Source organism: Flavipsychrobacter sp. (assembly GCA_041392855.1).
In the GTDB taxonomy this organism is placed as follows: domain Bacteria; phylum Bacteroidota; class Bacteroidia; order Chitinophagales; family Chitinophagaceae; genus UBA5543.
Genome location: JAWKLD010000001.1, coordinates 1,631,101 through 2,092,473, shown reverse-complemented (window position 1 = coordinate 2,092,473; position 461,373 = coordinate 1,631,101). Strand labels below are relative to the sequence as shown.

Sequence of the window (461,373 nt, the reverse complement as noted above, 5' to 3'; positions counted from 1 at the left end):
CGAACATGATTGAATTTGCAAAACAGGTAGCCGAGAAGGTAAATATAAGAGAAACTCAGGTTTCTGCAGTGCTACAATTATTGAATGAAGGGGCTACTATCCCTTTTATAGCTAGATATAGAAAGGATACAACAGGAGCACTCGATGAAGTGCAAATACAAGGGATACAAGACGAAGCTAAGTTTCAGAAAGAGTTTTCAGACCGTAAGGCTTTTATAGAAAAGACGATAACAGAACAAGAAAAAATGACAGAGGAGCTGCAAGCAAAAATAGATGCAGCGACTACACTGGCAGAGTTAGAAGACATATATCTCCCGTACAAGCCTAAGCGTAAAACTAAGGCACAAACAGCTAGAGAGAATGGGCTGGAGCCATTGGCAAATATACTTTTGGATCAGGGAGAGATTAACCCTAATAGTGAAGCCGAGGGTTTTATTACAGAACAGGTGAAAGATGTTGAAGAAGCATTGAAAGGTGCTAGAGATATAATTGCTGAAATTGTGAATGAAGATGCTGAGGTGCGTGCCAAAATGCGTCAACTTTTTGAAACAAAAGCTGAAGTAATAAGCTCAGTGTTAAAAGAGAAAGAAGAAGAAGGAGCTAAGTATAAAGACTATTTCGAATTTTCAGAGCCTGTATCTAAGATCCCATCGCATAGAATGCTAGCGGTAATGCGTGGTTTTATGGAAGGGGTGTTGCGAATGTCTATAGCTCCGAATGAAGATGATGCTCTGGAAATAATTGAAAAGCAATATGTAAAAGCAAATAATGACGCAGCAAAGGAGGTGAAGAAAGCTATTAAGAGTGCTTATAGAAGATTGTTGCAAACAAGTTTGGAGAGTGAATTCAGGTTAATGCTAAAAACACAGGCTGATGAAGAAGCTATTAATGTATTTGCAGAAAACTTAAGGCAGTTATTATTGAGTTCGCCACTAGGAGGTAAGCGTACTTTAGCGATAGACCCTGGATATCGCACTGGTTGTAAAGTAGTATGCCTTGATGAGAAGGGAATGCTGCAAAATACAGACTTGATCTACGTGCATGAGAAAAATAGGCTAGATGATGCCACGCATAAAATAAGAACTTTTGTACAGCAATATAAGATCCAGGCAATAGCGGTAGGTGATGGTACTGCAGGTAGAGAAACTGAACAGTTTATAAAACAATTAAGTCTCGGCTTACCTGTTTTTTTAGTGAATGAAGATGGTGCATCTATCTATTCGGCTTCTGAAACGGCGAGAGAAGAGTTTCCTAATGAGGATATTACAATAAGAGGTGCCGTAAGTATAGGACGTAGATTGATGGACCCTCTTGCTGAACTTGTAAAGATAGACCCTAAAAGTATAGGAGTAGGGCAATATCAGCACGATGTTAATCAGACTCGTTTAAAAGAACGCCTAGATCAAACTGTGGTAAGCTGTGTAAACACTGTTGGTGTGAACTTAAACACAGCTAGTAAGCATCTTTTAAGTTATGTAAGTGGTATAGGTGCAACAATTGCTGACAATATTGTAAAGCAGCGCGAAGAACTGGGTGGTTTTACCTCAAGAAAGCAATTGATGAAAGTGCCAAGGTTAGGTAGTAAAGCATACGAGCAGTGTGCCGGTTTCCTTAGAGTGAAAGACGGAGAAGAGCCATTAGATGCAAGTGCTGTGCATCCGGAGTCTTATCCAATAGTTGCCCGAATGGCTAGTGATTTAAATGTTGATGTAAAGACTTTAATTGGTAATGAGGATCTACTGAAGCAGATAGAGGTGAAGAACTATATAGATGATGTAAACGGAGCGCATACTATAAAGGATATTATTAATGAATTAAAGAAGCCAGGTCTTGACCCTCGTAGTGAAGCACAAGCTTTTGAATTTGCTAATATCTACAGCATAGAAGATGTAGCTGTAGGTATGGTAGTGCCTGGTATTGTTACAAACTTGACCAGGTTTGGAGCTTTTGTAGATATAGGAGTAAAGCAAGATGGTTTAGTACACGTATCGGAAATTGCCAACAAGTATATCACAGATCCTAATGAAGTGCTGAAGCTAAATGATAAGGTGCAAGTAAAAGTACTTGAGGTAGACATGAGTCGTAAACGTATTGCATTATCTATAAAACAAACACAAGAAGCTCCTGCAAGAAATAGTGGTAAGAGGGATGAACGCAGAGGTAACAAGCGTGAAGAAAAAGCTTCCGCTAGCATGGATGATGCTTTAAGTTTATTGAAAAAGAAATTCGGAAAATAGTCTACAGGTTTATCAATTCTGAAATCTGACTAATAAAACTTGCGCGGGGTATCATTCTCGCTCCAAGACTTTCTAAATGAGAGGTGTGTACCTGACAATCTATCAGTTGCACACCTTCTTCTTTTAATAGCTGTACGTATTTTATAAATGCATACTTGCTAGCATTGCTTTGGTGGCTAAACATGCTTTCCCCAAAAAAAGCATCGCCCATTCTTATACCATAAAGACCTCCTACAAGTGTATTGCCCTGCCATGCTTCGGCACTATGAGCGTAGCCAAGTTGATGTAGTTTTACATAAGCGGTAACGATGTCATTCGTTATCCATGTGCCATCTTGGTCTTTGCGTGGCTGTTGTTGGCAGTTAGTGATTACTTGCTCAAAATTAGTGTTGGTTTTAAAGCAGAAAGCTTCTTTTTTTAAAAGTTGCTTCATGCTTTTGCTCACCTTTAGCTCTTCGGGGTATAGAACAAAGCGTGGGTCTGGGCTCCACCATAGGGGTACATCATCATCAAACCAAGGGAAAATACCATTACGATAAGCTAATAATAAACGCTCTGTACTCAAATCTCCTCCTATAGCTAGTAAGCCGTCAGGTAAGGCTTGTTCTACAGGGGGAAACCAAAGTGTATCGTCGAGTACCTGCAATTGCATATTGCAAAGATGCTTCGATAAAAGTTTCATTCAAAACCCGTAACATAAGATGCGGCAAAATAAATTTCGATATGGTGCTTTTTTAGTATTTTTAAAAAGATCATAATTCATCATAGTTTGAAAGATTTCTTTTTACAATCGCATACGATATGGTTTTTGATAGGGTTCGCGCTGATCCTGTTAGAGTTTGTAGTGCCTGGTTTTGTCTTAGTGTTTTTTGGAATAGGGGCATGGGTTACAGCTATTGTATGTTGGGTCTTTGATGTCAGTATCAACGTGCAGTTATTCATCTTTCTAATAAGCTCCATTGCCAGTTTAGCATTATTAAGAAGAGCTATCAAGAAACGCTATATGGACAAGACATCTCCTGTTAGCGGTGGACTTGAGGACGAATACATAGGGCAGGTAGCTACAGCTGTAGCAAGCTTTGCTGCAGGAGAAGTGGGGAGAGTATCATTTAAAGGGGCTAACTGGGAAGCAATAGCCACTAAGCCTGTTAAAGAGGGCGATAGATTACGTATTACAGGTTATAAAAGCATACAGCTTTTTGTTGAACCAATTCTATAAAAAACAATTATTAAAACATGAACGCAAGCACTATCATTTTTGTTGGCCTAGCCATCTTATCAATCGTTATTTTTATTTCAACTATTAAGATCGTTCCTCAACGTTCAGCCTATATTGTAGAGCGTTTTGGTAAGTATCGGGCTACTTTATTGGCAGGCTTCCATATCATCATACCTTTTGTAGATAAGATATCTTACAAGCACATTCTCAAAGAGCAGGTAATGGATGTGGCAGCACAAGTGTGTATTACGAAGGATAACATATCGGTAGAAGTAGATGGTGTGCTTTATTTACAAATAATGGATGCACAAAAGGCGTCTTATGGTATTGATAATTACCGTTTTGCTGCTACGCAACTAGCACAGACTACTATGCGTAGTATTATTGGTAAAATGGAATTAGATAAAACTTTTGAAGAGCGAGAGGCAATGAATAGTATAATTGTGGATGCAGTGGATAGAGCCTCTGACCCATGGGGTGTGAAAGTGACACGTTATGAGGTGAAAAATATTACACCACCACAAAGTATTAAAGATGCTATGGAAAAGCAGATGAGAGCGGAACGTGAGAAGAGAGCCAACATAGCCAACTCTGAAGGTGATATGCAGGCACGTATCAATAGAGCTGAAGGTGAAAAGCAAGAATTGATAGCACGTTCTGAAGGTGAGAAAATGAGACGTATCAATGAAGCTGAGGGTAGTGCTGCTGAAATTGAAGCAGTTGCAACAGCTACGGCGAAAGGTATTAGAGAAATAGCTCTGGCCATAAATGCTCCAGGTGGTCAAGATGCGGTTAATCTTCGAATAGCTGAGCAGTATATTGGTGAGTTTGGTAACCTTGCTAAGGAGAATAATACGATGATCATACCTTCGAACATGGCAGATATATCAAGCATTATTGCAACAGCTACTCAGGTGATCAAGAAAGCAAATACGGGAAATCAAGTATAAAAAATTAAGGGTGCTAGAAAGCACCCTTCTTGGTTGTTGTATATAAAATACACACCCCTGACTAGTATTTTCTAACCTTCCCCGAACCAGTTATGTTTACTGTTACAATAGAAGGGTTACCCCAATAGTTAATATTCCCTGAGCCTGAAATTCTTGCATCAAGACTTTCGTGGGCTGTAAGTGTAATGTCGCCAGAACCTGTTACTGTTGCCTCCACATTTTTAGCATCGGTATCTCTTGTGTACACATTGCCAGAACCATTTACTCTTATTTTTAGTGTTTGTAATGAGTCTCCTCCATTCATCCTTATATTGCCCGACCCCGTTACTTTCAATTCCATATAAGTAGTATTAGCACCCTGTGGTATCGCAACATCTCCCGATCCGTTAAGTGTAAAGACAGTCATGTCTGTTGTGTATACGGTTAGTTTTATGTTGTCTTGTTTTATGTTGATGTATTGATCGTCATACTCTAAATAGAGTCGTTTGTTAGATACATCTGTTTTAAATGCTGATACAAGGTTTTGGTATCCTGTAATTCTAACTTCATCTCTGTTAGAAGGCAAAACTTCAACATCGATACTGCCATTGGAGATAATCTCATCAAAATCTGCAAGGCTTCTTGTTTCAGTTACAATACTCCCGCCTCCTCTTAGTACATGTTTTCGGCATGAGGTAAAGCTAATTGTGCTAATTGCTAGAGCTAATAATACGGCTACTTTTTTCATTTTAATTATTGTTTTATCGTTATTGTTTTACCATTGAAAGTCTATCCTATAGGCTATGTTAGGGAATATGCCTAGTTGATAAACTGTTTTTATACTTCCTGAGTTACTATCAAAATAGGAGAAATAGTGATTTTGTCTGTTTGTGATATTTTGAACATCCAACTGTATGCTATGTGTGGATCTTTTTCTGTTCATTTTGTAATAGATCGTTGCATCAAATCTTAAGTATGCAGGTGTTTGTTGTGTGTAATATTCACCCGGTACATAGTTTGTTTCTTTCTCAGCAATAGATTTAGCCAGGTCAATTTTAGACTCTCTCATGCCACCACTGTACAATACTTTAGCATTTACTCCCAATACATTTTTGTTGTTTCTTCCCATTTTAAATTCCTTACCACCTAATATATTAAGTTGGTAACCTCTGTTAAACATTGTATTGTATCTGGTGCCAGCATATGTTGTATAAGTAGAGTTGTATAAAGAACTGGTAAGGGTAAAGTAGTAGTTGTTGGCAAATGGTCTTTCAAAGCTAAAGTCTATACCATAGTTTCTGCCTGTTCCTTCGCTTACTAATTGTTCATTGCTTGCAAGGGAGTAGATGTCTAAAGCATTTAGCGTTGAGAATTCGCTTGTGCTATCCTTGGCCACAGGTATATTATATAGGTACTGGTAGTAGACCTCGGTTTTAAAACGTATCCCTAACGGTAGAGCTGTTTGATAACCTGCAACTATATGCATTGCCCTTTGTAGGTCCAGGTTTTTATTTGGAAATATGCCTGCTTGCTTTTGCTTCATGTTTTGAAAGCGGTATACAGAAACATGTTCAGGCTTGCTGTGCATCCCTGCGGCAAGAGAGTATGTCGTAGCTCTTTTTTCGTAGGTTATAGATGCTCTTGGCTCTAGGCTACTTTTGCCATTCAGTGCGTAATAAGAGCCATGTACGCCTCCAACAACCGTTAACTCTTTTGTTATTCTTCTTTTCCATTGCGCGTAAGCTTGGTAGTATTGAGTGCCGCCCTTGCTATTAATAAATGATTTCCAAATAGCATCGTCCTCATCAAAATATCTATTGTTTAGGTCATACTCCAATTGATCTGCTCTTAGCCCAATACGGATGGTGTTTTTACTGTTCAGTTTACTATTGTATAATACCGATAGTCTGTAAGCATTGTTTTGATAATATTCATCGCTAGTGTGTACTACTTTATAGCTTTCTGCGGGATTTAGAGTGTCTACACTTTCTTGAGATTTTTCGTAAGAGGTAGACAATACTGTTTTTATATAAGAGTTTTTATTGACAAAGTATGTGTTGCTGACCCCAACCACAGCCATTTTATTATCAGAACGAAGGTTGAAATTAGGATCTTCATCATCCCATTTACTACTATCTGCCTTTGCATCTTTGTTAGCAGAGTTATATCCTGCTAATCCAAATAAGGAGAAAGTGCCTAAACGGTTAGTGGGTAAATGTATTTTAAAAGATGCGTCTTGATATTCAGGAAGTACACCGCCAAAATCAAAGAACCCTTTTAGTAATGCAAGAGTAGAGTATCGGTAATTGAATAGGTAAGTGGCTCTTCCCCCCTTTTTAAAAGGCCCTTCACTAGCTATCTCAGTTCCTAATGCACCTATTTGGAAAGTATGTTCTCTTTTATTTTTATTTCCGTTACGATAATTGATGTCAAAAACACCAGATAGTGCATTACCCATTTCCGCAGGGAAAGCTCCAGTATAAAAATCAGATGCTCCCAGCATACTTGGGTTCAGCATGCTTATAGCTCCACCTGTTGTTCCTTGAGAACTAAAATGGTTTGGGTTAGGTATTTCAATCCCCTCTAGCCTCCACAGCACACTTTTAGGAGAGTTGCCTCTTACTACTATACCATTGTCCATATCACCACTATTTGAAACACCCATAAAGTTCATTGCCATTCTTGCAGGGTCTGCAAGTGTGCCGGCATAGCGCTTGGTTTCTTCTACAGAGAAAGAGCGTGCACTGATAGTAGCGAACTCATTTAACGCCTTACCTCTACCATTTGAAGCTTTTACGGTTACTTCTTTTAATGTGTGTAGACTTTCGGTTAGGTCAATGTTTAGTTCTAATGCTTTTCCAGATGTAACCAAAACTTCAGGTACTGTTCTGGTTTCGTAGCCCATATAAGTGAACTTAAATGACTGCCTTCCCACAGGTACATTTTGTATGATGAAATATCCATTCTCATCAGTAAGAGCATTAAGTTTTGAATTGCTCAAAGAGACTACAATAACTCCTATTAAGGGCTCTTTTGATTCGGCATCTTTTACAACACCCCTTACGTTTTGAGTTGGTTGTGTTTTATGGTCTTGTGCATTTAGGTTTATGCGAAAGGCAATAGCCAATAATAGTATAATGGTAAAGCGGAATTGAAACATTTGGTTGTGCGGTTTTGAATAAGACAAGCGACTAGGGAAATACCCCTATGTGTTGTTATTTATTTTAGAAATGAAATTGAATACCACCTATAGCACCAAACTGTGCACCATAAAAATCACCATATTCATGCTTGCCCCAAGCATAGCTGTCAATAACGCTATTATTATAGTTGTTTGTTACAGCAAAGTAATTGAATGTGGGGCCACCAAATATTTCTATTGCACCAAAGCGTAAAGCAGGTAATAGTCTTACAGAGGTAGAAACATCGGCACCATCATAAAGGTCTGAAACTGTAGAGAACACGGCTTCTGTATTTATTCTGAAGTGTTTAGTGATATTCAGGTGAGCTCCTAAACCCATCTCAATAGCCAATAGGGGGTCGTCATAGTTTTTTAAATTACTACCCACACCCACTATGCCATATAGTACTTTTCCTCCCGATCTGAAACCGATAATACTGGTAAGGTTTTGGTCAACAGTAACACCAATTGCCTTGTCTCCTTTTCTAATGATGTTGACTAACCCAATAGGGTAGTCGCTACTATCAGCTATATTCATAAATCCTGATAGCTGTACACCTTTTACCTCTTTGGCAATATTTAAAAAGCCAGCGGCTTGAGAGTTAACGTCTTTAGACTTATTCATGAACCCTGCTATTTGAACACCTTTTACATCTGTAGATATATTCATAAAACCAGCTCCTTGAAAACCAGTTACCGTCTTAGAAATATTCATGAATCCTCCAAGCTGTGCACCGTTAACATTTTGTGTTGTGATATTCCCAAACCCTGCTCCCTGTAGACCATTTACAGAACCAGAGATGTTGAGAAACTCAGCAGCCTGTACACCATGAACATGTTGTAAGGTGATGTTAGTAAATCCTGCTCCTTGAAACCCTGTAATGTTACCTCTTGTGAAGTTGACAAACCCCGCTAATTGAGCGCCTTTACTATTGCCAAGTACAGCATTTGTAAATCCTGATGCTATCAATCCATTAGCGTCTTGCATCACAAAACTCGCAAGGCCGGAAAGGCATAGGTTTTCTTCATTCCCGGAAACTCCAGCAATAGCATGTAAAGACATCTTGTTAGAATAGTCAATGGCTCTTATCCCATTAGTGCTTAAAGGATATATTAGGCCAATGTGCGCATCTCTGCTCTCATCATATTGTGCAAAGCAAGAAGTGATTGCACAACAGGTAACTAGTATTGTTTTGATTATTTTATGTGTCATAGCTTTTACTCTTTGCTATATTGACACCTGAGGTAAAGAATACCCCTATTAGAAAATCATTATTCCTGCATTGATGCCTATCCAGGCAGAAGACTCATCATCAATAGTAGTAACACCATAGCCGTCTCTAGGTACTTGATATTTGTATGTGAAATCAGTTGTGATAATTTGAGTGGCTTGGTTAGAATAATATATGTTATAGGTTGGTCCTGCAAAAAGTGTTAAGTACTTCCATACCTTAACATTTAGATGGGTGTTTATTTTCATTAAGAAATTGCTATTGTCCCAATTTCCTAAATACAAATATTTACCAACGCCTTCACATGCTATAGAGAATGTTTTGCCTATAGGTATATCCATACCTATACCATAGCCAAATGCAAAAGCCCTATCCTTAGTACTAGGGTTGGCAGATGCTGTAAAGATGTTATAGAAGCGCTTACTGCCTGTTTTAATAGAAGCATTAAAGTCGAAAGCCTCATTGTAGTAAATTGCCAATTTATGATACCCTTTGAGCTGTATATTCAAGAAGCCTATACTTACACCTGATGAGGTGTCTGCTATATTAATAAAGCCTACTTGCGCACCATCTACTCTTTTAGCTACATTAACAAATCCTGTTACTTGCCCTCCATTTATTTCTTTTGTGCTAATGTTGAAGAATCCACTTATTTGGCTACCGTCTACTTCTTTACCTGCAATATTGCCCAGTCCGCTGGCTTGAAGGCCTATAACTCCTTTAGCCGCAAGACTTACTAACCCCGATGCTTGTATACCAATCATCTTTTCTCGGACATGGCTATACAGTCCACTAGCTTGAATACCAATCACGCTTTTTTGAGTCATAGAGCTTATGCCACTTACTTGTACCCCAATAGTAGTATCAAGTACAAAGTTGTATAGCCCTGCTACATGAGCACCTTTTACTTGCCCACCTACAATATTAAATAGCCCAGCTATTTGTGCATAATTGACATTCCTTTTATTGATGTTGAATAGTCCCCCGATCTCAACACCTTCAACCCCTGTTGTATAGCCGCCTAAAAGATTGAAGGATACCTTATTGATTGTTTGTGCACTCATTTTTCCATGAGTACTTACACCTGGTATTATAGATGCTTGGTAGGGTTTGTCTACAAAGAATTTTCCAAGATTAAGCCCTTGCATTTTTTGCTTAGAAGACAAAAGGAAGTTGGCCCACCATGTTTCTTCAACACTGTTTACTACTACGGAGTCCAGCAGGAAGCTTTCAGGTTTAATGCTTAGTGTTATTTCCTGGTTGTACCCCGGTTGTAAAACAATAGCTGTGTCTACATACCAAGATTTGCTTACGCCTATTTGTGCAGTTGGGTTTTTGTCTTTTAGTTTTAGTTGAAAATAACCATCCTCGTCAGTAAGAGATGCCACTAGTTGATTTTTTTCATATACACTCACATCTCGTATACGTTCCCCTGTTTTAGCATCTACTATATAGCCACTTAAGTACCAAAAATGACCATTAGGGTCTTTTTGTATTATTATATGATTGCCTCTTTCTTTATAATGATATTTCCCAGCAAAAACTTGGTTAAGTATACTTTGCACCGGTTTATTAATAGCTGATATGGTTACTATGCTATCGCCATTTATCAGGTTGCTATTGTAGGAAAATTCGAACTTTCCTTGCTTACATATTTCTGCAAATAAAACACTGATAGGCTGCCTGCTTACGTTTACCGTTACTTTTTTAGACAAGTGTTTTTGTGCGCTGCAAACTATTGTTGCAGTACAAATAAAGATGCTAGTCAGAATGATGAATCTTAATGATTCTAAAAGGTGTTTCATCGATATGTTTATACCTTATTTTAATACTTTTCTACCATCATTGTCTATGACATGTATATTAAAGGTCTCGCTTATAACATCTAATACATAGTCTAGCGATTTGTTATGGAAGGTAGTGTTCAAAGGTAAGTTCTTAAGATCGTTATTGGCAATAATAATTTCTGTGTCATAAGCTTCATTAAGTACATCTACTAGTCTCCATAGTGGTGTTCCGTCGCAAATAAACTCTTTGGTGCGATAGTAATTGTAAAGCTGGTCAGTGTTGTTTTGTTTAACAGGCTTCGCCTTGTTTTTATGAACAAATGCTACCTCGTTTGGAGTAAGTACTACTTCATTTTGTTTTTTAGTAACGGAAACAATTCCTGTTTCTACTACGATCTCTGTAATGGCATCAGAGCATTTCACATTAAAGGAAGTTCCTACCACCTTAACAGTTGTTTCGTCGGCTGTTATCATAAATGGTTTAGCCTTATTAGGGGCTACATCAAAGAATGCTTCTCCTTCAAGTGTTACATCTCTAGTATCTCCTTCAAAATTTCTTGGATAAGTAATGCTTGCGTTTCTATTTAATGTAACTATAGTGCCGTCAGGCAATGTTTCTGTTAAAACATTATCATTTGAGGCAATAGTAATAGGCTGTTGATAGATAGTATATCCAATGATGCCACAAAAAACTAACATTAATACTGCTGCAGCTATTTTTAATATGCTTTTGCGTTGAGCAGGGAAAGAAATGGTTTTAGTTTCTTTAACTGCTGTTTGTTGGGTTTTCTCTACGAACTTTTCCCAAGCAGCATCTACATTTATATTACTGGTTGCCGAAATGTTTTTGCTCTTGTCCCATATGGATCTATAATCTTCAAATTGTTTTTTGTATTCGGTATCTGTTTCCAGCCGTGCGTTTATAAGTAAGTTTTCTTCATTGGTAGTTTCCCCAAGTAAGTACCTCACCATCAACTCTTCGTTTATATGTTTGTTGTTCTTGTTCACGTTATTTCATTTAAGAGGTTAAGCAATACCAAGATCAGGGATGGTAAAAAATCTGCCAACTTTGTTCTCATTACTTTAAGGGCCTTGCCCATCTGGTTTTCCACGGTCTTAACAGATAACCCAAGCTTGTCAGCAATCTCTCTATATTTTAATTCTTCGAAACGGCTAAGCTGAAAAATGGTTCTACACTGTTCGGGCAGGCTGTTTATAGCATCATGTATTCTATGTTCCAGTTCTTTTGTTGTCGTGTTGTCGCTCGTGTTTGTATCATTACTAGCCACATGTAAGCTGTGGCTCTGATAATCGGCCTTTACTTTGTTATGTTTTATGGAGTTGAGGCACTCATTATGAACAGATCTGTACAAATATGCTGGCACAGAGTTAAGCGTAGGTATTTTTTCTCTTTTTTCCCAAAGTTTAAAAAATACATTCTGAACGATCTCTTCTGCATCATCGCTGTCCTTAAGGATAGAGCATGCGTAGCCGTGCAGGTCTTTGAAGTTATCCTTAAAGATTTGTTCAAAGATCACTGTGCTGTCAGAAGTGGTTGGTATACTGTAACTTATGTCCTGTTCCATTCTGCGTGTAGCGTATCTTGTATCAAAGATAAGTGCTTCTTCCAATGGTTGTCCTTTTATAGATGACATCTCAACCTTCAATTACCCCTATTAAGACCCAAAAAATATTTATTGGTGCTGGTACTTATCTGATAGAAGGGCAAAATTAATCGCCTAAAAGGGTAAAGAAATAGACTTGTTAGGTAAAGGGTATATTTGTCTGATTGGTATAAACGCATATATAAACTATGGTTAAACAAATTTTGGCAATGGGGGCGAGTAGTAGTAGAAAGTCTATTAATAAGAGGTTTGCCCAATATGCAGCAAATCTTGTACGTAATGCTAAGGTGGATCTGGTAGATCTGAATGATTATGAGATGCCTATTTATAGTATAGATAAAGAGAATGAAGGAGGTATACCACAGTTAGCTCACGATTTCAAAGCAAAGGTACTAGCAGCAGATGGCATAATCATCTCATTTGCAGAGCATAATGGAGCCTACTCTACTGCATTCAAAAATATATTTGATTGGATATCAAGAATCGATAAAGATGTTTGGGGGCAAAAAACTATGCTTTTATTAGCAACATCTCCAGGCGCAAGAGGAGGAAGAACAGTCTTAGATATAGCGGTCAATAAGTTCAGTTTTATGAACAAGAATACTATTGCAAGTTTCTCTTTGCCTTCTTTTACTCAAAACTTTTCCGAAGGCATAGTTGATGAAGCGCTCAAAATGTCTTTTGAGGAACAGTTACGTATTTTCGAAGAGGCATTATAGGCGTAATAAAAAAAAACTCAAGCTTAGCTTGAGGTCTTTTGTGGTGTGGGAGGGAATTGAACCCCCGACACAAGGATTTTAATTTTTAAGTAATAATAGTCCAAATAGATTAAACATTATTCCTTTGGTTCAAATCCTTTAAAACCAAACTTAGCAATAATACCTATGCTTATTCGTTTACCGAAAGTGCTTTTTTCGTCTGCCATGTTACCAAACACATCATTTGTTTGAACGAAAACACCTCCCATGATCTTATTGTCTGTAGCATTATACATATGAAGGCCTAGACCTAAAATAGTATTGTTATTTAGATTAGACGTATTGACATCATAAATATAATGACGCAAGTATGGATTAATGTTTAGATATAAGTGACTTGTACTTTTATTGGGTTTTAGTTTTATCAAATAAGCATAATCAAAATTAAAGTCATACCTATAAAAAGTATCGTATGAACCAGATATAGCAGTAATATCTTGTGAACTTGTAAAGTTGCCTGTAGATATAGTAGTATCCAGTGTTTTTAGGTTATATGTAGAGCTACTTAATCCTGATAAGTTATTTGTATAATTAGTTGCTATACTAGCCCCCAAAAAGTTGTAATTTTTAATTTGTAAAGTGTAACCTAATTCCACTCTATAGCCTAAAAAGTTCCTATTTTGAAAACGACTTTTTATTGTAAGACTATCTTGACCATAATCGTATTTAAAAGTAGTCCCATTACCAGATGCTCTAATGTATACAAGCCCATTTTTAGCATACTGTTTTTTATTTAAAAGTCTCGCATGATTATACTTATTAGGTTTGTTTTTATTGCAAAAAATAAGGTGATTTCTTAGAAGGAGATATGTATTCCGTATATCTAAATAAGTCTCAGCATATTTTTTTGAGTCTACGTTTTTTAACTTCTTTTCAAGCAGAGATTCTTTTTTAAGAACTTCTAATGTTTTATTTAGAACTTTTGACAAACTATCTTGAGAGTTAATATTTTCTATTTGAATAGTAATTTTATGATATTTGTCTAAATTCTTATATGCGGCTATTACTGAATCTGCATTATCAGCATAGTTTTCTAGAGATGATCTTGATAATGTTATAAGTAGCCCGTAAAATTTTTTAAGCGTATCAACTCTGTTTTTGATTGTATTTTTAGTATTTTCTATTTGCTTATGATAATCACTCAGTTTATCATAAGCAAGAAATGTTTTTTTTAAAATACTAGCATCGATTACATCTTCATTTTTAGCAGTGCCGTCTTTGTAGTATGGGCTTAATATTATTTTATAGTCATCGTCAATGATGTTAACATCATGTAACTTAGATAGCAGAGTGTTAATCTTTTGTCTTAGAGATATTTCGTCATCCATCCTCCTCTTAGCTTCATTGAGTTTTTTATTAAAGGAAGCCCCATTCTTTTTATGAATAGAATTCCAGTGGAAGCCTCCCATTAATGTAATTGCTCCAGTTGATGTAGCATCTCCACCACTAAAAAGTGTGCCTAGTCCGTCCTTAACTTTGCCTGTTACTTCTCCACCTACAGTAATATTATTGCCAAATTTTGAGTTTTGTTTTGATTGCTTATTAATATCGTATCTATTATAAAAAGAAAAATTTGCAACTCCATTTGGTATATCTAGTGCAATAGATGATGTAGGAATAATTATGGGACTATATCCATCTACATCCTGCGAAATTGTTTGTGCATTCAATTGTATGCACGACAACAATATCCAAGTGATACTTATAATAAAGCATTTCAACAGATTATACATAATTGACAGTTTATTTAGTTGATTTCTACAATAAAGTTTTTATATCCAGATCCAGATTGTTGTTTTGTATCTGGAGTAGGAGCTTTGTTACCACTTTTATACGTATAAATGCTATTAATTGTTAATGTCCATTGTATTAGTAAGCTGTCATTAACGTATCCTTTCAAAATATTCTTATTGTTTTCATAGTATATATACGCACCGCTAGCATTATTTCCTTGCATAACAGCGCCATCAAAATTCACGCTTGGCTGGTTGCCACCTGCTATTGCAAAGTTGACATCTGCAAAGTCAGTAACACTAGTCGAAACTCTACCATTTTCAATCTTAAATATTGGATCTACATTAGCGACTTCATAAATTGTTAATGTGCTAGTTCTAGTAACACTACTGGACAATCTTTCTTTTATTTGAGATGTAGTTAATGAGTTTTCATTTACTAGAATTGAGATCATATCTTCTTTGATACTTTTTATTCGTTTTGATCTATTAATCCTATTTATTGTCATTTTTTGTCGTGCCATAGAGTAAAATTTTAGTTGTTTTTGATAGCTATTTTCCTTTTGTATTGAGGGTGACTTTTGAAGGGTTATTAATGTGTATGTACGATTTGATTTGCCTGTTCTCTTTGTAGTATAGTATTGCGGTGTCAGGTTTTATGTATAAATACTTCAAAGAATAATTGCCTCTTATAATGCTATCTTGTGTTGGTAAAACCGTTAAGAGTATAGTTGCCCTTTTACCTGTACTTTTTTTATGGGTACTTACTCCCCTTAATTCAAACCTAATATCTGTGGTGCTATCCGGTAAAGACGCTTTAAACTGAGCAACACTTTCTGTTATTGAGAAATAACAAAATTGTGTTTTTGGGATAAGGTTATTTGTAGGTCTTTGGGTTTCAGAGTTAATGCCAAGAAAAACAAAAATTATGAATATAATAGTTGCTAGTGTTACGGCTATTGATGCCCCTTTCAGCTTATTCTGTAAATGTGCAACAAATGCATTGTGTGCTTTGTGTACCAAAACGGGATCTCTGATATCCCTTATTTCGGTTGCACTATTATCCAGTAGCCCTAATGAGAAATACAGTTTGGAAAGCTGTAAAGTAGCTATGGCTATACCTAAGAAGATAAATGTATCAATTTTTGTTGTTTGTAATGTAACAGTTAAGCCTATACTACCTAAAAAGGAGGCAACGGAAAGTGTATTCAAGTACTTGATATAGCCTGTAAATTTTTTCTGAAGGGTAGGGATTGAATTATCTAGCAAATCCCTGCCATAGCTCAACCAATATGAATTGTAGTTAAAAGGAGCGTTATTAAGCCCTAAAGGTTGTTTAGATATTGCCATAACAGTTACTATTTAGTAGAGGGTAAATTGTAGCCTATATAGTTGGCATGTCCGTTATCGCAATAAACGACGATATAATGCCTATATTCCACTTCAGATTTCGTCTCATCCCTTTCTTCAGCAATACTTGCAGAAATAGCTCTGCTAGGTACTTGAGGTATGTCATACTCAATACCTGGTAAAACATTTGTTGAGGGGATTTCTTTTTGGAAAACAACGTCTAGTTTACATTCTTTATTTGAACAGCTTACTTTTTCCATGAGTTGATTATTATTTTTCTCATATAAAAGTACATTGTTATGTAAAAAGAAAACACGTGAAAAACACCCTGTTTTTGTTGTACCAAAAGAAAAAGGCTTCCAAGATAATCTCTTGAAAGCCTTTGTGTAGTGGTGGTGTGGGAGGGAATTGAACCCCCGACACAAGGATTTTCAGTCCAGAAATTACTGGTTTAATATGGTTTTATATGTACGTAAACCGTTGATAACCAGCTTTAATTTTCCAAATTAAACCACATGGGTTTTTATAAATAGGGTAATTGTTCGACCATTGTTCGACCAAAGTTTTTAACTTTGTTGAACCAAGAAACCCTAACCTTAAACCTATCAGGTCATCATGGCATCCGTGAAAATTATTCTTCGCAAGAGGGCGAATAAAGATGATACACACGCCCTCGTACTTCAGATTATTAAAGATCGTAAAAAATCTATTATACATCTTGGGCATCATGTTAAGCAATCAGATTGGGATGATACCAAAAAGCAGGTCAAAAAGTCTCATCCAAACTCCGCACGTTTAAACGCTTTTCTGCTTACCAAGCATGCCGAAGCTATGGCCAAGGTATTAGAGCAAGAAACGCAAAAAGATACGGTTTCTGCGAAGGCGTTAAAGAATAAAATTAAACCCCAGACAGGAGTTTCATTTATTGCACAATCTCAGGACTATTTGGATACTTTAAAATCCGCAGGAAAATATAATCAATACACTGCTGATAAAGCGAGAATTAATCGATTTAAAAAATATCTAAAGAACGACATTTCATTCTCCGACATTACACCTGGACTACTCAAAAAATTTGATGCTTATCTAAGAAGCTGCACTACAGGTAAAATCAACAAAAAGAAGCTTAGTGAAAGAACTATAGTCAATCACATGGCTGTCATTCGTAGTGTATTTGCACATGCTCGCAGAAACGGAGTAATTACTAAAGAGCAAAGCCCTTTTGGTGGCGATGGAGGAATAAAGATTAAGTTTCCTGACTCTACCAAAACAGGGCCATCTGAAAGTGCGATTGCCAGGCTGGAAGAGCTTAGATTAGAAGACCCGCGTCATGAACACGCCCGTAAACTATGGTTGTTCTCTTTCTATTTTGCTGGAATGAGGGTTTCTGATGTTTTTAGACTGCGATGGTCAGATTTTGTGAATTATAGGCTTGTCTATTCAATGGGGAAAAACAACAAAGTCGGTTCACTCAAAATTCCTGATAAAGCTGTAGAGATATTAAAACACTATGAGCAATTCAGAGTTAATAGTGACGACTTAGTCTTTCCTGAATTAAAGGGCGTGGACTTTAATGACGAATTCAAAGCGCAAAGAACTATTGCATTTAAGACGAGTGCATTAGATAAGGTGCTTAGAAAATATGTGGGTCCGGCAGCTAACATAGAAGAAAAACTCACAATGCACATGGCCAGACATTCATTTGGGGCGTTAGCGGGTGATGCAATACCGATACAGATGCTTCAAAAGCTCTACAGGCATTCAAATGTTGCCACTACTATTGGCTATCAATCCAATTTTATTCACAAAGAAGCTGATGACGCATTGGACGCTGTACTAGGAAAGGTCAAAAATCATATCGACCCTGAACCGTAAAGTAAAATCATATAGCTTGTGATTTGCTACTCGTTTATTTTTAACAATGGGTAAGATAATTCAATACTGATTTTTTTAGGAAGAAACCACTCTCGGCAAATTTCTTCATACATTGTTCCCAGGTTTGTTAGGTGATGCCACAAAATAATAATCATGCTTTTCAAAACATCCCAATCCTGTCTGTCATTTTGCAATAGATTTTTTACACTCTTTAGATCTGCATGAGCTAATGGCAACACATTCCAGTATTTGTATCTCCAGATATCCATATCTTCGATTTGTGCAATAAAGTATAGCAGTTGAACTTTTATCTTTTGAATATCATTCTCAACTCGCTTTTCGACATCATCACGCAGTGTCTTGACAGGATAGTCTTTGAATCCCAAAAGATGGGCTATTTCATTTTTTTGGTAAGAAAATTTTGAGAAGGCACCAAGTAGTTTAGAACGTTTGCCGTAAAAGCCCAATGCAGCAGCTGTAACTACTTTATTTGATAAGCGATTTAGCGTGGGGATTGTTATCAACACGGATTGTCGATCTGCATAATTTGAATCCTTAGGCAGAATGATTTTTTCAATATAATCATTCATACAAACGAAATACACCTCACGTGTGGATATATCCACTAGAAAAAGAAGAAAAGAAATACTTCCACCAAGAGCCTGAACAGTCAAGATTGAGTTGGTATCATATCTATAAGTTACACATTCAATATTGACAGATTTAGTTTTGTCTTCTGTCCATACTCCCTTAGCTACGTTTTCGACATCATAAAGAGTTATTTCCCTCTTTGGAATCGACGATATAGATTTTACTTGCACATAGATAAATTCACCTAAAGTCTCAGCCAATTCGCCTTCAGTCTTCTCGAATAATTCAATAACTAAATCCACTCCGTAGTCTGGTCTATTGAAATCTCTTACTACCCATTCCGCAGGAATCTGCTGTTTTATTATTTTATATGACTCGTCCTCCATTATATGTTGAAGAACTCTTTGTTTTCTACGTGCCGTCATCTTTTAGTTATTTGATGCCATTTCAGCAACATTTTGTTACAGGTAGGATGGTTATCGTGTCAACTTTCATTATAGAATAGATGAACGCAGCTAAGATCATCCCGATAAATAAAACACTCAGTTTTGTAATTTGCCCCATAAGGACATCTTTCAACGCGTAATGACGTAACCGTATAAAACTCAATATTATCAACTTCATAATCGCTTTCGAAGTCGTGTTCTGCTGGTAAATTTTTATAATTCAGAATGTCTGAATTAAGTTCTTGTGTACCGGTGTAGAATAATGACAGTACGATTACGCGTTTCACATTATCGAAAAAGCCTTTCTCACGCTCAATAAGTTTTCTAATTGTACGTCCGTCATTTACTACGTCTGTTACAATTATTATAGTTTTAAATTCTCCAGTTGTGTTTTCGAAATTCAACTTCTTTTCATAGTCATGATGATCATCGTAGCGATACGAATAAGGGAGCGAGGTGTATGGGATGTTATATTTAATTGAGGCTTTACTGGATAATATATTTCCTTCATAACCCAAGCCAATTATTAATTGACAATCTTCTGCGAGATTAAGCTTATCAATGATATCCATTATTGCCGTCTGTGAGAAGTATAAATCGCTGTTGTCCTCTAAGAGCTTTGTAATATCAATCCAATTATGGGCTCTAGATGTTTCACTCCAGTGGAAATGTCCAGAGTGGAATAGCTTTTTGTCTTTCACAATCGAATACAAGTAATCTGAAATTCCTTCGTTTCTGTATATAGACTTTGACTGAATAGACCCCCCTAATTTTTCATTTGACGATAGTTCTGCATTTTCAGAATGTGGTAACTCTATTGCAGCTTCTATTTCTTGTTTGTTTTTTACAAACAACACAAACTCTTGGGGTTGTTTAGCGGGGCCATTATCTCGCCGTTGCCAAAAAAATGGAGAGCTATTATCTTGCGTTTTTTGCAATCCAAATATTACATTGCCTAATGAAATTTGTTCCTCTGTAACATTGACCGGGTAGACCTTAAATGCAGCATCATGTGGGATACTTGTTAATGAGCCGCAATCACTAGTTTCTATAGATTCGACTTTTCTAGAGTTACTGGTATGCTCATTTCCAGTTAGAATTACCTTAATATTTTGTCGCTGTAGCTCATCCAGAAAATGCTGTCTGTTTTCCCTCTCCCATTGGCCTCGATTTGTGTCTTCAAAGCCAGCAGTAAAGTTATGATGCCAAGCCAATACAAACTGTACTCTTTTGCAATCATACTTTTCTTTTAGAGCCTCTATTTCTGCCTTAAAAGTTTCTACTGGTACGTATCCTTCCCCGCCAGCTGCATCAATTTTGTAATTAGAATTTAGGCCAATTAGAACTAGTAGAGGATCAACTGCAATATGTTTTATGATGATATTGTTGAATTGATATTCTTCGTTTGTAACATCCGTATAGAAAGTAGAAAAGTTTTTAAATTTAATTTCGTTTAGTAGATGGGATGAGTTATTTGGCCTTTCATCTAATTCTTTAAGTAGAGATAGTCTATGCACATCGTGATCTCCCGGTAATATGAGACATTCGCTGATCTTGATTCCTAAGCCCGAAATTATTCTTTTTAGAAAAGTTGATGCTGATTCATACTCAGTTACTGAACCAGTGTCTGCGATGTCTCCGGTCACTAGTAAAAAATATGTTGCATCTTTAAACTCCTTTTTAATGGAGTCAAGAAACTCATCGATGAAGTTGAACGCAGATTCTGTGTTTGCATCAGTTGTGAGATATGAATTGATGCTATCATTTACCCTGCCATCATTTTTGACTTTAGTACTCACATGGAGGTCAGATATATGGATTATCACTTTCGTCATTAAATCAATTCTAAGTTTGTAGTTATGCCATATCCTAGCTCTTTATTATTATCTCTGTTAATAGAGAAAACTGCTATCGTTGCTTCACTTCTAAGGATGTCGCTTTTGCTTAGTGTTTCAGTTTTTATTATTGCGACATTCCCGAGGTAGCGACCGCCGATAAACTGTATTAAGTTTTTAACTATTTTTACTTCAGTACCCAGGCAGACCAGATCAGACACCACTATGTATTTTCGATCTTTAATTATCGTGCTGTCAATTCTGTTGTATAATTTATTGACTGGACCTATTTTGTCGAGGATTAAAATGTCTAATTGCAAAAGATTAGAAAGGACTGAAACGATATAGGCACTGTTCAGGCTTTGGCAAATTAGAATAGGTTTCATGCCGATTTCTTGACCCCATTCTAATTGTATCTTTGACGCTAATCTATAGAGTGAAAATAGTACAAATTCCTTTTCGTAACTAATGAACTTTTTAATGTCAACGTAAGAAGTTAGATAGATGTATGATGAGGTATGCGGTTTTTTATGCGGTTCAATAAATTGTTTTATTTTTTCCTTGAATGTTAATTCGAATAGTCGAGCAGCATTTATTCCAACATTTGTGAAAGGGTCATGTCCATCCTCGAAGAAATAGAATTTTCTATATTCGTCGCCGTCTAGCTGATTTTTTTCATTTGTTATAGTAGATAGTGATAGTTCGTCACAAAGAGATTTCTGCAAGTGAAGGAATACAATTTTATAACCTTCATTTTTTAGTTCAACTAGTACTTTGTTGAGGTTTTGTTGACATGCTCTTAAAAATTTGCAATCGAATGTAATTGCTTTTGCAGTTTTTTGTGATTTTATGTATTCAATAATTCGTTTTAATGTTATTATTTGTAACCTATTACCGTATATCCCAACATTGTCATCCGCAATAAAATTGGAAGTTACAACCTCTTCAGCATGAAGGTTGACATAAATGTAATTATCCGTATTAATTGCCGATATTACCATGATTTTGTGGATTAGGTATCTCTACTTCAAGATGTACACCTCGAAATTTGACTTTATAAAATCTAATTGAAGAGTATTTAATATCTTCAGTATATTTTCCTGCTAGTCTTTCATAAAATGTAATAAAGGCTGCTTTCATAGGTGTTGTATATTCCTTTATTTTTCTTTCACATTCTTCTACTGTGATTTTTTGAAACTCTCTGTCTGTATGTAGTTTATAAATTGAAGTTCTTATATTATTAAGAGTATACAACTCGTCCTTCATTCTATTGGAAATTATTAGCTGACTATTTTCACAGTGGATTCTAAAATATCCGTTGCTGTTTAAAACGACATTCATCATCAAATCAAATAGACCCCTTCTGGACTTCAGTGATGAGTAATACAAAACTTCTAACACTACAAATAGATTTCGCAGAATAAGCTTTGGGATAGCTCTTATTACACTGTTTTTTTCTAAATCTGCAATAAGATCACCAAAAAGATAGTAGGGTAGCGAACTCTTTTTTGCCATTGAGTTTTCAAATCCGACACCATTATCTGAAATTGAAAATTTTGTACTAAATCGATCGACGAACATTAGTGCAAAAGTGTCTGTTCCTGAGTATAGTACTGAATTCGTAATTAGTTCCGTCAGAATATCCATATAGATATTTTGGACCTCGCGTGTGGATGCATTAAGACCAAGTAGTTCATTGAAATGCTCTCTTGTTTTGTAGGTGTAATGCGATATTAAAAAATCACGCATATCCTCGTCGGTTTCTATTTTCTCATGTTCTTTTTCATAGCGTGATAAGTCATCTTGTAAGTCGTCGTCAGTTATAGAATATGCTCGAACCAAGTGTTCCTTGCGAAATTTTTTTCCATGAAATGAACCAAGGTATAACTTATCAAATTCAAGTATAGATCGACCATGTGGCGAAGAAACAAATTCACCATTCCCTGCGATGAAAAAGAATTGTGACTTAAACAGGAATTCTAGTACTGGTATTGTTGCAACATTATTGTATAGTAGAAGTTGTAATGGGCTATTGTGATATCTCTTTAATTGTTGGACTAGGCTTAATAAAAGCGGAATTACAATTGGGTCGATTCTATACGTTGAATTAAATATCTCGTCATCACCTTTCTCAAAAAGTTTAAAGATAATAGGCTCTTGTGCCGGATTCTTGTAAAAGTTTGCAACTTCTTCTAGAAAATCGGTGTAGAATCTATATGGGGTCAAAGGTATATTTGCCTTTAATATTGACGTTGTAGTAGCCATCTTTAGTGAAATTATAAAATATTATAAATATTAGTTAGTGTTGACATGTTATTTCGAGAGCTATATGCGCATAAGGTTAATGTGTGTCATTTAAAATTTCTGCCTTTTGAGAAAATTTCACCTTGATTAGTCAGTTTCTCACGTGTTGGCTTACGCTCGTCTACAAAAGTGCATTCCCGGTTGTCAGCACAAGATCTAAGTTGCAACTTGTGATGATTCTTTTGAACCTCTCCAAGTTTTTTCAACATCTTCGATATATCATGGCATTTACTTACAATTACATGTGTTACCTCCCCTTCTCTTTGTAGCTTGCCCTCAACCATTAATAATGTAGCCCGCAATATTTCTTTTCGATAAGTTTCAAACAAGCTTTGCCAAACCACAAGGTTTGCAAAGCCAGTTTCATCCTCAATTGTGATAAAACACACCCCAGCGGCAGTGCCTGGGCGCTGACGAACGAGTACTAGCCCAGATACTTTTACACTCTCTCCATTTTTACAATCGACAAGCTGAGCCGTAGTCAGGACATTAAGCTGTGTTAGTTTCTCACGAACGAAGTCGACTGGGTGCTTTTTGAGAGATAGCGACATACTACCGTAATCGTGTAAAACATGTTCGGAAAGTGCCATGGGTGGAAGTTTAATACAATTTTCAGCCACACTTTCGGAGCTTTGCCCAGTATAGATGCCGTTTGGTCTATCAGCTAGGGCAGACACATACCACAAGGCTTGTCTGCGGTCGAGCCCGATAGACCGGAAGGCATCAGCATCTGCCAGCATTTCGATTGCTGATAATGAAGCACCAGCGTCCATTAATTCTGTAATTCTGGTGAAGTGTTTACGCCTGCTAGCGACTAGAACCGTCATATCTTCTACGCGGAGACCTTTAACCTGACGAAAGCCAAGACGTACTGCTCTGAATTTTCCGACTTGTTCTTCAAGCGTATTGTCCCAAAAAGAATAATTGATATCTACTGGTCTTACCTCAACTCTGTGGTTACGTGCATCACTCACAAGTTGGGCTGGTTGATAAAAGCCCATTGGCTGGCTGTTCAGTAACGCCGTACAAAATATGTCAGGATAATAGCATTTAATCCAACAGGATACATACACTAGTAATGCAAAACTGGCAGCATGGCTTTCAGGAAATCCATATGCTCCAAAACCCTCTAGTTGACGCATGATGCGAGTTGCAAATTCATGAGTGTAGCCGCGTTCCAACATGCCATTAATCAGACGTTTTTCAAACTGGTTGACTGTTCCCTTGGCTTTAAAAGTTGCCATACTACGGCGTAGCTCATCTGCTTCGGCAGGTGTAAATCCTGCGGCAATGATGGCAATTTTCATGACTTGTTCTTGGAATAGTGGTACACCTAAAGTCCTTCCCAATATTTTTTCAAGGTCTTTGGATGGATAGGTTACAGGTTCTTCTCCATTTCGCCTGCGTAGATATGGATGCACCATGTCACCCTGTATCGGCCCTGGTCGAACGATTGCTACCTCAATTACCAAGTCGTAAAAGTTTTTGGGTTTTAGACGAGGCAGCATGGATTGCTGCGCCCTACTCTCGATCTGAAAAACGCCGATGGTGTCTGCATGTCCAACCATTTCATAAACAGCAGGATCATCCTGCGGTATATTTGCTAAGGTTAATGTCAATCCGTAATGTTTTTTAGCTAGGTCAAATGCCTTCCGGATGCAGGTCAACATGCCTAAAGCCAACACGTCAATTTTTAAAAACCCAAGCGCATCTATATCATCTTTATTCCATTCAATGTTAGTACGGTTTTCCATCCTTGCATTCAGAATAGGGCATAAATCAGTTAACTTATCCTGTGTAATAACAAAGCCGCCAGTATGCTGTCCTAGCTGGCGCGGAAAACCCATAAACTGTTTGGTCAGTTCCAATACTTTAAGAAGATGCTTGTCTTCAGGGTTGAAGCCCTGATCACTGATACGTTTACGTTCAAACCATTCATCGGTAAATTCCCAAAGTGATTTTGACAGTCGGTTGATAGCGTCAACGGACATCCCCATTGCTTTAGCTACGTCACGTATTGCACCTTTTTGATGCAACTGTGTGACTGTAGCGACAATCCCGGCCCGGTCACGTCCATATTTCTCATAGATATACTGGATTACTTCTTCGCGACGTTCATGCTCGAAGTCCACGTCAATATCTGGTGGTTCATCGCGTGCGGATGATATAAAGCGTTCGAAAAGCAAATCAAATTTGGTAGGATCGACCGATGTAATGCCTAGAACGAAACAGATTGTTGAGTTTGCTGCCGACCCTCTCCCTTGACATAGAATTCCCTTACTTCGAGCAAAACGTACAATATCATACACCGTTAGAAAATAAGGTGCATAATCCATCTCACTAATAAAAGCTAGTTCGTGATTAATATTTGTAATAACTTTTTCAGGTAACGGCTCACCATAAAAATCTTTTGCGCCTTGCCAGGTAAGGTCGACAAGCTCTTCGTAAGGCGGTCTGCCGTTTGTGATCTCTTCTGGATAAACATATTTGAGTTCACTTAAAGAAAACTGGCAAGCTTCGGCAATTTCCTGCGTGCGTGTAATGGCATCAGGGTATTGCATGAACAGCCTTTGCATCTCTTTTGTCGTTTTGAGATAACGTTCGGCGTTTTGATGTAAGCGATAGCCTGCATTATAGATTGTGCATTTCTCACGCACACAGGTCATGATGTCCTGCAATTCGCGGCGTTCAGGTATATGATAATGTATGTCATTCACTGCGACAAGTGGGATGTCAAACTGGTCTGATAATTGAGCAAGTCTGAATAAACGCTTTGCATCATTAGCTTGATAGGTGCGTGATGCGCCTAAATAAACATGATTGCCAAATTGCTTTCTATACTCTGAAACAGCTTTGATGAAATCTGCTTCAAATTCGAACTCGCTATTAATTGTATTTGGTGGCACGATAATAAACTTGATCCCTTGTGCTGCTGCAAATACATCAGCTTTGTATAAATCGCATCTGCCTTTTTCTGTACGCAAATTACCTGTTGACAGCAAGCCTGAAAGCCGTGAATAAGCATCTTTGTTGGTGGGGTAAGCCAAAAGACTAATACCATCAACCAGATCAAGGCGGCAGCCAACAATGAGACGGATGCCTGCTTTCTTTGCAGCACTATAGGCACGGACAATTCCAGCAAGTGTGTTGCGGTCTGTGATAGCAATTGTTTCATACCCCAGCTCTACAGCATAGTTTATGAGTTCTTCTGGGTGCGAAGCCCCACGTAAAAAACTGAAATTTGACGTGACCTGTAGTTCTGTATAGCTCATCTTTTTTAGGTTTAAGCAAAAAAGCCATGTATAAACCATTTAGGTTCATGATTAAGATAATGGCCTAAACGAAACAGCCAATATCGTGCGCCCTTGTCATCCTCAACACAATAATAGTCCCGATATAATCCCTGCTCAATCCACCATTCCTGTTCTATACGTTCCGGCCCATCTGCTTTTTTGACTCGATACAAATTCCCTTTGTGCTTAAATAACATTGGTGGATAGTCAGGCATTGCAACTGTCACTTCAATTAATTCAGGATCACGTAATAAATGTACAGGACGCGGTAAATCATCTTGCCATGTTGTGGTTGCTTCTTCTTCCAGTGACTTCGCCTCTTTAAATGAACGTTCCGGCCAATGATGCTCATCTGGCAAATAGCGGTGAATAGTATGCATACCGACTTTTACGGCAATGCGGTCAAGTAATTCTGCAAGTTCCTTTTGGCGGTTGTAGCTGAAATTCCAGATAGCTTCTTGATTACTAGATAAATGCTCTACAACAGTTGCCTCTAAGACAAAAAGTTCAATCCCCAAGGCTGGCATAATCTGCCCGATTTTGATTTCAAAAAGTCTGAATAAATGCATGGCATTGCGAGATGCTTTCGCTGTCCCTATATCGATACTCTGTATGTTATTATCAATGCGGTAACACTTAAACACTGCCTTTCGAATCCCCTTCTCTTCTGCTGTCAATCTTTGACAAATTTTATCGAGAAGCTCTTGTAACGCATATTCAATCGCTTGTGCAGTACGGACAGGTTCAAGGCTTGGAAGACGTTCCTGATAAGGTTCTATTGGTTTAACAGGCACCAACACCTCTATTTCTTGCCCTAGAGCCTGATCTAAACGGGATAGTAAGGACTGCCCAAAACGTCTTCTTAGTGCTGAACGAGGCATGGTCATAAACTTTCCAATCTCGATTAACCCAAGTTTATTTAGTCGTTCATTTGTTGAGGTTTCCAGACGAAGTGCAGCAGGTGGTAACAGATTAAGTGCTTCAACCTGCTTACCAGATTCAATAACCGGGTTTGACAGACCAAAGCGGGCAATTGCCCACGCGCAGCCAATAGTATCAGCCATACCCGGCCTTACTGAGTAACCGAATGCACTTAACCTTCCTAGTAAATCTTTTAGATACTGTAGCTCGCTACCCCAAAGATGAGTGCAACCACTTACATCCAAGATAAGTCCATCAGGTGGGTCAATTGCTGCTATGGGTGTATAGCGAATGCACCATTCAGCTATTGCAGTAAGCAGCGTAACATCCTTGCCATGCTGGTCGTCGAACACTTGTAAACTAGGCAATATGGCTCTTCCATCAGCAACCACCATACCAGGAGAGATGCCATTTGCAGATGCTATAGGATTAACAGCTTTGACAACCATTCGTCCTCGCTCTGGGGCTGCAAATACAAACGGTATATTCTTTAGCTCAGGCTTGCGACGGGTGAGCCAATCCGTTGTTAAGTAACGGAACCATATAGAAACAAAACGCTTTGCCATTATTACGCGGTTTTGCGTTTTTGAATTTGAGTTTTGTCTGTTTTCGGTAATAGATGCTGAAAGCCTTTTGCAGACCATTGGACATCCCAAGAATTTGGCTTCCCATTTCTGACTTTTGATAGCTGTACATGCCACTGTGAAAACCCCATGCCTGGCACTGTTGTATCATTGTGACTTGGTAATGAAGTGATTTTCCAACGAGCTACTGTAGCAAGTGTGTTTTCTGAGCGTGGGTTATAGCGATGCAGCAATCCGGTTACATTACTTTGCTCGACAGCAAGTTGCAAACGTCTTGAGTCATTGAAATTCATATCACTCAATTCACCAATGACAAGTGACAACGATTGACATTTTAATGCTTCTTCAACTGCCCATAGTACGTCCTTTTGTCGTGATAGGTCTACACAAATTACACGAGAAGCATCTAAGCCATATTGTTTTAGCGATGGTGGATAAAGTGTTCGCCTTGTGCTGACCCAAAGACAAGTGCCTTGTTGCTGCATTAGTCTTCCTGCAAGAGCGACTATAAAGCCTGTTGTTGCGGCTGCATCGGCTACTTTATAGCTGATAAATTCATGAATTGCACCAATTGGGAATGAATTTTGTGGAAAAGCGTCAGCAATTGGTCCAAGTCCTAATTCTGGTACATCAGATTTTGTTTTTTTGAAACGTTGCAAGGCATATACTTCCTGCTGTAATTTTTCAATGAGCCCAGATTTACTGGACGAGTAGCCGATAGGTGTGATTACTTTAGCACGTTCCATAAGTGTTTGTTTTGCAATTATTGCACAAATGTACAAATAATGAGAAAATAAATTGTACACATGTCTATATTTTGAATGCAAACCATGTATATCCAAGCCAACAAGGGGAAATATTTATTTTTACAGGTATAACCCTTCAAACAAAACAGACTAATAATGTGCTACCATACCTCTACTGCGGTTGAGCCAAAGCTAAAAGAATATCTACCTGGCTATGACGTAAAAAATGCTGCCTTTTATTATCACCTCTCTGGTTTTGATCACAAGTTTATACCAGTGACAACTAACGAACATCCACTTGTCGTGGATGGTGGTATCTGGGGACTTGTACCAGGTTGGGTACACGAATCAGCAAGAGCAAAAGAAATCGCAGACATGACCTTGAATGCAAGATGCGAAAAGGTCTTCACGACAGCTTCATACAAAAACTATATTGGCAAAAATCGCTGTTTAATCTGGGTCGATGGTTTTTATGAATGGCAATGGCGGGATAACGGGAAAAATAAGATTCCACATTATATCTATATGCCCAATCATCAGCCATTTTCCTTTGGCGGTATATATTCAAACTGGGCGCGCCCAGATACTGGTGAAATAATGACAACGGTAAGTATTATTACCACACCCGCTAACGATCTTATGGCTGAAATTCACAACAACAAAAAGCGTATGCCATTTATAGTGTTGCCAGAAGAGCGTGATAAATGGCTTGGGCAACTAGATAAACAGGAAATAGCAGATATTATGCGCCCATGCCCTGACGGATTGCTGCAAGCTCATACAATTTCAAAAGCTATCAGCCAGCGTGGGATTGATACGAATGTTCCTGAAATTCAAAAGCCCGTCCCATATGACTTGCCCCCAAGTACTGGTACCTTATTTTAACTATAATCTTAGGGTTTGTAATTTCATTCAAGGTATACAGAGTGCACCGTCATCCGCAAAAGAGTAATACCCCTCTTTTGTCACAATGATGTGATCCAGCACACGCAGGTCTAAAAAACTTCCAGCTTCTTTCATCTTGGTAGTTAAAGCCGTATCCTCTTTACTAGGTTGCAAATTACCCGAAGGGTGATTGTGAGACAGGATTATGCTCGCTGCATTAGCTTTTAAAGCAGTAGAAAAAACAATTTTAGGGTCAACAACAGTTCCGGTTAAACCGCCGGAAGATATTTCGCTAATTCCTATCACTTTACTCGCACGATTAAGCAGCAGAATCTTAAATTGTTCCAGTAATTCAATTTTATTACCGTCCCAATACTGTAATAAGATGTTATACGCATCTATGGAGGATTTGACTGTGGGGCGTTCAGAAGCCTTGACCTTAGTCCTATAAACTAGCTCTACTTCTGAAATCTTATATAATGCTTCGTATAACATCGTTCACCTCACTATTGAGTTACAAAGCATAGCTAAGATGATTCGGGGTATTTTTATTGTGAAATTAAAGCAGGTATATAACAATAAGCAGAGCGTTAAATCATCGCTCTTCATACGGTCATGCAGTATCTGCGGTGGATATTAAATAGCTAAGCCACTAGTATTCATCTTTAAACTCTATGTCCTCGGTATTAACGTGATCAGTCTTCCAACCAAGCTTACTAAATTGTATTTTCATTTTTTCAATTTCCTCTGCTGTGTAAGGCTCATCTATTTCGGCATATCCAAATAGAAATTCATTAGTTGATTTAGACATTCCTAATGCTCCAACTTGTTTGCATGCAGAATTAAAAAGATAATGATGATGATGTAAACTTATCTCTAAAAAGCTCTGTAGTTCTTCAGTTGGATAACCATCTTCAAAATAAATGAAAACCATGTGCATGAATGGGAAAACAACATGAGTACGATTCAGCTTTGTGCCAGTACCTACATTGCCATGATACTCAAGAAATGTCCTCGCAAAAGCTGCTCTGTCTAATCGGTCTAGCTGAAAAAACATTGCGGCAAGGTGATGTCCATCTTTTTGTGCTATCAAAAATTCTCTTACAAGTTCATCAATAAAATAGCTTTCTTTTTCGTAATCTTCCTTTATTTCTGTGATTTTCGAATTTTGAAAAGCTTCCCATCTACCATCTATTTTGAGGACATGCGATTGAACATCATCACTTTTTTGCAAATCGTCAGAAAATTTATAGCCTTGTTCAAAGTAAATAGCTATGAGATCCAATTCTGACCCACTAATTATAGTAACACCATTGTAGATTTTCATCGAATCTGTAACATCGTGTTGGATATTTAATTTATCATTATCAGAGATATCATACTCCTCACGCGGCATAATAAACGCGGGGTATTTCCCAAATAATTTACAGCGTTTTGATATGTAGTTTGTAAAGTCAGGAACTGAGTTAAGCTCTTCTAAAGCTGCAAACCAAGCCGCGGCATCCATAACTGTATAGCTTTGCTCATTCAAATAAAAAGAAGTCTGATAGTACTTAACATCAGTACTGATATTTATTACTATTCGATATGTTTCTTTAACTATCTCACTTTGGAATACCTCAGCATCACGATCTGGGTGCTTTAAAAGTACAGGCACATCATTTCGAAATAGAGTGCGCTCTGCTCCTTTTATCTGACGGATAGCTTTATCAGTGGTTTTTTTAAAATACTGCTGATAGTCTCCTTTGAAGGAATAGTTTTTGACTGAAATAATAAAACATACATCTTTAAAGACTATTAGCAGATCACATATCTCCTTATTGTCTTTTACGATATCCAAAGGTGCGGGATAGCACCAGTATTTCAGAAATGACCTGAAAGCGATTTGATTTACAAAACTCTCTCCTAATCGCCCTTTTTCTATCGAATCCATTTTAGCTGATTATCGCAATAGTGAATGATTCATTATCGTCTTTACAATTTAGGAAGATATCAGAAACGGGAACTCTGATGTTGTTGTTAAATATAAATGTGAAGTATAGTATCATTCGTCCGTTCGGTGGATACTTCTTACCACAAATTTGCAAATAAGGTTCAATCGAAAATTTAGCCGCACTTTCTTTATATAGGACTAGTTCGTTCTCTAACGAGTACTTACTTATATCCTGTCCAGAAGGTAGCAGGATTTTATAAGTTGCTAAAGACTTCAATTCATATGGCTTAGGGATACCAGATATGCCACTCGGTAGTTTTTTTGACTTTAGTTCAATGCCAGTTAAAAGAACAGTTTGCTTTGAGTTATTTACAACTGAGAATTGAAGAATGGGATAGCGGCTTTTTTCATTATTATCATCATAAAAAGCATTAGGCTCATCATATCGCTTCCATGAACAACTTGAAGAGTCAATATTAACTGACAGACATTGAATGTTGAAAGTGTCTTTTTTTAAATTAGTCTTGATTTCTTTCGCTTGGTCAATTGAAATATCTCCTTTGGTGAACTTAGAGTGACAATTTCTACAGACCATTAATAGATTGCGTTCTTCGTTATTTGTTCTGTCCTCATCAATGTGATGTATCTCAAAGTGTTCTACGTTGTCGTCAAAACAGATAGGGCATTGCGAGTTAATTTCTTTTTGCAGTATTGCCTTAACTTTTGGAGAAACCTTCTTTCGATTACTACTGGTTCTCACTTTTTTTGAAGTAAATAATGAATATTCAGCACATTCCGTATAATGTCGAGATTCTCCGGGTCTACACTTCTCTGTCTTATATTCTTTATCATATGAATATTGATGAACAGCTAGGTCTTTCATTTCAACTAACTTGTGTTGATGTGGGTGTAAAAAGAATTCTGGACATCCATTACTAATCCAAAATGAGCGACTTCCTCCAATCATTGTAACTGGCTCGCCTGCATTTAGCATCTTACTAATATCCTCGTCGTGTCCCAATATTCCCATTTCTAGCATTGCTTCTTCAACACTGTGAGCCCTCGGCTTGTAGCAAGTCACACCAATAAAGTATGCTGTGTCACGATATCTAACACAGTTATTTAAACAAGGACACCTCAAAGGTAACTTCTGGTCTCGACTGATTTTATAATAATCTTCCTTTGTCATGGCAAAAGTGATGTTAGTCTATTTTTAGATCACGCCTTAATCGATTAAAATTACTATTGACAATTCCTAGGCGTTCGAACTCCTTAAGATCATCTGAAACCGCGTCTTTAAACTTTCGCTTGTCAAGTAGTTTTTTATTTTTATTCGGTAAGTATATTTTAATCGCTTGATCGTATTGATCCGTCAATAAATAATAATTGGCCAAGTTGCCAAGAAGGAATAAATCAGTAGGGTTTTTACCAAGTCCAATTGTCAGGCTTTTCTTTGCATCTTCATATTTTTTTAAGCAAAGTTGACAAAATCCTAGACTGTTATAAATATTGTAGTCGTCAGCGCCTAAAGATATCAGCTTAAATATAGTTTGCTCCTGACCTTCATAGTCCTTTGTAATATTTTGACCCCGGTAAAGTTCGATAGTTTCTATAAGTGTTTTTTCCTGTCCTAGCACGGCCTGGTTTCCAGTGCTCTTTAGACACTCTTCAATTTTAGAAGAATAAATATGCTTTTTTTCAGTAGCTGATAAAATGTCATATGTAGATGGACTATATGCTGATGTTACTTCTTGTTTATAGCATTCACAAATTCGTTCTACCTCTTTCGACTTCATAACAAAGTTGTCCATACACGATAAGTATAACTTGTCTATACTTTGAGAGACCCATACATCCTGGTAAACCTGTTTGTTAATTTCTGCAACGACTTCAATTGTAATATTCACACCATCTAATGTGCTCGGATTTTTGAGACCGATATAGATTGTATTATCCGATTTAAAGTTCACTGGTACTAAAGCTTGTTTGGTATTCGTAACGTAACCATCATTGTAGTAGCGATATGAACCTTCGTAATTATCAACTTTATTTAAAAAGGCATCAGCATTATTTTTATCCAGAAGATATACATCAATACTTGTTGAACCTTGGGGGATTTCAATGTTGGAAAGTGCTGATTTAGTAAGGCCAGAAGGGTCAAGAATCAACGCAGATAGTTGAGTTAGCAAATGTAGATTTGCAGAGCCGCTTTCCCCAGAGCTTGTTGTAAAGCTGTAATACCACTTAACTGTTCCAGGAGGTAAGTTCACCGGAATTATTACCCTGGATTTACCACCAACTGCCGCTCTAGCACCTCCGTTTAGATAAATAGTTCGCTGTTCGACAATTGTTTGTATTTCGCTAGTATTTACATAGTTCTGTGCGACTAAACGATAAAAACTAGAGATAAATAATAAAAAGAGGAAGACTGCTTTCATTGGTATGTTTTAAGATTCAAATATCTCATATTTCAATAATTGAAACAAGCGAGTATACGAATATTGGTGAAATCAGCTTTTATAAAACGTAGGTGTGGTTAAACTGGGATATAATGAATGAACTCTTATTAGAGTCAATGCCAGGATGCTAATGCTTATTTGTTATTTTGAGGGAACCTTTAACACTCTGACTATTTCGGCGAGAAGACTATCAATTATGTTTGAAAAATTCACCTGTGTTACTGTTGGCAACGATTCAGATTGTCTTATTGGTGTATGAAGATATCCATCAGCTATTTTCCTGGATGAATTCTCCAAATGTTGCATTTGATCTTTAAAGGATTTGCCACCATCCCCATAGCTATTTGCAAGTTCTTTAAAGGTCTTGAATCCAAATATTGGTGGGATGTGATCCATGATTGCACGTGTCAACATTGGCATACTTAAATAAGACTCCGTTGCAAATGCAAGATTTAGCTCTTCGCATAGTCGAATGAGTTTTGACAGGTCAAACTCTGTACTTTTTAATGCTAACAAGTTTTCAATTCTGCTAGGGTCAATGTAGGCACTGGAAGTCAATTCCAATTTTATTTCCTTCCGTCCAGAAGACGAAGCTTGTTCTTGGGTTGTAACAGGTGTGGAGTTGCGAATTTTTGCAGCTTCAACACCAATATTGCCAAGCCAATTCATACGTTGTTGAACAACACCTTGAAAGTGCGCCCATGTATTATCATCGTTTGAATATCCTTGGCTTGTAACTAGTAATGAATGGCCTAAACTAAGCCAAAGTCCAGATAAACCAGTATTGGGATATGACTTATTAAGCCAATCCAAAACATGATCTATCCAACGTTCAAAGCGACTATGTGTTTCAACCGCATCACTGCCTTTAAACAATTTTGAACCCTCTTGTATTAAGTTGTCTAGACTGTTTATCTCCATATATCAAAACTAAAGAAATTCCTGATATAGGTTAAACAATGCATACATTGACATGTTCTGCTAGTCTCACTTGGAAAGACAGCAATATTAATTGTCAGCTATACTATTCTGTAACAAAAAATATCGAGAATATTTGTTCGTATACAAACCAACGTATGTATATGGACAAAATGGTATTTTATTCATCGCATTGTCAGCACCCATAGTTTTCTCAACCCTTGTATTTATATAGGTTTCCGACTATACAAGCTTCCCAGTTCTCCAACTTTCAGACCCAAAGCTGTACAAATATAAACCTTGGTTTACTTATGTACAGATCACTGTCTGGAACACAAAGTAAAATGGTCAGACATGAGAAAAGCCGTAGCGTATTATCGGGTATCTACCGAAAGACAAGGACATAGTGGCTTAGGGCTGGAAGCACAAAAGAAGTCTGTTACAGACTTCATTAAGGTAAACGACTATTTGTTAGATAAAGAGTTCATTGAAATTGAGTCAGGGAAAAAGGCAAGCAGACCAATACTTGCTAAGGCACTCAGAAGATGTAAGGCAACTAATGCCACACTTTTAATTGCCAAGCTGGACAGATTAGCCAGGAATGTAAAGTTCATATCTACATTGATGGAATCAAGAGTTGATTTCAAAGCTGTTGATAACCCTTATGCAGAAGATTTGATAATACATATCATGGCTGCATTTGCTCAACATGAACGTGTACAGATTAGCAAAAGAACAACCGCAGCACTAAGAGCCGCAAAGGCAAGAGGTGTAAAGTTAGGTAAACATGGTCGTGATGTGTTGTCAAAAAAAAATCACCGTGAAGCAGATTGCTTCGCTGAAAAGATGAAACCAATAATAGAACAAATACAAACAAATGGGATTAGGACAATCAGAGGGATTACAGGAGAACTAAATCGGCTAAAAGTGACAACCTATAGAAATAAGAAGTGGCATCCTAATACAGTGCATAACCTTATTAAAAGAATAAAAAGGCTAAACATTAAAAACTAAACTATAATAAATGAAACGATTACTACTCTTCGTATTTGCAGCATTGATGCTGCTTTCATGCTCAAAAAAGGGCAACAATGCAAATTCCAATCCAGGTAATAACAATCCAGAGCCAAGCAATTCACTGAATGAGTATGAACAGATGGTTGTTGGGTCATGGGTACTTGAAAGACTTGTTGATAGTGTCTTTTATGGTTCAGACTTGGGTGAAGTCAAAGACGGGGTTCCTTATCCCTGCGGCCAAGACGACACATATATATTTAGTGCTGACCGTACCTATCTTATGGATGAAGGGCCTGATACATGCAGTAAAGGTGAGATATACAAACAAGAAGAATGGGCTATAGACATGAACTCAAAGCACTTTAAATACAAGCATGGCCCTGGTCAACTATATGGTGACGGTACTTTCCACAAAATTGACAACAACCATTTTGCAGTCTATGCCACGCATTCCAGTTGGTTCAATTATTCGACAGTTAAAACCTATTACTACAAACGCAAATAATTTACGCTCACTAAATAGCAAGGACAATGAAACGGATAATCAAATTAATGACATTTTGTGCCTTACTAGCATCCTGCTCTAAGGAGAATACCACAACACCGAGCAACCCAAACCCGACACCAGAAAAAACACCTTCGGAATTATTAAAGGGAACTTGGAAGATTGAATCCTCTGTTAGTAATGAAGCGGGCAATCCAAGTACATTACCTGATTGTTCTAAGGATAATCTTGTTACATTCAATGCGGACGGAACAATGCTTGCCGATGAAGGTGCTGTAAAGTGCGATAGCATGGATGCACAAACAAGCACAGGTACATGGAAAATGACAAGCTACCCTACATTGGAATTTAAACAGGATGCCACTACAGAATTTACAGTAGTTAAAGTTATTCAATTAGACGAAACGTATCTTAAATATGAAATGCCAGTTGATACTCGTATATATACGCTGACATGGAAAAGAAAATAGTCAATTTCGATGCTGACTAAGTATAATAAGGGAGTGTTATACTCCCTTTGTTATTTTATAAGTGGGCAAAATAGAACAAGCTATTCTGCATAAAACCTCATTAGTCTTTGATAAGCAACTCTTGTGTACAGCATGAACGAACAAACAAGGTTTTGGCGAAAAGAATACTATTTGTACTTCAATATTACTTGTCAATGCAAATGGAGATTGTTTTCGTCAAACCCTAAAGGCTCGACCTTGTTTGTTCGTTCAGGCTGTGCCTATCTTAGCGGTCTCAAAGGCTGAATAGGACAAAGAAAAAAGTTTGCACAGTAAATCTGATTAAATATATTTGAGTGTTTCACAAAGAGTTTTCATGGTGATAGGGTTTATAGGGGCTGACCTGTTCTCGGGTCGGCTTTTTTGTTGAATGGAAGAACGAACGATAAACGGAGCGTCGCAACGAATTACAATTGATAGAAGGACGATGACTAAAACAATATTGTATAATTTAGAAGAATAAAATATCTCATGTAAACATTAGTAGGATGGTAAAACTCAAGCTAACAATATTATTTTCAGTTTTTATACTAGCGGTATCTGCTCAAGAGAAAGTTGATAAATATTATTGTGCCAATTTAGGACAGTCCTTTAATATTAGAGCTTCAACCAATCCAGACAATAAACCTATACTATATCTTGAAGTCTTTAGCGGCATTTTAAAAGACAGGTATTATTTTAAGTTTGATAAAAATCATAGTGCATTTATTGAAGCATTATTAAAGGCAAAAGCAAAATTTACTGAATGGAAGAAAACAGTAAAAGAGAATGATGTTTCCTACACCATAAAGGAAATGGATGTTGCATTTCCAATAGTAGAGGTTTGGATGTATGACAGTTTTGAAAAGAAGTTTACTTATTTAGAAACCTTAAATCTTAGACCTATTTTTTCTGTTCTTGGTAATAAGGAGTGTAGATTACAACTCTCTGCATCAAGTGAATTATTAAGCGAAACGGCATACAGTATTGTTTTAGTTAAAGAGAGGGAGTTCGATAAATTAGCATCAAAGGTTTCTGCTGAAAATCTGTTATTGAAACTGGCAAAAGCAAAGTAGGCCAGTAAAGGTTATACGCTTTCCGAATAAGACCGGAATACAAAAGGTGATATAGGCTATTGCAAAAGTTCCTATATTTGCATTACCTAAAACCTGAAAACATGAACGTTATTTGTCTTGAAGAGCCTGCACTATTTCAACTCGTAGAAATTGTCGTGAGCAGGTTACAATCCCCCAACGAGCAACCATACAAGAAATGGATACCTCCCCAGGAGGCTATGCAGTTACTCAATATTAAAAGCAAAACAAGTTTACAGACATTACGTGATACTGGAAAAATTAGATTTAGCCAGCCTCAGAGAAAAGTTATTCTGTATGACCGGGATTCTATCAACGAATATTTAGAAAAAAACGCCGTAAACACCTTTTAACATGGAAAGAGAATTTGAATTTGACCCACACCCCGACTATGTAGAGGGGTTTAATGAAGCTTATATTCTGATGCAACAATATCCTGACCTTGCTGACCATTTAGCAAAAGCCATGCGTCAATCTGAACGTGGGGATGGTTTCTTGGATGGCAGAGAACAATACATAGCAGAAAAAGCAGAACGTATGCCTAAATGGTTGCAGAATAGAGATGTGGAAGGAAAAGATATTGACCCGGATAAGGGTAAAGACACATATGAACCAGACAGGTAGTGTCCAAAAATTGAGTATAATATACTCGCTAAAATGGTTGATGCTTTTTAGCTATTATTCAAGCCTATATTTCCTAAAATGAGTAGAAAAACCTTCTTCATTGGCCACAAGAAAACCAAGTTCATCGGCAATGCTTTTAAATACTGATATTTTATCGCCTGTGGTAAATCCCAAATTATTGAGTATTTGTCCGCCACTGTTTACTAAGTTGTCAATGTCATTGAGACTGAATAGCCCAAACTTAGGGGTTGGTAGATTACGGGCACGGGTATTTATTTTACTGAATTGCGACAAGCCAAATGCCAAATTAGGATCATGCTCATATAATTCTGTAACCAGCCAGCTATAATTGTGTTTTGGGCATACGATATAAGCGACAGGTATGACATCCAAATGAGCTTGCCCAGACTTACCATTAAAGATTAGCTGCTCATACTGGTCTGGTGTAAACAGCTCCATACCTCGCTCCTTATCTGTGACTACCAGCATACCATATTATATATCAAAATTAAAGAATTATTTACTTATTCATTATTGTCTTTTTCCAATGACTTATAAGAACTAACCCAGAACTTCAGTCCATAAGCTTCCATAGATTTATCCATATTATATTGATACATAAAGCTGGAATGCTGTAGAATTCGGGTCATATTTATATCTACCCTCAAATAGATATCGCACTCATCTACTGTTATATCAAAAAGAGTACGAATAATTCTTGACAATTGTTGTATAAGATATTCGAAGTGGTGGGTGTTAGCACACATAAACTCAGTAATAAATATTGTTTTAATACCTGATTTTTGACTGTCAGGATAAATGTCAAAATAACCAAGTTCATCTTCAAATTTTTTACCATTCCATAAATCAAGTAATGTATCGTTTGTTATGGGAAGGATAGAGCATACAGCCCTATAGTCGTAAACGTCTTTAAACAGCACATATATGTTGCTGTTTTTATGAAATAACTCTTCCCTGTTTTCAAGTACATATTTTTCATGAAATACATTCTTTTCTTCAACATATTTTTGTAACACTTCCAACTCATCGTGCTCGATTGTCCTGACCACAGAATCATCATTTATGATAATCATGTTATATGTTTTGCCTGACAACCTTCCTGATAATAGTGAATGATGATATTTTCTAAGAAGCATACTTTGCGCAATCATTGACAAGTTCAGGCGTTCACGCGGATGTAGTTCGTTTAGGTCTTGAATTTTTATGTCGTCACCATATTTTTTCTCCGTTAACTGTTCGTTACTTTTAACAAAATCATCCCAATCTTTGTATTCTCCGAGAACAAATAAAGACCTCGCAATTTGGTCAAGCCAGTACTTGCTGAAATTAACTTTATCTGGAACATAATAAACGTTTCTCAAAAAGCTTTGAATTCCTTTTTTGTCACATATAGTTTTTATCTCAAGGTCTTCATCTTCTAACTCGATAAGTAATGCTCCTAAATCAACAGGACGTTTCAGTTTCAAATATCTGCAAATAGCATTTTCTGTCACCTTCTGATAAAGCAAGCCAATCTCAAATCGAAAAGTCTCTCTTATGAGCAATAATAAAACAGGGTTGACATACTCTACAGTGTTGTCTTCCATACATCAAAGCGTTAAGGCATATTATTTCTCTGTAAAATGATAAATTTTAAGTGCATTTCAAACAACAGCTTATCAATTACTAGCAGTTGCAAAAAAAGATAGTGTTTATCGCCCAATTAGGCTCTTAAAACAGCTACTATTTCACAAATAAACCCACATTAATACATATCCAACCATTTTGTCAGGTGACCTGATCCACTTCTGCGAAGACACTCCCAGATATTTGCAATAACAAACACATGGCACCATGACACAGGATGAAAAAGAGCAATTAGCCAGGGAATATTGGGCCTCCCGATTTGAGTACCTGGCACAAGCTGAAATAACCGCACCGGAAACAATTTATTACTGGAATGACGAACCACCAATTATAAACGATGAAACAGATAGATATTTCACAACACCAACTGCCACCACTACAAACGTGGGATTTAGATACCGAATTACTGCGGTTCGCAGGTGAAACCGAACGTTCAAGTATTAGCGTCAGAACGGCTTGTGAATCGGTATTGATAATGGGCGGGGTAGGTTCCGGCAAAACCTCTGGTTCGGGTAGGCTTTTGGCTATGAAGTACCTACTTCACGGATTTGGAGGGCTTATTCTAACAGTTAAGCCTGACGAAAAAGACACATGGCTTGATTACGCTAAAACAACTGGAAGAGAGAAAGACGTTATCGTTATTGAGCCAGGGCAAAACAAATATGTGTTCAATTTTCTTGAATACGAAAGCAAGCTCAGGAATGGAGTATCCTACACTGATAATATCCATGAAGTGTTGAGGACTGTAATTCGTGCTGCCGAGGAAAAAGCAGGTGGACGGAGCGATGATGCTTTTTGGGAACAATCCTTAGACCTATTTATGAACAATGTGATTACACTTTGTTTGCTTGCATACGACAAGGCGACTATTCAACTATTATTTGATATAGCGCAGTCTGCCCCTAAACGACCTCTCACACCTAATGTGAATGAATACGATATAAATGAACCGACTGCGTATCAAAAAGCTGTAACCATTGTAAAGGACAGGATGAAGAAAGCAATTAGTGAATGGAACTGTCAACATGATGCAGCATATATTCAGTCATTGCCTGAGGATGTCTACGAAAGTTTGCTAGAAGAGTCCATACATGGATACCGCGACCTTAAAATGCTCAATAATTTTTTTATGGAGAGCTTTTATAGCATAGGAGAAAAAACAAGAGCTATTATAGAGTTCTGTCTCACCTCATTTTTACAACGCATATTACGTGATCCTATATACTCATTACTTGCCAGGTATAGTTCTACTGTCACACCGGAAGATTGTCTAAACGGCAAGGTAATTATTCTCAACCTTCCAGTAAAGCAATATCACAAAGCGGGGCAAGATGCGCAAATATTGTTCAAATACATATGGCAAAGGGCAATGGAGCAACGTAATGTAAAAATATACGACCGACCCGTATTTCTTTGGGCAGATGAAGCGCAGCATTTCTTGCATGAACATGATGCAGAATTTCAGGCTACAGCCAGAAGCTCCAGAGTTGCTACTGTCTATCTCACCCAAAATTTGCCAAACTTTTTCGCAAATATGGGTGGCGAAAAGTCAACTTACAAAGTCAAAGCATTTTTAGGAACCCTTTCAACTAAGATATTCCATGCCAATTCGGATGCAGAAACTAACGCTTATGCCAGTGAACTTATTGGTGAAGCCTACCAGCATGACCATTCCCGAAATGTCAATTTAGGACAACAATTCAGTGTAAGCAAAGGCACATCGGTCAAGCTGGAATCTATGGTACGAAAAGAAACTTTTTCAAGACTGAAAACCGGAGGGCCACTCAATGATTTCATCTGTGAAGCTTATGTGGTTATTCAGGGCAAAACATTCAGCAATGGTTTTAACTACCGGAAGGTAGGTTTTCATCAAAATATACATCCATATACAGACATTAATTCTTAATCATAAAAACAAATAACAATGAAAAAACAAAACCTTTATTACCGCGCAACGTTCAGACGCTTCAATCTTATTAAAGACTCAATTTTGGGGTTGGTATTTCATCTATGCTCCTATCCGAGACTGCTCATTGAGGTATTTATCAGGACAGATTTCGGGCACAGGTATTTTAGTTTGGCTGCCGCTTTGTCAGTATTCAGCCTGCTGGCCTTTATCCCTTTCCTGCAAAGTGGTCTCTATTTTGACCTTGACATGCTCTACTATGTACTGACTGATAACCCGCTTTGGTATGGCTACCTATTTACTTTTCTGTTCTTTAGTTGGAAAAGATACAGGGAACTCAAAGTTAAAGGTGGGTGGTATGACCATAGGTGGTTCAGCTTGAGTGCTGGTGTCAGAAGAGACTTTTTCGAGAAGTTCACCATTAATGGGAAAACACCCAATAGCAGGGTGATGACCATCTGGATCGAACCCCTTCCCTTTTTTATCGTGGGTATCCTGCTGCTCTTCTTCCATAGCATCTTGGGTATCCTACTCGCATTCTGTTCAATCATGTATTGCCTCAGTTATATGGCTGCATATCATATCGGTGACAACCTGATTTGGGATATCATTGATGAAAAAATTGTTTCAGAAGCCACTACAAAATATTATGAAGGGGATGAAGATACTGTGGCAAAACGTGGTGTTCAGTTTTATACCGACAGACCGGATGATAAAGAATTGGGCAAAATTATTGCCAATGGCATGAACCAGAAAGACGATGATTCCGACGAAACCAGCTATGCGTTTTAACCACTTTACACGGAAGCGGGAAGATGTCTGATAGAAAAAAGCAAGAAAACAGTTAACATAAGAAAACAGCGGGACACAGCCCCTAACCCTGATCGCCAAACAGCCCCTATAACCCAATCCTGAAAACAAAACCTATAAATCCCTATCATCTTTAACAGACATTCTTTATCGCCACATTCATTAGAAAAAATCCTAAACACAATTTTTATCACCTAAAACCTCCATCCATGATACGGATGATTCCTAATACATCAGCAGCGTCCGCGAAATCGTATTTCTCGGACGCGCTGATTAAATCCGATTACTATATTAACGACCAGGAACTGAAAGGAGTATTCAGGGGAAAATTCGCAGAAAGGTTAAACCTGAAAGCGGACGTCAACAAAACTGCTTTCTTTAACCTATGTGAAAACATTAATCCTCAGACCGGAAATAAGCTCACCCAAGTAACAAAGGAAGATAGAACGGTTGGGTACGATATAAACTTCCATTGTCCTAAATCGGTATCCATTATCCATGCCCTTTCAAAAGACGACCATATACTCAAAGCATTCTCCGAGTGCGTCAACAAAACCATGCAGGTGATGGAAATGGATGCTATGACCAGAGTTAGAGTTGGTGGTGCAGATACAGACAGAATGACAGGCGAATTGATATGGGCAGAGTTTATTCATCAGACTGCAAGGCCTGCCGGAGAGAGCCTCCCCGACCCACATTTACATGCTCATTGTTTTACTTTCAACGCCACTTACGATGCAATGGAAGATAAAATCAAGGCAGCGCAATTCAGGGAAATAAACAGGAATATGCCTTATTACCAGTCCCTCTTTCACAAGCTGCTTTCAGATAAACTAATGGATTTAGGGTATGGTATAGAACGAACTAAAAACTCGTTTGAATTAGAAGGAGTGCCTAAAAAAGCGATTGAATTGTTCTCGAAAAGAACGAATGAAATCGGACAGGTCGCAAAAGAAAAGGGTATCACTAATTCTAAAGAACTGGCTGAATTGGGTGCAAAAACCCGATGCAAGAAGCAAAAAGGTCTGACGATGACAACCCTGAAAGAACATTGGCGTAAGCAAATATCGGAGCATGGCATTAGACATGAACCGGATAAGCCAGATATACGCTATGGATCACCAACCGCTAAAGATGTCATTACACCAGATAAATGTGTAACCTATAGCCTGAACCATAGTTTTGAGCGAGCCTCAGTTGTACCGGAACGAAAGCTGTTGGAAGCGGCTTTAAAGCATGGCATAGGCAGCCGTTTTTCTAAAGCTGAAGATATTGTTAGAGGAGTTAAAACGGCTAAGCAGCTTATAAAGATTACTGAAGCAGGTGTCGTTAAATGCACGACAAAAGAAGTGCTGTCAGAGGAAAAACGAATGGTCAAGCTTGCGCGGCGTGGATTGGATGCAGTAACCCCCATGTATAAGGCATGCCCTGCCCTTGATTTGAAGGGTCAACAAGCAGATGCAGTTTCCTTTCTCCTGACCAGCAGTAACAGGGTGAATATTATTCGTGGTGGTGCAGGAACCGGAAAGACTACTTTAATGCAGGAAGCGGTGAAGCATATCCAAAAATCGGGCAAGCAGGTGTTCACGGTTGCCCCTACCTCGGAAGCTTCAAGAGGCGTATTAAGGAGCGAAGGTTTTTCCAATGCGGAAACGGTTGCCTCGTTATTGCAAAATAAAAAAGAGCATCACAAGCTAAAATACAATGTCATTTGGGTAGATGAAGCAGGATTGCTAGGCACAAAAGATATGCGTGAATTGCTGGAGCTTGCCGAGAAGCAACATGCAAGACTGATACTTGGGGGCGATACACGGCAACATGCGAGTGTTGTGAGAGGGGATGCTTTACGCATCCTGAATACAGTAGCAAAGATTCCTGTTGCCGAGGTAAGTAAAATATATCGTCAAAAGAAATACCAATATCGGACGGCTGTAGAACATATTTCAAAAGGCGATGTTGAAAGTGGTTTTCGGCAACTTGACGGCATTGGCTTTATCAAGCAAATGGACGAACAATCCCCCTATCGGGAACTAGTCAAAGACTACGTGCAATCCCTTAAAGCTGGAAAGAAAGCACTTGTTATTTCCCCTACCCATAAACAGGGGGAGATAGTCACAAGAGAAATACGCAACGCTTTAAGACAAGAAAAAATGATTGGTAACAAGGAACGCCAGATAACAAAGCTGGCAAACCTCAACCTAACCGAGGCAGAGAAAGCAGACTGGCGCAATTTGCAGAAAGGGCATGTTGTTCAGTTTAATCAGAAAGTGACCGGAACACTGACCAAAGCCAGTAAATGGATGGTTACAGGAGTTGCTGAACAATACATTAGCCTGAAAGGTAATAGAGGACAGACCGCTTCATTACCATTGAATAAAGCCAAACATTACGAAGTTTATGAAATGCAGCCTTTAGCTATAGCAAAGGGTGACACAATAAGGATTACCCGGAATGGGTATGACGAACGCAAGACAAAGCTGAATAATGGGCAGCTTATGGAAGTGGTCAATATTGATAAGAACGGGAAAGTAGAACTGCGCAATCCGGTTAGTAAATGTAAATATTCATTGTCTCCTACCTTTGGTCATGTTGCCCATGCTCATTGTCTGACCTCTCACGCATCACAAGGCAAGACAGTTGACAGAGTGTTTATTGCACAGCCTGCAACGACCTTTGAAGCTACAAATGATAAGCAGTTCTATGTTTCTGCCTCCAGGGCTAAGGAAAGTGTTACATTTTATACAGACGACAAAGAGGGCCTTTTAAACCATGTTGGTAGGATAAGCGAAAGGCAATCTGCAATTGAAATAGCTATACATAGTAAACAACATGGTGATGCAATTCAGTATTTACTACGTGATGAAGTAAATAAAAAACAGATACCTAAAAAACAATTCGTTAAACAGCCTGTAAGAAGGGCAAGGTTTGAAGACAGGGATTATGAACCGAGACTTTAATGCCAAGTTTGACAGGATGTTGGAGAATAACCCTTCATCCGCATCACCTGAAACTGTTTCGCCAACGGAAACATATCCTGAATCAGGATATGCACGAAATATTTGCTTCGGTCTGCCTGATGATAGCTATGTATTTTTTGGGTATAATTATCTGGTCACATGCTCATACCAACCGGATACCAATAAAATAACAATTGGATTTACAACCCATACAGTGCTTTTGGAAGGTAATAATCTTGCCGACATATTTTATAGTTTGATGAACCAAACCGCCAGACTAATTTGCTACAGTGATGAGCGATATAATTCTGTTACCAAGAGTAAGAGTATTGTCAATAACATTGTTGTTACAGAAGTTCAATAAAATAGAGGGTTGGAAATACCAACCCTCTATTATTAATTATGATGTTGGTTGCAGAGATTTGAGATATGCAACTGAACGAGATGCAGTATTTGCAGCATTCGCTAAAAGATATTTATTGCTTTTCAATGCCTGCATCCAGTGACCTATATAATCGGCGTGATCCTTTCTTGGCTCACGACTGATATTAAGTTCCGCACATAAGAAGCTTGCTCCAAATTCTGCCACGAGTTCTTCGGCGGCATAGGCTTTGTCCCCAAAGCGTTTACCGAATTCACGGTTAATTCGGCTCTCATGTCCTGACCAATGAATTAATTCATGACCAAGAGTACTATAATAGTTCTCTGTTGCAGTGCTATGTTCTGTGTCAAAAAACAAGGATTTCTTTGGCATGTAAATTTCATCTGACGATAACTTGTAACATGCCTTCGTTCCCTTGTGTTTAATAACGGCTTTGGTATTAGCTACAAAATTTTCAGCTTGGTCAATTCTTTGAACAAGTGGCGGTTGTTCTTCAATAATTACTTCATCAGGCTCATAACTTGCCAACTGACATTTATTGAAAACCACATAAGTCTTGATGAAAGGCACTTTGACAACTTCACCATTATCATCCTCTTTTTCGATGAAGTCATAGTACAAAACAGTTGTACCGCGCTCACCCTTTTTTATTTGCTCATTTTTAGACTTCCATTGTTTAAAGCTACCCCAGACATTGGAGGTGTATTCATGCTCATGTGCAGCTCCCCAAAGTAACAGGGTATTAATTCCGTTGTAAGACTTATCACTTACAAGATTTTTGGGCAATTTGAAGGTGTCGTTACCCGACTTCCAAGGTTTAATCCAAGGAGTAACACCATTCTCAAGATATTTAATAATAGTATTTGTCACTCTTTGGTGAACATCGGTTTTTGCATTGTCAATAACGGTTGGAACGGATTCAGAGATGTGTTTCATTGGTATTGCCTTTCTATTAAGGTTAATGGTTACAGGTGATGGCACAACCGAAGGACTAGTGACCAAGCCGGCTGTTATTTTGTGTCGCGGTGAATGCCGCCGCAGGCGGGAGAGGAAAATAATAGTTGGTGACGGGAACGGCTTCGGTTAATCACCTGTACTGAAACCATTGACCGCATCTTTGATAGAAAGCATTAGCAATGCATTCGCTCAAATCTTTCAATTGTTTTGAAAAGCTGCAAAGCTATTTCAGGCACAATGGCATTACCAAACATCCTTATTGATTGAGTTCTCCATTTTGGAATGGTAATATTGTCCAGTCGGGCGGGAAGCCCATCATCTCCCCCACAAAGCGGGGGTTCAGTAGGCCAGTCTTGCCAACGAGCATTTGTACTTTTGAACCGAGGTCGTCTCCCCGCCAATTGGCAGTTTGTCTTTTGTAGTTGCAGTCGCTTGCAATTGGTGTAGGTAATAGTTTCTTCCAGTTGTGAAGTACATAAGCCGTCAATTTGGTGGCATTGTCTGCATTTTCGTCTTTTCGGAGCCTTGCTGCAAAGCCTGGTGCGTTTCCATCGAAAGCTGTTGGAGTTGGAATAAGCTTTCGTTTGCCTTGTGGGGGCATATTCAGAATTGAGTCCGACAATCCACACCCTGTATCTTTGATGCGGTGCATTGACACCTGAAGCTGGCAATACATACGCTGCAACTTTGTAGCCTTCAGCTTCCAAGTCAGATTGCACCGTGTCGAATACCAGTCCATCGTTCCAACTAATAAGGCCGTAAACGTTCTCACAAACAACCCATCTGGGTTTGACTTCTCTAATAATTCGATACATTTCTGGCCAGAGATAGCGGTCATCTGACGTGCCTTGTCGCTTCCCGGCTGCACTAAATGGTTGGCAAGGGAAACCTCCTGTAAGGATGTCAATTTGCCCTTTGTAGTGTCTCGCATCAAATTCTCCTATATCATGGTGTGAGTTTGCTTTTGGCCAGTAGTGTTTCAGTATGGTTTGGCAAAACGTATCCTTTTCACAATGAAATACGTTTTCCCATCCCATTTTTTCAGCAGCAAGGTCAAAACCTCCGCCACCGGAAAACAAGCTTCCGTGTCTCAATTGAGTGCCTTTCGTTTGACTTTTGATTGTTAGTTGCGGAGTCGTGCAATAAGTTTTGCGTTCATGTCATTAAAGGATGCATAGTCCGTATTCTGCGCGTGGTGTTTTAATTGTTCAGTTTTGCAGAATTGATCCAGAGAATTTGTTGCTTGTATTCCGATTTCATTATTCCCGAGCCATGAATGCAAGTATTCGTAGCCGTAATTACGGATATACCCAGTCATGTCTTTTAAACAGTCATAGCTATTAAGAATGATTGCGTCTTCAGTAAATGACTTCCCTTCTCTGATAATGATGGCAGAGAGATAATCGTAAACGTCTTTGAAAACATGGATGCCCGAAGGCTTTGGTACACGGCCCCTGATAAAACTGATAGCACGATTGCCAAGATGGGCTTTGATTTTGGGATTTCGTATTGCGAAACCACCATCTTCATTCTCAAACCCAATGGCAATAAAGCTTCTTCCAGTCTCACGATTAAGTACCCTTACCTGCTGGAGTATATGGCGAGCTACCCTGAATGGAATACAACGGTTTTCTTCCAAATACCGGATTAATACAGGTTCGGATAAATATGATTTGTCTTTTACGACAAAGCATCCATCTTTTCTTTCATATCGTGGCATGCCAGGCGGCAATTCAATTGTCGGATAATTAAAACCAACCATGTTTTTTAGCCAACGCAATGCATCCATAACGGTATGATTAACGTCCTGGCTTTGGAGATATAGACAGACCAACTTAATTGTATCACCTTTTGTGTTTGATACAGGGTCATACCATGTGTTTGTTTTGGGATTAACGACCAGCTTTGTTTTCTGCTCGCAGTCGAAGGGTGATGTGTATAAATCCAAACCATGTAGAATAGGGTTTGGTTTTATACCCCATACGGCAAATATTTTGCGCATGGGTATAGATTTAGCATGTGCAATATCCATTGTGCTATTCCTAGAAGTAAATTGTGATTGAAATATTTAGAATGCGTTTAAGCGACGCTCTTCCAGAAATGCGTCAAGACATGATCTTCGATAACGTACACTACGCCCGATTTTGATTGGCTTAAGGTCGTATCGCTTTGTACTATCCCATACGGCTAACGTGCCGTAAGAATAGTTAATATATCGAGCCGCTTCTTTTCGGTTAAATAATGGGTCGTGGTTTGGGATATTCATTGGAAATCCTTTCTATGATTAATAACTGATGTTTCTTATGATTTGTGGGTTGGACAAACGGAGTGCTTGATATGCGAAATCAATATGTGCTGTCAAATAAAAAACGGAAATATTATCACAATTAATACCCGATAATGTCCCAGCCCTGCTTAATCAAGATTGATCTACGTATTATTACCTAGTCGAGTTAAATTCTTGAAAGTAGTTTTCACAGCGGGAAACGAATCGTTATAGACTTCTGCAAAAACCGGAGGAAAGTCATGACGATTAAAAAACCTGTAACTGACGAAAAGCTGCAATCGGCGTATCTAATAATTGCTGGGATAGTAAAACAGCATGGAGAAAAGTATCTGCCAATATTTAAAAGGATGCATGAAGAGATTGAAGTGCGTAAAGCTCAAAAGAATTTATTAGAGATTGCGTCTCAATTGGCCGAGTAGTATAATAAAAATTTGTTGACAACTTGAAGCACTTTTGCTTTAATAGAGATGGTATTTGTCACACGAAATGAAAAATAATTTTCTACACGGCGACAATTAAACACCTCTTGAAGTACTGAAAAATAAACCACAATTGCGGAATTAGGAGCTACAATGCAAATGTCCCTCTGTCCGCCAGTTTATTGCTTATTAACTGGCATATATCTTCTTAAAAACAAACACATTTTCTGTTTAAATCAACGAATCGTTTTTCGGCTCGTTATAAATCGTCACCTGTTTTATCACACTAAATAGGTGACGCATGTTGAGGTTGATTAAAATACGCGGCTACTACTATTACAATCGCCGTGTTCCGGAGGAAATGCGTGAGTTTGACCCACGAGAGAATATCAGGGTATCTCTTAAAACAGACAGTAAGGCTATTGCAGCGAAACGTGCAGTAGTCTTAAACGATCAGATTGAAGCCTATTGGCAAGAACTGGTTAAGGGTCAAGTTCGTCATGATAATATTCGCTTCACTAAGACCGTCAGGATAGCACGTCAGTTAGGCTTTTCATACGAACCTATGTCGGTAGTAGCTAACCTGCCAATAGTTGAGCTTGTTGAGCGAATTTTGGCTCTGAAAGATGCTTCGCTGCCACAAATAGAAGCTGTACTAGGTGCGAAGCCCCAGCCAGTGTTAACTGTTAAGGAGGCACTTAAGAAGTATTGGGAACTGTCAAAAGATAAAATACTTAATAAGCCTTTAGATAAAGTGAGAAAATGGGAAAATCCTCGTAAAAGGGCTATAGCCAACTTTGTCAAAGCAAGTGGCAATAAAGAGCTTGTAACGATTACACGTGAAGATATGCTTGCTTTCAGAGACTGGTGGCTTAAACGGATTGATAAAGAGAATATGAATCCGACTACAGCAAATAAAGACTTTATTCACCTGAAGGTGATTTTTGAAACCGTATCTGACAACCTGAAATTAGGGTTAGATATCACTCACCTGTTTAAAAAAATTAAAATTAAGACAAGGCACAAACAAACGCGGCTTCCATTAACTACTGAGCAAATCCGTACAATACTGCAAAGTCCTAAACTTGAATTGCTAAATGACCAAGCCAAATGGTTCTTGTTCGTTGCGGCTGAAACAGGCGCTAGACCATCAGAGTTAACAGGTTTGTTGCCAACTGATATTAATCTCAAACACGACATTCCTCATATCAGTATCAAGGACAGAAAGGAACGTGAACTAAAAACACCTCACAGTGAGCGTGAAATTCCGCTATTCGGTAATGCTGTAAAAGCTTTTGAACATCTACCTAATGGGTTCACCAGATATAGAGATAAAACAGACAGCCTTACCGCTCTATTGAACAAATTTCTTCGTCATCATGGTTTATTGCCATCAGAAAACCATTCACTGTATTCTTTACGTCATAGCTTTCAGGACAGGCTATTAGCTGCCAATGCACCGGATCGTGTCCAGGCAGAATTAATGGGTCATAAGTTTCACCGTCCTAAATATGGTGACGGTGCGACTTTAAATCAAAAAAAGGAGTGGATATTGAAGGCAGCTTGTCACTATTCTTCATAACCTGAAGGTTGTTGTTATTAATCTTGTCCATACAACCAGTTAGAACAAGCGCTTAAAGTGATTTGAAGAAAATGAGAAACTAAGCTATAGCAATAATGCTGTAATCTCAGTTTAGATTTATTCGTAGCGGTTAAACTTATCGAGAAATATCTGTATCACCCTTTATTGCTTTTTAGTAATGTTTGAACAGCTTCCCGAACATCATCTCGAATATCCAATTTGAGGAGGCGCTTGTATAATTCGTTTCCCTCCTCTAGTTTACCACTATTTTTTAGGAAATTGCCATAGTTAAGATAGGTTTCAGGAAGGGTCGGGTCGGAGTCCAGAGCAAGTTTATAATGCTCTTCAGCTTTTTCGTGATTTATGTTATCCATTCGATAATAATTACCGATGTTACAATGCGCTTGAGCATTTTTAGGGTCATATGTAAGAATGAATGAGTATTCTAGGAATGCTTTTCCCCGTTCTCCAAGTTCAGTGTAAACAACTCCTAGATTTAGTCTGCTGATTGTGTGCTTCTCATCAATATTAAGCACCTTCTGAAAACAATCTCGTGCAGCAGTAAAATCTTTGAAATATTCAAGATATAGCATCCCGAGATTATTAAGTGATGCAATATTATCTGGAGAAAGTTCGATTGATCTAATATAATATTCCTTTGCAAGCCTAAAGCGTTTAGACATCTTAGCTGTCGCTGCCATGATACCCCAGTAAAAACCGTTGATCGGAAACTTATTAGAATATTCTGACAACGCCAGCTCCCTTTCTTCTGCATCGTTCATGAAAGAAATCTCCAGCAGATTGAATGCATACGATAAGTTTTCAACTCCAATCTTTTCATGAAGTTCTTTATAACCACTTTCTTTTAAATCGCTTAGGTACACATTTTTCTCTTTCACCAACGTAGAGAGAAACGTGTCTATCATCATTGATATTTCGGCAACTACCTTAATTTCTTCGTGTAGTGACAAACTTTTGTAAGGGGGAAGGTTTGTTATTTGTTCCTGCAAATCTTTAAGCTCATCCTCCCAATATTTAATGTATGCTAGTCTATCCTTTGGTCGATATAGAACGGTACCATCTACTATAACCGGTAATATTTTTACCCATGCATTTTGTTCCTTAGAAATATGAATCATTTCATTCATGCAATTCCTTGACTTAAGAAAATCTTCACTGATTAACACCAATGCAAAGTCGTCAGTCCGTATTGAACTCATATAGTCATGTATACTATCCTTATAGCGTAATACATGATCATCCTTTTTAATAGTTACACCTATTTGAGACAAGTCCTTATGGACTTCCTGTGCTTCTTTTTCTTGCTTCCAGCAATATGAAAGGAATATTTTTATATCGGAGTTGCTCGACATTGCTATTATTTCAGAATGTTCAGGAAAAAGTTTCTGAAACCCACCACTTTGTAAAAAATTCTCCGTGTCTTGTGACACTCCTATAAATCTATTACTGTTCGTGGTTACATAGCTGGACTCCTGTAGTAATTGTAAAAGATTGTTTGCCTCTACTAATGAGACTCTGTTATCCAGAATTTTTTTCTGGATAGTGTATGCATTGATGTTGTTTAATTCAGGATTTTCAACAAGATAGGTCAGGATTTTATCAAGATATTTTCCAAAGTTCATGCTATAAAAATAGTTCATTTCCTATATGCAATAATAGGTTCTTTAGTCCTACCTGAATAATTGATAACTTTAAAATTATGAGCAGTCAAAAGAATGATGAAGAAAAGGAAGACAGTTTTGAAAACCTTGAGAACAAGAGAAAACTTGAAATGGTTTCAGAGCTAATAGAGAACGTTGAGCTTATTGAAAAATATAAGCTTTATGCAGCGAATCTAGGGATTGCCCTTAACGACAGCAATTTCGAATTTATCCCTACAACTGGAATAGTTGTGAATTATCCCGGTATTGTTCCATTATTACATCCAGAACTTACTATTGATCAAGATGGTTTAATGGACTATAGTATTCTTCAAAGCAAATTCAAACGCCATTTTTTTGCTAAAGGATACCTTTATAGCGACACTCATATCCTTATGGCTCATCCTTATTTTCGGAGAAGCTATCATCCATGGAATAATTTCTCACCTAGGTTCATTGAGTATTTTTGGTCAATAACCGATCCCAACATACAGGCTCATATAGCACTGGACTATGATAGAGTGCGTATCAATCTCGACACAAATGGATATATGGAACTTGATACATGGTACGGTCCAAAATTCAATAAAGATATAAGAGAAATTCCAGATTCAATATCAAAAATAGCCCCGCCATTGGATTTATTAGAACGTTACATTGAATTGATATTTGGAGGTGTTCACTCACTAGATATTAAGTGGTCGTCCAGACAAGGAATTAAAACTTTCCAGGCAGAAGAATTCAGACAAGAGCAGACTATGATAGTGCGAAATGGCTTAGAATATTATCCCTCAAAATATTTACATGCAGAATTTGATATTCAGACGGGCATGTGTAATCATTTAGACGGCGCTATCCATTTTTATAATAAGGATGAATATCTAGCACGCCGTGATTCTGATTTTAATTACAACATTAAGAACAGCGGACACATTAAGGGAGACTCATTAAAGCTGTTTAAATTAAATGGTGAGTATACCGTCGAAATATGGATGGAATTTGTCGGACAATTTTTGACTGGCAATCCATTAGTATTTGAGTACTTTGATGGACAATATCCAGATTATGTTTTGGAGAGGATAGAAAGGGTACGCTCAATTCGGTGAAAAGATTACTTATAGTCTAAGATAGCATAAACCTGACTTATTATTTGAAAAAACACTGAGGATGTGTCGTGTGATAATAGTTAAACTTCTATCGGGATTTGGACTTGAACTGGTGTATAAATATCGGTATCGACTGACGGTGTGTCAATCGTCATAACAAGGCTATAATGAACTTGATTATCGTACCGAGTAAGGTTTCGTCGAGTTTTCCACCAGCCTCCAATAGGATATACCGCTATTTTATTGCGCGTAGCCAGATCCGCTGCTGTACCTTCCCATATATCTTTATGTATGCAACCTTTATCTCGAAGCTGTGTTCCCAAAATCCATTGTTCGCCACCTTCATTTGCGTAATTTGCAGCTCTTTCAGCACGGCTAATTCTACCTCTAAAGTTTTCGACAGTTTCCAGTGGATTTATCATTTTAAACCGAAGTCCATGAGATTTATAACTCGCTGATAGTTCGTATTGTCTGTTGCCAGGGTTAGGTTCAATGAAATAAGAAAGTGTTATTTTAAATTTTACGACTGTGCCTAACAGGTCTTGTAGAACATCCGTTGGCCAAGGTAAGTCAAACAGGTGAAACTCATCAGTCTTGACTAACGACCCTTCAAGACGAAACGGTTTAATTGTACGTTCTACAATCATAGAAAGGGAATTATTGGCGCTATATTTTGCACGTTCAAAGTTTGGAACGCCGTACCCAACGTGCGCTAGCAAACGTTCTTTCTCGAGGCTATTTAACTGGCTAATATTTCTGTTATTCAGCATTTCTGGAGTCCACTCTGCAGAATGCACCATTAATGCACGAATAGTTTCAGGCCGTAAGTTTGGATAAGCGGTATAGAGCTCCGCAGCAAATTTTGATGCTAAAGCAGTTGATGCACTTGTATCCCTAAAAGTTGTCAAAGGGCTACTGTGGCCAAAACGTTTCCTTGAAATACTAAGAAGCATTAATGAATCCGGGTAAATGGCATCACCGTTTTGAATGGCAGCATTCCCTCCTTCCATGACAATATCAGGCTTCTTGCACCATTCATGTAGCCAACCGATAGAAGTGGTATTACAAGGCGACATTGCGCCTCTACGCGCTAGAACTTCAGAACCTGGGAACGCGCCCTCATCAATAACGTCCTTCAGAGTATAAGAACCAACAGTAATTGCGTTGTAGGACTGTGCTGGATCTTCAATCGTAAAATCTACATTTCCAATAGGGTAGTTTACTCTTTCTTCAAGCGGTAAATTACCTGATGATACCATCAATAATGTCTTGTCGTTTCTTTGCTCAATAGTGCCAAAAAGAGTTTGATCAATAGCAGATGACCACGAGGTCGGTCGGCCTCGATGCACGATATCAGCACTGGTTACAGCCATGCACACAACTCTCTTGAAGTTTGGATTTATTACAAGCCCTCGAGCAATTGCCTCTTGAGTTACCGCGCCGTATAAATCTGGGGCATGTGGGGCGTTGTCGTTAATTAATTTTATACTTTCTAGATGATGTAAGATTTCAATTCGATTATCGGAACCCATTATTTCAGAAAGGTCGCCATATAATGCAATGCCTGCCATAGGTGTTCCATGACCGTCAGGCGTACGGTTATCCGCAGTACCCCAAGCTGGATTTACACTATCTAAGTGATGTTCAGGGATAAGATTTACCAAAAGAGGGTGACTTCTATTTACCCCTGTATCTAAAAGACAAACCACTACCTCATTATTTGCCGAACGAACGTCCGTTCGTGCAATGAGATCGTCAAGCCAGTCAGTTTGTTCACCATATTCAAGGTTAGTAAAGAAGTCTGTTAAATCCCTCGGCTTTCTGATTTCAGCAAGTCTATCGGAATACAAAACGGTGTTAGCTAACTGCTGCACCGTCCCCCTTACTAAATAAACCGAGTGCTCAGGAAACTCGAGTACACGTTCAGCAACTTGGATATTTCTTTCGACTAATGAAGTAGCCACTTGGGCATTTACATTTATGTCGTTTGCACTGCCACTCTTGGCTAGCCAAACTTCCCACCAAACGTTGTCATCATGTTGAGGAAATGGAAGTTCTGGTTCCTGCCAAAAGCTCTCTAATGTCGCGGCTCTTATCTGTTCAATATTAGCTATTAAAGAGTTGTTTTTCGGATTTCCTGTTGGCGTTTCCTCTGTCAGGTACTTTTCTATTTTGGTTAAAAATAGTGATACTGCATGGCGGTTCAAACAGACTGTAGCTTCATAATAGTTTGTTGTATTATTTTCCTCTACTATAGAAGGTATTTTTTTATATGATGCAAGTCGGAAGCTGCCTTTGTCAAACTTATCAATATCAATGAGAAAATCAATCGGTGATTTAATAACAATATATATAACATCCTCATCCCCTTCTCGCTGAAATGCTTGTACTGATTGATTAAGTTCATCCCGAACTTGGTTGCCATGTGCTACACGGTCACCAATTTCACGAGGGATAACTTTAGATCTACCCGTATTGGGACTTGTATATCTTAATGTCTCAGGTTGGCTATTTAATACAATATGTTCGCGTTTAAATGGTGGCATTGTGGAACTTTACTAAAATGGATTTTTGCGATGATGTGCATATTTTATTAGGCGTTCTTCAGAAATTTCACCTTCGCCATATACTAGATAGTCCTTAACCATATCTTCGCAGATTCTATGCACATCTGCATAACTTAAACCAATTGATTCATTCGCAATTTTCTGAAGATCAAATTTCTTCGAGAGCTTAAAATTTTGCAATTCTTTTTTGAACAATCTTTTTAACTCGCTAACATCAGGTAATGGATATTGTAAGATGTCATCAAACCTTCTAAATAGTGCTTGGTCTAAATATTCTGGGATATTGGTTGCAGCTATAACAACACTATTCGAATTATCCTTTTCAATTTGGAGAAGAAAAGAATTTAAAACTCTTTTAATCTCTCCTACGTCATTTTGCTGATGTCTAGTTGTTCCAATGCTATCAAATTCGTCGAAAAAATAAACTGCACGAAATTGGTTCATAGACTCAAATATTAATCTGAGCTTGGCAATGGATTCACCCATATATCTGCTTATTAATCCATCAAGTCTAATGATAAAAAGCGGTATAGCGAGTTCACTTGCTAAAACTTTTGCTGAAAGGGTCTTGCCGCAACCAGGGGGCCCCACAAACAACAATTTCTTCCTCGGGAATAAATTGTTGCTACGCAAAATTTCTAATTTTTTGTGTTCATCTAGAATTCGTTTCAGTGTTTTTTCAACTGTTGAATCCAAAACCATTTCTTTTAGCTTCTCACCTGGATGCGATAACTCTAATAGGTCATTGAGTTCTCTTTGAGTAGCACTTAAAGGGAAAGACTTTACAACACCAAAATTTTGCGGTCTGCTGCTTTTAGCATTGTCAATCAGCTTCTTTAGCTCCTCAGCTAAAGCCATATGACCGTTTCTAGCCTCCGAAGCTGCTATTTGCATAGCCGTCGCATAAAAGCGCGTCTCATCACCATCACCGAAGGATTTAATTAAGCTTTTTATTTGTTCTGCGGCTGCCATGAATATTCACAAATATACTTATTAAAAGACTGTCTTGTATTAATATTATATAGATTTGTAATTCCCTGTCTATTACTTGTTCGACCATTGTTCGACCAAAAGAAAAAGCAGCTATGAAATTCATCATAACTGCTTGATTTTTAAGTGGTGTGGGAGGGAATTGAACCCCCGACACAAGGATTTTCAGTCCTTTGCTCTACCAACTGAGCTACCACACCTTCCGTATTTGGGATGGCAAAAATAGTACTTAAACTGAAATAACCAAAACCTAAAATCATTTACACCATCTTTTTTCGAAAAAAAATAAGTGACATGTAAAAGTGTTTTAATGTGTTGGTAGGGAATAGCCGATCCTATAAAAGATGAAAGTATCAACAATTAAGGTAGTACTTTTGTGGGTCAATGAGTTTAGAGGAATTCTTTATAAAATTTCTGAGTGATTTACTCAATACGTCGGTAACAGAAATTGTTGCTGTAGTGTTTGGGATGGTAAGTGTAGTGTTGGCCAATAGGAATAGTGTATGGTTGTATCCTACAGGTATTATAAGTACTGTTATTAGTGTTTATGTGATGATAAATGCTAAGCTGTACGCAGAGTCGGCTTTAAATATGTACTACTTCATTATGAGTGTCTATGGTTGGATACTATGGGTGAAGAATAGGGGAAAGGAAGGCAAGAGTGTGATAAGCATAAATGGCAAAACCGACTGGGTGATAACTACAGCAATAGTAGTACTGGGTTGGGGTATTTTATATTTTGTGCTTAGCCGCTTTACGGATTCAGACGTACCAATGCTTGATGCTATTGTTTCTTCGGCAGCTTGGGCAGGCATGTGGCTGTTGGCAAAGCATAAGGTGCAGAATTGGATATTGCTCAATATCAGTAATGCTATAGCCATACCTCTATTGTTATATAAAGGGTTGGCTTTTTATGCAATACTAACCCTGTTTTTATTTATAGTAGCTGTATTTGGCTACTTCAGATGGCTTAAATTATATCGTTTACAAGAAGAAAAAAGTAGAGCGTGAGTATAAAGAAGGTCGTAGTAATTGGGCCAGAGTCTACAGGCAAGAGCACACTTAGTGAGGCATTAGCAAAAGAACTGGATACCATGTGGGTGCCGGAGTTCGCAAGAGAATATCTGGAAGATCTGGGACGGAAATATATAGAGGCTGATCTGCACCGTATGGCAATAGGGCAGGTAAGAGCAGAGGAGAGCATGATACCCTATGCTGATAGATACCTGATATGTGACACAGACCTGCATGTAATAAAAGTTTGGAGTGAAGCTAAATACGGTAACTGTCATACTTGGGTAGAGGAGCAAATAAAGAACAGAAAGTACGATCTATATCTATTAACAGATACAGATTTGCCTTGGGAAGATGACCCGCAAAGAGAATACCCTGCCTTAGAGGACAGGCAAAAGTTTTTCTATATCTACAAAAAGTTAGTTGCAGAAACGGGGCTACCCTATACTGTAGTTAGTGGTAATGAAGAAGAGCGCTTGCAAACTGCACTAAAGTTTATCAAGAGTACTTTTAATTAGTAACTTTACATTATGCTTTTGCACATACATCCCGATAATCCGCAACAACGAAACATAGATACTGTAGTAGAGTGTTTGAGAGATGGGGGTGTTATCATTTATCCTACTGATACTATTTACGGCTTGGGTTGTGATATTTACAACGCAAAAGCGATAGCCCGTATAGCACAGATAAAAGGGGTAGATCCTAAAAAGGCACAGTTCTCATTCGTATGTGCAGACTTGAGTCATATAAGCGACTATGCTAAGAGTATTGACACGCCTACGTTTAGGTTGTTGAAGCAAGCCCTACCCGGTCCATACACTTTTATCCTCAATGCCAGCAAGCAAGTACCTAAGACACTAAAGACCAAAAAAGATACGGTCGGTATACGTGTGCCTGATCATAATATCTGTCAGGCTATAGTGGCGGCATTGGGCAATCCTATTATGAGTACTTCGTTGCCTATGGAGGAAGACGTAGAGTATTATACTGACCCTGAATTGATACACGATATCTTCGAAAATCAAGTGGATATAGTCATAAATGGAGGGTATGGTGGCTATGAACCTTCTACAGTAATAAGCTGTGTGGACGGAGCCCCAGAGTTATTAAGAGCAGGTGCGGGTGATTGGGATACCCTGCAAGGATAAATATTATTAGTGATAGCATTATCTTCGCTATCATGTACACAAAGCAGGACGAACAACGCTTATTTGAACAAGCAAAAACTTTGCTGAACCAACCATCTGTAGATGAGTTGCAAGAAATTCAATTGTTAAGAGAGGTTATTAACTACAACGATTGGAAATATTATGTGCAGAGTGAACCCGTATTGGCGGATGTAGAGTACGATACTTTATATAAGAAGTTAAAGGCATTAGAAGATAAATATCCGCAACAAATAACACCCGATTCTCCTACACAACGTGTGGCCAAGGGTTTGAGTGAAAAGTTCCCTACAGTTAGCCACTTGGTACCTATGCTGAGTTTGGATAATACCTACAATGCTGATGACCTACGCGACTGGGACAAACGTTGTAAAGACTATGCTGAGACCGACCAGATAGAGTATTGCGTAGAACCCAAATATGATGGGGCTAGTATTTCTTTGATATATGATAACGGACAACTAACACGTGGCGCTACTCGTGGTGACGGGGTAATGGGTGAGGACATAACGACCAATGCAAAGTTGATTCGTTCTTTACCGCTGTCTGCCAAGTTAGAGGGTGAGGGTATTAGTCAAATAGAGATACGTGGCGAGGTAGTGATACATAAAGATGTATTTGCCCAATTTAATGAACAGCGTGCAGCAGAAGGGTTAGCGCCATTGGCTAATCCACGTAATGCTGCATCAGGTACATTGCGTATGCTCGACCCACAGGAGGTGAGTAAGAGAAAGCTGTCAGCTGTGCTGTACCATATCAGTGATTATACCTTAGTAGAAGGTAGTGTACTGCCTGAAGCATTGAATACGCATTATGGATCGCTGGAGTGGCTGTATCAGTTAGGATACCCTACACCAGTCAAAGAGATGCAGCGTTTTAAAACAATTGATGAGGTGATCGATTTCTGTGCCGCTTTTGAAGAGAAGAGAGATAGCTTGCCTTTTGAGGTAGATGGTTTAGTGATAAAAGTAAACAGCTTTGAACTACAAGATAGGATGGGTATGACCAGCCACCACCCACGCTGGGCGGTAGCCTATAAGTTTAAAGCCAGACAAGCCACCAGTAAGCTTATTAATGTAGAATATCAGGTAGGGCGTACAGGTTCTATAACACCTGTAGGTAAAATAGAGCCTACACCTATAGGTGGTGTAATGGTAAGCTCCTTGTCGTTATTCAATGAAGATGTGGTAAAAGAGAAAGACCTACGTATTGGTGATACAGTGCTCGTAGAGCGTGCTGGTGATGTGATACCTTATATTGTAAGGTCGTTGCCCGAACTGCGTACAGGGGAAGAACAGCCCATCAATTTCCCTACTCATTGTCCTGTGTGTAACGAAGCACTAGACAAGCCCGAAGAAGAAGCCGTATGGCGTTGTATCAATATCAACTGTGCAGCGCAGGTAGTAGAGCGTATCATTCATTATGCTAGCAAAAATGCAATGGACATCCGCAATTTGGGAGAGTCTAATATTCGCAAGTTTTATGAACTAGGCTTGTTAAAAGATATACCTGGTATTTACCAAATAGATTGGGAGCAGGTACTAGCGTTAGAAGGCTTTAAAGAAAAGTCGGTCAACAACTTGAAAGAAGCTATCGAAGGGTCTAAACAGCAACCATTGAATAGAGTGATATTTGGTTTGGGTATACGCTATGTAGGGGAAACAACAGCCAAAACCTTAGCCCGTGCTATTACACACATATCTGATCTATACACTTGGACACAAGAGCAATTTATGGCTCTGGAAGATATAGGGCCCAAAGTAGCCTCTTCGGCAGTGCACTTTTTTAGCCTGCCAGAGAATAGACATATGATAGAGCAACTGCAAGAGCAAGGGGTGAACCTTACCAATACGCAGTCTAGTAGTAAAGAGTCAGGCGGAGAATTGTCGGGTAAAACCTTCTTGTTTACAGGAACGTTGACACAATTCAAACGTAGTGAGGCAGAAGCTATGGTAGAAGCCAAAGGAGGAAGTAAACTAAGTGGCGTAAGCAGTAAGCTTAATTATTTGGTGGTAGGGGCAGATGCCGGTTCTAAGCTGGAGAAGGCAAAAAAGCTAGGTACAGTTACCATTTTGACCGAAGAAGAGTTTTTACAATTGATAGGTTAAGTTATTAGATGCCCTTATAGTGAGATATAATGGGTATTGTAGCTAGGACATATTACCTTTGCCATCAATTTTTGATACATACAATATATGACTAAGATACGTCCATTCTTAAGATTGAGCGGTTTAGAACCATTAGTCCTTCGTCCCGAAACCAACTTTGTAAACGTGGGGGAGCGTACCAATGTTACAGGCTCCAAGCGTTTTGCACGTTTGATAAGGGAAGAAAAATATGAAGAAGCCCTATCCGTAGCACGCCAACAGGTAGAGAACGGAGCACAGATATTAGACATCAACATGGATGATGCCTTGCTGGATGGTGTAAAGGTGATGACCACCTATCTTAACCTGCTACAAGCAGAGCCGGATATTGCTAAGATCCCTATTATGCTCGATTCTTCAAAGTTTGAGATAATAGAAGCAGGGCTTAAATGTGTGCAAGGAAAATGTATCGTAAACTCCATTTCACTTAAAGAAGGAGAAGAGAAATTTATAGAGCAAGCTCATATTTGTAAAAGCTTTGGTGCGTCTGTAATTGTGATGGCTTTTGACGAGCAAGGGCAAGCGGATAACTTACAAAGACGTGTAGATATTTGCGAGCGCGCTTATAAGATACTTACAGAAGTGGTGCATTATCCACCACAGGATATCATCTTCGACCTAAACATATTTGCTGTAGCTACCGGTATTGAGGAGCATAATAACTATGCACTAGACTTTATTGAAGGTACAAGGATAGTGAAGCAAAAAATGCCTCTGGCTAAAGTAAGCGGTGGGGTGAGTAATGTGTCTTTCTCCTTTAGAGGTAATGAGCCTGTTCGTGAAGCGATGCATAGCGTATTCCTTTACCATGCTATTAATGCTGGTATGGATATGGGTATCGTAAATGCTGGGCAACTACAGATACTAGATGAGATAGAACCAGAGCTACGCGAGCTTTGTGAAGATGTAATATTAAATCGAAGGGAAGATGCAACGGACAGGTTGATAACTTTTGCAGAAACCGTACAGGCAAAAGGAAAAACAGAAAAGAAAACAGATGAGTGGAGACTGGGTGCTGTTGAGGAGCGTTTAAAACACTCTTTGGTACATGGTATTACCGACTATATAGATGAAGATACCGAAGAAGCTAGGGTGAAATATCCTAAACCGCTTGATGTGATAGAAGGACCACTAATGGATGGTATGAATGTAGTAGGAGACCTCTTTGGTAGTGGTAAGATGTTTTTGCCACAGGTAGTAAAGAGCGCAAGGGTGATGAAGAAGAGTGTGGCTTATTTGTTCCCGTTCATTGAGCAGGAGAAAGAAGAGCTAAAACTAGCACGCGAAAAAGCAGGGTTAGCGGCTGAAGATGAAAAAGGAGCTGCCAAGATATTGATGGCCACTGTGAAGGGGGATGTGCATGATATTGGTAAGAATATAGTAGGTGTGGTATTGGGTTGTAATGGATACGATGTGATAGATATGGGTGTAATGGTGCCTGCTGATAAAATATTGGATAAGGCGGTAGAAGAGAAGGTGGATATGATCGGCTTGAGTGGTTTGATCACACCATCGCTGGATGAGATGGTACACGTAGCCAAAGAGATGAAGCGTAGGAATATGAACCTGCCTCTGCTTATTGGCGGTGCTACTACTTCGCGCACGCATACCGCAGTGAAGATAGCTCCTGAGTACGAACATGGTGTGGTGCATGTATTGGATGCCAGCCGTAGTGTAACAGTTGCCGGTAGCCTTTTGAGCCAAGACCAAAAAGGGGCTTACTTAGAAAGTACCAATCAAGAGTATAATAAAATACGTGTAGACTTTGCTAATAAACGTAAGGTAAAGGAGTTGATACCTTTTACCCAAGCGCAGCAAAATGTGATGAAGATAGACTGGGCAGGATATACTCCGCCTAAGCCTAACTTGATGGGGACGAAGGTGTTTGCTGACTACGACCTGAATGAGATAAGAAAGTACATCGACTGGGGACCGTTCTTTATAGCTTGGGAGATGAAAGGTAAATACCCGGCTATACTTACAGACGAAAATGTGGGTGTGGAAGCCACTAAGCTATACAATGATGCCAACGCCATGTTGGATAAAATAATAGCAGAGAAATGGCTAACAGCTAAAGGTGTGGTAGGTTTTTGGCAGGTTAATAAGATAGCGCCTGATACTGTAGTGCTGAAAGATGAGGAAGGTAAAGAGCTTTGTCATTTAGAATCGTTAAGACAACAATTGAAAAAGGCATCTAGCCAACCCAACTTCTCTTTGTCTGACTTTATTAGTCCTGTACAAGATGACTATATGGGGGCATTTGCGGTGAGCATACATGGTATAGAGCCTCATTTACAAAAATACATAGACGACCACGACGACTACCATAAGATAATGCTACAGGCTATGGCCGACCGTTTGGCAGAGGCATTTGCCGAAGTGCTGCATCTACGTACGCGCAAAGAGTTCTGGGGGTACGTACCAAGTGAAGAGATAGCCGTAGAAGAATTGGTAAAAGAAAAATATCAAGGTATAAGACCGGCACCGGGCTACCCTGCCTGCCCTGACCATACAGAGAAATACAAACTCTTCGACCTGTTGAATGCTACAGAAGATGCGGGCATAACACTTACAGAGCATTTGGCGATGTACCCTGCAGCTAGTGTTTGTGGCTGGTACTATAGCCACCCGCAGAGTGTGTACTTTGGTGTAGGTAGGATACAACAAGATCAGGTAGCAGATTATGCTAAGCGTAAGGGCATGAGTGAGAAAGAAGTAAGTAAATGGCTATCGCCGATACTAGAAGGATAATGGATAAAGAACAAGATAAAAATTTGGCGGCTGATATAGTTGCTGCTAATGGAACTAAGGTGAAATGGTTGCGTACACTTGCCGCAATAGTGTCGTATGTTTTTCATCCTATGTTTATGCCTGCGGCTATGGCAGCGGTGCTCTACAAGTTGGATACTACAGGTTTTATTGCCATATCGTCCGACCAGTTTGTACGCTGGCTGGCAGCCATTGCTATCAATACCATAGTGTTCCCGCTTGTGTTGGTATTGCTGCTAAAGGGTTTGGGCTTTATCCAAAGTATCTATATGCGCACCTCAAAGGAGCGTATCATACCGCTAATAGGGTCTATGGTATTTTACTTTTGGGCCAATCTTGTTTTTAAAAATCAGCCTGATGTACCTATGACCTTAAGGGTACTGATGTTGGGAGCCTATTGGGGTATTATCGTATTGTTCCTAACCAATATATTCTTCAAAGTGAGTATGCATACTATGGCGGCGGGAGGCATGCTTGGTGTGCTTACGGTGTTGCTCATCAGTAGCCCTGTGGGTATGATTGTACCTCTGTTTATAGCTATAGTAATAGCAGGTGTCATTGGTACTTCTCGTATGCTATTGGGGGCGCACAACCAGTCGCAGATATGGATAGGCTATGTATTGGGCTTTGCCGTACAGATGGCGGCATACATGTATGTGCTATAAACGGCTATGAATATCCTTTTTGTTTGCAGCAGAAATAAATGGCGCAGCCCTACGGGGGAGACGATCTATAACCATGTAGAAGGCATTACCGCCCGCTCGGCAGGTACGGAGGCTGCTGCAAGAACCAGAGTGAATGAAAAACTCCTGCAATGGGCAGACCTCATATGCGTGATGGAGCAACATCATAAAAAAAGACTACAACAAGATTTTTCTACCCTGTTGCAGTCTAAAGAAGTTTTGGTACTAGACATCCCCGACGAATACCAATATATGGACGAGGAACTGATAGCCATGATACGCACCAGCGTAGACGCTTATCTAGACCTATAACCTACTGTACCAAAAGCTTGGTGTGGTAAGTGCCTTGTTCGTTCACTACCTGTACAATGTACATACCCTTGGCTTGGTTGCCTAGGTTGATGCTAGTGGTATTGTTGATAGTAGCTTGGTGTACTACCTGTCCTTTTATATTAGTTACGATCACTTGATGTGCTTTAGCATTATTAGGCGTTACGATGGTGAACACTCCCGTACTTGGGTTGGGGTATACCTGTACCTTGCCCGCCTCTGTTTGTGTGGTGGCTACATTAGTAGCGTGTAGTTTGGTAATGCGTACGCTATCCATCCTCACATCGGTAACGGGCTTGTCTCCCGCCCCTGTAGCTACCTTACTGATGTTCTCCACTACAGTATAGCCTGTGATGACCGTGCCAAACACGGTATGCTTATTATTAAGGTGGGTATTGTTGACCACATTGATGAAGAACTGACTGCCATTGGTATTAGGGCCCGCATTGGCCATAGCCATAGTGCCGGGTATATTGGTTAGCGATGGGTCGAACTCATCGGGTACATAGTAGCCCGGACCGCCTGTACCGTTACCATTAGGGTCGCCGCCTTGTATCATAAAGTTTTTGATGACACGGTGAAATATCAACCCGTCGTAAAACTTACTGTTGATGCGCGATATCATGCTATCTACCGTGATGGGGGTCTTGGTGTTCTCAAACTTCACCACAAAATCGCCCATGGTAGTGTAGAAGGTAGCCTCCGTTTGTGCCTGCGCTGCTGTGCCCAAGCCCAGTAGGGCTACTATTAGTGTAGCTATTCTTTTCATCGTATTATGTATTAGTGTATTGTAATATACGGCGAAAAATGAGAATTGTACCCTGTGTAACGGTGTATCAAGTGTGGAGGACTATACGTCATTGCGAGGAGCTTCGCGACGTGGCAATCTCAAGATATACATAATGTTCTTGCCTTCATTTCGTGAGACTGCTTCGTGCCTCGCAGTGACGGGGGCATGTTGGTGAGAACAAGCAATAAGGGTGGAAAAGAATGGTTATCAACCCCATTGCCATTTGTTGTGTTCTTTAGCTTCTTGTGTATTTGGATATACTACTTCTATTGGTTTTGAGAAGTCTTTATATATTTTGTAAATATCGTTTTTTGAGGGAACTCCTTCTGCCCAATACGTAACATCTAAATAGCAATAGTCGGTAGATATAAGAATATCATGAAAGGAGTACCATGTAGTTATTTTATCTATAACAGCCTCGTTTAAACTCATGTGGATACTTAACCGTGAGTAACCTGAATTTAGAGATTCGCTGCCAAGGAGAAATTGTTTGTGTTCATCTTTTTTACCCATTTGTTCAACCTCTCCAATTATTGAAAAGTAAAACTCAAATTTCTGTGCAGGAATTCTTGTTTTGTTTGTGAGGTCTAATCTTATAGTACTTAAACCTTTAGTGCTAGATTCATTATGGATAACTTTTACATTTAAATCTACCTCTTGCACCTGCTTAAACATCATCTCAACTGTACCGTGTTCCGCAGCTAGGCTCATTGTGTTTATCCTAATGTAGTATGCACCATTACATTGGTGTGGTTTATTGTTGCTTTTAGGTACATGGAAAATGTATACACAACCTTCATCAAGCTTTATTCTCTTGATACTAATACCTACTGGAGCAGGAGTAATGTTGCTATGTATGGAGGATAGAATATCATCTTCACTTTTAGTGAGTTTGGAAGGAATAATATCCCCTTTGCAAAAACGTCGTTTTGCATCACCTTTTATTTTTTCTTCTTCCTCTTTTGGACTACCGTATATGAGTATGCCCCCATCTGTATTGGCAAAAGCAGCAATCTCTTTGTACAGTTTATTTAAATCTGCATCTCCTCTTTTAAATTCTAGTTGTGCAGTTTCGTCTCTTTCTTCTTTGAAGTAGTCTATAATACCATCTTTGTCAAGGTCGAAGTAGAACTTTTTATCCATCTATAAAGTTACCAAATATCAATCCTTTAAAAACACCCTCCCCCCTCTTTAACAATTTACACAGGGTGTAGTATCCCATTCGCTAAGTTCTTGATGGTAGAGGATGATGTAGTGCAGCGCACCACCCAGCTGTAAAAACTGGGCGTGCAGCACTCGTATATATCTGTTCTTGCGTAGCCACTGCTCTATGGTGGCTTCTATAGTCGTGTCGCCTTCGGTAAAGGTGAACTGTTTGCATTTGGTCATAGTAGGGTTGGTTTTTGCTGTATCGTTTGTTGCCTGTTTTTTTCGTTGTCTACCTATTGGGCTCAGTACTACTGTACTGCCTAGCTCCTCGCAATGACGATTATTGTTTTGCTGTATCACTGTATCGCTGTATCGTTTGTATCGCTGTATCGGGGGTCATTTTTTCAAAACGTTCTTTTTATAGCGGTTTACCTTGTTGTGCAGCCCTGCATCTCCCAACACCTTACGGGCTATGTTGCGGAGGCTATAGCCTTCTTCCACCATTTGCTTTATCTCCTCACCCTGCTCGGGGGTGATAGTGGTATTATTCCTCGATATGTTTTGCTGCTTTATATGGTCGTACACCTCTAGGGTATAGTGCAGTAGCACGGCGGCAAGTTCTTTTGCGATGTTAAAGTCTTTATCCGTACATACCAGCTTGGGCGCATCTAGTTGGTTATACTCAAAGGCGCGTAGGGTGCTGAGTATCATCGCCAGCCTAAAACAAATGACCCCCATACGGTTCACGCTACCATCCAGCTCACTGTCTACCATCTCTACCACACCATCTTTATATTCTATAAAGAGGTTTAGGAATTGTTTTTGTTGTTCGGGAGTGAGGGAGAACTGTAGGGGTTCGCTACGTGCCATCAGCCTGTCGTATAGCTTGGCATACTCGCCACCGGCATAGGTAAAGAATTGTTCCTTATCATCGTGCACGGTAGCAAAAGGGTCTCTAAAGGAGGTATAGCTATCCAAAAGGTAAAAGCAAAATCGGCTAAACAACCCATTCTCTGCGGTAGGTATGAGGCGCAGCAGCTGGTCGTACGTGCCGCTAAGCACTACACTTAGTGCAGGTAGTGTTATATCTACATCCTCATTATTACTTCTTCTAAAATAGCTTAAGGGTTCGTGATGATAAGCCTTGCGTAGTATGTCGGAGAAGTTGCCATAGTCTTGTCTTAGCATATCTGCCAGCGTATCTCCCTCCGTCTCAAAGATGATGCCTCTGCCCTCATTCTCTTTTAGTAGTTGCATCACGGCGGTTTTGGTTGTGTTGGCGGGTATGAATAGCTTGAGGTGAGCAGGTGGTGTAGGCTCTACAGGTGGTTCGGCAAGCTTGCCTTTATCAAATTCCTTTAGTTTACGGTTGTAGTCTGCCAGTTGTTTACTATGGTCTTTATGTAGTTCTTCTGCTTTTTGTAGTAGCTGCTCGTGTACGGTATTACCCAAATTTCTTGCCCATAGTAGCCCGCCTTTGCCCGTGCCGTATTTGCCTATCACAAAGCAGTAGAGGTTGGGGTAGAGGGCTTTGCCAAAATAGCTGCCCTGTACGTTGGGCATCATACCGCTAAGTACGCCAAGGCTACCCAGCAGAAATAGCTCTCGCTCCTGTGGTGTCTCCATTTTGTTGAGGCACTCTTGTAGCAAGCGGGGTAGCTGGGGGTAAATGCTGGCAGAGATCTGGTTGCTGTACTCGTGCTCGTCGAGGTACTGAAGAAAGTAATGATGGTTCATCGTGATTTTTATTTTAAGGTTTAATGTTTTCCTGTTTTTTGAAAAAAGGGTGGCGATACAGCGATACAAACGATACAGTGGAAACAGTAGTACGCCCATCGGTGAAGCAGCCGCTTAGTGAGCAACTGCGGGCAAGAATTACAATAGCAAATATACAATAAAATAATTAACAACAAAAAAAACAAAAAAGCCCTCCCGAATTGGGAAGGCTCTTGAATAATATGGTAAGGTGTTATTCTAAAATTAGTTTGTTGGTATAGCTATGTTGCTGGTTGGTAAGGCGTATGGTATAGATACCTTTGGGTTGGGTAGTGAGGTCTATACTAATCTGCCGACTGTTGCTAATAGTACGAGTATACACCAGCTGCCCTGCAATATTGGCAACAACGATATGAGTACTGGCAAGGGTAGGTACATTTATAGTTACCACCCCTGTAGATGGGTTGGGGTGTGTGAGTAGTTGCTTTTTACTCAAGTGCTTAATGCCAACAGTAGGTATGCATTTATTATTGAGGTTGGTTTTTAGGATTGTTGAGTAAATATTTACAGAATCATGAAAGCAACAAATCAAACCTCCGTTTTCAGCAAATGAACTAATAACGTTGCTGTCTTTGTAGGCTATACCTAATGTTGTACCTACACGCTCTATAAATTCTAAATTTAAATTCCAGCCAATTTTTTTGTTAAACCTGATATGCTTTCTGTTATCTGTGTCTATATATACACTATCTACTATAGCCATAGTATCTTGCCCCATACCGCTTACTTTGCCTGTATAAAAGGTGTCGCCTAGTTGTAAGGTCATATCCATGATGAGTATATCTACAGTATCTCTAGCAGGATTACTATAGGCATTAGTTTTGTATTTGGGCTGAGAGCGATACCAAACTTTACCGGTTGCTGTGTCTTCTCTTAATAAACCAAGTGTTGTGTTAAGGAAACTTAATGGGTAACTATTGCCTGAAAAGCCTACTTTTTTATATGTTTCTCCTCTAACTGTAGTATCGCCTTTTGCAAAAAAAGCTATAGAGTGTGTAGCTAACCCGGAATAGCTACAAGTCCACATACTTGTACTATCCCCAAAGATACTCTTGTATGGTTGAGCTATAGAGGTGGTGGATAAGAGCAAAAGGGATAATAGTAGGTAAAGGTTTTTTTTCATAGTAGTATATAGTTATATGTTCTATAAAGTTATGTGTTCTAATGTCTTGTAACTGTCATAAAAAAAGCCCTCCCGAATTGGGAAGGCTCTTGAAATATAATGTACTAGATACTAGTATCTGTAGTGTTCTGCCTTGTAAGGACCATCTTTAGTGATACCTAGGTAAGCTGCTTGCTCATCAGTTAGCTCATCCAACTCTACGTTGATCTTAGCTAAGTGTAGGCGTGCTACTTTCTCATCCAAGTGCTTAGGAAGAACGTATACTTTGTTCTCGTAACGGTCAGTATGATTCCAAAGCTCTATCTGTGCCAAAGTTTGGTTAGTGAATGAGTTACTCATTACAAAGCTTGGGTGACCAGTAGCACAACCCAAGTTCACCAAACGACCTTCAGCCAAGATGATGATATCATTACCATCCACATTGTAGATGTCTACCTGTGGTTTCAATGTATCTTTTGTATCACCGTAGTTTTTGTTGATCCATGCCATATCGATCTCGTTATCGAAGTGACCGATGTTACAAACGATAGTCTTATCGCCCATAGCACGGAAGTGCTCTTCGCCAATAAGGTCGCAACAACCAGAAGCCGTAACAACGATGTCTGCTTCTTTCACAGCATCGATCATTTTCTTCACTTCAAAGCCGTCCATAGCTGCTTGTAGTGCACATATTGGGTCAATCTCTGTAACGATAACACGAGCACCTGCACCACGTAGTGATTGTGCAGAACCTTTACCCACGTCACCATAACCACCTACTACAGCAACCTTACCAGCCATCATCACGTCAGTAGCACGACGGATAGCGTCTACCAATGACTCTTGACAACCGTATTTATTATCGAATTTAGATTTTGTAACAGAATCGTTTACGTTGATAGCAGGCATAGGAAGTGTTCCTTTCTTCATACGCTCGTACAAACGGTGAACACCTGTAGTAGTCTCTTCACTAAGACCTTTGATACCAGCTACTAGCTCAGTGTAGTTGTCCAATACCATGTTAGTAAGGTCACCACCATCATCCAAGATCATGTTCAACGGACGGTCTTCACTACCAAAGAATAAAGTTTGCTCGATACACCAGTCAGCCTCAGCTTGTGTTTGTCCTTTCCATGCAAAAACACCGATACCTGCAGCAGCAATAGCAGCAGCAGCTTGGTCTTGCGTAGAGAAGATGTTACAAGAGCTCCAACGTACCTCTGCACCCAATGCTACAAGCGTTTCGATCAATACCGCTGTTTGGATAGTCATGTGTAGACAACCTGCAATACGTGCACCCTTCAAAGGTTGTTGGTCTTTATACTCCTCACGGATAGCCATAAGACCAGGCATTTCAGCCTCTGCAAGTCTAATTTCTTTACGTCCCCAATCAGCCAGGCTGATGTCTTTTACCTTGTAAGGCATTTTAAAATCAATCTCTGAACGAGTCATTGTACTCATATCTTAAAGTAATTTTTTAATAATTCGGCACAAAGGTAGGTAATAATACATTAATAGACTATTTATTAATGTGTTGTTATAAGCTCCTTTAATACCTGTATAGATGTCTAATAGTTCTGTAAATATTGTTTGATTTTTTCTCTGGTAGCGTCGGTTACAGGTGTTAGCGGCAGGCGCAGGTTTTCCTGACAAATACCATTTTGGCTCAACACGCATTTAATGCCCGCAGGGTTGCCATCGGCAAATAACAGTCGGATACCATCTATTAACTTGTAGTGAATAGTACGTGCCGTTGTAAAGTCTCCGGCAAGTCCCGCATTTACCATGGTAGTGAAGTCTTTAGTGAAATAGTTGGCAGCTACTGAAATAACACCTTCCATGCCTATAGACATTTGCGGTAGTATCAGATCATCATCACCACTTAGTACAGCAAAATGAGCAGGTTTATCTTTTACTATTTCCATGCACTGCCCAAGGTTGCCACTCGCTTCTTTGATGGCTACTATGTTTTTAAAATCGTTAGCCAAGCGAAGTACGGTAGCCGGTAGCATATTCCCACCTGTACGTCCCGGTACGTTGTAAAGGATAATATCTTTATCCGTAGCCTCTGCTATTGCTTTAAAGTGCAGGTAGATACCTTCTTGTGATGGTTTGTTGTAGTGGGGAGAAGCACTTAATATACCTGCTACACCAGTAAGATCGTAGCTTTTCACATTGTTTACTACTTCGGCAGTATTGTTGCCTGCTATACCACATACTACAGGCACACGTCCATTGCATTTTTCTACTACGAAAGACAGTACTTGTTGTTGTTCTTCCTTACTCAAGGTAGGTGTTTCTCCTGTTGAGCCTAATGCTACTAAGAAATTAATACCTCCATCTATCACGTGATTTATCAGCTTTTCCAAGCCGTTGTAATCAATCGTGCTGTCATCAAGAAAAGGGGTAACCAATGCTACTCCTGATCCACCAAATTGATGTGCCATAATTTGTATTGTACTATTTATATAAGTGTTTATGCTTCTTCGTAGAAACCCATTTTAGAGAATTTTTCTATTCTCTGTGTAATGCGTTCTTCAGGGTCTATTTTAGATAGTTCTTTAACCGTATCTATAAGGTATGTCTTTAATGTAGCAGCCATCTCTTCAGGCTTAGCATGTGCACCACCGTTTGGCTCTTTTACTACATGGTCTACCAAGTTAAAGCCCTTCATGTCAGAAGAGGTCAGTTTCAATTGTTCTGCCGCTTGCACTTTGTAGTCCCAGCTGCGCCACAAAATAGTAGAGCAGTTTTCAGGAGAGATAACTGTGTACCAAGTGTTTTCCAACATGGTCACTTTATCACCTACGCCTATACCAATAGCGCCGCCAGATGCACCTTCACCTATCACTACGCAAATAACAGGTACTTTCAGGTTCACCATCTCGTAGATGTTTCTGGCAATGGCCTCTGCTTGTCCGCGTTGTTCAGCTTCTAAGCCTGGGTAAGCACCGGGTGTGTCTATGAAAGTAATAATAGGGCGATTAAACTTTTCTGCCATCTTCATCAGGCGTAGCGCTTTACGATAGCCCTCAGGGTTGGCCATACCAAAGTTGCGTAGCTGACGCATTTTGGTGTTCACACCTTTTTGTTGTCCCATTATCATCACTGGCATACCATCTAGCTCGGCCATGCCACCAACCATAGCTTTATCATCGCCAACATTTCTGTCACCATGTAGCTCGGTGAAGTTGGTAAAAATATTTTCTATGTAGTAGAAAGTATATGGGCGATCTGGATGACGACTAAGTTGTACTCTCTGCCAAGGCGTTAAGTTGTCGTATATGTTCGATCTTGTTTTTTCAATAGTAGCTTCCAGCTCTTTGATAGAGGCACTAACATCTACTTTGTTTTTAGCAGACATCTCGTTCAATTTTTCTATCTGAGCGTACAGATCTTCAAGCGGTTTCTCAAAATCTAGAAATTGCATATATCTATTTTAGGTCTACAAAAGTAATGCTTTGAAAATTTTTGAAAGAACATTTGCAGAATTAAGAAAAATGAACTTATCTTTGCTGCCCCAACTACAAGGATTGGTAGTTCAGTTGGTTAGAATGCCGCCCTGTCACGGCGGAGGTCGCGGGTTCGAGTCCCGTCCAGTCCGCAAAAAGCTTGCAAGAAATTGCAGGCTTTTTTTGCGCCCATACCTTATGTAGCTTATTTTTTCTTTATGTAAATAATGCTGACAATCATTGCTTTGAATGGTTGCTTTCAATGCCTGAGTTCTTAATTCATTTTTTGAAGGTCTATTAGCCTTGCCTTATTAGAGCAAAAAACACTCGCGTAGCGGTATTAAATTTGTGTAATACTTGCTCGTATTATCTTTATTTAAAATGTCAGTGTGTAAGTTTATAGAATTAATTCACCCCAAAAAACTAAGAACTATGAAAAAATTATTTTTAGTGTTACTGGCAGGTTCTGTTGTTGTAGGATGTAATAAGGCCTCTAATGAAGCCAATATATCGCCCGACAATGGTAGTGCAGCAGTGTCTAAAAAGTCTAACAATGCTACTAGCAACAAAGTAAAGTTTAGACATAACGGTAGCATTATTCAAGTGAGTGCTAATGCTATGGCAGCGCATTTTGGTCATGGAGATCAAATGGTTGTTCAGGCAGGAGATATGGCTGCCAATCTTAATGATGTAGCTGCTGCGCCGTATAAGTGGTTTTTCTATAACGATCAAACCGATGTTATTGATAATGCTCTAGGCAGTTTTGTTTCAGGACCGGGAACAACACCTTATGGTTCTGGAAGTGCGCAAATAAGCGTATCCGGAAGTCAGAGAAGAAACTTGGCTACTTATCAGTTTGCAGGTACGCCATTAGCTAGCATTAGTGTTTTAGCATTCAGTACCTATAATCCTTCAGCAGGTAATGGAGGTGCAGCAAACCGTTCGGCATATTTAAACTTTAATGTAGACTTTGACGGAAGCGATACTTGGCAAAGACGTCTTATTTTTACACCACCATCAGGAGCTGTGTCTCAGGATACTTGGCAAGAGTGGGATTGTATAGATAATGGTAATGCTGTATGGCGTTGGTCTGGCGGAACGTTCCCTGGTACTGCAGTAACTTCTATGACATGGAGCGATCTACTGTCAACTTACCCTGGTATACGTATCAGAGTAAGCGATCCATGGTTAGGTATCCGTGTAGGCTCGCCATATGCTAGTGGTTACACGGAAAATATCGATGGCTTTAAATTGAATAATAAAGTGTTCGATTTCGAAAACTAAATTTCAGTAGAAAAGTATATTAATTAATAGCCTGCTTTTTGCAGGCTATTTTATTGTTGTTAAGTTGTGTTTGTCAGCCTTGAGATCGTGTAAAAAGTAGGTATCTGCGATAGTTGTTTATATTTGTAAGGTACTCACAGTCTATATTTTATCATATTTTAATGTAACTTATAGCTGTTAAACGAATTGATGGTAATATTTTGGCTGTCCCGTAATTGTAACCATATATGAATTATAGTATCCTTTTAGTTGAAGACGAAAAAAAGTTAGCAGACACGCTACAAACAGGATTGGCTGAGCAAAACTTTGATGTAACTATAGCATATAATGGGCTAGATGGTAAAAAGTTTTATTTAGATAATGCTTACGACCTTATCATTCTCGATATCAACCTGCCTTTTATTAACGGGTATGAGCTGTGCAAGATGATAAGAGAAAATGACGAGCGTGTACCTATCATAATTCTTACAGCATTAAACTTTGTAGATAATAAGATCGAAGGATTTGAGCTAGGGGCTGATGATTATATTCCTAAGCCGTTTGAGTTTAGGGAGCTGCTGGCAAGAATAAAGGCATTGCTTAGACGATCTGACTTAAAGGTGGAAGTAGAGGAAGAAAAACTGTTGAAAATTGCTGATCTGGAAATGAATCTGGATAGCAAAGAAGTGAGAAGAAGTGGGCAGAAAATTTCGTTGACGGCAAAAGAATTCCAACTGTTAGAATATTTGCTTAAGAATAAAGAGAAGGTGGTATCGAGAGCAGATATAGCTAAAGATGTTTGGGAGATAGATTTTGATACCCAGACCAATGTGATAGATGTGTATGTGAACTTCTTGAGAAAGAAATTGGATAAAGGCTTTACGCCTAAGCTTATACATACACAGGTGGGTATGGGTTATATATTAAAGGTAGATCAGGACTAATGCCAATACGCTATAGGATAACGATAGTATATGCTGTGATAGTAGCTATAGTGCTTTCTCTTTTCAGTGTGTCCGTATATTACTATGCCTATAACAGCAAGCAAAAAAGTTTTCAGGAAGAGTTAACCAACCAAGCTATAAGTACTTGTGTGCTATTGAGGATAAATGAACTTGATGCACAGAAAGTAAAAGAAGTGTGTAGTGCTTCTTTTTTTGGGGAGGAGCAAAGAAGTATAGCCATATATGATTATACCTATAGGAGGATATTTTCCTATAACGATAAAGGCGTTTCCTCATTAGCTGTATCTCAAGATATTCTAAAAAAAGCCTCTGCAGAAAAGCCCTATATATTTGAAGATAACGGACGCTTAGCCATAGCCGTAAGGCATCTTACTAGTACTGGTAATTATACTATAGTTGCTGCAGCTGTAGATAAGGGAGCGCAAGAATGGCTTTCGAATCTAAGATGGATGCTTATTGCAGGCTTCTTGATATGCATGCTTATAGTTGCCATAGCGGGTTATTTCTACTCTTTGTCATTAGTAAATTCCATAAGCAGGTTTACAGAGAATATTGAGCGTATCTCTTCCGAAAAATTCTCTTTAAGATTAGATACAGGTACGGATAAAGATGAGCTTCAAAAACTCGCTATAACCATTAACGATCTCTTGGATAGGTTGCAGGCGTCCTTCGATACACAAAGACGTTTTATCGATAATGCATCTCATGAGTTGTCTACACCGTTAGCATCCATATCCAGTCAGTTGGATGTTACTTTACAAAGAGATAGAACTGCAGAGGAGTATATTAAGTCAATGCTGTCTATTAGCGATGATGTGAAGCGCTTGAGCTTGTTAGTAAGAAGCCTACTGGAAATAGCAAAAGTAAGCGGCTCGATGGGTGGTACAGAATTGACGTCGTTAAGGGTAGATGAGCTGATCATGCGCTTGCCTGCTGATATGAAAAAGGCGAGCCCATTCTACGATGTCAAAATACAATTTGACGAATTTCCTGATGATGAGACCTTCTTTGTGATATTTGGTAATGAGCATTTGCTCTATAGTGCCTTTAGAAATATAGTGCACAATGCTTGTAAGTTTGCTGAGAATAAGTCGGCTATAGTAAAGTTGAGCTTTTCAGAGACACATGTTACTATTTCTATTCTTGACACTGGGCCGGGTATTAAGCCTAATGACTTGAAGCACATTTTCCAACCGTTCTATAGAAGTAAAACGCACGATACTTACATTTCCGGAGCGGGGCTCGGTTTGGCGTTGGCAAATAGGATCATTAAACTACATAAGGGTTCTATAGAGGTGAAATCTGAAGAAGGGGAGGGTACTAGCTTTGTTATCACCCTGCCTCTTGATAAGCTGGATAGAGATAAAGACTTGTTAAATAGGTAATATTTCTAATGGATTTTTTGGAACGCTATTTGTTTATAAGTATTACAGCAATACTTTTACATAACATTTAAAACAACGTATATAATGAAAAAGCAATCAAGATTGATTATCGCAGCTGGAGTTATAGCACTTGCCGCATCGTGTAATACAGCTGCCCCTAGTAATGATGGGGCTGATGAGGCTTTTATTGATTCTGCAGTAAACGCCAAAGTAGAAGCGTTGCGCATGGAAATGATGATGCAAAACGATTCTATCATCAATGTGTTGGCACAAGAAAGAGCTGATTCTATTTTGAATGCAATGAGCAAAAAGACTACTGTAAAAAGAAAAGCGCCTGCAAGAACAGTAAAGACAAGAGATGAAGGTACAATGAGTGCTGGTGGAAGTTCAACCAAAGCTAGTTCTGAGCCAACTACACCACCTAATACTAATACTGGTAAAATGGGTAACCAAAGTAGTGGAACTAATACAGGAAAGAAAGGTGACCAGAATAGTGGAACTAATACTGGTAAAAGATAATACTAGTTTAAATCTTAATATAATTAATATAAATAAAGGCTTCCATTTGGAAGCCTTTATTTATTACGGTCTATTGTAAGTCTTAATTATTGTTTAGTAAGTGTTGCAGTACAGTTATCAACAGTTACACCATAAGTAGCAGTGTAAGAGATAGTAATAACACCATTTGCATAATTACCCGTAGCGTTCATTTGTGTGTTACACTTGCTGTCATTAATAGTTAGTGTAGTACCAGCTGCTAGGCCATTAAATAATATTGTACCGCCAGTAGTACAACCGTAGTTACCTAAGTTGCTAACCAATACATCAGAAGGTCCTGTGCCAGCAGTAATAGTAACTATGTAAGGGTTAGAAGTTGTGCCGCCGCAAGTTTCAGTTACAGAATATGTACCAACATATTTTGCATTAGCTTTCGTTTCACAGTTTGTGCCTTCATAGCCAGTAGCGCAAGAGCAAGAACCATTTAAGCAGATACCGCCGTTCTGACAAACTACATCTTTACAAGCGTCTTTGTTGCAAGATGTGTATGTGATAGCTGTAAATGCGCCAATAGTTAAAAGTGCTGATAAAGCAATGTTGCGAATGTTTTTCATAAAGTTTAGATTTTAGTTTTTATATACGACAAATGACATGCCAAAGTTAATTGATAAGAGAAGAATTTCCTCTTTTTTAGCTAAATCATCAATATGATTTTTAATATATGTAAATATGCGTAATGTCAATAATTTATTAACTAAGAATAAGCATATTGATTTCTACCTTTGCGCAGCATGCGAATAGTACTCTTAGTCATATCTTTTTTTCTTTTTACGGTTGCCAGGGCAGATAATGGGCCCTACTATTATGAGTATAATAGCAATTGTAGTAAGGCGTATAATGAACTGCTTTCTCTACAGTCTGAAAGAGCTATACAATATCTGAATAGAGAGAAAGAGCTGCACCCTAATAATCTCATGAGGGTTTATATTGAAGATTATGATGACTGTTTGCTTTTGCTGTTTAATGGAGATAAGGCACAGTTGGCATTGAGAAGAGATAACTTGGACGAGCGTATCAAGCTATTAGAGCAAGGAGGTGATGATAGCCCATGGTATAGATTATGTAAGTCGGGGTTGTATATGCATTGGGCATGTATCTATGTTAGGTTTGGAGAAAATCTTAAAGCGGCTAATCTGTTTAGAAAATCATTTATCCTTATTAAAGAGAATAGGAAACGTTTTCCCGACTTTAAGTATAATGAAGTATTCTATGGTGCAGAAGAAGCTGCTCTTGGTGCCATTCCTGACAATTTCAAATGGGTAGCCTCTATTTTTGGTATGAGAGGGGATGTGAAATCAGGAATAAAAAAGTTAGAAAAATTTTTAGCGACAAGTAATGCAGACGATCTTCTGTATAATGAGGTTGTAGTATATTATGCCTATTTAAAATTCTACTTACTATCAGACAAGGAATCTGTTTGGAGTTTTTTAAACACACCAAAAATAAATACAAACGGTAATCTTTTGTATTCATTTGTTAAAGCCAATATCGCCCATAATTTCAGAAAAGCAGAAGACTGTATAATTGTTATAAACGAAGCAAAGAAAGTTTCTGGTTATGATAAGTATCCTGTGCTAGATTTTGAATTAGCTCAAGCGCAATTATTAAAACAAGATTACTCTTGTATAGAAGCATTCAATAGTTTTTTGAGTAGATATAAAGGAGGTTTGTTTTATAAAGATGCGCTACTTCAGTTGTCTTATGCTTATTATCTGAAAGGCAATGCAGAAAAGGCTAAACGCGTTATGGAACGCGTTGTTCACGAAGGCTCATCTATAGTAGATGCAGATAAGCAAGCGTTGCGTTTTGCAGAACGAGGAGTGCTACCTAATAAAGCATTATTACAAATAAGGTTGTTAATAGATGGGGGGTATTACCAAAGTGCTTTGTTAGAAATAAAAAAGCATAGCATAAGTGATTTTGCTAATGAAGTTGATAAGGTAGAGTTTGTTTTTAGAACAGCAAGAGCATATGATGAGATAGGTGAAGATGAACTTGCTATAGAGTACTATAAGAAAGCAATAAAGCTTGGTTACGGTAAGAGGGAGCATTTTGCTGCACGCTCTGCACTTCAAGTTGGTTTCATTTATGAAAAGAATAAAAAACCGGCAAATGCATTACTAATGTATAAACAAGTGTTGAGTATGGACGACCACGATTTCAAAAGTTCAATAGATCAACAAGCAAAAGCTGGTATCAATAGGTTGTCAGTGCACTAGTAATCCTCTGAAAGTAAGAGCCTTAAAAGCTTTCAGCGGTTCGATAATGTGATATCAATAAAACGTTTTTTCGCTTTTTTTTGCAATGAAAAGTACATATTGGGATTGATTCTTAAAAAATCCTTTAATCTTACTTTAATCTCATTTTTATAGTCTTTTAATACATGCGAATACATATATAAGTTAACTTTACTAGTACTTTATATGTTAATACCATATTATTTATTTGTATAACTCAATTCACGCATGCGTTCACGTGTGCGGGTTTTGTTATTTATAATTTTAGGGTAAACGTTTAAAACTTTATTTGTAATGAAGCATTTCAACTTTTTAAGACAGGCACTACTGCCTTTGCTAGTTATGCTAGCCGTAGTGATACCTGCTGCCGCTCAGCCTCTGAACGGTACTTACACCGTTTACGGTGCCAGCCCGAACTATACATCACTATCGGCAGCGATTAGTGATCTGAATAGTAAAGGTGTTTCTGGTCCTGTAACGATAAAAGTTCGTCCTGGTACACACACGATGTCGGGGCTTACTATTAATAACATTACAGGAGCAAGTGCTACTAACAGAGTCACAATTGAGTCTGAAAATGGTAGTCACTCAACAACTGTAATTAGAAACACTAGCACGAGTTCTAGTTCGACACAAAACTTTGTATTCCGTTTCAACGGTGCAAAATATGTAACGGTTAAGAATCTAGGTCTTGAAAAAACATCGTCGTCTTATGGTAGATGTGTGGTTTTCGAAGGTGCTTCTCAGTATGATATTGTTGATGGGTGTAGGTTGTACGGTAGTACTTCAAGATCTAGTAGTACTTCAAGATCTCGTGTGTATGCTAACAGTGTAAGCCAAGCTAGCAATAACATAATTACCAATTGTAAAATTGAGTATGGTGCACACGCTATTTACTGGAGAGGTTCTTCTTCTTCTTCTTCAGGTACGTCAGACAATAATGAATTTAGTAATAACGAATGTATACAGAATGGTTACTACGGTATCTATACTTATTATACAGACGGTACTAAAGTTTTAAATAATACGATAAATAATACTTTAAGCAGCTATTTCTATGCTGTATACATGGGTTATGCGTATGGTACTACTCAAGTTAACAACAACAAAGGTTCTTTGACTGGTAAAACTTCAAGCGTATATCCTATTTACATGTATTACTGTGAAGGTAACTCAACTACTAATGTTATGGTAGAAAATAATGAGTTCACAGGTAGCACTAGTAGCTCTGTATATCCTTCTTATAACTATTATTGTAAGTATCTGACTTATAAAGGCAATAAGATTGACCTTTATTCTTCGGGTTTTTACAGCTACGGTTATATATATAGTTCTTACTATGGTAACGATAATACAATTGAAAATAACGATATCAAGAGTAATGTCAACTATTACACTTGGGGTTATTTAAACTACCGTAGTAAAGGCACTAAGATGAACTACAACAAGTTTGATCTTAAGACTAGATCTTACTACACTTATGCTTATAGTGTTTATTATTCAGATGATGCTGAAGCTAAGGGTAATGAGATGAAACTAGATGGTTATCGCGGTTGTTATAACTACTTCCCTTATGGTTGTAGTAACTATGTAGTTGATGGTAACACAATCGATGCTTATAGTCAACTAGGTTCATGCTATGCGGCGTATGCATATAGCTATGGCACTAATAATGGAGTTTTTGCCAACAACATTTTAAAGGCGGAATCTAAGAGTACTAGTTCTTGGAACAGCATATATGGTGCATATTTGTACTATGCTAAAAATGTTAACATTTATAACAATGCTGTTTGGGTAAAAGGTAATGGTAGGCCATATGCACTATATATAGGTTATGCTACAAATACTAACGTACATAACAATACTTTTCATGTAGAGAGTACAAGTAGTAATGGTTATGCAGCATATATTTATAATTATGGTAGTCAATACAGTACAGACTTTAAAAACAATGTATTCTCTAAGTCTAGCAATAATGGTTTTGCTGTATACTCTCGTTTCGATGATAACGTAACAATGGACTATAACTTGTATGCTAAGGCTAGTGGAGGTTTAATTACATTTGCTAATAAAGGTGGTTATAGCTCAATTCAAGCTTTACGTAATGCAACAAATCATGGAGATAACTCATTAACGTATGTTCCTGCATTTATGAACCAGTCTACTGGTGATTTAAGACCTGATCCTAGTGCTCCAGCTTCATGGGCTCTAAATGGTCGTGGTGTACAAGTAGCAGGTAATAATAAAGATATAACTGGTGCTGCTCGTGCTGAAACTACAGTACAAGGTGTGCCTGATTTAGGTGCTTATGAGTTCACTCCTACAGCAACGCCTCCTAACTGTACAGCTATTCCTGCTGCTGCAACTGCTGGTTCTACTCAAACATTCTTGTTTGGTCAAGATACTGTAGCTACAATAGCATGGGCTACAGGTTCTACAGTTCCTTCTACTATTGATATGAAGCAATATACTGGTACTAATCCTCCAGGTATTACTTCTATCAACCCAACACAAATGTTCTATTATGTAGATGCCGGTTTTGGTACTGGTACTCATGATTATAACTTGAACTTGTACTACAAGGATCCAGCAATGGGAACTATTGCTTCTGAAGCAGCTCTTCGTTTAGCAGAGAAAGTGGGTACTAATGCTTGGTCTCCATATTCACCTGCGGTAAGTAATTCTAACACTATACGTAACTATATTAGCACACCGAACTTAACTAAGTCTGGTCTATGGACTGGTATTGACGTGAGTGATAACGCTAGTGCAGACGTGATCATTGATCCTGTTTCTCCTTTCTGTCCTGGTACTTACAACGTTAAATTGCGTGTTAAGAACAGTGGTAACAATAAGATCAACAGTCTAAAAGTTACTTGGCAAGAAAATGGTGTAACTAAAGGAACGATCAATTACAACAATACTATAGATATTAATGGTAGTGCAAATGGTAATGAAGCTATCATACCTTTAGGTAATGTTACTTTTGCTAACAGTACTGTGAACCTAAAAGCCTGGACACATGCTCCAAACAACAAGGTTGACCCTGTGCCAGGTGATGATACATTGACTGCAGAAATGCATGCAGCCCTAGCAGGTAATTATACTATTGGTGGTACTACTCCAAACTATCCTGTTGTATCTGATGCAATTACTGATTTGAATAAATATGGTATTTGTGGTAACGTAAACTTTGATATCCGTCCAGGTACTTATGCTGGTCAATTAGTGCTTGGCAAGGTAAATGGTACGGGTTCTAATGCACGTATTACATTCCAAGCTGAAAACGGTGATAACTCATCTGTTACAGTAACAGCTAGTCCTACTAACTTTAATGATGCATATATCTGGAAATTGGATGATGCAGAATATGTTACTATTAAGAACATAACTGTAACTACATCAAGTTCAAGCTATGGTCGCCTAATCGAGTTTACGGGTGCACCTAAGCATGACAGTATTACAAATTGTAGATTAATTTGTACTTCTAATACTACTTTCTATCATAGTGTTATATATGCAAATAATGTTAAAGGTAAAGATATAACTATACACAATAATGTGATGGAAAAAGGTTACTACTCTATATATTTCTATGGCAATAGTGGTAGTTATACTGATGGTTTAGATATCATAGGTAATGACATCTCAGAGAGTGGTTACATGGGTATGTATATTCCTTATAGTGCATCTAACACTAAGGTGAATTATAATAAGCTATACAACCCTACGACTAATGCTTACTATGGTGTTTACTGGTACATGTACGGTATGCCGGCTGGTGTTAGAGAATTTATTGGTAACAATATCTCAGGTACGTTCAGAGGTTATGGTGTTTACTCTTATTACAATGATGGTACAGCGTCAAATCACTTGAAAGTGATGAACAATACTGTAGCCGTACATAACCCATCTAATAGCAGTAACTATGCTGTTCTTTTCTCTTACAATAAGTATATGGATGTGATCAATAACAGCTTCTATATGAATTCTACTAACAGTAATTCATATGCTGCTTATTTCTATCATTCATCTAGCACTTATCGTGATATTACGGTTAGAAACAACGTATTCGTAGGTAAGGGTAGTTCTAAATCAATCTACTTCTACAGAGTGTCTTCTACTCAGACATATGACTATAACAACTTCTATACAGAGAACGGTAACACATTACTTGTTTACAACGGTTCTGCTAGAAACTCACTAGCTGCTTACCGTTCTGCAAGTGGTCAAGGAGATCACTCATTAACTTATGAGCCTGGATTTATGGGTAATACAGACTTACGTCCGGACCCAGCGAATCCAAACTCTTGGTCTCTTAACGGTCGTGGTGTACATATTGCAGGTAATACTACAGATATCAATATGGATAATCGTGTTGATAAGAGAGCAGATGGTGTTCCGGATATAGGTGCTTACGAATTTGAACCTACATCCCTTCCTCCTGCAGCTATAGCTACTCCTGCTTTGCCTGCTCCGGGTGTTACTCAAGTATTCACTTTTGGCGGAAATGAGGTAGCTCAAATTACATGGAACAAAGCACTTAAATTGACATCTCCTATTACTGTTCGTCAGTACAGTGGTCGTCGTGCTCCAGGTGTTAATACTGCTACTCCTCAATCAGCAGCTAATAACATGTACTTCTATACAAATATTGATCCATCTGGTCCTGGTAAGACTTATAACTTTGATGTTAAGGTGAACTATATGGATATTTGGTTAGGTACAATAGCCCAAGAAAATGAGTTGAAACTAGCACACCATTTAGCACCAAATCCATGGGTAGTTTATGGCGGTACGCTAAGCTCTGTTAACACAGGTTCTAACGTTATTAGCGGTACAGGTTTAACTAGCTTCGGAAACTATACAGGTTTACAGAATGGTTCTATATTCTCTTCTTTTGTTACTCCTTCAGGATCTACAGTATTCTGTTATGGAGACACTGTAACACTTAATGCTATACACACTAGCTCTGGTGGTACTTACTCTTATGAGTGGAGATTGAATAACAATACTATTCCTGGTGCTACTTCAGATGTTTACAAAACAACTCAACCTGGTGACTATACTGTAGTTATCACTGAAGTTAAAAACGGTAATACTAAGAAAGCGCAATCAATTCCTATTACTGTAACTGCTGTAGCGCCTCCTATGGCTCTAGTTAATGCAAGCGGTCCTCTTACATACTGTACTGGTAGCAATCTAGTACTATATGCTAGCACAGGTAACGGTCTTGTATATCAGTGGGCTTTAAATGGTGTTGATATCGCAGGTGCTAATAGTTCAACTTATACTATTAAGCAACCAGGTAACTACTCTGTTAAAGTTGAGAATATCGGTTGTTTCACTGAGTCTATTGTTACTCCGGTTACTAGCGGTCCATTAGTTGTAAATCTTGGTGCAGATACTAGCTTCTGTGAAGTGAAAAATGTACCTCTATATCTTGATGCTGGTTTCCCTGGTGCTAAGTATACTTGGAATACTGGTGATACTACACGTACTATTTCACCTAAAGTTTCTGGTGATTACTATGTAACTGTAAATGGCGGTGTTAACTGTATTGATACGGATACTATCCAAGTTAATATAGATCCACTTCCATCAGCAAATGGTATCTCTTATGTTAAGGCTGGTAACAATTATACATTCAGCCCTAGTGGACCTCAAAATGCTAATAGCTACTTATGGTTATTCAGTGACGGTTCTTCTAGCACTAACAAAGTAGTGAACAAGAATGTATCTGATCCAAACTTACACATCCGTTTAGTGATGTATAACAACTGTGGTTCTGACACTATTACTTTAGGTTTCCCTCTAAATGTAACTAATGTGTCTGGTGAAGCTGCTATCAGCTTGTATCCAAACCCAGCTAGCGAGCAAATCACACTTAATATCAGTGGTGATATCGAGCTAAATGAGGTAAGTGTAATCAATGCAGTTGGTCAGGTAATGTACCACAACACTGAAGTGAAGTCTAATGAGATGAAGCTTGATGTAAGTGGATACACTAACGGTCACTACATGTTGCGTGTTACTACTAAGGATGGTGCAATGTTAAGTAAGCCATTCAATGTAATGAAATAAGAAATAGATAACCTCTATTATACAAGGTGCACCTTATGGTGCACCTTTTTTTTTCATAGAGTATAATATTGCGCAGGTCTTTGCAATATGTTACGCCTATAAGTCACGTATGAAGATTAGTGTTTATTTGTAAGGTGGGTATTTGTGACATAAAAGCAGTTTTATTGAAGGTTGCCTGCTTTTTGTTAATGTTAAGTACTTATTATAAAGTAACTTTAATACAGCAGCCAAATTTATATATATGGAAGTCTTTTCTATACCACTACCAGACTTACCTATCCCTTCTGTTAAGTGCGAGCTCACATTTGAGCCGTATTTAAAATATCTGGAGGAGCAGCAAGCCAATACTAAAAGCAGTATCTATAAAATATACTTAGAGTCTATAATAAAGCTCTTGAAAGACAATCCTGTATTATTAAATACAATTAATGACTTACAAGTGTTGGAAGATCATAAGGAGCTTACAGAACTACTAAAAATCACACATTTATCGCAAGTGGCCGGAGAAAATCCTCTTCATTCGCTGGGTATACCATCTAGCGACCCATTGATGATGAATTACTTTAGTTCATCTCTGGCATTTAAGTCCTTTTTTCAGAAAAATAATGGCGTAGCTCAGATATATAGTGAAGAGCATATTGAAGAGCTAATAAGAGAGATGTATTTAATAGTACTGTATGAATGCTATAATATTGGGGATGAGGAAAACTACCCAACAGATAGTGAGCTTCAAGTAATAGATACAAGCCAAACAATAAAGAAGTATTATAAAATAATACGCAGAAATACTTTTGCTGATATCATACCATTAAATGCATTACCTCAGCTTAATAAGGAATGGGTAGAGTATGCTCAAGGTAATATAAGTCTACATGCTGAGCTGAAAGATCCATTGCCTTTTAATGAATTTGTAGTTAGAGGCTTTTTTCTATTCTCTATAGAAGATGATACGGAGGAATTTGCATTAAACCAGTTGAGCGATACCATTGCAAAGTTACATACCTATGACAGCAATGAGTCGTTTTATAAAATGAAAGATGCTACACTGTCTTTATTGGGAGTGGAGAATATAGAGGTAGGCTTCCTACCATTTTTTAAAGTAAATGATAAATATGCGTATCATCAGGAGATCGGTAAGATAAGTGTCGTATTTAATAGCCTAAAGAGTACTCTTGCAATTGATGAATTGTCGAAAGTGTTCAACTTTGTAGCGGAAAAATGCGAGGAGCTGCCAACAATACAATCTTCCTTAAATAAAGACTTGTGTCAAAAAAGCCCCGAATGTGAAGAAGAAGACGCCATTGTAGGCATTCTGACTAATGCAGGGTTAGCACATTTGACCTTTGTCCCAATTTGGAACCAAGACACGCTATTGGGTGTAATAGAGGTAGGGAGTAGAAAAAGTGATGCTATTGACAAAAACGCATTAAGGAAACTAGAGGCAGCAGCTCCGTTTTATCGTGAGTTTTTTATTTATAAGTCTGGCTTTTTTGATGAGTATATGAAGTCGTTTATCATGAATAGGTATACCTCTATACAGCCATCGGTGCGTTGGAAGTTTAATGACGTTGTATGGGATATGCTTAAGGAGGTAGAAATAGAGACGGAAGAGGTTGCTGCTGCTACACCTGCTATTAAGTTTGATAATCTATACCCTTTTTATGGTGCTGTAGATTATAGGAATTCTTCAGCTAAACAGTTACAGGCTATTCATTCCGATTATCTTTTGCAGCTAGACTATCTTAGAACATTACTGGAAGAAGATGAATTTTTAGAGAATAAAAGTGTTGTAGGATTTTTAAATACAATTAGTGCTTGGGAAAGGCGTGTGGAAGGGGAGATAGAGGCTGATGAAGAATATGAATTAAGAAGATTTTTAGAACAAAATGCTGTAACATTCTTAAAAGAGCTTTTTGAGCAAGATAGAATAAGCGAGGATACGTATAAGTTGTATGTAAAAGCTGCGAGCTCTAAAACAGGTATTTTTCATTTGTCGCACAACGATTATGAAAATAGCATGCAACAATTGAATGGTATTTTAAAAACAGAGCTTAATAAAGCACAAAATAGTTTGGCTAAAGTAGTCCCTCATTATTTTGAGAAATTCCAAACGGATGGTGTTGAGTATAGTTTATATGCAGGTAAAAGCATAAATCCTAATATAGACTTTCCTGAAAATATAACAGATATAGTAGCGGAGTGGCAAGTAGAGACAATGGTAAGATTGGCTACAGCAACTTACGAGTATAAGAATAACTTAAGTGTACCCTTAGAAACAACACAACTCATATTGATACATGAAAATAAGGTTGACATAAGTTATAGAGTTGATGAAAAGCATTTTGATGTTGAAGGAGCCTATAGTATCAGGTACGAGGTGATGAAGAAGAGGATAGATAAAGCGAGATTGCTTAATAGTAATGAGCGCCTTACACAACCTGGTAAGATTGCTATTGTATATGCACACCTCAGCAGCTGTAAACCTTATTTAGATAAAATAGAAGAGTTGATAAGTGCAGGCGAAATAGAAAAAGGAATTGAGTATCTTGATTTAGAGCAAATGCAAGGGATTGGCAAGCTAAAAGCAATAAGAGTAAAAATAAATTTTAACAAAGGGAATAAAGTGCAAGCAAAGCCGAGTACTCAAGCATATACTAAATGAGATATAGTAAATACTTCATGTTAGCACTGCTATTAGTAGCGTGTAATACCAATACATACACACAGCCATTGTTGCTAAAGGGGTATGACTGGGATAATATGGAGAAGTTACATTTAGAACATAAGCTCGATGAGGTGTCAGGAATCGTGTATGATAATAGGTCAAAATCATTCTTAGCTGTAAATGATGAGAAGGGTAATATATACAAGGTAAGTGCAGATAACTATAAAATAAGGCATAGTATAAAGTTTGCTGGTGGTGGTGACTATGAGGCTATAGGGTTGAAAGCCAATATCGTTTTTGTTATGAATAGCAAGGGCGGATTGTGGGAAATGGAACTGGATGATGATAAAGTGCGACATGTGGGAAATTATGAGTTCCCATTTGATGAGAAAGTAGAGTTTGAGGCCATGGTTTTGAGTGAGAAGGGTATTATATATTTGATCAGTAAGCAAAGTGCTCTGAATAAAGTGCAAAAGAAAACGCTTTTTTATTCTTTTAACATTAGGACGAAGGAATACAACAAAGAGGTGGCAAAAGGAGTGGATTGGTTGGAGGTGAAGGCAAAAGGTGGAGTAGATAAATTGCATGTGTCAGGCGCAGCAGTGCATCCCTTCTCTAAGAAGATATATATAGTGGCTTCTATTGAAAAGCTATTAATAATCTTAAATAAGGATTGGAAGGTAGAAGAGGTACATAGCTTAGATAAAAAACTGTTTAAGCAGCCAGAGGGTATCACTTTTAATAATGAAGGTGACCTCTTTATAAGTAATGAAGCCAAAGATGGAAGACCTAATATTATAAAGATACCAGTAAAAAGATAGTACATCGATTCATGAAATTTTGGCAACACTTAATATTGTTCTTATCGTTCTCCCCATTTTGTGCCATTGCACAAAACACTTTAAACGAATATGAAGATGTTGCTGCTAGAATCATAATTGTTGGAGATGGTGGTGTTTTGAAAAATGGAGTACATCCTGTTGCGCAAGCAATAAGTAGCTATGTAGGTGAAAATTCTAAGAATACAACAGTCTTGTTTTTAGGTGATAATATTTATCAGCAAGGCTTGCCTGATGAGGAGGAGAATGATCATGTTGAAAAAAAGAATGTACTGCTACAACAACTACAACCCTTTGTTGATAAGAAAGTTTCAGTATATGTAATACCTGGTAATCATGATTGGGCAAATGGCAGAGAGATTGGCTGGAGTAATGTAATTGGGCAGTCAAGATTGGTAAATACATTGTCTGATAATATTAAGTTCTTACCTCAGGGTGGTTGTCCTGGTCCCATCGAGATAGGTATGGGTAATGATGTAGTTCTTGTATTGATGGATACACAATGGTGGCTACACGAGAATGATAAACCAGATGAAACCAGTGATTGTGATTGTAAAACAGAAGCAGAGTTGGTAACCCAGCTAAAAGATATTGCCTTTAGAAATTCGAATAAAAAGATGTTGTTTGCTGCCCATCACCCATTTAAAACTTATGGTATACATGGTGGTTATTACACGTTAAAACAACATCTCTTCCCTGTATCGGATATTGTGCCAAATGCATATGTTCCATTGCCTGTATTAGGCTCAATTTATCCTATAGCGCGTGGTAGCTTTGGTAATATACAAGATGTTATGCATCCTGTATACAAAGACATGATCAAAACTATTGAAGCTGCCATGGAAGATGTGGTTGATTTAACTTATGTAGCTGGTCATGAGCATAATTTACAGTTGATAAAAAAAGGAGACAGGCATTACGTTGTTAGTGGTTCTGGGTCTAAATCTACAAGAGTGAAAATGGGTAAGGGGTCTTTGTTTGCAGCTAGTAAAATAGGTTTTGCTGAAATAGTATACACAAACTCAGGTAAGCAAATAATAACCTTTTACGAAGTAGATGAAAAGGCTACTAAAAAAACGTTGTTTTCATATTCCGTTGATAAGAAACATGTAAAAAAACAGCAAGAGAAAATAGTAGCTCAAGAAGTAAAAAAGCTAGAAGATAGTGTTCTTGTTGCTATTGCCCCTGAGTATGATGAAGTGAGTAATACTCATAGATTCTTGTTTGGTGAACACTATAGAAAGTTATGGGCAACTCCAGTTAAATTGAAGGTGTTTGATCTTAAAGAGGAACAAGGAGGATTGAGTATACTAAAAAGAGGTGGAGGGCAGCAAACAAAATCTTTAAGGCTAGAAGATAGTTTGGGCAAACAATGGGTATTAAGAACGGTACAGAAGGATCCTGAAAAAGCCTTGCCGTCAAATTTGAGAGGCACAATAGCAAAGTCAATAGTTCAAGACCAAATATCGGCAGCAAACCCATATGCTCCATTGGTAGTCCCCATATTAGCCAATGCTATAAACCTGCCTCATGCCAACCCTCAAATAATGTATGTGCCTAATGACCCTTCATTGGGGATATATAAAGATGATTTCTCAAATACAGTATGCTTGTTTGAGGAGCGAGAACCGGTTGATGGGAAAACGTACAGCACGTTCAAAGTGCTGGATAAGTTGGAAGAAGACAATGATAATTTGATAGATGGGTATGCGGTATTAAAAGCTAGAATGTTTGATCTGTTAATAGGAGATTGGGATAGGCATGAAGATCAGTGGCGATGGCAGAAGACTAAATCAGGCAAGAAAAATATATACTCACCAATACCTAGAGACAGAGATCAGGTGTTTTTTATAAGTACTGGTATTATACCTTACGTTGCAGGTCGTAGTTGGGTTATGCCAAAGTTTCAAGGTTTTGATGAGCAAATTAAGAATGTAAATGGTTTCATGTTCAATGCTCGCCATTTTGATAGAAGGTTTTTAAATGAATTAAACCAAGAGGATTGGAAAAGCGTAATAAAAGATATTCAATTAAATATATCTGATAGTATAATAGTAGAGGCAGTAAGGCAACTTCCTGATACAATATATAAACAAGTTGGTGCGCTGATCATACATAACCTTAAGTCTAGGCGAGATGTTTTATTGCAAGAGGGGCTGAAGTATTACAGGTTTTTATCGAAATCTATAGAAGTGCCTGTTTCAGATAAAAAAGAGGTTATAAATATCACATATCAGCCGAATGGGAATTTGAATTTACTTGTACAAAAGAAGGAGAAAAAAAATAGAATAGGTGATACTATTTACTATAGAACAATTGATAGGCAAGTAACAAAAGAGATAAGGGTTTTTGGTAGAGGTGGTAAGGATATATTTAATCTGCAAGGGAATGAAAAGTCTAAGATAAAAGTAAGACTGATAGGTGGTGGCAAGGATGATGAGTTTAAGATTGGTAAATATGTAGATAATAAGAGGAGCATATACATATATGACCGGTCTGACAAAGGGAATTATTTTCCAGATAAAAAGCAGGCAAGACTAAATTTGTCAAGCAATAACGATATTAATAACTATAACGGTAGAACATTTAAGTATAATAAGTTAATGCCACTAGTTGCGGGGGGGTATAATTTGGACGATGGCTTACTCATTGGTGGTGGTGCTATGTATACCAAGCATGGTTTTAGGAAAGACCCCTATTCTTCAAAACATAGTATTGTGCTCGGAGGTGCTTTTGCCACAGGAGCTGGTTTTTTGAAATATAAAGGGCATATGGTAGATGTTATAGGGAGTTTGGATCTTGATGTTCAAGTAAATGTAAGGGCTCCTAATAATACAGCAAATTTTTTCGGTATAGGTAATGAAACCGATTTCTTAAAAATTAGTGAAGATAAAATAAGGTACTATAGAACCCGTTATCACTTAAGTGATATTGAAGGTATGTTTAAATATTCGTTTGGAAAGTATGCAAACTTTTTTGGAGGTGTTACGGGCCAGTACTACAAACTTGCTGATGCAGAGGATAATATAGGTCGTTTTATTATTAGCTATGCAGCTTCAAATCCAAATGAAGACGTGGCAAAAGAAAAACTTTTTGCTGGAGTAAAGACAGGATTTGATATAGATACAAGAAATAGTAAAATAATACCGGTAAGAGGTATGCGTTGGAAAACAACCATAACAGGTGTTCAGCAAATGGGAGGGCAAAGTAGAAGTTTTGCCCGTTTAGAAAGCGAGATGAGTCTATTGGTAAGTTTTAGTAGGAGTCCTAAGGTTGTTTTTGCTAATAGGTTTGGTCTGAGTACTACTTTAGGAGATCCGTATTTTTTTCAGATTAATTATATAGGTGGGCAAGGAAGCCTTCAAGGTTATCGTAATAATAGATTTGCTGGATATGCTACTTTGTACAATAATTTTGAAATAAGGATTAAACTCTTCGATTTTAATTCATATTTATTTCCTGGAAGATTTGGTGTTATAGGATTTAATGATGTAGGAAGGGTATGGGCAAGAAATGATATTTCTGATAAATGGCATGTTGGGTATGGAGGCGGCTTGTTTGTAATCCCCGCACAAACTATTGTTTTAAGTGGTGTGCTAGGGTTTTCGGAGGAAGGTCCGTTACCTTATGTGTCCCTAGGGTTTAGGTTTTAATTATTAAATGTAGCATTATGAAGCTAGATAACTTAATAGACAGTACGGCAAAACATATTCGCAGTGTTTTTGAAAGTAATAAAAAGCCGCAGCTTGTTTATCATAATTTAAAACATACTGAGGATGTAGTAGTGGCTTGTAGAAAGATAGCAGATCATTACCAGCTTGATAAACATGATTATGCCGCTGTAGTTATAGCTTCCTGGTTTCATGATATTGGTTACCTGTTTGGTAGGCCTGAGGGGCATGAGGAAGTTGGCGCGCAAAAGGCTGTTTCATTTGTTTTAGAAAACGGAGGAGATGAGGCACTGGCAGAGAAGGTGAAAGCTTGCATATTGGCAACTTGTATGAGCGCTAGCCCTGGGTCGCTAATAGAAAAAATTGTAAGAGATGCAGATCTGTATCATCTGGGTACAGAAGACTTTTTTGAAAAAAATAAACTGGTAAGGAAAGAGTATAATTTGGTATCTGGCCAAAAAATTTCAGGTAAAGATTGGAGGAAATTCTCCTTGCCGTTTATAGAGCAGCATCGGTACCAAACAGATTATGCCAAAACTTTACTACAGGCAACTTTGATTCAGAATGTAAAGGCGCTAAAAGAGAGGGTAAAACAAGATGATGAAAAGCAAGGCGATAAAGAGCAAAATAATAAAAGTAAAGACGTAACAAGACCATCGAGAGGTATTGAGACAATGTTTAGAACCACATCTACTAACCATCTAAGGTTAAGTGAAATGGCAGATTCAAAAGCTAACATTATGATCTCAGTCAATTCAATTATGGCATCTATTTTAGTGTCTATGTTGTTTAGGAAATTAGATGATGACCCACGTTTGCTTATACCTGCAATATTATTTCTAGCAACATCACTGGTGTCTATCATTTTTGCAATACTTGTTACTCGACCCAATATTACCCAAGGTACTTTTACCAAAGAAGATGTAGACAAGAAAAGGGCAAACCTTCTTTTCTTCGGCAATTTTCATAAAATGAAACTGAAAGACTATCAAGATGGTATTAGTGCCATGATGGGTGATTCAGAGTTTTTATACGGGAGTATGACCCGAGATATCTATAATCTAGGTGTTGTGCTTGGTAGGAAGTATAAAATGCTAAGAGTAGCCTACAGTGTATTTATGTTCGGGTTTATAATTTCAATCATAGCATTTGTTATAGCAGTAACAGCTTTTCAAAAATAGTAGATGCGCTTTTTTAACAGGGACATTAGTTGGCTGGAGTTTAACTTCCGCGTATTGCAAGAGGCGAAAAAGAAAGAGGTGCCACTATATGAGCGAATACAGTTTCTGTCTATTTTTTCATCAAACTTAGACGAGTTCTTTAGGGTGCGTTATACTGTATATAACAGACTCAAAAAAATAAAAGGAGCGGTTAAAGAGGAGGCTAAACAAATACAGGGAATTGTAAATGAACAATTGCCCATTTTTGGTGCAATTCTCAATGATGATATTCTGCCTTCTTTGTATGATCAAGGAATACGTTTATACTATAATGAAGACTTAGATCCCGCGCATCAAGCATTCGTTGCTAATTATTTTTATACTCATGTTCTTACTTTTCTTCAGCCTATTGTTGTTTTCAGTAGAGTAGAACAGACGCTGCTAAACGATAATGCGCTTTACTTTTTTGTGTCATTAAAAAAAGAAGACGAGCAGAGGTATGGCATAGTGAATATCCCAACCCTGCATTTAGGTAGGTTTGTACCATTGCCCAACTTGGATGATAAGTCTCAATTCATATTCATAGATGATGTAGTAAGAACTAATATAACTAAGTTGTTTCCTGCTTATATGGTAGAAGGTTGTTATGCTATAAAACTAACCAGAAATGCAGATGTTGACATTGAAGATGAATGGAGTGATCTTTTTGAAGAGCAAGTGCTGACCATGATACGTAAGCGAGAAAAAGGCGCACCTACCAGATTGTTATATGAAAAGGGGATGGATGACAACAGTGTTGCATTCTTAAAAAAATACTTCCAGCTAAATAAGGGAGGGTTAATAGAAGGAGGAAGGTATCATAATCTAAAAGACCTGTCATCTTTGCCAAACCCTGTAGGAAATAGTTTAAGGTTTAAGCAACAATTTCCTGTTGGTAATAGTAAAATAAATAGTTACAGTTCAGTATTTGAAGCTATTAGTCACAGTGATGAGATGCTTCATTTGCCTTACCATTCCTATAATCATGTGCTTAGATTTTTTAACGAAGCTGCAATTGCCCCAGAGGTTGAGGAGATAAGTGTGACTTTATATAGAGTTGCATCAAACTCCTTTATTACAAATGCATTAATAAGTGCAGCCCGTAATGGCAAAAAGGTTACAGCTTTCGTAGAATTAAAGGCTCGATTTGACGAAGAAAACAATTTGAATTGGGCAAAGAAGATGAAGGCAGCTGGTGTGAGAATTATATATAGTATACCGGGAATAAAAGTACACGTGAAGCTAGCGTTAGTGAAAAGAAGAGAAGGTCTTAATGCAAAATATTACAGTTTGCTATCTACAGGTAATTTTAATGAGAACACAGCTCGTTTCTATACCGATCATATATTGCTTACATCGAATAAAGGAGTCACAAAAGATGTAGATATGCTATTTGCATATCTTTCTGCAAGGAAGCCCCCAAAGGATTATCCTCATATAGTCTTTAGTGATTTGATTGTTGCAGGGTTTAACTTAGTTGATAAGCTAAGTGAGTTAATAGAAAGAGAAATAGTAAATAAAAAGTTGGGAAAGAGTGCAGGTGTTACTATTAAGGTGAATAACTTGGAAGAGCGAGAGATGATAGCACTACTTTATAAGGCAAGTGGTGCTGGCGTAACGATAAACTTAATTGTGAGAGGTATTTGCTGTTTGGTGCCTGGTGTTGAGGGGTTAAGTGAAAATATAACAGTAAGAAGAATTGTAGGTAGGTATTTAGAGCATTCCAGAGTGTTTGTTTTTGAAAATAATGGTGAAAAAGAAGTGTTCGTGGGTTCGGCAGATTTAATGAATAGAAATATTTACAGGAGAATTGAGGTTGTTTTCCCTATATATAACGAAAGGTTGAAGAAAGAAGTTGTTGATATTGTCAACTTACAGCTTGCCGATAATATACAGGCTACTATATTGCAGCAAGATGGACGATCTTTGCCTGTTGAGAATAATAATGAAGTAATAGATTCGCAAATTGCTACTTATAAATATGTAAGCAATATTTAATTATTTAATGCTAATGTTGATGGACTTTAATCAAAGATGGTGTATAGTATTGTTGAGCATATTGTTCATGCCTATGAATCTTGTAGCGCAAGAGAAGCCTCAAAAGAATACAGTTTATAATGTAAACTTAAAATGGGAGTTGCCAACATCTATAGGGTTGCTAGGAGCTTCCTATTTTGGTTTTAGAGAAATGGATAAGTATGCCAGCTATACTGAAAAAGACCTGTATGGATTAAATCCTAACGATATTAATGCATTTGACCGTCCTGTTGTTTTTTACGATCCCGCTGGATATGATCATGGGCAACAGGTTTCTGATATGTTTTTGAATATATGTGTGGCTAGTCCTCTATTATTAGGTCTAGATAGCAAGGCACGCAAAGATTGGGCAGCACTAGCTACTATGTTTGTTACCACGCATACTGTAAACAATGCACTATACTTTACAGGTGTAAGGTCTGTGCGAAGGGCTAGGCCTTTAACTTACAATACAGCTTATGATATAAGCTTGAGAACAGGTGAAGCCAGGAGTAACTCTTTCTTCAGTGGCCACGTTTCTACAAGTGCTGCTTCCACCTTTTTTGCAGCAAAAGTGTTAACAGATTATCATGGTATTAAAGGATGGAAACGTCTGCTTGTGTATACTGCTGCAGCCATTCCTCCTTCTCTAGTAGGTTATTATAGAATGAGGGCAGGTAAGCACTTTAGAACAGATGTGATGGTAGGGCTGGTAGTAGGTGCAGCTACAGGTATTTTAGTTCCTGAATTGCATAGAAAAAAGAACTCAAATAGTAAATTTAGTTTGTCTCCATTTTACTATAATAACTACAGTGGCTTTGCTCTTACGTATAAGATGTAACTTAGGTAAGTTAGAAGCATTATTAGCCCGGCTTAGTAGCTTTTTTTACTACACGGAATAAATTTTAAGAATAGCTTCCTCTGTATTCTTTAGTCTATTTATTCATATCACGCAGATATTCAAATATTTGCAATATTTCAAGTCTGTAGTGTTAATATTTTTTTAACTATTTTAATCTGTTTTTAATCTCAATATAATAAATGGATTAAATTGAGGTTTATATTTACTTAAAATATTAACAAAATACATGTTATTAAAGGTAAACGGTTAAAAATTTTATTATGAATAATCTCTACAAAACAGCTGCTTTTTATGTGCAGTTAGTGCTATTGATGGCACTATTCGGTACTGCTGTAGCACAACCATTAAATGGTAACTATACTATTTATGGTGCTGGAGCAAATTATGCAACATTAAGTGATGCCGCCAGCGCATTGAACTCACAAGGTGTTTCGGGACCTGTTGTGTTTAAGGTGCGTCCTGGTACATGGAGTAGTTCTAGTACTTCATCAGCAGTGTTGAACAGCATTACAGGTGCTAGTGCAACAAATACAATTACATTTGAAGCTGAAAATGGAAATGCTGCTACAACAACTATTACTAATACAAATACTAGTAGTAGTACAACAACTGGCAACTTTATTTTCCGTTTCAATAGTGCGAAGTATATCAAGGTTAGAAACCTAACACTTGATAAAACTAGTTCTAGTTATGGTACTGTGCTTAGATTTGAAGGCAGTGCTTCTAACAACTTAGTTGAAAACTGTGTTATTGAAGGTTCTACCAGTTCTTCTACTAGTACCAATATGGCACGTATCTATGGTTCTGGTTTAGGTAGTGCAGAGAATAACAAGATCAAAAACAATACGATCGACCGCGGTTCTATGGCAGTTTACTGGTATGGTAGCTCTAGCAGTAATTTAAGTGAGGATAACGAGTTTGAGGAGAATACAATAACTCAACCTTACTATTATGGATTCTATACTTACTATACTAAAAACTTAAAGATCAAGAATAACACTATTACACGTAGTGGTTCTGGTACTTTCTATGGTTTTTATACTTGGTATGCTGATGGTGCTTTTGAAATATCAGGTAATACTTTGACTTCTACTAGTGCAACAAGTACTAACTATCCAATGTATTTCTACTACTGCGATGGTACTTCTACAGAAAGAGGTAGCATAAGCAACAACAATATTACTGTATCAAGCTCTACTTCTATATACAACTATATCTACTATAGTAACTATTATTCTATCTCAGGTAATAAAATTGATTTAACTAGTAGTAGTACAATATATCCATTGTATAACTATAACTACAATAGTAGTACTGCTTTTGGATATGGTAAAGATTGCTATATAGAGAACAACGAGATCACAGCTACAACTAATAGTACCATTTATCTATATGGTCACTATTACTATCAGCAAAATCCTAAGTTCAATAACAACAAGATCACTTTTAATGGTGGTTCTGGTACTCAGTACATCTACGGTGGATATTACTACCAGTACAATATGGAGTTTAATGGTAACACTATTAAAATGGATGGTACTAGCGGCTCTAAATATTTATATGCTGGTTACTATTATTCTAGAAATAATTTCGAATTCTCTAACAATGATGTTGAGATAAATTCAACTACAGGTTCTATATATCACTATGTAGGATACTATCAAATAGATAACACTGGTTATGCTAAGTACAACAATAATAAAGTAAGATTAAAAACTACTTCGTCAGGTGGTTCTTACAACTACTTTGCTTATTACAATACTAGCGCAGAAATTACAGGTAATGATATAGAGTCTCGTTCTGGTACATCTACTGCTTATGGTATGTATGCTTACGGTTATTCAGGTGGTGCAGGTCCTTGGATAATAAAGAATAACAGAATAGTAGCAGAAAGTGGTGGTAGTGGTACCGTTTATGGTCTGTATAATTACTATGCAAATAATTTAGATCTTATAAACAACTCCATTTATGTTAAGTCTTCTGGTTTTAGATATGCGTACTTAGGTGGTTATAATAGTGGTGGGGCAAGAGTGTATAATAATACTATGCATACTGCTGGTGGTAACTCTAGTACTGCATATACATTATATATATACGAATCTTCAGGTTCACAATCTGCTTCTATTTACAACAATATGTTGTCTAGAGATGGAGGTAGTGGTTATTTGACTTATATGTACACTCCTACTTATTACGAGATGGACTATAATAACCTTTATGCTGATGGTGGTACAATGGTTTATTATGGTGGTACTGGTCAAAACTATACTACCATATCTGCTCTAAGAGCTGGTACTGGTCAGAATATGAACTCGCTTACCTATGCGCCTGCATATATGAATGTATCAAACGGAGATCTACGTCCTGATGCTACAAGCGCTAACTCTTGGTCTATGAATGGTCGTGGTGTTCAGTTTGCTAGTAATGGTACTGATATGTTAGGCAACCCTCGTGCAACAACAACTATTGATGGTGTTCCGGATTTGGGTGCTTATGAGTTTACGCCTACTTCTACGCCTCCAAGCTGTGTTGCTACACCTGCTACACCTACAGCAAGCTCTAGCCAAACATTTACATTTGGTGAAGATACTGTTGCGGTGTATCACTGGGGTACTACAGTGCCTTCTACTTTAGATATCAAACAATATACTGGTACTAACCCTCCAGGTATTTTGAGCATCAACCCAACACAAATGTTCTACTATTTTGATGCTACATCTACAGGTACTAGTACTGGTTTGAACTTTACACAAGATCTATATTATAAAGATGCTTGGATGGGTACAATAGCTTCAGAAGCTGCATTGCGTCTTGCTGAAAAACCAGGTGCAAGTGCTTGGAGTGGCTATGCGCCGTCTGTAAGTTCTTCAAACACTGCAAGAAACTTCATACATACTCCAAATGTTCCTAATGGTGTTTCTTTATTTACAGGTATAGACGTGAAAGATAATGCAGGTGCTGATGGTATCATCGATCCAACTCCTCCTTTCTGTCCTGGTACTTATACTGTGAAGATGAGAATCAAAAACAATGGTAATAATATTATTAACAAGGTTAAGATAGCATGGGAATTAAATGGTGTTGCACAGACTCCAATAGTGTACAACACGCCTATTAATATCAATGGTAGCGTACAAGGTAATGAAGCTATTATTCCATTGGGTAACATCACTTTTGGTAGCACAGGTGTGAATATCAAGGCTTGGACTTATGAGCCAAATGGTAATCAAGACCCTGTTCCTGGAGACGATACTTCAAATGTGAACTATAGAGCGGCATTGCAAGGTACATACACAGTTGGTGGTACTACGCCAAACTTTGCTACTCCTGTTGATGCTGTTGACGCGTTGAATTCTTTTGGTACATGTGGTAATGTTACTTTCAATATCCGCCCTGGTACTTATACAGGTCAGTTGGTTATTAACAACCCACAAACTGCTGGTACTCCTGGTAGAGTTACCTTCCAGTCTGAGAATGGTGTTGCATCAACTACAACTATCAATTACGGAACATCAAATAATGGTGTAATTGAATTGAGAGATGCAGATAATTTCACTTTCAAGAATCTAACAGTTACTACTACGTCTACGGGTCATTCTTTTGGCTTGCACGGCGGTTCTGATAGAGACTCGATCGTAGGTTGTGTGCTTAATGCTCCAAACGCTGGTAACACTTACAACTCTTGTATTTTTGCTTACAGTCAGTATACCAACTTTAATGGTGAAGATCTGGTAGTGAAAGGTAACGAGATCAACGGTGGTTACTATACTGTATGGATCTATAGCTCTAGTACTCCTATTAACAGGCCTGTTGTTGATAATAACACTATCAAGAATGCAGGCTATATGGGTGCATACCTTTACAGAACTAATGGTTTGGTGTTCACTAATAATACATTAGACAACTTTACTACTAATGGATACTATGGTGCTTACATCTACTATCCATACCAAAGCCCGAACATTAGCAACAACACTATTGAGAAAGACTACGGTTATGGTATGTTAGTTTACTATGCTGAAGGTTCTTCTTCTAATAGAGCTAAGATAATGAACAACGCTATTGCTATGACTACAGGTAGCACTGCATACTATGGTATGATGGTGTCTTACGGTCAGTATCAAGATATAGCAAACAACAGTGTGAACTTTACGAATAATAACACAACCGGTTATGCAGGTTATTTCTATTATTCAAGCAGCACTTATAATAACAATAATTTCTACAATAACGTGTTCTGTAACACAGGCGGTGGTCCTGCGTTGTTGTACTACAACTTAGCATCTAACAATAACATGGACTACAATAACATCTACGCTACAGGTTCTACCTTTGCTAGTTATAATGGTAGTACGGTTTCTTCTTTCTCTGCATGGAAATCTGCATCAAGTTCTGATAAGAACTCTATAACATACGATCCTGGTTTTACAAGCAGTACAGATTTGCGTCCTGATGCAACTAATCCTGCAAGCTGGTCTTTGAACGGACGTGCATTGCAAATTGCTGGTAATAATAAGGATAGGTTAGGTTCAGCAAGAATTGATGATGTTAAGAACGGTACTCCTGATATTGGTGCTTACGAATTTACACCAACTGTAGAGCCTCCGGTAGCTACAGCAGTTCCTGCTAGCGCTAACCCTGGAGATGTACAAGTGTTTACTTTTGGTGAGCAGCAAATAGCTCGTGTTAAGTGGGGTACACAACTTCCAATAACAGCGCCATTAGTTATCAGACAGTATAGTGGTGAAAAAGGTGCTGGTATTGCAGCAGCAGCAGCTCCTAAGGGTAGCATGTATTTCTACACTACTGTTCAAGCGCAAGGCACTAGTACGATTTATGATTTCGATCTAGACCTAAACTATATGGATATATGGATGGGTACTATTAGCAACGAAAGCGAGTTGAGACTTGCTCATAAGTTTAATAGCAACTATCAATGGATGCTTTTCAGTGGTACTTTGAGTAGCGTTAATACTGGTACTAATGTTATCAGTGGTACATCATTGATTCACTATGGTGCTTTCACCGGACTGGAGAATGGTAGTATTACATCTGCTTTCGTTCGTCCTTTGGGTAAAGCGGTAATATGTACTGGTAACAGTGTAACGCTAAGTGCTGAGCCAGTAGTTGCAGGAAATACTTACCAATGGTATAAGAATAATGTTATTCTTCCTAGTGCTACAAGCCAAACATATACTGCAAACCAAGCAGGTGACTATAGTGTAGTAATAACTAACGGTTCAAAATCAGTTGAAGCTGTTCCGTTAACAGTTAGTACTGTAGCTCCTCCAAATGCACTTGTATCAGCAAATGGCCCTCTTACTTACTGTATAGGTAATGGTTTAACATTGAGTGCAGGAAATGGTCAAGGTCTTAAATACCAATGGCAGTTAAATGGTGTTGATATTGCAGGTGCAACAAATAACACTTATCAACTAAATCAAGCAGGTAACTATACAGTTGTAGTAACAAACATTGGTTGCAGTACATCTTCACCAGTTACTCCGGTTACTAGTGGTCCGATCAAAGTTGATCTAGGTAATGATACTAGCTATTGTGAGAAGAAGAATGTATATCTAGTGCTTAATGCTGGTTATCCTGGTGCTAAGTATACTTGGAGCACAGGTGATACTACAAGACAAATAGCTGTTACTAAGAGCGGTAATTATACAGTTACTGTTAATGGAGGTCCTAACTGTATTGCAACAGACGATATTAATGTGAATATAGATCCGTTGCCAAGGTCTAATGGTATCTCTTACGTGAAAAATGGTAATGAGTATACCTTTAACCCAGCAGGTCCTGCAGGCGTAATTGGTTATCTATGGTTGTTCAGTGATGGTACAACTAGTACACAACAATATCCTAAGAAAACATTAAATGGAGAGTTGTATGTAAGATTAGTAATGTACAATCAGTGTGGTTCTGATACATCTCAATTAGGATTCCCACTAAATGTTGAAGGTGTGGCTAATAACTTTAGCGTAGACCTTTATCCAAACCCTGCGTCAAACAAGGTTACTGTTAAAGTACAAGGCGCAACAATGGAATCTGTACAAATATTGAATAGCGTAGGTATGGTTGTATATGGTAGCGAAGTAGGTAATGATGGTAAAGAGCACAGTGCAAATATTAGCGCTCTGCCAAACGGTCACTACACACTAAGAGCGGTTGTTGATAACGGATATATAATCAGTAAGCCATTCAACATACTACGATAAGATGCTTTATTACAAATATTGATTTAAACATGTATTTGTTAGGCAGCCATTCTTGGCTGCCTTTTTTTTGCTTATTATTAGCTTCTGTCATTTATGTTTATTTGCGATAGATACAGTCTATTAGTTGTATAGTGCCGACTAATTTGGTTTTCTATACATAATTGTGTACCCTTCAGGGATATCACAAAAGCTTTATTGTATCGAACAGTTACATTGGTTGGACATTACCATATTTGTCGTTTATTTCCTTTTACTACTAGGAATAGGGTTTTATTTCTTTAAAACAAATAAATCTGACGAGGATTATTATGTTGGGGGAAGAGGTATGTCGGCAGGGCATATTGGGCTTTCAGTAGTAGCTACAGATGTCGGTGGAGGTTTCTCTATTGGTCTTGGCGGTCTTGGTTTTACAATGGGGCTTGCAGGTAGCTGGATGCTGTTTACAGGCTTAATAGGTGCATGGTTAAGTGCAGTGTTGTTAATCCCTAAAGTATATCCAATAGCTAAAGAAAAGAAACTATTGAGCTTCCCGCAGGCAATTAAGCATTATTATAATAAAGAGGTTGCTATTGTTGCAGGTATTATTTCATTAATAGGGTATATAGGTTTTTCCAGTAGCCAAATTTTAGCAGGTGCTAAGTTAGCGTCAGCTACATTCCCGGCAACGATAAGTATTAATCAGGCAGTATTAATTATGGGTGTCATAGCTGTATTGTATACTGTGGTGGGTGGCATAAAAGCAGTTATTTATACAGATACTGTGCAGTGGATAGTCTTGATGATAGGGTTGGTAGGGATAGGTATTCCTTATGGGTACTATTATATCGGAGGATTTGAAGCGATACAAAAATATGTGAGTACGGATATGATGTCTTTAACCAACATCTCATTAGCAGATATTTTTAATTGGCTAATTACCATAGTGCCTATATGGTTTGTAGGTATGACATTGTATCAGCGTATTTATTCAGCAAAAGATGAAAAGACCGCAATAAAAGCATGGAAGATAGCAGGTTTGTTCGAGTGGCCTATTATGGCTTTTATGGGTGTGGTACTCGGTTTGTTTGCTAAAGTGGCTTTTTTGCAGGGTAGTTTTGCAGCATTAGGTTTTCCTGCAGATAGTATGTTGGATGCTGAAATGGGACTGCCTATGTTTTTGCGGAATATGTTGCCTGTTGGGTTGATGGGTTTAATGTTGTCAGCCTATTTTTCTGCAATAATGTCTACTGCCGATAGTTGTATTATGGCGGCTTCAGGAAACTTGATGACAGATATAGTCGGTTATTTTAAACCTAAGTTGTCTAACAATTTAGGGTTGTCTCAAGTGCTTACTTTAGGTATTGGTATCTTTGCTATTCTATTGGCTACTCAAATGCAAAGTGTACTAGAGTTAATGCTGTACTCTTATGCATTTATGGTTTCGGGTTTATTTGTGCCTGTTATAACTATGCTTTTTGTTAAAAAGCTGAAACCTGCTGCTGCTATTGTTTCAATGATTGGTGGAGGTTCTACCACTTTGGTGCTTATTTTATTACAAGTGCCATTGCCTTACGGGTTAGATGCCAATTTGTTCGGAATAGGAATATCTACAATATTATTTGTACTAGTAAATAAATACAGAAGATGAATATTACAAAGATTGACACAGAAACAGGAATGCATGAGAAATTTAGTAATGAAAAAATTGCCTCTTTTTTATTTGAGCATTTAGATCAATATGGAGATAAGATTGAAGATATTACTAAGTGTATAGAGTATACGCAAAAGAAACATGAGCAGAAAGGAGGCTTTGTACTAGTAGCTAGTGATGGGCAGGATAATATAAAAGGAGCTGTAGTTGTAAATGAAACAAATATGGGTGGGTACATACCTGAAAATATCCTTGTATACATTGCCGTGCATAGTGATACAAGAGGCACTGGTTTAGGTAAGCGACTTATGCAAGCTGCAATCGATAATTGTGTTGGAGATGTGGCCTTGCATGTAGAGAAGGATAACCCTGCAAAATTCCTTTATGAAAAAATTGGGTTTACAAATCCATACTTAGAAATGAGGTATAAAAAATAACCATGGCGTATATTACACTAAATAGAAAGTCGCTTGAGCATAATTATAGGTATCTACAAGGTTTGTTTAAAGAGCACCATATAGAATGGGCGCCTGTGCTTAAGTTGCTTTGTGGTAATAGAAAGTATCTAGAGTTTGTTTTGTCGTTAGGGGATGAACAGGTTTGCGATGCAAGATTGTCTAATCTTAAAACGATCAAATCAATAGCTCCTAATAAAGAAACGATATACATAAAACCTCCTGCAAAGCGTAGTATAGCTAATGTTGTGAAATATGCTGATGTTAGCTTTAATACAGAAATTACTACTATTAAATGGTTGTCGGAAGAAGCGGTAAAGCAAAATAAAGTACACCGTATCATCATCATGATAGAGTTAGGTGATTTGCGAGAAGGGATAATGGGGGAGGATCTAATTAGTTTTTACAGACAAATATTTGAGCTGCCTAATATAGAAGTGGCAGGAATAGGTGCGAACCTAAACTGCCTAAGTGGAGTAATGCCAAGTAAGGATAAGCTAATTCAGTTAAGTCTTTATGAGCAATTGATAGAAGCAAAATTTGATAGGAAAATAAGAGGTGTTACAGGAGGTTCATCGGTAATGATCCCTCTTTTGCTAACCAAGCAAGTACCAAAGGGCATCAATCATTTTAGGGTTGGGGAAACTTTATTTTATGGCAATAACCTATTTACAAACGAAATAATACCTAAAATGAAATCTGACATCTTTAGACTTCATGCAGAAGTTGTAGAGATAACAGAGAAGCCAGTAGTGCCTTTTGGAGAACTGGATAGCAACCCTTCGGGAGAAACATTTGAAGTAAATGAAGAGGATTATGGAAAGACTCATAAAAGAGCAATACTGGATATGGGATTGTTAGATGTGTCTCATGTTGACTTTTTACATGCTATGGACGAAGGTATTGTGATATTAGGTGGTAGCTCTGATATGCTTGTAGTGGATATTGAAAATGCAATAAATGATTATAAAATAGGAGATCTGATTTCATTTAAAATGGACTACATGGGTGCTCTTAGGTTAATGAACTCATCATACATCGAAAAGAGATTTTTTGATGAGCATGAGAAAAAATAAATCTCAAGAAAAAATAATGGAAGATCTAATAGCAATACGTAGACATTTGCACCAACATCCTGAGTTGTCTAAACAGGAAAGTAAAACACAAGAGTTTGTCCTAGGTCTGTTAGGAAAGCTAAATGTAGATAGTGTAGAAAAAGTAGCTAATACAGGAATTGTAGTGTTCTTTAAGGGTAAGGCGGAAGGTAAAAACCTTTTGTTTCGTGGAGATATGGATGCTTTGCCTATACAAGAGTTCAATGATTTTGAATATAGATCCTCTAGTGAAAATGTGTCGCATAAATGCGGGCATGATGGCCACACTACTATTATGTATGGTCTTGCAAAGCAATATGCTATAGAGCGACCTGAAAAGGGAGATGTCTGTATTGTTTTTCAGCCGGCTGAAGAGATAGGTTGGGGTGCTGTAGAAATAGTAAAAACAGGATTGCTCGATAAGCATTCTATAGATAATGTGGTCTCGCTTCATAATGTGCCTGGCTATGTACTACATGATATTGTGTGTAGGGAAGGTAGTTTTACGCCAGCTGTCACAACATTGATAGCCAGCTTTATTGGGTATACTTCTCACGCTGCAGAGCCTTGGAATGGTCGTAATCCAGCAGCTGCAATGAGCAAATATATGCTTGAAGCACTCAAGTATAATGAGGAGCAAAAAAAGACCCACGAGTTTGTAACAATAACGCCGGTATATACAGAAATGGGGGCACTTGCCTATGGGACATCTGCAGGAGAAGGGTCTGTCCATTTAACAATCAGGGCAGACAGTACTGAAAAGCTAGAGCGAATACTTGCAGCAATACAAGAGCAAGGTTTTGCTATAGCTAAGGGTGAAGGTTTGCAAATAAAGTTTAAAGAAGAAGAACGTTTTGAATCAAATAAAAATGCCCAAGATGTTGTAGCTCTTATTAAAGCATCAGCAAATCATTTAGGGCTTAATTATGTAGAGAAAGATGAACCTTTTAGATGGGGTGAAGATTTTGGGATATATACACAAAAGGTAGAAGGTGCTATGTTTGGTATTGGGTCAGGGCTAGATTGCAAGCCATTACATCATCCCGCTTACGACTTTCCCGATGAGATAATAACAACAGCGATCAATATGTTTATTACCCTTCAAAAAGAAGCACAAAAGAAATAAGAATGACAGAGATATCTCTAGATAAGTCAGCTATAAAAAACAACTGGGATTTTCTACAATCTTATTTCCCTCGCCAAGTAAAAATAAGTGCAGTTGTGAAAGGTAATGCTTACGGGCATGGTATAGAAACATATGTGCCTTTTGCTGAAGAGTGTGGTGTTTCGCATTTCTCTGTTTTCGATGCAGAAGAAGCATATAAAGTGCATAGAGTAGCAAAAAAGAGTACCGCTATAATGATTATGGGGGCAATGGCTGACGAGGACATAAGCTGGGCAGTAGCTAATGATGTAGAATTTTATGTTTTCGAAAAAAGCAGATTGCTAAAGGCAATCAACGAAGCTGAGCGACAGGGTAAGAGGGCTATAGTTCATATAGAGGTAGAGACAGGGATGTACCGTACTGGTTTTGAGGAAAAGGATATGGATATGGTTATTAGTACCCTTGAAAAGAATAAAGACTTTTTGACTTTTAGAGGGTTATGTATGCATTTTGCAGGTGCTGAGCATATTAGTAACTATGTGAGATTAAGAAAGCAAAAAGCCGCGTTTAGAAAAGTATTAAAACAGTTTAAAGCATCGGGTGTTGAACCTGAAATAATACATACTTGTTGTTCTGCCGCTTCATTGCGTCTTCCGGAGATGCACTATGATATGGTGCGTATTGGTATCATGCAATATGGCTTTTGGCCAAGTCAGGAATTAAAAGTGGAATACTTGACCAAGAAAGAGTTTGAGGATGGTGATGTTGTATCATCTCCACTGCATAGAGTGATTAACTGGACAAGTAATGTAATGAGCACAAAAATAGTACCTAAGGGGGCTTATATAGGTTATGGATACTCCTTTCTTGCCAAGAGAAATATGGAAATAGCAACAATCCCTGTTGGGTATTCGCATGGCTTTAGTAGGGGGTTAAGTAATTCAGGTATTGTATTGCTAAAAGGGCAATTGTTACCAGTTGTCGGTATTGTGAATATGAATTGTATTGTTGTAGATATTACAGATGTTCCTGGTGTTTCAATAGGTGATAAAGTTATATTGATAGGGGAGGAAAATAATAAGGAAATAAGTGTAGCCTCTTTCGGAGAGATGATCAATGAGCTGAATTATGAACTGCTAACAAGATTGCCCAATGAGATAAAAAGAAAGTTAGTAGAAAGCATATAAATGTTTTGTATAGTAATAAGTTGGTATTACGAACAGGTTTCAAAATAATACCTTTCAAACAAATAGTAATTCTTTTCAAACAAATAATATAGCCATATCAACCCCACATTTGCATTCATTAATAACTAAAACTTATTTAAAACTAAATGCAAATGAATAGTAACAAATTAACAAGCCTGTTTTTGGTGATCGCTGGTCTAATAGGCTTAGCTGTAGGTGTTGGTCTGACATTTTTTCCAGTGTCAATGCAAGCCCAATACGATATTATAATGCAGGGTAATGTAAGCCAGCTTAGCGAGATAAGAGCCCCAGGCTTGTCTATTTTATCCATTAGTGTCATTATATTAATTGGTGCTTTTAGAGTTCGTTGGAGGTATATAGCATTACTCTTATCGGCTCTTGTGTTCCTTTCTTATGGTGTTGGACGATTATTAAGTTTAGCATTAGATGGAATCCCTGCTCAGGGTTTGATGGTTGCCATGCTAGTAGAACTAATTATTGGTCTGTTAGCACTATTGGCATTGAGGAAAGTAAAGGTAAATATAGATTAATACAAAAGGAAAAGGGCTATACATCAGTATAGCCCTTTTAAGCTCCTCTTGTTGGACTCGAACCAACGACCCTCTGATTAACAGTCAGATGCTCTAACCAGCTGAGCTAAAGAGGAATGTTGTTGCTGGGAGTGCAAAAATAAACACTTTATTAAAATTGCAAAACATTTTTTTAGAAACCTCCCATATATTTATAGTTCTTAAGTATTAAGCCAATGTCTGCGCTAGGGGTGTATTGTTGGGCATAGGTGTTGTTCAGTTTATCGATAAGGTCTTCATCTGGCTTAAAGTCTGTCAATATATTGTATGGTGGTAGTATTCCTTCCCTTAAAGAGGGTAAATATTCGTTAATAGGGTCTGTGTAGCCCACCCAAGTATTTTTTCCTGTTAAGACAAGTATGCAGTTACTTAAGTAATTAAATGGTCGTTTAACCATGAATATAAAAATGGGGCTGATAAGTAACATGATAATTGACACGAGTACGTCTAAAATGCGCTTATTCCTTTGTTGGGCAAAACGTGCCAAATTGTAAGTGCGGTCTATAGTATATAAGTCTCCTGCTGTATGGCTAGAGTTGCTTCCTACAAAGCTTTGGCTGCCAGGGATATGTATTTTATAATCGTTGTCGGCTCCGCAAAGCTCCATCTGTTTTAAGATTTGGCTATAGCTAAGCCCATTTACACAAAAGATCACTTCGTTGATACTTGCAGTATATATGAAAGCCTTCATGTCTTGGAGTGATGCCAAAGCATTATTTTTATCATCAGTAGGGGAGATGCGACCCGAAACCTCTGGAGCGTAGTGCACTTTTTGTAAAGTGTCCGTTGTGTTTTTATAAGCCTCATTAGCTCCTACTATTACGGCTTTGCTAGGTAGTTTGTCGTATGGAATGAACTTGATAATACCTAGTCTGTAAAAAAGCTCATGTAAGCCAAGCATGGCCACTGTGCCTATAAATCCGCTAAGTATTATGATAGCTCTGGAATAACGTAAGCCAGGTTGTAGCATACCGTAGTAGGCCAAAATAAGCACGGTGCCTATTACCATGCCTCTTATAACTCTAGTCGCTCGGTAGGACTGGTCGTAGGCGCCATTCATATACAAGCTGAAGAGCCATAGTAGAATATAAACAGGGAAGGTTGCAAGGACAGAGCTCAGAGGAATTGGCTGAATGCTTTTTACCTGTTCTACCCAAAAGTCTTTCATGAACCAAAGTGTTCCTAGTAGTATCAATGCATCGAACAGCGGCATTCTTAATACCTTAAGCACTTGTTTTGCCGCTCCCAGTATTGCCCTGAGGATGATGCCTACATTGATAAATAGGATGAATAAACGAGCACTTTGTTTGCTATAGTGCTTTTTTACAAAAAGAGAAAGCGCTTCATTAAATATCCTTACATAAGACAACGTCGCTTTTCTGGTACTTTCTCCTTTATAATGTATTATAGTTGTTTCTGGGTAGTATATGTTCTTATGCCCAGACTGTTGTATTCTGTAAGAAAGGTCTACATCTTCGCAATACATGAAATAATCTTCATCAAATGCACCTCCGATCTCTTTTAAAAGAGATCGTCTTACCATCATACAGCAACCCGATAGTACGTCTACCGCCGCGGTTTCATTATCACCTATATGTACTGCATAATATTTGTTGAAATAGGGCGATTTCTTGAATAGCTTATTAATGCCGGTAGTCTTAAATATAGCTACCGATAAAGAAGGGAAAGATTTTTTCCCGTCTGGTGCAAATTGGCCTTTCCCATCTATTATCCTTGGTCCTATGGCGCCAGCATCAGGATGGGTGTCCATATAGCTAGTAAGCTTTTCTAAAAAATCTTCAGGCATTACGGTGTCAGGGTTGAGGAAGAGGATATACTCTCCTTTGGCAATGGCTACCCCCTGATTGTTAGCTTTAGAAAAGCCTTTGTTGTCCTTGTTCTCAATAAGTACCACTTCGGGGTACTTGTCCTTCACCATCTTACAACTATCGTCATAAGAGTCGTTATCCACCACAATTATTTCAGCATCCAGCTTTGCACAAGCTCTTGATACTGAGTGTAAACATACTTCTAAAAAGTATTTTACGTTGTAGTTGACTATAATGACAGATACCTTCATGCAGGCAAGGAAATTTGCAGTTGAGTCTGCGAATATAAGTTTAGGAACCTTAATAACGAAAAAGCAGCAGATACATTGTGTATCTGCTGCTTAAAAGTATTAATAATATCATCTACTTAGTTAGATAGTAGATGTTTGTTACAAATTTGTTCGAGTCTGTTTCTTGCTCAGGGCTTACTACATATTCTTCAATTACAACATTAAGCTCTTTGCCACTCTTTCCAAGATGTTCGCCTAGCGCCATATGAGCATTGTAAGAACCTGAATAGCCTCCTTGGTACTTGATCATATAAGCTTGAGATTCAGGTATACGTGCCATGTCTACGCCTTTTATGTCGTCTCCATCAGTTACTGCAAATGTAGGTGCCATATCAGCTTGTCCGTTTTCTTCATCCCACTTGTAGTAGATAGCTCCAGCAGGTTTAGTCTTGTCTATTCTATCTCCCGCTGCGCCATATATCTTGCCATAAGATTCTTGAAAATAGTTCTGCATGTCAGCAAATTTAACCGTGCCCCTTACTGATGCATAAGTAGTAGCAGGGAAGGTTGTAGTTTGAATGTTGAATGCAGACGCTTTGCCGCTTTCTACATATTCTTTTAGGTAACCAAGGCCTTCATCAAAGCTGGCTTCTAGCATGCTTTTCATACCCATTAATGATGACATGCCTCTCATGAAGAAGCTTTGAGTAGTATGGTAGCCCCATATAGCAGTAACATTTCCATCGTCGCCCTCTACTTTTAAGTAACCGTCAGCTGTGGCATCAAATGGCTCAATGAAGTGCATGTCATAGCTCATCATATTGCCAGATACATTATTGTTAGTAATGCTTCCTTTGCCAGATTTTTCACCTGTCCATGTATATACACTACCTACTTCTCCATCGGTACCATCTACAGTATACGTCATTGTAGAATCCATAGCTTTCCACGGGCTCCAGTTTGTCCAGTTGTCAAATTTTACCATTTGGTTCCAAACAGCTTGTTTTGAACCATTTATGGTTGTAGAACGTTCAATGTTAACGTCTTTTTCTCCTGTTACACATAGTATTAAAAAGCCCACTATCAATATAACCAGAAGAATACCAATAAAGCGTAAAAACTTTTTCATAGTCGATTTATTTTAATTTGTACCAAAAGTATGAAAATAATTCAGTTGAAGGTATAGACCGTCTATTATTCTAAGATTAATAGTGTTGGATTTAAGTATTGTTATACTTCTGTATTAGTAATGTACCTTTGCAGAATGAAAAATATCAGGCATTATAGTTTAGAGGATTTGACCGACTTGATGAAAGAGTTGGGAGAACCTGGTTTTAGAGCCAAGCAGATATATGAATGGGTGTGGGATAAGCATGTGCATGATATAGAGGGAATGACCAACTTGTCTAAAGAGTTAAGAGCTAAGCTCTCAGAGAAATTTAATATACCTAAAGTTTCTGTAGATCATAGTCAATTTAGTAGCGACGGTACTATTAAAAACCGATTGCAACTGGATGATAAGTATTATATAGAGAGTGTATTGATACCCACAGAAAAAAGAATGACAGTATGCGTGTCCTCTCAAGTGGGTTGTTCCTTGTCTTGTAAGTTTTGTGCCACAGGTTTTTTGGCACGTAAGAGAAATCTTAATTATGACGAGATAGTAGATCAGGTAACGCTTGCCAATGAGCAATCATTAGAGAACTATGGGAGAAAGCTGACCAATATTGTGTTTATGGGTATGGGAGAGCCTTTGCTGAATTATAAAAATATGCTTAAGGCCGTAGAGCGTATTAGCTCGCCCGACGGTTTGGGGATGAGTCCTAGAAGAATAACAGTATCTACTGCGGGTATTGCAAAGATGATACGCCAGCTGGGAGACGATGAGGTTCGTTTTAAATTGGCCTTATCGCTACATGCTGCCAATGATTTCAAGAGAAATGAGATCATGCCTATCAACGAAAGCAATAATCTTAAGGAGTTGATAGATGCACTGAATTACTTCTATCAAAAAACCAAGAATGAAATAACCTTTGAGTATATCCTGTTCAAAGACTTTAATGATGATATAAGCGATGCGGACGAATTGGTAAAAATTTACCGTCAGGTGCCTGCAGATCTTGTAAATATTATTGAGTATAATCCTATTGATAAAGCGGACTTTGAAAAACCGGACGAAGCGAAAGTAGATGAGTTTATGCGCTATCTAGAAAGTAAGAAGGTTAATGCAAGGTTGCGTAGGAGTAGAGGTAAGGATATAGACGCAGCTTGCGGACAGTTAGCTAATGTTGATCATAAAGGGAATTTGACTTAGTGGCTTTACAAACGATTCTTAGAAATAATAAAACAGCCGGTAAGTAATACTTACCGGCTGTTTTATTTATAAGTGTTATGAGGTTTACTTTTTACCATCGTAGGCCCACTTAATATATGTAGCGCCCCATGTAAAGCCACCACCAAAAGCAGCTAATACGATGTTGTCACCTTTTTTAAGTTGGTCTTCCCACTCCCAAAGGCAAAGTGGTAATGTGCCATTAGTAGTGTTACCATACTTCTGTATGTTGATCATTACTTTCTCTTCAGGAAGACCCATACGCTCTCTAGTTGCATCTATTATGCGCTTGTTAGCTTGGTGTGGTACTAGCCAAGAAACATCTTCAGAGCTTAGGTTGTTACGTTCCATTATTTCGGCAGCAACATCAGCCATGTTCTTTACAGCAAACTTAAATACTGTTTTACCTTCTTGGTATACAAAGTGTTCTTTGTTCTGTACCGTTTCTATAGTTGCAGGCCTTACCGAACCACCTGCTTTTTGGTGCAAATAAGCTCTGCCACTACCGTCGCTCTTTAATACTGAGTCCATTATACCATAATCTTCTTCAGTAGGCTCTAGGAGTACAGCGCCCCCTCCATCTCCAAATATGATACAAGTTGTACGGTCTTCATAGTTAAGTATAGAACTCATTTTATCTACACCTATAACAATTACCTTCTTGTATTTTCCTGTTTGTATAAACTGAGCACCTGTAGTAAGTGCGTAAAGAAAACCACTACAAGCAGCATTGATATCATAGCCAAATGCATTGACCATGCCTGCTTTGTCTGATACAATATTGGCAGTTGCAGGGAAAACCATATCAGGAGTAGTACTAGCACAGATCACTAGGTCTATCTCTTCTGGTTTAACGCCTGTTTTGCGGAATATTTCTTTTACAGCTTCGACGGCAATGTCAGATGAGCCTTTGCCCTCGCCTTTAAGTATGCGGCGTTCCTTTATGCCTGTTCTTGTCGTTATCCACTCGTCGGTAGTGTCAATTATAGTTTCTAACTCTTTGTTAGTTAGAATGTAGTCAGGAACGTATCCGCCAACTGCTGTTATTGCAGCGTTTATCTTCTGCATTTATTCTTATTTGATAGCAAAATTACAGCTTTAATCTTAAAGCTTTCTATATATTGCTATAGTTAAATTACATATTCATTCCTCCACAAGCACTTAGTACTTGGCCTGTAACGTAGCCGCTCATGTCAGAAGCTAAGAATAGCGCAACATTGGCAATCTCTTCAGGCTTCCCAAAGCGTTGTAAAGGTATTTTTTCAAACCAAGCATCCGCACCACCATCTTTCAGGTAGTGTGTCATGTCTGTTTCAATAAATCCTGGGGCAATTGCATTGCAACGTATATTCCTGCTGCCAATTTCAGCTGCAATTGATTTGGTAAAACCAATGATACCGGCCTTGGAAGCAGCATAGCTACTTTGACCTGCATTACCCTTCATGCCCACTATAGAGCTCATGTTGATGATGCTGCCTGAGCGAGCTTTCATCATAGGCCTTATTACTTGCTTCGTAAGGTTGAAAACAGATTTTAAGTTGGCCTGCATTACGTCGTCCCACTGCTCAGGGGTCATACGTAGCAATAAGTTGTCTTTAGAGATGCCTGCGTTGTTAACGCAAATATCAATAGCGCCAAAGTCTTCTTGTACACTTTTGGCTAATGTTTCTGCAGCAATATAATCGCCTGCGTCAGACTTATAAGCTTTTGCTTTTACGCCTAATCCAGCCAATTTTTCTTCAAGTGCTTTAGCTTTCTCGTCAGATGATAAGTATGTAAAGGCTATGTTAGCGCCATGCTCGGCAAATTTTATAGCTATCGCCTCACCGATGCCTCTACTAGCACCAGTTACTAATGCTACTTTATTTTCAAGAAGTTTCATTGATTTACTATTTACGCCTCTAAAATAGTGATTGCATTATAGAAAAGCACATTGATTTTTTTTTAATGAGCAATCTATTATGTTGTATTTGGGTAAATATGGCAATTATTTCTCTACAGACTGCTCTGTAAGTTCCATTTTTAGTTGGGCTATTTCTTTCTCTAAGGTGTTTTCAGCTAGTGCACCTACTCTCCAGCTAGAGTTGTCAGTATAGTAATTATTGCCAAAGTATTTCAGGCATATGTCAGAGTATTTTTGCCTTTGTACATTGGTTAGCCTTTTGCCATGAACGAAAAAGCCCTTGCGGCTAAAATCTAGGTTTAAAGCTTTATCTAGTGGTGCAAGCCTATCCTTTGCCAGTTCTCGATATATACGTAAATAGCCTTCATCTTTATAATAGTAATAGCCAAGCATTTTTAGCTCTAGAAAAGATTCGTTTCTAAAGGAGGAGTAGGGGTTAAGGATGTCTTCTTTAGTGATGGTGTTGTGGAAACTGAAGCTACCTGTGTGCCCTTCATAGCGCTTTTTAGTCATGCCAGTTGCTGTAAGAAATCTTTCAAACTTGGCTACATATGCTTTTTGAACATCTACAGGTAGGTTTAGGGCAAACTTGGCATCTTTAAACGGAGGGGCTGATAGTTTGATGTTGATATTATAATCAAAAGAATCAGTAAGGCTGAGGTAGCCATCAGCAATTAGGTCAACGATAATATATTTAGGATTCGACCCCTCAAACATTTCTCTGCTAGCCGTCACCAATTCGTTTTTGTCTATAGGACAAATTTTAGGCTCTTTATTGATGTTGTTATCAAATTGTCTTACAATGAAAATGCTTTGAGCATTAGTTGTAAGTGAAATGATGCTAAAAAGGCTAAGGATAAAGATGCGGATAAGGGTTTGCATAAGTTGCTGTTTGGTTTTACTAAAGTTATAGAAAAAATAGTTCGCTGGCTATATGGTCTGCGATCAGTTTCCCCTTATTAGTAAGTGTAAGTGTATTGTTAGCATTGTGCAGTAAATAACCATCTTCTTTATAGCGCACACTATTTTTCATTATCTCATTACAGTAGTCACTGCCCCATTGTGTTGCTGTTTTTTCTAAGTCAATACCCCATTTCGTACGCAGCGCCGTCATGATGTATTCGTTTATTTGTTGTGTTTTAGAGAGTATTTCTTCTTCATAATTCAGTTTCCCCTCTCCCGAAATGTTTTTGATGTAAAGAGCATTGTTTGCAATGTTCCATCTTCTACTTTTGCCATCAAAAGAGTGTGCCGAAGGGCCTATACCTAAATAATGCTTGCCATGCCAATAATTAGTATTGTGAATGGCGTAATGGTTGGGTAATGAAAGGTTGGATATCTCATAGTGCTCATAGCCCATAGCTTCTGCTTCTTGCATCAAGATTGTTAGCTGGTCTGCTGCTTGTGAGAGGTCTACAGCGCGGGCTGCTTTCTTATTAATATTATGGTGTAGTGCTGTTCCTTCTTCAACCGTTAGGGCATAAGAGGAAAAGTGAGGGATGCTAAGCTCTTTTATTTTAGCCAAATTTTTCCTCCAGTCTGTATCTGTAAGTCCCGGTGTTCCGTATATAAGGTCGATAGTTAGGTTGGTAAACTCATTGTCTTGAGCTGCTTTTATGCAATAGTCAGCTTCTTGAGCATTATGAGCACGTTGCATATATGTCAGATCTCTATCGTAGAAAGATTGCACCCCAATGCTCAGCCTGTTTACGGGAGTGTTTTTTAGTTGTTTTAAATAGGTGGTTGATAGATCGTCAGGGTTTGCTTCAAGGGTACACTCTTTTAAGCTACTCAGTTCGTAGTGCTTGCTAATTGTTTCAATCAGTTGGTTGATTTCCTCTGCATGGAGCAGTGATGGTGTGCCTCCACCAAAATATATGGTCTCGATCTGTTGCCCATTAAGATAACTGCTTTGTAAGGCGACTTCTTTATGTAACGCACTAAGCAGTTCTGCTTTTAGATTGAGAGAGGTAGAGAAGTGAAAATTGCAATACACACAGGCTTGTTTGCAAAAGGGTATGTGTAAGTATATACCAGCCATATATTTGTTGTCAAGTTAGACAAAGGTAGTAGCTTTTCCTTATCTATATGGGGTTGTGTAGCAGTTGTACAGCTATTTTATTTATATTAGTGGGATTACTTTTTGCAATGAGATCGACCTTAGTCAAAATATTTGTTCTCTTGATGTTTAGTATCGCATCGCAAGCTCAGGAACTAAAACCTATCAGTTTTTACCTGCAACATAGTGGCGTTTCTGAAGATGCTATTGAGTTTTATACAGGCAGATTAACAACTAAGAACATAGATAAGGCTTTAGAAACAGCAGATAGTATGTTTACTGATAATAACGAAACCAGGCCTTTTTATATACTGTTAACTACAAGAATGTTGAAGACAGCACGTGGTGATCTAAGTAAACAGTTGACAGTTGTATGCCGACATTTTGCAGAGCAGCACCCATCTGACTTGGCTGCCTTTTTATACCAAAAAAACCATCTTGTTAGTAGCCGATTTTCAGATTACTGGGCGTATAGGATAGCGGTTGATATCAGAGTGATCTGTGACGGGGATCTAATGACTTGTTTTAAGCAGTCTAGAAACATCGCATTGTCTAATTGTGTAGATAAGTACAAGCCTAAAATGGAGGTGCTGTACAATTTGGTTAGGCGAAATCTGAATTTATTTCAGCAAAGATAAATGCTCGGTTATGCAACTATGTGCTGTTTGGTTGTAACTTTGTAGCTTATTATGCGTTTAGGCATCCTGTTATTATTTTTTTGTTCTCTGACGTTTCTGGCCCGTGATGGGAAAGCCAACCCTTTGGCTGCAAAGTATGGCATGTCAATAAATAGCGAGGATTTGACTATCCAAACCAAGCAAGCGTATGATAGCTTAATGACAACCAATCCTATGCTGATAGCAGAGACAGAGGCAAGAGTGGAGCGCTTTCGTCATAGGGATGATAACACCTTTGATCTCTACTGGCTTATCGCTATTGTTTTGTTTTTTGGTGTTATCAACTTTACGAACGGCAGGTATTTTTATAATCTTTGGCGGTCTTTTAGAAACCCTGAATTGAGCCAAATGCAATTAAAAGACCAGCTGATGACTGCTGGATGGACGGGGTTGTTTATGAATATTTTCTTTGCAGTCTCACTAGGTACCTATCTGTATTATGTAACAACCATATTCTATCCCCAACGTTTAGCCTTGTTTTCTCCGTCTGTGCTTTTGTTGATATTTATATCGGCTGTTTTGGTGGTGTATATTGTAAAATATACGATTATCCGTTTCAGTGGGTGGATCTTCAACTTTAAAATGGTGGCGGACAATTACTTGTTTAATGTATTTCTCATTAATAAGGTAATTGCCATATTGTTATTGCCCATTATTGTCTTGCTAGCATTTGCCAAGCCGGCAATGTATGCTCCTTTGGCAATAGTGTCATTTGTCCTTGTTGGTCTTTTACTCATTAACCGGTATTTGCGCTCTTGGCAGGTGATTGGCTCGGTTTTTCAATACAGCCGTTTCCATTTTTTTACCTACCTTTGCGCCTCAGAATTGCTGCCAATGGCAGTTTTGATAAAAATGTTGACTAGCATTATTTACTATTAATAATGCGCTCTAAACAAACAGTTTTTAAAACTATTGCAAACCTTATATGGCTAAAGTTGTACGTTCTAAAAAGAAAGCAGGAGCAAAGGAAGTTAAGGTAAATAAAGTGCTTATCACACACGTACGTCCTAAAACAGACAAGTCTCCCTACTTTGATTTAGCAAAAAAATATGGTTTTGACTTAGAGTTTCACCCATTCATCAGTGTAGAAGGGTTAAGCGGTAAGGATTTCCGTAAACAGAAGATCGATATTACTGCCTTTACAGCTATTGTTTTCACCAGTAGAAAAGCTATTGATCACTTTTTCAGAATTTGTGAAGAGTTGAAGGTCAAAGTGTCACAAGACATGAAGTATTTCTGTAGTACTGAGGCTGTAGCACTTTACTTGCAAAAGTTTATTCTGTATCGTAAAAGAAAAGTATTCTTTTCGGCAGATGGTAGTACTGATGGCTTATTGGAGATAATAGCGAAACATAAAAACAATGAGCGCTTTATCCTTCCTACTTCCGATACGGGGGGGAAAAACGACATTTGCCAATTCATGACAAATGAAGAATGTGACTTTGTAGAGGCTACACTTTTTAGAACGCAGTCGACAGATATAGCACCCGTTATGAAAGAAGGGTTTGATGTGATCGTTTTCTTTAGTCCTAACAGTGTTCAAACATTGTTTGAGCATGATCCAAAGTTTAAGCAAAACGGTACCCTGATCGGAGCATTTGGGCCTAGTACGTCAAAAGCTATTGAGGATGCAGGCTTGAGGTTAGACATAAAAGCACCAATGCCTAATGCACCTTCTATGGCATCAGCAATAGAACTATTCCTTAATGATAATAAGTAAGACACTTCAATATAATTTTGATGAATGGCTCAAAGTAATTTGAGCCATTTTTTTTGTCTCGTATTTTTGAAAAAAATAAGATCATGGCTAATCGATTGATACATGAACAAAGCCCCTATTTACAGCAGCATGCGCACAATCCTGTTGACTGGTACGCATGGGGTGATGATGCCTTTGATAGGGCAGCAAAGGAAGGTAAACCTGTATTGGTGAGTATAGGCTATGCAGCTTGTCATTGGTGCCATGTAATGGAACGTGAAAGCTTTGAAAATGAAGAAACGGCTGCATATATGAATGAGCATTTTATCAACGTGAAAGTTGATAGAGAAGAACACCCCGATGTGGATGGAATGTATATGGATGCAGTGCAGGCTATAACGGGTAATGGAGGATGGCCTTTGAATGTTTTTGTTACCGCAGATAGAATACCGTTTTATGGAGGAACTTATTTCCCCCCGACAGAAATGTATGGCAGGTTGTCTTGGAGGCAAGTGTTGGAAAGAATGAATGAGATATGGGTAAAGCAAACAGGAGAAGTAAAAATGCAGACAACCCAAATGCTGCAATACTTGAAACAAACGTCATTAATTGCAACTAGAACAGAACAAAAAAGAGTATCAAAAGAAGTTAATGAAGAGCTGCTAAATACTTTGTTGAAAAATGCTGATAGTCGATATGGAGGCTTTGGTAAGGCGCCAAAATTCCCTTCAACAATGGCTATCAAGTATCTGTTAGACAACTATCATTTTTATTGTAATGAGAGTGCGTTAAAACAGGCTTTATTGTCATTAGATATGATGATAAATGGCGGTATTTATGACCAGATAGGTGGAGGTTTTGCTAGATATTCTACTGACGATAAATGGTTAGCACCGCACTTCGAAAAGATGTTGTACGATAATGCCTTGATCGTTAGTGTGCTATGTGATGCTTACAGCCTTACTCAAAACGAACGGTATAAAGAGGTTATAGAAGAAACTATAGCTTTTTGTGAGCGAGAGTTGTCGAATGGTAATGGAGGCTATTATTGCGCAATTGATGCGGATAGTGAGGGGGTAGAAGGTAAGTTCTATACATGGACATGGCAAGAGTGGGAGGCATTGAATGTAGCCCCTATACTGACTGAATATTTTGGGGTGGTAAGAGACGGTAATTGGGAGGGGACAAACATTCTGCATGTTACTAAAACAGCAAAAGAAGTAGCGGAAAAAAACGGTCAAAATGAAGCTGATTTTATCGCTAAAATAAAGTTGTTTAAAAAGCAATTATTTGCAATTAGAGCAAAGAAAATACGCCCCTCAACTGATGATAAATCATTATTGTCTTGGAATGCTTTAATGAATGTTGCATTGACGAAAGCCGCTGCAGTATTGGGTGATAGCCAATACTTGGTAAAGGCTACGGAACATTTAGAATGGATGATGAAGGTGTTTGTGTTTGAGGATAAACTATTACACACCTGGAAAAATGGAACAGCTAAGATCACGGCTAAACTTGATGATGTAGCTTATTTGATAAATGCGATCATTAACTATGCATCTGTAACTGGCGATAAGAAAAAACTGTACGAAGCTGTTGATATTATTGAAAGAGTAAACAATGAGTTTTTGCACGAGGATAAGAGCTTTTATTACTACAGTTCTTCCTTGCAGAAAGATATACCTGTAAGGAAAGTAGATGTATATGACGGGGCTTTACCGTCTGCTAATGCGGTAATGGCTGATAATCTGCTCCGGTTGGGGGTGGCTTTAGAAAAAAATAATTGGATAGAACAAGGGGAGTATATGGTAGCGAATTTGACTGCAAATTCAGTCAAATATCCTAGTTCATTTGCCTATTGGGCTCAGCTGTTACAGTATGGTTTAGTTGGCATGTATAAGGTGGATTTTATAGGAGATAATGCGGAAAAATTACATGCGGAATTGCTGAAGTATTATGTACCTAATGCCGTCAAACTACTGCCTGTAAAGGATGGTAGCGATATGGATGGGTTCTCGTCTCGAGGATTTGCCCAACAACTAGAGATTAATATTTGCAGCAAAGAAATGTGTTTGCCACCCGTTAATACAGTAAAGGAAGTACTGGAAAAGTTACGAATGAGTAATTAATATATTGTGTATGAACTAGTTTAATAAAAAGTCTCCGTTGTTAAATTTCTTAACAATTTTTTTTTTGACACTTGCATTTTTGGAAAAATCTTTAAATATTGTGCATCGGTTCAATGACATATATGTGTATTGTTCCAAAAAAAATTACTTTATTTGCTTAATCGCAAAAAAATTAACTATTAGTAGTATGAAACAACTTTCCCTGATGATCTCGGCGGTAGCATTAATAGCCTTAGCTGCTAGTTGTGGCAGACCAGGCAACGGAGGTCAGTTGGTAGGAGAACCAAACCAAATGAACTACAACGCTCCTGTTCCTCTAGGTATGGTATATGTTCCTTCCGGTGTATTGAAAATGGGAGCCAGTGATGAAGATGTACGTGGCAAGAACGACGCGCTAATACGTACAGTTCAGATGACAGGCTTCTATATGGATGCAACTGAAATCTCAAATGCAGAGTACCGCCAGTTTACTAACTGGGTGCGCGATTCCATGGCGCATGTACAATTGGGTGATTTCATTGACCTTGATGATGGTAGTCAGAGAGTGGATATGAAAAAACGTATCAACTGGAAAGATGAAGATCTTCAAGATCAATTGATCAATTTCTACATTCCTGCTAACCAAACAGGTTGGGGTGTGAAAGAATTTGATAATTCTAAGCTAGTATATCATTACGAAGAGTTTGATTACGAAGCAAGCGTTAAAAATCAAGCTGCTCCTCGTACAGACTTTATCGTTAAGAAAGACATTGCTATCTATCCAGATACTACTGTATGGATGAGACAATTCACTTATTCTTATAACGAGCCTATTGCTAAGCAATATAACTGGTTCCCTGCATTTAACAACTATCCTGTTGTTGGTGTGAACTGGCACCAAGCTCAAGCTTTCTGTAACTGGCGTACCAACCTATGGCGCGTAGAAAGAGAAGATGATAAAATGTACTTTGAGGGTAAGTTCCAACTTCCTAATGAAACAGAGTGGGAGTGGGCAGCACGTGGTGGACGTACAGAGTCTCCTTATCCTTGGGGTGGACCATATGTGGTTAACAAAAAAGGTTGTTACTTAGCTAACTTCAAGCCTCAACGTGGTAACTATGCTGCTGATGGTGGTTTATACACTGTTCCTGTTGACCGTTATTGGCCAAATGATTATGGCTTATATAATATGGCAGGTAACGTTGCTGAGTGGACTGAGTCTTCTTATTTCACAACGTCTTATCAAACTGTTTCTGATATTAACCCTGAAATAGGTTATAAAATAAAAGAGAACGATCCTCAGTGGATGACGCGTAAAGTACTACGTGGAGGTAGCTGGAGAGATGTTGCTTTCTATCTTCAAACTAGTACTCGTGATTACGAGTATGCAGATACTGCTAAGTCTTACATCGGATTCCGTTGTATTTACCAGCAGATACATCCTGCATTAACTAATAGAAGAACCACTAACTAGAAGTAAAAGGAAAAGCTTGAAATATTAACTATTAGATAATATTTTTAATATATCAACGTTAGTATTAGTAGCACGTGTTTTATAATATTATTGTCAACTCTTAGAAAAAATATATACAATGGGTTCTATAGCATTGTTTTTTGAAACCAAACAAGGTAAATACATAAAAAACCTTATCATTGGTATGGGTGCATCAGTTGTACTTTTGGGTGCACTGTTTAAAATTCAGCACTGGCCATTTGCAGGTATTATGCTTACTGCAGGTATGCTTACTGAGGCGTTTATATTTGCATTATTAGGTTTGCTTCCTCCTCACAAGGATTATTACTGGGAGCGTTTTTATCCAAATATTGACGAGAATCCTCATGTTGAGGCTTACCGTAAAGGGTCTAAATTTGATTCTGCGGCAGGTAAAGTTTCTCCTGGTGCTACGCTAGACAAGATGATGGAAGATGCACAAATCACTCCAGCTAACATTCGTAAGCTAGGTGATAACTTCCAGAGATTTGGAGCTGTTGTGGAGCAAATCAAAGATGTTTCAGATGTTACATCTGCTACAAATGAATATTCTCAAAGTGCACGTGATGCAGCTTCTGCATTAGGTGAAATGAAAAATACATTCATTGGTGCTAGTAATACTATGGCATCATTTAACAACGCTGCTGAGGATACTACTAAATTCCATGAGCAAGTACAAGTATTATCTCGTAACCTTGGTTCTCTAAACCAAATTTATGAGGTGGAGTTGCAAGATGCTAACAATCATCTTAAAGCAATGAACAAGTTCTACAGTAACTTAGTAAGTGCTTCTGATGCAATGGCTTCTAGTGCACAAGATGCAGTAGCTGCTAAAGAGCAAATTGCTCAATTGTCTAAGAACTTGACTACGCTTAATAGCATATATGGAAACATGCTAACTGCAATGCAGGGACGCTAGTAGTAATGTGATAAGGAAGTTTATGGTGTTTTTATAACATCTTAAGCGTGAATGGGTATAAAATAATTTAGTAATAACTAAGTAAACTTATAACAGGATGTCTCTACCTAAAGAGCCGCGGCAGTTAATGATTAACTTGATGTATTTGGTGTTGACAGCAATGCTAGCACTGAACGTGTCATCTGAGATCCTGCATGCATTTAAAACTATCAATAGAAGTATTAAGTCCTCTAATTCTGCTATTGAACAGAAAAATAACCAGCTTTACGACGCTTTCAATGAGAATGAAAATCAAGAAGGTCAAAAAGCACGTGTGAAACCATTTAACGATAGAGCAAAGCAAATAAAAGCAGCCTCTGCTGAAATGGTATCATACCTTGAAGAATGGAAGGATAAAGTGATACAACAGGCTGGTGGTTATGATGATGAGGGCGAAATAAAGAATGAAAGCGATATTGATGCAAGTACAAAATTACTTGTTGAAGATAAGGGTGGTGAAGAGCTTAAGCAAAAATTGACTGATTTACGCAACATGATGCTTAACGCAATTGAAAACCCAGCACAAAGAGCGTCATTGGAGAAGGAAATGCAAATCAAAATAATTGAAGCTGAGAAAAATGAGAACAATCCTCAAGGTGATTGGTCTATGGCTTACTTCAATAAAATGCCTACGATGGCTGCTGTAACATTACTTTCTAAATTCCAGAATGATATTAGAAGTAGTGAGGCAATGGTTGTTCAAAGGTTATTTGATGGTGCAGGAGCAGAACAAATCAAGTTTGACGCATTCCAAGCTATTGCTATACCAACACCAGCATATGCACTTGAAGGTCAAAAAATAACTGCTAAAGTTTTCATGTCTGCATATAACAGACACGTAAAACCTAACGTAAGTTATAGCACAGGCCAAGAAACAAGAGTAGATAGTGGTATTTCTCATTGGGAGACTACAGCTACTGGTGTAGGTTTAAAGACTGTATCAGGTAAAGTATCGATTGACCTTGGTGGTCGTGTTGAAGAAAGAGATTACTCTTTTGAATACATGGTTGGTTCTACAGGTGCATCTATCCAACTTGATAAAATGAACGTATTCTATATTGGTGTTCCAAACCCAATTACAGTATCTGCGGCAGGTTATTCTCTTGAGGATATCTCTGTAAATATTCCAGGTGCTACTGTTACAGAAAATACATCTGCAGGTAAAGGTCACTATATAGTTAACGTTACTAAGGCAGGTAAAGTTCCGGCAGACATTATGGCCAAAACAGACAATGGCCCTAAGAAAGTTGGTGGACTTGAGATACGTGTTAAATATATCCCCGATCCAGTTGCTAAAATTGGTGGTAAAACAGGTGGTGGTTTATTAACTAACGTATTTAAAGCACAATCTGGTGTTGTTGCTGAGCTTGAAGCTTTCGATTTTGAAGCACGTTTCGTAGTTACTGAATTTGAATTCAGTTTATTACCTAAACGTGGTGAGATTCTTGGACCATTCCCAGTAAAGAGTGCTTACTTGAAAGGACCTAGAGGTAATAAGCAAGTTGAAGACTTGATCAATAGAGCAAAACCAGGTGATAAGGTATTTGTTGAAGAAATTAAAGGTATTGGACCAGATAAAAGACAACGTAAGTTGAATTCTATTACTTTGCGTCTAATGTAATAATTGTTATATTTATCTTTTATTATAATAAATCAGTAAGGAATATTATGAATATCCCTAAATTATACAAAGTTGCAGCAGCTACAGCACTATTCTTATTTGCTGGTAGCGCAGTATTTGCCCAACAATTCAATACTGCTGATGGGGAATCTTTCAAGGCGAATGAAGCCGTTAAAGAAGGATGGGAACCATCATTAGTACTTGACGGTGTGTACGATAGAGTACCACATATCAATAAAGTTTTGGATTGGCAATATCTTCGCGAAGCCGATGTAATGTGGAAGAAAAGAGTTTGGCGTGAAATCGATATTAGAGAGAAGCAGAACATGGCGTTCCAATTCCCTGGTGACGAGTTCAGCGGTGGTGGATATTTCATAGAGATTATTCTTGACGCTGTTAAAAAAGGTAAGATAAAAGCATATTCTAACCTTGATGATCGTTTCTCTAATGCCTTATCTAAGGATCAGATCATGGAGTTCCTTATAGGTAAGCCTGATACCGTTTATGTAACTGACCCTGTATCTGGTGAAGTTCAGATGGTGATCACTAGTAGAGAGTTCAACCCTGAGGTTGTTACTAAGTACAGAATTAAAGAAGATGTAGTATTTGATCGTAACGTAGGTAGAATGATAGTTAGAATACTAGGTATTGCTCCTATACAGGATAGATACAATGAAGACGGTACTTTCCGCGGTTCTCAAGCTATCTTCTGGTTGTACTACCCAGAAATGCGTCCAATGTTGGCTCAGTATGAGGTATTTAACCCAGAGAATGATGTAGCAAGAATGACTTGGAATGATTTCTTCGAAGGTCGTTTCTTCTCTAGCCGTATCATTAAAACAAGTAATCCATTTGACATGAGTTACAGAGATAGAAGTCAGTTTATGTCTGATCTAGAAGCTCTATATGAAGGTCAACGTGCAGCTGAAAAGTTATTCAACAAAGAGCACGATATGTGGGTTTACTAATAACAGAATATATCTAATTTAAATATGCAGAGCCGCTAATTTTAGCGGCTCTGTTTTATAAATGACTTTTGAATAAAATGGCTACAGCACCAAGACTAGAAGTTTGCCTTTCTCCCTCCCTACTACATTTATTTGACACGAAGAATACTATTGTTGTTATAATAGATGTTTTCCGTGCTACATCAACTATTGCAGCTGCTTTGCATAATGGTGCGGAATATGTTTTGCCTGTAGCTACCGTAGAAGAGTGTATTGCTATTGGGAAGGCTACAGATAATAGTATTACTGCTGGAGAGAGAAACGGACAAATAGCAGAAGGGTTAGAATATGGTAATTCTCCTTCAGAATACCCTAGATCATTTGTAGAAGGTAAGAGATTGATACTAACAACGACTAATGGCACTAGACTATTACACATGGTGCAAGATTCTAGTGAGATAATAACAGGCTCTTTTTTAAACCTAAGTGCGGTTTGTGATTATTTACTAGAACAAAAGCAGAATGTATTGTTGGCATGTGCTGGTTGGAAAGACCGATTTAATTTAGAAGATGCGTTATTTGCTGGGGCAGTAGCTACACGTATCCGTAGTCATTTTCAAGACAATTGTGATAGTGTAAGGGCTACAACATTACTATACAATGACTGTATTAGCAAAGGAAGCATAATAGACTATTTAAGGGATTCAGCACATTATTTACGTTTATCAGCTTTTGGGTTACAGCATGATATGGAATATTGCGCTACTCCTGATTTACATCCAGTTCTACCAATACTAAAAGGGGATAAATTAGTAATACACGAGTAAACTACCCTTGTACAAACGGGTTAGTTCTTTTTTCGATTCCTATTTGCGTAGCAGGACCGTGACCTGAGTGGACTATTACATCATCCGGCAATGTATATAGCTGGTTTTTGATGCTGTTGATCAAGGTATCATAGCTACCTCCAGGTAAGTCTGTACGACCTATACTGCCAGCAAATAACACATCTCCTCCTATTAGCCAATTATCAGCAGCAGAATAGAATATAATGCTACCAGGTGAGTGTCCTGGAGCAAGTCTTATCTCTATTGACTCATTATCCAACTGGTAGTTAGGTATGTCACTAATGTAAAAATCTGGTTTAGGTGCGGTTTTAAAGTCTAAACCAAACACTGCAGCAGAACCCGCTGCTGAATCTAGTACAGGTTGTTCTAGTTTGTGTATACCAAAAGGGATATTGTAGGTCTCCTTCACATAATCAACACCAAAGATATGGTCAATATGCGCATGTGTGTTGATAATAGCCTGAGGAATAAGGTCAGTATCATTGATGTATTTCGACAAAATCGCACATTCTGCAGCATTATACATACCAGGGTCTACAATCCAACAATGCTTTTCTTCGTTATGTATAATATAAGTGTTCTCCTGAAAGGGATTAAAAGTGAATGATTGCAGAGATAACATGTTTGACGCTGATTTTTTCAGTAATTTAGAATACTATTTCAGGCAAAAATAGGACTTCTTCCAGTTTTGTAAGAATAAGGTTAAGGATAGAATTATATGAAGCTATTAGGTAAAAATAAGTATATACTTTCAACGCTGTTATTATGCTTGTGTATTGGTAGTACAGTAGAGTCGGCGGCACAAGCAAATTTGGAAATATTTGGACAAAATCGCGTTCAATACCGCAATTATAAATGGAAATATTACGAAACAAAGCATTTCAGAATATATAACTACGATAGAGCGGGTAAAGAATTGGCAAGGTATGTTGCAGAGCAGGTTGAAAATGATATTAGTTTAATAGAGAAAAAGCTAGGTGGTGAATTCCCCAATAGGTTCAATATCATACTATATAACTCTTACGATGAGTATAGACAGAGGAATATTGGCAGAAAATATGATTCACAGTTGCAAAGTATTCCTGCTGGAACGCTAAATATAGTTGGTGATAAACTCGTAGTATATTTTACAGGTGAACATGCTGATCTGCGTAGGCAAATAAGAAAAGGTGTTTCTAGAGTGATCATGGAGAAGATGCTCTTTGGTGATAATATTAGAGATATGGTTAGGAATGCAGTACTTGTAAATTTGCCTGAATGGACAGTTTATGGTTTTATTTCTTACTTAGTAGATGGATGGGATACAGAGAGTAGTAGTGAGTGGAAAAACTTACTAAAAACACATCCGGATAAAGGGTTTTATGAGTTAGCTGAAAAGAATCCTGAACTAGCTGGTAAAGCATTTTGGAAATATTTATCAGATAGATATGGAGAGCATACAATGAAGAATGTGGTGTATACCATGCAGCTAAAAAGTAGTTTAACTCACGGTATAAAATCGACCTTGGGACAGACTGTAAGGCAAACCTACGACTCAACGATAGCATTCTACAATAACATATATGCAGAGGATGAAGCAGTTAGAGAACAAATTGACTCTACATTGTTAACAGAGGTGAAAGTGCCTCAAGATGGTTCTATATTAAGAGATATAATTGTAGCTCCACATGGTGGAGATGTCGCATATGTTACATGGAAAGACGGTGAATACAAAGTGCATATTCAAAAAGCAACTAATGCAGAAGTAGTATCAGTAATTTTGGAAGGTGGTGTGAAAGATTATAACGAGTTACCTGACCAAGACTATCCTTTAATAACATGGTCGAGTACAGGGTATAAACTAGCTATACTTTATATAAGAAAAGGAGAAACCCGATTAAGGGTATACAACTCTTTAAAAGCCAGGATAGAGAATTATGTCATTCCTAATAATAGGTTTGACAGACTCTTGAGTATGACCTTTATGGAAGATGACAACAAACTGGTTTTCTCGGCTATAAAAAAGAGTCAAACCGATCTATACGAGTTCACAATTAAAGGAAAGCGTATGAAGAATATTACAGACGATGCTTGGGATGACCTGCAGCCATGGTTTGTAAGTGGTGGGTCGAGAAAGGGGGTGCTGTTCCTTTCCAACAGAACAACATCTAATATAGAGGCTCCAATTGGGGTGAATGAACTGCCCAACGGCCCTATGAATATTTATTTCTACAACAGTATTACCGGTAGTAAAGAGTTGGTAAAGCTGACAGATGTTAATGGTGGTGAGATAAAACAACCGATACAGTATGGAACAGATCATTATGCTTATCTGTATGACAAAAACGGCATCCAGAACCAATATGTAATAACGGTGAAAACAGGCAGTGACGGTAAGTTAAAAGCAGTATCAACACCTGTAACGGATTTTCCTAGTAATGTTATTACTCATCAATACAATCCTGGGCCTAATAAAGCTGCATATATTATAAGAGATGGGTCTCATTATAAGGTATTCTATAAGCCTCTAAAAATACCTAACGTAGAAGCTCCATCCCCTGTTCTGGCACCTACTAATTTATTAAGAACAGAACAGAGTAAAACAAAAAGTGTGCTTAATATAAAGCCAAAAGTCCAAAAAGAAATAGAAGAACAAGAAGACACGCCAATACTACGAAGTGGTAATATCTTCCAGTCAGAATTTGAAGATGAAAAGAAACCAAAGAAAAAAATAGTAAAAAAGAAACCTGAAGAAACATATGAAGAGCCTAGCGTGGAAGAGGAGGATGATGAGGATGTAATTGTAACAAAAGGAGTGGATAGCTCTTATATAAAAATGAGAGCTGCACCATACAAACTAGCCTTCAAGCCAGATTTCTTCTCTGTTCGTCTCGATAATAGTGTGCTGTTCAATAGATATCAACCATCAGGAGCTAATGCTAATACTTTTGTAAACCCAAGTTTGGGTGGTATGATAACGGTAAGTTTAGATGATGTGATGGAAGACTATAGAGTGACCGGGGGTGTAAGACTACCGGTTAACTTTTCAGGTACTAGTTATTTTCTACAGTACGAAAACTACAAGCGTAGGGTAGACTGGTCAATCTTATATTTAAGAACGCAACGTTCTCAAACTTATGATGTAGCCTATGGCGATAGTAGTGGTAATGTGTTCTTCACTAATGAGCAAATAGGGAAAACCTCTACAGATCTAATACAAGGATATGCCAGTTATCCTTTTAGTAGAAGAAGTAGTATAAGAATGACTTTTGGTGTTAGAAGAGATGCGCTGAACTTTAAGTCTCAAGACACGTTGAGTTTATCTTTCGACCCGCCAAACCCCAACCAATATTGGATATTGAGTAGAGCGGAATATGTGTTTGATAATAGTGTAACGCCGACCATGAATATATACAAAGGTGTTCGTGCCAAAGTGTATGGAGAATATTTCTACAAGTTGACGGAAAAAGCTGGAGGGTTATATAATATAGGTGCAGATATGCGCTACTATAAAAAGCTATATAAAAACTTTACATGGGCTACCAGGGCAGCATTTGCCCATTCTGGTGGTGATTATAAGCTATTGTACTTTGTTGGAGGTGTTGATAACTGGCTAGGAGCTAAAAATGCACAAACATCTATTCGTCCGCCAGTAGAGCAGTATGCCTTCCAAACTCTAGCAACCAACCTTCGTGGGTATGAGCAGAACTCATGGAATGGTAATTCTTTTGGAGTAGTAAATACAGAACTTAGACTACCTGTTTTAACTACGTTCTTAAAAAGACCGATACAGTCGCCAATTTTGAGAAACTTACAATTAGTGGTATTTGCAGATATGGGGTCGGCTTGGGCAGGATTGTGGCCTAATGGAGATAATCTGAATAATAGTTTAAGCCTTTCGAATACCAATGTGAATATAACAGTAGATGATAAATCAAAAGGTTTTGGTATTGGTTATGGTGCAGGTATCAGAACTATGGTGTTTGGTTATTTCTTAAGATTAGATTCTGGATGGAATATTGATGATAATAAGACCAAACCGTTATTGCATTTTTCAATAGGTACTGACTTCTAGAGATATTCCTATTATTCTGTTATAACTTAACAAATAGGCTGTTTTAGGGCTAAGATTGCTAGTCATTTATTACTTTTGCTGCAAACGCACGCTGTTTTATGAAACTTTCAAAAGAAGCTAAGGTCGGTTTATTGGTATCTATCGCTTTAGTGATCTTCTTTTTAGGATTTTACTTCTTAAAAGGGGCTGACATACTATCCGGTGAAAATGAATATTATATCTATTACGACCAAATACAGGGGTTGCAGCGGTCTGCGTCTGTACAGGTAAAGGGCTTGAAAGTAGGACGTGTTTCTAATATTGAATATAGAAATGGTGAAAGGATAAAGGTAACCATAGCTGTAAGTAAGGATGTGGATGTACCTGTAGGTACTACAGCGGAATTAGCATCTGTAGATCTACTAAACCCCAAGGTGATAAGATTAAACTTAGGAACGGGTACTGCTTTGCTGGAAGATGAATCAGAGTTAAAAGCAGTAGTAGATGCAGGTTTAATAGATAATTTGTCTTTAGAGCTATCTCCTTTAATAGTGGAAGTAAGGCATGTTGCTGCATCATTAGACACAGTATTGATAGGGTTGAGCGGTATCTTGAACGAAGAGACTGCAAATAACCTGTCTCGTACAACAAAGTCATTAGATGTAGGTATGCATAACCTGTCTCAGCTTGCTGAAAAGTTGAATAATGAGAGTGAGAATATTACCTCTATAATCAAGAACGCCAATAGTATTACAGGTAATATAGCAGAGAATAACAAACAGATTACCAACATCATCCAGAATGCAGAAAAAACTACCAAGCAACTGGCAGGTGCACCAATAGAGCAGACAGTAAAGGACTTGCAGAAAACAGTAAAAGAGTTACAGTCTGTTATTGCGAAGATGAATGGTACTGAAGGCTCGCTAGGATTATTGGTAAACGATAAGCAACTATACGAGAACTTGAACGAAACACTAGAGACACTGAATGTCTTAATGACAGATTTGAACGAACATCCTTCTAGATATATTAATGTCAACATCTTTGGCAAAAAGAGAAAAGACTAGGTCTTTAGCAGCATCAAATAGCCTACTACTGTTGATAATACCAGTACATATAAAGAAGTATTTATTACTAATTGTCTCCATTTTTTTGGTGATGGACCTTTCTGCGCAAGAAAGTAAATCAGACACCTCAAAAAAGGTGGATATAAATATCGTACATGCAGAATACGGAGAGTATGTAGAAACAGATACTAATGCCTTCAACAAACTGGTAGGTAATGTAGAGCTGGAGCAAGAGGGGAATTTGATGTATTGTGATAGTGCCTATTTAAACATCGAAACAAATAATGTAGAAGCTTTTGGTGATGTGTATATCAAACAGCCCGATGGCACAGAAGCAGCTAGTGATTACTTGAAATATACAGGTAACACAAGGATGGCTTACATGAAAGGAAATGTAAGTCTTACAGATGGTAAGGATAACTTATGGTCGGAAGAAGTGACCTATAATATGAAGACCAAGGTAGGAACCTACGCGCAAGGCGGTACACTGCAAAGTGGTCAGACTACATTATCCAGCAATAGTGGTGAGTATAACTTAAGAACAAAGGATGCACGTTTTATTGAAGATGTTATGGTCTATGACCCAGAGTATGAAGTAGTGTCGGATGAAATGGGTTACAATACAGAGAGTAAGATAGTAAGCTTTTTTGCACCTTCAGTAGTTACAAGTGATAAGTCAGTATTAAGAACAACCTGTGGTACTTACAATACTATTTTAGAGTTAGCAAATTTCCCATGCCGCTCTTCTACACAAAGTGAAGAACAGTATTTGGAAGCTGACTATATAGATTATGATAAAAAGAAAGGTATAGGTTTAGCACAAGGTGATGTGATCGCAATAGATACTACACAAAACATTACACTTTATTGCGGTAGAGCAGATGTGAATGAAAAAAGAAAAACCACACTTGCCACTATAAAGCCTGTATTGAAACAGAATAGCGGAGATGATAGCCTTTTTATAAGAGCAGATACCTTTTTCTCGGCACCTATTCCCTTAGCTACAGATACCGTTACGACAATTATAAAAAAAGGTAGGGGGAAAAAGAAAAAAGAGGAAGTAATAAAAACACTGGACTCTACGTCTATAGACAAGTCTCGTAAAAGATACCTTACAGGCTATCATAATGTGCTTATCTACTCAGATTCCTTACAGGGTAAGTGTGATAGTATGAGCTATTCGGATGAGGACTCTGCAATGCGCTTAATGTATGAGCCTGTATTATGGTCTAGAAAAAGCCAGATAACAGGTGATACCATTCTGTTGTATATGGACAGTAGTGAGTTGAGTAAAATGTACATTCCTAGTAAGGCGTTTGTTATATCTCAATCAGGCCCAGATAAGGCAAAACTTTATGATCAGGTTCAAGGTAAAACATTGACGGGTTATTTTGAGAAAAATGCGCTTAAGGAAATATTAGTAAAACCTAATGTAGAAACCATTTACTACTCCGTAGACGAAAGTGGTGCATATATAGGTGTTAATGAAGCCACAAGCGCGAGAATGAGGATGAGGATGAGAATGAAAGAGCAGTCCATAAGTAGTATTGTGTTTGAGCAGGAAGTAAAACAAAAGATGACACCACTACAAGATGTTGACCTTACTAAGATGAAACTCAAGGGGTTCATCTGGTTACCTGAATTAAGACCTCGTAGTTTGGCGGAGTTATTTGAATAACCATTTTGGAGTATTGGAGAATTATTATAGATTTGCCCACAAATGATGATAAAAAAGCTATATAAGACAATAAAACCTCTTGCCGCAAGGTAGGCCTGGTGTGTTATGTAGTACAACATATTTAATCAAAGGCTTACCAATTAGGTAAGCCTTTTTTGTATCTAATAAAAAAATAAACATGCTTGTTTACAAATTTGGTGGGGCATCAATAGCCAACCCGGAAAGAATGAAGGCATTACTGCCTATCATACAAGAGGCGGAAAAGCCGATCTTGGTGATTGTATCAGCATTGGGTAAAACAACCAATGCATTAGAGGAAATAGTAAACAAGGCATGTAAGGGTAAGAAACAGGAAGCACAGGCATTGGTAAAAGAGCTGGAGCAAAAACATTTGAATTATGCAGCAGAGATATTGGAAGGTAATTATTTGACGGAGGCTCAAAAAGCTATGGATGTGTTCTTTACAGAATTGCAATGGGCAGTAGATGACGCAGATGCTAATAGATTTGACTACTCTTACGATCAGATAGTATGTATAGGAGAGTTGCTTTCTACAAGGATATTTGGATTGTATCTAGAGCAAGAAGAACAAGGTTTTGATTGGGTAGATGTACGAGATGTTATCCGTACTGATGATACTTATAGAGATGCCAGAGTTGATTATGACTATTCGAAGAAGCAAGCAGAAAATGTAATAGCTCCTCTAATAGCAAAGGGCAGAAACGTGATCACGCAAGGTTTTATCGGCGCTACTTCTGATAATGAATCTATTACCTTAGGTAGAGAAGGGTCGGACTATTCTGCTGCACTTTTTGCAGCCATGCTAAATGCCAATAGTGTTACAATATGGAAGGATGTGGAGGGGTTGAAAAATGCAGATCCTAAGCAGTTTTCAGATACGGTTAAGATAGAGGCGATCAGCTATCATGAGGTCATAGAGATGGCTTATTATGGTGCTCAGGTAATACACCCTAAAACAATTAAACCATTACAGAATAATAATATCCCTCTATATGTAAAATGCTTCCTTGATAGGAGTTTAAAAGGTAGTGTGATACGTAGTGAAGTGAGTAATTTGTTCTACCCACCATTGATCGTATTGAAGAAAAAGCAACTTTTACTGCAAGTAACAGCAAAGGATTTTTCTTTTATAACTGAAGATAAATTGAGCGAAATATATGGCATCCTGCACCAGTTGAATATCAAAGTAAACCTGATGCAAAACCAAGCAATTAGCTTCATCGCTTGTATAGACCATAAGGAAAGGAAACTAGCTCAACTGTTAGAGTTGTTGAGCAAGAATTATGAAGTATTTGACAATGAAGATGTGAGCCTGTTAACGATCAGGCACTATACACACGGTATGCTAGCCGACTTGACCAAAGGAAGGCATATATTGCTAGAACAACGCACAAAGGAAACAGTGCAAGTAGTAATGAAATAAAGAAAGCCCCACATCGTGGGGCTTTTGTATAAAAAGTAATGTCGCTTTGTATTTATAAGATTTTCTTGCCTTGCATCGCATCTTTTACAGCTACATCCATTACTCGTTCTGCAAATGGTCTGGTCACGTCGTTTAGCTGCTCTGTCTCTTTCTGTATTTTATCCTTGTCTTGAGCGTTGATGGCTGTTTTTAACACTTCTAGTTGTTGCTTTGTAAGTGTTACTTCTTCCTCTTTTAAAATGCTGGCATGCTTCTCTAAGAAAGTTTCTGTTGTGCTTATCATTTGTTCTGCTTCGGTAGTAGCTTCTACAAGTGCTCTTGTTTTTACATCTTCTTTAGCATGAGTAAGAGAGTCCATTAGCATTTTTTCCACCTCTTCATCAGTCAATCCGTATTGGGGTTTTACATCAATGCTTTGTTCCACACCACTACGAAGTTCCTTAGCGCTTACTTTAAGAATACCATCAGCATCTATCATAAATGTTACTTCTACTTTAGGTAACCCCGCTGGCATGCCAGGTATTCCTGTTAGGTTAAATTCAGCAAGTTTTCTATTGTCTTTAACCATGTCACGCTCCCCTTGATATACAGAGATGCGCATACTGCCTTGTCCGTCTTTGTGGGTAGTATATTGTCGCCCAACCTTGTTAGGGATCTTGGAATTTCTAGGCATTAACACATCCATCAGGCCTCCCATAGTTTCTAGGCCTAAGCTAAGTGGCGTAACGTCCAGCAATAACATCTCTGTATTATTACCCGCAAGTATGTCTGCTTGTACAGCAGCGCCAAGTGCTACAACTTCATCAGGGTTCAACTCATCAAAAACTTGTTGGCCAAAATAGTTGGCTACCGATTCTTTTACTAATGGTACTCTTGTAGAGCCGCCTACCATAACAATAGCGTCTATATCACCTGTGGTAATACCTGCGTCCTTTATAGCGCTCTTACAAGCATCTATAGTTCTGTCTACAAGTGGTTGTATGAGTTGGTTAAAATCTTCTTTATTGATGGTGACTTTTTCTCCAGCTATTTCACCTTCAAAAGTATCATTAGCACTTAGGTGTTTTTTTGCTTTTTCTGCTTGCACCCTTATCTCTTGCACTAGTTGTTTGTGCATTTTAAGTTCTTCCTCCTTTAGCCCAAGCGCTTTTAACCAGTGTTGTACTAGTGCACGATCTAAGTCATCTCCGCCTAAGTAAGTATCGCCGTGCGTAGAAAGAACTTCAAAAATACCATTAGTAATCTTCAGTATGGAGATATCAAAAGTACCACCACCTAAGTCATATACAGCAATGGTTTTCTCCTCATCAGGATTTACACCCATACCATAAGCTAAGCTCGCTGCCGTAGGTTCATTTACTATACGTAATACGTCTAGTCCTGCCAGCTTGCCCGCATCTCTTGTAGCTTGTCGCTGTGCATCGTTAAAGTAGGCAGGCACCGTGATAACAGCCTTGTTTACAGGCGTTTTTAAAATATGCTCTGCTCTATTTTTTAGCTCTTTAAGGATATATGAAGATAGCTCAATAGGAGAGTAGAATTTATCTCCTATTTGTACTTTTACCAAAGAGTCGGTATCATCATCCAAAACCTTATAGGCGAAATAGTCAGAGTGGTGACTTACATCTTTATACGACTTACCCATTAGTCTTTTGGCAGAATAGATAGTACGCTCTGGTTGAGTAATTAAGTTTGCTTTCGCCATATTACCAACGGTAGGCATATCGTGTTCATCAAAATGTATGATACTTGGTACCAGAGCCAGCCCATCAGTTTCACGTAGCGCCACAGGCTGCTTTGTATCTTCTCTTACAATAGCTATCAGGCTATTGGTTGTCCCCAAGTCTATACCAACAATAGTTTCTTCTTTCTGCAAACTGCCGGTAGCTATATTTATCGCTACTTTACCCATAATATTATCGTTTCTGAGCACAAAGGTAGGGTATGATAGGTCAGTTTGAAAGTTAGAAAAGCCTATTGCTACATAGATGATGTTAAAATCGTTGTAACTTTATGCTCACTGTTACGATATACAGTACATATATGATATTTTAGGTATAAAATTAACTCATGCCCAGCCGTTTTTCACTCATACTAGTAGCCATATTGACAATAATTGTAGCTTCCTGCGACTTTGACAAGCAGGAAAAAGCTATGCAAAGGAGTATAGAAATAGCTGCTATTAATGATTCTTTGGCTGGTCAGGGCAAAATTTGGGGTGATGAGTTGTTGATAGCTGTAAATACATTAGATTTTTCTAATATGAAAAATGCTAGAGAAGAATTGGTGGGTTATGTCAATAAAAAAATAGCTAAGCTAAAAGCAATGAAACCGATCGCTGGCTCTGAGGAGCTACAAAAGGCGGAACTGGAGTTTTTAGAATTCGAGTTAAAAATGATTGATAGTCATTTTGTTGTGTTTGAAAGCTTTGATGAAAATACCTCAAAAGAAGATATGGAAAATGCATATTTAGGCATTTTGCAATACAACGAAATAGAGCAGGAGAAGCTAAAACATATCTACGATCTCAGAGAAGATTACGCAGAATTGAATGGTTTCCCTAAGCCAATAGAGTAAAGTATTACGCTCTGTAATAATGTATTCCCCGACTTACCCACATTTTATATAGAGTTTATTATATATTTCCCTTTCTAACGGTTGAAATGTATATTTTTGTTCTCCTCATAAAATAAAATTGCTTTGCGGTTAAAATCGTTAGATATAAAAGGGTTCAAGTCCTTTGCAGACAAAACCCATGTTGCGTTAGACCATCCTATAACTGGTGTAGTAGGGCCTAATGGTTGTGGTAAGTCAAATATTGTGGATGCCATACGTTGGGTGATAGGTGAGCATAAGATAAAGTCTTTACGTTCCGATAGTTTGGATGACCTGATCTTCAATGGCTCTCGTACGCGTAATGCTGCCGGTATGGCGGAGGTGTCTCTTACTTTTGAGAATACACGTAACTTATTGCCTACAGAGTTTACAACAGTAACCATTACACGTAAATTCTATAAGAATGGAGAGAGCGAGTACCGTCTGAATGATGTAGCGTGTAGATTAAAAGATATCCATAACCTTTTCCTTGACACAGGTGTTAGTAATGACTCCTACGCAATCATTGAATTGGGAATGGTGGATGACATTATCAAGGACAAGGATAACTCTCGTCGTAAGATGCTGGAGCAAGCAGCGGGTATTTCTATCTATAAAACCAGAAAGAAAGAAGCTGCATTAAAACTGAATGCTACCGAGCAAGATCTAGCACGTATTGAGGATCTGTTATTCGAGATAGGCAATAACCTAAGAACGCTTGAAAGTCAAGCAAAGAAAGCAGAACGTTATTTTAAAATAAAAGAGGACTACAAAGAGATCAGTGTAGAGCTAGCGAAGGCATCATTAGAACACTTTAACGATCAGTATAAGGAGCTTAATGAGCAACAGGATAATGAGTCGGACAAAAAGACGGCATTAGAGACACAGTTAAATACAGATGCTGCAGGTCTTGAAGAGGACAAGGTAAAGCTAATAGAGAAGGAGCAAGAGCTGAATGGACTCCAGAAAAGGTTTAATGAGCTGGTAAATACAATTCGCCAGTTGGAAAGTGACAAACGTCTTGCAGCCCAGAAGATAGATCATCTTAAAGAAAGAGAGCAGAGTTTGAAAGAGTTCTTAGCAGGTGCAGATGAGCAGCTAAGTAAGCTTAAAGAATCAATAGCGTTCTCTGAAAAGCAAATAGAAGAAGAAACTGTTACAGAAAGCAAACTAAAAGAAACATTAGAAGTCAACAGGAATGCCGTTGATGAAAAGCGTGTAGCTTTTGATAACAAGAAGCAGGCGCTAGAAGCATTACGTGCTACATATCAGCAGAAGCAAAGAGACCAGTTTGACGCTGAGAAGAAAGTGGCGATTGCAGATACTTCTGTAATGAACTTGCAAAGAAGTTTGCAGCAAGTGCAAGAAGAGAAGGAGCAAAGAAACTCGCTGATAGCTCAGTTGCAACAAGAAGGGGCAGATACAGCAAAACAGCTTGAAGAAAAGAAAGGTCATCTTGAAGAGCTAGTAGACAAGCATGAAGCTGTAAAAGAGAAAATATTACAGAGCCAAGAGTTTGTAGAAAACCTAAGGTCGCAACTTGTAGATGAAAATAGAAAGCTAGACTCCAAGTCTAACGAGCATGATCTATTGAAGTCGCTTGTTGAAAGTCTGGAAGGGTATCCTGATAGTATTAAATTCTTAAGTAAACACAAAGAGTGGAACAGTGATGCTCCATTATTATCCGATGTGTTTGTTGTACAGAATGAATATCGTTCTGCTTTAGAAAACCTGCTAGATAGTTATCTTAATTATTATGTGGTTAACAACATAGAGGAAGCAACTCAAGCAGTGAGATTGTTGGATGTAAATAAAAAGGGTAAAGCCAACTTCTTTATATCCAGTCAGTTCGAAACCTATCAGGCGGCAAGCCATAATGATCCGGAAGGTGTTATACCGGCATTAAGTGTCATTAACATTGATGACCGCTATAAGCCATTGGCGCAGCACTTGTTAGGGCATGTTTATATCGCGGAAAGCGATGATGATATAGCTAACATAGGACTGCAAAATGGTAACGTAATAGTATCAAAGAGTGGTAAACAAATAAGAGGTAAGTATACCTTTGGTGGAGGTTCTGTAGGGCTATTCGAAGGTAATAAGATAGGACGTGCTAAGAACTTAGAGCGTCTTGCAACAGAGATAGAAGAACTTACTAAATCTAGTGCATCACTTAAGCAGCAAATTGCTGACACACATACAATGCTTACTGGTTTCAACCAAGAGTTGAATGATAAGGCAATTGAGGAAACCAAGAGAGAGATTAATCGATTGGAGAATTTAAGTGTAAATCTTCAAGATAAGGTTAAGAACTACGAGCATCTTAATGAGACAGGAGCTGAGCGTACCAATCAGTTGCAAGATCAGTTGCAAGAAACTCAAGAGCAAATAGGAGATACTCGCGAGGCATTAGAGGATATCAATGAAAACCTAGCTAACCTAAAAGAGCATATTGAAGAAGAGGAGAGTGGTTTTAAAGCTGTAGAAGAAGAGTTCAACAAAGCTACAGAGGCTTATAATAACCAGAACATACAATATACTCGTCAGCATAGTAAAATAGAAAGCCTAAAACAGGAGTTAGCTTTCCGTTCCAATCAGCTAGATGACTTGATCAGGCAGATAGAGACGAATAAAGAACAGTTGACGCAGGCAACTGCCGAGTTAGATACAACAGCTTCTACGCTTACAGAAGGAGATGATAAGTTGTATGGTCTAATGAAGCAGAAAGAAACTGATGAGTCTGTGTTGAATGAGAAGGACAGGGTTTATTATCAGTTCAGAAATGAAATATCAGAGCGTGAAGGGTTGGTCAATCAAAAGAGAAGAGAGAAGGAACAAGTGGAAGCGCTACTAGCATCTATAAAAGATAAGCTGGGAGATATGAAGCTACAGCTGGCAGGAATGAAGGAGCGCTTGAAGGTAGAGTTTAAAGTGAACCTTGACGAAGTGCTGGATGAAGATAGGACCACAGAGCTAACAGTAGACGAAATAACTGCTGAGGCAGAGCGTTTAAAGAAGCGTTTGGATAATATGGGTGAAGTAAACCCAACAGCAATAGAAGCCTTTACTGAAATGAAAGTAAGGCATGACTTTATAGTAGAGCAGAAAGATGACCTTGTGAGTGCCAAAGATTCATTGATGGCTACTATAGAAGAAGTTGAAAATACTGCTAATGCTAAATTTAAAGACACCTTTGATAAGGTAAGAGAGAATTTTGTAACTGTATTTAAGGCTTTATTTACGGAAGAAGATAAGTGTGACTTGAGACTTACTGACCCTGAAAATGTTGCAGATAGCGGTATTGAGATATACGCTTCACCAAAGGGTAAAAAGCCAAGTACACTTACGCAACTATCGGGAGGAGAGAAGACATTGACGTCTACAGCTTTCTTGTTTGCTATTTATCTAATTAAGCCGGCACCATTCTGTATTCTGGATGAGGTTGATGCTCCTTTAGATGATGCTAACGTTGGAAAGTTTACCAAAATGATCAGACAGTTTAGCGACAACTCACAGTTTATCATTGTAACGCATAATAAGCAAACAATGGCATCTGTTGATGTAATATATGGTGTTACAATGCAAGAACCAGGTGTAAGTAAATTAGTGCCTGTTGACTTTAGAAGCTTAAAGAACGAATTGCAGGAAAACTAACCAGTAGTTTATAAAGGACTAAAAAGGGATGGGCATTGCTCATCCCTTTTTAATGTATCCGTTAAAAAATATATAAATGAACAGCTAGCATGTTCGTTACGAAATTCATCTACATAGATTTATGGTATGAAATTCGCCATTACTACTATTACGCTTCTTATTAGCCTGTCGTTATCAGCACAAGATTATTCTATAAATGGAAAGGTGTTGGATGAAGACAATCATCCTATTGTTGCAGCAACGGTTTCGGTGCTGTCTTCTAAAGATAGCTCTTGGCTAAAAACGGAACTTACAGATGAGTATGGTGCCTTTAAAGTAAAAAACATTAAGGCAGGTAAGTATATACTCCATGTCAATTCTGTTGGATATGAAGCTGGCAGAACTGCATTATCTATTGTAGACAACGCAGCAGACGTAAATATAGTACTGACAAGAAAAGATAACCAGCTGGCAGGAGTAACAGTCAGGGAAAGAACTGATTTTATAAAGACAGAATTAGGGAAGACAATAGTAGATGTTGGCAAAAGCGAAAAAGTAGGTATTAATATACTAGAGCTATTAGGCAAATTGCCAGGTGTATCTGTTAGCCCTAATGGTGATGTTTCAATTGATGGTAAGCAAGGTGTGGTATTACTGGTAGATAACAAGCCAACGTATATGAATGGTGAGGAGCTTGTAGCTTATTTAAGAGGTTTATCGGCAGAAGAAGTGAAGCAAGTAGAGATAATGACACAGCCATCTGCTAAATATGATGCGGAGGGTAATGTAGGTGTCATAAATTTAGAAATGAATAAGAATAAAATTAAAGGGTGGAGCAGTAGTACAAATGGTAGATATTCTCAAGGGGTATATCCTTTCTCTTCTTTAAGCAGCACCATAAATTTTCATAAAGACAAATGGCACCTGTATGCACAGCCTGGCTATTGGGGTGGTTCCAGCTTTTTAGAAAAAGAGCAAATAAGAATAGGGCTTGTTGAGCATACTAATGAACAGGTATCTAAGGTTGATGAAAGTATATACATGAGGGAGACTTTTCATGATTATAATCTAAAGCTTGGCGCTGATTATGATCTTTCTGATAAGACAACCATTGGTGCTTTTGTTAAAGGAGTGTATCATCCTAATAATGAAACAGATAGGACTGTATCAGCAATTAATAATGACAACATACAAATCATAAATGAAGCCATTAATGATAATGGTTTTTTACGTCAACATGCCTATGCTAACAGCTATATAACACATGATTTTTCTAAAAAATCGTCTATTGATTTTAGTGCTGATTATTTTGGTACATGGAAGGATATTTATCAACAACTGGATAGTAGAAACTATGATAAGGCTGGGAATGCAATAGCAAGTCCTGTGATCTTTGACAATAAAATGCCTGTAGCTTCTCATGTGTATACAGCTAAACTGGATTATAAAGGTCTGCTAGGTAAAAAAACAATAGAGGCGGGAGCAAAAACAAGTTATGTAACTATCGATGAGAAGAATGTGTTCAATAGTTATGACGGGCAGAGTTGGCGATATGATACTGTAAGAAGTAATCACTTTTTGTACAATGAAAGTATAAGCGCAGCATATTTAGATGCTTCTTGGGATTGGGATAAATGGCAAATGCAAATAGGTGCAAGAGGTGAGTTGTCTTTTGTGAGTGGGCATGAATTATTTCAAGATAAAAAGTTCAGCAGAAACAGGTTCAATTTATTTCCAACAGTATTCGTAAGTTATAAAGTAGACAGTAACAATAGTATAGAGTGTAATTATGGAAGAAGGATAAAAAGACCTTTTTATAGGGAGTTAAATCCGTTTACTCGTTTTGTATCACAGTATAATTATGCAGTAGGTAACCCTCTGCTACAGCCAGAGTATAGCGATAATATTCAGCTAAAACACAGCTATAAAAATAAGCTGATAACCACCTTAGGGTTTGCTAGAAATACAAATGTGTTTACTCGTGTTTTTACATTAGATAAACAGACTAACATTAGTAATTACTCTACAACCAATAATGCTAATAGAACTACGGTAGACTTGTCTATGTATTTACGATTACCGATAGTGAAAGAATGGTTGCTAACATGTACAGGAGGCGGTTATTACACTGCATTTAATGGGAAGATAGGAAGCCAAATGGTAGATAGTAGTGCATGGGGTTATACGGTGAAAATTGATAGTCAGTTTTACTTCAAAAAAGGTTGGTATGCTTCAGTTAATGCTCAATATATGGGACCTAATATCACACCCTTTGGTCATGTTGACTCATTCTTGTTTACCAATGCTAGCTTGTCCAAAAAAGTGTTGGATGATGCAGGTACATTAAAACTTAATCTAAGCGATCCCTTTGGGTTGTACACCATCAATACATACGCTCAAATAGAGCAAACTATAAGTAATGATAAAACCCGTTTCAATACTCAAAATGTAGCATTGAGTTTTTCTTATAATATTGGCAAGAAAACTAAGAAAGACCGAAATACGGAAATGGCTGAAGAAATTCAGAGGATGTAACTATGCCGTAGTCATAGCAGGATTGCGGTTGATAAAGTATTGTGTCTCTCCTTCTGCAAGCAAAACACGAACGCTTCTTAGACCCGTCTCGTCATAGTCTAGTATAGCTTGTACTGGTTCATTGTTAGATGGCTTATAAATGTATTCAAGCCCGTCTATCATAACAGTTTTACTCGTGATAATTATAGAGCCTACACCTGTATTTTGTACTACGTGCTCCGATCCGTCGGATAAAAAGGAAATAGATTGGGTACGGTCATAAGAGTAGGTTTTACCACCCTTGCTTAGCATTCTGTATAGAATTACAGAAAGAACACCAGCTATGACTAATAATATCGTACGCAACATCAGGTTAAGTGTGACTTTAATTCACGGGTTAGCAAATGTAATAGCTATTTTTCATAGCTACATACAATTTACAAACAAAATAACAACTTTGTCTGGTATAACATATATAATTTTTTAAAGGTGGTGTTAATAATTGCCTGTTATACTGCCTCTTACTGCTGTTTAATAAAAAAAGCGCTAAGCCTATTAAGTAGGCTTAGCGCTTTGTAGGTAGTCTTCTTAGAGATAGGCTATCGTTGAATGATAAGCTTTTTAGAGCGCATAGTTCCTTCTTTTGTTTTTAGCTGTAGTATATAACTACCTGTAGGTAAAGAGCTAATATCTATTTGTCGTGTAGTGCCATTTTTTTGAGTTAAAACATTTTGCCCTACCATATTATAGATTTGCAGGCTTGAAATAGCTCCTGTATAATCTACATTTAAGACATTATGAGCAGGTTGAGGATATATGCTAATATTATCATTGCTCATTAGATTTGTTATTGATGTGCTTTGATAGCTTATTAGCTTTTTTCTTTGGTTTTCAAGTACTACACGCATCATTGTAGTCTGCCCTTTTGTGAATAGTGACTGGCACTTATCATTAGAATAGTCCATATAGTTCTCCCACATGTCAGGAAGGTCGCCTGGTAAAGCAGCATTACACGTATTTTGAGTAGGAGAAGGACAATCTACCACCATGTTTGACTGCATGCCTTGAGGAGGAGTGTCTGCTATACCATCGTCTCCGTCATGGGTGCAAGCTTTAGAAGTGCCTGCTGCGTCTCCAGATATATGTCTTAGTCCAAGATAATGTCCAATTTCATGTACCATGATACGGCCTGCCGTTGCCAACCCTTGTAGATCTCCATTGTGAGGATTGTTATTACCTACTGCTTGGTATTGAAGTACAACTCCGTCGATTAATTCAGGCCACTCAGCATCTATCCAGTTAGGGGGTAATGGATCCATAGGAGGTGTAGCATATCCTAACAAAACTGGTATCCCATGTGTAGAGTCTCCTATGTCACCGATCCAAATATTAAGATATTTATCAGTAGGCCATGGAGAGATACCTCCTTTGTCGGTTTGTTTGATGCGTTCCAGAGAATTAAAAGTGGTATCATTTACATAATCCCCAAAGCGAGTAATATTAGTTTTTGTTCTTGTGATACCTGTAGTTGGTAAGCCGTTTGGGTCACGTGTTGCCAAATAAAACTCTATACGAGCATCTGCTGCAAAAGGCTTAAATACTTCACGAAGTTTGCCAATATCACTATGTCTATGCCTATAAGCATCATTTAGTATTTGTAGTTGGTTTTGCAATACGGGATCGCTCACATTTTGCTCCTGAGTTTTGTACACCACATGAAATACAATAGGTATACGGTACACTTCAGTTGTTGTTTTTGAAGCACTATTGGTAGCAATTTGCTTAAATAATTGATCTGTCCTCTGCTTGTAGGTAGGGTCAACTTTCTCATACTGTTTTATAATATCAGTATAGCCACATTTTGGTGTTTGAGCCGTTGTGCCCGTAGCTATAAAAAGTAACGCTACTAATAAAAAGTTTTTCATGTCTATTGTTTTTAGATATTGTATAGTATGTGCTTTATACTTATCTAAATGCAAGACATTGAAGAAAGGTTGCCTGACCGAAAAAAATATTTTTTAGATATACTTGTTATCTCTTGCTGTCTTTATCGCATCAGCTTTTGAGTGAACGTCTAACTTGCTGTAGATGTTTTTTATGTGAGACTTAACAGTTTCTAGATCAATGAACAACTCTTCGGCAATTCGTTTTCTACTTTTACCAGTAGAAATTTGTTCTAGTATTTCTGTTTCTCTTCTTGTGAGTGGAGACTCTTCATTGCGTTGAAAAGATTGAATGACCATTCGTGCTATATTAGCGCTCATGGGTCCACCACCCGTCATTACTTCTCTAATAGAGTTGATGATTTTTTCGTGAGGAGTGTTTTTAGTTAGATAGCCAGCAGCACCATTTCCTAAAGCTCTAAATATTAGAATGTCCTGTTCATATACAGTCAGTATAAGTATGTGTGCTTCAGGAACGATCTTTTTTATTTTAGGGATTGCATCGATGCCTGAAAGGCCTGGTAGTTCTACATCAAGTAGAATTACGTCGGGGTTATCTTTAGCTATTTTCTTAGCCGCATTTTCATAAGATGAATAACTGCCTACTACTTTATAGCCTGAAGTATCATTAATTAGGTATTCATATCCTTCTCTTATCGTGGCATCATCTTCTATGATACATACATTAATGTCAAAATCTTTGGTCATAACTGTAGTAAATGGCTTATTACAAATATCCTAAATATTATACTATTATATGTCACCCTAAACAGGTTATTTTTTGCTAGGTGCTTGTAATTTGAAGCTAAGGCTTATTGCTGTGCCTTTGTTTTTAAAAGAATCTATATAGAGTTTGCCATTTATTCTTTTCGCTCTATTTTCCATGTTGTGCAAACCGTTACCTCGTTCTACAGTTTCTATATCAAAACCTTTGCCATCATCAGAGAGTATTATTTGTAGTATATGATCAGGTTTCAGAGCTGCTTCCATTTTTACTGTATGGGGGATTGCATATTTTAAACTATTGTTCATGGCTTCCTTAAAGATCATAATCACATTTCTACTAACATCAAGTGGCAGTCTATAGTTACGGAAGCGCTCATCGGTCTTTGCGTATTCAAAGTTTATCTCTGTTTCAGAGAATAGGTCCTCTCCAAAGTCTCTGATTCTGTTAATGATCTCAAACAAGTTATCGTTTGATGGCTTTAAAGACCAAAGTATATCTCTTGTGCCATTATATAATTCTCCGGTATTGAACTGTATGAGATCAAGTATACGTTTGCTTTCAGGGCTTAAGTTGCTATTTTTTGACTTGAGTACATTGGTGAGTACATTTATTCTGGTCAATTTATTGCCAACTTCATCATGAAAATCTTCAGCAGTACGGTCTCTTACTTTGTTTTGTTCTTCTTTTCTTAAACGTTCTAATAGTGCTAATCTGTTTTGTTTCCTTTTGTTGATGATATACTGAAAACTAATTCCTAGAAGTATACAGCCTAATAGTATGAGTAGTCGAAACCAGCTAGTTTTGTGGAAAGGAGCTACTATGCTAAAGGAGTAGGTTAGTTCTTTTGAGTTAGTGCTATCTGTTGCATTCGTAATTACTCTTAGTGTATAATTGCCAGGTTGTAATGCAGAGTAGGTGATGGAATTAAGAGATGTCCAGTCTGACCAAGGGGCATCAAGACCGTCTATTTTATACTTGTATTGTATAGGTTCCAAGCCACTCATGGTAATAGCTTGAAAAGTAAAAGTGAGGTTGTTTTTCTTATAAGGTAATACTAGATTTTGTGGTATGTTATACCAGCTGCTAAGACTATCGTAATAGCTTGTGTCAGTTATGTTATTGCCAAATAACTTAACAGACTGTAGTACAATGCTTACAGGTTTAGCTTTTACCGCATGCATTTTAGGTTGGTAATGTAATGCTCCTTTAGTTGTACCAAACCATATACTTCCATCAGACATTTTATACACTGCGTTTTGGTTGCTTTCCATGCCATAAACGCCTTGTCCTCTGCCATAGAAAGTTACAGTAGGTAGTGTGTTTCTTAGTTCTATTTTATGAATACCATAGCCAGTACCTACCCAAATATTATGATCGTTGTCAGTAATGATGTTGTATACAAAGTCTGATTTTAGTCCATTGCTTTTATTAATAGTAAAAGATTCTTTTGTTTTTAAGTCATAACAAATAACACCATTGTCTGTTGTGCCTATCCAAAGTTTACTTTTACTTATAGCAAAGCATTGTGCATTGGAGCTATCTGCTGCAGATGATGTTATAAAAGGTGTTACTTCTTTATTGTCATATAGCTGCATGCCTGCGGAAGTCGCCATCAATACACTATCTGCGCCAATGGTTATAAAAGCAGAAACTACATTTTTTGCGTTGCCTACTGGGGTGAATTTTTCGTCATGATAGATAGTAGCTCCGTACCCAGTGCCTATCCATAATCTATCTTCGGAGTCTCTATATAAAGTAACTATCGTATTGCTAGGTATAAGTGGGGTTGTGTATTTTCTGAGTTCGCCTTTTACATTTCTCATTAAGCCAAACCCGTTGGTGCCAAGCCATATGTCGTCACTGTTTTTTATATCAATAGCCTGAACTGTAATATTTTTTGGGAGCGGAAGGGTGTACTTATTTACTATGCCATGCTCGTAATAATATACGCCACCTAAATACGTACCAAAATAAACACGTCCTTTTGGTGTAGCAGCGATGGCCATTACTTGCTCATTATCTAGTCCTGTCTTTTCATCAACTATAGAAAATTGCCCTCCCGAGAAACGAAAGATCCCATTACCGTTTGTGCCAAACCAAATATTACCTTCTTTATCTGTTTTAATACACCTTGTTACACTTTCGGTAAAACCATTGTTTTTGTCGTAACTGGATATTATTGAGTCTTTATATTGTAATGCCCCCGTTGATCCCATCCAAAGTGCACCATCATGCCCTTCAGAAATACTAATAATGAAAGGCCAGTTTTTAATATCAGATCGTTTTACAGGTGCTCTCTTTATTGTGTCGTTTTCGATATAAAAAAGACCTGCATTACCTGTAAGCCATATCTTGTTTTTGTGGTCTTCAAATATTTGTGTTGTATTGATGGCGTGATTGCTTACTAATGGATAGTTATATGTAATGCTATCCCACTTGCTATTATTATAGGTGTAGATCTGCCCATAGTTTGTAGCTATATATAATCGGTCTTTGGTAGGTAGTATGCTTAAAGCCCCAGCGTTGAGGTTGGGTAAGGGGAGTTCTTTGTACTGGTTGTCTTTTATAGAAAAAACACTACCTGCCACTATGCACCATATGGTATTATTAGGAGCTACCTTTAGTTTAGAAACAGCATTGGCATTAGCATTTTCAGGTGCTCTGAAAATAAAATGTTTAAACTCGCGACCGTTATATTTTGTTACGCCATTAGGTCCGCCTATCCATATTTGATTTTGTTTGTCTATACCAAGTGCTGTTATGCTATTATTTAATAGTCCGTCTCTTATAGTATAGTTCGTAAATGTTTTGCCATCATATTTGGCCAGCCCTCCTATGGTGCCCATCCATAAATGCCCCATAGCATCTTGTTCTATTGCGGTCACCTGCGATTGTATCAACCCGTTTTCTACACTTAGATTATAGAAAGGGTATCGCTGTGCATTACTGTTGGTAATGATGCTAAAAGAAAGTATTACGAGTAGGTATAAAAAGGTCTTTGACAATGATATTATTGCTATTAGATGTATCTAAAAATACACAAACCTTATGAGCACTGCTACATATGATATAAATAAATCCCCCTAAATGGGGGGCGTCAAAAATAGCATATCCCCCAAGTTGGGGTATAGCTGATAATTCCTTGGCGCCTACATTTGACTTGTAAACAATTAATTATGATGTCAATGAAAACTTTCTGGCTGTTTCTACTTACTTTTTGCGTTACCTATAACAGTGTTTTTGCCCACAATATTACAGGTGTAGTAACAGATGATGACGGAAAGGAAATAGTTGCGGCAAGTGTATTGTTGATAACGGATAAGAAAGAGTTGGTTAGTTCTACATTGTCTGACGAAACTGGAGCTTTTAATTTGAATAATGTTCAGGAAGGTAGCTATCAACTGAAGGTAACAATGATAGGTTATAATGAATACAGTAAAGCAATAGTTGTTAGCAAGAGCGTAGATGTAGGGGCATTGGTGATGAAGAGGAAGAATAAGGCAATGAAAGAAGTAACCGTTAGAGGAACTAAACCTTTGATTGAGGTCTTTGCAGATAAACTAGTAGTGAATGTGGAGAATAGTATTGTTAATTCTGGTGCTACAGCTTTAGAAGTGTTGTCACGTTCTCCATACGTAAACGTTGATAACAATGATAATATAAGTGTGAAAGGCAAGCAAGGTGTTACTGTAATGGTAGATGGTAAGCAGATGGTGTTATCTGGAACTGATTTGGCAAATATGCTAAAGAGCATGCCTTCAAATACGATCAGTAAAATAGAAATAATTAGTAATCCTGGCGCTAAATATGATGCTGCAGGTACTGCGGGTATTATTAATATAAAAACAAAAAGAGATAAACGTTTAGGGATGAACGGCAGTGCCAATGCTTCTTATGCACAAGGCGTGTACCCTAAAGCATCTATAGGTTTTAATTTAAACTATAGGACAAAAAAAATTAGTAGCTACGTCAGTTACAACTATGCAAGTCGAGCCTTTTTTAACCATTTAGTTTTAGACAGAAGGTTCTACGATAATAATGATGTTGCCCAGTTTTCTTACATGCAGGATAATTTTACTAAAGGGACTTCATTAAACCATGTAGGGTCTATGGGGATAGATTATACACTCTCTAAAAAGACAACTGTAGGTATATCAGGTACTGTAGGTACAAATGGGTTTAGTCCGAAGGCTAATAATCATTCTAGTGCATTAGATGGTAATAAAAATACATTGTATAGATTCATCACTACAGGTAATCACCGACAAGATTATTACAACTATTCGGCCAATGCTAACCTTAGACATAATTTTGATGATAAGGGGCAACAGCTGAGTGTTGATGTAGACTATGCAAGATACTGGAATGAATCGAACCAGAATTTCGAAACTGTTTACCTCAGTCCTAATGGCGCGAGCTATCAGCCCAATTATTATATGAGAAGCGATCTGGTTGGTTTAACTCAAATACGTTCTTTTAAAACAGATTACTCTTTGCCTTTAAAAAATAAAGCAGCGTTTGAAGCGGGTATAAAAACAAGCTATGTTACCTCAAATAATCGCCCACTATTCTATGAAAAAACTACAGGCGACTTTTTATTGGATGTAAAAAGAAGTAACCACTTTATTTACAGAGAAAATATTAATGCCGGTTACCTTAACCTAAACAAAAAATGGGATAAGTGGAGTACACAAATAGGCTTACGTGTTGAACATACAAATATAGAAGCGGAGCAAGTGACACTCGACAGTACTTTTAAAAGGAATTATACACAGCTATTCCCAAGTGTAGCCGTTCAACGAACAATTAGTAAAAAACATGATCTAGGGGTAACACTTAGCAGAAGGATACAACGACCCAATTACCAACAGTTAAATCCATTTAAGTTCTTTATTGATAATACCACATACCGAGAAGGTTATCCTTATTTAAACCCAGCACTAACCTATTCTGTAGAGGCATCACATATCTTTAAAAAGAAGTTTGTGACCTCAATAGGCTATAGCGTTACAACTAATAATATAACTCAGGTAATACAGCCAAGTGAAACAGAAGATTCTGTAACTGTGCAAACAGATAAGAATTTAGCAACCATGCATTATTATGGTTTGACAGGGGCTTACCCATTTCAGATAACTAAATGGTGGAGTAATGTGAGTAATATAAGCCTATACTACTTGCATTATCAAGGCTTTTTAGCCAATACAAACCTAAGCAATGGTACTCCTGCATTTACAGTAAGTTCCAATAATAATTTCACACTACCAATGGGGTTCAGAGCAGAGCTTGGGTTTTGGTATCAAGCAAAACAGGTGTATGGCTTTATGGAATTGGAGCCCATGTGGATGCTAAATGCAGGGTTGCAAAAACAAGTGTTTAAAAATAAAGGTACGATCCGCTTAAATGTAAATGACCTTTTCTGGAAAGGGTTGCCTAGGGCAACATCTACCTACAATGCTTATCAAGAAGATTTTGTAGTGAAAAGAGAAAGCAGGCAGGTGTCTATCACTTTCAGTTATCGTTTTGGAAAACAAACAGTGCCACAGACTAGAAAAAGAAAGGGTGGAGCAACTGATGAAATGAAAAGAGTAGGCAATGCCGGATAATGAAGACTAAAGATTCCCTCATATACATTGACCAGATGTAAAAAGGAACCTGCATGCGCAGGTGCTGTAAAACCCCTCTAGTTTAAGTTGTCTAACTTATAAACAGAGGGGCTTTTATTTATTTAAATCTATCTGCAGAGATGTTCATCCAGTTCATGGCATTCTCAAAAAGTAGCTTGTCTTTCTGTGTTTGAGAAAATACATCCATGCTTTCTATTAGTTTGCCAGGGTGGTGTTCTCCAAGCGGGAAAGGGTAGTCGCTACCCATGCAAACTTTATCTTCGCCCATAACGTCAACTATATATTCCAGTGCTTTGTCATCATGTGTCAATGCATCTATCCAGAATTTGCCAAGATACTCACGAGGGTTTACTTCGTTGTCAATAGCACATAGGTCAGGGCGAACATTAAAGCCATGCTCTATACGTCCAACTGTGAAGGGGAAGCTACCACCACCATGTGCAAAAGATACACGAAGGTTAGGGTGGCGTTCAAATACTCCTCCAAATATCATGGAGCTAATAGCACGTGCTGTTTCTGCGGGCATACCTACTAGCCAAGGTAACCAGTATTTGCTCATTAGGTCTTCGCCCATCATTTCCCAAGGATGTATGAATAGGCAACATCCTAGCTCTTCGGCAGCTTGCCAAAATGGTTCAAAATAAGGGTCGCTTAAATTTTTATTATTAATGTTAGAACCTATTTCTAAGCCTGGCATTTTCAGTTCTTTCACACAGCGTTCCATCTCTTTTATTGCCAGATCCACATCTTGTAATGGTACTGTGCCCAAGCCTACAAAACGTGTAGGGTGGTGTTCTACACATTGTGCGATGTGGTCGTTGAAAAAACGAGAGGTCTCTAAGCCATGTTCGGGTTTTGCCCAGTAGTTGAACAAAACTGGGATAGTAGATAATACTTGCACATCTACTTCTGTCATGTCCATCTCCTTTGTACGTGCATTAGGTTCCCAACAGTTATCCTGTACTTCTCTGAAGAACTTGTCTCCTTTTATCATTCTGGCACAGCAAGGTTTGTGGTGCTCTAAATGAATGAAATCGCCATATCCAAACTTTTTAAAGTAGTCAGGAATATGTTCAGGCATTATGTGTGTATGTATATCTATCTTTTTCAAAGCGCTATAATTTTACTACTAATATATTGTTTGCTTTTTACTATTGTTCTGTTACTGCTTTGCTCTTATAAAGAGTAAAGTTTTTAAATAGGGAAAGCTGAATGATAGAGGATGAAATATAGTTGTTATTCCCTACTCTATCATATTGGTGTAAGTGTGCTAGTTGAATATTGAAGTCTTTATTGAACTTGTACCCTAAACCTGTATATATCCAATTTCGTCCCATGTTTGTCGGCATTAGGTTGTCCGATTGATTGATCCATGCTTCATCAAATGCATTGACAAAAATAGTATGCTTTCCCTTGTTTATCTTGGCAAGATCAAAACTTAGATTGAAACGGAAACGAAAGCGATTAGCATATTTAGTGCCCTCAACTCTAGAAAGTGGATTGACATTCGGATAGTATACTACTACATTATCAATGAAACGATGTTCGAAGCGGATACGATTCATGATATGCACTTTGCCCGCATTGAACTTTAATAATATCTGCTCCCATATGTTGTGCTCATTAATAGGTATTTGTAAGCTATAAGGCAGGTAAGGTGTAGAGCGTACATAAGAATAGCCCACGGAAACTTCAGTGTTGTTATTCAAAGAGTAGTCTACCGAAGGGCGAAAGATGAAAGTGGCTTGGTCATGTAAAAAAGCCCCTGTACGCTCATGTAGCTCATTACTTATCGTAAACTTGTCGGACAGATAGAACCTATTCATTAACAAGAACCAGGTGTTGGTATTGCCGTAAGTAACTGTTTGAGCAATAGCAGGGGTAGACATACTTGCAAAAACAGTAAGTGTTATTATAAGTAGTTTTTTCATGCCAATATTTTAAACGCCTTCAAATATCATTGCAGCTCCTTGGCCTACACCAATACACATCGTTGCCAAGCCATATTTGCTACCTCTTTTTTTCATTTCGTAAAGTAGAGTTGTTGAGATACGAGTACCACTACAACCTAGAGGGTGTCCTAATGCTATTGCACCGCCGTTTACATTTACTTTTTCTACGTCAAGACCAAGCTCTTGCATACAAGGGATGCTTTGAGCGGCAAATGCTTCATTCAATTCTACAAGGTCAAGGTCTTTAGCTTCCAGCCCTGCACGCTTTAGCGCTTTTTGAGATGCAGGTATAGGTCCTATCCCCATTACAGCAGGGTCTACACCTGCTATAGCCATACTTTTTATTTTGGCTAATGGCTTTAGGTTATATTTCTTTACCGCCTCTTCAGAGGCTAATATCATAGCTGCTGCACCGTCGTTGATACCGCTGGAGTTGCCGGCTGTAACAGTACCGTCTTTTTTAAATGCAGCTTTTAGTGTAGCTAGTTTTTCCAATGTAGACTCACGAGGATGTTCATCTGTATCTACCACCATTGTTTTACCGCGGCCTAGGTCTACAGTAACCGGTGTTATTTCATCGGCAAATTTATTAGCTGCCTTTGCAGCAGTGTAGCGTTGTTGACTTTGCAAAGCAAATTTGTCTTGTGCTTCACGGGATACATTATATCGCTCTGCAACATTTTCTGCGGTTTCGCCCATGCTATAAGGGTGGTGTAGTGCGCTTAGTGCTTTGTTCACAAAACGCCAGCCTAAAGTAGTATCATATAACTCGGGTGCACGTCCGAAAGCCTTTTCTGATTTAGCCATCACAAAAGGTGCTCTACTCATACTTTCAACGCCGCCAGCTATGTATATTTCTCCATCTCCACACATAATAGCACGAGAGGCATCCATAATAGCCTGTAAGCCCGATGCACATAAACGGTTCACGGTATTGCCACCTACAGTAACAGGTAAGCCTGCTAATAAAGCAGCCATTCGAGCAACATCACGATTATCTTCTCCTGCTTGGTTGGCAGCTCCTGCTATTACATCTTCTATTTCATTTACATCGATAGAAGGGTTGCGTTCTATTAAAGTTTTGATAACGTGAGCTAACATATCATCCGGGCGAACTGTGCTTAATGCACCACCATACCTGCCTATCGGTGTTCTTATTGCATCTACTACATATACTGTTCTCATAACTATATTACTTTCTTTATTTCGATAATTTATTTTTTACAAAATCATGTCGTGTAAACAGGTTGAACTGTTCTAAGGGGGTAGTGAGCTAATTGGTCATAGCCTGCTTTAGGTCTTCTATTATGTCCCCTGTAGTTTCTAAGCCCACGCTTAGTCTTATCAGTCCGTCTGTTATACCATATTTTATTCTGTCTTCAGGTTTTACACCCACGTGGGTTGTAGACGCCGGGTGAGATATTAGTGTGTCACAAGTGCCCAGTGAAACAGCATTGGTACAAAGTTTAAGTTTATTCATAAAGGCAACACCTGCTTCATAACCTCCTTTCAGTTCAAAGCTCATTAAAGCACCAGCATGTTTCATTTGCCCTTTTGCTATGTGGTGGTGAGGATGTGTTTCCAACCCTAGATAGTTAACGGTTTGTATGGCAGGGTGTGTGCTTAAAAATGCAGCTACCTGCTCTGCATTGCTACAGTGTTTGTCCATACGTAGAGAAAGCGTACGTAGTCCGTTGGTCAATACAAAAGCATCAAAAGCATTGCTATTAGCTCCAAGTAACCTATGCTTTTTAGTGATCACCGTATTCATCTTCTCCAGATCTCTACCTAGTAGTATGCCTCCTATAGCAGTACCATGGCCATTAAGGAATTTTGTGGTGCTATGTATTACATAATCAACGTCGTACTTAAAAGGCTGCTGTAGGTATGGTGTGGCAAATGTATTGTCAGCACATACGATCAGCCCATAAGACTTTCCTAAAGAGCTTAGTGCCTGCAGGTCTACACATTGCAGTGTTGGGTTTGCAGGTGTTTCTATATACATTAGGTTGATAGCGCTATCAGCCTGTATAGCGGCTTCAACTTTTTCCAAGTTATTGAAGTCGGTAATAATAACCTCAATACCCATGTCAGGTAGTACCTTATCTATTAGCTCTTGAGTGCCTCCGTACAAAGAGTAATGTGTGATGATCTTTTCTCCTGCCTTCAGGTTGCTTAATAGCATGGTGGTAATAGCGGCCATGCCTGAAGAATGCAGTATGGCTTTTAATTGCAAATTATCACCATTAGATTCTTGTAAGCCATAGGCTTCCATTAACGCTATCTTTTCTTCGGCTTCTCTTATGGTAGGGTTGCCAAAACGACCATAAACATAACCTTCTTCTTTTCCCTGAAAAATGTTTACGGCTTGCTCTGCACTATCAAAAGTGTAAGTACTGCTGGCATATATTGGTGTAAGGTGTGCTCTGTTTTTATCTTTTTGGTGGCCACCATGTATGCAGATGGTCTCAAAACCTTTGTTTGGAATATCAGACATTTTTAGATAATTATCCTACAAAAATAAGAAACAGAAGACAGTAAATGGGTTTTTACTTGTATTGTATAGGTAAGACTAATTCACTAATAGGTAAAGAGTTGTTTTATCTTTATGTATTTATAATAACAATAAGCTAATGAAAGACTATCTGATAAAGTTGGCAAAATATAATATATGGGCAAACAAGCTGTTTATCAAGACGTTAAGGAGCTTGACAGAAGAGCAGCTGGATACTGAAATGAACAGTAGTTTCCCAACTATACGTAAAACCGTGTACCATATGTGGAGTGCAGAAGATATATGGTTACAACGATTGGCATTGGTAGAAAGACCGATATGGGCGGAAGGAGTGTTTGATGGAGATTTTGAAGCAGCTATAGCCAAATGGGAAGAGGCGTCAAAAAGCTTACTTGTATTCGTTGAGCAAAAGTATAATGATAGTGCTTTAACGCAAGTGGTACAGTATTACGACCTCAAGAAACGATCGTATAAACTACCTGTTACTGCTTGTTTAACTCAAGTCTTCAACCATGCCACCTACCATCGTGGGCAGCTAGTAACCATGCTTAGGCAGGTTGGGGTAAAGAAAATACCACAAACGGATTTTCACGTGTGTATGATGAAATAAATAAGAGCTAACCTAAAGGTTAGCTCTTATTGGATATAGAAATTAATATATTTAGTGAAGGATCTGTATCGGCTCTGTATGTATGCCAGACTTTCCTTCTGCTTTAATGAAATAAGTGCCTGAGGGCAGTTCTGATATATTCAAAGTTATATTCTTCTTAGAAGATGTTTTATCAATACCTACAAGTTGCCCAGTAACATTGTATAAGCTTACAGTGTTTACAAACTCAGGGTGGGATAGTGTTATGTTTATTGTATTGTGGGCAGGGTTGGGGTAAACATTGAAAGATAGTTGCTGAGCAATATGTTGCCATATACCCACTGTTGAAGTGAAGTTAGCAGCCTCACAGTAGTCGGTAGTAGCATTGTTAGGTGTGTTGGTATAACCGGCAGCTGCTATCAGCTTGCCCCCTGCTATACCCAAGGCAAAAGCAGTATGCTCTCTATTCATGTCGTTTACTGCAGAGTTCATTATTGTAACAGAACCGTTGGTGGGGTTGAAGAGCTCAATAGTTTTATACTTAAAGGAGTTGGTGCCTGTTTCACCTCCCATAAGGTATATATAGTCGGCATCTGCAATAGCATAGCCAAAATACCTTTTTTCAAAAGTGCTGGTTAGTGTTGTCCAGCTATTATTGGTTATATCATAAACTTCACCGCTGGTAAGACCGTTGCCAGACTTTCTGCCGCCTAGAGCATATATCTTATTGTTTTGATAAACTACCTGTGCATTCTCTCTTTGTTCATTCATATCTGCCAAGCTGGAAAAGGTCTGAGTAGTAGTGCTTAGTTTGAAAAGATTTTTGGTAGCGCCACCTCCTATGTAATAAATGTCTGTACCAACTACAATAGCAGAAGCTCCACTATGTTTAAAACCCGTTGGGAGCGCTATTGGTGAACTGCCCCATGTGTTTGCCGCTATATCATATATCTGTACGCCGCCTGCACTGGTTAGGTATAATTTGCCACCAACGCCTGAGATTGCTGTATTACAAATGATCCCGCCGGTTAGTTTCGCTAAGGTATCCCATTTGTCGGCAGTAGGGCTATAACGGTATAATGTATTGTTTCCGCCACCGCAGTTGCTAAAAGTGTATAAGTATCCATTATGACCACAAGCATTCATCCCCCAAGCTTTGTAGGGGTAGTCGGCAATTTTTGACCAAGAGAAAGTTTGTTGCCCATAGGTACAAAGGCTTGTAAAGAGTAGGATAGAAAGTAGTAAATGTTTCATAACTATTTGTTTGATACAAAGCTCCTTTATTCAGTACTGCTTAGCTATACCCCGTTACCAGTATTTTAGTATACCCAATACCACGTATAATAAAAACGCCTGACCATTATGTGGTCAGGCGTTAGAAGTGTTATGTTAAGATGATTACTTAGCGTCTTCTTCTTTTACTTCTTCATATTCAGCATCAGCTACTGTTTCTTCTCCGTCGTTTGGAGCAGCACCTTCAGCACCGGGCTGTGCGCCACCTGCTTCTTGCTGTGCTTGATAGATATGTTGGCTAGCAGCTTCCCATGCTTTATTAAGCGCTTCAGTTGCTGTGTCAATAGCTGCAAGATCTTCATTTTTATGAGCCTCTTTTAGTGTAGCTACAGCCTCTTCTATTGTTTTCTTCTCAGCTTCAGGAATCTTATCACCATAGTCTTTCAATTGTTTTTCAGAATTGAATACAAGACCATCAGCCATATTAAGCTTTTCTACGCGCTCACGTACTTGCTTATCTGCCTCTTCGTTAGCTTTCGCTTCATCCTTCATGCGTTCTATTTCCTCTTTGCTCAAGCCACTACCTGCCTCTATACGGATGTTTTGTTGCTTACCTGTACCTTTATCTTTAGCGGTAACGTTTAAGATACCATTCGCATCGATATCGAAGATAACCTCTACCTGAGGTACTCCACGTGGTGCAGGAGGTATACCGTCAAGTATGAAACGTCCTAGAGACTTATTGTCTTTAGCCATAGGGCGCTCACCTTGTATTACATTGATCTCAACGCTAGGCTGGTTGTCAGCAGCAGTAGAGAATACTTCACTTTTCTTAGAAGGTATAGTAGTATTTGCTTCGATCAACTTGGTCATAACGCCACCCATAGTCTCAATACCTAGAGATAGTGGAGTGACGTCAAGAAGCAATACATCTTTTACATCACCTGTCAATACACCACCTTGTATAGAAGCTCCGATCGCTACAACCTCATCTGGGTTAACGCTCTTGTTTGGTTTTTTACCAAAGAACTTCTCAACAACTTCTTGGATTTTTGGTATACGAGTAGAACCACCTACAAGTATGATCTCGTCAACTTCGCTAGCGTCCATTCCTGCATCTTTCAATGCTTTGCGGCATGGCTCTAGTGTACGTTCTACCAAGCTGTCTGCCAGTTGCTCAAATTTAGCACGGCTTAATTTGCGTACCAAGTGTTTAGGCACACCGTCTACAGCTGTAATGTATGGTAGGTTGATCTCTGTTTCTTGAGATGAAGACAATTCTACTTTTGCTTTTTCTGAAGCTTCCTTCAAACGTTGCCAAGCCATTGGGTCTTTACGAAGGTCGATAGCTTCATCAGCTTTGAACTCTTCTGCTAACCAGTCCATGATCACTTGGTCAAAGTCATCACCACCAAGGTGAGTATCACCGTTAGTAGATTTTACTTCAAATACGCCGTCACCCAACTCTAGGATAGATACGTCGAACGTACCACCACCAAGGTCAAATACTGCTATCTTGCTGTCTTTGTCTTGTTTATCTAAACCGTAAGCCAATGCTGCTGCTGTAGGTTCGTTGATAATTCTACGAACTTTAAGGCCTGCAATTTCACCAGCTTCTTTAGTAGCCTGGCGTTGTGCATCGTTAAAGTATGCAGGTACAGTTACAACAGCCTCATCTACGTCTTGTCCTAAAAATTCTTCAGCAGTTTTCTTCATTTTTTGAAGGATCATAGCTGAAATTTCTTGTGGAGTATACATACGACCATCGATATCTACTCTAGGTGTGTTGTTATCTCCTTTTACGATCTTGTATGACGAATGGTCCATCTCACTTCCTACTTCATCAAATCGGCGTCCCATAAAACGCTTGATAGACATAATTGTGTTTGCAGGGTTGGTGATAGCCTGACGCTTTGCAGGGTCTCCAACTTTACGCTCCCCATTTTTTAGAAATGCCACTACAGAAGGTGTTGTACGACGACCTTCATCGTTTGCTATTACTACTGGTTCGTTACCCTCCATTACAGCAACGCAAGAGTTAGTAGTCCCTAAGTCAATGCCAATAATTTTTCCCATAATAATTATATTCTTTGTTCTTTTAAATAGTATACAGTTGTTATTTCAATAGGCAATACTTCAATCTATATGCCATTTGCTAGTTTTCGGCAATAATGTCAGCCATACTGTCATTCTGAAATAAAAATGCCTCAATGTGTTCACATTAAGGCATTTAAATAAGTTATATAGTGTAAAATTGTCAATCGTCTGTGCGACCTCTTATGTTAAGAGGCTTAACTATAGGCAGGTTTTTCAAGGAGTCCATTGTACCAAAAGACAACCCAGCACTGATGTATGTTCTAGATGCTTTTGAGCCAATGATGCCAAATGCATCTTTGCTTACCATGTTCGTATAGTTAGGTTGTATAATATCGTTGGTAAGACCATTGCTAGTATTAGCCATAACTGTGTTATAGTTGGCTAGTTCTTTACTGCCGGCATAGAAGATAATATCACAACTGTCCATATAACGCTCAACATTAGCAGGAGCTACACCGATAGCGTCTCTAAGGTAAGAGTATATGTTATTGTTAAGTACAGATGGCGTGTAGGCTTGGCTAGGATTCACGTTAAGTGTTGCAAAAGCGTAGTCTACAGTTTTTCGGGTCTTAGTATTAGTAAGGATATTTCTATCTTCATAATGGAAGCGTAATATCCCCTCTAGCGTATAAGAGTTGGCAGGAGTATTAACAAAATAGTCCAATTTAGAAGTAACAGTAGTACGAGCAAAATCAACTAATAGACCTGCTTTGTTGAACTCATTAACATAAAAGCCTGCTGTTACAGAGTTGGTGTCGTTGCTTACGATACCGATGTTGTCAGTAGAATCGGTTCTACCTGTTACTGTATTAGTTATTAGTAGTCTATAGCTTCTATCTGTTTTTAAATCAGCTTTGAACTTGTACCCGTTGTTAGGGCTAGTGAAGAAACTCTGCTGATTAACTGAAGATGCTTTTGTATAACCTTCTTTATTCAAATCCACTTTTGTAAGCGGATAGGTTGCGGTAAGTGTTGTACCGGAATATTCCAGCATTCTTACGTTCAGTTGTTGATAAAAACTAGAGTCTGGCACTTTTGACATGTCAATAGCACTCTTGTTTTCGTCCATAAATGCTTTCTGGATACGAATGTAGTGAGCTGTATCTGCCTTGTCTAGCATGCCGTAAGCAAAAGTGATTTGCCTATACGGTGCAGCTACTTCAAAATCTTCTGAACAACTAGACATGCCTATTAGACCTGCCAAAATGGATATTGATAAAAGCTTTTTCATGACTTATGCTTCTGTAAAGGGAACAAAGATAGGGGTTTAGCTGAAAGATACTAGGAGGAATGTGTTTTTTAGGCTTTTATGATATAGTGCTGACAATAGGTAAATGTTATTATCCTAAGTTATAAAACCTATTTTTGCGCCATAATATTACCTAAAAGGAAGAAAATGAGCTTAGTTGCGCAAATAAAGACGGCCGCAGAAGGTGCACTTAAACAGTTATATCCAGATGTAGAGATACCTGCATCTATGATAGCTATTAACCAAACAAAACCTGAATTTGAGGGAGATTATACATTAGTACTATTTCCATTTCTTAAGTTGTTGAGAACTAAGCCTAATGTTATTGGAGAGCAAGTTGGGGAATATCTTATTGCAAACAGTGACTTATTTAGCGCCTACCATATAGTAGCGGGCTTTCTTAATCTTACGGTAAGTGAGACTTATTGGTCAAATTTTCTTTCAGATAATTACAATAATCTGGATTTAGGAAAAAGTGCTGCAAATGGTAAAAATGTGATGGTAGAATACTCTTCTCCTAATACGAATAAGCCATTGCACTTCGGGCATATGCGTAATATCTTCTTAGGGTACGCCATGTCCTCAATATTGCAAGAGAATGGTAACAATGTTGTAAAAGCTAATTTGATCAATGATAGAGGGGTACACATTTGTAAATCAATGGTGGCATGGCAACATTTTGCTAACGGAGCTACGCCTGACAGTGCCCAAACTAAAGGGGATCACCTTGTAGGTGAGTACTATGTGAAATTTAATAATGCTTATAAAGCAGAGATTAAGGAACTGGTAGTAGGAGGAATGGAAGAGACAATTGCTGAAAAGGAAGCACCTATAATGAAAGAGGCGCAAGAAATGCTGCGTAAATGGGAGGCTGGTGACAAAGAGGTGGTTGACCTATGGAAAACTATGAATGGCTGGGTGTATGACGGCTTTAATGTGACCTATAAGCGTATGGGTGTTGATTTTGATGCCATGTATTATGAGAGTAATACCTATCTATTAGGTAAAGAGGTGGTAGAAAAAGGTTTAGAGAAAGGAGTACTCTATAAGAAAGAGGATGGCTCTGTATGGATAGACCTAACAGATGAAGGCCTAGACCAAAAATTATTGCTTCGTGCAGATGGTACTTCTGTGTACATGACACAGGATATAGGCACAGCCATTGAAAAATATAATGACCACCAGCTGGATAAGTCTATATATGTAATAGGCGACGAGCAGAATTATCATATGCAGGTGTTGGCCCTGATACTTAAAAAAATGGGTGAGCCTTGTGCAGATGGTATTTACCACTTGTCTTACGGTATGGTAGAGTTACCAACGGGTAGAATGAAAAGTCGTGAAGGTACTGTGGTAGATGCTGATGATATGCTGGACGAGATGGTGGCTTTAGCACAAAAACAAACAGAAGAGGCGGGCAAAACTGATGGCTTCACAGAAGAGGAGTTGAAAGATCTTTATGAAACTATTGGTTTAGGAGCGCTTAAATTTTATCTGTTAAGGGTTGATCCTAAGAAGAAAATGATCTTTGACCCTAAAGAGTCTATAGATCTACATGGATTTACCGCTACATTCATACAATATGCACATGCGCGTATCTGTTCTATTTTAAGAAAAGAAGGATTGCCATTAGTACCAAGTGCAGAAGTGTTTAAGGGATATAAACACAGCTTGTCAATTGCAGTTGCAGAAAAGAAGCTTATTGTTTCTCTGGAGCAATACCCATCAATAGTAGCTGCAGCTGCGGAAGAATATAACCCTTCGTTGATCTGTAACTATACATTCCAGTTAGCACAAGAATTCAATTCTTTTTATGCAGAACATAGCATAGCTCAAGCTGAAAATGAAGAGAAGAAGCAATTACGTTTAATGCTTATTGTAATGACGGCACAAGTTATCCGCAGAGCTATGGGTATGTTGGGTATTGCCGTTCCGGAAAAGATGTAATCTTAATTGCCTCTTAGTGCTGTGGCGTCAATTCTGCCAGCTCTTTGAGCAGGTAGAAAGGCTGCGAGTAGCCCTATGGCAACTATTGTGGCAATGATGATGAGTATATCTGTCCACATAATGGTAACGGGGTAGGCTTCTATGATAAAGGACCCTTGAAGTTTTAACCAACCAAATTGTTGTTGCCCAAGGCATAACAGTAAGCCTAGTAACAAGCCTATACTACCGCCGATAAATGACCAAAGAAAGCCCTCGGTAATAAAGATGCTTTTTATAGTGCCAGCTCTTGCACCCATTGCGGTTAGGATAGACATGTCTTTTTGTTTCTCTAATATGAGTAGAGACAACGCACCTACCATATTAAAAGAGGCAATAAGAAGAACGAGCAATAATATGGCATAAGAGGTCCATTTCTCACTAGCCATTATGGTATATAAGGTCTTGTTTTGTTGATAGCGTGTAGCTACAAGGTAGTTGTCTCCTATGAGTCGTTGTATTTCTTCTGCTACTTCATCTGCATCCGCATCATCAGCAAGTTTTAGCTCTATGGAGGAATACTGACCATCAGCTTGCATTAAATAGTTGGCCACGCTTATGTCTGTTAACACATATTTACTGTCAAACTCTTCTTGTACCTCAAAAGCCTTGGTGGGCAGGAGTTCTACAGCCTGAAATGCAGCTTCAGGATTAATCGTTACATCCTTTGCTTTAGCATTAAGATAAAAGGCTTTGATATTACCAAACACACTATGTACATCAGCCCCCATCTCATTCATCAGCTGTACCCCTATTGTTGCCTCATTGTATCGTTGGTTGATGGCTAGTGTATCGCTTTCATCATTTCTGCCAATACCTTCCTCTACAATGTATTGCTCCAGATTGTTGACCTTATAATAGCTTTTGCTAACCCCTTTTAGTATTGCAGGCCGTTGTTGTACATCACTACTTAGTAAAACCTTGTCCTCAAGTACTTGAGTGTAATATTGTACCCCTTTTATTGTAGCTATTTTGTTTACTTGTTCTTCTTCCAGTTTGAAGAATTTACCTGTTTTTGGGGTGATCTTAAGTTCGGGGTAGAACGCTTTGTATAGATCTTTTACTAGCCCGTCGAAACCATTGAACACAGAAAAGACAATTAGCATAGCACCGGCACATATGCCAATGGCAGCTATACTGATACGAGACAATATAGGTACAATATTAGCCGTACCCTTGCCTCGCAGATATCGCCACGCTATTTGCCCAATCAGCGTTCGGTTCATTAATCTTGAGATTTGTCTTTTTTCTCCTCTTCCAGTTTTTTGAATATAGCCTCCATTTTGAAGACATAGTCTAGAGTGTCGTCATTGAAGAATTGTAAATGAGGTATTCTTCTAAGTTGATTTTTTAGCCTATTGCCCAAAGTGCCTCTAAATTCAGAGCTTCTGGCAATGATGTTTTCTAGCAATTGTTCCGGATCTTCTACCTTGAAAATGCTTAGGTAGATACGAGCTTCAAGCAGGTCGGGAGTAACAGTTACTTTTGATATAGAAACCATTCCTCCTTTGATAACATTAAGCCCTTCACGCTGAAAAATATCACTCATTTCCTCCATTATCAGTTGGGCAACTTGTTTCTGTCTCTTTGTTTCTTTCATTTGAAATACTCACTTGTAGAGGGTAAAGTTAAAGAAATGACATGAGGGTGTCACAATTTCCTTTAGTTTGGTTAAATTCGTAGGTTAAAAGATAATTAAGTAAGTATGAAAAAGCATGTATATCTAATAGCTGGGGCATTTTTAGTTGCTTTAGCATCTTGTAAAGAGGTAGGGCCAAAGATAGATTTTGGCGGTGGGGCTGCCAGTGGTGATGATACTACATATGTTGCAGAAAAAGTGGAAGCGCCACAGCAAAAGAAAGTTTTGGCAGAGGAGTTTACGGGTGTTAGCTGTCCTACATGTCCTCCTGGTCACTCTACAATGAAGGGTATACAAAGCACATTGAATAATAATTTGGTGATCATGGGTTGCCATATATTCAACAACCCTCAGTCGAAACCAGTTGATAAACCTGGTCATGAGTCTGAGCAAGATTTTAGAACAGAAGATGCAACCGAGCTACTTAGCGCTATATACGGATCGTTAAAAGAAGGTATCCCTTCTGCTGGTTTTGATAGAATGCCAATAAATGGTGAAGCATTAAATACTAAAGGTAAATGGAGCGATGCTGCAAACAATAGAACAGTAGTAGCTGCGCCTGTTAATATCTATATCACCACTTCTTACGATAATACTACGAGAGAAGCTGTCGCAATAGTGAAAATTGCATATACTAAAGAGACTACTGTAAAGCAAAATCTTACGGTAGCTGTTACAGAGGATGAGATTACAGATACTCAGCTAGATGGTTTGAATATTATCGATGACTATAAACACGAGCATGTGTTAAGAGATATTGTTACGCCTGTTACCGGTGCTACGCTGCCTGTAAAGGTAGAGCCACGTGTAGCAGGTAGAGTATATCAGCGTACATTTAGATTTAAAATAGATGCGAAGTGGAAGCCAGAGCATTGTAATGTTATAGCATTCGTAAACACAGACGAAGGTGCTAATAAAGAAGTAGTACAAGCTGAAGAAGTAAAGCTGATACCATAGCGATTTAATTAAAAAAAGTTTTTTATTTTTAACCTCACTCATAAAAAGTGAGGTTTTTTTTATGAAACAGTTAGCCCTATTACTATTTACCAGCATTGCGCTGGGTCATACTTCGTATGCCCAAGAGCAAGATTCAGTTGAGCAATTTCAACTAAAAGAGTTTGTCTTTTCTGCCAACAAGTTTAATGAGAAGAAGGACAATATAGCTCAAAAGATCACACTAATAACTAACAAGGAAATATCCTGGCAAATGCCGCAGACCTCTGCTACTATGTTAGAGCAGTCGGGCAATGTGTTTGTACAGCGTAGCCAAATGGGTGGCGGTAGTCCTAATCTAAGAGGATTTGAAGCCAGTAGAGTATTGCTTATAGTGGATGGTGTACGTATGAATAACGCCATATACCGTGGCGGACATTTACAAAATGTAATTACCATCGATAACAACCTTTTAGATAGAGTAGAAGTACTGTACGGACCATCTTCTACACTTTACGGTAGCGATGCCTTGGGTGGTGTTATGTTGTTTAAGACAAGAAATCCGAAATTGAATGATAAGGATGGAGTGGCTATAAGTGGTAATGTGATGACAAGATATAGCTCTGCCAATACAGAAGGTACAGGTCATATAGACTTTAGCATTGGCACGAGAAAATTTGCTGCACTAACATCAGTTACTTACAGCGATTTTGGAGATTTAAGACAAGGAGACAACCGTAATCCTTTCTATGGTGATTTTGGTTTGCGCAAAACCTATGCAGAAGCTCAAAACGGGACAGATAGAGTTGTTGTGAATAGTGATCCCAATGTTCAGAAATTTACAGGTTATAAGCAGATAGATCTAATGGAGAAAATGATCTACAAGCCTAAAAGTAATCTTACCCATGCGCTAAACATACAGTACTCTACCAGTAGTAATATACCAAGGTATGATAGACTATCTGAAGAAAGAAACGGTGCTTTAAGGTATGCGCAATGGTACTATGGCCCTCAAGAGAGGCTTCTATTAGGGTATCAGTTTGACGGAGAAAGCCTAACTGGATTCTTTGATGAAGTTAAGGGCGGTGTTAACTATCAGGCAATTAAAGAAAGTAGACACAATCGTAGTCTTAATGCCGTGAAGCTGAATCATAGAACAGAGCAGCTAAACGTAGTAGGGTATAACCTTGATTTTAGGAAAAAAATGAGGAAGAATGAAGTAACTATCGGTACCGATGGACAATTCAATAATGTATCTTCTACCGCTTATGCTGAAAATATTATGACGGGTGCTCATACTCCTTTGGATACCAGATACCCTGATGGTGGTAGTAAGATGTATTATGGAGCAGTATATGCACAGCATTTATACAAAGTGATTCCTGATAAATTGGTAACAAATGCCGGAATTCGTTTGAATTACGTTAACCTAAGATCAAACTTTAAAGACACTAGCTTTTTTGCATTCCCTTTTACTACGGCTATTCAAGAGCATTTGGCATGGAGTGGCAATCTTGGTATAATATACATGCCCACTCAAAAGTGGCGTTTTGTACTTAATGGTGCTACAGGGTTCCGTTCTCCAAATGTTGATGACCTAGGAAAAGTATTTGAATCTGCTGGCGGAATAAGCTTAGTAGTTCCTAATCCAAACTTAAAGCCAGAGTATACTTATAACGTCGATTTGACGGGTGTGTATCGTAATGAACAGTTACAACTTGAGGTTACTGGGTTTTATACTTGGTTAAGAAATGCAATAGTGCAAGATTTCTATACGCTTAATGGTAAGGATAGTCTAGTGTATGAAGGGCAGACTACTGCTATTGTAGCCAATCAAAACAAAGCTAAAGCCTATATTTACGGAGTTAGTGCTGCACTTACTATTAAGCTGGTACCACATACCAGTCTTTATAGTACTATTAATTATACTAGAGGTAGATATTTTGGTGTAAATAATGCAGAAGTTCCTTTAGATCATATACCACCTGTATTTGGTAAAACAAGTATTATATATGAGCAAAAGAAATTTAGAGGAGAGTTTTACGCTCTGTATAACGGTTGGAAACGTATAGCAGAGTATAGCCCTTCGGGTGAGGATAATCAGAAATATGCTACTGTAAACGGAATGCCTGCTTGGTGTACCTTAAATTTAAGAACAGGCTATCAAGTACACAAAAACATGAGTGTACAAATGGCACTTGAAAATATATTAGATCAAAACTATCGTGTTTTTGCTTCAGGTATAAGCGCGCCAGGCCGCAATTTTGTACTCACTGTTAGAGCTAATTTTTAAGTAGTAGCATCTATTTAACGTTTTTAGCATGCAATAAATTGGCAGGCAGCGTATATTTGGCGGATATATACATAAATAATAGCGATAGTGAAATACCGTAATGCACTACTTATCATATTCTTGATTATTCTAGTAGACCAAATAGTAAAGGTTTATATCAAAACACATTTTTACTATGGCGAAGAGGTAAATGTGTTAGGCACATGGTTTAAGATCCATTTTATAGAAAATGAAGGAATGGCATTTGGCATGCGCCTTAGCGAAGGGTCTATAGGTAAGCTCATACTTACATCATTTAGACTTGTAGCAGTGGTTTTTGGATTCTTTTTGCTGAAAAATGTGGTAAAGAAGGGGTATAGTAAGGGAGCAATAGTGTGTGGTGCATTGATATTAGCCGGAGCATTAGGTAACCTCATTGATAGTATCTTCTACGGAATGATATTTTCAGAAAGTACCTTTCATGTAGCTAAATTTGTGCCATGGGGAGAAGGTTATGCTAATGCATTTCATGGAAGGGTAGTAGACATGTTATACTTCCCATTGTTTAATGTAAAGCTGCCTGACGGGCTTCCATTTGTGGGTGGAGACAATTTTTCTTTTTTTGACCCTGTATTCAATATCGCTGACGCTGCAATATCTGCAGGTGTACTTACACTTGTAGTTTTTCAGAAAAAGCTGATACATAATAAGAAAGTCAACAAAGCTGCGGCTTAAAAACTAGTATCCTATGGCAAATGAAGAAGAGCTAATACCCATAAATGTTTGGTTAGCAGAAAGAAGCTACAGGATCAGGGTTACACCTGATGAGGAAGAATCGGTACGTAAGGCCGTAAAAATAGCAGACGAAAAGATTACGGAGCTTAGAGGCAGTTATGCAGGTAAAGATGATCAGGACTTTATAGCCATGTGCTTGCTTATGTATGCTACTGACTCTGCAGAAGATACCAAGGGTACTCCATCTGTGTATATAGAAGAAGAAGTGAAAAGCATGATAAATAGGATTGATAGTGTTCTATAAGATTAATCTAAAGCAGCTACTATCAATTCCATTCTACTACTTCTAGATCCTTTTACCAATATATTCGCCTCTTTAGGTTGATGTTGCTCAATATATGCTGCAGCCTCTTTCGAAGTACTAAAATGAAGGTAATGGTCAGGCACAGTCTTAAATTCATCTCCTACCAATAATACCTCTTCCCAATCATATCCTTGTATTAAGGCAACTAAGGCATCATGTTCGTTTGTTGCGGTATCTCCCATTTCTTTCATTGCACCAAGCCATAGTTGTTTGTTAGGTACTTGCATGCCCGCAAAATTTATAATTGCAGCTCTCATACTGGTAGGGTTAGCATTATAGGCATCAAGTATTAGTTTATTTGTGCCCCGCTCCATTAGCTGAGACCTGCTATTATCAGGCTTGTATTGCTCTATTGCGGCTTTTATTGTGTCAATATCTATGTCAAAATGAAGACCTACAGCAACTGCAGCCATTACGTTAGGAAAGTTATAACCACCTACCAGAGATGTTTTGATAGTACATTCATTGTCTTTAGTGAGTATTGCTACATCTAACAACGTCTTTTGTTCCAAAGGTTTGCCTATGTAGGTAGCATTCGCACTACCATAGGTTATTTGTTTGGCTATGCCTGCACTCATATCCTTTAGGTAGTCTAGGTCTGCATTTCTAAATATAGTGCCGTTATGAGCCCTTATATAGTCATAAAGCTCTCCTTTACCCTTACGCACGCCTTCCTCACTACCAAAACCTTCTATATGCGCCTTACCACAATTATTAATGAGTCCGTATGTGGGTTGAGCAATAGGGCAGTAGCTGGCTATCTCTTTTTGATGGTTAGCCCCCATTTCTATTATTGCCATTTCTGCATCTTTCTTTATACTAAGTATGGTAAGAGGGATGCCAATATGGTTGTTCAGGTTGCCTATTGTAGCATAAGTCTTGTATTTGCAACTCAGTACAGCTGTGATAAGTTCCTTCGTCGTTGTTTTTCCATTGCTACCTGTAATAGCAATAAAAGGGATATTGAATTGAGCTCTATGATGTGCAGCCAGTTCTTGTAAGCTTGTTAATACATTAGGCACTAGTAGACACCTCTCGTTTACTTTATATTCTTCTTCATCAATTATCACATATGCTGCCCCCATTTCCAGTGCTTGTTGTGCAAATGTGTTCCCATTAAAATTGGGTCCTGTTAAAGCAAAGAATAAATCTCCTTCTTTTAGCTTTCTTGTATCTGTTTGTACAGAAGGATATTGTAAGTAAATATTGTAGAGTGCAGCAGTATCCAAGAGTATGATTGTTTATGGCATAAAAATAAGAAAGCCCTCTCAAATGAGAAGGCTTTCTTTTATAACAGATTATTCAGTTTACTTTTTAGATTTTTTCTTCTTACCGAAACTGTGTCCAGCTCTTGTGCTGTTGTCACCGTCTGGGCTACCTAAGCGATCAACTACGCAACGGAAACCAATAGTAGAGCTAGATTTGTAAGCCATCATGAAACGACGCGTACCTGGGTTCATCCAGTATGCACGGTCAGCCCAAGAAGCACCTTTGTATATCTTAGCATCATCTTTGATTAGCGTATTCTTACCGTAGTTGTAAGCATACATAGAAGCACTATCACCATCTTTATAAGCTCTTAGATCAGCAGTAGTACCGTCGAAATCTTCGTAAGCAACCATTTCTTCGTCAGTCATATCACGACGAACTAGGCTACCTAAGCTATCTTTATCTTCAAGAGCATTATCTTCTTGAATTCTTTGATAAGTTTGGTAAACATTACCACGGAATGGTCTGAAATCATCCATGTCACGAGTGTAAGGGCGGTAAGTATCAAGTACCCACTCACTCACGTTACCGGCCATGTTGTAAAGACCATAAGAGTTTGGAGAATAAGTATATATAGGTGCAGGGATGTCAGCGTTATCGTTTAATGCGCCAGCAACACCCATTGCATCACCATGTCCACGTTTAAAGTTACCTAGGAACTGACCTTGGTAAGAGTTACGGATACCATAACGAGTTGTGTAAGCATCACCCCAAGGGTAAACGTTACGATCAGTGATCACCTCTTCACCACGACGACGTTTAGTAGCAGGCTCAGGGTTGTTACCTATGTTACCTGTAGCTGCGTACTCCCACTCAGCTTCTGTAGGAAGACGATAGTTAGGAAGTAAGTAACCATCAGAGTAACGTAAGTTACGCTTACCAGAACCTTGTGGATCTAGATCACGCTTACGACCTCTACCAGGAGTACCGTCATATTGACCATTAACATAAGACTCTGTATCAAATACGTCTTCGTTAACTTGGTTTGAGTTCTTTTTCAAGAAACCGTTCTTAATAAGTATGTACTCATTAACACGGTCACTACGCCATTTACAGAATTCGTTGGCTTGGTGCCAGTTTACACCTACTACTGGATAGTAGTCGTATGCTGCATGACGGAAGTAGTATTGTACTAGCGGCTCATTATAAGAAAGAGCTGAACGCCAGCAAGATGAATCTGGTTTAGCTTTTGCAATAAGCAAAGGATAGTCAGATGCATATGCACGCTCTAGCCAGTATAAATATTCACGATAGTGTACGTTTGCTACCTCTGTTTCATCCATGTAGAATGAAGATACAGAAACAGTACGTGCAATGTTGTTACGCTCAAGAGTTAAATCCTCTTCGGTCATTCCCATTGTAAAACGGCCGCCTTCTACAAAGGTCACGCCAGGGCCAGTTTGCTGACCTGGATAATTGGCAACGTCAAAACCACCCAAACGAGGGTCGTTGTAATCCCAACCTGTTACTTGTGATACACCTGCTGATTTATTAGAGCCGCCGCAAGACGAAAATAATGCTGCTCCGATACATAGCAAGCCAACACCGATGAGAGTTCTTTTCATAATTAAAGAAAAAATTTGCTACAAATTGTATTGAATAATCTGTTTAAAAGTGTTACAATGTTAGAGCTTTATATTTAAAAAGTCAAGCTTTAAGGGACAACAAGTTAAAAATTATGTAAAATAAATCGGCACACTTCTATAATATATTACGACAAATGCTCGTTTATCCTGTAAACCCTGACGAATACCTGACGGTAAAATGACATTAAACCTCTATTTTTGAACTAATACACAATATTTTACATAGTGAACAGACGGAAAACAAAGATATCTATAACATTAGGCCTGTTATTAGCATTTTCTAGTGCTATTTCAGCCCAAGAAGCCTATAATGCTAGCTTTTCAGAAAAAGACATACATGCAGGTTATGTGATCAAGAAAATACCCCTAAACGTGTATGAAAAGCCTCAAGTAGCGTTAGAGGATATAGAATATACTTCTGTGAGTAGTATGCCTGAGGATGCACTACCTACTTCGGCACTAAATTTTGATATAATATTAGGTAAGGAGCTCAAGCAGCCTTTTGCTTTAATACGCATTCCTGCCTATACGCTATCAGAAGGGAAAATACAACGTGTAAAATCACTTACCGTTAATGTAAACGAGCAAAAAACGCTAAAAGAGATAACAACTCATAGTGCAGCCAAAACTACTGCTATAAAATCTCCATTAGCTACAGGTACATGGTATAAAATAGCCGTAGCTGAGACGGGCTTGTATAAGATTGATTACCAGTTTTTAACACAAGATTTGGGTATAGCCGCTAGTGCTATCAATCCTAGTACTATCCGCATATTTGGTAATGGCGGTAATATGCTGCCTGAAAGCAACGCAGTTGCTCATCCTGAAGAGCTACTAGAAAATGCTATAATGGTCAACGATGGTGGTGACGGTAGTTTTGATGCTAATGACTATATCGTTTTTTATGCCGTTGGCCCTACAAAGTGGACGGCAAATACTGCAAATAGAAAATTTGAACACCAGAAAAATCTATATGATGATAAAGGGTATTATTTTATCAATGTAGATCTTGGGCAGCCTGGTAAGCGTGTTCAAACACAAGGAACTGCACCGACCGCCAACGTGACGGTGAATAGTTTTGACAGCTACATGGCACACGAAGAAGATCTACAAAATCCAGGTCGTTTTGGTAAGCTATGGTGGGGAGAAGAGTTTGGTATTAGTGCAGGCAAACAAAGTACACGTTCTTTTAGTTTCGACTTGGGAACCATTGTTGATACTACATTTATAAAATTGTCTTTAGGCTCAAGGTCTATAAGCTCTTCCAATACATTTGCTGTATCCATTAATGGTGCGCAAGCTGGTAGTTTCAATATAGGTGCTGCCGCTACGCATGATGATGATAAACCCGTTGAAAGAATTATTCCTGAAATAGCAAGAACAGGTTTGTCTGGTAATGTTACGGTTAACCTTACCTACACACCGGGCATTAATGATGGTATCGGCTTTTTGGATTATATAGAAATAAATGCACGTAAGGCATTAGCATTTTCGGGTGCTTCTTTACTGTTTAGAGATATGACAGTTGTAGGAGCAGGGCAGGTAGCTTCTTATCAGCTTGGAGGAGCTAGTAGTAATACGCAGGTATGGGATGTAACAACTCCTAATGAACCTGTAAGGATGAATGGAGCACTAAATGGAGGAACTTATGTTTTTGCCCAAAATGCAGATCAACTACATGAGTTTGCCGCAATTAATGGCACACAGCTGCCTACCCCTAGTTTTGTTTCGGCTGTAGCCAACCAAAATTTGCATGGATCATCACAAGTAGACTTTGTTATTGTTGCTCACCCTGATTTTGTATCAGCCGCAGAACGCTTGGCACAGTTTCATAGAGATAGAAGTCAAATGCGTGTGCTAGTAACCACAACGACACAGGTATATAACGAGTTCTCTTCAGGAGGGCAAGACGTATCGGCAATCAGAGATTTCGTGCGTATGTTCTATAAAAGAGCGGGTACTAACACCGCAGATTTTCCTAAGTACCTACTACTGATGGGAGATGCTTCTTATGACTATAGAGACCGAATACAAAATAACACCAACTTTGTACCTACTTTTGAGGCTTCTGAGTCTTTCTTCTTCATCAATACCTATAGTAATGATGATTTCTTCGCCTTCTTGGATGATAATGAAAACATCGAAGATTATACCATAGCCAACACATTAGACATAGGTGTAGGGCGTATACCGGCAAAGAGTCTTCAGGAAGCAAATGTGGTGGTAGATAAGATATTGCATTATAAAACTCCTGCTACATTAGGTGCTTGGCGCTTGTCTGCAACCTTCATAGCAGATGATGAAGACAATGCAGGACCGCATATGGAAGACGCAGAGATTTTGGATTCCATAGTACAGAAAAACAGTAATATCTATAATGCAACCAAGGTGTATCAAGATGCATTGCCGGTTATTTCAACACCGGGAGGGTCTCGTGCACCAGCAGCTAATAAGTTGATAAACGATGCGGTGTTTAAAGGAACATTGTTGATGAACTATAGTGGTCATGGAAATACTCAAGTATTATCACACGAGCGTATTTTAACGCAGGACGATTATAATAGTTGGAAGAACAATGATCGTATGCCGTTCATGGTGACAGCTACTTGCGATTATGGTCAGTTCGATCAGCCTTCTTACGTGTCTGCGGGAGAGCGTGTATTGCTTAAAGAAAGGGGAGGAGTAATAGCCACCTTAACTACCACACACCTTGTGTACCAATATGCGAATAGAATATTGAATACAGAGTTTTTAAACGCACAGTTTGAACATGTGAATGGTAAATGGAACACATTTGGCGATGCCATAAGAAAAGGTAAAAATGCTACCTATGCCAATGCAGGAACTACAAAGGATGTAATTATCAATTTTAGAAAATTTGCACTATTAGGAGACCCTGCGTTAGAACCCAATTTCCCACAGTATTTCATTAGTACAGACTCTATATTAGATGGAGCGTCGGGTAAAGCAGTAGATACTATAGGCGCACTTGGAGAATACACAGTAAAAGGTAGTGTGACTGATGTAAATAATAATGTGTTAACCAACTTTAACGGTAACTTATCAGTAACCATTTTTGACAAGCCAAGAACTGTAAAAACACTAACGGCTATCAATAAGACCTTTGAAGTGATGAACAATATCATTTATCGTGGTAAAGCAACTGTGAAAGACGGTCATTTCTCTTTTGCATTCATTGCTCCAAAGGATATTAATTATGAATTTGGTAAAGGTAAGATCAGTTACTATGCAGAGAATGGACAAACAGATGGTGCAGGTGCCGATACTAATTATAATGTGGGTGGTTTCTCTGACAATCCTCGTATAGAGAACAACCCGCCGATAGTAAAGCCATATATAGGAGATAGTCTGTTTAGAAATGGTGGGCTTACAGGACCCAATACATTACTGTATGCCATACTGGAAGATGAAACAGGTATTAATGTATCGGGCAACGCAATAGGCCACGATCTTACTGCTGTGCTTGATGGAGATATATCTAACCCTTATATCTTAAACGACTATTACGAAACAGAAGCCAATACTTATAAACGCGGTTATCTGTCCTTCCCCGTTACTGGCATACCTGAGGGTAGACACAGATTTACCGTCAAGGCTTGGGATGTAAACAATAACTCAGGTATAGGTCATGTTGATTTTGAGGTGGCTAATGGTAATATTGTTCGTGTACAGAGATTGATGAACTATCCTAACCCATTTAGCGATAAAACACATTTTGTATTTGAACATAACCATCCTAATGAGGCTATGACCGTTGAGATCAACATCTACAATACTGCTGGGGTAATTGTTAAAAAAATCTTACAAGATTATACCCCTGGCACTAGTAGAAGTAATGAGATAACATGGGATGCTACAGCTGATAATGGCGCTAAACTGCCTTCGGGGGTGTATGTATACCGCATGAAACTATCTACAAAACAGAGAATTGAGGAGATGGCATACCAAAAACTAGTTATTGTGCGTTAATATGCAGTATGAATTATGTAAATTGCTGACCACTTTGGCATAATAAACCTATAAAACGGCATATTTGTTGACCTATCTAAAAACGAATACCTTTGCAAAACTTTAAAATAAATAATAATAGAATGGCAAAACGCTTTGCTTTGATCGGCTTGTTTGTAACGGCGGCACTTGTGTCTACAAGTACTGGCGTAATAGCACAAACAAATGTCAACGGTACTGATGTGAATACCGTAACTACAGCTGTACCCTTTTTAAGAATATCTCCTGATGCCCGTGCCGGTGCTATGGGCGATGTTGGTATTGCTACTAGTGCAGACCCTAACTCACAACACTGGAACGTAGCTAAACTGCCATTTGCAAGTAAGAAATATGGCGTGTCCGCTACTTACACTCCTTGGCTAAAGGATCTAGTTCCCGATATCTTCTTAGCGTACCTTTCAGGTTATGCTAAGTTTGGTAAAGACGACAACCAAGCATTGAGTATGTCACTACGTTATTTCTCTCTAGGTGAGATCAACTATACAGATATCAACGCACAGCCAATAGGTACAGGTAAACCCAACGAGTTTGCTTTGGACTTAGGCTATTCTCGTAAGTTGTCTGAAAATCTTTCTACAGGTTTGAGTTTTAGATTTATCAATTCGGCTATTGCTTCTGGCCTTGCGGCACAGCCTGGTACAAACTATAAGCCTGGTACCGCTTTTGGTGCAGACCTTGGAGTATACTACAATAAGAAAACTGAAGTTTCAGATTCACGCGCTACAACATTGAGCTTTGGTGCAATACTTAGCAATGTAGGCTCTAAAATATCTTATACCTCTACTCGTAAGGACTTTATACCGATCAACTTAGGTTTGGGTGGTGCTTATACTTATCAAGCAGATGAATACAACGCTGTTACTTTTGCTTTAGATATCAATAAGCTGTTAGTACCTACACCTTTGGATAGTAACACAGAAGCTAATGACCCTACTGCAGACTATTATATTCCTGAAAAGACTGTAGTATCTGGTATGTTGGGTTCTTTCAGTGATGCTCCGGGTGGCTTTGCTGAAGAGTTGAGAGAGTTTCAGATATCTGCTGGTTTAGAATATTGGTATCAGCAGCAGTTTGCCGTACGTGCTGGTTATTTCTTTGAGAACAAATACAAAGGAGATCGTCAGTACTTTACCGTTGGTTTGGGCGTACGTTATCAAGTGTTCAACCTGAATTTTGCTTATTTGATACCATCGGGTAGTGGCATTAACCGCAACCCATTATCAAACACACTTCGTTTCTCATTATTGTTTGAGTTTGACAAGCTGGAGAAGAAATCGAGTGATACAGCTAATTAATAGTACAAGAATCAATGATAATAAGAGCCTCGCAAATAGCGGGGCTTTTTTATTGCATCTTATCAACAAAGTGGTTATTTTGTAGTTATTATTTAAACCTCTTATAAAACTATAAACTCTTGAAAAAAATACTCGTCCTGTTGCTAACACTAGTAGTGTGGCATACTCAAGCGCAAACCAGTAATACAGCTATCCCAAACGATCTATTGGCCTATAATAGCTCTTCTAATACGGCACTGCTGAACTATACTAAAAACTACCAACCTACGCGTAGTAGTGAATGTATGAATGGCTATGCCATAGGTGCTTATGTTTTTGGTGCAGCAGGCGGGGCGCTAATAGGGTATCCGCTAGGTACAGCTCTTGGAGGTGGCGACCCCGAATGGCTGCTTGCAGGTATAGGTGCGGGCTGCTTGGCCATAGCAATACCACTGTCTATAATAGGGCAGCGCAAATGTGATGGTAGAGCCTCGATACAAAAAGACCAGGAGATGTATTATGCACAGGCTAAGCGTAGCCTTAACCTGAATATGGTAGCCAATAGGAGTGGTATAGGATTGGCGTTAAACTTTTGATCATTTTATTTTTTTTATGCAAAAGCACCATAATTAATGGTGCTTTTTTTGTTATGTGTGCCAAAAGAGCCTTACCTTCGCGCGCAAATACCCCTGACTTGAAGTATTTCTTACTCGTTTTATTAGCTACTACCGCAATGGTAGAGCCTGCTGCGGCTATAGACCTTATGGGAGAGGCGGTCAACAACCGTCCATCTCAAAAGCTGTCTTTAGTGTTGCCTGCACCTAGAGCTAAGCTAATACCCGATCAGGTAGTACGTACCAAAAAGGTAAATACCCCCAAAATGGTAGCCTACACACTAGGCTTTGCAGGTGGGGTAAGCTTAGGGTACGGGCTTACTTCTTTGCTGGTGGGTAATACTGCCGATAATATACACAATAAAGCCATTATAACGGGCGGAGCGCTACTGGGAATATCTATGCCTATAGCCATGATAGGTGGTAAGCGTAAAGAGCAACAACCCGCTGCTCCACAGAAAGAAGACTTCTACCATAAGCCTGTTATCAAACCTCAGCTATGTATAGCTGCTAATAAGAACGGCTTAGGGCTGGCGCTTAATTTTTAAGGAGCTGTTTATCCATCTTATTTTGCTACACCCACTCGCTAAGTTCCAGCCAGCGCATTTCCTTTTCGTCCAGCTCGTCGGTTATTTCTTGCATACGTTTGCCCAGTGCTTCCAGCTCTTCGTAAGGTAGGTTGGGGTTGGTCATTTTTTCGGTTATCTCTGTCTTTTCTTTTTCCAAGAGGGGCATGGTCTTTTCTATCTCTTCAAACTCTCGCTTTTCTTTAAAAGACAGTTTCTTTTTCTCCTTAGGTTTTTGCGCCTGTGCTTTGGCTTCTTCTTCTTTTTTCTGTGCAGCTTTCTCTTCGGCTTCTTTACGCTCCTGCTCCTTCTGCCATATACGGTAGTGGCTATAGTTGCCGGGGAAGTCGCGCACTTTGCCCTCGCCTTCAAATACAAACATATGGTCTACCAGTCTGTCCATAAAATAACGGTCGTGGCTCACAATGAGCAAACAACCCTGATAGTTATCCAAAAAGTTTTCGAGCACCGAAAGGGTAGGTAGGTCCAGGTCATTGGTAGGCTCATCGAGTATCAAAAAGTTGGGGTTGCGGAAGAGGATAGAGAGTAGCTGTAAGCGTTTCTTCTCTCCACCACTTAGTTTGCTGAGGTAAGTATACTGTTGGTCGGGCGGGAAGAGGAAGAGTTCTAAAAACTGTGCAGCACTCATAGTGCCCCCTTTAGCCAAGGGAAAACTCTCGGCTATGGTCTTCACATATTCTATCACCCGCATGTCTTCTTTTATCTCTAAGCCCTGCTGCGAGAAGTTGCCAAACACTACCGTATCGCCTATGTTTATCTTACCATTATCTTGTAGCTCCTTATGTTGTATCAGTTGCAAGAAGGTAGACTTCCCTGCACCATTCTTACCGATCACTCCCACACGTTCGCCCTTCTTAAAAGTATAGTCAAAACCCTTGAGGATGACCTTTTCACCATAGCTTTTATAGACTTTCTTCATCTCTACCACCTTACCGCCCAGGCGGTTCATCTTCATTTGTAGCTCTACCTGATTGTCTACTATCTTCTGCTTAGCCTTCTTCTCTATATCGTAAAAGCTATCTATACGGCTTTGGGCTTTAGTGGTACGTGCTTTAGGCTGGCGACGCATCCACTCCAACTCTTTGCGGTATTCATTCTTAGCCTTGTCTATATTAGCTTGTTGGTTTTCTATACGTGCCGCCTTCTTTTCCAGATAGCTTTCATAGTCGCCCTTGTAGGTATACATGCTGCTACCGTCTATCTCCCATATCACATCGCAAACCGCATCTAAGAAATAACGGTCGTGCGTTACCATCAGCAAGGTTACCTTTTGTTGGTTGAGGTAATGTTCCAGCCATTCTACCATTTCTACATCTAGGTGGTTGGTAGGTTCGTCCATGATGAGGAGCACATGCTTATGTTCAAAGCCTATGTCTATCAACGTTTGTGCCAGTGCCACACGTTTGCGCTGCCCACCACTAAGCGTGCTTACTCGTTGGTCAAGGTGGTGGATATTTAGTTTGCCGAGTATCTGCTTTACTTTGGCTTCAAAGTCCCAAGCGCCCAGCTCATCCATTTTAGCTAATGCGTTTGACATTTCGGTAGGGTCGGGCGTGGTCTCTTCACTCAGTCGCTCATACTCCCGCAGTGCTTCTGCTACAGGGTGCTCGTAGTGGAATATATTATCCAGTATAGATAGGTGTTCTTGAAACTGCGGCTCCTGCTCAAAGAGAGCAACGGTTACATCCTTATGTATCCATACCTTGCCACTATCGGGTACATCTTGTCCTGCCAATATTTTTAACAAGGTACTCTTACCACTACCATTGCGGGCAACGATAGCAATTTTATCCCCTTCATTTACATGAAAGGTGATGTCCTCAAATAGAGGTTTAATTCCAAACGATTTACTGATCCCTTCTGCCGAAACGTAATGCATAAGCCGCAAAGATAAGGCAAGGAGGGAGGACTTTTCTTTCGTATTTTTATGGCCTCATGAACAAATACCCAGACCTTACCTATACTATACTTAGTTGCAAGGAATTGTATGAAGAATTTGACTATAACCTTGTTGTAGACTGGGCTTGCAATATGTTGGAATATCGTTATGAAACGGGGCATCTTCTTTTATTAGCTGCCACTACAAAGCCTACGAATCAGTTTGAATGTGGCTTGTATTTAGAAAAGACTATTGAGGAACTGGGGTTAAGTTTTATAGTTGGCGAGAATGCCATAATTGCAACAAGTTGGTTATATATTAATAATATATGCAACTCTTTAGATGTAAGAACTAATCTTAACAAGCTATATTCTTTGGGAGCAGATGATTACGGAGGAGGCCCTGTTGGCGATTTCGTAGTTCTATATTGGGCTTGGGATGATCTTGACTATAGTGACTTTCAGTATTACTGGAGAGAAGATCATATTAATAATGAGAACATCGAAGATTTTGTAACCTACAAAGCATTTATGTTTAAAGAACAATACGAACCACTCATAGAATCGTTACTTCCTCAATAAATTCCCCTGCTCTTATACTGCCATAAACATAACCTATCACTATTTATTTGGAACATTCGTTCTGTTATTATTCCTTTGTGGAACAATCATTCCGAATAAAGAAAACTAATGAGTAAATTAAACAACAAAGTAGCCGTAGTTACGGGAGGTAATAGCGGTATAGGCTTAGCAACAGCTAAGGAATTTGCAGCAGAAGGTGCAAAGGTTATTATTACAGGTAGAAAGAAAGATGCCGTAGATAATGCTGTAGCAGAGATAGGCAATGGTGCACAGGGTTTTGTAGCAGACCAGAGCGATCTACAACAAATAGACGGTCTGGTCGCACAGATAAAAGAACAATATGGCAAGGTGGATGTACTGTTCATCAATGCAGGTGTGGTAAGTTTTGCTCCTGTAGCAGAGACAACGGAAGAAACATTCGACTATATGGTCAACATCAACTACAAAGGAGCATTTTTTACGCTGCAAAAGTTCTTGCCGCTATTACAAAAGGGTTCCTCAGTTGTTAACCTCTCTTCCATAAATGCCTATACAGGTATGCCTAATACCGCGATATATGCGTCAACAAAGGCTGCGCTCAACTCTATTACCCGTACAGCAGCTTATGAATTAGCACCTAAAGGTATCAGGGTGAATTCTGTAAATCCCGGACCAATAGATACGCCAATTTTTGATAAAACAGGTTTGCCACAAGAGGCACTTGCTGAGATAGGTGGAGCTATTACGCAGAGAATACCTGTAAAACGATATGGAGAAGCGAAAGAAATAGCCAAGTTAGTATCCTTCCTAGCCAGTGATGATGCATCGTTCATCACAGGTGCGGAATATAATATAGACGGAGGAACGAACCTTAATCCGATATTGGCTTAAGGGGTGAAGTATGGTAATTTGTTATAGCTTTGCCCTAATTAGGGCAAAGCTATTGTAGCTTATGGCAAGAGTAAAAACATTTGATAGGGAAGAAGTACTTCATAAGGCAATGCATCTCTTTTGGGTAAAGGGGTATAATGCTACGTCTATGCAAGACTTGGTAGATACTCTGGGTATCAACAGGTCGAGCATGTATGATACTTTTGGAGATAAACGTCAATTGTTTCTTACAGCCCTAAGAACCTACCATACAAATGCCAACCGTCCTTTGCTGGAAATGATACAGCAAACAGAGGATGTCGAGGAACTGCTCAACAAGATATTTGGCACAACAGTTCAAGAATGTTCGAGTAAAGATGGGTCGAAAGGGTGTTTTGTTGCCAATAGTGCTGTAGAGCTGGCACCACATGATGAAGAGGTGGCTGCTATAGTACAAGAAAATATGGATGATCTGGAAAATGCATTGACTAAAAGATTTACCAAGGCGCAAGCCGACGGAACTATTAGCAAACAGCAAACACCTCGCTCCTTAGCACGATTTGTAATGAATACGCTAACGGGATTACGTATAGCAGCCAAGTCGGGTGCAGGAAGAAAAAAGTATACCGACGTGGTCAATGTAGCGATGACTTTATTGAAATAATTCCTCCTCTTTTACTGTATTTCATAATTCCTTAACCTCTTGGCAGCATTACTGGCATAAGTATTGCTATTAAGTTATTGGTTGTTAGCCAACCTTTTATCAAAAAATACCGTATATATAATTAGAAAATTTAAACAACATGGGACTCTTCACTTGTATCTTACTCAGCTTGCTTACTACAGTAGTAGCATGGTTCTTTATTCCGTCTATAAAGGCGAATAGTATCTTAGTGTTGCTGGGCATTAGCTTACTAGCAGGTATAATAGGTAGCTACTTGGTAAAGTTGTTGGGTCTTGCTGCGATACACGAGTTCAATATAGTAAGTATTGCCATCTCTCTTGGGTTGGTGTTACTCAATCTTACGATCTTCTATATCTACAGAAAACTAAAACAACGGATCAAGCTAGATGAGCATGAGCGTATCATGACACAGTTATAAAAAACATACACTAATTAGTTATCCTCGCTTTTTGGAAGCGGGGATTTTTTTTGTTCCTATTTTATCAAACTATTATTAGATAAGTTGTGTATAAGGTTGATATTGTACATAAAAAAAATTATTTTCATATATCCTTAAACGAATCTTCCTAAACTTATGATAATAGGTGTACTGAAAGAGCAGCAACCTGAATCCAGAGTATCTCTGGTGCCAGAGGTGGTAGCAGCTTTAGTAAAAATGAGTGTGCAAGTATTTGTAGAATCCGGGCTTGGTGAAACTGCCTATCATGCTGATGCAGCATATATAGATGCGGGTGCTACGATAAAAGATAGAAATGCAATAGCTACAGAGGCGGATGTACTGCTCTCTATTAATGCAGATAACTTGCCCGATACCATTAAGCAGAACAGTGTAGTAATAGGTGTTTTCAACCCGCTGGTGCAAACCAAGTTGATGGAAGACTGGGCAGGAAAAGGGTATACCGTATTTAGTATGGATAATATACCACGTACTACCCGCGCGCAAGCTATGGATGTACTAAGCTCTCAAGCTAATATCGCAGGATATAAGGCCGTTTTGAAAGCAGCTACTGAGTATTGCCGTTATTTCCCCATGTTTATGACAGCAGCTGGTAGTATACCGCCTGCCAAGGTATTGATACTGGGAGCTGGTGTAGCAGGCTTGCAAGCTATAGCGACGGCAAAACGTTTAGGTGCGGTAGTAGAAGTATTTGATGTGCGCCCTGCGGTAAAGGAAGAAGTAATGAGTTTGGGCGCAAAGTTTGTAGAAGTAGAAGGAGCTGCTGACGCATCGAAAGCAGGTGGCTATGCTGTATTACAAACAGAAGAATATCAAGCCAAGCAAAAAGCAAAAATTCATGAACACGCTAAGAAGGCAGACATAATAATAAGTACAGCACAAATACCAGGCAGAAAAGCGCCCATACTTATTACCAAAGCTATGGTAGAAGATATGCGTGCCGGATCGGTGATAGTAGATATTGCAGCATCAACGGGTGGTAATACGGAGTTGACAAAAGATAATGAAACTGTAGTGCACAATGGCGTATCTATAATAGGTGACTCTTATCTGCCATGCAGTATGCCGTCAGATGCCAGTAAAGTATATAGTAAAAATGTGCTCAACTTCTTGAAGCTGATCATAGATAAAGAAGGAAATCTTCATCTGAACTATGGAGATGATATCGTAGCAGGTACATGCATTGCTAAGGAAGGCAAGATCGTTAATGAACGTGTATTGTCTTTTATGAATCCTCAACCTACTAACGCATAATAAAGAACAATATGGAATTTATAACAGAACTTTTTACAGACCCGGCTACCTATAGGTTGCTTACCATAGTTATCCTATCCATATTCTTGGGTATAGAAGTGATTTCAAGAGTGCCATCAGTGTTGCACACGCCATTGATGAGTGGTGCTAATGCAATACATGGTGTGGTTATTATAGGAGCTATCATCGTTATGGGGCAAGCCCCTAGTGATGATTATCTGGCATTAACACTTGGCTTTCTGGCTGTAATACTAGGAACGCTTAATGTTGTAGGCGGATTTGTAGTAACGGACAGGATGTTAGAAATGTTTGACAAAAAGAAAAAACGCAAGTAACTCACCCCTTGAATTATTCGATCTATGGTTAACATAATACTACCGCTTAGTTACCTCATTGGTTCTGTAACATTCATCATCGGGCTAAAGATGCTCTCTCATCCTGATACTGCCCGCAAGGGTAATATGACTGCTGCATTGGGTATGACAATTGCTATCCTTGCTACTATATTTTTGTATAGGGGAGAGGGAGGCGAGCCTCTAGGTAATTATGGATGGATATTTAGTGCGCTTGTAATAGGTACTGTAGTAGGTACGCTAATGGCTAAGCGCGTGCAGATGACCGCCATGCCCGAAATGGTGAGCCTGTTTAACGGTATGGGTGGTGCTTGCGCCATGCTTATCTCTATAGTAGAGCATCATCACAATCCTAATGCCGGTGTGGGTATGATGACCATTATTGTACTTGGTATGATAATAGGTACAGTGTCTTTCACAGGTAGTATGATAGCTTGGGGAAAGCTGGCAGGTAAAATAAAAGACAAAGCTATACCTGCTGGTCAAGCAATAAACTTTATTCTGTTTGCCGGTTTAATAGCACTTTCTGTAATGGTAATAGGTGGGTTTACTACTTCATCCATGATGTTTTATGGCATACTAGCGCTTGCTGCGTTATACGGTGTACTGTTTGTAATGCCTATAGGTGGTGCTGATATGCCAGTAGTTATTTCCTTGCTTAACTCTTTTACAGGTGTTGCTGCAGCTTTTGGTGGTTTCTTGTACGACAATCCTGTGATGCTTACAGGCGGTATTCTTGTAGGTAGTGCCGGTACTATACTTACTATACTTATGTGTAATGCCATGAACCGCTCGTTGAAGAATGTGCTGATCGGCTCCTTTGGTGGTGGTGCTACAGGTGGTGGTGCAGCAGGTGATAAAGAGCAAGGTTCGTATAAAGAAATATCTCTTAACGATACAGCTGTATTAATGGCTTATGCACAGAAGGTGCTTATTATTCCAGGTTATGGTTTGGCAGTAGCACAAGCACAGCATACTTGTCACGAGTTGGAAAAAGTATTGGCAGAAAAAGATGTAGAGGTAGTATATGGTATACATCCTGTGGCTGGTCGTATGCCGGGGCATATGAATGTATTGTTGGCAGAAGCAGATGTGCCTTATGAGAAGTTACTGGAAATGGAAGATGCTAATGACGGTATGAGTACCACCGATGTAGTTATGATAATAGGGGCGAACGACGTGGTGAACCCGGCTGCTAAAGATGACCCAAGCAGTCCTATATATGGCATGCCTATACTAGAAGTGGAGAAGGCAGAACACGTGATCGTGAACAAGCGTAGTATGAAGCCTGGTTATGCAGGTATTGAGAACGACCTTTTCTTCCGCCCTAAGACGTCTATGCTTTTTGGTGATGCCAAGAAGGTACTACAGGACCTAGTAAGCGAATTGAAACAAATGTAAACAAGTAGCACAATTGACATATAAAAAGCCTCCAAGACTGGAGGCTTTATTGTTACATATAGAGGATAAGAGAGAACTTGTTATGATGCCATGTTGCTGCTGTCTATATTCTAATACACTATTATCTGTAGCATACAGGCATTTAGTAAAAAACTTAAAGGTTAACTGCTAAAACAATGCAAGTAATGATAGCAACAAAGAGTGCATTCTTTTTAAGTGCATCTTTTTTAGCTATAGCTTTTCCGATGTGTAAAGTTGCTTGTTGTTGAAGAGTGATCGTGTTTTGCATGACTGTGTTTTTTACTGTGTGTGTTTGTTTTGTGTTTGTGTGTGTTTTATTTTTTGTTTTGAAACGCCCGAGACGCTGTTGTTTGTTTTGTTGACACAAAGATGCAACAAGAACAAGCCAAGCTCCAAAGAATCATGTTTGCTTAACGCTATGTTTAGAACTGGTTAACAGGAAGTTTGTTAACGATTTGCCACCTATTAACAAAAGGGGTAGAGATAAAAATGAGCACCTGCTAGTACACAATATGAAATACCTTTATTGTAATTAGTAAATTGCACATAATAGTATAAGAATAGCAATAGATGGAAGATCCTCGTTTTAAATTTCTGGCGAAACACATAGTACTTTCAGAAGAGGAGAAAGAGTTACTCATAGACTTAAGCATTTTTAAAAGCTATAAGAAAGGTGCTGTACTACTGAAGGAAGGGGAGTTTGCTAAAGAGTCTTATACGGTATTGTCGGGGTGTATAAGGCAATACTATATGCAGGATGGAGATGAAAAAACAACAGCCTTTTATATTGAGGAAGAGTCGGTTAGTCCCGAAAGCCTTATCAATAATGAACCCTCTACTTATTATCTTTCTTGCGAGCAAGATACGACGGCACTTATATGGACTCAGGAAATGGAGCAGATCGTATTCGATAAGTTTCCTAAGTTTGAAACACTCTGTAGAAAATTATCAGAAAAAGAGCTAGCTAAAAGTCAGGCTTCTTTTGCTCAATATATTAATTCTACACCTGAGGAAAGATATACGGAATTGATGCAAAAGAGACCAGAGCTATTTAGTAAAGTGCCCCAATATCAAATTGCCAGCTATTTAGGCGTTACGCCCGAGTCACTAAGTCGTATAAGAAAAAGAAAAATTTTGAGGTTGAAGTGATTTCTTACCCAAAGTCAATGAAGCTCTAAGAGCGACGACATAATATTGTGCGAATAAATTAAAGTCAATATTATGAAGTCAAAATTAGTGTTACTTGTTGTATGCCTTTTCTGCTCAACACTGCTTTTCGGTCAGTCTTTATCTCATAGAGATACTTCCAAAAAATGTTTTATAAGTAGCTCTTTATTCATGTTGTACAATTTTGCGCCAACGGAGTCTCCACATTTTTATCAATTAAATTTTGGATATAGGATAACACCTAAAGACGCTATTATTCTTGAGGCTATTACTTGGCGTTATCATGCACCCAATGGTGGTGTGTTGGGTGATACTAAGGATAAGTATCCCGGGTATGTAAGAGATATGGGCATAGGCTTGGCTTATCAAAGATTTTTTTGGAAGGGATTGTATAGCACGTTTCATGCTACACCGTTCGTGCAACAATATTTTACCTCTACAGGTAATAAAATTCAAACAGGGTTTCAATTGTTTCTTACGCTAAGGGTTGGTTATCATTTAGAGTTATTTAAAAATAGGTTGTTTGTTGAGCCTTCTATAGCATTTACTCACTGGCCTATAAATACTAATCTCCCCAATAGCTTTGAGCAAGTTGAGAAAAAATACCCTAACTACTTTTTGTTTGAGCCTGGCTTACATATTGGGTTTAACTTCTAAAAACAAACAAGCCTCCAAGACTGGAGGCTTCTGTTACATATAGAGGATAAGAGAGAACTTGTTATGATGCCATGTAGCTGTTGTCTATATTCTACTACACTATTATCTGTAGCATACAGGCATTTAGTAAAAACTTAAAGGTTAACTGCTAAAACAATGCAAGTAATGATAGCAACAAAGAGCGCATTCTTTTTAAGTGCATCTTTTTTAGCTATAGCTTTTCCGATGTGTAAAGTTGCTTGTTGTTGAAGAGTGATCGTGTTTTGCATGACTGTGTTTTTTACTGTGTGTGTTTTTGTTTTGTGCTTGTGTTTTTTATTCTTTGTTTTGAAACGCCCGAGACGTTGTTGTTTGTTTTGTTGATACAAAGATGCAACAAGAACAAGCCTCACTCCAAAGAATGACGTTTGCTTAACGCTATGTTTAGAACTGGTTAACAGGAAGTTTGTTAACGGTTTGCCACTTATTAACAAAAAGGAATAAAGTCACATTAGTGTAATTGTAATGTTGCTGCACTTGTTATAAGCGGTGGATATTGTAACTTACTTATAAGTTTTTAAATCGCTATATCAATGAAAACCCTTATTCAATTATTAGTAACAGTTCTCATCTGCATTACTGCAAAAGCGCAAACCCCATTAGCAGATTTTTATTCAACGAACACAAGTTGGACATGGTATGCTACATCTAGTCAGGCATTTTCTAGAAATACTAATCTTGTTTATAATGATTTTGTAAGTGGAGATTCTGTAGTAAAGGGGAAAATCTATAAGCTGATAAAGCAATACAAAAAAGGTAAAGTGTTCTCAGATCATGGTGTGGAAACGATAACAAGATATAGCACTACCGATCAAAAGCTACTGGGAGGTATAAGGGTAGATAGTGAGAAAGTGTATTTTATAAATCTGGATGTAGATACAAATAAAAGTATGAGTTTGGCACCTCTTGCCGAGACCATTATTTATGATTTTGATTTGAAGGTAGGAGATACTGTAAAGTGGAAACCGTATGACAATATTGTATTGAATATTGATAGTGTGAAATTGTCAAATGGGAAATATGAGAAACGTTATCACTTTTTTAATGGTGCTTACTACAAAGATTTTTGGATAAGGGGAGTAGGTTCTAGTTTCGGGTTCCTACATACTTACGATGACTATCCATATATGTACTATTGGGAAGATAAGTATCATGGAGTTTGTTATGAAGGTAGTGCCAGTTTTAAATTCTATGAAACGGCAAACCTAGATACTACCATTGTTGATCATTGCTACTTGATTTTTCCATTGTCAGTAAATAGTGTTAGCACGGAAGCCTCCTTTATTTTATACCCCAACCCAGTGAGCGGTTCTACGTATATGTTAAAACTAGTAGAGGATGCAGTATCTGTTAATGTATACGATATTAAAGGAAAGGTGGTAAGTAGTTCAGTAGATATGGCAAAAGGTTTACATCAAATGCAGGCACCAGGCGTTGTGGGTGTTTATATAGTGCAAGTTGTAGGCAAGAATGGTTCTATAAGCTATGCTCGATTTGAAAAGCTATAAAGTCGAACGAGAATAAATTGATTTTTTTAGCGTAAGGTATGATACAAACAAATAAGCCTCCAAGACTGGAGGCTTCTGTTACATATAGAGGATAAGAGAGAACTAAGTTGGTTGCCGACCTATCTACACATTTGCACAAGGTCTATCTTAATAGGTCGGCAGTATGGTGTGCTATAAATTAACCGCCAATACGATACAAGAAAGTATTGCAATGAATAAGGCTATTTTAATAGTAGCAGTATTTTGATTGAAATTTTGTTTAGGAGCAGCTTGATAAGCTTCCTTGCTTTTTGTCACAACCTTTGTTATCGGCTTAGATGGTGCAGTATGCACATAAGATGATGTGTAAGACATGTTGTGTGTTTTTTATTTTTGAACTATTGCATATCGCTAAGCTTTAGTTCTGTGTTTTTGTTTTGAATAAGCCCTGCGGCTTTTTGTGTTTTGTTGATACAAAGATGCAACATGTAGTAGGCTGTCTCCAAAAAAAGACGACTACTTAACGAGTTGTTTAGAACTGGTTAACGAGCTATTAAGATTGCGGAGTGTTGTTATTTGAAGTACTAGAGTACAACAAATTTATACGAGTCCTTTCCTATTTGTATCATGTATACACCACTAGGTATGCCTCTGACATCAATCTCCTGTTTGAATTTTTTATTGGTTGGTGTTATTGTGCCTTTTTGGATCACATGTTCTAATACGTCCACTATTGTATACTTATAGGTGCTATTATCGGATATGATACCGCTAATGGTAAATAGTCCATTGTTAGGGCTAGGATATAGTTTGACGGATATTTTACTAGTGCTACGTACTTGTACTTGTGTTTCAGCAGTTTTGGTGCAACCGTTGTAAGAAGCAGTGACTCTGTAGGTGCCTGCATGAAGTATTGTAGCATCTTTTATAACAGGGTCTCCGTCGGTAGAAGTAAATCCATCAGGGCCTGTCCACGAAAAGGTTGTTCCTGCTTTTCTATTTCCGGCAAAAAGCCTTAGCTCTTCACCTTCGTTTATTAAACTGTTGTTGGTCGGGGCTGGCAGTATAGGTCCTTCTGTCATATCAATAGTTACGCTAGAAGGTGTAGAGATACATCCATTGTTAGTAAGAGATAAGATGTATGCACCAACGTGCTCATTATCGAGTCTGAAATTTGGGCTTTGTTTTGTTGATGTAAATCCGTTTGGTCCTGTCCAGCTATATTCGCCACCGCTGATATTGGTTTTGCTGTATAGTTGTATCCATTCATCTTCACATACAGGGCCATTGCTACTCACTTCTGATATTATGGGCAGAGGTTTGACCTCTATGTCAATAGCGCCGTTTTCTGAGCAATATTTGTAAGTTGTAGTAACACCATATACCCCTGCATGTATCATTTGGGCATTAGTAATGCGTGGGTTAGGGTCGGTACTGCTAAAGTTATTAACTCCAGTCCATGCATAAGTAGCTCCTGGTGTTTCTGTAATGCTGAATTGGATAGTGTCCTTTTCGCATACAGGTCCGTTGTGTTGGATGTTGGGTTTCTTAATGTCTGGTATTTCAACATTTATTATAGTCGGAGGCGAGGTGCAGCCATTATGTGATAGTGTAAGAATATATTGCCCTCCATCCTTGGCCGTTATGTTGGGGCGAAAAATAGCTCCGCCAAAGAGATTAAATCCGTTAGGGCCTTTCCATTGATATACTCCTGCACCACCTCTGGTGGTAAGTGCAAGTGTATCTCCCGGACAAAGGGTTGTGTCTCCCGTTACTTCTAATATGCTTATTTGCCCGCCAATAGCAACATCTAGTTTGGTAGGCAAAGATTCACATCCGTTGCTTTCAAGAACCAATTGGTATTCTCCTTCGTAGGACTTAGGAACATTAGGTATGGTTGGGTTAGGAATAGATGAGGTAAAGCCTGCAGGTCCGGTCCATTTGTAGATCAGTCCAGTCTGTCCTACAATGCTTTTAAGTAATAGTGTGTCTCCTGCACATAGTGGAGGGTTGTAAGAAAGTATCGGGGTGTCTGGTGACGGTTTTACAAAACCATATACAGTGTCTTTTGAGGTGCAAGTACCAATTTTTGCAGTAACGATATACATGCCCGAGTTGCTAGGTTTGGCATGTTTTATTAAAAAGTTGTCCCAGCCACTAAGAGGGTTGCCCAAACTGTCGTGCCATATATAAGATACATTGGGTGTAGTGCTATGCGAGGCAAAGCCAAGGTCTCCACGTTCGCAAACGGGGCTATTGGTAGTTGCTACAGGTTTTGCAGGAGGTGGGGATATTATTGGTCTTATTGTATCAGTTGTGGTGCAACCATACGCCGTTACCTTGGCTGTAAAGACATTATTATGTGCCAATTTAGCATTGGTGAGCACTGCATTTTGGATATTGCTGGTATAGCCAGATGGGCCTTCCCAAGCAAAAGTGGTATTGGCTGTTGTGGTAGTGACGCCAAAGTTAAGTGTGTTGCCTACACATACGGGGCTGTTTACAGTAACGCCGGTAATATTAGGGTAGTACGAAACTCTAATATTTACACCGTTGTTAGGAGAGGTATATGCAGGGCTATCTGCTACAATTCTTATTCTATATTGCGTGCCTGGAGGTGTGCCTGATGGTATGGTGCAAATAACGGTATTGGAAGCGTTGCCATAGCCTTGACCTATAACAGGGCTGTAGGTAGAAAAAGTGCCATTAAAGTCAGATAGTATTATTTTGAAAATATTATTATTCTGAAAATTGCCCGTGGAGCTATTCACAGTGTAGCTAACATTAAATTGCCCTCCTCTACATTGTAGCGTATCTACAAAGGGTTGGTTGATACTTACGGTTTGTCCGAAACTATTAGTACAAAATATAATAACAACCAATAGAAGAAATAGGGGGCGATATTTGCTAATGATGCTCATGTAAGCTTAGGTTATGCTATTAAACTTGGTTGTAATATAAATTAAAAGCTGATATAATAGTGTTATTATACTAATAGTCTGTTTATTTTAACCCCATTTTTAAGAGCAGAGAGTAAATAAAGCTCTTTTAAGTAAAGTGGTAATATGCCTTTATATTTGTGCACAATGAAAAAAATATTTCCCCTTTTTGCCGTCCTCTTATTGGTGGCTATAATATTTAGCTCATGTATAAGAGATAATTGTGGTGGTGTCTCTTGTCAAAACGAAGGTGTATGTGTTCAAGGTACATGTGCTTGTTTGTCTGGTTATGAAGGAGATAATTGTGAAAAATGGTGGACAGATAAGTTTGATGGTAAATGGAAAGTCACTGATGTGAATGGTAGCTTGACACAAACGTACGATTTAAACATAGTTTCATCGTTAAAGGATACCTTTTTGATTTTTGGCTTAGTGGATAGTATTGATACCGATACGGTCTATTGTATTCGTAAGTCTTACTATGCGTTTGATATACTGGCAAAAACTATGGTTGATACCACTAAAAAAATTGAGAGTGGCTCAGGTACTATTAACAAAGAGAATAATACCGTCACAGGATTGTATTCTTTTGCCTTTGGAGACAGCGTAGTAGCTACAAAATTTACCTGGGCTAGGTAAATAGTTTATTTTTGAATAAAAGACTAAATAGATATGAATAAAGTGCGTAAAGAGTTAGTGTATACGGCATTGGTGGTACTTTTAGCTTTTTTTGCAGTAGGGTATACCAGCTGTAAGAAAACAGAAACAACACCCTCGGTAGATGATGCCTGCGCTAATGTAGTGTGTCAGAATGGAGGTACATGTTTCAAGGGAGATTGTAGCTGCCCTGTGGGGTATGAGGGTACTTATTGCCAAACCAAGTCTGCAAGCAAGTATGTAGGCAAGTGGCAAGTAGAAGAGAAAGTTGTGGTGAGTTCAGACAACGCAAAAGTGGGTACTACACGTAATTATACGGTAGAAATAGTGCAGACTTCAGCTATAGCTTATGAATTAAGTGTAAATAATTTTAGAGGGAATGCTAGTCATAACAATGTTGGTTGGCGATTGGGTTGGCAATATATAACAGATGATGACGGTAACGAGTCACAAACCTTGGCACCTTCAACTCAATTTTTATTCGTCAGAAAGCAAGTTTTGAACGGTTCTAAAATAACTATTGAAAGTGGAAGCGGTACAGTAAATAATACGGGTACATTTATGAGTGGCAGTTTTAAAACCACAGAACCTGATAGCGCGGGCAAAGCGTATAGGGAGACTTGCGAGTTTAGCGCAGTATATATCCCTTAAAAGTCAATTCTAGCAATAGTTTTGAGCAATTAATGTTTGAGTTTTTGTCTTAGAATTACAGCTTTCAAATACCTTAACTTTTTTAATATAATCGCCTTGCATAATCACGCAGAATTTTTTTTTTTCAAATAGCATAAAAAAGTTTGCAAAAATCAATTTGTTACCTACTTTTGCAATCCTGTTTCGCGCAGGTAGTTCTTTTAAAACCGACTAGAAATTAGATAAGCCGCTTTAGCTCAGCTGGTAGAGCAATTGATTTGTAATCAATAGGTCGCTGGTTCGATCCCGGCAAGCGGCTCTTTTTTAGTTATTTATCTTAATTCTTTGTATTAAGATTGGGGCAGATGGCCGAGTGGTTAAAGGCGACAGACTGTAAATCTGTTCACGCGAGTGTACGTAGGTTCGAATCCTACTCTGCCCACATAAAAGAATTTAGCGGGAGTAGCTCAGCTGGTAGAGCGACAGCCTTCCAAGCTGTAGGTCGCGGGTTCGAACCTCGTCTCCCGCTCTAGAAATAATAGTTTTCTCCATACATGTATTGTGTAAGGTGAAAGCTTTTAGTGTTGAAGGGAAGTTCTTAACAAGCAGTTGTAGCTAAACAGTTCTATGAATTGTTTAAAACACATAAGCTGTTGTAGCTCAGCGGTAGAGCACTTCCTTGGTAAGGAAGAGGTCGGCAGTTCAATCCTGCTCAACAGCTCTAAGAGAATACGGTACATCGCCGCAAATGATGAATATGAAGTAAGAAAATGGCTGTTTTGGCCATATTATTTATAACAATTTGTTTAGTAAACATCTATTAAAAAAATAAACAATGGCAAAAGAGACCTTTAGTAGGGAAAAACCCCACGTAAACATTGGTACCATTGGCCACGTAGACCACGGTAAAACTACGTTGACAGCTGCAATCACTTCTGTACTTGCAGAGCAAGGTACATCTAAGAAAATGGGTTATGATGAGATTGATGGTGCGCCTGAAGAAAGAGAGCGTGGTATCACAATCAACACTGCTCACGTAGAATACCAAACAGCTACACGTCACTATGCGCACGTTGACTGTCCAGGTCACGCGGATTATGTGAAGAACATGATTACTGGTGCTGCTCAAATGGACGGTGCTATCCTAGTGGTTGCTTCTACTGATGGTCCAATGCCTCAAACAAAAGAGCACATCCTTCTTGCACGTCAGGTAGGTGTTCCTCGTATCGTTGTATTCATGAACAAGGTTGACCTTGTTGAGGATCCAGAGATATTAGAGCTTGTTGAAATGGAGATCCGTGAATTACTAGATAAGTATGACTATGATGGAGATAACACTCCAATCATCCAAGGTTCTGCTATCGGTGGTCTTAACGGTGAAGCTCAATGGGTTGAGAAAATTAACGAATTAATGGCTGCTGTGGATGAGTACATTCCACTTCCTCCACGTGCAGTTGATCAACCATTCTTGATGTCTGTAGAGGACGTATTTACGATCACTGGTCGTGGTACAGTTGCTACTGGTCGTATCGAGCGTGGTGTTATCAAAATAGGTGACAACGTTGAGATCGTAGGTTTCAATGATGCTGCTATGACTTCTACTTGTACTGGTGTTGAGATGTTCAAAAAACTTCTTGACCGTGGTGAGGCTGGTGATAACGCTGGTATCCTACTTCGTGGTATTGAGAAAAAAGATATCAAACGTGGTATGGTTATCTGTGCTCCTAAGAGCATCACTCCACACACTGAGTTCAAAGGTGAGGTTTACGTACTAAGCAAAGAGGAAGGTGGTCGTCACACTCCATTCTTTAACAAGTACCGTCCTCAGTTCTACTTCCGTACTACTGACGTAACTGGTGAGTGTATGCTTCCAGAAGGCGTTGAGATGGTAATGCCTGGTGATAACGTAAACTTACACGTAAAACTAATCGCTCCAATCGCGATGGAAAAAGGTCTTAAGTTCGCTATCCGTGAAGGTGGCCGTACAGTAGGTGCTGGTCAAGTTACTGAGATCATCAAATAAAGTATAGTACAGTTTAATAAACTGTTCTCATAATACTGAAACAGCCTAGCACAAGCTAGGCTGTTTTTTTATACTTCGCTTTAGAGTTGGTGATATGAATTCATTAGATATTTTATAATAGAACAACCTAGTTATTTACTCTTTTTTTAACTTGTTGTTATGTATAGATGCAGTGTTATGTATAAATTACCCATCGGCATATTATTTATGCTCACATCATTTATAAGTTTGGCTCAGGAGCAGACAACAAGTTTGAGTAATAAGCAACAACGAAAGTTAAGACCTAAGTATATGCAAGTAGGTATGGGTTTTAACAGAGGGGCAGTGCAAGATTTTGCTACCTCGCCAATAACCTACAAAGGCTTACTATTTAATTACTCTCTAGCTAGGTTGAATATGGATAGCAAGAAAGAGGTAAAAGCAGGCGTGAGGTTTAACCATGGTAAATATGGTTATAGTAGAGAAGAGGGGATACCGGTAGCTACAAATGCATCGGCCTATTTATTATTCTTGAACTACTACAGCTTATATCGTATTAATAGATGGTCTAATGACAAATGGAATATAAAGTTGGGTGGTGCTTTTGATGTTGTGGGCGATCTTCGCATCAATTCGGCTTTCATGAATGCAGCAGTTGGTTTTGAAGTTTTCAATACGCTTGCGTTGTCAGGTAAGGCAACAAGGGTATTCAGAAGAGACCATGCTGTTGATAAAAAGCTATGGTTCATCAAGTATCAACTAAAGCCAACTGTACGCACATTGTCTTATCGATTCAATGTGCCTGTAGTGAATGGGTATTATAGAAATGGCTATGCCTATGTGCGAGAAGGAAGTCTTACTGCAGGTTATCAATACAAGCTCTTCTCAGGTGTAAGGTTAAATTCAGAGCTGGCCTATACGCACCAGATGCAAAACGGAAATATGTGGCGTGCCTCTTATTTTTGGGATGCGTATACTACTGGTGGTGATCACAACCGTTTTGAAATGGCCAACCATATTTTCGAATTCTCCATATTATTTCATTTAAATAAAACAGTACAACCATGAGAAAGCTTATTGTGATCACTGCATTTGTAATAAGCCTCACCTCTTGTGAAAAGGCTATATTTAAGAAAGATGGAGTTTCTACCAGCCCTAGGCAAAACTTTGACCATTTATGGAAAGAGTTAGACAAGCGTTATGCTTACTTCACCTACAAAAAAATAGATTGGAACCAGGCTTATACAACTTATGCAGGTAGGGTATACGAAGGTATGTCTGAAGATTCCTTATTCAATGTGATGGGTGCCATGCTCAATGATCTTAAGGATGGACACACTAATCTTGTATCTCCATTCAACCGTTCTAGATTCGATATTACTTTATTAGGTCCGCAGAATATTGATGACCGTGTGATCACGGAATATTATCTAAAAGGTACTGCTCTGTATTCAGGTCCATTTACCCACGCTTTTATGCGTAATAAAGAGGTCGGATATATTCGTTTTAAATCATTTCCGGGTACAGTCGATGATGTACAACTGGATTATATAATAGATAGGTATAAGGATACTAAGGGGTTGATTTTCGACATCAGGCAAAATGGAGGTGGTGCTATTAATGATGCTTATCAAATTGTCTCCAGATTTATTACTGCCAATAAATTGGTTTACCAAGTACAAGATAAGAAAGGGGCTGGGCATGAAGATTTTGATCAACCGAAGCAGTATGTGCTGAAGGCATCAAGCAAGACTAAATATTTGAAAAAGATCGTCGTACTCACTGATAGAGGAACGTATAGTTCTGGCTCCTTCTTTACTCTCATGGCAAAAGCCATTAGTACTATGAAGGTAATGGGTGATACTACTGGTGGAGGTTTGGGATTGCCCAACGGTGGGCAGCTGCCTAACGGATGGACCTATCGTTGTTCAATAACCAGAACATTGGATGTAAATGGTAATAACTATGAAAATGGTATACCTCCTGATGTTAGGGTAATGGTAGATAAGGCTCGATTGGCACAAGGTATAGACGATGTGCTGGAAGCTGCGCTAAAAGATATTTAGTAGTTGCTACAAAAGTCTCTTGCTCCTGAAAAGAAGTATGACGACACCAATGCAACACAGCATCAATAAAAATAATGCAGGCAGTCCTCCAAGGTTGCTTAGCATTTTTACGCCGTCGATACCGGAGAATGTTATCATTACCCAAGCTACTGCACCTACTACTATTCCCCATAAGTATTTGATATAGTTAGGCGGGTTAGGGCTATCTGGCGATAGACCTTCGGTGCTAATGCCAGACATGGCTTCCGTGTTAGAGTCGGCAGCAGTAACATAAGAAATGAACATGCTTATCAAGAAAATAATAACGAGGATCTTTGATAGTGGAAATACAGATAATACCTTATAAATAATAGATTCAGGACCTGATGAGCTTAGTGTAGTTGCTAAATCCAACCCTCCTTGCAGTTGATAATAAATACTGGTACCACTAAATATAGACATCCAGAAGATGCCGAAAAGAGAAGGGATGAACCAGTTGAATAATACAAACTGGCGCACGGTATAACCATAAGAAATACGCCCTAAGAAAAGTGCAGTAATAGGCGCCCAAGCCATCCAGTTTGCCCAGTAAAATGTTGTCCAGCTATGTGTCCATTCTTTATCGCTAAAAGAACCTATGGAAAGACTATGAGGAATGAAATTAATTAGATACTCCTTTAGTCCTGATAGCATATATCCGAATAATTCGCGTGTGGGGCCAAGAGTAGCAACTAGTATACATAATGCTATGAATATAGCCACATTAACAGAGGATAGTATCCTTATGCCTTTCAGTAAACCGGTAGCGGCCGATAAGGTAAAAGAAGCAACAATAACAATGGCAATAATAGCAGTTAACCATGCGCTACTTTCAGTGTTGGTAATAGTAGCAATGCCTCCTGATAAACTCATAATACCTGCGCCTAATGATGCAGCCATGCCTGCCACTAATGCAAAAAGACAAATGTTATTTAAGCTGATGCCCCACCATTTATGGTCCGTTTTTTTTGTAATAGGGAAGAGCATGGAGCTCAAAGAAAACTCATGCTTTTTGTTATAATACCCCAATGCGAATAGAAGAGCTGGGATGGTATAGATAGCGTATGGTGTGAAGCTCCAATGCATAAAAACTGTAGACATACTGAAACCTATTTTGTCGGCATCAGTGTTTAAGTTTAATGATCTAGGTGGTGTGTTTATATGATAGATAGGTTCGGCAGAACCCCAAAATAAAATGCCTACTGCTATGGTGGTACATAATATAATAGAGAACCAACGATAACGATTGAGAATAGGTTTTGCATTAGCGCCTCCTATTTTTATTTTCCCTATTGGTGAAAAATAAACTGCTATACAGAGCAGCACCATTGTGAAGCTGGTATAGTTGAAGGCATTATCAAAATGGTCGAGTATCCAGTTATTGGTAGCGGTTACTATTTTCAAAAAGGCCTCTTTATTGATAAGGCTATAAACCAATGCTACGAGTAGCAATACGAATGGTGGCCAGAATACAGCATGGTTAAGCCGTTTGATACTATATGGTTGTTTATTTCTGATGATGACTTGTTTAGTCTATAAGATAGAGATTATTTACTTTTAAAGCAGATTTAACTACTATGAATAACCGTACATACTTAAATACAGCTGCTTGTGGTTTGTTGCCAAGCGCTTTCACAACACAGGCAGAGGAGTTATATGATGAGATGAGTGCAGATGCCAGCACACATGCAGAGCATTGGAGAGATAATGTACAACCAGAATTAAGAAAGGCTGTTGGAAAATTATTGAATACTGATGTAGAAAACATAGCCTTGCTGCCTAATTTTTCTTGGGGTATCAATGGTGTAGTGCAATCTCTAAAAGGTACCGAGCGTATTTTGATGTACAAAAACGATTATCCTTCACTAACAGAACCATTTAAAATAAAAGGCTTTGATATAACATGGGTGGGTGATGAAGATGGTTTTGCAATAGATGTAGCAGCAATTAAAACACATATACTTGCTAAGCAGGTAGATATACTGGCTATAAGCCATGTGCAATGGATGAGTGGCTTTAAAGTAGATTTGAAAGAGCTTGGTACATGGTGTAAGGAAAATGATGTTCTGTTCATAGTAGATGCAACACAAAGCCTCGGCGCTATAGAGATAGACCTCGGTGAAATGAATGTGGACGTACTGATAAGCAGTAACTATAAATGGATGAATGCAGGTTTTGGTACAGGGGTAATGTATATGAATAGGTCATTCATAGAACGATATACACCAGCTGTTGGTGGACATAATAGCTATGTATTAAGTGAAGGGAAGTGGATATACCAACCTTCTGTTAGAAGCTTTGAACCAGGGCATCCTAATATGTATGGTTTTTCAGTGTTACATGCTGCAATAAAACACAAGCTGGAAATGGGCGTGTCTAAAATTGAGGAAGATAATAAAGCACTGACTCAACAACTATTAGATGAGCTTCGTACACTTGGTATTAATTATTTGGGTGATGATGATATGGAACGAAGAGCATCAATAATCTTCATAAAAGATGAGAATGGCGTTTGGGATAAGCTAAAAGAGCATAATATCATAGCCTCTCAAAGAGGAGGTAATATCCGCTTCGGTATACATTATTATAACACCGAAGCAGATATAAAGAAGTTGGTTGATTGCCTAAAGCCTTAATCCTTAGTTACCTCAACTCCTTTCCAAAATGCAATGTACCCTTTAATGGCTTCTGCCAGTTCTGATGTTTCAGGGTAGTACCATGCAGCATCAGGATTTTCTTTACCATCTACTTCTAGTGTGTAGTAAGAAGCAGTGCCTTTCCAAGGGCAAACCGTATGTGTATCGCTATCCTTAAAGTATTCTTTGTTGATAGCAGTAGGAGGGAAGTAGTGGTTACCTTCAATCACTCTTGTTTCCTTGCTCTCGGCAATTACTTTGCCATTCCATGTTGCTTTCATATCGTTATGTTTTATTGTTATTTCATTTCTAATAAAAAGTCTGCGTAATAGTCTTTGCTATCTGTGAACTTTTGTTTGATGTATAATCCTGTGTCGCTAATAATGTCATTCACTACATCGGCATCATACTTTCTTGATATTTCCATGTGTATGCGCTCTCCTTCATCAAAGTGGTAGGTTTTGCCTGTAGCTGTAATGGTTACATCTTGAGCTGCTGTGCTCACAATATAACTTTCAGCCATGCCTTCTTTTTCATTATAAACAGGAGCATGCTTAAACTTACTTACGTCAAAATTGCCACCTAGCTCTTTGTTGATACGTGTAAGTAAATTGAGATTGAAGGCAGCAGTGATACCTTGTGCATCATTGTACGCAGGGAGGATAATACTTGCCTCTTTTTTAAGGTCTACACCCAATAGTATTTTGTCTTTAGGGTTGAGCTGCTCGCTAAGCTGTGTGATAAATCTACGAGCGTTATGGTCTAGCATATTACCAATGTTAGAACCCAGAAACAGAATGACCTTGCGTGCCGTATGCTCTTTAATGTCTTCTAAGACGCTGAAATAATCGCCCTGTATAGGGCGAACATTAATATTAGGCAGCTCCTTTGCTAAACGCCGGCTAAGTGTGTCTAGCGCATGTTGAGAAATGTCTATCGGTATGTAGGTAAAGTCTGCTTTGGTTTGCAGCATTTTTAGTAACTCAATGGTTTTAGTGCCGTCGCCAGCACCTAGCTCTATTAACTCTAGAGGCTCGTTTGTTACGTCAAAAGCATTGATGATGTCTTGTGCCTGTTCTGTAAAGATCTCATATTCTGAATTAGTAAGATAGTACTCAGGCATGTTCATTATTTGCACAAATAGATCATCTCCTATCTCGTCATAAAAATATTTTGAGAGTAATTGTTTTGGTGAGGAGCTTAGTCCTTTATCTACATCTTGTTTAAAAGCTTCGTTCATTATTTTACTAATCTTATTCCTGAAAATTGCCATTGAAAATGAGGGTGGAAAAAGTTCCTATAGGTTTTGCGGCTATGCCCTGCTGATGTGGCTACAGATGCTCCACGTAGCACCATTTGGTTGACCATGAATTTACCATTGTATTCTCCTACGGCTCCTGCTGCAATTTTAAAATTGGGGTAGGCAAGGTAGGCGCTGTTGGTCCATTCCCAACGTTTGCCCCAGTCCAGTTGGTCGCTAGCTACTTCCCATTCTTGTTCGGTAGGTAGGCGCATGCCTTTCCATGCAGCATATGCGTTGGCTTCATAATAGCTAACATGAGCAAGTATGGCATTAGGGTCTACTTTTTGCAACCCTGCTAATGTATAGTAGTGCCATTCCTCATTTATTAAATGCCAATGTAATGGTGATTGTATATTGTTTCCATTTACCCATGCCCATCCTTCATCCAGCCAATAGTTGAAATTCGTATATCCTCCTGCATTGATGAACTCTAAATATTCACCATTGGTCACTAGCGCTTTGTTGATCTCGAATTCGTGGATGTATGTTTTATGTTGTCCTAACTCATTATCATAACAAAAACTATCTCCTTTAAAGCCAATATCATAAACGCCTTCAGCTATTGTTACAAATCCTTCTTCTGCATTATGGTCTTTAAGTAGGTTGAATGCTTGGTCGTAAATTGGGAAAATAGGATTGTGTCCTAATGCATATTTAAGATCGGTAATAAATAACTCTTGGTGTTGTTGTTCATGATTCATGCCTAGCTCTAGTAGGTCTGCTACCTCTTTGGTCACTTCTGTTTGCAGAAATGCATCCATATGCTCATCTACATATGCTCTGTAAGCAAATACTTCTTCAACACCAGGCCTTGTTATATTTCCACGTTCTGCCCTTAATGTGCGTTCTCCTACAGTGTTGTAGTAGCTATTAAACAGAAAACAAAAATCGGGATGAAATTCTTTGTATCCATCCGCATAAGGCTTTAATACCATTTCTTCAAAAAACCAAGTTACATGTGCAATATGCCATTTGGGAGGGCTGGCATAAACTACAGGTTGCGGCACGTAATCTTCTGTTTTCAACGGCGCACAAAGTGCCATTGTTCTTTGTCTTACTTGCTTGTATTTATTTAATAGACTCATTTTACGGGTAATGCTTTTATAGACGAGTGTAATGGATAAACATTACAGGCTTATCTAAAATAGGGCTATTAATTGGCTTAGAAAAAAGAAGAAGGCTATATAGCTATTTGATAATGCAATAGGTTGAAAGCCTGCACCTAAATGCAGTAACTTTCAACCGTTACGATAACTATTAATTCAAAGAAGTAGCATATTGCTCTATCCCCTTTACGCCCATTTGCCATGCTCCGATCAGCATTTTATTTACTTCGTCTTTTTGCTCTGGTGTTACATCATAATTGCCAGACCATTCGATGTATGTTTCCCCATTGGCATCTTCTAGTACACGCATATAGGCCGATAGATTTGACATAGGTATCATAGGTTGTGTAGCGATATCGTATCTTAATATTTTGTTTTGATGATCTACTAAGATTATTTTCTCGTCAAAGGTTTGTCCATCTCCAAGCCCGCAAACCCTGTGGTCTCCATTTACCTCACAGGTTTTAATGACTTCCCCAAACCACTTGTCGACACCTCCTACGGCTCCTATAATATCCCATGCTTGAGCAGCCGAGACGTCAATTGGTATTACTGCTATTGTTGCGGATTTGATCATAGTTTTTGTTTTTTGTGCATTTACATTAAATGTTGTTAATAATAGCATTGATAATAAAAAAGTGATTTTTTTCATAACTGTTTAAATAAAAGGTTGATTAATTGGAAGTTGTTTGAAGGCTTTAAGAATAGGCTTATAACTATGTTTAGATACTTCGTTGCCAGTTTCTAGATAGTACTTCAAGCCTATTAAAAGGTCTGTCATTTTTTTACGCAATGGTAGTTTCATCAAACCTGCCATGAATGTGGGCTTGGTGTTAAAGTTGGCAATAAGTATTATTTCTGTTTTGCTATTTGAAAGAGGGTTGAGTTTAATATTAATATCCATTGTATTTAGCATAGGCATATTGCCATCATAAATGTCAATGCTCATGCTGTTATATTCATCGGCATGTGTAATAGTCTCTTTGATATAGGTATTGGCATCAAGATCGCATCTGCGTTCAGTACCTACTTGTACGGCACCTGTTGTTATTTGATATGAGTGATCTAGGTTTGGGTTGAAAATGGATATGTCTCCAAACTGATGATATAATTTATCCCAAACTTGCTCTTTGTTTGTGTGTATGATCACACTAGTAACTATCTGCTTTTTGTTTGCCATTTTTGTATTGCTTTGGTACAATACAAAGGTGAGATGATGCAGACTAAATTACTTTTTCAACTAGTTCATAGTTTTGTCTTTTTGGTTCAGTCTATAGTTTGTTGGGGATAGTTTATATACTTCTTGAAAGGATTTAGAAAAATGAGCTAAGTCATTGAATCCACAATCGTAGGCAATATCACTTATCCTATTATTGGTGTTTGATAGTAATTGTGCTGCTTTTTCAAGTTTCTTGGTTTTAAAATATTGTGCAGGACTAATTTGGTATATCTTATTGAATTCTCTTTTGAAAGTAGAGGTACTAACGTTAGCCAGTTGAGCCAATTGTTCAACGCTTAGATTAGAAAATATGTTAGCTTCTACAACTTGTTTGAAGCTATATTCTTTTGGTGAGAATAATTTTGCCATCATCTCTTTAATAGCATCAGAATTGTCAGTTTTTACTAGTAATAATAAAAGCTCTTTTAGTTTTAGGATCAATAATTCATCACTGACAAGATGGGGGTTCTCAAAATAGAATTGCATACTTGATATGTAATGATGTAAAGTACTATCAGTTTTTATTCTAGTAATTCCTGTGTTGTTATGACTGTCTCTAGCCTTTGCTATAAATGTTGGGAAATCTGTATCATATATCTTTTTAAGGATCTCTGGATAGAAATGCACAGCAATAGCTTCACATTTCTCATAGTTTGCTGATCTTATCCATTGAGCATAATAATTCCCACATTCCATAAGTACACCATCTTTTGCTTCAACTTTAATATGTCCAATAGCACTGTTTAAATTATAGGTGCCATTAATTACATAAAGAAAACAAGCTTCATTAGACATGTTATTTGGGATGGAATATGGAGGGGTTAAAACCGCTTTTTCAAAAACCATTTTTTCATACAAGTCAAAAGTTTTGTGTTCTAATATCATGATCTGTTTTTCAGGAGCGACAATGAAAATTTTAAAAGGTCAATATATGGAGCTTGTCACTTGTCAGGTTAGGCTAACCGGTTCACTTATTTGTTTATTTAGGTCAAAGGCAAAAGGCTTATAGTAGATTTTTATTTATGATAACTTTTGCTAATCTTTAAGGAGCCCCATTTCTAGTACTATATGAAGATAATAATATCTATCCTGCTTCTTTGCATTATCTCTTTCTCTGCACGATCTCAAGATACCCATTACTGGAGCCACCAGTATGGACCTAAAAGCACTTTGCTTGGTGGTAGCGATGCGGCAGTCTCAAAAGATAATAGTGCAATAATTAATAACCCCGGTGGTTTGGGGTTTAATGACCAAGCCAGTTTGTCGGTCACTACCAATGCTTATTCCGTTGATTTTATGAAGTTTAAAGATGGAGCAGGTGCAGGGTTGGATATGAAGTCCACAAAGGTGCATAGTATTCCTTTAATACTATCAGGAGTGTTTAAACATAAGAAGCATCCTAAGTGGACCGTTGGTTATGCCTTGGTAGATAGAGTAAGATATAAGTTTGAAGCGACACAGCGATTTGATGATATGATCAATGTTATTGATGATGGTTATAGCCCTGGCCAAGAAGAGTTTGTATCTCAATTAGATATGAGAAACCGGCTAAAAGAAATATGGGCTGGGTTTACGATTGCTTACCGTATCAACGAGCACTTTGCTGTAGGTATGTCCAATTTCGGGGCGTATAGAGATCATCAATTCTCATCACAATACACAGCGCGAGCTGTTATCAATAGCCCGTTTTTGTTTGAAACATCCACATCCGATTTTTTATACAATGTATCTTATATAAGTGTGCGTAATATTTTTAAGCTGGGTGTAACGGCAAGCTTTGACAATTTTGATGCGGGGTTGAGTGTAACCATGCCTAGCTTCAACATGTATAGTAGAGCTATTGTGAATAGTGACCTTACAAGTAGTAATGTGATAATAGACGATGTAACTAACACAAGGGGGAGCATTATAGCTAATGATAGGCAAGAGAAGTTGCCTGCTAACTATAAGTCTCCATTTAGTGTAAGCTTAGGTTTGAGTAAACAGTTTAAAAAGACGAGGCTATTTGTAACCTCTGAGTACTTTGCTGGCATAAAACAGTATGTCTATATCTCGCCTAAGAATAATAGCTTTATCCGCCCTGCGGCTTTATTTGGAGGTAGTAGTTCTGAAATATTGCAGGTGGCAGGAGGTAAAAAGCCCGTGCTGAATATAGCAATAGGTGTAGAGCAACAGCTTTCGGAAAAGCTAACTCTAATGGCTGGCATAAGAACTGATAATAGTTTCTATGACGAAAGTGCAGAAGATATTGGTAATTCTCTATCCTTTACTAGTGCCAGCCTTTATCATGCTAGCGCTGGTGTTTCTATAGAAAGAGCCAAGGGTAAGGTTTGTATTGGGTTGAAGGGGTCTTATGGTAGTAATACCTTAGATCAGGAGGTTAATCTGACCAACCCTCAAGACAACCTAATATTGATGGGAGACACCTATACTACTCAGTATACATATTATAATGTTTCATTTGTTTTGGGTTATATTCATTATTTGAAGTAAGCTTTAATAAATCTTTAAGCTATTTTTGTGAAAATTGAATGAATTTTCCTTAATTTCGCACTGGTCTCCCGGCGGTGGGTGACTTTTTTATTTTACGGGTATAGTTCAATGGTAGAATAGAGGTCTCCAAAACCTTTGATGTGGGTTCGAATCCTACTACCCGTGCTAATAGGCTGTATATCAGTCTTTAATTGTTTAATTATGAGTAAGTTCGGTAGTTACATACAATCGGCATACGATGAATTGGTGCACAAAGTTACATGGCCAACATGGAGCGAGTTGCAACAAACTACAGTAATCGTATTGGTATCTCTAATCATCGTTACCGCATTTATATGGGGAATGGACCAAGCATCAATGGGTGTCTTTAAGTTCATCTACGATTTATTAGGTTAATAATTACATTTAAATTTTTGTTGAGATGGAAGAAGCAACTGTCAATGAGGATACCAAATGGTATGTTTTGCGTGTTATAAGTGGTAAGGAGAAGAAAGTGAAGGAATATCTGGATAAAGAGATCAAGATATACAAGTGGGAGAATGCCATTTTGCAGGTACTATGTCCTATTGAGAAGGTGTTTAAAGTGCAAGGTGGTAAGAAAGTACTAAGAGAAAAAATACTTTTCCCAGGTTACCTTATGATCGAAGGTAAAAACGGAAAGTTCAATGATGAAATGGTGCAGCACATAAAAGGTGTAACAAGTGTGATACACTTTTTAGGTAAAGACAACCCTACAGCTCTTCGTAAGTCGGAAGTGAACAAGATGTTCGGTAAGATGGATGAAGTTAGCGAGCAAGGTATTGGATATGCTGATCCATTTATAGAAGGAGAAACTGTAAAAATTACAGATGGTCCTTTCAACGACTTCAATGGTACTATTGAAGAAGTGAATAGTGAGAAGAAGAAACTGAAAGTAGTTGTGAAGATCTTTGGAAGAGATACTCCAGTAGAGCTGAACTACATGCAGGTAGAGAAAATAGCATAATACAAAAAGCATTAATAGCAAAAAGGGCACTTAGTAATAAGTGCCCTTTTTATGTTTATAAATATTGTGATTAACTGTAGCTCTGTGTATACTTTGTTACTGAGCTATGTATAATATGTTTTAACTTCTCTACCAAAGAGTCTACATCGGTAGCATCTTGACTCTTTTTAGCTTTGTTGACCATACGAATCGCTGATGTCATCAATGTTTGGTTAATGATCTGTGCGTTGTTAATAAGATCCTGTAGATACTCAAAAGAGGCATTACCTTTTCCTCTGCTGGTATGTTGTTTTACTACATAGTTGGCAATTCTTGAAAATACTTCGATGTTCTTATCCTGTTTGTTCATGTTTGTTTGTTTTATATGTAACGAATGTTTGTTTGTTATCGGTCCTCTAATTCCGATAAAACAAATATCCAAAACAGGAAAAAGTTGTGGAATAAAAAGCTGTTGCTTAACGACTGCTTTGCAAGCTGTTAACAACTCATTAAGAAATGTTATTTCTTCTTCCTCTTGATATTGATAGCCCTTCTCTTCTGTTTTATCTCAAAGTAGATGGTCTTCTCATCGTTGTTCAACAAGTCTGCTTGCTTAGCAAATTCTGTAGGTTTAAATTGATCGCCAAAAGCAGCTTGGCTTATCGTAACTGTATATGTGCCCGATGGTAGGTTGAAGTAGAATTCTCCCTCATCATTGGTTAGTGTAGAGTAGGTGTTTAGGGTGTCATTGGCCATTGCTGTAATTTTGATGTTAGATAGTTTAAACTCTAAGTTGGAATTTCTATCCTTTATCAGTTTAAGTTTACCACTTAATACTTTACTTTTCTTAAATGGCACATATACAGTTTTGTTTTTAGAAACATTGTAGTGTTGTATAGTACCTCCACTTGGTATCCATCCTTTTACCTTACTGCTAAAACCATAGTCTGCTTTATAATCGCCTTTGTCAATGTTTTTGTAAATAATATGCCCATTCCCATTCGATACAAATTTATTAGAGTTAATGGCAATAGTTTGTCCTGGTATTACTTCTTCACCTTCATCTAGTTTTTCATTAGCATTAGCATCTTTAAATAGTACCAGTTTTAGCTGGTAGTACTTTCTTACAGGTAAGAAAGGTGCAACTAGCCTTACTCTAAAAGATACGTTTACATAGGGTTGTACTTCTTTTTGTTCAATAGGGATAATGCCAGAAACGTTTAGATCAAACCCTCTTCTATAATTGGTATAGACAATGTTGGTTAACAGATTGGATGTTTCTATGGCGCTAGGCAATGATTTGGCATAGCTAAACTGTGTGCGTATAGACAAGCTGTGTTTGAAAAGACTAGTTTCTAAATAGGGGCTAATGATTATCCTTTCAAACTGTTGTGTCTGGTCTTGTAGAAAACGTATATAGTCATGATAGTAGTATGGACCTATATCGTAACGCCCGCTTACCCCTATAAAGTCATATTGTATTGAGCCTTGATTACTCAATACATTTACACCTGTAAGGTCTTCGGCTCCGCTTAGGTGACCTCTACCATAATAGGAGCTGATGTTGGCATGTAAGTTTTTAAAAGCTGTAATAGATGTGCTGAGGTTTAGATAACTAAATATATATTCAGGATTATAAGAGGTGTCGGCACTTTGTAACTGATGTTGTTTTCCGGCAGATAAGGAGACATTACCCCCTTTAAAACTTACACCTGTTCTGGCGCCATAGTTTTGTGTGCGAAGGTTAAATACGTTATCAAAATAAGTGGTGTCTTGATATATGTTTTGTGCACGAAATGTATAGTCATAAAAACCTCCAATAAAGGTGTTTTTATACATGAGTCTGCCATCGTGCGATTGTAGTCTTTGTCCTTTAAAAATACCGGGATAGGAATTACTATTGTACAATACATCGGAGACTATTGAATAGTATTTAGTATTCCATAGCAGTTTATAACCTATAGATGTTCCTATTTGTGAGGTTTGGTTGGTATTGGTGATATTGCTTGTAGCTTGTTCCAGTCCTGTGCCCCCAATGATATTGATCTCTTTATCATTGGCTACTTTGTATTTAGCTGTATGCTGAATGATGTAGCTGTTAATTTTATTGTCTCTGTCAAGGTTTACAGTTGCTTTATCAGCCATGCTGATCTTATCTGAGATGCCATATTTTACATCACCACCAATTAAATTACTATTTCCCGTACGGCTCTGTAATAGACCGTATACTTTTGCTTGATTACGATCGCCTTTCCATTTGTAGCCACCAATCACGCCATAACCATCCATGATAAAGTCGGTCAGTTCATTCACGTTACCGATAGTGCCATACCATTTTTGTCCTTCGTATTCAGCTCTTAATATGCTGTTTTTTATAACCTGGCCCTGTGTATAGGTATTGCTTCTTAAGTCAAATGCCAGCCTGTCGTAAGGTGTAAATTCTAAACGGCCGTGTAATGCGCCATAATACTGAAGGTCATTAGCTCCTTGCGAGGTAAATCCTGTTTCTACTTGCAGGGGCATTTCCATAAAGCCAGACTTATGATCACGTAGCATATAGCCTACTTTAGATATTGTTTGTATTAAGTTGTAGGTTTCACCTTTTGCTTGTTTTACTTGAACTTTTATTTGTTCATTCCTAAGTATGTTCCATTGTGCATCGCTTATGCGTAATGGAAGGTTATAAGTAGTGTCTTCTGTAGGTTTTAAGGTGATGGTTTGGGTATAGTTCAGGTTCAGCAAATTGTTGCTGAATGTTATAAAGTAATCGTGAGTGGTGTTGCCTCTGTTGGTTACGGATACAGGTATGTACACATTTTTTTCGTGAGCGGTCATCACGTAGTTAGAATGGGGTAGTGTAGCCTTAAACTTTGTAAACTCTTCTACTTTTACATGGAAGGAGTCTTTTAAAATTTCAGCACCATTATTCAATCTATACTCTATGTTGAATGTTTGCCAATCTGCAGTTTTGGAACCTGAAGGCAGCATTCTAAGATTTACAATAGTGTTTTCATTTCCTTCAAGACTTATAGTGATCACTTTTTGAGTTGTCAATTCCCAACCTTCAGGAGGGCTTATATTAAGTACCACGCTGATCTTATTGTCAGTAAGGTTAAAAATATTAATGTTGTTGTACAGAAAGGAGCGGTTATTGTCGGCCTTTAAAGTGTCTTTAAGTAGTTGGGTACGGTATACTTTACTACTCAATTGTGCTTTTGCAATGGTGTGAAAAGACAAAAATGCCACTAAGCACAAAATGAGTTTTATACTTAAGCGATAATATGTTGTCTTGTTCCTCATCCGTATCCTTGGTCTATGTTGTTTTCTATATATACAAGACCAGATATTGGTGTTGTAAATATCTGAATAATATATAGAAATAGCAGAAATAGACATGGTTTGTTATTAACAAAAGGGCCGTTTATGTGTATAATCAAAGCAAAAAGAGCAGTCCGTATGGACTACTCTTTTATATTTTGAGAGAGAGACTTCTTAGTCTTGAGTAGCAGTGTAAACTACATCTACAGTGTAAGTACCTGCAGGGTAAGCGAAACCAGGAGTAGCTTTATACTTTACAGAGAAAGTTTGGTTACCACCACGGTCACCGTCAGTGATCAAGTCTTGGTTAGAACTAGTCAAAGTGTTGTAAGCAGAGCTAGAGAAGTTAGCACCGATGCTACCACCAGTATTGTTAGCAGAAACCATCACTCCAAGAACACCAGAAACAGGCATTATAGGAGCAGGAGAAGTAGAACCACTGTATGAGAAGTTAGCAGCGTTAGTTTTTACTGCAACTGTGAAGTTTTTATTAGAACGAACTTTAAGTTCTTGAGCGCTAGTCTCAACACCGTTAGCGTAGTCGTTAACAGTTGTGAACGGGATAGTTACGTCAGAACCTGTAGCATTACCAGTTCCAGTGAAAGTAATTTCGATAGCGTTGCTCAAAGCCAATTTAGTAGTTTGAGAAGCAGAGCTGTTAGCGTTTTGTGCGTTAGCTGCGAAACCTAGAGAAACTAATGCTGCGATTGCGATGATCTTTTTCATAATTGTTGTTTTTGTTTGTTTGTTAAAAAAGGTTGTTGTTAATGTTTGTTTTAGTTGTTTGTTCGTTTGATGATGTAAAGATGCAACGGTGGTAGAGATAGTGGAAATAAATACAGGGTGTTAACACCCGATTTGCAACTGGTTAACGAGCGGTTAACAATCTGCCCCGACCGCTATAAAACACTAAAGCAGCCCAGATGGACTGCCCTAATGCTTTTTGGGTGTATATAATTAAGGTGTGTATAATGATCTATAATGATATTATTGTTGTGTAGCAGTGTACACTACATCTACAGTGTAAGTACCAGCAGGGTAAGCGAAACCAGGAGTAGCTTTATACTTTACAGAGAAAGTTTGGTTGCCACCACGGCTACCGTCAGTGATCAAGTCTTGGTTAGCGCTAGTTAAAGTATTGTAAGCAGAGCTAGAGAAGTTAGCACCGATAGAACCACCAGTGTTGTTGCTAGTTACCATTACACCAAGAACACCAGAAACAGGCATTACCGGAGCTGGGCTAGTAGAACCACTATAGGAGAAGTTAGTAGCATTTGTTTTTACTGCAACTGTAAAGTCTTTGTTAGAACGTACTCTCAAGTTTTGAGTGCTAGTTTCTACACCGTTAGCATAGTCGTTAACAGTTGAGAAAGGGATAGTAACATCGCTACCAGTAGCGTTACCTGTATTTGTGAAAGTGATCTCGATTGCGTTGCTTAAAGATACATGAGTAGACTGGCTTGCTCCTGTAGAAGTTCCAGAGTTGCTAGAAGTACTGCTTCCTCCTCCGTTTCCTATACCGTTTCCGTTGTTGCCACCACCTTGATGGTTACCGTTGTTTCCATTGTTAGTATTACCGCCATTGCTTCCTCCGTTTCCATTTCCGTTACCGTTGTTTCCGTTTCCATTTCCGTTTCCTTGGTTTCCGTAAGCGTTTCCATTATTGCCATTGCTGTTTCTTCCGCCGTTGCCACCTTGTGCAAGTGCCGCTGTGCTAAGACCTAGAAGGCAAGTAAGTAGTAATATGGTTTTGAAATTTTTCATCTTTAAAATGTTTGTGATCTGTTGTTTTTAGTTGTTTGTTCGTTTGTTGACACAAAGATGGGGCACAAACAGCCCATGAGACGAATAATTGATCCTTGTTAACTGCCGTTTTGCAAGCAGTTAACGATTGGGTTACAAGCAGTTAACCGCTAATTAACAAATGCAATACCTGTAGAAGCATTTCATTCTTGCCTTAGTTTTTAATTACATATATTTGTGCTGCATAGAAATGTGGTATAAGGTTTTTCTTTCTATGTGGTTGATAATCAGCAATTAAATGACAAGCAAAAGGATAATTACACTGCTTTTAGCGGTGTTTTTAAGTACTTACTATCTATGTAACCCTGCTATAGCACAGTCGGGTAATGTAGATAGTATCCGTAGTTTGTTAGCCAAGCACACGGCTGAAAATGAAGAAAGGGCAGACCTATTGATCACTTTAAGTCTTGCTCACCAGCCCGATAATGTAGATTCTTCTTATAAATATGCAACGCGAGCCTTAGCGCTATCAGAAAAGATCGACTATAATAAAGGTAAGGCCAATGCTTATCAGGCTTTAGGCTCTCATTATTATACCCTTAGCAAGTTTGATACAAGCCTTAAAATATATGATAAAGGGCTAACTATTGCTAAAAAGAACAGCCTGCTGGTAAGTATAGGGTCTATATTAAATGATATAGGTAGTGTTTACTTGCGTAAAACGGAGTACGAATCGGCCATAGCCTATTATGATAGTGCCCGTGCCGTGGGTAGAAAGACACAAAACAAGCTATTGCTGGCCAAAGCAAGCAGCAATATTGGTAGTATCTATTATAAGATGGGCAATTATGCCAAGGCGCTTATCGACTATCAGGAAAGTTTAATGCTGTATGAAGGCCAAAAAGCCTGGATAGACATACAATATTCTCTATTAAATATCTCTAATGTCTATTATCGTTTGGGCGATTACCCAATGGCCATTAAATATGCAGATAGCTGTGCTCGTATGATGGACAAGTACGGAACGCCTTGGAGCAAGGTATCTGTATTGACCACACACTCAATGATATATGGCAAACAAGGGAAGTACGATTCTGCCTTATATTATGAATTGGAAGCCCTTAAATCCGCTGAACAGACGCAAAGCAACTACCTAGTTAATCTAATTCATCAAAACCTAGCAGAATGCTACCTTGATCTGGGAGACTTGGATAAGGCTTATAATATATATATGAGCTCTATCAGCGAGTCGAAAAGAATAGAAGATCCGGAAGGAGTTGCTGTAGCAAATGCGGGTGTAGGGCAGGTATTGCTGAAAAAAGGACGAGTGAGAGAAGGTATCCGCTATTTAGAGAAAGGGCTGGAGGGATTGAGAGAACTAGAACTAAGAGAAGATGCCAAGCAGGCTAGCTATACCTTGTTTGAAAGCTATGAAAAGCTGGGAGACTATCGTAATGCCCTAAAGTACTTTAAGGAGAATAGAAAATACACAGACTCGCTGAATAACAATAGTGAGAAGGCTAAGGTGCGTCAAATGCAATTTCAGATGGAGCTGGGTGAAAAGCAAGACCGTATTGATAAGCTAAAGCAGGCACAGGTTATAGATGAAAAGAAGAACGATGTGCAGAAAGTACTCCTGATAGCAGCACTTATAGGCCTTTTACTATCAGCAGCCATAGCTTATCTGGTCTATCGAAACCTGAAAAACCTGCAGAAGAGTAAGGCGCTGATAGAAAAACAGAAAGAAGAAATAGAGCATCAGGCACAGCACCTGACCAACTTGAATAACTTTAAGGACATGACCTTTTCTGTCCTGTCTCACGATCTACGCAGTCCTATCAATGCGCTTAGTAGCACCCTTATGTTGCTGGACGAAGAGGTGATCACCCCTGAAGAGTTTGCCATACACAAGCAAGAGCTGGATACTAAACTCAACTCTGTGAACCTGATATTGGACAACCTGTTACTATGGGCAAGAGACCAGATGAAAGGGGAGAATATGCTGCGCAAAGAGTTGATAGATCTGTATAAAAAGGTGGTGGAATGTATAGGTGTGCTGCAAGACCCTGCAAAAAATAAGAATATCACCATCATTAATAACGTACCGGAAAATACCAACGCCTTTGCCGATCGTAATCAAACATTGATGGTAGTACGTAATATATTATCTAATGCGGTGAAGTTTACCCCTGTCAATGGTATTATTACCGTTAATGCTACAAAAGACGACGAGTTTACCATTATTAGTATTACCGATACAGGTGTGGGCATGTCGCCTGAGGTACTTAAGCATCTTTTTGATGGCGATACCAATAGCAGTACCATAGGTACTTCGGGAGAGAAAGGTACCGGTATCGGTTTGATGTTGGCCTATCGTTTTGTACAGCAAAATGGAGGCGATATTATAGTAGACAGCGTAGAGGGTAAGGGCACAACATTCTACATTCAGTTGCCCAATAAAGAACTTTAATGTGTAACTCACACATCTTATTCTACTTATGTAGAACTAATTCGGCATTTTTTTGTTAAGTTAGAGGAGTCATTTGCCACTTACCTACTAACTATGTTCAAAAAAAACGCAAATCACCAAGATCATCAACAGCGTGTAGCAGAGCTAGAGGATATAATAGATAGTATTACCGATGGGTTCTTTAGCTTAGATAACGACTGGAAAATTAGTCATGCCAATAAGGCGTTTAGTCTTATGTGCGGTTATGAGCATGGTGAGTTTATAGGTAAGGATTATTGGGAGCAGTTCCCCACTGCAAAAACACAGAAATTTTTCACAGAATATCATATAGCCAAAGAGCGAAAAGAAGTAAGGCATTTTGAAGAATACTCCACTTCTCTTAATAAATGGGTGTCGGTAAACGTATATCCTACACCAGATGGGTTAAATATCTTTTTTACAGACGAGACCAAGCAGCATGATATGCGTGAGGCGCTGGCCAACAATGAAAGAAATATCAGTGCACTTATTAATAATACGGATGACCTGATATGGTCGGTCGATAGAGACATGAAGTTGATATATGCCAATCAGGCTTTTCAAAATTCTGTATCCGCCCAAATAAAACGTACACTGAAGCAAGGAGAGAATTTATTACTAAGTGAGTTTGATGAAGAGGTGAAAAAATTATGGGAAGGCTACTATAATAGAGCCTTAGCTGGAGAGACCTTTAGTATTGTACAAGAAGATATTACAGCATCTACTGAAACTACATTCAACCCCATAAACAGTAGTAAAGATGAAATAGTTGGAGTAAGCTGTTTTTCTAGAAATATAAGCGAAAGGCTGAAACATATCCATGAGATAGAAAAGCATAATAAGAACTTAGAAGAAATTTCGTGGTTATACTCGCACAAAGTACGTAAGCATGTAGCAACCATTCTTGGGCTAGTACAGCTCATGGATGTAGATAATTATGCCAATCCTACCAATAAAGAGATCATATCAGGCATTGTATCCTCTGCTAATGAGCTGGATAGTGTTATTAGATTAATTGCCAAAAAGTCTACAGAAAAATAATAGCATTTATATAAGAAGGGAAAAGGGACCCTTGCGGAGGTCCCTTAGAAGCTTTTTGGATGAGATCTTTTTCGAGGAAGTATTAGGTGGGTCTGTTTACTTTATTTGTTAGCTCAAAAATATATTTCACATATACATATATAGTAGTAGGTGTTATTTGTTAACGCTTTATTAGCATCCGATTAACCAGCGCTTAACAACCCAGTTGCGAATGTTGAGTGTATAAATAAAATGGATAAATGATAATTGTTCCTGCAAATTGGGCTATTTTGTACCATAAACGCAGTTCATTATGCAGTCTAGATCGCTACTATTATTGGTTGTTTTGGTATCGTTAGCAAAGCTTAGTTATGCACAAGCAGGTGCATCGTCCAAAGCCAAGCTTTCTCCTTTCACACAGTTTTACCTAAAGGATATACAGCAAAATGAGTCTGGCGAGCCCCTCAAGGAATATGTGTATAGAAAAGATGCTACTGGGCGCCTTTATCTAGGGGCAATCGTAAAAGTAAATAAAACAGTTAGAGATAGGGATTTTGAGCAGCTGGGTGTAAGAGTAGGTACACGTGCAGGTAATATATGGACAGTGTCGATACCTACGGAGCAACTGCAGGCGTTTACCCAAGTAGAAGGGGTTGATTATATAGCTGTAGATATGCCTATAGCACCCGATATGAAGAATGCAAGAGTAGCCAGCAGGGTAGACTCTGTACACGGAGGCTATGCGCCACTACAAATGGCCTACTCTGGTAAAGGAGTTGTTGTAGGTATCATAGATGCAGGTTTTGACTATGCACACCCATCGCTAAGGGATACAGCGGGTGGACAATGGCGCATTAAAAGAATATGGGAACAGAAAGGGCAGGGAACACCGCCCAATGGACAAACCTATGGCGACGAACTGACCGACTCTACCAAGATGAAGCAAAAGGGTACGGACTTGACACAGTTTTCGCACGGAGCACATGTGGCAGGCATAGCTGCAGGTAGTGGTGTGGGTAGCAATAATAAAGAGCATAGAGGGGTGGCTTATTCTAGCGATCTGGTATTGGTAGGCATTACCCCCGACTCTACGCAATGGATGAATACAGGCATGGCAGATATACTGGATGGTATCAGTTATATCTACTCTTATGCCTCATCGGTAAGCAAACCAGCAGTAGTGAACCTAAGTTGGGGCTGTAGTGTTGGTCCGCACGATGGAACTTCTTTGTTCAGTCAGGCTTGTGATAATATGACCAATCAGGGAAAAATATTTGTTTGCTCTGCAGGCAACAATGGTGATAATTACCTCCATGTCGATAAATCTTTTTCTGCCACAGATACTATAGTGAATACCGAGTTGGAGTTGAACTCAGCACTTAATAAAACATGGGTAGACGTATGGGGCGAAAAGACCAAAAACTTTTGCATGCAGGTAACCTTGTATAATGGTAGCACTGCTGGAGCTACAACGGGGTTCATCTGCTTGGACAACAAGCTACACCAAGATGTACTTGTAGGTACTGATGGCGATACCTGTTGGGTAGAAATGGTCACCGAGTCTGCAAGTTTCAATGGTAAGCCGAGAGTATTCCTGCGCTTTCATCAAAAATCAAAAAATACAATAGTAGTTAGTGCAAAAGGTAATGATGGGGATATACATATGTGGACGGGTTATGTAGATAAGACAAGAGGTATCTATGGACGTTTTTGGTCGTCGGGCACCATACCTAATACTACCGCAGGTAAGGTAACGATGACGGTGGGCGATATGGCGACTACCAAGTCGGCTATTGCGGTAGCGTCTTATGCCTCTACGGTCAACTATAAAAATGTAGACGGTGGCGTGGTAGATTATTCGTCATGGGTGCAAAACGGCAAGCGTGCTCCATACTCCAGCATAGGTCCTTCGCTAGACAATAGGGTGAAGCCTGATATATCTGCACCGGGGTTATTCATAGGGTCAGCAGTAAGTATTTTTGACGATGCATACAAGCCTTCTACATCATCGCGCAGCAGTGTGGTGGCAGAGTATAAGAACCCCATAGATAATTTAGAGTATCGATATGCCATGCTTACAGGTACGTCCATGTCTTCTCCTGTAGTGGCAGGTATTGTAGCTCAGATGCTGGAGGCCAACCCTAAGCTGGGGCCTGAAGATGTGCGTAATATTCTACAAACAACAGCGATACAAGATGCACACACAGGCTCTATCAGCATCATGAAAAAAGAATGGTGGGGCTATGGTAAGGTAAATGCTTTTGGGGCGGTGCAACAAGCCATCACTTACTTAACTATAAATAATACAACAGGTGCAGGCACTATAGATGCGCAGTTATATCCCAACCCTACGACAGGTAGGTTTCATATAGACTTCAATAGTGCTAAAGCAGAAGATGCCTATGTAACGTTATATGATATGATGGGTAAAAAACTAACCACTAGTGACCTGCATCTAAATATAGGTGCTAATCATATAGCGCTTGATGTTTCTGACCAGCCCAAAGGCCTATATTTTGTAAAGCTGGTAGCACCACAGCAAGGCAATGCCAGCTTTAAGCTAATGCTGAAGTAAATAGTTGTCACGTTTGTGGTTGCTGAGTTGTCTTATAAGGTTATGAAAGATAAACTGCTTGAAGAGTATCCAGATTGGTTGTTCCCGTATGCCTATAATATACTGGGCTCTACAGACGATGCTAAAGACGCTGTGCAAGATGTGCTGAGTAACTATATAAGCAAGGAAGCTGATACTGATATTGACAACATAAAAGGTTATCTGGTAAAAAGTGTGGTCAACCAGTCTATCAATATCAAAAAGCGTAGAAGTAGAACGGTATCTGATAATGTGCGTTTGCCAGAACCTGTTGCTACAGAAAATGCAGATACTAACCTGCATTTAAACGATATCGTCTCTTATGCCATGCTCATATTGCTCGACCAGCTTACCATAAAAGAAAGAGCAGTATTTGTATTGAAGGAAGCATTCAACTATTCTCATAAGGAAATAGCTGAAGTACTCAATAGCACAATTGACAATTCAAGAAAACTATTAAGCCGAGCCAAGCAAAAACTGAAGAGTGCAGCCCCTACAGAGCTAGTGGTGCAGGAAAAAAAGAAGAGCAAAGACTACCTTGCTGATTATATCAATGCCATAAGAAGTAGAGATACGCACAAGCTGGAGCAACTCTTTGCCGACGAAATAGTAGTAGTGGCAGACGGTGGTGATAAGGTAAGAGTAGTGCGCAATGTAACGGAAGGTGTTGCCGAATGTGCAGCGTTGTTGCTAAAGGTGTACGATATGTATCAGCAAAAGCAAACCATGAAAATAGCAGAGGTCAATCACCAACCTGCTATACTTTACTACTATAAGGATACACTTACTACTTGTCAGGTCTTTACGCTCGATAGTGAAAATCGTATTGTAAAGATCAGCTCGATAATAGATGCGGATAAGCTGAAAAATATTGCATTAACGCTAGCATAGTGTCACGTTTTTTTGTCGGTGTTTGTCATATAGCCGAATAAAAAAACAGCGTTATGCGAACACTATTAAGAATAGATACCAGCTCTAGAATAGAAGGAGCTTACTCCAGACAAGTAGCCGACTACATAGAACAGAAATGGACCTCCCGATATGAGGATGGCAGAGTTGTACAAAAAGATCTGATGCGACAACCTGTGCCTATACTGAATAACTATGCAGTGGCAGGTTTTGGGATGGCTAAGGATGATATGCCGACGGAAGTATCTGAGTCCTTATCTGTTTCGGAGCAACTGATAGATGAGCTGAAAAAAGCAGATGATGTTCTCATCAGCTACCCGCTTTATAACTTCAATATGCCAGCTGTATTGAAAGCCTACTTCGATCAAGTGATAAGACCTGAGTATACCTTTACAAGAAAAGAAGGAATGCCTCAAGGGTTGCTGAAAGATAAGCGTGTATATCTGGTATCGGTAAAAGGAGGTATTTACACAGGTATGCCTTACGAAGCTTTAGATTTTTCCATCCCCAACCTTAATACCATGCTCAACTATATGGGCATTGAGGATATACAATTATTCAATCTGGAGGGGACGGCACAAGAGGAAGGCCTGCAAGAAAGAGTAGCGGCAGTGTATCAAAAAATAGACGAAGTGTTTAACCAATAAAAAGAGTAGTATGCAACAAGATGTATTTAACGACCAACTAGAAAACAAGGCCACCATCATACCTGCTGAAGAGGGAGAGACCTTTGGTATGAATGGTATAGTGATATCCCTAAAAGTAACCAGCGAGATGTCTAATGACCAGCTGGGGGTTTACGAAATAATATTGCAGCCACACACCATAGGCGCCAAGCTGCACTACCATAGATTTATGGACGAGACCTTTATTGTTACCAAAGGAGTGCTGACCATACAGTTGAAAGATAAAGAAGTACAGGTGAAGGAAGGTGCGGTGGCGTATGCTCCGCGCTTTACGCCACATGGTTTCAGGAACGATAGCGAGGAAGAAGTAAGGGTGCTATTGATATTTAATCCCGGACAAAAAAGGGAGGGCTTCTTTAGAGGCCTCTACGAAACATTGAGTGAAAGCCCCATAGACCCTGATAAATACTTGAAGCTGTATAATAAGTACGACAGTTTTCCTGTGGATACGAATAACATGCTACCCGTGCATGACCAATAGCAAAACAAAAGGCTTGCCCATGGGCAAGCCTCAACTATGAAAAAGTGGGTGTGATTATTTTTGAGTAGCAGTATACACCACATCTACTGTGTAAGTACCTGCAGGAAATTCGAAACCAGGATCTGCTTTGTATTGTACAGCAAAAGTATTGTTGCCACCAGGAGTACCGTTGTTAATTATTTTTCTATTACTCTTTTTTAGTGTCTTGTATACATTGTTTACTGCATTAGGTACGTTGCCACCAGTATTGTTACTCACTACTTTGATGAAAAGGTTGTTTTGAACATTCATGCTTGGAGCAGGAGACTCGCTACCAGCGTAAGTGAATTTGTTAGAGTTGGTTTTTGCTTTTACGATGAACTTTTTATTAGAGCGAACCTTTAAGTAAATAGGAGCAGATTCTACACCGTTAGCATAATCGTTCACTGTATTAAAAGAAAGAGTAGTAGTAGCACCAGTGCTTGTACCATTGTTTACAAAAGAAATATCAATAGCATTACTCAAAGCAAGCTTTGCTGACTGTGTAGCCGCAGTGTTGGCGTTTTGAGCCAAAGTTGCTGTAGTTACTGTTAGTGCTGCGATGATGATGATTAATTGTTTCATTTTTTTTCTCTTTTTCTCTTTATGTAATGTTTGTTTGCGTTGTTTGTTGACACAAAGATGGGGTAAGAAAACCCTCAGGAGAAAAAAATAGAGCTGGTTAACGCCCGTTTTGCAACTGGTTAACGGGAACTTTGTTAACGGTTAACACATAGGTATACATTTACTTAACAGGCGATTAACATAATGCGCTGAAAGCAGGTGCAGGAAGGGATTCCTGTTGAAATAGTGAAATGATGTAATTAGAAGAATTTGTTCATTGAGAGGAAAGTGTTTTTTAGTTTTTTGTTTTGAAGTATGTTTTTGTGTGCTGTGTTTTTTCTTTTATTGAGTACAAAGATGTACAGACTTATTATATAAGGCAAAAAAAGTAAAGTGCTTAACTATGGTTTTACAACCCGTAAACCATAGCTTAACAAATGAAGGTTTAGTTGAGCAGCCCAGGTATTTTTTTAAGGTGCTCAACTATGTCTTCGGCGTCAGATAGCTTTTTTATGTCGTAAAGTAAGTTTACGATCTCTGGTATTCCCTTTTCTCTAAGAATAAAGATGGCGGGTCTTTTAAAAGTAACTTCAGCAGCTTCTATCTTAAAAGGATAGCGCTTGTCAATTGGTTTCAAAGAGTTGATATTGCTTTTTATTAGTATCACATTGCTGTCAAAATGGATAAATATTTTTCTGTTGAGATAATATGTTGTCGTTAGTCCAAGTAGGATCAATATGAACATGGCTGGTGTAACGTATTTCACAAATATCATTACGGTCTCCCATGTTTTAGCATCAACTCCTTTATCTGCAAATATGCTTCCTAATATAAAAATAGTTATAACGAAGAGGTTGAGTCCAATAGCTCCTACGATACTATAATAGGAATATGTTTTTAGAACACGAGGGTGAACTTTTATTACAACAGTGTTCTTGTTGTGAGCGATAGTGTAATCCCCTATTGTTTGTTCGTTATTCAATTGTTTTTATTATTTAGTAAGACTTAGTTTGGGTTTGCCCTTTTTGATCGCCGTGTTGATATGTGAGAATAGTGCATCCACTTCTTTTACTTCATAGTTGTCGATCTTTACTCTTTTCGATCTGTTATTCCTTATGATCGTAATATCCCAACTGCTACCATCCAGTATTGGTTTTATGTAGCTGTCTTCTAGTGAATAGAGTTTAGCGCAGGTGTTTATTATCTCGTTCTCTAACTCATTACTTATAGTTGTAGTATATACTTTTTTGGGTTGAAACTTATGTAGCCGTTTATTGTACACGTGTTGGTATATACGTAGTTTCCCTCCTGCGACTACAAAGTTGCAGGAATGAAAGCCAGGTGATATCACTTGGTGTATCTCAAGATGAAAAATGGTGTCTTGCTGTTGTGTGCGTGCAATGGCGGGTAAGCTTATGAAAAGCAGTAGGGTAATAAATAGGTGTTTCATAAGTTTTAATCATTCATCAACTTAATATAGCTAACCACCATGTCTTCGTCAGTAGTATAGTTTACCGTTACGTTTTTACCATTCATGGCTACATCTTCTTCTGTAATAAATGCAGGGAAGGGAACTTTTAGTCCGTTAGCTGTTTCTATATAGATGTCATCGGGTAGGTCGCCATTGCTTACCTCTTCGGCTATCCATTTCCCTGTTATAGACTTTTCTCCTTCTTGTAGCTCCAGCGCTACCTTATCTGTTTGGTGTGTATTGTCTACTGTGCCTGTCATTCTGTTTTGCTGTCTTATGTAGTAGACGATTCTCGCAGGCTTACCAATACTGCTCATCAGCTCGTTGATGGTTGCACCTTTGTAGTCTTCCGCATTTAAGTAGAACCATACGGGTTTGTCTTGGTCTCTTGGTAGTGCTTCTATAGAAAAGCTAGGGTAGGCCCCGTCGCTAATAGACTTTAAAGTGAGTACATAGTCCAGCTCGTCCTCTCCTATTTCCCAAGTGCCATCTACCAGCTGTCCGCGCTTGGGTGGTGCCAGCTGTGCTTTTAGTGTTTCATACTCTTCGTAGCTCATGCCATATTCATCTTCAGCATGGGTTACTGAGGTCATTTCCTCTGTTTGTTCAGCATCAATGTTTGTGTCTTGCTCTGCGCCGGTGTTGCCGCAGGCAGCTAGTAGCATTGTGGGGAGTATTAATAGTATCAACCTTTTCATAAGCTAAATATACTCATTTGGACTACTATGTTATAATATAAGGAAGGCTCTTGTCTTACAGCGTTATGACAATGTCATTACAACAAGGCAATTAATTTATGCAGTAAGTAGGGTATCTTGCAAGGGTAACAGTACATTATGCGAAGCACGCCCCTGGTTTTTATGTTATTGTTGGTCTGTGGTATGGTTCATGCCCAGCAGCAAAACAATGTGTGGGCTATGGGTTTTGGAGTCGGGGTGTCATTCAATAGTAGTCCACCTGTAGGCATCACTACCAGTATGCAGAGTGTAGAGGCGGCAGCTAGTGTGTCCGACAGGAAAACAGGAGCATTGTTGTTTTATACTGATGGGGTGAACCTCTACGATGCCAACCACAATATTACTCCCAATGGTAAAGGTGTAGGAGACGATACTACACGCTCTTCTGAGCAAGGCGTGGTTATTGTACCCTTTGTGAATGATACCAATAAATATTACCTCTTTACTATATCGGGTCATAGTTTTAATGGTACGCTTAGCTATACTGTAGTAGACAAAACACTGAACGGAGGTCTGGGCGATGTTGTGACAGGACAGAAGAATATTTTTTTAGCCAACGATTTTACCGAGGCCATGACTGTTGTAGAGCAGGAGAAATGCAACAGATTGTGGTTGATCGCCTTAAAAAAAGATAGCCACGATTTCTATGCTTACGAGATCACTAAAGATGGCTTGGATACCGCAGCAACTATTTCTACAGTAGGGTATGTGAACACGGCTATTAATACTGCTGCCTTAAAGATATCGCCCAATAGAAAAAAGATAGCACTTGCTGCTATAAGTGCTAGGCAGTATGATGGTGGCAATAGCTATTTAGCCGTGCACGATTTTGATATATACACCGGTAGAATAAGCAATGGTATCGTGATCGATAATCTGGAAAGAGCCAGCCTTTATGGTTGCGAGTTTTCTCCTAATAGTGAGTTGCTGTATAGTTGCAATTATATAGATGTGGAGATATTACAATTCGATATCACGCTGCCCGATGCGCCTACCATCAAAGGGTCGAGAAAGGTGATTAACGGAGTAATGTTGGCTACACTTGGTGGCTTGCAAATGGGGCCTGATAGTAATATTTACATAAGTAAGTATAAAGGGAAAGGCTTGGATAGGATAAGCAATAGCAATGCCCGCTATCCCAACTGTGTCTATACCGTAGATGCGATAACCATGCCCAGCGGAGAAACGGGGCTGACCATGCCACAACCCGTAATGTATGCTGGCGGTAGCGGAGATGTAGGACATACTACCTCGAGTAAAGATACAACCGTGTGTTTGCAAGCGCCTATGATGTTACGTTCGTCTACTAGCAATGGCGGCCATACATGGCAAGATGGTAGAGGAGGTAGTACCTATCAGGTAAGCCAGTCGGGTACCTACTGGGTGCGCACCAATAATAAATGCGTGCGCCATACGGATACTATAAACGTACAGGTAGAAACCCTATCGGTAATGGTGTCTGGTGGTGATACTACTATTTGCAAAGGAGACTCTGTATTGCTAACTACCAATACCTTGCCTGCTAGTGCAACGTACAAATGGAGTAATGGTAGTACAGCACCTAGCTTAAAAGTAGGGGCAAAAGATATCTACCAATTAATAGTAAATTATCTAGGCTGTACCGATACCTCCTATGCCAGCATAGCGCACTACCCAGATGTGAAAGTAGACTTAGGTGCCGACCAACAACTATGTAAAGGGGATGAGCTTGCCTTGCCTAAAACAGTTGTAGCAGAGCCTACTGATAAATATTTGTGGCAGGATGGAAGTGCTTCAACTACTTATACTGTAAAAGGACCGGGTACCTATCATTTGTCGGTCAGCAACCAATGTAAAACAGTAACCGATACCATAAATATCACTGAGCGCAATTGCCATTTCTTCTTTCCAAGTGTTTTTACACCCAACTACGATGGTAGAAATGACCTCGCTCGAATGGTAGGCGATATCAATACTGTAACCGACTATGAGCTACGAATCATCAACAGATGGGGCGAGGTGGTTTTCTTTACCGATGACGCTACTAAGGGATGGGATGGAAACTATAAAGGTACTCCTGCCGAAGTAGGCACTTATTACTACCTGATATCGTATAAGTATTTGAAGGAAAAGGAATTGATGAAAGGTACTTTACTCTTGCTTCGATAGGCTGGTTACAGTTTGTTTTTATTTTATTAACTATTAGCTAAAACAGGATTAAATTGTAATAAATGAATAATTCTATATGAGAATATAGTCGTAATTTAAGAGTACAATCTTAAGCTCTATGCGCCTACTGTCCATCATAGTACTTGTTCTATTTTCCCTCAATAGCAGTACTGCACAAATGCAAAATAACAACTGGTGTTTTGGTAACAATGCCGGTGTCAGTTTTAATGGTGGTACGTTAGCCCCATTTGTTTCTAATATAAGAACTAACGAAGGCGTAGCCGCAGTAAGTCATAGAACTACTGGTGCATTATTATTTTATACCAGCACAGCCGTAGCTTACAACAGAAACTTTACTGCCATGCCCAATGGTAATGGTATAGGTACTGATAATGCGGGTACTTGTGCGCAAGGTGTGCATATAGCCCCTTATGTAAATGATACGAATAAGTTCTTCGTCTTTACCATGTCGGCCTATGGAACTAATGGTAGGCTCTCTTATTCTGTAATAGACATGACCCTTGATGGTGGGCTTGGAGATGTTATTGCTGGGCAAAAGTATATTCCAATAGATAGTGGCTTCTCAGAAGGTATGGTGATCACCGAAGGGTGTAAGACCTATTGGTTGGTAGCCTTTAAAAGAAGTACAGCTGATTTCTATGCTTATCAAATTACTTCTACTGGTATTAATACAACGCCTGTTATTTCCAATACAGCTTATGCTTATCGCACGGCGGGCTTGGCTACGATGAAGGTATCGCCCGACAGAACTACGTTAGGAATTGTATCCTATCATGGTACACCTGGTACTTATGTTGGTATTCACGATTTTAATCCCGTAACGGGAACGGTAACCAATGGTAGGGTGATAGATTCGGGCAACCCTGCCGGTTTTTATAGCTGTGAGTTTTCGCCCAATAGCAAATTGCTTTACGTAGCCGCCTTTGGCGATCGCAATATTTATCAGTACGATCTGTCTCAGGCTACCACAGCTGCTATTGCTGCCTCCAAGCAAACGGTAAATAGTGGTGGAAATGTAAATGTAGGTACACTACAAATAGGGCCTGATAGTAATATATATGCAGCTACAAGAACATCTTCTTTAGCACGCATAAGCAACCCCAATGGTGTAGTGCCCAACTGTGTCTATACCGCTAATGTGGTAACTGCAATTACGGGCACAGCAGTTACGCTGGGTTTACCTCAGGCGGTAGTGCACCCTATTGGCTCGGGAGGGGTAGGCAATTTTATTACCTCAAGAGATACCTTAGTTTGCCTGAAACAACCGATAGTATTGTATGGCCGCAGCGGACAAACGAGTTATGAATGGCAAGATGGTAGTACTGGTAATACTCTTTCTGTAAGTGCAGAAGGTACTTATTGGGTGCGCTCTCCCGATACATGTGGTTTCTTTACCGATACGGTAATAGTAAAGAACAAAAGAGATACGGTAAGCACGACTATAGATACAATGATGTGTAATCGTAGTTCTATAGAGATACGCCCTAGTAAAAATGTTGCCAATGCTACCTACTTATGGAATACCGGTAGTACGGATAATAAACTCACCATCACGCAAACAGGCAATTATTTTGTGACCACTACCGAAATATGTGATGTGACCATTGATAGTTTTAATGTAGAGGCATTGGCGGTACAAGTGAATGTACTGCAAGCAGATACGACCATATGTTATGGAGATACGCTCTTGCTGTCGGCAACGGTAAACCCATCTGTAGCCAAGCTAAAATGGAATACAGAGGATACTACACTAACAACTAAAGCTTCCGCTGCAGGACGCTACAGGCTGGAAGCTAATTTTGATGGCTGCATCGGCTATGGTGATGTGTATGTAGAAAATTTCCCACGCATCAGTATAGAGCTGGGACCAAATAGAGAGATATGTGCTGATGAACCTATTCTGTTGCCAGAGATAGCTACCTCTGAACAAACAGATGTGTACCTATGGCAAGACGGTAGCACGGATAGAAAATTCAGAGTGAAGGAAGCGGGTGTATATTATGTAACCGTATCTAACCACTGCCAAACAATAAGAGACACGGTGACGGTAACGGTGCGCAACTGTCGTTTGTTCTTCCCTGATGCCTTTACACCCAATGGAGATGGTAAGAATGATATTGCACGTTTCTTAGGCGACTTGGCTTATGTTACAGAATACGAGTTGCACATCTTCAATCGTTGGGGCGAAGAGGTGTTTGCCAGTAATGATATAAAAGCAGGGTGGGATGGTACACATAAAGGCGAACCTGCAGTTGTAGATACCTATTACTACTACATTAAGTACAAGTATCATGGCAAAGACCAAATATGGAAAGATAACCTGATACTGGTGAGGTAATAAACTCTTTCATTTTATTAACTACTAGTCGAAGGTAAGTTGAAAAGAGTTGAAATGCATGGCAGTAAATGGTTTTGTAGATAACTTTATTTCGAAAAGATAAATAGATGCGCTTAATATTACTGTTCACAATACTGCTTTTTAGCACTGTTGCTACTGCGCAAAAGCAAAATAATAATTGGTGCTTTGGGCGAAATGCAGGAGTATCTTTTAATACTTCACCACCTTCAAGTTTTGTCTCTAATATTATTACTAATGAAGGCGTGGCAGCTATTAGTGATAGAACTACTGGCACATTGATTTTTTATGCAAGCACTGCTAATGTGTATAATAAGAACTTTGCTATAATGCCTAATGGTACAGGTGTGGGTGTTGATAATGCTGGTACTTGTGCTCAAGGGGTACACATTGCACCATTTGTGAATGATACAAATAAATATTATGTCTTTACGCTAGGTGCAATGGGTACTAATGGTAGGCTGTCTTACTCTGTTGTAGATATGACACTTGATGGTGGGTTGGGAGATGTAGTAGCTGGGCAAAAATATATTCCCATAGATAGTGGTTTTGCGGAGGCAATGGTAATAACCGAAGGGTGTGGCAGTTATTGGTTGATTACTTATAAAAGAGGTTCTGCTGACCATTATGCATATAAGATTACCAGTGCTGGCATTAATACTGTTCCTGTTATTTCTACTACTACCTATACTGAAAGGACATTGGGTATTGTGACGATGAAGGTTTCTCCAGATAGAAAAAAGTTGGGTATCGCATCTTGGAACGGGACTCCTAGTAGCTTTTTAGCGCTTCATGATTTTAGTCCTCAAACAGGTCAGCTGACCAATGGGCAGATAATAGATACACGTGCTGGATCAGAGTTTTATGGTTGCGAGTTTTCGCCTAATAGTTTACGGTTATATGTGTCAGGGTATTCTTCACGTACTATTTATCAATATGATCTTACACAAAGTTCGCCCAGTGCTATAAAAGCGTCTAAAAAAGCCGTAGTGCCTTCAACAGGAACGCTTGGTGCATTACAATTGGCTCCCGATAGTAATATTTATGCAGCTATTGTAGGTAGCGCAGGTCTCGGAAGGATATCTAATGCTAATACTTTGGCACCGGGATGTGTTTATACTGCTGCCGCTATTCCTATTAGTGCTACTACTACTACCAATTTGGGCTTGCCACAAGCAGTTGTGCATTCAATCTCAGGCGATGATGTTTTGATAACCAGCAGGGATACAAGTATTTGTTTAGAGCAGCCAATAGTATTATATGGTAGGGCAGGACGAAGTGCTTATGAATGGCAAGATGGTAGCACGCAAGATTCATTTATAGTAAATACTGAAGGTAAATATTGGGTGCGCTCTCCCGATGTGTGTGACTTTGTATCTGATACAATAAACGTAATATCAAAAAGAGATACCACAAGAAGTAGTAGCGATACATTCCTATGCAATGCTACTAGCGCAATAACGCTTAGTGCCAGCGTCATTAAAAACAATGCAACCTATTTGTGGAACACAGGTAGTACTAGCGAGAAAATTACTATCAATTCAGCAGGGAAATATTGGGTTGCTACTACAGAACTCTGCGATGTGATAATAGATAGCATTGAGGTAGATATATTGGACATAAAAGTAAATGTAGCTCTTGCAGATACGACTATTTGTAGGGGAGATACGATACTTATATCAGGTAGCGCAACACCAACTTTTGCATTTTTAGAATGGAGTAATGGAAGCACTCAGCCTGTGATAAAAGCCTATGCTGAGGGTAAATATATACTTACAGCAAGCCATGCGGGTTGTACGACCTCAGACGAGGTGTATGTGTCTTACTATCCCAATATAAGTATAGAGCTGGGTGAAAGTAGGGAGATCTGTGATGACCAAGTAATTATATTGCCAGAAATGGTAACCTCGAGTGAGTATGATATTTACTTATGGCAAGATGGTAGTACCAACAGAAAGTATAGTGTTACAAAAGCAGGTACTTATTATGTACAGGTATCTAACCGATGCCAAACAGTAACAGATACGATAACCATTACTACTAGAAATTGTAAACTGTTTTTTCCAACAGCCTTTACACCCAATAGAGATGGTAGAAATGACATAGCACGATTTATTGGTGATATTACTAATGTAAAGGAATATACGCTACGCATCTACAATCGCTGGGGAGAACAGGTGTATACCACTATTGATATAAGCCAAGGGTGGGATGGAACATATAAGGGTATACCTGCAGAACTTGGTACTTACTATTACGTCATTAAATATTTTCACTTAGGGGAAGACCGCCTTCTGAAAGGTGACTTGTTGCTGATACGGTAAAAATTGCTGCTAAGTAATACTGGTTTTTATACATTTATGCTCTTAAAAAAACATAGGCGTTGAGAGCAGATTTTTCCAATACCCAAATACAAGCTTTGGCTACTCATTTTGTAGGCAATAAACATACTGATAATACTTTCTTCTATTCTGAAGAGCTGGTGCGTGTGCAAGATGAGGAACTACAGGAGCAGCTGAAGCAATACTTCACTGCACCTTTTGCAGAGAAGGAAGAGTATTTTGAATTCTACCATGAGAGTGATGAGGCACTGAATACGGTAAAGCACTATGCAGAGAAAATTTTTGCCGATCAGGAACAGCTGCTGGAACATTCTATAAGTATTGCCAAACATCTTTTTGAAATATCGGACGCGCCCAATATAAAAAGCGGTGAGCTGCATGTGGCTTATCTAGACAAGGTATATCTTAATGACGAGGTGATGCCTGCCATAGGGCTATATAAAACGGAAGAGCGTGACGCCTTCTTTCAGCTGAGCAAACAGCACACGGGCTACGAGATAGAATTACAAAAAGGTATTAGTGCTGATAAGCTGGACAAAGGTTGCATCATCTTCAACACCAGAAAGGGCATGCAATTATGCATAGTAGACAAGACCAACAAACGTAGTGATGCCGTATACTGGCGCGATAAGTTTTTGAAGATAACGGCAATGGCAGATGAGTACCACCATACAAGGGAGTATTTAGCAGCTACTAAAGATTTTATCGTTAAAGGCATACCGCAGGAGTATGAAGTGAGCAAGGCAGAGCAGGCAGATTATCTGAACCGTTCGCTGGAGTTTTTTAGAAATAATAAACAATTTGACGAACAGGAATTTGCCAACGAAGTATTTCAGGACAAAGAATTGATCAGCTCCTTCAACGGCTATAAACACCAGTACGAAGAGAATCATGATGTATCGCTAAATGGAGGTTTTGATATATCCGACTCGGCAGTGAAACGCACGGCACGTGTTTTTAAAAGTGTGATAAAGCTGGATAAGAACTTCCACGTATATGTGCATGGCGACCGCGACCTGATAGAAAAAGGCTACGACGAAGCAGTAGGCAAGCACTATTATAAGATCTATTTTGACAAGGAGCAGTAAACTATATCTATCTCTAAGTAACCCGCTTAACCCTTTCAAGTATATACTGGTATCCATACTGGTACATACCATGGTTTTGTTTGGCTCATTGTCTAATGATTATATTGTTCTTTATCCTTTAGCGCCTCTTTGGAAAAGAATAGAAGAGTTAAAAAATATATAAAAGAACACAATTGTTGTATATGCAACATTTTGTACTTATGTTTGCAACATGAAGTATTCTTTAGACGAATGTTTGGGATTTAGGTTGCGCAGACTATCACGTATAGCTGATGGCTATGTAAGGGATTGCTTAACGGAATATGACATAACAGAAAATCAACTAACAATACTTTTTACACTAAAGACTTTGGGTAAGGTAGAGCAAGGGCAAATTGGCTTGACACTTGGTCTTGAGCGTTCAACAATTAGTCGGAACGTAAAACTCTTGGAAGCGAGAGGGTTAATTGTGCGTACTCATGACTATAGACCCGAAATTGAGTTAACAATAAAAGGAGAAAAAATGGTTGAAGAAATAAGACCTCTTTGGGAAGGGGTGATGGATACATTGATAGACAAAATAGGAGATTCAGGGCTTAAACAGATCGCAAATCTGGAGAAAAAACTTAAATAATTTTTTTGTTATAGATGTTGTATATACAACTTAAAAGGTAAAGTATGAAAATATTAATTACAGCTGCGAATGGACACACTGGTTTTCCAGCAGCAAAAGAGTTGCTAAACTTAGGTTTTGAGGTGAGGGCTATGGTAAGAAATGCTCAGAGTGATACTGCACGTGAGTTGAAAAAAATGGGTGCCGAACTTTTTGTAGGTGATATGGAAGATGTTAGAGACTACAGGAAAGCTCTGAATGGTGTAACCAGAGCCTATTTTTGCCCTCCGTTTGCTAAGAATTCATTAATGAAGGCAATAGCTTTTATCGTAGCTGCAGAAGAGGCTGCAATAGAACACGTAGTGTATATGTCGCAATGGCTATTAATGGAAGATCACCATGCAATAAACACAAAGGAGCAATGGTTGGGCGATCAAGTAGTAAAAATGCACCAAAAAGTTAAATACACTTTTGTTAATCCTGGCCTTTTTTCTTTTGCATATTTCTTTACAGTTGAGATGGTTGCACAACTAGGTATTATGCCTACATATGCAAAAGGAGAAGCCTTGAATGCGCCACCTTCAGAAGAAGACCAAGGGAGGGTTATAGCGCATATATTAAAAGACCCGGCACAGCATCATCAAAAAACATACAGACCAACTGGTCCTAAGATCATATCTCAGCAAGATGTGGCAGATACTTTTGCTAAAATATTGAATAGAAAAGTGAAGTTGATGCCAGTGAGTGAGGATATGTTCTTAAAGTCCTTAAAAGCCGGTAAGTACAAAATATACGACTACGCTAATATTAGATACTACATGAAAGACTTTGAAGACAATATGTTTGCAATAGGTGGGACAACCAATGTAGTAAAGGCTTTAACGGGTAGAGACCCTGAAGATTTTGAAACAATAGCCAGAAGGTTTTTGGCAGATATGCCTGAAGCGAAGCAATCGTTCTCGAATAAAATGAAGGCTATAAAGAACTTTATGAAAATTGCATTTACTCGCAAGCCAGACATGGAGGCCTATGAACAACAACTGCATTTTCCACGTTTTATGCATGGCATGAAGCAAGCCAAAGAAAGTAAAGAATGGCTTGATCTACGAAAAAACTTCTCTTACGATGTTTAGGTAATGATAGGTTAGGTATTTGTAAAGAAACATAAAAGCCTAAAATACCTGCCACGTAGTTTATATCGACGAAGTTGCTAAGGCAACACATGGGGTGAAACGAGAGTCGCTTTTATAAGCGGCTCTTTATTGCATACTAAAAAGAACTAAGTAGAGTGGTTTAGAATTTTTATCGTCTCAATAAAATAACTTTAGCGCCTCTTTGGGAAAAAGTAGAAGAGCATGTGCGTTCTAAATATTGATTAGTAGATATGCCAGCGAAACGGGTAGAAACACCCTGAAACAGGGCGTTTAAAGAAAGGTGCATCTATATTTGACGATAGAAGTCAGCTATCCGTTAGTCTTTTGTGTGATGAAAATGTTTTAATGTAGAATTACTTCTATGTCTTGCTGCTTTTCATTTCAAAGCTTATATATTTAAAGTTCATAAAAACATCATCATCATGAAAAAAACAATTTTGTTAGGCATAGCTATGCTATGCACTCAACTTTCTTTTGGGCAGTACATACCTGCCTCAGCTCCGGAAAACTTCTACCATTCTATTGTTCCTTCTTCCTGCTCTTACAATGATGTAGGCACCGATACGCGCGATGCGTCGGGCTCTAGTATTTTTGGTTATGGTAGCGCTAATTATCTGAACTATCTGAACGTAACGGTTAACAGCTGTAGAGATGTTACTTTATTAGCCCCAACGTTCAACTGGCAAAGTAGTGCAGGTACATCAGGCACACTGGCCCTGCCCAATGATGCCGAAGATCCTGATGTGGTTTTGGTGTCGCCAATGACCTCTAATGCTGTATGGGCAATAGTGGTGTATTATTCTGCATCGCTAGGTGGTTATGGTATGAGCTATAGTCAATTCATGCCAGGCCCTTGGAACTTCCCTGGCATGTCTGTTCCTACACTTATCTATCCCTATACGCCGTCACCAGGCTATGAGCCGCACATCAATATCGACTCTGATAACATGGGACACTATGCTGTAGTGATGCAGGATATAGGTTCTATATTGAGTATGACACAAACTGTTACAGGTGTGCCTCCTGCTCCTGCAAATCCATTGTGGTTTAGCGGACTGATAGAGCCTGATGTGGCCTATAATGGCAACTCTAGCCACGAGGTAACAGTAATAGGTCTTACAAACTCAAGGAACTACTATAGAACAATGACCAGAGACTATGCAGGTACAGTATGGTATAGTGTTTACAATTCTGCTTTCTTGCCTGAGCTTTACCAGCCAAGAATAGCAACACCATCTAGTGGTCTTACAAATGATTATGCCATTACTGTAGGTAGAAAATACCCTGTAGGTGTTAATGTTCATTTCGATATTCTTTTTCAGGTAAATGAAGGCGCATTGAATGTAGCTAACGACGGCTCTATGGCAGGCTACCCTGCGGGTATCAATGTGAACAACAACAATATATTCCCTTGCCTTACTTATGCCTACACTGGTGTGGGTACTAATGAGCAGATTTCTATGGGATGGTATACAGATGCTATCGCGGGTGCTCCTAATCAGGCCAATACATTTATAGGTCTTGACGTAAGTCCTGTGCCTCCTTATACTTGCAGCACGCCGGGCAGCTACATGGATATTACCAATATGTGGCAGCAAAACAATGAGTCGGTAATGGCTATATCAGGTAGGTATTCTAATTGGTCCAAGTCGGCAGCCTTTACTTATTCTAATGCTGCAACACCATCTTATGCCAGTAGGTTGATATGGAAAATACAGAACACAGGAACTACTAACTGGAAACCTACAGGTGTGCAAAATGTAGTGAGTGCTCCAAACGCAATAGATGTGGTGCCAAACCCTGCCAGCGATAAGGTCAACATCAATATTGCTGACATTAAGAATGCTTACGATTATGAAATCTACAATCAGTTGGGACAATTGATGCAGAAAGGCATGCTACAGCAGCAAAGCAATAGCATTGATATAAGTAACTGGGCAAGTGGCGTGTATATCATGAAGATGAGTAACACGGCAACTCATGATATGACTACTGTACAGTTCGTAAAACAATAATCGTTTTTTATTAACAGCGTTGCACAGGCAACGTATAGGGCAAAAACGAAGAGCCGCCTTTTATGGGCGGCTCTTTATTGTATACTAAATAGGTATTAATAGACGTAACAGTCGCCCGAGTTTTGTTGTTTGTTGGCTATCTCATTGAGCAGTACTTTTTCTATATCGTCACAAGATCTTTCCGCTTTCTTCTTGGTGCTTTTGGGTAAGGAGATAATACTGTCTCTTACCACTTTGACTATGGCATAGCCTCCATGTGGTAAAATAATGCTGTCAATATACTTAGTGCCGCAACGACAGTTATAGTCTTTCTTGCAGGCAAAGAGTAGGGCAGTAAATGCGAGTAGTACTAATAGGATGCTATGTTTTTTCATAATAGGTTACATGTTTAGTTTTAGATAGAAGTTGCCCTCTATTTGTTGCCCTTTTTCGGTAGTGAACTGTAGGTTACCCTTCATTTTACCATTGGCGATGCTTTGTATATTCACAAACCCACTTGTGCTATAGAAGGGGAAGTAAGGACCTGGTCCAGAAGGGCCCCACCATGCGTCGTAATAGGCATGGTTATAGTTGACACCTGTAGTTGTAGTGGGCTTTATTAAGTATATGTCTGGAGTAAGGTTAAACTCTTCAAGGTATATGTAAAATGTTCGATAAGTGGCTACACTTTTATTAGTATATTCATTACCGTTGATGATAAGCTGATACTTGCCTGCAATTGTAGGGTGTTGATAGGCTTCTGCCCCAATATGCATTCTAACAAAACTGTCTTGGTCTATTGTTCCATTGAAGCTAGATTGGAAACGCACATTACTTGTAGGTTGCTCTATTTTCTTGCAGGCAAAGAGTAGGGCAGTGCATACTAATAGTAAAGATAGAGTTCCGTATTTTTTCATAACGTTATAGATGTGATATAAAGATACAGAAACTTAAAAACAGCGCAGCCATTTATAGCATTGAGTTATAAGACCATTGAGTAAATGCGATAGTATTTTAGAGTAGCACATGTTTTTTTGTTTTTAGCAGCAGGCATTGCAATAGCCTGAAATAAAACCATTGAAATTTTCAGCACGATAACCTTTGGGAAGGCTTACGCTTATTTGTGTAGATAAGCACTCTACTGTATCGCAACTAAGGCATCTGAAATGAAAATGATCATGTTTGTGCTGATGAGTGGTACACTTCCTGCTACATAGTGCAAAGTATTGTTTACCATCGTCGCCCACTATGCGGTGGGTTATCCCTTCGTCGCAAAACCTATTCAATACCCTGTATATAGTAGCACGGTCTACACTATCGCCCAGTGCTTCTTGCACCACATCGTGACTAATAGCTCTTTTTGCAGCTTGCAACACTTCAAGTATCGCCTGTTTCGACTTTGTATTTCTCGTACTCATAAACATTTATTATTGCGACTGTGTTGCAATAATACAAAAAGATATACCTTTGCCAAAACGATCTAAAATAAAACCATGATGGAAAGAAATACGATGTATGATGTAATAATAGTAGGAGGGAGTTATGCAGGCCTGTCTGCAGCCATGAGTTTGGGGCGCTCGCTAAAGAAGGTGTTGGTAATAGATAGTGGCTTGCCATGCAATAGGCAAACACCTTACTCGCACAATATGATAACACATGATGGTACCCCACCTGCAGCAATAGCCGCAGCAGCCAAAAAGCAAGTACAGGCATACGATACCGTAAAGTTTTATGAAGGGTTAGCAATAGCAGGTAAGCAAATAAAAGATGGTTTTGAAATAAAGACGGAAGCTGGAGATGTGTTTACTGCCACTAAGTTGATTTTTGCTACAGGGGTAAAAGACATCTTTCCCGATATAGATGGTTTTTCAGCATGCTGGGGTATTTCTATTCTGCACTGCCCCTATTGCCATGGCTATGAGGTGAGGATGGAAGAGACTGGTATTTTGGCTAATGGAGATGCTGCTTTTAATATAGCAAGGATGATCAGTAACTGGACGGATAAGCTAACTGTTTTTACCAACGGCAAGCAGGAATTGTTGCAAGAGCAAGTGGAAGAACTAGAAGCGCACAACATAAAGGTTGTAGAAAAAGAGGTAGCAGCTTTGCAGCATAAGGAGGGTTACCTTACAAGTATACAGTTTGCAGATGGTAGTACTCAAAATATAAAAGCCATATACGCGCGACCTGTAAATGTGCAACATTGTACTATACCAGAGCAGTTGGGTTGCGAGCTTGGAGAAGATGGCCTTTTACTGGTAGACCCTATGCAGCAAACCACAATAGAGGGGGTATATGCCTGCGGAGACAATGCCAATTGGGCAAGGTCGGTAGCTATAGCTATAGCAGCGGGAGTAACAGCTGGTACTGCATTGAATAGAGAAATGATCTTGGAAGCTTTTTAAGATCGGCGCTACATTTTTACATTGAGGTTGAAGACGCCTTGTATTTGTCTGCCTTGCTCGGTGGTAAAGTAGAGGTTGCCTTTCAATTTGTTATTAGAAATGCTGTGTATATTGACATAGCCACCTGCTACAAAATCAGCATATTGGTTGCCTATAGACCATGCTCCATAATAAGCGTAATTATATTTTACATCGGTAGTAGTAGTGTGCTTTATGGTGTAGGTGCCCGTCTGCAAAGTGGCTTCTTCTATATGTATGTAAAAGTATTGGTGAGGGTAGGGGGTGTAGCAGTTGATATTGATATAATACTTGCCAGGCTGTTCCGCTTTAGGGAGTATGGTAGCGTCTAGTTTTTCGAGGTTGAAACTGTCTTTATTGATCACGCCCCTAAAGGCTTCCTGCTCGGGATAGTTGTTGATGCTTGGTTGGGTTTTCTTACAACCATATATGATCAGGCAGAAGCAAAGTATAGATAGTAGGCGCATAGTACTGGGATTTCATGTGAAAATATAAAAAACGATATAATCGAATTGTCATTTTGCCTGCAGGGTGGTGTGCTTGAGACTATAACGCTAAACTATAGCTATTATTGTTGGCGCATTGTACCACGTACGGGAATCGATCCCGCAGTTTAAAATCACCTTCTTAGAAAATAATGCCTTTAGTTTTTTTGGCTAAAGCTCACTATATGGTCTATATATTTTGAGGGGTCTTCTATACCGCTAATGATGGTTTGGCATATTGTTTTGCCTTGTCTGTCTGATAAGTGCTGGTCTATAATGAAAGAAGCAGTCATGCCTAAGAGCAGCTGTGCAAATTTTCTTTTGCCATGGCAAGTGTAGGTAGCCAAGTCTGTTAGTTCTTCATAGATCTCCAGTTCTTTTACCCCTTCTTGTTTCAGGTAGTTTTTAGCGATGTCTATACGTTGTGCTAGCTTTGCTGCTTCGATGCCATTGATATGGTCGGCACGCTCGGGCTTGTCGTAGCAGAGGTACGGGTATAGTGCCGATACTATCGGGGCTAGTGCTACCAAGAAGGCATAGCTGTTAAACAATGCTATATTCTTAGTGGTGTTATTATTCTTCTGAAAGTCGAACAAAGCTCTGTGTAACGACATGGCAAAGTCCCATTGCTCTAGGTAGGTGGTATAGTTGTCTAGTAGGTCTTCAATGATCGGTGCATAGTGTTGGCTGTTGTGTTGCTCCTGTACGTCAATATGTTTAGTAATGCATTCTTGCACTACAATGGTATATCCGTTGGTAGAGATTGCTGTCATGTGACTAAAAAATGTTGTGTAGTTTACCTATTCTGAATTAGAATTAATTCGTTCTTAAATTAATCATTTTTTAATACACATAAAAGTGCAAACCAACCATTTAATAACTTTTGGTTAAAAAGTAGAGGAAGTTTTTTTAATTATTTTTAATGTTTGGGTGTTGTGGCAGTCTATGATTTCTGCTCTTTTACAAAATACATGGCTATGGCGCCCTTACCTTTTACCTCAATATTGCCACGAGAGGTACAGTTGAATTGGTCTTTTACCAGCTCGTAGGTGTGTTCAGAAATATTGATCTGGTCGGGCTCACTATAGCTCTCCATACGTGCGGCGGTGTTTACCGTATCGCCCCATATGTCGTAAGCAAACTTTTTGATGCCTACAATGCCCGCTACCACATCGCCGCTGTGTATGCCTATACGTATACGGAAGGAAGTGTCGGGGCTATGCTTGCGTCTATCGGCTATAAAGGCTTTTATTTCCAGTGCTGCCTGTACGGTATTGATAGCATGGTCTGCTACGGCGGTAGGTAGTCCGCAAACCGCCATATAGGCATCGCCTATTGTTTTTATTTTTTCGATATGGTACTTAGCACATATCTCGTCAAAGGCTTTGAAGCAAGTATCCAGTTCGTTGACCAGCTCCTCGGGGCTAAGGCGAGATCCTGTTTTAGTGAAGTCTACAAAGTCGGTAAAAATAACCGTGACATGGTCGAAGTGTTTGGCTTTGGTTGTGCCGTTCTCTTTTAGCTCGTCGGCCACCTCCGATGGTAGAATGTTCAGTAGGAGGTCGTCCGATTTTTTCTTTTCTTCTACTATCTCTTTGGTTCGTTCAGCTACTTCTATTTCTAGTTGTTGTTTTTGGTTCTCTAAGATGCGTTTTTTCTCTTGCTCCTGTGCTAGTGTTTTTTCAGACAAGGCTTGCACTTCTATCAGCTTGTCGCTAAGCTCGTTGCTCACATTGGCAAAGCGCTTGGCTAGGAAGGTAGTAATGGATATAGGAATACTAAGCACCGATATAGTGCCTATGAAGATGACAGCTATTACCAAGAACATAACGACAAGTTGTATTGCAGAAAGACCTGCCGTTGTGTCAAGTATCGTATTGGTCCTTTCTACAATTTGGAAGCCAATATAGCCTACGGCTATAGTAATGGCAAGGAAGATGATAGGGATACCCAATACTCTGGAGCTTTTCTGTTTTTCTTTTATGGCCTTTCTCATCAAGAAGGCAGAGTAGATAAGCAGATAAGCTATCAATATCAGCATAAGGCTATTGATATAAGGCACACGGAAAAGTGTGAGCAGGACACCCAAGCCAACAATGCTCATGGTAATATAATAGCGCTTGTTGAGCTGGCCGAAGATGACCTGTAGAAAACTATGTAGCCCCGCAAAGGCAATAACCGTAAGTATGAGTATATAACATTCCGATCTCTCGTAGTTGGGTATAGAGGCTGAGGTTAAGTTTTTGACAACATTGATAATAAGGCTAACGGCAATGAATAGTATGGCCGCAAATAAGTTTGACCAGTCTCTACGGCGGTAGAGCCAAAACAGCAAGTGCATACCTGCCAGCATACCAAATATGCCTGCAAAAAGTGATAGGAACACATCGCGCAGATTTTTCAGGGCACTTCTGTTGGTGATATTAAAGTTGGCCTCTCCTACAAAAAGCTCAAAGGCGTGGATGTCATCGTCTTTATATTCGGTGATGATGTCGTTCTTATAGTCGGCATAGCGAATGGCAATGGTGTTGCGCCCCACACTATCGAAGTTGAAGATGTGGGTGTTGTGGTCGCCCTCGTAGTAGATGGTTCGTTCTTTAGTATCTACACGGCCTAACTTTTTAGCCAGCCTACCATTGATGTATATTTCGGCAGCCCCCTTAGGCTCTATCCTTAATGTGAGCGGCAGGTGTTGCAAAGAGCTATCGGCATAGAGGTGTAGCCTGAACCAGTGGATGCCCTTGTATTGTTTTATCTCTTCGGAGAAATCGTCCTTATAGCTTTCGGCATATTTACCAATGCGCACGCGCTCCCACTGGCTATCGTCGTAGTTGGGCAGCGCCATGGTAGAGTCGTCTCCCTTATGGTGCAGCCAATTGGTTCTTAGTGCGGTCTCTTTCTTTAAAACTTTTTCTGCAGATAGGTGCATGGCACTATCCGGCTGCTGTGCAAAAGCCAGCATGGGTAAGATGTATAGACCTATAAACAGCAGCCATCGTTTCATAAGACAACTAATATACGATAAAACAGGTCTGTATGAAATATTGCCTATGTAGTATTAACTCTTACTTAATGAGGTGAGCATCGCAGGTAACAACTCAGTTACTCATCCACCTACACATTAATACAAAACAGAGAAATATGTTTTATCTTTAATGATATGCAACGGCTTGTTGTTATCATATTGATCTTGTTTTGCGGACTGGGGACTATATGCTCACCCACAGGCAACTTTTCATGTGCCAATTATGTGCCGGAAATGTATGCCCGATGCTTAGCCGAAGATGATGAGATAACCGCTGCAGATTTCTTTTTTGAGCATCTCCTTAGCCTAGAAACAATAATAGAGTTCATAGAAAACGATGTGGATGATAAGGATGATGAACTACCCAATTACCCGTATCACTTACCGCAGCCTCCTGCGCAAACTGTGGTAACCGTACACCATCCACTGCAACTAACACTAGGTGTGTACTACGATGTGGCGGAAGAAAATATTTACGATCTGTATCGCAACCCAATGAAGTTGGGGTCTTTTAGTAATGATGTGTTTCGCCCGCCGGCAGTATAGCTGATACATATTAGCTATAATTTATTAATAACAAAATAACATAATTTATATAAAAATGAGATCAATAATAATATTGGCTTTAGCCACAGTTATGTTCAGCTGTAACAGCGAAACTGCAGCAGAAGATAATACCGAACAAATGACCACCGAAACCGCAGAAGTTGTATCTGTGCCTGAGGTGGTAAAACTTGCCTTTGCCAAAGCACAGCCCAATGCTACCGACGTAGAGTGGGAAATAGAAGGCGATAAATATGAGGTGGAATTTGAGCTGGGTGAAATGGATATGGTTATCATCTACAATGCTGATGGTACGCAATATGCTACCGAAGAAGAGATGGCAGTAAGCGCACTACCCGAAGCTGTAGCCAATGCAGCAGGCACTAATGGTGAGGCTAAGGAGGCTAGCAAGATAACGCTAACCGATGGTACCATACAGTATGAGGTAGGTATAGGTGATAAAGACTATACTTATAATGCAGATGGTACGCTAATAGGTGAAGAGGTAGATGCTGATAGTAATGATGACGATGACGACGACGATGATGAGCATGAAGGTCATGACCATGACTAATTGATCATCTGAGGTAGGTTATAAACGGGGGGAGGTATAGCTGCCCCCGTTTTTTTTTAAGTAAGGATATATTGTCTTGGTTATGCCATAAAAATTGTTTTAGTAGAATGCTATATTAAGTAGCATGTCGTTCTACGTTTTGAGTCTTGTTATTAATTATCAGTTATAATCGCCTTGTTTTTTAAGTTTTTTTAAGAATTGATGGGTTAAAATACCCTGAAAATGATGCAAACAAAGTGTGACCAACGTCCGTCTATTATAACATAGAAATGTACTATCACCATCAATGCTATATCTCTATTACTATCCTGATATAGTTGTGCATTCTCGATCAAGTAGCAAAATATTCATGAATATATATTGCTATAAACACTGTCGTTTATTTTATCACATTTAAAAAACTCTGAAACATGAAACAGATCATTTTGTCGATTCTTGCTGTAGTAGCGATGAGCTTTGCAACAAAAGCTCAAGTACAAAACCTAACCATTCAAAACAATACAGGCTGTACTGTAGCGTATTTACTCACATCAATGTCCAATCCCAACTGTACTGGTTCGGTTAGTAATAGCTCTATACTAACGGTAGCACCCGGAGGTACAGTGAACCATACTAGCGGCAACTACTACATCATTGTAGATATATACAATATACCTCCTTGTAGTGGCAGCACTTATAGTAGGGTAGGCGAAGTGTATGAGTGTGGTGGCACTACACAGTATAATAGCTCTGGTGCATTACTAGACGCAGTAAACTGTAATGCCTGCGGTACAGTAAATATCAACTGGACCTCTACAGGACCAAATAGTGCCATCGTGTCTATAAACTAATGGTACGGTATAACAGAATAACTACTTAAGTAATTAGTAGCACTCTTTTTTAAGGGTGCTATTTTGTTTGATATAAGTTTACCAATTTATCATCACTATTATACCTTCCCTTCTACAAAATACATGCGTAGCTCACCTTTATTCTTAGCGGTTATCTCACCGCGGTAGGTGCAGTCATACTGTTGTTGCACTTGCTCGTAGGTGTTGTGAGAAATATTGATCTTATCTGCCTCACTACTGCTCTCCATACGTGCGGCAGTGTTTACGGTGTCGCCCCAAATATCGTAGGCAAATTTCTTTACCCCCACGATACCTGCCACTACAGGGCCACTATGTATACCTATACGTATGTCAAAGGTCTTGTCGGGAAACTGCTTTTTACGCTCGCGCATAAAGTCTCTTATCTCCAAAGCTGCCTGCACCGTTTTGGTAGCGTGTTGTGCATCGGCCTTAGGTAGCCCGCATACAGCAAGGTAGGCATCGCCAATGGTCTTTATTTTTTCAATACCGTATTTAGATATGATGTTGTCAAAAGCTTTGAAGCAGGCATGCAGCTCGTCTACCAGCTCTTGTGGGCTAAACCGCTCGCCCGCTTGGGTGAAGTTTACAAAGTCGGTAAAGAGTACCGATACATGGTCGTAGTATTTAGCTTCTGTTGCGCCTTTTTCTTTCAGCTCCTCTGCTACTTCCTGCGGTAGTATGTTGCGTAGTAGGTCGTCCGACTTTTGTTTTTCTTCCACTATCTCTTTAGTACGCTCTGCTACTTCTATTTCCAGTTGTTGTTTTTGGTTTTCCAACAGGTGTTTTTTCTCTTGCTCTTGTGCCAGTGTTTTTTCAGACAGGGCTTGCACCTGTGCCAGTTGCTTGTTGAGGTTGCGGGTGGTTTTAGCAAACTTCCAAGCCAAGAATACCGACATGGATACGGGAATACTCAAGATGGCAACAATAGCCATGGTAAGCAATAATGTGCCTAGCCCAGGGTAGTTGGTATCGTTAATAACCAGCCCACCTTTAAAGCCTGCCACTACAGTAATGGTAAGTACCGACCCTAAAAAAAATAGTGTGAATAATAAAATACCTATCCCAATGATGCGTGCACCTTCCTTTTTTCGGATGATGGCCCTGATAGTAAGTATAAAGGCCTCTAGCATGACTAGCAACATCAAAAAAGGTATGGCTATCCAAGCACCAAGATTGCTACTGATGCCAATAATAGGCGGTACGATACAAAGAGCGGATAATATGTAAAAGCGTATTTTACTCTCGCTAAAAAGATCGTTGGTCAGTGCGGTAAGTGAAAAGGCCAGCACAGACATCGCTACAAGAAAACCATTGTTGAGCGCAATGGATACTGATGGGAAGGTTGCAAAGCTGGAAATATGAGGCAAGGCAAAACTAAAAGCTAGTGCCAAGCAGAAAATACTAAAATAGAGATTCGACTTTTCTTCACGATAATATAGGAATAAGAAGAGGTGTAGAAGGCACAAGGCAAAAGACAAGCCTACCACAAACACAATGATAAAGCCCTCTAAAAAGTATTCTGATATTTGTTGTATTATAGTATTGTTGGCACGCACCATCCTAATAGAAAAGCCCGCTGTGGTGCTGGCACGTTTTAGTATGCTTTCTTTACTGGCGTAGTTGGCATAGCGTACAGCAAGTACGTGTTTGCCCACCGTATCAAAAGAAAAGGTAAGTGGCATGGAGTGGGGGTTGTAATAGATACTACTGTCCTTACCATTGATCACCCCATATTTAAACAAGAGCTTACCGTCAAGGTATATTTCAGATGCTCCTCTTTGGACGATGAGCATGGCTAGCGGTGTTTGCGTCAACGTGCTATCTACCCATAGGTGCAGGCGCAGCCACGTAAAACCTTTAAACCAGTCGGAATGCTCTAGGTCTATACGGCAGTCGGTAGTCGCCCAGTTGCTATCGTTGTAGGTGGGCAGTGCCATGTCTGGGTGGTCTTCTGTAGAGTAGGTCCATAGCAGGTCCTCAAGGTTTATGTTCTTCAGTGTACTATCTGTAGCGCTAAGTTTATATACCTTAGGTTGCGCTGCCAGCATAGCCGGTAGTAATAATAGTACTGCTATAGTTATCCATTTACCCATTGACAGGGGGAAGATACAAAGATGTTTGTATAATTAAGATAAGGTGCAGCGCATCATGCCGAGCTTGAAGCTTCAAAAATAAAGCCCCTCTTTTGGGGAGGGGCTTTGTAATTATCTTCTGTTATTTCTATCTCTACTGTTGCGGTTGCGGCTAGGTCTGTTTCTGTTGCTTCCGCTTTTTTGTTCTTTGGGTAAGAAGCTGTTATCCTCCACACTGGTCGTGTGCTTTTTCTTAGGCGATTTTTTGCGTTGGGGTGGTGGAGGCCCTTTTTTCTTTGGTGGTGGTGTGGTTATCTGTGCGGGGAAGGGATGGTCTTCCACTACAGGTAGTTCTATCTTTATCAGCTTTTGTATGTCTTTGAGGTAGCTACGCTCTTCTATATCACAGAAAGAGAGTGCCACGCCATTCGCGCCAGCGCGTCCCGTACGTCCTATACGGTGTACATAGGTTTCCGGTACTTCGGGTAGCTCATAGTTAATCACGTGTGGTAGCTCATCTATATCTATACCTCTTGCTGCAATGTCTGTGGCTACCAGTACGCGTATCTTATTGTTCTTAAAATCGCGTAGTGCGTTTTGTCTGGCATTTTGAGATTTGTTGCCGTGTATGGCAGCAGCAGGTATGTGGTTTTTAGCCAGCTCACGTACTAGCTTATCAGCACCATGTTTGGTGCGGCTAAATACCAGCGAGCGACTAATGGATCTATCCTTTAGTATATGCACCAGTAGTTTGCGCTTCTCTTTTTTATCTACAAAATATACGCTTTGTTGTATCACCTCTACGGTAGAAGATACAGGTGTCACTTTCACCTCTGCCGCATTGGTGAGTATACTATCGCTTAGGCTTTGTATCTCCTTAGGCATTGTAGCAGAGAAGAAGAGTGTTTGTCGCTTTTGGGGTACTAGTTGTAGTACACGTTTCATATCGTGGATGAAACCCATATCCAGCATACGGTCTGCCTCGTCAAGCACCAATATCTCAATATCCGATAGGTTGATGATGCGTTGCCCGATTAGATCTAGCAATCTGCCCGGTGTGGCAATCAAGATATCTACACCACCTCTTAGGGCGTGTACTTGCTTGCCTTGTGGTACACCGCCAAATATTACAGTATTGCTCAGTCTAAGGTGTCTGCCATATTCCGAAAAGTTCTCACCGATCTGTATAGCCAGTTCACGTGTAGGGGTGAGCACCAAAGTGCGTATAGGTTTGCGGCCACGTGCTTGCGCAGCTGCGGTTTGCTTACTTAGGTTTTGTAATATAGGTATGGCAAATGCTGCCGTTTTGCCCGTGCCTGTTTGTGCACAACCTAGTAGGTCTCTGCCTTCAAGCACATAAGGTATGGCCTGTTGTTGTATAGGTGTGGGGCTAGTGTACCCTTGTGTGGCCAATGCCTCCAATATCGGGGGCATTATGTTTAATTCTTTAAATGTCATTGTTATTATTCGTACAGCTTAGCATACATGGCAATGGTATCGCCCGCATAGTTATGTAGCTGAATTATGATCAAATATGATGTCTTTAGTAAAATAAAAATGGAGGGCTAAACAAGCACTTGAGGAAGACTACGACTTACTTAAGAGGAATGACTATCCATACAGTATTTGGGCAAAGATAAGCTTATTTAATTTGAGGGTGTTTTGTCAGTTTATTTAAGTGTGCAGGTTGCAGGGTTTATTTATATAAGAAAATTAGCAATGAAATAACACGAATAGGGTGAAAACACCCTTTTATACCCATTTTTATCTACTTAGCTTTATAAGTTCAAGAATTAAAAGAGTTCTTCATATATCTATTACCATTGCCATGATAGTGATAACTCTATAACCTCTTGTGTTTTTAAACAAGATTTTTTTACCATTTAAACTATATAAAGTATGGAAGGAACTATTGGAGAAGTTCGTATGGTCGCTTACGATTTTGCTCCCAGAGCATGGGCGTTCTGCAACGGGCAACTGATAGCGATTAGCTCAAATACGGCTTTGTTCTCTATTATCGGAACAATTTATGGCGGAGACGGGCGCACTACATTTGCCCTGCCTGATTTCAGAGGCCGTGTGCCAATTCAACAAGGTCGTGGAGCAGGTTTGCCTGACTATCGTCTTGGCGAAAAAGGCGGTCAGGAACATGTAACGCTAAACATTACCCAGCTGCCATCGCACTCACATGTTATGGACTCATCTACTCTTTCGGGTCATGCCAATTTCAATGCTAACTCTGATGATGGTGGCAACGTAGACGATCCTGCAGGAGCTAATATGTCTCTTTCTGCAAGCCCTATGTATGGCACAACGGCAGATGCTACAGCAGGACATTCTGATGGCGTAATTGGTGGTTCATTAACCATGGGTAATTCTGGTGGTTCTCAATCTCACGAAAACATGCAGCCTTGGATAGCAATGCACTATGTGATATGCGAGTTCGGTATTTTCCCGTCAAGAAACTAATTCAATAAATCATTAAAACTATTATAATATTATGGAAGGATATATAGGTGAAGTTCGCCTTTTTGCCAGCAATTTTGCTCCGCGCAACTGGTCATATTGCGAAGGACAGCTGCTTGCTATTAGCACACACACGGCATTATTTTCTCTAATAGGAACGATATATGGTGGTGACGGTCGTACCACATTTGCACTGCCTGATACACGTAGTAGACTGGTGCTAGGTGCAGGTCAAGGCCCTGGTCTTACAGAAAGACGTATAGGTGCTAAAGGTGGCCAAGAAAGAGTAACGCTTACGCAACTAGAAATGCCAATGCATAATCACTTGCTTACATCGTCTACACTAAAGGCTACAGTAATACCTGGTGCACAAGCTGATACTGGATCTACTGATGACCCTGCAGGTGCAGTATTGGCAATACATGATGGTGGTGCCAGAGTATATGGCTCTACTGCCGATGGCGTAATGGATGTAAGTCCGTTGACCATTACAGGTAATGTTACAGCGCACGATACAGGAGGTTCTCAGTCGCACAATAACATTCAGCCAGTCAATACATTGCACTACATCATTTGTATGCAAGGTATATTTCCGTCAAGGAACTAATTAACAACATTAAATCATTCTAAAATATTTATACTATGCAAGGAACAATGGCAGAAGTAAGATTATTTGCCGGGAACTTCCCCCCACGTACATGGGCTTATTGCGAAGGTCAACTACTTTCTATTGCAGCCAATCAGGCATTATTTTCATTACTAGGAACGATATATGGTGGCGACGGCCGTACCACATTTGGCTTGCCTGACTTGACGGGAAGATCAGCAATAGGCCAGGGTACAGGAACAGGTTTGAGTAGCTACACACTAGGTGAGAAAACAGGTGCAACAGATGTGACACTAACAACAACACAAATACCATCACATACACATGCTGTGGCTCAAAACTTGAGTGGTGCATTCCAACCAAAATGTAGCTCTGATGACGCGACAACTGATGATCCATCAGGAGCATATCCGGCATTGCCACCGGGTGGAGAAACTATTTATAACAGTAATAAAGATGGTGCGATGGCTAATGCTCCATTAGCTATATCTGGTAGCGTTACTTGTTATCAAAACGGAGGTAACTTATCGCATACTAATATGCAGCCTTTTTTGGCAATGAACTACGTCATATGCATGCAAGGTATTTTCCCTTCGAGGAACTAATGCCGCAGTAAGCAATGAGTCTCAAAGTCGGGTACGCAGCGTTCGGTGTGCCCGACTTTTTTTTGTTCTTATGCAGCATTTGTAAAAAAAACTAACACTATCAGTAGGGTAGTAATACCCCTTTTTGCAGAGTGGTAAAACGGTATTTTTATCGCACCATAAAAGGAGCATTTTAAAAGCCCTTTTGCTACACTAAAAAATATCACCATGATAGGAACAATGGGAGAGGTCCGTTTGTTTGCGGGTAACTTTGAACCTAGAAATTGGGCCTTTTGCCAAGGCCAGCTATTAAGTATAAGGCAAAATCAAGCACTTTTTTCGTTAATGGGTACCATGTGGGGAGGCGATGGCAGAACTACATTTGCACTACCTAGAATGCGTGGTCGTGTACCTGTTGGTATGGGGTCAATGCCCGGAGGGAATACCTATAGGTGTGGGCAGGTTGGTGGGACCGAAACAGTATCGTTAAGATCATATAACCTGCCCTCGCACAATCATAGCCCACATGGAGAGGTAGAAAGCGGGCAAGCAACTTTTGTATGTAATTATATGGATGCGACAACCGACGATCCGTCAAATGCACTACCCGCAGAAGTGATCGGTTATGATGTATATAGTACTGAGACTCCAGATACTGCAATGGCTAGTGTAGATGTTCAGGTTGCGGGTTATTATACCGTAGGTAATACCGGAGGTAGTCAGCCTCACTCCAATATGCAGCCGTTTCTTGCAATGAATTACATTATTTGTATGATGGGGAATTTTCCACAAAGAAACTAGTTGGATAGCAGCCATTTTTTAAAACTATAAAACATTGATCGATGGAAGGATTTTATGGAGAGGTTCGTTTGTTTGCCGGTGATTTTGCCCCTCGGGGTTGGGCTTTTTGTGAGGGTCAACTATTGCCTATAAGCAGTAATCAAAAATTATATGACGTGATAGGTGCTACATGGGGCGGTAATGGTACAACTACTTTTGCGCTGCCTGATACAAGAGGTCGTGTAGTAATTGGTGCCGGTGCTGGTGCTACCCTGACCAAATGGCAAGCGGGAGACGTAGGAGGAGAAGAAGCTGTTGCGTTGACTGTTGAGCAAATGTATGCTCATAATCATGTACTAACAGGATCATATAATTGTAAGGTCTCTCCTCCTGCTTATAGCGATGAAGGAGACACGGATGACCCTAGAGGAAATACGGTTTATGCTTTAGAGTCCAATGGAGAAAGCATTTATGCATCAACAAGTGATGCCAGCATGTTGGCCTTGAATGATGTAAGCTTAGATTTATCTGTTGATCTGGCAAACACGGGTTCTGGTCAGCCACACAACAACATGCAGGCATATACAGCGTTGCAATATATTATTTGTATTGATGGAGAAACGCCTTCAAAATCGTAAAAAAACATTTTAATATGGAAGGAGGAACAGTTGGAGAAATTCGTTGGTTTTCAGGATATATTGTGCCCAAATGGTGGGCTTCCTGCGAAGGGCAACAATTAGCTATTGCTAGTTATCCATCGCTTTACTCAGTACTGGGCACTAGGTATGGAGGGGATGGACGCACTACATTTGGCTTGCCCGATATGAGGGGAAGAGTAGCTATAGGTGTTGGGAAAGGTGAAGGTTTGAGCAATTATGTACTTGGTCGGCAAGGGGGAAGTAATAGCGTAGCGCTTACTACTGCAGAATTGCCTGCACATACGCATAGTGTTATATCGCAGGCTCATATTGGTAAGTTCGCGCTAAAATGTAATGCAGATGAAGCTACTACCGATGATCCTACAGGAGCTTATTTGGCCCTGTCAGACATAGGGGATATCTATTCCACTAGCTCAAACAACATTACTATGTCTACCCAAGACATAAATGTAGATACTGTAACAGGAACAATTACCTGTGGAGAAACAGGCAGTACAGGTGGCAGTTTCCTGCCGCATAGCAATATTCAGCCTATGTGTGTGTTGCAATTTATTATATGTACTCAAGGAGCATACCCTGAAAGAAGTTAATAACTGATTGTGCAGGTACAATTGAAATAAGCATTATTAAACAGAAAACTATCAGAATGTCGGAAACAGTAACTAACGTATGTACGCTTGGCGAGATAAGAATGGCCGCATTTGGTATAGCCCCCGCCGGTTGGAGTTTTTGCGAAGGGCAAGTATTGCCTATCAGTGATTACACTGCGCTTTACTCCATAATTGGTCTTACTTACGGTGGCGATGGTCGTGTCACATTTGGTTTGCCTGACCTAAGAGGGCGTGCGCCTATTGGTCCCAATCCTACATCAACTCCACCTTCCAGTGCATATATTTTGGGTCAAAAAGGTGGGTTAGAAAATGTGCCATTAGTTAGTAGCAATTTGCCGAATCATACACATACAGTAAATGCAATAGAGGAACGAGTAAAAACGGCAATGCCTTGTAGCGATGAGCCATTTGGTAATGTTAGCTATGCGAGTGGTGGCTACCCTGGTGTTGCTACCGCAATGTATAGCAGCCAATCAGCAGATACAGGGATGGCTCCCGGTGATGCAACTGTAACAGATGTAACGGTAAATGTGTCTTACTCGGGAAGTGATCAATCGCATACTAACATGCAGCCCTTTTTGGTGCTCAACTTTATTATATGTACGGTAGGGAACTATCCTACCCGTAGTTAACTTAATTAAAAACAAAGAACTATGTCATCAGGAATGCCAACAATAGCAGTAATGCAAGGCTACTTAGGAGAGGTGAGAATGTTTGCAGGGCAAAAAGCACCAGAAAATTGGGCTTTTTGCGAAGGGCAATTGTTGCCTATTGCGGATAACGAAAGTCTTTTTGCATTATTGGGTGCAGCCTTTGGAGGAAATGGCACCTCTACATTTGCTTTGCCAGATACAAGAGGTAAAATAATGATGGGAATGTTTCAAGGTATTGGTTTATCAAATAGGACATTAGGTGAAGTAGGTGGACAGGAAATGGTGAGCTTAACAGAAGCACAAATGCCAAAGCATAAACATGCCGCCTCTGAAGATAGATATATGGCTAGCTCTGCCAGCTATACTCCGCCCGCTTATAATGGTGATGTAGGAGATACGAATAGCCCTGTAGATGCAGTATTTGCCTTGGAGGAGGATGGTAATAGCGTGTATAATACTACGCTAGTAGGGCCTTCTAGTTATATGGCTTCTTGGGATGAGACTATAGATATTAATCCCAAAGTGGCTACTACAGGAAGTAGTCAGGGGCACCCGAATATAATGCCCGTTGTGGCCGTCAATTATATTATATGCACCAGTGGTGATTACCCTCATCAGGCATAATGAAAAACAGTATAAACTTGAAACTATGATAGGATATTTAGGAGAGATACGTTATTACGCTGGCCCGTATGTTCCCCAAGGATGGGCATTTTGCAATGGGCAGCCATTAGTTATAGATGACTATCAGGCATTGTATGCTATATTAAGTGATACCTATACTTCTACTGCTCCGCATGGTAGTTTTAACCTACCCAACCTAAATGGGAAAGCAGCAATAGGTGCAGGGCAGGCAGAAGGGCTATCCAACTATACTTTAGGTAGCCAAACAGGAACAGAAACAGTAACCCTGACACAAGCACAAATGCCTACGCATACTCATGATGCCGAAGCAAAAGTAGAAGTGGAAATAAATTTGGTAGCCTCTGGCATGGCCTATTCCGACGACCCTGAAGTGGCGTATTTAGGAAACATTGCTTTCGGTTCACCCGTTGTCCCTTATGCACCAAGTTCTAACGGGAATATGAAATCTTCAGATTTAGACATTAACGTTAGTCTTGAGTTTGGAGCAGCTGGTAATAGTGAAGCACATGCCAATATGCAGCCCTACATGGGGATAAACTTTATTATATGCATTGAGGGGTATTACCCTCAGGGGGCTTGATAATGGCAAGGTGACATTGAAAAACTGCTTTTCTAGCATAGCTCTTTGTAAATCAACAGGTCAGATAACAATAATATAACCAAAACCACCCAAAAAGAGGGTGATAATACCCTTTTCTGGGGGAGATGCTTTGCTTATTTTTATGCTTTGTCGGTTTTAGCTGCTCAGGGTGTTTTCTAATAGTATGTTTTGTGCTGCGCTATCGGTAAAATTATTTGATATAAAGCTTAGTAGAGGTGTTGGCTGCCAGCTGTAACATAAATACAGTTATCGCAGTTTTTGTAATCAGTTTGAACAATACAACAACTTGTCACCAGTAACACAGGCCTATGGTTTGCGTCTACTGGTTTAATATTATAAAGAACCAGAGTTAAAAAAATGAAGATTGGATTAATAGTACCGACCTCCATGCTGTTCCCTACGGCGGGGCTGCAGTTCTCAGAAGGAATGGCATTGGCTAAAAAATCATTTGGTACTGCTACGGATGAAATTGTATTGGAAGGAGCAGGAACTTGTACCGATGTAGACGAAGTGCAAAAAGCAGCTAATAAATTACTACTGCAAGAAAGGGTGGATGTAATAGTGGCTTATGTAGGTCATAATATGTACAGCACCTTATCAGACATCTGCAACGAATACAAAAAGGTGTTGATACTTGCTGATATGGGAGGTGTGGTAGCATATACTGCCAGTCAGTCGCCATATGTGTTTATGCATAGCTTTAACGAGTGGGCAACTACCTACAATTTGGGCAAAAGAAACGAAGGCAACAGCCATCCAATAGTATCCATGTCGTTGATGGAGGCTGGCTATAGCTTAGGCTATACTTTTGTGAAAGGCTTGGAGGCAAGTGGTGTTGATGTGAAAGCCTTTGTAATGAGTAAGCTAGATATAGATCAGGAGTTTTTTGATAAAGTAACTAGCTTCTTAAAAGAAGATAAGCCTGATCTTTTTTACTGTGGGTTTACAGGAAAAGATGCAGATGTACTCTTAGAAGGGGTGGGTAAAGAACTTGTAGCCAGCGGCACTACCATTGCAGGTAGTGGTTGGCTTACCTTGCCGAGTACACTTAAGAAATATGGCAACAGTATGGTAGGCGCGCAGACGGCGTCGGCATATTATACTACTATCAAGAACGAGGCCAACCAAAAATTCTTAAAAGACTTTGAAGAAGAAACAGAGAATGAAGGCGATAGGTTTGCCTTGCTAGGTTATGAAATAGGCATGATGCTTTTTAGAGCAGCGGTATACAACGACAGTGGTAAGCTGATGAGCAAGAAGACGGCAGAGTCTTTGGAGCAAACTGAAATAGACAGCCCAAGAGGTAAGGTGTCTTACCATCCTACGGAGCACTACACGATAGCAGGCTGTTGGTTTGCAGAGGTGAAAGAAGAAAACGGAAACTACTTTAATGAAATAACAGACCATATAGACAAGGTGGATATGGAAGTGTGGCGAACAGATGAGAACAACTGGCCTAACGGCGGATGGTTTAATCCATACCCTTGTACCTAATATGAACCAACAACCTAAAATAGGAGTGCTCTGCAACAGCACATTAGGCACGCCCTCGCTGCATGCTTTATTAAGCAATAAGCTTGTGGCCGCAGTAGGCATGCCTGATAGGGTGCACGACGCTACCAACGATATAAAAAATATAGCAGCAACTTTTCAACAAGAAGTTGCTGTATTTACAAAGTCAAAGCTGAGCACACAGTTAATAGATTGGGTGAAAAAGAATGGGCTGGATGTGGTTTTGGTGTTTACCTTCCCTTGGAAGATAGCTGCAGATGTGCTTACTATACCACCATTGGGCTTTATTAATTTCCATTTTGGTTTGCTGCCCGAGTATAGAGGAGCCGATGCCATATTCTGGACGATAAAAGACAGAGCGCCCTATGGAGGCATTAGCGTGCACCGGATGGATGCTAACTTTGACACCGGTGGGCTGATACACATAGAGAAAGTGCCGCTGCTACCTACAGATACTTATGGTATGCATAGTGCTAAGCTGGCCAATGCCAATATGCCGGTATTGCAAAAGCTACTACCACTTATTTTTTCGGGACAACTGAAAACCACCGTGCAGGAAGAGCAAAAGGCCAACTACTATAGCAAACCTGGTGTGCAAGAAATAGGCATTAAATGGGATAAGATGACCGCTGCTGAAATAGTAGCATTGGTCAACGCTTGTAACCCTTGGAACAAGGGGGCTTATACGATGTTTAACAACATGCCATTGAGGATAACGGAAGCGGCTACACAAACAGGTGCAGCTGGTGATGCTATATGCGGTACCATTTTAGAGATCAACAATGATGGTCTACTTATTCAATGCAAAGACAAAGAGGCATTGCTAGCCAAAGTGGTGACCATAGAAGAAGGCATATATACTGCTGCAAGCTTTGCACAGTATTGTGGAATAAAAAAGGGCTTGAAATTCAGTAATTTATAAATATAGATTTAATTTTATCCTAGTACACTCAAAAAATACAGTCATATGAAATACAAACTTCTATCTAAATTGAAAATGGCCTTGGCGACAGTCTTTGCCATTGCTGCGATGGCATTTTCATCGCAAGCGCAAACGACACTCTCGGCAGGAGATATTATGTTCGTCGGTGTTAACTCTGATGAAACGGGATCTCCCGCAGCTGATGAATTTGTTGTCTTATTCCTAGAGCCGGTTACCTCAGGTACGGTAATTTATTTTACGGATATGGGCTACACAGGCAACTCAGCACCTTATTTTCAGCAAAACCCTAATAATGGTTGTGCTGCAGGTACAGGAGCAGTAAGTGATGGTATGATAAAATGGACTGCTAGTGGTGCTGTTACAGCAGGTACACAATTGGTTATCCGTGTCAATCCTGCTTCGGGTTCTATTTCTGCAAGTACAGGTTCGCTTTCTATTGAGGTACAAACATCTTCTGTTGGACAGGGTATGAACTTCTCTGCTGCTGGTGAGGCGATACACGCCTTCTAAGGAACATTGAATGGTAGTAGTCAGGTAACTTCAGCTACTATGCTGGCTTCCTTAGACTGGGATGCTCTGTGGACGGGTACGGTAACTACCTGCCAGTTTAGCTCTACTGTTTCTGAAGATCCTGGTACTGGATATGAAGTGGAGTTCTCATCGCATGATGATAATGGATATTATTCAGGTACACAGTCGGGTGACAAGGCTACGCTACAAGCAGCCATCTTAAATAGCTCTAACTGGACAAAGAATAGTCTTACCGGTTATACTTTCCCTATTGCAGGTTCTTTCTCTGTAGGTAGTAGTACTACTTGGAATGGTTCTACATGGAGTGCAGGTGCACCTTCTTCTACAGTAGATGCGGTTATTGCTTCAAGTACTACTCCTGGTGCTTTTACTTGTAAAGACCTAACGATAAATAGTTCTTTCTCTTTAACCTTAGGAACAGGTGTTACTGCTACCATACATGGCGATATGACCAATAGTGGTAATGGTATCAGCGGTACAGGTAATCTTACTTTTTCTAAGTCGGGTACTTCTACTTTAAGCGGTAATGCATTTTCGGTTTTAGGTGTGGTAACGGTAAGCTCAGGTTGTACTTTGGCTACTGCCAGTAAATTGACTCTTGCGTCTAATGCAAGTAATACAGGAAGCATTGGTAATAGTGCAGGTAGTATCAGTGGTAGTGTAACCGTGCAAAGATATATACCAGGTAAGCGTTGCTATCGTTTCTTAGCACATCCTTTCACTTCTACACAACAGGTATCGTTGCTTACTGATGATATAGATATCACAGGAAGCGGTGGTGCTGCCAATGGTTTTACTACAACTACTACCAACAATCCTTCTTCGCATATATGGGATGTGACCACTGCAGATAATACTACAGCTGGTAACAATCCGGGCTGGTCGGCTATAACAAGTGCTACCTCTTCTTCTTGGACAAAAGCAGGTTTGCTAAGAGTATTGGTGCGTGGTGCAAAAGGTGAAGGTCTAACAGGTGGTGCTTATACACCTTCGGCTAGTACTTTAGATATGACGGGTACGGTAAATACAGGTACACAAACAATAACCTTGACCAAAGGTTCTGGTTCTACTTTCGTGGCTTGTGGTAATCCTTTCCCAAGCCCTGTACAGATGAATACGGTAGCTAAGGGTAGTAACGTAGGTGCTAACTATTATGTATGGGATGCAACCAGCGGTGCTAAAGGTGCTTATGTAACCAATGCCTTCACTACTTCTTATATCTTACCATCTGGTGGTGCTTTATTCACTACGGTAAGTGCCAACTCTAATAACACACTTGAGTTTCAGGAAGCAGATAAGAGTACCAGTTCTCCTGCCAGCATCTTCAAAACTACAGGTGCTAACGACTGGGTAGAGTTACTTATCTCTGACAGTACATTGAAATGGGATAGATTGTTGATCAACTTTAACGATAACAGTATGGATGTACAAGACAAGCTGGATGCTGTGAAGTTGTACAACCCTGGTCTTGACTTCTTTACCATGTCTAAAGACGGTGAGCGTTTAGCGATCGACGTTCGTCCTTATACGGATAAGTCTTCTATTCCTTTAGGGCTTACTGCTTATACTAACTATAACAAGTATGTTATCCGCACAGGAGACTACAGTGTGCCTGCAGGTACTAAGTTGATACTACACGATAAGTACTTGAATACACAACAAGAATTAAAAGCAGGTTTTGAATATTGGTTTGATGTAACGAGTGATACATTATCTCAAGGCAACAACCGTTTTGAAATAAACATGGTAGGTAAGCCAACTAATATCATCACTACAAGTGCTACTACTCCTAAGATACAGTTGATACCAAACCCTGCACATAACGAGGTGAAAGTATCGTTTGATAATGTAGAAGGTACAGCACTAGTGAAACTAACGAATATAACTGGACAGGTAGTATACCTACAAGAGGTAAATGCCGCAAGTGGTAGCCTTACTATTCCGTTGACGAACATGCCATCAGGAATGTATATAGTAGAGCTACAAAGCCAGAATGCAAGGTTTACAGAAAAGTTGATCAAAGAGTAAACCCTAAATTTTCTAACACCCAAAAAACAAACAGTTATGTCTCGTATAAAAACAATAACTAAATATAGTATAGCGATAGCCCTTTTGGCATTACCAACAGCCTTATTTGCACAAGGCCCCGGCTTTGATGATGATGTAGATGATGTGCCTGTAGATGGAGGTATAAGTCTACTGGTAGCAGCAGGCGTAGGTTATGGTGCTAAGAAGTGGAATGATGCTAGAAAGAAAAAAGAAGAGCTTAAGAAATAAGCTGTTGAATATCATATGATCGAAAGAGCCACCTTATTAGGTGGCTCTTTTTTTGTTTCGTTCTTAGCAAATTGAATTTGTATAACAACCGACAAAATTAATGTTAGGGTTAAAACACTCTGTTATGTGTTTTTTGTTCTTATTATTTTTACATAGATGTGTTTTTGTGTGTCAAAAAAAGTAAGCAAAATTATAACCTATATATTGGTTGTTTGTTCCTTCTCCAGTTGCGGTATTTTTATTAATAACCCCAAATATGTAGAACGGAATATAAAGACAAGTAATACTTATAAAAGCAATTTAGGGACCTTCTATTGTTTGCAAGATGGTCAATGTGTTTTTGTTGATGAAAGGATTGAAAAGGAGTCAGGAAACATTATCGTAGCTCTTCACGGTTTGGGGGCACATGCAGGTTCATTTTCTTTTCTTCAAGAATATCTTGATGGTCAAAATGTATCGTCTATCGCACTAGATTTTAGAGGGTTTGGGCATTATCAAGGTTTAAAAGGTGATCTGAAAAATATAGGTATTCAAGTAGAAGACCTGCATGAAATAATTATTTCTATAAGAAAGAGATACCCCTCGAGAAAAATTGTTTTACTAGGTGAAAGCTTAGGGTCTTCTCTTGCAATATGGTATGTACAATTGCATCCCGAAAATGTCGATGGGCTTGTTTTGACCAGTATAGTAACATCAAAAGGGAATGGTGATGTGAAGCTTAGTACCATACTAAATTTATTGCTAGCATATACTTTTCAACCTTCTACGCCAGTACATCTTGGGTATGATCCTTATATCTATTCTAATGATTCAAGCTTTATTAATTGGGCTTTTAATATAGACACATTAGGAACCAGAGCAGTTAGTCCAAGATACTTGGTGCAATCAAACAGAGTAATAAAAAAGTCATATGGATACTTGTGCAAGTATCCTAAGCCGATACTTATTATTCAGGGTGGGCAGGACTTTTTGTCGACAAGGGAAAAGACAACAAGCTTAATCGAGAAATGCGATTCGAAGAATATTCGTTACCTGTTTTTTCCAAATATGCTTCACAGTATAGTTAATGACAAGAATAGAGATGAAGCGTTTGAGGGTATTATGCAATGGTTGAACACACTAGAATAAGTAAATAAAATAATACACCATGGGACCTATTGAAAAAATTCTTAATTGGGCAAAAGCAAAAGTGAAGCCAACCAAAGAAGCCCCTAATGATCCTAAAGTATGGGTATATTCTTGGTTTTTAAAAGCAAGTAAACTCCCTGTGTTTAGTTGGCTGGAAAAACTAATTAGTACGTTTTTTGTTAAAGTTGCACCTAATGTTCCTGTTAACTTAAAGAGGTCTTTTACGGGAGCAAAAGGGCTTCATGCAGGAATAATTGGTTTTGTGTTAGCATTCTTCTTTTGTTTTGTAGTTACTGTTTTAGGTACATGGTTAAACGGAACTTTATTTGACGACCCAAACAGCATAGATAATGTAAGGTGCTTTTTAAATGACAAGTGGAACATTTTTTTATATTCATTTATTTGTCCAATGTATGTAGGTCTTACTTGTTGGCTGGTTGTAGTTGCTGTTAAAGGGTGGGGAGAAATAAGAGCGTTTAAGAATGAAGAACTTAAGGAGGAAGATAAACAAACAAAGTTTCCTTTAATGAAAGCAACTGCCTTAGGTTTTTTGATCTTAGCTGTCGCTTTTGCTCTAACAGCAAACTATATCAATGATATAACAAAGCTAGCAGAAATAGAGAAAGAGTACTATTGGTTCTTTACAAAGAAAAATGGAAGATTTGAATTAGGTACATTAGGTATTTATTACTTCTTACTAAATTATACACTGCTTATCATCACATTAATTGCGCTTACGTTTTTTATGTCTATTTACTCTATGATGATGAAGGTTGGTAAAGCATTAGCATCTAAAGAGTCTATAGATGAGTTAGATTTTTTGACGCTAAAAACTAAGCTTTCAGTATTTACAGAAGCATATATCTTAGCAAAATTATTAGTTGGTGCTTATATTGTTAATATTATGGTCTGGGTGGCATCTCCTTTAGGAGGAGGAGGTAATGGCACTAATGCAAATATTCAGGTTGCTGTAATCTTGATGGGCATAATTGGTGTGTTTATGATTTCCATACCAAGGTACTTTGTTGAGTTGCAATGGTATCGGTTAAAAAATAAATCAAAAATGGATAATGATCTTGATGTAGAATATGATGACATCCGATCGTTTGAAATAAAATTATTGGCAACGGTATTAGATACTTTTTTAATTGGAGGGTTTTTAGTTGGTTATGCTAAATATATTCTCTAGCTATTACTGTGCAGAATGTTTTAAATATCTCTAAACCCTTCTCGTCAGCTAAAGGTGAGTTCTTCGAGTGCAGCTTTTTTTATGTTGTGTAGTTCGTCTTGTCTATATAGCAGCGTGTGAAAATATCTTGCACACTAATTTTTACAGGGTGTTAGATTTACAGATCAAAGTTGTTAATTTGTTTAAAGCTAGTGTTATTATACATGCTTGCTGATCTTTGGTCTAATACTACTGCTACGAATGCTTTCAAGAGTTGCTTATATCATTTCCCTATGCGTTATTCTATTCGTGTCGTTGGTATTTCATCCTACATGGAATAAGAGAGGTCATAGTAGTACCATCTCTTGGGATGTTTTAGGCTATTACTGGTACCTCCCGTCATCCTTTATATATAATGACTTAAAAGAACAAAAATTTGCGGATAGCGTATTGACAGAGTACGGATATCCCAAAGAACATATTCCATCCTACAAGTACAAGGAAACAGCTAGTCGTGTCAACAAGTATTCGTCTGGCATGGCAGTGTTGTATAGTCCGTTCTTCTTTATTGCACATATACTTTCTTCACCATTAGGTTACCCCTCCGATGGTTTTAGTATACCCTACCAGTTGTCTATTCTGCTCGGGAGTCTCTTGGTTGCTTTTATAGGCTTATGGTATTACCGAAAATTTCTATTGACCTTTTTTAGTGATAGGGTGGTTGCTATCATGATATTGCTGTTAGTAATAGGGTCTAATTATTTGACCTATACTGCACTTAACGGTGCTTATACCCACAACTGGCTGTTTACCATTTATGTTTTCTTGCTTATAACTACTCAAAAGTTTTATGCCAAGCCTAAGCTTAAATATGCCGTTGCAATAGGAGGGCTAATAGGTATAGCTATTTTGGTAAGACCAACAGAATTTATAGCAGTTCTTATACCGCTACTATGGGGAATTGAAAAACTGTCGGCCAAATATTATAAAAGTAGACTGGATTTTTTGTTGGCAAATAAGAAGGCCATACTAATGGTAGCTATAGTAGCTGTTGTGGTAGCTAGTGTGCAAGTGTGCTATTGGTTGTACACTACAGGTGTGCCTTTTGTTTACAGTTATCAAGATCAGGGTTTCTCTTGGTTGAGCCCGCATGTATACAATTATATGTTGAGTGCAAGAAGCGGTTGGGTCACATATACACCCCTCGTCTTCTTTTTCTTTATAGGTATCATTTCTTTTGTTAAGCACGGCAAGCATCGTGTAATGGTACTACTGTTTTTTGCTTGCAGTTTGTATATAACTTCTGCTTGGGATATTTGGTGGTATGCCGGCACAGGTGGTAGGGCAATGCTTCAATACTATCCCATTATTATGTTGCCACTAGCATTCTTTATAGAGCGTATGCTACAGTCAAGAGTGATGATGTGGGTGTGTTCGCCATTTCTACTGCTGTTTACTTATCTCAATATCTGGTTCACTTATGCTGCGCATGCTTCCGATGGTCTTTACGATTCTAACGGTATGACACGAGCTTACTATTGGCATGTTGTTGGTCGCTTCTCAGTGCCAGATCATGTGCAACGTTTTAAAGATACAGATGAGTATTATGACGGTAAACCTAAAAACATGAAACTACTATTCGCTAATGATTTTGAACAGGATAGTACAGAAAGTAACAGCCATATAATACATGGGAATGTGTCTATGTACATTGATAAAGATAGAGAGTGGGGGCAGAAGTTTTTAATACCTTTTAGTAACAACACTCATGCCGACTGGGTGCGTGCTGAAGTGTCGATAAAACCACTGTACGAAGAATGGGAGGCATGGCGAATGATATTGTATATAGTCACTTTTAGAAAAGATGGAGCAGCCGTGAAAATTAGAAACATAAGGCTCAATAAATATTCAGCTCCTCATACGGTTAGCGATGTGTATTTTGATGTGAAAATACCTGATGCTGAATTTGATAGTATTGAGCTTAGTTTTCACAACCCATATAAATATGGAGAGATGATACTGGACGATATTAAGCTATCTTCTTTTGAGGAGTAGTGCTAGGGTTAACGATTAGCCTTGCTCAATAGCTCTTTAAATCCTTCTCTCCAGCTAAGAGTAAGCTCTTCCAGATCAGCTGCTTTTTTGATACTGTTGTAGTTTGTTTTGTCGATATAGTAGAGTGTAAAAATATCTTGTACACTGATCTTGGCAGGGTGTTCTTTTTCCATTATTATTTCATCTCCTGCGGTGATGATGCCCTCTTCCAATACACGTAGATAAAACCCCTGTCTGCCACTATTGAAAAAAAGTTTGGTCATGCGGTTATCATCCATTCTTGCATTTAGTTTAAAACAAGGTACACGTGGTTGTGATACTTCAAGCAGGGTAGTGCCTATACGATATCGATTGCCTATGTACACTTCATGGTCGGGCATATTGTCTACCGTTAGGTTCTCGCCAAACTGCCCCATGGTAAAGTCGTTTCTGTTCAGTTCTTTTTCCCAGTAGGCATAGTTGTGGTAAGAGTAGGCATAAACTGCTTTGTCTATCCCGCCATGTACGGTAAGGTCAGCTTGCTTGTCACCGGCAATGTTCAGTTGGCTTACGGCAGCACTACCTGTTACAGGCGTTTTGAAAATGGCTGTGGTAAAGCTGTTGCCATTATGTGTTACCACTTTGGGTAGCGATACGTTGACTGATAATAAACGAGACATGATGTTGGCTTAAAAAATAAACAATTCAAACATAACATAAATGGGTGATAATACCCTTTTATAGAAATATATACCTGCTTATGTTTATAGTACAGATAGTATTGCAACCATGAAAACAATAACACGTAGCGTGTTTGCCTGCCGTCTTATAAAATAGATTTTCTAACCAATAAATATATATTACAATGACGGACGGAACTTTGGGAGAAATACGCATCGTCGCGTATAATTTCACTCCCCAAAATTGGGCTGTGTGTTATGGTCAGTATTTACCAATTAACACCAACCAAGCCTTGTATGCCGTGCTAGGCACCATCTATGGTGGCAACGGGTTTACAGAATTTCAATTGCCTGATTTTAGAGGCCGTGTGCCGATACAGTTCGGTCAGGGTGTAGGCCAGCCTAATTACAATCTTGGCAACAGAGGAGGCGAACTATTTCACCAGCTCACCATCGAAGAGACCCCTGCCCACAAGCATACCATGACAGCACAAATTAGCATGGCAGGAAACGTCAAGAGTAGCTCTGATGATAGTAGCAATGTTGATGACCCTACAAACGCCAACCCTTCATTGGGCTTAAAGATGTATAGCGACTCTGCGGCAGATGTAGCTATGGGAACTTCGCCGGTTACCGTGTCGGGCAGTATGAGCATGGAAACAGCAGGCCTGTCTAATACGCACTTGAACGTACAGCCATTCGTTACGATGAACTACGTTATTTGTGTTCAGGGGCTATTTCCGACAAGAAACTAAACAACAACATTTAACTCAAAAAAATTATAATACCATGTATGGATATTTAGGAGAAGTTCGCCTGTTTGGCGGAACGTTTGCCCCTAGAGGATGGGCTTTTTGTCATGGCGGTTATCTGACTATAGCAGAGTACTCCGCCTTATTTGCATTGATAGGTTGTGAATATGGCGGCGATTGCCGTACAGTTTTTGCACTGCCTGATACCAGAGGTAGAGTAGTTGTAGGTCAAGGTCAAGGACCGGGGCTGCCTTACGATTTTACCATAGGCGAGTATGGCGGTTATGAAAAGATCACACTTACCTTAGATCAGCTGGCTCGTCATACACACCCTGTAACTACTGATGTTGAGGCAGAGATCACCCCTCTTGCTACATCTGATACAGGTAGTTCAGACGATCCTGAGAATAACATTTTTGCTATTACAGATGCAGGCGTAAGAACGTATGCCGCTACCCCTGATAATACTATGGCTATAAATACAGTAACGGTGAGTGCTGCTGCCGTAGCCAATGCTACAGGCGGTGGGCTGTCGCATGATAACGTCATGCCGGTTTCTGCACTTCAGTATATCATTTGTATCGAAGGAGATTTTCCAAGCAGAGCCTAAAACAAAAACATTAACGCTAAAAAAAATATTATGGAAGGATATTTAGGAGAAATCCGCTTGTTCGGAGGTTCATTTGCCCCTAAAAATTGGGCATACTGTAATGGTGCTATCATACCAATAACAGGTAATGAAGCCCTATATGCTATATTGGGTATGCAGTTTGGCGGAAATGGCCAAACCAATTTTGGATTACCCGACCTGCTCAGCAGAACAGCCATTGGCGCAGGGCAAAGCCCGGGCACTAGTTTATACCCTGTAGGTAACAAAACAGGCACTACTACGGTAACACTTGATGTCACGCAGATACCACCGCACGTACATATGGTTACTAGTAATTTAACAGGAAACTTCAAGTTGCAATGTAATGCCGACTCGGCTAGTACTGACGATCCTGATAGTGCTTACCCAGCTATTGCAGATAGTGGTACGCCATATAGCCCAACTATAGATGCTGCCATGGCACAAATGCCAATTACCGTAACAAAAGAAACAGTTACTTGTAACGATACAGGTGGTGGGCAGGCGCATAATAACATGCAGCCCTACTTGGTTACATCATACATTATATGTATAAAAGGAGACTTCCCTGCAAGGAACTAAAGCATAACCACTTTTGAAAAATACGATAGTAATAAACCCTCGCGTTTGTTGCTATCGTTTTTTTTGTGCCGTTGAGCAATGTTACTTTGGTTACCAATCATTGTAGTGTATTGTACTACCTTTGCATGGCTTAGTAATTACGATATGGAGATGAATAGAAAAGCGCATTGGGAAAATGTATTTGCGGTAAAACAACCGCATGAGGTGAGCTGGACGCAAGCAAAACCGCAAACCTCGCTCGATTTTATACACAGCTTTAATGTGCCCAAAGATGCTGCCATTATAGATATAGGTGGTGGCGATAGTAAGCTGGTAGATTTTCTACTGCAAGAAGGTTATGAGGATATTACTGTGCTGGATATATCGGGCAAGGCACTGCAAAGAGCACAACAGCGACTTGGTGATGCGGCAAACAAAGTACATTGGGTAGAGACGGATATTGTAGATTTTACGCCTGAGCGTAAGTATGATGTGTGGCACGATAGGGCGGCATTTCACTTCCTGACTACAGAAGAGCAAATTGCTAGCTACCTCAGCATTGCCAAGCAGGCAGTGTCTGGTTATCTCACCATTGGTACCTTTTCTGATAATGGTCCTGAAAAATGTAGTGGGCTACACATAAGGCAATACAATGAGAATCAATTGCAAAGTCAATTGGCTCAAGGGTTTGCCAAAATAAGGTGTATCACAGAAGATCATACCACTCCTTTCGATACGGTGCAGAACTTTCTCTTCTGTAGTTTCAAAAGGGCGTCTTAGTATAAAAAAGCTGCTGAGTTAAATATTCTTATTAATTTTAATGAGTATGATACTCGTCGTGAAAATATTGATAGCATTAATTGCTGCATTTCATCTCTACATCATGTGGTTTGAGATGTTTGCATGGACAACCCGTGGACGTAAAGTATTTACAAAGTTTCCCAAAGACCTATTCAAACCCACTAAAGCAATGGCTGCCAACCAAGGGCTGTACAATGGCTTTTTAGCAGCGGGCTTGATATGGACCTTCTTTATTGATAATGTAGAATGGCATTTCAATGTCACGTTGTTCTTTCTGAGTTGTGTGGTTATAGCAGGAGCTTATGGAGGTGCTACAGTCTCTAAGAAAATATTTTTTGTACAAGCACTGCCTGCAATAATTGCGCTGTTGTTACTGCTTTTTTAGGAGGTAGTTTTATTACTTTTAGCCAATAGGTTAAAGAGCATGAAAATGGATGTGTATACGATTCCCCAAGATCTACAGGTAAAGCATAACGGCAATTTTGTGTTATATGATTATCGCTCCGCTGAAGATCATCAAAGAGCCAAAGTAGTATTTACGTCCAACGTTTTTAGTTTCATTATTGATGGTACAAAGGAAGTCGTTAACGAAGCTCACACTCGTATGTGTGAAAAAGATGATTTTATACTAATGCGCTCAGGACGATGTATTATGACAGAGCGTGCTGCAACTACAAACGGATATAGAAGCATACTTTTCTTTTTTAGCAATGACGCCCTTTCTGATTTTATGAAGGAGCATGACATCAACTTTGCAAAGCATGAGGATAGAAGACATACAGGTGTGTTTAGAAAAGATGAATACATTAAGGCACTAGTGACGGGGTTGGAAAATATGGCAACACTTGATGTAGCTCTACAAGAAAGATTGCTTAAAGCGAAGTTTGACGAGCTGATGATATACCTTACTGCAACCTATGGTGATAGTGTACTCAGCTATTTATCTGTTGATGTAGATAGCGCACATCAAGAATTTATAAAAGTGGTAGAGAACAATAAGTACAATAAACTAACGCTCTCTGAACTTGCATTTTTATGCAATATGAGTGTCTCTACTTTTAAAAGAAAGTTTGAAGAGCAGTACCATGCACCTCCTATAAAATGGTTTCAAGACCAGCGATTGGACTATGCGGCTTTTTTATTACGTAGCCATACACAAACATCCTCTGAGGTATTTGCAGAGGCTGGTTATGAGAGCCTATCTAACTTCATAGCAGCATTTAAAAATAAGTTTGGTGTTACCCCCAAACAGTATCAGCTTCAATGAGCTTCTAGCAATAGTTTTTGAACTCGTTTGTGGTAGAAAAAAAAAGCTGTTGTGGTAACTTTGTGTAAAAATATCGAGCAACTATGAAAAGATCGAATATCGTACTAATCGTATTGATGCTAATGACTGCCAAGTCTTACGCACAAAGTACATTTACACTCTCTAGTAAAAACTTGGGTGGTACAGCTACAACTGTTGAAGAGTTTGCCGGCTTTGGTTGTAAGGGCGAAAACAAATCGCCACAGCTATCGTGGATCAATGCGCCTGAAGGAACAAAGAGTTTTGCTATAACGATGTATGACCCTGACGCGCCAACAGGCAGCGGCTGGTGGCACTGGTTGGTTTTTGATATTCCTGCCAGTGTAAACGAACTCGTGGCAGGTGCTGGTGATATAGCGCTTGATCTCGCCCCAAAAGGAGCTGTGCAAAGTATTACTGACTATGGTAGTAAGGGTTATGGTGGTCCTTGCCCACCGCAAGGACATGGCTGGCATCAATACATCATTACGGTACACGCGTTGAAAACTGACAAGTTGGGCGTAGATGAAAACACTAATGCTGCTATTGTAGGTTTTAATATATGGGCCAATACAATAGCTAAAGCAAGTATAGTTACCTATTATCAAAGAAAGTAATAGCTATTTGAGCTATTACTTTTTTATCCATAAGGTGCTTTTGTTGATAGCAAGAGTGCCTTTTTGTTTATGCTTATACCATAGTGTGATGATGATAGACACTGCTATGGTAAGTCCGCGAAGGATATTGGCATAGAGGTTGCCAGCGGCATTGTCGCTCATGTCAAACATCAGCCAGGCTAGGTTCATAAAGCTGTGCAGTAGTATGGGTATCCATAGGTTGAACTTCCACTCGCTATACAGCCAGGCAAAATAAGCTGAGCCGATAAAGGTGGTTAGGAAAATGCCTAGCTGTATGCCTGCATTGTCGCTTTGGTACAAATGCCCTGTGGCAAATACAATAGCCCCTAGCAATATGGAAGGGATAAAGCCTAGCTTGGTATAGCGGAATAGCAGCCCGAACAAAAAGCCACGAAAGTAGAGCTCCTCAAAAAGTCCTGCAAAAAATGTTTTGGCAATAAGGTTAGGAACACTGGTAACTGTGCCAATGGGGTAGAAGAGCAGGCCGCCTATAAACATAGGTGCGGTAAAAATGAGTGTTGCTATTAATGCAGTAACAATATTGCTTCTAAGCCCAAGGTTGCTAAAGGCATTGCCAGATATATTAACAAGGTATGCCCCTACAAATATGGGGATGCCAATAAGCACATAGGTAATAAAGTAGCTCAGCAAACCATAATGGATATACTCATCAATAGCACCCATCGTTAGCTTGAATTGTGTAGAGCCTGCGTAGTAGAGCAGAAAGCAAACAATGATGATCAATATTTTTGCAGTATTTTTCACCTTGTAAGTAGTTATTCTATCTACAAGATAAAACAAATGATACAATGAGCCTGAACCAACAAGTAGCCAAGCATTTTAGGGAAGTGTATTTTGGTGGCAACTGGACTACCGTGAATGTAAAGGATACCCTAAAGGGTGTGACCTATGAACAGGCTACAACTCAAGTAGAGAGTTTTAACACCATAGCTACATTGGCATATCATATACATTACTATGTACGTGTAGCCCTAAAGGTGCTAAAGGGTGGTGCACTTGAAGGTAAAGATGCCTTGAGCTTCGATCATCCGCCCATCAATACGCAAAAGGATTGGGATGATCTTCTAAACAAGAACTTTGCAGAGGCAGAAGAGCTGGCACTATTGATAGCAGAACTACCCAATGATAAGTTTTTCGACAGCTTTACCGATGAAAAGTATGGCAACTACTATAGAAACATAACAGGTATTATAGAGCATACGCATTACCATCTGGGGCAGATAAGCCTTATTAAGAAAAGCCTAACAGCAAACAGCAAATAAAAAATAACCATGCGAGATCAACTCATAGCCGACGAAACTTTTGAAGGGGTAGATTATACGACCGCGCCACTGCCCAATGCAGAGTATGATAATTGTAGCTTTATAGATTGCAATTTTTCGGGTAGCAGCTTGGCGGGCAGTATGTTTATCGACTGTGAGCTGAACAACTGCGACCTGAGCAATGCCTCTTTAAAAGACACCGGACTAAAAGGAGTGCGCTTTAGTCATTGCAAACTGTTGGGCTTGCATTTTATGGATTGTAGCCCTTTTCTTTTTTCGGTAAGCTTTAGCCATTGTCAGCTCAACTATAGCACTTTTTATAAAATGAAGATGGAGCAAAATGTATTTGACCATTGCGATATGGTAGAAGTAGATTTTACAGCTACAAGTCTTCGGTCCTCAGTATTCAGTCATTGCAATTTGCTAGGGGCAAAGTTTGACCATAGCGACTTGGAAAAAGCAGATTTCCGCACAGCACAACACTACACAATAGATCCCGAAATTAACCGTTTAAAGAAAGCGAAGTTCTCACTGCAGGGTGTGGTGGGGTTGCTTCAGAAGTATGACATTACCGTGGATTAATATTGAGTTAAAAAAGGCATCTTTATACTAACCTTTATAACACATCAATAGGTCTTTAATAGTATGCGCCCCAGCATGAGATGAAGGATAATTTAGTTTAAAAATGCTTATGCACATGAAAACCGTTTTGCAACAAGTTTTTAGGAACTGGCTATTGTCTACACTATTCTACACAGCAATACTTACTGCTCTTTATCTGGTGGTATGTGGTATTTGGTATACCGACCTGTTTAGCCTTTATGGTTATGTAGTGGCCATAATTGCAGGCTTGTTTTTAGGCACCATTACTTACTTGGGCAATAAGTACATAGCCAAGATCGGCAGAAAAAGTTTATAAATATCCATGATAGAGCTATAGCCCCGCCAGTAGTGGGTTATGCGTTATTACACCCCTTTTTTTGCACAAGTGGGCAGTATTGATTAGCTTTTTCCCTAATAAAAGACGACCTTTGCACCTCACTAAAAAAAATACAGGTATTCTTATGGGTCAGGAGACAATGGGAAAAAAAGAGAGAGAGAAGAAAAAAAGGTTGAAAAAACAGAGAAAAGCAGAGGAAAAACAAGAACGTAAAGAAAATAACAACAAAGGCAAGTCGCTTGACGACATGATGGTTTATTTAGATGAGAATGGCAACCTTTCTGACACTCCACCTGATCCAAGCAAGATAAAGGAAATGAACCTAGAAGATATTCAACTAGGTGCAGCACCTGTAGAGGAGTTGAACCCTGAAGATCTGATCCGTAAAGGCGTTATCAAATACTTCAACGAAGAGAAAGGCTACGGTTTTATTAACGACCTTAAGAGCCAAGAAAGCATCTTTGTACACATCAACAATGCCAACGAGCCATTGAAAGAGCGTGATAAAGTAACCTTTGAAACAGAGCAAGGCGTGAAAGGACTAGTAGCTGTAAATGTGAAAAAGGCGAATTAAAATATAAAACAACCTCGTTGTAAGGACATATAAGAAAGAGCTAAAGCACCTACCAATTGGTAGGTGCTTTTTTGGGTTTTTATAGTAACAAAACGCTATTTTTTTACTCTTATAAAGTGTTTGAGAATGGGTTATTTCACCCTTGTACAGGCATCAAAAAGTAGTAACTTTGATATGTATTACCATGAAAACCGGTTTAAATAAAGGTAAGCCCGTGTATCCCGAAAAACGGAAATAGAGTAGGGGAAACCAAAAACGAAATCATGAAAAAGCTTGTTTTTATAGGGGCGATCCTATTGTCTCTAACTACAACAAAAACCAGTTTTGCTGAGAATTACACCGTTCTTTCTACTGAAATGTGTGACGAAGGCCCTAATGGGTACTACACAATAGATGCCTTTAATCAAGGTACGGTCACAACAGCTCTTGGAGATAGAGTAACAACACGCGTACTGCTCTGCAAAAACCCTGGGCCCAATACATGTAAAGACCCTGGTAAAATTGCCAAAGAAAATTATGACGACGAAGAAGTGGTACAACAGCAAGTAAGTGCTGAAATTGCCTCAGGCAACACTTCAGGTCAAACATTTTTGGACGGCTCCTCCGGTATTGAAACCGTAAGTACTTTTGATGCAACAACTGCCACGACCCCTTGTGTTATATGGGAATCTTCTCCTTCCGAAAATGGTGGCACCTGCACAAAGATCATTGTCTTCGATAGAGAAGACGACTAGTTGAATTCGAAATGTAAATAATACACTCACCTAAAAACAACAACATGAAAGTAATAACATTGCTTGTGTTTGCATGTTTATGTATTAACGTACAAGATGCTTACGCAGGGTGTAAACAAGTAGATAGAACTAATAGAGGTACACCTCAGTCAGATGGAAGTATGAAGTATAGAGATGTTGACGAGAATGTATTGACCGAGAGTAATTTTACCTATTTAAAATGTGATTATCCTGGAGATAAGGTATGCCAGTTTAAAGATGGGACCATAGCGCCTATCATTATAGATGGTGTGCCTCAAAATGCGGAGCAGATAGAAGAAACCGTGCAGATGCAAATAGCATCAGGAATTTTGTCTGGTACCGTTAATGGGGATGGTGGCGTAGGTTCTTATACTTGGACAGCTGTAGATATACATGAATATACCCTCACAATGTGTGATGGTTTATAATAATACCTATTGGTGCGTGACCGACGAAGTCACGCATCAAAATTAATTTTATGAATAAGTTTTTCTATTTACTGATCGTACTCTTGGGCTATAGTGCTTTGGCCCATGCCGATAATAAAAATTATGAGCTGAGAGAGGCTACCCCTACTAATGTCAAAATAAGTAAGGATGTAGACCTGTTTAATGTCGCTTATAAATACTGGCAAAACTGGCTGTATGTATTTGTAAAGGAGAAGAAAGAAAAGTCCGCTTTTATTAATATCTACAAGATCAACGCTAAAACCGGGATGCTGGATAGTAGAGATACGGTAAAAGTTTCAGAGGAATATTTTAGTATCGGAGATATCTTGATCGATGATAACTATATTTTACTAACTAGTGCTGATGAGTATGTACTGGTAAAGGATCGTAAGAGTACTTATTCAAACTTTAATGAGCTGAAAGAAAAGCAAGGAGCGCTGAACTATAAGCATGCAGAAAAGCTAAATGATAGTTTGGTCTTGCTATACAGGATATATAATTTTCATCCTAACGATGGCAACTCAGGGTTACATCTTACCCTCTTTAATGTCAATACACAAAAAGTAGAAAAAACGCGTTTGATCGATTTCCCTTCGATCATATTATCACATATGAATAAGAGGTGGCTTACGGTATCGGGAGACAAAATATTGTATGTGACGCCTCTTACAGGTAAATTATATGCTTATGATTTTAACCTGAACTTTGTTTCGGTAAAAGAGCTGAAGCTAAATAAACAAGATTTTTTAAGGAATGATGTGCTGGAGAAAACATATGACTCGCTTCATAGCGCTGAAACCTATATGTTGAGGAACAAAATAAAATTGGAGTCTCCCATATATACAAAAGATTTTATAGGCACAGTTATTAATGATGTGAGGAGCAAGGAAATGTTTATAGAAAAAATATTCCCTATTGATAATTCTGTTATCGGTATTTCAATTTCAAATCCTAAAACGAGCAAGCATTATCGAGATGTTTATGTATATGATGTGAAGAGAGATAAGCTGGTTTCGAAAAATACAGATTGGTTGTCTTGGCGGCAGGATAAGGTCTCAAGCCATAATGATTACTATCCTATAAGCATTAATTCTAGTCCTGTGTATGCCCCATTTTTTCATAAACGAAATATATACAGTTGCACGCTGTTTTATACCAAAACGATTACTCCCAGCTCTAGTGACGAGATATCAATGCGCATATTGAAAGATATAAATGAGAACGATTATCAAGTGACCATATTGAAGTACAAAAGGAAATAAACTATGCTGAAATTAATAACATTGATACTAGCAGGAGTATTCCTAACGATAGGGACGGTACAGGCACAATATAAAATTGTAGATGAGGTAGTTACAAATGACACCATACCTGCGTCTGAAGATGTAACCAATATGGCTTATGCTATTGTAGGCGATACATTATTTCATGGCCGTAAAATTGCTGATAGAAAAATTGTAATTACAGGATATAGGTTAAGCTCGGGAATGAGTTTTTATAAAGATACCATTGCTGGGTTGCCGCGTTCATTTCGCTTCATTGATATCAGCTTTAGTGCAAATAATTTACTGATCACCGATTACAATAGCTATTTATCTATAGCACTGGATAAGCATAGAGCGCCTCTGTATAAAGGCATTAGCCCTGTTAGGGAAGGTGCTCCTGTGTTTAGGAATTGTAGTTTTTTAAGTGATTCTGTTGCACTCCTTTACATAGTGTACAACTTTCACCCCAAAACAAGGGCGGCTGGTTTGTATTTGAATTTGCTCAACGTAAACACTAATGAATTTATTAAAAAGGAGTATTTCCCTTTCCCTGGTGTGAGTATGGCCCAGGTAAGCCGTAGCTGGGTAACAGTTGCCAACGATAAGATATATGCCGTTAGTCCTTTATCAGGAGTTTTGTTTGAATTTGATAAATCGCTAAAGCTGGTTGGTTCCAAAACCATGAGCTTGTTTGATGATAAAACAAGAGAGCAGAATATTGGTTTTGAGCAATATCTGGATTCTAGCGCTGTAGCTTATCGCCAGCAAGTATTAAGCGGTAATAGTGAAAAAGAACCACAGTTGGCAGGTATTAAAAGTAAGACCTATTCATTGATAGATACACTGTCAAAGTCGTTTACCTACATCGAGAGGATATTCCCTTATAATAAAGACTATATAGGCGTGTCAGTCTCTAATTACGAGTATGATAATAAGTATAAAGACTTTTTTGTGGTAGACACCCATGGCAATATTATAAAAGAAATTAAGAAATGGAACTATTCTGTTTCTCCATATATCACTAAACCTGAAGAGTTATTTCCCGTAGATATAAATAGAGAAAAAAACTATTTCCCATATTTTCAAGATGGCTTTATTTATACGGGAAGTTTGTATAATTACTCTCTCTTTTTACAAGGTAGCGTAAATGATGTTACCGAAAATATTTTTAAGAAAACAGCCCAAAATGGCTACGTATGGTCTATCCTAAAGTACAAAATAGAGCAATAGCTTTTTTAGTAGCAAGCTTACTATCTGTAGTATGTGCTAAAGCTCAAGCCCCTGATGCTAGCAATATTTCCAGTCGAATTTTAGACAGGTTGTATAGTATCGATGGAGATACTCCCAGTCGTAGTGCTAATTATGTTATTATTACGGATAGGAATTGTTATAGCTGTTTTGATAAGTTGTGCGACTATTTTTCTACCACTAATACCGAAAGTGCTGAAGTAAATGCCATCGTTATTATGGAGAAGGCATATCAGTATCTATTATCTACAAGGGCAAGGCATAAGGAAGGGATCAAATGTGTGAATAAGATTTATTTTTTGTTTAAGGAAGATTGTAAGGAGGAAGACCTGAAAAGTATTAGCCAAGCACCCTCCCCTCAATTAGTTAAGCTTAGTAACGGTAAGCTGGTATATCATACCTATTATCTTACAGAGCAAATGATGAATGCATCGTTGGCAGTTAATGCTAGCCAATAACCTCATATTGATATCGCAAAGAGCTAGTCTGTCGTCTTGTTGTCTATTAAAGAAAAAACAGTTTCCATTGCTGCATCGCGATTATGCAGTAGGTCTTGCAGGGTATAGGCTACCGGATAGTGTGGAGCTATGCCTCTGCTTTTATCTGTAGCTCTGGTATTAGCAACAAAAGTTTGTGTAGCACTACTGGCAAAAAGCGCTGTGTGGGGCAAATAGATATTCTGGTTGTTGGCATTGCAGGTATAGGTTGCTCCCGTTTCTTGCCCTACAAATAGGCCTATGTTGTGCTCCTGCATCAATGCACAGAGATGCCCTGTGGTAGAGAAGCAACCCCCATTGGTGAGCACATACAAGTCTCCCGAAAACTTGTTGGGCAATGGCTGTAGCTTTTCTTGCAGGTCTTTATAAAACATTGATGTGCCCGACTGGTAATATTGAAAAGGGGCATCGTTTAAATGCTGTAATAAGTAAACGGCGCAATATGGGTCTCCGCCTCTATTGTCACGAAGGTCTAGCACCACATGTTGTATGTCTTGTTGTTTTATCTGTTCAAAGCAATTATCTACAAAGGATTTGAACTTGGGCAACTCCTTATCGTAGAACACAAAGTTGCGTATGGTAATAGTAGCCAGCTGTTTTGCCTCATCCACAGAGAAGCACAAACCATTAAAACAGTTGTTGAGATAAGTGATGCGTTTGGGCTCTTTGGTCGTAGCTGTTAAAGCTATCTCTTGAGTGCCGCCTTCCGTTTTGGCTACAACAGTGTATTGCTTGGGGAATTGCAGTTGATAAGCGCACAGGCTATAAAACTCGTTATGGATAAACCAATCGGTCATGTTTACATTATAGCCATCAGCAGGGATGTGTTGGCGCAGTTGATCGCGCAAGGTTAGTACCGATACGCCATTGATAGATAGCAATTCTGTGCCTGCTTTTATGTTGTCCTTATTCTCCAGCGGGTCTATCACATAGAGGTGTTCGTCTACATAGCTTACTATCATAGGGAAGTACATAGACGGTTTTAGGTTCATTTTGTGCTTGAAGAAAACATCGGTATGCCCACAGCCTACTGCTGCGGTAACAGAACGGCATATCCATGCAAAAGCACTTATTGTTGTTTTGTCCGTTAGCATAGCTTCTTTCTCGGCTACTAGTTGACGAAAGTCTGGTTCGGAGATAAAGGCAAATGGTTGTGGATGATGGGCCCAAAGCGAGTCTGCTAGTAAGTGCAGGTCTGCCACATAATCTTCCCTGCTGTGGGTGTCGTGTACATTGCGCCCCTGCTGAGCTCGGCAGGCGGTAAGGCTGAGTAGTAATAGCAGTAGGTAGTAGAATCTTGGCATAGGCATATATGTGCTATCTAAAAAGACAGCTGTACTAACTGAAAAGGTATGACCATAATCGTTAAAACTATGATAAGACCAGTAAGGTAGGTGTTTAAGCTATGGCTGCTTAGTTGGTTGCCATTTCTACCTTGTCGCGCTCTTCGGCTTGGTTGATATGCTTGGTAGCTTCCTTGCTGTTTTTGATCACGTAGTAGCCCCAGAAGATGAAGCACAACCCTAAGAACTCCGTAACATACAGTACCTCTACATGGCCTGCCTTTGCTGACGAGCCACCGATGCCTGGTAAAAAGCCACCAATGGCAATGAGTACATTACCCCAAAAGCGATGTTTGAAATCTTTGTTCTGCGCATAGATAATGGCAGAGTAGATAGCACCACCTACCAAAAATATAAAGGCGTAGATATTGATGAATGGTGTGATATAGCGGATAAAGGTCCACTCCAGTATTTTACCATCCAGCTTGGGGTGTGGGCCGCCTTTTAGTGGAGATAATACCACCAGTATGCTGGATATGATAATAACAATAGTAAGGGTAATGGAGAGCGCCTTAGCCGTTCTGTGCTTCATGAGCAAGTGTACCGTGCCCTGTGCCAGTGGTGCACCGCCTAAGAAGGCACCGAAGATATACCATGCCTTAAAGTTGGCAGGACTATAGCCCATTAGTGTGTGTAGGCTCTCTGTTACCGTGCCTGCACCGTAGAAGAATACGCCCAGCATCCACCAGAAGATATAGCTATATCCTTTTTGTACACTCCAATGCTTGTAAAGTATGATGAAGAAGTAAATAGAAAATAGCGTGGTAGCTATCGGGATATAATTTACCGGAGACATATCTTTTGTATTTGGGCGCAAAGTTAACCCTTAGCAAAAGGGATTGCAGGCTCAACTGTCACAGGTGTGTCATAGTTGTTGGTAAGCTATGCGCTCTATTTTTGCTTTTTGGCTACCATTCCTACAAAGAAGATAAGGCTACCCGTAAGAAAAATGATATTTACCGTGCGGGCAAAAGGAGGAGCTCCCTCAGGCCAAAGCTGCCCCAGTAGCACTACAATATTGAGTGTCAGTAATATGATCGCAAATGTTTTGGCTCCTTTATTCATATAGCTGCTTTTTTTTTCAGTAGGTATGTTTTCTTCTGTATAAGACGATAAGGAATAGTAGAGCGTTTGTTGGTGTATATAAAAGCACCCTATTTGTATTGACAGGGTGCTTCTCAAGGGTTTTAATAGAATGTTTACTGCTTATTCTTTTCTTATCATATAATACTCCATACTTCTGTTTTCTCGCTACAAGGTTATAAATACACGTTCACTGTTCAATATTTCGCATTGATAAAGTCTTTATCGTAAATAAGTTTATAGTGGTCTTCCTTTGTGTCAAAGGATAACCTGAACACCTTTAGAAAATAGTAGGGCGTAAAGAAATGCACGTTAGCTTTTCATCACCTTGAATTTATTTTATGTTAAACACAGTGTCTAAAAAAATTGTATTGTTTTCCTTTTTAGGTTTTTTTTCAATGGGTATTATTTCTTCTTGTATAAAAGAAGGCGCCAATAGTGATGTTAAAGCTAAGGCTACGATATCATCCAGTGCAAGATACAACGATCCCTACCCTCATAAGTTGCATCACGGTGTTCGCAATGTGGATATGAATAACCAAGTAACTTGTGCACTTAGTTGTTTGAATTGTTTATGCCATATTGAGGAAAGTGGTTTAGGGCAGGAGTATCAACCAGGAGACCCTGGTGTTGTTTATTTAGAATTAACCGATGCCAACAAAGTAAAAGCAGTGAACACTTCTTTGCCTACAACCTTAAACCTGTCGGTAAGTGCATCTCAGCCTTTGCCTTCGTCTTTTGCAATTGGAGCGGGGTATAGTGCTATTCATATACAGCCTGGTACTTATGCAGTTCAGTCGGATCCAGGAAATCCTAATGGCTATTATCTTTTTGATGTGGTGTTAGTGCCATAATAGATAATTGTATAAAACCTATCAATGGAATAATAGGTGTCTCTTTTTAGGGACGCCTTATTTGTCTTACGCAAGTAGCTTCTAATGAAGAGTGTATGGAACCTAATATTTAATTATAAGTATAGGCAGTAATAAGCCCCAACTATGGACATAATTGGGGCCTTTCTTTATCTGGAGTGTGTAGGGTTGAGTTTTTTATTCTTTTCTGATAACATGATGCTCTTTATTGCCGCGCTTGTCGTACAGTTGTAGCAGATATACGCCTGTGGGCAGCTGGCTGGTATTGACCACTTGGGTTTGGTGGGCAATAGTGCCTTCCTTCAGGCTACGGCCTACCATGTCGGTAATAGCATAGCTATGTCCTTGCCTGTTGGTAATGTTGATGTATTGAGTAGTTGGGTTAGGGTATACCGAAGCCGCCACTTGCTGTGGAGTGTTCTTAATGCTAAGGGATACAGCAAGGTTGCTAAAGTTGTTTTGGATAGAGGTATGATCCAGTGGCTGGTCGGTAATGCGCAGCATGGCTATGCTACCACTGGAGTGTTCGGTTTTAGACACGGTGTCGTCTTGGAAAAAAGTAAGCTTCTGGTTGCCATCATAGAGATACACATTGGTCTTGTCAACATAGCTGCCAATGGAGTTGCCATCGTGATAGAAACGCATTTGCTGAGTACCCGCATCACGCGTTATGGCCAGATAATGAAATTTATTAGCCGCCATGATAGAGCCTGCGGTAGTATAGTTGGGGTATAGGTTGAAGTGTCCATTCCAGTTGTATAGCCCATCGTCAAACGCACGATCTTTAAAGTCGATTACCTTGTTGTAACCAGCAATTTGATCCAGGCTAAAGTAAAGCTCAATAGTGTAGCTGCCTGAGGCCAGTAGCCCTTTGGTATCGGCAAATACTAGTCCGCATGCCTTAGGAAAATTGTAGACGACACGGTTGATTCCAACAGGTAGCATTTCTGTAGTGTAAGTTCCGGGGCAAGAAGCAGTGAGGTCTCCGCCTACGCTTTCCGTCTCTTTGAGATTATGGAAAAAGTCGTAGTGATAAGTTGTCTGCGCTATTGCAGTAGAAACAAGTAGCACAGCAACGAAAAACAGTAGTAGTTTTTTCATGACTGATGCATTTTGATTTATTCTAATATAACAAATTGCAAACACATAAAAAAATAAAATTATATGTTGTTGTTAGTCATGCAGTTGGGAAGGGGCTATGGTTTTAGCCCCTTTTATAATTAGCCATAGGCATAGTGTTAGTTCGGTAATTACTGCGGTGAAGAGCAATAATATTTCGGAAAGATCAGCATAGCTTGGTGCCAAAAAGTTGGTGAAACAATCGACCAAGTAACCCACACCCGCTAGGGATATCATGATGCCCAGTACTTTAGTAAAGTAAGCAGAACGGTAGAAGAGATAGCCCAGTAGTAGGCAGCACACCCCAAAGAAGATACCACTTATCAAGTACCCATAGTGGTGCAGTTGTAGTTGTAGCATAGCCTGTGTGTATAGCTGTTGCACATCTGCCCCCGTAGCACTAGTGCTGTCTAGTATCAGCAGTACTGAGAAGTAGTGTAGTAGGTTGTAGCCTATGATGATGGCTTGTGCTAAGCGTAGCAGCATAGCGGTAAGGGCTAGTAAATGGCTCACAGGGCGTAGGAGCTGGTAGAAGATAATGGCCACTCCAATATCGCAAAGTACCATGATAAAATCGCTCAAGAAGCCGATGCGGTAGAGCATAGGAGCTGCCATGATGTTTTGTGCTGTAGCTGCAGCATCGTTGGGTACAATGAGTGTGCCGCGTACAAAGAGCTCGCTAAACAAGCCCGTGATGATAATGATGAGGTAAAGCAAGCCTGCGATACGTCCATATTGTTTTGCAGAAAATGTAGTGTTGGTTGTCATTTTATAAAACTGTTTTTGTTGTTTAATGTGGGGGCAAAACTAGAATGGCGCCTAGCAGCAAACGTTGACATATGTCAATAAATGAAAAAGCAGGGGGGTATTAATCCCGTACTGACTTTGCTAATAGAGTATGAACTTTGAAGCTACCAAGGAACCCTTATGTATTAGTGGTAGTATTAGTATATGCTGATGTTCTTTCAGTGTATCATTTCCTCCCATCGGCATATCGATACACGACCACGTTGTAATACACTCTAGCAGGGCCGCCAATGAGGCGGCCATTTTTTTTGTACCTACTGTAACTTTTAGTTACGTATAAATGGTATATTTATATTATATATTATTCACTGTAAAAAAACAACAACCATGAAAACTTTACTAACAGCTATTCTCTCAATAGCTTTCTTGTCGATGAATGCACAAACGGTGTATCGTGCCAAAACAGGCGCAACCACTGCTGCTACTGCAACAGTTACTATAGGTGCATCCAGTACGGTGACGGTGCAAACCGCAGCTACGAGTTTACAACCTACCAACGATTTTGTGGTCACCTCTCCCACACTTACGGTATCTATATCAGGCGGTATGATAAGCGTAACGGGTGGAACGCCCGGCGCAAAAATATGGTGGGTACCTTTTGACAATGGGGAAACACCATCGCTAATGGCAGAGATAGACGAGGTGGTGTGTACGGGATGCCCTCAAGGTGAGCCTACTCCCGGAGATTGTGTGAGCTGGGTGGAGAACAACAGGGCAAAATGTAGGGGCTGCGACTCGCAGTGTAGCTGGAAGAGTGTTGTGGGCCCTAAAAATGGTAGCTATTTGCTGGTAGAGGCCAATACGCTGATCTATAACGGAACTACCTATCAGTAGCCTGTAGGTTATTGTTTCTCTTTTCTTTGCTTGTCCAAAGAAACAAGGACAAGCAAAATTTTCTTGGTAGTAATATATGGCATTGTGTAATTAAGCAAGACAAAAGACAGAATATAGATATTAAACCATCATTCGATAGATAGCTTTTCAAAAAGTATTTGATTCCGTTTTTTTGAATCACCTATAAGTTTGTCAAAGCTTATTATTTCTGTATATAGTTTATAATTAGGATTATAATGGAAATATCCATTATTGTCAGGGAGTAGTGTATAGCCTGCACTATCAGCGAACTCTCTTAATTTAGGAGTGATGTCACAAACTATATAAGCATAAATAGGAGTGTCTTTCTTTATGCTTAAAGGTCTACCGTCTTTGTCAACACCTTTTTCAGATATGATTTCTCGACAATATTTATTTATTTGTGATATTGGGTTTTCTTTATCACTATAATCATCTCTCATTGGTCTCTTAAACTCTACTAATATGATTGACGAATAAGGGTGAGGGTTATCTGTAACAGCTAATGGGTGATTCATGATTAAGATGTCTGGGCGGTCTTTAGATTTGGACTCAATCTCCTCAATCTTATTCATAGGGATGTCTGATGCAAGATATTTATGGAAGGCAAGGCGTTCGTCAATAACCCATAAATTATGATCTTCAAATGAGATGTCATCAGAAACTTTCTTTAATGGAAATATTAGTTTATGAATAATATCTTCAGTTACATATTTGCCATCACCTTGTTTTTTTAGATTTGTGTCTAGTAATTCTAGAACAAGCTTTCTATGGATAACATACTCTGCAAGTTTTGAGTTCCCAACTTCAATAATTTTATTATATAAACCATTAAATCTTTCTTTTAAAGATTCATAATTATCAGATTCATTCATTTCTGATATTGCATCTTTTGCTTGCGTTAAGACTTCAATCTCCAGATCTTGTTGAAGTTTAAAAAGCTCTATTTCTAATTTGTTATCCGTTAATGTTGATGGTAGTTTTTTAATAGCATTGTTACGATATTTTAATAGATGTCTAAACCTTGGGTGCGACTGTACAAATTTTTGCACTTTTTCTAGGCGTTGTTCGCTTAAGTTTTCTATGACATCAGAAAAACGTTTTTTTACAACATCTATAACCGCATTATTAAGTTCGTCTAACCTTACGTCATTATGGAATAAGGACTCTTTCTTAGCGAAGGCAATCTCTGTACGCTCTTCATTAACATTGTCGTCTAGATAATTTCCTGAAACGTATACAGCAATAGAGTATGGTTCGTTATTATTATCTAAAATAAAACTGTCTATTTCTGGAATTAGATTGCTTATTTTTTCACTAAATACTTCTCTAGAATTAGCGGAATAGTGAATTTTATTATCCACCTTGGGGCTATAAAGTTTGACAATTCGTATGTCAAATGAATTATTATTAAGTTCTAGTTTGTTATTTTGAACTGCATTCTTTGTATATAAGTTAAAGTAGTCATTTACAACAACTTGCTTGTCTCCATCTTTTATTACTACAGTGGGACACTTATCCTTATCAAGAAAGTATGAAAAACAGTGTTCTATAATGCGTATAGCTATATCTTCAATCTGCTTATTGCACCATTTTTGATAGTCTTGTTTTAATCCTTTTAGTCGTACTTCTGTATAACGTTTTGGGTTATTAGATAAATCTTCACATTTATGATTCTCAATACCTGTACGTGTAGGCGCAAAAGTGAATTTGCGGTGTTTTAAGATGTCGCTTTCGTTATAGACGCTAACGATTTCAGCTTTTGTAAAAGCGCGTAGCCAAGTAATACGCCCAATCCCTTTTCCTCCTCTATCTACTTTATATGTAGAGTGGGCATAATTAAAAGATTCATAGTTTTTTTCTGTAAACCCAACTCCATTGTCACGTATAATAAAATCTACAATAGGGGGGAGAGTGTCTTCATTAATATAGTCGATATCTTGTTGTTTTGATCGAACAAGTTGAATTTCAATTTTTCCTTTCGATTCACTACAGCCGTCTTCTATTGCATGAATGGAGTTAATAATAGCCTCATAAACTGGCAAAAGAGTATGAGAGTAAGCAAGTTTCTTTTCTTTGACCTTACCTGCAATATCTATCTGCATTTGATTTTCAACGATTTTAGCTCTAAATGTATATACATTTTTCATGTTAAAACAGGGTTTTATCACCGTGTTGTACAAATGTACAAAATAATATAAACTTTTGTTTATATTATTTATACTCTCTCCTACACTTACAATCATCAAGTCACTTTTTAGTAGCTTGATGAAAGGCAGCTTTATATAGTAAAAGCATATTTGTAGAAGTATTTCTTGCCTCCTATGCTCTTAATTGTTAATTGTCAGGACTATACGTAACTTTAGCAGGTATAGAGGGAACATTTCCCATAAGAGATAACTACCTGCCTATGGCAAACAACTCCGCTACTGTTGAAAATAAACAACATGAAGATCTAAAGGCGCTCGTTGCTTCTTTAGATGATATCGTTTTTGCATTAGATGCCACCTATACCTTTCGTGATGTGTGGGTGCGCGATGAGTCGGTACTCTTCATGCCCAAGAGCGAGTTTTTAGAAAAGACCATACCCGAAGTGATGGGACCGCTTGCCCCTGCCATGACAGCACTGGTAGACAAAGTGTTGCATAGTGCTCAGGAGCAGGAGCTACGCTACAGGCATTTAGACCCTGCTGTTGACAAGCACTACCGTGTGCGTGCCAATGTATACAAACGCTCGACCAATCCCGAGGAGACTAGGATAATCCTCATGGTGCGCGAAGTGACCGAACAGGTAAAACAAGAGCGTGCCCTTGCAGAGACCCGTGCTAAACTAGAGCGTAGCAACTCGCTGATGGAAGATAGCCAGCGTATAAGTAGCACAGGTGGTTGGGATTTCAACATAGCTACAGGAGAAGTGTATTGGACGGATGAGACCTATCGTATCTATGATAAACCGTTGGGGTCTACGATTACCTATGAGGTGGCAGTAAGCCTATATATAAAGGAAGACAACCAAAAGCTGATGCAGCTGGTAACAAAGGCTATAGAAGATCATCTCCCTTATGAGGCGGTGCTAAAAACTACCACAGGTAAAACCATTCATGTATTTGGTGTGCCTATAGTAGAAGATGGAAAGGCGGTAAGACTGCATGGCGCTGTGCGCGATATAACCGATAAGATGTTGTCTCGCCAAGAACTAATACTGGCTAAGGAACAGGCAGAGGCTGCAGCACTTGCCAAAACACAGTTCCTCTCCATCATGAGCCATGAGATACGCACCCCACTGAATGGTATTATAGGTATTGCCAACCTGCTGGGGCTGAACCCTACAGAAGAGCAAAAAGAACTGGTGGACAATTTGATATTCTCCAGCAACCATCTACTGGAGCTGGTGAATGATATACTGGATCTGAACAAGATAGAAAGCGACAAGCTGGAGCTGATCATGGATGTGGTGAACGTTCGTCAGCTGGCAGATAGTATAAAACTACAGTTCAAAGAATTTGCAGGCAATAGAGGTATACAACTAGAAGTAGAGGTAGGCGATCTTGTGCCCAATGCCGTAGTGGCCGACCCTGTGCGACTGGGGCAGATACTGAACAACTTAGTGAGCAATGCCATCAAATTTACTGAAGAGGGTGGCGTGCATATAGGTATAAGGCGAGTGAACCAAACCGATGATAAAGTAAGTATTCGTTTCTCCGTTCGCGATACGGGTATTGGTATATCAGAAGAAGATCAGAAGCGTGTGTTCGACCAGTTTCAGCAAGTGCAGGAGGCACACAACCGTAAGCAATCGGGCACGGGACTGGGGCTAGCCATCGTTAAACGATTGGTGGCCTTGTGCGGTGGTGCAATACATATGAAAAGCAAAAAAGGTGAGGGAACGGAGTTCTGGTTTGAGCTGACACTAGACTTGCCTAAGCAAGATGCTAAGGGCAAGGACAGAACCATTACCAGCCATACAGAACATAAAGAAGCCTTTGGGCAGATGAACCTGCTACTGGTAGAAGACAACCCCGTGAACACGCTGGTAGCCACCAAGCAGCTGGAGCATTTTGGCATAAAGCCCGACACGGCAAGCAACGGTGTGCAAGCGCTGGAGCTAATGCCGAATAAAGAATACGATATAGCACTGGTAGACCTGCACATGCCCGAGATGGATGGCTTTCAGCTGGCGGCACATATACGCAGTAGCTACCCTAAGGTGCATATAGTGGTGTTTACCGCAGATATAATGCAGGAGGCCAAAGAGCGCTTGGCACAGCTGAATGTGCATGATATACTGAACAAGCCTTTTGTGCCACAACAAATGCTGAACATCTTACTCAAGGTGCTGCACGCTAAGGAGCAGTAGTTTTTTTTATTCTCGTCACTGCGAGGAACGAAGCAGTCTCACGTAATGGGTGTATAGCTCAATAGTTATTTGTTATTTCGAATCCTTTAGGGTGAGAAATCTCCTTAATGGTTAGTAGTGTTTTCCCTTCTCCGTTCTTTGCTCGTCCGGCAGCACCAAAGACTACGAAAATTTTATGACGGCTAAATTTTCGTGGTAGTGCTATATGGCTGTGGTGCTACTGTGCTGCCGAGCTTTATTTGTTTCTCGTCACTGCGAGGAACGAAGCAGTCTCACGAAATGGGTGTATAGGGTAATAGTTATTTGTCATGCTGAACGATAGTGAAACATCTCTTTATTGTTTAGTGATTAGGCAGATACTTCGTTACACTCAGTAGGACAAACACGATATGGCTGTGGTGCCATACTACATTGTCTTTATAGACCTAGGGTTTATTCTTGGTAGGGCTACTATTTAAAAATGGGTGTTTTCACTCCCCTTTTGGGGATGTATGTATTGTACTTTTATATGAAATGCACCCCCTTATGAAAGTATTACTAATAATTCTTGCCTTAGCGCTAACTGTTAGTGCTTGTCAATCATCCACTCCACAAGAAGAGGTTTTAGCGCAAACATGCTGTAGTGAAAATGCTACTTGCTCGGGCACTAAAAGTTGTAGTGCTTGTAAGAATTGTAAATACTGTAAACACTGTAGTAAAGATGGTGGTACTTGTGGGGTCTGTAAATAGTTAATAATATGGATAGAGTAAGATTGGCAACCTATGTACTAGAAGCCTTAGATGCTTTCAATGGCTCTGCACATATTTGGGAAGTATGTAGGTATGTTTGGTTGAATTATTTAAGAGAAGAATTGTCTATGGATGATAAAGAATATTATACTTGGCAGTATGATATACGTTGGGCTGCCCAATTATTAAGACATGATAATGTTATTGTAAGTGAGCCTAGAGGTTATTGGACTTTAGTAGAAAAGAACAGCTAATAGACATCACTACTCTTACAAATTTTCAAAACCATCGGAGAAAAACTCGGTGAGGGAAACGCCCAGCACTTTGGTGATGCGCACTAGGGTGGAGAGGTAGAGGTCTTGCCCTTGCTCGTAGCGCCCCCACTGCACGCGGTGTATATCATGCTCGTAGGCGAAGGCCTCGTAGCTGGTATAGCCTTTTTGCTTGCGTAGGTTTTTGATGCGGGTGCCGAGTGCTTGCCTTAGCTCTTCTCTGTTCATGATGCAATCTTAAATAGTCTCGGTGAATAAGCCGTCAACGTATATGCGTACAGCTATAAATTTCTTTCCACAAAAATAGATACTACCGTTGCGATAAATAACCACTGATGAGTATGTAAACTGATGAGTGGGTTACTGATGAGTAGGCAACTGATGAGTGGTTTTTTCTGCCAGCAAATTTTTCTACCATTGCAGAAATTTCCATTGCATGAAAACAAGAAGAACGGTGATCATACCACAGCTATACAAAGAGGAGTTTCCCTTCAGGGTAGAAGAGCTATCGGCATTCAGCTACAAGCACGGCATGTTTCTCATCTCCCTCAAAGACCGCAACATCATCCGCTACGAAACCACCAACCCCGAAGACTTCTTTAACTGGCTCAAAGAAAATGGGGTGAGAGATATTGATGGGTAGTTAGTATTTAGGGTTTAAAATTGCTATGCCTAAGCGAGCTGTGTGTGATGCAAACTTTTGTAGTATATCCGCGAAAAGTTTATCCTTTGCTTTAAGAATGATCTCGTATTTATTAGAATTCTTTAAATCTTCTTCGTTAAGAGTTTGAAATTTATAAAAATCAAAAATAACCCTTTGTGGCTTATCAAATCCATCAATGAAAACAGGATATAGATAGTTGTAGTAACGTTCCCCCTCGAAATATTTCTTATCATTCTCATTGTAGTCCAAATGTATACCTCCAATTATTCTTGATTGAGCTTGTTTTTTATTATTTGAAAAATCACATGGTGGTGTAACTTCTATGCATATTCTTCTCTTCTTAACTGTTTTATAGCTATCATTACTATCAAGGTCAATGTTAGCAGTTTTTTTACCGATGTGAGTAATAAATAGAGGTGAGTCTTTGTCTTTGATTTCGTAAATATTTCCTGGTATGGGCGTCTCCTGAGATAGATTATGTGTGTCTAAAAGTAATAAGGAATTTAAGTTAGAATACAATGTCGGTTTTTTTTGTTCATCTAATTCTAGTTTATACTTCTTCTCATCCGTAAAAAGTTTTTCTACATTATTGTATTTATTGGATATTTCAAATTGCAATGTGTCCATTAGAGATTTTATAAGGTCTTTTTGTAAATCATAACCTTCTGCTCTATCTATTGGAATGCCAGTATAGTTAATGGCTAACTTATATAACATTGATTCCAAGTAGGCGTCTTTATCTTTATTGTTTTCAAACAAGTTGTATAAATTCCATATTGTATTGTCTGAACCACTTTTTACAGATTTATTCCATTCTATAAAAAATGAGGATGAGATATCTTCTTTTAATTTTACTTCAAGATCATTCAACACGGAGTCATAGTTGCCTTTTTTTAAATACTCTTTTTTGTCTAAGGATATGACAAATAAGGGGTGTGTGAATTCATTGTTTTTTTGAAATATTTTGTCACAAAACTCACTGTAGTGATTGTCATGTTTAGTCCATAGGATAATGCCGTAAGTTCCATAGCTGTCGCCTATTATTGTTTTGAAATATTTTCTAATAATTGAAATATTCTCAACGCTTTTCTTGCTATCGTCAAGGTATAAATCTAAGAATATCAGTTTCCTGTTGTTAAAAGGGTGCGTCTGTTGCGCTATCTTCTCAGGTGTGTAATGTTTAGTCCAAATATCTTGTTTTTCAAGATGTTCTATAAGTGCAGCAACTTCGTCTGCCTTATCGTCAATAACTAAAGCGCTGGTAATAAAGTCTTGTAGTATGTACATGTGGGTGGTGTTATTTTTTTTCTTTAGGGAAGCACAAGGCGATAATAGCCTTGTTAACTTTTTTGCTTTTAACCTTATTTGGGAAATCAATGTCGTTTTCATCGGTTATAAATAAGAGTTTACCTTTCATCGCTACCATCATTTCATTTGCTACATGTAGGCCTAGACCTGACCCTATATTATGTGGTTTGCCTGTTTGAAATGGCTCAATAGCAACAGAATAAGGAAGGTTGAAGCCTGGACCATTGTCTGATACTATTATGGAGTTATAACCCGTTATTTGGTCCGTTATATATACTGATATATGCCGGTCTTCTTTTTTAGCATAGCCAAGCCAAAATATGGCATTGTCTAATAGGTTTGTTAATACAGAAGTAGCTTCAGCTTCGGCATAATATGCCTCAAGATCGCTATCTTTCCAGTTGCTCATAACTGTTATTGAATGATCAAGAAATCTAAATTCATAATTGTCTAATGCAGTCTGAACAATCTTATTGAGGGGGGCTTTCTTAATACTTGACTTTTTAAGCATAGTTGAATAGCCCCTAATTATTTTTTCTAGTGAAAGTGATAAACTAATGGCCTTATCTTTCTCATTCCTTTCAATACAACCTGTCAGTTGGGCAATTAGTTTGTCTATTTCATGAATTACTACACCTAAATTTAGTCCTGCATTAGCACTCTTGATTAATATCTCTTTTACTTCTTTATATTGGCTATTGATTCTATACAAGTAGTCTAAAATCTCGTTTTTTACTTCAGGTGACTTGATTTTTTCTTCAACTAATAATGATAGCTCGTTTAAGTCTGATAGTACAGGCTCTATAGCCTTATGCTTTTTATATAAAGTAGAAAGTAATGATTTGTCTATGTTTCTTTCTCGAACTATTAAGGAGAGAGCATAATTTACAGCCTCTGTAAAGTTGAAATAAGATTCATTTTCGATAAATCCTTCACGATTGGTTTTTTCCGTTAGCCCAGTACTAAGAGTTCTGTTTAACTTAACTGACCCTATGGCAATATTGTTACTAATGTTTCCTCCAACACGTCTAACTCTTTTTAAATCTATGCCCAACCAATCGTTATCTCGTTCTCCATAATTATATACTCTAACTCCATCACGGTACACCCTTATGCCTCCATTCTCTTTTAAGTAGTCTTTTAACGCTTTCTTTTCTGTATTTACAAAGCTGAATATTTGAGAATCGGTATCAAATATTATTAAGTCAAATTCAATAGGTCCTATATTGTGTTCTTTAAGGTCTATGTCTTCATAAACTCTATCATTCTCATTCCATTTTTTTATTATTTTATCTTCGTCTAAGAGGTCTTTAGTAGATACTTGACGTCCTTTGTCAATTTTCTCAAGTGTATCCCATGGTTTAAATTCGTAATTGAATTCGGTTATAGTAGAGCCATCCATTTTGCAATGTGCGAAGTATAGAGCATTATTCTTAATGTCTTCAAAATTAGGTAGTCCTTCAAATACATTTGTATTACTTGTTGCTATAACACTAAATGAATCATTTCCATCAGAAAAGGGACTATTTAATGACGTGATATTTCGATATACTTCCCTAAGTTGTCTTCTGTCCCAGCCAGTTTTTAAATCTTCTATTTCTATTTTTAAACCTGTAGAATTTTTAAATGTTAACGGAGTAGGAGATTCTGTTAACTCAATTGAAAAGTCTTTTATTGATTTTGCTGATTGTAAGTTGTTCCAATCTATATTTAATTCAACTTCTTTCCCAGTTATTGTTTTGGATATTAAGCGAATCTTATTGCCAAGTTTATGTATCCCCAATCTCCCTATGCCTTTTTCTCCTAGAGGTACTCGGCCGCATTCGTTAAGTTTTAAAGAGTTTTTCTTGTTATCCGTACCTACGACTAACCATACAGTTTCTATTATGTTCTTATCCATCCCTGAACCATCATCTTTAATAGTGAGTTTGGTTAACTTAGAGCCTGAAAAGTGAAAATCTACTGTACATTTAGTTGCACAAGCATCATATGAATTTTTTATTAATTCAAATAAAGCAATGCTTTCATTTTTTATTAAATCTTCACCTAAGTGAGATAAAATACGAGGAGATATTGAGAAATTAAGATTCATTAAATTAAATGAGTTTTGTGCCATTTATATTCTCAATGAGGTCGTACGGAATATTTAATACATGACACTCACCAAGCTAATATAGTTAGTAAAAGTAATCTATCCCACCGTGTTTTCACCCCTTTTTTGTTAACGTAGCGTCGTTGTAGCCATCCTGCCGCTGCAGTGTGCGACGCAACGGGAGCTTAATAGCAAGACTCAAGGCGGCTGCAAAACCTTTACCTACCCACTATTTATTTTCCCCAACACCACCCGCTCGGCATATTCCTTAAAGTAGGTCTGGAAGAAGTAGCGCATGGCATCGAAGAGGTCCATCTTGTAGATGCTGCGGTCTTTGCGCAGGGTGCCGGGGCGTGGGCTGTCGTCGTCTATACGGGCTATGATGCAGTCGTTGATGAGCTTGGGGCAGTGTGCCTTGCTGATGCGCAGGTTGGGGTACTCGGCAAAGAGGGTGTTGATGAGCAGGCGGCTATCGTGGTGCTGTAGGTTGCGCGAGTTGAGCGCCAGCTGCTTGGGGCTGAGGCGTAGGTAGCTGCGTATCATCTGGTAGTAGGTGCTGTGCTTCTGGTCGAAGCCTATATCGCCACGCGAGCCACTGGCATCGCCCGTGACGTAGAGGATGCTGGCGGGGTAGGTGGCGCGTATCTGCTGGCAGAGTTCACTGAGCTGGTGCTCTACGGCAAACTCACGGATGATGTGGATGAAGCTATCGCGCTTGCCCTTGTGGGGGCTCATTTGTATCGCCACGCAGGTGAGGGGCTGGCGGTTGAAGTCGAACGAGAGGTACACGGGATAGCTGGGCAGGAAGGACAGCTCGGGGGCTATGTGTTTATCACGATCGAAGGCAAAGAGCCAAGGGGCATCGTTGGTGCGCAGTCCCCATTCTCCCAATGCATAGATGCGGTATTGGTTGTGGTCGTATAGGCGCATTTGTTCTATCTGCTGGCGGTCTACTTCGGTAAGGTGAGGGTTGTCTTTATAAGTGCTGTGGATGATTTGCGTGTCGGGCAGGGCTTGGTCGAAGAAGTGTTTCTTGAGCCAGTGGTCTTCGTGTATGGGGTTGAAGCTGAGGGTGATCTGTATATCGTCCACACCACGCGCACGGCGGTTGAGCTCGGCAAAGTCTTCAAAGTCCAGTTCGCTGGCTTCTTCTATGAGTATGCGGTGCAGCCCTTCGAAGGACTTGAGCTTCTCTGGGTCGTCCAAGCCGCGAAAGATAATTTGCGAGCCGTTCTCTTTGTGGGTGAGTATACGGTCGGTCTTGTTGAAGGCAAACTGCTCGTGCAGTCCCAGCTCGCTAATGCGGGCACGGAAAGAAGGGATGACCGAGTCGCGCAGGGTAGAGCCTACTTTACGTATCACGAGGGTTTTCAGCGGACGGTCGGCAGCGATGATGACCTCTTTCTGCGCAGTACTAAAACTCTTGCCGCTACCTGTGCCACCATAGTTGATCACAAAGCGAGTAGTGATGGTCCATAGGGTATGAAAGAGGTTGGTGAAGAGGGAAGATGCATAGTTGTCGAGCGCGTTCATGATAGGAAATTGGTGATAATTTACAATAGCAAAAATACAAAATATTTATGTGAATAAGAAATTCCTTATTTGGGGTGATATGTTAAGCGTTTTATTTATATGTTGATTTTTATTAATTTGTAGGAAATGGATGCTTATGAAAAAGGTTACATCCTATATTGTGGTGTTATTGTTGCTATCGGCAGCAGTAACTACAGCACAGCCCGTGCGCCCGCTGTATCAGGTGCATTACGATAAAAGTACCCAACCATCGGGCACTAAGTTGTATATAAACGACTCTACGGTTTATGTATATGTGCCGGGCTCTATGCGGGGGAGCACGCCTATGTGCGATACGGTGCATTATGATTCGCTCAAGCGATATGCGGTAGATCCATCTACACTAAAGGCAACACTCACGAGTGTATATGTGCGATTGTACAACAGTAACAACCAGCTATTGAAGTATACCATCACGGGTAAAGATGTAGGCGGGTGGAAAGAGATGATGAGGTTTGAGTGGAGCTATAGCAATGGTATGGTGAGCAACTATAAAGAGTACTACGACCTCTACGATAATAACTCGGGCAACTTTTACTATGGCCTAGCTGCGGAGAGGCGCTACAGTTATAATACAAATGGTACAGTAAGTTTGATGGACCTCTTTGCAGACCAAGGGTATATAGGGCTGCCGTTAATGCATACATCTAAAACCTACTATAAGTACAATAGTAAAAGCATTAAGATAGCCGATAGCCTCCTGAACAATATAGGCGGTACATGGAAGCATGCCAAGTTTACCGAGTATCTATACAACAGTAATGACAGCCTGATACAAGTGGATGAATATGGCATCAGCGGAGGCACTACAAAATCGCTGAGTGCTACTACTTACTACTTCTACAATGCCAAAGGTGAGCTTATGGGAGATAGCGTGCGAACGGATATACCAAACCGTCCTATTAATCCCAGAATGCATTTCTACTCACGTGATACCTCAGGGAAAATTGTAAATGAAAGTCTCATCATGCCTAAGTCGTCTGGTAATCAATTTATCTATACCGAGTATAAATACCATAACAACGGACACGTAAATATGGTAAGGTGGGGAGCAAGCAAAACACTTACACAAGTAACCTTTGCCGATAGTACTTTGTATTATTATTCGTGGACGCCGACTGCTGTACCACAGGCATCTTCCATTTCACAAGAGCTTATACTTTATCCCAACCCAGCTACTGACGTTTTGCATATTGATAGCAAAGTACTCTTTGATAAAGGTTATATCTACAACAATATGGGGCAGCTGGTAAAAGAAATAAATGCTAATACGACACAAGTAGACGTCAGCATGCTTCCTGCGGGCAACTATGTGTTGCAGCTCATTAATAGTAATAGTCAAGTACAACGAAACTTTGTAGTAGTGAAGTAACATTAATGGATACCTAATATTACCTTAACCACATCTGTCAGTATTGGGTCAATTATGTTAATACTGCTTTGTAGTGTGCAAGGGTGTTTGTAACTTATGAGTGATTTTAAGGCAGCTACCTATGCACTATTCGAAAATTCAATTGTCATTAGTCTTTTTTTTATTCCTATTACCATTTGTTGGAGCTGCACAGCAGTGGCGAGTGGTAGAAAAGCGAGTGAGCTTGCGTGTAGCTGGTGGGCTATATAATACGCTAGATAGCATAAGGTATAGCTACGATGCTACCAGCAACAGAGGGAGTAATTATACCAACGATACTATCAACTATATTTCTTTTAGCCAAAATGCTGGCGCAATCATTGGTAAAAAAACATACGACAACGACGACCATATATTGGTAGATGCTGTAATGAGACGAGTGCAAAGCAACGTAGTGCAAGTGCAAACAGAAGACTCCTTTACCTACCAGGCAGGTAACCTGATTTTGCAAAGAAGGTTTCAACCACAGTACGTAGCTGGTAAGTATCAATTGTCGCTGACCGATAAATACCAATATGACTACGATGCGCAAAACCGAGTATCGCTCAAGAAAACAAATAACTATTATAGTGGTGTAATAGCCCCCGATACCTTTTATAATTACTATGCCTACAATACTAAAGGACAATTGGTGAAGGACAGTATCAACAAAGTAAGCAATGGTGGAGCTCCTACCCGTTATGTATGGCATTATTTTGCCTACAATGCTAATGATGATACGCTCTACTGGGAGCAACATACTATAGATACTGCAGGAAAAGCCATTCTTTTTTCTAGGGTAGACTATAGCTACAATGCACAAGGGCAGCTTCTGTCTGATAGCTTGTACTATGGCCCTGGCAATTCATTGAAACATATAAAGCATAGCTACACTTATGATAGTCAAGGCAGGCTGACGGCAGACACCACAAAAGAGTATGGTTATATGGCTAGTAATTATGTGACAACATATACCTACACACCATTCAATTACTATAGCGAGGAAAATATAGCCATGATAGATACAAATGGCAATATGCAGCCTTACCATAGAGTGAATTATGAGTACGAACTGTACTGGCCAGTAAGTATAAATGAATTGGCCAATAATAATGATAACCTGACCCTTTACCCCAACCCTGCTACTCATGTGCTACATATAAAAATTGAAACGCCTTTTGATAAAGCCTACATCTATAGCAACACGGGGCAGCTGGTAAAACAGGTAGAAGACAACACTACACAAGTAGACATCAGCCAACTACCCGCGGGCAACTATGTGTTGCAGCTTCTTGCCAATGATGAAATGATCAGTAGGCAGTTTGTGGTAGTACGCTAAATATAAAGCCCCTGCACGGTGCAGAGGCTTGAGGGATGTTGCTATTATAATAGAGGTGTTTAATTGATGTCTACTCTTGCTGAGTTGGGCGTTAGGTTGGTCCACATAATATTATTGATGGTAACCAATGAACATAATGGAGGGTTGACCGCTACCGAATGAGTAGGCACAAAGAAGTTGGTACCTCCAAGGCATTTATAAACAATGCTAGATGGCGTGCCACAAGCCGTAGAGCCCGTTACCTGTACTGCAGTAAAATAATCAGCCGCTGTAAGGCCGCCCATACCACCCGGTACTGTACTAGGGTCTGGGAAGCTGATGCTGCTGGCAGGTGCCATGGTAATGATGTTGCTTAAGTAAGGTGTACCGCAAACACCCGTTGGGTCGCCGTGCAATACAATGTCTAGCGTGTGAGTAGTGTTGTTGTACACACTGATGCTTTTTACTTGTGCTTGTGCCGCTATGCCTATAAGGCAAAGTAGCGCCAAGGCTAATAATGCTTTTTTCATGTTGGTGATCATTTATTGATTTTAAAAAATGTAACACAGGATTGTTGTGTCAAGAAAAAATGCCTCGCATGTAGCGAGGCAATGTTGATCTTATTTTCTGTTAGTTGATGGTAATGCCTGCATGTGTTGGTGATAAGATGTTCCATGTAATGGTAGATGAGGAGCACGGTAAGCAGCCGCCGGCGCCAAATGTTTCCAGTACCCAGTTATTGACCAGCACTGTACCCGTAATGCAATCACTCACATCGGCAACGCCGGCTGTGGTGCAAGCAATATTAGGGTCGCCATGATATACTCTTATCATAGTAAACATGTCTGGCCCACCCAGTATAGGTCCGCCACCCTTTATCAGCCCACCGGGCACACCCGTAGGGTCTAGGTAGGTAACCGAAGATGTAGGCCCAAGGGAAATAACACTACTTACATAGTCGGCTTGGCAGGCAGGTACTGCGCCCAGTACTGTGCCATACATCGTATAGTATACGGTGCAGCTTGTGTTGTTAGTAATAGTAAAGGAATTGTATTGCGCATTGGCAACAAATGAGAAACTGCATAGCAAGGCTATGGCTAACAATAATTTTTTCATGATGATAAAATTTGGTGATTAGGTATTGTAAAATTAATGAATATGTTTTTGCTGAGAAAGCGTGTTATCACCCATTTTTTGTTAATGGTAGTAAATAGAAAAGCCCCGAATTATGCAGGGCTTTTCTATTTATTTTTCTTGCGCTTACTTTATGTTTTAGGAACTATAGCTACTCTCATTCCGCACTACCTGACTACAGAAAATGGTTTTGAGATCATTCCTTGTTCTGTTTTTACAGAAAAGAGGTATTGCCCATTGGCAAAGTTTGTAATTGGGATAGCCTGTTGACTAGCTCCGTTCGTTACATTTTTTTGAAACAGGAGCTGCCCCTGCAGGCTATGTATGCTTATAGTATAAGGTGTGTTATTGTGGCCGCTTACGCTATAATGGAGCAGCTGCCCGCTAGTGGGGTTGGGGTATAGTGTGAGGGTGGGGTTGTTGCCTTGCGCTGCCGTGCTAACTGTACTAGGCCAAATGCTTTCGTAACGGTATACCTGACTGTCTGATGATACAGTCCATCTTTCGTTAATGCCATCCCAATTGTTCTTTACAAATAGTTCCAGATAGTTGGAGCTGTTATACACCTCTGTTATTTTATTATTTGGGAAGAAGCTCTTTTCCTTTTCTTCCCAATATTGTTGTATCGTATATTTTATGAGCGGTGTTTTACTTGCTATGGCATAGGTCGTTCTATAGAAGTACACCCATGTGTTATTGGTCCACAAACTTACATCCTCATTTATCAGTTCATTTTGTGCATCGTATTGGCTTTCAAATTTTCGTTCGTTCTCCCATCCGTTGGCTGTAGGTTTTTGGATCACATGGAGGGTTTCCAGTCCGTTGGTATAGGCATAATATTCTCTTCTCTTGTTCTCCCATTTTTTGAATGTAAAGTTATAGTCTTGCCGTGTATAGGTGCTGATGTTGTTGTTGGGGGTGTAAGTGTAGGTGTCGTGCTGCTCGGTGATGTAGCTATTGGTTTTGTTGTCCCAAGCTTCTAAGATATATTCCGTTAGGTTGTTTTTTGTGTCGTAGATATAGTTGTGGCGTCTATTGCCTACAAATTGGTTTAGGCTTTGGGAATAACCTTTAATTTCATAGGTCTGTATGTCGCCATTAGTATTGTAGCTAGTAATATGTTGGAGCGAAGTATCCCATATATTACTGCTACGGTTCCATCTCAACTCCTGTCGTTTTATCTCATTTCCGTTGCTATTGTAGGTGTAGTAGATCTTTCCGCTGTCGGGTGTAGTGCCCGGAGGAGATGTACTGGGTACAGTTTTAAAGGTTCTTTTAGAGATGCGCCATTGTGCGTCAAATTCGTTATTCACTTCTGTTACAGGAAGGTAGCCATATATAGTACTATAAACCCATAGCTTACTAGTGTTGCATTTTAGCTTATTGCTCGAATAGTCTTTAGCGCCACCGGGTAGTTTGTTGTTACTAGCATAAGTTATAGCTACTGTGTCTACAGAGGTTAAACCCTTATTAGTATAGCCATGCTTACTGACAAGGCGTAGCTGTGCATCAACTGGTGCGTGGGCTAAAAGGAGGGCTAATAGTAGAATGCTGATCTTTTTCATGAGTGTATAGAGTTGTATACTAAAGATATGGTAATTTTTTTTAACGGAATTGAGGCGGTTTTATTGCCCCTATAAATGACAAAACCGATACCAAGCACGTAGTGATAGTGCAGTACCTATATTGTATCTTGGTAGCACAACCTTATTTATGAAGCTGTCAACCTTTTTAATTGTTTTCTTAATCGTAGTAGCTGCCTCTGGCTGTAAAGAAGAGTACCAAGAGGGTAGGTATAGACTAGTGGAAGAGACAACCTATAAATATGGGTGGTCAAAATTTTTTGATTCGAGTGTAGTGAGTGTGCTGCAATATCGGTACAAAGAAGATAGTAGTGGCAGGCGCACTTACGAGAACCCAAGAGCAGATTGTGATACCTTTCTACGCTATACCTATGAGATGGATGGGGAGGTACGGCTGCTAGAAAAAGAAGTTCGCTCTTACAATCATTTTGGATTGCAAGACACTGCATGGCAATATAGGCCATATGCAAATGGTAAGCACCCCATAAGTTTTACGGCAGTAGACTATACAAACGATACACTACCTACTACATCGTATACCTATACTGATATGCTGGCGAGTACAGCAATGGTGCCAATGGAGAAAGCAGTAATTACAGACACGGTCGTCAAAGAGCCTCATTTTACTTTATTGGCGAAAGTTGTATTGGCATATAAAGATGGGAAGCTTACAAATAGAGTAGGGTACGGTATCAACAATGATAGCACATTAGTAATGATGGGGAAGGATATATATATAGACGGACAAATAAGCGTTACAGAAGAGTATGTCAATAATCCCGACTATTATGGCATAGTTGATAAGGAGACACCTCTACACTTTGAGAAAAGGTATATTTATGATAGTGCGCAGAACAGGCAACTAAGTAATACCTATATCGTATCTGAAGAGGACACCCTTGCAATATGGCATAAGGAGTATAAACAGTATGATGATAAAGGGCAGCTTGTAGAGCATAAAAATTTAGCTCGTACACCTGATTCGTTTGTCTATGAAGGCTTTACTCGATATACCTATACCCCCAAAGGAGCAGTGGCAACTATGCTGTCTGTAACAAGTGGTATACAATCGCTGGCTAGTGTAAAAGAAGTAAAGTATAGCTACAATAGTATGGGCAAATTGATAGCTGAAGCAACTACACAATATGAAGACACTGCAAGAACACAGCCAATTAGCCAAAGCTTAGTAGAAACTACTTATGACATTTATGGAAAGAAAGCAACTACTAGCCATTACTTAATTGAAGAAACTGCTCCCAAAGAAGAAAGAAAGAAATTGGTGGAAAGAAAAGTATACACCTACGAAGCCTACTAAACCATGAGAACCGCCTGTTACATATCAATACTACTTCTCCTAGCTACCCATGGCTATGGTCAGCGGTATAGGCTGGTGGCCGACTCTACGTATGAGTATGATAGTAATGGTACACGCATGATAGAAAGTGTGACAAAAATATCTAGGTATGGATATAGAGAGTGTAAAATATCACCGCATCCAAAGGGACAGCATTTGCCATTTTATGATACTGCGTTTCATTTTATAATACAAGGTGATAGCCTTTATCTGAATGATTTGTACGTTTACAACTACAGTAAAAGTGGAGCTTTGCTTGAGCTTCATAAATATATGCAAGTTGAGCTGTATGCAGTTGATACAATGCAAGATGGTACAATGAATTTTGGGGAAACCTACTTGTATCAAAATGGTTCATACGTGCCTGTAAGAAAAGATACCTATACATACAGTAAAACAGACAAGCTGATTGATGTTATGTTTTATGAGTCAAATGCTAAAGGTTTAGACAACTCTTTTACCCGTCCCACCAAATACGATTTTAGATTAATTAAAAAAGGTAAGTATGATTACTTTTTGGGTAATCGTCATGTGCATAAACTATACAATTGCTATTTCAATGAAGGGTGTAAAATTGAAGAAAAGTATAGATATAATTTAAAAGGCAAGTTGGTTAAGGAAACAGACTACTACGGAGGTAATATTACAGCTATTACAAAATGGAGATACAAAAAAGGTAAGCTAAGCAGTATTGTAACGCAATACTACGACAATTATGATGCTAAGCGGGTAAAAGGATATAGAGAAGATAAAGAGTATAGTTATGTAGGTGATAATGAAGTGGCAACGATCAGCAGGTATTACGAAAAGGAGTATACACCTATGCGCAAGCTGGAACAGACTTATAATGAATCAGGTCAAACATTGATGTTTAAGATTTCTAAGTATTACGAAGAAGGCGGCTATGATATAGACTATGTAGGTTTGTGGCACTATCGTTATACTTCTGATAATCGCTTGCTAGAACTAGAGGAGAGCGTATCTGACGATGGCGTTAATTTTGAAACTGTTGAGAAAACCACCTACACCTACGAAGCCTACTAAATGATGAGAACCGTATGTTACATATCAATACTCCTCCTCTTAGCTACCTATAGCTATGGGCAGCGGTATAGGCTGGTGGAAGTGAAGGATTGTAATTGTTACCACTATGGGATGGATAAGGATTGTTCCATTACTAAATATAGCTATAAAAAAGGCACACAAAGAGGTAGCTCATTTGATGCGGAAAAAGTGCTTTTCGATACAATGCGGCATTTGTATTTTTTTGATGAAAAGATGAAAATATCTGCGGTGGACATATACAATGATATTGGACTTTTAGATACCTCCTACCTATACTGGTATCGTGATGATGCTACAATACCTTTTATGTGCTATAAATACAATGCTAAACAACAGCTGGTAGCAAAAGAGTATTTTTACAAAGCATATGAAAGACTAACTTTTGACGACCTTATAAATGATACCCTCGATTTTAATACGTTGACTAGCTATGGTCTGCAATTGATGTCAGTAGATTCTATGTTTTATAAAGGGGAGGATACTTTTTTGGTGAAGCATTATGAAATGGATATACAGCCTCAGATTTCTTCTTCAGGGGAACAACCTGATTATATCGTAACACCTGTTTTGACGAATTTACAAGAGCATATATATGCTGGGGCAACTATTAGTTGTCAATTAGTAAAGCCTAAAATGTATGGTCTCGAAGCTAAACGTATTTGGTACGATAAGAATAAAAAGCCCATCCTCATTACTACCTGTAGCATGGATAGTGATGGCGAGTACACGGAGAAAGACTCAACTAACATTATATATTTAGATAGTAATACCCGAATAGAGGATAAATATCTTTTTGGCAAGGTGACTAGTTCGACACAAACAAAATTTGTCGAAGAGCGAGATACGCTAAATAGAGTAATAAAGAAAATTAAGCACTGGACGTATAATTTTGATTTTGATGATGGGTTTAAAACGGTGGAAGAGTATAAGTATAACAATAGAGGCTTTTTAGTGAACAAAAGTTATACGTTGTACAATTTGTACAATGCTCAAGGCAATAGGCCTCAGGAGACCAGAATGACCGTATATAAGTATGCTACTTCTGGCTACCTGAGAAAAAAGGTGTATAAGAGAACTACGTATGACTATTATCCCAAAAAGAAAAGAAATAGTTACAGACATATAACCACCTACACCTACGAAGAATACTAAAAAAATCACCCCCATTATGCCAAGTGGAGGTGCTGTTATCTATCAATATGTTGACTAAAAATTACCGTTCTATAGAAAAAAGCTGGGATGCTTTACCTGTTCTTGTTACTATAGAGAGTAGGTATTGTCCACTTGGTAGCTGGTCTGTGGCTATGGTTTTAAGTGCAGCCCCATCCTCAACTTCGTATTGAGCGATTACCCTGCCAAGTACTGTGCTAATGACTATAGTATAAGGCTGCCCGTTATGCTCCATTACTTGCACATTAATAAAATGCCCGCTAGATGGGTTAGGATATACAGTAGTTTTTATTTTATGCTCCTTTGCTGTATTGACAGATAATGGCCAGACAGCCTCGTAGTAATAACGGGCACTATCGCCCCTAAGGCCATTGAACCTCCAATCGTTGGCAATAGTATCCCAGTGCTTGGTTACTTTCATCGTTAGTTGGTTATAGCTATTGTATGATGTATATATCTTGAGCCCATTTTTAAAGCTCTTGGTAGTCCTGTCATAAGCGTATTCAATTACATTTTTTACCAACGGGTTTTTACTAGTATATATATGCACTTCTTTTACGTGGTCGGTTAGGGTAGCCGGGTTGAAATCGTTATGCTTATGGTAAACAGTATCCAGGTCGCCCTGAGCATCATAGGTGTATATGGTCACTTTCCTAGAGGTGTCACCATTTTGTTTAAAGAACTCTACCATCTTTGAGGTGACTTGGTGGCTACTATTATAGACGTAGGTGTACCTGCTGTAAGGCTCCCATTTATTATTTTTATAGTCTTCAACAAAGGTGGTGTCTAAGTTGTTGTTGGCATCGTAAGTATAAGTATGCCGTTGATTAGAGTCGAATGACGCTGTGGCGCCATCCCATTTTTCACGAATACCTAGCGTGATTTTTTTGTTGTTATTATAGGTGTTGCTATATCTGAACTCTTTTTTGAGCTTATTGTTAGCGTCCTGTTGTTCAAACAAGTAGGTTGTCCAATTTCCATTTGCGTCAAAAGTTCTTGTTTTTCTTGTAGCGCTGTCCCACTGGTTGGTCTTGTCGTTCCAGACTAAATTTATACGAGATGTGTTGTTATTGTTGTTGTCGTAGGTGGAATATTCTGCATCTAAATTGTATAGTGTATTACTAAATATGGCAGCAAATGTCGATATGGTTTTTACATTGTTCCAGTTCTTGTCATAGGTATACATTGTTTTCCCTCCTAGAAAATACTGGTTAAGGGAATATTTCCTTTTTATTAAAGTGTCGGGTTTGTCAATAGTTCTATTGTTGAAGTTATAGATATATACTCCTGTGTCAACAGACTTGGAAGAACTGGCAGGGGCTATTGTTTTGTAGTAGGCTACGAGTCTGCTTTGTGCTGAAAGCGTGCCGCTGAATAGTAATAATATTGACAGAAGTTTAAAGGTTCTCATAAACTAAATATACGTTTATTTGAAATGAATCGAATGAGGGGTATCTATATAAAAGACTACCGTTTGCAGCGTGATAGTTGGGTGAGATGGCATACTAAAAAAATACACCCTCGCCATAGGAAGCGAAGGTGCCGTGTAAAATAGAAAACCCCTGTTTTTCAAATATAAAGTAAATAGAAAAGCAACAGAATCGGTACGAATTAGTTCTATAGCTCGAGCACCCCATCTATCCAAAAGCAAAAGGTATTGACTAACTTGCAGGCTCAATAGTATTTGTATGGCCAACAACACCGAGCACAATGCTGCCGTATGCGAGCGCTACCTGCGTTTTGTAATAGAGATAGAGTACACGGGCAATTATTATTATACCATCTGGGGTACCGACCACACCAGCCCCGAAGAAGAAGATAAAATGCTGGTAGATGAGGAAGGGCAGTTCCTACTGTTCAAAACCATAGATGCTGCCATAGCATATGTAAAAGAGCAAAAGGATCTATTCGATCGTGAGCGTTTTGATGGTTGGCTAAAAGAAATAAATCTACCATTAACCCCGCATATGGGTATAGACCTGGATCTATTGCAGGATGAAGAGATAGACATCTCTACCGAAGAGAGTTTTGAAGAACTTATCAATACCCAAAACTTTGTGAGCGACTATGCCCACCAGTCGGGAGACGAGTACTTGATGGACTTGTTTTATGAGCATCCTTTAGAGACACTTTTTGACCTATATATAGACACCTACTTGGAAGAAGGCACAGAAGCACCACCCATTCCTAAAGGGTTAGAAGAAGACGCTGTTCCTAAGCTCAACGAGGTGTATGATCTTATCGCTAAGAAGATAAAGATCATGTAAACGTGGAGGACTATACAGAGCATAATGAGAAGCTTTCTAACGAATATGACCGTTTTGTAGTAAGAGTACACTACAAAGGAGAGGAGTATTACACGCTAAGAGGTGGCGACTGGCAGGATAACTACTTTGATAAAGTTCTATTAGATGGAGAGGAAAGTTTATTACTCTTTAAAACCATAGACAATGCAATAGACTATGCTAAAAACTGGGAAAATCTTTTCGATAAAGAAAACTGGGAAGCATGGTTGTCGCAAATAAAGCTCCCCATCGAACCAGGTCTGTCAATAAATCTCGACCTGCTTAATGTAGACAGCATGGACTTAGACAACTTCCCTGCATATATCCATACCGTAGATGCAATAGATTTTGCAGAGGAATATTGTGACCAAGTTGATTTGTGTTGGGGAGTAGATATGGAGAATGGGAATGGCAAAGGCAAAGGTTCTTTAAATGGTATTAGCACTGTAGTAGATAAGTATATAAAAGGTGATGAAAAAGAGCGCAATAATATTATAAGACAGTATCGTGTAGGTATAATGTCAATGGATTATATAATAACCAACCAAAAGTTGCTTTACACTGCTGTTTCTAATAGGGTGAAAATCATGTAAACGTGGAGGACTACACAGAGCATAACGAAGAAGTTTGCGAGCAGTATCAGCGCTATGTAGTAGAGATGCTGTATCAGGATATGGAGTACTGTACCATATGGGGGGTAGATAAGACCAGCTTTAACGAGGAGGATAAAATGCTGATAGATGAGCAGGGGCATTTCCTTTTATTCCTAACTGTAGAAGATGCTATTGCTTACGTCCAGCAATGGGACCAAGCATTTGACAAGAGCAACTGGGATGGTTGGCTGGCAGCAATAAAACTCCCCATTGAGCCCGATACGGTGGTAGACCTTGACCTGCTGAATGCAACTGCTATAGATGTAGAGAACGTTGCGCTCTTCGACCATACCGTTACGGCCAAAAACTTTGCCAGCGACTACTGCTACCAAATAGAGGATGAGAGTTGGACAGATGCCTTTAGTGGATATCCGTTAATGAATTTTTTCGATGCCTTTATGGATAGGCATTTTTGGAGCGGGGTAGCACAGCCCGAACCTATAACGGAACAACTACTTGCTGATGTAGTGCAGCAGCATAGAAAACTATACGCCTTTCTGCAAAGTAAGATAAGGTTGTGCTAAAAAAATCCCCTGCCATGAATAGCAGGGGTGCGTTACACTAAAAATGAAACCTAATCGGTATAAAAGAAGAAAAAATAAGCACTAGTGCCAACGAATTTGTTCGGGTGTAAGCTTGTCTTTTATTAAACGATTATAACTACAACAAAAAAGCCCTGCATAGAGCAGGGCTAACATATATATATGTTTTGTGTGTTTTAGTGTATTTCTATTTGTTGTGTGTTTGGGCCAGTTTGTGTAGTGTATATGGAGTAAGTGTTGCCATTACATGCAGTACAGGTGTTACTGTTTTTTATTTGCACATTGCCAATAGTTGATGTGCCTATGCACAGCCCCGCAGGGTAGTCTTGAGGTGCGCTACAGGTAACAGGGTTGTTCTCAAAAATAATGGCGATACTAAATAGACCATTGCTCCCCAATTGGTTATTCATAGGGTCGGTCATGCCTCCAGGCACAGTAGAGGGGTCATTAAAGTTGATAGTTGTTCCTGCATTTACAGCAACAATACCGCTGCGATAATTACTGCTACAAGAAGGGTCGCTTGGCTGGGCTCCGTGCAGTACCAAATAAATTCGACATGGCGTACTGTTTTTAATGGTGATGCCATTAGTGCCTTGTGCTTGTGCAAAAATGGTGCATAGACATAGCAATGCTATGGCGAAAAACATTTTTTTCATTGTATTGTTTTTTTAGTGATTAAATAATAGTGTTTGATAGGGCATGTACTCACCATGTCATGAATAGGCAAGTATAGGCATGTAGATACGGTCAGGTGTGATCATCACCTGCTAGGTATACTTAAGTATATTTTTTGATTGATGTTAGTAAATGGCTATTTCCATACTAGAGCTACCTGTTTGTGTCGTCTTTATCGTATAGGAACCGATATACTGACAAACAGTAGTAGCTGTGGGGTTGTAATGGAAAAAAGGTACGTTGTTGAATGACGTATTACCATTACAGAGTCCCGCCTGATACATTTTCATTCCTGAGCATCCGCTGTTAGGGTTGGCAGTAAAGACATTTACAGTATTGAATACACCATTAGCACCTAATGCAGTGCCGCCTGAGTTGTTTACACCTCCTGTTACATAAGTAGGGTCTATATAATCAACAACACCGGGAGGAATGGCAATAATGGCACTTCGGTAGTCTGGTGCACAAGGTACACCTCCTATAGTGTTTCCGTTGATAATAACATAGATGTCATTACTGGTAACATTTTTAATGGTTAGCGTGTGGATGTTTTGGGCGTGAGTAAAGAGCACGGTAAGGCATAGTACTGCCATGGTGAACAGTAGTTTTTTCATAGTTGCTATTTAATTGTTTAAAAAATAAATCAGGGTTCTATGACGGTGAATTCCGGAATAACGAGCATAGGTTACTAAAACTAGCAGAGGTGTGATCAGAACCAAAGCTGAATGTTAGTGGAAGGAAAGACATTAGTGTGACAAACTAAGGTTGGGTGATTATTAAATAAAACTTATTGATTTAAATGTAGTTAGCAACGATCGACGTTGCGACGTATGGTATACTATCTTCTTTGCTTTTCTTTTCTATGTTTTACTTTTCTTTTCTTAGTCGATGGCTTCCGACGCTTAAGCGTGCTTGTGCCGAATGGTAGGGATATGAAAAATGCCCTGCGCGAAAACAAGGCATGTAAGGTAAAAGATATGTATTTGAAAATTATAAGGCAAAGTTACCAATACTATTCTCCTTGAGAAAGGGTATAATCACCTGATTTAGATTCGCTTATATTTAGGGTGTTTACACGCTTGTCTTGTATATGTTTTAGCCCTTACCTTTGTTCGGTAATCCTAATTGTCTTTTTTGATTTTTGACTTGGATTATATGGTGAAACGCAGCAGTACTTTGTACTGCTGTGTTTATATACATAAAAAAATAGCCGTCTTTTAAAGACGACTATTATATAAACGTACTATAAGGGTGTGCTGTTAGAATATTTCTATAACAGCTGCGGTTGGAGAAGCTGCTGTCCACTGTACCGTTACATTGCCGCACAGGTTGCATGTGAATGGTATTACATCATAAACTAATAAAGAAGTAGATGTAGGCCCTAGACAGCCACTGCCGGTAATGCTTGGTCCACCCGGCGTAAGACATGCAACAATACCTGCATAAGCAGGGTTGCCCTCCAGCACTTGTACACGTGTAAAAACGTCTGTAGCGCCTAATGTTGTTCCGCCACCATTCATGCCACCAGGCACTGCTGTAGGGTCGCTATATCCAAATGTAGCCCCTGCGGGTACTTGTATCGGGTTGCTACTGTGAGTGGTAGCGCAGGCTCCTGTACTTCCGTATAATACAATCCATACATCGCAAGAGCTGGTGTTTTGAAAACCAATAGAATTTACTTGCGCCCTAAGGGACGTCGTGATAGCACATAGTAGTACTAGGAATAATAGTTTTTTCATGTGTATAGTTTTTATGTTTAAAAAAAAGTCTCCCTAGTTAATGTTGATCGTAGCATTAGTGCCTGAAGTACTCCAGCTAACATAGGTTGCAGGGGAGCAGGTGCAAACAGTTGGTGATGGAGGAGGTACGGGAAGAGTAGTAGCATCAGAATACTGGCTACCGCCTGTACATTCATATACCGACATAGCATTGGTACCGCAGTTACTGTTGGCTTGTACCTGTACCAGATGAAAAAGTGTAACGCCGGCAGGGAAACCTACCGCTTGAGGGTTGGGAATGTTGATTGTTGAAGATCCGTTTACTGTTGTAGTAGTAGCAGTGGGTGTAGCGGCACCACATGTAGCACTACTGCCTGCATAGAAAATGAGTTCAACAGCACAGCCAGCATTATTGTTAATAGTAAGACTGTTTACCTGTGCTTGCGTACTAATGCTCAGCGTAAGTATTACCGCAAGTAATGTGAGTAGTTTTTTCATGATATTCTTTTTAAAGGTGACTTGAATATTTTGACAGGGTGGATAGTGATATGTACTTCGAAATACATATTCAAGTTCCTAATAATGTTGTTCTGTAACATAGTGTATTTGATAATTGGTCGTTTTAGAGCATAGGTGGTTATTTTTGCTTTATAACTGGTAAAAAATATACTGTGCGGGAGCGGGAAGATTAAATCTCCTTTAAAAAATATAAGCGATACCTCTTTGTTGAGAGTTTGGCACAAGCTTTGCAAAGTAGGTATATAGAAATGTCTAAGAGTAGATGCTTATGATCACTATAGAAAGCGTACAGGGGTGCAACTGTACGAGTTGGTCATAAGCTATAAGTTAAAAAAGCCGCAGGAATGCGGCTTTTACTTTATGAAAAAGGTGGCAACACGGTGCAATGTTGTGTTGCTACTCTGAAAAAAACAATAAATGAATAAGGGTGCGTGTATATAACGCTAGTAAGCTACATATAGTATGTTACACAATTATGAATTAATTATTAACTATAGATCCTATAGTTGTGTTTTTTACTTTATTGTTGCAAAAAAATATGCAAAGGGGGTGTTTTCACGGTGTTTTAAGAATTTTTAGCGACGTAGATTTGTCCCATATAATTTAATAAAAGAATAATCACCGATACATATGCCTAACCAAGAATTCAACTATGCTCCGGAAGACTTATCAGCCTTTGCTGAAACTGTAGGTACTTTTGTTATCTCCCTGAAGAACGGCGAGGTGGTAGAGCATGAACCCAAAGACCTGGAAGGTTTTAGAGCTTGGCTTGCCGAAAACAACATACGCAATATCAACCAGCAGAATTAAATAGAAGGTCTACTTTGATCTATATCCGTAGGAAATTTTTACATTTATAAAAATGTAAAAGCCCTATTTTATGTATCGAAGATCATTGCTGTTTTGTTTTGCAATTGTAGTATTGATAGGTTGTAAAAAAGAAGAAAAACATTATTCCCAAACATATAGCATTAGGTATTATCCCTATAGCGATAGCTTTGTCGCTTATGCTAACCTAGCAATAGGTTATAAAACACTCCCTTTGCCCTCAAAAGAGTCTATTACCTTCGATGGCCAGCCCGCACATAGCATTAATAATGGCGTGTATGTATGGTCGGGAACAGGTAGAGGAAAGTTTGATGCCTCTTTTATCTTAAAAAAAGAACAGAGAACATTAGTAAACAGTATAGCATTGTCTAAAGTTCCCGACTTTCAATTGGTCTGTCCTGATACGGTGTATAAATCCAAGAACCTGATCGTGCGGGTGAAGAACTATGTGCCTGACCCTACACATGTAAATTTGCATTTTGGGAACGATAGAAGAGATGCCGGTAGTATAGTGAAGGGAGATAGTGTGGTCTTTGGTGCTTCTTTTCTCAAGGAGTTTGAAAATGGTCCTGCAAGAGTTCGCTTTAATGAGTGGTTCAAAGAGCCATTGCAAAACAGTGATAATAATTTAGGAGAGCATATAAGATATGATATTGTATTGGAGAAGGCGGTTTGGCTAACAGATTAACCTTGCTACTATGCTTATAGGATAAAAAGTATAGTTGTTTAGTGAGATGGTTGCCTCATCAAAAAAAATATTATTTTCATTGTGTAAAATGAAACCTCACTAAAGAAACCATGAAATGAAAAAAAGTACAATAGTAGCCCTTGTTATTTCAATTGTAATATTTGGCGGTGCCTTTATATACCTAAAGGATAAGCGACAGAAAGCGGATGCTGTAACCACAACCACTACTACCGAAAAAGAAACTCCTAAAGCTGTTTCTGGCACTTATTATGGTATAGATGTCTCTCACTGGAATGGCAATATCGTAGAAGATATCAACAAGATGGACGACCTAAGCTTTGGCATTTGCAAAGCTACGCAAGGTGTGGGCTATATAGACCCCGACTTTGATACCAACTGGAAGGCACTTCGCCAAAAGGGATTGATACGTGGTGCTTATCATTTTTATAAAACAAATAAAGAGCCAGTAGAACAGGCTCAATACTATTACCAACAACTTAAAGGGCATAGCGACGATAGGCAGATGACCTTTATTGTAGATATAGAAGCGGGCAGCTTGTCGGGCAACGAAACTGCAAGTGACGTAGAAAAAGTATTGCTTAGTTTTCTTAAAGAACTGGAAACACTATCAGGCAAAACGCCTATGGTGTATACCAACTATGCCTTTGCCAACCAGTACCTGACCAATGCCACACTAGCAAAGTATCCGCTATGGCTGGCAGAATATAGTGGACAAGCAAGCCCGTCAATACCTGCAGCATGGCAGCAAGATGGCTATACCATATGGCAGAAGACTGACACGCACGACCTGAACAGCTCTAAGGTAGACTACGACGAGTATAATGGTGTACTAGGTGCACTGAATGTGTTTGGAGAATAGGGTGGAGTTTTTAATGTTAGTAATATCTTGAGCAAAAATGCTAGATGACTTATACCTGAAATAATATGCTCGTCCACATAAAGTAGACTGTGGTGTACATAGGGGTGTTTTTCCCCTTGTGTATTGATGTGTAATAAGCTTACCTTCATCATTCAGTTTTTTTACACCATTTTAAAACATAGTCACCATGGACTTTAAGCAGAAGTTGGAACAACTCGGGAAGCAACCCGACATTCTACTAATTATTACTGATGAGCAAACCACACCAACGGAAAACTATCCTACAGGTTGGGAGCAGGACAATTTACACAGCCTTACATTTCTGAAGCAAAATGGTTTTAGCTTCGATCGTGCTTTTTGTAACACCTGTATGTGCTCGCCAAGTAGGGCTACCTTATTTACAGGTACATACCCTGCCATACACAAGGTGAGCCAAACGCTTACCGAAGGTGGCCCACTATCGCCAGCCGAGCCTACACTAGATAGTAGCTTGCCCAATATTATGAACGTACTCTATGGTGCTGGCTATGATGTGCAGTACCGTGGCAAATGGCATATGAGTAAAGGTGCCGCACCTAATGGTGCTAATACCAACTACGATAAGCTAAAGCCTGCCGACCTAGCCCTATATGGCGCTATGGGCTGGCAAACACCCGATGCCGGTGAGGATGTGAACCCGCTGAACTTTGGTGGTGGCTATGCCAACCACGATGCGAAGTACATAGCACAGTCTATACAATACCTAAAGCAAGTAAAAGCACGTAGAGCTGCTGGTGATGATACGCCTTACTGTCTCATCGTATCACTGGTGAACCCGCACGATGTACTCGCTTATCCTAACACGGCAGGGCTGTATGGGTACAAGCCATCGAGCTGGTCGGGTAGAGAGATAGCACTACCTGGTACTGTAAATGAGCAGCTGCTGAAGAATAAAAAACCAATGGCACAGGAGCAGATACTACTAGGCATGAACGGCCTACTAGGACCACTGCCCGATGATGAAACAAAACTGAACTATGTGAACTACTATGCCTATTTGCTAACGCTGGTAGATAAAGAGATAAGCAAACTGATACAAGAGCTATATGCTGAGGCCGATGGTACAAGACTAGCTGATAAGACCATAGTCATCCAAACCTCTGACCATGGAGAGATGGGCTTGGCGCACGGTGGCTTGAGACAAAAAACATTTGTTGCCTACGAGGAGGCTATAAGAGTGCCGATGGTATTCTCTAACCCTGTGTTGTTTGATAGCGGCAAGCCGGAGAACTCCTTGGCGTTGGCTACGCTGGTAGACATTATGCCTACACTAATGGAGATAGCACAAGTAGCCGAGCCGCCGAGTAATCTTGCAGGTACCAGTCTATTGCCTGTAATGGAAGACGGTACGCCTGTGCAGGATAGCATTCTCTTTACGTTTGATGATACGAAGGCGGGCTCTAACAATAAATGGTCGGTAGTGAATGCGGCCAACCGTATACGTTGCATCAGAACAGAGGAGTGGAAGTTTGACTATTACTTTGATGCTATGGGTGCTTATGCCAAACAGTATGAGCTGTACGATCTGGTAAACGACCCGCAGGAAGTGAACAACCTTGCCTACGACCCTGCCTACAAAGAGCAGCGCGATAAGCTGGAGGAACAACTAAAAGAGTTGGAACACAACAAGCTAAGAGTAAGAACAATAGTATAAGTGCTCGTTTGTTTTTATAAAGCAGCCACCTCGTATGAGGTGGCTGTTATGTGTTTGAGAATTACTAAAAGTGATAATGCCCTGCACATCCACAAGATGCACAGTCTCCAAAGTCATTGGCTCGCATATAGCCATTACATCTACTACAGTTTCTACAATGAGATACTGCTTGTGACGTATGGTTGGAATCTTTTATTGCAGTTGTTGTCGTTTTCTGTTTATCAATGTTGTTTGGCCGGCTTACCATTGTTGCTGTTAATACTTGTTTCATGAATGATAAATTTAGTTACTCAAATTTAGGGTATTTCATTACACAAAAAAACACCCACTCTTAACGAAAATTCATTATTGCCTTAATCTGCCTCCTTCTTGCAAGCTTTAATAATTTTCTCAGCTACTGCGTTACATCTATCCACAGATCCAGCTCCTCCCATTTTATTAGTTAGTATAGATAGAAGATGATTAGCAATTTCTTCCTTGCTTGCACCAGACATTGCAAGCTCGCATATTTCTGGTATATAACTCCTGTATTCATCTCTAGGAGCTATATCATTAATGCCAAGAGGATCCCAGTCATGCCATAATATATCATCTATAGTTAAGCATATTGCTCCTTTTGTTTTTATATCATTTATTAAACGGAGTTGCTGGATGTCATCTAGGTCTTTTGGTCTTGGGTTTATTTTTTTGTCAGCGACTAAATTTTCATAAGATATGTATGGTACTTCGATGTTGTTGACTGTAATTGTTTCCTTTGAGGTATAAGCTGTTTTGAAATCTAGCTCTGCCTTTAGTTTGGGGATAATGTCAAGTTCAAAGCTGTCAAACCGATATTTGAAATAAGATTTTTGAGGGTTAGGTGTTTGTTCTTCTTCAAACCTTTTTATGTCTTGCCCCAAATCTTTTAATGCACTTAATAATTTGTAGTAATTGGTGTAAGTGGTATTAAACCAGATGTCAATATCGGGTATGTTAGATAAATGACCATCATCATCAACAGTATGTCTATCATATCCATGAAAAGCTACAGCAACACCTCCCACAGTAAGATATTCAACAGAGTGTTTGTTCAATGCTGCACAAACCTTTGTAATGCTTTGTTTTAAGAGGTCATTCATTATACTGTTACGAAAGATTTACAATGAAAGGTACACAAAAAACCACCCACTCCGTTAAGAGTAGGTGGTTGTCTATAAACATGTATTTGCAATTATAATTTTATCAGCTTGCCTGTAAGGTAGGTGGTGCTGTCTTTGTTTTGTATGTAGTAGATGTAGCCACCAGCGGGTAGGTTTTTCATTGGCACATCTATCTTGCTCTTGCCACGTGGGTAAGGCACTACGTCAGTATCGTATATGGTTTGCCCGCTGATGTCGGCAATGCGTATGCGCAGCTCTTCATCGCGTACCAGATTCAGTTCTATCTTCAGGTTGCGCGGTATAGGGTTGGGGTAGAAGGTAGCGCTGCCATCAAATAGCGTAGTACGTATACCTGCTAGCTTTGCATTGTATCTAAACAGTTCCGATCCGCTGCTCTTACAGTCAGTAGCCGAGAAGTAAAGATCGTCGCCAATGGCAACAAGACCTGCTGGCATACTACCGTTAGCTCCTGGACAAAGATCTGCCATAAGCGTAGGAGCATTAGTGCCATCGTAAGCCCATAGCTCCAAGCCATTAGCACCATCGTCTGCCGCAAAGAACAAGCGCCCTTTGTATATAGCAAAATGTTGAGGATTACTATTACCGTTAGGGTTTATCTTATGCTCCAGCTTAGCTACTTTGGTAGCAGGGTTGTAGCTATAAAGGTGTACGCGGTTTTGATACCTGCCTGCAAAATATATCAGATTGTTGAACTTGATGAAGCCCACCCCCGGAGCAAGGTATACACCACTGGTAAAACCTGTGTCTATATCCGTAACACGCTTTGGTAGGTCTATGCCATCATATTCATACAGCTCTCTACCTGTGTGCTTTTCGTTAGCACTGAAGTATACTTTACCATCGATGATGGTTAGGTTCTTAGGGTCAGAGTCGGCAGCACCTGTATCAATATCGCTTATCATCTGTGCCTGCTGTGTTAGTATATTGTAGCTCCACAGCTCATTGCCGTTGGTGCCATCGTTGGCGGTGAATATAATATTGTTTTTGTAGTACAATACATCGCCAGTAAGGCTACTGTCCGAGCCACTGCGTATGTCGGTCAATCGTTTAGCCAGCTTGTTGGTAATGTCATACTGCCATAGCTCGTAGCCATTAGCAGGGGTTGATGCACGGAAGTAAAGCGTGTTGTTCTGCTCTGTATAGTTGTCTGGAGAAGAACTACCGCCACCTAGGTCTACGTCCCACACCAGTGATGGTGCGTTGGTGCCATCGAAGCTGAATATCTCTTCGCCCGATGCTCCGTTGGTAGCGGTAAAGTAAAACTTGTTGCCCACGCCAATGGAAGGCTTGCTGTACCCTACTGATATTGCATTGCTATTACCGGTATTTAGGTTGTCGGTAAGTTTGGGTTTGGTCATACTATCTGCCCAGAAAAGCTCGCGCCCCGTTGTGCCATTGTTGGCATAGCAGTACACTTTTTTGCCAAAGGCATTGATATACATAGGGCTGGCGCTACCCAAGCCGGGGTTAATATCCAAATTCTCAAAACCAGGCTGTGCCTTAGTAGTGGCAGCAGCACCCACCAGTAGTAATAATAGTAAGCTACGCTTCATCGCGTTGATAATTTTATTAAGATGTAAAAATGTAACCCTAAATATACAGAAATATTACATGGCGCTTACCAAGCGAGGGTTAAAATGCTTGTAAAAAAGGGAGTATATTGAGCGCGTAAATAGCTTTTTAGCATGAAATACCTATATACGTTTGCCCTACTTGTTCTTTTTGTTAATGCCTCTTTTGCCCAGCAGTGGCGCGTGGTAAAGGTGGTTGAAATAGGTAAAAGTATTAATGGAGAGATCCCTGTTGACTCTTTTTTGTACGAGTATAACAGCCCTAATAGAGGTAGTAATATAGGTAGAGATACCATATTGTATGATAGGTATCAGCATTATGAAAGAAGAGGTGATAATAAGGCTGTAAAGCGATATGAATCGAAAAGGACTTATAACAAGTCTAATCAAGTTAGGACCATTAACTTTTCAAGATATCCGTACCCGCAGAATAGTAATAATGTTGCTAAGTTACAGCAATCGGATACTTTAGAGTATGATGAGTGCAGACGTTTGAAATATAGGAGAAGTTATTTCTTTAGTGATATTGGTTTAGAAACCAAAATAACCCGCTACTATTATTCTTATAATGAAAAACACCAGTTAACACATATAAGTGGTTATGTAGATGCTGAGAGACGATCAAACTCTAGTTATAATGATAAAGGAGATATGGATGCTTCGGAATTATATTATTGGAAAAATGGGCAGTATGTCCTTTATTCTACCTCCACATACGATAATATCTATAATGATAAAGGGGAGCTTGTTGAACAGACACACACTGTAACTACAGACTCTACCCGATATGTGACCAGATACAGGGCTCATCGATACAATTCAGATGGATTGCCTATATGGGATAGCTCTGTGAATTGGTATACTTATAATGGTAAGCCACATTTTTTCATTTATAACTATGTCTATAATGATAAAAAGCAATTGATACGATCTTCAGTACGAGATTACCCTAATGGAGATAATGGGTATACAAAAGAAGATGTAACCCAGTATCAGTACACTTCTTTTGACCATATTGATATGCAGACGAGAGTTGTCAAGAGTTATAATATTACAGCAACTCTGCCAGTTTTAGTGGAAGATTCCAGCGTTAAAAAAATGTATTACGAGCCTCACTGGCCTGTAGTAGTAGATACGGCGGTGAAAAGCATTAATGTATTTCCTGTGCCTGCCAAAGACGCTGTTTTTATCCATCTTGATGTAAAGGCTCCTACAGAAGTACAGGCATATATCTATAATGCTATGGGTAAGATGGTAACGCATTTGAACTATATGGCTACAGCCGATTGTAGCAAGCGTGTGCCTGTCGGAGGATTAGGTAGTGGTACTTACCATCTAGTATTACTGGTGGGTAATGAAAAAAGGCAAGGGGCTTTTGTCGTAATACAGTAAAATGTGTTATTGTCGCTAGGGTAATCCCATCTCTTCCGTTTAAAAATGGGTATATTTATAATACTAAAATGCCACCCATGAGATACCTATCCTTATTGTTTCTGCTGCTTTTTATTGCTTTGTCTGTCAATGCGCAACAATGGAGGCCTGTTGCTAAGGTGAATTGGGATAACCTCACAGGCAATCAGTTTGCCTTTAGAGACTCTATAAGATACGGCCATAAAGGTACAATGACCAATGGCAATCCTCAGAACAACGATATAAAGTTTAGCTATGCTCAGACTTATGCAAAGTTGACCAGCAATGCCACTACTACATCTTTATACAACGAAACAAGACGCACTTACGATAATAACAACAATCTGCTAACTGCCAGCAATGAAGGTTGGAGTGGAGGTATGGTAAACGTATGGTGGCAAAAATGGGCAGATACATTTAGCTACGCCAACAACAAGCTGGTTAGGAGGTTGCACTACGACAGGTTGTCTAGCACGGCCAGACCTTACTCATTGATCTACGAAGAGAAATACAGCTACGATGCTAATGGTAATGTTACCATTTACGAAAAAAACAACTGGTCGGCTACGCAGCAAGCCATGCTCCCCTATACAAAGATCTACTATTTGTATGATGCCAATAATAACGTGACAGTAGATAGTAACTTGAAGTATGACGGCAGTCAATACAAAATTAGAGATGTGACCTACAATACCTATAATGCTAATGGGAAAATCGTAGAGAAAAAAAATGTTAGCTATACTGCTACAGGCAGAAGAGAAGGACCTCCAACCATTTATTACTACAACGCTAAAGGCTTGCTTGTTGCCGATACGTCTTGGGGTATTACGATCAATAACATTTTTACATTGTCAACATTTGCCACCTATAGCTATGATGGTAATGACAGGCTCGTACAAGAAGAACGTAAACATATAAATAAGAATGGAGGTGTTACGAATACAAAACTATACACCTATAGCTATACTTCTTTTGGGTATTTGGATCAGTATACCTACACCACCATTAGTGATAATGGTGCAACATCAAAATGGAGTGAAAAGTACTACTATGAGATCGTATGGCCACTGGATGTAGAAGAGATACAAGCGCCACAGCCACGAGAGCAAGACCTTACATTATACCCCAACCCTGCTAGTAATGTATTGCACATCATATGGCGCAAGGAAGACCTTGCTTCTGTAAAAGGGCGAATTGTAGATGTGCAAGGGCGTGTGCTGCAAGAGTGGGATGAAACTTGTAATACTATTTACCGCAAGGCAATAGATATTGCGAGTATGCCTTCTGGCAATTACTTTGTAGAGCTGCAAAGCAACTTAGGTAAAGTGCATCAGCAGTTTACTATACTAAGGTAGTTACCCAACCATTTCATAGTAAAGGGTGTATATTTATATAGATATACTAAAACCCCTACCTCATGCAAAGATCTACATGGCTACTAGTATTATTGTGTTTTATTTCATTTAGTACTGCGCACGCACAACAATGGCGGGTGGTTAAAAAAGTGTATGAAAAAATTTACACAGCAGGTTTGCAGAACAATGTGCACGACTCTACTATTTATCAGTACGATTATAATAAGCAGAGAGGTAGCTCCTTGCTCAACGATACCATAAAGTGCGACTGGGAAAGGAAATATAACCTACTAGGTAGCAATGCTCCTCAAATAACCTATGCCAACTTCTATACCTACAACAACGACGACCAGCTAGTAACGCGGGCACACTATGCGAACGATGGTCTTAATAATAATTGGGGCCTCATCAGTACTGACACCGCTACCTATAGCTCTGGTAAGGTAATGCGAAGAATATATTACCGTATCGTGAATGGGTTTGGGATGAAGCCTTTAAGTCATGATATTTATGAGTATAATGCCAATGGGCAGGTGAGGTCTTACTTTACGGGGAAAAGCGCAGGGAGTAATTTTGCGATTGTCACTGATACAAAGCACTACTACACTTATAATAGTGCGGATCAGCTATTGCTAGATAGCATGTCATATATGTACTTGTCTGTGGTTACATTTTTACCCGGGGCGCAAAATGCCAGCGTGTACGATGCTCAAGGGAAACTAATAGAAAAAGTACGTTATTCTATAGATACTCCTAACAATAAGTTGAATCAAAGAAACTATTACTACTACAATGCACAGGGGCAGCTGGCGGGCGATAGTTTACAAACTTTCTATCCTCCAAACGTTATTTTATCGCAAAATATACACAGCTATACATACGATGCTGCAGGCAGATTGGCTACCGATACATTTAAAAAATACCAAGGCCCTTATCCCCAACAGCTATGGCAAACAGAAATAACTACTTATACCTACACCTCTTTTGGTCGTATCGACAAAATAGAGAAGCGAGTGATTAATGCTTCTGACAATAGCATTTACTATACAGAAACAACCAAGTATGACTACGAGCACTATTGGCCACTGGAAGTGCCCAACGAGTCTCAAGGGCCGCCCCGAAATACAGGCTTGAGTTTATCGCCAATACCAGCTAGCAATATGCTTCAAATTTATTGGCACTATGCTGATGCGGAAAATATACAAGGGCATATCATAGACATGAATGGGCGAACGCTGCTACAGTGGGAAGAAAAAGCAAAGCCATATTATGGCGCTTATTGGTACTCAAAAAAAATAGACATAGCTAACTTGGCATCGGGCAACTACTACCTGGTGTTGCGTACGCGGGTAGGCACATACCATAAGCAGTTTGTAGTAGCAAAATAGCTACTAAGAAACTATGATCGACAAGTAGTATTTGGTCATCCTGTGGTCATCTTTTGTTACGCGTTATCTACTTATATATGGGAGGTGTATATTTATTGTGTTAAAAAATATACAGTCGTGAAAAAACTACAATTACTAAGCCGAGCAGCCCTCTCTTTTGCTCTACTGTTTCACGCTACGACTGCCGAAGCCCAGCAATGGCGCCTCATTGAAGTAGTGAACCAAACAGATACTCCGGCAACAAGTACTAGTAGCTACATTACACAAGACTCTACCACCTACAGCTATAGCCCTACTGCTGGAAGAGGTAGCAGTGTTGACAACGATACTATCGACTATGATGAGATGATAGTATATCAACGAGATGCCAACTCGTTGAAACCAAGCGACAAAAGTACCCGTGTGTATCACAGCAACAATACACTATGGGCGGCAGCACATTTTGGCTACAATACTGCCAGTAGCAATTGGTCGGTACAGACCTGGGATACCCTGTATTACAACAGCAACAAACTGTATCGAAAATCGACCTACACCAATTTGGGAAGTAACATGATGGAGGTTACCAGAGACTCCTTCGCTTACGACGGTCAAGGCAATGTTTCCTTCAAGGAAACAAGCCACAACATGGGAGTAGGCTCCAGCCTTACACCCACCTTCTGGTACTTCTATAAGTACGATGCCAACAACAACCCCATAGCCGATAGTGGCTTGTACTACGACAATGGCTGGTGGGAAACTCAGTTTACCATAGAACGCATGTTTAATGGCTCGGGGAAGATGACCGACCTGCGCACCTATAGTTCTCTTACAGGTACAGGTGGCAAGTTAGAGTTGGTAAGTAGAAGGTATTACCATTATAATGGTATGGGACAGCTAGCAATAGATAGTATACAAACCTACTACCTGCCTACGCTTACCAGAGATCATGAGCAGCGCACCTATACCTACAATGGTAGCGGGCAGCTGGTGAGTGCCCTATACTGGAAAAGACATAGAACCAACAACCAGACACTAGATAGCCAGTTGGTAACAATAAGCTATACCTCGTATGGCAGGGTAGAAGAGGTAGAAACTACCTACTATGTATCGGGCAGTATTGCCAAGAAGGAAAAAACAAGATACAAGTACGAGCAGTACTGGCCTGTTGCTGTAAAGGCTGTTGCTGCAGCTAAAAATGAATTGTTGTTGTATCCTAATCCTGCAAACCATGTGTTGTCTATCTCTTGGAAGACGGCATCGAATGTTTTGCTACAAGGGCGCATTATGAATATGCAAGGCCAAGTAGTAGAGCAGTGGACCGAGCAGGTAAACACTCCGTATCAAAAGCAGATAAATACCTCAGCATTGGCAGCGGGTAATTATTACTTGGAGTTGCACGCAGGAGCAGCTATAGAGAGTAAGCAATTTGTGATCATAAAATAAAAAAAGCCAAGACTGGAAAGTCTTAGCTTCGAATAGTTTATAGTCCCTTATGTGATTGTGAGAACGGGGCTGGCTTTTCCGTATACTTTTTAAAGATTATGTTATAGCACTAGCTGTATAGAAACAGCTAGTGCTTTTTTAATGTAATTAGTAAGTAAGAGTTTATTTAAGAAGCAATGAGTAATGCATCAGCAAATACGCAAGGCTCGTTAGTATCGTTGATCTGTATTAGATAAGCTTGACGAAGAAAATCTTCAAACTCATCATCATGTATTGTTTGGCTGGTCATTACAAAGTCGTAGGCTTGTGGTAGACGAAACCCTTTATTTATTGCTAGCAAAAAGCGCTGTCTGTGCGCTAAAGGAATAGCGGGTAAAAGGTGTCTCCACTTGTAAAATAAAGAACCTGTAATTGCCAGTATGTTGCTCTCAAAATCCTCGTATTGTAACATTTGCTTTGTTTTTGTTAGTACCAAAGTAGGTACATCAATACTACTTGCCCAAAAATTAACAACCGTTAACAATCGGTTAACTAATGCCAAATCATGTGCTAAAGTGCTATGTGCTAAGTGGTTAGATAGCTATAATAGCACTATCTTTATGTTTATGGAACTACAGTTCAGAGCCATGCAGCCTAAATATTGGCTCAATCATATGGCAGAGCAGCTAGGTGTAAAGCCAAGAAATGGAAAGGTTGTTATTCCTTCTTCATTAGGGAAAGGGTACTTACAGCAGTTGCAACTGGAAGAGGAATTGTATGTAACCTTGTTGGATGTGACTCTTAAAAAAGAATTGACGCTTACGCGTACAGCCACAAAAGATGTAGATTATTATCCTATTATGTTCTACATGTTGCACAAGGCTGGCGAGCAAGAAATAGCTGGTGAAGTGCTTAACATAGGTAGCTATACTAAACATGCAGTTTTCTTTCCTTCTCCACATATAGATACCAAATATCATTACGATAAGAATAAACGAATACTGGCACTTACCATTTCAGCATCGGGCAATTGGCTCAAAGCACATATTGATAAGAGTAGGGCATCCATAAAAGAGCAATTGTCAAACGGTAAACCTTTTTTCTTTTTCGAAGAGCTAACACCTGTGCTACAAGAATATGCCAATTTGCTTATGCAGCGTATGAGACATCAATTACCTTCTCGTTTGAGTTTGTCGGCAGCAGCATATGAGCTAATGGATCGTTGCTTTGCTAAGATCAACGAGCGGCTTTTAGGTATTGATACACTAAGTATTCATAACGATGATCTGCAACAGCTTTTTGAAGTGCAGCGAATATTGCACGAGTCTTTTGTAGCACCTCCAACAGTGGCAGAGCTAGCAAGAACTGCAGGTATGGGTGTTACCAAACTACAGCAACTCTTTAAGCAGGTATATGGTAAGAGTATATACCAATATGTGCTCTATATAAAAATGCGCGAGGCGCGTCGACTACTCGAAGAAACCAACTGTACTGTAGCAGAAGCAGGTATGTCGGTAGGGTATGATAATCTCAGTCACTTTGCCACTGCGTTCAAAAAAATATACAATTTCACCCCTAAGGCATTTAGTAAAAAATAACGTTTCGGGTTATTAATTCGTTTTTGTTGGTTATTTAAACCGTAATTGTCGCAATAGTTTTGTGTTACAATCAATATTGATTGAGCTGAAAAACTAATAGAAAATGACTAAAGTATTTGTTACGGCAGGTGTACTACTACTGGTAGCTATTATTATTATGTCCTTTAGAGGGGGTAGGCATCAACGCAGTGGTGGACATAGTGCGGTAGATATGGTAAAGCATATGGAACGTAAGTTGGACCTTACAGAAGTTCAAAAAACTACCATTCTGTCTTCACTAAAAGAGCTGGAGATAACGCGAAATAAAATGAACTTGCTACACGAGGAGTTGGAGCAAAAAATGATGCAGCAACTATCTAATACCTTCTTCGATCAAGAAGAGCTTAATAGATACTTTGAAAGTAAAGAAAGAGAATATAGTACTGCAAGGCAGCAGATGATAGCAAATATGGTTGCAATACATACTGTGCTTACTCCCCAGCAACGCCAGAAGATGAATAAGCTCATGGCAAGCAGAAGAGCTAAACATACTGCTAGAAGATGAGTAAGATGTTGACATTGCTTACAATGCAGTTTAGCAATCCAAAAGGTTTTTTAGGGAAGCTGGTAGGCTGGAGTATGCGCTATAAAAATACCCGTAGAATATGGGCAGCTGTAGACGCATTAAATATACAGCCTGCAGATCAGGTTCTGGAGATAGGTTGTGGGCCAGGTGTGGCAGTAAAAGGAATAGCTACAGCCAAACTTGGTTTTGGAGGACATATAGATGCCATAGATCATTCGGCGCTCATGGTCGATATGGCTAATAGAAACAATAAGCGCCAGGTGAAAGCGGGCATAGTGTCTTTCAAAAAAACTGCTATTGAACAACTACAAAGCAAAGAGGCAATGTATAATGTAGTGTTTGCTATAAACGTGCATTTGTTTTGGAGAGATGTTGTTGCTGTACTTGTTCAGCTAAGGCATCTCCTGTATATAGAAGGTAGTGTGCATTTGTTTTTTCAACCACATTGGATAAAAGATGAAGTGAAATTAAAGCAAGAGGCTTTGGCAATGTATCATGATATGCAAGCTGCGGGGTATGCTGATGTGCAATTTGGTTTCATAAAAATGAGCCCTGTTGATTGTATTCATGTACAGGGTGTTTTCAAAAAAGTTTAGATATGGAAGAACAAATAAAAAGTTGGCTGCTGGCCAATGGTGAGCTATATCAGTATTGGTTTTATTTTGGTACTCTAGCAATACTTATACTGTTGGAAAGGGCAATACCTAAGCGCTTGAATACCGTTCACAAAAAGCAACGATGGGTAGCTAATTTTGGGCTTACAATCCTGAACATATTATTCATGGGGTTACAGCCTGTTAACTTTATTATGGCTGCCACCTTTGCAGGTGAGCAACATTGGGGTTTATTGAATCAATTAACCTCGCCGTTAGTAGTAGTGCTAGTATTAAGTTTATTGTTGCGTGGTTTTATTTCCTTTTTCACGCATTGGATGATGCATCGTGTACCGTTCTTATGGCGTATACATAGAGTACATCATTTAGACAAAGAGTTAGATGTGTCAAGCACAGTGCGTTTCCATCCCTTAGAGTTTTATGTCAATACTTTGGTAGGTGTACCCATGGTTGTGTTGTTTGGACTGTCTCCATGGGTGCTTCTGGGTTATGAATTGTTGGATGTATTAGTGACATTATGGTCGCATGCTAATATATGCTTGCCTCGTAAACTTAATGGTTGGTTGCGTTATATAATTGTTACCCCGGATTTGCATCGCATACACCATTCCTCTTACCAGCCCGAGACGGATAGTAATTTTGGAGCGGTTTTCCCAATATGGGATATACTCTTCCATACTTACAGGACTAAGACAAGGGAGCCTCAAGAGAAAATGGAAATAGGCTTGGAAGAAGTACGTGACGAACGAACCGAACATGTGGGTTGGTTATTGCTATCGCCCTTTAAAAATATAAAACAGAAGAAGCTATAGCGTTTTACATTATATCCGATACTATAGACTCTATCACTATGATCAGTTATTTACCATTTGTAGCAATAGTTCAAATTTATGGTCTGCCACAGTTGTGGTGGATAATACCAGGTCGAAAGCCTGAGGCATGCTGAACCCTTTTTTTACAGCATTGATATAACGATATCGAAGATCGGCAGGGATGAAGGGTAAAAGATGCTCCCATTCTTTATAGGTATCGCCTTTTAGTTGCAGCATAGCCAACTCAAAACTCTCATAATGTAACATAGGTACTAAATGCTTTTTTGCATATATAGTACCTACGTATGTTGTCTATTTTTGGTTTGCTGTCGGTCTTATCTTTTTACTATCTGTGCACTATGTAATAACTGGCTACTCTCGTTGAGTAGCTGGTATACATATACCCCCGCAGGTAGCTCTTGCATAGGTACGGCTATACTATGGCGCTGTTGTGTAGCCATAGTGTGGTGCTCGTATACCTGCTTGCCTGAGATGTCTTTTAATATAAGTTTCACCTTGCTTGCCGTTGGTATTTCTACGTTTACGGTAGTGTTGTTATCAGTAGGGTTGGGGTGTGCGGTTACTTTTAGTGTGGTGATTTTCTTTTGATTGATACCTGTGCTAGCTTGCTGGAGGTCAATAGTGTATATCTCAAGAAACTTATTGGGATATGTTATGCCTCTCGTACTTGTGACGTATAGTTTATTTTGGATGGCCGTTAACTTCCATGGTGTAAACTGCCCATCTTCGATTTGTCTATCTCTATTAGTTAGTTTTGTAAGCTTATTAGTTATATCATCGTATTCGTATACCTGAGTCCCTTTTTCTTCTTCACTCATTGTGAAGTATAGCTTATTATTTTTCACACAAAAATGCATAGGGTAGTAGCCTTCTTTTAATACTTGTGTAAACTCTTTGCTTATAGGGTCAAAGTTATAAAGGTGATATACTTCTTCTCCTGTTTCGTTTCCTGCAAAGTATACTTTATTGTTATAGTTGATAAGCCCTTGCGATACTCCATCATTGTTATACGGAGATAAGTTTTTTACTAATTGTATGCTTTTACCATCGCACTCATATAGTTCATAGCCCAGCTCTTCGGTATATATGACAAGGTATAAATAACCTCCGGCAGATACGGCAGAGTGAATCCCATATCCTCTTTTTACCAACTGCTCTTTAATGCCAGTGCTAATTTGGGTTATTGTCTTATTGGCTATGTTATAGCAGTTGATGTATTCTCTTTTATTAACATCAAAAAAGTATACATTCCCTTCATGCGCTATCACGCCATCTACATTATATTTGTCGTCAGTTAGTTTATTCAGTTTGTTAGTTTTTAAATCTATCTCGTACAAATAGGTTACCCTTTCTCCAACACCTCTTCCAAAGAAGTACATCTTGTCATCAACAAAGCAGTTGTTCATGTATGTCATTAGATGAATGCCTACATCAGCAATCTTCCTTACAGGGGTATACCCATCCCATGTATACAGTCCATCAGTTCCACCTTTATAACCTCCGAAGAAAATACTGCCTTTGTATCCTTGTGCATAAACTAAGCCTGGTGTTACACCATTCATTATGCTTTCCGGTACTGCCTCTATATCACTATATCCGTTATGGTAGTAAAGCTTTTGGTTTCTTATGCCTGGTTTTCGATCTGTAGCAGAGAAAATAAACTTGTCACCATCTGTAGCGCAGCCAGTCATAAAATGATCTAGCTTTTTGTTGTCTGTTATAGGCACTTTCTCTAGCTGATATTGTGCAAAAGAACCTGTAGCAGCAATTAAAATAGCGAGTAACAGGGTGGTCTTTTTCATAGAAATGGCTTTTGGTGACATATGTTAATCCGATGAAGGTATTAAAATAAGATTAAAGTGTCAAGGGTTTATTGGTTTTAGATGCTCATAGCTCTACCTGTTAGTATTTGCAATAAATGCAAAAAAGGTGCCGAATTGCTCCAGCACCCTCTCTCTCTTAACGTTTTAGAAGTTTATTGTTTTATCAGTTTGTCGCTCTTAAGTATGCTGCCCTGTTCGTTGCTTAGTTGTAGTAGATACATGCCCTTGGCCAGTTGCTGTGTAGGTAGTACTATAGTGTGTTGTCCGTTATTGTACTCAGTAGCTGGGTTAGTATATACCACACGCCCATTTATATCTACAAGCTGTATAGCAATGCTCTGCGCTTTTTCTAGGAATACATTTAAAGTAGCTGTGGAGCTGGTAGGGTTGGGGTAGAGGGTGGTAGCTATTGTTGTCATTTGTTTTTGAGCTACTGTGGTAGGTTTTATGGGTAGGTTGTATAGCGGAATACGGCCCATATCGTTACTGTCTACCCAGCGACTCTGAGAAATACCCTGATAAGTTGAGAAGTACATATAACTGCCCCATTCAATAAAGTTGTCGGGCCCGAAACCGTAATATTGCTTGCCATATGCGGTAAGCTGCAATACGGTATCGTTGGCAGCATCGTACTGAAATATCTGTGTGCCGTCCGGGTAGTGCTCTGCTTGGAAGTATAGCTTATTATTGACTACTCTAAAGTTTCTTGGCTTGCTACCGTTCTTGCCGTTAATGTTTTTGGTTAGTTGTGTAAGATTGGTATACGGGTTGAAGCTAAAGAGATCAGTAGGGGTGAATACGGTACTATCTACTGCGGCACTGAAAAACAAACTGCTGTCGTAGCTGATCAATGTTGTGCCAAAGGTGCCTTTAATATTACTACCTGCTGTTTTTATTGTATTGATCCATTTTATACCCACGCCTTCTTCATAAGCATATATATGTGTGTCGGAACGAAGAGAACTATGTGCGGTGAAAAATAAATAATTGCCCACCACCATCATATGGAATGGGCTATAGGTATCGTTGGTATTAATGCCAACAGTTACTAGGGATACACTATTGTTTTGAGGGTCGTAATAGCTGAATGGTTTCCCTTTCACGCCCAATTCGCTGATGTAGACTTTGTTCTTGTAAACTATAAGCCCACCTTCGTAGTAGGTTTTGCTAGGTGTTAGGTTTTGTATGCTGTTGTTTTGAGTGTTCAGTTTATACAATCTGCCATTTTGTGTAGGGGTAATAGTGCCATTGTGCCCCATGAAAAAAAGCGTATCTCCTACAAAGGTATAGGGCGGCTGTAGTGAGCCCATAGGTGTTATGAGCCCTTCGGTGACCACTTTTTTTATCGTGTCCGTTCCGTTCCAGCTACATAGGGAGTTGGTAATATTGTTTGACCCGCTAAAGTATATTTTACCATCATGCACCTGTGGTATCAGGTAGGTGATGTTGTTTACCCCGCGCAAAATACTGTCAGGCACTCTATAGGCTTTGTTGTTCGTACTATCGTAGTAGCAAAGTACAAAGTCATTTACACTGCTTGTTTTGTTGGCTCTGAATATCAGTTTGTCGCCCAATGCTACAAATTGCGTAGGGCGCCAGATGTTTTTCATGGTACTATCGTACGATACATTTTGCGGCGTAAAAGGTAGGTTTTGCGCAAAGGCTACAGTACTACCTAGCAGCAGGGATATGAATAAAAGTATACGATTCATATGTTAGGGTATTTTGTAGATCATAAAATTACCGGAAATGTTTATCGTAGCCAAGTTATGATAAGCTTATACGTTCATTTCAAGAGTGGATTTTGTACATTCACAAAAAATAAATTCCTATGAAGCGCCTATCTCTATTATTCGCTCTTCTTTGTTTGGTTGGCAGTGTGCAGGCACAACAATGGCGGCTGATGTCGATAGATATTGATTCTTTTGTTTGGGTCAATTTGCCTCAAGGACCTACTTCGTATCATTTCAGGCATTGGCAAAAAACAGAGTTTACTTACGACCACAGTACTGTAAGAGGTAGCTCGCTCAATAATGACTCTATTGCCTACGATAAAAAGTATATACGTATAAGGGAGAGTTTTACCTCCAACCATTATAAGCGCGATGACGAATATTATAGGTATTACGATAGCCAAAATCATTTGTTGGAAGAGTTGAGATATGTGCTAGGTGGTACTCACTTGCAACATCGTGATTCTTTTTACTATGATAGCTTAGGCAATGTAATAGAAAAAGTGTGGTATGATACTACACTACAACCTGATACTAGTTATCTACCACAATATAAGTTTACGTACACTTACGATAGTATGGGGAGGTTATTAAGAGCAGATGAGCGTACTTGGAAGAATAGTGCATTCGACCCGCCACACAGTATTTTTATTCGTGCCTATGATAGTTTGGGTGGGCTTATAAAAGATAGTGTTAGTTATACTAAGGGAGGGGCAGCCCCGTCTATCTACTATTATGAGAATACTTACGATTCGCAAAACAGAATTATAGCAAAACTCAAATATATTTATAACACAAGCTTAGGAAAGCCCACATTGCATACAAGATATTACTACACTTACGATGCCTTGGGTAGATTAATAAAAGATAGTTCTCAAATATCTTTCAGTGGTTATGAGGTGCAGACACACGCTTACAAATACGATTCGCAAAACAGGTTGATAACAGATACGTTCTATCGCTCCAAATTCTATAGAAAGGTGAATACCTATTACTATACCAATTTTGGTTATCTGAGTGAGGTTAGAAGAACCTATATGCCAGCACCCAACTATAAGTCGGAGCAAGATTATACAGGACGAACAAGATATACTTACTCCTACTGGCCATTAAGCGTAGCTTCTGCCAGTCAAAATGATCAGGGACAGTTGTTGGTCTTTCCTAATCCGGCAAATAATATATTGCAACTACAGTGGAGTAGTGGTGTGCATAGCGAAAAGGTGCAAGGCCGTATTGTAGATATACAAGGTAATATAGTGGGGCAATGGGAAGATGCTGGCACTGAACAGTATCATAAGTATTTGCCTATTAGTCATCTTGCTGCAGGGCTCTATATTGTAGAGTTGCAAACTGGGGGTAAAGCTATCCGAAAACGTTTTGAGGTAGCCAAATAATCGTAATGGCTACCTTTCTTTTATACAGAAAGTGTAGTTAGTTTGTCTCCACGGTCTCTGTCATTGGTAAGTAGGCTTATTATTCCTTCACCAGTCTGCCTTTGCTTTGCACATTGCCATTGCTATTAGTAATATAGTATAGATAAACACCAGTTGCCAATGAGCTTGTAGGTAATGTTATGTTGTGTTGCCCACTATTGTATTGCCTTGCTTCTTTTTGGTACACAACACGCCCTGTTGCATCAGTAAGTGCAATAGCAATGCGTTGTGTTTTGTCTAAACTTAACCCAAGCATTGCATCACCCGTAGTAGGGTTGGGGTAGAGGGTGGTAGTGAGTTTATTAAGAGTCGCTCTTGGTATATATATGTAAGTAAACTCTCTAACTGCGAATACTCCTAGCTTTTTAATTTGCTTGCGTGTAAGCGTAATATGGTTCCCGTTAGAATTGGCATTACTTGAACCTTGTTTATCCCATAGGTTTTGGTTGTAGCAACTCATAAAAACATCCTTGCGATTTAGGTTGTTGGTTTCCATGCTTGGTGTCCAGTATAGAGTTAAGTCGATAGTAATATTAGTAGTATCTGTACTGGTTACCAACCAGCTACTCTCTACCGATGCAAATTGATGTGCTACATTAATACCATGTGTTCCTTGAGATAATAGTGTGCTATCTACCCCTATAGCAAAGGTATGTGCAGTAGCAGCATTGTTCTTTAACACAGCAGGCGTATAGCCAAATTTCTTAGTGCCCACAGGAAAAAACAAACTGTCATTTGGTGCTAATGTTTGGGTAACACCACCACCTAGAGAGGTAAGTATAAAGCTGCTATCGCTACCACCACTTATATTGCCAGTCGGTCTTATTTCTAGCGTGGCAAAATTGATGTCTAGTCGCCCGCGTTGTAGGTTCAGTTCATTATGCACAACCAAGCCTAAGGGTAAGTATAGCCTAGCGAGTTTATTGGTTGTATTGATGGTGAAGTTTTTTACATGGTTGTCCAGTATGTTGCTGATTTTTTCTTGATAAAAGGGTATGCCATTGCTTAAGCCATTGTGTGTAGCTATAGTAATGCTACTATTGGTATCTCCACTTATACTACCATCGGGCTGTGTGGCTAGTTGTGCCGTATCTACAAAGCTTAGGTGATGCCCATTAAGCATGAGCCTGCCAGCATTCAGGTAAAGTACTTTGTCAATAGTTAGGTCTTTGGTAAGCTTTATGCCACTATCCTTGCTTAGCAATACTATGGTAATTTGCTGCACATTAGGGTGGTAGAGTAGAGGGTTGGCATCGTATACCCCGTAGTTGTTCTGTACAAAGTTGAAGCGGCTGGGATAGTTAACAGTACCACTAGTACCTTGATGTAAGATGCCTCCTGATGAACTTATAGTACTATTGCCAGCAATGGTAAGGCTGCCTTGGTTTACTTTTATGCTATCGCGTAGTAAGCGTAAATTTTGGCTGACATTTATACTGGCAGCACTATTGATGTTTAGGTCGCCCAAAGAAAGGTTAGGGGTGGTTATCTGTCCATTAAAATTCCACGCGGTGGATACAATGAGTACAGTATCTACCATAATGATACCACTACCCGATAGTGTTCCTTGTCCAAAATATAACCCGCGACTAACGCTATTATTGAGTGTGCCGTTTACCTCTAGAAGATTGCCTGCTCTAATGGTCGCAATACTAGTGTCTAGCAATATGGTAATGCCCTGAGGAATGATGATGGTGTCTTTATCAAGTTCTATGGGAGGGATGTTCCCACCCGTCCAAGTGGTAGCGTTGGTATAGTTACCAGAATTACTTGCGGTGTATATTGTAGCTGCGGCTTTGTGACAAAGTATAGCGGTCAATAGTAGGTTGCTAAGTAATAGTTGCTTTAGGGTAGCGGTCATGTCCTTTTGTTGGGTTGTGTAAATATACTTATTTATTATAATGAAAGAGGTGCTGAATAGCATCAGCACCTCTTCTTATAAATGTTTCTTAGGTCTTACTGTTTCATCAACTTTCCACTATTGAGTAGTGTGCCTTTTTCGTTGGTTAGTTGTAAGAAGTATAATCCATTAGTTAAGTTTTGTGTAGGTAGTGCAATGTTGTGTTGTCCGTTATTGTATTCAGTAACAGGTTGGGTATACACCACGCGTCCATTTACATCAGTAAGCGTTATTGCTATAGATTGTGTTTTCTCTAGCGTGATGCTTAATGTTGCATTGCCATAAGTAGGGTTAGGGTAGAGGGTCACCTTGTTGTTGGTCGTTAAGTTATTTACCGATAGGTTAGCCAAAGATGTAGCACCATCGAACACAGAGAAGTAGTTGCCTTTGGTCGTACTAAAGTTATTTATGGTTTCGGTTTGCGTATAGAGGCTACCTTGAGTATTTGCCATACTATGTGTGGGTAACGTATCCCAGTGCAATTGATTGTATAAGTATCTGGTAATGTACGACTGTGCTCTATTAAAGTTATTGTACTCCAATGCTACTGGCCATTTTAAGGTCACATCAGCATTACTGCCTGTAGCAGCGCTAGGATCTACCCACCATGTAGCGGCTACGCAAGGCTCTTCAAATGAGATGTCAAAACCTCTGTCAATGGTATCTTGCACGCCAGCAGTACAGCCTACTTTATATATTTCCATACTACTGCTATTGTTCTTTACATCAACAGGGGCATAGCGTGTTAATATGCCCGTACCTACAGGGAAGGTAGCGGTAGCATTACTATGGATGCTCATATGAGTGCTTGTACCAAAGTCGTTAGTGATGAAACTGTTGGTGCCTGCATTACTAATAGTAGCGCTAGTGTTGATAATGAGGTTGGAGCTGTCTACTAAATGTAATAGCCCTTTAACTAGGTCGAGGTTATTGGCTATAGTTAGCTCCCCGTGCAAAAGAACTGAGCTTGTATTACTGCCCATATTTATGGTAAGGTTGCGAAGTGTATCCTCTGCATTGACATTATGAGTTGGTGCACCTGGGTAAAAATATAACCCTTCTCCTAAGTTGTTATTGGCATTAACTGCAACTACTGCATTTTTATCAGCAGCTATTCTTCCTGTAAGAGGGTTATAGAAAATTTTAGCATGAGTACCTAAAGTAAGTTTGTGCTGATTAAGCTTTAGGTTGCCTGATCTTAGTATCATAACGCCGTTGAAGTAAAGGTCTTTATGAGCTATAGAGTAGGTCCATGTTTTAGCAGTAGGAGCATTACCCTGAGCTAAGTCTATTATCATGGTGTCTATTTGTCGGTCAAACAAGGCCGTATCTATATCAACATTCCATCTTATAGGACTGGGTATTTTTGCTAAGTCTCCACGAAAAACATTCATGGTGTCTGCATAATTTATCACGCCCGCATTTTGAACGATAAAACTGGAGTAGCCCGTATAGTCTATCCAACAGTGGTTGTCAAAATTGAGTGGGCCATTTATCATTGTCGTATTGGTGTGTGGGAGGTATAACCTCTTTTTTATGTTAATAGGGCCAGCGGTACTATAGTTTTGCATTCTACATTTGTTAGCAGTAATGGTTCCATTTGCTGTAGGGTACAATCCCCAAAGGTCTATACTGTCTACAATGATAGAGCCTGTGTTGCTAACAATATTACCTGCAGATATATACCGTTCTGCCTGCCCGTTAATTGTTCCTTCTACAGTAAGTTGCCCATATCCTGGTCCATTTTTTAGGACGAGGTTAGTATCTAAGACAACGGTAATACCTTGTGGTATAACGATAAGGTCTTTCTGTTGATTGATAAGTCCTGTAGTTACAGGTGGTTTTATACCACCCTGCCAAGTAGAGGCGCTGGTATAATTGCCATTGGCAACAGCGGTGTATGTAACGGTAGTTTGTGCTCGTCCTAATTGTGTCAACAGCATGAGAATGCCGGATAGGTACAAGGCTTTTTGAAGAGATGCCTTCATAGGTTTGATTTTTTAATGGTGTGAAAACTGATACTAAGATACATATAATAATAAACCAGAATTAAAAAGCATCCACTTAATTAAGTGAATGCTTCGTGTAAATAGGTTATTCTATAAGCTTATTGTTTCATCAACTTTCCACTATTGAGTAGTGTGCCTTTTTCGTTGGTCAGTTGTAAGAAGTATAATCCGTTAGTTAAGTTTTGTGTAGGCAGTGCAATGTTGTGTTGTCCGTTATTGTATTCAGTAATAGGTTGGGCATGCACCACACGTCCATTTACATCTGTAAGTGTTATTGCAATAGGTTGTGTTTTCTCCAGCGTGATGCTCAATGTTGCATTGCCCTGAGTAGGGTTAGGGTAGAGGATCACTTTGTTGTTGGTCGTTAAGTTATTTACCGATAGGTTAGCTAAAGAAGTAGCTCCGTCGAATACGGAGAAGAAATTACTTTTTCCTGTATCGAAGTTGTTCACTGTTTGAGTTTGTGTGTAGAGGCTACCTTGAGAGCCAGCAGCGCTAGCAGTGGTTTGGGTATCCCATTTCAGTTGGCTGTACAAATAAGTAGTGATGTAAGACTGTGTTCTATTAAAGCTATTGACCTCCAAAGCTGCAGGCCATTTGATGGTCACATTAGCAGAGCTGCCTGTAGCCGCGCTAGGGTTTACCCACCATGTAGCCGCCACACAAGGCTCTTGGGTAGCAATGTCAAAACCGGTTACCACGGTATCTTTTACACCCGCTACTGCGCCTACTTTATATACCTCGCTACTGCTACTATTGTTCTTCACATCAACAGGGGCATACTGTGCTGGTGTACCTACAGGGAAAGTTGTAGTGCCGCTAGCGGCCACATTCATATGTAGAGCACCACCAAAAGAGCTGGTTACATAACTATTGGTGCTAGCATTGGTTATGGTAGCGTTAGTATTATGATTGATGATAAGTTTACTGGTGTCGGCTAAATGTAGTTGTCCTTTTTGTAGGTCTAGTTTGTTATTGATGATCAGGTTGTTGTGTAGTTTTACAGTGCCTGTGTTATTGCCCATATTTACAGTAAAGTTTCTTACTGTGTCAGCAGGGGTAGTTAATATGGTCTCGTCCCAGAATATAAAACCGTCACCAAAGTCGCTAGTAGCATTTATAGTGATGTCTGCATCTTTTTCTGTTTTTATTCTTCCTTTATTGGGTGTGCAGTATAGTTTTGAATTGGGGCCAAAGATGATGTTCTTATGGTTTAGATTCAGGTTGCCAGATTTGATGATCATCACACCATTGAAGTATACATCTTTATGTACTACTCTTAATGCCCAAGGTACTTGTGGTGAAGAGTAATTGGTATCTAGGTCTATAATAAGTGAATCTATTTGTCTGCCGATGTAGTTGGTGTCAATATCCAAAAAAGGATTAATGCCGCCTAGCCATAAGTATTTATAGCTAAGATTCATTGTGTCTGCATAATTGATAACTCCTGAAACTATAGAAGTTCCATTGTTGTAGGTTACAGTATGGAATCTACAACGCCCTTCGCTCTGTATCCAGCAATGGTTGCCAAAGTTGAGTGTGCCATATACTTGGTTAACATCAGAAGCATTGTGCATATGCAATCTCTTGTTGATGTTGAGTGTGCCTTTGAAGGTGTAGTTAGACATATAACAGTTATTCGTAGTCATTGTACCTTGGAAGTCAACTCCCGCATTAATACCTTGTAAGAAAGTACTGTCTATGTTTACTACACCTGTAGCACTACTTATTAGTGGTGCTTGTATTTTTGCATAATAGCCAGGTAGTCCTATCAAAGATCCATCAACAGTCATTCTTGGATACCAGCCACTTGTCTTTAAGTGCAAGTTGGTATCTAGTGTCACCGTAATGCCTTGAGGTATTACAATATGTTCTGAATAGCTTACTAATCCTGTAGTTACAGGTGGTACTATACCGCTCTGCCAAGTAGAAGCGCTGGTATAGTTACCATTAGCAATGGCGGTGTAGGTTGTGGTGGTTTGTGCAAAGCTGCTTGCTGTAAATAATAACAAAAAGCAAGACAGGAGTGCAGCTTGTGTAAGTTGTAGAATCATAGGTTGTTGTTTTAGTGTGTAGTACAAATATATAGATAATAAAATGCCTCCCTGTTAAGCAATCATTTACCTTTGCACCTGTGCCTACCACAGTTACACTAAAAGATTACTACCAAATACTGGAGATAGACCCCACTGCTTCGCAAGAAGAGGTGCGCAAGGCCCACCGTATGCTGGCACGTAAGTATCATCCCGATGTGAATAAGGATAGTGCCTATGCTTCCGATTATTTCAGAGAGGTGCAGGAGGCCTACCAAATACTTAAAGAGCCCGTACTACGCAAACAGTACGACGAGCAACGCTGGCTATACGGCATGAGCAACCGTGCTAAAAACACCCAAACGGTAACGGCATTGTGGGTGCTGGAAGAAAGCCGTAAACTCAGTGCTCATCTTGTAGGTATTGATACCTTTCGTATGAGTCATGAAGCGCTGTATAGTTATATGCAATTACTCTTGTCTGATGCACATATGGCCGTGTTAAAAGAAAGCGAGGACGAGGCTGCACGTGCTCAAATAGTAGCACACCTGTTACAGGCTACCAAAGGGTTAAAACATAAATACCAAACAGGTACAGCTACACTACTACATGCCATAGCTTTGGAAGAGGGGCAGCAGCTAGCCATACAACAACAGCTGCGGTTACAACAGCGTAAAGAAAAGCGCGACACAGCATTACCCTACATTGCCGTGCTGATCACAATTGTGCTCTGCATATTCATGGTGTTGTGGAGTAGATAACCTGTGGATAAAATAGTTGTGTTGTTTGCTTTTTTAATGTAAATTTGCAATAGCAATTAGAGGAGAGAAAACGTATGGCGCTAACTAGCCAAGAGGCTATCTATGTAAAAGAGGTAATACTGCACGGCAATAAGCTAAGGGCGGTACGGAAATCCTTCCCCCTAATAAAAGAGGCGCAACTACAAGATGCTATTATATATATGGAGCAGAATCCACTTGTAGCTAGACATATAGAAGCAGGCATACTATATATATATAAAGACCTGCTGAAAAGAAGTAAAAAGATAATACCCGAACCTCAACCCCTAACCACTGAAGAACAAAGGCAACTTTTACAGTTGGTAATAGCAGGAGAGCGCAAGGTGTTGCATCAGGAGAAGACGGAACATGGCTTATTACAAACCGTGTTAGTGCCACCCAATTATCAAGAGGTGGAAGAGGCCAAGTGGTTGATAAAGACCATTAGCCGCATGAGTAAAGATGATCTGGCAGCATAGCCACGCCATATAACCTAAACAAAATAAAAACACACACTATGAAAACTACATTTGCCAACGATCCCAAGTACAAGGAGGTTTTTCACAGCAGCGTACACAACGTAAAACTATACATACCTGTAGATGTAGCCAATGGCTATCATATGAGTCGCTATGTAGCAGCAGGGGCGCAAAATATATATGCAGCAGGTGGTGCTACCAAACAGCTACTGGGCAGCATGATGGATAAAATGCTGGAACTATGCAATGAGGAAAAAAGCACCAAAACACTACGCACAGATATAGCCACACTGGCCAACAATATTAAGTACCGACTACAATACCCTGTAGATGAAGACTGTGCCCTACGTATGGGTGCTATCTATTGCTTTGCCGAGGGGGAAGAGCCCAATCAAATGGAAGACTACTGGACAGCAAGGAAAGTGGCTTGGGCAAAAGGTGATGCCGCGCAAAACATTGCTCCTGATGCAGAGCTCTATAGTTTTTTTTTGAGCTTAGGAATAGCATCTACACCGGCATGGAAGGAGCTGTCAGATACTTTGATAGATACGAACTATTTCAAAACAAGGACCGACAACCTCAACGCCCTGATGCCCACCTCCGCTCGGTAGCCACACAGGTAGATGAATGGTATGATAACTTTTGGGATGTAGCCCTGAAGTATAATGATGGTAACCTACAAGCTGCGGAACACTTTATGGATACTAGTGTGTTTATGTATTACTACCGCGTAAAACAAAAAGCTGCTTGGGTAGACTGGCACAATGAAGAAATGAAAAAGGTAGGAGAGAAGGGTTAGTCGTAGTAGGTGTAGGTGATGTCAGATGTATATAAAAGTTGATAAGCCTCTTTAACCTTGAGGTAGGTAGCCGTTTTTACAGCATTGCCTTTGTTGTCTTTTTTTGTGGTTTCTATCTTGCGAACTTCTGGTAGGGTAATGGAGGCAAGGCAGCTTTCAATAGAGTTGTCGTAGGTAGCGCTTATTCGACTATTGGCATCGTAGGTAAAGGATATTTCGTTTACATGTATTGTGTCCTTGCCGTTTAGCTGGTAGGTGTGTTGGTGGTGCAATTTTTGATCTTTGTTAAACTCATATTGTGTATGTCTTTTTTTACCGCTTTGGTAAATAGTAATGTTGACATAGCTGTTTTCAGATACATGGCGTATATAGTGTTTTTGTATGGAGGATATGGATCTTTGACCTGAACTAACATTGTATGTTGTAGCTGTATAACTATCATTTTTGAGATAGGAAAAGTCAGTATACTGGCCGCTTCGTTTGGATTGACCGTTTTCATATTCTTCGATAATAAACTGTGTGCATTGTCCATTGTTACTAAACTGAATCGTTCGCAAAGTATAGCCCTGTGTTATGCCATCTTTGGAGAGGTGAATTTTTTGTTTCATCTCTTTCACTTTCCCTTTCAATCCCATCTTGCACCAGTCGCTGGAGATGTTGTAGTAAGGTTGTGCAATAACAGTAGTGCCAATAAGTAGTAATATGTAAAGTAGTAGATGTTTCATTGTTTACTCGTAGTAGGTATAGGTGATATATTGACTGCCCGATAGGCTGTAGTGGCAGGTATAGCTATTGTATTCCGTTTTGATATGGGTGGGATTGCCCTGTTCGTCGGTAGCGATGACCGTGAAAGTTGTATTGCTAAAAGTACGATCATCTACAACAGTAGCGCTTTTGTACAGATAGCCTTCATCATTGTAGTCTTGTGTTATTTTAAATACCTGATACTTTTTGGGAGAAGAGGGGTATTGAGTAGCCATCATTTGCTGCTTGCGGTTGTAGGTAAACTGTTTGGGTATAAACGGTTCTCCCTTTTTTTGTCGGTAGCCTTTTACCAACGTATCATTTACTATTACGTATACGATGGTGTCTACACGTTTAGGTTTATTGCTATAGCGCGCATAGACCGTTAGTTTTTCTCTATTGTACTCCTGTAGATATTGGTAGGTGGTGCTACGTGTCTTCTTCTTTTTCTTCACTATTTCTTCCACAATATAGCCCTCGTCGGAGAATTTAAGTATGGTCTCTTTATAGGTAGGGCGCTTTCTTTTTCTGCTATTGGTATCGCGCTCGGTAATATGCATCTCTTTTACTTTGCCATGTAGCCCTAGCTTACACCAGTCGCTGGTGATGTCTTGATAGGGTTGTGCATAGCTAACAGTGGCAGCTAGTAATAGTAGGTATAGGAGTAAATGTTTCATAGATTATTCGTAGTAGGTGTAGGTAGCTTTTCTAGTCCCTACAGATTCTTCAATACCTGATTCGTATAATGTTTCTAGTATAGGATTATTCTTGTTGTCCGACTTTTTTATTTCATAGATCATTATGGTTTGTTCCTCTTTACCTTCTTTTAAAGTACGTATAGTATCAACGGTTCTTTGTCCTTCTCGATTATAGGTAAAACTTTGTAGTTGATGATTTATTGTATCTCCCCAGTTGTTTAAATAGTAGATGTCTTTTGATAAGACCTGCTGTTGCTTATTAAGATGTACCCATGCTATAAGGTCAACCGTTTTTCCTTGAGGCGGTATTTGCCCCACTATATATAGTGTGTCATCTACTATGGTATACTTAGTTGTATTCCATAATGTATCTTTTGGGTGATTGGCTACGATGCTGTTCCATATAGTAGTGTCTTCAGGTTTTTGTACTTCGGTGATGATGAAGCTTCGTTCATCTACTTTTGTTGGGGCATTATGTGCAATGCTAATAAATGTTTCTGCAACACCATTCTTATAAACGGTATATGTTGTTCGCTTTATAAAACCGTCTTTATTGAAGAGGTAAGAATGTTTCTCGTAATTGTTATTATTGACATTGTTACTGTCGTAAGTGCTAATACTCATTTCTTTTACCTTCCCTTTCAGTCCCATCTTACACCAGTCGCTGGTAATGTCTTTATAGGGCTGTGCTACACTAGTAATAGTGCAGAGTAGCATTGTATAGAGTAGGGTATATCTCACCCTATGAAGTTAAGGGTTTTCGTTGTAATAGGTGTAGGATATAAAGGTCAGTACATCATAGTCCTTGCGTGCATCACTTTTAAAGAGTTGCTTGGTAATGTTACCCTGCTCATCTCGGGATAGTATAGTGTATTTAGATACGCTAAATATATTGGCTCCTTTCTGTACAGTGGTTATGGTATCATCGATGGCTTTTACATCAACACTTAGTAGGTTGCCCGTTTGTGTGCTGTCCGTTTTGTTTTCTTGAGATACAAAACTTCTGCCATCTCCTTTATATATCTTAGAAAAGTTGGTAGCCAGTATAGTGTCTTTTCCATCTATCTGATAGATCTTATGTGCCGTTTGGTTGCCATTGGTATGGATGATATGCATGCCTATAACTTCGCCTTTGTTATACATCAGCATAGTACGCTCTTGTGCTCCTGTAGGTGTGGTTATCATCTCCCTTAGTGTATCCCCATTTTGTATATGTAGCTCATGGGTTTTATAGCCATCTTGGTTGTATGTCTCTATATACTCCGTGGCCTTGTTTTTAGTAGGTAGCCATTCGCCAGACTCATTTTGCGCAAATTTGCGATACATCTTGCGGTGTACGGTATGTACTGCACCAATATGTCCTGCTGCTGCCAGGTCGGTATTGGTGGTATTGGTAAGTGCAGGTAGTGGTATGTTGGCTGCTGCTTGTTTGGTGTCTTCATTGTTGCAGCTGGCTAAGACAAAAGTTATTACTAAGGCTAAAAGTAAACTGGTCGCGGTGCTGTTCATGATATTAAATAATATACTTAAAAATTAATTTTTGTCATTGAAATTATTGTTGTATATTTGCTATTGAAATAATCTCGAAGGGAGACGTTCCTTTTTTCTGCAAATACGTATCAGGTAACATGCCACCTGCAAGTGCATAGGGTTTACTTTTATCATAATACTGCATCCCTATGGCAGATGTTACCGAAATCATCCACAAGATAACTTACGAAACAGAAACTTCCTCTATAGAAAAAGCAAATGTTGTTATTCAGCAACAGCTAAAGGAGCTAAAACAGCTCAACGAAGCCGTTGCCAGCCTGAACCAGAAAGTAAAAGCAGCGGGAGATGCGGAAGCGGAAAGCTTTAAAAAGGTTACAAAAGAGCTGGATGGCTTGAATAAAAAACTGGAGAAGCTATCTGCAAAAACAAAAGGCGCACTATCTGAAGTAGGAAAAGGTGTAAAAGCAGGCTTAGGACTGGGCAAGGGTATTGCAGGTGTGGCAGAGAAAGCTACAGAGATGCTGATCAACTTAGTAGATGAGTCTATAAAGTTAGCACAGGAAGTAGACGCCGTAAAAGGGTCTTTTGACGCATTAGGCGAACCCGATCTGCTCTCGGGTTTAAGAGAAGCTGTGCAGGGTACTGTAAGCGATCTGGAATTGATGAAGCAGGCCGTGAGCTATAGCAATATTGGCGTGCCTGTAGAAGAGCTGGCCAGTGTGCTAGGCTTTGCCACACAAAAAGCAAATACAACAGGAAAGTCAGTTGATGAACTGGTGCGCGGCATAGTAGATGGTATAGGTAACAGTAGTGTGATAGCCCTGCGCGACTTAGGCGTAGATGTACAAAAACTAAATGAAGAGTTTGCTAAAACAGGCGACTTTGCAGAGGCGGCGTACAATGTGATACAACAACAGAGTGAAGCTGCGGGCAGTGCCATTCTTACTGTTTCTCAAAAGCAGGCACAAGTGGCTGCTCAGATGCAAAACCAACAAGCTGAAATTGGAAAGACCTTTAACGAGCTTGGCGGCTATGTAAAATCCTTCCTGGCAGATCTGGTATCTGAAGGAGATCTTACTATTACCAAGAGCTACCACAAGAATCTGAAAGCTGCAGAGCAGTTAGCAAAGGATCAAGCACAGGCACAGATAGATGCCAATGATATTTTCTTGAATAATTTCGAGCAGTTTACCAAAGACTATGCACATCAAGATTATAAAGGGAGGGAAGATATAATAGCACAGGCCGATGCTATGCACCAACAATTGAGGGAAGATGCATTGACGCATTTTCAGGGGTCTAAAAAAGAACTGGATATTTATCTGTCAGGTCTGGAGTTAGCTTATGAGCGCACCAAGAAAAACTTGGCTGGGCAAAAGATAGACCTGTCTACAATTACTGTAGATTCAGTAAAAGGGTTGAGTATAGAACAGCTCAACGATCTTCAGAGTCAGATAAAAAGTAAAGACAATACCCGCACCCGCAATTCCGAAGAAAACGAAAAGCTGAATAATTTACTTATCGCCATACGTAAAGAACGCGATATTATTTTCGGCAATGATAAGAGGACCACTACTACATCTTCAAAGCCTAAACCCAAACCGCAGCCTAAGCCTAAAGATTTAAATATAAAACTAGAACCTACGTTCGACCCCGATGAAGCGCAAAGAACCAGTGAAGAAATAACAAGAATAGAGGCGCAGAAAAATGCAATAAAGTTAAGGAGTCAGATTCCTGATAGGATACAACGAGTTGATGATAAGGAACAAAAAGAACTGTTAGCTAACGAAAGAGCTTATAAGGCAGGGTTAAGGACTTTAGAAGCCTACGAAGAGGAAAAGACCAAGATAACACAGAAATATGTGCTGGAACGTCTTGATGCAGAGATAGCTGCTAACCAAGAGATACTGAACCTGCAAGGGCTGAGTGTAGAACAAAAAGAAATTGCAGAACGGGAGTTGACAAAGGCTACCGTAAAGCGACTAGAGATCACCAACAAGCAAAAGGCAGCAGATAAACAAGCTGCTGATAATGCAAATAACGATGAAAAGCAGAAAGGGTTAACAGACGCGCAGAAGGAGAATATAAAGAACGGTATTGACGCCTATCAACAGCTGGCACAAGCTGCTGCCGATGCTTACAATACTATTATACAGGCGCAGATAGATGCACTGGATAAAGAGATAAGTGTAAGGGAGCGAAGAGTAGAAGCGGCTAAAAAACTAGCGGAACGTGGCAATACTGAAGCGCTGAAACTGGAAGAAGATAGGTTGCGCAAAGCAGAGGCCAAGCGTGCCCAGTTTGCTAAAAGGCAACAGGCGATAAATGCTGCTATCACAGTATCTAACGCCATAGCAGCAGTAGCGCGTGCCGCTTTAGAAGGTGGTGGTTTTGGTTCTATAGCTACTATAGCTGCGCTAATAGCTGCATTGGCAGCAGGGTATGCTGCGGTTACCAGTATGTCGCAAGACGGTGGGGGCGATGCCTTTGCTGATGGTGTTGTAGGCTATCAAGGTAAGGGTGGCCCAAGGGATGATAAGAATTGGGTGCGTATCAGTACGGGCGAAAGTGTTATCACTGCTGAAGGTACACAGCGCAACAGAGCTTTGCTGGAAGCGATCAATAACGGCGTTGCTTTTAGTACCATAAACCCTGCCGCTATGCCTCTGCTGAAACAGCCAAAGAGTCCGCATCAGGGACAACACTACGCAACGGCAAAAGAACTGAATGGATTGGAGAAGAAGCTAGACGATGTTGTCTATGCCATAGAAGGGAACAAGTTGAAGCAAAACATCTTCTTTGATGAGCAAGGTGTTGGCATTATGACAGAAAGAGCCATTAATAAAAACCGTAAACGCTGGAAGTAGACACCATGGAATTGAAACTATATATACAACAGGCTACTGTACTCAGCAAAAACTTACAGCCCGCATTTTATAGTGGAAGCACGCCACAAACATTGACCCTGATAGAGATAACGGCTAGAGACCCTTTTCCTAATGATAGGAAGTTTCCTAACTATGGCGACTGGGAAGATGTGACCAATGATGTGAGTGATTTGTTCAAACTAAAACTTACCTGGACCAGCGAGCGGGATAGCAGCGGTGTAGTAGCACCAGGTGCATCGCAATCGAAAAAAAGTGCCAGTGGTACTTTAACCTTTGAAGGGGAAGCCTACAGGTTATTAAAACAATGGCTGGTAGACGATGTGAGTGCACCGCTTAATAGCATTGCTGTAAAGTTGTGGCATGTGGGCTGCGGAAACTATTTGGAGTATGTCATCAAATCAGCTGATGTGACTTGGTGCGAGGATGCAGTTTGCACTTTCGATGTCACCTTGAAGCAACAGGAAGAGCAGTTTAACTGCATCAAAAGAACCTTGATCAATGACAACCACAAAGGGTGGTTTCAAAAGCAGCCCGATGATAATAAGAAACATCCCCGTTTTAGTTATTGTAACGAGCAGAGGCCCAATGGCACTTTAGTAATGGTGTGGTGGATGGCTGGCGTTATTATGGTGCCCACCTTATTGTTTATGATGCCCTTGATGCTAGCCATGAATATTGTCTTTGGTATCATCAATACCATCATTGGTATTATACAAACTATCAGAAAACTATTTGGTGGTAGGGTGGATAAAGTGGATTGGGAGACGATACCATACTTCAATTTTAAGAAGATGAGAGAAGCAATGGGGGCATATTTTGTGGAGAGTGCCGGCTGTGGTAGAGAACATCCCGCTCCTCTTATAAGAGACTATATAGAAAATGTGTGCCTTAAGTGTGGGGTGACTGTTAATGCAGAGACCGCACCTATATTTTTCGATAAGCAAATGACGATAGAAACCTCTTCAAGAGGTAAGGTGAAGCTGGATTATAATCCACATTATAATGCCTGCTATCTTTTTGCACAAACAGAAAAAGGAATACGTCGGTACAAGAGTTTAAATGCATTAAGAGGTATACCTAATAATACGGATTACTTCCTGTACGATAATAGTCCGCTAATAACATTGGATATGTTTCTCGATGAGCTGAAGACCATATACAATGCAGATTGGCGATTGAAGGATGGCAAGCTCTATTTTCAAAGAAAGGACTGGTTTGAAAAAGATGAATATATCTACGATTTCTCTAAAGGCTCCAGTGATCGATTTAAGTTGCTAGAAGGTATCTGCTACGAGTGGAACGAACTAAAATACCCAGCCTATACCAAGGGGCTATATTCAGAAGATGCTGCCGATAGATCAGGAGCTAATGCAGGCAGGTATACGAATGACTATGTAGAGCATGGGAATGCAGATGACAACCCCAATTTTGAAGGTGTGAGAGATAAGACAGCACAGTTTGGTGCTGCCAAATTCAGACTCGATGGGGCAGATGAAGATTATCTCTATGATGCATTTCAGGTGGTGGTCAATGGTTCTTTCCTAACACCATTCTTCGCGGGTTTGATGTTCGACTATGTAGGCGATTTCATTAAGGAGTATGCTGACTATGGACTTCTGCTAAGCGATGATAATACAACGCTACCCAAGATATTACTCTGGGATGGGCAGAGCTATAATAACGCTAAATGTATCAGACAGTATTCTACAAGGTCATTGGCGGGCAATATCAATCCTCCGCTTATCAATAAGAAGTACAATAAGGAAGAAAAGAAATGGATAGATAATTATCACGACGAAACCTTTGTGCGCGGTAGTGGATTGACCCTGCCTCCCAATCAAGATGGTTATTATTTACTGACCGACTTCTTTGGTGCAAGAGAAATAAAACAGCCCGCCATGTTGGTGAACTACAATATGTTTTTCGCGCCGGGATACTGGGATAGTATGTGGGACTGGTTTCACTGGATAGATGATCCTGAGAAAAATCCTGTGATCAATATGAGGTGGACAGCGAAGATAGAACTCTGCTGTGATGACCTAAAAGAAAAAGACAGCAATGGTAAAGAAAGACTGAATGTATTAGAAGATGCCGCCAATATAGTGCTGGGCGAAAAGGTGAGACTACCGACACAGTACTACGGCGATGGTAGGATAAAAGAGATAGAAGTAAGCTATGACCCGACTGATACACTAGGGCAGCATATAGTACTAAAAGGAGATGTATAAACCATTATAAAAAATTGACTAAAAAATACCTATGACCTGGTTAGACAGTATACAAGACCTGCAATATTATCACCAACCCAAAGGTGTGCCATGTTATTGCGAAGAAGTAGCCTTCCCTTCAGACCTGATGCTGCATGCCTCTGTTGCAAGTGGTGGCAGTAGCTATACCTTGAAAGTATATGTGTATAGCCCCGATGGGTTGACGCAGTATGAAGATGCGACTACTTATTTCGATCATTATTTTGGTAAAGTATCGGCAACGGGTTTACATTTCTTTAATGCCAGAATGAAAACCTTTGCCCCCTCAATGTGCGAGCATGCTTGCTATATACTTAGAGCAGTAGTTACAACACAGATAGGAGGACAAACACACACAGTTTTTGACAAGTATACAGAGCGCTATTGCCAGAGCAATTGCTGTGATGTGGCAAAGAATATCAGTATCACACAAACTGGTTTTCAGCCCAACGTTGTAAGCACTGGAGATGTGAATAGCCCCATATTTACAGGTGGAGATCCTGATGGTGTAGCTGTAGATACAGGTGTGGCGACGGGTGCACCATCGGCACCTAAAATAGAAAATGCCTGTGGTGAGCCTGTGATAAGGCTCATCTCCAAGTTTGACTGTGCCGATAATTTTACGGGTGACTATTATGGTAAACCCGATGTGGTGCTGGGTGGTGGAGCAGCAAGCTTTACTTATGTAAGGGTAAGTACGTTTAAAGGTAGACTGGTACGCAAGCCTAGAAATATTGAGAAAGAAATGAGCTATAACTGCAGACTGCAGCGTGTAGAAAGCACTCCTCAGTTTCTATTGGAAGGCTTTGAGTTTTTCCCCGCTTGGAAGATGTACGAGATCGAGCATCAACTGCATGCCAATCATATTTATGTAGACGATAATGAAAGAACTCGTAGGTATGAGTTTGCAGGTGAAGGGGCATTTAAGCAAGTCAATAAATGTGTAGAGCTATTTAAGCTGGAAGCACAAATGCAAGAATGTACACAGCGTCAGGTGTTTGGCTGCGGGCTGGATTGTGAAACAGATACTTTGAATTTTGATGGAAGCAATGTGATGTTTGCCATACCGGGTACTTACCAGAATGGTGCATTCTTTTCAGAGACCAAACAGCTTATTGCACATGATGTGGAGGGCTTAAAAGATTATCTGCGTACCAGAAGCGATGTGACTGATGCACAGGAAGTAGACATCTCTTCTATAGATAGTTCGCTACATACAGTGGTGAGCATGAGTGGCATGGGATATCTGCCCTCTGCCATATACTTTGACGAGCCTGTTGCTAAGAATAAAATTTATGCCCGCCAGGTAACGGATATTGAACTGTTGAAATTACAAGAACAGCCTGTATGCACACTACCTGTTTTGGGTGTATGGGGTATTGAAGAAGCAATATGTATAACGCCAGTGGTAGGAGCGATATTAGTGACAGATCATGTTGCTACGGCATTGACAATAACAGCAACAGGAAACTGGGTGATAGATGATGCCACAACCTCGGCTAGTTTGTATGAGGGTAAAGTAACCTTTAGCATAGACATAGAAAACACGGTGCTCACCCAGCATGAAGATATATTGGATGAAGATCTGTTTGTATCTGATGAGTTGATAGGCATCATGAGTTTGCAAGGAAGACCTGATGGTTTTGCCGTGCTGCATCAGAATAATAATACAAGTCTTAGTGATGGTGCGCAGATAACAATAGATAGTGATGGCAAGATCAGGTACACTTGTGCATTGACAACAGGCACACTCACAGAATCAACGCTTACGCTTAGTAATCTAACTTATAATATATAACCAAACCATGGCAAGAAAAATAACCATACCTATTACCGACCACGAAGATGTGGGCATCTGTGCCTTAAGCTATACTGTAGCCTACAAGCGCACAGGAGATATAAGCTGGGTGACCAATGCTTATAGCGAGCCTCCTTTCGAAATTACCAACCTGGAAGATGATATTGAATATCTCTTTAGGGTAACAAGGCACTGCTGCGATGGCATTGATAGTGCACCATTGGAGCTAACCGTGAATACTACTATACTGGCTGCTCCTGCCAACTTTATAGCCACACCAGCGGATAGTGAGGTGGCACTGGACTGGGATGCCGTAACGGGTGCAGGTAGCTATACGCTAGAGCGTGCAGATGATGACACTTTTGCAACCAACCTGACCTCAGTATATACAGGTACTACTACCAACTATACAGATGTAGAGCTAACTAATGGAACTATTTATTACTACCGCGTAAAAGCAACGGCTACCAACCATGCCGATGGCGCTTATGCAACAACCAATGCAACACCAACAGCAAGCTAGATATTATGGCAGATTTAACCGTACAAATACCAGCGCCTACCCTTACTACAGGTCAGTATTTTAAAGTAAGATATAGGCAACTACCAGGAGGTGCTTGGAGTGCTTATACCAACAGGTCAAACATCAGCTTTACCATAACAGGGCTAAGCGAGGGCGACTATCAACTAGAGTTTATACTTGTAAATGCAGATGGTGTAGAATGTACCGCAGTATATAGGACCTATACGATAGTTACCGATTATCAATGCATTAGTTTCAACTCACAGTTGGTAGAAGTAGCAGGCCTGTATCATATAGAAGTGACCTACACATTACCGCAGGGCTTTTCCGATCCTAATTGCGGATGGGAAATTGAGTGGCTACCCGTCAATGGTGCGGCCAGTAAAATTCCCTATGCGGCATTGCCAACATCAGGCATTATAAAAATACCAACTGCTAATGATGGTGGCGTGTTTCGCATCAACGCTTTGATGTGTAACGGTAGAAGCAAACAGTGCCATGTGAATGATATACTAAAAATATCAGCACCACCATGTACTTCTATGACCAACCTTAATGCGGATATAGTAGAAGAGCAGGATGCTAATGGTGTGTGTAGCTACTACATGGTCATCACATTTACGCAGTCCAACCCGCCAACCACTAGCCTGCATTTAGATATATCGCAATGGGGGCAAGCAGGGCTAAATCCTGATAGGTGGAAAGGGTACAAATCCATATCGCCAACCTCTACTATGGTGAAGCTCAAGTTGAATCCCACCATGGCATCAGGGCAGGAAGAGATGGAGTATGCACTTTTTGTGACTGATATATGTAAGGGGACGCACTCTAGAATATACCTGACCTTTTACCGGAATAAATGCTTTAACCAATTACCATAAGGAAAAAAAATATTCCTGCCTTTTATTTCATAGTTGCACAGCTATTCAAAATGTGTAGAAGTGTAGTGGCCCTACTACCTTATCATGAAAATCATAACAGACCATTAAGGGGCAAATGGTCAATAATTTAAAACTTAGATACAATGGCATTTTGTCCAGCAGATTGCGCTAGCATCACACTTACCCCCAATGCGCCGGGTGGCTGTGACCTGAAAGTGCGCAAAAGAAGTATAGACCGTATAGGGTTTTTCCCTTGCGATGTTGCATTACCAACTCCGTTTACCTGTGCAGACCTTCTACCTTTGGTAACGGCTAATAGTTTAACCTTCAGCAGCCCTTTGGCTAATATAGAGGTGCAAGACCCTTCGTTTGAAGAATTACAAATAGCAGACTGTCGCCCGAGCGAGCGTATTGTTACCAGTCGCGTTATCACCTTCCAAGATAGAATAGCGATAGAGACACCGGCAATAGCAGACCCTGTAACACCTGCAAACCTTTTCTTCGACTACGATTTTTGGAAAGACAAGAAAACCAAGCGTGCGATGATGCGCTACATGTTCGTGTTTTGCGATGGTACGGTAGTAGTGCCTAAAGACGAAAGTGGTAAACCAATGGAAGCTAGCCTTGATGTATTCCTTTCTTACGAGCGTCAGGGTAGTGGTGGTAGTTCTTACATATTAGAGATCAAAAAAGGACAGTTAGAATTCAAGGGAGATCCGCTTGATTTTAATATTCCAGAGTTGACTACTAACGATGATATCTTCTACCTAAGCGATTGCGCAGGTATTATCTAATACAAGTAGCTGAAGCAATAAATAAAAAGCACAACATACAATAAAGTAAAAGTTATGGTCGGCAGATCGGCGGCACGCACGTAGGTGCTATAGAGAGGAGTGAGCAGTCCTAAGGTGAGAGGGACAAAGCTGCCTACTGCTGGCCTAACTATAAATTTTCTATCACTATGCAATTGAAAGAAGTTCTAGCAATACTCAACAAAACTACTAAGCTGCCACAGCAAATGACCGAGCGCCTGCAACGTTGGCGCAATGTGTACTATGGCATAAGCCTACACACTACAGGTGCAGCACCGCGCTTTAGAGACCTTAGCACAGGGCGTATGGTATACCCTGCCAACTATCATGGAGAGGAGTATCAATACTTGTTTGATAACTATCTGATGAGCCGCCACCCGCGTGAGAGCGAGGCTACGCGCAATTGGCGTTTTAGTCAGTATCGTCCACTTACCAAAGCACCCTTTGGGCAGATAACAGGTGTGGTAACAGGAGCTATATTTCAAGACTCGAACTATACGCTGGAGCTGGCCGACCGTGAAGAGCAACAGTATGTCTGGCAGAACAATTTTTCGGGCTACAACATAGTGACCTATATGGCCAATGTTGGCTTTAAGAATATGATAGAAGACCCTAATGGTGTTTTCTTGCGTATGCCTGCAAAGCCTTTCTATGAGCAAATAAGTGATAAAGTAGAAGTTGATATTTGGTTTGTGAACACCAAAGATATGTTATGGTTCACTGCTGATGATCTTGTGTTTTTGCACGATGGCTTTGCTTATTGGGTAGATAAAGAGACCATATGGCGCTTTAGCTACAAGGCCAATGAAAAGAAATACTACCTCGCCAAAGAAGATGCTGAAGGCTACTATGCACATATGCTGGGTAGATTGCCTATTACCATTGCTGGCGGTGAATGGAATACACAAGGCTACTACGATAGCTACTTCAGTAAGGCTAAGGCGGCAGCAGATGATTTTGTAAGCGCCTATTCGGCAGCGCAGATGGTAGACAAAGAAGCATCGCACCCATATATAGTAGAGGCAAGTACCAACTGCCCCGATTGCGATGGACGCGGACAGGTGCAACAAGACTGCGATAGCTGCCCCAGTGGTATAGAGCTGACCGACTGCCATAGCTGTAGCGGAAGCGGCCAAATAAGCCGCAACCCGGGACAAAGAATAATAGTGCCACACGACCAGATGAAGGACGGCGCACCGATACAGGTCATCAATCCTGATGTGAGTATCAATACCCACCACCGTGATGTGTGTAGGCAAATAATGTCTTTGATAACAGAAGCACTACACTTGCAACGTACCGATGCAGCACAGAGTGGCGTAGCCAAAGCTATAGACCAAGAGCGTTTGTACAAACTCATTAGTGCTATTAGCAACGATCTGTTTGATAAGATAATAACTGATACTCTACGTGACATATTGGCCTATAGAAACAACAATGCATTGGGTGAGCAAAGTTTTAGAATTATTAAGCCAACACAATTTCAGATAAAGACCAGTGCCGATCTATTAGCAGAATACAACGAAGGGGCTAAGGCCAATATGCCTGCCTTTATCCGCCAGCGTATGGCGCTAGACTATATAGATAAGCAATACAGTGGCGATGTAGTGATGAAGCGCAAAGCAGAACTAATAACAAGGCTGGATGAGCTCTGCCTACTGAACACTCAAGAAGTACTGGCACTACGCGAAGCAGATGCTGTGAGCGATGAAGATATACGCTATAGCCGTAAGCTGCCCATCGCCCTAGATACACTGATACGAGAGCAAGGCGAAGTATGGTTTACCCAAGCTACAGATAAAGACATTGAAGCTGCTGTGAATGAAATACTAGACGATATGAATACCAGTATGCTCAGTTTTGAGTTGGGTTTGAATTAATTGTTAACAGTGCTTGCATTGTGTTTTATTTTATGTAACTTACAATAGTTCACCATTGTTTCACCATGTAAAAATCATATCATCTTTTTATTGCGCCATGAAGTAATCGCATCACCATAATAAATTTTCAAAAAAAATATAGAGGTTTTATTTTCTAAAACAAATAAGGTTGTCTAATAGCAGCCAACAATTGTTATATCTAAGTAAGTGCACGTGCTTAGAGTGACACACTATCCATTTTTTTAAACGTTAAACAATTTACACATGAAAAAGATCATTCTAATGATGGCTTGTGCCATCGCAGTAAACAGCGCAGATGCACAGTATGTGATAGGGACAAAAAATAACACAGACTTGAATTTGATGACACAAGATTCTGTAAGGGCAACGTTGTTAGGTTCTGGGGCACTTATATTTGAGAAAACTGCTACAGGATTGCCGCTGACAGATCCTATGCCAAATACGTATGGTAATAAAGTGGTATTGTCATCTCAAACAGATTTGGTTATTGACCAAAATTCGTATCTGTTTGTTAGTGATAATTGTAGTATCGTTGGAGCTGTTAGAACTGCTTATAAAGGTACGGATAGAACTGCCATGAGTAACTTGAAGAGTTATATAAAACTTGCTCATCCTAGTGACGGTTCCACAGTTATTAATTCATCAAGTTCAGAAATGTTCTTACAACCTGATGATGGTACTGTATATGTTGGTAAAGCATATAATGCTAGTCTTACAACAAATCAAAACAGTTTATCTGTAGATGGTTCTGCAGGAGCAACTGGTTATAGTGCTAGTATCAAAGAAGTAGACTTGTCAGGAGGGACAACCACTTATACTATGACTAATGACGATTACACAATACTTGTAACTGGGTCTTCAACAACAACTAGTGTTGTTAGTCTTCCTACTACCGCAGTAGAGCATGGCAGAATATTTCATATTAAAAACATTGGGGCTGATAATATTACTGTTAGTGGCGCGGACAACGGAAGTAACTATACTTTGTCTACTCCTAATAAGGGGATAACTGTTCAATTACTATTTACTGCGCCAAGCACTTGGACATACCATATCATAAGCACCATGTAATTAGTTTTTAGTGACTATATTTTTTAATCATCTAAAAAACTACATTATGCGTATAAAATTTTTAATAGTGCTATTAGTAGCACAAGTTGCTTACGCAAATGCTCAAGAAGCCATACAGGTTATGCACTTGAATGGTACAGAGCAAGTAGGTAATAATAGGGTGACTGTTACAAGAAATGGTGATAGCCCCGATAATACTCATTACTATGGTGTTAGCCCATATTTAGTGGGTAGTAAAGATCGTATCAACGGTTATGATTTCGAATTTTCCGAACCTGTAAAACAGATACAAATACGTTTAGCAGCTGTTAATAAAGGGGAACTAATTGAGTTTGGAATTAATGGTCGTAAGTACAATTTGTTTGATAACCACATTGCAGCTTTCGATATAGAGGGGCGTAAATATTCATTGCCAGCTATCGAAGATGGAATAATTACTTATGGCCGTAAACATGACATGGCTAATGCAATTATTACCATTGCTCCGGGTTATGATATCAGTTCTTTCTATGTTCATCACCTGAATGGTAAAGCAGCAGGTGCTGTGTTCGAGCTATTTATTGTTAACGGTTCTACGTTTGGTAACGGAAACAGTAATGGTAATAATGGTAACAATGGTCGAGATGTAGCTACTGCTATAGGTGGTAGTAGCATAGCATCTGGCGCACAGCTTTTGCAAATATTCCCGAACCCTAATAGTGGAGATTTCATCTTGAAGGGGAACGGCTATGCTGGTGAAAAACTAGCCTTGCAAATAGTGAACGTATCAGGACAGGTTGTTTATGAGCAGCAAGTAACTCCTTTTCATCAAAGCATTAACGAAAAGATCTCTTTAGCGCAAAGCTTGCCGGGAGGTTTATACACGTTGTACATTATTGATGGAGAGCAGAAAGACGTTGTTCGTTTTACACTAAGTAGATAGTATTTATTATAGTGTTTAGGGAAGGAGCTGCCGTATGGTGGCTCTTTCTTTTTTTTAATTTACGTTGCGACTCACAATCTACAAGGGTGTTTTCACTCTTGCGTAGTTTATGCAATAACAGCCTCTACGTCTTTCAGGTGTTTGTTGATATGTGAGGTTACTATCTCCAGATGTTCCAGCCTGTTGTAGTCTCTTGAGCCTTTTTTGTAAGGAATTGTAGTAATGCTGGTGTTATAGATATGTTCTTCTATTGTATGCTGTGCTTGCTGTAGCCGCTGTATTAATAAGGGGATAGACACGCCTTTGTTTGTGGCTACACTTTGTTCATTCACTTCGGCAAGTTTGCCTTTAAGAGGGTGGGGTTTTGTGCCAGTTGCTATATCCTTTAGGTTTCGGGCAAAGCTCTCATGCCAGAAGGTGACATGCCCCAGCACATCCTTCACAGACCAGTAGGTGTACACCATAGTGTCAAAGTCGGTACCTTGTTGGTAGAAGGCTATAAGATCATGAACAGTCTGTTGTAGTAGCTGTAGTTGTTTGGTGATGTCTTCTTCGGTAAACATAGGATAAAGTTAATCAGCTATTTTACCCCCTCATAATTAGTAGCTCTACTAGTAATATTACCTGTAAAACAAAGAGCGACATTATAAAATAAAAGCCGTAGTAAAGAGAATGCCGTAATGTACTGCGTTGTACATTTGGTTTCCCAAATATTCGCCTTATGCCATAAATAAGCATGCCCGCCATATAAGTTAACATCAATGCACCTCCTGCTCCGTATACTGCAGTTGAGATGGTAAAAGGCTCATGTTGAGTCATACTGCCTGTATAGCTAGATATTACACCTACAAAACCTATAAATAGCCATTTTGCTATCTCATTCTTGCTTAGTGCCATTGGGTTACTCATAGTAGCTTCTAAAGTACAGTTTCCGCCCCGAAAAAAATATTTCTTCCTAGCCGAAGGATTGTATTCGTACTGTCGTCTATACTAGCAAGGACTTTTTTTACTTATGGATTAAACCTTGGCATAAAGCTAGCGTCTAATCATTTGTTCACCTTGCTCAATGGAAATTTAGCTTATGAAGAAGAAGCACATTTTGGCATTAATGGCAGTACTCATCCTAGCTGTATCAGCTACGGTAGATTTTAATAACCTGCCCAATTATACCAACCAAACCATCCCCAACTACATTTTGAAAGATAATACAGCACCCAATAATCCCATGACTGACCGGGGGGCGATGCTTGGGCGGGTGCTTTTTTACGATAAAAAACTGTCTGTAGACAATAGCACGGCCTGTGCCAGCTGTCACAAACAGGAGTTTGCCTTCGGCGATACGGCTTCGGCAAGTGTAGGTGCCAATGGTACTACAGGGCGCCACTCTATGCGCCTCATCAATGCACGCTTTGCTGACGAGCGTCGTTTCTTTTGGGACGAGCGTGCTGCCACCCTCGAGCAGCAAACCACCATGCCTATACAAGACCATGCCGAGATGGGCTATAGTGGGCTGAATGGTGACCCTAGTATCAACGACCTCATCACCAAGATGAACGATATATGGTACTACCCACAACTATTCAATATAGTATATGGCGACCCTCAGATAACCGAGCAGCGTATGCAACAGGCATTGGCGATGTTTGTTCGTAGTATCCAGTCCTTCGACTCTAAGTACGATGCAGGACGTGCAATGGTGCCGGGCAACGGGCCTCCCTTCCCCAATTTTACAACCGTGGAGAATCAAGGGAAACAACTATTCATGGCTCCGCCTCAGTTCGACCAGAACGGTATACGCACAGGTGGTGGTGCAGGCTGTGGAGGATGTCATCGCCCGCCGGAGTTTGACATAGCACAGAACTCAGGTAACAACGGTATCATAGGTAAAATAGGCGGTGGCGGTCTTGACTTCACCAATACGCGTAGCCCTTCGTTAAGAGATGTGGTAAATGCTAATGGACAGTCTTATGGTGGCTTTATGCACACAGCAGGTTTTAATGGTATAATAACTTTATTGGATGTAGTGAACCACTATGATTCTATAAGGCAAGATAACCCTAACCTCGATAATCGTTTGAAACCACAAGGTAATTTACAACGCCTGCGCCTAACCAATCAGGAGAAAGCAAGCATCGTTGCCTTTATACGCACACTTACGGGTACTGCTGTATATACAGATAGTAGATGGTCTAATCCTTTTACAAATGATAGTCTTACTATCATTACTCCAACCACCATTGCGCAGTTGAGCAATATGGCAAGTGAATTGAAAGTGTATCCGACACAGGCTACAAGTTATATCAATATAGCCTTGCCTGCCAGTATGAAAGATGCACAGATGCGTATAGTAAGTACTTCAGGAAGAACCGTGTATAACGGTAAGGTAGCAGAGCGACTAGATGTAAGTAACTATGCTAGTGGCATGTACGTTATCGTGTTCGATGGACAACAAACAAGAAAGTTCATAAAACAATAAGGGGTAATAAAGTATTTCTGACGATACCCTTTCCATTACTATGTAATAGTCTTGTTACATAGCATCGCTAGAGTTACTTATTATTATAAAACAAACGCCCTCTGCATCCAGAGGGCGTTTTAATGTATTGTCTGTTTTATTGTAGTTTATTTCTTGGCTACTTCTTTATACACTTTTACATAGCCTTCCAGCATAGTAGGGAAGGTGAATTTGTCCTTTACTGTTTGCAGGGCATTCTCCCCAAGTTGTTTGCGTTTGGCAGCATCGTTATAAAACTCCAAAATAGGTGCTATCAACGGCTCGTGTCCTATAGCGTCCACTATCCATCCGTTGTGGTTGTGTACTATGATCTCCTCAGGGCCGCCACTCTTAGTGCCAATAACTGGTTTGCCCGCACTCATGGCTTCTACAAGTGCTGCGCCAAAGCCTTCGCGTTGGTTTATGTTTCTTGTGGCTAGTATTTTACCATCTACCATTTTTAGTAGAGCCGGTATATCGCTACGCATGCCTAAGAAGCGTATTTTATCTTCCAGTCCGTAGTCTTTTATCATTTGCTTTACCTCTTGAGCATACTCCTCAGTATCGCGGCCAGCAAATAATATTTTTAAGTTAGGTACTTGGTCTTCTATGTCTTTGTAGGCTTGTACTATTTCTTTGTGTGCTTTAATAGAAACTACCTGCGCTACAGATATAAGTACAAGATCGTCTTCGCTAAGGTTCATTTCGGCACGAGACTTAGCAGGTGTTTGTTCGTATAACTCTAGGTCTACACCTGTAGGTATTATGGTTACCTTGTCAGCAAACTCTGGAAATAAGCTTGCTTGTGCTTTACTCAATGCTACTATGCGTGCGGCATAGTCTAGTCGCTTACGCCATCTTTTTGGCTCATAAGCCAAGTTTGTTTTTTCAGCCACCCAAGGCACGCCTGCTAGTTTCATTACCAATCCTTCCCCAAAATCAGAAGCATAGTCAAAAGAATGCGCAATGTCGAAATTGTGTTGTTTTAACTCTTTAGCAGCTTTATATATTTTAGGGAAGTAAGTAAGTCTAGGGCGTTTTTTAGGTTTTAGCTGTATATTCAGTACCGTGAAGTTTCTTTTTAGTTCACGTTCTGTTTCGGTGTCGGTATAGTCTAGTACGTTGATGTATGGGTCAAACTCATCACGGTTTAGTGTTAGGGCTATGTCCTTCAATACAAGGTTCATTCCTGCTGTATTGAGGTTGTTGATGGTAAATAATATCTTGATCTTCTTTTGCGACATATAACTTCTGTTAATACCCAACAGTCTGTGTGACCGCCGATAAGCCGCAAAACTAACAAATGCTATTTATTTATTCTATTAAGTTTGCGCTAAAAGATAAAGCCTGCCAGAAGTCTTTCCTGGCAGGCTTTTCCAAGATTTTTATTGATCTATTGCTTCTCTATCTTACCCGAACTTATTGCTAAACCACTTTCAGTAGCAATATGGTATATATAGATGCCGGAAGGCAATGCTTTTGTGGGTAGATATATAGATCGTTTTCCTTTGTTGTAATGTGTAGGTGGTGTTTGGTATACAACCCTCCCTTCAATATTGGATACAGAGATACTAAGCTGTTGTGCATGAGTTAAGGTCAGCTCAATATGGCTATCTCCACTAGTAGGGTTAGGATATACATTACTTGATAACTTCTGTGTCAGAACAGGGGTAATGCTATTAGGTGTAGCAATGCTGGTGTCTGTAAATTTATAGAGCTCCCATCCTGTTGCTGTTTCCGTAGCGTTAAAGAACATATCCTTACCTATTACGATCATCTCCGTAGGGGCGCTACTCAAGGGTCCTTGTCTTATATCCTGTACCATTACAGGGTTGGTAATGCCATTATACTTCCATAGCTCTATGCCATGCACACCGTCGTCGGCAGCAAAGTAAAGACTGTCTCTATATAAGGTAAGGAAAGATACATGTGCACTACCTGTTGGGTTGATGCGATGCACCAAGCTGGTTTGTGCCGTAGTTAAGCTGTATTTGTAGAGTTGTATATCAGTATCCTTGTTTTGTGCAGCAAAGTATAGGTCGTTGTTGAAAGAGATGATATGACGAATGTTGACAGGGAAAGAATGCCCTGCACCTTTGTTGATGTCTGTTAGCCTTACAGGAGGGTTATCTCCATCGTACTCGTATAGTTCTCTACCATAAGTAGGGTTGGTAGCGGTAAAGTAAAATTTGCCATTTACTATAGTGAAGTTGCAAGGATTGGATAGGTAATAGTTGGTAGTGTCTATATCGGCAACCAGTGCTATAGAGTCGGTAGCAGGGTCATAATAAAATAATTCTCTTCCTAGGCTATCGGTTTCGGCAGCAAAATAGAGCCTGTTCTTATAAGGTGTGATGTATCTTATTTGTCCAGGTTTGTAGCCTTTAGATGTTTGGTATACATGCAACACGGTATCTTTTGCTAGATCGTAATAGTAGAGTTCCCATTGTTTTTTAGGGTTGTTGATATTTTTTGCGCCAAAGTAAATGCGCTCTCCGTATACAGTATGATTGTTAGGTGCAGCTCCGTCTTTGGGGTTGGGGTTGATGTCGGCCACCATGCTCGGAGGGCTCACACCGTCATATTTCCATAGCTCCAGCCCATGAGCAATATCTGCTGCAGTAAAATATATAGTGCCGTTCAGTCCACAAATAGAAGAAGGGTCGGCAAATGCCAGCCCATTACCATATACAGTGCCGGGGTGTATCTCTTTTGGTGTGTTGGTACTATGGTCAAATTTCCATAACCGTTTTAAACCGCTTGAGTTATCGGCATAGAAATAGAGGTTGTCTTGATAATTGTACAAGTTGCTGGCAAAGCTTCTTGGTTTGCCGGGGTTAAGATCATACCTGGTGACACTTGATTGTGCTGTTGTGCACAGTGGTAATAGTAATAACGCTACGGCTAAAAAGTTTTTCATAATATGCTTTTATAGCACAGGTGATAATCATAAAAAGTAAAGGCGGCAGTCAAAGAGACTGAAAAATAGCTTGTATAGTTGGTGTTGCTGTGGTATTTATAACTTTTAGCGGCGTATTTATAAATGTTTAGGGATTCAATGGATCATTACTGTTTTTCTACTCTGCCGCTGGCTAGGGTAGCGCCATCTTTGTCTACAACACGATAAATATAAATACCTGTCGTAAGTCTAGCAGTAGGTAATATGATATTGTGTGAGCCCTGCGAGTAGTTTTTTTCTTTTGTTTGGTAAACAGTTTGTCCTGTCGTGTTGATGAGTGATATGGTTAAGGTTTCAGTGTTTATTATATCTAGCCTGAGCTGAGTATTTCCACTCGTTGGGTTTGGAAAAACAGTGATATTATCAATAGTTGTCAAGTTGCTTATATTGGCAGTTGCTGAGGCTTCGGTATAACAAAATAGCTCTTCTCCTATTGTTTCTCCTTCTGCTACAAAAAACAATCTGTTGTTGGCTACCGTTAAAGAATGAGGGTTACTCCCTTTAGGTCCTTTGTGTATGTCTGCCAATAGAGAAGGAGGTGTGATGCCATTATATACATATAGTTCGATGCCATGTAGCGTGTCTTTCTTTGCAGAGAAGAATAGCCTGCCATTGTAATAAGCCATGTCACCAATGTAAAGAAAGCTATCTGACACTGTTGTAGCTTTACGTTTGAATATGTCAACCTCAAAGAGTGTAAGTTTGCCTTGGTACATCACAGCAGAAAAATAAAATTTGTCATTTATTCCACCATTCGATGCATCAAAAGTATTTGTGCACATAGAACTTCTATTGCTAATAAGATTGAAGTTGACACTATCAAAATCATAAGTAAAGGGGTAGGAGTATGATAGACGATTTACACGATAATTACCATCAACGGTATATAGAATACTTTGCTGTATAATATAAAGCATCTCTTGTCGAATGAATTTTTCACTTACGCTACCTACCCCTGTTCCTGTAGGAACTGTTGCATTTGTTTTTGGAGTATAATAATAGGTTAACCCGTTTTGCCCGGTAGCAATTGAGTGTCCTGAAAAATGGAAATCTCCTCTATAGTCAATTATTGGGCCTGTAACTTCTATGTCAGAAATTATATTAGTAACTCGAGTTTTTATGTTGTAAGAACAAAACCGTTTTCTTTTGTCTGAAAATGCAACAAAACGTTCTCCCAGACCAGTTACAGAAGTACTAGAGAAGTGGCCATTTGGGTCAAGGTTTATTGGCACTTGATTGAAGTTTAAAGGTGTTAATACTTTGGCTTTATTGCCGTCATATTCCCAAAGCTCTAAGTCTTGATGATAACCTTTAGCGGCAAAATATACTTTGTCATCAAGTATTGTGAAGGCATTGCTAAGTACTTCTTCAACAGCATCAACAGTGTCATTATCAATATTGATAATCCTAGGGGGGTATATGCCGTCTGTTTCCCAATATTGTCTTCCATGTGCGCTATCTCGTGCATAAAATATCAATCTGTTTTTAAAAGCAGTTAGCTCGCGCGGGTTAGAATTTGGGGAAAGTAACGCAGGGTTGATATTAAAACTATCCAGCCTGCTATTTTGCCCAAAGGCAATACTCGTAAGTAGACAAAAAAGTAGGGTAAATAAGCTTTTCATCAAATTTGTATTTAGTGCTACAATTTACTAAAAACATTTATAGAAAGTGTATGCGATCTAAATAATGAATGTTCAGGCCTGTTTTTACAATTATGGGGTTCTTTTTTTTAAGATGATTGGTTGCTAATAGCTTAGTTTGTTTTTTGTTTACTACAACAATAAAAATAATTAAAAATAATTTTTGTCATTAAAATTAATGTTGTATATTTGTTATGCAAACGGAATAAAAAGAACACATGAAAACAAAAAAGTTTGCACCTAAGGATGCCAAGATCATTCGAGAAAACGAAGGTGCCACAGCAGAGCAATTATTGGAGCTAGGCTTATCCTCAAAAGCTTATCAGCGCCTAGTAGATGCCGACAATCATTCAGCAGCAACCATACAGCCTGTAAAAGTGGAAAAGCTAGAGGCTACTAAGGTTCACCAACCTGATGTGGTACAGCTACACAATCGTAAAAGTGGCAGAGTGGTGCGTATGGGTTACAAGTCAGCTAAAATGCTTTCCCAAAAATATCCTGAAGAGTTTACTATACTATAAATAAAACACACTATGGCAAAACAAAAGAAAACACCAATTACAGAAGAGCAGCAAACTCCTGAAGTAATCGCACCAATATCTATCACCAATACCGATTCGGTAAAAGCACAAGAAACTACTTTGGAAATACCTGCTGGTCATGTGCTTATTGTATCGCTCAACGAAGATGGTACGGAAAAAGAGCATAGCGAGTTTTTCTACCCCGAGAAGAGTTACAAACGCTTCTACGGAGATGAAACCAAATTTGCTGTCAAAAAAAAAGCTCAATAATCACCTATAACAATCACTATCATTATGAAACTCTCAATAGAACAAGCCAACAAATTACTCAGCGCACTGGTAAGCGATGTGGCAGTTGTGGCAAATGATGCCGAAGCAGATGCGGATGTCAATCTCGACCAAGTAGCTACACAATTGACGGATAAAGTGAGTGCTGCGCTTCGCAGTACCATAGAAGAAGAAGCTAAAGCAGATTTTGAACAAAACTTTATAGGCAGATATTCAGGCGCATTGCGTAGCGCAGCACAGCGTGTGTTTAACGTACATAAGCGAGAGCTGGAAGATATGAACTTTGAAGAGCTGCTGACAAAATGTAAAACAGCAATAGAAGATAACTTTACAGCAGCTGATACAGAACGTGTAGCTCAAATGGAAACTACCATCAGTGAATACGAAGCACAATTGGATCAGATAAAGAGCAATTACGAAACACAACTGGCACAAGAGCGAGGCAAGTATACACAGCAAGCTATAGCTGATCGTTGCCTGAATATGATACAGCAATTACCGCGTAAAGGTGGCGATCTGCAAGAGCAAGCAGAGATGCTACGTGATAGAATGCAAAAGGTGTATGAAGTGCGCTACAATGAAACAACAAAGCAATTAGAATTTTATAAAGAGGGAGCACCCGCCATTAGTGATAATAACGAACCGGTAACGGATGAGGGCTTTGCTCGTACATGGGCAGAACGTGCCGGCATTTTGGTACATGATACTAGGCATTTGTCGCCAGCTGCAATAAAGGCAGGACAGCAACCGGCATTTGCACAAGGACTCATTATACCCGATGATGGACCGAACAGCCCATTGGATGCCATACAAGCATGGACGGAGGAGTCGCGCTAGTAAGCACCAACAACTACTCATAGCAGGACGCTGCTATTCAAAACCTACGTAGCACGCTTGCCGCTACACTTGGCACTATAAAGCGTAATCCAAACCAGATAATAATAGTTCCCCAAAGGTGATAGCCAATGCTATGCCCCACAGGGAGTAACCTTAAAATTGATATTATATCATGAGCTTTAAAAATGCCATGCAGGCAACGCAGAAAAGCGTATTGCAGTATGCCAAGCAAGGGAGACCTTACGAAGTGCTTGCTGCTTTGCTGGATGCACGCCAATATAACACGAGTATCGTGGAGAGCGATATGCAATCGGAAGCAGGCAAGAAACGCCAGCTGAAAATAAACTACTACGCACCCATATGCGACGACCAAGGCACAGGAGAAGAAAGCCTTTGCGACACGGGGACAGTAGTAGCTCCTAAACAAGTATTCTTTGAAGTGAGCCGTACTACAGCATCGGCTGTGTATCAACTTAATCGTGACGACATCCGTTATGTAGATGGTAACTATACATTTAGCGACCATGCTAAGGCTGCTGTCAATGCAGCACTACCGGCTGTTCGTAGAAAGCTGGCTGTAGAGTTGTCTAATCTATTAGTTGCTAATGCAGGTTTATTACCTAATGGCGCAGAGAAACTAATGCTGCCATTTATGGACAAGGTTACGGGTCAGGTAAACCCTATGGGACTTTGGGAGATAGAGCGCACTTATAGAGATAGTGGCTTGTCCGATCCATTCATAGTAGGAGGTACAGATGTATTCCACTGGCGCAAAGCTGTAGAGATAGGTACTAGCAACGAAGAGGGACAAAACGTTCATCAAATGAGTCGTGCTCATGCCTACTACGATAGCTTGATTAATGATGCTTTCCAAGATGCAACAACAGAGCATGTGTTAACATTTGACCCACAGATGTTGAAGTTTGTTAGCTTCAACCGTAACGCAGGCATCTTCGCAACCGACCTTCAGGATATAGATGCTATTGACGCTATTTATCAAAGAGGCGGTACAGACTATATCGAAGGTGTTATGGCAGACCCGCTTACAGGTTTGCTATGGGACTTGAATGTAAACTATGACAAGTGCAACCACCGCTGGACTTTCCAATGGAAACTGGAGTGGGATGTATTCTTCCTGCCACAAACAGTATGTAATGAGCCTGGTGTTAACGGTATATTCCACTACACTACTTGCGCTCCTGTTCAGTACGAATGTCCTGCAGGTACTCCTGTATCGGGCGGTACAAGTGCAACATACGAGTGGGATACTAATGGCGTGATCACTTATCCTCTTTATGTAAACAAATTGGAGTTGGCAGGTCAAACTTCTTATCCTGATACTACTGTAGCAGATATAACCGAGTTGAAAGACTTGTTTAACGATAGTGTAAACGGCTACGTGTTTGACATAGATACTACTAAGCTAACCTATACAGGCTATAGCGGAGTAACAGGTCAAATAAATGATGCTACCAATATTTCCTTCACAGCAGCCCCTTAATAGATCCTACCCAAATAAAGCATCCCCGCAGGTAGTGCGGGGGCTTTATTTACCCGGATGAATCATTTAAAACTTGAAAACAATCAACTATGAGTTGTCTTGATAATATTATTTCAGTAAGAGATGTATGTAGTGATGAAAGCATCACCTCGCTTAGTGGGCTAGACCTAATGGATGCTCCTGAGATCTCTATCCGAAATCTGTCTAACATAGCCAATGAAGAATACGTAACAGGCCTGAACTTAGCGAAGAAAAAAGTAGCACAAGCCACAACGCTAGTACGCAACGACTTGATGAGTGCCATGGCTGCTAATAAAGTGATGCCCAATATCGCTGCCAAGAAATATGCAATAGGAGAATTTAAAACGAGTGTAAGCTACCCTGCTGAGGCTAAGGAGAGAGGAGTAACACTTTATAAGAATAAGAAGATAAAAGGGGCGTTGCGAAAACTTAAAATTCATACTGTAGAAGTATATGCTTTAGCTGCCGCTACGGATGTGGCTTTGAAAATATATGATGACTACGCAGGTGGTACAGTTACTACCTATAGTGTAGATCTAGAAGCCAACCAAACTAATAGTTTCAGTATAGAGTATGAAGTGAAAGGCAGTTTTGCAAGAGTGTTGTTAGATGGTACTAATGTGCCTGTAGCGGGCACTTACCTTACTTGCTTTACAGGATGCAATGGTAAAATGCCAAACGATTGTGGCTATACAAAAGGTTGGTATGATGAGAAAGAGATAAGCAGCAAAGAAGGTTTTGGTATTAATCTGACTTTTAGTTGTGTGTGTGATTATGATCAGTTGTTATGCGACTTGTCACAAACCTATATCGGTGAAATTGTTTGGCTTAAATCAAGAGTGCTATTGCTGGAAGAACATTTGCGCACTAATAGATTGAACAACTGGGTAGTATACGGTAGGGAAGAAACAAAAGCCTTTTTGACGGATGTAGAAAATCAGTATCGAGAAAAATGGACTGTGTTTATAGAAGCATTGCCGAATGTTCTGCAACAGTTTAAAGACGATTGTTTGGATTGTAAAGGCATACGTTGGGTAACTAATATTTAATCATTTTAAAAGCTATTCATCATGATGACATTTTTATTATATACCATTGTAGCCCTTATTGCTAATGCAAGCTTGGCAAAGATCATACACATCAGTATACAGCATGGCCAATGGCTGGACAGGCTACTCAATTGGCAAGAACGATTACATCAATGGGATTTGGCAGATAAACAATTCTTAGCAAAAGCGGGAGGACTATGCGAGTTGTGTTTTAGTCACCTCATTACGTTTATAGGTTTCTGGTTTTACGCATTGTTTATGAATCAAGTTGTTGGCTTTTGGGTAACAACACCTGTTGACGGTTGGGTGTCAGTAGTTGTGTTTAATATGCTATGGTATTTGGCTTATGTAGGTATAGGGACAAACCTTTCCATGTATTTCATTACAAAACTTTTTCAGGAATGAACCTAGAAGGGCATATAGCCTACTTGACAAGCTTGCAAGAACAGAAGCCTGCTAACATTGTAAAGGTGAAAGTAAAACAAGCAAAAACGGATAGAAGAAATAGGCTAAGGAAAAAGACATTCAGAAAAAAGAAACGATAACACTATGCAACAAAAAGACTTTGAAGACTTTAAAGATTTCATTCTTAGTAAGAATGCATACTTCACGCAAGGTTTTGCTTTGGCTTATAAAGATGATGTAAGTCGTGCTGTGCAAGTAAGAGAAGGCAAAGATGTGAAACGATTATTGCCTGCTGACAGTTTGAGCAATTATTTCTATTTGCGACATGAACCCCAATTGAAACATGAACCTAAAGAACCCGAAAGGTTAACAGATAATGGTACACAGAGGTTGACTTTTTTAGATACACAAGTTGTACACCTTGTAGCTATAGTAAATCATGCTGATGCCTATCAACTAGTAGAGAACTTAAGAAATACAGCCATGATGTACGATGGGCTTAATGTAAAACCTATTGCTACTAGCTGGGATAGAGAATTGGTTATTACATCCGAGCTTTCCAATATGAGTCAGGCAGATATAACTGCAGCTCTACAAAGATTGAAAGACGAAACAGTAGTTCATATACAAGCAGCTATGTCAAAAAGCTATATACCTACAAACTGCATTGTAAACCCTATTAATAAAGAATACCATGAACAATATCATTGATTTAGGCTTAGTACCAGTTTGTAAAGAAGCGGTAGTAATACCCATCACTGCAGATGAAACAGGTACTTGGGCTTTTATGACTGCCTTTAACGGTGCTTACCAATACGTGCAGTTTCAAGTAGAAGCAGGTAATACAATTGTTGTGCCCGTACGCTTGAATGAAGACTATACTTATGTTTTTAAACTGTATAAACCTGATAATTCAGTATTTAACGATAATAAATATTCTATAAAAACCACACCTCTCTTGCCAGATGTGAACTATAGCTACTTTGTACCTGAAGGCACTGGTCAGATTGTGACAGGAAGAAAGCAATTTGTTGCTACAGATGGGCAGGATATGGTCAGTCATTTAGACCTTGTAAATGCGATACAAATTGTTGTGTTTGTAGAAGGTGCTATTATACAAACAGGTAATGGAGATGAAGAGTATCTATTCGATAATGTAACTGGTATTGTGAGTTGGAATCAACCTTTAATTGAAGGCCAAAAAATCACCATTTTATATTTTAAATAAGTCAAAAAATGAAAACACTATTCACCCTATTATCTCTGTTGTGTGTGTTGTCAGCTCACGCACAAACGGGGAAACTCATGAAACAATATTATATAAGTGGCTCTTTAGCTATTGGTAAAGGCGATCGCAGTTTTGCGGATACTTCTGCATGGCTAGAGGTAGGCGCAGATACAACAGAGAAAGGAATCATTTTTCCACGTGTGTTATTGGATAGTATTAAAACGGAGAAGCGTGCCATGTTTGTATATGATTTACAAGATAGCGTACTCTATCATTTTGATGGAAGTGAACGTGTAAGGTATATGACCTATAAGGATACTACGTTTCTTAAGAATAACTTCTTGTTGCAAGGTGGAAATACTTTTGGGGAACCCTTAGAAGTTGGCTCGAATGACAATCAACCTGTTGATGTTGTGACAAACGGGAATAGAGTAGTGAGAGTGTTTGCTAATGGTAATATGAGCATTGGTGGAGATACCACTACTGATAATTACGCACTAAATATTGACGGGAGTTATGATGATGCTGTATTACATCTTCATAGAGGAGGACAAAGTACTTTTTTAAAGACAACTACTAATAATGATAACGCCTACACCCACACATTAGCAATAGGTAATCATAGGATAAAAACAAATGGTTACGGAGTCTCTTTTAGTGCTAGTGATAATGAGGATGTTCCTGTAGGTCAAGATATTGTTCGTGTAAAAAATGTATATAATTCTTCTGTATTTACCCCGCTTAAAGTACTTGGTGCTAATGAAGAACCATATTTGACGGTAACCGGACTAGGTGGTGTATTGTTAGGGACTAATAATGATCAGGGTTATAAATTGGACATTAATGGGAATATACATGCTAATAATATGATGTATTTAGATATCGATAATCCAGCCTATGAATACACAGATGCAATCAGCATAAAAGGTACTTACCATTCTATTACCAAACTTGATCTAGGATTATATAATTACGGAGCATACTTAGCGACAAATAGTCTTGATGTTAAAACAGGTAGTGCTGGGGAAACTACATTGGAGATTAGGGGAACGCCACCTTCGGCAGGTAGTATTTCTGTGGAAGGTTTATATAGGAAAGTAGACTTTAAAGGAGGTATTTTAGGTGATGGTTGGCAGGTATATATGCCCGAAGGGGTATGGTCTTACCAACATACAGCCTTTCCTTTTCAACCAATAGAATTTACTGGGAATACTACAAATCAGGGAATAAAGTTACACGGTTACTCTTCAGCAAATGCTTTGCAGGTGTTTGGGTTGACAGGGAACGTTGCTATTGGCGGCATAGAAGCTGATAACGGGTATGATTTAGAAGTAGAAGGTATTACCTATACCGATAGCTTTATAGCTAAAGACCAAATCGTAGTTGAAGATATATCGGCATCTACGGGGTTGAAAGTAGGAGATAAAACTAGTGAAGCTGCAGATTACTATGCCTTTGAAGTAAATAACCCAAGTTCGTATGAAACAAAGCTGACCTTGCGACCTTCAGCAAATGCCAGTGGTTTTAATAGTGCTTATTGGTCTAGTATTAGTAATACTGGATATTCCACAACGATCAATGCTGGGACTTATCATGATCTCATATTTAAAAGAGGAGCATTCGAGGTAGGTAGATTCTCTCAAAGTAATTCATTCTTGTTGGGTAGAACTACACATGATGGATACTTGCTAGATGTAAATGGTGCAACTAGAGTATCATCTACATTAATGGTAGAAGGTAGTTTGGTTTTTAATCAGGGTAATAAAACGATAAGTATAACAGAAGGTAATACTGTGTACCAACCTGTGTCTATAAATATTGGGAGAACGAATGTGTTAAATACTAACGATAATGGTAGGCATATTACCATCGGAAATAATAACACAGGTAACACTACAAAAATCTGGCAATATATGATAGGGCAGGGTAATAATCTATCGACTGCACAGCTTGGTAGTTATGCTTTTGGTGACTACAATACAATTACTTCCGGTGATACTTATCAATATATTTATGGTAGCAATAATACCATAAACGTTCCTCCAACATCAACAAGCAGAGGACAGTTCATTATTGGTAGCTCTAATAGCATATCACATAAGTTTTCTTCTATAATGGGTAATAACCAATCTACTACTGGTGACAACCAATTGATTTTTGCGGATGGTAATGCGAATACTCATGTGGGTGGATATAGGGATGTTTATTTTGGTTCTGGTCCGGAAAGCTCACTGTCTACAGGTGTAGGAGCTCCGGTAACTATCAATGCTTCAGGAGGAAAAGGGACTGATAAAGAAGGCGGTTTGCTACGATTGGCAGCAGGGAAGAGTACTGGTGCTGCGATCCCTTCCGATTTGATTCTTGCTACAGGTTCTGCTATTGCTACAGGTTCAACGTTACAAACACTTGCAGATAGGTGGTACGTAAAAGGGGAAACAGGCAGGATGTCTAATAACAATACTCCTACTGCATTATTAGACCTGGATGGTACAACAGGGTACAACCAACTTAGATTAAGAACTGCTTACACGCCAACCTCTTCTTCCGATACAAATGGGGAAGCTGGAGATGTTTCTTGGGATGACGACTATATATACATCAAAACAAGCACAGGGTGGAAGCGTAGTGCTTTAACAACTTTCTAAAAAAAACACCATGAACAAAAGATTAAGATTTGGCTTGAGCCAAGTGAAGAATAGTGCCCCCAAGTGGGTGATCAATACTACCTCTATTGTGGCATTGTTAATTGCTGCAAAGCATTATCTGATAGATGAATTGCCTGGTATTAGTGTAGCTACAAAACAGTTACTTATGGGCTGGTTTGAGTATGGATTGAATACGGCACAGGTCATTCTGGCATTAGGTGTCATCTTTTTAGGTCAAGAAGAACAGTATCATGACACAACAAGAGATCTCAATAATTGACAAGCAGTTAAAGGGAATTAATCTGAGACTTATTTGGGCATTAGTGATATGTACAGCAGTAAGTGTGTCTACCGTACTTAGTGTTTATTATGGCTTTAAAACGGATATCGCCATACAGAAACTGGAAATACAAATTATCAATGCTCGTCTCCTGCGGTTGGAAGACAATTTAAAATGAACACTATGAAAAACCTTATCACTTACGCAGCATTAGTGTTATGCATTTCCATGATGTTGCTAGGCTGTTATTCGCAAAGAACGGCAACTAGACAATTACTAAAAGTACAAACGTATTACCCAAGCGTGTTATCTCAATTGTGCTCAGACTTATATCCTCCTCTGGTCTTTACAAAAGATAGTATTACTTACTTGAAAGGTGACATGGAACAAGAGGTGGTTTTTGTAGAAGTAGACTGCGATAGCATTTTAAAGGCAAGAATAGGGAAGATAGTAGAGCCAGTAAAAATACCATGTCCTCCTTCAGTTTACAGGGTAGATACATTAGTGTTATACAAAGAAAGGCAAATGGTAGACAGGGCTGCTATCCATACGTTACAAAAACAATTAGAAAATGCTACAGTAAGGTTGGTAAGGGAAGAGCGAGAGAATTACATCTTATTACGTGTAACCATTATTCTCGGGTTGTATACTATCGTAAGATGGGTGCTGAGAATATGGCATATCAAACTACCATAACCATGAGAACAATAAAATACCTAGTAGTGCATTGTACAGCAACGCCTACGGATACAAAAATAGAAAGCATAAAAGGATATTGGCAAAATATATTAGGTTGGCGTAATCCGGGATATCATTATATAATTACCTACAAAGGAGAGATAAAGCAATTGCACTCTGAAGATAAGATTGCTAATGGAGTAAGAGGGTATAACAAAAATAGCATACACCTCTCTTATATTGGTGGAGTGGATGAGGATGGGAGACCGATGGATACAAAGAGTAAGGAACAAGAAATAGCTATGTTGAAACTGCTCTTGAACTTAAGAGCCAGATATCCTGATGCGATCATATTAGGACATAATAATTTCCCCGATGTAAGGAAAGCCTGCCCGAGTTTTAGTGTCAACGATTGGTTGAGAATTGTTTGATAGTGTTTATATGGTGAGTGTGTAAGGGGGCTTAACGGCCCCCTTCTTCTACTTGTTGTTCCCAATTGTCTAGCAGTTGTTCACAGCTGTTCTTAAATCGGCATCTCATGATAGGGTGTATGATAACATTGTATATTTTGTATTTATAGATAAAGTCAAAATGCATGATGATCTCAGTTTCTGTGTCCGATAATTCTTTAGCTATCCATATGCCTTTTAAATAGCTAAGCGGATAAGGGTAATCGGGAGCTTTAGTGTCTACTTCAAAAGAGTACTGTTGGCCTTCTTCCCAAAGGGTGCAGGTTTCCGTCCATCTTTTTTTGCCATGGCTACATTGGCGTTGCATACCTTGAGCTTCTCCAGAGAGTATGGTCACATTATCAATACCTGGTGCTACTTTATGATAGTCTTTCACATTGGATATTATACTCCATACGCGAGCCTTATCCGCTTTTACTACTCTGCTAAAAGATAGGCGCTTAAATTTTTGATTGGCCACATTATCCATTTGCGCCAAACCTACCGACTGGAAAACAGTAAAGAACAGTACAATTAAAGCAAACAGTTTTATAAGGAAGTAACCTTCGTTGGTTATGCTAAAAGGTTTTGTTATAACTATAATAGCACTGGCAAGTACCCATATGGCATCCTGAGCAATGATCCATAAGATATAGCCTGATCTTTTCCTTTTTATCTCAGAGAGTATAGTTGCTGAAAAATAGACCAGTCCAACACCTGTTAACCAGAAAATGGTAGTTTTTTCCACACCAAATATTGCGGCTATTTTAAATTGATATATGATAAGTGCTGCTCCAGATAAAAAGGCAGAAATAGCATTGGCTCCTAAGGCTCTGTTTAATAGTCTCATGATTATTCTTATTAGATTAATGCAAACCTATTATGGTTCGTAACGATAATATTGATATTTTGCGCCAAAGTTTTTGATATGAGAATTGCAGCACCATTGGTCAATCTTCTGATGAATTATGCCGAGTGTAGAGCGGTGGATAGAACAGCACTAGAAGCTCTTTTGGATAAGCCAATAGATCTTTGCGATGATAAGGAAAGTATAAGTGTAGAAGAGTATGAAAGAATATTGAACGCACTGAATGATAAGCTGAATGATGATAAACTAGGTCTGTCCTATGGTCGTTATCTCAACTTGAGTGCTTTGGGTATTGCCTACAAGGTGTCTTTGGCAGCTACTAGCCTTACACAAGCTTTTCAGCTGCTTGAGGGGTACTTGAAAAATAATTTCCCACTAGTGACCATAAAGCACCAAGAGGCAGAAGGTAAAGTGAAGATGTGGTTGTTGTGCAGCATCAAAGACAAGGTATTGAACACTCATGTCTTAGAATCCACATTTATGTTCATGTACAGAGAACTATGCTCAATGATGGACAAAGAAGTAGTACGCCCTGTAATACCTCAAGGCAACAAGGCCGAGTATGAAGAGCAAATAGGTGCTAATGTGATCAACGGTGCAGGATATGGATTTGAGATAAATGCTGCAGCCATAGCTGATGGTATCAACAAAAGAAATATACGGAAGATAGAGATATTACTCCCTCAGTTTTTGTTGATGTTGGGTGCTAAGAATGATAAGAGTTTTGCTGCTGCTACCAGAGATATGATATTGCATATGTGCACACCTGAGCTACCAACACTACAGGAGGTCTGTAGGCAATTTGCAATGAGTGATAGAACTTTCCAACGCAAGTTGAACAATGAAGGTGCATCATACAGAGACATTACCAACAAGATAAAGATGCAACTGGCTGCCTACTTGCATGCGGGTGATAAAATGAAAACACAAGACATAGCACATATATTGGGCTATTCTGAATCGAGTGCTTACCTGCATGCCGCCAAATCTTGGAATAGCTAAAAGAAATATTGAAGAGAACTGATTAGTTTTGCAGCACAATAGCAACCAATGGATAAGATAGTATACATAGACAGAGCTACAGGCGAACATAAAGAAGAGCTAGTGCCGGGTGGCGGCTTTTTGAAATTCCTTTATGGCTCTACAGTTGGTAAGCTTTCTTTAAACACATTGGTGAAGCGTAAGTTGTTCTCTATAATGGGCGGCGCTTATATGAACAGCAAGGCATCAGCCAAAAAGATAGCCCCGTTCATAGCTAAGCATAGTATGGATATGAGCGACTATATAGTGCCCGAAGAAGGCTTTAGTTGTTTCAACGATTTTTTCTATCGTAAAATTGATGCTAGTAAACGGCCAATAGGAGAAGGGGTAGTATCTCCTGCTGATGGTAAGATATTGGTCTTTGATACCATAGCGGCATCGAAAGAGTTTTTTATAAAAGGTAGTCTGTTCAACCTTACTTCTTTTTTGGCAGACGAGAAACTGGCTAAAAAATATGAAGGAGGTGCGATGTGTATTGTACGTTTAGCACCTGTTGACTATCACCGATTTCATTTTCCTGCCGAAGGGAAAGCAGGGAAGATGGTGCGTATAAAAGGAGATTACTATTCGGTGTCTCCACTGGCATTAAGAAAGAGCTTAGAGATCTTCTGTCAAAACAAGAGAGAGTACTGCATACAAGAAACGAAGGACTATGGTGATATCCTTATTTGTGATGTAGGGGCAACGCTTACGGGTAGTATCATACAAACCTATACGGAGGAGGCACACCAGCCCAAAGGTGGCGATAGAGGCTTTTTTGCTTTTGGGGGTTCTACTACGGTATTGTTGTTTGAACAGGGAAAAATAAAATTCTCCAAAGACCTGATAACCAATACCCAAGCAGGTTTGGAGACCACAATAAAGATGGGAGAGACCATCGCTCAATAAATATTTATGGAATAATAGCCATGCCTGCATCCTCATAGTAAACGAACTACTATGAGATATATAACAATTCTTACAATAGCGATAGTACTAAATAGTTTTACCGTAGGTGCGCAACATGCAGCACCACAAGATATAAATGCAACTACTATTACTGAAGCTCACAAAGCACCTCCTGCCAATAGCACGAGTGCTACAATTGTAGTGTCCAGCATCTATATCAAAGATAAAACACAGCGACAAGCTGAAGACCTAGATGCAGCAAAACTGGGCTTAGGACAAAAGCCGGTTTCTTATGCAGTGGACATGCACGATGTACCAGTAGCGGCAGCCAACCCTATAGCAACAGCTGCTAGAGAACCCCAGACTGCAGAGATAGCTGCTGTGGATGAAAAAGACAGAGCATGTGTGCGTGCGCTGAATATGGCGAGGAAGGACAACTATAATAAAGAATTGAAGTATTACATGTTTGGCTTGCCAGCAGGTGATTTTCCTCACGATATAAAAAGGGAGCTGCTAAAAGAAAAGTACAACCTGAACTATGTCATGATGGGCTGCGTAGTTGACGACACACTACTATGCTACAACCGAGAAGCGGAAAAAATACTCTTCAGAAAATATGGCAAAGACTTTTGGCAAAAAGTAGATGAGGAGGTAGATAAAGCAGCCAACAATACAGGCTTTGGCCCAAGAAATGGCTATGGCAGAGGGGAAGAAGTAAAGCCTAGTGATAGGTAGGAGTATAGTAAGTAGAAATTGGGTAATGATGAGAAGCTACTTTGTGTAGTAACATGCCTATCATTACCCAATTTTTATGATAAATATTTAGCATACGGATAGGAGGCTTTAGTAAGAATAGGGTATGATAGCTAGGAGGGGACTATGTTTAAAATATAGTGTGAGTGATTTTAAGGTTGTATAAATCGTATGTTTTTATTGTCCCTTAGAAATTTGTTTTGTTCGTTTCTTAATAGAATAGTACCGTCTAATCCAATACTTATATCATTTAAAGATGTTAAGTTTAATCTTTCAAAAAACTCTTGTCTACTATTATATATTTCTTGAATGTTATTCCCTCCATTCCTCAAATCATTGTAGATATGTTTTTCTACACCGAAGAATAGGTTTTTTTTATCAAAACTTATTCTAAATAAAACAAACTCTAACTGCAAGCTTATTATAATTAATCTTTCGTAAGAATCTTGATTATATGTGGGTTTGAATAACTTGTCATAATATTCTTTTATGTAAGCTTTTTCTTGTATAGTTATGGCTGTAGAAACTTCCGGAGGAGGAGGGTCGCATAATTCAATACGATTACGTTGAATGTCTAAATATGTAATGCAATAACCGTTTGATTTAGGAGTAGCGCCGTTTATAGATGATATTTTTTGTGCTTGTCTTTTTGCCTGTGTTCTGTCTTTGTTTGTAATTGGGTTACTTCTTCCTTTTGCTTCAACAACATGCCACTCATAATTCTTATCTAACCCTACTAAATCTCCTTGTTCATTTGACCCTGATGTTATTTGTATTATACCTTTCTTTACTAAATCTCCAACATGTTGTAAGTATGCGACTTTCAATATTCTTTCTGAAACAATTTTAGCTATCCCCATCCCTATATTGTATGATAATGGTGTTTTATTCTGTGGGTCTAATAAGGTGAAATTATTTGAAAGTGAAAGCTCTGGATAGTCGTTAATATATATTATTAAGTTACTCCAGTTAGCTAAAAAGCCCCAAAAGGTAACGCGAGGAGTTTTTATTAATTGTGACCAATGTGTCTTGCCGTTTAAAAGAATACCTCTTGCGATGTCTAATTTGGAGATATTAAGTCGATATGTGCCATTGTTAACATTTGCAATACTATAATTACTTACGTTAATAGTACAATTATCTGCCATGGTTGGGTGTTTCCTATAAAAATAGTAAAACAATGCTAATGATTAAAAAACGGATGCTCCCATATTACTACATCCGGATTGGCTTTTTGTATAGCAGCTTTAAAGGTTTTGTTATTGCCGTTGATGAACGAAGAAAAGTAACGTAGCTTTTTTTCTTGATGATCCTCTTCGAAGGTGATGATCCAAAAACGTTCCCCATTTACTTTGGCTCTGCTTTTGGCCAGTTTTTTGATGTTTTTCAAGGGCACTAGTTTTTCTCTATTACCTTTTATCACGTATAGGTTAGTATTGTCGAAACGTATTTTGCGGACACTCCAAAAAATAAAGTAAAACAGAATGCATCCGAGTAGTATGCCAGACTTGAGTAGGGTATACCCATCGGTATTGACCAGCTCCAAGAGCACACCAAACCCTATGGGTACAAACAGCCATCGTATCCATCGGTAACCATTAGTGAGTACTAAACGCTCTTCCATTCCCAACAAAATACTATATAATTCTAATATCTATACTATATCAACACCGACCCTCTCGATTCTATAGCTGGAGGAATATTGTCTTCGCCCAGCATTTCTTTGAGGTCTATCTCTATAGTGCGGCAGAGGGAGAGCATGGGTATATCATTGCCCAGCCCTTCAAAGGGGTTTTCAGAATAGTCGCCTATCAGCTCCATCATCACAAATACCCAGCCTACTATTACAATAAATGGTACAGACAACCACACGGCAAACTCACCCAGCTTATGAAACTCGGAAACGATGCCAAAGGGCAATAAGAAAATGAACAGACTCACGAATATAAAACTGGCACTACCATACTGTCTTGGCAATGGGAACTTCTTAATGCGCTCTGCCTTGCCTTGATGAATGTAAAAGTCGTTGAGTATCTTTTGCAACTCCATATGGCGGAAGTCGTCTATCAGGTTTTGGCTTCTTAGTTCTTTTAGGTCTTGCGACTGCTGGTCGATGATCTGTGTAGCGGTGTTTTTATAACTTTTCAATCTTTCCAGTTCGTCGGCAGGTAGGTGTAGAGCTATTTGTTCTTTGGTTACATCTTCGTCATTCATGCCCACGCCCCACATCTCTTTATATTGCTCTGCTACTTTTCGGTAGTGTTTGCTCTGGCTGATGTGCTCCCAGGGTGTAGGTACAAGCAGTTGCCCGCGCAGTGCATATAGCCAGCCTATGTGTCGGTAGAGCAGCTTGCGGTGTATCTCTTGTAGCTCTGCTTCGCTATGTGTTTTGTCTGTAAACTGGTTACTGACGAAGCTACGTGTAGTAGCGCCCCACATACGACTACTGTTTACAATAGCACCCCATATTTTTCGGGCTTCCCATAGGCGGTCGTAGGCGCTGTTGTTTTTAAAGCCTAAGTAAAAAGCCACAGCCGTACCAATAGCTGCCAGCGGCAACCATGGTATGCTCATCCATTCCCAATGGGTAAACTCAAACAAGGCTGTTATGAATACCGCCCACGTGGTCAACCATATAAGGTGTCTGCCCGAAAATTGCATCACCTCTTTTACCGTAAAATGTTTATTGATGAACATAGCTAGCTGTAGTTTCTGCTATTTAAAATACAATATTGTTATTTAAAATTCGTCCACCATTGCTCGGCAGGGTAGCTTTGTCCAATTAATACGGGCTCACCTATGGCAGGGGTGCACAGTTTTACATCCAGTCTATTAGCTTCTTTCGTAGCGCGTTCTATTGGGTCTGTCCAGCTGTGTAGCGATAGGGTGAAGGCACCCCAATGTATGGGCTGTGTTATTTGTGCATTGATGTCTATAGCTGCCTGTATGGTTTCTTCAGGCATCATATGTATCGCTTGCCATTTCTCGTTGTACTGTCCGCACTCCATCATAGCATAGTCAAAGCTGCCAAACTTTTCACCTATCTTTTTAAAGTGTGGACCATAACCACTATCCCCACTGAAGTAGATATTCTTCTCTGGCGACTGTATTACCCAAGAGCTCCATAATGTATTGGCTCTGGTAAATCCTCTGCCCGAAAAATGACGCGCAGGAGTACAGGTAAACGTCAAGCTATCCAGCGTAATATCTTCCCACCAGTCCAGCTCGTGTATGCGGCTATCATCTACGCCCCATTTTCTGAAATGTGCACCTACTCCTAGTGGCATATAAAACTGTTCTGTCTTTTCTTTTAGCTTCATGATACTGCCATAATCCAAATGGTCGTAGTGGTCGTGCGACATGATGATGGCATCTATCTTCGGTAGCTTTTCTATCTCTATAGGTAAGCCATTGGAGTAGCGCGATTTGCCCAGCCACGGATGCGGTGCAGGTACATCGCCAAACATAGGGTCGAGCAATATTTTCTTACCTGCTATCTCCAGTAAGAATGCTGAGTGCCCAAACCAAGTAAGCCTTGTAATAGAGTCGGGCTTTTGTTCTATCTCCATAGAGTCGATATGCTGCACAGGAAATTTTATGCGTGGTTGTCGGTCGGGGTCGCTCTTGAATTGCTTATAGATAAGTGAGGGCATATCTTTTAAACCTACCTCCATCTCCGATGGTATTTGGTTCACAAACTTCCCCTCTTCATAGTGCCCCGTTTGTGCATAGAGTTCTTGTTGTGCTTTGGTAGGCTTGCCACCAAACTGCGGACTGGTATTGACAAACACTATGGTAATCAAACCCAGCGAACCTACAATACTTAATATAGTTATGACTATCATCTTTATTAGTTTCTTGATCAAAACTTCTGTTTTACTAGAGATTAATGCCTCCTCGACATCAATGCCGAGGAGGAGTAATAAACAACACTACTATAAAGAAAACCTTTCGTTCATCATTCCGATAAATGCTTCATCAGTCATAGTGCTGCGTGCTTCTAAAAGTTGCTCTGCATCCGCACCTGCACGATAGCGCAATGTGTCTGTACCATCAGTAGCTGCATGGTAAATATTGCCCGCCGTCATATCAGGGGTGCTTCCTGCATCTGTTGCAGAGCGCTCTCCAAAGACATTCATAACATGCCCTACAAATGCATTGTATTCTTCTAAGTTCTGATCATGCTGGAAATCTAAAGAGCGCCCTGCAAACTCAGTTTTCACAAACCCTGGCTCTACGATCTTTACTTTTATACCTAGAGGCTTTAATTCGTAATGCAATGATTCGCTAAAACCTTCAACGGCAAACTTAGTGCCATGGTATAAAGAGAATAGCGGGAAGGTCATTCTGCCACCTACCGATGAAATGTTTATGATGGTTCCTGCTTTGTTAGCTCTAAAATGAGGTAGTATCGCTTTGGTTACGTCAAACAACCCAAATACATTTACTTCAAACTGGCGAGTGATCACTTCCTTGCTCATCGACTCAAAAGTGCCTGCCAAACCATAGCCTGCATTGTTGAGCAGTACATCTATTTTCCCAAATTTTTCAATACCTGCTTGTATAGCATTGTTGATAGAAGCATTGTCTTGTACATCCAGTTTGGTTACCAGTACATTGTCTAGCTTTGTTAGGTCTTCTTCTTTTTCGGGTGTGCGCATGGTAGCAATTACATTCCAACCTTTTTCTTGAAATAATTGTGCTGTTGCTTTACCTATACCACTGCTTGCCCCTGTTATTAATATTGTCTTTTGCATGATCGCTTTTTTGTTGTTGTTATTATGATTTGATCGTTGTTTTTATTTTACTTCTTGCATTTGGCGTATTTGTTTCAATGCTATTTTTTTAGGCATCATAGGTGCTATGCTCATCAATATTCTATTGGCAAAGCTTAACCCAGATATTACATCCAGTTTGCCTTCCATCATACCGTTGTAGCCATCTTGTGCTACAGAGCGGGCGCTTACTGTTTTTTGGAACATCTCTGTTTTGTCCATGCCCGATACACTGCCAAATTGTGTTTCCGTAGCACCGGGTAGTAGTGCCGTTACGGTGATGTTCGTATCATGTAACTCTTCTGCTATGGCATTGCTAAAAGAAGTGACGTAAGCCTTGGTAGCATAGTACACCGCTTGTAAAGGGCCAGCTACTAAAGATGCTGTTGAGGATACGTTAAGAATTTTACCACTATTGCGCTGCACCATGTCAGGCAGGAAGAAACGGGTGAGCGCTGTTAGCGCAACAATGTTCAGGTTGATCATGGCAAGGTCTTTCTCCCAATCCCGCTCATGAAACTTGCCCAAGCCACCAAAGCCCGCATTGTTGATGAGGTAGTCTATCTCTATGCCTGCTTGCTTTACTTCATCATACACCTCCTTAGGGGCAGTAGGTTGTGTTAGGTCTTTTACCAGATACATCACCTTGATGTCATAGGTAGCTTCCAGTTCTTTTTTCAATGCATATAGCTTGTTTTCACTACGGGCTACTATTACCAAGTTGTCTCCCGCATCGGCATGTATGCGCGCTAGTTCTTCGCCTATACCCGATGATGCTCCTGTTATCAATGCTGTCTTGCTCATATTTATAGTTTTTTTATGCTGTTGCGTTTTATTGTTTATTAGATATGGGTATAGGTATCAACTGTTTTTTAGGTTGTGGTCTCAGCTGTTCCAATACTTTTTGTATTTGCTTCTTCACTTTGGCTAGTCTGCTCATTGTTATAGTTTTGTTAAGTGATTACTTACTTACATTGTTGGGCAAATAAAAAGTTACAAGTCGTATTTGTTCAACAAAGAAGTCATGATGTCTTTTTTATTATCAGGTTCGTGTAGTAGTATGGCTGTTGCTGCACCATCTAAAAACATAGTAATAAGTTCTGTTTCCGATTTAGGGTCTTCATAGCCCAGTTTTTCGAAAGCATTGGTTAAAGCCATTTTTAACGGCTCCATTTTTTTAGGGTTATAATTGCCCATTTGCCATTTCAATGCATAGGTGAGTCGCCACATCTTGTACTCCTTTTTATCTATGCCAAAAGGCATGATGATAGCCTTTCTTAGTACCTCTTTAGGGTCGCTGCTCATCACTATATCAGCCATTATAGTTTTCATCTTCTCTTCGGCTACGCATTTAATAGCATCCAGCAACCCCTCTTTATTCTCAAAATGACGAAAGATCAATGCTTCTGACACACCTGCCTGCTTTGCTATCTTGCTGGTAGATACGGCATGGTATCCCTGTGTAGCAAAAAGCTCTAAGGCGGTCAATAGAATATTTTCTTGTTTCTCTGTCATTTTGTATGTGAGTAATTACTTACAAAGGTAGTGGCTTTTTTCAAAACACCAAATATTTTAGAAAAATAAAATCTGTCTCGGTGTAAAATATTGTCGTTTCCTTGATTCTCATTTGTAGTAGATATAGATATTTTATCTCTTTGTAGTATAAAATATTGCACCATGCGATTTTTGAACCTATTTATTGTTTTACTCTTTTGCGCTGCAAGCTCCTCGGCACAGGTCATCGTTAATGGGCTGGACGAGTTATTGCAGTATGCAGATAAGAACAGTCCGCAAGCAAGGCAAATACAATTGATGCCCCAACTGGCTAAGGAGGAAAAACGAGTGTCGGTATCTACGGTTTACCCTAAAGTAAATGCTTTTGCTACGGGCGATTACTATCCCATCATTGCCACGCAGCTTATCCCTGCTGAGGCGTTGGGCGGTGCACCAGGTACATACCTTAAAGCACAGTTTGGTTTGCCCTATACTTTTACTGCAGGTGCAGAGTTGACCGTGCCAATTATTGACCTGAGCAACTGGGCTAATCTATCACGTGCAAAAGCAGCATACCAAGAGAAGAAATACAGTAGCGAGACGGCATTGGAAAATTTGCACTTGCAACTCATACAATCCTACTACCAAACATTGGTAACGGGTGAAGTACTGGAGCTGAACAAAGAGAATGAAGAAACAGCAGTAGAGCTATTACGCATCATGAGCGAGCGTAATGAACAAGGGGTGGTAGACCCTGCCGATTATAATCGTACTAAAAACCTACTACTCGATGTAAAAAGCACACGCATTAGCTACACCAGCCGTATGGCACAAGCCCTCAATGCCCTCAATGCAACTTTAGGTACAGATACTATAGTACTCAAAGAAGAGCTAAACGATTTTGAATGGCCTGTATTATATGAAGGAGGAGATATTACCAACCGCCCTGCTTGGCAAGAAGTAAGTTGGAAAGTGCGTGCAGCGGAGCTGGCGTTCAAGCAAAAGCAAATGGCGGTATTGCCTAAGTTGAGTCTGGCATCGAGGTACGCATATAATATGCAAACCAATTTTGAACCCAACTTTACCAATATAGAATTTGATGTGGCCAATGTAGGGCTAAGATTAAACATGCCTTTATTTCAAGGCAACTTCCACCGCTCGTCTAAAAAAATAAGTAAGCTACAATGGGAGTCCGCCCGCTTGGAAAAAGACAGGGTAAAGGCTACACTTACCCAACAGCAGGAAGACTGGATGGCACAATACCAAGCCGCTTACGCCAAGCAGAACGTACTGAAAAATAAACTGGAAACAGCAGCGGAAAATCTACGTATAGCTAAGCTGAACGTGAAAGAAGATGTGATGGAGTTTGATGAATTCAACAACATATTTATAGAATACAATAAGGCAAGGATGGAGTATGTACAAAACCTTGCTGATGGCATATTATATCACTTATTAAGCACACAAAACTTTTAAGGTACATGAAACGCATACGATTAGCAGGTGTTATACTACTAGGTGGAGCAATGTTGGCATCAAGCTGTGGCAGTAAGCAGGAGACAGTGCAGCCACAAATGAAAAAGCTAACGGCTGCCGCTTATGCATCGGGCACATTATTGCCAGAGCAGGAGTATAAAGTGGTATCTAGTGTAGATGGCTACTTGAATGAGGCTTATGTAGCAGAAGGTGATACGGTAACACAAGGGCAACAGCTATTTCTCATTACCAACGAAGTGCGCGAAGCGCAAGAGCGTGGTGCGGCTGCAGTAGTGAATAAAACTTTGCTTACAGTAGGTAATAATGCACCCCTGATAGAAGAGCTGAGGGCTAAAGCTGACTTGGCACAGGTGAAACTAGAGCAAGATAAAAGACAGTACAATCGTTATAAAAACTTGTATGAAGAGCAAGCTATCTCTAAAAGCACCTATGAGAAATACCAGCTGCAATATGAGAGCTCGGAGAAGGAATATAAAAACCTGCTACGCAAATTGGAGCAACAACATTTGGCAGGTAACCTGCAACTACAACAGGCACAAAACCAGCTAAGCATTAACAGAGCACAGCAAAATGTAGGTAAGCTAAAAAGTTTTGTAGATGGTATAGTGTATGATATATATAAGAAGCAAGGCGACTTGATAGCACCCAACCAACCTGTAGCGCTAATAGGTGCGGGTGATATGATCGCCAAGTTGCTGGTAGATGAAGATGACCTGGATAAAGTATATGTAGGGCAGGAAGTACTCATCACTATGGATGCTTATGATGATAAAGTGTTTAAAGCGCATATTAAGAAAGTGTACCCATTGCTCAATAAGATAGAACAGTCCTTTCGTGTAGATGCTGCTTTTGACGAAGCTTTGCCTGTAGGTATCTATGGCTTGAACTTGGAAGCCAATATAGTACTGGCAAAAGATAAAGAGGTGATGGTGATACCACGTAGTGCATTGCAGAAAGGGGATAGTGTTTTGGTACAAGAAGGAGACGAGCAAAAGATGGTGCATGTAACAACTGGCATAGCTGATGACGAATGGATAGAAGTGAAGAGCGGATTGGATAAAACAGCAAACATAATTATGCAATAATGAATTGGAAACTCGCCTTTAATATTGCGGTGACACACCTGTTCACCAAAAAGAAGCAGAGCATTGTGGCTATGCTTGGCGTTACCTTTGGTATCTCCATGTTCATCATCATGATCAGTTTTATGACAGGGGTGAACGATTTTACCGAAGACCTAGCTATGGATAACACACCGCATATTCATATCTACAAACCACTGGAGATAAAAGACGAAAAGATCATCTCTTTCAAAAAAGCGATAAAGGAAGGCGACTGGCATGTAGTGACCCATCAGAAGCCTAAGAACGAACTAAGCAAGATAAAGAATGGGCTTACACTCATGCAGCGTATAGAGCGCATGCCGGGAGTAAGAGGCGTAGCACCACAGCTATCTACACAGGTGTTTTATAATAACGGTCCTGTAAAAGTACCGGGCAATGTTTTTGGAGTAGATGTAAAGCGACAAGCAGAACTGTTTGACCTAGATAAGAAAATGGATATCGGTGAGCTGGACGATCTGCTCAAAGGCTCGGATGTAATAGTAATGGGTAAAGGGCTGGCTAAAAAAATGGGCGTGCATGTAGGCGATCGTGTGAGTGTAACTACACCCGAGGGTGGAAACATTACCTTGAAAATTGTAGGCATCTTCTCTTATGGTATTGCTTCGCTCGACGAAACACAGAGCTATGCCACACTGGCTACGGTACAAAAGATGTTGTTGAAAGACCCTTCTTATGTCACCGACCTGAATGTGAAAATGATAGATGTGAACCAAGCCAAACCGTTGGCAGTAAAGCTAAAGAATCAACTAGGTGACTTGAAGTTTGACGATTGGGAGACGGCCAACCAAAGTATACTGGCAGGTACACAGATAAGAAATGTGATGACCTTTGTAGTGTGCTTCACACTACTGGTGGTAGCAGGTTTTGGTATTTATAATATCATGAACATGAACATCATCAACAAGATGAAAGACATTGCTATACTAAAGGCTACAGGTTTTCAGGGCTCTGATGTTACAGGTATCTTCATGCTACAGTCGGTAATGATAGGTATAGCAGGTGGTTTCTTAGGCTTGTTCATTGGTTTCTTTTTTAGCTTTTTGTTATCGCGTACACCATTCCCGGCGGGTGAGTTCTTTAGGATAGATACCTTCCCTGTCAATTTCAATCCATCGCATTACTTCATTGGTTTGTTCTTTGGTTTCTTAACCACATTGTTTGCGGGTTGGTTCCCGTCGCGCAAGGCAGCTAAGGTAGATCCTGTAAAAATTATAAGAGGGTAAAATAGCACACATGAGTAGTATTGTTTTAAAAGCAGAAGGAATCAGAAAAAAGTTCTACCAGCCTACAGAGTTTGAGGTGCTGAAGGGGCTGGACTTTGAAGTAAAGGCAGGGGAATTCTTTTCTATAATAGGCAAGAGTGGTTGTGGTAAGAGTACATTACTATACATTCTCTCTACAATGGATACAGAATATGAGGGGACGATGACGATAAAAGGAGAGCAGCTTACCGGGCAAAAACAAAATGCTTTATCTAAATTTCGTAATGAGCATTTGGGCTTTGTCTTTCAGTTTCACTTTTTGCTGCCCGAGTTCACTGCGCTGCGCAATGTGATGATGCCCGCCATAAAACTAGGTAAGTATAGCGAGGAAGAAATAGAACACCGAGCGATAGAGAAACTACGCTCGGTAGGTATGGATGAGTATGCACTTAAACATGCCAACAAATTATCGGGAGGGCAGCAGCAGCGTGTGGCTATAGCACGTGCATTGATCAACGATCCTGCCATTATTATGGGAGATGAGCCTACAGGAAATCTTGACCGAGCTAACTCTATGATGGTGTTTGATATCTTTAGGCAGTTGGCAAAAGAGAATAACCAAACGATCATCACTGTTACACACGATCCCGATTTTTCTAACGGTTCGGATAGAATAATGGAAATGGAAGATGGTAGGATAGTAGAAATCGCAGCACCCAAAGAAACATCTCCCTACTTAGTAAAATAATCAGCAGTGCCAGGACTTAGACTAAAACGAAGAATACCGATCATTATAGGTAAGCATAAGAAGAGCTTAGGCAATTCTCAGCTTAGGTATTTCCCATATATATTCATTACGGTTATTTCTATAACCACTGCTGTACTTAGGTATTACCTTTTGCCCTCTTGGGGCGTGGGTTGGCATGTTCTTATGTTGCTTGGTCAGTTTGTGAGCTTAACGGCTTTTTGGTATTTGATAAGGTATATCAACAGCAAGTTGAATGAATGGTATCCGTTTGAGCGAGGGCCTATAAAGCGTATGGCTTTGCAGAACCTTATTACAATAATGGTCATCGGTACGCTGGACCTTACTGTAACAACACTTTTGAAAACACTAATGCCTGAAGGGGTGCAGCACGACCTGATACGAAACAAGCCTTTCATGGCGTTGATGATCATCGTATTCTTTATCGTGGTCTTCATGTTCAACTTTGCCTTTTATACCTATCACTTTTTTGAGCATTGGCAAAAGACCAATGATGAGAAGGCTGGCTTGGAAATACAAACTGCGGAGTTGGAAAAAGAGAAAGCTCAGGTACAGTATCATCAGTTGAAAAATCAGGTCAACCCGCATTATCTGTTCAATACTCTTACCTCGCTCGATGGTTTGATACATACTAATCCCGAGCTGGCATCAGACTTTGTACAACATATGGCCAAGGTGTACCGTTATGTATTGCAGCACAAAGAAAGTGAAGTGGTGAATGTGTATGAAGAGTTGGAGTTTATACAGCACTATATAGAGCTGCTACAAATACGCTATGGAGATGGTATTGAAATAACCAAAAACGTATCGGATGAAGCACAGGACAGATGCGTGGTAATGGTGACCCTACAAATGTTGATAGATAATGCCATCAAACACAACATCGTTCAGGCTAGCGAGCCATTAAGGGTGGCTATATGGGATGAGGGAGACTATCTGATAGTACATAACAATAAGCAACTAAGAAAACAAATAGCCACCTCTAACGGTACAGGACTGTTGCAACTCAAAGACCTGTATAGCTACCTGACTGATGAGGACATTGTAATAGAAGAAAATAGAACGGACTACACAATAAAGATTCCATTGTTGTAAATTGTGGGTATGAAGATATTAGTGTTAGAAGATGAGCCATTGGTGGCAGAAAGCCTATTGAAGCTGGTAAAACAACTGGAGCCCAATGCGGTTATCAGTGGCCCTATAGCGAGCGTGAAGGAGGCCAAGATGGCTTTGGAGGTACAACAGCCCGACTTGATAATCTCAGATATACAGCTGGCAGATGGCATTAGTATAGATGTATTTGCCGATTATAATATACAGTGCCCCATCATATTCACTACAGCGTATAATGAGTATGCTATTCGTGCTTTTAAAGTGAATAGTATAGACTATTTATTGAAGCCTGTTAATAAAAATGAATTGAAGGCTGCTTTTGATAAATTTCATTTGTTGGAAAGTAAATTTGGCAATAGCGCTTACTTGCAACAGATAGGTGATCTTTTCAAAGATTTTCAAGGAGGTAGAAAATATAAAGAACGCTTTACAGTACACTATGGGCGCAATGTATTGTTGGTACCAAGAGAAGAGGTCTTGTGTTTTGTGAAGGAAGAAGTGATCTACCTAATCAATCAGGATGGTAAAAAGTATATAACAGACTATCGCTCTTTGGACGAAGTAGAGAGCCTGCTAGACCCAACACAATTTTTTAGAGCCAACAGACAGCATATAGTGGCGCTATCTTATATAGAAAGCCTGCATGGCGATGATATGGGTAAGATACACCTGAAGATGAAACTGCCCGACTGTGAAGAAATAATCATCAGTAAAGAAAAGGCAGCCAGCTTCCGTAAATGGATAGAAGGATAGATTTGTCTATTAAAGTAAATGGTATGTAGCTCCTGAGGGTATTTACTTTAGAGATGATGAACAGAAAACGGATTGGTATATGGAAGAAAACGTCCCCAATTTAAATTTTGAAGATGCTATTGTAGCATTGCATATTCCTTTATAAAATGCGAACAAGCTATATCGCGATACGGGTGAATAACCTGTGCAGAACTACTGTATAACCTGTTAGTAGTCTGTTATTCTACTGTGGATTCACCACTTTGTCACAAAACATTCAGAAGACTGTTAAAGCCTGTTAAAGGAGATAATACGAAGCACCGTCCTGCGTTATATTTGTATAAAGCAGCCAAGCTTTTATGATAATGTCAAAAAAGAAGGAGATGTGGCAGTAGTGCGATTGGGGCGATTTTTAAAAGGATAAACCACATCTTCTCCTTTTTCTTGATCATAATGTAAAAGGGTATCGTATTGGCGATACTCTTTTTTCTTTTAAGGCATATATAATATATAGGTGATTTTTGTATATTAGTTTGATAATGAATAACCATTACAAGCGGTAGCCGAAAAGCTTTTTTAGAGTAGGCAACAAAAATCATATTTCCATGAAAAGATTACTAGGGGCGCTAGCCCTAACTCTGCTTTCTTTTTCAGCATTTTCTATTCCTAACGGCGGTATTTCCTTTTGGCGTTGCACAGGTGGTCAGGTATTTACAGTGGTCATCCCTGTAGGTGCGGGTATCTGTGAAACACACACAGAGCAATGGATATCTTGCCATCACCCTTTCAGACGCGATTATGGTTACAACAGTGTGTCTCCTATTACTTCGGGTCCATGCCCTCCGGCAGGGGGTATTGCAACAGGTAATGGTAAAACACCAATATTGTATTATGCCAGCCCTAGTTTCGAAGCCGACCTGCACGCATTACAAGTGGGCGAACTTGCAGATGAATTGACCGATATTAATAACTCCAATGTGGCAACAGTGCCTTCGAACTACATGAATGCTCAATTGATGGTAAACAATGACCAGCTGTATATAGATGCATTAGAGTTTAGGTATGCGCTTTCGGGCTATGATGTAGATCTTACTGATCCGGGTGTGATAAGCGGTTGTACTCCAATTGTTATCTCACTGCCTGTAGTTATTCCTGAAAACTTCAAGCCACCTTTCAATCCTGATTGTATCTCTGTAAGTCCTAACCCTACTAATACAGGTAACCTTAATATTAACTTTAATGGCCACCATCCTAACGTAAATAGCTTTAGATTGGTAGAGCTTAATACAGGTATTGTTAAGTATGAGAAGTCTAGCAATATACAGCCATTAGAAAATATCAATACCTCAACATTCCCACCAGGTGCTTATGGCTTATTGGTAGTTAACGGTATTGAAGAGCATTACATAAATGTTCAAGTTCAGTAATCAGTAAATGTTTTACAGTATAACAAAAGGCAGCCAATTGGCTGCCTTTTGCTGTTTCATATCAAGTCTCCTATTTTATTGGATTTGGATAGGAAGTAGTTTGCTTTCAACCCCTGCTTTCAGGCGCATTTTGTATGGCCCGCTAGGCAAGTTGGGTAGTTCTATTGTTTGGTTTAAGATGCCGTTGGCAGTTTGTATATAGTTATGATATACTTGCTGTCCAAGTGTATTAAATACTTCTATTTGTAGTGTTTCTGTTGCGTCTACTTTACCCGAAATTGTAAATACTCCGTTTGATGGGTTAGGGGATATCTTTATGTTGTCAGTGGCATTCAGGCTATTGACGCTTAGGTTTACATTTGTGCTGATCGTATTACTTGTAGCAGTATCCTGATCTGTGCAAGCAATATTGCCTGTAACAAATAGACTGATATTATCGTTGCTGTTGAAGTCTACAGCAGAAACAGCAGTATAAGTACTGTTGGTTGCCCCTTGTATATTAACACCATTCTTGCGCCATTGGTAACCAGGGTTGTTACCCGCATTAGTTATGTTGCTTGAAAATAATACAGAAGTATAAGGGCCTACATTGCTATTAGGAGAGGCCGTGATACTGGCAGTGGCAGCATTGCCCAAATGTATATAAGCAATAAGGGCATCTTCAGATATATCATTATGTGTAGAAGATATAATTCTTATTCTATAGCCAGTATTGGAGGTAAGCCCCGAAGGAATAAAACAGCTAATAATTCCTGATGTTTGTGCTGTGGTATTACCAATAATAGTTGGGCTGGCAAAGCTACCTGTAGCGTCAGAAAGTTGTGCTGTAAATATATTGCCCGACGGGTAAGTACCAATGGTGGTATAGTTCAAATTGAAAGCTTTGTCTACACAAAGTGTGTCTACTTTTTGACTAATGTATACATCGTCATAGTAGTCCTCAATTTCATCATTGGTCAATACGCGGTCGTACACTCTAAGGTCATCCATCACTCCGTTGAACCAATAAGGGAAGGTTGTACCGTTTTGCAAGTTTCTACCTATGGTCATAGGTATGGTAGAAGTGCCGATAGCACCTGAGCTTACTGTTGCGGTATTAGCAAGCTGTCCGTCAATGTAAATTTTAAAAACGGAGCCATCAAAAGTTGCAATTACGTTATACCATTTGTTGGTATGTACAGAAGGTGTATGTATCCAGTCAGCTTCGTTTGCAGGTCCTGCATTTCCGGCCAAAGCAGAAAAGACATATTTGTTCGTGTCGTGTGTGTTGCAATTCTTATCGTAGGCATTATCGTAAAATTGTAATCCGAATGAACCAATGGTAGGCCATGCACCACGATTTAGTATCATATTAGCTTGACATATACCAGTATAAAAACCATTGACCTTTATCTGAGTGCAGATGCTGTATTGTGTAATGTTCAATTTGCTTTGGTAGGCTGTTGTAATATAGCTACTCGTACCATTGAACAGGGCTGCGGTATTTGGTTTGCCTGTTTGTCCGGCAACAAAAGCAATATCATATAATGTTCCATTAAACCCATTACCCGAAACGTCAGGAACAGAAGGGTTAACAATGCCTAAGGGGCTAAAGTCCCAATGTGCAAGAAGGCCGTTGTTAGATTGTGCATTGGCACAAAAAGGAGAAGCCGTTATAAGGGCTAATAGTAGGTATAGTTTTTTCATGTTACAAATATATTTTAAAAAAAGAAGCTCAATGGTAAATCTGCTTGAATGTTTGAAATGTCCTTTGTTTAATGCTATGAATAGTGTTGTATTACAAGAAAGGCACCCGATATATGAGTGCCTTTAAACGTATCTGATTCTTTATTGTATTGTAAATCTTACATGCTGTTTTTTATCACCAGTTTGCAGCTGTAATAAGTAAACGCCACTTGCTAGATTGTTCGTAATGATCTGCTCATTCAATATGTTATTAGTAACGTTTACAGTTTGTTGATGTACTATTTCCCCGATATTGTTAATAATACTCAATAGTATAGGTTCTTCGGTACTTACCATTCCTTTTAATGTGAATGAACCGTTTGACGGGTTAGGGGATATCTTTATGTTGTCAGTGGCATTCAGACTATTGACGCTTAGGTTTACATTTGTGCTGATCGTATTACTTGTAGCAGTATCCTGATCTGTGCAAGCAATATTGCCTGTAACAAATAGACTGATATTATCGTTGCTATTGAAGTCTACAGCAGAAACAGCAGTATAAGTACTGTTGGTTGCCCCTTGTATATTAACACCATTCTTGCGCCATTGGTAACCAGGGTTGTTACCCGCATTAGTTATGTTGCTTGAAAATAATACAGAAGTATAAGGGCCTACATTGCTATTAGGAGAGGCTGTGATACTGGCAGTGGCAGCATTACCCAAATGTATATAAGCAACAAGGGCATCTTCAGATATATCGTTATGTGTAGAAGATATAATTCTTATTCTATAGCCAGTATTGGAGGTAAGCCCCGAAGGAATAAAACAGCTAATCGTTCCTGATGTTTGTGCTGTGGTATTGCCAATAATAGTTGGGCTGGCAAAGCTACCTGTAGCGTCAGAAAGTTGCGCTGTAAATATATTGCCCGACGGGTAAGTGCCAATGGTGGTATAGTTCAAATTGAAAGCCTTATCTACACAAAGTGTGTCTACTTTTTGACTAATGTATACATCGTTATTATAGTCAACTACTTCGCTATCTGCTAATACGCGATTGTAAAACTGCAAGTCGTCTAATGTGGCATTTAACCAAAATGGATCATAGGTGATACCCTGTAGATAGTTACCAATGGTCATTGGTAATGTTGAAGATACAAAACTGCCCGATCCTGTTTGCTGTACCGTATTAATTAATTGACCATCCATGTATATCTTAACCGTAGAGCCATTATAAGTTGCTATTACATTCATCCACTTATTGCTCACTATTGTAGGTGTGTGCTGCCAATCAGAAATGTTAGCAGGGCTTTTTGTGCCAGTTAGGGTTAGAAATACATACTTGCTAGTATCATACGCATTAGCATTATTATTGTCATAGGGGTTGTCATTAAATTGCAACCCAAAAGAATTTGTTTGGGGCCATGCACTTCGTGTTAGAATAAAGTTGCCTTGATATTTTGCGGTATAGTACCCATTAACTTTTATTTTAGTACAGATAGAAAACTGCGTTACATTAAAGCTGCTGTGGTATGGTATATATACATAACTATTAATGCCGTTGAAAAGAGCTGCTGTGTTTGGCTTGCCTGTTTGTCCAGATGAGTAGGTAATGTTATATGCCGTATTTGGGTGTGCATTGGCACTTACATCATTAGTATTACCATTAAAATCCCAATGAGCAATAAGTCCATTGCTAGACTGTGCATTAGCACAAAAAGGAGAAGCCGTTATAAGGGCTAATAGTAGGTATAGTTTCTTCATGCGGCAAATATATTGCTAAAAGAAACATGCCTGACAATAAATCCATTATAATGCCCGAATGAACTATGGAAAGTGTTATTTATCTAATAAACGGGCTATTGTGTTTTTCTAGTGATAGCTCTGTGGAAGCGGGTAACCAAGGTCTTCCATTATTTCTTCCAGCCAAGGTTCTTCTTGTGGTTCGTATTTTTTGTTCAGGTTAAAACCATGCAGCTTAGCCCACGCTTGCCATTTTATAGCTACCATAGGGTTTTTAAATTCACGGAGGATATGGTAGATATTAGCCCCTGTTTGTCGGGTGATCAGTTTTACCAAATAAACACCTTGTGTTTCATTGAGCTTTTTTACCTCTTCTTCAAACTGTTGTCTTACAGCCTCTTCTTTAGATGTTATAAAAACTCTACGTTCTTTTTTGCTCATGTTGTTGTCTGCTATGGTTTCGTCCAACTCTTTAAAAGTAGTAGTAGCAGCATTGAGGTAGGGAAGTATCGTTTTAACATAATACTTCATTTGGTTGTATCTATAGCGCACGGTATCGTTGGCCCATGTACGCGCAGAGATAATATGGACCGTGTCTAGCCTCGATGTCCAGAGCGTATCTTGAGCATGCATTTGGTAGCTACCCATTAGTAGGAATAATATGCCAATGATCAGTTGCTTCACATTGTAAATATTGCAAGCTGTGTGCCAAAATATAATGACACTACTGATTTTTAACAAAAAAGGCACTCACCAAGTGAGTGCCTTTAAACGTATCTGATGGTTATTTTATTTTATAGTAAATCTAATATGCTGTTTATGTTCCCCGGTTTGTAGTTGTAATAAGTACACACCACTAGCCAGGTTATTGGTATTGATCTGTTGGTTGAGTTGACCACTAACGGTGTTTATGTTTTGTTGGTGTACCACCTGTCCTACACTATTGATGATGCTCATGCGGATATTATCTTGAGTGGTCACTTTTCCTTTTATGGTAAATGTACCGTTGTTCGGATTAGGGAACAGTGTTACACCGGCCAAAGCATTGATGTTGTCAATACCCACCTTGATACCAATACCGATGGTATTACTTTCGGCTTCCTTCGGTTGAGTACAAGGGTCAGAGCTGAAGAGTTTTACTTTGATAGAATCTCCATTACTTAATTGATAAGTACCCCAAGTAGCATTAGTAGCTCCTTGTACAGGTTGTCCGTTCCTGAACCATTGGAAGGTAGGGGAAGCACCTGCATAAGTAGTAGTAGCGGTGAAGGTCACCAACTCATAAGGCTCTAACAAAGTACCCGGACTAGCGGTAATAGATACTGTTGGTTGTACGATAGGTCTTACGACCATAGTTATCGGGTTACTGGTAACGATATGTCCCGCACAGCTGCTGGCACCCACCAATAGGCAAGTGAATACATCTCCTGTAGCAATATTGGAAGTAGTATAGCTAGGGGAGTTAGCGCCTGCAATAGTAGTACCATTCTTCTGCCAAGTATAAGTAGGGTTAGCGCCTGCATTGTTGGTGATGGCAGTAAATATAGCGCTACCACCTACACAAATAGAATCGCTTGGAGTAGGGAAGATACCAATGGTAGGAGCGGGGTTGATAACAACATCAACGGTATCTGTCAGCGATACACATCCGTTCACTGTAGCTTTTACATAATACTTACCAGATTTGTTCGGTAGTGTATTATTAATGATGGGGTTTTGAGCAGTGCTGCTAAACAGCGCAGGTCCTCCCCAATCGTAAGTAGCATTAGGTATGGTAGAAGCAGTCAAGTTCAGAGGTTGTCCCGCACAAATAGGCGTATTACTATTAGCCTGTGGAGTAGGTGTTGTTATGGCCACTACGACATTAGTAGTAGCAGGTTGTGATTTACAACCCAGTACCGTAACGGTAACGGAATAAGTACCCGCCATAGCTGTAGTAGCATTACTGATAGAAGGGTTCTGCGTAGTAGAAGTAAAAGAAGCAGGCCCTGTCCAATCGAAAGTAGCGCTGGAGTTACTATGTACTGCAGTTAAGTTCAGCGTTGTATTAGGACAAACAATAGAGTTGCTGCTAGCTGTTGGCTTCGGTGGTGTAGGGTTGATAATCACAGTTGTGGTATCAGTAGAGCTACAGTTACCTGTAGTAGCGGTTACGATATAGTCACCGGAGTGTGCCGGTACCGCAGGATTTCTGGTTGCGTTTTGTGTGCTGGCAGAATAACCATTCGGTCCTGTCCAGCTCCAGGTAACCCCTGCAGTGCTGGACGCTGTAGTGCTAAGTTGTAGTGTATCACCAGGGCAAAGCGGCCCGTTATTGCTTGCTGAAAGCGTAGGTGGAGCCGTGATCTTGATATCAAAAAGGTTGTCTACCGAAGTACGCACCGGGTTGGTAGATACGATACGCATACGATATCCAGTACCCCCGGCAACGGTAGTAGGTATAACACAAGTAATGGTATCTGCTAAAGAATCTGTTCTTGAACCGATATTTAGAGGAGCAGCGAAGCTACCTGTAGGGCTTGATAGCTGTACGGTGAAGGTATTACCTGTTTTAAAGTTGTAGCTCACTCCATAAGGTATACGTACGGTATCACCCGGACAGAAAACAGAATCAGCAAAAGGTTGTATGAAATAAGCTATTGTATCGATAACGAAGGTAGCCATGTAGGCATCGTACGCAGAACTAGTACTACCATAGGTTGTTTGGTGAGCGCCACTGGTAGCTATACCTGAAGTACTAGATGTGCTACTAGCTAGGTGCAAGCGACCTGTATAGTTGTAGGACAGGCCGCCGCCGCCTTGGCCCCAGCCGCCTCCCCAGCCGCCATAGGAGTATTCCTGACCAGAACCACCATAGTAAGTACCATAAGCTCTGGCACCCCATGTGGTGAACTCTGCAATGTAGTCGTCATAGTTACCGCTATTAGAAGTTTTATAACCATCAGTAGTGGCAATACCACTGGTGCTGTAAGTAGAACCAGAGATGAAAATTTTATCTTGAGGGGTTATGACCATAGAGGCGCCATACTCTTGAGAAGTACCCCCAAAATAAGTGCCCCATTGTCTGTTACCAAAGCTGTTGAACTTGGCTAAGAAGGCATCATAACTACCAGATAAAGAAGACTGGAAAGCACCATTAGACGCAATGTTGTTACTACTGGTAGTCATACCGTTGATGTAGACATTGTTAGAAGCATCACAATCTACCGTATGTGCCCAATCATATCCGGTACCGCCGTAGTAGGTAGCCCATTGTCTGGCACCTGTATTACTAAATTTAGCTAAGAAGCCTTCATAAGCGTTAGTACCACTGTTAGAGTGTGTTGTTTGGTGAGCACTTGTCGTCGCTACACCTGTATCGTACCAGGTAGTACCACAGGCATATATATTACCAAAAGCATCCAGGTCTATATCACTGATCATGCCGTTGAAATAAGTAGCCCATTGTCTGGCACCGTTATTATTCATTTTAAGTAAGAAGCCTGCATGCCCCCACCAATAAGTTGTTCCCCATTGATTAGCAGGAAGTACCGAACGGAAAGCACCTGTTGTAGCAATATTGTTAGGACTATTGGTACTACCGCCTACATAGACATTACCCAATACATCCAGTTGTATACTAGTACCTCTGTCATGTTGATTACCACCATAGAAGGTAGACCATATTCTTTGTCCGTTAGGCGAGAATTTAGAGATGAAGGCATCACCATGATAATACCCACCGGTGTAAATACCTCTACCGCCAAAAGTATCTTGATGAGCTCCTGAAGTAGCAAAACCAATGATACTATCGATACCTCCTGTGAAGTAGACATTGCCATTTTGATCGCAAGTGATGGAGGCTACGTGCCCCGGATAGTAAGTACCCCATTGTCTTACACCGTTCACATTGAACTTTACTAGAAACCCGTTATAATAGTAGGTGGTTGTTGTCGTATTTGGATTAAGCGTATCTTGGAAAGCGCCTGTAGTAGCAATATTATTGGTACTATATGTCCATCCACCCATATACACATTACCGGCAAGGTCGGTAGCAGAGGCATGGCTCCACTCTTGGTTATCACCGCCATAGTAGGTAGCCCATTCCAAAGTGGGGTCTATAACGATCTCACCAGTATGTGGTGCTATGTTAAAGCTCAATTCATTTTCGTTGAGTATATATTTAGATCCTATCTCTTGTTGTGTGGTAGCACTATAAGTATAAGGTGCTGCTTCAGTTATGGTACCGAAGTTGGTAGAAGCAATAAGTGCTCCATCTTCAATAGCTATTTTATCCGCGCCATTGTATTTTATTTTGATGTCACTGGCTTTACCACCTTGGTGTACTACAAAATCATATTTCAAAGTTGTACCGTTGGTATAAAGCACCCAGTCGATGTTAGGGTATACATTACGGTAAGTGATCTTTTGGTAAGTATGAAGTGTCACCTCTTCTCCCGAACGTAATAGATAACTTTCGAAATAAGGTTGTGGAGTTGTAGTAACTACAGGTGCATTGATGTTAGCGCCTATTAGTTGTACATCCATACGACGAACCACAGTTGGTGCATTCATCATGGCTTGTTGCTCCTCCATCATTTTTTCAGGAGACTTGGTCTCTTGCTGATCGAATGTAGGGGTCAGCTGTTTGGCCCATTGATAATGAATAGCGCCATCACCAATATAGATGGTTACATCTCCTGTAGCAATGGAATAGTCAATATCAGTACGTTTATTACCATTCTGATCTGTGATACGTCCTTTGTTCTCTAAGAAGTATATGGAAGAAGAACTGTTGTTGGTCTTGCTCTCTTCACGAGCTAGTGATAGTGCAGGTGTAGATAGCACAAATAGAATTGCAAATACAATGCTATTGTAAAAGTGACGCTTCATATCTTATGTAGTTTTTTAGTATCTGAAAAATAACCAATAATGTTGATATGAAAGTGTTGTGACACAAAAAAACACATGCGATGCATGTGTTTTAATGGTATTTAAATGAGTGGTTTAACTGTTAGTTAATAGTAAATCTAATATGCTGTTTATGTTCCCCGGTTTGTAGTTGTAATAAGTACACACCACTAGCCAGGTTGTTGGTATTGATCTGTTGGTTGAGTTGACCATTAACGGTGTTTAAGTTTTGTTGGTGTACCACCTGTCCCACACTATTGATGATACTCATTCGGATATTATCTTGAGTGGTCACTTTCCCTTTTACAGTAAATGTACCGTTGTTCGGGTTCGGGAACAGTGTTACACCGGCCAAAGCATTGATGTTGTCGATACCCACCTTGATACCAATACCGATGGTATTACTTTCGGCTTCCTTCGGTTGTGTACAAGGGTCAGAGCTGAAGAGTTTTACTTTGATAGAATCGCCATTGCTTAACTGATAAGTACCCCAAGTAGCATTAGTTGCTCCTTGTACAGGTTGTCCGTTCCTGAACCATTGGAAGGTAGGCGAAGGTCCTGCATAAGTAGTAGTAGCGGTAAAGGTCACCAACTCATAAGGCTCTAACAAAGTACCCGGACTAGCGGTAATAGATACTGTTGGTTGTACTATAGGTCTTACGACCATAGTTATCGGGTTACTGGTAACGATATGTCCCGCACAGCTGCTGGCACCCACCAATAGGCAAGTGAATACATCTCCTGTAGCAATATTGGAAGTAGTATAGCTAGGGGAGTTAGCGCCTGCAATAGTAGTACCATTCTTCTGCCAAGTATAAGTAGGGTTAGCGCCTGCATTGTTGGTGATGGCAGTAAATATAGCGCTACCACCTACACAAATAGAATCGCTTGGAGTAGGGAAGATACCAATGGTAGGAGCGGGGTTGATGACAACATCAACGGTATCTGTCAGCGATACACATCCGTTCACTGTAGCTTTTACATAATACTTACCAGATTTGTTCGGTAGTGTATTATTAATGATGGGGTTTTGAGCAGTGCTGCTAAACAGCGCAGGTCCTCCCCAATCGTAAGTAGCATTAGGTATAATAGAAGCAGTCAAGTTCAAAGGTTGTCCCGCACAAATAGGGGTATTACTATTCGCCTGTGGAGTAGGTGTTGTTATGGCCACTACGACATTAGTAGTAGCAGGTTGTGATTTACAACCCAGTACCGTAACGGTAACGGAATAAGTACCCGCCATAGCTGTAGTAGCATTACTGATAGAAGGGTTCTGCGTAGTAGAAGTAAAAGAAGCAGGCCCTGTCCAATCGAAAGTAGCGCTGGAGTTACTATGTACTGCAGTTAAGTTCAGCGTTGTATTAGGACAAACAATAGAGTTGCTGCTAGCTGTTGGCTTCGGTGGTGTAGGGTTGATAATCACAGTTGTGGTATCAGTAGAGCTACAGTTACCTGTAGTAGCGGTTACGATATAGTCACCGGTGTGCGGTACCGCAGGATTTCTGGTTGCGTTTTGTGTGCTGGCAGAATAACCATTCGGTCCTGTCCAGCTCCAGGTAACCCCTGCAGTGCTGGACGCTGTAGTGCTAAGTTGTAGTGTATCACCAGGGCAAAGCGGCCCGTTATTGCTTGCTGAAAGCGTAGGTGGAGCCGTGATCTTGATATCAAAAAGGTTGTCTACCGAAGTACGCACCGGGTTGGTAGATACGATACGCATACGATATCCAGTACCCCCGGCAACGGTAGTAGGTATAACACAAGTAATGGTATCTGCTAAAGAATCTGTTCTTGAACCGATATTTAGAGGAGCAGCGAAGCTACCTGTAGGGCTTGATAGCTGTACGGTGAAGGTATTACCTGTTTTAAAGTTGTAGCTCACTCCATAAGGTATACGTACGGTATCACCCGGACAGAAAACAGAATCAGCAAAAGGTTGTATGAAATAAGCTATTGTATCGATAACGAAGGTAGCCATGTAAGCATCGTATGAGCTATTGGCAGATGTTTGGTGAGCGCCACTGGTGGCAATACCAGTAGTGCTGGCCGTGCTGCTGGCTAGGTGCAAGCGTCCTGTGTAGTTGTAGGACAGGCCACCGCCGCCGTTACCCCAGCCGCCTCCCCAGCCGCCTCCGTAAGAGTATTCCTGACTAGGACCTCCATAGAAAGTAGCATAAGCTCTGGCACCCCATGTGGTGAACTCTGCGATATAGTCATCCCAGTTACCACTATTAGAAGTTTTATAACCATCAGTAGTGGCAATACCGCTGGTGCTTAGTGTAGATCCTGAGATGAATATTTTATCCTGAGGGGTTATGACCATAGAAGAACCATACTCTTGACCAGTACCCCCAAAATAAGTGCCCCATTGTCTGTTACCAAAGCTGTTGAATTTGACTAAAAAGGCATCATAACTTCCTGCGTGAGAAGTTTGGAAAGCACCATTAGACGCAATGTTATTACTACTAAAAGTCATCCCACTGATATACACATTGTTGGCAGCATCACAGTCTACTGTATGTGCCCAGTCGTATGAATTACCGCCATAGTAGGTAGCCCATTGTCTGGCACCTGTATTACTAAATTTAGCTAAGAAGCCCTCATATCCGTTTGAGCCACCATTAGAGTGCGTAGTTTGGTGTGCACCTACAGTAGCTACACCTGTATCGTACCAGGTAGTACCACAGGCATATATATTACCCAAAGCATCCAGATCAATATCACTGATCATACCATTGTGATAAGTAGCCCATTGTCTGGCACCACCATTGCTGAACTTAGCTATGAAGCCTGCATGTCCCCACCAATAAGAAGTGCTCCAAGGGTTAGCTGGAAGCACTGAACGGAAAGCACCTGTTGTAGCAATATTGTTAGGGCTATTGGTACTACCGCCTATATAAACATTACCCAATACATCTAAGGCTATACTCGTGCCTCTGTCATGTTGATTACCACCATAGAAGGTAGCCCATGTTCTTTGACCGCTTCCTGTAAATTTAGCGACGAACGCATCACCGTGATAATAACCACCGGTGTAAACACCTCTACCGCCAAAAGTATCTTGATGAGCTCCTGATGTAGCAAACCCAATGACACTATCGATACCTCCTGTGAAGTAGACATTGCCATTTTGATCGCAAGTAATAGAAGCTACGTGCCCCGGATAGTAAGTACCCCATTGTCTTACACCGTTCACATTGAACTTTACTAAGAAACCATTATAGTAGTTGGAAACACTGTTAGGAGTAAGCGTATCTTGGAAAGCGCCTGTAGTAGCAATATTATTGGTACTATAGGTCCATCCACCCATATAGACATTACCGGCAAGGTCTGTAGCAGAGGCGTGGCTCCATTCCTGTTGGTTGCCGCCATAATAGGTAGCCCATTCCAAAGTAGGGTCTATAACGATCTCACCAGTATGTGGTGCTATGTTAAAGCTCAATTCATTTTCGTTGAGTATATATTTAGATCCTATCTCTTGTTGTGTGGTAGCACTATAAGTATAAGGTGCTGCCTCTGTTATAGTGCCGAAGTTAGTAGAAGCAATAAGTGCTCCATCTTCAATAGCTATTTTATCCGCGCCATTGTATTTTATTTTGATGTCACTGGCTTTACCACCTTGGTGTACTACAAAATCATATTTCAAAGTAGTACCATTGGTATAAAGCACCCAGTCGATGTTAGGATATACATTACGGTAAGTGATCTTTTGATAAGTATGAAGTGTCACCTCTTCTCCCGAACGCAATAGATAACTTTCGAAGTAAGGTTGTGGAGCAGTAGTAACCACAGGTGCATTGATGTTAGCGCCTATTAGTTGTACATCCATACGACGAACCACAGTAGGTGCATTCATCATAGCTTGTTGCTCCTCCATCATTTTTTCAGGAGACTTGGTCTCTTGCTGATCGAATGTAGGGGTCAGCTGTTTGGCCCATTGATAATGAATAGCGCCATCACCAATATAGATGGTTACGTCTCCCGTAGCAATGGAATAGTCAATATCAGTACGTTTATTGCCATTCTGATCTGTGATACGTCCTTTATTCTCTAAGAAGTATATGGAAGAAGAACTGTTGTTGGTCTTGCTCTCTTCACGAGCTAGTGATAGTGCGGGTGTAGATAGCACAAATAGAATTGCAAATACAATGCTATTGTAAAAGTGACGCTTCATATCTTATGTAGTTTTTTAGTATCTGAAAAATAACCAATAATGTTGATATGAAAGTGTTGTGACAAAAAAAAACACATGCGATGCATGTGTTTTAATGGTATTTAAATGAGTGGTTTAACTGTTAGTTAATAGTAAATCTAATATGCTGTTTATGGTCCCCGGTTTGTAGTTGTAATAAGCATATTTAATGATTATGTTTTTTTATTGCTAATGGCATGTACATTATACACCTTACTAAAGGTAATGTGGTGAACAAAGTGAAGTTTGTAAAACTATAAGCTTATAGTGTTTTCCACAAAATATCATAGATAAGCCTCGCCTTGTGCGGGGCTTATTTGTTGCGGAAATAGTTGTAGAAACATCAATGTTTTCAATAAAATTGGGTGAAAACACCCTCATTTTTTAAGTAGTAATTTCTTTATTTTTGTTGAATAACAACAAAGACATTTTCCTCCTAACACCATGAAAGCCAAAGCCCCGCTCGAGAGCGGGGCTTTTACATTTGGGTATAATGCCGTACTTTCATAGTTGCTATGTTTTGCCGTTTGCTTATAGTACTGGTTTTTTTGTTGGGGGCTATGCCTGTTGCCGCGCAGCAGGTCTACGAAACCACAGCAGGAACCGTACGCTTTTTCTCCAATACGCAACAGGAATTAATTAAGGCATCTTCTGACAAACTGCAAGGTGTGGTAGATGTGAAGGAAAAACGTTTCGCTTTCAGGGTAGAAATAGGCACGTTTCTGGGGTTTAACAATCCTCTTCAGCGTGATCATTTCAACGAGAACTATATGGAATCGGAGCAGTATCCTATCGCTACCTTCACCGGAAAGATAGTAGAAGATGTAGATTTATTAGCCAATGGAAAGCATAAACTGCGTGCCAAAGGCAAGCTGAGCATACATGGTGTAGAGCAGGAGCGTATTTTGTACGTAATAGTGACGATGAAAGACGGTAGAATGGAGGTGACCTCCGAATTTACCGTACCACTTATAGACCATAGTATAAAGATACCACGTGTGGTATACGAGAAGCTTGCTACGGAGATCAACGTGTTTGTTGCTGCTACATTGCAACCCCGACAATCTTAAATGGTGAAACGACTAATCGTTTTTATTGCAGCCTTATTGATAGCACACCCTATGGTGGCACAGTTGCCTTTTGCTAAAGATCATTGGCTTAACGAAAGCAATACGGTAGTAAAGGTAAATGCATTACTACAAGACGAGCATACCGGATATATGTGGCTGGGAACAGATGAAGGGTTATTCCGCTACAACGGAAAAGATTTTGTGCCCATCCCCACCCCTATAAAAGAACCTGTGACTGCATTGGCCAATCACGAAGAAAAAGTATGGGTGGGGTATAAGAATGGTGTGCTGGCAGAAGTAGTACATGGCAGGCTTACTACTATAGATCTAAAAGACAAAGCTCCTGTTACGCCCATTACCAATATATACATACAGGCAAAAGATAGTATATGGCTGTGTACTGAAGGTGAAGGACTGAGGCGAATAATAGGAGATACGGTTACTGCCTTTACGACCAAAGATGGCCTGTCCGATGATTTTGTATATACCGTTCTTGCTACAGCACCCAACCGCATCATGGCTGCAACCGACAGAGGTATCAACGAGTTGATATTTCAAGATGGTAAGTTGGGTATTGCAAAGATCACCACATCCTCAGGGTTGCCCGATAATATTGTACGTACTGTACGCCCCATACCTAATATGTGTTGGAGCTGGATAGGCACGCATGAGGGAGGCTTGGCACTATATTGCAGTATCAGCCACGGAGTATGGACGCCAAGTGTAAATACTAAATGGGAGTGGGGAGCAGTAAATGATATACTGCCGCTCAACAAAACAGAAGCTTGGGTGGCAACAGCATCGGGCTATTTACTAAAAGCTACCATAAAAGATAGCGTGGCGCTGGAGATAGAACCCATACACTTCAGAGGACAAAAACTGAAAAGACTGGTTAGAGATCACTCTGGTAATATATGGTGCGCTACTAATACAGGTATCAAAGAGATAACAGCAGCATACCTAATGCATATTCCTCTAAGTGCACCTTACAGACTTGGAGAAGTAGCTGCAATAACCTGTGATATGAATAATACTATATGGTATGCACAGGGTAAGCGACTATACAGTATAGATAAAAATGGAAAGCAAAGTGAGCAGTTTACAGCGCCTGTGTCCATTAGCTCTTTATATGCCGATATGCATAATAACGTGTGGATGGGAACACTTGGAGAAGGGGTGTATTATAGAAACAACAATGGTAGGGTGTCTAAGGTAAATACGCTTACACCACTCAATAACAAAAGTGTATTGGACATTACCGGTACTGACGATAGAATATGGGTAGCAGGGCTGCATGGGGTAGAAGAGCTCACCTACCCAACCAAAGGTATTGCAAGTATGAGCTTGGTGAAGCTACACAATAAAGCAGCGGGTACTGGTAGCGATTATATATACGAGCTCTTTGCTGATAAAAAAGGAAGAGTATGGATGGCTACCGATGGTGCAGGTGTAACCATGTATGATGGTAAGAAATACTATGGATGGGGGGAAGAGAAGGGGATGAAAAGCAAGGTGGTATATAGCATTACAGAAGATGCTATGGGCTGTATTTGGGCAGCCACACTAAAGGATGGTTTGCTCGTGTATAACGATACAGTATGGGGTGTGAAGGATAAGAAAAACGGATTGTCTGATCTGAGTATCTCTGCAATGGCAACCAATGCTACTGGTGAGGTTGTTATTATTAATGGTAAAGGAGCAGATGAATGGTATCCGCGCTGTAAAGAATTTAAGCACTATAGCAGAAGGCAGGGCTTTGGTATAGATAGTTTTTCAGGAGTATTAAATTTGATCACCAGAGACAAAGAGGGCAATGTGTATGTGCCGTATGAAGAGGGCATACTTAAGTTTAGAAATATAGAACAGGACGAAACTATCGCGCCAAAGGTCAACATCACCTCGGTTAGTGTGTTCTTCAACGATGTGCCTTTTGGTAAAGAAAAGTTTGTTAACAGTGATAATCATATCAGTTTTTCCTTTGATGGTATCTCTTTTGCCAATCCTGAAGCTGTGATATATAGGTACAAGCTGAACGGGTACAATGATATGTGGATATACACCAGTGACCAGTCGGTTACCTTTCCGCAATTATCTTCAGGTGAGTATGAGTTTTTAGTGCAAGCATCAATGAATACTGCATTTGAAAATGCGGCAACGGCGTCGTATAAATTCATTATTCAAAAACCTTTCTGGAAAGAGGTTTGGTTTATTGTACTACTAGTAGCCTTGATATGGGCTATCTCTTATACGTATATAAAACTTAGAGAACGCAACTTGCAAAAGCTGGCCAAGCTAGAGCGAGAGCGAATGTTATTTGAGTATGAACATCTAAAGAGTCAGGTGAACCCTCATTTCTTATTCAATAGTTTGAATACGCTATCAAGCCTGATAGAAGATGATAAGAATATGGCTCAGGATTATACAGTTCACTTGTCGGATATGTATCGAAGTATGCTCACTTTCAAAGACAAAGATCTGATGCCTTTAAAAGACGAGTTGGAAGTAGTAAGTCATTATATGTACATCCAAAAAAGCCGTTTTGGCGATGCCATACAGTTGAATGTAAACGTATCGGAAGAGGTAAAGCAGCAAGGTAAGGTTGTGCCACTGGCATTACAGTTGTTGGTAGAGAATGCTATTAAACACAATATAGTATCACAAGCCCAACCCCTTATTATTAATATAGATGCCGATAAAGAGTATATAAAAGTGAGCAATACGCTACAAGCTAAAATGAGTAAAGAAAAAGGTGCAGGCTTGGGACTGGTCAATATACGCAGGCGGTACAGCTTGCTTACCGATAGGCGAATGACCTACGGAATGAACGAAAACGAATTTGTTGTATTACTACCATTATTATGAATATTGTAATTATTGAAGACGAGCAACCTGCTTACAAAAGACTATTGAAAATAATAACAGAAGTAGTGCCTGATGTTACTGTTATGGCGCATCACGATAGTGTAGGTGGTGCGCAAAAATGGTTTAGGGAAAACAAAGCACCTGATGTAGTGTTTATGGACATACACTTGGCAGATGGCTCTGCATTCGATCTGCTTAATAGTACCACTATTGATGCACCTGTAGTGTTCACAACAGCTTATGATGAATATGCTATTGATGCGTTTAAAACTGCAAGTATCGGTTACTTGCTAAAGCCCATAAAGAAAGAAGCGCTAGAAGAAACATTAAGCAAACTAGGCGATTTTAAAAAGATGTTTGCTGTTGAGCCTGATACTAAAACAATACCAACTATACCTACAACACAGCCTCCTACGGCAGGGTATAAAAAGCGTTTTTTGATACGCTTTGGTGATACGATAAAAACAATACTTGCTGAAGATATAGCCTATTTCTTTAGTGAGAACAAAGCCACCTTTGCCAGAACCACTGAAGGGAGAACCTATCCTATAGATCAGAATCTGGACGCATTGGATGCCGTACTAAATCCTGAAGATTTCTTTAGGCTCAACAGGCAATATATCATCAGCCTTAAAGCCATTGATGATATGAAAGCGTATAGTAAAGCCAGAGTTATCGTGACACTTAAACCTGCGGTTAAAGAACCGCCAATAGTAAGCTCTGAAAGGAGTGCAGGGTTTAAGCAATGGCTGGCGGGAGAGCTTTAGCCTTCCTTTTTTTTCTGTAAATTCATATAGGTATTAACCATTGTTCCGATTCGTCCTTCTTATATACCGATTCGTCGTGTTGGAAATGCCTGCTATAAAAGACATGTCTACATTTGTATGACAATGTCCATTTTTTAATTCATACAAATACTAAAAATGCTAAAAAAGATAATCATAGTTCTCTTGTTACTAGCTGTAGTAGGCGGTGGTGTTGCTTATTTTATGTGGAATAAACCACATCAAAAAGCAGAGGACATAAAAGGAATAGAGGTTACCGTATCTCAAGTAGCTAACGATTTTTCTACCGACCAAAAGAAAGCGGAAGCAAAATACTTGGATAAAGTAATAGAAGTTGCTGGTACGGTAAACGAGGTTAATCAAAATCAAGACGGGCAGTTGTTGGTGATACTAGGAGGAGAAGACCCTACAGCATCAGTACAATGCTCTATGAGAGATAAGGGAGTGGCCGTAAAGGAAGGAGATAAGATAACGGTAAAGGGTTTTTGTGCAGGACTTTCCTTGTTTGAAGATGTGATGCTAACAGATTGTGTATTAGCACAATAAGTAGTATTATTAGTCTTCAACAAGATGACTTTATGAAAACGATAACGCTATGTGGCGTACTGTTTGTTTGGCTTATAATAGGTACTACAAGTTGTAAGCACGATGCTTACGAAGCTAAAATTGTAAACTATGATACAAATACGACAAATACTCAAGTGGATACACCGTCGTTTAGAGGGGATATTTTCCCCATCTTCCAGACAAGCTGTGCCTCTGCCGGTGGTTGTCACAACACCACGAGCCAAAGGGCGGGCTACGAATTCAGTAGCTATGAGACAAGTGTAGCCAAAGGGATAGTAAAGGGAAAGGCAGAAGATAGCAAGATATATCAAACTATCATTACTACCGACCCTACAAGGCTTATGCCTCCGGGAGCACCTCTATTGCCTAAGCAGAAAGAGCTGGTCAGAGATTGGATAAACACAGGTGCCCCTGATAACTAAGACAAACAACTAACCAAATAATATAACAGATGAAAAAGTATAGTTTCTTGCTCCTATGTTTATCGCTCTCATTTATTGTATTGTACGGTTGCCAACACAAAACGGAAGTTCAACCCACTACCAATAGTACCAATGGTACGGGGAATAACGGGAATGGAAACGGAAACGGGAATGGAAATAACCCCGCTGATACCGCCCTCTGTTTCGAAAGGGATATCTTGCCCATCTTTATTACCAATTGCACGCAGAGTGGTTGTCACGATGCTGTAACAAGGGCAGAAGGTTATCAGTTCACTGATTACAACAGCATCACCTCCAAAGGCTTTGTAAAGGGCAATGCAGCTGCAACCGAGCTGTATCAAAAGATCATCGAAGACAGAGCGGATAAGATAATGCCGCCTCCGCCAGAAGCACCACTTACTGCTGCACAAATAGCATTGATACGCAGGTGGATAAATGAAGGTGCCGAGAACTCTACTAACTGTGTGAGTAAATGTGATACCAATATCTATACCTATTCGGGGGCTGTGGCTACTACTTTAAGTGCTCGTTGTGTGGGTTGCCATAGTGGCGCCTCTGCATCCAAAGGTATAGTGCTAGACAACTATGCTAATGTAAAAACATATGCACAGTCAGGTTTGTTGCTTGGCTCTATCAAACACCAAACAGGGTATTCGCCAATGCCACAAGGAGGAAAGCTGAGCGATTGTGAAATAAGACAAATAGAAAGGTGGATTGAAAATGGACTATTGAATAACTAGTAATTAATATATTTTTTAACCAAGTATCATTCTTGCAGATACATTATTATTTTATAATTTGTATAACTAATTAATAACAACTATTAATATTTATGAAAAAGCTTTTTTTGTTTTTATGTGTACTGGGGTTAGCTAGCTGCTATTATGATAATGAGGAAGAATTATATCCGTCGACTGGTGTAGGAGGTGGATGTGATACAACCAACGTAGGCTATGCCGCTGTAATACAGCCGATATTTAATCAATATTGTGCGGTTTCAGGTTGTCACGATAAAACAACAAGGTCTTCCAATTATGATTTTTCGTCTTATTCAGGTGCAATGACATCTGTAAATAATAATAGACTGTTAGGGACTATTATGCATCAGGCAGGCTTTTCTCAAATGCCTCAAGGGATGTCTAAACTAGACGACTGCACTATAGCGAAGATAAAGGCTTGGGTAAATGCAGGAGCCAAGAATGACTAAATAAAAAACTACACAAATGAAAAAACTACTATTAATAACAATAATGGCATTGGGAGTTAATACTCTTTATGCGCAGAAGTATATGACACGTACCGGGAAAATTTCTTTCTTCTCAGGTACACCTATAGAGAATATTGAAGCTTTCAATAACGAAGTGGCTAGCATTCTTAATGCCGAAAATGGTGAGTTTGTTTTTCAGCTGGCTATAAAGAGTTTTAAATTTGAGAACGCACTGATGCAGGAGCACTTTAACGAAAGCTATATGGAGAGTGATAAATATCCTAAGGCGTTATACAAGGGCACTGTTTCTGATATTCAGAATGTCAACTTCGATAAGGATGGAAAGTATGAGGTGCATACCGTTGGGAAAATGACCATACATGGTGTTACTAAAGATGTGCGTGTGCCTGCAACTATAACAGTGAAGGGTAGTGAGGTGACAACCGAAGCAAAGTTCAATGTAGCTACAGAAGATTATGAAATAAAAATACCTGGCATAGCTAAAAACAAAATTGCTAAGGAAATAGAAGTTACCGTAAATAGTATTCACAAGAAAAAGTAATAGATCAATACAACAACCACATTTTACATTATGCGAATAGTTTATTCTATATTACTAACAGCTCTTACATGGTCATTTGCTGCTACTACTGCAGTTGCGCAAATACCTGTTAAAACAGAGACAGAAAAAGAAAGCAGCGATAGTGATGATCTGATGGCAATGCTGGATGAAGGCGCTGTGAAAAAGAAAAGGTATACAACCTCAACGTTCAAAACTACAAGACTGGTAAATGGTCATAGTATAGAGAACACGAGTAAAGGGGTTTTAGACTTTAGAGTATCACACCGCTTCGGGCAGATCAATGGAGGGGCTAGTACCTTCTTTGGTTTGGATAATGCCAACACAAGAATAGGTTTTGATTATGGTGTTACCGATTGGTTGACTGTAGGTTTTGGTCGTAATACTTACCATAAGGAATACGATGGTTTTGTAAAGGTGAAGCTACTACGTCAGGTAGATGGTAAGGGTATGCCTGTAAGCCTTAGCTATGTAGGGGCTACATCTATTCAGTCTTTACCAAAGCCAACTTTGCCTGCCGGGCAAGAATACCACTTCAGTAATAGAATGTACTTTGCTAACCAAATATTGGTGGCTAGGAAGTTGAGCAAATCAATATCGGTACAGCTAATGCCAACACATATACACTACAACCTAGTGCCAACAAAGGCTGACCCGAATGATGTAGTAGCTATAGGTGGTGGTGGTCGCCTAAAGGTGTCCAACCGTATTGCACTTAACGTGGAGTACTACTATACCATTCCTAGCTTACAACTAAGCGGCATGCGCAATTCTTTAGGTGTGGGTATAGATATAGAAACCGGTGGTCACGTATTCCAGCTGATGTTCTCTAACGCTATTGCAATGACAGAGCGTGCTTTCATTGGTCAAGCAATTAACGATTGGGGTAATGGTGGTATCCATTTCGGATTTAATATTTCAAGAGTATTCACAATAGTAAGACCAAAGGGATTTGAAGATTCCCGCAATAAAATTTGGTAACTTTGTATTGGGTGTATTAATTTTCATAAGGTGTAAACCTTGAAAGGGCTGTAGCTATTAGCTATGGCCCTTATTTTATGCCTTTGTTTTTCTTATATACTCAATCAATAAATAACAATTTTTAGTCGTATTATTGTGTAATTGACTTTTCGTCTTGTCGTTAACGAGCTATTAACAAATGGGTGTTTAATTGTATATTGCACTGATAGGCAAAATGCTATGTTGCAATACAAGGAATTTGAAAAAGCGATAAAGTCGGCTACAGGGGATGCGTTTCAGCGTTGGATGCATCTGTTGCCCGCCATACCTATGCAGCAGCGCTATCGCTACATTGTAACCATAGAGGCAGGTTTTGATATGCCTACTGCTTTCGATTACGTAATGGTGAGCCAAACTATCCCCGATGAGGAATATCTGCTCTTTCTTGACGACGCTGTAGAAAAGAAAAACAAAGAAGAGGGTAAAGCCGAATAGTTTACAGTTTCATAATCTTTTTACGTTGATCTATTCCCAACTGTTCGTTGTACAGGTTGATGATGTACAGCCCGCTAGGTAGCTCTTGTAGGTCTATCGTTTCTTTGGTCGTCTTACTTGTTTTGGTAGCCACTATTTTGCCAGTACTATTATACACAATTATGTGCGTTCCTATAGGCGCTTCTATAGTTGTTTTATCTATTGTAGGGTTGGGATAGATGTCGGTCCCAACTTTCGTATTTGTAGTAGGAATACTTGTTGGTGTACCATATTCATGAGTATAGACACATGGTGTATCAACACCATAAAAAAGACCTGGTGCCGAATGGCATCGAAACCTAGTTCCTCCCCTGAAAAAATGGTTGTAATAAAATAGCCCTTTGTCGCTGCCAATGCCTTCAGTTACTATAGCGGAATCTTTATAGTCAAGCGTGCCACTATCATACCCAAAGGCTACAAACCGTTTTCTTGTTTTGCCACCTAATGTTACTGTGTCTATATGGTCTATAATATAGTGAGTAGCATGATTATTAGGAGGCCATGGGTTATCTACATAAACAAAAGCAGGTAATGTGTCGCCTGCTACAAGGTTAAAGTCATAAATTACTCTTTCAACAGTATCCCAAGATTGAGAATACCTAATTGCATAAATCTTTTTATTGTCTTCCCTTATTGCACCATAAGGGAGGTCTGGGTAGTAAGATATACTTGATATAGGTGTATCGTTATTTGAGCTAGGTAAGTAAAAAAGAGAGCGTGCACTCCTGTGAAATAATACTTTATACTGGGTTCCCTTAATCGTAGTATCCTTATTTTTAATAATAATATGTCTATTGCTTTTCCAAAAAGGGCCACTAGTATATTGTCCCCATGAGTAATAAGTCCATATAGCACTGTCTACAGGAAAGGGATGATAAGTATACTGTGCTTGACTGTTGATAGCAAAAGTTAAAAGTAGTAAGGCTAATAAGTGTTTCATAAGGAAGTTTTTACAGCTTCATTAATTTCTTACGTTGGTCTATTCCCAACTGTTCATTGTGCAGGTTGATGATGTAGAGCCCGTTAGGTAGCTCTTGTAGGTCTATAGTTTCTTTAGTTGTTTTACTTGTTTTGGTAGCCACTATTTTGCCAGTACTATTATACACAATTATGTGTGTGCTTACAGGCGTTTCTATAGTTATTTTATCTATTGTAGGGTTGGGGTAGATGTTGATAGTCTGTGTTGTCAACTCATTTATGCCAACAGGTGTACCGTAAGGATGTATGTAGAAACATTTATAAAAAGTGTCATGGTGGTATGTATAGTTACCATTATTTAGACAGACAAAATACTTGAAAAGGTGATGGTAAAAATTGAGGTCAGTTAGTAGACCTCCCATACTGCCAATACCTTCAATCATACCTACGTTTATTTGTTTGTTTGTTGCAGTGTCATTTGCATTGTAAATATGGAAACGCTTTCTCATTTTTCCATTAATAGTTACCGTATCAACTTTTTTTATTACATATTTTCTATAGTAGGCATTAGCTGAAAAGGAAGTGTCGTGAGTAGTTATTGGTATGGTGTCGCCTTCTATTTGATTGAAGTTATAAATTGCTCTTTCAAATGAATCACTGTATGTAGTGGAATAGCTTTGATGGAAAAAGTTTCGATAGTATATAATGCGGTTGGAAGTATCTTCTCTTATGCCTCCAATACATACATCTGTTTTTCTGGCAATATCAATGAGATTATTATAATTATGGATTTTAGGAAAATATGAGTCTCTATGATATACTTTGTAATATTTTATGCCATTCGCTATGGTATCATCACCATTAGTAATTAAGTGATAGCTATAAATATTAGTGCTAAACCTAGGCCAGTCATCCACAGCTTTACAGCTCCATATACCATTGTCAAAAGGCATGGGATTATAACTATATTGCGCTTGACTGTTGGTAGCTAAGAGAAATAAGAGTATAGTTAACAGGTTTTTCATAGGGTGGTGGCTTTCTATAAATCTACAAATAATAACTATCGTCTGTTGTCATGGAAGGGTAAAACGCTATTGGGTTTTTAGTTCGCTCAGCTGCTCTATGGGGAGTAGCCGAGAGTCTGCCAATGCTGCGGTTCTGTGTCCTGCACCTTTCAGGTATTCAGGGTCTTGTGCAAAGGCCATAAAGCGTTCTACACTGGCGTGTTTTACCAGCATTACTGCATCCCAGTGCTCATCTGTAGGGCCTATCACAAAATCGCCACCCTTGCCCCAGAATAGTACTTCGCTGCCAGCTTCTTTTAAGAAGGGGAGTGTATGGTCTATATAGAGTTGGTAGGCTTCAGCACCGCTTATAGTTCTGTAAGGAGCTATATCGGGTACAGTGCTATAGTCGGCAATGTCTTTATATTTCAGCAGGTTCAGCATCACGACAGGGCCTTTTATTTGTCGCATGAAAAATGCTTTGCCTTGCTCTTGTGTTACGTCCAAATAGGTTGTTTTCATTTAGTTGTATTTGTTTGGTATAAAGAAAACGCCCCGCTAAAAAAGCGAGGCGTTACAATATTAAGAACTTTGTAAGACTTAAGCGTTCACCATAGTGTCTAGTACACTATTCATTTTACGAACTGCCTCTGCAGATGCGTCAAATTTAGCTTGCTCGTCTTCAGTTAGGTTATAATCGATGATCTTCTCCCAACCTGTTTTACCTACTACTACTGGTACGCCAAGGCAAATGTCTTTTTGACCATACTCGCCATCAAGCGCTACACAACAAGGGAATATCTTCTTCTCGTCGCGGATGATAGCTTCTACCAATGCAGCTCCCGCAGCACCCGGTGCATACCAAGCAGAAGTACCTAATAGTTTAGTTAAAGTAGCACCACCTACCATAGTGTCAGCAGCTATTTGCTCTAGTTGCTCAGCAGTAAGGTATTTAGATACAGGAACACCAGCTAGTGTAGCCAGGCGAGTAAGCGGTATCATAGTAGTATCACCATGACCACCGATAACAGTACCCTGTAGGTCGTTTGGAGAGCACTCTAGAGCACCCACAAGATTACGCTTGAAACGTGCGCTATCTAAGATACCACCCATACCTATGATGCGGTTCTTAGGAAGACCAGTAGCTTTAAGTGCTAGGTAAGTCATTGTATCCATTGGGTTAGAGATAACAATGATGATGGTATTTGGAGAATGTTCTAATAAGTTTTTAGCAACCGTTTCAACGATCTTAGCATTAGTACCGATAAGCTCTTCACGAGTCATACCCGGCTTACGAGGGATACCTGAAGTGATCACACACACATCAGATCCTGCAGTTTTAGTGTAGTCATTAGTACTACCGATAACACGAGTATCAAAGCCTAATAACGAAGCTGTTTGTGAAATGTCAAGGGCTTTACCTTCAGCATAGCCTTCTTTAATATCTACTAATACTAGTTCTTCAACCAGCTCTTTACGGGCAATATTGTCAGCACATGTTGCGCCTACTGCACCTGCACCTACTACGGTTACTTTCATTTCTGAATAGTTTATTATCTAATGAAATAATTTAAAAAATCGGTGCAAAGATATACAATAAGCAGATGTGAGAAAAATGGAATCTCTTTTATTCTGCCAAATATTATTTAAAAATGTTATAATTGGCATAATATTTTCTTATTTTTATAACGCGTCAACCGTTATACCCACAATATTCACTATTTAAACTTGACTTCTTATGATTAAGGGGAACATCAGTACAATTACGTATGTCGCTATGGCATTCGCATTTGCTATTCTAGCGGGAATTGGGTTGGCCACATTCATCTTAGCTTATTATTTGTTTACGCACTAGATAGTTTCGGCTTTTTGTTAAGGCATTTTGTTTTACTCCTTTTTTGGGGGTAGGAAGGTATTTGTATGTTTTCTGATAAAAGGGAAGAATGTAATTATATACTAAGGGCTACCCATTGGGTAGCCCTTAGTCATTGTGTATTTGAAAAAAGAAATTGATGAATAATTATTGTTGAGTAGCTGTATAGATAACCTCTGCCGTATAAGTACCTGCAGGGTAAGCAAAACCTGGTGTCGCTTTATAGCGGGTAAAGAAATAGCGGAAGTTGCCTTTCTTGCCATTGTTGATCAAAGGCTGGTCTACATTGCTTAGCGGTGCATAGTTGTTGTTGAACGTATTGGCAACAGTACCACCTGTACCGTTGTAGAAATTGGCTACGTTCAGTTTTGAGATTGGCATTACCGGTGCAGGGTTAGTAGATCCGCTATAGCTAAAGTTGGAAGCATTGGCCTTTACAGTTACATTATAATCTTTATTAGAACGAATGATAAGTATCTGATATCCAGAGGTCTTACCATTAGCATAGTCGTTTACATTGTTGAACGTCAATGTTTGAGTACCGCCATAATAGTTAGAATAGAACTTGATCTCGATAGCATTGCTTAGAGCTAGCTTTGCAGTTTGGTTGGCGCCGTTAGTAGCATTGTCAGCTTTAGCGGCAAGAGTAATAGAGAAAATTGCGATTGCGAATAAAATAATCTTTTTCATGTTTGACATTTTTTGTTTTTGTTTTATTTGATCGTGTTTTTGTTTGTTGACACAAAGTTGGGGCAAGAAGTACCTTCAACACGAAAAATGCCTTGTGCTTAACGCCCGTTTTGCAACTCGCTAACATCTGCTTTGTTAATAGTTAACCCCCGATTAACATGAAGGAATGAAATTGTTGTGTATAGGATGTTGAATATCGGTTCTACTTATATGTCATTGTTCTATAATTACTTATAGTGTTTTACATGCTGATAATTAAGATGTTTATAAGGGGGCTAGTATAGGAAAGTGAATATGATATATGTTTATATACAGCCATAAATCGCTTATCTACAGTTTCTTAACATATAAACAGGTAATAAACATAAACTAACAGGTAATGCACATATATATGTGTATTACCCAATCTGCTTTTTGTTTATATTGAGAAACAATGGAAATGAATGAAGCAGAAATAAGAGACCGTATTCTCAAAGAAATAGAGAAGACCCGTAAGCGCATTGAAGAATATAAGACCATGACACAACCGCAAGGGCCTGATGATGCCATCGGGCGCCTTTCTCGTATGGATGCCATCAATAACAAAAGTGTGATGGAAGCAGGGCAGCGAGAAGCTGAGGCCAAGCTACAAAAGCTGGAGTATGTGCTGGGTAATGTAGGCAAGCCAGACTTTGGCATTTGCAAACAATGTAATAACCCCATACCTGTAGGCAGAATCATACTGCGTCCTGAAAGTATCTACTGTGTAAATTGCGCCCGATAATTTTTATCTCTTCTAAAAAAACCAAGCAGCAAAACACTACGTATATGTGTGCATGGATATAACTACTACAATAAGGCAGCATACTAGTTTTGACCTTCATGCCACAAAGCAACACGTTAAGTTCTTAAGCATCAGCGCCTTATTGGTATTGTTGGCTTTTACCGCAGTACAGCTTATCACACAGCTGGATGGTTGGCTTTTTGGAGCTGTTTTAGCCCTGTTTTACTGGATGATACTTGTCAGTGCCTATTTTTTCACCGTATTGATGTGCTACATGTTTAGAAACAAGCTGGTAATCAATGCAGATGTATTCATGAAAGTAGCTTTAAGCATATCGCTGCTAGCCACCATCATGGTGTCAATATATGTAACACTGGATATATTGGTAGGCCTTACACCTTATCCGCCACCACATGGTATGTAGGGTCTTCAATGATATTCACATCAATCACTTCCTCTGCCTTAGCTAGTAGTTGACGACAGTCTGGACTCAAGTGTTTCAGGTGCAGCTTTTTGCCCGCTTGTAGGTAACGTTCAGTTATTTTGTTCAGTGCTTCTATGCCAGACATGTCTGTTACTCTACTTTCTGCAAAGTCTATTATCACTTCCTCAGGGTCGTTGGCTATATCAAATTTCTCGTTGAAGGCAGAAACTGAACCAAAGAACAATGGCCCGAATATTTCGTAGTGTTTTACACCATTATCATCTACATATTTACGAGCACGGATGCGTTTGGCATTCTCCCAAGCAAATACTAATGCAGAGATGACCACGCCTATCAATACCGCCAATGCTAGGTTGTGTAAGAATACAGTAATAAGTGATACCAATATCATCACAATGACATCGTGCAACGGCATTTTGCCAAAGGTCTTAAAGCTGGCCCACTCGAAGGTACCTATAGAGACCATTATCATTACACCCGTAAGTGCTGCCATCGGTAGTTTTTCAATTAATGGTGCACCAAACATGATAAAGACCAAAAGCATAACTGCAGCAACGATACCTGATAAGCGCGCGCGAGCACCTGAAGAGATATTGATCAAGCTCTGACCGATCATAGCACAACCGCCCATGCCCGAGAAGAAACCACTCAACGTATTGGCCATACCTTGTGCCACGGCTTCTTTATTACCACGACCACGGGTTTGTGTTATCTCATCTATTAAGTTCAAGGTAAGCAGGCTTTCTATCAAGCCCACACCTGCTACTATTAGTGCATAAGGGAATACGATCTGCAAGGTCTCCCAAGTGAAGGGCACATCCGCTATATGGAACGGAGGAAAACCACCGTCAATAGAAGCAATATCGCCAACTGTTTTGGTTTCGATACCAAAACCAAGTGTGATGGCAGAGATAACCAATATAGCTGCCAGCGACGAAGGGAATGCTTTAGTGATCTTAGGTAATCCCCAGATGATAAGCATGGTCAAGAATACCAAACCCAGCATCATATATAGTTGACTGCCCGTCATCCAATGCAGCACACCGTTAGCATCTTCTGTTTTGAACTGTACCAACTGCGCCATAAATATCACAATAGCCAATCCATTCACGAAGCCGAACATTACAGGGTGGGGCACCAGCCTGATGAATTTACCCAACTTTAAGAAGCCTACCAGCATTTGTATCAATCCTGCCAATACCACAGCCGCAAATACATATTCCACACCATGCCTAGCTGCTAGGGTTACGATAACCACAGCCACAGCTCCTGTTGCTCCCGATATCATACCCGGGCGACCGCCAAATATAGCCGTTACGATACCCATCATAAAAGCAGCATACAAACCTGTAAGCGGTGATAAGCCTGCAATGATAGCAAAAGCCACAGCTTCTGGCACCAATGCAAGAGCTACGGTAAGGCCAGATAAGACTTCATTTTTGTAGTCTACTTTTTGCTTAAGGTCGAATAATTTAAAGTACTGCTTCATTAGAATGAGATTGGGCGGAACAGACCGCTATGAAGCGCGCAAAGGTAGGCAAAGGAACAGATAGAACAAAACTGTTATAAATAAGTATAGGTTAAGGCGATACCCTAAGTAAAGCCTTAACCTTTAGTTGTTTTGGATAGTAAAAATAAGAGGAGCTAATAATTAGCCGTGATTGTGCTCGCGTATTTTAGTATAAGTATACACCATACGGCCACCTACTACGCGCATATCTACCTCTACTAGTTCGCCTTTGAATGGATTGTTCTTTGCTACGTAAGTAAAGAACTTATTGTTCCAAAGTTTTCCTAAGCTGCGTTTGTTGTTTGTAGTTTTCATAATCTGTGTATTTTTTGTTTTTGCTGCTTGTTTGTTCGTTTGTTGATACAAATATGCAGCCTTATATAAGCACACAGAAATATATGGACGGGCTTAACTACAGCTTTAGAATTGGTTAACGAGCTATTAAGAAATAAGGAAGAACCTTATTTGGTAGCAATGACACACACAGAGTCCATCTGTAGCATTTGTCCCTGCCATTCAAAAGCAGGATCTTTTTGTTTGCATATGGCTACTTCACTAAACCCTGCATCTTTGAATAACTGTATGGCTTTGTCATCATCATAAAACGTAAAGCCATATTGCGCGAAGGGGAAATGCTCCATTTGGTCTTTATGTCTTATGCCTGTGTATATGCTACCGCCATCTTTGAGTACACGCAACGTTTCTTTGGCGCAAGCCAGTGGGTCTTCCCAAAAGTAAAGGGTATTGATATGGCATATCTTATCAAAATGACCGTCGGGGTAGGGTATGGCTGCAACACTACCAAGTTGTATGTCTACTATGCCTTTGTTTATGTTGCTGGCATGATAGTCTTTTGCTGCGGCTACCATGGTTTCCGAAAAGTCGATGCCTGCTAAGAAAAGGTCATTAGCTTTTGCTAATAGTAGATCCATTAGCTTGCCATTACCAAAACCTATTTCCAGCAGGCGATGCCCATCGGCAATTTGCATATTATCGTAAGTGAATTGAGTAATATGTATGTTAGACTCATTGAGATTATCGGCTACTACTTGCCCAAACTCACCGTGGGGTTGGCGTAGTTGTGCTGCTAGGTCTTTGGGGTCTATTTGTTGGCCTGTTGTTTCTTTAGAGCTGTCCTTTGGCATAGCTATTGGTTTAGCTACCAAATATAAAGACAATATTTATTGCTGAGTGGCAGTGAAGATAACATTGGTAGTGTACACACCCGAAGCTGCAGTAATACCGGGAGTGGCCTTGTACTTTACAGAAAAGGTTTGATTGCCTCCGGGGCTACAATTGGTGAGTAGTGTAGTTGGGGTAAACAAGTTGAAGTTTTTCCAAATACCGGTTTGTCCTACTACTTGCCCTCCGTTGGCTTGTGTACAGGTGATCTTTAGTACCGATGCAACAGATAGGATGTTATTGAAAATAGAGCTACCTGTGTAAGAAAACTTAGAAGAAGGAGCACTAACCGTAATATCAAAATGCTTATTAGATTGTACTACTAAATGTTGCACATCAGACTCTACACCATTTACCAAATCGTTCAAAGAAGAGAACTCCATATTAGATATACCACCACTACCTTCAACAAAGGTGAGCTCTATAGCATTGCTCAATGCCAGCTTTGCTGATTGTGCTGCTGCGCTATTTACAGTGGTTTGGGCCTGTACGCCCACAGCACTTATTAATAATAGTGTTATGAAATATATCCTCTTCATTTGTTTGTTGCTGCACAAGGCAGGTGTTTGATGCAACAAATATGCACCCTGAACAACAACATAAGAAACTAAAAACAGCTGTTAACCTCTGATTAACAACAGGAGGGATATTATTGCCATTTTCTACCCTTTATGTCCTTGCCATTCTGATGCAATACCATATGGGTGATTTTCCCTTTTTCATTTCGTACAAAGGATATTTCAGCTTCCACCTCTTCTATAAAGAAATGATCTTTCTTGTAGTTTAGTATTCTAAAAGGTATCTGCTTGGTAGCTTGTGCCCATAGGCTTCCTGTTTGAGAGTAGATGAGTACGTCAAAGTTTTCTGCCAGTGCATATCTGCCTTCATACTCTGCCAGCTCTTCTTGCTTCATCTTTATCTCTATCTTACGAGCACGTTTGTCGTATGGCTTATTGTAGAGTATAGAAGCTATAGTAGTGCTCAGGTCGGCAACATTATCCTGCATGTCGTTGCACAGTAGTATGATAACAGACTTATCTTCGGGTACTAAGCGGAATTCGGCAATAAAACCATGAATACCACCATTGTGCCCTATCATTTTTTTGTCTACACCACTTTCGCTACTGTCTTTGATCACCCATCCGTAGCCATAGTTCTTTTTGTATTTGGTAAGGGCTTTTTCCCAAAGCGTTTTACTCAATAGTTTTTGATCTAATATAGCCTGTGCCCATTTGTATAGGTCGCCCGTAGTGGTGTATATGGCACCTGCTGCGTAAGAAAAAGAAGAGTCAACAGGTGGTGATGGGGTCAACCTTCCCGGGCGCATGACTAAGTAGCCCTGTGCTTTGTCCCAGCTAGGGAAGTTAGCAAAATTAAAACCCGTATGCTTCATGCCCAGTGGTTCAAATATTCGCTCTCTTACTACTTCGTAATAAGTTTTGCCTGTAGCTTCTTCTATGATATAACCCAGAAGCATATAGTTAGAGTTGCTATAGGCATGCATACTACCTGGCGTAAATGCTAAAGGCACGTCTTTAAAATAACCCATCATGTCTTTGCGCTCTATGTGTTGCATAAAGGCATACTGCATCAACGCATCATTTTCTGTATAGTTATATATACCTGAAGTATGGGTAAGCAGGTGCTCTATAGTAATAGAATCTCCTTTGGGATAGTCTGGGAAGTATTTGGATATTTTATCGCTGACATGCAGTAAGCTATCTTGCTGTAGCAATAATACTGTAGTAGCGGTAAAGGTCTTTGTAATAGAACCTATTTGGAAATAAGTATTCTCGTCGCAGCTATCGTTACGGTCTACTATGCTGTAGCCATAGCCTTTGTTCAATATTACTTTGCCTTTGTCAGCAATGAGTACCGAGCCACTAAACTTGTATTGCGATGCCAGTTGGGTAATTACTGTATCTATTTTTTTAGCTGTAGGTGTCTTCTGTGCTTTGGCATTCAGCCCCAATACAATAAATATACCTGCAAGTAATATTGATGCTTTTCTCATATTGCTTTATACGTGTCTGCTCTTGTTCGTGTTTTAGACGGTAGGCTACTATGCATGGTTTGGAGACAAACTGTTAAAATCTACGCTATACTAGCCTGATAACAAATATAAGCAACATCTACGAGGGGGGATAGATAACAATGTATAACATAATGCAAAAAGAGCCCCTGGATAAAGGCCCTTTTGTAAGGATGAATTTAAATACCCATTCGTTATTCTCCTTATTTCTCTATATGCGTCAACAGTTAGTTAATACTGTTCTACAGTTTCATTGATATAATGAGACCATATGGTACAAATGTTAATGTATAATGTGTGTAAGCAAAATATTTTGTGCTTGTTAACGCTTGGTTAACAAAAAAAAGAGCGGCTACTCTCGCAAAGTGCCGCTCTGTATAAGGATGAAAAAGATCCGAAAGGATTGATTCTCCTTATCTATTCTATATGTGCCAGCCAAAGGCTGTCTCTTCGCACTGTGTTATCCTGAGATAACACCATTTTCAAAAGCAGTAGGGACTGTTTGTTTGCTGCTATGATGTAAAGGTGGGGCAATAAATGGCTGCTGCAAAACATTTTTGTTCTCTTAACAGCCTGTTAGCAAGTGGTTTGCAAGCGGTTAACAAAAAAGCCCTGCAATAGTGCAGGGCTCTGATTATAAAGAAATTCTAGATTAATCGCAGAATGGGTACATTGGGCAATGTGTAGCCAATGTTCTTTCTAGTGAAGACATGGTAATTTCGGTTGAAAAGGTATTGATAACCATTTGCCCGTTCTTTTGATAAAGCTTAGGGCTAGGTTCTGTATTGCTTTCCAGTGTTTTCATTAATTCCATGAAATTCTTCTTAGCAGTTCTGTAGTTGTCAGGAGTTGGGTTTCTGTTGTAAGCATCGCCTGCCATTTCTATCATCTCCATTACTTTGTCAGTAACTACAGCATATATAATGTGCTTTTCTTTCATAGGGGCAAAGCGCTCAGTCATGATCTTTTTAAGATTATAAGCGTTTTGGTCACTATTGCTATCGTCAACTTGAGCTTGTGTATTTAGGCTGCAAGAAAGAACAAGAATAAAAAGGGGTAGTGCTTTTTTAAGAGTCAATTTCATCACATTAGTTATTTTATGCGTTTAAAGATAACTTTCTTGACGGATTTTTAGAATATTTCCAGCACGTTTTTTCTCTGTTTTTGCTGATTTTTAATTGTTATCCGCCCGTTAAACCGTATATGACTACTAAAGTTAGGGATATGTAGTAACTTAATAGGAACGACATTTGTATTCGTAAACTTATAGCACTATGCAGCCGTTAGCAGTAGGAATACTAGAAGATAATGAAAGCCTTAGGAAGAATATCGCCAGCTTTTTAGACATAACTAAGGAGTATTTCGTGGTATTTTCCACTGCTTCCTTGCAAGATGCTCTGCAAGCAGAATGCCCGCCCGATTTTGTACTTCTAGACATACATCTTGAAGAGGTCAATGGTTTAGATCTTATCCATAAGATATTAGATCAGTATCCGAATACAACCATTATTATAATGACCGGAGATAAGGAGGAGAACTTTATTGTAAAAGCATTGGAAAAAGGGGCTAAAGGTTATTTGTACAAACCCTTTGCATTGTCTGATCTGAAAAATACGTTACAAACAGTAAGGGAAAAGGGGAGCTTTCTGGATGCAGACACCACTACCAAGCTTATGAAAGCTATGAGTAACAGAAGTAATACCTCCAACCTTAAAACAGAGTATCAGCTTACTGACAGGGAAATGGATATTATACTATTGATGAAGGAAGGGCATTCTTACAAAGCCATAGGGGAGAAGTTGAATATATCTTTCCATACGGTAAACCATCATTTGAAAAATGCTTATCAAAAACTAAATGTGAAATCACGTTTAGAGTTGTTGGCCACATACATGTTTTAGCATTAGTGTTTATAAAAAGAGAACGATAGGCAATGAGTCTTATTGATAATATACAACAGGTATTGGATGCGCTGAATTTGGGTGTGCTCTTAGAAGATGCAGAGCGCAGCATTGTGTATACCAATAAAATGTTTTTGGACATATTTGATATGCCAGGAGACCCATCTATACTGGTAGGGGTCAACTGTACTGACGCCGCTCAACAGGCCAAAGAGTTTTTTACCGATCCTGAACAGTTTTTAGTAGACACTGTAGAGATACCGTTAAAGCAAGAGCCCAATGAAGGAACGGTAGAAACTAAAAATGGTAAGTTCTTTAAAAGGAAATATACCTGTATCAAAGAAGGGGAAGAAGTCAGATATCATTTGTGGACCTATGAGGATGTGACAGAATTGGTCGTTCACCAAAAAAGGCTGGAAGATCAACGCGCTTTTTTTCAAAAAATACTCAATGAAATACCTGCTGACATTGCCATATTTACGCCCGAGCATAAATATCTATTCGTCAATAAAACAGGGATAAAGAACGAAGAGATACGAACATGGATAATAGGGAAAGACGACTATGAATACGTAGCCTACAGAGGTGTGCCTACAGCTATTGCTGATGAGCGAAGAAAGCGGTTTGACTTAGTAAAAGAAAGTGGAAATATTCAGTCTTGGGTGGATGAGCTGACCAAGCCCGATGGTACAAAGGATTATGTGTTACGCATTTTCTACCCTTATATGAATAAGGAGAACGAGCTAGAACTAATGATTGGTTATGGTGTGAACATAAGCGATCAGAAGAAAAAGGAGCTAGAGCTGGCACACGAAAAGGAAAAGTATTCCTCTTTAGTGTCTTCTCTTAAAGATGGTGTTTTTCAGTGCAAGTTGGATGGTTCCATTATCATGGGTAATGATGCAGTGCTGAACATTATCGATAAAATAACACCCGAGAAAGGGGAAGGGCAAAGAAATATATTCGATATAGTGCAACCCGAGGATCTGGAGAAGCTTCTAGAACGTGCCAACTTGCTGAAACAAACAGGCACGCCACAAAGAGGGGTTGTGAAGCTAAAGCCTGATGTGGATGGTCATGTGCGCTATGTAGATACTTATGTTTGGCTTAGTCAGGACGAGGTGCATAATGTAATTTTTACAGGTCGTATATCTGATATTACCGAGCAGGTGTTGAAGAAGATACAAATGGAGGAGATGATAGCAAGAGAGAAGGAACTAAATAGCCTTAAGAATAATTTTATTCATATCACTTCTCATGAGTTGCGTACGCCATTGTCTGTCATCTTATCATCGGCAGAGATATTGGAGATGGCCGCTGCTATGGATAAGAACGATCTGCCGGAGGATATTGATGCGGCACAGTTTACCGATAGTATTGTAAAAGAAGTGAACCGCATAACAGAGATACTTGATGAGATGTTGATGGTGGGGCGTATAGAAAAAGGAACATTGAAGTTCAAACCTGAGAAGACGGATATGCAACATTATTTGGAGACCTTGTCGCATGAGTTGTATCAACCTTATCACGACGGACGAAATCTTAATATACACATAGACACAAAAGATCTAGCGGCAAATATAGATATGCGCTTAATGAGACATGCTGTGTGCAATTTGGTCAACAACGCTTTTAAGTATAGTGCAGGTAAGGAGGTGCCAACAGTAAGGCTGTATCGTCGAGATGGGCATATGTGTATAGAAGTGAAAGATAAGGGCATAGGTGTGCCGCAGGAAGAAATGGATATGCTCTTTAATTCATTCTTCAGAGCTTCTAATGTGGGCAATATATCAGGTAATGGTATTGGGCTTATGGTAGTAGACCATGTAGTGAAAATGCATAACGGGACAGTAGAAGTGAATAACAATGAAGGGGAAGGAATAACCTTTACAATAGTAGTACCTGAATAATACAAACAAACAACAATGAACAAAAAGATACTTGTAATAGAAGATGATAACCGCATAAGTGGGGTGATGCGTACTATCTTCCAACTCAATAAGATAGAGGCAGACTTTGCGGCTACAGGCGAAGACGGCTTATCATTACTAGCCGATGGTACAGACTATAAAATGATCTTGAGTGATATTATGCTGCCGGGTATTGATGGTTATGCCATTCTTAAAGAAGTAAAAGCAAATGAAAAAACAAAAAAAATACCTTTTGTCTTCCTAAGCGCATTTGCCGACGATGCAGATATTCACAAGGGTATTCAGCACGGTGCTGATGATTATATTACCAAGCCCTTTGCTGCTAAAACATTGGTAGATATTGTACGTGTATATTTAGAGTCGGAATAATTAAGTACATTTTACTTATATATAAAACGGGGCTACAGATGTAGCCCCGCAGGTAAACATGAAACAGCTTTTAGGCTATTGTTTCACATAGTTTTTAGTAGAAGCGTTTCCTGCTTCATCAGTTACTTTAAAGGTGTACACACCATTAGGCAACTTAGAAATATCAATAGCTGTACTATTGCTTTCAATGGTTTTTCTTAGAACTACTTTGCTTTCTACATTGTATATAGTTAGCTCAGAGCCTTCTAGTGGTTGTCTTGAAGTAAGGGTCACTTTACCATCACCAGGGTTAGGGTATATGGTCAGGTCCTTAGTAGCAGCAGCACTTGTGTTGGCAATAGGCTCCCAGTTCTTAAGATCGGTAGAGATATAGAAGGTAGTGCCTTCTTCAGTCCCTGCTTGTTTGCCCATGACCATGCCTTGTGGCTGTGCTGATAAGTAGTATTTATATTCACAATCGTTGTAGCAGCAGTTGGTCACCTTACGTGTGATGATGTAACATTTGCTGGTAGAGAATGCACCCGGAGTAGCACTACCCGGAACACAGCAATAACCAGGGAAGTTAGTATTGTAAGGGTTCCAAGCATAAGTCATGCTAGTACCAGCTACAGGAGTCCATAGACCGTTACAACTAGCTTCCACCACATTCCATTCTACGTTGAAGCCTGCAGGTAGAGGGTTAGTTACCGCAGTAGCTGTAAGTGTAATGTTGCTGCCCGAAGTAGAAGAGGAGATATCAAAAGCACAATAGTCTGAAGGCATTACACCTTTCTTTCTAAGGCTGAAGTCATCAAAGGCTACATCATTACCATCACCAATACCTCCTTCATCTAAGAAGATAGTTAAGTCCAAAGTATTGCCATTTGGTATTACAGTGTAAGTGATTTTTGTCCAGCCACAGTGTTCTTCATCATTATCACATTCTCCTTCTGTTAGGTCGGCATCGCCAAGACTAACAAACATTCTGTTAGGGTCGAAGACATCAAAAGCACATTGCGGTAGATGTTGGTAATACATACAGAAGATGTATTCTTCTCCTGCTTCAACAGGAATATCTTTTTGTTGATATACCATGGTCGATTGTGGGTTGTGGGTTCTGCCATTTACAACCATGTAGTGGCCTTGCCCATCAGTACAAAAAGTATGATCCATGATGTTCCAGCAATTGCTCACAGACGAAGCTTGCGCGCTAGACACTACAGAGTACATGCCCTCTGAAATAGAGTTAGGACCGAAAGACCCCTGATAAGTATAGCCAGGGCTAGTGAAACCAAAGTTGCCTCCTTCAAAGCTACCGTTCACTATAAGGTTGTCTTCTCCTATGTCGTCACAACAACCTCTTGTATCCGTGATTTGTGGTTGGCTGCTACAAATAGCAAACTCATCGAAGGCTAAACCTACGCTACGGCTTGGGTGACCAATGTAACGGAACTCGATATAGTCTATCGGGTCAGTACCAAGGTTTACACCCCAATAAGAAGCCTCACCATCTCCTGCCACAATATTTACTTGTGGGCTTGGCGGTGGCTGGTACAAGTTGTACTGTAGCGATAGTACATATACAGTTTGTATAGAACCTCCTATACCATAGGCGGTTATTTGCCATCCTTCCTGTACGTTGTTAGTGCCATCCACGTCCATTAAGAACCCTGAAGCTTCAGTACATTCCAAGTCGTGATAGTCTACGTAAAGAGGGGCTGGGTTTTGACCGGGACCGTTGGGGTCATCTGTGATGAAGAAGCATCCTACATCTTTATTGTTGGTTGGCTTGTCACTACTTACGCTAGTGGCCACACTACACCCTTGCGAGGCACTAGTATAGCTATAGGTAGTAGCACTAGCCCAAGCCACGGTAGGGGCACCCACCTGTGCTACAGTAGGGGCTGTACCGCCAAGGCTACCCATATGGAAGGTAACTCCATAGGCGCATTGGAAGAAATTATTATTGAGTAGTGCTCCTTCTGCTTGAGAGTAGTTGCCACAGCCGTTGAGGTTGGCAGTGCTGGGCTCAAAGTCAATAAGGTTTGGGTTGGTTTGCGCAGCGGCAAACATAGTGCCGGCTAATAGCATCGGCAATAAAAGCATCTTTTTCATGGATAGATACATTTTTTATGGTGATTAAATAAATTAAGGGTTATTGTAAATGGTGGGCGTAGAAACTCTAAGTTAATATTGTAAAAATGACTATACAAGAGTGAAAACACCCAAGCCGTATTTGTTAATGAGCGCAACAAAAAAAGCACCCTGTATTTGAATACAGGATGCTTCGGTAATGTTGTTAAGTACAGATCTTACTGTTTCACATAATTAAAGGTTTTTTGAACACCATCCTTATTACTTACAGTAATGGTGTAGAGCCCTGCTTGCAAATGAGCCATGTTGATCTGGTTGTTTTTTTGAGTAAGTGGTTGTTGTATTAGTTGGCGTTGTGCCATGTCGTACACAGTAGCATAGCTATTACTGTTGTTTGCTACGGCAATAGTAATTAAGCCGTTGCCAGGGTTAGGGTAAAGCTGTATGTTATTTTGATCATTTATGGTTGTACTGATATTTGTAGTTGCAGGTTCAAAGCGATAAACCTGTCCGTTTGCTGGCGTGCCGTTTAAGAAATTGTCAGACATGTCTGTGCTAGGGTTTGCAGGGCTTCCTTTGAGCCACATGTTGCTAAAGCCTACTCCGGGGCCTTTAGGCGTGTTGTAGTAATAGTCTAAAGTAGGGTTGGTGATATTGCTAGCGCCCATATGCAGTTCCAGCGCGTTGTCTTTTTCATATATCCATATTTGAAAAGTTACATAGTCGGGACCAAAAGCATTGTGCGAGAATTTCACCTTGTCGTACTGGAGCTTTACAATACGGTCGCCGGGGTTGCCAGTTATACTATAGGTTTTAGCACCATCTTGTATTTCGGCATTAAAGCCACTAAACTGTAATGGTGTTTTAGTGCCTATTTGTCCAAAATAGGTTGCCGTATGTAAGGTGCTGCTTTTAACACCGGCAATGGTTACATCAAATCCTAAGTTGATAGTACCCGTTATAGCACTACCTCCTGTAATGGGGGTGTAGGTGTCTGTTTTTGCCTTGAAGGTGTAGCCTTGTGCATTGGTTTTCGTGGTTAGGACTGTGGAGCATAGAAAAACTCCAAGTAAAAGTTTTTTCATTTTAGAGAGCATTTTAAATGATTAATAATGCTTCGAATGTAGGAGGGTGGTTTGTCATAAAAAAGGATTGTCATGAGGGTATAAACTCACGGTTATTATTTAAGCGGTTTGTCACGCCATTTTTACGAAAGCGTGACAGGGTAAGGGTTCTGTAGGTATTGGTTTAGTTGCTTTTATTGTAATAGTTGCAAAAAAATAACCCTAGCTAGAGAGCAAGGGTTATACCTAGTTATACTAATTATAAAGGATGAGGATCTTCAAATTTTGTTTTAAAACGCCATGACAAAAGCAGCGTTTTTTATTGTTTGTTTGCACAACAAAGTTACGGGTGTCTTTTTTAGTGAGAAAGAGTAAAATCACCCAATTTTTGAATAGTAAACAGCTATGTAGAAGCCCTAAATACACCATCACACAAGAAGAATTCACTGAACTCATTGCCCGCGTCCGCAAACTACAGGACATTGCTGCTGTTATTTGTAAAGAGTGGATTGAGGGTTAATTAATGATTTTTTTAAAGTCTATAGATTCTGTTTGGTTCTCATCAACTATTATATGTTTTAAAAGGCTAGTATACTCACTGGATGTTTCTTTTGTCAATTCATTTTTAATTGCTTGGAAGTTTACTTTTTCTATAAAAGATGAATTGTGTTTATTTGTAGCCACTACTATAATAATAATGGGTACTGCTGTTCTTTTTGATTGAGTTTTAAAGGTTGTAAATAATAGATAAGTATACTTAATGACATTCTTAATATACTGGTCTCTTAAGTGTGTCGTATATTTTATTTCTAAAAAATATTCTTTTTGAGTTAAGCCTCGACCTCTTAGATCTCTTGATGCTGCTCGCTCTAATAATATAGCATCAAATACACGTATGCCAATTTTGTAGTTTGGGAAGGTTATGAAGTGATTGCCAACATCTTCTCTTATTAAATTGAGAATAGAGTTTTCAACTACAAGGTATTTTGAGATAAAACTAGCTTGGTCTTTTGTTGTAGTACTTGTATTTGTTGTAAAGCTTGATGTATCAGAAAACTCTTCATTCATTTCTTCAGTTGCTTTTGTAACAACTTCATCATTATTTAATGGGTTGCCCATCTCCTCTAGTTCTTTCTTTATTTTAGCATCATCGGCTAGGTCTATATTTTTTTGCTTTTTAGACCATTTACTAATTCCATATAAGAGTATTAACCCTCCAGTAGTAAATGTTGCCAATGAAATGAAGTGCAAGTTTTTCAAAACACAGATAAGGATATCTTGTCGTCTGTCGAAAATAGATTTAGCACTAGGTGTAAGTTTACTATATGTTTCTATAGTTGTTAAAGTTCCTAGAGGTTCTTTTAGCATTAGGTAAGGGAATACAAATGAAATAGCTATCAATATTATTCCTATAGAGCATAAAAATTTATAGAGGTCACTGTATTCTACTTTTTCCAATCGTACAGGCTTTTTTCAAAAATAGGTTTAATCTATCTAATAAGGTAGGGTGAAAACACCCCTATTTATCAATAGCTTCTTTCGCGTATCTTTAGTGCATGAAGTACTACATCTCCTATGTATTGGCTTATTTTATCATCTATTTCCCCATAAGTGTGGGGCTTGAAGTGTTTGTATGGAGAGATGAGGTTTTAAACAGTAGTTTTTGGCTACAACAGCTTGCCCAAGCTGCCCTTTGGGCACTGATAATGGCACTCATCCATGTAGTGTACAAAAAGGCCAATGCTAAGAAGGTGAAATAATCCCCTTTCCCCCGTCCCAACTATTTTTTTTACCTTCGCGGCATCATTTTAAATAAGGTTATGACTCCGGAAAAACGCGTTTACGACAATATTCTACAAACAATCGGCAATACGCCATTGATCAAACTGAACAAGGTAACGGCAGATTTCCCTTGCCCGGTATATGCTAAGGTTGATTCTTTCAACCCCGGCAACTCTATCAAAGACCGTATGGCGGTTAAGATGCTGGATGTGGCTGAGGCAGAAGGAAAGATAAAACCGGGTGGTACTATTATTGAAGGTACGTCGGGCAATACAGGTATGGGGCTGGCATTGGCAGCTATCATGCGTGGCTACAAATGTATCTTCACCACTACCGATAAACAGAGTAAAGAGAAGGTAGACATCCTTAAAGCTTTTGGTGCTGAGGTGATCGTTTGCCCTACTGATGTAGAGCCTGAAGATCCTCGCTCTTACTATTCTGTATCGGCACGCTTGGCTAAAGAAATTCCTAATAGCTGGTATGTAAACCAATATGATAATTTGGCTAACCGTCAGGCACACTACGAGCAAACTGGACCTGAACTATGGGCACAGACCGAAGGAAAAATAACACACCTTGTAGTAGCTAGTGGAACTGGTGGTACGGTTACAGGTACAGGTTCATACTTAAAAGAGCAAAACCCTAACGTACAGGTTTGGGCCATTGACTCTTATGGTTCGCTATTGACCAAATGGCACCGCACTGGAGAGTTGGATATGAACGAGGTACACCCTTATATAGCTGAAGGCTTGGGTGAAGACTTTTTGCCTGAAAACTATAAGAAAGAGGCGATAGACCATTTTGAGCAAGTGACGGATAAGGATGGAGCTGTTATGGCACGTCGTATCACTAAGGAAGAAGGTATATTCGTTGGTTATTCAGCAGGCTCTGCTGTTGCAGGTCTTCGCCAACTAAAAGATAAACTTACTAAGGACGACCTTGTTGTTGTTATCTTCCACGATCATGGTAGCCGTTATGTAGGCAAGGTGTACAATGATGAGTGGATGTTGGACAGAGGTTTCCTTGATGTAAAAACTGTTCGTGATCTATTGAATGGATTGGGTGCTCGTCGTTTGGTGACTGTAAGTGCAGATCAAAAAGTAAGTGATGCATTGGCATTGATGAAGAAATACGATATAGAGCAAATACCTGTAATGGATGGTATGGAGCCTATTGGTGCAGTTACACAGATGGGACTGTTCCGTAAGATGATGGACAACCACGACCTGAAAGAAAAGAATATTGCTGACGTACAGGAAGCGGCATTGCCTTTGGCTACCTTAGATACTCCGTTGGAGCGCTTGAGTAGCTTTATCAATAAAGATAATGGCGCTGTACTAGTAAAAGACGATAGCGGTCAGTATCACATCCTTACCAAGTATGATGTGATAGATGCGCTGAGCAAATAAGATATTTAACCTTTCATCTAGAGAGCATGACAAAGGCCACTACTTATTAAGGTAGTGGCTTTTTAGTGTGCTGTATTTAGTTCTTATTCTATTAAAAGTCGTTGGCTAAGTACACCATCTTTATGATGGACGTTAAGCAGGTAAGTGCCTGTAGGTAAGTTAGGTAGAGCTACTTCTATTTGTGTTTGTGTGTTGGTTATTGATTGCTTTAGTATGCTTCGTCCTGTTATATCAGTAATAGTTAGTTGTGCATTAGAGTAAGCTTTGTCTAGCGTAATGTATACTCTGTCGTGCGCAGGGTTGGGGGCTACTTGTATTTTACTTGGTGTGTTTTTTAGTGCTGCTACAGCATTGGGGGGAGGTGTGTTTAATGTAGTGTCGGTTAGTTTCCACATTTCATAGCCTCCTGTATCGTATGCGGTAAAGTACAAAGAGCTATCATACAAGGTAAAAGAATATTTTACACTAAAGCGTGTTACAGAGTCATATCCCTTCAGCTTTATAGTGCCATTTGTGGTACCATCTGTTGCATATATACCGATGTTTTTAGAAGAATCAATGGCTCTGAAGATTAACATGTTGCCATATTTTGTGATAGTGCTTGGGTCAGCTGAGCTTTTAGGGTCAGTGTTGATATCTTTTAGTAAAATAGTACCATTAGTAGTACCGTCTGTTACCCACAGTTCTTCATTGTGCACGCCGTCATTGGCCTTGAAAACAAGTTTGTTGCCGATGATGTTAAAAGATTTTGGGTTAGCAGCTTGACCAGAAATAGGGTCAATATCTTTAATTAATTGTAAGCCACTAGAGGTTCCGTCAAAAGAAAAAAGTTCTCCCATTGCATCACAATATATCTTCCCGTTGAAAATAATTTGTTCATTACCTAAAAAACCTGAGGAAGTAGCCTTTGTGCCGCTAGTGGTGCCATCGGTTTCCCAAATCTCACTGTTGCCAGTATTGCCGTTGAGCACATCGAAGAAAAGTTTATTGTTATATAAGATGAAATTTTTGAAAAACGTACTTATATAACCAGTAGTAAAATCCTTTACTAAAGTTGTACCATTTGTAGTGCCATCAGTTACCCATAGTTCTTTGCCATGTGTGGCGTCATTCGCAACAAAGTATAGTTTGTTATTATACACTATTAGGTGACTGGGGTGTGCGCTCAACGAACCTGTGTAAATGTCTTTTACCATCTTAGTGCCATTTGTGGTGCCATCTGTTACCCATAATTCAAACCCATGCGTTCCGTCATAAGCTACAAAATAGACTTTGCCATTATAATGAATAAAGTCATTAGGTTCTGAATGTCCTCCAGGGTTAATGTCCTTCAATAGTTTAGTGCCGTTGGTTGTACCGTCTGTTTCCCAAAGTTCTAACCCGTGAGTGCTGCTGCCAGCTGTAAAGTAGAGCTTGTTCCCAATTGTAAATGATTTAGGCATTACATTACTGCTTGGTGCAAACCCTGAATTAATATCTTTAAGCATATATGTGCCATTAGCAGTACCATCTGTTACCCATGGTTCTTCACCATGTGTATAATCACTACCTACGAAAATGAGTTTGTCATTAAGGGACCCAATAGTAATGCCCCAAGTGCCAGAACACCCCCCTGTACAAATTTCTTTAATTACTTTTGTGCCTGCTAAAGTTCCATCGCTTTTCCAAGGTTCAAAACCTGTATAATCATTCTTAGCAGCAAAAAATAAAAATGAATCTGTAGCAACATATCTAAAAGGGTTAGAATCCATAGCTCCGTGTGGGTTTAGGTTAAAGCGTTCAAACGCATATTGTGCATATGTGTAGTTGCTGATAGCTAATAAGCTAATTAAGATGACTATATAACTTGTTTTTCTAAGCATAGTTTATAGGTTTAAAGTCAATAGTAAATATATTATTAATGACATCACTCTTGAAGTGATGGTTTGTTAACCAATTTTATTTTAATACATGATTAATCCAATAGTGCGTAAAAGAAACTGTTAGAAGGGGATATGAAAAGCCACTACTTATTATGGGTAGTGGCTTTTTAGTGTGCTGTATTTAGTTCTTATTCTATTAAAAGTCGTTGGCTAAGTACACCATCTTTGTGATGGACGTTAAGCAGGTAAGTGCCTGTAGGTAAGTTAGGTAGAGCTACTTCTATTTGTGTTTGTGTGTTAGTTATTGATTGCTTTAGTATGCTTCGTCCTGTTATATCAGTAATAGTTAGTTGTGCATTAGAGTAAGCTTTGTCTAGCGTAATGTATACTCTATCGTGTGCAGGGTTGGGGGCTATGATTATTTTACTTGGTGTGTTTTTTAGTGCTGCTACAGCATTGGGGGGAGGAGTGCTAGTAGTGGTGTCAGTCAATTTCCATAGCTCTAGATAACTGGTGTCTCGTGCAGGAAAATATATAGAACCTTTGTACAGTGTAAGTGCTGATGTGGGGTTGAACTTTGTTACATAATCATACCCTTTAATTTTGATGGTGCCATTTGCGGTACCATCTGATATCCAGATACCACGCCCAGAAGCGGTGGTATCGGCTGCAACAAACACTAATTTGTTTTTGTAGGCAATTAGACCTCTCGGTTGAGACCCAGTTACAGGATGTTTGCTGATGTCTTTTACCATTTTTGTGCCATTGGTAGTGCCATCTGTCACCCATAACTCTTCTTGGTGAACTGCGTCATCAGCTACAAAAAACAGTTGATTGCCAACTACAGTGAATAAACGAGGATAGGATGATTGCCCAAAAAATGGGTTAATGTCTAAAACAAGTCTGGTGCCATTTGCAGTACCGTCAGTCTCCCAAAGTTCTATTCCTTTTGTCGGGCTAGTAGTGTCAGAACCTCCGAAATACATTTTACCATTGAACAAAACAATGCTGCTTTCTTTTGATGGAGTTACTCCTACTCCTACTTCCGCTACTAATTTAGTGCCGATAGCAGTACCATTAGATTCTATTAAGCCAAAAACGGCATTAAGATATCCGGTATAGTATAGTTTGTTGTTATAAACAGTAAGGTGGTTGATGTAACTGCTTGACCCTCCTTGGCTGCCATCAATTACCAATTTTGTACCATTGCTAGTACCATCGGTCACCCATAGTTCGCTACCATTTGTATCGTCAAAAGCTGTAAAGTAAATTTTATTATTATACTCGATGAATTGTGAGGGCTGAGAGCTTTTAATGCCTGGTCTAATATCTTTGATCATTCTCGTGCCGTTAGTAGTACCATCTGTCACCCAAAGTTCCTGTCCATGAGGTCCGTCGTCAGGAGTAAAGTATAGTAACCCTCCTATAGCGGCAGATGAAGGTCTGTTTGTGTTTAAAGAGGGCGGTGGTCCTGTAAAGACATCTTTTAGCATATATGTGCCATTAGCAGTACCATCTGTAATCCATGGTTCTGCACCATGGGTAAGATCGTTGGCTATAAAGATGACTTTCCCGTTTATAGTTCCAAGGTTTGTACCTGTAGTGCTTGTCTTGCCAGGAATGATTTCAGTGATCATTTTTGTTCCTGCATAAGTGCCATCACTTTTCCAAGGCTCAAAGCCTGTATTGTTAACATCAGCAAGGAAGTAAAGAAATGAATCTGTTGGAAGAAGGAGACCGGGATTAGAATGCTCAAATCTATTAGGTTCAAGGTCATACTTTTCGAACACATATTGTGCTCTAGATACACAACTAATAGTTAGGAGACCTATAAGTAGACCAATAGATCGTAGTTTATTGTACATAATACTCGGTTTATAAAGGTTTAGTATAAATATAGCCGCTTTGTAATATTACAGACTAGCTTTAAGTAAAAAGAGTTAGGGAGTAAGTGATATTTTAATTTTTGATTAATCTATTTGGGTGCAAGAGGAATTGCTAGAAGCGATATGAAAAAGCCACTACTTATCAAGGTAGTGGCTTTTTCATTGTTGTGTAATTAGTGTTCTTATTCTATCAGTAGTCGTTGTGTTATCACTCCTTTCTTATGCTGTAGGTTCAGCAGGTAGATGCCTGTAGATACACTAGGTAGTGTTAGTTCTACTTGTTTCTTTGTTGCGTCTATTTGTTGGGTTAAAAGCACCTTGCCTGTAAGGTCGGTTATAGATACCTGTGCTTGCTCGTAGCTTTCGCCAAATGTTAGCAATACCTTATCGTGTGCAGGGTTGGGTGCTATGGTTATTTGGTATTCCTTCTTAGTAGTAGAAATATTTGTAGTGGTGCTGGTGTCTGTCATTTTCCAAAGCATGTCTCCTCCTTTAGGGCTATGGTAGCCTATAAAGTATAAGTTATTATTGCAGATGAAAAACGGAACATCATCGTGGTCTACTCTGAAGAATAGAGTACGGTCGTAAGCTATTAGTTTTTTAGTGCCGGCAACCGTACCGTCTGATATCCAAAAGTCATTTTTAAAAGTAGTGTCTTGTGCGGAGAAGAATAGTTTATTGTCGAAAGAGGTAAGATTTTTAGGTCTTGAGCCACGGGTAGGGTTGTGCGGGTCAAACATAATATCTGCTACCAATTTAGTGCCATTGGTTGTTCCATCCGTCATCCATATCTCATCACCATGTACCCCATCATTAGCCTCAAAGTATAGTTGATTGCCGACTACAGTAAATTGGTCAGGGTAGGATGAGGGAGAAGCTCCAGCTGTATTAATATCCTTGACCATTTGCGTACCGGCAGTAGTTCCGTCAGAAGCAAATAGCTCATAGCCTATTGGTATGTTAGTATTTTCTCTTGCAGCGAAGTACATTTTGTTGTTGAATATGGTAGCCTTCTGCAAATTATAGATGCTGATATCCTTTATGTACTTAGTGCCATTAACTGTGCCGTCTGTTTCCCACAAGCCGTGCATGCCGTTAGGGGGTACTACAGGGTTGTGGTTGGCAGCGAAGTATAGCTTGTTGTTGAATACCCCGACTATATTGATGCCGCTAAAAATACTACCCGTAGTAGTTATGGTAGCTAGTTGTGTTCCGTTAACCGTACCATCTGTTTCCCAAATGCCACCTTTAGCACTGAAATACATTTTACCATTATACACTGTGAATTGTGAAGGGGCTGAGCCGTTGCTGCCTGGTTCCAAGTCTTTTAGCATTTGTGTGCCGTTAGTAGTGCCATCTGTTACCCATAGCTCCGTGCCGTTGGTGCCATCATTGGCAGAGAAATATAGCTTGCCGTTATATACTGTAAGGTGTTGCGGGTTGGAAAACAGAGCGCCCGGGTAGATGTCTTTCAATAATTGTGTGCCGTTAGTAGTACCATCTGTTACCCATAACTCTAAACCACTTGTTCCGTCGTTAGCAGTAAAGTATACTTTGTTGTTATATGCTGTAATGAAGTGCGAGCCATTGCCCGTCATAGAGTAGTCCTTACCTGGAAATATATCCTTTACCATCCTTGAGCCGCTCATGGTGCCGTCACTTATCCATAGTTCTCTACCGTGCGTATCGTCTGCCGCAGTAAAGTATAAGAAGGTGTCAATGACTACCATTGATTGAGCCCTAGGGTATCCATTCCCAGAATGGAATGGCAACTGATCGAAAGCATATTGAGCCTCGGAAAAATTGCTAAATGCTAATAACCCTATGAGTAGGCCAATAGAGCGTAATTTTTTGTACATAATATTCGGTTTATATAGGTTTAGTATAAATATAGCTGTTTTTGTAATGTTACAGACGAGCTTTAAGTAAAAAAGGTTAGGAGGTAGGTTCTATTTTAATTTATGGTTAATGAAAGAGGTGTAAAAGCAAATCATTAAACCCTCTACATTATATACTACCTTTGCCTACTCATGAATCAGTCGTTTATCAAAAGAGTTTGGCAGAAGCCGCCTGTTCTATTCCCATTTGTATTAGTGTTCCATGTGCTTATGTTGGCATTCAGTACCTATACCTTTAGTTCTGAGCCTTTTCCTAGTGCGGGTTGGATACAACCATTGTGGATGTTGTTATATACTATAAGCTGGCTTTTTGTTTGCGACCTTAAACGTTGGGCGGCATTTGTCTACTTGGGGTTAACTACCTTAAACCTGATGTTGCGATTTGTATGGGCAGATGATAATTCGTTGGCACTATACATAGATACACTCTTCCCTATAGATGTGTTGTTTACTTTCTTTGTAATGTTCTACTACAAAAAGTTCGCTTAATGGAAAGGCTGTTTATAGATATGATGGGTAGGGAAGTGCATATCCCTTTTCCGCCCAAAAGAATAATAAGCGTTGTGCCTTCGCAAACAGAACTGCTTTTTGACCTGAACTTGGATGAAGAGGTAGTGGGTATCACCAAGTTTTGTGTGCATCCTGAAAGCTGGTTTAGAAATAAAGAGCGGGTGGGAGGAACTAAAAAACTACATCTTGATAAGATAAGAGCTTTAAAGCCCGACCTTATCATTGCCAATAAGGAAGAGAACGAACAAGAGCAGATAGAGGAGCTGGCTAAAGAGTTCCCTGTATGGATCAGTGACATCAACACGCTACCTCATGCTATGCAGATGATACAAGCCGTAGGGCAGATAACAGATAGGCAGCAAATAGCCAATAATTTGGTAGACCATATCGTTAATAACTTCACCCAATTGCAAGCGGCTACAACTCCTAAGCGAGTAGCCTACTTTATTTGGCGCAACCCGTGGATGAGTGTGGGCAAGGATACCTTCATCAGCAATATGATAACTACTATAGGCTGGCAGAACGTATTGGCAGATAAAGACCGCTATCCCGAAGTGACTTTGGAGGAATTGAAAGCTTACAACCCTGATACGATACTGTTGTCATCAGAGCCTTTTCCGTTCAAAGAAGAGCATATAGCAGAAATAAAAGCCGTGCTGCCCAATGCAGAAGTGCTCTTGGTAGATGGAGAGATGTTTAGCTGGTATGGTAGTAGATTACAAAAAGCTACAGCATATTTTCAACACTTACTGAATTAGTATTTACTCCTTCTTTCGTTCATTTCTTTTCTTAATTGGTTTAAGTGATATGTTTATTATTGTTTTTTAGATATATTATTTAACTTGAGGGTATCACCCTTTATTTACCCTGTCTTTTGGGAAGAGCCATGCCATGAAAACAACTTGTTATCAAGATGAGTATGGTTAATACCAACTTACGTTGTGATTTATTTGTTAACCATAAATGTGATAACTCATGTTATTTAAAATCCGAAACCAAGTAAAACTATTGGGCCTATGTATCCTCTTGTCCTTTAGCGCAAACGCACAAGTTCAGTACACGAAGGACTACGTTCTCCCACAGCCCAAACCTATTAGCACAGGAAGGCTTGCCGCACAAAGTATCATTGATGCTGGTAATGGTAACAGCTTAGCTATCTATAATACTATTGATGCAAATGGTAAGGCAATTTACATTACTGAAGTAGACCCTAATGGTACACATATCTGTACGTCTCCCATTAGTCAATTTCAGAATGGCATAGATGTTTTTGCAAACTCTATTACTGATGCTGGTCATGATAGATTTGTTATAGTAGGTAGGTGGGGTACTGCTACTAATTTTGGTCTTTTCATTGTTCGTGTGAATAGTACTGGTGCTATAATATCTTCTGAGGTACTTTTTCTTCCTAGTAGTTCCAACTTTACTGATATAGAAGGTATCAATGTTATAAAAGCTAATGGTAGTTTTGACGAATATATAGTTACCGCTAGAGTGAAAGACGATGGCCACGATAAGCTCATGGTCGTTAGGTTTCATTCAAGTGACCCCGGCTCTTATGCTTTGTGGAACGTGTTGTTCTCTTATGCGCCTCCTAATCCCGGTGAAACTTCAAGTGATGTATTGCCTACTAGCATAGTAGCTGTAGAAGGCGGCTATGTAATAGTGGGGAGACATATATTACATGATGAGATAGAGTTTCCTGGTTCTGGCGACCATTATAGTGTCTTTGCTATTAAGATCAACGAAATTGGTTTATTGCAAGGCAACTTTAATACCTACCACATCAACACAGAATATGCTGATGAAAATGCCTTTAAGCCAGGTATACAACACCTTCCTGCAACTGGTAATAATGTTTTAGTATTTGGAACTTCACTGCCTAACCCGTTCCCGCAGACTACAGTGCCTCCTAGTGCCTCTGCAACATCAATAGCGGCATCTATAGGGCTAAATTCAAGCTTTAATACTTTGTGGGGATATGTATACTGGTTACCAAACGAAGGCATAGAGATGGGTTTCCATTCAATATATCACAACCCAAATGCTAATTATAACAAGAGCAATGTTTTAGGTTATATGCTTAGGGATAATGGTATGTATACACCAATATTTGCAGCTATAGATGCCGATGATGGTCGGTTGGCGCGTTATCTGACAAGGTACTGGTTGGATAGGGATATATTTAGTCCTTTTGCGATGAACGACAATAGTGCAACCAACAGGTTTCAATACATAGGTTCTGAGGGGCGTGGTGAAACTCCGGGGAAGCTTGACCTTATAAGAGTTCATCAGTTTGGTTATGGCCTTTGTGATGAGGATAAAGCATATGCTTATAAAAATGTGCCTGCTAATAGAGTTGTATATAATTATGTACAGAGTAGTTTAGAGACGTTTGAAATGAATCCATTGCTAGATCTTCAAGTATGTTATATAGTTAATGAAGGCGACTGCACTGGTGGCGGAACAGGTGGAGATGGTCCAGATGATGGTGTTGTACATGAAGATTTTATAGAAACTGAATAATTATTTAATTAATAGTTGAATATGCCTTCTGAAATTTCAGAAGGCATATTTTTATTAGAACCAATAGTTACTATCGTTATGTTGGATATGGCAAAGTGAACGTTGTATTCCCAAGCGTAGAAGTAGGCTGTAAAGTCTACATTGATGTGCTATTATAAAATCAGTATTTTTAATAGAAATACTACTGCTATGAAATATCTATCTATATTGCTGTTTATGATTCCTGTTGTCCTATTTTCTTCTTGTACAAAAAACTATAGTTGTTATTGTGTAAATGAATTCAGTATGGCTCCAATAACGCCAAGCAAAAGCTACATGGTTAATGCTAAGACTAAGAAGGACGCAAGAGATAAGTGTGATGGCCTACGGGAATACTATCGTTACTGGACTTCTTGCACTTTAGATTAATAAATAACTACTTGAAAATATCAAATCATGTCTTCAAAAATCGGAGGTTTAAGAACTACAGTATATAAAGTGCCAGATATGGATGCTGCTAAAAAATGGTACTCAGAAACCTTTGGTATCACCCCTTATTTTGATGAACCATTTTATGTAGGTTTCAATGTCGGGGGATACGAGCTGGGCTTACATCCAGAAGGGGAAGAGTCTATGGGTGAGCGTACAGCTAATGTATATACCTATTGGGCTGTAGATAATGTGGAAGAGATGTATGCTTACTTGCTGAACAATGGCGCTACCGAACTGGAAAAACCAACCGATGTAGGTGAGGGTATTATCTTAGCTGCTGTAAAAGACCCTTGGGGTAATGCTTTGGGTATTATTGATAACCCACATTTTAATATTGTGGAGTAGTAAGATAATAGAATCTTAACCTGAGTAGTGATACCTGCATTAGGAGGCTTCCTATCTTCTTATATCTTTGTTCTTTAATAGTATAGCTACCTATAAGATTTATGTCGTTACGTCATTCCATGTTTAGAAATATCACAAGGGCTGATATCAGGTTTTTTACAGGCCTGTTGGTAGTGCATACTATATTCTTCATCATAGCACTGTACTACAAGCGGATATATAATGGCGACTCGCACGAGTATGTTTATATGGCGCTTAATATCCGCGACCATTTTGATTTCTATGCTGGTAGTCCTGCCATGCCGAGGGTAGAGGAGTATATGACATTGCGTACACCATTGTACTCCATGCTGATGGCGTTGGTCTATGTGTTTTCTGTGAACAACTGGGTGATACTGTTGCTGCAGAATTTTGTATCCATATTCAATATATACTACATGCGCGACACGATAAGAAAGATCGGGTATAGCCGCATGTATGACTGGGTGCTTATTGCTTTTGTAATGATAAACCCCGCACAGTTTATTCATACAAATACCATTGCTCCTGATATATTATTGCAAACGGTGGTCTTGGTGTATTTCAGGCATTTTATATTATTGGTAAGACGCAAAGAGTGGCGACAAGGTGTGTGGATGAGTGCAGCGCTTATTGTAGGTATGATGCTTAAGCCTGTACTATATCCTTTTGCTTACATACATATATTCGTGCTATTGGGTATGGCTGGTTATGTGAATAGAGGTTTGATGAAACCTTTTATAGCAGGAATATTACCCATATTCATGGTGTTTATCTATAGTTTTTGGAATTATAGTAGAACAGGTACTGCTCATTTCTCCAGCAACCAATCGTTGAATGCTGTATCGTATTACTACTATTACTTTGCCCAAAAAGAAGGCTTGCCTAAGGCTAAGGCGTTTTTGGAAGAAGAGCGTGCTAAGATGAATAGCCATGAGGCATTTGCAGACAGGTATAAATATGCGAATAAAAGAGGTGTGGAGTTACTCAAAGAAAACTTCTGGCCTTATATGACCTATCACGTACAGCGAAGTCTGCGCATGTTTATAGATCCTGGTAAGGGCGACTTTGATATGTTTACCAATAGGGCTACCCTAGGAGGTTTGTATAGTGGTGTGCAAGGGGCAGGTTTTTATGCCACGATCAAGGCAGATGGTTTTGATGGTTTTGAGCATTATATGGAGCGAAACCCAACGGTGTTCCTTGCCTTTATTGTCTTGTTATTCAATGCCTTTAAGATGATCGGCTTGTTTTTGTATCTGTTTCATAAGAAGACAAACAAATACATTAAGCTATTGGTAGTGCTGCTATTGGGGTACTTTGCTATCACTACAGGGCCTATAGCTAATACAAGATATTTTATGCCTATTTCGCTTATTGTTATTGGCTGTGCTACGGTTGGTTTCAAACACTACTTGCACTGGCGAAAATATAAGGTTATTATTACGGGCAGTTAAATTTAATTGCCTACAGTTTGTCTATACTATATAAATACAACCCGTTTTACATAGCCGCACTCATGCTCTGTATGCTAGTGCTGGCATTATACCCTTACTTGCAGTATTACATTGACCCTGATGCTGTGGCCTACCTTACGGTGGTGAAACATTATGTGAACGGCGACTGGGGGCAGGCGGTGAATGGTTATTGGAGTCCCTTTAGTTGCTGGCTTACAGCTATACTTACTAAGATAGGCTTGCCCATATTTATGGCAGCTATCATTACCAATACTATGGCAGGTATAGGTATTCTTTACATCACACAGTCCTACTTTGTTAAGTTTTACCTTATGCCCAAGCTACAGGGCTATATGATGGCGGCCTTAGCCGTGTTTTTAGCTTATGCTGTATTCAAGCAAAGTTTTTCTGACCTATGGCAAGTATTTTTTCTGCTGGTGGTAGTAAGGATATTGAGTGGTGAGGGTATTAAAAGAAAGCCATACTTATGGGTAATGGTAGGTGCGTTTGGCGCGCTGGCTTATATGGCTAAAGCCTATGCTTTTCCGTTTTTTATTCTGTGTGTGTTCGTCACTACATGGTATGCCATAAAAGCCTACAAGCAACGCAATAGAGTGAAGTGGTTAAAGATGACAGGGGTAATGATAGCTAGCATGCTTTTGTTCAGTAGCCCTTGGATGTATCTGCTGTATCAAAAGTATGGTATGCTTACTACAGGTACGGCAGGCAAGCTCAATTTGAGTTGGTACTTAGTAGGGCATCCTTATTGGGCTGATGGGATAAAACATCTTATTCCTCCCGTTTCTGCATCCAGTCCGTTCTATTGGGAAGACCCGTACATTGCCAACGGGGCAACGCCTATGTTCTTCAGCTCGTTCAAATTGTTTGTGCTACAAATAATAAAATTAGGGTACAACCTCTTGAAATTGCCCTTGGCTATGAACAAGCTGAATGTGTTTTTTGTTTTCATTTTCATGGTGGGGGTAGGTATTGTTACCTCACGTAAGGTGCGCCACTTTTTTTCTACCAATAAGATCGTCATTCCCGGTATGGCATTTTTGCTTTACCCGTCAGGCTTTCTGCTTATAAACTACGAGCCAAGGTATTTATGGTTCATGCTGCCGTTGAGCATGCTTTTTGGCGGACTGATGCTACAGCAACTAATGCCTTTGTTAGACAGGCGTTATGCATTAAGGTTGTTGGTTACCATACTGTTTGTAGGAGGGTATTTGATATGGCCTATATGGGATATGAAAGATATGCTCAATGATGGTAAGGCAGACTATGAGCTAGCGCAACAAATGAAAGAAAGAGGGGTGAAGGGTAGTTTTGCCTGCAATGCCGTGTTTGAGAACGGGTATTTCCCTAATGCCTCGCGTATAGCATACCATACAGGGATGCAGTATTATAACATGCCTTATGCTGATACTCCTTATGAGGAATTGCTGGAAGAAATGAGGAGATATGGCATCAAGTATTACCTGCATTTCTATAATACAGAGGCTGCCTCGCGCAATTTTATGCTCTGTGATGAGCAAGGGGCACACCTTGAAGAGCTGTATGAGGGGGATTTTAAGGGGGTTAAAGTCTTTAAATTGTAGTGTTTAAGCAATTATTTGCTGTATATATAGTTCTTTTCTTATTTAGTTGTTACTTTTGCACGAAATTTTGTAAATCATTAAAGACAACTATGGCTGCTAACAACATACAGGATTTATTAGGCGATAAGGCCGAGTATTATTTAGATCACACTTGTAAGACTATTGACAAGTCAATGCTTCACCTACCATCTGCTACTGCTGTAGATGATATCTGGATCAACTCTAACCGTAACATCCAAACCTTGAATAACATTCAGCGTTTGTTGGGTCACGGTCGTTTGGGTAACACTGGATATGTATCTATACTACCGGTAGACCAAGGTATTGAGCACAGTGGTGGAGCTTCTTTTGCGCCAAATCCTATATACTTCGATTCTGAGAATATTGTAAAACTAGCAATCGAAGGTGGTTGTAATGCCGTAGCGTCTACTTACGGTGTGTTAGGTTCTGTAGCTCGTAAATATGCGCACAAGATTCCTTTCATCGTTAAGATCAATCATAACGAGTTCCTTTCTTACCCTGACAACTTCGATCAGATCATGTTTGGTACGATCAAAGATGCTTGGAACATGGGTGCTGCAGCAGTAGGTGCTACTATCTACTTTGGTAGCCCGGAAAGCAACCGTCAGATAGTTGAGGTAGCTAAAGCATTTGAATATGCACACTCTTTGGGTATGGCTACAGTATTGTGGTGCTACCTACGTAACAGCGCTTTCAAAGTAGATGGTGTTGATTACCACACTGCTGCTGACCTTACAGGACAGGCTAACCACTTGGGTGTTACTATCCAAGCAGATATCATTAAGCAAAAATTACCTGAGTTGAATGGTGGTTATAACGCTATCAAAGTAGGTAAGACGCATAAGAAAGTGTACGAAGATCTAACTACAGATCACCCGATCGACCTTACTCGTTACCAAGTAGCTAACTGTTACATGGGCCGTTCTGGTTTGATCAACTCTGGTGGTGCATCTAAAGGTTCTGCTTCTTCAGATATGCAAGAGGCGGTAATGACTGCAGTTGTGAACAAGCGTGCCGGTGGTATGGGCTTGATCAGTGGTCGTAAGGCTTTCCAAAAACCAATGAATCAAGGTGTTGAGTTGTTGAACACTATCCAAGATGTTTATTTGGATGATGCTATTACAATAGCTTAATAATCAAGATACTATATTTGATGCAGGCTGCCGAATATCGGCAGCCTGTTTTGCTTATATCTTCTTTGTTTAAATATCTGAATATTTTTATTTAAATTTATTGAAGTTGTATACTACTTAGTTAACTATACCTATCATAGGTTTATTAACTATCCGCAATAGTCTATAATTGATTTACCCATACCTTACTTTTTTTAATAGGCTATGAACCAAGCGAAACTACTAATTAGGTACAGCTTCATATTGCTACTGGCGATATGGGCAAGACCATGTTTTGCCCAAAACTCTTTGATGGTGCTACCTACGCATAACAATACCTACAGTACTACTACTAGAGGTTTTTGGTTTACAGCGCCTACTAATTTTATTATTACCGGTTTGCGTGTGCCTGCCAGTGCGGGTAGTGGACAGCAGTTTATACAGGTAATGAGGTTGAATGGCACGTTCCCGATATCTTCTTCTTCTCCTTCTGTCAGTTTTACCAACTTGACTTATATCGCTAATGCTACAAGTGGGCTAACACAAACAGTAAATATTCAGGTGAATGCGGGAGACGTGATAGGTATCTTTGGCACTGCAGGTACTTCTTGCTCAGAAGGTAATGGTTCTTATACCACTTCTATAGGCGGGCAGTCAGTTACGTTGAATAGGCTCGAATATTCAGGAGCTATCAATAGTAGTAGTGCAACGTCTTATTTTGGTGTGGCCAACGGTGGCTCAGGTTCTATTGGGCGTGTAGAGATGTTCTATAATGCAACACAGCCTTGCTTTGGGGTAGGTAACTTGGCAGTCACAAATATAAACTCTGTAGGTGCTAGCGTAAGTTGGGCAGCGCCAGCCTCTACATTAGGATATGAGTATGCAGTGACCCTTACGTCAGCTCCGCCAACAAATGGTATTACACCCACTTCGTCTACAAATGCAACTGTCAATAATCTTACGGCTTCCTCTTCCTATTATTTTCAAGTACGTAGAAAATGCCAGCAAGGCAATTGGTCGTCTTGGGATACTTTGAAACTTAATACGCTGGATTCTTGTACTAATCCCGGAGCGTTCTATGCCTTGTATGTAGATTCTAATAAGGCCTACATTACTTGGGGTACTATCAATAATGCTATAGGTTATCAGTACTTGGTAGACAGGACCAGACTGACGCCTGTAGGTAACCACCCCGACATAAAGACAATAACTAATAATCAGGATTCGGTAAAAGGCTTAACAGAAGGTACATGGTATTATGTCCATATACGTGCTCTTTGTGGCGGTAATGATAGTTCTGCTTGGTCTTTAGACTCTTTTTATACGCCTATCCATTGCAGGGCTCCTATTATCAAGATAACGGATATCTCTACAAGTCAGGGTGTTGCCAGCTGGAATAATGTGCAATCGGCCCTAAAGTATGAATATGCGATAACTAAGGGTACAGCTATACCTCCTCTGTATGGTGTGCCTTGGAATAATACCAGTTACTATCTGCCTTACCTCAATGATGGCGAGGTCTACTATTTTCATGCAAGAACAATATGCCTGGATATAAATACGCAATACCGCTCCCAGTGGACAACTATTCCTTTTATCACTTTCCCGCTCGGTATTAAGGCTATAGAACAAGGGGCTAGGTTGAATATTTATCCGAACCCTGTAACTGATAAGCTTACCGTAGATGTAAGTCTACTTAGTAAGGCTGAAGGGCGCATAGTTATAGTAGATGTATCAGGCAGGCAGGTGTATAGTGCTATGGTGCAGGGTAAAAAAGAAATTTCCCTAAAGCACCTTAATGCAGGCGTCTATTTCCTTAAATACAATGATGGCATCAGCGCTGAAGTAGTTAAGCTGATCAAGCAATAAGCGCTTTTATTGTCCTTTCTTTCTATGCTCTACTATCAGTTTTGGGTAGTGTAGTTCTTTTTCATGGATGCTTAAGATTGTGCTCCAAACAAGGGTTATTGGTGCCCTAAAATATCTTATAAAATTTAATGCCTTATTTGTTCTAATAAATGAAATAAATACTACATTTATTAATCTTATTTTAATTACATTATTAATAATTCATTAATTAATGCGCTTGAAATTAAAATAAGATTAATTGTTCACATAATATTTATTAGAAAATGAAGCGTATTTACTTTTTAAAAAATGCATTAGTGCATGTAGTTGTGTTGGTGCTACTGGGCGTATTGCCTGCTGTAGCGCAACTTAATGGTACGTATACTATTGGTGGTACGTCACCTGATTATTCAGATCTTTCGGCGGCGATAAGTGCTTTGAATACAAATGGTGTTTCAGGGCCAGTTACATTTATGATCAGAGATGGTAATTATTCGGGCTCTGGCTGGCAAGGGCAAATAAATAGTATTACAGGTGCTAGTGCCGGGAATACAGTAACGTTTACTTCTCAGAGTAATGATAATACAAAAGTGATCATCAAAGCATCTGTGTCTTCTTCGGCAAACTATGTGTTTAGTTTTAATAACGCCAACTATGTGCGTGTAAAGAACTTGACATTGCAAACGAACAGTTCCAGCTACCAGCACTTGTTGGAGTATATAGGACAAGCTTCAAACGATAGTGTTGTTAACTGTGTGCTGGAAGGGCAAACTTCTTCAAGTTCTTCTAATGCTACAGCCTTAGTTTATGCTTATCAATTTGAGGGTAGTAATAACGTTTTTGCAAACAATGATCTTAAGCAAGGGGGTATGTGGGTGTATTGGTATGGCACAAGTACTTCCAGTGGTCCTAGTAATACAGTGTTTTACAACAATAGGTTCTCAAATACTTCAGGTTACTACGGTGTTTATTCTTACTACACCAGTGGTTTGAAGTTGCACAATAACTTGATGGAGCGTAATGGTACTGGTGTGTTCTATACAATGTATAACTACTATTGTAATGATGATATCGAGATCATGAACAATACCATTACTGCAAGCAGTACTAGTACGCTATATGGTATCCATACTTATTTTGCTAACTACTATTCTGCTAATGCGGCGAACACGCCAAAGGTGCATAATAATAATATTACGCTAACAAATACTTCAGGTAGTACTTATCCTATATATACTTATTACAGTAAGTATGCAACCTATGAGGGTAATATCATTAATGCTACCAATAGCGGAGGTTATATTTATGGCTATGGTCCTTTGTATTATAATGATGATTCTAGAGCTTCTAATAACACATTCAATTATAAGATGACCTCAACGGGTTATACTTATAACTACTACATGTGTTATAATGGTGCTAACTGGGCCGATACCTTTAATAATAATACAGTAAACATTACGCATAACGGTAGTGGCTCTTTATATAACTACATAGCCTATTATGGTAATACAAGAATATTAGACAATACTTATAACATAGAAGGTGGTACGTCTACTACCTACAACTACTTCTATTATTTAGATGGCGCAATATTTAAGGGTAATAAATTGAAGTCGCATGTAGATAATGCTACACACTATGGTGCTTATGTTTATAATACCTCTTCTTATGGTGGTGGTATTTATGATGGTAACGTGTTTGACTTGAGTAATAATAGCGGAACGCTTTATGGTATTTACGCTAACTACTTAAGTGGCGATAAGTTTATGAACAACGCTGTGTTTACAAAAACTACAGGTTCTAACTATACGCTAATTTCACAATACGCGTATAATGCATTTTTCTATAACAATACCTTCCATAGTAATGCCACGGGTAGTACTAACTATACTGGTTATATCTACAATAGCTCTTCTTCTTACGATTCTAAATTCCGCAATAACATATTCTCTAGAAGTGGTACTAATGGTACTTTGTTATATACCTATAACGGTGCTTATGCTGATATGGATTATAATCTTTACTACGCACCCGGTGGTTCTGTGTATCAACAAGTGTCTCCAAGTATTAGTACGGATGCTATAGAGAGTTGGAAGTCTTTGTCGGGTATGGATAAGAACTCTTTGTTTTATAATCCGGGTTATGTAGATGCTGCAAATGGAAATTTAAGACCTAGCGCGTCTAATCCTGATGCTTGGTCAGTTAATGGTAGAGGTATGCATATTGATGGAGATACAATGGATGTAGCGGGTAATCCTCGTCCGCGTATACCATCTGCTGGTGTTCCCGACCTAGGTGCATATGAATTTACACCTACATCTACACCTCCTGTATGTATTGCAACGCCAGCTATGCCTGTGGCAAACAGTGTTCAACAGTTTACATTTGGTGGAGATAAGGTAGCAGAGATAGCTTGGGGTAATTCAGTTCCTTCAAGTCCTGTTGTTATCAGACAATATACTGGTACAAAAGCCAATCCTATAAATAATGGTGTAGGTAGAATGTTCTTCTTTACCTCTATTGATGGTACAGATCTGAAATATACAGCTAAGCCGAAGGTGTATTATAAAAATCCTTGGATAGGTAATGTGTCCTCTGAAGCTAACGCTGTTATTGCGCGCTCAAGTGCTGGTGGTGCATGGGAAGGGTATAACTATAATAATGCTAATACAGATACTATAGCGAACACGTTACAGGCAACGCCTTTGTTTGATAGCTTGGGTAACTATACAGGTGTAGAGAATGGTCGTATCGGTATTCGTTGTGTGGCAATACCTGATGGCATTAAGACAACAAATATTAAAGCAATATCAGCAGATATAGAATGGAATCCTGTTTGGAATCCGTTAGGGTATCAAGTGTTGGTGAGCACCAGTCCTAAAACGCCTACAAGTACCGCAGGGGTTATTCAGACGGTAACTAACCAAGTTTCTATACCTAGTGGTTTGTTAGAGGATACTAAGTACTATGTTCATGTGCGTTATGTGTGTGGTGTAAAAGATACTTCAGCGTGGGGCTTGGATTCGTTTGTAACTAAGATCACTTGTCATAAGCCCACAATTACATTGTCTTCTTTGAATACCGATAGAGTAGTGGTGTCTTGGTTGCCAGTGAAAACTGCTGAGCATTATGAATATGTGATCAATAAATCTTCTGTAGCACCATCTTTTGGTACACAAACAAAATCGGTGAGTGTATTAGCGCCTTACTTAACGCCAGGAGAAAATTATTATGTGCATGTGCGTGCCAAGTGTGATGATATATATGAATATTCTGACTGGGCAACAGAACCTTTCCAAACTTGGCCATTAGCAGTAGCTCAAACTGCTATGCAAGAAGGCGGCATTGTAGCTTATCCTAACCCTGCTACTGATGTTATTCGTTTTGAGGTGCAAGGTGTGGTAGGTGCTGATGCGGTGTTGGAGTTAGTAGATGTAACAGGTAAAGTGCTGTTGCGTGCAGATGTGGATGCTTCAAGGTTAGATTTGGATGTGTCTAAGTTGTCTTCAGGAGTTTATTTATTGAAGTATCAGGATGGCTCTAGAAGTCATGTGTTGAAAGTGAATAAGCAATAGTCGCTAAGCACGTCTGTTATTTATAATATAGTAAGTTAAGTAAAAGGTCATCCTTAATGGGTGACCTTTTGTGTTTTTTGAAGCTTTATTATCAATTAGTTAGCTGTTTTTAGTGTTAATCGTATTTTAATTTAATGTCATTTTAATTTAACATAATTCGTATTAAGTTATCTTTAATAGCGTAAAAACGGGCTTTTTAGAGCTTTTGGTTCAAATTCTTTCTGTTTTTATTAACTTTTTTAAGGTTGAAATTAATATGGCGTTAATTAAACAAGTAAACATTAATAGGTAAATATGAAGCACTTCAACATTTTCAAAAGAGCATTTGGGTATGCATTAGCACTAGTTGTGTTAGGAGCATTGCCAGCATCTGCACAACTTAGCGGAACGTACACTATCGGTGGCACGTCTCCTGACTACGCAACTTTATCAGCGGCGATAAGCGCACTTAACTCGAGCGGTGTTTCTGGTCCGGTAACCTTTATGGTAAGGGACGGTAGTTACTCTGGCTCAAGCTGGCAAGGACAGATCAACAGTATTACTGGAGCAAGCGCTACTAATAGAGTAACGTTTACTTCTCAGAGCAATGACAAGACAAAGGTGACAATATCAGCGTCTACCTCTTCTTCAGCTAACTATGTGTTCCGTTTCAATAATGCCAATTTTGTTACGGTTAAGAATTTGACACTACAAACAAGTAGCTCAAGCTATCAACACATGTTCGAATTCCAAGGACAGTCGTCTAACGATAGTGTTGTTAACTGTGTGTTAGATGGTAGAACGTCTTCTTCGTCTTCAAATAATACTGCTCTTGTTTACAGTAATGGTTTTACTGGTAGTAGCAACGTATTCTCAAACAACCAGTTCAAGCAAGGTGGTACTTGGGTTTACTGGAGAGGTTCTAGTACTACTACAGGTCCTGGTAATACTATGTTTAAAGACAATAGCTTTACTAACACTTCTGGTTACTACGGTATATATTCTTACTACACTAGTGGTTTAAAGCTACATGACAATACTATAGAGCGTAGTGGTTCTGGTACATTCTATACTATGTACAACTACTATTGTAATGATGATATTGAGATCATCAATAATGCGATTACAGCTAGTGCAACAAGTACTTTGTATGGTATCCATACTTATTTTGCTAACTACTACTCTAATAACGCAACAAATACACCGAAAATTATCAATAACTCGGTAACGCTAACCAACTCTTCTGGTAGTACGTATCCTATATATACTTACTACAGTAAATATGCTGTTTATGAGAACAACGTGATCAATGCTACTAATACAAGTGGTTATATCTACGGTTATGGTCCTTTGTATTACAACGATCAGTCAAGAGCTTCTAATAATACGTTCAACTATAAGACCACTACTACAGGCTCTAGCTACATCTATAACTACTATATGTGTTATAATGGCGCAAACTGGGCAGATACGTTCAATAATAACACTGTGAATTTGTACAAAACTGGTAGTGGTGGTATGTACAACTACGTATTGTATTATGGTAACACAATTATCACAAACAATACTTACGATGTATATGGTGGTAACTCTACTACTTACAACTACTTCTACTATCCTAATGGTGCTATATTCAAAGGTAATAAGTTGACTTCTCGTGTGAATAGTGCTACTCACTATGGTGCGTATATGTACAACACTACTTCTTATTCAGGTGCTTCTTACGATGGTAACGTGTTTGATTTTAGTAATAACAGCGGTACGCTATACGGTATCTATGCTTACTATTGGAGTGGCGATAAGTTTATGAATAACTCTGTTACTTCTAAAACTCCTAGCACTAACTATACACTTAGGTCTTATTATAACTACAACGGTTCTTACTATAACAATACTTTCCATAGTAATGCAACAGGTAGTACTAACTATACAGCATATATTTATAATTCTTCAGCTTCTTATACGTCTAAGTTCTATAATAATATCTTCTCTAGAAGCGGTACTAATGGTCAGTTGTTGTATAACTACAACACCAACTATGGTAAAATGGATTACAACTTGTATCACGCACCTGGAGGTTCTATCTTCTACAGAAGTTCTCCTTATTTGAGTACTAACTCTATAGAGACTTGGAAGTCTACATCTGGTGCTGATGAGAATTCATTATTCCACAACCCTGGATATACTGATGCTGATAATGGTAATTTTATGCCTGTAGCATCTAATCCTGATGCATGGTCTGTAAACGGTCGTGGTAAGCATATTGATGGTGATACTATGGACGTAGCGGGTAACCCACGTGCTCGTATGCCACAAGATGGTGTTCCTGACCTAGGTGCTTATGAGTTCACGCCAACATCTACTCCTCCTGCTTGTGTGGCTTCACCGGCAATGCCAGTAGCTAACAGCGTTCAAACATTTATGTTTGGTGGAGATAAAGTAGCAGAAATAGCTTGGGGTAATTCAGTTCCTTCAAATCCTGTAACTATCAGACAGTACACAGGTACAAAAGCTAACCCAATTAATAATGGAGTAGGCAGAATGTTCTTCTTTACTTCTATTGATGGTAATGACTTGAAATATTCTTCTAAGCCAAAAGTATTTTATAAAGATCCATGGATAGGTAATGTGTCTTCAGAGACCAATGCCGTTATCGCTCGCTCAAGCGCAGGTGGTGCATGGGAAGGTTATAACTATACTAATGCCAATACAGATACAGTAGCAAACTCGCTTCAAGCAACACCATTGTTTGATAGCTTAGGTAACTACACCGGTGTAGAGAATGGCCGTATCGGTATTCGTTGTGTAGCAACACCAGATGGTATCAAGACCAAGAATATCACAGCAATATCAGTTGATATAGAGTGGAACCCTGTATGGAACCCAATTGGCTATCAAGTGATCGTAAATACAGATCCTAAGACGCCAACTAGCTCAGCAGGTGCTACCCAAACAGTTACTAACCAGATCTCTATACCAAGTGGTTTACAAGAAGATACGAAGCATTATATCCACGTGCGTTACATCTGTGGTGCAAAAGACTCTTCAGCATGGGGCTTGGATTCATTCGTAACGAAGATCACTTGTCATGAGCCGGATATTACTTTGTCTTCATTAACAACAGATAGAGTGGTTATCTCATGGAAACCAGTTAAAACAGCTGAGCACTATGAGTATGTGATCAATAAGTCTTCAGTAGCGCCATCATTTGGTACTCAAACAAAGACTACCAGTGTATTAGCACCATACTTAACGCCAGGTGTTAACTACTACATCCACGCACGTACTAAGTGTAATGATATCTATGAGTATTCTAACTGGGTATCTAAACCATTCCAAACATGGCCATTATCAGTAAGTAATGTATCGAACAATACAGGTATAGCAGTATATCCAAACCCTGTAAGTGATGTATTACAACTGGAAGTAGCTGGTTTGATAGGAAATGGAGCAGTAGTAGAGCTACAAGATATTACCGGTAAAGTGGTAATGCGTAGCGAGGTGACCGGTGCTAAGATGGAGCTGAATGTATCAGAATTACCATCAGGAATGTACTTGTTGAAATACCATGATGAGCAAAGAAATGAGCTGATCAAAGTAAACAAGCAATAGTACATTAAAATATAATTAGGCATATTGCCAAAAGTTAATAGCCACTTCGAAAGGAGTGGCTATTAGTTTATATTGAGGTTAATTCTTTTATAGTTAATACATGAGTTGATTTTTGAATAAAAAGTGGGTGTATTTTTGTAAGGTAAAGGCTTTATAGTCATTGTTTTAACCTTATTGTCCCCGCTATGAGAAAAATAGTCGCACAATTTTCGTCCTCGATTGCTGTTCTGGCAATGAGCTTATTGTTAACGCCGGCAAAGGCGCAGTATAACAACGTTGCTTCTTATCCATTTACAGCCACCTCTTCGCAAACCCTTACTTACTTAGCAAGTGGTACGTCTGCCAATATTCTTGCAGATGATAGAACAGAGTCTGGAATCCCTATTGGTTTTACTTTTTATTATGCGGGTATACCGTATACTACTGTTAGTGCATGTTCTAACGGGTGGGTAGCATTTGGTAATACTACCTCTACAACTTATTCGAATACCAAGTCTAACATGGATAACCTAACACCTGTTCTTATGCCGCTTTTTGATGACCTTACAGGAGGTAGAACAGGTGCACAAGCTACATATACAACAACGGGTGTGGCAGGTAGCAGAGTGTTTACTTTTGAGTGGAGAGATTGGACTCCACTTTCCTCAAGCTCTGTAAAGTTTACTTTTCAGTTGAAGTTATATGAAGGGCAGGGTAATGAGATAGAATTCTTGTATAAAAATGAAGCAGGGTCAGGTACGTTGTCTTCAGCGACAATTGGTATCTCCGGTATTGCTGTTAATGATTATCAAATGTTGACAGCAAGTTCTGCTTCTCCGTCGATAAACAAAACCAGTTTTGTAAGTAATATTAGAAGTGTACCAGCTACTGGTCAGAGTTATAAATGGGATAATGGTCCTATTTGTGATAAACCGATCACGCTTACTGTGGCCGCGTTAAATTCTACCTCAGCAACATTTACCTGGGTAGCACCAGTTGGTGTACAAAATTATGAGTACTACATAGATCAGCAAGCAGGTATTAACTTATCTGCTCCTACTGCATTTACTACTAACAATAATATTGTAGAGAATGGATTGACCCCTTCAACGCAGTATTGGTTACATATTCGCCGTCATTGTAGTACTGATATTATTTCTTTTTGGGAGTCTATAGACTTTACAACATTGCCACCTTGTACGGAGCCTCCGCGCATTAATGTCACTTCAGTAACAACTTCTGCAGTGAATTTTGGTTGGAATAGTATTGCTACAGCCTTAAGTTATGAATATGTGATTGACAATAGTAAAAACACGCCAACTTCAGGTAGCACCATAGTAAGTACAACATCCAACTTTGTAAATAGAACAGGGTTGACCTCTGGTACTACTTATTATGTGCACATACGTTCTTTATGTGCAGGTAAAGATAGCTCTGCATGGATGTTAGACTCTTTTTATGTACCAAGACCATGTGTAGCACCTACGATAACTATTACAGATGTTAATACTTCACGTAGTGTTGTAAGCTGGCAACCTGTTATTACTGCCAATGAATATGAATATGTAATAACAAGCACAGCTACACCGCCAGCTATAGGTACTAAAATAAAAAACTCAAGTGTTTTTGCGCCATATTTAAATAGTGGTACACCATACTACGCACACGTTCGTTGTCACTGTATAGATAGAGACGTAGAGAGTATTTCAAACTGGTCTACTAAAAAGTTTGATACTTTCCCTTTAAGTGTTAATGGTTTGAATGGTAAAGCAACCTCGATAACAGTATATCCTAACCCTGTGAAAGATGTATTGCAAATAGAAGTAGCTGATGTGCGCGGTGTTGAAGCTTACGTGCAGTTGCTGGATGTAGCAGGTAAGGTGTTAATGCAACATCAAGTGACCTCTGCTAAGTTGCAGTTTGATATGTCTAAGTTGCCATCTGGCTTGTATCTATTAAAGTATCATGATGAGCAAAGAAACGAGCTGATAAAAGTGAATAAGCAATAGTGTTGTTTAATTTACGCATTAATATGAGATTAAAACGCCGCCTATTGGGTGGCGTTTTTGTTTATGTACACCTTTTCTCTGTTATTCAGTTACTCTTTTATTAGTTTTTCCTATTCTCTTCTATTGTACTCTGGTTGTAGGATACAGGCTATTGATATAGTGATAGCATTAACGTTTTATCGTTACTTAATTTCATTTTAATAGACATGTTTCCATTTTAATATTTGTGAAACTGCTCCATAGTTAATTTTACTATACCCGTTATACATATGTTTCCTAACTATTTATTTAGGAATGATTTCGTCCATTACAAAACGAAAAAGGCTTGCAAAAAGCCTATTTAAAAAACGTTAAACAGTTAATTAAATGAAGCACTTAGACAAATTTAAAAAGGTAATACTGCCAGTAGTCTTACTCTTAGCAAGCGTGTTGCCAGCAGCTGCACAGTTAAGTGGTACGTACACCATTGGAGGTACATCTCCGGATTACTCCACACTTTCTGCTGCTATCAGCGCACTGAATTCAAATGGTGTGTCTGGCCCGGTAACATTTATGGTAAGAGATGGTAGCTACTCTGGCTCAAGCTGGAGAGGACAGATCAACAGCATTACGGGAGCTAGCTCTACTAATAGAGTTACGTTTACTTCTCAAAGCAATGACAGAACTAAGGTGACCATTACGGCATCTACATCTTCGTCTAGCAACTATGTGTTCCGTTTAAATAATGCGAACTACGTAACCATTAAAAACCTAACACTACGAACAAGTAGTTCAAGCTATCAACGTATGCTTGAGTTCCAAGGGCAGGCTTCTAACGATAGTGTCATTAATTGCTTGTTTGACGGTAAAACAACCTCGAGCTCTTCGAATGCTAGAGCATTGATTTATGCATATGGCTTTACGGGTAGCAACAACGTATTTACAGGCAATAAGTTTACACAAGGTGGTACTTGGGTATACTGGAGAGGTAGTAACACTACCAATGGCCCTGAGAATACTATTTTCGCTAACAACGAGTTTTCTAACACTTCGGGCTACTATGGTATGTATTCTTACTACACTAGCAACTTGAGAATATTGAATAACACGTTTAAACGTAGTGGTTCAGGTACTTACTATGCACATTATCACTACTACCCAAACAATAATTTCCAGTTCAACAATAATAATGTAGAAGCGTATACTACAAGTACGCTTTATGGTATCCGTACTTACTTTGCTAACTATTATTCTAATAGTAGTATTAACAAGCCTGAGATGCACGACAATGTGTTTAACCTAAGTAATAACACTGGTACAACATATCCACTATATACTTATTACAGTAGAGGTATGACGTATTTAGATAACGTTGTTAATGTAACACAAAGCCGTGGTTATATCCGTGGTTATGGTCCGTTGTATTACAACGATAAGTCTAGAGCTTCAGGCAATACATTCAACTATAAAACAACGTCTACATCGTCTAGCTACATCTACAACCAATATATGTGCTACAACGGTGCTAACTGGCCAGATACGTTTACGAACAATACGATCAACCTATCTAAAGTAGGTAGCGGTGGTATGTATAACTATATGGCATACTATGGTAATACTCGTATTATGAACAATACCTACAATGTTGAAGGTGGTCGTTCAACTACGTACAACTATATCTATTATGGTAATGGTCTGTTGTTCAAAGGTAACAAGGTGAACTCTCATGTTACTAGCGCTACACACTACGGACTTTATTTATACTGTAACTCTACATCTTATCAAGGTGCTATAGTTGACGGTAACGTTTTTGACATAAGCAGTAATAGTGGTACTACTTATGGTATCTATGCTTATTATTCTAAGCCTAGGTTTATGAACAATGCAGTAATGGTAAAAACTCCTAGCACTAGTTATGCACTTAGAGTTTATTACAACCGTGCTCCATCTTCGTTCTATAACAACACTTTCCATAGTAATTCTACAGGATATACCAACTATGGTGCTTATATCTACAATACATCTTCTTCATACAACTCTAAGTTGTATAACAACATATTCTCAAAGAGTGATACAAGAGGTACTTTGATATATAACTATCGTCCTCAGTATGCTAATATGGACTATAATCTATACCACTCGCCTGGTACAGGTACTATGTTCTATCAAGGTTCTCCATATTACACTACATCATCATTTGTAGCGTGGAAGAACAAGACCAATATGGATATGAACTCTCTTTTCCATGATCCGGGATATACAGATGCTGCGGCTAAGAACCTAATGCCACAAGCGTCTAACCCTGATGCATGGTCTGTAAACGGTCGTGGTAAGCATATTGAAAATGATACTATGGACGTAGCAGGTAACCCACGTGCTCGTGAGCCACAAGATGGTGTTCCTGACCTAGGTGCTTATGAGTTCACACCAACATCTACTCCTCCTGCTTGTGTAGCTTCACCGGCAATGCCAGTGGCTAACGATGTTCAAGAGTTTACATTTGGTGGAGATAAAGTAGCAGAGATAGCATGGGGTAATGATGTTCCTGCAAATCCTGTAACTATCAGACAGTACACAGGTACAAAAGCTAACCCAATTAATAATGGAGTAGGCAGAATGTTCTTCTTTACTTCTATTGATGGTAATGACTTGAAATATTCTTCTAAGCCAAAAGTATTTTATAAAGACCCATGGATAGGTAATGTGTCTTCAGAGACCAATGCCGTTATCGCTCGCTCAAGCGCAGGTGGTGCATGGGAAGGTTATAACTATACTAATGCCAATACAGATACAGTAGCAAACTCGCTTCAAGCAACACCATTGTTTGATAGCTTAGGTAACTACACCGGTGTAGAGAATGGCCGTATCGGTATTCGTTGTGTAGCAACACCAGATGGTATCAAGACCAAGAATATCACAGCAATATCAGTTGATATAGAGTGGAACCCTGTATGGAACCCAATTGGCTATCAAGTGATCGTAAATACAGATCCTAAGACGCCAACTAGCTCAGCAGGTGCTACCCAAACAGTTACTAACCAGATCTCTATACCAAGTGGTTTACAAGAAGATACGAAGCATTATATCCACGTGCGTTACATCTGTGGTGCAAAAGACTCTTCAGCATGGGGCTTGGATTCATTCGTAACGAAGATCACTTGTCATGAGCCGGATATTACTTTGTCTTCATTAACAACAGATAGAGTGGTTATCTCATGGAAACCAGTTAAAACAGCTGAGCACTATGAGTATGTGATCAATAAGTCTTCAGTAGCGCCATCATTTGGTACTCAAACAAAGACTACCAGTGTATTAGCACCATACTTAACGCCAGGTGTTAACTACTACATCCACGCACGTACTAAGTGTAATGATATCTATGAGTATTCTAACTGGGTATCTAAACCATTCCAAACATGGCCATTATCAGTAAGTAATGTATCGAACAATACGGGTATAGCAGTATATCCAAACCCTGTAAGTGATGTATTACAACTGGAAGTAGCTGGTTTGATAGGAAATGGAGCAGTAGTAGAGCTACAAGATATTACCGGTAAAGTGGTAATGCGTAGCGAGGTGACCGGTGCTAAGATGGAGCTGAATGTATCAGAATTACCATCAGGAATGTACTTGTTGAAATACCATGATGAGCAAAGAAATGAGCTGATAAAAGTAAACAAGCAATAGTACATTAATAAAATACAAATTATTGAAAAGAGACTCTTATGGAGTCTCTTTTTTATGCGGTTAATTAAAGATTAAAAAGGAGTTATTAGCAAACTATTAAACGTATAATAGCTGTCTATATGTATATCTCTAACGTTTAAATCTATATCATAATGAACTTTGCCCGATCAATTGCCATAAGAATAGCTTATGTACTAGCTATAGTATTTATTAGTGTATCAATGTCAAATGCACAATCTTACTGTATTCCTACTTATACATTATCATGTAGTGGTAGTACCTTTATAGATAATGTAACAACGACAGGTGCTATGACCAATATCATCAATAACAATACAGGTTGTGGTAATACCGCTGCATCTTATTCTGACTATACTGGTAATACAACTATGAAAGTAATACAAGATGCAGGTAGTTCTGTTACCGTAAACGTAAAAATGGGACCATTGACAGGACCTAGTCCATGTGCTGTATGTAATTATATTTCTAGAATACAGATATATGTTGATTGGAACCAAAATGGAAGTTTTTCTGATCCGGGAGAACTTGTAGGAGCTATACCTGCATTAACAGGTAGTGGTAGCGCAGGTAACCTTACTTTTAGTGTGCCATTAAGTGCCAAGCATGGTGTTACTAGAATGAGAGTAAGAGCTGCTAGCCGTAAAAGTGTTCCTGAGCTTGCAAGTTCTTTTGATCCTTGTGCTAACCACCAAGAAGGAGAGGCCGAAGATTACAATTTCGAGGTGATTAATCCTTGTTTACCACCTACTAATCTCAGCAGTGGTGACGTTAATTATAAATCAGCTAATATTAAATGGAATAGTAAGGGGAATGCAAAACTGTATGAATACTATTTTACAAATGATAAGAGCACAATACCACCTACCAGTGTAGGGTATAAGTATACTACAGATACATCTATGTTATTTAGTGATTTAGTATGCGATACTCAATATTATTTCTATTTGAGAAGTATTTGTGACACTACAGGCTCTACAATATTTTGGGACACGTCTTCGTGGACATTAGACTCTTTTAGAACTGATCCTTGTTGTTATAATCCTAATGTGTCAATTCAAAATATAACAAGTACAACAGCTGTAGCTAGTTGGTCGCCTATTAAAACAGCTTATGGCTATGAATATCTTGTTAGTACCTCACCTGTTATTCCAGTATCGGCTAAAGGAACTTATACAACATATACCAGTGCG

Annotated in this window: 400 protein-coding genes and 8 tRNA genes (1 of these 408 only partly in view); 245 read left to right on the top strand and 163 right to left on the bottom strand. The window is 39.4% G+C overall.

Going from position 1 to position 461,373, the window contains the following annotated elements; translation table 11 throughout:
• Nucleotides 1–5: 5 nt before the first annotated feature.
• Complete coding sequence (locus tag R2800_09645) at nt 6–2,237, top strand: Tex family protein (protein ID MEZ5017302.1); 2,232 nt, start codon at nt 6–8, stop codon at nt 2,235–2,237.
• Between the two features lies 1 nt (nt 2,238).
• Here R2800_09645 and aat read toward each other — a convergent pair whose 3' ends face one another.
• On the bottom strand, nt 2,239–2,889 hold the full coding sequence (aat, locus tag R2800_09640; protein MEZ5017301.1) for a leucyl/phenylalanyl-tRNA--protein transferase: 651 nt from the start codon (nt 2,887–2,889) through the stop codon (nt 2,239–2,241).
• A 117-nt stretch (nt 2,890–3,006) separates the two neighbouring features.
• On the opposite strand from aat, the gene R2800_09635 reads away from it, so the two are divergent.
• Together R2800_09635 and R2800_09630 are read left to right on the top strand one after the other, a co-directional pair.
• Complete coding sequence (locus R2800_09635) at nt 3,007–3,456, top strand: NfeD family protein (GenBank protein ID MEZ5017300.1); 450 nt, start codon at nt 3,007–3,009, stop codon at nt 3,454–3,456.
• A 17-nt stretch (nt 3,457–3,473) separates the two neighbouring features.
• Nucleotides 3,474–4,406 carry a stomatin-like protein gene (locus R2800_09630; protein MEZ5017299.1) on the top strand — a complete coding sequence of 311 codons (933 nt, stop codon included), beginning with the start codon at nt 3,474–3,476 and terminating at the stop codon, nt 4,404–4,406.
• A gap of 61 nt (nt 4,407–4,467) precedes the next feature.
• Here R2800_09630 and R2800_09625 read toward each other — a convergent pair whose 3' ends face one another.
• From R2800_09625 to R2800_09600, 6 genes are all read right to left on the bottom strand, one after another.
• Nucleotides 4,468–5,133, bottom strand: a complete 666-nt coding sequence (locus R2800_09625; GenBank protein ID MEZ5017298.1) for a head GIN domain-containing protein — start codon at nt 5,131–5,133, stop codon at nt 4,468–4,470.
• Between the two features lie 27 nt (nt 5,134–5,160).
• Nucleotides 5,161–7,545, bottom strand: a complete 2,385-nt coding sequence (locus R2800_09620; GenBank protein MEZ5017297.1) for a TonB-dependent receptor — start codon at nt 7,543–7,545, stop codon at nt 5,161–5,163.
• Between the two features lie 64 nt (nt 7,546–7,609).
• Entirely contained in the window at nt 7,610–8,779 is a 1,170-nt protein-coding gene (locus tag R2800_09615; protein ID MEZ5017296.1) for a hypothetical protein, read from the bottom strand.
• Between the two features lie 48 nt (nt 8,780–8,827).
• A complete protein-coding gene (locus R2800_09610) occupies nt 8,828–10,603 on the bottom strand; it encodes an STN and carboxypeptidase regulatory-like domain-containing protein (GenBank protein ID MEZ5017295.1) in 1,776 nt (591 codons plus the stop codon).
• 15 nt (nt 10,604–10,618) lie between these two features.
• Nucleotides 10,619–11,593: a FecR family protein gene (locus R2800_09605; protein MEZ5017294.1), complete on the bottom strand. Its 975-nt coding sequence runs from the start codon at nt 11,591–11,593 to the stop codon at nt 10,619–10,621.
• Entirely contained in the window at nt 11,590–12,240 is a 651-nt protein-coding gene (locus R2800_09600; protein ID MEZ5017293.1) for an RNA polymerase sigma-70 factor, read from the bottom strand. The genes R2800_09605 and R2800_09600 overlap by 4 nt, the downstream gene beginning before the upstream one ends.
• A 158-nt stretch (nt 12,241–12,398) precedes the next feature.
• Between R2800_09600 and R2800_09595 the strand changes: the two genes are divergently transcribed.
• Complete coding sequence (locus R2800_09595) at nt 12,399–12,929, top strand: NAD(P)H-dependent oxidoreductase (GenBank protein MEZ5017292.1); 531 nt, start codon at nt 12,399–12,401, stop codon at nt 12,927–12,929.
• Between the two features lie 116 nt (nt 12,930–13,045).
• Here R2800_09595 and R2800_09590 read toward each other — a convergent pair whose 3' ends face one another.
• From R2800_09590 to R2800_09575, 4 genes are all read right to left on the bottom strand, one after another.
• A complete protein-coding gene (locus R2800_09590) occupies nt 13,046–14,638 on the bottom strand; it encodes a hypothetical protein (GenBank protein ID MEZ5017291.1) in 1,593 nt (530 codons plus the stop codon).
• A gap of 77 nt (nt 14,639–14,715) precedes the next feature.
• Nucleotides 14,716–15,225: a hypothetical protein gene (locus R2800_09585; protein ID MEZ5017290.1), complete on the bottom strand. Its 510-nt coding sequence runs from the start codon at nt 15,223–15,225 to the stop codon at nt 14,716–14,718.
• Nucleotides 15,226–15,253: 28 nt separating this feature from the next.
• Nucleotides 15,254–16,051: a hypothetical protein gene (locus R2800_09580; protein ID MEZ5017289.1), complete on the bottom strand. Its 798-nt coding sequence runs from the start codon at nt 16,049–16,051 to the stop codon at nt 15,254–15,256.
• A gap of 8 nt (nt 16,052–16,059) precedes the next feature.
• Nucleotides 16,060–16,311, bottom strand: coding sequence for a hypothetical protein (locus R2800_09575; GenBank protein MEZ5017288.1), 252 nt, complete (start codon nt 16,309–16,311; stop codon nt 16,060–16,062).
• A gap of 355 nt (nt 16,312–16,666) precedes the next feature.
• On the opposite strand from R2800_09575, the gene R2800_09570 reads away from it, so the two are divergent.
• Complete coding sequence (locus R2800_09570) at nt 16,667–17,926, top strand: site-specific integrase (protein MEZ5017287.1); 1,260 nt, start codon at nt 16,667–16,669, stop codon at nt 17,924–17,926.
• A 26-nt stretch (nt 17,927–17,952) separates the two neighbouring features.
• Here the strand turns inward: R2800_09570 and R2800_09565 are convergent, their stop codons facing one another.
• The 7 genes from R2800_09565 to R2800_09535 form a co-directional block, all read right to left on the bottom strand.
• A complete protein-coding gene (locus R2800_09565; GenBank protein MEZ5017286.1) occupies nt 17,953–18,942 on the bottom strand; it encodes a DUF4365 domain-containing protein in 990 nt (329 codons plus the stop codon).
• A 59-nt stretch (nt 18,943–19,001) separates the two neighbouring features.
• The gene (locus tag R2800_09560) at nt 19,002–20,798 is read right to left on the bottom strand and encodes a metallophosphoesterase (protein ID MEZ5017285.1); all 1,797 of its coding nucleotides are present in this window, start codon (nt 20,796–20,798) and stop codon (nt 19,002–19,004) included.
• On the bottom strand, nt 20,798–21,799 hold the full coding sequence (locus R2800_09555; GenBank protein MEZ5017284.1) for a hypothetical protein: 1,002 nt from the start codon (nt 21,797–21,799) through the stop codon (nt 20,798–20,800). Before R2800_09555 ends, R2800_09560 begins: the two co-directional genes overlap by 1 nt.
• The gene (locus R2800_09550; protein ID MEZ5017283.1) at nt 21,780–23,063 is read right to left on the bottom strand and encodes a hypothetical protein; all 1,284 of its coding nucleotides are present in this window, start codon (nt 23,061–23,063) and stop codon (nt 21,780–21,782) included. The genes R2800_09555 and R2800_09550 overlap by 20 nt, the downstream gene beginning before the upstream one ends.
• Before the next feature lie 86 nt (nt 23,064–23,149).
• Nucleotides 23,150–26,374, bottom strand: coding sequence for an error-prone DNA polymerase (locus tag R2800_09545; protein MEZ5017282.1), 3,225 nt, complete (start codon nt 26,372–26,374; stop codon nt 23,150–23,152).
• Nucleotides 26,375–26,385: 11 nt separating this feature from the next.
• The gene (locus tag R2800_09540) at nt 26,386–27,882 is read right to left on the bottom strand and encodes a DNA polymerase Y family protein (protein ID MEZ5017281.1); all 1,497 of its coding nucleotides are present in this window, start codon (nt 27,880–27,882) and stop codon (nt 26,386–26,388) included.
• Between the two features lie 2 nt (nt 27,883–27,884).
• The gene (locus R2800_09535; GenBank protein ID MEZ5017280.1) at nt 27,885–28,646 is read right to left on the bottom strand and encodes an Error-prone repair protein ImuA; all 762 of its coding nucleotides are present in this window, start codon (nt 28,644–28,646) and stop codon (nt 27,885–27,887) included.
• A 156-nt stretch (nt 28,647–28,802) separates the two neighbouring features.
• On the opposite strand from R2800_09535, the gene R2800_09530 reads away from it, so the two are divergent.
• Entirely contained in the window at nt 28,803–29,531 is a 729-nt protein-coding gene (locus R2800_09530) for an SOS response-associated peptidase (protein MEZ5017279.1), read from the top strand.
• Nucleotides 29,532–29,558: 27 nt separating this feature from the next.
• On the opposite strand, the gene R2800_09525 is transcribed toward R2800_09530, so the two are convergent.
• From R2800_09525 to R2800_09505, 5 genes are all read right to left on the bottom strand, one after another.
• Nucleotides 29,559–30,026 (bottom strand): JAB domain-containing protein, encoded by a 468-nt coding sequence (locus R2800_09525; GenBank protein ID MEZ5017278.1) that lies wholly within the window; start codon nt 30,024–30,026, stop codon nt 29,559–29,561.
• 157 nt (nt 30,027–30,183) lie between these two features.
• Nucleotides 30,184–31,464 carry a hypothetical protein gene (locus R2800_09520; protein MEZ5017277.1) on the bottom strand — a complete coding sequence of 427 codons (1,281 nt, stop codon included), beginning with the start codon at nt 31,462–31,464 and terminating at the stop codon, nt 30,184–30,186.
• Between the two features lies 1 nt (nt 31,465).
• Nucleotides 31,466–32,653, bottom strand: coding sequence for an HNH endonuclease signature motif containing protein (locus R2800_09515; protein ID MEZ5017276.1), 1,188 nt, complete (start codon nt 32,651–32,653; stop codon nt 31,466–31,468).
• Nucleotides 32,654–32,666: 13 nt separating this feature from the next.
• Nucleotides 32,667–33,902 (bottom strand): hypothetical protein, encoded by a 1,236-nt coding sequence (locus tag R2800_09510; GenBank protein MEZ5017275.1) that lies wholly within the window; start codon nt 33,900–33,902, stop codon nt 32,667–32,669.
• A gap of 162 nt (nt 33,903–34,064) precedes the next feature.
• On the bottom strand, nt 34,065–34,844 hold the full coding sequence (locus R2800_09505) for a hypothetical protein (GenBank protein MEZ5017274.1): 780 nt from the start codon (nt 34,842–34,844) through the stop codon (nt 34,065–34,067).
• 351 nt (nt 34,845–35,195) lie between these two features.
• Here R2800_09505 and R2800_09500 point away from each other — a divergent pair, with 351 nt between their 5' ends.
• The 6 genes from R2800_09500 to R2800_09475 all read left to right on the top strand — a co-directional run bounded on the left by R2800_09500 (nt 35,196) and on the right by R2800_09475 (nt 38,569).
• Nucleotides 35,196–35,855: a recombinase family protein gene (locus R2800_09500; GenBank protein ID MEZ5017273.1), complete on the top strand. Its 660-nt coding sequence runs from the start codon at nt 35,196–35,198 to the stop codon at nt 35,853–35,855.
• Nucleotides 35,856–35,865: 10 nt separating this feature from the next.
• On the top strand, nt 35,866–36,363 hold the full coding sequence (locus R2800_09495; GenBank protein ID MEZ5017272.1) for a hypothetical protein: 498 nt from the start codon (nt 35,866–35,868) through the stop codon (nt 36,361–36,363).
• A 26-nt stretch (nt 36,364–36,389) separates the two neighbouring features.
• Entirely contained in the window at nt 36,390–36,833 is a 444-nt protein-coding gene (locus tag R2800_09490; GenBank protein MEZ5017271.1) for a lipocalin family protein, read from the top strand.
• 527 nt (nt 36,834–37,360) lie between these two features.
• On the top strand, nt 37,361–37,927 hold the full coding sequence (locus R2800_09485; protein ID MEZ5017270.1) for a hypothetical protein: 567 nt from the start codon (nt 37,361–37,363) through the stop codon (nt 37,925–37,927).
• 101 nt (nt 37,928–38,028) lie between these two features.
• A complete protein-coding gene (locus R2800_09480) occupies nt 38,029–38,298 on the top strand; it encodes a helix-turn-helix domain-containing protein (GenBank protein MEZ5017269.1) in 270 nt (89 codons plus the stop codon).
• A 1-nt stretch (nt 38,299) separates the two neighbouring features.
• On the top strand, nt 38,300–38,569 hold the full coding sequence (locus tag R2800_09475) for a hypothetical protein (GenBank protein MEZ5017268.1): 270 nt from the start codon (nt 38,300–38,302) through the stop codon (nt 38,567–38,569).
• A gap of 54 nt (nt 38,570–38,623) precedes the next feature.
• Here the strand turns inward: R2800_09475 and R2800_09470 are convergent, their stop codons facing one another.
• Entirely contained in the window at nt 38,624–39,058 is a 435-nt protein-coding gene (locus R2800_09470) for a DUF2958 domain-containing protein (GenBank protein ID MEZ5017267.1), read from the bottom strand.
• Nucleotides 39,059–39,093: 35 nt separating this feature from the next.
• Nucleotides 39,094–40,176 carry a hypothetical protein gene (locus R2800_09465; protein MEZ5017266.1) on the bottom strand — a complete coding sequence of 361 codons (1,083 nt, stop codon included), beginning with the start codon at nt 40,174–40,176 and terminating at the stop codon, nt 39,094–39,096.
• A 247-nt stretch (nt 40,177–40,423) separates the two neighbouring features.
• Here R2800_09465 and R2800_09460 point away from each other — a divergent pair, with 247 nt between their 5' ends.
• The 5 genes from R2800_09460 (at nt 40,424) to R2800_09440 (ending at nt 46,253) form a co-directional block, all read left to right on the top strand.
• Complete coding sequence (locus R2800_09460; protein ID MEZ5017265.1) at nt 40,424–40,639, top strand: hypothetical protein; 216 nt, start codon at nt 40,424–40,426, stop codon at nt 40,637–40,639.
• Nucleotides 40,640–40,742: 103 nt separating this feature from the next.
• Nucleotides 40,743–42,122, top strand: a complete 1,380-nt coding sequence (locus R2800_09455) for a TraM recognition domain-containing protein (GenBank protein ID MEZ5017264.1) — start codon at nt 40,743–40,745, stop codon at nt 42,120–42,122.
• Nucleotides 42,123–42,140: 18 nt separating this feature from the next.
• A complete protein-coding gene (locus R2800_09450) occupies nt 42,141–42,914 on the top strand; it encodes a hypothetical protein (GenBank protein MEZ5017263.1) in 774 nt (257 codons plus the stop codon).
• 227 nt (nt 42,915–43,141) lie between these two features.
• Complete coding sequence (mobF, locus tag R2800_09445; GenBank protein ID MEZ5017262.1) at nt 43,142–45,889, top strand: MobF family relaxase; 2,748 nt, start codon at nt 43,142–43,144, stop codon at nt 45,887–45,889.
• On the top strand, nt 45,873–46,253 hold the full coding sequence (locus R2800_09440; protein MEZ5017261.1) for a hypothetical protein: 381 nt from the start codon (nt 45,873–45,875) through the stop codon (nt 46,251–46,253). Before mobF ends, R2800_09440 begins: the two co-directional genes overlap by 17 nt.
• 36 nt (nt 46,254–46,289) lie before the next feature.
• On the opposite strand, the gene R2800_09435 is transcribed toward R2800_09440, so the two are convergent.
• The 4 genes from R2800_09435 to R2800_09420 form a co-directional block, all read right to left on the bottom strand.
• Entirely contained in the window at nt 46,290–47,207 is a 918-nt protein-coding gene (locus tag R2800_09435) for a zincin-like metallopeptidase domain-containing protein (GenBank protein ID MEZ5017260.1), read from the bottom strand.
• Nucleotides 47,208–47,484: 277 nt separating this feature from the next.
• Nucleotides 47,485–47,880, bottom strand: a complete 396-nt coding sequence (locus tag R2800_09430; protein MEZ5017259.1) for a hypothetical protein — start codon at nt 47,878–47,880, stop codon at nt 47,485–47,487.
• Nucleotides 47,881–48,351: 471 nt separating this feature from the next.
• The gene (locus tag R2800_09425; GenBank protein ID MEZ5017258.1) at nt 48,352–49,260 is read right to left on the bottom strand and encodes a hypothetical protein; all 909 of its coding nucleotides are present in this window, start codon (nt 49,258–49,260) and stop codon (nt 48,352–48,354) included.
• A gap of 36 nt (nt 49,261–49,296) precedes the next feature.
• Entirely contained in the window at nt 49,297–49,494 is a 198-nt protein-coding gene (locus tag R2800_09420) for a helix-turn-helix domain-containing protein (GenBank protein MEZ5017257.1), read from the bottom strand.
• Between the two features lie 260 nt (nt 49,495–49,754).
• Between R2800_09420 and R2800_09415 the strand changes: the two genes are divergently transcribed.
• Together R2800_09415 and R2800_09410 are read left to right on the top strand one after the other, a co-directional pair.
• Nucleotides 49,755–49,934, top strand: a complete 180-nt coding sequence (locus tag R2800_09415; protein MEZ5017256.1) for a hypothetical protein — start codon at nt 49,755–49,757, stop codon at nt 49,932–49,934.
• Nucleotides 49,935–50,235: 301 nt separating this feature from the next.
• The gene (locus R2800_09410) at nt 50,236–51,516 is read left to right on the top strand and encodes a DUF6538 domain-containing protein (GenBank protein ID MEZ5017255.1); all 1,281 of its coding nucleotides are present in this window, start codon (nt 50,236–50,238) and stop codon (nt 51,514–51,516) included.
• Nucleotides 51,517–51,671: 155 nt separating this feature from the next.
• Here R2800_09410 and R2800_09405 read toward each other — a convergent pair whose 3' ends face one another.
• On the bottom strand, nt 51,672–53,159 hold the full coding sequence (locus tag R2800_09405) for a TIR domain-containing protein (GenBank protein MEZ5017254.1): 1,488 nt from the start codon (nt 53,157–53,159) through the stop codon (nt 51,672–51,674).
• 77 nt (nt 53,160–53,236) lie between these two features.
• Between R2800_09405 and R2800_09400 the strand changes: the two genes are divergently transcribed.
• Entirely contained in the window at nt 53,237–54,283 is a 1,047-nt protein-coding gene (locus R2800_09400; protein MEZ5017253.1) for a hypothetical protein, read from the top strand.
• An 80-nt stretch (nt 54,284–54,363) separates the two neighbouring features.
• On the opposite strand, the gene R2800_09395 is transcribed toward R2800_09400, so the two are convergent.
• The 3 genes from R2800_09395 to R2800_09385 all read right to left on the bottom strand — a co-directional run bounded on the left by R2800_09395 (nt 54,364) and on the right by R2800_09385 (nt 58,040).
• Nucleotides 54,364–56,829 (bottom strand): S8 family peptidase, encoded by a 2,466-nt coding sequence (locus R2800_09395; protein MEZ5017252.1) that lies wholly within the window; start codon nt 56,827–56,829, stop codon nt 54,364–54,366.
• A gap of 12 nt (nt 56,830–56,841) precedes the next feature.
• Entirely contained in the window at nt 56,842–57,822 is a 981-nt protein-coding gene (locus R2800_09390) for an ATP-binding protein (GenBank protein MEZ5017251.1), read from the bottom strand.
• Nucleotides 57,823–57,967: 145 nt separating this feature from the next.
• Nucleotides 57,968–58,040: transfer RNA gene (locus tag R2800_09385), tRNA-Phe, on the bottom strand.
• A 184-nt stretch (nt 58,041–58,224) separates the two neighbouring features.
• Between R2800_09385 and pnuC the strand changes: the two genes are divergently transcribed.
• The 7 genes from pnuC to R2800_09350 all read left to right on the top strand — a co-directional run bounded on the left by pnuC (nt 58,225) and on the right by R2800_09350 (nt 65,934).
• A complete protein-coding gene (pnuC, locus tag R2800_09380) occupies nt 58,225–58,851 on the top strand; it encodes a nicotinamide riboside transporter PnuC (GenBank protein ID MEZ5017250.1) in 627 nt (208 codons plus the stop codon).
• Nucleotides 58,848–59,372 carry an ATP-binding protein gene (locus R2800_09375; protein MEZ5017249.1) on the top strand — a complete coding sequence of 175 codons (525 nt, stop codon included), beginning with the start codon at nt 58,848–58,850 and terminating at the stop codon, nt 59,370–59,372. Before pnuC ends, R2800_09375 begins: the two co-directional genes overlap by 4 nt.
• Before the next feature lie 12 nt (nt 59,373–59,384).
• Complete coding sequence (locus R2800_09370; protein ID MEZ5017248.1) at nt 59,385–60,005, top strand: L-threonylcarbamoyladenylate synthase; 621 nt, start codon at nt 59,385–59,387, stop codon at nt 60,003–60,005.
• 32 nt (nt 60,006–60,037) lie between these two features.
• A complete protein-coding gene (gene ligA / locus R2800_09365; GenBank protein MEZ5017247.1) occupies nt 60,038–62,131 on the top strand; it encodes an NAD-dependent DNA ligase LigA in 2,094 nt (697 codons plus the stop codon).
• 87 nt (nt 62,132–62,218) lie between these two features.
• On the top strand, nt 62,219–64,921 hold the full coding sequence (metH, locus tag R2800_09360) for a methionine synthase (GenBank protein ID MEZ5017246.1): 2,703 nt from the start codon (nt 62,219–62,221) through the stop codon (nt 64,919–64,921).
• Nucleotides 64,894–65,604, top strand: a complete 711-nt coding sequence (locus tag R2800_09355; protein ID MEZ5017245.1) for a phosphatase PAP2 family protein — start codon at nt 64,894–64,896, stop codon at nt 65,602–65,604. Before metH ends, R2800_09355 begins: the two co-directional genes overlap by 28 nt.
• Before the next feature lie 6 nt (nt 65,605–65,610).
• Nucleotides 65,611–65,934: a hypothetical protein gene (locus R2800_09350; protein MEZ5017244.1), complete on the top strand. Its 324-nt coding sequence runs from the start codon at nt 65,611–65,613 to the stop codon at nt 65,932–65,934.
• A gap of 1 nt (nt 65,935) precedes the next feature.
• Here R2800_09350 and R2800_09345 read toward each other — a convergent pair whose 3' ends face one another.
• The 8 genes from R2800_09345 to R2800_09310 all read right to left on the bottom strand — a co-directional run bounded on the left by R2800_09345 (nt 65,936) and on the right by R2800_09310 (nt 74,199).
• The gene (locus R2800_09345; GenBank protein ID MEZ5017243.1) at nt 65,936–66,721 is read right to left on the bottom strand and encodes a peptidylprolyl isomerase; all 786 of its coding nucleotides are present in this window, start codon (nt 66,719–66,721) and stop codon (nt 65,936–65,938) included.
• 228 nt (nt 66,722–66,949) lie between these two features.
• On the bottom strand, nt 66,950–67,885 hold the full coding sequence (locus tag R2800_09340; protein ID MEZ5017242.1) for an ATP-binding protein: 936 nt from the start codon (nt 67,883–67,885) through the stop codon (nt 66,950–66,952).
• A 48-nt stretch (nt 67,886–67,933) separates the two neighbouring features.
• Complete coding sequence (locus tag R2800_09335; protein ID MEZ5017241.1) at nt 67,934–68,251, bottom strand: hypothetical protein; 318 nt, start codon at nt 68,249–68,251, stop codon at nt 67,934–67,936.
• 36 nt (nt 68,252–68,287) lie between these two features.
• Entirely contained in the window at nt 68,288–69,628 is a 1,341-nt protein-coding gene (locus R2800_09330) for a DUF3987 domain-containing protein (GenBank protein ID MEZ5017240.1), read from the bottom strand.
• A 232-nt stretch (nt 69,629–69,860) separates the two neighbouring features.
• Entirely contained in the window at nt 69,861–70,790 is a 930-nt protein-coding gene (locus R2800_09325; GenBank protein ID MEZ5017239.1) for a T9SS type A sorting domain-containing protein, read from the bottom strand.
• A 111-nt stretch (nt 70,791–70,901) separates the two neighbouring features.
• Nucleotides 70,902–72,230 carry an adenosylhomocysteinase gene (gene ahcY / locus R2800_09320; protein ID MEZ5017238.1) on the bottom strand — a complete coding sequence of 443 codons (1,329 nt, stop codon included), beginning with the start codon at nt 72,228–72,230 and terminating at the stop codon, nt 70,902–70,904.
• A gap of 107 nt (nt 72,231–72,337) precedes the next feature.
• Nucleotides 72,338–73,216: a 4-hydroxy-tetrahydrodipicolinate synthase gene (dapA, locus tag R2800_09315; GenBank protein ID MEZ5017237.1), complete on the bottom strand. Its 879-nt coding sequence runs from the start codon at nt 73,214–73,216 to the stop codon at nt 72,338–72,340.
• A gap of 29 nt (nt 73,217–73,245) precedes the next feature.
• Nucleotides 73,246–74,199 (bottom strand): acetyl-CoA carboxylase carboxyltransferase subunit alpha, encoded by a 954-nt coding sequence (locus tag R2800_09310; GenBank protein ID MEZ5017236.1) that lies wholly within the window; start codon nt 74,197–74,199, stop codon nt 73,246–73,248.
• A 100-nt stretch (nt 74,200–74,299) separates the two neighbouring features.
• On the opposite strand from R2800_09310, the gene R2800_09305 reads away from it, so the two are divergent.
• The 5 genes from R2800_09305 to R2800_09285 all read left to right on the top strand — a co-directional run bounded on the left by R2800_09305 (nt 74,300) and on the right by R2800_09285 (nt 78,353).
• A tRNA-Asp gene (locus tag R2800_09305) sits at nt 74,300–74,373 on the top strand.
• A 280-nt stretch (nt 74,374–74,653) separates the two neighbouring features.
• Nucleotides 74,654–75,505, top strand: a complete 852-nt coding sequence (locus R2800_09300) for a hypothetical protein (protein MEZ5017235.1) — start codon at nt 74,654–74,656, stop codon at nt 75,503–75,505.
• Between the two features lie 227 nt (nt 75,506–75,732).
• A complete protein-coding gene (locus R2800_09295) occupies nt 75,733–76,428 on the top strand; it encodes a response regulator transcription factor (GenBank protein MEZ5017234.1) in 696 nt (231 codons plus the stop codon).
• Nucleotides 76,428–77,834 (top strand): HAMP domain-containing sensor histidine kinase, encoded by a 1,407-nt coding sequence (locus R2800_09290; GenBank protein MEZ5017233.1) that lies wholly within the window; start codon nt 76,428–76,430, stop codon nt 77,832–77,834. Before R2800_09295 ends, R2800_09290 begins: the two co-directional genes overlap by 1 nt.
• 84 nt (nt 77,835–77,918) lie before the next feature.
• Entirely contained in the window at nt 77,919–78,353 is a 435-nt protein-coding gene (locus tag R2800_09285) for a hypothetical protein (protein ID MEZ5017232.1), read from the top strand.
• Nucleotides 78,354–78,439: 86 nt separating this feature from the next.
• On the opposite strand, the gene R2800_09280 is transcribed toward R2800_09285, so the two are convergent.
• Entirely contained in the window at nt 78,440–78,946 is a 507-nt protein-coding gene (locus tag R2800_09280; protein ID MEZ5017231.1) for a calcium-binding EGF-like domain-containing protein, read from the bottom strand.
• Between the two features lie 177 nt (nt 78,947–79,123).
• Between R2800_09280 and R2800_09275 the strand changes: the two genes are divergently transcribed.
• The 15 genes from R2800_09275 (at nt 79,124) to R2800_09205 (ending at nt 110,208) form a co-directional block, all read left to right on the top strand.
• Nucleotides 79,124–80,611 carry a tetratricopeptide repeat protein gene (locus R2800_09275; protein ID MEZ5017230.1) on the top strand — a complete coding sequence of 496 codons (1,488 nt, stop codon included), beginning with the start codon at nt 79,124–79,126 and terminating at the stop codon, nt 80,609–80,611.
• 312 nt (nt 80,612–80,923) lie between these two features.
• Entirely contained in the window at nt 80,924–86,713 is a 5,790-nt protein-coding gene (locus R2800_09270) for a T9SS type A sorting domain-containing protein (GenBank protein ID MEZ5017229.1), read from the top strand.
• Between the two features lie 241 nt (nt 86,714–86,954).
• The gene (locus R2800_09265) at nt 86,955–89,375 is read left to right on the top strand and encodes a hypothetical protein (GenBank protein ID MEZ5017228.1); all 2,421 of its coding nucleotides are present in this window, start codon (nt 86,955–86,957) and stop codon (nt 89,373–89,375) included.
• Nucleotides 89,372–90,199, top strand: coding sequence for an SdiA-regulated domain-containing protein (locus R2800_09260; protein ID MEZ5017227.1), 828 nt, complete (start codon nt 89,372–89,374; stop codon nt 90,197–90,199). The genes R2800_09265 and R2800_09260 overlap by 4 nt, the downstream gene beginning before the upstream one ends.
• An 11-nt stretch (nt 90,200–90,210) precedes the next feature.
• Complete coding sequence (locus R2800_09255) at nt 90,211–93,870, top strand: BamA/TamA family outer membrane protein (GenBank protein MEZ5017226.1); 3,660 nt, start codon at nt 90,211–90,213, stop codon at nt 93,868–93,870.
• A gap of 17 nt (nt 93,871–93,887) precedes the next feature.
• A complete protein-coding gene (locus R2800_09250; protein MEZ5017225.1) occupies nt 93,888–95,069 on the top strand; it encodes a DUF5706 domain-containing protein in 1,182 nt (393 codons plus the stop codon).
• Nucleotides 95,070–95,072: 3 nt separating this feature from the next.
• Nucleotides 95,073–97,085, top strand: a complete 2,013-nt coding sequence (ppk1, locus tag R2800_09245; GenBank protein MEZ5017224.1) for a polyphosphate kinase 1 — start codon at nt 95,073–95,075, stop codon at nt 97,083–97,085.
• A 19-nt stretch (nt 97,086–97,104) separates the two neighbouring features.
• Nucleotides 97,105–97,944: a phosphatase PAP2 family protein gene (locus tag R2800_09240; protein MEZ5017223.1), complete on the top strand. Its 840-nt coding sequence runs from the start codon at nt 97,105–97,107 to the stop codon at nt 97,942–97,944.
• Nucleotides 97,945–98,225: 281 nt separating this feature from the next.
• Nucleotides 98,226–104,186, top strand: a complete 5,961-nt coding sequence (locus tag R2800_09235) for a right-handed parallel beta-helix repeat-containing protein (protein MEZ5017222.1) — start codon at nt 98,226–98,228, stop codon at nt 104,184–104,186.
• Nucleotides 104,187–104,403: 217 nt separating this feature from the next.
• Nucleotides 104,404–105,813 (top strand): sodium:solute symporter family protein, encoded by a 1,410-nt coding sequence (locus R2800_09230; GenBank protein ID MEZ5017221.1) that lies wholly within the window; start codon nt 104,404–104,406, stop codon nt 105,811–105,813.
• A complete protein-coding gene (locus R2800_09225; GenBank protein ID MEZ5017220.1) occupies nt 105,810–106,253 on the top strand; it encodes a GNAT family N-acetyltransferase in 444 nt (147 codons plus the stop codon). Before R2800_09230 ends, R2800_09225 begins: the two co-directional genes overlap by 4 nt.
• Nucleotides 106,254–106,255: 2 nt before the next feature.
• On the top strand, nt 106,256–107,347 hold the full coding sequence (locus R2800_09220) for an alanine/ornithine racemase family PLP-dependent enzyme (protein MEZ5017219.1): 1,092 nt from the start codon (nt 106,256–106,258) through the stop codon (nt 107,345–107,347).
• Nucleotides 107,334–108,491 (top strand): amidohydrolase, encoded by a 1,158-nt coding sequence (locus R2800_09215; GenBank protein ID MEZ5017218.1) that lies wholly within the window; start codon nt 107,334–107,336, stop codon nt 108,489–108,491. The genes R2800_09220 and R2800_09215 overlap by 14 nt, the downstream gene beginning before the upstream one ends.
• A gap of 2 nt (nt 108,492–108,493) precedes the next feature.
• Nucleotides 108,494–109,657: an alanine racemase gene (gene alr / locus R2800_09210; protein MEZ5017217.1), complete on the top strand. Its 1,164-nt coding sequence runs from the start codon at nt 108,494–108,496 to the stop codon at nt 109,655–109,657.
• A gap of 152 nt (nt 109,658–109,809) precedes the next feature.
• Complete coding sequence (locus R2800_09205) at nt 109,810–110,208, top strand: DUF4345 domain-containing protein (protein MEZ5017216.1); 399 nt, start codon at nt 109,810–109,812, stop codon at nt 110,206–110,208.
• Between the two features lie 42 nt (nt 110,209–110,250).
• Here the strand turns inward: R2800_09205 and R2800_09200 are convergent.
• From R2800_09200 to R2800_09190, 3 genes are all read right to left on the bottom strand, one after another.
• Nucleotides 110,251–110,324 (bottom strand) — tRNA-Asn (locus tag R2800_09200).
• Nucleotides 110,325–110,380: 56 nt separating this feature from the next.
• Nucleotides 110,381–112,327 carry a glycosyltransferase family 2 protein gene (locus R2800_09195; GenBank protein ID MEZ5017215.1) on the bottom strand — a complete coding sequence of 649 codons (1,947 nt, stop codon included), beginning with the start codon at nt 112,325–112,327 and terminating at the stop codon, nt 110,381–110,383.
• 112 nt (nt 112,328–112,439) lie between these two features.
• Nucleotides 112,440–113,435 carry an SRPBCC family protein gene (locus R2800_09190; GenBank protein MEZ5017214.1) on the bottom strand — a complete coding sequence of 332 codons (996 nt, stop codon included), beginning with the start codon at nt 113,433–113,435 and terminating at the stop codon, nt 112,440–112,442.
• Nucleotides 113,436–113,570: 135 nt separating this feature from the next.
• Between R2800_09190 and rlmN the strand changes: the two genes are divergently transcribed.
• Nucleotides 113,571–114,620, top strand: coding sequence for a 23S rRNA (adenine(2503)-C(2))-methyltransferase RlmN (rlmN, locus tag R2800_09185; protein ID MEZ5017213.1), 1,050 nt, complete (start codon nt 113,571–113,573; stop codon nt 114,618–114,620).
• A gap of 84 nt (nt 114,621–114,704) precedes the next feature.
• Here rlmN and R2800_09180 read toward each other — a convergent pair whose 3' ends face one another.
• The 4 genes from R2800_09180 to hemW form a co-directional block, all read right to left on the bottom strand.
• The gene (locus tag R2800_09180) at nt 114,705–115,706 is read right to left on the bottom strand and encodes a beta-ketoacyl-ACP synthase III (GenBank protein ID MEZ5017212.1); all 1,002 of its coding nucleotides are present in this window, start codon (nt 115,704–115,706) and stop codon (nt 114,705–114,707) included.
• 67 nt (nt 115,707–115,773) lie between these two features.
• Complete coding sequence (gene fabG, locus R2800_09175; GenBank protein ID MEZ5017211.1) at nt 115,774–116,520, bottom strand: 3-oxoacyl-[acyl-carrier-protein] reductase; 747 nt, start codon at nt 116,518–116,520, stop codon at nt 115,774–115,776.
• A 105-nt stretch (nt 116,521–116,625) separates the two neighbouring features.
• Nucleotides 116,626–117,423: a hypothetical protein gene (locus tag R2800_09170; protein ID MEZ5017210.1), complete on the bottom strand. Its 798-nt coding sequence runs from the start codon at nt 117,421–117,423 to the stop codon at nt 116,626–116,628.
• Between the two features lie 25 nt (nt 117,424–117,448).
• Entirely contained in the window at nt 117,449–118,582 is a 1,134-nt protein-coding gene (gene hemW / locus R2800_09165; protein ID MEZ5017209.1) for a radical SAM family heme chaperone HemW, read from the bottom strand.
• A 107-nt stretch (nt 118,583–118,689) separates the two neighbouring features.
• Here hemW and R2800_09160 point away from each other — a divergent pair, with 107 nt between their 5' ends.
• From R2800_09160 to R2800_09120, 9 genes are all read left to right on the top strand, one after another.
• Nucleotides 118,690–119,238: a hypothetical protein gene (locus tag R2800_09160; protein MEZ5017208.1), complete on the top strand. Its 549-nt coding sequence runs from the start codon at nt 118,690–118,692 to the stop codon at nt 119,236–119,238.
• A 51-nt stretch (nt 119,239–119,289) separates the two neighbouring features.
• A complete protein-coding gene (locus R2800_09155; protein MEZ5017207.1) occupies nt 119,290–120,156 on the top strand; it encodes a DUF4271 domain-containing protein in 867 nt (288 codons plus the stop codon).
• Between the two features lie 46 nt (nt 120,157–120,202).
• Nucleotides 120,203–120,997 (top strand): uroporphyrinogen-III synthase, encoded by a 795-nt coding sequence (locus R2800_09150; GenBank protein MEZ5017206.1) that lies wholly within the window; start codon nt 120,203–120,205, stop codon nt 120,995–120,997.
• Between the two features lie 83 nt (nt 120,998–121,080).
• A complete protein-coding gene (locus tag R2800_09145; protein MEZ5017205.1) occupies nt 121,081–123,105 on the top strand; it encodes a thioredoxin domain-containing protein in 2,025 nt (674 codons plus the stop codon).
• 187 nt (nt 123,106–123,292) lie between these two features.
• Nucleotides 123,293–124,558 (top strand): SUMF1/EgtB/PvdO family nonheme iron enzyme, encoded by a 1,266-nt coding sequence (locus R2800_09140; protein MEZ5017204.1) that lies wholly within the window; start codon nt 123,293–123,295, stop codon nt 124,556–124,558.
• A 118-nt stretch (nt 124,559–124,676) separates the two neighbouring features.
• Nucleotides 124,677–125,495 (top strand): gliding motility protein GldL, encoded by an 819-nt coding sequence (gene gldL, locus R2800_09135; protein MEZ5017203.1) that lies wholly within the window; start codon nt 124,677–124,679, stop codon nt 125,493–125,495.
• Between the two features lie 97 nt (nt 125,496–125,592).
• The gene (gene gldM / locus R2800_09130) at nt 125,593–127,155 is read left to right on the top strand and encodes a gliding motility protein GldM (GenBank protein ID MEZ5017202.1); all 1,563 of its coding nucleotides are present in this window, start codon (nt 125,593–125,595) and stop codon (nt 127,153–127,155) included.
• 47 nt (nt 127,156–127,202) lie between these two features.
• On the top strand, nt 127,203–128,123 hold the full coding sequence (gene gldN, locus R2800_09125) for a gliding motility protein GldN (protein MEZ5017201.1): 921 nt from the start codon (nt 127,203–127,205) through the stop codon (nt 128,121–128,123).
• Between the two features lie 77 nt (nt 128,124–128,200).
• Nucleotides 128,201–128,929: a 2-phosphosulfolactate phosphatase gene (locus R2800_09120; protein MEZ5017200.1), complete on the top strand. Its 729-nt coding sequence runs from the start codon at nt 128,201–128,203 to the stop codon at nt 128,927–128,929.
• Nucleotide 128,930: 1 nt separating this feature from the next.
• On the opposite strand, the gene R2800_09115 is transcribed toward R2800_09120, so the two are convergent.
• Nucleotides 128,931–129,572: an MBL fold metallo-hydrolase gene (locus R2800_09115; GenBank protein ID MEZ5017199.1), complete on the bottom strand. Its 642-nt coding sequence runs from the start codon at nt 129,570–129,572 to the stop codon at nt 128,931–128,933.
• 96 nt (nt 129,573–129,668) lie between these two features.
• Between R2800_09115 and R2800_09110 the strand changes: the two genes are divergently transcribed.
• From R2800_09110 to R2800_09095, 4 genes are all read left to right on the top strand, one after another.
• The gene (locus tag R2800_09110) at nt 129,669–133,004 is read left to right on the top strand and encodes a hypothetical protein (protein ID MEZ5017198.1); all 3,336 of its coding nucleotides are present in this window, start codon (nt 129,669–129,671) and stop codon (nt 133,002–133,004) included.
• 98 nt (nt 133,005–133,102) lie between these two features.
• Complete coding sequence (locus R2800_09105; GenBank protein MEZ5017197.1) at nt 133,103–134,050, top strand: MlaD family protein; 948 nt, start codon at nt 133,103–133,105, stop codon at nt 134,048–134,050.
• A complete protein-coding gene (locus R2800_09100; GenBank protein ID MEZ5017196.1) occupies nt 134,028–135,728 on the top strand; it encodes an OstA-like protein in 1,701 nt (566 codons plus the stop codon). Before R2800_09105 ends, R2800_09100 begins: the two co-directional genes overlap by 23 nt.
• 178 nt (nt 135,729–135,906) lie before the next feature.
• Nucleotides 135,907–137,172 carry an aspartate kinase gene (locus R2800_09095; GenBank protein MEZ5017195.1) on the top strand — a complete coding sequence of 422 codons (1,266 nt, stop codon included), beginning with the start codon at nt 135,907–135,909 and terminating at the stop codon, nt 137,170–137,172.
• 52 nt (nt 137,173–137,224) lie between these two features.
• Here R2800_09095 and hscA read toward each other — a convergent pair whose 3' ends face one another.
• Nucleotides 137,225–139,084, bottom strand: coding sequence for a Fe-S protein assembly chaperone HscA (gene hscA, locus R2800_09090; GenBank protein ID MEZ5017194.1), 1,860 nt, complete (start codon nt 139,082–139,084; stop codon nt 137,225–137,227).
• A gap of 158 nt (nt 139,085–139,242) precedes the next feature.
• Here hscA and R2800_09085 point away from each other — a divergent pair, with 158 nt between their 5' ends.
• From R2800_09085 to R2800_09075, 3 genes are all read left to right on the top strand, one after another.
• Nucleotides 139,243–139,749 carry a hypothetical protein gene (locus R2800_09085; GenBank protein ID MEZ5017193.1) on the top strand — a complete coding sequence of 169 codons (507 nt, stop codon included), beginning with the start codon at nt 139,243–139,245 and terminating at the stop codon, nt 139,747–139,749.
• Between the two features lie 123 nt (nt 139,750–139,872).
• Complete coding sequence (gene smc, locus R2800_09080; GenBank protein ID MEZ5017192.1) at nt 139,873–143,421, top strand: chromosome segregation protein SMC; 3,549 nt, start codon at nt 139,873–139,875, stop codon at nt 143,419–143,421.
• A 126-nt stretch (nt 143,422–143,547) separates the two neighbouring features.
• Nucleotides 143,548–145,935, top strand: coding sequence for an outer membrane beta-barrel family protein (locus R2800_09075; protein ID MEZ5017191.1), 2,388 nt, complete (start codon nt 143,548–143,550; stop codon nt 145,933–145,935).
• Here the strand turns inward: R2800_09075 and R2800_09070 are convergent, their stop codons facing one another.
• From R2800_09070 to R2800_09055, 4 genes are all read right to left on the bottom strand, one after another.
• A complete protein-coding gene (locus R2800_09070) occupies nt 145,936–146,283 on the bottom strand; it encodes a hypothetical protein (GenBank protein MEZ5017190.1) in 348 nt (115 codons plus the stop codon).
• 230 nt (nt 146,284–146,513) lie between these two features.
• The gene (locus R2800_09065; protein ID MEZ5017189.1) at nt 146,514–147,839 is read right to left on the bottom strand and encodes a zinc-dependent metalloprotease; all 1,326 of its coding nucleotides are present in this window, start codon (nt 147,837–147,839) and stop codon (nt 146,514–146,516) included.
• A gap of 93 nt (nt 147,840–147,932) precedes the next feature.
• Nucleotides 147,933–148,565 carry a response regulator transcription factor gene (locus R2800_09060; GenBank protein MEZ5017188.1) on the bottom strand — a complete coding sequence of 211 codons (633 nt, stop codon included), beginning with the start codon at nt 148,563–148,565 and terminating at the stop codon, nt 147,933–147,935.
• A 66-nt stretch (nt 148,566–148,631) separates the two neighbouring features.
• The gene (locus tag R2800_09055; protein MEZ5017187.1) at nt 148,632–151,589 is read right to left on the bottom strand and encodes a two-component regulator propeller domain-containing protein; all 2,958 of its coding nucleotides are present in this window, start codon (nt 151,587–151,589) and stop codon (nt 148,632–148,634) included.
• A gap of 171 nt (nt 151,590–151,760) precedes the next feature.
• Between R2800_09055 and R2800_09050 the strand changes: the two genes are divergently transcribed.
• Nucleotides 151,761–154,190: an outer membrane beta-barrel protein gene (locus tag R2800_09050; GenBank protein MEZ5017186.1), complete on the top strand. Its 2,430-nt coding sequence runs from the start codon at nt 151,761–151,763 to the stop codon at nt 154,188–154,190.
• Between the two features lie 118 nt (nt 154,191–154,308).
• Here R2800_09050 and R2800_09045 read toward each other — a convergent pair whose 3' ends face one another.
• From R2800_09045 to R2800_09030, 4 genes are all read right to left on the bottom strand, one after another.
• Nucleotides 154,309–155,322, bottom strand: a complete 1,014-nt coding sequence (locus tag R2800_09045; protein MEZ5017185.1) for an amidohydrolase family protein — start codon at nt 155,320–155,322, stop codon at nt 154,309–154,311.
• Nucleotides 155,323–155,362: 40 nt separating this feature from the next.
• Complete coding sequence (locus R2800_09040) at nt 155,363–156,142, bottom strand: DUF2490 domain-containing protein (GenBank protein ID MEZ5017184.1); 780 nt, start codon at nt 156,140–156,142, stop codon at nt 155,363–155,365.
• 9 nt (nt 156,143–156,151) lie between these two features.
• On the bottom strand, nt 156,152–157,348 hold the full coding sequence (locus tag R2800_09035; protein ID MEZ5017183.1) for an acetyl-CoA C-acyltransferase: 1,197 nt from the start codon (nt 157,346–157,348) through the stop codon (nt 156,152–156,154).
• An 88-nt stretch (nt 157,349–157,436) separates the two neighbouring features.
• Nucleotides 157,437–158,660 carry an aminotransferase class I/II-fold pyridoxal phosphate-dependent enzyme gene (locus tag R2800_09030; protein ID MEZ5017182.1) on the bottom strand — a complete coding sequence of 408 codons (1,224 nt, stop codon included), beginning with the start codon at nt 158,658–158,660 and terminating at the stop codon, nt 157,437–157,439.
• A 136-nt stretch (nt 158,661–158,796) separates the two neighbouring features.
• Here R2800_09030 and R2800_09025 point away from each other — a divergent pair, with 136 nt between their 5' ends.
• Nucleotides 158,797–159,288, top strand: coding sequence for a DinB family protein (locus R2800_09025; protein MEZ5017181.1), 492 nt, complete (start codon nt 158,797–158,799; stop codon nt 159,286–159,288).
• A 51-nt stretch (nt 159,289–159,339) separates the two neighbouring features.
• Here R2800_09025 and R2800_09020 read toward each other — a convergent pair whose 3' ends face one another.
• From R2800_09020 to R2800_09010, 3 genes are all read right to left on the bottom strand, one after another.
• Complete coding sequence (locus tag R2800_09020) at nt 159,340–160,521, bottom strand: T9SS type A sorting domain-containing protein (GenBank protein MEZ5017180.1); 1,182 nt, start codon at nt 160,519–160,521, stop codon at nt 159,340–159,342.
• Nucleotides 160,522–160,665: 144 nt separating this feature from the next.
• Nucleotides 160,666–162,576 carry a molecular chaperone DnaK gene (dnaK, locus tag R2800_09015; protein MEZ5017179.1) on the bottom strand — a complete coding sequence of 637 codons (1,911 nt, stop codon included), beginning with the start codon at nt 162,574–162,576 and terminating at the stop codon, nt 160,666–160,668.
• Between the two features lie 181 nt (nt 162,577–162,757).
• Nucleotides 162,758–163,828 (bottom strand): hypothetical protein, encoded by a 1,071-nt coding sequence (locus tag R2800_09010; protein MEZ5017178.1) that lies wholly within the window; start codon nt 163,826–163,828, stop codon nt 162,758–162,760.
• Nucleotides 163,829–163,993: 165 nt separating this feature from the next.
• Between R2800_09010 and argS the strand changes: the two genes are divergently transcribed.
• Nucleotides 163,994–165,793, top strand: coding sequence for an arginine--tRNA ligase (gene argS, locus R2800_09005; GenBank protein MEZ5017177.1), 1,800 nt, complete (start codon nt 163,994–163,996; stop codon nt 165,791–165,793).
• A gap of 2 nt (nt 165,794–165,795) precedes the next feature.
• On the opposite strand, the gene R2800_09000 is transcribed toward argS, so the two are convergent.
• Together R2800_09000 and rbfA are read right to left on the bottom strand one after the other, a co-directional pair.
• The gene (locus tag R2800_09000) at nt 165,796–167,055 is read right to left on the bottom strand and encodes an FtsX-like permease family protein (GenBank protein ID MEZ5017176.1); all 1,260 of its coding nucleotides are present in this window, start codon (nt 167,053–167,055) and stop codon (nt 165,796–165,798) included.
• On the bottom strand, nt 167,055–167,429 hold the full coding sequence (gene rbfA / locus R2800_08995; protein MEZ5017175.1) for a 30S ribosome-binding factor RbfA: 375 nt from the start codon (nt 167,427–167,429) through the stop codon (nt 167,055–167,057). The genes R2800_09000 and rbfA overlap by 1 nt, the downstream gene beginning before the upstream one ends.
• Nucleotides 167,430–167,534: 105 nt before the next feature.
• On the opposite strand from rbfA, the gene R2800_08990 reads away from it, so the two are divergent.
• The 4 genes from R2800_08990 to R2800_08975 all read left to right on the top strand — a co-directional run bounded on the left by R2800_08990 (nt 167,535) and on the right by R2800_08975 (nt 171,712).
• Nucleotides 167,535–168,425, top strand: coding sequence for an Omp28-related outer membrane protein (locus R2800_08990; GenBank protein MEZ5017174.1), 891 nt, complete (start codon nt 167,535–167,537; stop codon nt 168,423–168,425).
• Between the two features lie 61 nt (nt 168,426–168,486).
• Nucleotides 168,487–170,694, top strand: a complete 2,208-nt coding sequence (locus tag R2800_08985; protein ID MEZ5017173.1) for a TonB-dependent receptor — start codon at nt 168,487–168,489, stop codon at nt 170,692–170,694.
• 87 nt (nt 170,695–170,781) lie between these two features.
• A complete protein-coding gene (locus R2800_08980) occupies nt 170,782–171,408 on the top strand; it encodes a lipoprotein signal peptidase (protein MEZ5017172.1) in 627 nt (208 codons plus the stop codon).
• A 13-nt stretch (nt 171,409–171,421) separates the two neighbouring features.
• Nucleotides 171,422–171,712, top strand: a complete 291-nt coding sequence (locus tag R2800_08975) for a cell division protein ZapA (GenBank protein ID MEZ5017171.1) — start codon at nt 171,422–171,424, stop codon at nt 171,710–171,712.
• 2 nt (nt 171,713–171,714) lie between these two features.
• On the opposite strand, the gene murF is transcribed toward R2800_08975, so the two are convergent.
• Both murF and R2800_08965 read right to left on the bottom strand, forming a co-directional pair.
• Nucleotides 171,715–173,001 (bottom strand): UDP-N-acetylmuramoyl-tripeptide--D-alanyl-D-alanine ligase, encoded by a 1,287-nt coding sequence (murF, locus tag R2800_08970; GenBank protein ID MEZ5017170.1) that lies wholly within the window; start codon nt 172,999–173,001, stop codon nt 171,715–171,717.
• A gap of 78 nt (nt 173,002–173,079) precedes the next feature.
• Nucleotides 173,080–174,606: an SUMF1/EgtB/PvdO family nonheme iron enzyme gene (locus R2800_08965; GenBank protein ID MEZ5017169.1), complete on the bottom strand. Its 1,527-nt coding sequence runs from the start codon at nt 174,604–174,606 to the stop codon at nt 173,080–173,082.
• A 246-nt stretch (nt 174,607–174,852) separates the two neighbouring features.
• Between R2800_08965 and porU the strand changes: the two genes are divergently transcribed.
• The 4 genes from porU (at nt 174,853) to R2800_08945 (ending at nt 181,092) form a co-directional block, all read left to right on the top strand.
• On the top strand, nt 174,853–178,617 hold the full coding sequence (gene porU / locus R2800_08960; protein MEZ5017168.1) for a type IX secretion system sortase PorU: 3,765 nt from the start codon (nt 174,853–174,855) through the stop codon (nt 178,615–178,617).
• Between the two features lie 122 nt (nt 178,618–178,739).
• Nucleotides 178,740–179,951 (top strand): type IX secretion system outer membrane channel protein PorV, encoded by a 1,212-nt coding sequence (porV, locus tag R2800_08955; GenBank protein ID MEZ5017167.1) that lies wholly within the window; start codon nt 178,740–178,742, stop codon nt 179,949–179,951.
• A gap of 119 nt (nt 179,952–180,070) precedes the next feature.
• Nucleotides 180,071–180,526: a hypothetical protein gene (locus R2800_08950; protein ID MEZ5017166.1), complete on the top strand. Its 456-nt coding sequence runs from the start codon at nt 180,071–180,073 to the stop codon at nt 180,524–180,526.
• 98 nt (nt 180,527–180,624) lie between these two features.
• Nucleotides 180,625–181,092: a hypothetical protein gene (locus R2800_08945; GenBank protein MEZ5017165.1), complete on the top strand. Its 468-nt coding sequence runs from the start codon at nt 180,625–180,627 to the stop codon at nt 181,090–181,092.
• Between the two features lie 25 nt (nt 181,093–181,117).
• Here R2800_08945 and R2800_08940 read toward each other — a convergent pair whose 3' ends face one another.
• Complete coding sequence (locus R2800_08940) at nt 181,118–183,010, bottom strand: ATP-binding cassette domain-containing protein (GenBank protein ID MEZ5017164.1); 1,893 nt, start codon at nt 183,008–183,010, stop codon at nt 181,118–181,120.
• Between the two features lie 56 nt (nt 183,011–183,066).
• On the opposite strand from R2800_08940, the gene R2800_08935 reads away from it, so the two are divergent.
• The 7 genes from R2800_08935 (at nt 183,067) to R2800_08905 (ending at nt 188,590) form a co-directional block, all read left to right on the top strand.
• Complete coding sequence (locus R2800_08935) at nt 183,067–183,591, top strand: hypothetical protein (GenBank protein MEZ5017163.1); 525 nt, start codon at nt 183,067–183,069, stop codon at nt 183,589–183,591.
• Nucleotides 183,592–183,699: 108 nt separating this feature from the next.
• On the top strand, nt 183,700–184,461 hold the full coding sequence (locus tag R2800_08930) for a glucose 1-dehydrogenase (protein MEZ5017162.1): 762 nt from the start codon (nt 183,700–183,702) through the stop codon (nt 184,459–184,461).
• A 61-nt stretch (nt 184,462–184,522) separates the two neighbouring features.
• Complete coding sequence (locus tag R2800_08925) at nt 184,523–185,104, top strand: TetR family transcriptional regulator (protein ID MEZ5017161.1); 582 nt, start codon at nt 184,523–184,525, stop codon at nt 185,102–185,104.
• Between the two features lie 139 nt (nt 185,105–185,243).
• Nucleotides 185,244–185,543, top strand: a complete 300-nt coding sequence (locus tag R2800_08920; protein ID MEZ5017160.1) for a hypothetical protein — start codon at nt 185,244–185,246, stop codon at nt 185,541–185,543.
• Nucleotides 185,544–185,699: 156 nt separating this feature from the next.
• Nucleotides 185,700–186,836: a Re/Si-specific NAD(P)(+) transhydrogenase subunit alpha gene (locus R2800_08915; protein MEZ5017159.1), complete on the top strand. Its 1,137-nt coding sequence runs from the start codon at nt 185,700–185,702 to the stop codon at nt 186,834–186,836.
• Nucleotides 186,837–186,847: 11 nt separating this feature from the next.
• Nucleotides 186,848–187,171: an NAD(P) transhydrogenase subunit alpha gene (locus R2800_08910; protein ID MEZ5017158.1), complete on the top strand. Its 324-nt coding sequence runs from the start codon at nt 186,848–186,850 to the stop codon at nt 187,169–187,171.
• A 24-nt stretch (nt 187,172–187,195) separates the two neighbouring features.
• The gene (locus R2800_08905; protein ID MEZ5017157.1) at nt 187,196–188,590 is read left to right on the top strand and encodes an NAD(P)(+) transhydrogenase (Re/Si-specific) subunit beta; all 1,395 of its coding nucleotides are present in this window, start codon (nt 187,196–187,198) and stop codon (nt 188,588–188,590) included.
• Between the two features lie 154 nt (nt 188,591–188,744).
• Here R2800_08905 and R2800_08900 read toward each other — a convergent pair whose 3' ends face one another.
• Entirely contained in the window at nt 188,745–188,879 is a 135-nt protein-coding gene (locus R2800_08900) for a hypothetical protein (protein ID MEZ5017156.1), read from the bottom strand.
• Nucleotides 188,880–189,181: 302 nt separating this feature from the next.
• Between R2800_08900 and R2800_08895 the strand changes: the two genes are divergently transcribed.
• Both R2800_08895 and R2800_08890 read left to right on the top strand, forming a co-directional pair.
• Nucleotides 189,182–189,760 carry a Crp/Fnr family transcriptional regulator gene (locus R2800_08895; GenBank protein ID MEZ5017155.1) on the top strand — a complete coding sequence of 193 codons (579 nt, stop codon included), beginning with the start codon at nt 189,182–189,184 and terminating at the stop codon, nt 189,758–189,760.
• Between the two features lie 72 nt (nt 189,761–189,832).
• Nucleotides 189,833–190,435 (top strand): hypothetical protein, encoded by a 603-nt coding sequence (locus tag R2800_08890; GenBank protein MEZ5017154.1) that lies wholly within the window; start codon nt 189,833–189,835, stop codon nt 190,433–190,435.
• Between the two features lie 134 nt (nt 190,436–190,569).
• On the opposite strand, the gene R2800_08885 is transcribed toward R2800_08890, so the two are convergent.
• Complete coding sequence (locus R2800_08885) at nt 190,570–190,704, bottom strand: hypothetical protein (protein ID MEZ5017153.1); 135 nt, start codon at nt 190,702–190,704, stop codon at nt 190,570–190,572.
• 303 nt (nt 190,705–191,007) lie between these two features.
• Between R2800_08885 and R2800_08880 the strand changes: the two genes are divergently transcribed.
• Nucleotides 191,008–191,982 (top strand): T9SS type A sorting domain-containing protein, encoded by a 975-nt coding sequence (locus R2800_08880; protein ID MEZ5017152.1) that lies wholly within the window; start codon nt 191,008–191,010, stop codon nt 191,980–191,982.
• A gap of 171 nt (nt 191,983–192,153) precedes the next feature.
• On the opposite strand, the gene R2800_08875 is transcribed toward R2800_08880, so the two are convergent.
• Nucleotides 192,154–192,336: a hypothetical protein gene (locus R2800_08875; protein ID MEZ5017151.1), complete on the bottom strand. Its 183-nt coding sequence runs from the start codon at nt 192,334–192,336 to the stop codon at nt 192,154–192,156.
• A 209-nt stretch (nt 192,337–192,545) separates the two neighbouring features.
• Complete coding sequence (locus tag R2800_08870) at nt 192,546–194,882, bottom strand: T9SS type A sorting domain-containing protein (protein MEZ5017150.1); 2,337 nt, start codon at nt 194,880–194,882, stop codon at nt 192,546–192,548.
• A 165-nt stretch (nt 194,883–195,047) separates the two neighbouring features.
• Here R2800_08870 and R2800_08865 point away from each other — a divergent pair, with 165 nt between their 5' ends.
• From R2800_08865 to R2800_08825, 9 genes are all read left to right on the top strand, one after another.
• Nucleotides 195,048–195,539 carry a calcium-binding EGF-like domain-containing protein gene (locus R2800_08865; GenBank protein MEZ5017149.1) on the top strand — a complete coding sequence of 164 codons (492 nt, stop codon included), beginning with the start codon at nt 195,048–195,050 and terminating at the stop codon, nt 195,537–195,539.
• A gap of 33 nt (nt 195,540–195,572) precedes the next feature.
• Entirely contained in the window at nt 195,573–196,208 is a 636-nt protein-coding gene (locus tag R2800_08860) for a calcium-binding EGF-like domain-containing protein (protein ID MEZ5017148.1), read from the top strand.
• Between the two features lie 225 nt (nt 196,209–196,433).
• Nucleotides 196,434–196,506 (top strand) — tRNA-Thr (locus R2800_08855).
• Between the two features lie 40 nt (nt 196,507–196,546).
• Nucleotides 196,547–196,629: transfer RNA gene (locus R2800_08850), tRNA-Tyr, on the top strand.
• A gap of 14 nt (nt 196,630–196,643) precedes the next feature.
• Nucleotides 196,644–196,716 (top strand) — tRNA-Gly (locus R2800_08845).
• Nucleotides 196,717–196,836: 120 nt separating this feature from the next.
• Nucleotides 196,837–196,908: transfer RNA gene (locus tag R2800_08840), tRNA-Thr, on the top strand.
• A 114-nt stretch (nt 196,909–197,022) separates the two neighbouring features.
• Nucleotides 197,023–198,210 carry an elongation factor Tu gene (gene tuf, locus R2800_08835; GenBank protein MEZ5017147.1) on the top strand — a complete coding sequence of 396 codons (1,188 nt, stop codon included), beginning with the start codon at nt 197,023–197,025 and terminating at the stop codon, nt 198,208–198,210.
• Nucleotides 198,211–198,387: 177 nt separating this feature from the next.
• Nucleotides 198,388–199,257 carry a hypothetical protein gene (locus R2800_08830; protein MEZ5017146.1) on the top strand — a complete coding sequence of 290 codons (870 nt, stop codon included), beginning with the start codon at nt 198,388–198,390 and terminating at the stop codon, nt 199,255–199,257.
• Nucleotides 199,254–200,255 carry a S41 family peptidase gene (locus tag R2800_08825; GenBank protein ID MEZ5017145.1) on the top strand — a complete coding sequence of 334 codons (1,002 nt, stop codon included), beginning with the start codon at nt 199,254–199,256 and terminating at the stop codon, nt 200,253–200,255. Before R2800_08830 ends, R2800_08825 begins: the two co-directional genes overlap by 4 nt.
• Nucleotides 200,256–200,261: 6 nt before the next feature.
• Here the strand turns inward: R2800_08825 and R2800_08820 are convergent, their stop codons facing one another.
• Nucleotides 200,262–201,767, bottom strand: a complete 1,506-nt coding sequence (locus R2800_08820) for a BCCT family transporter (GenBank protein ID MEZ5017144.1) — start codon at nt 201,765–201,767, stop codon at nt 200,262–200,264.
• A gap of 83 nt (nt 201,768–201,850) precedes the next feature.
• Between R2800_08820 and R2800_08815 the strand changes: the two genes are divergently transcribed.
• Entirely contained in the window at nt 201,851–202,909 is a 1,059-nt protein-coding gene (locus tag R2800_08815; GenBank protein ID MEZ5017143.1) for an aminotransferase class V-fold PLP-dependent enzyme, read from the top strand.
• Here R2800_08815 and R2800_08810 read toward each other — a convergent pair.
• The 6 genes from R2800_08810 to R2800_08785 all read right to left on the bottom strand — a co-directional run bounded on the left by R2800_08810 (nt 202,906) and on the right by R2800_08785 (nt 207,422).
• The gene (locus tag R2800_08810; GenBank protein MEZ5017142.1) at nt 202,906–203,190 is read right to left on the bottom strand and encodes a DUF427 domain-containing protein; all 285 of its coding nucleotides are present in this window, start codon (nt 203,188–203,190) and stop codon (nt 202,906–202,908) included. The two genes, R2800_08815 and R2800_08810, sit on opposite strands and share 4 nt — an antisense overlap.
• Nucleotides 203,191–203,207: 17 nt before the next feature.
• Nucleotides 203,208–204,149 (bottom strand): L-histidine N(alpha)-methyltransferase, encoded by a 942-nt coding sequence (egtD, locus tag R2800_08805; protein ID MEZ5017141.1) that lies wholly within the window; start codon nt 204,147–204,149, stop codon nt 203,208–203,210.
• On the bottom strand, nt 204,149–205,297 hold the full coding sequence (gene egtB / locus R2800_08800) for an ergothioneine biosynthesis protein EgtB (protein MEZ5017140.1): 1,149 nt from the start codon (nt 205,295–205,297) through the stop codon (nt 204,149–204,151). The genes egtD and egtB overlap by 1 nt, the downstream gene beginning before the upstream one ends.
• 172 nt (nt 205,298–205,469) lie before the next feature.
• Nucleotides 205,470–205,895 carry an SRPBCC family protein gene (locus tag R2800_08795; protein ID MEZ5017139.1) on the bottom strand — a complete coding sequence of 142 codons (426 nt, stop codon included), beginning with the start codon at nt 205,893–205,895 and terminating at the stop codon, nt 205,470–205,472.
• 81 nt (nt 205,896–205,976) lie between these two features.
• Entirely contained in the window at nt 205,977–206,498 is a 522-nt protein-coding gene (locus tag R2800_08790; protein ID MEZ5017138.1) for an SRPBCC family protein, read from the bottom strand.
• A gap of 60 nt (nt 206,499–206,558) precedes the next feature.
• Nucleotides 206,559–207,422 carry a helix-turn-helix transcriptional regulator gene (locus tag R2800_08785; protein ID MEZ5017137.1) on the bottom strand — a complete coding sequence of 288 codons (864 nt, stop codon included), beginning with the start codon at nt 207,420–207,422 and terminating at the stop codon, nt 206,559–206,561.
• A gap of 183 nt (nt 207,423–207,605) precedes the next feature.
• Between R2800_08785 and R2800_08780 the strand changes: the two genes are divergently transcribed.
• The 4 genes from R2800_08780 to nusG all read left to right on the top strand — a co-directional run bounded on the left by R2800_08780 (nt 207,606) and on the right by nusG (nt 210,015).
• Nucleotides 207,606–209,030 (top strand): hypothetical protein, encoded by a 1,425-nt coding sequence (locus R2800_08780; GenBank protein ID MEZ5017136.1) that lies wholly within the window; start codon nt 207,606–207,608, stop codon nt 209,028–209,030.
• A 94-nt stretch (nt 209,031–209,124) separates the two neighbouring features.
• A tRNA-Trp gene (locus R2800_08775) sits at nt 209,125–209,195 on the top strand.
• A 36-nt stretch (nt 209,196–209,231) separates the two neighbouring features.
• The gene (gene secE / locus R2800_08770) at nt 209,232–209,426 is read left to right on the top strand and encodes a preprotein translocase subunit SecE (protein ID MEZ5017135.1); all 195 of its coding nucleotides are present in this window, start codon (nt 209,232–209,234) and stop codon (nt 209,424–209,426) included.
• Between the two features lie 25 nt (nt 209,427–209,451).
• Entirely contained in the window at nt 209,452–210,015 is a 564-nt protein-coding gene (gene nusG / locus R2800_08765) for a transcription termination/antitermination protein NusG (protein MEZ5017134.1), read from the top strand.
• 70 nt (nt 210,016–210,085) lie between these two features.
• On the opposite strand, the gene R2800_08760 is transcribed toward nusG, so the two are convergent.
• The 4 genes from R2800_08760 to R2800_08745 all read right to left on the bottom strand — a co-directional run bounded on the left by R2800_08760 (nt 210,086) and on the right by R2800_08745 (nt 215,076).
• Nucleotides 210,086–210,364: a hypothetical protein gene (locus tag R2800_08760; protein MEZ5017133.1), complete on the bottom strand. Its 279-nt coding sequence runs from the start codon at nt 210,362–210,364 to the stop codon at nt 210,086–210,088.
• 149 nt (nt 210,365–210,513) lie between these two features.
• Nucleotides 210,514–213,201, bottom strand: coding sequence for a carboxypeptidase-like regulatory domain-containing protein (locus tag R2800_08755; protein ID MEZ5017132.1), 2,688 nt, complete (start codon nt 213,199–213,201; stop codon nt 210,514–210,516).
• Between the two features lie 285 nt (nt 213,202–213,486).
• Nucleotides 213,487–214,038: a hypothetical protein gene (locus R2800_08750; protein MEZ5017131.1), complete on the bottom strand. Its 552-nt coding sequence runs from the start codon at nt 214,036–214,038 to the stop codon at nt 213,487–213,489.
• 261 nt (nt 214,039–214,299) lie between these two features.
• Nucleotides 214,300–215,076 carry a hypothetical protein gene (locus tag R2800_08745; GenBank protein ID MEZ5017130.1) on the bottom strand — a complete coding sequence of 259 codons (777 nt, stop codon included), beginning with the start codon at nt 215,074–215,076 and terminating at the stop codon, nt 214,300–214,302.
• 277 nt (nt 215,077–215,353) lie between these two features.
• Between R2800_08745 and R2800_08740 the strand changes: the two genes are divergently transcribed.
• The 6 genes from R2800_08740 to R2800_08715 all read left to right on the top strand — a co-directional run bounded on the left by R2800_08740 (nt 215,354) and on the right by R2800_08715 (nt 223,232).
• Nucleotides 215,354–217,525, top strand: coding sequence for a tetratricopeptide repeat protein (locus R2800_08740; GenBank protein ID MEZ5017129.1), 2,172 nt, complete (start codon nt 215,354–215,356; stop codon nt 217,523–217,525).
• Between the two features lie 93 nt (nt 217,526–217,618).
• Entirely contained in the window at nt 217,619–218,584 is a 966-nt protein-coding gene (locus R2800_08735; GenBank protein MEZ5017128.1) for a PAS domain-containing protein, read from the top strand.
• Nucleotides 218,585–218,876: 292 nt separating this feature from the next.
• Nucleotides 218,877–221,138: a S8/S53 family peptidase gene (locus R2800_08730; GenBank protein ID MEZ5017127.1), complete on the top strand. Its 2,262-nt coding sequence runs from the start codon at nt 218,877–218,879 to the stop codon at nt 221,136–221,138.
• 42 nt (nt 221,139–221,180) lie between these two features.
• Nucleotides 221,181–222,047 carry a sigma-70 family RNA polymerase sigma factor gene (locus R2800_08725; GenBank protein MEZ5017126.1) on the top strand — a complete coding sequence of 289 codons (867 nt, stop codon included), beginning with the start codon at nt 221,181–221,183 and terminating at the stop codon, nt 222,045–222,047.
• Between the two features lie 53 nt (nt 222,048–222,100).
• Entirely contained in the window at nt 222,101–222,712 is a 612-nt protein-coding gene (locus R2800_08720; GenBank protein MEZ5017125.1) for an NAD(P)H-dependent oxidoreductase, read from the top strand.
• Nucleotides 222,713–222,722: 10 nt separating this feature from the next.
• Entirely contained in the window at nt 222,723–223,232 is a 510-nt protein-coding gene (locus tag R2800_08715; protein MEZ5017124.1) for a cupin domain-containing protein, read from the top strand.
• Nucleotides 223,233–223,286: 54 nt separating this feature from the next.
• Here the strand turns inward: R2800_08715 and R2800_08710 are convergent, their stop codons facing one another.
• From R2800_08710 to R2800_08695, 4 genes are all read right to left on the bottom strand, one after another.
• On the bottom strand, nt 223,287–223,835 hold the full coding sequence (locus R2800_08710) for a hypothetical protein (GenBank protein ID MEZ5017123.1): 549 nt from the start codon (nt 223,833–223,835) through the stop codon (nt 223,287–223,289).
• Nucleotides 223,836–224,259: 424 nt separating this feature from the next.
• Nucleotides 224,260–224,796, bottom strand: a complete 537-nt coding sequence (locus R2800_08705) for a hypothetical protein (GenBank protein ID MEZ5017122.1) — start codon at nt 224,794–224,796, stop codon at nt 224,260–224,262.
• Between the two features lie 9 nt (nt 224,797–224,805).
• Nucleotides 224,806–225,264 (bottom strand): hypothetical protein, encoded by a 459-nt coding sequence (locus tag R2800_08700; protein ID MEZ5017121.1) that lies wholly within the window; start codon nt 225,262–225,264, stop codon nt 224,806–224,808.
• 5 nt (nt 225,265–225,269) lie between these two features.
• A complete protein-coding gene (locus R2800_08695) occupies nt 225,270–225,983 on the bottom strand; it encodes a hypothetical protein (protein MEZ5017120.1) in 714 nt (237 codons plus the stop codon).
• A gap of 138 nt (nt 225,984–226,121) precedes the next feature.
• Between R2800_08695 and R2800_08690 the strand changes: the two genes are divergently transcribed.
• From R2800_08690 to R2800_08660, 7 genes are all read left to right on the top strand, one after another.
• Nucleotides 226,122–228,170: a gliding motility-associated C-terminal domain-containing protein gene (locus R2800_08690; protein MEZ5017119.1), complete on the top strand. Its 2,049-nt coding sequence runs from the start codon at nt 226,122–226,124 to the stop codon at nt 228,168–228,170.
• A 118-nt stretch (nt 228,171–228,288) separates the two neighbouring features.
• Nucleotides 228,289–230,529, top strand: a complete 2,241-nt coding sequence (locus R2800_08685) for a gliding motility-associated C-terminal domain-containing protein (GenBank protein MEZ5017118.1) — start codon at nt 228,289–228,291, stop codon at nt 230,527–230,529.
• A gap of 107 nt (nt 230,530–230,636) precedes the next feature.
• A complete protein-coding gene (locus tag R2800_08680) occupies nt 230,637–232,871 on the top strand; it encodes a gliding motility-associated C-terminal domain-containing protein (GenBank protein ID MEZ5017117.1) in 2,235 nt (744 codons plus the stop codon).
• A gap of 59 nt (nt 232,872–232,930) precedes the next feature.
• Nucleotides 232,931–233,977: a nucleoid-associated protein gene (locus R2800_08675; GenBank protein ID MEZ5017116.1), complete on the top strand. Its 1,047-nt coding sequence runs from the start codon at nt 232,931–232,933 to the stop codon at nt 233,975–233,977.
• A gap of 211 nt (nt 233,978–234,188) precedes the next feature.
• Nucleotides 234,189–234,590, top strand: a complete 402-nt coding sequence (locus R2800_08670; GenBank protein MEZ5017115.1) for a MarR family winged helix-turn-helix transcriptional regulator — start codon at nt 234,189–234,191, stop codon at nt 234,588–234,590.
• A 44-nt stretch (nt 234,591–234,634) separates the two neighbouring features.
• Nucleotides 234,635–235,702 carry an NmrA family NAD(P)-binding protein gene (locus tag R2800_08665; protein ID MEZ5017114.1) on the top strand — a complete coding sequence of 356 codons (1,068 nt, stop codon included), beginning with the start codon at nt 234,635–234,637 and terminating at the stop codon, nt 235,700–235,702.
• A gap of 443 nt (nt 235,703–236,145) precedes the next feature.
• Nucleotides 236,146–237,738, top strand: coding sequence for a T9SS type A sorting domain-containing protein (locus tag R2800_08660; GenBank protein MEZ5017113.1), 1,593 nt, complete (start codon nt 236,146–236,148; stop codon nt 237,736–237,738).
• A gap of 95 nt (nt 237,739–237,833) precedes the next feature.
• Here R2800_08660 and R2800_08655 read toward each other — a convergent pair whose 3' ends face one another.
• The 3 genes from R2800_08655 to R2800_08645 form a co-directional block, all read right to left on the bottom strand.
• The gene (locus tag R2800_08655; GenBank protein MEZ5017112.1) at nt 237,834–238,112 is read right to left on the bottom strand and encodes a hypothetical protein; all 279 of its coding nucleotides are present in this window, start codon (nt 238,110–238,112) and stop codon (nt 237,834–237,836) included.
• 6 nt (nt 238,113–238,118) lie between these two features.
• Nucleotides 238,119–238,634, bottom strand: a complete 516-nt coding sequence (locus R2800_08650) for a hypothetical protein (protein MEZ5017111.1) — start codon at nt 238,632–238,634, stop codon at nt 238,119–238,121.
• A gap of 123 nt (nt 238,635–238,757) precedes the next feature.
• Entirely contained in the window at nt 238,758–239,135 is a 378-nt protein-coding gene (locus R2800_08645) for a transcriptional repressor (protein ID MEZ5017110.1), read from the bottom strand.
• Nucleotides 239,136–239,210: 75 nt separating this feature from the next.
• On the opposite strand from R2800_08645, the gene R2800_08640 reads away from it, so the two are divergent.
• Nucleotides 239,211–240,122 carry an NAD(P)/FAD-dependent oxidoreductase gene (locus R2800_08640; protein MEZ5017109.1) on the top strand — a complete coding sequence of 304 codons (912 nt, stop codon included), beginning with the start codon at nt 239,211–239,213 and terminating at the stop codon, nt 240,120–240,122.
• 8 nt (nt 240,123–240,130) lie between these two features.
• Here R2800_08640 and R2800_08635 read toward each other — a convergent pair whose 3' ends face one another.
• The 3 genes from R2800_08635 to R2800_08625 all read right to left on the bottom strand — a co-directional run bounded on the left by R2800_08635 (nt 240,131) and on the right by R2800_08625 (nt 243,629).
• Nucleotides 240,131–240,607: a hypothetical protein gene (locus R2800_08635; GenBank protein MEZ5017108.1), complete on the bottom strand. Its 477-nt coding sequence runs from the start codon at nt 240,605–240,607 to the stop codon at nt 240,131–240,133.
• 176 nt (nt 240,608–240,783) lie between these two features.
• Entirely contained in the window at nt 240,784–241,398 is a 615-nt protein-coding gene (locus tag R2800_08630) for a hypothetical protein (GenBank protein MEZ5017107.1), read from the bottom strand.
• A gap of 170 nt (nt 241,399–241,568) precedes the next feature.
• Nucleotides 241,569–243,629: an adenylate/guanylate cyclase domain-containing protein gene (locus R2800_08625; GenBank protein ID MEZ5017106.1), complete on the bottom strand. Its 2,061-nt coding sequence runs from the start codon at nt 243,627–243,629 to the stop codon at nt 241,569–241,571.
• 156 nt (nt 243,630–243,785) lie between these two features.
• On the opposite strand from R2800_08625, the gene R2800_08620 reads away from it, so the two are divergent.
• The 3 genes from R2800_08620 to R2800_08610 all read left to right on the top strand — a co-directional run bounded on the left by R2800_08620 (nt 243,786) and on the right by R2800_08610 (nt 245,597).
• Nucleotides 243,786–244,196, top strand: coding sequence for a hypothetical protein (locus R2800_08620; protein ID MEZ5017105.1), 411 nt, complete (start codon nt 243,786–243,788; stop codon nt 244,194–244,196).
• Between the two features lie 55 nt (nt 244,197–244,251).
• Complete coding sequence (locus R2800_08615) at nt 244,252–244,767, top strand: hypothetical protein (GenBank protein MEZ5017104.1); 516 nt, start codon at nt 244,252–244,254, stop codon at nt 244,765–244,767.
• 410 nt (nt 244,768–245,177) lie between these two features.
• A complete protein-coding gene (locus R2800_08610) occupies nt 245,178–245,597 on the top strand; it encodes a hypothetical protein (GenBank protein ID MEZ5017103.1) in 420 nt (139 codons plus the stop codon).
• A 98-nt stretch (nt 245,598–245,695) separates the two neighbouring features.
• Here the strand turns inward: R2800_08610 and R2800_08605 are convergent, their stop codons facing one another.
• Together R2800_08605 and R2800_08600 are read right to left on the bottom strand one after the other, a co-directional pair.
• On the bottom strand, nt 245,696–247,711 hold the full coding sequence (locus R2800_08605) for an adenylate/guanylate cyclase domain-containing protein (protein MEZ5017102.1): 2,016 nt from the start codon (nt 247,709–247,711) through the stop codon (nt 245,696–245,698).
• Nucleotides 247,712–247,822: 111 nt separating this feature from the next.
• The gene (locus R2800_08600) at nt 247,823–249,148 is read right to left on the bottom strand and encodes a DEAD/DEAH box helicase (GenBank protein ID MEZ5017101.1); all 1,326 of its coding nucleotides are present in this window, start codon (nt 249,146–249,148) and stop codon (nt 247,823–247,825) included.
• A 441-nt stretch (nt 249,149–249,589) separates the two neighbouring features.
• Between R2800_08600 and R2800_08595 the strand changes: the two genes are divergently transcribed.
• From R2800_08595 to R2800_08515, 17 genes are all read left to right on the top strand, one after another.
• The gene (locus tag R2800_08595) at nt 249,590–250,159 is read left to right on the top strand and encodes a tail fiber protein (GenBank protein MEZ5017100.1); all 570 of its coding nucleotides are present in this window, start codon (nt 249,590–249,592) and stop codon (nt 250,157–250,159) included.
• A gap of 31 nt (nt 250,160–250,190) precedes the next feature.
• Nucleotides 250,191–250,763 (top strand): tail fiber protein, encoded by a 573-nt coding sequence (locus tag R2800_08590; GenBank protein ID MEZ5017099.1) that lies wholly within the window; start codon nt 250,191–250,193, stop codon nt 250,761–250,763.
• Between the two features lie 35 nt (nt 250,764–250,798).
• Nucleotides 250,799–251,368, top strand: a complete 570-nt coding sequence (locus R2800_08585) for a tail fiber protein (protein ID MEZ5017098.1) — start codon at nt 250,799–250,801, stop codon at nt 251,366–251,368.
• Between the two features lie 207 nt (nt 251,369–251,575).
• Nucleotides 251,576–252,148 carry a tail fiber protein gene (locus tag R2800_08580; GenBank protein MEZ5017097.1) on the top strand — a complete coding sequence of 191 codons (573 nt, stop codon included), beginning with the start codon at nt 251,576–251,578 and terminating at the stop codon, nt 252,146–252,148.
• 41 nt (nt 252,149–252,189) lie between these two features.
• Entirely contained in the window at nt 252,190–252,765 is a 576-nt protein-coding gene (locus R2800_08575) for a tail fiber protein (protein ID MEZ5017096.1), read from the top strand.
• 14 nt (nt 252,766–252,779) lie between these two features.
• Nucleotides 252,780–253,376: a tail fiber protein gene (locus R2800_08570; protein ID MEZ5017095.1), complete on the top strand. Its 597-nt coding sequence runs from the start codon at nt 252,780–252,782 to the stop codon at nt 253,374–253,376.
• Between the two features lie 56 nt (nt 253,377–253,432).
• On the top strand, nt 253,433–254,029 hold the full coding sequence (locus tag R2800_08565) for a tail fiber protein (GenBank protein MEZ5017094.1): 597 nt from the start codon (nt 253,433–253,435) through the stop codon (nt 254,027–254,029).
• A gap of 21 nt (nt 254,030–254,050) precedes the next feature.
• Nucleotides 254,051–254,674, top strand: a complete 624-nt coding sequence (locus R2800_08560) for a tail fiber protein (GenBank protein ID MEZ5017093.1) — start codon at nt 254,051–254,053, stop codon at nt 254,672–254,674.
• 25 nt (nt 254,675–254,699) lie between these two features.
• Nucleotides 254,700–255,275: a tail fiber protein gene (locus tag R2800_08555; protein ID MEZ5017092.1), complete on the top strand. Its 576-nt coding sequence runs from the start codon at nt 254,700–254,702 to the stop codon at nt 255,273–255,275.
• Between the two features lie 378 nt (nt 255,276–255,653).
• Nucleotides 255,654–256,790: an ABC transporter substrate-binding protein gene (locus tag R2800_08550; GenBank protein ID MEZ5017091.1), complete on the top strand. Its 1,137-nt coding sequence runs from the start codon at nt 255,654–255,656 to the stop codon at nt 256,788–256,790.
• On the top strand, nt 256,738–257,730 hold the full coding sequence (locus tag R2800_08545) for a formyltransferase family protein (GenBank protein MEZ5017090.1): 993 nt from the start codon (nt 256,738–256,740) through the stop codon (nt 257,728–257,730). Before R2800_08550 ends, R2800_08545 begins: the two co-directional genes overlap by 53 nt.
• A gap of 45 nt (nt 257,731–257,775) precedes the next feature.
• Nucleotides 257,776–258,261 carry a hypothetical protein gene (locus R2800_08540; protein ID MEZ5017089.1) on the top strand — a complete coding sequence of 162 codons (486 nt, stop codon included), beginning with the start codon at nt 257,776–257,778 and terminating at the stop codon, nt 258,259–258,261.
• Nucleotides 258,262–258,300: 39 nt separating this feature from the next.
• Nucleotides 258,301–260,310, top strand: coding sequence for a T9SS type A sorting domain-containing protein (locus R2800_08535; protein ID MEZ5017088.1), 2,010 nt, complete (start codon nt 258,301–258,303; stop codon nt 260,308–260,310).
• A gap of 36 nt (nt 260,311–260,346) precedes the next feature.
• Nucleotides 260,347–260,559 carry a hypothetical protein gene (locus R2800_08530; protein ID MEZ5017087.1) on the top strand — a complete coding sequence of 71 codons (213 nt, stop codon included), beginning with the start codon at nt 260,347–260,349 and terminating at the stop codon, nt 260,557–260,559.
• Between the two features lie 168 nt (nt 260,560–260,727).
• Complete coding sequence (locus tag R2800_08525) at nt 260,728–261,687, top strand: alpha/beta fold hydrolase (GenBank protein MEZ5017086.1); 960 nt, start codon at nt 260,728–260,730, stop codon at nt 261,685–261,687.
• A gap of 19 nt (nt 261,688–261,706) precedes the next feature.
• Entirely contained in the window at nt 261,707–262,876 is a 1,170-nt protein-coding gene (locus R2800_08520) for a hypothetical protein (GenBank protein ID MEZ5017085.1), read from the top strand.
• Nucleotides 262,877–263,116: 240 nt separating this feature from the next.
• Complete coding sequence (locus R2800_08515) at nt 263,117–264,910, top strand: hypothetical protein (protein MEZ5017084.1); 1,794 nt, start codon at nt 263,117–263,119, stop codon at nt 264,908–264,910.
• Between the two features lie 8 nt (nt 264,911–264,918).
• Here R2800_08515 and R2800_08510 read toward each other — a convergent pair whose 3' ends face one another.
• Nucleotides 264,919–265,569 carry an MOSC domain-containing protein gene (locus R2800_08510; protein ID MEZ5017083.1) on the bottom strand — a complete coding sequence of 217 codons (651 nt, stop codon included), beginning with the start codon at nt 265,567–265,569 and terminating at the stop codon, nt 264,919–264,921.
• A gap of 185 nt (nt 265,570–265,754) precedes the next feature.
• Here R2800_08510 and R2800_08505 point away from each other — a divergent pair, with 185 nt between their 5' ends.
• From R2800_08505 to R2800_08475, 7 genes are all read left to right on the top strand, one after another.
• Nucleotides 265,755–266,324, top strand: coding sequence for a tail fiber protein (locus R2800_08505; protein MEZ5017082.1), 570 nt, complete (start codon nt 265,755–265,757; stop codon nt 266,322–266,324).
• 34 nt (nt 266,325–266,358) lie between these two features.
• On the top strand, nt 266,359–266,931 hold the full coding sequence (locus R2800_08500; GenBank protein MEZ5017081.1) for a tail fiber protein: 573 nt from the start codon (nt 266,359–266,361) through the stop codon (nt 266,929–266,931).
• Between the two features lie 30 nt (nt 266,932–266,961).
• Nucleotides 266,962–267,531: a tail fiber protein gene (locus R2800_08495; GenBank protein ID MEZ5017080.1), complete on the top strand. Its 570-nt coding sequence runs from the start codon at nt 266,962–266,964 to the stop codon at nt 267,529–267,531.
• Between the two features lie 78 nt (nt 267,532–267,609).
• Nucleotides 267,610–268,290 (top strand): class I SAM-dependent methyltransferase, encoded by a 681-nt coding sequence (locus R2800_08490; GenBank protein ID MEZ5017079.1) that lies wholly within the window; start codon nt 267,610–267,612, stop codon nt 268,288–268,290.
• A 40-nt stretch (nt 268,291–268,330) separates the two neighbouring features.
• A complete protein-coding gene (locus R2800_08485) occupies nt 268,331–268,696 on the top strand; it encodes a DUF1304 domain-containing protein (protein MEZ5017078.1) in 366 nt (121 codons plus the stop codon).
• 39 nt (nt 268,697–268,735) lie between these two features.
• Nucleotides 268,736–269,578, top strand: a complete 843-nt coding sequence (locus R2800_08480; protein ID MEZ5017077.1) for an AraC family transcriptional regulator — start codon at nt 268,736–268,738, stop codon at nt 269,576–269,578.
• A gap of 83 nt (nt 269,579–269,661) precedes the next feature.
• The gene (locus R2800_08475) at nt 269,662–270,213 is read left to right on the top strand and encodes a YbhB/YbcL family Raf kinase inhibitor-like protein (GenBank protein MEZ5017076.1); all 552 of its coding nucleotides are present in this window, start codon (nt 269,662–269,664) and stop codon (nt 270,211–270,213) included.
• Nucleotides 270,214–270,228: 15 nt separating this feature from the next.
• Here R2800_08475 and R2800_08470 read toward each other — a convergent pair whose 3' ends face one another.
• Nucleotides 270,229–270,999 (bottom strand): CPBP family intramembrane glutamic endopeptidase, encoded by a 771-nt coding sequence (locus tag R2800_08470; GenBank protein ID MEZ5017075.1) that lies wholly within the window; start codon nt 270,997–270,999, stop codon nt 270,229–270,231.
• Between the two features lie 44 nt (nt 271,000–271,043).
• Between R2800_08470 and R2800_08465 the strand changes: the two genes are divergently transcribed.
• The 9 genes from R2800_08465 (at nt 271,044) to R2800_08425 (ending at nt 277,206) form a co-directional block, all read left to right on the top strand.
• Nucleotides 271,044–271,517 carry a DinB family protein gene (locus R2800_08465; protein MEZ5017074.1) on the top strand — a complete coding sequence of 158 codons (474 nt, stop codon included), beginning with the start codon at nt 271,044–271,046 and terminating at the stop codon, nt 271,515–271,517.
• 9 nt (nt 271,518–271,526) lie between these two features.
• Nucleotides 271,527–272,099: a pentapeptide repeat-containing protein gene (locus R2800_08460; protein MEZ5017073.1), complete on the top strand. Its 573-nt coding sequence runs from the start codon at nt 271,527–271,529 to the stop codon at nt 272,097–272,099.
• A 115-nt stretch (nt 272,100–272,214) separates the two neighbouring features.
• Nucleotides 272,215–272,436 carry a hypothetical protein gene (locus R2800_08455; protein MEZ5017072.1) on the top strand — a complete coding sequence of 74 codons (222 nt, stop codon included), beginning with the start codon at nt 272,215–272,217 and terminating at the stop codon, nt 272,434–272,436.
• A 145-nt stretch (nt 272,437–272,581) separates the two neighbouring features.
• Nucleotides 272,582–273,031 (top strand): cold shock domain-containing protein, encoded by a 450-nt coding sequence (locus tag R2800_08450; GenBank protein ID MEZ5017071.1) that lies wholly within the window; start codon nt 272,582–272,584, stop codon nt 273,029–273,031.
• Nucleotides 273,032–273,294: 263 nt separating this feature from the next.
• Nucleotides 273,295–273,765, top strand: coding sequence for a hypothetical protein (locus R2800_08445; GenBank protein MEZ5017070.1), 471 nt, complete (start codon nt 273,295–273,297; stop codon nt 273,763–273,765).
• Nucleotides 273,766–273,809: 44 nt separating this feature from the next.
• Nucleotides 273,810–274,214: a hypothetical protein gene (locus R2800_08440; GenBank protein ID MEZ5017069.1), complete on the top strand. Its 405-nt coding sequence runs from the start codon at nt 273,810–273,812 to the stop codon at nt 274,212–274,214.
• 50 nt (nt 274,215–274,264) lie between these two features.
• On the top strand, nt 274,265–275,497 hold the full coding sequence (locus R2800_08435) for a hypothetical protein (protein ID MEZ5017068.1): 1,233 nt from the start codon (nt 274,265–274,267) through the stop codon (nt 275,495–275,497).
• A 3-nt stretch (nt 275,498–275,500) separates the two neighbouring features.
• Complete coding sequence (locus R2800_08430; protein ID MEZ5017067.1) at nt 275,501–276,730, top strand: hypothetical protein; 1,230 nt, start codon at nt 275,501–275,503, stop codon at nt 276,728–276,730.
• On the top strand, nt 276,697–277,206 hold the full coding sequence (locus tag R2800_08425; GenBank protein ID MEZ5017066.1) for a hypothetical protein: 510 nt from the start codon (nt 276,697–276,699) through the stop codon (nt 277,204–277,206). Before R2800_08430 ends, R2800_08425 begins: the two co-directional genes overlap by 34 nt.
• Nucleotides 277,207–277,229: 23 nt before the next feature.
• On the opposite strand, the gene R2800_08420 is transcribed toward R2800_08425, so the two are convergent.
• The 3 genes from R2800_08420 to R2800_08410 all read right to left on the bottom strand — a co-directional run bounded on the left by R2800_08420 (nt 277,230) and on the right by R2800_08410 (nt 279,653).
• Nucleotides 277,230–278,549, bottom strand: coding sequence for a S41 family peptidase (locus R2800_08420; protein MEZ5017065.1), 1,320 nt, complete (start codon nt 278,547–278,549; stop codon nt 277,230–277,232).
• A 109-nt stretch (nt 278,550–278,658) separates the two neighbouring features.
• Nucleotides 278,659–279,384 (bottom strand): hypothetical protein, encoded by a 726-nt coding sequence (locus R2800_08415; GenBank protein MEZ5017064.1) that lies wholly within the window; start codon nt 279,382–279,384, stop codon nt 278,659–278,661.
• Nucleotides 279,385–279,479: 95 nt separating this feature from the next.
• Nucleotides 279,480–279,653, bottom strand: a complete 174-nt coding sequence (locus R2800_08410) for a hypothetical protein (GenBank protein ID MEZ5017063.1) — start codon at nt 279,651–279,653, stop codon at nt 279,480–279,482.
• Between the two features lie 359 nt (nt 279,654–280,012).
• Between R2800_08410 and R2800_08405 the strand changes: the two genes are divergently transcribed.
• The gene (locus tag R2800_08405; protein MEZ5017062.1) at nt 280,013–280,525 is read left to right on the top strand and encodes a hypothetical protein; all 513 of its coding nucleotides are present in this window, start codon (nt 280,013–280,015) and stop codon (nt 280,523–280,525) included.
• A gap of 195 nt (nt 280,526–280,720) precedes the next feature.
• Here the strand turns inward: R2800_08405 and R2800_08400 are convergent, their stop codons facing one another.
• Nucleotides 280,721–281,644 carry a LamG-like jellyroll fold domain-containing protein gene (locus R2800_08400; protein MEZ5017061.1) on the bottom strand — a complete coding sequence of 308 codons (924 nt, stop codon included), beginning with the start codon at nt 281,642–281,644 and terminating at the stop codon, nt 280,721–280,723.
• A gap of 72 nt (nt 281,645–281,716) precedes the next feature.
• The gene (locus R2800_08395; protein MEZ5017060.1) at nt 281,717–282,430 is read right to left on the bottom strand and encodes a DUF4386 domain-containing protein; all 714 of its coding nucleotides are present in this window, start codon (nt 282,428–282,430) and stop codon (nt 281,717–281,719) included.
• Between the two features lie 366 nt (nt 282,431–282,796).
• Between R2800_08395 and R2800_08390 the strand changes: the two genes are divergently transcribed.
• Nucleotides 282,797–283,303 (top strand): hypothetical protein, encoded by a 507-nt coding sequence (locus R2800_08390; GenBank protein MEZ5017059.1) that lies wholly within the window; start codon nt 282,797–282,799, stop codon nt 283,301–283,303.
• 128 nt (nt 283,304–283,431) lie between these two features.
• Here the strand turns inward: R2800_08390 and R2800_08385 are convergent, their stop codons facing one another.
• Nucleotides 283,432–285,471, bottom strand: a complete 2,040-nt coding sequence (locus tag R2800_08385; protein ID MEZ5017058.1) for a hypothetical protein — start codon at nt 285,469–285,471, stop codon at nt 283,432–283,434.
• 260 nt (nt 285,472–285,731) lie between these two features.
• Here R2800_08385 and R2800_08380 point away from each other — a divergent pair, with 260 nt between their 5' ends.
• The 3 genes from R2800_08380 to R2800_08370 all read left to right on the top strand — a co-directional run bounded on the left by R2800_08380 (nt 285,732) and on the right by R2800_08370 (nt 288,661).
• Entirely contained in the window at nt 285,732–287,678 is a 1,947-nt protein-coding gene (locus tag R2800_08380; protein ID MEZ5017057.1) for an ATP-binding protein, read from the top strand.
• 525 nt (nt 287,679–288,203) lie between these two features.
• The gene (locus R2800_08375; GenBank protein MEZ5017056.1) at nt 288,204–288,407 is read left to right on the top strand and encodes a hypothetical protein; all 204 of its coding nucleotides are present in this window, start codon (nt 288,204–288,206) and stop codon (nt 288,405–288,407) included.
• A gap of 8 nt (nt 288,408–288,415) precedes the next feature.
• Complete coding sequence (locus R2800_08370) at nt 288,416–288,661, top strand: hypothetical protein (GenBank protein ID MEZ5017055.1); 246 nt, start codon at nt 288,416–288,418, stop codon at nt 288,659–288,661.
• A 15-nt stretch (nt 288,662–288,676) separates the two neighbouring features.
• Here R2800_08370 and R2800_08365 read toward each other — a convergent pair whose 3' ends face one another.
• Nucleotides 288,677–288,907 (bottom strand): helix-turn-helix transcriptional regulator, encoded by a 231-nt coding sequence (locus R2800_08365; protein ID MEZ5017054.1) that lies wholly within the window; start codon nt 288,905–288,907, stop codon nt 288,677–288,679.
• Between the two features lie 208 nt (nt 288,908–289,115).
• On the opposite strand from R2800_08365, the gene R2800_08360 reads away from it, so the two are divergent.
• Nucleotides 289,116–289,322, top strand: coding sequence for a hypothetical protein (locus tag R2800_08360; GenBank protein ID MEZ5017053.1), 207 nt, complete (start codon nt 289,116–289,118; stop codon nt 289,320–289,322).
• Here the strand turns inward: R2800_08360 and R2800_08355 are convergent, their stop codons facing one another.
• The 3 genes from R2800_08355 to R2800_08345 form a co-directional block, all read right to left on the bottom strand.
• Entirely contained in the window at nt 289,323–290,630 is a 1,308-nt protein-coding gene (locus tag R2800_08355; GenBank protein MEZ5017052.1) for a hypothetical protein, read from the bottom strand. It abuts the gene before it with no gap.
• 10 nt (nt 290,631–290,640) lie between these two features.
• Nucleotides 290,641–292,767: an ATP-binding protein gene (locus tag R2800_08350; protein ID MEZ5017051.1), complete on the bottom strand. Its 2,127-nt coding sequence runs from the start codon at nt 292,765–292,767 to the stop codon at nt 290,641–290,643.
• Between the two features lie 198 nt (nt 292,768–292,965).
• A complete protein-coding gene (locus tag R2800_08345) occupies nt 292,966–294,276 on the bottom strand; it encodes a PBSX family phage terminase large subunit (GenBank protein ID MEZ5017050.1) in 1,311 nt (436 codons plus the stop codon).
• A 136-nt stretch (nt 294,277–294,412) separates the two neighbouring features.
• Between R2800_08345 and R2800_08340 the strand changes: the two genes are divergently transcribed.
• Together R2800_08340 and R2800_08335 are read left to right on the top strand one after the other, a co-directional pair.
• On the top strand, nt 294,413–295,687 hold the full coding sequence (locus R2800_08340; GenBank protein ID MEZ5017049.1) for a T9SS type A sorting domain-containing protein: 1,275 nt from the start codon (nt 294,413–294,415) through the stop codon (nt 295,685–295,687).
• Between the two features lie 121 nt (nt 295,688–295,808).
• A complete protein-coding gene (locus R2800_08335; GenBank protein MEZ5017048.1) occupies nt 295,809–297,044 on the top strand; it encodes a T9SS type A sorting domain-containing protein in 1,236 nt (411 codons plus the stop codon).
• Between the two features lie 59 nt (nt 297,045–297,103).
• On the opposite strand, the gene R2800_08330 is transcribed toward R2800_08335, so the two are convergent.
• The 3 genes from R2800_08330 to R2800_08320 form a co-directional block, all read right to left on the bottom strand.
• Nucleotides 297,104–297,553 (bottom strand): hypothetical protein, encoded by a 450-nt coding sequence (locus tag R2800_08330; GenBank protein MEZ5017047.1) that lies wholly within the window; start codon nt 297,551–297,553, stop codon nt 297,104–297,106.
• A 100-nt stretch (nt 297,554–297,653) separates the two neighbouring features.
• Nucleotides 297,654–298,139: a hypothetical protein gene (locus R2800_08325; protein ID MEZ5017046.1), complete on the bottom strand. Its 486-nt coding sequence runs from the start codon at nt 298,137–298,139 to the stop codon at nt 297,654–297,656.
• A 185-nt stretch (nt 298,140–298,324) separates the two neighbouring features.
• Complete coding sequence (locus R2800_08320; GenBank protein ID MEZ5017045.1) at nt 298,325–299,722, bottom strand: T9SS type A sorting domain-containing protein; 1,398 nt, start codon at nt 299,720–299,722, stop codon at nt 298,325–298,327.
• A 148-nt stretch (nt 299,723–299,870) separates the two neighbouring features.
• Between R2800_08320 and R2800_08315 the strand changes: the two genes are divergently transcribed.
• Genes R2800_08315 through R2800_08305 form a run of 3 tightly spaced genes read left to right on the top strand, consistent with a single transcriptional unit; the run spans nt 299,871 to nt 303,311 of the window.
• Nucleotides 299,871–301,055 (top strand): hypothetical protein, encoded by a 1,185-nt coding sequence (locus tag R2800_08315; GenBank protein ID MEZ5017044.1) that lies wholly within the window; start codon nt 299,871–299,873, stop codon nt 301,053–301,055.
• 3 nt (nt 301,056–301,058) lie between these two features.
• A complete protein-coding gene (locus R2800_08310) occupies nt 301,059–302,138 on the top strand; it encodes a hypothetical protein (GenBank protein MEZ5017043.1) in 1,080 nt (359 codons plus the stop codon).
• Nucleotides 302,139–303,311 carry a hypothetical protein gene (locus R2800_08305; protein MEZ5017042.1) on the top strand — a complete coding sequence of 391 codons (1,173 nt, stop codon included), beginning with the start codon at nt 302,139–302,141 and terminating at the stop codon, nt 303,309–303,311.
• 61 nt (nt 303,312–303,372) lie between these two features.
• On the opposite strand, the gene R2800_08300 is transcribed toward R2800_08305, so the two are convergent.
• The gene (locus R2800_08300; protein ID MEZ5017041.1) at nt 303,373–304,740 is read right to left on the bottom strand and encodes a T9SS type A sorting domain-containing protein; all 1,368 of its coding nucleotides are present in this window, start codon (nt 304,738–304,740) and stop codon (nt 303,373–303,375) included.
• Between the two features lie 277 nt (nt 304,741–305,017).
• Between R2800_08300 and R2800_08295 the strand changes: the two genes are divergently transcribed.
• The 3 genes from R2800_08295 to R2800_08285 are packed head-to-tail and all read left to right on the top strand — an operon-like array spanning nt 305,018 to nt 306,791.
• Complete coding sequence (locus R2800_08295) at nt 305,018–305,596, top strand: hypothetical protein (GenBank protein ID MEZ5017040.1); 579 nt, start codon at nt 305,018–305,020, stop codon at nt 305,594–305,596.
• 2 nt (nt 305,597–305,598) lie between these two features.
• Nucleotides 305,599–306,207 carry a hypothetical protein gene (locus tag R2800_08290; protein MEZ5017039.1) on the top strand — a complete coding sequence of 203 codons (609 nt, stop codon included), beginning with the start codon at nt 305,599–305,601 and terminating at the stop codon, nt 306,205–306,207.
• Between the two features lie 2 nt (nt 306,208–306,209).
• Nucleotides 306,210–306,791, top strand: coding sequence for a hypothetical protein (locus R2800_08285; protein ID MEZ5017038.1), 582 nt, complete (start codon nt 306,210–306,212; stop codon nt 306,789–306,791).
• 194 nt (nt 306,792–306,985) lie between these two features.
• Here the strand turns inward: R2800_08285 and R2800_08280 are convergent, their stop codons facing one another.
• From R2800_08280 to R2800_08265, 4 genes are all read right to left on the bottom strand, one after another.
• The gene (locus R2800_08280) at nt 306,986–307,465 is read right to left on the bottom strand and encodes a hypothetical protein (GenBank protein MEZ5017037.1); all 480 of its coding nucleotides are present in this window, start codon (nt 307,463–307,465) and stop codon (nt 306,986–306,988) included.
• Nucleotides 307,466–307,609: 144 nt separating this feature from the next.
• The gene (locus R2800_08275) at nt 307,610–308,098 is read right to left on the bottom strand and encodes a hypothetical protein (protein ID MEZ5017036.1); all 489 of its coding nucleotides are present in this window, start codon (nt 308,096–308,098) and stop codon (nt 307,610–307,612) included.
• 645 nt (nt 308,099–308,743) lie between these two features.
• Complete coding sequence (locus R2800_08270; GenBank protein ID MEZ5017035.1) at nt 308,744–309,223, bottom strand: hypothetical protein; 480 nt, start codon at nt 309,221–309,223, stop codon at nt 308,744–308,746.
• 33 nt (nt 309,224–309,256) lie between these two features.
• Nucleotides 309,257–309,700, bottom strand: a complete 444-nt coding sequence (locus tag R2800_08265) for a hypothetical protein (protein ID MEZ5017034.1) — start codon at nt 309,698–309,700, stop codon at nt 309,257–309,259.
• A gap of 651 nt (nt 309,701–310,351) precedes the next feature.
• Here R2800_08265 and R2800_08260 point away from each other — a divergent pair.
• The 4 genes from R2800_08260 (at nt 310,352) to R2800_08245 (ending at nt 313,810) form a co-directional block, all read left to right on the top strand.
• The gene (locus R2800_08260; GenBank protein ID MEZ5017033.1) at nt 310,352–310,531 is read left to right on the top strand and encodes a hypothetical protein; all 180 of its coding nucleotides are present in this window, start codon (nt 310,352–310,354) and stop codon (nt 310,529–310,531) included.
• A 70-nt stretch (nt 310,532–310,601) separates the two neighbouring features.
• Nucleotides 310,602–311,237: a hypothetical protein gene (locus tag R2800_08255; protein ID MEZ5017032.1), complete on the top strand. Its 636-nt coding sequence runs from the start codon at nt 310,602–310,604 to the stop codon at nt 311,235–311,237.
• Nucleotides 311,238–311,352: 115 nt separating this feature from the next.
• Nucleotides 311,353–312,117 carry a GH25 family lysozyme gene (locus R2800_08250; protein MEZ5017031.1) on the top strand — a complete coding sequence of 255 codons (765 nt, stop codon included), beginning with the start codon at nt 311,353–311,355 and terminating at the stop codon, nt 312,115–312,117.
• A gap of 187 nt (nt 312,118–312,304) precedes the next feature.
• Complete coding sequence (locus tag R2800_08245; protein ID MEZ5017030.1) at nt 312,305–313,810, top strand: sulfatase-like hydrolase/transferase; 1,506 nt, start codon at nt 312,305–312,307, stop codon at nt 313,808–313,810.
• 64 nt (nt 313,811–313,874) lie between these two features.
• On the opposite strand, the gene R2800_08240 is transcribed toward R2800_08245, so the two are convergent.
• From R2800_08240 to R2800_08230, 3 genes are all read right to left on the bottom strand, one after another.
• A complete protein-coding gene (locus R2800_08240; GenBank protein ID MEZ5017029.1) occupies nt 313,875–314,081 on the bottom strand; it encodes a hypothetical protein in 207 nt (68 codons plus the stop codon).
• 82 nt (nt 314,082–314,163) lie between these two features.
• Nucleotides 314,164–314,928 (bottom strand): hypothetical protein, encoded by a 765-nt coding sequence (locus R2800_08235; GenBank protein ID MEZ5017028.1) that lies wholly within the window; start codon nt 314,926–314,928, stop codon nt 314,164–314,166.
• 92 nt (nt 314,929–315,020) lie between these two features.
• Nucleotides 315,021–316,523, bottom strand: coding sequence for a T9SS type A sorting domain-containing protein (locus tag R2800_08230; protein MEZ5017027.1), 1,503 nt, complete (start codon nt 316,521–316,523; stop codon nt 315,021–315,023).
• Between the two features lie 132 nt (nt 316,524–316,655).
• Here R2800_08230 and R2800_08225 point away from each other — a divergent pair, with 132 nt between their 5' ends.
• From R2800_08225 to R2800_08210, 4 genes are all read left to right on the top strand, one after another.
• Nucleotides 316,656–317,933, top strand: coding sequence for a hypothetical protein (locus R2800_08225; protein MEZ5017026.1), 1,278 nt, complete (start codon nt 316,656–316,658; stop codon nt 317,931–317,933).
• 77 nt (nt 317,934–318,010) lie between these two features.
• Nucleotides 318,011–319,306, top strand: coding sequence for a T9SS type A sorting domain-containing protein (locus R2800_08220; GenBank protein ID MEZ5017025.1), 1,296 nt, complete (start codon nt 318,011–318,013; stop codon nt 319,304–319,306).
• Nucleotides 319,307–319,368: 62 nt separating this feature from the next.
• Nucleotides 319,369–320,694, top strand: coding sequence for a hypothetical protein (locus R2800_08215; GenBank protein ID MEZ5017024.1), 1,326 nt, complete (start codon nt 319,369–319,371; stop codon nt 320,692–320,694).
• 117 nt (nt 320,695–320,811) lie between these two features.
• On the top strand, nt 320,812–322,119 hold the full coding sequence (locus R2800_08210; protein ID MEZ5017023.1) for a T9SS type A sorting domain-containing protein: 1,308 nt from the start codon (nt 320,812–320,814) through the stop codon (nt 322,117–322,119).
• Nucleotides 322,120–322,285: 166 nt separating this feature from the next.
• Here R2800_08210 and R2800_08205 read toward each other — a convergent pair whose 3' ends face one another.
• The gene (locus R2800_08205; GenBank protein ID MEZ5017022.1) at nt 322,286–322,570 is read right to left on the bottom strand and encodes a hypothetical protein; all 285 of its coding nucleotides are present in this window, start codon (nt 322,568–322,570) and stop codon (nt 322,286–322,288) included.
• A gap of 154 nt (nt 322,571–322,724) precedes the next feature.
• Here R2800_08205 and R2800_08200 point away from each other — a divergent pair, with 154 nt between their 5' ends.
• The 4 genes from R2800_08200 to R2800_08185 all read left to right on the top strand — a co-directional run bounded on the left by R2800_08200 (nt 322,725) and on the right by R2800_08185 (nt 325,687).
• Nucleotides 322,725–323,696, top strand: a complete 972-nt coding sequence (locus R2800_08200; protein MEZ5017021.1) for an AraC family transcriptional regulator — start codon at nt 322,725–322,727, stop codon at nt 323,694–323,696.
• A gap of 103 nt (nt 323,697–323,799) precedes the next feature.
• A complete protein-coding gene (locus tag R2800_08195) occupies nt 323,800–324,240 on the top strand; it encodes a Spy/CpxP family protein refolding chaperone (protein MEZ5017020.1) in 441 nt (146 codons plus the stop codon).
• Nucleotides 324,237–324,857 (top strand): class I SAM-dependent methyltransferase, encoded by a 621-nt coding sequence (locus R2800_08190; protein ID MEZ5017019.1) that lies wholly within the window; start codon nt 324,237–324,239, stop codon nt 324,855–324,857. Before R2800_08195 ends, R2800_08190 begins: the two co-directional genes overlap by 4 nt.
• Nucleotides 324,858–324,859: 2 nt before the next feature.
• Complete coding sequence (locus R2800_08185; protein MEZ5017018.1) at nt 324,860–325,687, top strand: sterol desaturase family protein; 828 nt, start codon at nt 324,860–324,862, stop codon at nt 325,685–325,687.
• 42 nt (nt 325,688–325,729) lie between these two features.
• On the opposite strand, the gene R2800_08180 is transcribed toward R2800_08185, so the two are convergent.
• The 3 genes from R2800_08180 to R2800_08170 form a co-directional block, all read right to left on the bottom strand.
• A complete protein-coding gene (locus R2800_08180; protein ID MEZ5017017.1) occupies nt 325,730–325,954 on the bottom strand; it encodes a hypothetical protein in 225 nt (74 codons plus the stop codon).
• Nucleotides 325,955–326,022: 68 nt separating this feature from the next.
• Nucleotides 326,023–327,510 carry a T9SS type A sorting domain-containing protein gene (locus R2800_08175; protein MEZ5017016.1) on the bottom strand — a complete coding sequence of 496 codons (1,488 nt, stop codon included), beginning with the start codon at nt 327,508–327,510 and terminating at the stop codon, nt 326,023–326,025.
• 173 nt (nt 327,511–327,683) lie between these two features.
• Nucleotides 327,684–329,243: a T9SS type A sorting domain-containing protein gene (locus R2800_08170; GenBank protein MEZ5017015.1), complete on the bottom strand. Its 1,560-nt coding sequence runs from the start codon at nt 329,241–329,243 to the stop codon at nt 327,684–327,686.
• A gap of 119 nt (nt 329,244–329,362) precedes the next feature.
• Here R2800_08170 and R2800_08165 point away from each other — a divergent pair, with 119 nt between their 5' ends.
• Entirely contained in the window at nt 329,363–330,658 is a 1,296-nt protein-coding gene (locus R2800_08165) for a T9SS type A sorting domain-containing protein (protein ID MEZ5017014.1), read from the top strand.
• Nucleotides 330,659–330,737: 79 nt separating this feature from the next.
• On the opposite strand, the gene R2800_08160 is transcribed toward R2800_08165, so the two are convergent.
• From R2800_08160 to R2800_08150, 3 genes are all read right to left on the bottom strand, one after another.
• Complete coding sequence (locus R2800_08160) at nt 330,738–332,558, bottom strand: T9SS type A sorting domain-containing protein (GenBank protein MEZ5017013.1); 1,821 nt, start codon at nt 332,556–332,558, stop codon at nt 330,738–330,740.
• 95 nt (nt 332,559–332,653) lie between these two features.
• Nucleotides 332,654–334,585: a T9SS type A sorting domain-containing protein gene (locus R2800_08155; GenBank protein MEZ5017012.1), complete on the bottom strand. Its 1,932-nt coding sequence runs from the start codon at nt 334,583–334,585 to the stop codon at nt 332,654–332,656.
• A gap of 119 nt (nt 334,586–334,704) precedes the next feature.
• On the bottom strand, nt 334,705–336,660 hold the full coding sequence (locus R2800_08150; protein MEZ5017011.1) for a T9SS type A sorting domain-containing protein: 1,956 nt from the start codon (nt 336,658–336,660) through the stop codon (nt 334,705–334,707).
• 80 nt (nt 336,661–336,740) lie between these two features.
• Here R2800_08150 and R2800_08145 point away from each other — a divergent pair, with 80 nt between their 5' ends.
• From R2800_08145 to R2800_08130, 4 genes are all read left to right on the top strand, one after another.
• Nucleotides 336,741–337,400 carry a DnaJ domain-containing protein gene (locus tag R2800_08145; GenBank protein MEZ5017010.1) on the top strand — a complete coding sequence of 220 codons (660 nt, stop codon included), beginning with the start codon at nt 336,741–336,743 and terminating at the stop codon, nt 337,398–337,400.
• Nucleotides 337,401–337,474: 74 nt separating this feature from the next.
• Nucleotides 337,475–337,897 (top strand): hypothetical protein, encoded by a 423-nt coding sequence (locus R2800_08140; protein MEZ5017009.1) that lies wholly within the window; start codon nt 337,475–337,477, stop codon nt 337,895–337,897.
• A gap of 38 nt (nt 337,898–337,935) precedes the next feature.
• The gene (locus R2800_08135; protein ID MEZ5017008.1) at nt 337,936–338,508 is read left to right on the top strand and encodes a hypothetical protein; all 573 of its coding nucleotides are present in this window, start codon (nt 337,936–337,938) and stop codon (nt 338,506–338,508) included.
• Nucleotides 338,415–338,696 (top strand): hypothetical protein, encoded by a 282-nt coding sequence (locus R2800_08130; GenBank protein MEZ5017007.1) that lies wholly within the window; start codon nt 338,415–338,417, stop codon nt 338,694–338,696. Before R2800_08135 ends, R2800_08130 begins: the two co-directional genes overlap by 94 nt.
• Here R2800_08130 and R2800_08125 read toward each other — a convergent pair.
• The 4 genes from R2800_08125 to R2800_08110 are packed head-to-tail and all read right to left on the bottom strand — an operon-like array spanning nt 338,693 to nt 341,647.
• The gene (locus R2800_08125) at nt 338,693–339,421 is read right to left on the bottom strand and encodes a hypothetical protein (GenBank protein MEZ5017006.1); all 729 of its coding nucleotides are present in this window, start codon (nt 339,419–339,421) and stop codon (nt 338,693–338,695) included. The two genes, R2800_08130 and R2800_08125, sit on opposite strands and share 4 nt — an antisense overlap.
• A gap of 3 nt (nt 339,422–339,424) precedes the next feature.
• A complete protein-coding gene (locus R2800_08120; GenBank protein ID MEZ5017005.1) occupies nt 339,425–340,117 on the bottom strand; it encodes a hypothetical protein in 693 nt (230 codons plus the stop codon).
• Nucleotides 340,118–340,120: 3 nt separating this feature from the next.
• Nucleotides 340,121–340,879 (bottom strand): hypothetical protein, encoded by a 759-nt coding sequence (locus tag R2800_08115; GenBank protein ID MEZ5017004.1) that lies wholly within the window; start codon nt 340,877–340,879, stop codon nt 340,121–340,123.
• A 9-nt stretch (nt 340,880–340,888) separates the two neighbouring features.
• Nucleotides 340,889–341,647: a hypothetical protein gene (locus R2800_08110; protein ID MEZ5017003.1), complete on the bottom strand. Its 759-nt coding sequence runs from the start codon at nt 341,645–341,647 to the stop codon at nt 340,889–340,891.
• Between the two features lie 170 nt (nt 341,648–341,817).
• On the opposite strand from R2800_08110, the gene R2800_08105 reads away from it, so the two are divergent.
• From R2800_08105 to R2800_08065, 9 genes are all read left to right on the top strand, one after another.
• Nucleotides 341,818–344,496, top strand: a complete 2,679-nt coding sequence (locus tag R2800_08105; GenBank protein MEZ5017002.1) for a hypothetical protein — start codon at nt 341,818–341,820, stop codon at nt 344,494–344,496.
• Nucleotides 344,497–344,501: 5 nt separating this feature from the next.
• A complete protein-coding gene (locus R2800_08100) occupies nt 344,502–346,745 on the top strand; it encodes a hypothetical protein (GenBank protein ID MEZ5017001.1) in 2,244 nt (747 codons plus the stop codon).
• Nucleotides 346,746–346,776: 31 nt separating this feature from the next.
• Nucleotides 346,777–348,561 carry a hypothetical protein gene (locus R2800_08095; GenBank protein MEZ5017000.1) on the top strand — a complete coding sequence of 595 codons (1,785 nt, stop codon included), beginning with the start codon at nt 346,777–346,779 and terminating at the stop codon, nt 348,559–348,561.
• 7 nt (nt 348,562–348,568) lie between these two features.
• Entirely contained in the window at nt 348,569–349,084 is a 516-nt protein-coding gene (locus R2800_08090; protein ID MEZ5016999.1) for a hypothetical protein, read from the top strand.
• 5 nt (nt 349,085–349,089) lie between these two features.
• Nucleotides 349,090–349,965 carry a hypothetical protein gene (locus tag R2800_08085; GenBank protein ID MEZ5016998.1) on the top strand — a complete coding sequence of 292 codons (876 nt, stop codon included), beginning with the start codon at nt 349,090–349,092 and terminating at the stop codon, nt 349,963–349,965.
• 143 nt (nt 349,966–350,108) lie between these two features.
• A complete protein-coding gene (locus tag R2800_08080) occupies nt 350,109–350,759 on the top strand; it encodes a hypothetical protein (protein ID MEZ5016997.1) in 651 nt (216 codons plus the stop codon).
• Between the two features lie 167 nt (nt 350,760–350,926).
• The gene (locus R2800_08075) at nt 350,927–352,657 is read left to right on the top strand and encodes a hypothetical protein (GenBank protein ID MEZ5016996.1); all 1,731 of its coding nucleotides are present in this window, start codon (nt 350,927–350,929) and stop codon (nt 352,655–352,657) included.
• 264 nt (nt 352,658–352,921) lie between these two features.
• The gene (locus R2800_08070; protein ID MEZ5016995.1) at nt 352,922–353,749 is read left to right on the top strand and encodes a hypothetical protein; all 828 of its coding nucleotides are present in this window, start codon (nt 352,922–352,924) and stop codon (nt 353,747–353,749) included.
• A 46-nt stretch (nt 353,750–353,795) separates the two neighbouring features.
• The gene (locus R2800_08065) at nt 353,796–354,671 is read left to right on the top strand and encodes a T9SS type A sorting domain-containing protein (GenBank protein ID MEZ5016994.1); all 876 of its coding nucleotides are present in this window, start codon (nt 353,796–353,798) and stop codon (nt 354,669–354,671) included.
• 107 nt (nt 354,672–354,778) lie between these two features.
• Here the strand turns inward: R2800_08065 and R2800_08060 are convergent, their stop codons facing one another.
• Together R2800_08060 and R2800_08055 are read right to left on the bottom strand one after the other, a co-directional pair.
• Nucleotides 354,779–355,234, bottom strand: coding sequence for a hypothetical protein (locus R2800_08060; protein MEZ5016993.1), 456 nt, complete (start codon nt 355,232–355,234; stop codon nt 354,779–354,781).
• A 22-nt stretch (nt 355,235–355,256) separates the two neighbouring features.
• Entirely contained in the window at nt 355,257–355,580 is a 324-nt protein-coding gene (locus R2800_08055) for a hypothetical protein (GenBank protein MEZ5016992.1), read from the bottom strand.
• 172 nt (nt 355,581–355,752) lie between these two features.
• On the opposite strand from R2800_08055, the gene R2800_08050 reads away from it, so the two are divergent.
• Nucleotides 355,753–357,147, top strand: a complete 1,395-nt coding sequence (locus R2800_08050; protein MEZ5016991.1) for a cytochrome c peroxidase — start codon at nt 355,753–355,755, stop codon at nt 357,145–357,147.
• A 146-nt stretch (nt 357,148–357,293) separates the two neighbouring features.
• Here R2800_08050 and R2800_08045 read toward each other — a convergent pair whose 3' ends face one another.
• The 3 genes from R2800_08045 to R2800_08035 form a co-directional block, all read right to left on the bottom strand.
• Entirely contained in the window at nt 357,294–358,409 is a 1,116-nt protein-coding gene (locus R2800_08045; GenBank protein ID MEZ5016990.1) for a glycosyltransferase family 4 protein, read from the bottom strand.
• A 149-nt stretch (nt 358,410–358,558) separates the two neighbouring features.
• Entirely contained in the window at nt 358,559–360,085 is a 1,527-nt protein-coding gene (locus tag R2800_08040) for a T9SS type A sorting domain-containing protein (protein MEZ5016989.1), read from the bottom strand.
• Nucleotides 360,086–360,231: 146 nt separating this feature from the next.
• Nucleotides 360,232–361,746, bottom strand: a complete 1,515-nt coding sequence (locus R2800_08035; protein MEZ5016988.1) for a T9SS type A sorting domain-containing protein — start codon at nt 361,744–361,746, stop codon at nt 360,232–360,234.
• A 236-nt stretch (nt 361,747–361,982) separates the two neighbouring features.
• Between R2800_08035 and R2800_08030 the strand changes: the two genes are divergently transcribed.
• The 14 genes from R2800_08030 to R2800_07965 all read left to right on the top strand — a co-directional run bounded on the left by R2800_08030 (nt 361,983) and on the right by R2800_07965 (nt 371,648).
• Nucleotides 361,983–362,285: a hypothetical protein gene (locus R2800_08030; protein MEZ5016987.1), complete on the top strand. Its 303-nt coding sequence runs from the start codon at nt 361,983–361,985 to the stop codon at nt 362,283–362,285.
• A 12-nt stretch (nt 362,286–362,297) separates the two neighbouring features.
• Nucleotides 362,298–362,555, top strand: coding sequence for a hypothetical protein (locus tag R2800_08025; protein ID MEZ5016986.1), 258 nt, complete (start codon nt 362,298–362,300; stop codon nt 362,553–362,555).
• A 24-nt stretch (nt 362,556–362,579) separates the two neighbouring features.
• Nucleotides 362,580–363,410, top strand: a complete 831-nt coding sequence (locus tag R2800_08020) for a hypothetical protein (GenBank protein ID MEZ5016985.1) — start codon at nt 362,580–362,582, stop codon at nt 363,408–363,410.
• Nucleotides 363,411–363,582: 172 nt separating this feature from the next.
• Complete coding sequence (locus tag R2800_08015; protein MEZ5016984.1) at nt 363,583–364,911, top strand: hypothetical protein; 1,329 nt, start codon at nt 363,583–363,585, stop codon at nt 364,909–364,911.
• Nucleotides 364,912–365,000: 89 nt separating this feature from the next.
• Complete coding sequence (locus R2800_08010) at nt 365,001–365,981, top strand: hypothetical protein (protein MEZ5016983.1); 981 nt, start codon at nt 365,001–365,003, stop codon at nt 365,979–365,981.
• A 21-nt stretch (nt 365,982–366,002) separates the two neighbouring features.
• On the top strand, nt 366,003–366,386 hold the full coding sequence (locus R2800_08005; protein ID MEZ5016982.1) for a hypothetical protein: 384 nt from the start codon (nt 366,003–366,005) through the stop codon (nt 366,384–366,386).
• Nucleotides 366,383–366,526: a hypothetical protein gene (locus R2800_08000; protein ID MEZ5016981.1), complete on the top strand. Its 144-nt coding sequence runs from the start codon at nt 366,383–366,385 to the stop codon at nt 366,524–366,526. Before R2800_08005 ends, R2800_08000 begins: the two co-directional genes overlap by 4 nt.
• 4 nt (nt 366,527–366,530) lie before the next feature.
• Nucleotides 366,531–367,097 (top strand): hypothetical protein, encoded by a 567-nt coding sequence (locus R2800_07995; protein ID MEZ5016980.1) that lies wholly within the window; start codon nt 366,531–366,533, stop codon nt 367,095–367,097.
• Nucleotides 367,081–367,614 carry a hypothetical protein gene (locus tag R2800_07990; protein MEZ5016979.1) on the top strand — a complete coding sequence of 178 codons (534 nt, stop codon included), beginning with the start codon at nt 367,081–367,083 and terminating at the stop codon, nt 367,612–367,614. The genes R2800_07995 and R2800_07990 overlap by 17 nt, the downstream gene beginning before the upstream one ends.
• 8 nt (nt 367,615–367,622) lie before the next feature.
• A complete protein-coding gene (locus R2800_07985; GenBank protein MEZ5016978.1) occupies nt 367,623–370,259 on the top strand; it encodes a hypothetical protein in 2,637 nt (878 codons plus the stop codon).
• A 10-nt stretch (nt 370,260–370,269) separates the two neighbouring features.
• Entirely contained in the window at nt 370,270–370,539 is a 270-nt protein-coding gene (locus tag R2800_07980; GenBank protein ID MEZ5016977.1) for a hypothetical protein, read from the top strand.
• Nucleotides 370,511–370,717, top strand: a complete 207-nt coding sequence (locus R2800_07975; protein ID MEZ5016976.1) for a hypothetical protein — start codon at nt 370,511–370,513, stop codon at nt 370,715–370,717. The genes R2800_07980 and R2800_07975 overlap by 29 nt, the downstream gene beginning before the upstream one ends.
• A 5-nt stretch (nt 370,718–370,722) precedes the next feature.
• The gene (locus tag R2800_07970; GenBank protein ID MEZ5016975.1) at nt 370,723–371,235 is read left to right on the top strand and encodes a hypothetical protein; all 513 of its coding nucleotides are present in this window, start codon (nt 370,723–370,725) and stop codon (nt 371,233–371,235) included.
• Nucleotides 371,236–371,237: 2 nt separating this feature from the next.
• Nucleotides 371,238–371,648 (top strand): N-acetylmuramoyl-L-alanine amidase, encoded by a 411-nt coding sequence (locus R2800_07965; GenBank protein ID MEZ5016974.1) that lies wholly within the window; start codon nt 371,238–371,240, stop codon nt 371,646–371,648.
• Between the two features lie 31 nt (nt 371,649–371,679).
• Here R2800_07965 and R2800_07960 read toward each other — a convergent pair whose 3' ends face one another.
• Nucleotides 371,680–372,516: an SRPBCC family protein gene (locus R2800_07960; protein MEZ5016973.1), complete on the bottom strand. Its 837-nt coding sequence runs from the start codon at nt 372,514–372,516 to the stop codon at nt 371,680–371,682.
• Between the two features lie 78 nt (nt 372,517–372,594).
• On the opposite strand from R2800_07960, the gene R2800_07955 reads away from it, so the two are divergent.
• Genes R2800_07955 through R2800_07945 form a run of 3 tightly spaced genes read left to right on the top strand, consistent with a single transcriptional unit; the run spans nt 372,595 to nt 375,198 of the window.
• Entirely contained in the window at nt 372,595–373,536 is a 942-nt protein-coding gene (locus R2800_07955) for an AraC family transcriptional regulator ligand-binding domain-containing protein (protein ID MEZ5016972.1), read from the top strand.
• Between the two features lie 48 nt (nt 373,537–373,584).
• A complete protein-coding gene (locus R2800_07950) occupies nt 373,585–374,463 on the top strand; it encodes a phosphatidylserine decarboxylase (GenBank protein ID MEZ5016971.1) in 879 nt (292 codons plus the stop codon).
• Between the two features lie 51 nt (nt 374,464–374,514).
• Nucleotides 374,515–375,198, top strand: coding sequence for a hypothetical protein (locus R2800_07945; GenBank protein MEZ5016970.1), 684 nt, complete (start codon nt 374,515–374,517; stop codon nt 375,196–375,198).
• 170 nt (nt 375,199–375,368) lie between these two features.
• Here R2800_07945 and R2800_07940 read toward each other — a convergent pair whose 3' ends face one another.
• The 7 genes from R2800_07940 to R2800_07910 all read right to left on the bottom strand — a co-directional run bounded on the left by R2800_07940 (nt 375,369) and on the right by R2800_07910 (nt 381,506).
• Nucleotides 375,369–376,364 (bottom strand): hypothetical protein, encoded by a 996-nt coding sequence (locus R2800_07940; GenBank protein MEZ5016969.1) that lies wholly within the window; start codon nt 376,362–376,364, stop codon nt 375,369–375,371.
• A 35-nt stretch (nt 376,365–376,399) separates the two neighbouring features.
• Nucleotides 376,400–376,840: a hypothetical protein gene (locus R2800_07935; GenBank protein MEZ5016968.1), complete on the bottom strand. Its 441-nt coding sequence runs from the start codon at nt 376,838–376,840 to the stop codon at nt 376,400–376,402.
• Between the two features lie 35 nt (nt 376,841–376,875).
• Nucleotides 376,876–377,913 carry a bestrophin family ion channel gene (locus R2800_07930; GenBank protein ID MEZ5016967.1) on the bottom strand — a complete coding sequence of 346 codons (1,038 nt, stop codon included), beginning with the start codon at nt 377,911–377,913 and terminating at the stop codon, nt 376,876–376,878.
• A gap of 38 nt (nt 377,914–377,951) precedes the next feature.
• Nucleotides 377,952–379,082, bottom strand: a complete 1,131-nt coding sequence (locus R2800_07925; GenBank protein ID MEZ5016966.1) for an MBL fold metallo-hydrolase — start codon at nt 379,080–379,082, stop codon at nt 377,952–377,954.
• Nucleotides 379,083–379,151: 69 nt separating this feature from the next.
• Entirely contained in the window at nt 379,152–379,973 is an 822-nt protein-coding gene (locus R2800_07920) for an SDR family oxidoreductase (GenBank protein ID MEZ5016965.1), read from the bottom strand.
• Between the two features lie 42 nt (nt 379,974–380,015).
• Complete coding sequence (locus R2800_07915) at nt 380,016–380,795, bottom strand: SDR family oxidoreductase (GenBank protein MEZ5016964.1); 780 nt, start codon at nt 380,793–380,795, stop codon at nt 380,016–380,018.
• 189 nt (nt 380,796–380,984) lie between these two features.
• A complete protein-coding gene (locus R2800_07910; GenBank protein MEZ5016963.1) occupies nt 380,985–381,506 on the bottom strand; it encodes a helix-turn-helix domain-containing protein in 522 nt (173 codons plus the stop codon).
• Between the two features lie 162 nt (nt 381,507–381,668).
• On the opposite strand from R2800_07910, the gene R2800_07905 reads away from it, so the two are divergent.
• The 7 genes from R2800_07905 (at nt 381,669) to R2800_07875 (ending at nt 389,346) form a co-directional block, all read left to right on the top strand.
• Nucleotides 381,669–382,961, top strand: coding sequence for a TolC family protein (locus tag R2800_07905; GenBank protein MEZ5016962.1), 1,293 nt, complete (start codon nt 381,669–381,671; stop codon nt 382,959–382,961).
• Nucleotides 382,962–382,966: 5 nt separating this feature from the next.
• The gene (locus tag R2800_07900) at nt 382,967–384,067 is read left to right on the top strand and encodes an efflux RND transporter periplasmic adaptor subunit (GenBank protein MEZ5016961.1); all 1,101 of its coding nucleotides are present in this window, start codon (nt 382,967–382,969) and stop codon (nt 384,065–384,067) included.
• Nucleotides 384,067–385,329 carry an FtsX-like permease family protein gene (locus tag R2800_07895; GenBank protein MEZ5016960.1) on the top strand — a complete coding sequence of 421 codons (1,263 nt, stop codon included), beginning with the start codon at nt 384,067–384,069 and terminating at the stop codon, nt 385,327–385,329. Before R2800_07900 ends, R2800_07895 begins: the two co-directional genes overlap by 1 nt.
• Nucleotides 385,330–385,339: 10 nt before the next feature.
• A complete protein-coding gene (locus R2800_07890; protein ID MEZ5016959.1) occupies nt 385,340–386,056 on the top strand; it encodes an ABC transporter ATP-binding protein in 717 nt (238 codons plus the stop codon).
• Between the two features lie 6 nt (nt 386,057–386,062).
• Entirely contained in the window at nt 386,063–387,169 is a 1,107-nt protein-coding gene (locus tag R2800_07885) for a histidine kinase (GenBank protein MEZ5016958.1), read from the top strand.
• A 9-nt stretch (nt 387,170–387,178) separates the two neighbouring features.
• Entirely contained in the window at nt 387,179–387,940 is a 762-nt protein-coding gene (locus tag R2800_07880; GenBank protein MEZ5016957.1) for a LytTR family DNA-binding domain-containing protein, read from the top strand.
• A 584-nt stretch (nt 387,941–388,524) separates the two neighbouring features.
• Entirely contained in the window at nt 388,525–389,346 is an 822-nt protein-coding gene (locus R2800_07875; GenBank protein ID MEZ5016956.1) for a hypothetical protein, read from the top strand.
• Nucleotides 389,347–389,421: 75 nt separating this feature from the next.
• Here the strand turns inward: R2800_07875 and R2800_07870 are convergent, their stop codons facing one another.
• The 5 genes from R2800_07870 to R2800_07850 form a co-directional block, all read right to left on the bottom strand.
• Nucleotides 389,422–391,032, bottom strand: a complete 1,611-nt coding sequence (locus R2800_07870) for a LamG-like jellyroll fold domain-containing protein (GenBank protein MEZ5016955.1) — start codon at nt 391,030–391,032, stop codon at nt 389,422–389,424.
• A 141-nt stretch (nt 391,033–391,173) separates the two neighbouring features.
• Entirely contained in the window at nt 391,174–392,772 is a 1,599-nt protein-coding gene (locus R2800_07865; GenBank protein MEZ5016954.1) for a LamG-like jellyroll fold domain-containing protein, read from the bottom strand.
• Between the two features lie 108 nt (nt 392,773–392,880).
• Nucleotides 392,881–393,435, bottom strand: a complete 555-nt coding sequence (locus tag R2800_07860) for a DUF4294 domain-containing protein (GenBank protein ID MEZ5016953.1) — start codon at nt 393,433–393,435, stop codon at nt 392,881–392,883.
• A gap of 105 nt (nt 393,436–393,540) precedes the next feature.
• On the bottom strand, nt 393,541–397,623 hold the full coding sequence (locus R2800_07855; GenBank protein MEZ5016952.1) for a T9SS type A sorting domain-containing protein: 4,083 nt from the start codon (nt 397,621–397,623) through the stop codon (nt 393,541–393,543).
• A gap of 121 nt (nt 397,624–397,744) precedes the next feature.
• Nucleotides 397,745–401,812 (bottom strand): T9SS type A sorting domain-containing protein, encoded by a 4,068-nt coding sequence (locus R2800_07850; GenBank protein MEZ5016951.1) that lies wholly within the window; start codon nt 401,810–401,812, stop codon nt 397,745–397,747.
• A gap of 533 nt (nt 401,813–402,345) precedes the next feature.
• Between R2800_07850 and R2800_07845 the strand changes: the two genes are divergently transcribed.
• The 10 genes from R2800_07845 (at nt 402,346) to R2800_07800 (ending at nt 410,799) form a co-directional block, all read left to right on the top strand.
• The gene (locus R2800_07845) at nt 402,346–402,900 is read left to right on the top strand and encodes a YceI family protein (protein MEZ5016950.1); all 555 of its coding nucleotides are present in this window, start codon (nt 402,346–402,348) and stop codon (nt 402,898–402,900) included.
• A complete protein-coding gene (locus R2800_07840) occupies nt 402,901–405,762 on the top strand; it encodes a histidine kinase (protein MEZ5016949.1) in 2,862 nt (953 codons plus the stop codon).
• A complete protein-coding gene (locus R2800_07835) occupies nt 405,759–406,529 on the top strand; it encodes a LytTR family DNA-binding domain-containing protein (GenBank protein ID MEZ5016948.1) in 771 nt (256 codons plus the stop codon). Before R2800_07840 ends, R2800_07835 begins: the two co-directional genes overlap by 4 nt.
• A gap of 156 nt (nt 406,530–406,685) precedes the next feature.
• Entirely contained in the window at nt 406,686–407,093 is a 408-nt protein-coding gene (locus R2800_07830) for a hypothetical protein (GenBank protein ID MEZ5016947.1), read from the top strand.
• A gap of 32 nt (nt 407,094–407,125) precedes the next feature.
• Nucleotides 407,126–407,536, top strand: coding sequence for a c-type cytochrome domain-containing protein (locus R2800_07825; protein ID MEZ5016946.1), 411 nt, complete (start codon nt 407,126–407,128; stop codon nt 407,534–407,536).
• Nucleotides 407,537–407,565: 29 nt separating this feature from the next.
• Nucleotides 407,566–408,297, top strand: coding sequence for a c-type cytochrome domain-containing protein (locus tag R2800_07820; GenBank protein MEZ5016945.1), 732 nt, complete (start codon nt 407,566–407,568; stop codon nt 408,295–408,297).
• A gap of 92 nt (nt 408,298–408,389) precedes the next feature.
• A complete protein-coding gene (locus R2800_07815) occupies nt 408,390–408,764 on the top strand; it encodes a hypothetical protein (GenBank protein MEZ5016944.1) in 375 nt (124 codons plus the stop codon).
• 16 nt (nt 408,765–408,780) lie between these two features.
• The gene (locus R2800_07810) at nt 408,781–409,326 is read left to right on the top strand and encodes a YceI family protein (protein ID MEZ5016943.1); all 546 of its coding nucleotides are present in this window, start codon (nt 408,781–408,783) and stop codon (nt 409,324–409,326) included.
• 30 nt (nt 409,327–409,356) lie between these two features.
• Nucleotides 409,357–410,325, top strand: coding sequence for a DUF5777 family beta-barrel protein (locus R2800_07805; protein MEZ5016942.1), 969 nt, complete (start codon nt 409,357–409,359; stop codon nt 410,323–410,325).
• 219 nt (nt 410,326–410,544) lie between these two features.
• Nucleotides 410,545–410,799 carry a hypothetical protein gene (locus R2800_07800; protein MEZ5016941.1) on the top strand — a complete coding sequence of 85 codons (255 nt, stop codon included), beginning with the start codon at nt 410,545–410,547 and terminating at the stop codon, nt 410,797–410,799.
• Nucleotide 410,800: 1 nt separating this feature from the next.
• On the opposite strand, the gene R2800_07795 is transcribed toward R2800_07800, so the two are convergent.
• The 5 genes from R2800_07795 to R2800_07775 all read right to left on the bottom strand — a co-directional run bounded on the left by R2800_07795 (nt 410,801) and on the right by R2800_07775 (nt 415,323).
• Entirely contained in the window at nt 410,801–411,778 is a 978-nt protein-coding gene (locus R2800_07795) for a T9SS type A sorting domain-containing protein (protein ID MEZ5016940.1), read from the bottom strand.
• A gap of 10 nt (nt 411,779–411,788) precedes the next feature.
• Nucleotides 411,789–412,781: a T9SS type A sorting domain-containing protein gene (locus tag R2800_07790; GenBank protein MEZ5016939.1), complete on the bottom strand. Its 993-nt coding sequence runs from the start codon at nt 412,779–412,781 to the stop codon at nt 411,789–411,791.
• A gap of 66 nt (nt 412,782–412,847) precedes the next feature.
• Nucleotides 412,848–413,282: a DUF1330 domain-containing protein gene (locus R2800_07785; GenBank protein ID MEZ5016938.1), complete on the bottom strand. Its 435-nt coding sequence runs from the start codon at nt 413,280–413,282 to the stop codon at nt 412,848–412,850.
• 78 nt (nt 413,283–413,360) lie between these two features.
• Complete coding sequence (gene mdh / locus R2800_07780; GenBank protein MEZ5016937.1) at nt 413,361–414,299, bottom strand: malate dehydrogenase; 939 nt, start codon at nt 414,297–414,299, stop codon at nt 413,361–413,363.
• A gap of 481 nt (nt 414,300–414,780) precedes the next feature.
• On the bottom strand, nt 414,781–415,323 hold the full coding sequence (locus tag R2800_07775; protein ID MEZ5016936.1) for a hypothetical protein: 543 nt from the start codon (nt 415,321–415,323) through the stop codon (nt 414,781–414,783).
• A gap of 433 nt (nt 415,324–415,756) precedes the next feature.
• On the opposite strand from R2800_07775, the gene R2800_07770 reads away from it, so the two are divergent.
• The gene (locus R2800_07770; protein MEZ5016935.1) at nt 415,757–416,086 is read left to right on the top strand and encodes a TraR/DksA C4-type zinc finger protein; all 330 of its coding nucleotides are present in this window, start codon (nt 415,757–415,759) and stop codon (nt 416,084–416,086) included.
• A gap of 52 nt (nt 416,087–416,138) precedes the next feature.
• Entirely contained in the window at nt 416,139–416,510 is a 372-nt protein-coding gene (locus tag R2800_07765; protein MEZ5016934.1) for a hypothetical protein, read from the top strand.
• On the opposite strand, the gene R2800_07760 is transcribed toward R2800_07765, so the two are convergent.
• The 6 genes from R2800_07760 to R2800_07735 form a co-directional block, all read right to left on the bottom strand.
• Nucleotides 416,479–418,020 (bottom strand): SulP family inorganic anion transporter, encoded by a 1,542-nt coding sequence (locus R2800_07760; protein MEZ5016933.1) that lies wholly within the window; start codon nt 418,018–418,020, stop codon nt 416,479–416,481. The two genes, R2800_07765 and R2800_07760, sit on opposite strands and share 32 nt — an antisense overlap.
• A 162-nt stretch (nt 418,021–418,182) precedes the next feature.
• Nucleotides 418,183–418,356, bottom strand: a complete 174-nt coding sequence (locus R2800_07755) for a hypothetical protein (GenBank protein MEZ5016932.1) — start codon at nt 418,354–418,356, stop codon at nt 418,183–418,185.
• Between the two features lie 146 nt (nt 418,357–418,502).
• Nucleotides 418,503–419,186, bottom strand: coding sequence for a class I SAM-dependent methyltransferase (locus R2800_07750; GenBank protein MEZ5016931.1), 684 nt, complete (start codon nt 419,184–419,186; stop codon nt 418,503–418,505).
• A gap of 36 nt (nt 419,187–419,222) precedes the next feature.
• A complete protein-coding gene (locus tag R2800_07745; GenBank protein MEZ5016930.1) occupies nt 419,223–419,762 on the bottom strand; it encodes a hypothetical protein in 540 nt (179 codons plus the stop codon).
• 110 nt (nt 419,763–419,872) lie between these two features.
• Nucleotides 419,873–421,237: a serine hydrolase gene (locus R2800_07740; GenBank protein MEZ5016929.1), complete on the bottom strand. Its 1,365-nt coding sequence runs from the start codon at nt 421,235–421,237 to the stop codon at nt 419,873–419,875.
• 670 nt (nt 421,238–421,907) lie between these two features.
• Complete coding sequence (locus R2800_07735) at nt 421,908–422,339, bottom strand: hypothetical protein (GenBank protein ID MEZ5016928.1); 432 nt, start codon at nt 422,337–422,339, stop codon at nt 421,908–421,910.
• A 190-nt stretch (nt 422,340–422,529) separates the two neighbouring features.
• Between R2800_07735 and R2800_07730 the strand changes: the two genes are divergently transcribed.
• The 3 genes from R2800_07730 to R2800_07720 are packed head-to-tail and all read left to right on the top strand — an operon-like array spanning nt 422,530 to nt 425,456.
• Nucleotides 422,530–423,156, top strand: a complete 627-nt coding sequence (locus R2800_07730; protein ID MEZ5016927.1) for a response regulator transcription factor — start codon at nt 422,530–422,532, stop codon at nt 423,154–423,156.
• Between the two features lie 32 nt (nt 423,157–423,188).
• Nucleotides 423,189–425,066 carry an ATP-binding protein gene (locus tag R2800_07725; GenBank protein MEZ5016926.1) on the top strand — a complete coding sequence of 626 codons (1,878 nt, stop codon included), beginning with the start codon at nt 423,189–423,191 and terminating at the stop codon, nt 425,064–425,066.
• Between the two features lie 15 nt (nt 425,067–425,081).
• Nucleotides 425,082–425,456 (top strand): response regulator, encoded by a 375-nt coding sequence (locus tag R2800_07720; GenBank protein MEZ5016925.1) that lies wholly within the window; start codon nt 425,082–425,084, stop codon nt 425,454–425,456.
• A 75-nt stretch (nt 425,457–425,531) separates the two neighbouring features.
• Here R2800_07720 and R2800_07715 read toward each other — a convergent pair whose 3' ends face one another.
• From R2800_07715 to R2800_07705, 3 genes are all read right to left on the bottom strand, one after another.
• A complete protein-coding gene (locus tag R2800_07715) occupies nt 425,532–427,550 on the bottom strand; it encodes a T9SS type A sorting domain-containing protein (protein MEZ5016924.1) in 2,019 nt (672 codons plus the stop codon).
• A gap of 197 nt (nt 427,551–427,747) precedes the next feature.
• Nucleotides 427,748–428,614 carry a T9SS type A sorting domain-containing protein gene (locus tag R2800_07710; GenBank protein MEZ5016923.1) on the bottom strand — a complete coding sequence of 289 codons (867 nt, stop codon included), beginning with the start codon at nt 428,612–428,614 and terminating at the stop codon, nt 427,748–427,750.
• A gap of 495 nt (nt 428,615–429,109) precedes the next feature.
• Nucleotides 429,110–430,051, bottom strand: a complete 942-nt coding sequence (locus tag R2800_07705) for a hypothetical protein (protein MEZ5016922.1) — start codon at nt 430,049–430,051, stop codon at nt 429,110–429,112.
• Nucleotides 430,052–430,149: 98 nt separating this feature from the next.
• On the opposite strand from R2800_07705, the gene R2800_07700 reads away from it, so the two are divergent.
• Both R2800_07700 and R2800_07695 read left to right on the top strand, forming a co-directional pair.
• Nucleotides 430,150–430,353 carry a hypothetical protein gene (locus R2800_07700; protein ID MEZ5016921.1) on the top strand — a complete coding sequence of 68 codons (204 nt, stop codon included), beginning with the start codon at nt 430,150–430,152 and terminating at the stop codon, nt 430,351–430,353.
• A gap of 60 nt (nt 430,354–430,413) precedes the next feature.
• On the top strand, nt 430,414–431,784 hold the full coding sequence (locus tag R2800_07695; protein ID MEZ5016920.1) for a pyridoxal-phosphate dependent enzyme: 1,371 nt from the start codon (nt 430,414–430,416) through the stop codon (nt 431,782–431,784).
• Nucleotides 431,785–431,867: 83 nt separating this feature from the next.
• On the opposite strand, the gene R2800_07690 is transcribed toward R2800_07695, so the two are convergent.
• The 3 genes from R2800_07690 to R2800_07680 all read right to left on the bottom strand — a co-directional run bounded on the left by R2800_07690 (nt 431,868) and on the right by R2800_07680 (nt 437,391).
• Nucleotides 431,868–433,646 carry a T9SS type A sorting domain-containing protein gene (locus tag R2800_07690; protein MEZ5016919.1) on the bottom strand — a complete coding sequence of 593 codons (1,779 nt, stop codon included), beginning with the start codon at nt 433,644–433,646 and terminating at the stop codon, nt 431,868–431,870.
• A gap of 188 nt (nt 433,647–433,834) precedes the next feature.
• A complete protein-coding gene (locus R2800_07685) occupies nt 433,835–435,511 on the bottom strand; it encodes a T9SS type A sorting domain-containing protein (protein ID MEZ5016918.1) in 1,677 nt (558 codons plus the stop codon).
• Between the two features lie 203 nt (nt 435,512–435,714).
• Complete coding sequence (locus R2800_07680) at nt 435,715–437,391, bottom strand: T9SS type A sorting domain-containing protein (protein ID MEZ5016917.1); 1,677 nt, start codon at nt 437,389–437,391, stop codon at nt 435,715–435,717.
• A gap of 171 nt (nt 437,392–437,562) precedes the next feature.
• Between R2800_07680 and R2800_07675 the strand changes: the two genes are divergently transcribed.
• The 14 genes from R2800_07675 to R2800_07610 form a co-directional block, all read left to right on the top strand.
• Nucleotides 437,563–437,919, top strand: a complete 357-nt coding sequence (locus tag R2800_07675; protein ID MEZ5016916.1) for a hypothetical protein — start codon at nt 437,563–437,565, stop codon at nt 437,917–437,919.
• Nucleotides 437,919–438,698, top strand: a complete 780-nt coding sequence (locus tag R2800_07670) for a helical backbone metal receptor (GenBank protein MEZ5016915.1) — start codon at nt 437,919–437,921, stop codon at nt 438,696–438,698. Before R2800_07675 ends, R2800_07670 begins: the two co-directional genes overlap by 1 nt.
• Before the next feature lie 217 nt (nt 438,699–438,915).
• Complete coding sequence (locus R2800_07665) at nt 438,916–440,466, top strand: hypothetical protein (protein ID MEZ5016914.1); 1,551 nt, start codon at nt 438,916–438,918, stop codon at nt 440,464–440,466.
• 285 nt (nt 440,467–440,751) lie between these two features.
• Nucleotides 440,752–440,874, top strand: coding sequence for a hypothetical protein (locus tag R2800_07660; GenBank protein MEZ5016913.1), 123 nt, complete (start codon nt 440,752–440,754; stop codon nt 440,872–440,874).
• A gap of 27 nt (nt 440,875–440,901) precedes the next feature.
• Nucleotides 440,902–441,282, top strand: coding sequence for a VOC family protein (locus R2800_07655; GenBank protein ID MEZ5016912.1), 381 nt, complete (start codon nt 440,902–440,904; stop codon nt 441,280–441,282).
• 101 nt (nt 441,283–441,383) lie between these two features.
• Complete coding sequence (locus R2800_07650; protein MEZ5016911.1) at nt 441,384–442,757, top strand: hypothetical protein; 1,374 nt, start codon at nt 441,384–441,386, stop codon at nt 442,755–442,757.
• A 17-nt stretch (nt 442,758–442,774) separates the two neighbouring features.
• Nucleotides 442,775–444,358, top strand: coding sequence for a hypothetical protein (locus tag R2800_07645; GenBank protein MEZ5016910.1), 1,584 nt, complete (start codon nt 442,775–442,777; stop codon nt 444,356–444,358).
• A gap of 89 nt (nt 444,359–444,447) precedes the next feature.
• Nucleotides 444,448–445,512, top strand: a complete 1,065-nt coding sequence (locus R2800_07640; protein ID MEZ5016909.1) for a class I fructose-bisphosphate aldolase — start codon at nt 444,448–444,450, stop codon at nt 445,510–445,512.
• A gap of 204 nt (nt 445,513–445,716) precedes the next feature.
• On the top strand, nt 445,717–447,360 hold the full coding sequence (locus R2800_07635) for a T9SS type A sorting domain-containing protein (GenBank protein ID MEZ5016908.1): 1,644 nt from the start codon (nt 445,717–445,719) through the stop codon (nt 447,358–447,360).
• A gap of 263 nt (nt 447,361–447,623) precedes the next feature.
• On the top strand, nt 447,624–450,917 hold the full coding sequence (locus tag R2800_07630) for a T9SS type A sorting domain-containing protein (protein ID MEZ5016907.1): 3,294 nt from the start codon (nt 447,624–447,626) through the stop codon (nt 450,915–450,917).
• 294 nt (nt 450,918–451,211) lie between these two features.
• The gene (locus R2800_07625) at nt 451,212–454,508 is read left to right on the top strand and encodes a T9SS type A sorting domain-containing protein (GenBank protein ID MEZ5016906.1); all 3,297 of its coding nucleotides are present in this window, start codon (nt 451,212–451,214) and stop codon (nt 454,506–454,508) included.
• A 233-nt stretch (nt 454,509–454,741) separates the two neighbouring features.
• Entirely contained in the window at nt 454,742–456,496 is a 1,755-nt protein-coding gene (locus R2800_07620; protein MEZ5016905.1) for a T9SS type A sorting domain-containing protein, read from the top strand.
• A gap of 366 nt (nt 456,497–456,862) precedes the next feature.
• A complete protein-coding gene (locus R2800_07615) occupies nt 456,863–460,162 on the top strand; it encodes a T9SS type A sorting domain-containing protein (GenBank protein ID MEZ5016904.1) in 3,300 nt (1,099 codons plus the stop codon).
• A 152-nt stretch (nt 460,163–460,314) separates the two neighbouring features.
• Nucleotides 460,315–461,373 carry the 5' portion of a GEVED domain-containing protein gene (locus tag R2800_07610; GenBank protein ID MEZ5016903.1) on the top strand. 381 nt of this gene lie beyond the right edge of the window, so only the first 1,059 of its 1,440 coding nucleotides appear in the window; the start codon lies at nt 460,315–460,317; its stop codon lies off the right edge, out of view.

Excerpts from the sequence above, each read along its gene's own strand:
- R2800_09645 (MEZ5017302.1), top strand. The coding sequence starts at position 6 with ATGATTGAATTTGCAAAACAGGTAGCCGAGAAGGTAAATATAAGAGAA.
- aat (MEZ5017301.1), bottom strand. The coding sequence starts at position 2,889 with ATGCAATTGCAGGTACTCGACGATACACTTTGGTTTCCCCCTGTAGAA.
- R2800_09630 (MEZ5017299.1), top strand. The coding sequence starts at position 3,474 with ATGAACGCAAGCACTATCATTTTTGTTGGCCTAGCCATCTTATCAATC.
- R2800_09625 (MEZ5017298.1), bottom strand. The coding sequence starts at position 5,133 with ATGAAAAAAGTAGCCGTATTATTAGCTCTAGCAATTAGCACAATTAGC.
- R2800_09620 (MEZ5017297.1), bottom strand. The coding sequence starts at position 7,545 with ATGTTTCAATTCCGCTTTACCATTATACTATTATTGGCTATTGCCTTT.
- R2800_09615 (MEZ5017296.1), bottom strand. The coding sequence starts at position 8,779 with ATGACACATAAAATAATCAAAACAATACTAGTTACCTGTTGTGCAATC.
- R2800_09610 (MEZ5017295.1), bottom strand. The coding sequence starts at position 10,603 with ATGAAACACCTTTTAGAATCATTAAGATTCATCATTCTGACTAGCATC.
- R2800_09600 (MEZ5017293.1), bottom strand. The coding sequence starts at position 12,240 with ATGTCATCTATAAAAGGACAACCATTGGAAGAAGCACTTATCTTTGAT.
- R2800_09595 (MEZ5017292.1), top strand. The coding sequence starts at position 12,399 with ATGGTTAAACAAATTTTGGCAATGGGGGCGAGTAGTAGTAGAAAGTCT.
- R2800_09585 (MEZ5017290.1), bottom strand. The coding sequence starts at position 15,225 with ATGGCACGACAAAAAATGACAATAAATAGGATTAATAGATCAAAACGA.
- R2800_09580 (MEZ5017289.1), bottom strand. The coding sequence starts at position 16,051 with ATGGCAATATCTAAACAACCTTTAGGGCTTAATAACGCTCCTTTTAAC.
- R2800_09575 (MEZ5017288.1), bottom strand. The coding sequence starts at position 16,311 with ATGGAAAAAGTAAGCTGTTCAAATAAAGAATGTAAACTAGACGTTGTT.
- R2800_09570 (MEZ5017287.1), top strand. The coding sequence starts at position 16,667 with ATGGCATCCGTGAAAATTATTCTTCGCAAGAGGGCGAATAAAGATGAT.
- R2800_09565 (MEZ5017286.1), bottom strand. The coding sequence starts at position 18,942 with ATGACGGCACGTAGAAAACAAAGAGTTCTTCAACATATAATGGAGGAC.
- R2800_09560 (MEZ5017285.1), bottom strand. The coding sequence starts at position 20,798 with ATGACGAAAGTGATAATCCATATATCTGACCTCCATGTGAGTACTAAA.
- R2800_09555 (MEZ5017284.1), bottom strand. The coding sequence starts at position 21,799 with ATGGTAATATCGGCAATTAATACGGATAATTACATTTATGTCAACCTT.
- R2800_09550 (MEZ5017283.1), bottom strand. The coding sequence starts at position 23,063 with ATGGCTACTACAACGTCAATATTAAAGGCAAATATACCTTTGACCCCA.
- R2800_09545 (MEZ5017282.1), bottom strand. The coding sequence starts at position 26,374 with ATGAGCTATACAGAACTACAGGTCACGTCAAATTTCAGTTTTTTACGT.
- R2800_09540 (MEZ5017281.1), bottom strand. The coding sequence starts at position 27,882 with ATGGCAAAGCGTTTTGTTTCTATATGGTTCCGTTACTTAACAACGGAT.
- R2800_09535 (MEZ5017280.1), bottom strand. The coding sequence starts at position 28,646 with ATGGAACGTGCTAAAGTAATCACACCTATCGGCTACTCGTCCAGTAAA.
- R2800_09530 (MEZ5017279.1), top strand. The coding sequence starts at position 28,803 with ATGTGCTACCATACCTCTACTGCGGTTGAGCCAAAGCTAAAAGAATAT.
- R2800_09525 (MEZ5017278.1), bottom strand. The coding sequence starts at position 30,026 with ATGTTATACGAAGCATTATATAAGATTTCAGAAGTAGAGCTAGTTTAT.
- R2800_09520 (MEZ5017277.1), bottom strand. The coding sequence starts at position 31,464 with ATGGATTCGATAGAAAAAGGGCGATTAGGAGAGAGTTTTGTAAATCAA.
- R2800_09515 (MEZ5017276.1), bottom strand. The coding sequence starts at position 32,653 with ATGACAAAGGAAGATTATTATAAAATCAGTCGAGACCAGAAGTTACCT.
- R2800_09510 (MEZ5017275.1), bottom strand. The coding sequence starts at position 33,902 with ATGAAAGCAGTCTTCCTCTTTTTATTATTTATCTCTAGTTTTTATCGT.
- R2800_09505 (MEZ5017274.1), bottom strand. The coding sequence starts at position 34,844 with ATGGAGATAAACAGTCTAGACAACTTAATACAAGAGGGTTCAAAATTG.
- R2800_09500 (MEZ5017273.1), top strand. The coding sequence starts at position 35,196 with ATGAGAAAAGCCGTAGCGTATTATCGGGTATCTACCGAAAGACAAGGA.
- R2800_09495 (MEZ5017272.1), top strand. The coding sequence starts at position 35,866 with ATGAAACGATTACTACTCTTCGTATTTGCAGCATTGATGCTGCTTTCA.
- R2800_09490 (MEZ5017271.1), top strand. The coding sequence starts at position 36,390 with ATGAAACGGATAATCAAATTAATGACATTTTGTGCCTTACTAGCATCC.
- R2800_09485 (MEZ5017270.1), top strand. The coding sequence starts at position 37,361 with ATGGTAAAACTCAAGCTAACAATATTATTTTCAGTTTTTATACTAGCG.
- R2800_09480 (MEZ5017269.1), top strand. The coding sequence starts at position 38,029 with ATGAACGTTATTTGTCTTGAAGAGCCTGCACTATTTCAACTCGTAGAA.
- R2800_09475 (MEZ5017268.1), top strand. The coding sequence starts at position 38,300 with ATGGAAAGAGAATTTGAATTTGACCCACACCCCGACTATGTAGAGGGG.
- R2800_09470 (MEZ5017267.1), bottom strand. The coding sequence starts at position 39,058 with ATGCTGGTAGTCACAGATAAGGAGCGAGGTATGGAGCTGTTTACACCA.
- R2800_09465 (MEZ5017266.1), bottom strand. The coding sequence starts at position 40,176 with ATGGAAGACAACACTGTAGAGTATGTCAACCCTGTTTTATTATTGCTC.
- R2800_09460 (MEZ5017265.1), top strand. The coding sequence starts at position 40,424 with ATGACACAGGATGAAAAAGAGCAATTAGCCAGGGAATATTGGGCCTCC.
- R2800_09455 (MEZ5017264.1), top strand. The coding sequence starts at position 40,743 with ATGAAGTACCTACTTCACGGATTTGGAGGGCTTATTCTAACAGTTAAG.
- R2800_09450 (MEZ5017263.1), top strand. The coding sequence starts at position 42,141 with ATGAAAAAACAAAACCTTTATTACCGCGCAACGTTCAGACGCTTCAAT.
- mobF (MEZ5017262.1), top strand. The coding sequence starts at position 43,142 with ATGATACGGATGATTCCTAATACATCAGCAGCGTCCGCGAAATCGTAT.
- R2800_09440 (MEZ5017261.1), top strand. The coding sequence starts at position 45,873 with ATGAACCGAGACTTTAATGCCAAGTTTGACAGGATGTTGGAGAATAAC.
- R2800_09435 (MEZ5017260.1), bottom strand. The coding sequence starts at position 47,207 with ATGAAACACATCTCTGAATCCGTTCCAACCGTTATTGACAATGCAAAA.
- R2800_09430 (MEZ5017259.1), bottom strand. The coding sequence starts at position 47,880 with ATGCACCGCATCAAAGATACAGGGTGTGGATTGTCGGACTCAATTCTG.
- R2800_09425 (MEZ5017258.1), bottom strand. The coding sequence starts at position 49,260 with ATGGATATTGCACATGCTAAATCTATACCCATGCGCAAAATATTTGCC.
- R2800_09420 (MEZ5017257.1), bottom strand. The coding sequence starts at position 49,494 with ATGAATATCCCAAACCACGACCCATTATTTAACCGAAAAGAAGCGGCT.
- R2800_09415 (MEZ5017256.1), top strand. The coding sequence starts at position 49,755 with ATGACGATTAAAAAACCTGTAACTGACGAAAAGCTGCAATCGGCGTAT.
- R2800_09410 (MEZ5017255.1), top strand. The coding sequence starts at position 50,236 with ATGTTGAGGTTGATTAAAATACGCGGCTACTACTATTACAATCGCCGT.
- R2800_09405 (MEZ5017254.1), bottom strand. The coding sequence starts at position 53,159 with ATGAACTTTGGAAAATATCTTGATAAAATCCTGACCTATCTTGTTGAA.
- R2800_09400 (MEZ5017253.1), top strand. The coding sequence starts at position 53,237 with ATGAGCAGTCAAAAGAATGATGAAGAAAAGGAAGACAGTTTTGAAAAC.
- R2800_09395 (MEZ5017252.1), bottom strand. The coding sequence starts at position 56,829 with ATGCCACCATTTAAACGCGAACATATTGTATTAAATAGCCAACCTGAG.
- R2800_09390 (MEZ5017251.1), bottom strand. The coding sequence starts at position 57,822 with ATGGCAGCCGCAGAACAAATAAAAAGCTTAATTAAATCCTTCGGTGAT.
- pnuC (MEZ5017250.1), top strand. The coding sequence starts at position 58,225 with ATGAGTTTAGAGGAATTCTTTATAAAATTTCTGAGTGATTTACTCAAT.
- R2800_09370 (MEZ5017248.1), top strand. The coding sequence starts at position 59,385 with ATGCTTTTGCACATACATCCCGATAATCCGCAACAACGAAACATAGAT.
- ligA (MEZ5017247.1), top strand. The coding sequence starts at position 60,038 with ATGTACACAAAGCAGGACGAACAACGCTTATTTGAACAAGCAAAAACT.
- metH (MEZ5017246.1), top strand. The coding sequence starts at position 62,219 with ATGACTAAGATACGTCCATTCTTAAGATTGAGCGGTTTAGAACCATTA.
- R2800_09355 (MEZ5017245.1), top strand. The coding sequence starts at position 64,894 with ATGGCTATCGCCGATACTAGAAGGATAATGGATAAAGAACAAGATAAA.
- R2800_09350 (MEZ5017244.1), top strand. The coding sequence starts at position 65,611 with ATGAATATCCTTTTTGTTTGCAGCAGAAATAAATGGCGCAGCCCTACG.
- R2800_09345 (MEZ5017243.1), bottom strand. The coding sequence starts at position 66,721 with ATGAAAAGAATAGCTACACTAATAGTAGCCCTACTGGGCTTGGGCACA.
- R2800_09340 (MEZ5017242.1), bottom strand. The coding sequence starts at position 67,885 with ATGGATAAAAAGTTCTACTTCGACCTTGACAAAGATGGTATTATAGAC.
- R2800_09330 (MEZ5017240.1), bottom strand. The coding sequence starts at position 69,628 with ATGAACCATCATTACTTTCTTCAGTACCTCGACGAGCACGAGTACAGC.
- R2800_09325 (MEZ5017239.1), bottom strand. The coding sequence starts at position 70,790 with ATGAAAAAAAACCTTTACCTACTATTATCCCTTTTGCTCTTATCCACC.
- ahcY (MEZ5017238.1), bottom strand. The coding sequence starts at position 72,230 with ATGAGTACAATGACTCGTTCAGAGATTGATTTTAAAATGCCTTACAAG.
- dapA (MEZ5017237.1), bottom strand. The coding sequence starts at position 73,216 with ATGGCACATCAATTTGGTGGATCAGGAGTAGCATTGGTTACCCCTTTT.
- R2800_09310 (MEZ5017236.1), bottom strand. The coding sequence starts at position 74,199 with ATGCAATTTCTAGATTTTGAGAAACCGCTTGAAGATCTGTACGCTCAG.
- R2800_09300 (MEZ5017235.1), top strand. The coding sequence starts at position 74,654 with ATGAAAAAATTATTTTTAGTGTTACTGGCAGGTTCTGTTGTTGTAGGA.
- R2800_09295 (MEZ5017234.1), top strand. The coding sequence starts at position 75,733 with ATGAATTATAGTATCCTTTTAGTTGAAGACGAAAAAAAGTTAGCAGAC.
- R2800_09290 (MEZ5017233.1), top strand. The coding sequence starts at position 76,428 with ATGCCAATACGCTATAGGATAACGATAGTATATGCTGTGATAGTAGCT.
- R2800_09285 (MEZ5017232.1), top strand. The coding sequence starts at position 77,919 with ATGAAAAAGCAATCAAGATTGATTATCGCAGCTGGAGTTATAGCACTT.
- R2800_09280 (MEZ5017231.1), bottom strand. The coding sequence starts at position 78,946 with ATGAAAAACATTCGCAACATTGCTTTATCAGCACTTTTAACTATTGGC.
- R2800_09275 (MEZ5017230.1), top strand. The coding sequence starts at position 79,124 with ATGCGAATAGTACTCTTAGTCATATCTTTTTTTCTTTTTACGGTTGCC.
- R2800_09270 (MEZ5017229.1), top strand. The coding sequence starts at position 80,924 with ATGAAGCATTTCAACTTTTTAAGACAGGCACTACTGCCTTTGCTAGTT.
- R2800_09265 (MEZ5017228.1), top strand. The coding sequence starts at position 86,955 with ATGGAAGTCTTTTCTATACCACTACCAGACTTACCTATCCCTTCTGTT.
- R2800_09260 (MEZ5017227.1), top strand. The coding sequence starts at position 89,372 with ATGAGATATAGTAAATACTTCATGTTAGCACTGCTATTAGTAGCGTGT.
- R2800_09255 (MEZ5017226.1), top strand. The coding sequence starts at position 90,211 with ATGAAATTTTGGCAACACTTAATATTGTTCTTATCGTTCTCCCCATTT.
- R2800_09250 (MEZ5017225.1), top strand. The coding sequence starts at position 93,888 with ATGAAGCTAGATAACTTAATAGACAGTACGGCAAAACATATTCGCAGT.
- ppk1 (MEZ5017224.1), top strand. The coding sequence starts at position 95,073 with ATGCGCTTTTTTAACAGGGACATTAGTTGGCTGGAGTTTAACTTCCGC.
- R2800_09240 (MEZ5017223.1), top strand. The coding sequence starts at position 97,105 with ATGGACTTTAATCAAAGATGGTGTATAGTATTGTTGAGCATATTGTTC.
- R2800_09235 (MEZ5017222.1), top strand. The coding sequence starts at position 98,226 with ATGAATAATCTCTACAAAACAGCTGCTTTTTATGTGCAGTTAGTGCTA.
- R2800_09225 (MEZ5017220.1), top strand. The coding sequence starts at position 105,810 with ATGAATATTACAAAGATTGACACAGAAACAGGAATGCATGAGAAATTT.
- R2800_09220 (MEZ5017219.1), top strand. The coding sequence starts at position 106,256 with ATGGCGTATATTACACTAAATAGAAAGTCGCTTGAGCATAATTATAGG.
- R2800_09215 (MEZ5017218.1), top strand. The coding sequence starts at position 107,334 with ATGAGAAAAAATAAATCTCAAGAAAAAATAATGGAAGATCTAATAGCA.
- alr (MEZ5017217.1), top strand. The coding sequence starts at position 108,494 with ATGACAGAGATATCTCTAGATAAGTCAGCTATAAAAAACAACTGGGAT.
- R2800_09205 (MEZ5017216.1), top strand. The coding sequence starts at position 109,810 with ATGAATAGTAACAAATTAACAAGCCTGTTTTTGGTGATCGCTGGTCTA.
- R2800_09195 (MEZ5017215.1), bottom strand. The coding sequence starts at position 112,327 with ATGAAGGTATCTGTCATTATAGTCAACTACAACGTAAAATACTTTTTA.
- R2800_09190 (MEZ5017214.1), bottom strand. The coding sequence starts at position 113,435 with ATGAAAAAGTTTTTACGCTTTATTGGTATTCTTCTGGTTATATTGATA.
- rlmN (MEZ5017213.1), top strand. The coding sequence starts at position 113,571 with ATGAAAAATATCAGGCATTATAGTTTAGAGGATTTGACCGACTTGATG.
- R2800_09180 (MEZ5017212.1), bottom strand. The coding sequence starts at position 115,706 with ATGCAGAAGATAAACGCTGCAATAACAGCAGTTGGCGGATACGTTCCT.
- fabG (MEZ5017211.1), bottom strand. The coding sequence starts at position 116,520 with ATGAAACTTCTTGAAAATAAAGTAGCATTAGTAACTGGTGCTAGTAGA.
- R2800_09170 (MEZ5017210.1), bottom strand. The coding sequence starts at position 117,423 with ATGCAAACCCTTATCCGCATCTTTATCCTTAGCCTTTTTAGCATCATT.
- hemW (MEZ5017209.1), bottom strand. The coding sequence starts at position 118,582 with ATGGCTGGTATATACTTACACATACCCTTTTGCAAACAAGCCTGTGTG.
- R2800_09160 (MEZ5017208.1), top strand. The coding sequence starts at position 118,690 with ATGAGATCGACCTTAGTCAAAATATTTGTTCTCTTGATGTTTAGTATC.
- R2800_09155 (MEZ5017207.1), top strand. The coding sequence starts at position 119,290 with ATGCGTTTAGGCATCCTGTTATTATTTTTTTGTTCTCTGACGTTTCTG.
- R2800_09150 (MEZ5017206.1), top strand. The coding sequence starts at position 120,203 with ATGGCTAAAGTTGTACGTTCTAAAAAGAAAGCAGGAGCAAAGGAAGTT.
- R2800_09145 (MEZ5017205.1), top strand. The coding sequence starts at position 121,081 with ATGGCTAATCGATTGATACATGAACAAAGCCCCTATTTACAGCAGCAT.
- R2800_09140 (MEZ5017204.1), top strand. The coding sequence starts at position 123,293 with ATGAAACAACTTTCCCTGATGATCTCGGCGGTAGCATTAATAGCCTTA.
- gldL (MEZ5017203.1), top strand. The coding sequence starts at position 124,677 with ATGGGTTCTATAGCATTGTTTTTTGAAACCAAACAAGGTAAATACATA.
- gldM (MEZ5017202.1), top strand. The coding sequence starts at position 125,593 with ATGTCTCTACCTAAAGAGCCGCGGCAGTTAATGATTAACTTGATGTAT.
- gldN (MEZ5017201.1), top strand. The coding sequence starts at position 127,203 with ATGAATATCCCTAAATTATACAAAGTTGCAGCAGCTACAGCACTATTC.
- R2800_09120 (MEZ5017200.1), top strand. The coding sequence starts at position 128,201 with ATGGCTACAGCACCAAGACTAGAAGTTTGCCTTTCTCCCTCCCTACTA.
- R2800_09115 (MEZ5017199.1), bottom strand. The coding sequence starts at position 129,572 with ATGTTATCTCTGCAATCATTCACTTTTAATCCCTTTCAGGAGAACACT.
- R2800_09110 (MEZ5017198.1), top strand. The coding sequence starts at position 129,669 with ATGAAGCTATTAGGTAAAAATAAGTATATACTTTCAACGCTGTTATTA.
- R2800_09105 (MEZ5017197.1), top strand. The coding sequence starts at position 133,103 with ATGAAACTTTCAAAAGAAGCTAAGGTCGGTTTATTGGTATCTATCGCT.
- R2800_09095 (MEZ5017195.1), top strand. The coding sequence starts at position 135,907 with ATGCTTGTTTACAAATTTGGTGGGGCATCAATAGCCAACCCGGAAAGA.
- hscA (MEZ5017194.1), bottom strand. The coding sequence starts at position 139,084 with ATGGGTAAAGTAGCGATAAATATAGCTACCGGCAGTTTGCAGAAAGAA.
- R2800_09085 (MEZ5017193.1), top strand. The coding sequence starts at position 139,243 with ATGCCCAGCCGTTTTTCACTCATACTAGTAGCCATATTGACAATAATT.
- R2800_09075 (MEZ5017191.1), top strand. The coding sequence starts at position 143,548 with ATGAAATTCGCCATTACTACTATTACGCTTCTTATTAGCCTGTCGTTA.
- R2800_09070 (MEZ5017190.1), bottom strand. The coding sequence starts at position 146,283 with ATGTTGCGTACGATATTATTAGTCATAGCTGGTGTTCTTTCTGTAATT.
- R2800_09065 (MEZ5017189.1), bottom strand. The coding sequence starts at position 147,839 with ATGAAAAACTTTTTATTAGTAGCGTTACTTTTTATAGCTACGGGCACA.
- R2800_09060 (MEZ5017188.1), bottom strand. The coding sequence starts at position 148,565 with ATGACCAAAGATTTTGACATTAATGTATGTATCATAGAAGATGATGCC.
- R2800_09050 (MEZ5017186.1), top strand. The coding sequence starts at position 151,761 with ATGATGTCAATGAAAACTTTCTGGCTGTTTCTACTTACTTTTTGCGTT.
- R2800_09040 (MEZ5017184.1), bottom strand. The coding sequence starts at position 156,142 with ATGAAAAAACTACTTATAATAACACTTACTGTTTTTGCAAGTATGTCT.
- R2800_09035 (MEZ5017183.1), bottom strand. The coding sequence starts at position 157,348 with ATGAGAACAGTATATGTAGTAGATGCAATAAGAACACCGATAGGCAGG.
- R2800_09030 (MEZ5017182.1), bottom strand. The coding sequence starts at position 158,660 with ATGTCTGATATTCCAAACAAAGGTTTTGAGACCATCTGCATACATGGT.
- R2800_09025 (MEZ5017181.1), top strand. The coding sequence starts at position 158,797 with ATGAAAGACTATCTGATAAAGTTGGCAAAATATAATATATGGGCAAAC.
- R2800_09020 (MEZ5017180.1), bottom strand. The coding sequence starts at position 160,521 with ATGAAACATTTACTACTTTCTATCCTACTCTTTACAAGCCTTTGTACC.
- dnaK (MEZ5017179.1), bottom strand. The coding sequence starts at position 162,576 with ATGGGAAAAATTATTGGCATTGACTTAGGGACTACTAACTCTTGCGTT.
- R2800_09010 (MEZ5017178.1), bottom strand. The coding sequence starts at position 163,828 with ATGAAAAAGCTTTTATCAATATCCATTTTGGCAGGTCTAATAGGCATG.
- argS (MEZ5017177.1), top strand. The coding sequence starts at position 163,994 with ATGAGCTTAGTTGCGCAAATAAAGACGGCCGCAGAAGGTGCACTTAAA.
- R2800_09000 (MEZ5017176.1), bottom strand. The coding sequence starts at position 167,055 with ATGAACCGAACGCTGATTGGGCAAATAGCGTGGCGATATCTGCGAGGC.
- rbfA (MEZ5017175.1), bottom strand. The coding sequence starts at position 167,429 with ATGAAAGAAACAAAGAGACAGAAACAAGTTGCCCAACTGATAATGGAG.
- R2800_08990 (MEZ5017174.1), top strand. The coding sequence starts at position 167,535 with ATGAAAAAGCATGTATATCTAATAGCTGGGGCATTTTTAGTTGCTTTA.
- R2800_08985 (MEZ5017173.1), top strand. The coding sequence starts at position 168,487 with ATGAAACAGTTAGCCCTATTACTATTTACCAGCATTGCGCTGGGTCAT.
- R2800_08975 (MEZ5017171.1), top strand. The coding sequence starts at position 171,422 with ATGGCAAATGAAGAAGAGCTAATACCCATAAATGTTTGGTTAGCAGAA.
- R2800_08965 (MEZ5017169.1), bottom strand. The coding sequence starts at position 174,606 with ATGAAAAGAACTCTCATCGGTGTTGGCTTGCTATGTATCGGAGCAGCA.
- porV (MEZ5017167.1), top strand. The coding sequence starts at position 178,740 with ATGGCAAAACGCTTTGCTTTGATCGGCTTGTTTGTAACGGCGGCACTT.
- R2800_08940 (MEZ5017164.1), bottom strand. The coding sequence starts at position 183,010 with ATGCATTACGTTTCGGCAGAAGGGATCAGTAAATCGTTTGGAATTAAA.
- R2800_08935 (MEZ5017163.1), top strand. The coding sequence starts at position 183,067 with ATGAACAAATACCCAGACCTTACCTATACTATACTTAGTTGCAAGGAA.
- R2800_08930 (MEZ5017162.1), top strand. The coding sequence starts at position 183,700 with ATGAGTAAATTAAACAACAAAGTAGCCGTAGTTACGGGAGGTAATAGC.
- R2800_08925 (MEZ5017161.1), top strand. The coding sequence starts at position 184,523 with ATGGCAAGAGTAAAAACATTTGATAGGGAAGAAGTACTTCATAAGGCA.
- R2800_08920 (MEZ5017160.1), top strand. The coding sequence starts at position 185,244 with ATGGGACTCTTCACTTGTATCTTACTCAGCTTGCTTACTACAGTAGTA.
- R2800_08915 (MEZ5017159.1), top strand. The coding sequence starts at position 185,700 with ATGATAATAGGTGTACTGAAAGAGCAGCAACCTGAATCCAGAGTATCT.
- R2800_08910 (MEZ5017158.1), top strand. The coding sequence starts at position 186,848 with ATGGAATTTATAACAGAACTTTTTACAGACCCGGCTACCTATAGGTTG.
- R2800_08905 (MEZ5017157.1), top strand. The coding sequence starts at position 187,196 with ATGGTTAACATAATACTACCGCTTAGTTACCTCATTGGTTCTGTAACA.
- R2800_08900 (MEZ5017156.1), bottom strand. The coding sequence starts at position 188,879 with ATGCAAAACACGATCACTCTTCAACAACAAGCAACTTTACACATCGGA.
- R2800_08895 (MEZ5017155.1), top strand. The coding sequence starts at position 189,182 with ATGGAAGATCCTCGTTTTAAATTTCTGGCGAAACACATAGTACTTTCA.
- R2800_08890 (MEZ5017154.1), top strand. The coding sequence starts at position 189,833 with ATGAAGTCAAAATTAGTGTTACTTGTTGTATGCCTTTTCTGCTCAACA.
- R2800_08885 (MEZ5017153.1), bottom strand. The coding sequence starts at position 190,704 with ATGCAAAACACGATCACTCTTCAACAACAAGCAACTTTACACATCGGA.
- R2800_08880 (MEZ5017152.1), top strand. The coding sequence starts at position 191,008 with ATGAAAACCCTTATTCAATTATTAGTAACAGTTCTCATCTGCATTACT.
- R2800_08875 (MEZ5017151.1), bottom strand. The coding sequence starts at position 192,336 with ATGTCTTACACATCATCTTATGTGCATACTGCACCATCTAAGCCGATA.
- R2800_08870 (MEZ5017150.1), bottom strand. The coding sequence starts at position 194,882 with ATGAGCATCATTAGCAAATATCGCCCCCTATTTCTTCTATTGGTTGTT.
- R2800_08865 (MEZ5017149.1), top strand. The coding sequence starts at position 195,048 with ATGAAAAAAATATTTCCCCTTTTTGCCGTCCTCTTATTGGTGGCTATA.
- R2800_08860 (MEZ5017148.1), top strand. The coding sequence starts at position 195,573 with ATGAATAAAGTGCGTAAAGAGTTAGTGTATACGGCATTGGTGGTACTT.
- tuf (MEZ5017147.1), top strand. The coding sequence starts at position 197,023 with ATGGCAAAAGAGACCTTTAGTAGGGAAAAACCCCACGTAAACATTGGT.
- R2800_08830 (MEZ5017146.1), top strand. The coding sequence starts at position 198,388 with ATGTATAAATTACCCATCGGCATATTATTTATGCTCACATCATTTATA.
- R2800_08825 (MEZ5017145.1), top strand. The coding sequence starts at position 199,254 with ATGAGAAAGCTTATTGTGATCACTGCATTTGTAATAAGCCTCACCTCT.
- R2800_08815 (MEZ5017143.1), top strand. The coding sequence starts at position 201,851 with ATGAATAACCGTACATACTTAAATACAGCTGCTTGTGGTTTGTTGCCA.
- R2800_08810 (MEZ5017142.1), bottom strand. The coding sequence starts at position 203,190 with ATGAAAGCAACATGGAATGGCAAAGTAATTGCCGAGAGCAAGGAAACA.
- egtD (MEZ5017141.1), bottom strand. The coding sequence starts at position 204,149 with ATGAACGAAGCTTTTAAACAAGATGTAGATAAAGGACTAAGCTCCTCA.
- egtB (MEZ5017140.1), bottom strand. The coding sequence starts at position 205,297 with ATGAGTCTATTAAATAAATACAAGCAAGTAAGACAAAGAACAATGGCA.
- R2800_08795 (MEZ5017139.1), bottom strand. The coding sequence starts at position 205,895 with ATGATCAAATCCGCAACAATAGCAGTAATACCAATTGACGTCTCGGCT.
- R2800_08790 (MEZ5017138.1), bottom strand. The coding sequence starts at position 206,498 with ATGGCAAACAAAAAGCAGATAGTTACTAGTGTGATCATACACACAAAC.
- R2800_08785 (MEZ5017137.1), bottom strand. The coding sequence starts at position 207,422 with ATGATATTAGAACACAAAACTTTTGACTTGTATGAAAAAATGGTTTTT.
- R2800_08780 (MEZ5017136.1), top strand. The coding sequence starts at position 207,606 with ATGAAGATAATAATATCTATCCTGCTTCTTTGCATTATCTCTTTCTCT.
- secE (MEZ5017135.1), top strand. The coding sequence starts at position 209,232 with ATGAGTAAGTTCGGTAGTTACATACAATCGGCATACGATGAATTGGTG.
- nusG (MEZ5017134.1), top strand. The coding sequence starts at position 209,452 with ATGGAAGAAGCAACTGTCAATGAGGATACCAAATGGTATGTTTTGCGT.
- R2800_08760 (MEZ5017133.1), bottom strand. The coding sequence starts at position 210,364 with ATGAACAAACAGGATAAGAACATCGAAGTATTTTCAAGAATTGCCAAC.
- R2800_08750 (MEZ5017131.1), bottom strand. The coding sequence starts at position 214,038 with ATGAAAAAGATCATCGCAATCGCAGCATTAGTTTCTCTAGGTTTCGCA.
- R2800_08745 (MEZ5017130.1), bottom strand. The coding sequence starts at position 215,076 with ATGAAAAATTTCAAAACCATATTACTACTTACTTGCCTTCTAGGTCTT.
- R2800_08740 (MEZ5017129.1), top strand. The coding sequence starts at position 215,354 with ATGACAAGCAAAAGGATAATTACACTGCTTTTAGCGGTGTTTTTAAGT.
- R2800_08735 (MEZ5017128.1), top strand. The coding sequence starts at position 217,619 with ATGTTCAAAAAAAACGCAAATCACCAAGATCATCAACAGCGTGTAGCA.
- R2800_08730 (MEZ5017127.1), top strand. The coding sequence starts at position 218,877 with ATGCAGTCTAGATCGCTACTATTATTGGTTGTTTTGGTATCGTTAGCA.
- R2800_08725 (MEZ5017126.1), top strand. The coding sequence starts at position 221,181 with ATGAAAGATAAACTGCTTGAAGAGTATCCAGATTGGTTGTTCCCGTAT.
- R2800_08720 (MEZ5017125.1), top strand. The coding sequence starts at position 222,101 with ATGCGAACACTATTAAGAATAGATACCAGCTCTAGAATAGAAGGAGCT.
- R2800_08715 (MEZ5017124.1), top strand. The coding sequence starts at position 222,723 with ATGCAACAAGATGTATTTAACGACCAACTAGAAAACAAGGCCACCATC.
- R2800_08710 (MEZ5017123.1), bottom strand. The coding sequence starts at position 223,835 with ATGAAACAATTAATCATCATCATCGCAGCACTAACAGTAACTACAGCA.
- R2800_08700 (MEZ5017121.1), bottom strand. The coding sequence starts at position 225,264 with ATGAAACACCTATTTATTACCCTACTGCTTTTCATAAGCTTACCCGCC.
- R2800_08695 (MEZ5017120.1), bottom strand. The coding sequence starts at position 225,983 with ATGAAAAGGTTGATACTATTAATACTCCCCACAATGCTACTAGCTGCC.
- R2800_08690 (MEZ5017119.1), top strand. The coding sequence starts at position 226,122 with ATGCGAAGCACGCCCCTGGTTTTTATGTTATTGTTGGTCTGTGGTATG.
- R2800_08685 (MEZ5017118.1), top strand. The coding sequence starts at position 228,289 with ATGCGCCTACTGTCCATCATAGTACTTGTTCTATTTTCCCTCAATAGC.
- R2800_08680 (MEZ5017117.1), top strand. The coding sequence starts at position 230,637 with ATGCGCTTAATATTACTGTTCACAATACTGCTTTTTAGCACTGTTGCT.
- R2800_08670 (MEZ5017115.1), top strand. The coding sequence starts at position 234,189 with ATGAAGTATTCTTTAGACGAATGTTTGGGATTTAGGTTGCGCAGACTA.
- R2800_08665 (MEZ5017114.1), top strand. The coding sequence starts at position 234,635 with ATGAAAATATTAATTACAGCTGCGAATGGACACACTGGTTTTCCAGCA.
- R2800_08660 (MEZ5017113.1), top strand. The coding sequence starts at position 236,146 with ATGAAAAAAACAATTTTGTTAGGCATAGCTATGCTATGCACTCAACTT.
- R2800_08655 (MEZ5017112.1), bottom strand. The coding sequence starts at position 238,112 with ATGAAAAAACATAGCATCCTATTAGTACTACTCGCATTTACTGCCCTA.
- R2800_08650 (MEZ5017111.1), bottom strand. The coding sequence starts at position 238,634 with ATGAAAAAATACGGAACTCTATCTTTACTATTAGTATGCACTGCCCTA.
- R2800_08645 (MEZ5017110.1), bottom strand. The coding sequence starts at position 239,135 with ATGAGTACGAGAAATACAAAGTCGAAACAGGCGATACTTGAAGTGTTG.
- R2800_08640 (MEZ5017109.1), top strand. The coding sequence starts at position 239,211 with ATGATGGAAAGAAATACGATGTATGATGTAATAATAGTAGGAGGGAGT.
- R2800_08635 (MEZ5017108.1), bottom strand. The coding sequence starts at position 240,607 with ATGCGCCTACTATCTATACTTTGCTTCTGCCTGATCATATATGGTTGT.
- R2800_08630 (MEZ5017107.1), bottom strand. The coding sequence starts at position 241,398 with ATGACAGCAATCTCTACCAACGGATATACCATTGTAGTGCAAGAATGC.
- R2800_08625 (MEZ5017106.1), bottom strand. The coding sequence starts at position 243,629 with ATGAAACGATGGCTGCTGTTTATAGGTCTATACATCTTACCCATGCTG.
- R2800_08620 (MEZ5017105.1), top strand. The coding sequence starts at position 243,786 with ATGCAACGGCTTGTTGTTATCATATTGATCTTGTTTTGCGGACTGGGG.
- R2800_08615 (MEZ5017104.1), top strand. The coding sequence starts at position 244,252 with ATGAGATCAATAATAATATTGGCTTTAGCCACAGTTATGTTCAGCTGT.
- R2800_08610 (MEZ5017103.1), top strand. The coding sequence starts at position 245,178 with ATGAAACAGATCATTTTGTCGATTCTTGCTGTAGTAGCGATGAGCTTT.
- R2800_08605 (MEZ5017102.1), bottom strand. The coding sequence starts at position 247,711 with ATGGGTAAATGGATAACTATAGCAGTACTATTATTACTACCGGCTATG.
- R2800_08600 (MEZ5017101.1), bottom strand. The coding sequence starts at position 249,148 with ATGACATTTAAAGAATTAAACATAATGCCCCCGATATTGGAGGCATTG.
- R2800_08595 (MEZ5017100.1), top strand. The coding sequence starts at position 249,590 with ATGGAAGGAACTATTGGAGAAGTTCGTATGGTCGCTTACGATTTTGCT.
- R2800_08590 (MEZ5017099.1), top strand. The coding sequence starts at position 250,191 with ATGGAAGGATATATAGGTGAAGTTCGCCTTTTTGCCAGCAATTTTGCT.
- R2800_08585 (MEZ5017098.1), top strand. The coding sequence starts at position 250,799 with ATGCAAGGAACAATGGCAGAAGTAAGATTATTTGCCGGGAACTTCCCC.
- R2800_08580 (MEZ5017097.1), top strand. The coding sequence starts at position 251,576 with ATGATAGGAACAATGGGAGAGGTCCGTTTGTTTGCGGGTAACTTTGAA.
- R2800_08575 (MEZ5017096.1), top strand. The coding sequence starts at position 252,190 with ATGGAAGGATTTTATGGAGAGGTTCGTTTGTTTGCCGGTGATTTTGCC.
- R2800_08570 (MEZ5017095.1), top strand. The coding sequence starts at position 252,780 with ATGGAAGGAGGAACAGTTGGAGAAATTCGTTGGTTTTCAGGATATATT.
- R2800_08565 (MEZ5017094.1), top strand. The coding sequence starts at position 253,433 with ATGTCGGAAACAGTAACTAACGTATGTACGCTTGGCGAGATAAGAATG.
- R2800_08560 (MEZ5017093.1), top strand. The coding sequence starts at position 254,051 with ATGTCATCAGGAATGCCAACAATAGCAGTAATGCAAGGCTACTTAGGA.
- R2800_08555 (MEZ5017092.1), top strand. The coding sequence starts at position 254,700 with ATGATAGGATATTTAGGAGAGATACGTTATTACGCTGGCCCGTATGTT.
- R2800_08550 (MEZ5017091.1), top strand. The coding sequence starts at position 255,654 with ATGAAGATTGGATTAATAGTACCGACCTCCATGCTGTTCCCTACGGCG.
- R2800_08545 (MEZ5017090.1), top strand. The coding sequence starts at position 256,738 with ATGAGAACAACTGGCCTAACGGCGGATGGTTTAATCCATACCCTTGTA.
- R2800_08540 (MEZ5017089.1), top strand. The coding sequence starts at position 257,776 with ATGAAATACAAACTTCTATCTAAATTGAAAATGGCCTTGGCGACAGTC.
- R2800_08535 (MEZ5017088.1), top strand. The coding sequence starts at position 258,301 with ATGCTGGCTTCCTTAGACTGGGATGCTCTGTGGACGGGTACGGTAACT.
- R2800_08530 (MEZ5017087.1), top strand. The coding sequence starts at position 260,347 with ATGTCTCGTATAAAAACAATAACTAAATATAGTATAGCGATAGCCCTT.
- R2800_08520 (MEZ5017085.1), top strand. The coding sequence starts at position 261,707 with ATGGGACCTATTGAAAAAATTCTTAATTGGGCAAAAGCAAAAGTGAAG.
- R2800_08515 (MEZ5017084.1), top strand. The coding sequence starts at position 263,117 with ATGCTTTCAAGAGTTGCTTATATCATTTCCCTATGCGTTATTCTATTC.
- R2800_08510 (MEZ5017083.1), bottom strand. The coding sequence starts at position 265,569 with ATGTCTCGTTTATTATCAGTCAACGTATCGCTACCCAAAGTGGTAACA.
- R2800_08505 (MEZ5017082.1), top strand. The coding sequence starts at position 265,755 with ATGACGGACGGAACTTTGGGAGAAATACGCATCGTCGCGTATAATTTC.
- R2800_08500 (MEZ5017081.1), top strand. The coding sequence starts at position 266,359 with ATGTATGGATATTTAGGAGAAGTTCGCCTGTTTGGCGGAACGTTTGCC.
- R2800_08495 (MEZ5017080.1), top strand. The coding sequence starts at position 266,962 with ATGGAAGGATATTTAGGAGAAATCCGCTTGTTCGGAGGTTCATTTGCC.
- R2800_08490 (MEZ5017079.1), top strand. The coding sequence starts at position 267,610 with ATGTTACTTTGGTTACCAATCATTGTAGTGTATTGTACTACCTTTGCA.
- R2800_08485 (MEZ5017078.1), top strand. The coding sequence starts at position 268,331 with ATGAGTATGATACTCGTCGTGAAAATATTGATAGCATTAATTGCTGCA.
- R2800_08480 (MEZ5017077.1), top strand. The coding sequence starts at position 268,736 with ATGAAAATGGATGTGTATACGATTCCCCAAGATCTACAGGTAAAGCAT.
- R2800_08475 (MEZ5017076.1), top strand. The coding sequence starts at position 269,662 with ATGAAAAGATCGAATATCGTACTAATCGTATTGATGCTAATGACTGCC.
- R2800_08465 (MEZ5017074.1), top strand. The coding sequence starts at position 271,044 with ATGAGCCTGAACCAACAAGTAGCCAAGCATTTTAGGGAAGTGTATTTT.
- R2800_08460 (MEZ5017073.1), top strand. The coding sequence starts at position 271,527 with ATGCGAGATCAACTCATAGCCGACGAAACTTTTGAAGGGGTAGATTAT.
- R2800_08455 (MEZ5017072.1), top strand. The coding sequence starts at position 272,215 with ATGAAAACCGTTTTGCAACAAGTTTTTAGGAACTGGCTATTGTCTACA.
- R2800_08450 (MEZ5017071.1), top strand. The coding sequence starts at position 272,582 with ATGGGTCAGGAGACAATGGGAAAAAAAGAGAGAGAGAAGAAAAAAAGG.
- R2800_08445 (MEZ5017070.1), top strand. The coding sequence starts at position 273,295 with ATGAAAAAGCTTGTTTTTATAGGGGCGATCCTATTGTCTCTAACTACA.
- R2800_08440 (MEZ5017069.1), top strand. The coding sequence starts at position 273,810 with ATGAAAGTAATAACATTGCTTGTGTTTGCATGTTTATGTATTAACGTA.
- R2800_08435 (MEZ5017068.1), top strand. The coding sequence starts at position 274,265 with ATGAATAAGTTTTTCTATTTACTGATCGTACTCTTGGGCTATAGTGCT.
- R2800_08430 (MEZ5017067.1), top strand. The coding sequence starts at position 275,501 with ATGCTGAAATTAATAACATTGATACTAGCAGGAGTATTCCTAACGATA.
- R2800_08425 (MEZ5017066.1), top strand. The coding sequence starts at position 276,697 with ATGGTCTATCCTAAAGTACAAAATAGAGCAATAGCTTTTTTAGTAGCA.
- R2800_08420 (MEZ5017065.1), bottom strand. The coding sequence starts at position 278,549 with ATGCCAAGATTCTACTACCTACTGCTATTACTACTCAGCCTTACCGCC.
- R2800_08415 (MEZ5017064.1), bottom strand. The coding sequence starts at position 279,384 with ATGTCTCCGGTAAATTATATCCCGATAGCTACCACGCTATTTTCTATT.
- R2800_08410 (MEZ5017063.1), bottom strand. The coding sequence starts at position 279,653 with ATGAATAAAGGAGCCAAAACATTTGCGATCATATTACTGACACTCAAT.
- R2800_08405 (MEZ5017062.1), top strand. The coding sequence starts at position 280,013 with ATGTTAAACACAGTGTCTAAAAAAATTGTATTGTTTTCCTTTTTAGGT.
- R2800_08400 (MEZ5017061.1), bottom strand. The coding sequence starts at position 281,644 with ATGAAAAAACTACTACTGTTTTTCGTTGCTGTGCTACTTGTTTCTACT.
- R2800_08395 (MEZ5017060.1), bottom strand. The coding sequence starts at position 282,430 with ATGACAACCAACACTACATTTTCTGCAAAACAATATGGACGTATCGCA.
- R2800_08390 (MEZ5017059.1), top strand. The coding sequence starts at position 282,797 with ATGAAAACTTTACTAACAGCTATTCTCTCAATAGCTTTCTTGTCGATG.
- R2800_08385 (MEZ5017058.1), bottom strand. The coding sequence starts at position 285,471 with ATGAAAAATGTATATACATTTAGAGCTAAAATCGTTGAAAATCAAATG.
- R2800_08380 (MEZ5017057.1), top strand. The coding sequence starts at position 285,732 with ATGGCAAACAACTCCGCTACTGTTGAAAATAAACAACATGAAGATCTA.
- R2800_08375 (MEZ5017056.1), top strand. The coding sequence starts at position 288,204 with ATGAAAGTATTACTAATAATTCTTGCCTTAGCGCTAACTGTTAGTGCT.
- R2800_08370 (MEZ5017055.1), top strand. The coding sequence starts at position 288,416 with ATGGATAGAGTAAGATTGGCAACCTATGTACTAGAAGCCTTAGATGCT.
- R2800_08365 (MEZ5017054.1), bottom strand. The coding sequence starts at position 288,907 with ATGAACAGAGAAGAGCTAAGGCAAGCACTCGGCACCCGCATCAAAAAC.
- R2800_08360 (MEZ5017053.1), top strand. The coding sequence starts at position 289,116 with ATGAAAACAAGAAGAACGGTGATCATACCACAGCTATACAAAGAGGAG.
- R2800_08355 (MEZ5017052.1), bottom strand. The coding sequence starts at position 290,630 with ATGTACATACTACAAGACTTTATTACCAGCGCTTTAGTTATTGACGAT.
- R2800_08350 (MEZ5017051.1), bottom strand. The coding sequence starts at position 292,767 with ATGGCACAAAACTCATTTAATTTAATGAATCTTAATTTCTCAATATCT.
- R2800_08345 (MEZ5017050.1), bottom strand. The coding sequence starts at position 294,276 with ATGAACGCGCTCGACAACTATGCATCTTCCCTCTTCACCAACCTCTTT.
- R2800_08340 (MEZ5017049.1), top strand. The coding sequence starts at position 294,413 with ATGAAAAAGGTTACATCCTATATTGTGGTGTTATTGTTGCTATCGGCA.
- R2800_08335 (MEZ5017048.1), top strand. The coding sequence starts at position 295,809 with ATGCACTATTCGAAAATTCAATTGTCATTAGTCTTTTTTTTATTCCTA.
- R2800_08330 (MEZ5017047.1), bottom strand. The coding sequence starts at position 297,553 with ATGAAAAAAGCATTATTAGCCTTGGCGCTACTTTGCCTTATAGGCATA.
- R2800_08325 (MEZ5017046.1), bottom strand. The coding sequence starts at position 298,139 with ATGAAAAAATTATTGTTAGCCATAGCCTTGCTATGCAGTTTCTCATTT.
- R2800_08320 (MEZ5017045.1), bottom strand. The coding sequence starts at position 299,722 with ATGAAAAAGATCAGCATTCTACTATTAGCCCTCCTTTTAGCCCACGCA.
- R2800_08315 (MEZ5017044.1), top strand. The coding sequence starts at position 299,871 with ATGAAGCTGTCAACCTTTTTAATTGTTTTCTTAATCGTAGTAGCTGCC.
- R2800_08310 (MEZ5017043.1), top strand. The coding sequence starts at position 301,059 with ATGAGAACCGCCTGTTACATATCAATACTACTTCTCCTAGCTACCCAT.
- R2800_08305 (MEZ5017042.1), top strand. The coding sequence starts at position 302,139 with ATGATGAGAACCGTATGTTACATATCAATACTCCTCCTCTTAGCTACC.
- R2800_08300 (MEZ5017041.1), bottom strand. The coding sequence starts at position 304,740 with ATGAGAACCTTTAAACTTCTGTCAATATTATTACTATTCAGCGGCACG.
- R2800_08295 (MEZ5017040.1), top strand. The coding sequence starts at position 305,018 with ATGGCCAACAACACCGAGCACAATGCTGCCGTATGCGAGCGCTACCTG.
- R2800_08280 (MEZ5017037.1), bottom strand. The coding sequence starts at position 307,465 with ATGAAAAAAATGTTTTTCGCCATAGCATTGCTATGTCTATGCACCATT.
- R2800_08275 (MEZ5017036.1), bottom strand. The coding sequence starts at position 308,098 with ATGAAAAAACTACTGTTCACCATGGCAGTACTATGCCTTACCGTGCTC.
- R2800_08270 (MEZ5017035.1), bottom strand. The coding sequence starts at position 309,223 with ATGAAAAAACTATTATTCCTAGTACTACTATGTGCTATCACGACGTCC.
- R2800_08265 (MEZ5017034.1), bottom strand. The coding sequence starts at position 309,700 with ATGAAAAAACTACTCACATTACTTGCGGTAATACTTACGCTGAGCATT.
- R2800_08260 (MEZ5017033.1), top strand. The coding sequence starts at position 310,352 with ATGCCTAACCAAGAATTCAACTATGCTCCGGAAGACTTATCAGCCTTT.
- R2800_08255 (MEZ5017032.1), top strand. The coding sequence starts at position 310,602 with ATGTATCGAAGATCATTGCTGTTTTGTTTTGCAATTGTAGTATTGATA.
- R2800_08250 (MEZ5017031.1), top strand. The coding sequence starts at position 311,353 with ATGAAAAAAAGTACAATAGTAGCCCTTGTTATTTCAATTGTAATATTT.
- R2800_08245 (MEZ5017030.1), top strand. The coding sequence starts at position 312,305 with ATGGACTTTAAGCAGAAGTTGGAACAACTCGGGAAGCAACCCGACATT.
- R2800_08240 (MEZ5017029.1), bottom strand. The coding sequence starts at position 314,081 with ATGAAACAAGTATTAACAGCAACAATGGTAAGCCGGCCAAACAACATT.
- R2800_08235 (MEZ5017028.1), bottom strand. The coding sequence starts at position 314,928 with ATGAATGACCTCTTAAAACAAAGCATTACAAAGGTTTGTGCAGCATTG.
- R2800_08230 (MEZ5017027.1), bottom strand. The coding sequence starts at position 316,523 with ATGAAGCGTAGCTTACTATTATTACTACTGGTGGGTGCTGCTGCCACT.
- R2800_08225 (MEZ5017026.1), top strand. The coding sequence starts at position 316,656 with ATGAAATACCTATATACGTTTGCCCTACTTGTTCTTTTTGTTAATGCC.
- R2800_08220 (MEZ5017025.1), top strand. The coding sequence starts at position 318,011 with ATGAGATACCTATCCTTATTGTTTCTGCTGCTTTTTATTGCTTTGTCT.
- R2800_08215 (MEZ5017024.1), top strand. The coding sequence starts at position 319,369 with ATGCAAAGATCTACATGGCTACTAGTATTATTGTGTTTTATTTCATTT.
- R2800_08205 (MEZ5017022.1), bottom strand. The coding sequence starts at position 322,570 with ATGTTACAATACGAGGATTTTGAGAGCAACATACTGGCAATTACAGGT.
- R2800_08200 (MEZ5017021.1), top strand. The coding sequence starts at position 322,725 with ATGGAACTACAGTTCAGAGCCATGCAGCCTAAATATTGGCTCAATCAT.
- R2800_08195 (MEZ5017020.1), top strand. The coding sequence starts at position 323,800 with ATGACTAAAGTATTTGTTACGGCAGGTGTACTACTACTGGTAGCTATT.
- R2800_08190 (MEZ5017019.1), top strand. The coding sequence starts at position 324,237 with ATGAGTAAGATGTTGACATTGCTTACAATGCAGTTTAGCAATCCAAAA.
- R2800_08185 (MEZ5017018.1), top strand. The coding sequence starts at position 324,860 with ATGGAAGAACAAATAAAAAGTTGGCTGCTGGCCAATGGTGAGCTATAT.
- R2800_08180 (MEZ5017017.1), bottom strand. The coding sequence starts at position 325,954 with ATGTTACATTATGAGAGTTTTGAGTTGGCTATGCTGCAACTAAAAGGC.
- R2800_08175 (MEZ5017016.1), bottom strand. The coding sequence starts at position 327,510 with ATGAAAAAGACCACCCTGTTACTCGCTATTTTAATTGCTGCTACAGGT.
- R2800_08170 (MEZ5017015.1), bottom strand. The coding sequence starts at position 329,243 with ATGAATCGTATACTTTTATTCATATCCCTGCTGCTAGGTAGTACTGTA.
- R2800_08165 (MEZ5017014.1), top strand. The coding sequence starts at position 329,363 with ATGAAGCGCCTATCTCTATTATTCGCTCTTCTTTGTTTGGTTGGCAGT.
- R2800_08160 (MEZ5017013.1), bottom strand. The coding sequence starts at position 332,558 with ATGACCGCTACCCTAAAGCAACTATTACTTAGCAACCTACTATTGACC.
- R2800_08155 (MEZ5017012.1), bottom strand. The coding sequence starts at position 334,585 with ATGAAGGCATCTCTTCAAAAAGCCTTGTACCTATCCGGCATTCTCATG.
- R2800_08150 (MEZ5017011.1), bottom strand. The coding sequence starts at position 336,660 with ATGATTCTACAACTTACACAAGCTGCACTCCTGTCTTGCTTTTTGTTA.
- R2800_08140 (MEZ5017009.1), top strand. The coding sequence starts at position 337,475 with ATGGCGCTAACTAGCCAAGAGGCTATCTATGTAAAAGAGGTAATACTG.
- R2800_08135 (MEZ5017008.1), top strand. The coding sequence starts at position 337,936 with ATGAAAACTACATTTGCCAACGATCCCAAGTACAAGGAGGTTTTTCAC.
- R2800_08130 (MEZ5017007.1), top strand. The coding sequence starts at position 338,415 with ATGGAAGGAGCTGTCAGATACTTTGATAGATACGAACTATTTCAAAAC.
- R2800_08125 (MEZ5017006.1), bottom strand. The coding sequence starts at position 339,421 with ATGAAACATCTACTACTTTACATATTACTACTTATTGGCACTACTGTT.
- R2800_08120 (MEZ5017005.1), bottom strand. The coding sequence starts at position 340,117 with ATGAAACATTTACTCCTATACCTACTATTACTAGCTGCCACTGTTAGC.
- R2800_08110 (MEZ5017003.1), bottom strand. The coding sequence starts at position 341,647 with ATGAACAGCACCGCGACCAGTTTACTTTTAGCCTTAGTAATAACTTTT.
- R2800_08105 (MEZ5017002.1), top strand. The coding sequence starts at position 341,818 with ATGGCAGATGTTACCGAAATCATCCACAAGATAACTTACGAAACAGAA.
- R2800_08100 (MEZ5017001.1), top strand. The coding sequence starts at position 344,502 with ATGGAATTGAAACTATATATACAACAGGCTACTGTACTCAGCAAAAAC.
- R2800_08095 (MEZ5017000.1), top strand. The coding sequence starts at position 346,777 with ATGACCTGGTTAGACAGTATACAAGACCTGCAATATTATCACCAACCC.
- R2800_08090 (MEZ5016999.1), top strand. The coding sequence starts at position 348,569 with ATGGCAAGAAAAATAACCATACCTATTACCGACCACGAAGATGTGGGC.
- R2800_08085 (MEZ5016998.1), top strand. The coding sequence starts at position 349,090 with ATGGCAGATTTAACCGTACAAATACCAGCGCCTACCCTTACTACAGGT.
- R2800_08080 (MEZ5016997.1), top strand. The coding sequence starts at position 350,109 with ATGGCATTTTGTCCAGCAGATTGCGCTAGCATCACACTTACCCCCAAT.
- R2800_08075 (MEZ5016996.1), top strand. The coding sequence starts at position 350,927 with ATGCAATTGAAAGAAGTTCTAGCAATACTCAACAAAACTACTAAGCTG.
- R2800_08070 (MEZ5016995.1), top strand. The coding sequence starts at position 352,922 with ATGAAAAAGATCATTCTAATGATGGCTTGTGCCATCGCAGTAAACAGC.
- R2800_08065 (MEZ5016994.1), top strand. The coding sequence starts at position 353,796 with ATGCGTATAAAATTTTTAATAGTGCTATTAGTAGCACAAGTTGCTTAC.
- R2800_08060 (MEZ5016993.1), bottom strand. The coding sequence starts at position 355,234 with ATGTTTACCGAAGAAGACATCACCAAACAACTACAGCTACTACAACAG.
- R2800_08055 (MEZ5016992.1), bottom strand. The coding sequence starts at position 355,580 with ATGAGTAACCCAATGGCACTAAGCAAGAATGAGATAGCAAAATGGCTA.
- R2800_08050 (MEZ5016991.1), top strand. The coding sequence starts at position 355,753 with ATGAAGAAGAAGCACATTTTGGCATTAATGGCAGTACTCATCCTAGCT.
- R2800_08045 (MEZ5016990.1), bottom strand. The coding sequence starts at position 358,409 with ATGTCGCAAAAGAAGATCAAGATATTATTTACCATCAACAACCTCAAT.
- R2800_08040 (MEZ5016989.1), bottom strand. The coding sequence starts at position 360,085 with ATGAAAAACTTTTTAGCCGTAGCGTTATTACTATTACCACTGTGCACA.
- R2800_08035 (MEZ5016988.1), bottom strand. The coding sequence starts at position 361,746 with ATGAAAAGCTTATTTACCCTACTTTTTTGTCTACTTACGAGTATTGCC.
- R2800_08030 (MEZ5016987.1), top strand. The coding sequence starts at position 361,983 with ATGAAAACAAAAAAGTTTGCACCTAAGGATGCCAAGATCATTCGAGAA.
- R2800_08025 (MEZ5016986.1), top strand. The coding sequence starts at position 362,298 with ATGGCAAAACAAAAGAAAACACCAATTACAGAAGAGCAGCAAACTCCT.
- R2800_08020 (MEZ5016985.1), top strand. The coding sequence starts at position 362,580 with ATGAAACTCTCAATAGAACAAGCCAACAAATTACTCAGCGCACTGGTA.
- R2800_08015 (MEZ5016984.1), top strand. The coding sequence starts at position 363,583 with ATGAGCTTTAAAAATGCCATGCAGGCAACGCAGAAAAGCGTATTGCAG.
- R2800_08010 (MEZ5016983.1), top strand. The coding sequence starts at position 365,001 with ATGAGTTGTCTTGATAATATTATTTCAGTAAGAGATGTATGTAGTGAT.
- R2800_08005 (MEZ5016982.1), top strand. The coding sequence starts at position 366,003 with ATGATGACATTTTTATTATATACCATTGTAGCCCTTATTGCTAATGCA.
- R2800_08000 (MEZ5016981.1), top strand. The coding sequence starts at position 366,383 with ATGAACCTAGAAGGGCATATAGCCTACTTGACAAGCTTGCAAGAACAG.
- R2800_07995 (MEZ5016980.1), top strand. The coding sequence starts at position 366,531 with ATGCAACAAAAAGACTTTGAAGACTTTAAAGATTTCATTCTTAGTAAG.
- R2800_07990 (MEZ5016979.1), top strand. The coding sequence starts at position 367,081 with ATGAACAATATCATTGATTTAGGCTTAGTACCAGTTTGTAAAGAAGCG.
- R2800_07985 (MEZ5016978.1), top strand. The coding sequence starts at position 367,623 with ATGAAAACACTATTCACCCTATTATCTCTGTTGTGTGTGTTGTCAGCT.
- R2800_07980 (MEZ5016977.1), top strand. The coding sequence starts at position 370,270 with ATGAACAAAAGATTAAGATTTGGCTTGAGCCAAGTGAAGAATAGTGCC.
- R2800_07975 (MEZ5016976.1), top strand. The coding sequence starts at position 370,511 with ATGACACAACAAGAGATCTCAATAATTGACAAGCAGTTAAAGGGAATT.
- R2800_07970 (MEZ5016975.1), top strand. The coding sequence starts at position 370,723 with ATGAAAAACCTTATCACTTACGCAGCATTAGTGTTATGCATTTCCATG.
- R2800_07965 (MEZ5016974.1), top strand. The coding sequence starts at position 371,238 with ATGAGAACAATAAAATACCTAGTAGTGCATTGTACAGCAACGCCTACG.
- R2800_07960 (MEZ5016973.1), bottom strand. The coding sequence starts at position 372,516 with ATGAGACTATTAAACAGAGCCTTAGGAGCCAATGCTATTTCTGCCTTT.
- R2800_07955 (MEZ5016972.1), top strand. The coding sequence starts at position 372,595 with ATGAGAATTGCAGCACCATTGGTCAATCTTCTGATGAATTATGCCGAG.
- R2800_07950 (MEZ5016971.1), top strand. The coding sequence starts at position 373,585 with ATGGATAAGATAGTATACATAGACAGAGCTACAGGCGAACATAAAGAA.
- R2800_07945 (MEZ5016970.1), top strand. The coding sequence starts at position 374,515 with ATGAGATATATAACAATTCTTACAATAGCGATAGTACTAAATAGTTTT.
- R2800_07940 (MEZ5016969.1), bottom strand. The coding sequence starts at position 376,364 with ATGGCAGATAATTGTACTATTAACGTAAGTAATTATAGTATTGCAAAT.
- R2800_07935 (MEZ5016968.1), bottom strand. The coding sequence starts at position 376,840 with ATGGAAGAGCGTTTAGTACTCACTAATGGTTACCGATGGATACGATGG.
- R2800_07930 (MEZ5016967.1), bottom strand. The coding sequence starts at position 377,913 with ATGTTCATCAATAAACATTTTACGGTAAAAGAGGTGATGCAATTTTCG.
- R2800_07920 (MEZ5016965.1), bottom strand. The coding sequence starts at position 379,973 with ATGCAAAAGACAATATTAATAACAGGGGCAAGCAGTGGTATAGGTAAA.
- R2800_07915 (MEZ5016964.1), bottom strand. The coding sequence starts at position 380,795 with ATGAGCAAGACAGCATTGATAACAGGAGCATCATCGGGTATAGGCGAA.
- R2800_07910 (MEZ5016963.1), bottom strand. The coding sequence starts at position 381,506 with ATGACAGAGAAACAAGAAAATATTCTATTGACCGCCTTAGAGCTTTTT.
- R2800_07905 (MEZ5016962.1), top strand. The coding sequence starts at position 381,669 with ATGCGATTTTTGAACCTATTTATTGTTTTACTCTTTTGCGCTGCAAGC.
- R2800_07900 (MEZ5016961.1), top strand. The coding sequence starts at position 382,967 with ATGAAACGCATACGATTAGCAGGTGTTATACTACTAGGTGGAGCAATG.
- R2800_07895 (MEZ5016960.1), top strand. The coding sequence starts at position 384,067 with ATGAATTGGAAACTCGCCTTTAATATTGCGGTGACACACCTGTTCACC.
- R2800_07890 (MEZ5016959.1), top strand. The coding sequence starts at position 385,340 with ATGAGTAGTATTGTTTTAAAAGCAGAAGGAATCAGAAAAAAGTTCTAC.
- R2800_07880 (MEZ5016957.1), top strand. The coding sequence starts at position 387,179 with ATGAAGATATTAGTGTTAGAAGATGAGCCATTGGTGGCAGAAAGCCTA.
- R2800_07875 (MEZ5016956.1), top strand. The coding sequence starts at position 388,525 with ATGAAAAGATTACTAGGGGCGCTAGCCCTAACTCTGCTTTCTTTTTCA.
- R2800_07870 (MEZ5016955.1), bottom strand. The coding sequence starts at position 391,032 with ATGAAAAAACTATACCTACTATTAGCCCTTATAACGGCTTCTCCTTTT.
- R2800_07865 (MEZ5016954.1), bottom strand. The coding sequence starts at position 392,772 with ATGAAGAAACTATACCTACTATTAGCCCTTATAACGGCTTCTCCTTTT.
- R2800_07855 (MEZ5016952.1), bottom strand. The coding sequence starts at position 397,623 with ATGAAGCGTCACTTTTACAATAGCATTGTATTTGCAATTCTATTTGTG.
- R2800_07850 (MEZ5016951.1), bottom strand. The coding sequence starts at position 401,812 with ATGAAGCGTCACTTTTACAATAGCATTGTATTTGCAATTCTATTTGTG.
- R2800_07845 (MEZ5016950.1), top strand. The coding sequence starts at position 402,346 with ATGTTTTGCCGTTTGCTTATAGTACTGGTTTTTTTGTTGGGGGCTATG.
- R2800_07840 (MEZ5016949.1), top strand. The coding sequence starts at position 402,901 with ATGGTGAAACGACTAATCGTTTTTATTGCAGCCTTATTGATAGCACAC.
- R2800_07835 (MEZ5016948.1), top strand. The coding sequence starts at position 405,759 with ATGAATATTGTAATTATTGAAGACGAGCAACCTGCTTACAAAAGACTA.
- R2800_07830 (MEZ5016947.1), top strand. The coding sequence starts at position 406,686 with ATGCTAAAAAAGATAATCATAGTTCTCTTGTTACTAGCTGTAGTAGGC.
- R2800_07825 (MEZ5016946.1), top strand. The coding sequence starts at position 407,126 with ATGAAAACGATAACGCTATGTGGCGTACTGTTTGTTTGGCTTATAATA.
- R2800_07820 (MEZ5016945.1), top strand. The coding sequence starts at position 407,566 with ATGAAAAAGTATAGTTTCTTGCTCCTATGTTTATCGCTCTCATTTATT.
- R2800_07815 (MEZ5016944.1), top strand. The coding sequence starts at position 408,390 with ATGAAAAAGCTTTTTTTGTTTTTATGTGTACTGGGGTTAGCTAGCTGC.
- R2800_07810 (MEZ5016943.1), top strand. The coding sequence starts at position 408,781 with ATGAAAAAACTACTATTAATAACAATAATGGCATTGGGAGTTAATACT.
- R2800_07805 (MEZ5016942.1), top strand. The coding sequence starts at position 409,357 with ATGCGAATAGTTTATTCTATATTACTAACAGCTCTTACATGGTCATTT.
- R2800_07800 (MEZ5016941.1), top strand. The coding sequence starts at position 410,545 with ATGTTGCAATACAAGGAATTTGAAAAAGCGATAAAGTCGGCTACAGGG.
- R2800_07795 (MEZ5016940.1), bottom strand. The coding sequence starts at position 411,778 with ATGAAACACTTATTAGCCTTACTACTTTTAACTTTTGCTATCAACAGT.
- R2800_07790 (MEZ5016939.1), bottom strand. The coding sequence starts at position 412,781 with ATGAAAAACCTGTTAACTATACTCTTATTTCTCTTAGCTACCAACAGT.
- R2800_07785 (MEZ5016938.1), bottom strand. The coding sequence starts at position 413,282 with ATGAAAACAACCTATTTGGACGTAACACAAGAGCAAGGCAAAGCATTT.
- mdh (MEZ5016937.1), bottom strand. The coding sequence starts at position 414,299 with ATGAAAGTAACCGTAGTAGGTGCAGGTGCAGTAGGCGCAACATGTGCT.
- R2800_07775 (MEZ5016936.1), bottom strand. The coding sequence starts at position 415,323 with ATGAAAAAGATTATTTTATTCGCAATCGCAATTTTCTCTATTACTCTT.
- R2800_07770 (MEZ5016935.1), top strand. The coding sequence starts at position 415,757 with ATGGAAATGAATGAAGCAGAAATAAGAGACCGTATTCTCAAAGAAATA.
- R2800_07765 (MEZ5016934.1), top strand. The coding sequence starts at position 416,139 with ATGGATATAACTACTACAATAAGGCAGCATACTAGTTTTGACCTTCAT.
- R2800_07760 (MEZ5016933.1), bottom strand. The coding sequence starts at position 418,020 with ATGAAGCAGTACTTTAAATTATTCGACCTTAAGCAAAAAGTAGACTAC.
- R2800_07755 (MEZ5016932.1), bottom strand. The coding sequence starts at position 418,356 with ATGAAAACTACAAACAACAAACGCAGCTTAGGAAAACTTTGGAACAAT.
- R2800_07750 (MEZ5016931.1), bottom strand. The coding sequence starts at position 419,186 with ATGCCAAAGGACAGCTCTAAAGAAACAACAGGCCAACAAATAGACCCC.
- R2800_07745 (MEZ5016930.1), bottom strand. The coding sequence starts at position 419,762 with ATGAAGAGGATATATTTCATAACACTATTATTAATAAGTGCTGTGGGC.
- R2800_07740 (MEZ5016929.1), bottom strand. The coding sequence starts at position 421,237 with ATGAGAAAAGCATCAATATTACTTGCAGGTATATTTATTGTATTGGGG.
- R2800_07735 (MEZ5016928.1), bottom strand. The coding sequence starts at position 422,339 with ATGAAATTGACTCTTAAAAAAGCACTACCCCTTTTTATTCTTGTTCTT.
- R2800_07730 (MEZ5016927.1), top strand. The coding sequence starts at position 422,530 with ATGCAGCCGTTAGCAGTAGGAATACTAGAAGATAATGAAAGCCTTAGG.
- R2800_07725 (MEZ5016926.1), top strand. The coding sequence starts at position 423,189 with ATGAGTCTTATTGATAATATACAACAGGTATTGGATGCGCTGAATTTG.
- R2800_07720 (MEZ5016925.1), top strand. The coding sequence starts at position 425,082 with ATGAACAAAAAGATACTTGTAATAGAAGATGATAACCGCATAAGTGGG.
- R2800_07715 (MEZ5016924.1), bottom strand. The coding sequence starts at position 427,550 with ATGAAAAAGATGCTTTTATTGCCGATGCTATTAGCCGGCACTATGTTT.
- R2800_07710 (MEZ5016923.1), bottom strand. The coding sequence starts at position 428,614 with ATGAAAAAACTTTTACTTGGAGTTTTTCTATGCTCCACAGTCCTAACC.
- R2800_07700 (MEZ5016921.1), top strand. The coding sequence starts at position 430,150 with ATGAAGTACTACATCTCCTATGTATTGGCTTATTTTATCATCTATTTC.
- R2800_07695 (MEZ5016920.1), top strand. The coding sequence starts at position 430,414 with ATGACTCCGGAAAAACGCGTTTACGACAATATTCTACAAACAATCGGC.
- R2800_07690 (MEZ5016919.1), bottom strand. The coding sequence starts at position 433,646 with ATGCTTAGAAAAACAAGTTATATAGTCATCTTAATTAGCTTATTAGCT.
- R2800_07685 (MEZ5016918.1), bottom strand. The coding sequence starts at position 435,511 with ATGTACAATAAACTACGATCTATTGGTCTACTTATAGGTCTCCTAACT.
- R2800_07680 (MEZ5016917.1), bottom strand. The coding sequence starts at position 437,391 with ATGTACAAAAAATTACGCTCTATTGGCCTACTCATAGGGTTATTAGCA.
- R2800_07675 (MEZ5016916.1), top strand. The coding sequence starts at position 437,563 with ATGAATCAGTCGTTTATCAAAAGAGTTTGGCAGAAGCCGCCTGTTCTA.
- R2800_07670 (MEZ5016915.1), top strand. The coding sequence starts at position 437,919 with ATGGAAAGGCTGTTTATAGATATGATGGGTAGGGAAGTGCATATCCCT.
- R2800_07665 (MEZ5016914.1), top strand. The coding sequence starts at position 438,916 with ATGTTATTTAAAATCCGAAACCAAGTAAAACTATTGGGCCTATGTATC.
- R2800_07660 (MEZ5016913.1), top strand. The coding sequence starts at position 440,752 with ATGGCTCCAATAACGCCAAGCAAAAGCTACATGGTTAATGCTAAGACT.
- R2800_07655 (MEZ5016912.1), top strand. The coding sequence starts at position 440,902 with ATGTCTTCAAAAATCGGAGGTTTAAGAACTACAGTATATAAAGTGCCA.
- R2800_07650 (MEZ5016911.1), top strand. The coding sequence starts at position 441,384 with ATGTCGTTACGTCATTCCATGTTTAGAAATATCACAAGGGCTGATATC.
- R2800_07640 (MEZ5016909.1), top strand. The coding sequence starts at position 444,448 with ATGGCTGCTAACAACATACAGGATTTATTAGGCGATAAGGCCGAGTAT.
- R2800_07635 (MEZ5016908.1), top strand. The coding sequence starts at position 445,717 with ATGAACCAAGCGAAACTACTAATTAGGTACAGCTTCATATTGCTACTG.
- R2800_07630 (MEZ5016907.1), top strand. The coding sequence starts at position 447,624 with ATGAAGCGTATTTACTTTTTAAAAAATGCATTAGTGCATGTAGTTGTG.
- R2800_07625 (MEZ5016906.1), top strand. The coding sequence starts at position 451,212 with ATGAAGCACTTCAACATTTTCAAAAGAGCATTTGGGTATGCATTAGCA.
- R2800_07620 (MEZ5016905.1), top strand. The coding sequence starts at position 454,742 with ATGAGCTTATTGTTAACGCCGGCAAAGGCGCAGTATAACAACGTTGCT.
- R2800_07615 (MEZ5016904.1), top strand. The coding sequence starts at position 456,863 with ATGAAGCACTTAGACAAATTTAAAAAGGTAATACTGCCAGTAGTCTTA.